This is a genomic window from Collimonas sp. PA-H2 (assembly GCF_002564105.1).
Classification (GTDB): Bacteria; Pseudomonadota; Gammaproteobacteria; order Burkholderiales; family Burkholderiaceae_D; genus Collimonas.
The window spans coordinates 3611581-4068139 of sequence record NZ_PDBX01000001.1 but is presented as its reverse complement, the minus strand read 5'-3'; the positions used below and the strand labels follow the sequence as shown (position 1 = coordinate 4068139).

The following is a 456559-nucleotide window of genomic DNA, read 5'->3' as shown; positions in this document are numbered from 1 at the left end:
ATAACTGTCGCACGCCTTCGTTGATGCGCTGGAAAACATTCTGGTCCAGGCTCAAGCCTTCCTGCTCCGACCACTGCACCTGCGCCTCGGTGGCGTAAATGCTGGGCAAGACATGGCGCGCCGCCAGCGACGACAATACCGGCCGCAAGGCATAATCCAGCGCCAGCATGTGCGACTGGCTGCCGCCGGTGGCCAGCGGCAGCACCAGCTTATCGGTCAAGCCAAACTGCGGCAGCACATCGAGAAATGCTTTCAGCGCGCCGCTATAGGCTGCCTTGTAGACCGGCGTCGCCACCACCACCGCGCTGGCTTGCGCCACCTGCGCCAGCGCCGCCTGGATCGCCGGGTGGCCGAATTCGGCGCGCAGCAAGGCGTCGCCCGGCAGGTCCCGCACATCCAGCTTGCTGTAGCGATGTCCCAGCAGCGCCAGTTTTTCGCCTGTGTAGTGCAACAGCCGGGTGGAACGCGAGGGCGCCGACGGGCTGCCGGCCAACAACAGAATAGTCATCTAGTGCAATCTTGAAACGGGCTCTGCCGCGCAGAGCCTCTGGGTAAATATGATCTGGCGGATTACTTCGCGCCGGGCTGGTAAATCTTGTCGAACACGCCGCCGTCGCTGAAATGAGTCTTCTGCGCGTTCTTCCAGCCGCCGAATGTATCGTCGATGGTGAACAGGCTCAGCTTGGGAAACTTGCTGGCATATTTGGCGGCGACTTTAGGATCGATCGGACGGTAGTAATTGTGGGCGGCGATTTCCTGCCCTTCCGGCGAATACAGATACTCCAGGTAAGCCTGCGCCACCTTGCGCGTGCCGCGCTTGTCAACGACCTTGTCGACCACTGCCACCGGCGGTTCCGCCAGGATGCTCAATGATGGGAACACGGTGTCGAACTTGCCCTTGCCGAATTCCGCTTCCACCAGATAGGCCTCGTTTTCCCACGACAGCAAGACATCGCCGACGCCGCGCTCGGCAAAGGTCACGGTCGAACCGCGGGCGCCGGAATCCAGCACCGGCACGTTCTTGTACAGCCGCGTGATGAAATCGCGCGCCTTGGCGTCGTCGTTATTGTTCTTCTTCAGCGCATAGCCGTAGGCAGCCAGATAGGCCCAGCGCGCGCCGCCGGAAGTCTTGGGATTGGCCACCACCACCGAAACGCCAGGCTTGACCAGGTCGTCCCAGTCCTTGATGCCCTTGGGATTACCCTTGCGTACCAGCAGCACGATGGTCGAGGTGTAAGGGGTGCTGTTATGGGGTAAACGCTTTTGCCAGTCAGCCGGCAGCAGCTTGGCCTTTTCGGAAATCTCATCGATATCGTAAGCCAGCGCCAAGGTCACCACATCGGCTTCCAGGCCGTCGATCACCGAGCGTCCCTGCTTGCCCGAGCCGCCGTGCGAGGCCTTGAGCGTGATGTTGTCGCCGCTCTTTTCTTTCCAGTACTTGGCAAAGGCCTTGTTGTACTCCTGGTACAGCTCGCGCGTTGGATCATATGAAACATTCAGCAGCGACAAATCCGCTGCGTGCACCAGTTGCGCTCCCTGGGCTAGCAAGACGATGGCGATGACCGATCTGACGATTTTCTTCAACATATTCCTCTTCCCTTGTGAATGTTTTTTTGTTTTGAGGAATACAGATTAATGAGGCGGCCCGGAAAACAGAACGAATACTTTCTTCTCTCCTTATGCAGAAAACAGATATGTATGGACTTGGCCGACGAATAAGGAGGCGGGATATTCCAGCCGATTTGGCATAAAGCATGAGTCCTGAATGTAAGGAATCATTATCTGGAGCGACTAGAAAGACAAGCACGCTTGATCAGATCCTTATCGGAGACCTCTTGAAAAAAATCCTCGCCTATCTCGCCTCGCATTTACTCGCGCTCGCCGTCGGCTTTGGCGCCGGCGTTTACTTCCTGCCGATACTCACCGCAGGTGACGGCCCGAGCGCGGCGGAACTGACGCAAGCCGCCGGCAAGGCCAGATACACTGCGGTGTTCAAGAAGGATCTGCCGGGCAGCGACTTCCTGCATTGGGCGCAAGGAACGGTGGCCGTCAGCGAGGACACCATCGCATTCGAGGGTAAGATCGCGCCCGGCCCGGACTACAAGGTGTACCTGACTTCCGAATACGTCGGCACTAAAGAAGAATTCCTGAAGATCAAGCAGCAGGCCCTGCGCGTGGGCGAGGTAAAGACTTTCGAGCGCTTCATTGTCGACATGTCGCAGCAGCCGGTCGATCTGTCGCGCTACAACACCGTGGTGATCTGGTGCGAGACCTACTCGCAGTTCATCAGCGCAGCGCAGTTTCGCTAACGCGGCACAGTTTCGTTAGTACGGCCGGCGGCGCCCAGGCGGGCGCTGGCCGCCACCAGCAGCAAGGCGCAGCCGAGCCCGGCGAACGCACTGTTCAGACTGCTGGCATGCGCCACGAAGCCGATCAAGGCCGGACCAGCCAGGATGCCGGCATAACCGATGGTGGTGATGGCCGCAATCGCCAGGCTGGCCGGCATCGCGCCATGGTTGCCGGCGGCGCTGAACAGGATAGGCACGATATTGGAAGCGCCCAGGCCGATCAGCACGAAGCCGGCCAGCGCCGTTGCGGCGTTCGGCGCCGCGACGGCGACAAAGAAGCCGCCGGCGGCGCACAGGCCGCCCAGCAGAAGTACGCGCTTGCCGCCGAAGCGGCGCACGATGCGGTCGCCGGTCAGGCGGCCGCAGGTCATGGCGATGGCGAAAGCGGCATAGCCGAGGCCGCCCTGGTTGGTAGCCAGCCCGCGCGTGGCGGTGAGGAACAATGCGCTCCAGTCCAAGACCGCCCCCTCTACCAGAAACACGATAAAGCACAGCACGCCGATAAAGATCACGGCGCCATGCGGTAGCACGAACAGCGCACCGCGCCCGGCCGCTTCCGGCTCGCACAGCAAGTGCGGCGCAGCCGCGATCAATAGCGCGGCGACCACCAGCGCCGCCGCCCCGCTGGCCGCCAGCGGGCTCAAGCCCAGCCATAGCAGCAGCGCCATGCCGCCGGCGCCGACAAAACCACCGACGCTGAACATGCCATGGAAACCGGACATGAGCGCGCCGCCGCTGGCTTTTTCAACCATCACCGCCTGCACGTTCATGGCGACATCCAGCGTGCCGATGGCGGCGCCGAAAAAGAACAGGCCTATGCCCAGCTGCAGCGGGCTGGCCGCCAGCGTCAGGCAAGGAAGAATCAGGCAGGCCAGCGCGCCGGCGCTCAGGATCACGCGGCGGCAACCGAGGCGCGCCGCCAGCATGCCGGTCACCGGCATGGACAGCAGCGAGCCGACGCCGAGGCAAAGCAGCAGCAGCCCGAGTTCGGCCTCGCCTGCCCCCAGGCGCGCCTTCACATACGGCACCAGCGGCGCCCAGGCCGACATTGTGAGGCCGGCGCAGAGAAACGCCAGCCGGGTAGCGTAGCGCTGTTTTGGACCGATGGAATTCATGGCATGGCTCTTTCAGGATCGTTCATCACTCGGCGGCGGCGTAAAGCAGCTGCACGCCTTGGCGCTTGAATTGCGCCGCCTGCTTGCTGTCGGCATCATGTTCCAGCACCAGGTGCGTCAGATGAGCGGCCGGCAGCACCGCAAACGGCGCCGCCGTGCCGAATTTTTCCCGGGTGGCAGCCACCAGCACCGCCTTGCTGGCGGCGCCCAGGCTGCGCTTGAATTCGGCCTCTTCGTAGTTGAAGCAACTGAGTCCCGCCTCGGCGTCGACGCCGCAAGCGCCGAGGAAGAAAATGTCCGGCCGCATCCGTTCGGCATCGCGCAAGGCCGCAGCGCCGAGGTTGGCGCCGCTGCGCGCATCGACCCGGCCGCCGACCATGATCAGCGCGATCTCAGGCCGCTCCAGCAAGGCCAGCGCGACCGCCGCGGCATTGGTCACCACGGTCAGCGGCAAGCGCGGCAATGCCTCCGCAATCGCCAGGTTGGTTGAACCGGCATCGATGAACAGCACGTTGCCGGCGGCCACCAGCGTAACCGCCGCCTGCGCCAGCCGCGCCTTGCGCTGCGGCGCCAGCATGCGCCGTTCCGCCAGTGGCGCGGCCGCGGGCGAAGGCGGCAAGGCGCCGCCATAGACTCTGGTGCAAAGGCCAGCCGCGGCCAGGTCTCGCAAGTCGCGTCGGATGGTGTCTTCGGAAACGTTCAGTTGCTGCGCCAGATCCAGCGCCAGCACCCGGCCGTCAGCCAGCAGCCGCTGCCTGATAAGCGCGTGGCGTTCCTTAAGCAGCAGATTTGCGGTATTCATATGAGCTCACATCACGCATAAACACGTATAAATATACACAAACGTGCAAACATGGGCAAGCGTATTGATGGGTATCCGCTGCCAGGACCGTTCCCGGCATTGGCCTTGCGCTTGGGACTACTTCGGGATTACATCAGGACAGGGTAAAGAATCACGGCCCAGGTAGCAACCGCCAGCACGCACGTCAGCAGCACCGCGGCGCTGCCGAAATCCTTGGCGTTCTTGGACAGGGGATTGCGCTCCAGCGACACCCGGTCGACCACCGCTTCGATCGCCGAATTGATCAGTTCGATGATGATGATCCAGATCAGCACCGCGATCAGCATCAGCTTTTGCAGCGCCGACACCGGCAGCAGCAGCGCAACCACAATCCCGGGAACGACGATCAGCAACTCCTGGCGGAATGCATGCTCGTTTTTCCAGGCAGAACGGAAGCCCTCGGCGGAATAAAAGAAAGCCGAGAAAATTCTCTTGAAGCCGCTGGTGCTCTTGAATTCGCTAATCGGTTGCGGCTGGGATTCCGGCGCCGGCGACTGCGGGGATTGCGGTTTTTCGCTCATGCTGTGCTGATCTTGAAGGCAAGGCTGGCTTGCTTTGATGGAAATGCAGATTGCTTGCACTTTAATCCTTGCATTTTAACAGCCTTGCTGCACTGCACGCTTGCGCTTTCAGCGCTCTTTTTATACCGCTTATCAACGATATGCGATTGTGGCAGGGCTCTAATCGATGACAATAGCAATGCACGGCTTTTCACATTATGATATAAACGTTCCATTGCAATGCACCATTAAATCAATGAAAACAGCTACTCCCGACGACGCCGACAAGATTTCGATCCAGGTTATCGAGCGCATGATCTCGCTGCTGGATACGCTGGCGCTCTACCCTGATCCGGTCAGCCTGAAAGAGCTGTCGGCGGTGACCGGCCTGCATCCGTCGACAGCGCACCGGATACTCAACGATCTGGTGGTCAAGCGCTTTGTCGACCGTTCCGAGCCGGGCAGCTACCGGCTGGGCATGCGCCTGCTGGAACTGGGCAATGTGGTGAAAAGCCGGCTCAATGTGCGTGAAGCCGCGCTGGACTTCATGCGCGGCCTGCATCGCAAGACCAACCAGACCGTCAACCTGTCGGTGCGCCAGAGCGATGAAATCGTCTACATCGACCGCGCATTTTCCGAGCGCTCCGGCATGCAGGTGGTGCGCGCCATCGGCGGCCGCGCGCCCTTGCACCTGACCTCGACCGGCAAGCTGTTCCTCTCCATCGATGACCCCAAGATGGTGCGCGCCTACGCCACCCGCACCGGCCTGGCCGGACACAACAAGAATTCCATCACCGACCTCGGCAAGCTGGAACGCGAGCTGAGCCTGGTGCGCGCGCTAGGCTATGCGCGCGACAATGAAGAATTGGAACTGGGCGTGCGCTGCATGGCGGCCGGCATCCGCGACGATTCCGGCAAGATGATCGCCGGCCTGTCGATCTCGGCGCCGGCAGACCGTTTGCAGGAGGAATGGGTGGAAGATTTGATCAGCACGGCGAACCAGATTTCCGCTGTGCTGGGATACGCGTCGCAGCAGCAATAGCGATACCCATCAGCCGATTGGCAGGCACATGAAAAAAGAGTTTATTCAGCGATGAATAAACTCTTTTTTAATTTCAAACTCCATCCGGCCATGGCCGGCGAATAATCAGATTCAGCTTTGGCCGTCGGCGATCTTCACTCGTGTCAAAGTAGCCGGATGCGAATCTGCCAGCCATTTGCGGACACGGTCAGCGTCAGCTTGGCGCGAATACTTGCCGCGCGAATCGAGGAACACCATGACGATCTGGCGGCCTTCGATGGTGGTCTGCATGACCATGCAGCGCCCCGCTTCATTGATGTAGCCGGTCTTTTGCAAACCGATCTGCCACTCAGGATTTTCGACCAGATGATTGGATGTGGAATATTGCAGCGGACGGCCGCCTGGCTCCACCACGTATTTCGAATCGGTTGAATATTGGCGGATGATCGGGTGCTGATAGGCGGCCATCACCAGGCGTGACAAATCGCGGGCGCTGGCGACGTTCAGGTGCGACAGGCCGGTTGAGTCGACATAATGGGTTTCAGTCATGCCGAGCGCCTTGGCCTTGGCGTTCATGGCCAGCACAAAGGCTTGCAGGCCGCCCGGATAATTGCGGCCCAGCGCGGATGCGGCGCGGTTCTCGGAACTCATCAGGGCGATGTGCAGCATGTCGGACCGGCTCAACTGCGAACCGACACGCAGGCGCGAGCCGCTGTGCTTTTCGCGGTCGATGTCGTCATCGGTGACAGCCAGCACTTCGTTCATGTCCTGCTTCGATTCGACCACCACCATGCTGGTCATCAGCTTGGTCAGCGAGGCGATCGGCAATGCGATTTGCGAATTCTTATCCAGCAGCACTTCCGAGCTATTCTGGTCCAGCACCAGCGCCACGCTGGATTTCAGTTCCAGCGGATCGCGCGTCAGGTTGAGGCCGGCTTGTTCGCCAGCCGACAACACCGGCGGCAAGGCCGGCACCACCGGCGCAAACGCCACGCGCTGGTATGTCACTTTGCGGCGGCCATGCACCATCACCACTTTCTTCACCAGCTTTTCGTTCTTGTTGAGCGAAGCCACGCTGCTGCTGCGGCCGCGGGCGGCAATCACGGTGTGTTTTCTGGAGCCGGCCTTGGCGACAGCTTTCTTGTGGGAGGAAGTTGCAGCCTTGCCAGCCGCGGCTTTTTTCGCGGATTTCTTGGCAGTGGACTGACTGGTTTGGGCAGAAGCAGGAGCAGCGGGCGCGATCGCGAGCACGAGGAAAAATGACAAAAAAACAATTAACGCGGATTTGCCCATTTGCGGCTCCAATATGCGACGATCTATAACTTTGTGGCAGTGTAGGCAAATACCAGAAAAATCGCAAGAGAATTAGATAGTTAGCGCACTAAATTAAACGACTTTCGATGTCTGGAAGACGATTTGCGAGCTAGATTTTACCGCAACTCGACGGCCAGACATTTCCTTTAGCATAGGACTATTTGTAACATTCTATAAGGGCTGCATCGATATTAAATGAATAATCCTGCTGCAGGTCGAAGTAAGCCGACACTTCCGACGGCGCGCTGTCCCACAAGGACTTGATTGCGGCCACCCGCTCCGGCGGGGTGCGCATGCGGGCGACCCAGGTATCGAACTGCAACGGCAGCTTCCAGCTCTGCTCGGCAGCCGGCCGCAGGCCGGCGTCGGCCAGCAACTGGCGCCAGGCCGGGACGCTGCGGTTACGCACGTGCGAGGTGTCGCGCAACAGCTCTATCGACTGCAAATAGGTATCGCTCAGGATATCTTCCGGCGACGCCGTATCGATCACGATGCATTTGCCGCCCGGCTTCAATACCCGCGCCATCTCGGCCAGCGCCCGCGGCAAGTCTTTCCAGTGATGCGCGCTGTAGCGGGTGCAGACCAGCTCGAAAGAAGCATCGGCAAATGGCAACTGGTCTGCGCTGCCCTGCTGCACATGCAGGTTGCTCAGGCCGCGCTCGGCGGCGGCGCCCTGCACCACTTCCAGCATTTCCGCCGCCAGGTCGTAGGCGATCACGGCGCCGATATGCGGCGCCATGGCGAACGCCGCGTGGCCGGCGCCGCAGCCGACGTCCAGCGCCTTGCCCTGGCGGAATTGCTGGGCGTAAGCCGCCAGCTGCTGCAGATCGGCGCCCTGGGCGTGGACGGTGCTGCTCAGGTAGGCGGCGGCGGTGCTGCCGAATTGTTCCGACACTACCTTGTCGTGGTTACGTACAGTGCTCACAAGCTTCTCCTCAGAAATAGGTAACGGGCGTTCATACAAACCCGAACCCTGGCCGCAGCTTGGATTCTGCGCCCAGGGCTTTAGGCGAGTCACCAGTGTAATTATTTCTTATCCTGTTACAAGTCTAGTGTTTATACTATTACCTCCACCAACAGGATAAACCGCGCCATGGATGAAGCAGGCAAACGCAAGGCAATGGGCGAATTCATCAAGACCCAGCGCACTCAGCTCTCGGCAACCGAACTGCGGCTGGGCGGCAGCAGCCGCCGCCGCACGCCCGGCCTGCGGCGCGAAGAAGTAGCGCAGCTGTGCGATATCAGCGTCACCTGGTACACCTGGATCGAACAGGGACGCACCGTCTCGGTTTCGGCAGCGGCACTGGCCAGGATCGCCGAAGCCTTGCACTTGTCACGCGCCAAGCGCGCTTATCTGTTTGAACTGTCCGGCAAAAAAGATCCGCAGGCGCAGGATCCGCAGGCCGAGGACATCCCCGATGAAATCCTGGCCGTCACCGGCAGCATCAAGACGCCGGCCTATCTGCTCGACCGCCACTGGAACGCGGTTGCCTGGAACCGCGCCGCCAAGACCTTGTTCGTCGGCTGGCTGGACCAGAAAGACAGCCGCAGGAACCTGCTCGAATATACCTACTGCGCACCGCAGGCGGCGCTCCTGATCAGCGATTGGGAGCAGCGCGCCAGCCGCCTGGCGGCAGAGTTCCGCGCCGATTGCGGCATGTATCTGGACGAACCGGAAATTGCTCAGCTGGTGACGCGCCTGAGCAGCGCCAGCGCGGCGTTCCAGCGCGCCTGGAACCTGCACGATGTGGTGGAAAAGGAAGGCGGCGAACGCCGCTTCACCCACCCGACGCTGGGCCAGTTGGCTTACCGCCAGGTTAACCTGCGGGTTGCCACCCGGCCTGAGCTGAAGCTGGTGATGCTGCTGCCGGTCTGATGGCCGTGCTTATTTTTTCATGACAAAGACCACACCCAGTATCGCCACCACCATGCCGGCGATGCCCAGCATGTTGAAGACTTCGCCGAACATCAGCCAGGCCATCAGCGCCGTGGTGGGCGGCGTCAGGTAGAGCAAGCTGGTGACGCTGGTGGCCGCGCTCTTGCGTATCAGGGCGAACAGCAGGAAGATGGCGCCGATCGACAAGGCGAAGATCGACCACAGCAAGGCGCCGATGAAGCGCGCCGTCCATTGCACCGTGTCCAGCGCCGGCGTCAGGTGCTCAAAGAACATGGCAAATGGCAGCAATACCACGATCGAGGCGGCAAACTGGATGACGGTGCCGCTGCGCAGATCGAAATGCGGACAGTGGCGCTTCTGGTACAGGGTGCCAGCCGTCATCGACAGCAGCGCCATCAAACATAAACCGATGCTGGTCCAGGACAGGCCGACCAGGGTGATCTTGGCGGCTACCACCAGCCCCACTCCGCAAATCCCCAGCACCAGGCCCAGCCATTGGCGCGGCCTGACCGATTCGCCGATCAAGGGCGCGGCAAACGCCGTCAGGATAGGCTGCATGCCGACGATCAGCGCCGACAGACCGGCCGGCATGCCCAGCTTGATGGCGCACCAGACGCCCGCCAGGTAGCCGCCTTGCAGCAAGATCCCCGCGAACGCGATATGCGCGATTTTTCCGCGCGGCCAGGGAGCGCGCATCAGCAGCACCAATGGCAGCAGCACCAGCAGCACGCCGCCGAAGCGCAGCAGCAAGAACGTTAGCGGCGGCGCATACGGCAAACCGAACTTGGCGACGATGAAACCGGTGCTCCACAGCACCACGAACACCATCGGCATGGCCGCGAGCAAAGGATGGGCGGCAGGCGCCGCCGGCGAGGAACTGGCTAAAGACATGGAATTATCCGGGTTGGGTGAGCGGCGCCGCAGCCGGGTGCCGCAAAGCGAGGTCTTTGGCAAAACTTGCCGCCAGCGCGATAGTTTGCAGGTGTACCGCTACCGTGTCTTGTATATTCTTGCCGTAGCCGCCGGCCATGCTGATCGCCACCGGTATCGACAGACGGCCGGCGGTCTCCAGCACCATGGCGTCGCGCCGGGCCAGGCCGTCGAAGCTGAGCTTCAGCCGCCCCAGCCGGTCGCCCTCGTGCGGATCGGCGCCGGCCAGGAAAATGATCAGCTGCGGCGAAAAGCGCGCCAGCATGGTTGCCAGCGCGCCCTGCAAGGCATCCAGGTATGCCTCGTCTCCGGTGCCATCCTCCAGCGCGACATCGAGATCGCTCTGCTCTTTGCTGAAGGGATAGTTGTGGGCGCCATGCAGCGAAAGGGTAAAGATCGAGTCGTCGCGCGCCAGGATAGACGCCGTGCCGTTGCCCTGATGGACATCCAGGTCGACGATCACAACCCGCTGCACTCGCCGTTCCGCCTGCATCAGCCTGGCAGCGATGGCGGCATCGTTGAATACGCAGAAGCCGGCGCCTTGGTCGGCAAAGGCGTGATGGGTGCCGCCCGCCAGGTTGACCGCGACCGGTTCCGGCCCGGCCAGCGCTGCGCGGCAGGCGGCGATGGTGGCGCCGGCGGAACGCCGGGAGCGCTCCACCATCTGCGGCGTCCAGGGAAAACCGATGGCTTTCTGCACGCTGTCCGCCAGAGTACCGCTGCTGACCTCGGCGATGTAGCGCGGATGATGCGCCAGCGCCAGCACGCCGTCGCTGGTGCTGGGCGCTTCATGGAAGTCGATGCCGGCGATGGTCGCCAGAGCGCCCTCGTGGATCAGCCGGTATTTCTGCATGGGGAAGCGATGGCCGGCCGGCAGAGGCAAGACAAAATGATCGCTGTAGAAGGCTTTCAAGGCAGGCCTGACGAGGTGCAATAAAACAACAGTCTAACACTGGTAAATGTGACAGGCATTACTGGTAAATTTAACAGCTGACATGATAAATAAACAAGCAAAAACGGCTTAAACAAGCGCTTTTCATAAGCTTAGTCTTAAATGATCTTAAGTTTATATTGCAGTGCACAAAAATTCACTTGACACGATTTCAGAATAATTTACAATCGAATTGTTGCGTCGCACAATGCGTATTAAACGTACTGGCAGACGTAATCAACGGCTAGCGATTAGCCACCCTTAGTTGCCCTACCAATTTCGTTTTTTTACCGTATCGAATCCTAGGAGAAGCCATGTCTACCGTTGCAGAACAATTTTCAGCCGCTACCAAAGCCAATTTCGAAGCTAATCTGGCGCTGTTCACCGATTTCACCAACAAGGCATTTGCCGGCGTGGAAAAACTGATCGACCTCAACCTGAACGCTGCCAAGGCTTCGCTGGAAGATTCGAACGCTACTACCCAGAAACTGTTTGCGGCTAAAGACCCACAGGAATTTTTCTCGCTGAGCGCAGCGCTGGCCCAGCCAAACACTGAAAAAGCCATCGCCTACGGTCGTCATTTCGCCAGCATCGCTTCCAGCACACAAGCTGAACTGACCAAGGCTGCTGAAGCCCAGGTTGCGGAAACCAAGCGTAAAGTCATCGAATTCGTTGACCAAGCGTCGAAATCGGTTCCTCCTGGCGCAGAAGGCGCAGTTGCTTTCGTCAAATCGGCAATCGGCAGCGCCAACGCCGGTTACGAACAGTTTGCCAAGAGCACCAAGCAAGCTGTCGAAACACTGGAAACCAACGTCAACAACGCAGTCGACCAACTGTCGCAAGCTGCTACCAAGAGCGTTGCCCGTACTGCCAAGAAGTAATTCTTCTTTGCCGGCGCGCTAACGCGTGCCGGCTTCGCTCTCCTCGGTACCTGCAACGCTGGTATCGTTACTTACCCCGGATCGCCGGGGTATTTTTTTGTCCGGACGCATTGTGCGATCCGGGCAGGCATCACGCTTTGGCCAGGGCGACCAGTTTCAGCAGACGCAGCAGCGCGGCATCGTCCATCACAGCCGGCAAGTCGCAGATATGCAACAGCTGCTGCTCGATATTTTTCGCGGCGCCGCCGGCCTTGAGCGAAGCTTGCAAGACTTCCACCTGCAGCTGCAGACGCTCGCGCGACAGCGCTGGCGGACTGTCGCAGCCGGCCATGATTTCGGCGCGCAGCAACTCCTGCTGCAGTAGCGGGCGGCCGGCTTCCAGCCTGGCAGCGTAGCCGCTGCCATTTTGTACGGCACGTTCAAAGCGGGCAGCGATGATTTTTTCAAATGCCGGAGCCAGCGCCGGCAGTGCTTGCCACTCGCCGCGCCAGTCGGACTCGCTACGGCTTTCATTGGCGCCGCTGGCGGCGATTGCCGTTTCAATTTTCTGGCACAGGGCCAGCTTGCCGCGCAAGGCATCGGCTTGCGCCAGGGCAGCCTGGCGCCGGCTCTGTTCGAGTATCGCCTGCGCTGCCGCCACGGCGGCCTGGAAGCGTGCATCGATTTGCGCCTCGGCCGCACGCGGCACCTGGCCGCCGCGGTTCCAGTCTTGCTGAGCCTGCTGCAATATTTTCGCCAATCCGGCCGCAGGCTCGGCCACGGCGGCTTCCAGCGCTGCGCATTGCTCTTCACGCAGCCGCAGATTGTCGCGCCGCTCGGCATCGGCGCTGGAGGCCGCTTCCTTGCGCTGGGCAAAGATGGCGTCGCAGGCGCTGCGGAAACGCAGCCACAGTTCCTGCTCTTCCTGGCGCGGCAATGGCAAGGCCTTGGCCTGCTCCTGCCAGCGCGCCTGCAATTCCTTCACGCGATCCGCTGTGTCGCGCTGGTTGGCTGGCAACTGCGCGGCTTCGGTGATCAGTTTTTCGCGGCGGCCGACTTCGATCGCTTGCTGCTCCGCCAGCGGCCCCTGCAAGCTTTGCAGCGCGGCGGTAAAAGCACTGTCAAGCGATTTCTTCTCGCTGCGGTTGATCGGTCCCAGGGTTTTCCAGGCCTGCTGCTTTTGCTGGCAGAACTGGGCAATGATTTTCCAGTCCGGCGCTGCGCCTGCGGCATCGGTCGCCAGCGCGCTTTGCGCATACTGCTGGACCTCGTCGATCAAGGCGCGGGCGTTGACCTGGTTGGCCTGGCGCTGTTCAGCCTGCTGCTGGAAATGCGCAGCCACCGGCGCATAGGCGGCGGTGCAGGCAGCGTCGAAACCTTCCCACAAAGCCTTGGGCGCCGAACCGGAGCTGACATCCAGCGACTTCCAGCGCGCCCGCAAGCTGCCGATCTTCTTTGCCAGTTCCGCCGGCGCCAACTCCTGCGCCGGCAGTTCCAGCGCTGCCTTGGTCAACTCTTCGCGCGAGACGTTGCCGCCCCAGCGCGCCCAGCCTTGCAGCCGTGTCAGTTCGCTGCGGGCTTGCGCCAGGCGGCCGGCCTGGGTAGCGCTCGGCTTGTGCTGCTTGAAATCCATCGCGCGCAGCGCTTTGTCGAAATCCACCGCGTGCTGCAGCGCGCCGTCTTCCAGCGCCTTTTCCAGGCCATCCAGGGCTTCCGCGATGGGCGGACGCTCGCCGCTCTCCGCCGCTGTCGCTTCTGGCCGGGTCTTTTGCGGGATGACAGGGGCATGTTGTTTCAGCAATCCCTGGTAACGCTGCTCCAGGCCATCGTCCAGCAACGCCGCCGGCAATCTGGGCAAGGCGGACCATGCGCTTTTCAAGGCTTCCGGCTGCAGCGTGTCAGTCGCAGCTTCCCAATTAGACAGCAGTTCATTGCGCGCCTGCAGCGCCGCTTGATGTTGTTGCAGATCCTGCAGCAGCTTGCGCAGGGCTTGCGCTTCCTGGGCAAAATCGCTCGCCAGGTGGCGCGGCAAGGTCAAGGCTTCAGAATGGCTGACACAACTTGCCATCTGCGCTTCCAGCACATCCAGCGCCGCCGGGGAGGTGTCGGTCAAGCCGGTCTTGGCTTGCAGATGCATGGCGCGCACCTGGTTCAGCAAACCGATGGCATCGTGCTGCAACACCGCTTGCGCGCTCAGGCGCTCGGCCAGCGCGGCCCGCAACTGTGTGAATTGCTGCTGCAAATCGGACGGCACATCCTTGCCTTCCCAGCTGCGGTCCAGCTCGGCCACCTGGTTCGGCATCAGCTGCCGCTCTTGCTGCAAGCGCTGGGCCTGAGCGATGCAGGCAGCCGCCTTGCCGGCGATAGCTTGCTGCTGGCGCACGCTGTCCAGCCGTGCCTGCATCAGTTTGGCGACGCGCCGATCGGTGTTGCGGCAGGCTTGCAGCACTTGCTCCAGCGCCGGCGGCGACTGCACCAGCTGCGCCGCCGCCAGACGGGCATCGGCAAACGTCGATTGCAGGATGAAGGCCAGCGCGGCAGCCTCATCGCTCAAGGCTTGCGCCTGCTGCAGCGCTTGCTGCCGGGCCTGATCCGAAACCTGCTTGGCTTCCGCGCGCAGCGCGGCCTGAGGAGCAACTGCGGGCTGGGGCGCGGCACGCTCTGTGCGCTTGAAAAGAAATCCGAACATGTGATTATCAATCAGATGGGTGCAGATCGCCGTTAATCGCTAACGGCTTTACGCAGTGGTTTATATGAAGAAAAATTGAAAAGTGATTTACCGGGTAACTTAAGCTTAAGCGGGACGGTATTCGGCTTTCAGCTGGTCGAGTCCGGCCAGCATCTTGGCGAACGCCGCAGCGCTCTGCACCGGCTCGCCCTTGACGCCGAGATCGATGTGGCGGCGCACGCCGCCCTCGCCCACATGCGGCAGGCTGAATACTTTCACCAGGGGAAACTCCGCTTCAATCGCTTCCATCAGCGGCGTCAGCGTCGACTCCATGGCTTCGAACACTAGCACCGATTGCTCCAGCTGCGGATTTTTATGAAACTGGTCGGCGTAATAGGTATCCAGGACCCATTCGAACATAGGCCAGGCCATCACCGGAAAGCCCGGGGCGAAATGATGCGCGCCGGCGCCCTGGTGACGGACGGTGAAGCCCGGGATCTTGTTAAAAGGATTAGGAATGATATCGGCGCCCTGCGGGAATTCACCCATCTTCAGCCGGTGCAGGTTGTCGGGCGTATCGTAATCCAGCGTGGCGCCGGCATCGCGCGCGGTATCGGCGATGCGCTCACGGATTTTTTCGCGCGCTTCGGGATGCAATACCAGCGGCACGCCCAGCGCGGCAGCGGCGCATTGGCGGGTGTGGTCGTCCGGAGTGGCGCCGATGCCGCCGGTGCAGAATACGATATCGTCGCTGTCCAGCGTGCGTTTCAGGGTGGCGGTGATGCGCTCCGGATCGTCCCCTATGTATTCGGCCCAGCTCAGCGTCAAACCGCGCGCCGTCAGCATTTCCAGTATTTTCGGAAAGTGTTTATCGACTCGCCTGCCTGACAGGATTTCGTCGCCGATGATGATAAGTCCGATTGCCATGGGGATCCCTGGGGATAGATGAAATTATGACAAAAACCTTTAACGCTGCGAGGTGTCGGACAGTTGATGGATCGCCTGCCCGTCATCGCGTTTAGCCATAATGATAGCAGCCTCGGACGCTGCCCGATATTTCGCCAGTGCGGCCAGGCAATAATACTCAAACCAGAGGCCGGTGAATACGAATACCAGCACGTACAGCCAGATCGAGCCGGCCGCCAGCAAGGGAAACACCACCAGCCACAGCGCGCCGCCCAGCCACAGCATGGTAGGCGCGGCACCGAGGGCGCCGGTGATGATGCCGATCAGCAGCAAGGGCCAGCGGTGGATTTTCAAGATCGCCCGCAACTCATCCTTGTCGGCATGCGCAGCCAGCGCTTCATAGGCGAACACGCGGTAAGTCAGCCAGCCCCACAGCACCAGCGGGATCAGGAAAGCGAACGGCGGGATCAGCCACAAGGGCAAGGTCAGCAGCCACAGTACGCAGAAAACGACGAAGGCTGACAAGGAGATCCAGATGCTGCCGAGCAGCGAACCGCCCTTGCGCATTTCGAGAGCGGCGAAATGGCGATGGCCGATATGGCGCGCCGTCGCCGGCAAAGCGAAAGCGCCAACAAACAACAAGGCAGTCAGTATCATCAGCGGCAGCAAGGCCCACAGCGCCAGCCAGGGAATGATGACGGTCTTGAGCACGCCCAAGCCAAGCCAGGCCGGGATGTAGTTGGCGATGCCGAGGCCGTCGTTGCCGGCAAAATAATTCTTTTGCAGCCAATCGATCATCGGCTGCAAACCCCACCACAGGGCCAGGCCCCACAGCAGCACCGACAACACGAACGGCAGCAAGGTCAGCATCAGCATGCGGTAATGCAGCTGTGACAACAGCGCCCGGCCGAAGGCAACCAGTACCGGGCGCATCAGCGTGACCTCTTTCTGGAAAACTCAACCATGCGCTTCAGGCCCAGCCATTGCTGCGACCAGAAACCGCTGCCATAGTCGCGCGCCGGCCTGCTGGCCGTGGCAAGCTGGTCGCGGATGCCGGTATGCTCGAAGCTCTTGCCGAAATAGGCGCTGCGAAACAAGATATCCCAGAACGAAAAAAGTACGCCGAAATTATGCCCGCCCAGCGTGCCCTGGCCCTTGCTTTCGTGGCCGATGCCGATGGCGTGGTGCCAGCGGTGAAAGCGCGGCGACACCAGCAGCGCATCGCCCAGCCGGCCGAAATGGATACGCACATTGGCATGCTGCAGGCTTTGCAGCATGCGCGTGATCGACACCAGCAGCACATACTGCGCCGGCTCGACGCCGATGGCCAGCGCCACCAGCGCCATGACGACGTCATGGATTACGCCGTCGAGCAGATGATTGCGGTCGTCGCTCCACAGGTTCATGTTCTGCTGGCTGTGATGCAGGCTGTGCAAGCCCCACAGCCAGCCGAGACTATGCTGCGCGCGGTGGTAGCAGTATTCGCACAGGTCCAGCACCAGCAGATAGAGCAGGAAGGTGACCAGCGGCTTGTCGCTGATTCCGGGCAGCAGGTTTTCCAGGTTGAAAGGATTGATCCCTTCCAGGTGCAGCAGCTCGGTGGCCTTGGCCATCAAGGGATCGATCATGAAAAACACCAGCACCGAGAAGGCGCCCAGGCGGTACAGCACGGTATAGAGGAAATCGATCCAGCGCGCCCGCTTGTCGTTGAAGGCATGGACCGGGATCCATGCTTCCAGCGGTCGCAGGATGAGGAACAGCAGGATCAGCTCGCAGACGCCGATCAGGAACCATTCGGTGCCGTCGAAGGCATCTTCCAGGTATTCGCTGAAGCCGGCATGGAACATGAGCGGCTGCACCACGGTCTCAAACAGCCAAGCCTGGACCGTGGCAAACCAGTTTATCAAGGTATCGATCATGATTTGTAACTACCCTTTGCCGTTCAGTCCGCGGCGATGCAGCTTATCCGCCTGTCCCGGCAGGTACTCCGGGTTGTCGCGCAGGGTGGCAAAACAAAAACCCTTTTTCTCCAGGCCGCTGATCAGGGGTTCCAGCACCGCCGGCGCCCATGGATCCTTGCGCGACCAGATGCCCAGATGCGCCATCACGATATCGCCGTCGCGCAGATTCTTCAGGGTGCGCTCCAGCAGCATCTGGTTCGGCCATTTTTCGCTCGGCAGTTCGTCGCCGGAAAAACCGGCGTCGGCCCAGGCCACATGCTTGTAGCCGCAAGCCCCCCCTGCCGCCAGCGTATGCGGCGTAGTGTGGCCGCCCGGCGTACGCCAGAAATGATCGACATGGCTGCCGGTCAGTTCGTAGAAACGCTGGTCGACGCGCTTGATCTCGTCGCAGTATTGCTGCGGACTCCAGGCCACCAGCTTGCCGGCATTGGCGCCGAATTGCGGTTTCACTTCGATCTTGCCTTCAGGCAGGTCGCGCTTGGCGTAGACATGGTCGAAGGTATGGCTGCCGAATGCGTGGCCGTCGGCCACCAGCGACTTCCAGAACGGCGCCCAAGACGGATCCAAGGTGTAATCGCCATTCACGGTCTTTTCATTGGCCATGAAAAACGTAGCCTTGATGTGATGCTTGCGCAGGGTCTGGGCGATGTACTGGGCTTGCGACTGGCTGCCGGTATCGAAGGTCAGGTAGATGGTGCCGGCGCTGCAAGCCTGCTGTGGCGTCGCCGGCTGCGCCAGCGCCAAACCGGCCGCCAGCACCGCCGTGGCGGCCAGGCCGGGTTTGACCAGGGACAGGAGACGCATCACAGTTCCGAAGCGCGGTTATTGAAATAGATGCCGTGCGGTGAACGGCCCACCGGGATCGACTTGATCACCTTGCGCGTCGCCAGGTCGACCACCGACACCTTCTTGACCCAGCGCTGGGTGACCCACATGGTCTTGCCGTCGGCCGTGATTTCCATGCAGTCCGGACCGCCCGGGACGCTGATGCTGCCGACGCTTTCCAGCGTGCTCAAATCCAGCACATTGATAGTGCCGGCGACACGGTTGGAAACGAAAATATGGCGGTTGTCGCCCTGCGGACGAAAGTTGTGGGCGCCGTCGCCGGTCTTGATCTTCTTGACGATTTTCTGGGTGCGCCAGTCGATCACGGCGACATAGTCGCTACCCATCACGCCCACCAGCAGGTATTTGTTGTCGGGCGTCATGTAGACGCCGGCCGGCTGCTTGCCAACCGGCATGGTCCATTTGACTTTCTGGGTGGCGAGGTCGACCGCCGCCAGCTCATCGCTGCCCTGCAGGCTGATGAAGGCCAGCGAACTGTCCGCCGTGAACGCCATATGGCTAGGCATGGACGGCAGCGGCAGGCGTTTTGCAATCTTCAGGTTCTTGCCGTCGTAACCGTAGATATCGATGCGGTCGAGGCGCAGGCCGTTGGCGATGAACCATTTCTGGTTGGGCGAAAAGCCGATCTGGTAAGGATCGACGATGTCTTTCACCTGGCTCTGGATCTGGCCGCTTTTCGGGTCAAGGAACAGCAGCGAATTGCCAGTGGCCGCAGCCACGATCAGCGATTTGTTGTCCGGCGTCGGCATCAGGTGGTGCGGTTCCTTGCCAACCGGAAATGTACCGATTTCCTTGTAGGTCGCCTGGTCCAGCAAAGTGATGGTAGCGTCGCGCGAATTCAGGATGACTACCGTATTGCCGGCGGCCGAAGCTTGCGGAGCAGCGGCCGGTGGTGTTGCCGCGAAAGTGGAAAATGCTGTCAACAAACCGCAAGCGGCGACCATGGAACGACGTACAAAAACGGACATGACTAAACTCTGAGAAGCAAAAACAAGCATTTTACCGCGCATGAATGACACCTATAGATTTAAATGACTTTACCGCCATAGCGATGTATCCCACTAGATTGCCTGCGGACACCGCTTGCCAGACGGATTTTCGTTTACACTGCACTACCTGACGAACCACAGGCGCTTCGACAGCGCCCGGTTATTTTTTGCGGGTGAAGCAATCCGCAAATATTTAATCATTTTACAACTTTATCTAATTTAAAAGAGGATTCCCATGTCGACCACCACTACCGTTTCCGGCCTGCAGTACGAGGAAGTCACCGTTGGCGATGGCGCTGAAGCAAAGGCCGGCAATCATGTAACCGTGCATTACACCGGCTGGCTGCAGAATTCCGACGGCAGCGCCGGCAAGAAGTTCGACTCCAGCAAGGACCGCAACGACCCGTTCGAGTTTCCGCTGGGCGCCGGCCATGTCATCAAGGGCTGGGATGAAGGCGTGCAAGGCATGAAAATCGGCGGCGTGCGCAAGCTGATCATTCCGGCAGCGCTGGGTTACGGCCCGCGCGGCGCCGGCGGCGTGATTCCACCAAACGCCACATTGATTTTTGAAGTTGAACTGCTGGGCGTATAAGCCCTGCCGAAACCTGACGCTGCCACCCGATGAAACATTTCCGTTTTCCTGACTTCACCCCAATGACACGCTGGATGGCAGCGTTGCTGCTGGCCGCGCCTTTGCTGGGCGGCTGCACCGTGGTGAGCGTCGCCGGCAGCGCAGTGAGCGCCGGCGTCAGCGTCGGCAGCGCAGCTGTCAGCGTTGCCTCTACCGTGGTGGAAGGCACCGTCAAGGCCGGCTCCGCCGTGGTCGGCGCCGTCACTCCCGACTGATCCGATTTTCCCCATTCATCCCGACGAGATTCTTATGACACTCCAAGCCCAATTCGCACAAGCCCAGGCCGACTCCAAGACACTCAGCGAGCGTCCTGACAATATGACTATGCTGAAGATGTACGCGCTGTTCAAGCAAGGCAGCAGCGGCGACGTCCAAGGCGAACGCCCAGGCATGACCGACTTTGTCGGCCGCGCCAAATGGGATGCCTGGAACGAGCTGAAAGGCAGTCCCCAGGAAGCTGCGCAGCAGCAGTACATCGACTTGGTCGAAGGCTTGAAAGACTAACCCCGGTCTGCAAGAAATGCTAAAGGCACGAAATGGATATCCATCTCGTGCCTTTTTTGTTTTGACCAACTGCTTTATTGCTTGGCTAGCGTCACCTTGCCCAGCACTTCGGGATTAAGCAGGTTGGGCGGATACATCCTATCCTTATCCGGCAGCAAGGCCGCCAGCAGGTTGTCCGCTGCGCAGTCGGCCATCGCGCGCCGCGTCGGCTCTGAAGCGCTGGCGATATGCGGCGTCAGCACCACGTTCGACAAACCCAGGAAATCGGGATGCAGCGCCGGTTCGTTCTCGAACACGTCGAGTCCGGCCGCGGCAATCTTCTTGTCGCGCAAGGCGGCGATCAGCGCCAGGTCGTCGACAATGCCGCCGCGCGCCAGGTTGACCAGGGTCGCGCCCGGCTTCATCATGGCCAGTTCGGCGCCGCCGATGGTGTGGTGCGAGTCCTTGGAATACGGCAGTACCAGGATCACGTGGTCGGCGGCGCCCAGCAGTTCTTCCTTGCTGACATAGCGCGCCTGGTTGGCGCGCGCTTCGAGCTCAGGCGCCAGGCGCGAACGGTTGTGGTACAGCACCTGCATGTCGAAGCCCATCGAACGCCGCGCAATCGCCTGGCCGATGCGGCCCATGCCGATGATGCCCAGCGTGGCGCCATGCACGTCCGCTCCCAGGAAGCTATCGTAGCGCCACTGCTTCCAGTGGCCGGCGCGCAGCCAGTGCTCGGCCTCGGTGACACGGCGCGCGGTCGCCATCAGCAAGGCCCAGCCGAAGTCGGCGGTGGTTTCGTTAAGCACGTCCGGCGTATTGGTGACCATCACGCCAGCCTTGGTGGCCGCCGCCACATCGATATTGTTGTAGCCGACGGCCTGGTTGCAGACCGCCTTCAGGCGCGGGCTGGACTGCAGCAACTCGGCCGAGATGCGTTCGCTGGCAGTGGCGATCACGCCGTCCTTGTCATGCAGCTTTTCAGCCAGTTCGGCGGCGCTGAAGATGCGGTCTTCCTGGTTGCTTTCCACCTCGAAGTACTGCTCCATTCTTGCAATTACTTCCGGGAACACCGCCCGCGCCATCAGTATCTTTGGTTTCATTTGAAGTCAGCTGTGTTGTGATCAAAAAAATATCAAGGTCATCACCGCGAACAGCGGCAGCAGCACCACGCACGCCCATGCCATGTAGCCGAAGAAGGATGGCATCTTGATGCCGCGCTCTTCCGCAATCGCCTTGACCATCAGGTTAGGCGCGTTGCCGATATAACTGTTGGCGCCCATGAACACCGCGCCGCAGGAAATCGCCGCCAGCGTCGCCGCCAGCCTGGTCATCAGTTCGACCGCATCGCCGGAAGCGGTATTGAAGAACACCAGGTAGGTCGGAGCATTGTCGAGGAAGGACGAGAGGACGCCGGTGGCCCAGAAATACATGGCGTTGTTGGGCTGGCCGTCGGAACCGGTGACAGCGCGCACCACCATGCCGAAAGCGCCGTGCTCGCCGGCCCGCAGCATGGCGATAACCGGTGCGATGGTGACGAAAATGCCGGCAAACAGCTTGGCCACTTCAAGGATGGGACCCCAGCTGAAGTCGTTGCCTTCACGGGCGATCTTCGGCGTCAGCCACAGCGAAAGCAGGATCACCACCAGCAGCAGGCCATCGCGCAGCAGGTTCTGCAACTCGACCACGGTGCCGTAGATGTTATAGCTGACGCCCGGCTTCCAGAAGCCGCTCATCAGCACCAGCGCCACCACTACCGCCAGCAGGACAAAATTGAACTTGCCTTCGAAATGCAGCCTGACGCCGGGCGTGAATGGGTCCGGTTTAGGCGGCAGCTGCTCGCCCTTGGTGTGGAAATAGTAATTGTCCAGCAGGTAGAAAATCACCAGCAGCGTGCCCCACATGAACATGGTCTGGCCGAAGATGTTCTTGAAGGTCCAGGAAAAATCCACACCCTTGAGGAAGCCCAGGAACAGCGGCGGATCGCCCAGCGGCGTCAGCGCGCCGCCGGCATTCGCTACCAGGAAAATGAAGAAGACGACAATGTGCACCGTGTGCTTGCGGTCTTCATTGGCGTTGATCACCGGCCGGATCAGCAGCATGGCGGCGCCGGTGGTGCCCATCAGGCTGGCCAGCACAGTGCCCAGCGCCAGCAGGCCGGTATTCATGGCGGGCGTGCCGCGCAAATGGCCGCGCAGGCAGATGCCGCCGGCCACCACGAACAAGGCGGTCAGCAGGATGATGAAGGGAAAATATTCGGCCAGGAAGGCATGCACCACGCCGGCGACGGCGGTCGGCACGCCGAAGCCGAGCGCGCAGGGAATCAGGAAAGCCAGCGACCAGGCCACTGTAATCTTGCCGAAATGATCGTGCCAGAAAGCCGGCGCCAGCAAGGGTCCAAGCGCAATCGAGAGCAGCAGGCCCATGAACGGCACGCCCCACCAGGCGGACAGCTGGGCGCCGTCGAGTTCAGCGGCCTGCGCCGCGACGGGTAGGCAGGCAATCAGGACGGCAAGTATTTTTTTATGCAATGTAGTCTTCCGGATAAGGTGAACGAACAAAAAACGCAGGCCATTTTAATCGGAAACCAATGTTGAATAAATAACAAATAAACACTATTGCCCGGCCACCTTGACCGGCTCGGCGATCTCGAAAACCTGGCGCAGGTAGTTCAGGTAAGGCTGGTCGTCGCACATGTTCTTGGACGGCGTATCGGACAGCTTGGCCACCGGCTGGCCATTGCACCGTACCATCTTCATGACGATTTGCAAGGGCGTATAGCCCAGATCGTTGGTCAGATTGGTGCCGACCCCGAAAGCGACCCGCGTGCGATCCTTGAAACGCAGGTACAGCTCGTTGACCTTGGCGAAATCCAGGCTGTCGGAAAACACCAGCGTCTTGGTCGAAGGATCTACACGGTTGTCCTGGTAATGCTTGATCAGGCGCTCGCCCCATTCGAAGGGATCGCCGGAATCGTGGCGGGCGCCGTCGAACAGCTTGCAGAAGTACAGGTCGAAGTCGCGCAGGAAGGCATCCATGCCGTAGACGTCGGACAAGGCAATGCCGAGATCGCCGCGGTATTCCTTGGCCCACATTTCAAAGCCGTAGATCTGCGAATCGCGCAGCCGCGGGCCGAGCGACTGGCAGGCCTGCAGGTATTCGTGGGCCATGGTGCCGAGCGGCGTCATGCCGTACTTCATAGCGAAATAAACGTTGGAGGTGCCGACCAGATGCTGGGAAAAATCGCGCTGCAGGGTCTGCACTACTTCTTCGTGCCAACTGCGGGAAAACCGCCGGCGCGTGCCGTAGTCGGCCACCTTGCAGCCGGCCATGACTGGATTGTCGCGGATCAGCGCCATCTTGCTTTGCAGGCGGCTGCGCCCTTCCGCATGATCCGGCGTGGTCTGCGTGCCGCGGAAATACACTTCGTTGACGATCGCCAGCACCGGTACTTCAAACAAGATCGTGTGCAGCCAAGGGCCCTTGACCGTAATATCGATCTCGCCATTATCGGCCGCCGACGGCTGCACGCTGATGTATTTCTGCTGCAGGTGGAACAGGCTGAGGAAATCGATAAAGTCGTTCTTGATGAAGCGCATGCTGCTGAGATAGGCCAGCTCCTGCTCCTGGAAACGCAAACGGCACAGACCGGCGATCTCGTCGCGGATTTCATCGACATAAGGCCGCAGGTCGACGCCCTGGTTGCGGCATTTATAGCGATACTCCACTTCCGCCGCTGGGAAATGATGCAAGACCACCTGCATCATCGTGAATTTATACAGATCGGTGTCGAGCAGCGAAGTAATGATCATGGTGTCTGGATACAAGGCGGTGATGAAAGGTGGCCGGTGCACGCAAGGCGCAGCCTGCGCCGATTCCGCATCTTACAGCAGCGGCTTTATTTATTACATTCGCTGCGATAGCGCGCTTCCAGCTTGCTGCGCTCGTCGTACTGCACGACATTGGCGCGGCTCTGCTGGTAAGGCCGGCTCGGATCGTTGCGCGCGGCGCCTGGCGGGAAAGAATCCGGCGGCGCTGCCGGCGCGGCAGTCTGGGCGCGCCTGATTTGCTGCTGCAGTGCGACGCAGTGACGGTCGTCTTTCAGATTCAAGCCCGTACCGACGTTTGACGGCTGCTCGCCTTCCGGCGCGGCCAGCAATTTCCTGCGGTCTTCGGCGGAAAGGCTGTTGAAGCTGGTGGTGGCGGCGGCTTTGGGAATGGCGTCGGCAGGTGCGCTGAACGTCTCGGCGGCCTGGGCTGACAGCGCCGCCATGCCGATCACGGCCAGCGGGACAAAACGAAGAAACGATGGGAAACGCTGATTCATGGCAATCCTCCGTGGATCAAATGGATGGAGTATCGGCTGCGCCCGGGCTGGCAGGGCAAGCAGATTGCGCTGCTACATCATGGTCTTCGTTTGGCGGTATGGCTGGCAAAGCTTATGACAAACATCTCCAGAGAGATGGCAACGTGACAATTTTAGCTTACTCATCATGCCGCCATGCATTTTTTTATATGTCCGATGCCGCGCTCGGCGCCGGCGACGCGTGATCGGGCTCGAAAAAACACCAGTGCACCTGCGGCCAGCGCTGCTGGATGCCGGCTTCGATACGGTTGATGGCGTCCACCAGCGCCACGGCGGACGGCTGCGGCTGCATCACGGCCTGCACCGCAACCATGACTTGCTCGCCCCACTGCATGGAAATCAGGTTGCGCACGCCGGCGACGTCGGCATCGGCTTCGATGTATGCCTTGATCGCGGCATGCACCTCCGGCGCTGCCGACTCGCCGGTGACCATGGCCTTCACCTCGCGGATCACCAGCACCGCGACGATCATCAGCAAGACGCCCACCGCGATCGTGCCGCAGGCGTCCCACAATGGATTGCCGGTAACCACGGTCAGGGAAACCGCGGCAAACGCCAGCGCCAGCCCGGCCAGCGCGGCGATATCCTCCCCTGCCACCACCATCAGTTCCGACTGCCGGGTTTCGCGGAACCATTGCATGAAAGGCTTGCCCTGCGCAATCTTGCGGATTTCCACCAGCGCGCCGCGCAGGGAGAAAGCCTCCAGCACCACCGACACGCCCAGCACGCCGAGCGCGATCCAGGGAGTACTGATCGGCTGCGGATGCTTCAGGTGCTCGACCCCTTCCATCACTGAAAATGCGCCGCCGACAAAAAACAGCAACAGGGCCACCATCATCGCCCAGAAATACACTACCCGCGCGTAGCCCATGGGATGGGAGGCGTTGGCCGGCCGCTTGGCTTCTTTCAGGCCGATCAGCAGGAACACCTGGTTGGTGCAGTCGGCCAGCGAGTGGATCGCTTCCGCCAGCATCGCCCCCGAGCCGGTATAGACGGCCGCGGCGAATTTCGCCAGCGCGATGCCGCCATTGGCCCCCAAGGCATAAAAGATGGCTTTGGTGGAGCCCTCATTGGAAGATGACATAATTAATCCGTAGCAACAAAGGCAGTAACGATAGCCAGTTTGGCAAGTTCATGCAAGCAATCCGTCCGCGCCGGAAAGCCATTGCGCCGGATATGGTAAAACTACGGAATCGGGAGATTTTCTGCTAATGCGGATTTCACATTTGCTTATATGGATTCTATATAACAGCAGTTTGTGAGAAAACCCGAATTACCTTAAAATACAAGGCTTTGCGACTGGGTAAATATATAGTAGGGCAAGCATGGCCCCAAACTATCCAGACGCCGCTTCAAGACCCGCATCAAGACCATTATTTACAGATAGGACTGTTGTTATGACCCACGTTGTGACCGAATCTTGCATTCGCTGCCGCTATACCGACTGCGTGGATGTATGCCCGGTTGATTGCTTCCGCCAAGGCCCGAATTTCCTGTCGATCGACCCTGACGAGTGCATCGACTGCGCGGTATGCGTCGCCGAGTGCCCGGTCAACGCCATCTATGCTGAAGAAGATGTGCCGGCGGACCAGCTGCATTTCATCAAATTGAATGAAGACCTGTCGCGCCACTGGCCATCGATCACCAAGACCATCGCTCCTCTGGCCGAAGCCGAGGAATGGAAGGATGTCAAAGAAAAATTGGATTTTTTGCAACGTTAACCCAGCCTCGGGCCGCCGCGCAGCATCGGCGGCCGGGACGCCAGCAGCGCAAATTCTTCAATAAAGCCAGGCCATTGTCCCCAGCCACAGCGCAGCACCTATCGCCTCAGATACATCAACGCGAAATTTTCATCCAATCGCCGCACAGCCATCAGTAGCAATCCGGCCACGGCGTTTTGGGGGACCCAACTGAAACAGGAATCAGATCGTCGTATGGATACCACCGTCAAACTTGCACCTGCACTCAATTCTGCCAACAGCGTGATCGAAACCGATGCCGTCATCGTCGGCGCCGGTCCGGTCGGCCTGTTCCAGGTCTTTGAACTCGGCCTGCTGGAAATCAAGGCCCACGTCATCGACTCGCTGCCGGTAGTCGGCGGCCAGTGCGTGGAGCTGTATCCGGACAAGCCGATCTACGACATTCCTGCGGTTCCGGTCTGCACCGGCCAGGAACTGACCGACAACCTGCTGAAGCAGATCGAGCCGTTCGAGCCGACTTTCCACCTGAACCAGGAAGTCACTCTGGTGGCGCGCCGCGAAGACAACCGCTTCGACCTGGAAACTTCGGCCGGCACCCGCTTCATCACCAAGACCATTTTCATCGCCGCCGGCGTCGGCTCGTTCCAGCCACGCACCATCAAGGTCGAAGGCATCGACCAGTTCGACAACTCACAGCTGTTCTACCGGGTCAAGGATCCAGCCCAGTTCCACGGCAAGAACCTGGTGATTTGCGGCGGCGGCGACTCCGCGCTGGACTGGGCGCTGGACCTGGTCGGCAAGGCTGAATCGGTGGTGCTGCTGCACCGTCGCGAAGAATTCCGCGCCGCCCCTGCTTCCGTCGCCAAAATGAAAGCGCTGTGCGAAGCCTATGAAATGCAATTCCTGGTCGGCCAGGTTACCGGCCATGAAGCCAAGGATGGCAAGCTGAGCGAAATCAAGGTCACCGGCCCGGACGGCGTCACCCGCCGCCTGCCGCTGGACACCCTGCTGGTGTTCTTCGGCCTGTCGCCAAAACTCGGCCCGATCGCTGAATGGGGCCTGGATATCGAGCGCAAGCAGCTGAGAGTGGTCGACACCGAGAAATTTGAAACCAATGTGCCGGGCATCTTTGCGGTGGGCGACATCAACACTTATCCGGGCAAGAAGAAGCTGATCCTGTCGGGCTTCCATGAAGCCGCGCTGGCCGCTTTCGGCGCTGCGCCTTACATTTTCCCGGACAAGAAGATCCACATGCAATACACCACCACATCGCCGAAGCTGCACAAGATCCTGGGTGTGGAATCGCCGGTATTCGATTAAAAACCTGCTTCATTAAATAAAAAGCCGTCCGAGAAGTGATTCTCGGGCGGCTTTTTTATCGCCTCACTGCTAGGTAAACGTAAAAACGCCCGGGATGCTGATGCATCCCGGGCGTTTTTCATGCAGCTAGATTATTACTGCACTGCTGCCGGAGCAGCTTCGCCGCCTTCATCAGACTGCGCTGCCTTCATCGACAGTTTCAAACGGCCGCGGTCGTCGGTCTCGAGAACCTTGACGCGCACTTGCTGGCCTTCTTTCAGGTAGTCGGCGACAGCATTCACGCGCTCATTGGCGATCTGGCTGATGTGCAGCAGACCGTCTTTACCTGGCAGGACCTGGACGATTGCGCCGAAGTCCAGCAGCTTCAGGACCGTGCCTTCGTAGACCTTGCCTACTTCAACCGAAGCAGTCAGTTCTTCGATACGGCGCTTGGCTTCCTGGCCCGCAGCTGCATCTACCGAAGCGATAGTCACGACGCCTTCGTCGCTGATATCGATCTGGGTGCCGGTTTCTTCGGTCAGCGCGCGAATCACTGCGCCGCCCTTGCCGATCACGTCGCGGATTTTTTCCGGATTGATCTTGATGGTGATCAGGCGCGGAGCGAAATCGGACAGCTCGGTTTTACCGTGCGGTACCGCTTCCTGCATCTTGCCCAGGATATGGATACGGCCTTCTTTAGCTTGCGCCAGAGCGACCTGCATGATTTCCTTGGTGATGCCCTGGATCTTGATATCCATCTGCAATGCAGTGATACCGTTAGCTGTACCAGCTACCTTGAAGTCCATGTCGCCGAGGTGATCTTCATCGCCCAGGATGTCGGTCAGGACAGCGAACTTGCTGCCGTCCTTGATCAGGCCCATGGCGATACCGGCCACGTGCGCTTGCATCGGCACACCGGCGTCCATCAGAGCCAGGCAGCCGCCGCAGACCGAAGCCATCGACGAAGAACCGTTGGATTCAGTGATTTCCGATACCAGGCGTACCGAGTAGCTGAAATCTTCCGCTGCCGGCAGTGCTGCTTGCAGAGCACGCTTGGCCAGACGGCCGTGGCCGATTTCGCGGCGCTTTGGCGTACCAACGCGACCGGTTTCGCCAGTAGCGAACGGTGGCATGTTGTAATGCAGCATGAAGCGGTCCGAGTACTCGCCCATCAGCGCGTCGATCTTTTGTTCGTCGCGTGCGGTGCCCAGCGTGGCGACTACCAGCGCCTGGGTTTCGCCACGGGTGAACAGAGCCGAGCCGTGGGTACGCGGCAGGACGCCGGTACGGATGGTGATCGGACGCACGGTACGCGTGTCGCGACCGTCGATGCGCGGCTCGCCTTCGAGGATCTGCGAACGCACGATCTTGGCTTCCAGGTCAAACAGGATGCCGCTGACTTCGGACGAATCAGGTGCATTGCCGCCGATCGATGCAGCTTCAGCAGCCAGCGCCGCGTTGACTTCGGCAGTAGCGTCTTTCAGCTTGGTGGTGCGAGCTTGCTTGTCTTTGGTCTGGTAGGCTTCACGCAGCTTGGCTTCGCCGAAATGGGCAACGCGCGCGATCAGTGCGTCGTTCTTTGGCGCCGGGCTCCATTCGACTTCAGGCTTGCCGCCGTCGCGCACCAATTCATGGATCGCGTCGATCACTGCCTTCGATTGCTCGTGGCCGAATACAACCGCGCCCAGCATGATTTCTTCCGACAATTGCTTGGCTTCCGATTCCACCATCAGCACGGCGGTTTCAGTACCGGCAACCACCAGGTCCATGGCTGACTTGCTCAGTTGCGAAGTGGTTGGGTTCAAGACGTATTGGCCGTCGATATAACCAACGCGCGCAGCGCCGACCGGGCCGGCGAAAGGAATGCCGGCAACCGACAAGGCGGCGGAGGCGCCGATCATTGCAGCGATGTCTGGATCGATTTCTGGATTGACCGACAGCACGTGAATGATGACTTGCACTTCATTCAGGTAACCTTCTGGGAACAGCGGGCGGATCGGACGATCGATCAGGCGCGATGTCAGGGTTTCTTTTTCGGAAGGACGGCCTTCGCGCTTGAAGAAACCGCCTGGGATACGGCCAGCTGCGTATGTCTTTTCAACGTAATCAACGGTCAAAGGGAAAAAATCCTGACCTGGCTTGGCATCTTTGCGTGCCACAACGGTAGCCAGCACAACGGTATCTTCGATCGATACCAGCACTGCGCCGGAGGCTTGGCGAGCGATCTCGCCAGTTTCCAGGGTGACCTGATGCTGACCATACTGGAATGTCTTCGTAACTTTATTAAACACAATATATCCTTTCATTTTGCCGACAGATTTTCAGGCGCTGTCGTTCACCTCACCACAGACGATCCATCGCTGGCTGTTGCCAATGAATTGCCGTCTCCTTGCTTAGTACTAACTTCTTGAAACTTGTGCAGATAAGCCGCAAAAAAACCGCTGCCAAAAGCAAAAATGCCCGCATCAGAGACTGATACAGGCATTTTTTTTCAACTTATCGACGGACCAAGGACATCGTCGCGAAATATCGAAACAGGATGTCGCAGAAAATAACGTCGGCCGACGATGAGTCGCGCACTTACTATTACTTACGCAAGCCGAGTTTTTCGATCAGCGAGCGGTAACGGTTCAGGTCCTTACCTTTGAGGTAGGACAGCAGGCTTTTACGACGGTTAACCATCATGATCAGGCCGCGGCGGGAATGGTGATCCTTGGCGTGGGCTTTGAAGTGACCGTTCAGGTCGTTGATACGGGCTGTCAGCAGCGCAACTTGCACTTCCGGGGAGCCGGTGTCGTTTTGACCGCGCGCATTATCAGTGATAATAGCGGCCTTGGCTGTTTTTTCGATAGTCATGCTTTACCTTTCACAAGCGGTGTACAGAGTACGCAACCCTATGCACCGTGAACAAACAATTAAGAAATCCGGTCAAACTTGACCAGACGCGCAGTATATAGCAAAAAACCTGCGGATTCAAATACTTAGGGTTCGTTAGGGCAAAAAATGGATATTTGTGCGGTCGTAGCTGGATGCGCAGCAAGGCAGACGACGCGCCACAGTGCTAGCACTGTAAGCGGCGGCTAACGCAGCAGCGCGCCAGCTACGGCCAGCACAAATGTTCAATTTTTGCCCTGACGAGCCCTCAGCGCGGCACTAACAACAAACTATTTTGGAGCATAGCCATGAAGCAACTCTTCCCTGCCCTGTTAGCCGGCCTGCTGCTCAGCCTGGGCGGTTGCGCCTCGCTGCTGGCGCCGCCGGTCAATCCGGGCGAGCCGGAAGCGCAAGTACTGGCGCGCCTGGGCAAACCCACCGGGACTTATCAAGACGGCAATGATGTACTATTGGAATATGCGCGCGGCCCGTTCGGCCAGGCGACGTACATGGCGAAAATCGGCTCCGACCATAAATTAATTTCTTATGAACAAGTATTAACCATGGAGAAATTCGCCACCATCAAGGTCGGCCAGTTCAACCAGGCCGACGTGCTGCGCACCATAGGCAAGCCTTTCGAGACCGTCTACTACGACCGGGTCAAGCTGAACGGCTGGAACTACGCCTTCAAGGAAGCGGGCGTCTGGAACTCGGAGATGACGGTGTATTTCGACGACAGCGGCATTGTACGCAAACTGGAAAACGGCCCCGATCCGCGCTTTGAGCATAGCCGCTTCGGCCGATAAACCGCAGGCAAGCCCAACGCCCGATAACAGAAAGCGGCATACATGATCAAACTCCCCGAGCGCCGGCGTGTCCAGGCCATGCTGGCCAGCACCCTGAACGAATGGTTCAAGCAGCGTTCCGGCAGCAAAGGCGCGGCGCTGGCCTTCTACACACTGTTCTCGATGGCGCCGATGCTGATCCTGGTGATCGCGATCGCCGGCGCGGTGTTCGGCGAACAGGCGGCGCGCGGCGAGATTTTCGGCCAGCTGTCGGGCCTGATCGGGCCGACCGGCGCCGACGCCATCCAGCTGCTGCTGGCCGCGGCCCACCAGAACCAGTCGGGGCCGCTAGCGGCGCTGATTGCCGTGGTCGTACTGTTGGCCGGCGCCACCACCGTGTTTTCCGAGCTGAAGGATAGCCTGGACGAGATCTGGTACGTCGAACGCACCCGCCAGTCCGGCCTCATGTCGCTGATACGCACCCGCTTGCTGTCGTTCGGGCTGATCCTGGTACTGGCCTTCCTGCTGCTGACCTCGCTGGTGATCAGCGCGGCGCTGGCGCTGCTGGCCAAATACCTGGGCGGCACCTGGGTCAGCGTGACGGCGATCTTTTCGCCGCTGTCGCAGCTGTTCGCCTTTGCCGTGATCGCCAGCCTGTTCGCCTCGATCTACAAGATGCTGCCGCAGACCAAGCTGCCGTGGCGCGACGTCTGGATCGGCTCGATCGGCACCGCCGCCCTGTTCGTGCTCGGCAAATACCTGATCGGCATCTACCTCGGCAACAGCGGCGTCGCCTCCAGCTATGGCGCGGCCGGCTCGGTGATCGCGCTGCTGCTGTGGATTTACTACTCGGCGCAGATTTTCTTCTTCGGCGCCCAGTTCACGCGCCAGTACGCGCTGTTTTTCGGCAGCCTGCAAAACAAAGAAGCCGGCAATCTGGCGACGCCGGCTTCCTGATTTCCTTCTTTGTATTCAAGGCAAGCAACACCGTCATCCCCGCGAACGCGGGGGATCCATTTTCACTGCCATATTCGGCAACTTGGATTCCCGCATTCGCGGGAATGACGGGGTCGCCGAGACCGGGGTGCGCAGCTGGGGTCGCCTAGACGGGCGCGCCGAAACGGGGGCGCCAATGGCAGAACAAGGTTATTCGCGCTGCCCTTTAATCCTCATACGGCTCCAGCCCGCGGTCCGACAGGCGCAGGATGCGGCCGCAGCGGCGCGCCAGTTCGATGTCGTGGGTGACAATGACGAAGGCGGTGCCCAGCGTCTGCGACAATTCCAGCATCAGATCGAAAGTCATTTGCGCGGTGGCGCGGTCCAGGTTGCCGGTCGGCTCGTCGGCCAGCACGCAGGCCGGCTTGGTCACCAGCGCCCGCGCCAGCGCCACCCGCTGGCGTTCGCCGCCGGACAGCTCGCCCGGCACGTGGATCACGCGTTCCGCCAAGCCGACCCGGGCCAGGATTTCGCGCGCCTGCTGCTGCGCGTCGCTGCGCTTGAGGCGGCGGATCATGAGCGGCATGGCGACGTTGTCCAGCGCGGAAAATTCCGGCAGCAGATGATGGAACTGGTAGACGAAACCGAGCGCATTGTTGCGCAGGTCGCCGCGGGTCTTTTCGCCCAGCGTGGTGAAGTCCTTGCCGAGCAGGCTGACATTGCCGGCGCTCGGCGTGTCCAGGCCGCCCAGCAGATGCAGCAGGGTCGACTTGCCGGAACCGGAAGCGCCGACGATGGCGACCTGCTCGCCCTTGGCGACATCGATATCGATGCCGTTCAAGACCTTGACCGAATAACTGCCCTGGGTAAACGTCTTGCCCAGGCCGCGGCAAGAGAGGACGACGGGATTATTGTTTTGATTGGTTGTATTACTCATAACGCAATGCCTCAGCAGGTTTCACCCGGGCGGCCCACCAGCTCGGGTACAGAGTCGCCAGGAAGGCCAGCACCACGGCGACGCCGCCTATGGTCCAGACGTCCGGCCAGCGCAGGTCTGACGGCAATTCGGTGATCACATACACGCTCTTCGGCAGGAACTGCACGTGCAGCAGGTTTTCGATGAACGGCACGATGACATCGATATTCAAAGCTATCAGCACGCCGCCGCCGACGCCGATGGCGGTGCCGATCAGGCCCACCAGCGCGCCCTGGATCATGAAGATCTTCATGATCGAGCCGGGCGATGCGCCCAGGGTGCGCAGGATCGCGATGTCAGCCTGCTTGTCGGTCACCGTCATCACCAGCGTCGACACCAGGTTGAACGCCGCCACCGCGATGATCAGGGTGAGGATGATGAACATCATGCGCTTCTCGGTCTTGACCGCGGCGAACCAGTTGCTGTTCTGCTGGGTCCAGTCGCGCAGGTACAGGTTCGGCGGCAGCGTGGTCGCCAGCTGCTGCACGATCTGCGGCGCTTCCAGCATGTCGGTCACCTTCAGGCGCACGCCGGACGGCGAATCCTGGCGGAACATCTTTTCCGCATCGTCCAGGTGGATGAAGGCCAGGGTCGAATCGTATTCAAAATGGCCGGCCTCGAAAATCCCGGCCACGGTAAATTGCCGCAAGCGCGGAATCACGCCGGCCGGCGTCACCTGCCCCTGCGCCGCCATCAGCGTCACCTTGTCGCCGATGCCGACGCTCAAGGCATGCGCCAGCTCGATCCCCAGCACGATATTGAATTCGCCCGCCTTCAGGTCGTTGAAACTGCCTTGCTTGACCTTCTTGGCGACGTCCGACACCTTCGGCTCCTCGGCCGGCAAGACGCCGCGTACCGCCACGCCGCGCAAGACACTGTCGCGCACCAGCATGGCTTGCGCATCGACATAGGGGGCGGCGCCGATCACTTCCTTGTTCTTGAAGGCCTGCTTGGCGACTTCTTCCCAGTTCTGCATGGAGCCGGAAGCGTCGAACACTTCGATATGCGCCAGCACCGACAGCATGCGGTCGCGCACATCCTTCTGGAAGCCGTTCATCACCGACAGCACCACGATCAGCGCGGCGACGCCAAGCGCAATGCCGGCCATCGAAATCAGGGAAATGAAGGAAATGAAGCTGTTGCGGCCGCTGCGCTTGCCCGCACGGGTATAGCGGATGCCGACCAGCCACTCAAATGGTAAGTTTTTTATGATGCTCAATGCGAGGCTCCCAAAATCAGCCCGCAGTTTGCCATAATTTGACAAACTCACGGGGCTTTCCGGCTAAATGCGCTTACTCTGATCCTAAGCGGGTGCTATCGTTCAATCTCGAACAGCGCCAAAAAGCGGGATGACGCCATCAATTGCCAAAACGAAATATACTCTGAGATACAGCACCATATTCGTAAAGCATCCGGCCGCTGGCGGATGCCAACCCAAACCATTCAGAATTATCGAGGACCGCATCATGAAAAAATTCTTTGCGCTTTGCCTGGGCTTGCTGCTGGCGCAGGCGGTGACGGCAGCCAACCTGCCCTATGACGAAAAAGCCGACGCCAAGGCCGACGTCAGCCAGGCCCTGAGCCAGGCGCAGGCCAGCCAGAAGCAGGTGATCCTGGTGTTCGGCGCCAACTGGTGCACCGATTGCCGCGAACTGGACAAGGCCCTGCACGGCAAAAGCGCAGCGCTAATCGACGGCAAATTCATTCTGGTGAAGGTCGATGTCGGTAATTTCGACAAGAATCTCGACGTTGCCCAGTCTTACGGCAACCCGATCAAGAAAGGCATTCCGGCGGCAGTGTTGCTCAGCCCGGACAACAAGATCATCTACTCGACCAAGGCTGGCGAGCTGGCCGATGCCCGCCGCATGGGCGAGAACGGTATCTATGATTTCTTCAACAAGGAAATTGTAAAACGATAGAGGGCGCGGACCGGACCAGCATGATCCGGCCCGCTTCAGGCAATTACTTCGGTGCCAAGCGGATGCCGCCGTCCAGGCGGATCACTTCACCGTTCAGATAGACCGTTTCCAGGATGGTCTTCACCAGCGCCGAGAATTCCGCCGGCTTGCCCAGCCGCGGCGGGAACGGCACCATCTTCCCGAGCGCTTCCTGCACTTCCGCCGGCATGCCCAGCAGCATCGGCGTTTCCATGATGCCCGGTGCGATCGTCATCACACGGATGCCGTGGCGCGACAGCTCGCGCGCCGCCGGCAAGGTCAGCGCCACCACGCCGCCCTTGGACGAAGCATAGGCCGCCTGGCCGATCTGGCCGTCGAAGGCCGCCACCGAAGCGGTGTTGATGACCACGCCGCGCTCGCCGTCCGCGTTCGGCTCACCCTTGCTCATGGCGTCGGCCGCAAGGCGCATCATGTTGAAGGTGCCGATCAGGTTGATCTGCACCACCCGTGTAAAGTCTTCCAGCCCATGCGGGCCTTCCTTGCCGACGATGCGCTTGGCAGGGGCCACGCCGGCGCAGCTGATCAGGCCGTGCAGGCCGCCGAACACCGTGAGCGCGGTGTCCACGGCCGCCTGTGCGCTGCTTTCGCTGCAGACGTCGGTGGCGACAAAGCGGGCATTGCTGCCCAGCTGCGTCGCCAGCGCGGCGCCGGCTTCCTGGTTGATATCGGCGATCACCACCTTGGCGCCGCCTTGCACCAGCATGGCGGCAGTGGCCGCGCCGAGGCCGGAACCGCCGCCGGAAATCAGGAATACATTATTTTCGATTTGCATATTTTCTCTTCTTTACGATTTTCTACAATTTAGCTTTAGCGATTTCCTGGTTGCGCAAGATGAAGCGCTGCAGTTTGCCGCTGGGGGTTTTGGGTAATTCTGTCAAAAATTCGATTTCGCGCGGATAGGAATGCGCGGCCAGGCGGCGCTTGACGTATTGCTGCAGCTCCTCCGTCAACGCATCGCTCGGCGCGTAATCCTTGCTGAGGACAACGAAGGCCTTGACCAGTTCGGTGCGTTCCGGGTCCGGCTTGCCGACCACAGCCGCCTCGACCACCGCCGGATGCTCCAGCAGCGCGCTCTCCACGTCAAATGGACCGATGCGGTACCCGGAAGAAGTAATGATATCGTCGCCACGGCCGATAAAGCTGATGCTGCCATCCTGGTTCAGTTCCACCGTATCGCCGGTGACGTAGTAGGGGCTCTGGTCGCGGCTGTTGTCCTGCTGCCAGTAGCCCTGGAACCAGTAGATGGGCGAACGCGGGCGGTCCACCGCCAGCACGCCCGGCTCGCCGACACCCAGTTCCTTCTCATCGTCGTCAATCACCGCCAGCCGGTAACCCGGCATGGCGAGGCCGGCCGAGCCCATGTGCACCTCGTGCTGCAAGCCGTGATGATTGCACAGCACCATGCCGGTTTCGGTCTGGCCGTAGTGATCGTTGATCAAGGTGTCCAGATGTTCGCGGAACCAGCGGATCACTTCCGGGTTCAAGGGCTCGCCGGCGCTGCTGACCCCGCGCAGCTGGCCCTTGACCGGCGCCGCGGCTTCCGCGCCGGCGGCGATCAGCATGCGGTATGCAGTCGGCGAGCCGGTCAGGTTGGTGATGCCGTACTTCTTGATAATCCGGTAGGTGCTCTCTACGGTGAAGGAACCTTCGTAAAAAGTAATCGCGTGCCCCATCATCAACGGTCCGGTCACGCAGTAATACAGGCCGTAGGCCCAGCCCGGATCGGCGATATTCCAGAACGCATCTTCCGGCCGCAGATCGACCGCATAGCGTGTATAGACATAGAACGACAGCAGCGCCTTCAGCGGCACCGATACGCCCTTGGCCGGGCCGGTGGTGCCGGAAGTGAACAACATGATGAAGGCATCGTCGGCCTTGCGCATCACCGGCGCAAATTCGGTCGTGTGCTTGCCCATCTCGTCCCAGAAGCCGAAGTCGCCAACAGTCAAGGCGCTGGCGCCGTTGACCGTCATCACCGGCGGGCATTGCGGCACTTCTTCCAGCTTGTGGCGGTTGTCGGCGTCGGTAATGATCAGCCTGGCCTCGCTGGCGGCCACCCGGTACTCGATCGATTTCGAACCGAAGGCGGTAAACAGCGGCTGATACACCGCGCCGGCTCGCCAGGTGCCGAGGATTGCCACCAGCAGTTCCGGCGTGCGCGGCAGCAAACCGGCGACGCGGTCGCCCGGCTGCACGCCCTGCGCCTTCAGGAAATTAGCAAAACGACCAGACAATTCCTGCAGCTGAGCGAAGGTATAGCTGGCGCTGCGGCCATCCTTGCCTTCCCAGTTCAGGGCGATGCGTCCAGGCGTGGCATGGCGGTCGCAGCATTCGACGCAGGCATTGACGCCGGTCTGCAGGCTGCCGGCCAGTTCGGCAGCCACGCTGTCGAGCTTGAAATCGGCATAGAACCGCGCATAGTCCGGCACGACCTGGGCCGCGGCTGCAGTTGGGAAACCAGATGACATGAATGTTCTCCTCTAACCTAAAATGACTGACTTGGTCAGTTCTTGTTATGTTGTTATGAGAAATCGGCTTGCTGCGGCTAAGTCTAGGATATTTAGTGACTTGGGGCCATGTTAAAAGCGATCATTACACCTGAGCGAAATTGCAATGAATAATTTGGGGCCTATGGAAGACTGGGAGAAAGGGACGATCGCCATCGGCCTTGTCGGCGAAGCGCTGCATTGCATGCGCCAGCGCGGCATGGATGCCGATGCGCTGCTGCTGCAGGCGGGGATTTCGCCGCGCCTGCTGACGGCGCCGCACGCGCGGGTGGCGGCGGCCAGCTACGGCCGCCTGTGGTATCTGATCTCGCAAGCCACCGATGACGAATTCTTCGGCATGGACAGCCATCCGATGCGGGTCGGCAGCTTCAACCTGCTGTGCCGCAGCGCCCTGCACAGCGCCAACCTGGGCAAGGCCTTGTCGCGCATGCTGGATTTCCTGCGGCTGGTGCTGGACGATATCTCGGCGAGCCTGTCGCAACAGGATGGCGTAGCCTGCATCGTCATCAATGAAAGCGGCAGTCCGCGCCGCATGTTCACCTATGCCACCTTCCTGATGTTTGTGCATGGCGTCGGCAGCTGGCTGATCGGCCGCCGCATCCAGCTGCTGTCGGCCGATTTCCGCTGCGAGGAGCCGCCCTCCAGCCTCGACTACAAGATCCGCTTCTGCGACCAGGCGCGCTTCGGCCAGCCGCGCACCAGCATTACCTTCGACGCCGCCTGCCTGGCACTGCCGATAGTGCAGAACCAGCGCACCTTGCCCGTCTTCCTGCGCGAAGCGCCGGGCAACCTGCTGGTGAAATACAGCAACCACGACAGCCTGGCAGCCACCATCCGCCGCCATCTGCGCCAGCTACCGATGAATGAGTGGTCGGATTTCGACAACCTTGCCAGTCAGCTGCAGACGCCGGCCTCGACGCTGCGCCGCAAGCTCAGCCAAGAGGGGCAATCGTACCAGGCGATCAAGGACAACCTGCGGCGCGACCTGGCGATCAACTACCTGAGCGGTTCGGCCAGAAGCATCGAAGAGATCGCCATCAGCCTCGGTTTTGCCGACCCCAGCGCCTTCCATCGCGCCTTCAAGAAATGGACCGGCAGCAGCCCGGGGGAACACCGGCGCGCCTTGGCGACGCCATAGCAGGCACAGCCGGTGTTCATTTGCGCCGCGCCTGGGTAAACACCCTGCCATGGATCGCCGACAGGATCGCCTCCACCGCCGGATGCTTGATCTTGCGTTCATTCGAGACCGCATAAAACTGTTCATGCACCTGCTCCAGCTGGCCGATCAGCACGGCGCCGAATTGCTCCTCGACATCCGCGGCCAGCGCGGACGGGGCCGGAAACAGGCCGAGGCCGCTGCGGCCGAAGGTGTTCAGCAAGGCATTGTCATCGAACTCCCCCACCACATCCGGCCGCAGCTCGCGCGTCTCAAACCAATGATCGATGCGGCCGCGGATGACGTTATTGCGGGTCGGCAGCAACACAGGTGCGCCGCGCAGGCTGGCCGGGAATTTGGGTTTATAGCGCTTGGCCAGTTCCTTGCTGCCAAACAGCGCGATATCGCTTTCGCCCAGCAGATGGCTGAACACTCGCAGCGCCGTGCCGGACGGCGCCGGCCGGTCGGTCAGCACCACGTCCAGCTTGTGCAGGGTAAGGTCGCCCAGCAGCGCTTCGAACTTGTCTTCGAAACACACCAGTTTGACCCGCTGCGGCAAGCGCAGCGCGGCTTCCAGCAGGCGCGCGGAGATCAGTTTCGGCAATGAATCGGAAATCCCTACCGCCAGCCGCATGGTCGGTTCATCCTCGGCCGCCGCCAGCGCCTCCTGCATCTGCTCGCCCAGCAGGAAAATCTGGTCGGCGTAACCGAGCGCCAGCCGCCCGGCCTCGGTCAGCACCAGGCGCCGTCCCTGCGGCGCCAGCAGCGCTTTGCCGACCTCCTGCTCCAGCAGCGACAGCTGAGCGCTGACGGTTTGCACGGCCAGCCCTAGTCGCTCGGCGGCGCGCGTGACGCTGCCCTCCTTGGCCACCACCCAGAAATAATGCAGATGCCGAAAGTTCAGCGACGATGGTTTCATTGTTCTGTTTTTCCGAAGTAATTCTTCGATTATCTTCGCTTTTTTAATTTATGTCGCGGCCATATGATGATTACTCCTGAAACGAAATGGAGTCTTTGATGAAACCGACCATCGCGATCGTCGCTACCAAAGGTGTGAAACTCAGCCGCAGACTGCGCGAGTATGTGAGCCATCGTCTCAGTCGTGCGCTGGACCGAAAGCATTACAGCATCCAGGCAATGAAAGTCCGCATCAGCGACCAGAACGGCCCACGCGGCGGCATCGACAAGCAATGCCAGATCCAGCTGACCCTGAACGGCCTGCCGACCGTAGTGATCACGGAAAAAGGCAGCGATGTCGCCGCCATGGTCAACCAGGCTGCGCATCGCGCCGCCCAGGCCATCGAACGCCTGCTGGCGCGCACCAGATCGATTGCCCACACCAAGTACCTGGCGCCGGCGCTTGAGCCGGCAGTCATTTAATTTACGAAAGAACATCATGAACAACCGCTACGACACCCTGCGCAACCGCAGCGCAAGCTATGCCGCCACCACGGTGATGGACGGTGCTGCGCGCCAGGTCTTGCGCAACACCTATCTGCTGCTGTCGCTGTGCCTGGGCTTCAGCGCCATCGTCGCCGCTGCCGCGCTGGCGCTGAACCTGCCAGGGCCTGGCATCATCATCACCCTGGCGGGCTACTTCGGCCTGCTGTTCCTGGTCACCAAGTACCGTGACCGCGGCCTGGGCGTCGGGCTGGTGTTCGCGCTGACCGGCTTCATGGGCTACAGCAAGTACCTGAGCATGCCCAACGGCGGCCTGACTGTGATGATGGCGCTGGCCGGCACCGCCGTCATTTTCCTGGGGATGTCAGCCTATGCGCTGGTCACCAAGCGCGACCTGTCCTTCATGGGCGGCATGCTGACGGTGGGTGTGCTGGTGGCTTTCGTGGCGGGACTGGCGGCAATGTTCTTCAGCATCCCGGCCTTGTCGCTGACCGTATCGGCGGTGTTCGTGCTGCTGATGTCCGGCATGATTTTGTTTGAAACCAACAATATCGTGCGCGGCGGCGAGACCAATTACGTGATGGCGACCGTCAGCCTGTTCGTCTCGATTTTCAGCCTGTTCACCAGCCTGCTGCAGTTGCTGGGCTTCGTCAACAAAGAGTAAACCGCGGGCCGGACGTGCGCCGTCCGGCCCAATCAACTTTCAAGATAATGGAGAACGCCTATGTATTGCCCGGTATGTAAAGACAAGGAACTCGTCATGAGCGAGCGCCAGAGCATCGAAATCGACTATTGTCCCGGCTGCCGCGGAGTCTGGCTGGACCGCGGCGAACTGGACAAGATCATCCAGCAGTCGGCACAGGAACTGGCGAGCGCGCAGCCGCAACAGCAACCGCGCCAGCAGCCCGAGTACCGCGCGCCGCAGCATGGTTCACATTACAACGACTACCGCCGCCCCAAGAAAAAGGAAAGTTTCTGGCAAGAGCTGTTCGACTGACAGATCAGCAAAGGCGGAGGCGCCGCCGGCTCACGCAACCTGCCACCATGCCGGCAGCAGCTGCCTGATTTCCGGCCGCGCAAAGCGGTCGTCGATCAGATACACCACGCCACGGTCCTGCTGGGTGCGGATCACCCGGCCGGCGGCCTGCACCACTTTTTGCATGCCGGGATAGAGATAGGTGTAGTCATAGCCGTTGCCGAAAGTCTCACCCATGCGGCGCATGATCTGTTCATTGACCGGATTGATCTGCGGCAGCCCCAGCGTGGCGATGAAAGCGCCGATCAGGCGCGCGCCAGGCAGATCGATACCCTCGGCGAACGAGCCGCCCAGCACCGCAAAGCCGACCCCTTGCGAGGTGTCGGTGAAGCGCGCCAGGAAATCGTCCCTTTCCCGTTCATCCATGCGGCGCGCCTGCAGCCATAGCTGAATCTCTGGATGCTCTGCCGCGAACAGCGTGGCGACCTTTTCCAGATAATCGTAGCTGCTGAAAAACATCAGGTAGTTGCCGGCCTGCTGCCGGTACTGGCGCGCGATCAACTCGACGATAGGCGCCAGCGAACGATCGCGGTGCTGGAAGCGGGTCGAGATGCCAGTCACAAGCTGCACCTGCAGCTGGTCCGCGGTGAACGGCGAAGGGACGTCGATCCAGGCGGTGTCGGCCGGCATGCCCAGCGTATCGCTGTAAAAATGCCAGGGGCTCAAGGTAGCGGAAAACAGCACCGTGCTGCGCGCCGCGGCGAAGCGTGGCGCCAGGAAAGGCGCCGGTACGATATTGCGGATACACAGGGTGCTGCCCTGCCCGCCTTGGCGCGTGATGTCGAACAAGGAATGCGGGCCGAACAGTTCGGCCATGCGGGTGAAGTGCAAGGCATCGAAATAGAATTGCTGCAGATGGCTGTCCATCGCCGCCGGATGCTCCACCATATAGTCGCTGATATCCGCCACCGCCTGCAGCAGCGCGCCGACAAACGCCTCAGGTATTTCCGCATAATGCAGGTAGTCGTCTTCCTGCTCCTTGCCCAGTGCGTTCCATTGCCGGCTGACCCGGTCCAGTCCGCGCTTGAGCGCCGGTGGCGCGTTGCGGCGCAGCGCTTTCAGCTGGCTGTACTCCATTTCGGCGGAATACATCTTGCGAGCGCGGTCTATCATATTGTGCGCCTCGTCCACCAGCACCCCCACCCGCCACTGATTGACGCTGGCCATGCTATACAGCATGGCGCTGATGTCGAAATAGTAGTTGTAGTCGCCGACAATGACATCCGACCAGCTGGCCATTTCCTGGCTCAGGTAATAGGGACAGACACGATGTTCGGCAGCCACCCGGCGCAGGCCCTCGCGGTCCAGCGCGCCGGCTTCGAGCGCCGCGCTGCGCGCCTGCGGCAGGCGGTCGTAGAAGCCTTGCGCCAAGGGGCAGGATTCGCCATAGCAGGCTTTGTCTGGATGTTCGCAAGCCTTGTCTCGGGCCACCAGTTCCAGCACGCGCAGGGGCAAGGCCGGCGCACTTTGCTTGATGCGCGTCACGGCTTCCAGCGCCAGCGCCCTTCCGGAAGTCTTGGCCGCCAGGAAAAAGATCTTATCCAAAGCCTGGCCCGGGCTCGCTTTCAGCATCGGAAACAAACTGCCGATGGTCTTGCCGATGCCGGTCGGCGCCTGCGCCAGCAGGCAGCGGCCGCTGACGGCGCTTTTGTAGACAGCTTCGGCCATGACGCGCTGGCCGGGACGGAAATCCGCATGCGGAAACTGCAAGGCGGTCAGTTGCAGGTCGCGCGCCGTGCGATGGGCCATTTCCTGTGCGGCCCAGGCCAGGAAACGCTGGCAGTGATCTTCGAAGAATTGGCGCAACAAATCCGCCGTCAGATGCTCGGTCAGCAACGTCTCTTTCTGGCTGCCGATATCGTAGTAGACCAGCGCCAGCTGCAGCTCATCCAGGCCACGGCTCTGGCACAGCAGGTGGCCGTAGATCCTGACCTGCGCCCAGTGCAGATGGCGATGGTTGTCCGGCATGCGGTCGAGGTCGCCGCGATAGGTCTTGACCTCTTCCAGGCGGTTGAGGCGCGGATCGTAGCCGTCGGCACGGCCACGCACCAGCAAGGGACCAAAACTGCCGCTCAGGCTGACTTCCGCTTCATAGCCAGGGGCGCGGCGCGCCGCCACCACGGCATGGCCGGTGATGCCTTCCTGCGCCGTTGGCGACGGCGTGAAACGCAGGTCGAGATCGCCTTGCTTGGCCGTGAATTCGCACAGCGCGCGCACGGCGACCACATATTGCGTAGGGGCCGTCGCCATCACGCGCTCTCCCCGGCCCACTGCACGTAATACACAGCAACAGGGATATCATGCCGGGCAAAATAATCCAGCCAGCGGATCTGGTTATCTTGCAGGCGGTCGCCCGGGCCTTTGACTTCAATCATCCGGTAGCGCTTCTCCGCCGGCCAGAACTGGATCAGATCAGGCAGGCCGGAACGGTTGCTCTTGATGTCTTGCAGGATGCGCTCAAAACATTTTTGCAAGTGCAATGGCGGCAGGCAATCCAGTGCCAGTGCCAGCAATGCTTCATCGATGGCGCCCCAGAACACGAAAGGCGACTGGGTATTTTCCTTGATGCGGAAATTGTGCAGGATGATCTGCCGGTAGCCGCCACTGCGCAGCAGCTCAAAGCCGGAGTCGAACTGCGGCGCCCGGCGCAAACGGAAATCAGGACTGTGCAAATCGGCCGGGCCGCTCTGGAACGGATGGAAGAAAGCGCCAGGCACCGGCGCGAACACGGCATCCCAGAACAACAGGCCGAACAGCGAATTGATCAGGGCGTTTTCGACATACAGCGCCGGCGCATCGGCACACGCCAGGTGGCGGCTGAGCTCACCCTCGACCGAGCTGCCCGGAGCGGGCCGCGGCAAGGCGATTTCGTGCTGGGCGATGCTGACAGCAACGGACGGCGTCAATTTGGGATGGCCGAGCGCGCGCCGCAGACGCGGCATGACGCGCAGCAGCTGCTGCTGTTCGGCTTCGCTTTCCGCCTGCTGCTCGGCCTGCTGCGCCAATGCAAATGCTGCCTCAGGCTGGCCGCAGCGCTCCAGCACCCGGATCGCCCGCAGGCGCGCGCCGGGCCGGCTGCTGCCGGCATACAGGCGCAGCGCCGGCGCCAGCTCGCCGTTGCGTTCATAGTGCTGGGCGACCTGGAACAGCAGCTTGCCGCGACGCTCTTCCAGCCACGGGTTCGGATAAGGCTGGGCGGATATATCCGCCACCACGGCATGCGGCTCCTCGCCGCCGAGAAAGCGTTCGCGGCAGGCATGCAGGTGCAGGTAGTCGTCGATATCCTGACGGCTGCTGAAACCTTGCGCCGCAGGCGACAGATCGACCTGTTCATATTTAAAGATACCCAGTTCGGACAGCACGAATTCCGACCAGTCCTGGTACAGGTTACCGAAAAACATCAGGCGCAGGCGGTCGCACAGCGTAGCCACCGGTTCGCATAGCTGCAACAGGCCGTCGGCGGCGTCAGGCCACCACTGCTCCAGGCTGCGCACGCCAGCCGCACCGCCCTCTGCCTGCCGCAGGAAATCCAGCTGCTCGCTCTTGCGCGCTACCTGTCGCAGCTGCGGGAAAGCTGCCGCGATTTCGACCTTGGTCAACACCCGGAACAGCTGCCCGATATCCAGCAGCGGCCGCGGCTCGACCCAGCCCGCCGCAATCAGCGGCGCTGCCGCACTGGTGGCGCAGCCGATTTCATCGTAACGCAGCTTGCTGAGCCGGAACAGCTCGCCCTTGCGCATTACCATCCGCACCAGCAATGCCGCCGAGGCTTGCGGCAAGTTGCCGAAACCATCGACGAAGGCCTGCTCTTCCAGGTTCAGCAAATGGCGATAGCGCGCGCGCACCGAGTCCACAACGGTGACGAAGTTGTCCAGGTAGTAGAAACGATTTTCCAACGTTTGGTTCATGTTCCGGGCGCAAGGGCTCAGTGCCGCAAAAAGCGTCATTTTTAAGTATTTTAACACTGTATGAACGTACAGTTATTCTGTAGTATATAGGAATGCGGGACGACTGAGGACGGCGCGAGATGCGCCAGGCTATTTGCCCCGGGTCCGCCGCCCTGGAAATCTGGCTGAACGGGAGTTGCGATGGAATTGAGCGATGCTGAAAAACTGATACTGACCATGCTGTGCGAGGTACATGCGCACCTGGACATCGCCGGCGAACTTGATCCGAAGTTTGTCCAGTCGGCCCTGCATAGCGGCAATACCTGGGGCTTGCGCTGGAAATATGGCGCGCTGTATGACGGCAATGCCCGTTCCGATCCGCCTATCGTCAAGGAGGTGGTGACGATTCTCGACATGTGGTCGGCCATCGAAGACGGCTACGCCGCGCTGCGCTCGCTGGAACAGGACAGGGTCGCCGCCAGCATTTCGCCGCAGCAGGTGGAAGTAAAGTTCATGGGATTCGACAGCGACACCGAGTTCGAACACGCCAACGTGGCTTCGTTCCTGATCAAGGACATGCAGCGTTTCCCCAAGTTCGCCGGACGCGATATCCATTCCCACCAGCCGTCGATTTCCATCTACCGGCGCATGGTGCGCGCTTTCGAATCGCTGCAAAAGCTGGCTGGCAAAGGACGGCTGAACGCCGATCAGCTGATTGCGCTTCTCAACGAAAATACTGGGCACTGCATCATTGCCTGAGTCATTTATGCTGCTTGCCGGCTATCGCCGTTATCGGCATTCGACGGTGCAGCCCGCGCCAGCCATAGCTTGATTTCAGCCGCCTCGAACAGCAACGGACCTTGCGGCAGAGCCGGCGCTGCCGGCCTGCCCTCGTTCCAGTCCGACAGGTCGGCTTGGGCGACGCAGCCATCAACGCGGCTAAAAATATCCTCGACATCGCCTTGCCAGGGCTGGTACAGATCTTGATTCACCACGATCAGCAAGGACAAGCGCGCGTTGTCGTCGCGCGGACCGCCAAGGCCCGCGCGCGTGCTGCGTTGAAGCAAGGCCAGTCCGCCGCCGGGACTGTGCAGCAATGCAACCGGCGCGCCTAAAAAATAGCGTCCGATGTCGATAATGAACCGATTGGCTTGTTGAATTTCATCGCACAAATCGATCTCTGCCTCCTTGCACAGGCTGTCGTACTGTACCGGCGTGAGTGCGGTATCGAGCGGCACGGTCAACCCGGATTCAAAACCCATCGGTATCAATATGCCGTTGCCGCTGGCAGCCGCAAAGCGCAGTGCGCGCAGGCTGGCCCGTCGGCGCGAAGGAACATCAGTCAGGCTAAGCTGGCCCGCCAGACGGGGACCGAAAGGCGTTTCCGGGAAAGCAATGATGGTGGCGTCGCCACTCAGATTATCCTGCTCGCGCACGTAGTGCGTGGCCTGGTAGTCCCACCACGCTCCCGGACAGAAAACGGCATCGAAACCAGCGCCAGCCAAAGGATCGAGTTGTGGTGTCGCGGCGCCAGGAGTCCAGGCCAGGAAACTGACCGAACTGCAATACTCGCGGGTTGCTGCCATCAAAGCCTGCCAAAGCGTGACAGGCACCGCGGCAGGCACGCTGCAGACGAAGCCTGCCACACCGGCATCCAGCAAGGCTTGCAAGCGTCTGCGCCAAAGCGCCGATACGCCGTGTTGCACGGCGCTGTCCGTCATGCGCAGAGGCAGGCCGCCGGCAGACAAGCTGTCATCCGCTAAGGATTTGCTATCGAACCAGTGGGGACAGGTCGCGACCAGGGGATCTTCCGGCGTGACTCTGTCGAGCACGATGTCGAGCAACAAACGCAAACCGCGTTCGGCGCAGGCCGCCGTCAGCTGTTCCAGCTGCGGCCCGTCTTCGATCCCGCCGTGCTGGCCAAGATTGAGTGTATTGGCCAGCAATACATGATCAAATCCGAGCTCGCCGCAATGGTCGAGCAAGGCGGGCCAGCCCTGGCGCGATACCAGGGCGGGGTTGACGCAGTAGATGCGGGGTGCAATGGCGAAGCTCATGTCAGCAATCCTTGATAGCGTTGCGGCAGCGCTGCCGGCCAGAACAGCCGCCCGCAAGCGCAGCCTTGGACCCAGGCAATCGTTCCACATTGGGCAGATTCAGACTTTATCGTGCCCCATGGCGGAAACATATCGGCGCAGGCCGCAAAGGATTGTAGGAATCCACCTACATAGACAGGTGACTACATTTACCTCAGGAAAATCAAAAATCGTTACTGAATTTTATGCATCGCCATACCCGGAAATCGATATCTTTTACACAATTAAAATCATGGGCCACGCATCCAGGCAGAGCAATTCATGGGCGCCAGCGGATAAAGAATAGACGGACAGGCAAAAAAATCTCCGTCGCTGCAGATGCAGCCACGGAGATTTTCTAGCGGCGGGTACTACTGGCCGCTCAGGCTTTCTGTTTTGCCGAAATCGCGTTTGCCACTACCAGCGCCGTCATGTTGACGACGCGGCGCACCGTGGCCGACGGGTTCAGGATGTGCACCGGAGCAGCAGCCCCCAGCAGCACCGGCCCCACCGTCACGCCCTGGCCCCCGGTCATCTTCAGCACGTTGAACAGGATGTTGGCGGCATCCAGGTTCGGCGTGATTAGCACATTGGCGTCGCCCGACAGGGTTGATTTCGGCAGGTATTGGGCGCGCAATTCCGCGCTCAAGGCAGCATCGCCGTGCATCTCTCCATCGGCCTCGACATCCGGCATGCGCTTGACGAACAGGTCGCGCGCAGCACGCATCTTCTTGGCCGAAGGCCGGTTGCTGGAACCGAACATCGAGTGCGACAGGAAAGCCACCTTGGGCGGTACGCCGAAGCGGCGCACTTCTTCCACCGCCATGGCGGCGATGTCGGCCAACTGCTCTGCGCTCGGATCGTCGTTGACGAAGGTGTCGGCGATGAACAAGGTGTGCTTGTCCAGCACCAGGCCGTTCATGGCGGCGAAACCCTTGGCGCCCTCGCGCAAGCCAATGATGTCGCTGACGTGTTCCAGGTGGCTGTCGAAGCGTCCCACCAGGCCGCACAACATGCCGTCGGCGTCGCCCAGCTTGACCAGCATCGACGCGATGGTGGTGTTCGAACGACGCAAGGTCGACTTTGCCATCTCCGGCGTCACGCCGTCGCGTGCCTTGATCTCGTGATAGGCTTCCCAGTACTGGCGGAAACGAGCGTCGTCTTCCGGATTGATCAGCTCGAAATCGCGTCCCGCCTGCAAGCGCAGGCCGGCGCGCTTGATGCGCGCTTCGATCACGGCCGGACGGCCGATCAGGATAGGCCGCACCAGCTTTTCTTCCAGCGCGATCTGTACCGCGCGCAGTACGCGTTCATCTTCGCCTTCTGCGTAAACGATGCGCTGCGGCTCGCCGCGTGCAGCCAGGAATACCGGACGCATGAACATGCCGGTGTGGCTGACGAAACGCATCAGCGACTGCCGATAGGCATCCATGTCCTTGATCGGACGCGTCGCCACGCCCGACTCTTCGGCGGCGCGCGCCACCGCGGGAGCGATGCGCAGGATCAGGCGCGAATCGAAAGGCTTCGGAATGATGTACTCCGGGCCGAACCGCAATTCCTGTCCGGCATAGGCTGACGCCACTTCTTCGCTGATCTCAGCCTTGGTCAGGTCGGCGATCTCGCGCACGCAAGCAACCTTCATCGCTTCGGTGATGCTGGTGGCGCCGCAATCCAGCGCACCGCGGAAAATGTAGGGAAAGCACAGCACATTGTTGACCTGGTTCGGATAGTCCGAACGGCCGGTGGCGATGATGCAGTCCGGCCGTGCTTCCAGCGCCAGCTCAGGGCGGATTTCCGGTTCCGGATTGGCCAGCGCCAGGATGATAGGCTGCGTGCCCATGGTCTTGACCATATCCTGTGACAGCACGCCAGGCGCGGAACAACCGAGGAAAACGTCAGCGCCGACGATCGCGTCCGCCAGCGTGCGCGCATCGGTAGACTGCTGGTAGCGCTGCTTGGAAACGTCCAGCTTGTCTTCGCGCTTGTCGTGGATCACGCCACGCGAATCGCAGACGAAAATGTTTTCGCGTTTGACACCCAGTTCGACCATCAGGTCGAGGCAGGCAATCGCCGCCGCGCCGGCGCCCGAGGCTACCAGCTTGACTTCGCCGATCTTCTTGTTGACCAGTTCCAGTCCGTTCAGCAGTGCCGCCGATGAAATGATGGCGGTGCCATGCTGGTCGTCGTGGAAGACCGGGATCTTCATGCGTTCGCGCAGTTTCTTCTCGATGTAGAAACATTCCGGCGCCTTGATGTCTTCCAGGTTGATGCCGCCCAGGGTCGGCTCCAGCGCCGCGATGATCTCGACCAGCTTGTCCGGATCGCGCTCGGCCAGTTCGATGTCGAACACATCGATGCCGGCGAAATTATGGAACAGGCAGCCCTTGCCTTCCATCACCGGCTTGCCGGCCAGCGGGCCGATATCGCCCAGGCCCAGCACAGCGGTGCCGTTGGTGATGACGCCAACCAGGTTGGCGCGCGAGGTATATTCCACCGCCAGGTCCGGATTTTCATGGATCGCCAGACAGGCGTAGGCCACGCCGGGAGAATATGCCAGCGAGAGGTCGCGCTGGTTCGACAAGGGCTTGGTCGGCACCACGGCGATCTTGCCGCGCGTCGGGCTGCGGTGATATTCCAGCGCAGCATCGCGCAGGGCCTGCTCGGCCGCTGAAAGAGTGGTGGGGGTGCTCATTGATGGTCTCCTGGATACGCTAACGAAAATTCTGTGGCAGCGACATTAGCACAATGTCTATCGATTCGGTTTCTCGACGACCGATATCTCTGCTGTTGAAGATGCTTTTGGGAAAGGAAATTATTCTGTGGGGTTGTGGTTTGAATTGTGCGGCTCATGGCAAATGGTAGACGAATCTGGTCAAATTTGCAGCGTCCACGTTAAAAAAACAAACAAGTACGCCGAGCCTCGCCTGCCGCGATTTCTACAAGATATCCAGAGAGTAATTTTTGTGCGGCGCATCATGCGACTTACTGCGAACTCTGACAGCTGTACGGAGAAATTCATTGCGGTATAAAGGCCATGGATTCGAAGAATTATCCTTGGCGATCGACAGATTCGAGCCTTTTACCGACAGATTCAATTCATCGCAAGCTCCCGGCCATTTTTCATTGATGTGCATATTTTTGATTTTCTGCTGCGCGAGCACGATGAAAATAAAATACAAAGGAATAGCAAATGTCAGATTCCGCATTAGCCAAAAACACCGATGTTCCAATCACACGAAAATCCGGCGATGCCGAGGAAACGGATCCGGTGAAGATGGGATGGATGGTAGGCTCCCCTCCCCCTGCCGATAAAATAATCAGATTCTCGGATGGCGGCTCTTCCACGTTCCCCAAGACTCGCTGGTCGTTTTCCAATTCCCGCCAATTTATTCCCAGCACTGTCGTAGCGCGAGGTAGCGGACCTGTCAGCCTGTTACCGGCAGACAAACGCGCAGACGCGGATATAGACAATGTGTCGTTCCAGCCGTTAGTAGGCGTTGGCCCGATGACCTGGAAGCAGTCGCTGGCCGCCAACTACACGGACGGCATTGTCGTGCTTCACGAGGGGAAAATCGTCTATGAACGCTATTTCGGCGTGCTCACCCCTGAAAAACAACATGTCGTGATGTCAGTCACCAAATCGTTTTTTGGCACTATCGGCGCCATGCTGGTCGCAGAGGGCTTGATAGATGAAACCGCGGCAGTGTCCGAATATATAGAAGAACTTGAAGGAACTGGCTTTGGCGACGCAACCATGCGTCAAGTGCTGGATATGCTTACCGGCATCAAATACTCCGAGGACTACACCTGCCCGGATGCGGAAATTTACAAGCATATGCTTGCCGGCAGCATGATTCCACGTCCGCCCGATTACAGCGACGAAGAGCCGCAAACGTTTTATGAGTACCTTGAAACAGTAGAAAAAGAAGGTGAGCACGGTGAAGTCTTCGCCTACAAGACCGTTAACACCGATGTGCTTGGCTGGGTGATTCGCCGCGTAACGAAAAAATCCGTGGGAGAAAATTTACAAGAAATGATCTGGAGCAAACTGGGAGCAGAGCAAGATGCCTATTTCTCGGTTGACACCATCGGCAATGAATTTGCCGGCGGCGGTTTGAATCTGTGCCTGCGGGACATGGCGCGCTTTGGCGAAACAATGCGCCTTGACGGCTTTTTCAACGGCCAGCAAATTGTGCCTAAAGCCGTTGTGGCAGATATTCGCAAAGGCGGCGACAAGGAGCGCTTTGCCGCCGCCGGCTATCCGACCCTGCCGGGATGGAGCTATCGCAACATGTGGTGGATATCGCACAACAAGCACGGCGCGTATATGGCGCGCGGCGTTCATGGACAAGCGATCTATATCGACCCCACAGCTAAAATGGTCGTCGCCCGATTGGCTTCAAACAAGACGGCGGCCAATGCGCCGGATATAGATAGCACGTCCTTACCCGCCTACCACGCGCTTGCTGAATATCTAATGACGCGATAGATGGATTGCAGCGGCCCCGCTCCGCCGTGGGGACCGTCCTTATCCGCTGGCCTTGTGTACTCAGGCTGCGACGCCGTTTTCCAAGGGATGCAAGACAAGCAGGGTTTCATAACTCCAACGCGTCCAGTTTGAGGCTACACCCAGACGGGCGGTGTTAGGGCGGATCTTCGGCTTGTGGATCGCCACCCGTATTTCATCCAGCATGGGGAATTCGCGGAACGACAGGCTGGCCACTTCGGAGGCCAGCGTCTCCAGCAGTCTGGTATGCGGCTTGGCTTGCAGAAAGGCGGTGACCACGCCGCAATAATGATCATAGTCGATCACCGCGGCAGCATCGTCATCGCGCATGCCGCTACCGCCGGTTTTGTACGACAGTTCGATGTCCAGTTCAACCGCCTGCGGCTTTACATGCTCATGCGGATGCAACCCGACACTGGTCATCGCCGCCAAGCCCTCGACAAAGATCTGCCAGCGTACGCCGCTGGCGATGTTCTCGTTTTTCATCAAAAATACTCCTGACAGGCGTCAAGCAGGATCCGGCCAAAATAATCGGCAAAGCTGCGGCGGATGATCAGCTCATAGGCGCCGTCGGCCAAAGGACGAAGCAAGACGCCGGCCTTGAAGTAGTGGCTCTGGGCGCATTGGCCCACCTTGAAGACGCCGGCATGGAAATCCAGCGGGCAGCCCTTCTGCAAGACTGCGCGCGCCTTCGCGCCGCTCAGCAGCAGGCTGGTGTTGCCGCTACTGACATCCACCACCGAAGCAAACTCTGCCGCCAGCGCGCCGGCCAGGTCGGCGCACAGCGCAGGCAGGCGCGGCTGCCTGGACTGGATCAGCCATTCGTTCGGCGCCAGCCAGTAGATGACGAACTGTTCGCTTTCGGCAATCGTGTTCGGCTGCAGCGGCAATGTTGCGCCAGTGAGATTCTTGACTGCCCGCAGGAAGCTCGCTGAGCCAGCATCGCCCTTGATATTGATCAGTTCCAGGAAAGGTTTCTCTTCCAGCTGGACCGGCTGGTTAGCGCCTGCCGTGAGCGGCGCCAGCAACTGTCCCAGTTCCGCCAATGGCGATTCCTGCTGCACCTGAAAAAGCTGGGTTTCATTCAACATGTTGACGGACTCCTTCTGCATCGTAGAACACCAGGCTGCTGATCTTGGCGGCAAGGTTGCGCCCGTTCACCAGCGGAATGCTGACTTCCTGCCCCATCTTGCCGAGGCCACCCTTGATCAGCGCGAAGGCGATCGAGCGCTGCAGGATCGGGCTGAAATAACTAGACGTCACATGCCCTATCATAGTGGCGGTCGGCTCATTGCTTGGCTCGGCCAGGATCTGGCTTCCTTCCGGCAGCACGAAATCCTTGTCTTCGCTGAGCAGGCCCACCAGCTGCTTGCGGTTTTCGCCAGCGGTATCCGAGCGCGACAGCGAGCGTTTGCCGAGGAAATCCTTAGACTTGGCGACCAGGCCGCCCATGCCAAGGTCGAATGGCGTGACCGAACCGTCGGTATCCTGGCCGACGATGATGTAGCCCTTCTCGGCGCGCAGCACGTGCATGGTTTCGGTACCGTAAGGCGTGATGTCGAATTCCTTGCCGGCTTCGATGATGGCGTCCCAGATCGCCCGCCCCATATTGGCCGGCACGTTCACTTCATACGACAGTTCGCCGGAAAAGCTGATGCGCATGATGCGGGTGAAGACGCTGTTGATGCTGCCTTCGCGAAACGACATGAAGGGAAATTTCTCGTTGGAGAAATCGATATCCTTGCAGACTTTCTGCAGCACCCGGCGGGCGTTCGGCCCCACTACTGCAAAGGTGGCGAAATGATCGGTCACCGACGTCAGGTTGACCTTCAGGTGCGGCCATTCGGTCTGCAGCCAGCGCTCCATCCAGTCCAGCACGCGCGCCGCGCCGCCGGTGGTGGTGCTCATCAGGAAATGCTGCTCGCCCAGGCGCACCGTGACGCCGTCGTCGAACACCATGCCGTTCTCATCCAGCATCAGGCCGTAGCGGCACTTGCCGACTTCCAGCTTCTTCCAGGGATTGGTATACATCCAGTTCAGCAGTGTGACGGCATCCGGTCCTTGCACATCGATCTTGCCCAGGGTGGAAGCATCAAGGATGCCGACGCTGTTGCGCGCCGCCAGGCATTCGCGCGACACCGCCGCATGCAGATCTTCCTGTCCGCGCGGGTAGTACCAAGGGCGCTTCCAGTTGCCGACATCTTCAAACAAGGCGCCCTGCTCCAGATGCCAGGGATGGATGCAGGTCTTGCGGATAGGCGTCAGGAACTCGCCCAGTTCGCGCCCGGCCACCGTGCCGAAGCTCACCGGCGTGTAGTTCGGACGGAAAGTCGTGGTGCCGGTTTGCGGGATGCTCTTGCCCAGCACCTCAGCCAGGATCGCCATGCCGTTGATATTGCCAAGCTTGCCCTGGTCGGTGCCGAAGCCGAGCGCGGTGTAGCGTTTGACGTGTTCGACCGAGTGATAGCCCTCGCGCGCGGCCAGATAGATATCGGCAGCGGAGACGTCGTTCTGGTAATCGACGAACTGCTTGGGGCCGCGTCCGACCTGTTTGCGGTCGCCCACCAGCCACAGCGGCATGATCGGCGCTTCCGACAATTCCGCCACTTTCCAGTTCGGCAGCGCCACCGGCTTCAAGCCAGCCGACTCGACAGCCTGCTGCGCCGCCAGGGCGCCATCGCGCAAGGCGCCAGCCAGGCTGAAATCACCGTTGGCGGCGCCGGCGCTGGTTTCCTTTTGCATCGCCGAGCCTGGGACAAAGCAGGCTTTTTCATTGTTCCAGTGCGCCTTGCCGCCGGACTGGGCGAACAGATGGATGACCGGATTCCAGCCGCCGGAAACGCCCAGCAAGTCGCAGGCAAGCGATGTGATGAACTGCCCCGGCACGCCATCACTATGCGCGGCGACTTCCACCTTCTTGACGTGGCGGCTGCCATGCGCAGTCACCACTACCGCGTCATTAATGATGCTGACGCCCTGCCGTTTGGCGGCTGCCGGCAGGCTACTGTTGCTGGCAGCGCGCGGATCGACCACGGTCACTGCGGCGCCGTTGCTCCTTAAGTCGAGAGCGGTCTGGTAGGCGTCGTCATTGTTGGCAAAGATCACCACCCTGCGTCCTGGCAGCACGCCATAGCGATGGATATAGGTCGACACCGCCGAGGCCAGCATGATGCCGGGCAGATCGTTATTGCCGAACACGATAGGCCGCTCATGAGCGCCGGTGGCCAATATCACGTGCTTGGCGCGCACCTTCCACAGGCGCTCGCGCACCTTGCCGCCCCGCTGCGCCAGCGGCAGATGCTCGCTCAGGCGCTGGGTTACGGTCACCAGGTTGTGATCCTGGTAGCCGAATGCCGTGCTGCGCGACAAAATCGTCACTTCCGGGAAGGCCTGCAATTCTGCGCTGATTTTCGCTACCCATGCGGCGGCCGGCAAGCCGTCGATCAGCGCCGGCCCCGACAGCAGGCTGCCGCCCAGTTCCGACTGATCGTCGACCAGCACTACCCGCGCGCCGGATTGCGCCGCCACCCACGCCGCCGCCAGGCCGGCCGGGCCGGCGCCGGCCACCAGCACGTCGCAATGGGCATAGGTTTTTTCATAGCGGTCCGGATCGAGCTCTGTCGGCGCCTTGCCGAAACCGGCGGCTTCGCGTATCACTTCTTCATATTTGCCCCACCAACTGCGCGGCCACTTGAAAGTCTTGTAATAGAAGCCGGCCGGAATGAAACGGGCAAATAGCTGGTTGATCGCCATGCGGTCGTTTTCGATGCTGGGGCTGGCGTTGACGCTGGTCGCGCTCAAACCCTGGTACAGCTCGATTTCCGTGGCGCGGGCGTTAGGCACGGTGAAGGCGCCGCTTTCCAGCTGCACCAGTGCATTCGGCTCTTCCACGCCGGCCGTGACGATGCCGCGCGGACGATGATATTTCCAGCTGCGCGCGACGAAATGCACGCCGTTGGCCAGCAGCGCGGAGGCCAGCGTATCGCCCTGAAAACCCTGGTAACTTTTGCCGTTGAAGGTAAACGTCAGGGGAACGGCGCGGTCGACGCGGCCGCCGCTCGCCAGCCTGTGTGTCTGATTCGTCAGTTGGCTCATCTTAGGCTCCCGTGCCGTCGGCGGCAGGCTTGGTTTCGAACTTGCTGTAGCTGAGGAATTCGTAAGTGACGGTATCGCGCTCGGCCATGAACCAGCGCCGGCAGCCCTGGTTGTGCACCCACTGCTCGCGGTGCACGCCGCGCGGATTCTTGCGCATGAACAGGTAGTCGCCCCAGGCTTCGTCGCTCAGGTTTTCGGTGTCCAGCGGACGAGCGATATCGGCTTCGCCGCCGCAATGGAACTCACTCTCGGCGCGCGGCCCGCACCAAGGGCAGGTGATCAGTAACATGGTGGTTCTCCAGACAGATGGCGGATTGAATCAAGGCTCAATAAGCAAATCGATGAGCGGGATCAGTGAGCGACGGCGGCGGCGCCGTGTTCGTCGATCAGGTGGCCGTTGTAGAAACGGTCCAGCGCAAACGGCGCGTTCAGCGGGTGCGGGTTATCGTTGGCAATCGTGTGAGCGAAGACCCAGCCCGAACCCGGGGTGGCCTTGAAGCCGCCGGTGCCCCAGCCGCAATTGAAGTACAAGCCCTTGACCGGCGTCTTGGAAATGATCGGGCAGGCGTCTGGCGAGACGTCGACTATGCCGCCCCACTGACGGTTCATGCGGACCCGGCTGAACACCGGGAACATTTCGACGATCGCCTGCAAGGTGCCTTCGATCACGTGATAACTGCCGCGCTGGCCGTAGCCGGTGTACTGGTCGACGCCGGCGCCGATCACCAGGTCGCCCTTGTCGGACTGGCTGATGTAGGCATGCACCGCGTTCGACATCACCACCGTATCGAGCACCGGCTTGATCGGTTCCGACACCAGCGCCTGCAGTGGATGGCTTTCCAGCGGCAGACGGATGCCCGCCATCGCCGCCAGCACGCTGGAATGGCCGGCCGCCACCACGGCCACTTTCTTGGCCTTGATAAAACCCTTGACGGTGTCTACCCCGGTCACTGCGCCATTTTCGCGGCGGATACCGGTGACACCGCAATTCTGCAGGATATCGACGCCGCGCTCATCGGCGCCGCGGGCAAAGCCCCACGCCACCGCATCGTGCCGCGCCACCCCGCCACGGCGCTGGAACGAAGCGCCCAGCACCGGATAGTGGCTGTTGAGATTGATGATAGGAACGATTTCCTTGACCTGCGCCGGCGTCAGCCATTCGGCATCGACGCCGTTGAGACGGTTGGCGTTGATGCGACGGTCAGTGTCGCGCACATCCTGCAAGGTATGCGCCAGATTCATCACGCCGCGCTGGCTGAACATGACGTTGTAATTGAGATCCTGCGACAAACCTTCCCACAGCTGCATGGCCTTTTCATACAGCATGGCCGATTCGTCCCACAGATAGTTGGAGCGCACAATGGTAGTGTTGCGGGCGGTGTTGCCGCCGCCTATCCAGCCCTTTTCGATGACGGCGATATTGCGCAGACCGTGCACCTTGGCCAGGTAGTAGGCGGTAGCCAGGCCATGGCCGCCACCGCCGACGATGACGATGTCGTATTCCTTTTTCGGTTCCGGGCTTTTCCAGGCCCGCTGCCAGTTTTCATGATAGGAGAGGCTGTTGCGGATCAAGCTGAATATCGAATAATTGCTCATAAACCCCTCAAAATTCCGGAACCGCGTTATCGCTGAAAGCTACTCAGCACTCAATGACATTTACCGCCAAACCACCACGTGATGTTTCCTTGTACTTGGTCTTCATGTCGGCGCCGGTCTGCATCATGGTCTTGATGACCTTGTCCAGCGACACATAGTGCTTGCCGTTGCCGCGCAGGGCCATGCGGGCGGCGTTGATCGCCTTCACCGCACCCATCGCATTGCGTTCGATGCAGGGAATCTGCACCAAACCACCGACCGGATCGCAGGTCATGCCAAGATTGTGTTCCATACCGATTTCGGCGGCGTTCTCGATCTGCTCGGTGCTGCCGCCCAGCACAGCCGCCAGCGCACCCGCCGCCATCGAACATGCCACCCCGACCTCGCCCTGGCAGCCGACTTCGGCGCCCGAGATCGATGCATTTTCCTTGTAGATCAGGCCGATCGCCGCCGCCGTCAGCATGAAGGTCATGACGCCGTCCTTGTTCGAGCCCGGGATGAACTTGGTGTAGTAATGCAGCACCGCCGGCAGCACCCCTGCCGCGCCATTGGTCGGCGCCGTGACGATGCGGCCGCCAGCGGCGTTTTCCTCATTCACCGCCATCGCATACAGGTTGACCCAGTCCAGCATGGACAAAGGATCGGTGAACGATTCCTCGGAACGATCCTTCAGCTGCCGGTACAGTTCGGCAGCACGGCGCTTGACCTTCATCGGGCCCGGCAATTCGCCATCGATGGAACAGCCGCGCTTGACCGCCGCCGCCATCACATCCCAGATGCCCAGCAGCTTGGCGCGCACTTCTTCCGCCGAGCGCCAGTGCTTTTCGTTTTCCATCATCAGAGCAGCGATGGTCAAACCGCTTTCCGCCGACATGCGCAGCAAGTCGTCGCCGCAATGGAAGGGGTACGGCAGCTCGCCTTCCGACTGCACGCTGCCGGCCTGCACCAGGTTGACGCGCTGGCCTTCCTTGCTGACCACGAAGCCGCCGCCGACCGAGTAGTACTCTTTCTCGGCAATCACGCTGCCAGCCGCATCCAGGGCGACGAAGCGCATGCCGTTCGGATGCTGCGGCAAAGCCTCGCGCCGGAAAAACAGCACGTGATCCTTTTCCACGCAGCCGATCGGATGGGTACCGTTCAGCAGCAGCTTCTTGGTGCTGCGGATTTCCGCCAACCGCGGCTCGACGTGATCCGGATCGATGTTGTCCGGCAGGTTGGCTTCCAGTCCCAGCAATACCGCCTTGTCGCTGCCATGGCCTTTGCCGGTAGCGCCCAGCGAACCGTACAGCTCGACACGCACCGCATGCACCGCATCGAGCAGATTTGCGTCGTGCAAATAAGCTGCGAACCGGTTGGCGGCAATCATCGGCCCCACCGTGTGCGAACTGGATGGACCGATACCGACCTTGAATAAATCGAATGTGCTGATGTTCATAAACAACTCGATTTCATACTCTGGCAAAATTCTGTAAAACCGTTCATGACAACTCCTGGGTGGGTTGAAGTATTTTTCTCGGCAAACATCACCGGCCGCGCAAGACACCACAACGCCAGAGTACAGTGCAACAGTGCTGATCGATGCTGCCATCAGCGATAACTGCAGTGCTATTCCTTGACATCATTTTGTCCTTGCAGCGGCTGGTCTATTTTCCGTAGCTGACAAGTGTTTGTCCTTTTCCGACAAGCACGACATATTTTAATTTTACGACCAAGTGACGGGCATGACGCGATGACATTTCCTTGTAGGGGATAAGTCAAGCGCACAAACCTTGCCAATTAGGCATTTTCCCGAGAAAGCGGCGGGCGCTCAGGCATTTTCGGCCAGGACGCCAAGCTTTTTCCCTGCAAACGAGAAACGGCTTTCATGGCGGCAACGCCAAATCGCGGTAGGATAGCAAGCTTCCTTTCCCCGACCTAGCCAAAAGCGCTTCAGCCACCAGATATGTCTAACGCCAATCTACGCAATCAGTGCCATACCTTCTTTTCTTCATCCGCACCGCGCTCCGCCGCCCAGGATTTTGCCGCGATGGCGGCTTGGTGCGAGGCGCATGATATCCAGCACGACAGCTATGGCGAAGGTACGCTGATCCAGGATTTCGAGAACAAGGTGGCGGGGTTGCTGGGTTTCGAGGCGGCCCGCTTCGTCATCACCGGCACAATGGCGCAAACGGTGGCGCTGCGCATCGCCTGCCAGGACAAGAACAACCAGCTAGTGGCGCTCCATCCGACGGCGCATATCTTGCGCCATGAAAGCAGCAATTACCAGTTGCTTGACCATTTCAAAGTACTCAATGTCGGCAGCCCGTTCCGGCCGTGGACCGCGGACGATCTGAAGGCCTTGCCGGACCGGCTGGGAGCCGCGCTGTATGAGCTGCCCATGCGCGAAATCGGCGGCCAGCTACCGGCCTGGGAACAGCTGGAAGCAGTCAAGCAATACTGCCGTGAAAAGAATATTCATTTGCACATGGACGGTGCGCGCCTATGGGAAGCGGCTGCCGGCTATGGACAGCCGCTGGCCAGCGTGGCGTCCGGCTTCGACAGCGCCTACGTTTCGCTCTACAAGGGGATCGATGGCCTGGGCGGCGCCATGTTGCTGGGCAAGCAGGATTTCATCAGCCGCGCATCCGAATGGATGAAACGCATGGGCGGCAACGTCTATCAACGCTCGCCTTACGTAGTGGCGGCAGCCATGCGATTGGATGAAAAGCTGGCGCGCATGCCGGCCTACCTGCAGCGCACGCGCGAACTGTATCAATTGCTGACGCGCTACCCGCGCTGGCAAGTCAACCCGCGCCAGCCGCATTGCAATATGCTGCATCTCTACCTGCCGGTCGAGCGCGAGGCAGCGAACGCCGCGCGCGACCAGCTGGCCAGGGAACACGGCGTCTGGCTGTTTGGCCGCGCCAGCGACGCGGCCTTGCCGCAGCAGTGCTATATCGAGTGGTATGTGGGAGAGGCGCTGCTGTTGTTGTCCGACCAGCAGTTTGTTGAGGCGCTGGATCAGTTCCAGGCGCTGCTGACGGCCGCCTGACAACTGCGGCCGGCGCAGACAGCAGCCGGCAGCAGTCCCTCAGGCAGCCTTTTTCAGCAAATGATGCGGATCGATGACAAACTTCTTCGGCGCCCCGGCATCGAACTGCTGATAGCCGGCCGGCGCCTGGTCCAAGGTAATGACCTCAACGCCGACAATGTCTGCGATCTTGATGCGATCCCACAGGATCGCCTGCATCAGCTGGCGGTTGTACTTCATCACCGGCGTCTGGCCGGTATGGAAGCTGTGCGACTTGGCCCAGCCGAGACCGAGGCGGATGCTCAGGCTACCGCGCTTGGCGGCGCTGTCGACCGCGCCCGGATCGTCCGTCACATACAAACCCGGAATGCCGATCTTGCCCGCCACGCGCGTCACTTCCATCAACGAGTTGAGCACGGTGGCCGGCGCTTCCGCCTGCGCCCCGGCATGGCCGTGGCCGCGCGCTTCAAAGCCGACGCAGTCGATCGCGCAATCGACCTCGGGCACGCCGAGTATCTGCGCGATCTGATCGCTGAGCGAAGCATCGGTGGACAGGTCCACCGTTTCAAAGCCGACGCTGCGCGCATGGATCAGACGCAAAGGATTGACATCGCCGACGATCACCACCGCCGCCCCCAGCAAACGCGCGGAAGCAGCCGCCGCCAACCCGACCGGACCGGCGCCGGCGACATACACGGTGGCGCCGGGACCGACGCCGGCGGTGACCGCGCCGTGGTAACCGGTCGGCAGGATATCCGACAGACAGGTCAGGTCGCGGATCTTCGCCATCGCCTGTTCTTTATCCGGAAAACGCAGCAGATTGAAATCGGCATACGGCACCATCACGTATTCAGCCTGGCCACCGATCCAGCCGCCCATATCGACATAGCCGTAGGCGCCGCCGGCGCGCGCAGGATTCACGGTTTCGCAGACACCGGTATGCTGTTCCTTGCAGGTGCGGCAGCGGCCGCAGGCGACGTTGAACGGCACCGACACCAGGTCGCCCTTCCTGATGGTTTCGACATCGGAACCGACTTCTATCACTTCGCCGGTAATTTCATGGCCCAGCACCAGCCCGGCCTGGGCGGTTGTGCGGCCGCGCACCATGTGCTGGTCGGAACCGCAGATATTGGTGGACACCACTTTCAGGATCACGCCATGCTCGATTTTCCGGCCTTGCGGATTATCCAGCTTGGGGAATGGGATGGACTGTATTTCTACCTTGCCCTGTTCGATATAAACCACGCCACGATTTTCAGACATTGAGTCTCCTCCAGTCAGGATGTTATGAAATCTAAAATTTACCGTCTAGGCGACCCCGTTTCGTCGGCCACGTCTAGGCGACCCCGTCATTCCCGCGAACGCGGGAATCCATGTTGACGCATCTAACGTGGGTCCCCGCGTTCGCGGGGACGACCCCTCTGATTGTTTGCGCCGTTACAATCCGAGTGAAGTCTTCACCGCCGGCAAACCATCCTTGCCATCGAAGGTCTTGACGCCGGCCAGCAGTTTTTCCAGGACCTGCGGATTCTTCTTCAGCCATTCCTTGGCCGCCGTCTTCGGATCTTCCTTGTCCATGATGCGTCCCATCAGCTGGTTTTCGATGCCGGTGGAAAATTGCAGGTTGACGGCCAGCTTGTCAGCGTTCGGGCAGCGTGTCGCGTAATCGGTTGCGGTCACGGTGTAAACCTTGGCTTCGCCGTAGTTAGGACCGAACACCTCGTCGCCGCCGCTCAGGTAGCTGATCTTTTGCTGCACATTCATCGGATGCGGTTCCCAGCCCAGGATCACGATCCATTTCTTTTGCTTGACCGCTCGGCCCAGCTCGATCAGCATGCCGGCCTCGCTGGATTCCACCATCTTGAAGTTCTTCAGGTTGAACTGGTTCTTGCTGATCATGCCCTGGATCAGCGCATTGCCGTCGTTGCCGGGCTCGATGCCGTAGATCTTGCCGTCCAGCTCCTTGGAAAATTTAGCGATGTCGGCAAAGGTCTTGAGGCCGGCATCGTAGGCATAGGTCGGCACCGCCAGCGTATATTTGGCGCCGGTCAGGTTAGGCGTGGCCAGCACTTTCACCGAACTGTCCTTGACGAACGGCGCGATGATAGGATCCATGGTCGGCGCCCAGTAACCGAGGAACAAGTCGATCTGCTTGTTCTTGACGCCGGCAAAGGTGATCGGCACCGAGGCAATGGTCTTGGTGGTGTGATAGCCCAGCCCCTCATACACGGCCGATGCGAGACCGGTGGTGGCGGCGATATCGGTCCAGCCGACATCGGCGAAACGGACGTTCCTGCACGATTGCGGCTCCTGCGCCTGTGCGGAACCCAGCATTAGCATAAAACAGGCCGAGGCCATGCCCATGCCGGCCAGCGCCAGCTTGAATGATTTCATTGCATTTTCTCCTGTGGCAAAGACGAAAGTCCGACGCTCCCGGTTGCATTGCATCGGCATAAATTAAACGCTTGATTTCGCACTTCGACGCAAGGCCAGCGCTCAGCTGGGAACCATGCGTGCTCGTACAAACCAGAAATTACTCGCATGCACGCGACGGCTTAGACCGATTGCGACATGCTATTGCCTGCCGGCGTCAAACAGCTCGTCCGGCGCCAGCGGCAGCGGTGGCAACGGCGGCAATTCGTCGACCGCTGACAGGTAAGGATGGCGCAGGTGCCGCTCGCTGCTGGGCGAACGTCCGAACTGGTTGCGGTAAGCCTTGCTGAAATGGCAGGACGACTGGAAGCCGCAAGCCACTGTCACGCTCATGATCGACATCGTGGTTTGCAGCAGCAGTTCGCGGGCGCGCCGCAGGCGCAGCTGCAGGTAGTAATGGGTAGGCGTGACGTCCAGGTAATACTTGAACATGCGCTGCAGCTGCCGTTGCGACAAGCCCACCAGCCTGGCGATCTCCTCGAACGACAGGGTTTCTTCGATGTGGGTTTCCATCAGCCGCGCCACTTCGATCAGCTCCTTGCGGCTGAAGCCGAGCCGGGCGGCGATCGGAATATGCTGCTGGTAGGCGCCGTCGCGTATCCGTTCCAGGATGAACTGTTCGGAAATTTCCGCCGCCAGCGTCTTGCCGTAGCGGTTGGCGGTCAGGTTCAGCATCAGGTCGATAGGCGCGGTGCCGCCGGAACAGGTAAGGCGGTCGCGGTCTACCGCAAACAGCCCTTCGGTGAACAGCACCCGCGGAAAATCCTCACGCAGGGCCGAGATGTTTTCCCAGTGGATGGCGCACTGGTAGCCGTTCATCAGCCCCGCTTTGACCAAGGCATAGCTGCCGGTGCAGATCCCGCCCAGCATGACGTTGCGCCGCGCCAGCTGGGTCAGCATGGCGTTCAACTTGTCGTTGACCGCCTCGTGGATCTTGACGCCGCCGCAGACGAACAGGATGTCGGGCGTGCCGGCCTGCTCCAGCGTCAGCGTCGGCGTGATCGGCAAGCCGTTGCTGGCCTGGGCCGGCAAGCCGTCGACACTGATCACCGACCAGCGGTACAAGGTCTGGCGGCTGATGTAGTTGGCCATGCGCAGGACCTCGATGGCGCTGGCGAAGGCGATCATCGAAAAATTCGGCAAGGTCAGGAAGCCGAAGTGCACCACCGGCGCTGGCGCCGCGCTTGGCGGCGACGCCGGTTTTGAAGCTAGCTGCTGCGAAGACATCCTGCCTCCATCTATGGCTACCGGCGCTGGACTTCCAGCGCCCGGATCACGTTGCTGCAATCTTGCTCAAATCGCTTAATGCTTCTGCCGGCCGGCTAGCTGGTGGCCAGCGCCGGACTCTTGCGAAACCATTTGCGCAGCCGGAAAAAACGCTGCACCTTGCCGGCTTCCGGCGTGCGGCCGAAACTTTCGGTGATACGGTCCAGGATGATCGCCAGCAGCACCACGCTCAGTCCGCTTTCAAAACCGAGGCCGATGTCCAGCCGCTGGATGCTGGCCAGCACGTCGTTGCCGAGCCCACCCGCGCCCACCATCGAGGCGATGATCACCATCGACAAGGCCATCATGATGGTCTGGTTGATGCCCGCCATGATCGACGGCAAGGCGTTCGGGAACTGCACCTTGTACAGCAGCTGCCAGCTGGTGCAGCCGAAGGCCTGGCCGGCTTCGACGATTTCATTGTTGACCTGGCGGATGCCGAGCGCGGTCAGGCGCACCGCCGGCGGCATCGCAAAAATCACGGTGGAAATGATGCCCGGCACCCGCCCCAGGCCAAACATCATGGCGGCCGGAATCAGGTAGACGAAGGCCGGCATGGTCTGCATCAGGTCGAGGATGGGGCGCACGATCATCGCCACCCGCTTGCTCTTGGCGGCCCAGACGCCGACCGGAATCCCCAGCGCCAGGCTGATCAGGGTGGAAGAAATGGTCAGCCCCAGGGTGACGATGGTCTGGTCCCAGAAGCCGGTGTTGTAGATCACGAAGAAAGACACCACGGTGAACAGCGCAAACTTGAAGCCGACGCGCCAGACGCCGAGCACGATGAAAAAGCCCATCAGCAGCCACAGCGGCAGCACTTGCAAGCCGTGTTCTATGGATTCGGCAAACCAGCTGATGGCGTTGCCGAAGCTGTCGAAGCTGTTGCCGTGCTTATCGAGTATGTAATGGACGAACTGGTCGACCCAGCGCCCCAAAGGAAGATGCTCAGACATGCGAACCTCGGGATGTAGACAAAGCTTTGAGAACCATGGCCTGGCTGATCGCGCCGCAATAGCAGCCATCGCCATCCACTACCGGCAACGGCGAGCGGCTGTTGATCAGCTTGTCCATCACGTCTTCCAGGTTGCTGCGGTGATGGATCACCTCGATCTGGTCCATGGCGCCGGCCTGGGGATTGCCGTCGGCGTCGGCGTGGCGGCGAGTGGCGACGATGCCCTGCACCTTGCGCGCGCCATCCACCACGAAGGCATAGTCGGATCGACTGCTGGCATACAGGTCGCCATTGGCATGCAGTTCGCTGGCGGAAGCCACCAGCGGCACGGCGTTGGCTTGCATCAGGTCGCCGGCGGTCAGGTAGCGGTTGGTGTCGACGCCATCGAAGAAGGCGCGCACATATTCTTCAGCCGGGTTGTCGATGATTTCCTGGGCGGTGCCGACCTGCACCAGCCGGCCGCCTTCCATGATGGCGATGCGGCTGCCGATGCGCAGCGCTTCTTCCAGGTCGTGCGACACGAAAATGATGGTGCGCCGTTGTTCCTTTTGCAAATCCAGCAGCACATCCTGCATTTCCTTGCGCTTGAGCGGATCGAGCGCGGAGAAGGCTTCGTCCATGATCATCAGCGACGGATTGACCGCCAGCGCGCGCGCCAGGCCGACGCGCTGCTGCATGCCGCCCGACAGTTCGCACGGCAGCTTGGCGGCGAACGATGCCAGGCCGACTTGTTCCAGTACCGTCATGGTGCGCCGCTCGCGCTCCTTTTTTCCGGTGCCGGCCACTTCCAGGCCGAAGGCGGCATTCGACAGCACGGTGCGGTGCGGCATCAGCGCGAACGACTGGAACACCATGCTCATGTCGCGCCGGCGCAGCTTGATCAATTGCGAATTCGTCATCTGCGCCACGTTCTGGCCATCCACCAGGACATTGCCGGCGCTCGGATCGACCAGGCGGTTGATGAGGCGGATCAGGGTCGACTTGCCGGAGCCAGACAGCCCCATCAAGACAAAGATCTCGCCCTCCTGCACCTCGAAGGAAACGTTGTGGACGCCAACCACCTGTCCGGTTTCGGCAAATATCTTGTCCTTGGAGTGCCCTTTTTCGAGCATGCTCAAGGCCAGTTGCGGATTGTTGCCGAAGACCTTGTACAAACGGTCGACCACTACTTTTGCAGACTTCATTACCTGTCTCCTGATAGTGCATGCAACCAGTTGCTGCCGGGACAATGCCTTGCTGCAACGTATCGCTAGCGTGCGGGTCTAGCCTGACGGTCATTGCCCGCTTGTTTGAAATCCACTGCTGCAGAGTGTATGTGCAGCACAGCAGGAAAGACAAGCAGCAGCGACATCGCGCGACCGTCACGATCGCGGGAAATTCACGGAAAACTTCGTCCAGCGTTAATCACATAGTCGCGACAAAGGTCTTTGACCGAATGACGATTTACGACAAGCACTTATTCAAAAACGACGAAGCACGTGTCGTGCCATGACTAGTGATGCCCGACGGTATCCGCAGCTGTCGCAATTCCATCATTTTTAGTCGCAATTGCGAGGAGTTGCGTTTGGACACCGGGACAATAATTATCCGCAGGTAATCGCCTCACACAGCAACCTGGCGCGCATTACCGCACCGGCACGGCAGCTGTTCGACTGCCGCCGCATCCATGCAGTCTCGTTTTCTGTTTGCAGCAATCGCCGGCAATCGTCATAAAATGCGATTGATATCAAAATGGAAACACATTCAAAGGGAGCAGTAGACATGTTTCAGAAATTCAACAGAATCACGATGTACTCATGGCTGGCGGCGCTGATGGCATGCGCCTTGCACCTGCCGGCGCTGGCCCAGACTAGCGACAGCGCCGGTGCTGCTGCGGCGCCGGCTGCGGCGCCCGCCGTCGCTCCGGCATCGCCGTTCACCGCCAACGTCACGATCGCATCGCAATATGTCTCGCGCGGTTTCCGCCAGACCTGGGGCAAGCCGGCGATACAGGGCGGCGTCGACTATGTCCATCCGAGCGGCCTGTTTGCCGGCACCTGGATGTCTAGCGTGAGCGATCATTTCATCGAAAACGGTTCGGTCGAGTGGGATTTGTATGGCGGCTACACCGGCAGCGCTGGCGACCTGACTTACACCGGGCAGATCTACTACTACGTCTACCCTGGCGCTGAAATATCGTTTGCCCACACCAAGTACAACTATGGCGAAGCGGTGGCCTCGCTCACCTATAAATGGTTCAACGTCAAGTACTGGCTGACCTACACGCCGGACTATTTCGGCTATAACAGCGCCACGCTGGGCATAGGCAACGGCCAGCACAGCCGCGGCTCCGGCTATCTCGACCTGAACGGCACTTTCGATCTCGGCAGCGGTTACAGCCTGCTGCTGCATTACGGTAACGAGCGGGTAAGGAATTTTTCCGCCTATAGCTTCCAGGACGGCAAAGTGGCGCTGAGTAAGTCCTTCGACGGCGGCTGGTCGGTAACCGGTGCGGTCACCAAGGGCTGGGGCAAGAACGGCGTCTACGATCGCTACACCACCGGCGTGCTGAATTCGGCCGGAGTGGCAGATGTCTCAAATCCGTTGGCCACTACGCTGGTGCTGTCCTTGACCAAGACTTTCTAAGCAAGGCCGCCTGACGGTTTTCCGGTCAGGCGGAATGCAGGCGGAAATCGAGCGCCGCCGGCCGGCCCGGCAAGCTCAGGGTGGCCTGCGCCGCCGGCGACTGGCTGATCACCTTGCCGCGCCGGATCACATAACGCCGGCCGGCGCGCAGCCTGATCGCCTCCACCGTACAGCCAGCGTCCAGCACCACCAGGTCGGCATTGCAGCCCGGGGTCAAGCCATAGCCGCCGAGGCCGAGTATGCGCGCCGGGGTTTCCGTCACCGCCATGAAGCAGGCGTGCATCGCCTCCTGCCCGGTCATCTGCGCCACATGCAAGCCCATGTGCGCCACCTCCAGCATGTCACCCGATCCCAGGCTGTACCAGGGATCCATCACGCAATCATGGCCAAAGGCGACGTCGATGCCAGCCTCCAGCATTTCCGGCACGCGGGTCATGCCGCGGCGTTTCGGGTAAGTGTCGTGGCGCCCCTGCAAGGTGATGTTGATGAGCGGATTGGCGATCGCCGCCACGCCCGCTTCGCGGATCAGCGGCAGCAGCTTGCTGACGTAATAATTATCCATCGAATGCATCGAGGTCAGGTGCGATCCCGCCACCAGGCCGTGCAGCCCCAGCCGCCGCGTATGAAAGGCCAGGGTTTCGATATGGCGCGACATGGGGTCGTCCGATTCGTCGCAATGCATGTCGACGCGCAGCCCTTTTTCGGCGGCGAACTCGCACAGCAGCTTGATCGACTCGGCGCCCTCGGCCATGGTGCGCTCGAAATGCGGAATGCCGCCGACCACGTCGACGCCCATGGCGATGGCCCGTTTCAGGTTGGCGAACGCATTCGGGCTGCGCAGCAAACCGTCCTGCGGAAACGCCACCAGCTGCAGATCGAGGTATGGCGCCACCCGGCGCTTGACATGCAGCAGCGCCTCCACCGCCAGCAGGCGGTCGTCGCAGATATCGACATGCGAACGGATCGCCAGCAAACCGCGCGCCACCGCCCAGTCGCAATACTGCATGGCGCGCGCCACCAGTGCTTCCTGCGTCAGCATCGGCTTCAGTTCACCCCACAGCGCGATCCCTTCCAGCAGCGTGCCGGAGCTGTTGACGCGCGGCAGGCCGTAACTGAGCGTGGCATCCATATGAAAATGGGCATCGACAAACGGCGGCGTCACCAGGTTGCCGCCGGCATCGATTTCCTGCGCGGCGTCGACCGCTAGCGCCACGCCCACTGCATTGATGCGGCCGCCGGCAATAGCGATATCGACCCCAGTCCTGCCGTTCGGCAGCGAGGCATTACGAATAAGCAGATCCATAAGCATCCTCTTTAATGAGATACACGACAGCCGGTACGTTGCCAGCGTGGCGTGAACCCATAGTAACGGCAAAGGAAACGCGCTGACAACCGCCGACTTGCACTCATTGCAAGGGAACTTATGCGCCGGTACGGCTTCTGATGCACAGCCATGCGCAATGCGCTAGCCGCATTGGAGCAACGGCTGGAACCGGGATGCCGAGATGCAACATCGTGCCATTTTCTCTATTCTTTATTTCATCATCTCGATTTGAATGGCAGAACATGGCGATCCGGCAATTCGTGGACTCCCATCATGCGTTTATTGAAAAACAAACCCCTGACCTATATTGTTTCTGCAGGGCTACTTTTACTGCTTGCATTCGGTCTCTACCGACATTTCTTTTCCGCTAGCAAAGAACCGCAATATCTCACCGCACCGGTCACCACCGGCGACATCCAGGACACTGTGTTGGCCAGCGGTTCGCTGGAAGCTTTGCAGCAGGTGAATGTTGGCGCCCAGGTATCCGGCCAGCTGAAATCGCTGAAGGTGATGCTGGGCCAGGAGGTGAAGAAGGGCCAGCTGGTGGCCGAGATCGATTCGCTGACGCAGCAAAATGCGCTGCAAAACGCGCAGGCGGGGCTGAACCAGGTGCGCGCCCAGCTACGTTCCAAACAGGCCAGCCTGGCGCAGGCGCGCCTGAATTTTGCGCGCCAGCAGCGCTTGCTGGCGGGCGACGCCGGTTCGCGCGAGAGCTATGAAAGCGCGCAAGCCACGCTGCAAACGACCCTGGCCGATATCGATGCGCTCAACGCGCAGATCGAACAGGCCAAGATCACCGTCAACACCGCCATGCTGAACCTGGGCTACACCAAGATCACCGCACCGATGGATGGCAAGGTGGTGTCTATCGTCACCAAGGAAGGGCAAACCGTCAACTCCGCCCAGCTGGCGCCGACCATCATCATCCTGGCCGAACTGAAAACCATGACCGTGAAAGCGCTGGTGTCGGAAGCCGACGTCATCCGCGTCAAGCCACAGCAGCTGGCCTTCTTCACCATCCTGGGCGATCCCGACCACCGCTACAACGGCACCCTGCGCAGCGTCGATCCGGCGCCGGATTCGATCAGCAGCGACGGCACAGACAAAAGCAAGACTAATGCGACCGCGGCGCCGGTGTACTACAACGCTCTGTTCGACGTCCCCAATCCCGACAGCAAGCTGCGCATTTCGATGACGGCGCAGGTCTCCATCGTCCTTAACGAAGCCAAGGGCGCATTGATGATTCCCTCGACCGCGCTGGGCGAACGCGGCAAGGACGGCCGCTATCAGGTCAAGGTGCTGCAGACCAAGGATGGCAAGCACACGGTAGCCACGCGCCAGGTGCGGATCGGCATCAACAATGTCCAGGCGCAGGTACTGGATGGCCTCAAGGCGGGAGAAAAAGTCGTCATCGGTGAAGCCGACGGCGCACCCGCGGCCGAACAAAGCGTCATGATCGCGGGCTGAGCATGGAATCAGCCCTGCTAGAACTGAGCGGACTGTACCGGCGCTTTCCATCCGGCGAAGAAACCGTCACCGTCCTTAACAATATCAACCTGAAGATCGCCGCCGGTGAAATGGTGGCGCTGGTCGGCCCTTCCGGCTCGGGCAAGTCGACGCTGATGAATATCCTCGGCTGTCTCGATCGGCCCAGCAGCGGCAGCTATCATGTCGCCGGCCAGGCTACCGGCGAGATGCAGCCGGATGCGCTGGCGCAGCTGCGGCGCGAGCATTTCGGCTTCATTTTCCAGCGCTATCATCTGCTGCCGGATCTGGACGCCGCCAGCAATGTCGAAATCCCGGCGATCTATGCCGGCAAGCCGGCGGCGGCGCGCAAGCAGCGCGCCCATGAATTGCTGGCGCGCCTGGGCCTGGCTAACCGTACCCACCACCGCCCCAGCCAGCTGTCCGGCGGCCAGCAGCAACGCGTCAGCATCGCCCGCTCGCTGATGAACGGCGGCCAGGTGATACTGGCCGACGAACCGACCGGCGCCCTCGACAGCCACAGCGGCCAGGAAGTCATCAAGATCCTGCAGGAACTGCATGCCGAAGGCCATACCGTGATCATCGTCACGCACGACATGCACGTGGCCGGGTATGCGCAACGCATCATCGAGATCAGCGATGGCGCAATCATCGCCGACCGTCCTAGCAAGAGCGGCGGCAGCATCCCGGCGCCGGCTGCCGCAGCAAACGCAAGCCGGCCGCAGATCGGCCTGCAGCAAGAGTCGTCCTGGCGCGCCACCGGCGCCAGCCTGGTCGAAGCCTGCCGCATGGCTTTGCTGGCCATGCGTTCGCACCGGCTGCGCAGTTTCCTCACCATGCTGGGGATTATCATCGGCATCGCCTCGGTGGTGTCGGTGGTGGCGCTGGGCGAAGGTTCGCGCCGCCAGATCCTGAAAGACATCAGCTTCCTCGGCACCAACAACATCACGATCTATCCCGGCAAGGACTGGGGCGACGAAAAGGCGTCCGCGCTGCGCACCCTGGTGTCGGCCGATGCCGATGTGCTGGCGCAGCAGCCGTATGCCGACAGCGCCACGCCCGGCGTCACCACGGCGGCCACGGTGCGCTACCGGAACATCTCGGTGAGCGCCTCGCTGCAAGGCGTCGGCGACCAGCATTTCCGCGTGTACGGGATACAGATGGCGGAAGGCAGGACCTTCACGCCGGACAGCATCCGCCATCAGTTGCAGGAAGTGGTGATCGATCACAATACGCGCCAGAAGCTGTTCGGCAGCGGCGGCGATCCTATCGGCCAGGTACTGATGCTGGGGAACATACCCAGCCGCGTCATCGGCGTCGCCAAGAAGGAAAGAAATTCCTTCGGCGGTGGCGGCAGCAGCCTGACCTTGTGGGTGCCCTATACCACCGCACAGAAGCGCATCATCGGCCAGTCTTCCCTGCAGTCGATCGCGGTGCGCATCAACGATGCCGCCTCTCCTGCCGCCGCCGAGCAAAGCATCGTCAAACTGCTCACCCAGCGCCATGGCAGCAAGGATTTCTACATCCTGAACAGCGACAGCATCCGCAAGACGATCGAATCGACCACCCGCACCATGACCCTGCTGGTGTCGATGATCGCCCTGATCTCGCTGGCGGTAGGCGGCATCGGCGTGATGAACATCATGCTGGTCTCGGTCACCGAACGGATCCAGGAAATCGGCGTGCGCATGGCGGTCGGCGCGCGGCAGGGCGACATCATGCGGCAGTTCCTGATCGAAGCGGTGCTGGTCTGCCTGCTGGGCGGTGTGCTCGGCATCGGCTTGGCGCTCGGCATCGGCGTGCTGTTCGCCAGCTTCGGCGGCAGTTTCCAGATGCACTATTCGCTCACTTCCATCGTGGTTGCCTGTACCTGTTCCACCCTGATCGGCATCATCTTCGGATTTCTACCCGCCCGCAACGCGGCCCGCCTGGATCCGGTCGAGGCCCTCGCACGAGAATGAAACCTATCCCCATGCGCTACTCCCACACCACCCTCGGCCTGTTAGCCGCCAGCTTGCTGGCCGGCTGCAGCGCCATGCATACGCCCTACCAGCCGCAAGCGCTCAGCACGCCAGCGGCCTGGCAAAACCAGCCGGTCCCGACAGCCGGCGACACCACCCTGCACGACCGCTGGTGGCGCAACTTCAACGATCCGCAGCTGGACCAATTGATCGAGCTGGCGCTGGCGCGCAACAATGACCTGGCGGCGGCCGCCATCCTGGTGCGGCGGGCGCAGCTGCAAGCCGGCCTGGCTAACACCAACCCAACCGTCTCGCTGAGCCTGAGCACCAGCAACAGCCGCAACCTGGGCGGTTCGTCCAATAATCCGCCAGGCCTTCCCGGAGCACCGGTCAGCAGCCGCAGCCAGTCGCTGAGCGCGAGCGTCGCCTATGAAGTGGACCTGTGGGGCAAGCTGGCCAGCCAGCGCGACGCTGCCCAATGGGAGGCGCTGGCGACGGCGGAAGACCGCGATAGCGCGGCCTTGTCGCTGATCGGCACCACTGCCGGCCTGTACTGGAAAATCGCCAACCTGCAGCAGCGCATTGCCCTCAGCGAACAAAGCATCGCCTATGTCGCCAGGATCCTGCAGCTGGTGCGCGTGCAATACGAAGCCGGCGCCGTGTCCTCGCTGGAAGTGCTGGAAGCCGAGCGCTCGCTGGCGTCGCAGCAGGCCAGCCATACGCAGCTGCTGCAAGACATGGTTGAAACCCGCAGCGCGCTGGCGATCCTGTTCAACGGTCCGCCGGAAACCGAGGGCAGCGAACATTATCGGCTGGCCACCGAGACCCTGCCGGCGGTCGACGCCGGCCTGCCTGCAGAGCTGCTGGCGCGGCGGCCGGATTTGCGCGCAGCAGAACTGCGGCTGCGCAAGACGCTGTCCAGCGCCGACGCCATACGCACCGGCTACTACCCGACCTTCAGCCTGACCGGCAGCCTCGGCAGCACCAGCACCAGTCTGCAAAACCTGCTGCAAAACCCGGTAGGCACGCTGGCCTCCAGCCTGATTTTTCCATTCCTGCAGTGGAACCAGATGCAGCTGACCATCGCCGTCTCGAAGATCGATTATGAAAAAGCCTCGGTCGACTTCCGCCAGACTTTCTACAAGGCTTTGCGCGACGTCGAAATCGCGCTGTCCGCACGCAGCCAGTTCCAGGCCCAGGGCCTCAAGCTGGAACAGTCGCTGGCGGCGGCCCGGCGCATCGAAAGCCTGTACCAGGAACGCTACCGCGCCGGTTCGGTGACGCTGAAGATCTGGCTCGATGGACAGGAAACCCTGCGCTCCGCCGAGATTGCCGTGGCGGACAACAATCTCAATCTGCTCAACAGCCAGGTCAAGCTATATCAAGCCCTGGGCGGCGACATGAAGGTGGCCGCCGCCAGCCCGGCCAGCGCGCAGCGGCCGCCGGCGCTCTGAAAAAGGAATGCAAGGCGGCATTGACAGGCGGCTCAATAGAAATTGTCACGGTGCGCGGCTTCACGCGGCGGCAGCGCGTCGATATAGCCGATATCGCGCAGAACGTGGTCGCTAAGATCGCGTGCTGTCGATAAATGGCGCGGCAACGGTCGTGCCGGCACCAGGCGCCCTTGCCACCAGCCGGCGACACGCCGCGCAGTCCGCCGCAATTCCGCGGACACGTTCCGCAGCAACGACACCCCCGCAAGCGGATGCATTTCTCTTCGTTGACAACAGGTCGCGCTACAGCTCATGACTGGCTCGCTGGTCGAATTGAATCTCTGCATCGCAAAGCCTAGGAAAACGCAACAAACAAGGCCACCAGCACCATGCAGGCGGCAAACAGATAGCCTTGCAAACGCATGGCGCGTGCCGTCCTGATACGGCTGAAAATCAGCTGACCGGCATAGATCCACGGAAAATGGCAAGCCACGCAGACCAGCATGAAAACGCTGGAAATCTGTAGCACCTGATCGAACAACGGCATGGCTGGATTCATGAACTGGGAAAACATCACCAGGATCATCGAATGGATTTTCAGGTTCAATGACACCGAGACAATGCCGTCGGCCACGGTCAGTGGCCTTGCTTGCTTGCCATCCGAAGGCTGCGCCGGCTGCAGGAAACCATAGGCCAGGTACAGGATGTAGGCGGTTCCCGCCCACTTCATGATTTCGCTCAGCAAAGGATGCTGCCGCACCAGTTCGCTTAGGCCAAGGCCGTAGACCAGACACCAGAACAGATTCGCTAATTCGAAGCCAAGCCAGAAGGGAAACGTGCCGCGCAAGCCGAACTTGGCGCCTGCGGCCGCCAGCACGGTATTGCCAGGACCGGGACTGATCACCACAGGCACTGCAAATCCCAACAGCAGCAGCCAGGTCTCGATTGCAATCATGTTCGCTCTCTCCGTTTATTTTGTGAGGCAGATTAGACCGCACTTACGCATCCCGGCAAAACGAAGTATTCTCATGGCTTCGATAAGAAAAATTGATTGAGCGATGCGCCGACTGCCTCCCCTCTCCTCCTTGAAAGCCTTCGAAGCAGCTGCCCGCCACCGCAATTTCACGCGTGCCGCAGCCGAGCTGTACGTCACCCAGGCGGCGATCAGCCATCAGGTGAAACAGCTGGAAGAATGGCTGGGATTGAAACTGTTCGAGCGGCGCGGCCATGCCTTGGCGCTGACGCTGGACGGCGCCAGCTACCTGCCGGAAGTGGCCGATGCCCTCGACCGACTGACCGCCGCCACCGAGCGCCTGACCAGCAACTCTGCTGCCGGTACCTTGCGTATCACGGTACTGCCCTCGTTTGCCGCAAAATGGCTGATGCCGCACCTGAGCCGCTTCCACGCCGCCCATCCGGAGATAGAACTGGACCTGGTCAGCATCGAAGAAAGCTGGGACTTTTCGAATCAGCAGTTCGATCTCGGCATCCGTCTCGGCAACGGCCGCTGGAACGGCTTGCAGGCGGACCTGATCGCTGAAGAATGGCTGACGCCGATGTACAGCCCGGCGCTGGCGCAGCGCGCGCCGCTGCAAACGCCGGCCGACCTGCGCCGCCATCCGCTGCTGCACGACACCCCGCGCGACAGCTGGCCGCGCTGGCTGGAACTGGTCGACGCGCCCGCCGTCGATGTGCGCAAAGGCGCCAGCTTTACCGACTCCAGCCTGGCGCTGCAAGCCGCCGCCGACGGACACGGCGTACTGCTCGGCCGCTTGTTCCTGGCAGCCGGCGATATCGCCGCGGGCCGCTTGCTCGCGCCCTTCCCGCAGCGCCTGAAAAACGACTATGCCTACTGGCTGGTCTATCCCAAGGCGTCGGCGCAGAATCCCAGGATCGCGGCATTCCGCTCCTGGCTGCTGGGCGAAGCGGAGCTTGCCGCGGTTGCCTTGATGAAAGCCTAGTCGCGCCTATTTCTGCAGCCATTGACTGACGCGCTGAGGATGCGCATCCAGCCATTGCCTGGCCGCGGCTTCCGGCTTGGCGCCGCTTTCTATCGCCAGCATGACGCTGTCGATCTCGCCCGGCTCCCATGAAAAATGCTTCAGCAAGTCGTTGACCGGCTTCGCCTTTGCCGCCAGTCCGGGATTGGCGATATTGTCGACATGCTCGGCTTCTCCATAGACCTTCTTCGGATCGTCAAGGAACTTGAGTTTCCACTTAGCGAACATCCAGTGCGGCACCCAGCCCGTCACCGCGATCGCCTTGTTGTTCCTGATCGAGCGTTCCAGTTCAGCAGCCATGCCGCTGCCCGAGCTCGGCAGCAGCTTGTAGTCCAGACCGTATTCCTTGATCGCCAGCTCAGTCTTGGTCATGACGCCGGCGCCGGCATCGATGCCGACGATGCGGCCGTCGAAAGCGGCTTTCTGCGCCGTCAGGTCTGCGATGCTGGCGGCATTGACATAGGCCGGCACGATCAGGCCTATCCTGGCGCCGGCGAAGTTGACGCCCAGGTTGACTACCTTGTCCTTCAGCTTTTCATAGTAGGCGCCTTGGGTAGCCGGCAGCCACGCCGACATGGTCGCATCCAGGTCGCCACGCGCCACCCCCTGCCACATCAGGCCGGCGGATACCGGAATCAGTTTGACTTCATAGCCCAGATCCTGGCGGATGATCTGGGCCGCGACATAGGTCGTCGCGACGCTGTCGGACCAGCCTTCCACATAACCGATTTTGATGACCGGCTTGGATTCAGCGATTGCCGCGCCGGAGCCTGCGAGGCATGTCAGCGTGAGGGCTAAATAGCATAGTTTTCGTAGTGGATTCATGGCTGGCTCTTTCGGCGTTCTTGCAATTAATTGGGGTCAGAGTCGAATTGATTTGATCCGACCTGCTGCGGCTTGTACTCCGGAACCCGCCGATTGAATTAATTGGGGTCGGAGTCGAATTCATTTACGTTGACTGGCTGCTGCTTGTACTCCGTGGGCCGTCAATTGGGGTCGGAGTAATTTACGACGATGAGGCTGTCGTAAAAAAACTCTGACCCCAATTGACGGCATTTCCTATGTTTTACTATTTATCTACTACCAGGTTGCTTAACGGTTTGCTGCAGCATAGGAGCACCATGCCTTGATCTATTTCGCGCTGGCGGATGCCGCCTTTGTGCTGCATGTCGACGCTGCCGGAAACCAGTTTGACCTTGCAGGTGCCGCACATGCCTTGGGCGCAGGAGGATGCCAGCCGCACTCCTGCGTTGCGGGCGGCTTCCAGCACATGCTGCTGAGGGCCGCAGACGATCAGGCGATTGCTCTTCTGGAAGTTGATTTCAAAGCCGGCCAGCACCAACGGTTCAGCGTTTGCCTGTGCAGAACCGTTGGCAGAGTTTTCCTGCTCAGCCTCCTGCTGCAAAACCTCGAAGGAAAAACTTTCTTCGTGATAGCGCGTGCGGTCGAAGCCTGCTTCATCCAGCATGCTGCGCACCGCCTTCATGTAGGGTGCGGGGCCGCAGACGAAGACTTCGCGTTCCATGAAATCGGGCGCCATCAGCTTCAGCGCCGCCAGCGACAGCATGCCGGTCGGTCCCGGCCAGTCACGGCGCTGGCCCGGCCGTTCGCAGATGAAACGGGTCTTGAAATTTTGCTGGCTGGCGGCGATCAGGCCCAGCTCGCGTTCGAAGATGATGTCGTCCGGCGTGCGCGCGCTGTGGATGAAAACGATGTCGCGGTCATCGCACAGGTCGTGATGGGTGCGCGCCATCGACATCAATGGCGTAATGCCCGAGCCGGCCGACAGGAACAGGTATTTTTCCGCCGGATGGAGCGCGCAGGTGAAATCGCCGGCCGGCCGCAGCACCTTGACCTTGTCGCCTGCTTTCAGGTTGTCGTGCAACCAATTGGACACCGGCCCTCCGGGCACCCGCTTGACTGTGATCGAGATGGTGTGCGGCCGCGCCGGCGAGGAGGAAATGGTGTAGCAGCGGTTGATGGCTTCGCCATCGATTTCCAGCTCCAGCGTGATGAACTGGCCGGGCTGGAAGACGAAGGCGCTGCCGTCGGGCGTGGCGAAGAAAAAACTCTTGACGTCATGCGTCTCCGCGCGCACCTGGCAGCACACCAAGGTATCCTCGCTATCGCTGCTCCACAGCGGCGGCAGGGCGTCCCAGAAATTCCGGCGATTCAGTTTATTTGTATCCATGACCGGTCCCGGCAAAATTTCGGCTTTCAATCCATTCTCCGCAGCACGCTCACTGCAGCAGCCTCAGGCCCGGCCAAACCGTGCTTCAGGCGGCCGATGTACCAGGTGCAGAATTTTTCCACCAGGCCTTCGGTAAACGGCGAATAAGGGCCGGGCTGGTAGGCGCTGCTGCGGGCGCCCTGCTGCGACAGCTCGACCAGGCGCTTGTCCTGGTCATTGGTCGCATTCCACACCGCAGTCAGGTTATCCAGTTGATAGTCGATGCCTTCGCGCGCATCCTTGTGCACCAGCCATTTAGTGCGCACCAGCGTCCGTTCCGCCGACAAGGGCAGGACCGAAAAGCTGACGATATGATCGCTCATGAAATGATGCCAGGAATTCGGCTGGGTCCAGAACGACAGGCCGCCCAGGTCGGCGCGCTCGAATTGCCCCAGCAGCCTGCCGCAAGCAACCTTGCCGTCCAGCGTCTGCGATTCGCCGGCGCGGTCCAAAGGCAAGCGCTGCGTGCGGAAGCCGCTTACCAGCTCGTCCAGCCGCTCGATCTCGGCCGACGGCAGGCCACCGCGCTCCCATTCGGCGCAGCGCTCTGCGGCCAGGCGGTTGAACTCGCCGATCTGCTCGGCGTTGCCGGGCGCGCTCTGATAGCCGAAACCGAACTCGAACAAGGACGCCGTCAATTCCGGATGGTTGGTCGCGCAGTGATAGCACTCGCGATTGTTTTCCATGGTCAGCTTCCAGTTGCCTTCTTCGATCAGATCAACTTGCTTGGCGATCTTGCAATCCTGCAGGCCGTGCGGCTGCAGATAGGGCGCCATGGCTTCTCGCATTACCGAAAAATCCTCGGGCGGCTGCTCCGCCAGGCAGATGAAGATCAGCCCTGCCAGGTTTTCCACATGCACCGACTTGAGGCTATGCTTGCAGCGGTCGAACTTCTCACCCATGTGCTCGGCATAGATCAGCTCGCCGCCCAGGTTGTAAGTCCATTGATGATAAGGACATACCAGATTGCCGACCGAACCCTTGTGCTCCGAGCACAGGCGCGCGCCGCGGTGGCGGCAGACGTTGTGATAGGCGCGCACCGCCATGTCGTCGTCGCGCACTACCACGATGGAATTGAGGCCGATCTCGACCGTCACGTAGTCGCCCGGCTCAGGAATATCCGGATCGACCGCGACATGGATCCAGTGCTTGCCGAAAATCTCCCGGATGTCCATCTCGAATACTTCCGGGCTCAGGTAAAACGGCGCATCCAGGCTATGGCCAGGCAGGCGTTCGGCGATCAGTGCTTGGATCTCTTTGGATACTTTCAATTTTTTCTCCATGTGGTGCATTTATGGAACCGCCGCAATTGCAAACGTATTTGCAAACGCATTTGCAAAATTAATAATCGACCAGATGGTGTTCGCGTAAATAGGCCAACACCGCCTGCGCCTTGTCGGCCGCGCTGCCCTCCTGCAATACCTTGCCGCCGCGGCTTTCAGCCACGGTGGCCGCCTGCATGCGCGCGTGGCCGGAGCGCTTCTCGGGCGCCGCCAGCTTGCGCGGCAAGGCTTTGGCAATTTCAATCTGCCACTCTTCGCCGACATCGCTCATCACCTCAGGAAAAACCTGGCTGGTGATGCCGCCGGCACGCAGCCTGGCATAGGCATAACGCAAGCGGGACGGCGCCAGCGGATGCACCGTCAGCAAAGCCGGCAGCGGCAAGGCTACTTCGCGCCGCCGTCCTTTCGGCAAGAACTGCTGGGCGACGATGGCATCGCTACCCGGCGTCACCGTAATCACCCCGGCCAGCAAAGGCAGGTTCAGTCGCGCGGCCAGCTGATAAGGCAGCATGCCACTGGCTTCGCCGCTCTCGGCGCGGCTGCCGCACAGCACCAGGTCGTAGGCTTGCAGCTGCTCCTGCAAGGCCGGCAATACATCCTGCGCCGCAGCCGTTTCGATCACGCTGATCCTGGTCGCGCCCAACGCCAGATACTCGGGCAACGCCGGATTGTCGGCCTGACCGGCGTGGATCACATCGATGCTGACATCGGACGCATGCTGCGCCAGTTCCTTCGCCAGCCCGAGCGCGGCGGCGTCGTTGCGGCTGTAGCGCGGCACGCCGCTGACAGGGTGCCGGCCTATCGATACCAGTACGGCAATCCGCTTGATAGCCTGCTGCCTCATGGTGCAGCCTCCACCGCGCGGGCTTGCCTGACCTGCTCCAGCAAGGCTGACATCAGTTCCTGCGCATCGCCGATGACGCTGAGATCAGCCCGCTTGATCATAGGGGCGCTGGCATCCAGGTTGACCGCAATCACGTGGCGGCAATCCTTGATGCCCTGCAGATGCTGGACCGCGCCTGAAATGCCGAAGGCCAGGTAGGCGCTGGCGCTGACCGTCTTGCCGGTGGCGCCGATCTGCTGGTCGCGCTCGAATTTGCCGTCGTCGACCGCGACCCGGCTGGCGCCCACCGCCGCGTCCAGCACCTGCGCCAGCGAATTGAACAAGGCAACGTCGCCCACGCCATTGCCCGCGGAAACGATGAAATCGGCTTCATCCAGCGCCACTTGCGACGCCGCCATGGCTTTGACGCCGAGGTCGGCAAAGGCGCCGGCCGCAGCGGCATTCGCGGCAGCACCAAGCGTGACTGCAATTTGCTCTGCCCGCTGCCCGCGTCCGAGGAAGGGCAAGCGCGCATCCACCGCATCGGCTTCCAGCAAGATGATCTGAGTCAGATCGCGGCGTGCCATCAGGCTGCCCTGCTGGCGATAGGTCGCCAGGCCGGCTGGCCTGATCTCAACCACATGGGTGGCGATGCTGGCTGCGTTGATGGCCGCAGCGAGGCGCCGTCCCAGGTCACTGTCGGCGACGCCGTTATCCGGCATGAACACATGCGCCGGCAGCAATTCGTCCAGCAGGGCGGTCAGGGCCGCCAGCTCCGCTTCCGGCGCAAACAGATGACCGCCGTACTGTGGCAGGACGATGCAGCGGTCGGCGCCGAGCGCGGCGGCATCGTCGTTCAATGCACCGAACACCAGCAGCACCACTTCCGTGGCGCCGTCCGCCAGCAGAGCGGCGGCAGCCACGGCCTGCCGTGCATGCTCGTCGAGACTGCCGCGGTCGCTGTGCGCGACTACCAGCAGGCATTCGGTCAGCTGAGCGTCGGCAGCCAGGCGCTGCGGCTTGATCGAATGGTGTACCTGCGCATGCGGCAACACATGCAGCTCAAGGCCCGCATTGCCAGCCTGCCCCAGCACAATGCGTTTCAATCCATCGGCATTGAGCGTGAACGGGCGGCGCGGGTCTATCCGTTGGATGCCACCCGCTGTTGCCATTGTCGTTGCCATCTCCATCTTCAATTCTCCAATGCAGCGGCAAGCAGTTCAGCGATATCGCGCACCTCTGGACGCGGTCCCACAACGCCCTCCAGCATCGCGGTGCAGTTCGGACAAGCCACCACCACGGTGTCGGCACGTACTGCGCGGGCATCGTGGATGCGGATGTCGGGAATGCGCTGCTTGCCGGGGATATCGGTCAGCGGCGCGCCGCCGCCACCGCCACAGCAACGACCGCGCATGCCGTGGCGTTCCATCTCGTGCAGCGGCAAGCCCAGCTGCTTGAGCAGTTCGCGCGGCGCTTCGGTTTCACCGTTATAGCGGCCCAGGTAGCAGGGATCGTGATAGGTAAAGCGCTGATCGCTGTCGGCGGTGGCGCGCGGCTTGAGCTTGCCGTCGCTGACCAGCGCCGCCATGAAAGCACTGTGATGAAACACCTGGTAATGACCGCCCAGCGCCGGATATTCGTTGCGCAGGCAGTGCATGACGTGCGGATCGGCGGTGACAATCCGCTTGAAAGTGAATGACGACAGCTGCGCAATCATCTGCTGCGCCAGGTTCTGGAAGGTCGCTTCATCGCCGAGGCGGCGCGCGACATCGCCGCAGTCGCTTTCGAGGGAGCCAAGCACGGCGAAATCGACATTTGCTGCATGCAGTACCTTGACCAGCGCCCGCAGGGTGCGCTGGTAACGCATGTCGAAACCGCCCTCGCCCACCAGCAGCAGCACGTCGACCGCCTGACCGGCGCTGATCTGGCGGACATTCAGGTCTAGCGCCCAGTTGTAACGCACGCCAAGGTCAAAACCGCCGGCGCTGCCGGTTTCGCGCAAATTGGCCAGCACTTCCGGCCCTTTGCCTGGCACCGCGCCGAACTGCAAGGTCTGGTGGCGGCGCAGGTCGACGATGGCGTCGACATGCTCAATCAGCATCGGACACTCCTGCACGCAGGCACGGCAGGTGGTGCATGACCACAGGGTATCGCTGGAAATCAGACCCGGTACGATCGCATCCTGCGGCCGGCCCTGATGAGCGCCGAGAGGAATCCCCGGATAAGGACTGCCGGCGAAACCGGCGTCGCTGCCGCCGGCCATGCCGGTCACCATGTCTTGAATCAGCTTCTTCGGATTCAGAGGCTGGCCAGCGGCAAACGCCGGACAGGCGGCCTCACACTTGCCGCACTGGACGCAGGCATCGAAGCTCAGCAACTGGTTCCAGCGAAATTCGACCGGCTTACCGACACCCAGCTCGCCCTGCTCCAGCTGCAAGGGCTTGAGCGCGGTAGTCGGAGTGCCGCCGGCGGCTTTATTGAAACGTTCCGGACGTGGATGAAAGGCTAGGTGCAGCAGGCCGGCCAGCGCATGTTTCATCGGCCCACCGCGGGTAGCGCCGACAGTCAGGGTCCAGGCGCCAAGGCCCAGTAAGACAACGGTCGCCAGCGCGCTCGCACCGGAGACGAACTGCAGCGGAATCAAGCCCAGCGCCAGCAGGCCCAGCGCAAACGCCGCCAGCATCCACGGCAGCCGCATCCAGGCGCCGCGCGACAGCCGCGCCGGCGGCGTGCGGCGGCGATGCCAGACGAACAGAACGCCCACCAGCATCAGCAGCGCGAACAAGCCGATTGCGGTATTCAGGGCCGAGGCATACAGCATCAAGCCATAATTGACCGCTACCAGCGCCATGGCGGCAATCGCACCGCCGGCGGTAGCCACGTGGGTGCGGGCGATATAGGGATCGCGCGCCACCACATGGTGCAGGTCAACGAAATAGCGCTTGGGGATGGCCAGCAAGCCCAGCCAAGCTACCGGCGCCGCGCGGCCGGCACGCCACAGAGCAGCCCGCCGCGCCATGCCAGCCGTCAGCCCCGCCACCGAAAGCCAGAACAAGACCGTGATGAACAGATTAAGAGAAGAAGCCGCTGCGCTCATGGTCAGAAGTCTTTGCACAGGCGCAGCGAATCGTAGATCGCGGCGTGGATGTTATGCATGGAGATGCAATCGCCGACCCGGAACAGCAGGAAGCGGCCGTCGCCCAACGTTTCCGACAAGGCCGGCTGCGGCTCGGCGGCGAACAGCTTGTTGACGTCGATCTGGCCGTGGTTCAGCGATTGCGGCTTGAGCGACCAGTACAGCTGATCGTTGGGCAGGATGCCGTTTTCAATCACCACCTGATCGACCACCCGCTCTTCCTGCACCTCGGTGTATTCGTTGCGCAGTACCGCCACTTTCTTGTCGCCTTCGGCATAGACCCGGTCCAGCCAGTAATTTGGCGTCGGGATCACGCCCTGGGCATACAGGCGGCGATAGAAAATCGGAAACGTGGTGCCGCCGGTATCGTCGGCGATCTTGACGTCGGGCGTGACGATTTCCACCAGGCTGCCGCGGCTGGCCAGGAAATCGGCGACGCCGAAACCGGCATGGGTGCTGATGCCGTCGTACACCAGTACGTTCTTGCCCGGCACCACGCGTCCCTGCAAGATATCCCAGGAACTGACCGACAAGCCATCGGCGATGCACCAGTCCGCAACCTGGCTGGTGTAGTTGCTGCCGCCGGTGGCCAGCACCACGATATCCGGCTGTTCAGCCATGATCATGGCTTCGTCGGCATTGACGCCCAGCCGGCGGTCGACCCCGAGGCGCTTGGTTTCCATGTCAAACCAGCGCACGATGCCGGCCATCTGCTCGCGCTGCGGCGCCTTGGCAGCCAGGTTGATCTGGCCGCCGACCGCTTCGCTGCGCTCAAACAGCACCACCTCATGACCGCGCTCGCGTGCCACCCGCGCCGCTTCCAGTCCCGCAGGACCAGCGCCGACCACCACTACCTTACGCTTAGGCCCGCGGCTCCTGGCGATCTGGTGCGGCATGCTCTGCTCGCGCGAGGTGGCGGCATTCTGCACGCACAGCACGTCCAGACCGTTGTACTGGCGGTCGATACAATAGTTGGCGCCGACGCATTGCTTGATTTCGTCTTCACGGCCGTCGCGGATCTTGATCACCATGTGCGGATCGGCGATCTGCGCTCGCGTCATGCCGACCAGGTCGACCATTCCGGTCGACAGTATGCGTTCCGCCTGGCCGGCGTCGCGTATGCTTTGCGCGTGCATCACCGGCACGCTGGACACAGCCTTGATGCCGGCCGCCAGATGCACAAACGGTTCCGGCGGCAAGGCCATGGGCGGCATGCAGTTGGCCAGCGTGTTGTGGGTATCGGCGCCGGAGCCGACCACGCTCAGGAAGTCGATCAGGCCGCTGGCCGACATCGCCTGCGCAATCTGCTTGGCGGTTTCGTGATCGATACCGTCTTCATGGAACTCATCGCCGCACATGCGCAGGCCGACGCAGAACTCCTTACCGACTGCTTCTCTTACCGCCGTCAAGACCTCGATGCCGAAGCGCATGCGGTTTTCCAGGCTGCCGCCGTATTCGTCGCTGCGCTGGTTGACGCGCGGGCTCCAGAACTGGTCGATCAGCTGCTGGTGGGCGGCGGAAATCTCGATACCGTCCATGCCGGCCTGCTTGACTCTTTTGGCGGCGGCGGCAAAATCGGCGACGATGCGGCGGATCTCTTCGATCTCGATGATCTTGGCATTGCCGCGATGGACCGGCTCCCTTATCCCCGAAGGACTGACCAGGTGCGGCCAGTTCTCGCCGTGCCAGGCGGTGCGGCGTCCCATATGGGTGGCCTGGATCATGATCTTGGCGCCATGCCGGTGCATCGCTTCCGCCAGACGCGCCAGCGGCTCGATGACCTTGTCGGTAGTCAGGTTGACCGATTTCCACCAGCCTTGCGGGCTGTCGATGGAGACCGTGCTAGAACCGCCGCAGATCGCCAGGCCGAGGCCGCCCTTGGCTTTTTCCTCGTAGTAGCGGATATAGCGTTCGCCCGGCAAGCCGCCTGCTTCCGCATAGACTTCGGCATGTGCGGTGCTGACCACGCGGTTGCGCAGGGTTACCTGGTTCAGGGTCAGTGGCGAAAACAAAGTCGGATAACGCATGGTCTGTATCTATCCCTAAGCGGCGGCTGCCGTGACTGTGAACACGCAATGGTCATGGCCTTCGCCGCCGCACTGGGTTTCACTGCATACCGAGCGGCGCGGATTGCCGGTGGTGTCGGATACCCAGTCCATGGCGCCGGCGAACCAGCCGGCGAACATGTAGCACAGCTTGCCCCGCGCTTCCGGCTGCTGCAGCACGAAGGATGAATTCACCAGTTTGATGCTGGCGCTGGCATTGGCGGCGTCGACCTCGGTAAAGGAGAACAAGCCCCAGCCGCGTTGCGACAGCCGTTTCAAATAATGTTTGTAGACGTCGAGGCCGGACATGCCGTGCTGACGGGCTTCCTTTTCGCACCAGTAGTAGGCTGATTTGTGGCCGGCGTCATACAGGATCTGCGCATATTTTTCGCGCCCGAGCGCGGCTTCCACCGCAGTATGGTTATTGGTGAAAAAGTGGCGCGGAACATACAGCATCGGCAGCTTGTCGGTGGTCCAGACACCGGTCTCGGCGTCGACTTCAATCGGCAATTGGGGTTGCATCACTACTCCTCAGTATTTGTATCGCGCTCAGGCTGTCCAGACTTCGCCGAACACCCGCAGCCAGTTCTCGCCCAGCACCTTGCGTATGCGGCCTTCCTTCCAGCCGGCGCGTTCCATAGCCGTGGTCAGGTTGGGGAAATCGCCGATGGTGCGGAAGCCTTCCGGATTGATCACCGTGCCGAAATCGGTGAGGCGGCGATGGCGTCCCTTGTCGTGCGTCAGCCACTCGAAGAAGGGCTTGCCGTAGCCCTGCGTGAAATCGGTGCCGATGCCAACGCAGTCGTCACCGACCAGGTTGATGATGTAATCGAAGGCTTCCACGTAGTCATCGACATTGGCGCCGCTGCCGCGCTTGAGGAAGGGCGGGAACATGGTGACGCCGATGAAGCCGCCATGGTCGGCGATGAACTTCAGCTGCTCGTCGCTCTTGTTGCGCGGATGCTGTTTCAGGCCGGACGGCAGGCAGTGCGAATAGCAGACCGGCTTGTTCGAGGCCAGGATCGCTTCGGTGGAAGTAATGCCGCCGACATGCGACAGATCGACCATGATGCCGACCCGATTCATCTCGGCGATCACTTCGCGGCCGAAACCGGACAGGCCACCGTCGCGCTCGTAGCAGCCGGTGCCGATCAGGTTCTGCGTGTTGTAGCAAAGCTGCACCACCCGCACACCCAGCTCGGCGAACACTTCGATATAGCCGAGATTGTCTTCAAACGCATGGGCGTTCTGGAAGCCGAGGATGACGCCGGTGCGCCCTTCCTGCTTGGCGCGCTTGATGTCGTCGACGCCGCGCACCAGGGTCAGCAGGTCGGCGTTGTCGCGGATCAGGTTCTTCATGTCGACCACATTGCCGACCGTTCCCTGGAAATTCTCCCACACCGAGATGGTGCAGTTGACGGCGCTCAGGCCGCCCTTCTTCATGTCTTCGAATACCGGCCGCTCCCACTTGGAGATGTTCAAGCCGTCGATGACCAGGCTTTGCTGATGCAGGTTGCTCATGCCGTGCTCCTTAATAGAAAATCGATATCGTAGGGTGGGCACTCCGTGCCCACGCTGTGCCTTCGCGCCCCGGACTGCGCGTCCCGCCATATCCGCGTGGGCACGGAGTGCCCACCCTACTGTGGTTCAGGAAGCATCAATAGATAGGAAAACGCTTGCACAGCGCGCGCACTTCAGCCAACACCCGCTGCTCGACTTCAGTGTCGCCTTCGGGCTTTTTCGCCAGCGCATCGAAGATCTCAACGGTCAGGCGGCCGATAGTGCGGAACTCGTCGACGCCAAAGCCGCGCGCGGTGCCGGCCGGGGTGCCGAGACGGATGCCGGAAGTGACGGTCGGCTTTTCGGTATCGAAGGGAATGCCGTTCTTGTTGCAGGTGATGCCGGCGCGCTCCAGCGCATGCTCCACCTGCGTGCCCTTCAAACCCTTCGGACGCAGGTCGACCAGCAGCAGATGGTTTTCGGTGCCGCCGGTAACCAGGTCGACGCCGCCGGCCAGCAGCACCTCGCCCAGCACCTTGGCGTTGGAGACCACCTTGCCGATGTATTCCTTGAACTCTGGTTCTAGCGCCTCGCCGAACGCCACCGCCTTGGCGGCGATCACGTGCATCAGCGGGCCGCCCTGCAAACCGGGGAATACGGCGGAATTGATTTTCTTGGCGATGTCTTCGTCGTTGGTCAGCACGAAGCCGCCGCGCGGTCCGCGCAAGGTCTTGTGCGTGGTCGAGGTGACCACGTGTGCATGCGGCACCGGGTTCGGATGATGACCGGTCGCCACCAGGCCGGCGATATGCGCCATGTCGACCATCAGCAGCGCATCGACGCTGTCGGCGATGGCGCGGAAGCGGGCGAAATCCAGCTGGCGCGGATAGGCCGAATAGCCGGCGATGATCAGGCGCGGCTTGTGCAGCTTGGCCAGCGCTTCGACTTCGTCATAGTCGATCAGATAAGTATCGCGGTTGACGCCGTACTGCACCGCATTGAACCATTTGCCCGACATCGCCGGCCGCGCGCCGTGCGTCAGATGGCCGCCGGCGTCGAGCGACATGCCCAGCACCGTTTCGCCCGGCTTGACTAGCGCCAGCATGACAGCGCCGTTGGCCTGGGCGCCGGAATGCGGCTGCACGTTGGCAAACCTGGCGCCGAACAGCTGCTTGACGCGCTCCAGCGCCAGGGTTTCCACCTGGTCGGCAAATTCGCAGCCGCCGTAGTAGCGCTTGCCCGGATAGCCTTCAGCATACTTGTTGGTCAACACCGAGCCCTGCGCTTCCAGCACTGCGCGCGAGACGATGTTTTCTGAGGCGATCATCTCGATCTGGTTTTGCTGGCGCTGCAGTTCAAGATCTAGCGCGCGCTTGATCGGGGCGTCGCGTTCCGCCAGCGACTGGGAAAATGCAGGAAGTGTCATTGTGAGGTCCTGGAAAATGAGATGCGTCTAAGGGGCTAACTCTTGACATCATTCTTCTCCCAAGGCACTACCCGCTATTGACTTGATCTGACGGGAACCTTTCAATTTGCGACATTGCTGTCACTTTTAGCCAAGCGTCGCTTTCTGCGCCTGCTGACGCCGCTTGCGCCGAAATGGATCACGTGCACAAAAACCGGGATCGCCGACATGGCCGTTTATACAATTATTGCTATCGATTAGGTCCAGATGATCCGCGCATTGCCTGTTATCCGAAACGCCGGGCGGCATAATCCTGCGCCGCGCGAATCCAGGCGGCGATTGGTCCTACGGCGGATGGCGAGGCGGCGTCTGGTCGGCTTGGCATGCTTATTGCGACGCACAACCGAAAGCGTTTGTTAGTTCAGCCATTTCAACGTTACATTGTCCATCGCTGATGTTTGCCAACGGAGCAGGTCATGTCAAAAAGCACTTCTACTTCCTTCACCCACTTTGCTTTCATGCCGCTCAATAACTTTACGATGCTGGCATTTTCAAATGCCATCGAAGTACTGCGCATGGCGAATTATCTGGAAGGGAAGCCGCTCTACCGCTGGTCCATCATCAGCCCCGAGGGCGGCCCCGTCAGCGCCAGTAATGGCCTCTCCGTCACCACCGTGCGTGCCGATCAATGCATGGCGGCCGACGCCGTCTTCGTCTGCGGCGGCACCCAGATCGCCAGCGCCATCAACAGCGACACGCTGGATTTGCTGAGAAATCTGGCAAAACAGGGAATCACGCTGGGCAGCCTGTGCACCGGCGCTTTCGCGCTGGCGGAAGCCGGCCTGCTGGACGGCTATACCTGCGCCACGCACTGGGAAAACCTGTCGTCGATGAAACGCTCCTACCCCGCCATCGCCTTCGCCCCGGACCTGTTTGTGGTCGACCGCGACCGCATCACCTGCACCGGCGGCATTGCGCCGCTGGACATGATGCTGAACCTGATTTCCGGACAGGTCGGCAAAACCACGATTGCCGCGATCGCCGACCAGTTCATCCTGGAGCACGTGCGCGACCACAAGGATCAGCAAAGAGTGCCGCTGACAGTGCGCATGACCTCGGCGCGGCCAGCCATGGTGGAAGTGGTGTCGCTGATGGAAGCCAATATTGAAGAACCCTTGTCGCTGGACGAACTGGCGCAGCTATCAAACTCCTCGCCGCGCCAACTGCAGCGCATGTTCAAGGAACACATGGGCATGTCGCCCACCCATTACTACCTGACGCTGCGCCTGCGCAAGGCCCGTGAACTGCTGCGCCAGACCGACATGTCGATCCTCAGCATCACCGTCGCCTGCGGCTTCCAGTCCGCCTGCCACTTCAGCAAAACCTACCGCGAAATCTTCAGCGTCGCCCCCAGCACCGAACGCCGCCAGCAGGCAACAGTACCGGCAGCGCTCCTCGCAAGGCAAAGCCAGCACCCCGCCGCATTCGTATGAAGAAAATAAATTGGGGTCAGAGTCGAATTTTTATCTTTCAAAAAATTCGACTCTGACCCCAATTTATAGCGTTACCGTGGCTTGCGGCTTTCAGTCAGCCTGCCATTTCAGCAAGACCTGTTTAGCGGCGCAGCATCAGGGGGAGAAGAAAAAACGGGCGCCTCAGGCGCCCGTTTTTATATCTGCAAGATGGCGGTTCTCAAACTCGTGGCGTCAGGGCGCCAGCTCTTTTATGGAACGTTCCCACAGGTTGATGCCGCCTTCTTTGGCCTGCTCATCGATCGCTGCCAGCTCTTCTTTCGTAAAATCCAGGCGCTGCAAGGCGGCCACGTTTTCCCGGATCTGGGCCGGGCTGCTGGCGCCGATCAGAGTGGTGGTCACGCGTGGATCGCGCAAAACCCAGGCCAGCGCCATCTGCGCCAGGCTTTGGCCACGAGTCTTGGCAATCTCGTTGAGCGCCCGCACCCGCGCCAGGTTTTCCGGGCTCAGGTGAGCCTGCTGCAGCGAACCGCCGCCTTCGCGGTTGATGCGCGAATCCTGCGGCACGCCGTTCAGGTATTTGTCGCTCAGCAGTCCCTGCGCCAGGGCGGTGAAAGTAATGCAGCCCATGCCTTCCTGCTCCAGCGTATCCAGCAAGCCATCTTCGATCCAGCGATTGAACATGTTGTAGGACGGCTGGTGGATCAGGCAAGGCACTTTCCAGTCGCGCAGCAACTGGGCCGCTTCCGCAGTCTTGGCCGGCGAGTAGGAAGAGACGCCGACATACAGCGCCTTGCCCTGCTGCACGGCGGTCGCCAGCGCGCCCATGGTTTCTTCCAGCGGCGTCTCCGGATCGAAGCGGTGCGAGTAGAAAATATCGACATAGTCGAGCCCCAGCCGCTGCAGGCTTTGATCCAGGCTGGCCAGCACATATTTGCGCGATCCGCCGCCTTGCCCGTAAGGCCCCGGCCACATGTCCCAGCCCGCCTTGCTCGAAATGATCAGTTCGTCGCGATAAGGCCGCAAGTCTTCCTTGAGGATGCGGCCGAAATTGGTTTCGGCGCTGCCGTACGGCGGCCCGTAGTTGTTGGCCAGGTCGAAATGAGTGATGCCAAGATCGAAGGCGGTATGCACCATCTCGCGCTGGCGCACCAGCGAAGTAGTGTCGCCGAAATTGTGCCAGAGCCCCATCGACAATAATGGCAGCTTGAGGCCGCTGCGGCCGCAGAAACGGTACTGCATGCTGTCGTAGCGCTTGCTTGATGCGTGATAACTCATGACTGATAGTTCCTTTAAACGATGATCTCTTTGAAAATCCTGCTTTACCGGCAGGACGATTCTACAGAGCTATTTCCAGCCCTGCTGAGAGCGCCCCGCCGGCATTCGCCCCAGTCCCCGAAAACAAAGCGGGGCAGTTTTTCAAAAATCCTCAAGAAATCACATGACTCTAATTACGAATGATTATCATTTGTATATAATGGCGCTTATTACAAAAAATAGAATTAACTACAAGCAACTCGGCGAGGATAAAGTTTTGAAAAAGCAACTAGTAGGGATATGTTCGCTCGTGCTCACGCATGGCGCCATCGCAGCAGATCTGCCGACACAGTCAAACAGCAACGCCGCGGCAGCTGACAGCGTGCTGCCCATGGTGTCTGTCAAAGCCAGCCGGGATGGCGGCAATCCGGCCGAAAACGGCTACCAGGCGAAACGCGCTTCCGTCGCCAGCCGCAGCGACGCTGCCCTGATCGACGTGCCGCAGGCGGTCAATGTCGTGACTTCGCAGTTCTTGCAAGATCGCCAGCCGAGCAGCCTGGCGGAATCGCTGGATACGGTCTCCGGCATCCGCATGGGCAATACGCTGGGCGGCACGCTGGACGCCATCATCAAGCGCGGCTTCGGCGATAACCGCGACAATTCCATGCTGCGCGACGGCATGCTGTCGGTCCAGCCACGCAATTTCACCCCAACCACGGAGCGCATCGAAGTGCTGAAAGGGCCTTCCTCCATGCTCTATGGCAGCATGGATCCGGGCGGCGTGATCAATGTCATCAGCAAGAAACCACTGCTGGAAAACCAGCGTTCCGTCATGCTCAGCGGCTCCAGCTATGGCGGCATCGGCGAACAGGTCGATCTGACCGGACCGATCGGCGATTCCGGGCTGGCATACCGACTGATCGCCGACCACCAGCGCAACAACTACTGGCGCAATTTCGGCGAAACCACGCAGTCGGTGCTGGCGCCGTCACTGGCTTGGTACGGCCGCGACACCACACTGTCGTTCGCCTACGAGCACATGAATTATTCGGTGCCGATCGACCGCGGCACCATCATCGATCCGCGCAGCGGCAATCCGGTTGCGCTGCCCAAGGAACGCCGTTTCGACGAAGCCTACAATGTCTCGGCAGGCCGCTCGGACGCTGTCAACCTGCGCTTCGACCACAAGCTCAACGCCGACTGGACCCTGCACGGCGGCTACGGCTTCAGCCGCAGCTACTACAACGACTGGCAGGCGCGCGTACTGTCGGTCAACTATGCCACCGGCGTCGCCACCCGGCGCGTCGACGCTACCCAGAATGGCGTGCAGTCGGCGCATACCGTGACCTTGAACCTGGAAGGGAATTTCAACTGGGGCGAGGTGCGTCACGATATCGTCGGCGGCGTCGATTACATGCGCAACTACCGCGTACTGGGCGACCTGTATCGCGGCCAGAGCAACAGCCAGTTCAACATCTACAATCCGGTATACGGCCAGCTGACGCCGGCCGGCAGCAAGATCAGCCCGGCCGACAGCGACCAGACCGACAAGCTGATCTCGCGCGGCGTGTTCCTGCAGGATTCGATCCACTTGGATGAGCGCTGGATCTTGCTGGCCGGCGCCCGCTACGAATATTTCAACGAACTGACCGGCAAAGGCCGTCCCTTCATCGTCGGCAGCAAGGTCGCAGCCGGCCGCGCGACGCCGCGCGCCGGCGTGGTCTACAAGCTGGCGCCAGACTGGTCGATGTACGCCAGCTACAGCGAATCGTTCAAGCCGAATACCTCGATCGCCACGCCGATCGGCGAGCTGCCGCCGGAACTGGCCAAGGGTTATGAAATCGGCTCCAAGCTGGAAACCGCAAACCTGACCGCGACGCTGGCGATATTCGATATCCAGAAGCGCAACATCCAGACCACCGAAACCATCAACGGCATCAATTACACCCGCAATGCCGGCAAGGCTCGCTCGCGTGGTCTGGAGTTCGACGCCACTGGCCGCATCAGCCAGAACCTGAGCCTGGTCGGCAGCTATGCCTACACCGAAGCGCGCTATGCCGACGATCCCAAGCTGGCCGGCAATCCCTTGCCGAACACGCCGAAACATGCGGCTTCGCTCTATCTGACGCGTGATTTCGGCATCTCACGCATCGGCCCGGTCGAAGGCCGCGTCAGGGCTGGCGCCGGCGCCCGTGTGTTCAGCAGCTTGCCGGTGGGCGACGGCAGCGGCAAGGTTTACCATCTGCCTTACGGCCGCGTGATGGATGCGTTCGTGTCGTGGAACACCTTGATCGAAGGGCAGTCGGTAGACTGGCAGTTCAACGTCAAGAATCTTTTCAATTCGACTTATTACACTGCCAGCTGCTGCAGCGGCACGCCGTTCGTCAATATCGGCGCCGGCCGTGAGTTTACGCTCAGCGCCAAGCTGAATTTCTGAGGATGACAGCCATGAGTGCGTATTCAAGAGCGCTGCTGGCTGCCGCGCTGTCATGCTGCGCTGGCGCGGCGATGACGGCGCCGGCGCTCGATCCCGGCCTGCCAGAGTATCAGCCGCGCAAGGTGAGCCTGCCGGCCGCGGCCAGCTACCTGGATGAGCAAGGCGCCATCCGCATCGGCGGCGCCGAGCACGCGCAGTTCGTGATCGACCGCTTCAATGCCTTGTTCGCCGGCAGTCATCCTGGCCTGCGCTTTGCCGGTCATGTCAAAGGCACCACCGCCACCATACCGCTGCTGAGTTACGGGCGCATGCTGTTCGGTCCGATGGGACGCAGCGCCAATGCGGCCGAGCTGGAAGCCTATGAAAAAGCCGTCGGCGCGCCGCCGCTGGAAATCCGCATCGCCCATACCTCCGACGATGCGCAGCAAGAGATGTCGTATTCCATCGGCATCTACGTCAACCGCGCCAATCCGCTCGAACGCCTGAGCGCACGCCAGGTGGCGCGCATCTTCAGCAATGGCAATCCGGAAGGCGATCTTTCCCACTGGGGCCAGCTGGGCGCCGGCGGCGACTGGAAGGAACGCGCCATCCACCCTTTCGGCACGCCCGAATACACCGGCATGGGCACTTACATGCAGGCCGGGCCGCTGCAAGGGCGTGCTTTCACACCGGCCTACGAACAATGGGGCAGCACCGAAACCATCTTGAAACGGCTGGAACAGGATCCGGCCGGCATTGCGTTTGCCGCCATCGGCCATGAAAACGCCGCATTCAGGCAGCTCGCCATCGTCTCCGAAGACGGGCGCAGCGAAACGCGCGGCAGCCGTCAGGAAGTCGCCGCCGGCAGCTATCCATACGGTCGCTTTGTGTATTTCTATCTGCGGCGCGAACCGGGGAAAGCGCTCGACCCGGTAGCAAAGGAGTACCTGCGCCTGGTGCTGTCGCGCCAGGGCCAGGAAATCATCGCCAGCCAGGCCGGCGGTTATATCCCCTTGTCGGCGGCGGAAGTCCGCGCTGAACTGCACAAGCTGGATTGATGCTTGCCATGTCTCATTTCTTTCGGTATTCCATGAACATCAGCTCACGCATGCGCACATCGGCGTCACAGGCAGTATCCGTAGTTTTTTCACTATGTCTTTTATCGGCAAGCTCGACTGCCATGTCGGCTCCCCAGCCAGACAAGCTAAGCGCGGCAGCCGCCCCAAACCAGCCGCAGCGCGATGCAGTACATTTGACCCTGGCCGGCGCCGACGGCATGTCGGATCTGTTCACACAGATCAATGCCATGTTCGTCGGTGCGCAACCGGCGGCGCGCATCGACATGGCGCTCAAGGGATCCGTCACCGGCTTGCCGGCGCTGACCGCTGGCGCCGCCTCCATCGCCGTAGTCACCCATGAAGCAAGCGCCGCCGAAATCGCCGCCTTCCGGCAAGTCTGGGGCTATGCGCCGTTCCTGCTGCGCATCGGCTACGCCGGCTACGGCCAGAACGCGCCCGCGGTCTATGTCAACCAGCGCAATCCCTTGCCCAGCCTGAGCATGCAACAGCTGGCCCGGGTATTCACCGCGGGCGCCGCCGCCGGCAACATCAACTTCTGGTCGCAACTGGGATTGAAGGATGGCTGGCAACAACGGCGCATCCATTTGTACGGTCTGCGCGACGACGGCGGCAGCGCCACGGTATTGCGCATCGGGCATCTCGGCAAGCACCCGTACGCTCCGCATTACGAGACGCTGGACAGCCGGCAAGCCGTGTTGGGAGCTGTCGCGGATGACCCTTACGGGATTGCCTTGCTCGCTCCGGGCGACACCGCTGCGCTACCGGAATCGCTGCGCATATTGCCCTTGTCGGCAGCTGATGGCATGGCTGCCGTCATGCCGTCTCGCGACAATGTCGCTGCAGGCAGATATCCGCTGTCAGTGTATGTGCAGCTGTATCTCAACCGGCCACCGACTCAGCCGCTGGAAGAACAGTACAAGAACTATCTGAAGCTGATCCTGTCGCCCGCCGGGCAAAGCCTGATGGCCGGCACAGCGGGCAACGAGACTGGATACCTGCCCTTGTCTGAGGATGATCTGAAGAAGGAAAGCAACAAGCTCGACTGATGTTGCAGCCGTCCTTTACAGCTGGCCGGCGCGCGCATGCTCCGGCCGGTGCATAAACACCGTGAGCGTATCGCGCTGCGGCGGCACACCGATCTGCGCCAGGATACGGCCGACCGCGCCGCGATGGTAGTTGCCGTGGGTAAGCACATGCATCAGCATCTCGGCGCGCGACATCCGTCCCGGCGAGCCGTCGACGAAAGTGAAGTCGACGATTTCATCAAGCTCCGCTTCACTCAGGCCGCCCGCATACGCCAGCAGCCAGCCATCGGCCTCGCGCACCGCCGCGCGCAGATCGGCAAGCGCAGGCGTCGCCGGCGTGTTCAAGCCCTTGTAGTCGTGCGGCAGGCGCTGCAGATTGGCTACGAATATGCGATCGACTACATAAACGTGGTTCAGGATGCGAGTTGCGTCATGCTTTTCGCGCTCGTGCGCATCTTGCGGCAAAGCGCTGATGGCGGCAAACAAGGTGTCATTGGCCCAGGCTTTGTATTCAAACAGGGTGGTAAACAGGTTTTTTGCGTTCATGGTGGCTGGATAGGCTGAAAAGGAACTTGGTGTCGAAATAAATACCTGGCTCAGATGCTGCGTGGAAAATTTCACTATCAGTTTGCCGCATCTTCATCTTTTCTGCTGAGCGAGATGCAGGACAGAATAGTCAGCGATTACAAAACTCAAAGCCGTCAATGAGCGCGGTCTTGCAATCTTTCCACAAACTCTTTAATTACAATGGCCACTTCCGAAGACCGTGTCTGAAGCAGCATATGAGGACCCGGTATTTTCACTATCTGCGCAAAAGGTAGAAGGCTTGCCAAATAGGCTGATGCAGAGACGGGAACAACTCTGTCTTCAGTTGCCTGCAGCAGCAAAACCGGTACATCTATCTTTTTCATATCGGTCGATCTATCAATCTCTGTCACGCTCCGCATGCGCATTTTTAGCGCATCTTCAGAAACCAGCTTCAATGTCTCCCGTAGCTTCAGCCGTAATTGAGGCGTCGCGAAGTTACCAAGCAACAGAGCAGCTGAAAAACCTGAAAAACGATTGAATGACGGCAGGACAGGTAGCAGATTCTTGAATTTCCCCAGAAACGGTCGCGGATTTCTGGCAAACGTACAGCAAAGAACCAAGCCGATTAAACCTGCCTGCCGCTGCGCCGCCAGCGCAATTGCTATAGGCCCGGAAAAAGACTCGCCAAGCAGGATGAACGGTCCAGTTTGCGGCAAATAATTGCGGGCAAAATCGGTAAGGTCGCGATAATCGAGTGGTAGGTCAAGGGGGTAGGACACTACGACGATCTGGAAATCCCTCTCCAAATGAGATACGAATTCGTCGAAGAATGCGCCAGTGCCGTCCATTCCGGGTAATAGAACTATCGTAATTTTCAAACTATTGACCCCGGCTGGTCTATGAATGCCAAATAAAATCCGACTGCTGTTTTCATTTTTCACTCTTCATCCGGATTTCATGCAAAGCTAGCACCCCGGCAATTTCATATTGGAAGCTCTCGCAAAGCCTCCACGGAATCAGTGCGTTGAAGTAGCTGTTTGACTGTAGCTAACAGAGACACAATGGATTCGCTGCCATGATTCTTACCCAACAAGCGACGTATGAACCAACTTTCGGAAAATACAAATACCTGCCATTTATCCGATTCATCCGGAATGCTCGCACAGGCTACATACAATGCATAAGGCTTAGACCCAACAGAAAAGCACCAGCCAAAATCTTCAGGGAAAACGTCGCCAGGAAAAAAATCCTGACGCGATAATTCTGTTGCCAGCCAGGATGCAAGCGCCTTGCCAAACACGCCGGGATTCGTCAGTGCATCTTCACCTGCTTCCCTGGAAAATGCAGAGGATTCAAATTCAAGCAATGCACTTTGTTTCATAAATTCCAATCAGAGGACATTTCCCAGTACGACGAAAAACAACGGTGAGCGTATGCTGCCATGGAAAAAATAGCGAAGCAACACTGAAGCAGGAAACAACCCGGTCGAGGACGCCAGATAAAGGCAAATAGCCTCCCACCCTTCGGATGCCCTACAATCTCGCCATGAGTCATTTAGATATCCTATTGCCATTCGGCCTGCCGCCGCCGGAATTGGCGCGCGATTTATTGCGCGAATTGAAGCTGCCCGCCCTTGCCACCCTGATAGCGCGCGCTAAAAAGGAGCATTCCCGTCGAGAATTTGACGATTTTGCGCGCGCCCTGCCGCATGAAATGTGGCTAAGCTCGCAATTTCCATTGCCTTCGTTTGTGCCGGCGAATCCCGCGCCAGGACAAGACGTGCATAACAGTCCTGCCCTGGCTTGCGCCGCCATGCGCGCGCTGGGCTTGCCGGCAAAGCAAGGCGTCTGGTTCATGCTGCATCCGGCGCACATCCATATCGCCCGCGACCATCTGGTGCTGACCGATATCCGCCAGGTCGGCTTGTCCGAGGCAGATTCGCGGGAGTTGTTCGACGCCGCGGCACCGCTGTTTGCCGAAGTGGACAGAGAACTGGTGTATGGCGACGCCAACACCTGGTTCATGCGTGCCGACGACTGGCAGGGGCTGGTTACCTCGACGCCGGACGCCACCTGCGGGCACAACATCGATATCTGGATGCCGCACGGCGACGGCGCCCGCGACTGGCGCAAGCTGCAGAATGAAGTGCAGATGCTGTGGTTTGCCCATCCGTTGAACGAGCGCCGCCAGATGCAGGGCAAACAGGCGGTCAACTCCTTGTGGCTGTGGGGCGGCTCGCCGGCCACGGCCTCAAGCGCCGGCCAGCGCGAAGTATTCAATCTGCCAGACGGCTTCAGCGGTCTCGGCCAGTATGCCAGGGCTGCCCACGCCAATACCGGCGCAGCCGATGTGATCGCCGCCAAACCTGAAAAAGGCCTGCTGACGCTGGACCCGCTGATCCAGCCGGCCCTTACCGGCGAATGGTCGAGCTGGCTGGAGCAGCTGCAAATCCTGGAAAGCGCCTGGTTCGCGCCCTTGCTGCAAGCCATGCAACAAGGGCAGCTGGATAGCCTGTCCCTGATCATTACCGACAGCAGCCATGTGCTTGAACTCAGCACCAGCCGCTTCTCGCTGAAGAAATTCTGGCTCAAGCCAACCCTTAACAGATTGCTGCCATGACCCGTATCACAACCCGCCCCTATTCCTTCCGCGACTCCGAACGGCTGCACCAGAGCGGCATCCATCCAGTGCTGGCGCGCGTCTACAGCGCGCGTGGCCTGCTTGACGTCAAGGAGCTGGAAAGCGAACTGACGGCGTTGATTCCGCCCGCCGGCCTGTTGCACATCGACGCTGCCGCCAGCTTCCTGGCCGACGCCATCGCCGCACAAAAGAAGATGGTAATCGTCGCCGACTACGATTGCGACGGCGCCACCGCCTGCGCGGTTGGCCTCCGCGGTTTGCGGCTGCTGGGCGCCAACATCGATTTCATCGTGCCTAACCGCTTCGAGTACGGCTACGGCCTGACGCCGGAGATCGTCGAACTGACAGCGCGCGAAAAATCGCCCGACATCATCATCACCGTCGACAACGGCATCGCCAGCATAGACGGCGTGGAAGAAGCCAACCGACGTGGCATCGAGGTGGTGGTCACCGACCATCACTTGCCGGCCGATACCTTGCCGGCGGCGCGCGTCATCGTCAATCCCAACCAGCCGGAATGCGGCTTTCCCAGCAAGAACCTGGCGGGCGTCGGCGTCATGTTCTATGTCTTGCTGGCGCTGCGCGCCGAAATGCGCAAGCGCGGCGTGTTCGACGCCAAAAGCCAGCCGAAACTGGATGTGCTGCTAGACTTGGTGGCGCTCGGCACCGTCGCCGACGTCGTCAAGCTGGACGCCAACAACCGCATCCTGGTGGCGCAAGGCTTGAAGCGCATGCGCGCCGGCCGCATGCATGCCGGGATTGCCGCCCTGTTCCGTGCCGCTGGCCGCGAGGCACGCCGCGCTACCCCTTTCGATCTCGGCTTTGCACTGGGACCGCGCCTCAACGCCGCCGGCCGCCTGGCGGACATGGCGCTCGGCATCGAATGCCTGACCACCGACGACGAAGGCCGCGCCTGGGCCATCGCCCAGCAGCTCGACGCCATCAACCGCGAGCGGCGCGACATCGAAGCCGGCATGCAGGATACCGCGCTGGCCTTGCTGGATGATTTCAAGCCGCAGGACAGCACCACCATCAGCGTGTTCGACGCCTCCTGGCACCAGGGCGTGATCGGTATCGTGGCCTCACGCCTGAAGGACAAGTTCTATCGGCCGACGATTACTTTTGCGCCGGGCGGCGAAGGCTTGATCAAGGGTTCCGGGCGTTCGATTCCCGGTTTTCATTTGCGCGACGCGCTGGACCTGGTGTCCAAGCACGCGCCTAGCCTGATCCAGAAATTCGGTGGCCATGCGATGGCTGCCGGGCTGACTATCCGCGCCGATGCGTTTGAGGCCTTTGCCGAGGCCTTTGAAAAAGTCGGGCGCGAGTGGTTGGGCAAGAGCCAGCTGGAGCGCGTGGTGGAAACCGACGGGCCGCTGGAAGATGCCTACTACACCACGCAGTTCATCGAGCTGATGGATGGCCAGGTGTGGGGCCAGGGCTTTGCGCCGCCGCTGTTTTGCGACGAGTTCCGAGTGGTCAGCCAGCGCATCCTGAAGGAGAAGCATCTGAAGCTGCTGCTGGAACGGAATGGCACGCGCTATGACGCGATCTGGTTCGGGCATACCGATGAGCTGGGAAGCAAAGCCAAGGTGGCGTTTCGGCTGGATGCTAATGAATATAACGGGGTTACCAAGGTGCAGCTGATGGTTGAGCATGCGGAAGCGATGTAATTCTTGGTACGCGGAATGCGGTATTCCATAGCCCGTTAAATAGGGTCAGTTAAATAGGGTCAGAGTCGAATTTTTTTGAGAAACAAAAATTCAACTCTGACCCTATTTAACTACTGAGCTGGCGTTGCTGGCTGGGAGGGAAGTTTTCGAATTTGCTCCAGACGCGGCGTAATTGTCTTGTAGAGTTGAAGCCTGCTTGCTGCGCTACCTGTTCCATGTCCAGCTTGGATTGCGTCAGCAGCTCGCGCACCAGGGCAACGCGGATGCGCTGGATGTAGTCGACCAGGCTGCAGCCGGTATGTTCGCGGAACAGCCGGGTCAAATGGCGTTCGCTGGTGCAGGCGATGTCGGCCAGCTGCTGCAGGTCCCAGTCGCGGGCGGGGTCGCCGATGACGGCGTCCTGCACCCGGTGCACCGCGGGGTGCAAGTGATTGCGGCAAGCCTGCCACGGCGACAGCTGCGGATCGCTGCCGGCGCGCCGCATATAGATCACCAGCGAGCGCGCAATCGAGGCGCTGCGGGCGTGGCCGGCGATTTGCGCGACTACGTGCAAGGTCAGGTCGATGCCGGTGGTGACGCCGGCGCTGGTGTAGATATTGCGGTCTTCGACGAAGATACGGTTTTCCAGCACATGGGCGCGCGGCGCGATGCGGCGCAAGTCGTCGCAATGGCTGTGGTGGGTGGTGCACTGGCGGCCGTCCAGCAAACCGGCGTAGCCGGCCAGCAAAGCGCCTGTGCAGCTGCATAGCAAACGATGGGTATCCTGCCACTGCGCGCGCAGCCAGGCTACGGCGCGCTGGTCGTTGGCGCTGCTGAAATCGTCGTCGCTGCCGACGCAGCCGTGCAGCACTACCATGGCGTTGGCAGGCAGGCTGTCCGGCAAGGGACCGAATCCGGTCAGGCCGAGTCCGAGCGAAGTACTGATGCGGTCGGCCGCACTGACATAGCGCAGGTCGAAAAAATCCGCACGGCCTTCCCGTGCCGCGATCCGGTTAGCGTAGCGCAGCACCTCTGCCGGACCCATCAGGTCAAGCGTCATGGTGGCGTCGCGCAGCAGAAAATAGACCGGCATCGTGGTCTCGGCCTTGCGCGTAATTGGGGCTATGGCAGCCATCGATACTCCATCTGTCTGGCGGTGGCGTCGGCCAGCGGACGTCCGGCCAGGCGTTCGACCAGGTGCAAGCTCATGTCGATGCCCGCCGATATGCCGCCGGAAGTCACTACTTTACCGCAATCTATCCAGGCTACGCCGGGCTTCACGTTCAGGCTTGGAAAAGCTGTTTGCAATTCCTCCAGGTCTTCCCAGTGCGTAGTGACATCCAGCCCTTTCAGCAAGCCGGCCTTCGCCAGCAGGAAGGCGCCGGTGCAGACCGAAGCCATGATCGCCGTGCCGCTGGACTGGGCGGCAATCCACTCGATTACCGCGTCGTTCTTGAGGATAGCCGTCACGTCGCCGCCCGGCACCAGCAGCACATCGAGATCGGCAGACGGCGTCAGCACGCAATCCGGCAGCACTTTCATCCCCCTCTTGCGCGCACCGGCCGCATGGCGGGTGCGACCAGGAAGCACTTGAACAGATTTGCCGCGGCGCCGTTGCCATTGCCATTGATGCGGCCATGAACCCGCGCAGCAGTTGAAAACACTTCATAGGGTCCGGAAAAATCCAGGATTTCAACATCGTCAAACACCAGTATTCCCACACTCAACATCTTTTAACCTCATCCGACATACGCGCTGTCCGGGGACCGGACTGCCATCGTTGAAGATCATGTTAAGCCTGCTGCCAATATCTAAAAATGCTCTGCCTAGACATAATGCGGACAAAACCGGACATAACAGCTCCAAATATTCAGAAGAGGTGGAAAATGCGCAAATCCGACAGCTACGCCAGCGTATGGGACCCGATCGTCAATGCGGCCGAACAAGCCGCCAACCTGCACACGCGTTCTGAACTGCTGGAAAAAATCAGTGAAATCGTGCAGCAGAGCGGATGGACTGAAAGCGACGCTGCCAGTCACTGCGGCATCAGCCAGCCGCGCATGGGCGACCTGCTGTGCAGCCGCGTATCGCACTTTTCATTGGATGCCCTGGTCAATATCGCGACGGCGCTCGGCCTGCGTGTGCATGTGGAACTGGCGCCAGCCTGAAGTCGCCAAGGCATCAGCGTCAGCGTACCGGCAGGAACTGCAGGAAAGTCCCGCCGACCAGGTTCTGCAGGTAGCTGATGCCGGCGCGGCGGTACTTCTCGGTGGTCATCTCGGCCAGCAGGTCGATGCGGGCGATGATCTTGCCGAACTCCCTTTCAAAACTGATGTTGTGCTCACCCTCGCTCATGTCGTTGGATAACAGCAAGGGCTGGCCGGCCGTGTTCTTGCGATTGCTGAGTATCCATGCGGCAATTTCCATATTGCGTGCGGCGTTGTACAAGTACTGGGCATCGAAGCCGTCGATCAGATAGAACCTGGTCTTGCCGCCGTGGGCAACGATGATCATGTCGGCCGCGCCATAGATGAATGCCGCCGCACGGTCGCCGCTGAAATCCGGCGTCAGCGCCAGCGACAGTGCTTGGATGTCATGCTTGCCCTGCAACTCCGGCCATGGCTGGCGCGCTTCGATAGCATCGCGCACCCGCTTGATGGCCAGTTCGCGGCTGCTTGCGGTCTTTTTCCACTCGGCCGGATTGCGCCGATACAGCTTGTCCAGCAAACGATACAGGCTGTCCAGGTTGTCGTGCATGCCCAGCGTGGCGATGCGGTTGACGTCGGATTGCGCCAGTTCCGCCCCGCCGGTGGAAGCGCCCTGCACTTCGCCATGCGGCGCCGGCGTCGGCGCCAGCATGCTGCAAGCGCCGAGCATCAAGCACAGCGGCAGCGCCAGTGATAACAAAACGGCATCACATCGTAGCTTAAGAAACATAGGCGGCAGGGCCAGGCTGAAGAGTTATCAAGCGTTATCCATTGTAAAGAGCTTGCCGCTTCGATAGCTGCCATCTTGCAATGGTTCACATTGCTTCCGATTTGAGACAAAACACTGCTGAATCCGTGTCAATCGGGAAACACCCGTGCCATCTACCATGCTGCTGGCGTATAATTTAGGGTTTGATTGCAAAAGAGCCAAAAATGGAAGCCGAACGCTTAAATTCCCTGCAAAACCTGCTCGCCGACCTGACCAGTCGCGAAGCCGAACTCCGGAGGTATCTTTGACTTCGATACGAAGTTAGAGAAACTCGACCAGGTCAATGGCGAACTGGAAGATCCGGAAGTCTGGAACGACCAGAAGCGCGCCCAGGACCTGGGTAAAGAAAAGAAATCGCTGGAAGCCATCGTGCTGACGCTGACTAAGATAGAAGCCGATCTGCGCGACACCAGCGACCTGTTCCAGATGGCCCGCGAAGAGCAGGACGAAGAAACGGTAGAAGCGGTGGAAGCTGATACCGAGGAATTGCGCAAGCTGGTGGAAGGCATGGAATTCCGCCGCATGTTCAGCAATCCGATGGACCCGAACAACTGCTTCATCGACATCCAGGCCGGCGCCGGCGGCACCGAGGCGCAAGACTGGGCTTCGATGCTGCTGCGCCAGTATCTGCGTTATTGCGAACGCAAGGGCTTCAAGGTCGAGATCCTGGAACAGTCCGACGGTGAAGTCGCCGGCATCAAGACCGCCACGCTGAAAGTCGAAGGCGAATACGCCTATGGCTTCCTGCGCACCGAAACCGGCGTGCACCGCCTGGTGCGCAAGTCGCCTTTCGATTCAGCCAACGGCCGCCACACCTCGTTTTCCAGCTTGTTCGTGTACCCGGAAGTGGATGATTCGATCGATATCGACGTCAATCCTGCCGACGTCCGCGTCGATACCTATCGCGCCTCCGGCGCCGGCGGCCAGCACATCAACAAGACCGACTCTGCGGTGCGCCTGACGCACATGCCGTCCGGGATTGTGGTGCAATGCCAGAACGACCGCAGCCAGCACCGCAACCGCGCCGAAGCGTGGGACATGCTGAAAGCCAAGCTGTATGAACTGGAACTGCGCAAGCGCATGAGCGAACAGCAGAAACTGGAAGACTCCAAGACCGACGTCGGCTGGGGCCACCAGATCCGCTCCTACGTGCTGGACCAGTCGCGCATCAAGGATTTGCGCACCAACTTTGAGAGCGGCAACACCAAGGCCATCCTCGACGGCGACCTTGACGATTTCATCGCGGCCTCGCTCAAGCAAGGCGTGTAATTGCAAACTCGGTTGCACAACGTGCCGCGGGCAATCTCCGCGGCACGGTCTTCCCCGCCGCACCACAGACGTTTCACCGCATCATTTATAAAGATACCGACATGACGACAGACAATCAGCAGCAACCTGTCCCGCAAGACGAAAACAAGATCATCGCGGAACGCCGCAGCAAGCTCGGCGCCTTGCGCAGCCAGGGCGTGGCCTTCCCTAACGACTTCCGCCCGACGCACAAGGCGGACGCGGTGCAGGCGGAATATGCCGGCCAGGACGGCGAAACGCTGGACGCCGCCGCCGTCAAGGTAGTAGTCGCGGGCCGCATGATGCTCAAGCGCGTGATGGGCAAGGCGTCCTTCGCGACCTTGCAGGACGCCTCGGGCAGCAAGGCCGACGGCCGCATCCAGTTGTTCATCACCAAGGAAAACATTGGTGAAGACAACTACGACAGCTTCAAGCACTACGACCTCGGCGACATCCTCGGCGCCGAAGGCACGCTGTTCAAGACCAAGACCGGCGAACTGTCGATCAAGGTCACCACGCTGCGCCTGCTGACCAAATCGCTGCGTCCGCTGCCGGACAAATTCCACGGCCTGGCCGATCAGGAAACCAAGTACCGTCAGCGTTACGTCGACCTGATCATGAACGAAGAAACGCGCCGCACCTTCAAGGCGCGCACTGCCGCCATGTCGTCGATCCGCCGCTTCATGGAAAAGAACGACTTCATGGAAGTCGAAACGCCGATGCTGCACGCCATCCCCGGCGGCGCCGCGGCCAAGCCGTTCATCACCCACCACAATGCGCTGGACATGCAGATGTTCATGCGCATCGCCCCTGAGCTGTACCTGAAGCGCCTTGTGGTCGGCGGTTTCGAGCGCGTGTTTGAAGTCAATCGCAACTTCCGTAACGAAGGCGTATCGCCACGCCACAATCCGGAATTCACGATGATGGAATTCTATGCCGCCTACGTCGACTATCAGTGGCTGATGACCTTCACCGAACAAGTGATTCGCCAAGCCGCGGTCGATGCCCACGGCACCGCCACCCTGACCTACCAGGGCCGCGAACTGGACCTGAGCAAGCCGTTCCAGCGCTTGACCATCGTCGGCGCCATCAACAAGTACGCGCCGCAATATCAGGACGCGCAGTTGCAGGATGCCGAGTTCATCAAGGCCGAGCTGAAGAAATTCGGCGTCAAGCCGCATGCCCACGCCGGTCTCGGCGCGCTGCAGCTGGCGCTGTTTGAAGAAACCGCCGAAGCGCAGCTGTGGGATCCGACCTACATCGTCGACTATCCGGTGGAAGTATCGCCGCTGGCGCGCGCCTCCGACACCGTGCCCGGCATCACCGAGCGCTTCGAACTGTTCATCACCGGCCGCGAGATCGCCAACGGTTTCTCCGAGCTGAACGATTCCGAAGACCAGGCCGCGCGCTTCCAGGCCCAGGTAGCCGCCAAGGACGCCGGCGACGAAGAAGCCATGTACTACGACGCCGACTACATCCGCGCGCTGGAGTACGGCATGCCTCCAACCGGCGGCTGCGGCATCGGCATCGACCGCCTGATGATGCTGATCACCGACTCGCCAAACATCCGCGACGTCATCCTGTTCCCACACCTGCGCCGCGAAGACTGATAGTGGCACGATGCGCTGCCTGATTTCCAGCAAATCAGCAACGGCGCAGTCAAATAGGGTCAGAGTTTTTTACGGCAGTTTCATCGCCGTAAATTACTCTGACCCCATTTGACGTCTTACGGAGTACAAATCTACGCAGTCGCCAGAAACAAATCGACTCCGACCTCACCCATTAAATAATTCGACTCTGACCCCAATTAAGTTCTTGGTTAAAACTCCTGCCCGAGTGCGCGGATAATCATTTCACTGACATCGATATGATCGGGCTGGTCTAGTACCCACATCACCGTGCGCGCGACATCGTCCGCTTCCATCATGGCGTCTGGGCGTTCAGCCCACAGTGGGGTATCTACATGGCCGGGGGAGATAACGGAGACACGCACCCTGCTTCCGACCAGTTGCTGGCGCAAGCTTTCTGCCAGGCCGGTGATAGCCCATTTGGTTGCAGTGTAGAGATTGCCCGGATAAACCTTGCGGCCGGCAGTGCTGCCGGTGAACAGGAAAAAGCCGCGCGAGGCAATCAGCGCCGGCACGGTGGCTTTGATCAGCAGCGCCGCACCCAGCACGTTCGTCATCACCATCTCACGCCACTTCTCCGGATCGCCGCTGACCAGATCGCCGCGCGCGGAAAATCCCGCATTGGCGAAAGCCACATCCAGCTTGCCCCAACGCTGCATGCATGTCTGCACGGCGGACTCGGTCTGCTCCCACGAGCCGGCATCGACGACCTCGCCAAAAATGCGAGAACGCTGTTCGCCATGAAAGGAGCCCAGGAAAGCCTGCAGTCGCTGCTCGCTGCGGCCGGTGACGAATACATTGTGGCCAGCATTGATCGCATGGCGCGCCGTAGCCGCACCAATGCCACTGGTGCCGCCGGTAATAAAAATGCTCTTCATGAATTTGTTCCAGACATACATTAATAAAATTAGTAAAATTAGGGTCAGAGTCGAATTTTCACACCCCGCGCTGGCGATAATCGGTCAGTATCTGCTCCGCCCCCTTCTCCGCCACCATCATCACCGCCGCATTGATATTCCCTGAGGTGATGTTGGGAAAAATCGAAGCGTCGATCACTCGCAGGCCTTTGACGCCGTGCACTTTCAGCTTGCTGGAAACCACCGACCTTTGCTGGTCCGGACCCATCGCGCAAGAGCCGCACAGGTGGTAGATCGAGCCGGCCTGTTCGCGGAAGAATTGCAGCATGCTGGCGTCGTCGCTGACGGCGGCAGCTGGGGATACTTCTTCCACGATGATCTTCTTGAAGGACGGCGCCTGGATCAGTTTGCGTATCAGAGCGCCACCCTGGATCGCTTCGTCCCGGTCCTTTTGCGTGCTGAGGTAGTTCGGCATGATCCTGGCCGGCACGCTGGCATCCTTGCCGGCGATTTCGATGGCGCCGCGGCTGCTGGGGCGGCATGGATTGAAAAACAGCAGGAAGCCGGAATACGGATCGGGTTTCAGTTTCGCCAGGGGATTCTTGGGAATCTGGTAAGACAAGGGATTGAAGTACAGCTGCAGGTTGGGATGCTGTTCGTCGGCGCTGCCCTTGAAGAAGCCGCCGGCCTGGTTGACGCTCATCGCCAGCGGGCCGCTGCGGTTGAACAGATACTGGATGCCCGCCTTGGCCTGGCCCAGCAGCGATCCCAGCTCGTCGTTCAGCGTCTTCTTATTGGCTTTGAAGTAGAACGATACGCACAGGTGATCCTGCAGATTCTTGCCCACCCCTGGCAGATGCTGCACCAACGGAATGCCATGGGCGGCCAGCAGTTCCGCGTCCGCCACGCCTGACAATTGCAGCAGCTTGGGCGAGTCGACCGCGCCGGCCGCCAGGATGACTTCCTTGTTGGCGTTGAACACGCGGCGCAAGCCGTTTTGCATGACTGCGACGCCGGCCGCGCGCTTGTCCGGATCGAACAGGATCTGTTCGGCCAGGGCATTGCATTCCAGCGTCAGGTTGGGCCGCTTCAGCGCCGGATGCAGGTAGGCGTAGCTGCTGGAATCGCGCTTGCCCTTGCGGATATTGGCTTCGTAGATGCCCGCGCCCTCGAAGCTGGCGCCGTTGAAGTCGTCATTCAGCGGGTAGCCGAGCTCCTTGCACGCTTGCAGATAATCCTGGCAGATCGGATGGGCGCCGTGCTTCATCTGGGTGATGCCGATCAATCCCTTGCTGCTGTGATGACTGGTGTCGCCGAGCGGATGGGCTTCCAGTTTCTTGAAGTAAGGCAGCACATCGCGATAGGACCATCCCGGATTGCCGACGGCTTCCCAGTCGTCGAAATCGCTGGCCTGGCCGCGCACGTAGATCATGGCATTGATATTGCCCGAGCCACCCAGCACCTTGCCGCGCGGCGCATACAGACTGCGCCCCGCCATCTGCGCGTCCGGCTCGCTGTAGTACATCCAGTTGTAGTCCGGATTATAGTAAGTGCGGGCGAAACCGACCGGGATCTTCAGCCAATAGGAATTATCCCGGCCGCCGGCCTCCAGCAGCAGCACACTGTACTTGCCGCACTCGCTCAAACGATTGGCCAGGATGCAGCCGGCCGAGCCGGCGCCGACGATGATGAAATCAAAAGCCATTATTTACTCTCTGTGCGCCAACGGTTTTTCCAGCTGTCAGAAGACTGATGTTTGACGTCAAACGGCTTGGGATCCATGGAAATATGCAGCTTGTCGCCGGTATACGGCGAGTTGGCCGCCACCACGTCCATGTTCAACTCTACCCCAAGGCCAGGTTCGGTCGATGGGATGATGAAGCCGTCTTCCCAGGCAATCGGTTTCTTCAGGATCTCGGAATGGAAGCCATCCCAGTTGCGGATGCTTTCCTGGATCAGGAAATTCGGCGTGGCGGTCGCCAGCTGGATGCTGGCGGCGGCGCCGATCGGCCCGTTGTACAGATGCGGCGCGATCTGCGCGTAATACACTTCGGCGATCGCGGCGATTTTCTTGGCTTCCAGGATGCCGCCGACGCGGCCCAGGTTCATCTGCAGGATGGAGGCGCCCCCGCGATTCAGCAAATCGAAGAACTCGTACTTGGTGGTCAGCCGTTCGCCGGTAGCGATCGGAATACTGGTCTTGCCTGCCACCACCGCCATCGCGTCCGACTGCCCCGGCGGCACCGGCTCTTCAAACCACAGCGGGTCGTATTTTTCCAGGCGTTTGGCCAGCCGCACGGCAGAAGCGGTCGACATCTGGCCGTGGGTGCCGAACAGCAGATCGCATTTGCTGCCGACCGCATCGCGGATCTTGCGGCAAAACTCTTCCGATTTGTCCATCACTTCCAGCGACAGATGGTGGCCGGAATAAGCGCTGTACGGGCCGGCGGGGTCGAACTTCACCGCGGTAAAGCCCTGCTTCATCATGTCCACCGCGCACTCCGCCGCCAGGTCGACATCGTCGTAGTCGTACTCGCCCTTGCTGTTCTTCGGATACAGATAAGTATAAGAACGCAGTCGTTCATGCACGCGGCCGCCGATCAGTTCGTAGACCGGCTTGTTGGCGGCCTTACCGATGATGTCCCAGCATGCCATTTCGAGGCCGCTGACGATGCCCATCATGGTCAGGTCGGGGCGCTGGGTGAAACCGCTCGAATAGGCGGAGCGGAAAAAGCGCTCGATATGATGCGGATCGTGATCCAGCAGATGGCGTTCGAAGACATCGGCGATGGCCGGCACCATGACTTTGGGATGGAAGGTCGAAGCGTATATTTCACCGACGCCTTCGATGCCGCAGTCCGTCTTCAGCGTCACGAAGATCCAGTACATGCCGCCGAAATACGGCGGCGGTACGGCGACGATATGGGATTGCATTGATACGATTTTCATGGCTGCGCCCTTTCCTTCTTGGTAGATTTTTTAAAATAGAACACACCGACGGCGCCTAGCACACCGCACAAGGCGATATAGCCGAAATACACTTTGAAGCCGGTTAATCCGGGAAATTTCGTCAGCACTGCAGCGTTGATTTCCGGCAAAAAGACGTCCGGGAGATAGCCGACCATCGACACCACACCGATCGCCAGGCCGATCACCGCGGCCGGCACCTGGCACTTGTCCAGCAGCGCCCAGTAGAGGCCGCGCACGGTGTAGCTCATGGTGCCGATCAACAGCACAAAGGCGAGCAGCACATAAGTGTTGGCGTACTCCGGCAAGATCATCAGGCCGACCAGGCCGGCCGCCGCCAGCAGCATGGCGCCGGCTAGTACGTTTTCGTTGGAAAAGCGATTACCGAGGAAGCCGCCGCCGATGCCGCCGATCGGTCGCATCCACAGTTTGATGACAGTAATGGTGCCGGCCGCCACCGCATCCATGCCGTGCCCCTGGCGCAGGAAGGAGGAAAAGGAATACGTTACCCAGAACAGCTGATAACCGGTAAGGATAATGAAAGCCATCAGCCACAGCTGAGGAATCCCGAGCAAGATGCGCAAGCCGGTGATCAGGCCCACTTTGTCCCGCCTGGCAGCATCTGAAACCGCATCCACATCGCGCTTGTCCAGGAACACAAAGATCAGCACCGCGATCAGTAGGCAACTGATCGAGTACATGTACACGATGGGTTGCATGGCTTGCCGGCTAGTGGCCGAGTTATGCATCATGTAGGCAAAGATGCTGAGCGCGGCGGTCGCCAGCACCGCTTCGATCAAACCACGGCCACCGTCCAGAATCCCGAAAAAACGTCCCTGTTCATCGCGCTTGGCCAGCAGCTTGACGCTCTTGATCAGCGCGGCCCAGAAAGTCAGTCCGGCGCCTATGCCCCAGCCGGCAAAGATCAGCGGCAGGAACTGCTTGTCTGGAAAGCTGGCGAACCACAATCCGAAGACGCCGACCAGCGCCAGCGAAAATGGAATCAGGATGCGCGCCGACATCTTGTCGGCCAGCCAGCCGCTAGGTCCGTAAGCAATCAGGTAGATCACTCCCATCAAGGCATAACTGTTTTCCAGCTCGTCCTTGCTGATGCGGAAGGCATCGAGAATGGTCAGTTCGTAGTTTTGCCGCAAATACAGCATGGGGTAAATGGTGCCGGCGGCCAGCAGCAATAATGCAAACTGAAAGTAACGCTTCAAATCCTGCTTCTTCTGTAACGCGGAGCTGCCTGCTGCTATTGCAAAGGTATCTATCATGTCTCTATCCTGTGAATCTGCTGCGCCTTCTGCGTGCGCCATGCAGGTCATTCTTTTCTAGTACTTCATGACCACCAAACGGGTCTGGGTGAATTCCAGCATGCCGTGCTTGCCATCGTCGCCGCCCAGGCCGGAACGCTTCCAGCCGGCGTGGTAGCCCTGGTAGGGATCGGCCGGAATCCGGTTGATGTAGAGTTCGCCGGCTTCGATGTTGTTGGCGACCTGCATTGCGGTGCGGTAGTCGGTGGTGTAGATGATGGAAGACAGGCCGAACTGGTGATCGTTGGCCATCTCCAGGGCCTGCTCGACGCTGTCATACTCGACTACGCACAGTACAGGGCCGAATACTTCCTCCTGCACGATCTCCATCTCCTGGCGGCAGTTGCTGAGCAGGGTCGGCGGATAGAAAAAGCCCTTGCCTGCAGGGATGGCGCCGCCGGCTTCCAACGTTGCGCCGGCGGCGATGGCGCGCTCTACCATCCCATGTGTATTGCTGCGTGCCGCCGCATTGATCAACGGCCCCATGTGCGCCGGATTGTCGGCACGGTTGCCGCATTGCCGGCTGCCGAATTTTTCCCTGAGCAGCGCAATCAGCTTGGCCGCCACCTTGCGATTCACATACACGCGCTCCACCGCAGTACAGAGCTGCCCGCAATTGGTGGTCTTGGATGAGGTGATTTCATTCGCCGCCAGTTCCAGGTCGGCATCCGCTTCGACAATCACCGGCGTTTTCCCGCCCAGTTCCAGCGACGACTTTGCGATATTCGTCTTGGAATATTCCAGCACCTGGCGCCCGGCGCCGACGCTGCCGGTCAGTGTGATCATGCCAACCTTGGGATGGGTGCAGACGCTGGCCGCCACTTCGTGCTGCATGCTGAGGATGTTGACCACGCCCGGCGGCAAGCCGGCATCCAGCACCGCTTGCGCGATTTCAAAAGCCGAGCATGGCGTGTTGTTGCTGGGACGGACCACCACAGTGTTACCCGCAATCAGGGCCGGAGCGATTTTGCGCAGCAAGGTGTAGACCGGATAGTTGAATGGAATAAGGCAAGCCACCACGCCGATCGGCTCACGCATCAGCAGCAGGTTTTCCGAGGGCGAGTCGCTGGGAATGATTTCGCCCTCGATGCGGCGCGCCCACTCGGCATGATAGCGGGTGATCTCGGCAGCGTAGATGGCTTCATTGCTGGCGTCCTCCAGGCTCTTGCCGGATTCGGCGGCCAGCGCCTTGCCGATCTCGCCGGCACGCGCCACCAGGGCATCGGCCAGTTTATGCAGATGCCTGGCGCGTTCTACTGCGGGCAATTTCCGCCACGATTTTTGCGCAGCGGCGGCGGCATCGACCGCCGCCCGTGCCTGCTCCGGTGTGGCGGCAGAAACCTGACCCGCCAATTGTTCGGTGGCAGGATCACGCACGACGATGGCTTCATCGTTGACTGCGCTCACAAACTGATTGCCGATGAAATTCTTATAGATACGCATGACAGACTCTCTGAAAATGAAGGGACCGACCCAAGATAGCAGCTTCTCGGACTGGTCCGCAGAACGGCACGGGCATGCGCCGGCGCCGTGGAACGCTATTTTTTCGGCGTGTAGAAAGGATTGGAAATGCTGCCCAGCGCCTCCGCCAGTTCCTTGCGGCTGGGCCAGCCTTTGGCCAGCGCCCGCTGCGCCGCAAGGTAGGTCGCTTCGCAGTTGTTGGCATACACCTGGTCGGCGTCGTCGGCCAGCGGATTGACCCACACCGCTGCCACGGCGATCCACTCGTCTTCCGCTTCCGGCGGCAGCACGCCGTCCAGCAAGGCCTTGGTGACGCCATGGGCGACGCCGGCCTGGGCCGGGCCCCAGGTCATGTTTTCATGGTTCGGTGTGGTCAGCACCGCCTTACCGATGAACACGGTGGTGGGCTTGACCGGCATGTTGGGCTTAAGCACCGCCTGGAACGGGATATGTCCCGGTCCCGGGCTGCTGGCGGCGGTCACCGTGGCCGTTCCCATGGGGCCGTTTTTCGGGCCGAGGAACAAATTGATATGTGCTGCATTCGGACCGCTGCCGCAAAAACCTTCGCCAATCTTGATCATGTGGATTCCTTGTCTCTTTATGTAGGTATTGTCAGGTTGTAAAAATCAGGATTTGAAACTGCGTGGACGGCGTATTTCGTTGTAATCGTTGATCATGTCGCGCGGCCGGTAGGCTTGCTCCAGGAACTGGCGCTCTTCGACGCTGAGGACGATCTCGCCGGCTGCTACCGCCAGCTGCAGCTGTTCCGGGCTGTCGGCGCCGATGATGGGTACGGTAGAGTTGCCGTTCTGCGCCACCCAAGCCATGGCGATCTGCCCCGGCTGCACTGCGCGGTCGGCGGCGACCTTGACCACGCGGTTGGCGATTTCAACATCGATCTCGTCGCCGAAGAACTGCGTCAGGAAAGGATCGTGCTCAGTGCGCGCGCTCTTTTGCACGCCGGTCAGGTAGCCGCGCGCCAGCGGACTGAAGGTCGACACCGCGATGCCTTTGTCCTGGCAGTAAGGCATCATTTCGCGCTCTTCTTCGCGGTACAGCAGGCTGTACTGGCATTGCATGTTGACGAATTCAGTCCAGTTGTTTTGCCGCGCAATCGCATTCATCTCTGCGAATTGCCAGGAATACATGGTGCAGGCGCCGATATAGCGTGCCTTGCCGGATTTGACGATGTCGTGCAAAGCTTCCATGGTCTCGGCCAGCGGCGTGTGCGGATCGAATGCGTGCAGCAGGTAGAGGTCGATGTAGTCGGTGCCGATGCGCCGCAGCGAACGATCGATCGAGGCCATCAGATGCTTGCGCGACGAACCCTGGTCGTTGGCGTCCTCGCTCATGGCGTAGAAGGCCTTGGTGGCCAGCACCAGGCTGTCGCGTTGCTTGAGTTTCAACAGCGTGCGGCCGACCACCTCTTCATTGGCGCCGTTGGAATACCAGTCCGCCATGTCGAAGAAATTGATGCCGAGATCGAGCGCGCTCTTCAGGATAGGTGCGGTCTTGTCTTCATCCAGCACCCAGCCCTTCCACTTCGATGAGCCCATCGACATGGTGCCAAGGCAGAAACGCGAGACTTTGAGGCCGGTGCGGCCGAAGCGGACAGTTTGCATGAGAGGTGTTTTGAAATGGGTGGATGAGCAGCCATCGTAGGAGCAGGCAGCGGCTGCCGACAAACATCAAATACAGATTACGCCATCTAAAAAACGCATAACTGCCCGCAAGCCAAAAACAGATAAAACCTACATATACCGCGCAATTTCCGCTACGCAGGTGCAGGACATATGCTGGGCGAGCGGCTATGCATCACAAATTTGGATAGCACTATCTAATTATTGTGCTGGGCGGGATTGTCCTTTGCGCCGAATATATGCACAGACCAAACGCTTACCAGGAATCTTATGCAATTGCAAAATCCCCAGCTTCTCCGGCAACAGGCCTTGATCGGCAACGAATGGCAAGATGCGGACAAGCAAACCCGCTTCGAGGTCATCAACCCGGCCAGCGGCGCGGTCATCGCCAGCGTGCCGGATATGGGCGCCGCCGAAACCCAGCGCGCCGTCGCTGCCGCCGATGCTGCCTGGCCGGCATGGCGCCAGCGTACGGCCAAGGAGCGCAGCAACATCTTGCGCAAGTGGTACGAGCTGGTGATGGCCAATCAGGAAGACTTGGCGCAGCTGATGACAGCCGAACAAGGCAAGCCGCTGGCGGAAGCCCGCGGCGAAGTCGCCTATGCCGCCTCCTTCATCGAATGGTTTGCCGAAGAAGCACGGCGCAGCTATGGCGATGTGGTGCCGTCGCCGGCCAATGACCGCCGCATCGTGGTGATCAAGCAGCCGGTCGGCGTGACCGCGGCGATCACGCCTTGGAATTTCCCGCTGGCGATGATCACCCGCAAGGCAGCCCCGGCCCTGGCGGCAGGTTGCACCATGATTCTCAAGCCGGCCGAGCAAACCCCCTTGTCAGCCCTGGCGCTGGCCTACCTGGCGCAGCAGGCAGGCGTCCCCGGCGGCGTGTTGAACGTGATCACCGGCGATGCCGTGCAGATCGGCGGCGTGCTGACTTCCAGCGACGTGGTGCGCAAGCTGTCGTTCACCGGCTCGACCGCCGTCGGCCGCCTGCTGGCCCGGCAATCGGCCGATACTTTGAAGAAGCTATCGCTGGAGCTAGGCGGCAATGCGCCGTTTGTCGTGTTCGACGACGCCGACCTGGATGGCGCCGCCGATGGCGCGATGGCCTCGAAATTCCGTAATACCGGACAGACTTGCGTGTGTGCCAACCGCATCCTGGTGCAGGCGGGCGTATATGACGCCTTCGCCGCCAAGCTGACGGCGCGCGTGGCGGCCTTGAAAGTTGCCCCAGGCACTACAGAAGGCGCCACCCAAGGCCCCTTGATCGATAGCGATGCCCTGCGCAAAGTGGAGGAACACGTGGCCGATGCCTTGGCCAAGGGCGCCCGCCTGGCCACAGGCGGCGCCCGCCACCCTCTCGGCGGCACGTTTTACCAGCCGACCGTGCTGCTGGACGCCACGCCCGAGATGCAGCTGGCGCAGGAGGAAACCTTCGGCCCAGTGGCCGGTCTGTTCCGCTTCGACAGCGAAGCAGAGGCTATCGAACTGGCCAACGCCACCGAGTTCGGCTTGTCTGCCTATTTCTACAGCCGCGACATGGCGCGCGTATGGCGTGTGGCCGAAGCGCTGGAAGTCGGCATGGTCGGCATCAACACCGGCGTCATCTCGCATGCGGAAGCGCCGTTCGGCGGTGTCAAGCAATCCGGGCTGGGCCGCGAAGGCGGCAAATACGGCATCGACGAATACCTGGAATTGAAGTACCTGTGCATGGGAGGCCTGTAAAGCCATGTGAAGTCCAAAGCGCCAGCCGGTGCTTTGGACTAGCTGCAACAACCAAGTCCACGGCTGGTGACAGATACAGTGGATATGATAAAAAACCAAAGGAGAACATTTTGCAAAACATCATCAAAAAATGCGCCGGCGCCATGCTGCTGACCCTGGCAGCCAGCGCGGCGCAAGCCACCGCAACTCCGCAATGGTGCGCCGACGGCAAGCCGGTCAAGTTCGCCGGCGTCACCTGGGAAAGCGCGCAGTTCTTTACCGAGCTCGCCAATTTCATCGTCGCCAACGGCTATGGCTGCAAAACCGAAAGCGTCACCGGCAGCACTGCGGTAACCGAGACCGCGCTGGTGTCGAACGACCTGCAGGTCTGGGTCGAGCAATGGGACCGCACCAATGTCATCAAGAAGGGCCGTAGCGATGGCAAGATTGATCTGGTCGGCAACATCCTGGCCGGCGGCACCCGCGAAGGCTGGTTCGTGCCGGACTATGTGGTCAACGGCGATCCCAAGCGCGGCATCAAGGCGGTCGCTCCCGGCTTGAAATCGGTGGCCGACCTGCCGAAATACAAAGACCTGTTCAGCGACGATGAAGATCCGGCCAAGGGCCGCTTCCTGAATTGTCCTGCCGGCTGGGATTGCGAACGCATCAACAACCAGAAATTCAAGGCTTATAAGCTAGCCGCCAGCTATACCAATTTCCGGCCCGGTACCGGCGGCGCGCTGGACGCCACCATTTCCTCTGCTTACGAACGCGGCAAGCCTATCCTGTTCTACTACTGGTCGCCGGCCGGCCTGATGGGCAAGTACAAATTCGTGCAGCTGCAGGAACCGGAATTCACGGAAAAATGCTGGAAGACCGTGCAAAACACCACCACCGATGAGGTCTGCGGCACCGGCACGCCTTCCTTCAAGCTGACCATCGGCGTCTCGACCCCGTTCATCAAGGGCGCACCGGACATCATTGCCTTCTTCAACAAGCTCTCGGTACCGGCCGATATCGTCAACCACGCGATCACCGAAATGGGCGAACGCAAGGTCGGCGGCTCGGTGTTGGCCAAAGAGTTCCTGCAAAAAAACAAAGCGTTGTGGACGCAGTGGGTGCCGGCTGACGTCGCGCAAAAAATCGAAACCAAGTTGTAAGCAACTGCCCTGAAGCCTGCTGCTGCGCTATGCTGGCAGCGGGCTTGATCCCGCGTTTCATCGTCTCTTCGTATCAGCCGCACGCAGCACCTCATCCGCTTGCCAATGGCTGGCAACACCGTGCTTTCAGAAGGAATCAGCATGTCTTTCGAATTCTTTATCCCAATTTCATTTTCCGAAGTCTTAAATTCCGGTATCAGCAGCATCGTCCAGAAGTACGGCGACAGCCTGCACGACATTTCCACCTTCATGCTGCGCTACCTGATGGTACCGCTGGAAAGTTTCCTGCAATCGATACCGCCGTGGCTGGTGCTGACAGCGGTCGGCCTGATCAGCTACCACGCCTTGCGCCGGGTGCGCATGAGTCTGGCTTTCGTGCTGGCGCTGTACTTCATCGGCTGCCTGGGCTTGTGGGAAAAAACCATACAGACGCTCAGCATCATGTTGGTGTCGATCATCATTTCACTGGTCATTGGCATCCCTATCGGCATCATGATGGCGCGCAGCAAGCTGCTGTCGCGGCTGCTGCTGCCGCTGCTGGACGTGATGCAGACCTTCCCCATGTTTGTCTACATGCTGCCGGCGGTGATGCTGTTCAGCATCGGCAAGGTGCCCGCCGTGCTGGCCACCGTGATCTACGCGCTGCCGCCGTTGATACGCCTGACCGAGCTCGGCATCCGCCAGGTCGACCAGGAAACCCGCGACGCCGCCTGGTCCTTCGGCACCACCAAATTCCAGCTGTTGATGTGGGTGCAGCTGCCGCTGGCGCGTCCCAGCATCATGGCCGGCATCAACCAGACCACCATGCTAGCGCTGGCGATGGTGGTGGTGGCTTCGATGATCGGCGCACGCGGTCTGGGTGAGGATATCCTGCAAGGGCTGACCAACCTCGATTTCGGCAAAGGCGCGCATGCCGGCGTCGCCGTCGTCATACTGGCGATCGTGATCGACCGCATTACCCAGGCCTACGGCATGAACCGCCGCCAGCGCTCGCAACTGACCAAGCCGGAATAAATCATGAATCAAGCACACACTACTCCTAGCAAAATTTCGGTACGCAATATCTACAAAGTGTTTGGCGCGGATTGCGCAACGGCGCTGGACCTGCTGCGGCAGGACAAGAGCAAGGCGGAAGTCTTGCAGCAGACCGGCTGCAATGTCGGCCTGCGCGATATTTCACTGGAGATTCCGGAAGCTAAGATCTCCGTCATCATGGGCCTTTCCGGTTCCGGCAAATCGACCCTGGTGCGGCATTTCAACCGCCTGATCGATCCGACCCAGGGCGAAATCCTGATCGATGGCGAAAACATCCTCACGCTCGATGCCCATGGCTTGCGTCAACTGCGCCGCAACAAGATCAGCATGGTGTTCCAGAGCTTCGGCCTGCTGCCGCACTGGTCGGTGCTGGACAATACCGCCTTCGCCCTGCTGACGCGCGGCGTGAAAAAGAAGGAGGCGCACGAACAGGCCCATGAATGGCTGGAACGGGTCGGCCTGACAGGCTATTCCAAGGCCTATCCGGACCAGCTGTCCGGCGGCATGCGCCAGCGCGTCGGCCTGGCGCGGGCGCTGGCGGCCGATACCGACATCATCCTGATGGACGAAGCCTTCAGCGCGCTCGATCCGCTGATACGCGCGGAAATGCAGGATCAACTGCTGGTGCTGCAGGAACGCTTCAACAAGACCATCGTGTTCATCACCCACGACCTGGATGAAGCGATCCACATCGGCGCGCAGATCGCCATCTTGCGCGACGGCGTGCTGGTGCAGGTCGGCAGTGCCGACGACATCCTCAACCGTCCGGCAGACGACTACGTCAGGCGCTTCGTCGAACGCCGATCCAGCGGCAGCAGTCAGCCGGCCTAGCCGGCATCAGGCCTGCGCCGCTGCGGCCGGCAGGCCGGTGCGGCGCACCAGGTGCTGCAGTTCCAGCGAGGAATTGGCGAAACGCTGGATCATCCAGGAACGGAACGAAGCAATCGTTTCGTCCAGCAAGTCGTCGGAATGGGTCAGCAGGTAGTAGCCGTAGCCGTCGTCGACCCAGGCGTCGAACGGCTGCACCAGCGCACCGCTACGCAACTCGTCCTGGAACAGCAAAGGATCGAGCAGGGCGATGCCAGTGCCGCTCATCGCATATTGCGCCGCCAGGTTGGCGGTCTCGAACACCAGCCCGCGGTCCACCGAGACCTTGGACAGTTCGGCCTGCCGCACGAAACGGTCCCACAGACGATGGCGCGGCTGCCCTTCCAGGATCACGTGCACGATCTCGTTGCCGGCCACAAAATCCGCCAGGCTGGCGGCGTTGGCCGCCTGCAGCAGGCAGGGATGGCACAGCGGCGTCAGCCGCACATGCCAGAGCAGGTCGGCGATCAGATCATTGACTTCGGGCTTGGAATACACCACCGCGATATCGCTGTTGATATCCGGCATGCCGACCTTGTTGGGGATCACCAGGTCCAGCATCACATCCGGGAAGATATTCCTGAATTCGCGCAGGATAGGCACCGCAAGGTTATGCGCGAAGGTCGACGGCATCTGGATGTGCAGCACGCGGCGCGATTCGGCGCCGTCCTTGAGGATGTCTTTCAGCACATGCTCGATGCGGTCGAAGGACTTGTTCACCACCGGCAGCAGCGCCCGCCCCGCTTCGGTCAGCTCCAGATGCTGGTGCTTGCGGTCAAACAGCTTCACGCCCAGCAAGGCTTCCAGCGTCAGGATATGGCGGCTGACGGCGCTCTGCGAGACGAACAGGCTGTTCGCCGCGGCAGTCACGCTCAGATGCTTGCCGGCCGCCTCGAAAGCGCGCAATGCATTTAATGGCAGGCAGCGACGATCCATGGGTATCTCCTGTGATTTAGTTATCTTGGCAGCGCGTTGTCAGTATTTTATGCGCTGCTGTGCCTGACATTCTACTGGCAAATCCGCTCGCAACGCCGTTCTCCCCGTCAGCCGTGGATGGCGCGCCACCGCCATCCGGCCGCCTTCTCAAGCGTCCGTAGGACTTATCTGAATATGCGATAGGTCCATCTAATAATTGCGTTGGGAAACATCCGCCGAATCGCAGAAGATAAGCCGGCTCGCAGCATGCGCGCTCAAAAAATATATAACGACACGGAGACCAGGAATGATAAATCTGAATCGCGGCAGCAGCCGGCAATTGCGCCGCAAGACGTTCAAGTTAGGACTTGTCCTACTCGCAGCGGCAGCATCCCAGGCGCAGGCGCAAACCAGCGTAACCATGTACGGCAACCTGGATGTATCTATCGGCAAGGAAAGCGGCGGCGCGGTCATCATGGGGCGCGGCTACAACAACTGGCTGGGCTTCAAGGGGCAGGAAGACCTGGGCGACGGCCTGGCCACCATCTTCAATCTGCAGACCCGCTTCATACCCGCCACCGGCGCCCAGGAGCGTCCGACCACCTTCTTCCAGGGTGAGAGCACAGTCGGCCTGAAAAGCGGCAGCGCCGGCAGCTTGCGCATAGGCCGCGCGGTGACGCCCTTGTGGAACAATATCTGGCTGTTCGAGCCTTGGTACAACAGCGGCTTCAACGGTTCGCTGGCCAGCTACCAGACCGGCAGCTACAGCAGCGACGGCATCAGCGACGTCGCGCTCGGCTACGCCAACTTCGCGCGCATCAGCAATGGCGTGTTCTACGATTCGCCGGATTTTTCCGGCTTCCGCTTTGCCGTGGCCGGCGAGGTCGAAAGAAATCCGCTGGCGAAAACCCGCAACCTCGGCATCTCGCTCAACTATGGCAAAGGCCCGGTCGGCGCCATGGCATCCTATGAACGCAATGGCAATAGCGACAATATCTATTTCCTGGGCGGCTCCTACGATTTCAGCGGGCTGGTGCTGATGGGCTCTTATGCCCATACCAAACTGGTCGGCGTGAATGCGGCAGCGGCCGGCAGGAGCAGCGAACGGCTGATGGTGCTGGCGGCCACCTATGCGGTCGGCACGGACAGCATCAAGGCCGGCTACGGGCGCAACCAGGACAGCGGCAACCACAAGGTCAGCCTGGGCTACAGTCACCCGTTGTCTAAACGCACCATCCTGTACAGCGACCTGTACCGGGAAAAAATCAAGGCCGACACCACCGGCTATGCGGTCGGCATGAGCCATACTTTCTAGCCGTGCCCGGCATTCCAGCCGGGGCCGGCATAGCTCAAGTTTGCAGGATGTACACAAAGTGCCCACGCGTAAGCGATATCTTCCACATCGCGTGGGCATTGCATGCCCGCCCTACGGCTGAAATAAGCTATTTTTTTGATTCTTGCGCGGCAAATCCAATTCCCCCAGTAAAATGTTTCCTGACAGATTGAACTCGTTACATAAGGATACATCTGACACATTATCAACCTAGTGTTCAGCCCGCGAAGCTTTGATAATGACATTACTCAACAAACAAAAGATTTTCTGGAGGTAATAATGGACAACCCGAAACCAAGCAACCGCATTCACCCGCTGGTCGCCACCGCGGCCGTAGCAGTAACGCTGGCCAGCCTGATAGGCGTGGCCGCGATGACAGGCCTGTTCCCTAGCTCGCAGTCGACGCCGGCCTCAGTCGCCGCGCTGGCGCCAGGCTCTGCCGACTACAACCAGCAGCAACAACAAGCGCAACAACAGCCTCAGCAGCAGCCGCTGATGAACAACGGCATGCAGCAAGGTGGCCAGATGCAGCAAGGCGGCCAGAACGGCAATTACGCGCAGCCGCCGATGCAGGCACAGCAGCCGCAACAGCAACCCGTCCAGCGTCCCGAATATGCACAGGCGCCGCGCCAGTCCGCACCGTCACAGCCAGCAATCTGCCATAGCTGCGGCCAGGTTGAATCGATCCAGGCGATCCAGCACGCGGTCCCGCCTAGCGGCTTGGGCATTGCAGCCGGCGCGGTATTGGGCGGTGTGCTAGGCCATCAGGTCGGCCACGGCAACGGCAACACCCTGGCGACGGTCGCCGGTGCTGTCGGCGGCGGCTTTGCCGGCAACGAAGTGGAAAAACGCACCCGCAGCAACACCACCTATCAGGTAGTGGTGCGGATGGACGACGGCAAGACCCGCACCTTCCCGCAATCGGGCCAGGGCTGGCGTGTCGGCGATGCAGTTCGCGTCGTCAACGGTCACCTGGAAGGCCGCGGCTAAAACCGCTGCGCCAAATAAAAACCCGCTGTTGCTACTGATGTAGCGACAGCGGGTTTTTTATTGGGCCGGCGTTTATCTGGCTTCTTCTATCCAGGCTGCTTGTATCGCTTCCAGGATTTTCTCGCCGGTATGCTTGGGATCATCGTCGAAACCGTCCAGTTCCAGCACCCAGTTGTGCAAATCGGTGAACCGGATTTTTTCCGGATCGACGTCCGGGAATTTGTCGTACAAGGCTTCTGCAATCTGCAGTGAGTCTATCCATTTCATGGCGCTGCTCCGCTTAGTGGTTCTTAGTGGTTTTCGCTGGCGTGGTTGATGGTGTACTTGGGAATCTCGACTACCAGGTCTTGCTCGCCGAGGATGGCCTGGCAGGACAGGCGCGAAGTCGCTTCCAGCCCCCAGGCCATGTCCAGCAAGTCTTCTTCTTTGTCTTCAAGTTCGCCGAGCGAGGCAAAGCCTTCGCGCACCACGACGTGGCAGGTAGTGCAGGCGCAGGATTTTTCGCAGGCGTGCTCGATCTCGATGTCATGCTCGAGCAAGGCATCGCAGACCGACTGTCCGCGCGGGGCTTCAATCACAACGCCCTCTGGGCAATAGGTAGGATGGGGCAATACGACGATTTGGGGCACTTGGTTTACCTCGGGAATAGGTTGATTCTGCGTGTGAAATTATTCTGCAATTATTTACGACACCTGGTCCAGCGTCTTGCCGGTCAAGGCATCGTGCACGCTGCGGTCCATGCGGCGCGCGGCAAACTCCTCGGTGCCGTGCGCCAGCGCATCGACTGCCACCTTGATGGCCAGGTGGTCGCTGCCTTGCGCTTGTTCGCGGACAGCCGCGATCAAGACTGCAATCGCGCCCTGCTCTGCCGCCGACAACAGCGCGGCATCGCTCTGCAAGGCCGATTCGGTGGCCAGCACGATACGTTCGGCTTCCACCTGTTCTTCTTTCAAGGCGCGCGCCTGCATGTCGACGTCGGCTGAGGCAAACGACTCTTGCAGCATGCGGGCGATATCGTCATCTGCCAGGCCGTAAGACGGCTTGACGCTGATCGAAGCTTCCACGCCGGAGCGCAGTTCGCGCGCCGATACCGACAGCAAGCCATCGGCGTCGACCTGATAGGTAACACGGATACGCGCCGCGCCGGCCGCCATCGGTGGAATCCCGCGCAATTCAAACTTGGCCAGCGAACGGCAATCGCTGACCAGCTCGCGCTCGCCTTGCAGGACCTGGATCGCCATTGCGGTCTGGCCATCCTTGAAAGTGGTGAATTCCTGGGCGCGGGCGCAGGGAATGGTCGAGTTGCGCGGAATGACTTTTTCCACCAGGCCGCCCATGGTTTCTATGCCTAGCGACAAGGGAATCACATCCAGCAGCAGCCAGTCGTCGCCAGGAGCGCGGTTGCCGGCCAGCAGATTGGCCTGGATCGCCGCGCCCAGCGCGACTACTTTATCCGGATCGATATTCGCCAGCGGCGTAGTCTGAAAATATTCGCCGACCGCCTTGCGGATGCTAGGCATGCGGGTAGCGCCGCCGACCAGCACCACGCCATCGACGTCATCGATACTCAGTTCGGCATCGCGCAACGCCTTGCGGGTTGGCGTCAAAGTCTTGACCACCAGATGCTGGGTGATTGCCTCAAAAACTTCCGAAGTCAGCACCAGGTGCACCCGTTCGCCTGAATTCAGGACGGCGTCGATGGTCACCTCTGCCTTGGTCGACAGCAGTTCCTTGGCTTCGCGCGCCTTGACCATCAGTATCCGGGTGTCTTCATCGGATAAAGGCGCCAGCGCGGCTTCCTTGCTGATCCAGCAAATCAGTCGATGGTCGAAATCATCGCCGCCCAGCGCCGAATCGCCGCCGGTGGCCAGCACTTCAAACACGCCCTTGGTCAGCTTCAGGATAGAGATATCGAAAGTGCCGCCGCCGAGATCGTAGACCACGTAGACGCCTTCCGAGGCGTTGTCCAGGCCGTAGGCGATCGCCGCCGCAGTCGGTTCGTTCAGCAGGCGCAGCACATTCAGGCCGGCCAGCTTGGCTGCGTCCTTGGTGGCTTGGCGCTGTGCATCGTCGAAATAGGCCGGCACGGTGATCACGGCGCCGACCAGGTCGTCGCCCAGCGCGTCTTCCGCCTGCTGCCGCAGGGTGGCCAGGATTTCCGCCGAGATTTCCACCGGGCTCTTGACTCCAGCCACCGTCTTGAGCTGCACCATGCCAGGCACATCGAGGAAATCGTAAGGCAGGTTTTCTGCGTAGGCGATGTCCTTCAAGCCGCGGCCCATGAAACGCTTGACCGACAAAATGGTGTTCTTGGGATCGGTAGTCTGGGCTGCCTGCGCCTTGTAGCCGATGTGGGCATTGCCGTTCGGCAGATAGCGCACGATCGACGGCAGCAAAGGCCGGCCGGCTTCATCGTTGAGCACCTCGGGGATGCTGTTGCGGACCGTCGCTACCAGCGAATTGGTGGTGCCCAGGTCTATCCCCACCGCCAGCCGATGCTGATGCGGTGCGGTGGACATGCCGGGTTCTGAGATTTGCAAAAGTGCCATAGGGGTGTCTTGCTTTTCGTTGATTGCTGTTGATTGCGTTGATTGCTTATTGCGGCAAAGCGATGCGTATACCGAGTCCGATAAACGCCGTGCCCGCCAAGCGGTTCATGATAGTGGCTGCCGATTTCCTGCGCTGGAAGAACGCGCCGACCATGCCGGAAAACAGAGCGACCACGCTAAAAATGGCCAGCGCCTGCAGGATGAATATTGCCGCCAGCAGCAGCATCTGTGCCGGAATATGGCCAGCGCTTGCATTCACGAACTGCGGCAGGAATGCGATGAAGAACAGCGTTACTTTCGGATTCAGGATGTTGGCGATCACGCTCTGCCAATAGATGCGCGACAGCTTCATCGGCGGCGCCGTATCGCTGCCGCCCAGCTGGACAGCCGAATGCGAACGCAGGGTGCGCACGCCGATGTAGACCAGGTAGCCGGCGCCGGCATAGCGCAGCAGCGAATACGCCAACGGCGAAGCCTTGATCAGCGCGGCGAAACCCAGCACCGCCAGCATGGTATGGAAAATCAGGCCCGAGCTGAAGCCCAGCGCCGACACCAGCCCGGCCTTGCGGCCCTGGGCGATGCCGCGCGTCAGCACATAGATATTGTCCGGCCCCGGCGCCAGGGTCAGGGTCATTGCGGCGATAAGGAACAACCAGATTTCAGGCATGCTATTACTCGGCGAAGGATGAAATTGAAATAAACGGCTTAATCAGGATTCAAGAATGGCGAAGGCATTGCCGATTTCGTTGCCGAACTTGTCCAGGAACATCAGCTGCCGCACCAGTTGCGCCGCCTTTTCGAAATCGCCGGCATCCAGCAGCTTGCCGATCTCCTGCAGATCGGCCCTGCGGGCGGCGCGCAATTCGCGGTCCAGCTGCTCCAGCGCTGCCACGTTCTTGGCGGCGCGCGCATCGTCCAGCGTTTCGCGCCACTCCATCTGCTGCATCAGGAAAGCCGCCGGCATGGCCGTGTTCGACTCCGCCTGCAGCTCGACGCCGTTCAGCTCGCACAGGTAGGCGGCGCGCTTGAACGGGCTCTTCAGGACCTGGTAGGCTTCATTGGCGCGTGTGGTCCATTGCATCGCCACGCGCTTTTCAGCAGCAGTGGCGTTGACGAAACGGTCCGGATGCGTCTGGTTCTGCACCTCGTGGTAGGCCTGGTCCAGCGCCGTCATGTCGAGCGTGAAGTGTTGCGGCAGTTGGAACAGTTCGAAGTGATTTTGCATGGTTTTAAAGTAGCCTGGGCTGGCGTCGCCTGGCCCCAAGTGGCCGGCCATCTGCATGGGTCCGGCTATAAAACAAAAGCCTGTCGTACATCAACAGGCTTGGTCATCCATCTAATCCAGCGTGATGCAACCCGGCGCAGTCCGCCGGCGTCAGATGCGGAAACTCTCGCCGCAGCCGCACTCGTCCTTGACGTTCGGGTTGTAGAACTTGAAGCCTTCGTTCAAGCCTTCGCGGGCAAAGTCGAGCTCGGTACCGTCGATATACGGCAAGCTCTTGGGATCGACAAACACCTGGATCCCGTGCGATTCGAACACGGCGTCTTCATCCGTCTTCTCATCCACGTATTCCAGCTTGTAAGCCAGCCCCGAGCAGCCGGTGGTGCGCACGCCGAAACGCAGGCCGATGCCCTTGCCGCGCCGCTCGATATAGCGGTTGATATGCTTCGCCGCTTTTTCCGTAAGTGTGATTGCCATATACCGTCGATCTCTTTTCTGAGGTTATAAAACCCTCGGTCCTACCCATAACTTTGCAATTTAACCGCTGCATCTGACCAGTTGAGGACAGAGTAATTCGCCACGCTGCGGTGGCTCTTAAACCCTACCCGGGCAGCTCTGTCCCCAATTAGTTAAGCTGCTTGCTTCTGCTCGCCGTGCTTGGCCTTGTAATCCTCAACCGCGGCCTTGATTGCATCTTCCGCCAGGATCGAGCAGTGGATCTTGACCGGCGGCAGCGCCAGTTCTTCGGCGATCTGGGTGTTCTTGATCGACATGGCTTGATCCAAGGTCTTGCCCTTGACCCATTCGGTCACCAGCGACGACGAAGCAATCGCCGAGCCGCAGCCGTAGGTCTTGAATTTGGCGTCCTGGATGATGCCGTCGGCGCCGACCTTGATCTGCAATTTCATGACGTCGCCGCAAGCAGGCGCACCGACCATGCCGGTGCCTACAGTCTCGTCGCCTTTTTCAAAGGCGCCGACATTGCGTGGATTCTCGTAGTGGTCCAAAACTTTTGCTGAGTAAGACATTTTGTTGCTCCTTGTTTGATGCTGCGGCGCTGAAGATTCAATCAGCCGCAGAAAAATAGCTTAGTGCGCCGCCCATTGGATCGTACTGATATCGATCCCGTCTTTATACATATCCCACAGCGGCGACAGCTCGCGCAGTTTCGCAACCTTGGTCTTGATCAGTTCAATCGTGAAATCGATGTCTTCTTCGGTCGTGAAACGGCCGATGGTGAAGCGGATCGAGCTGTGCGCCAATTCGTCGCTGCGGCCCAGCGCGCGCAATACGTACGACGGCTCCAGGCTGGCCGAGGTGCAGGCCGAGCCTGACGAGACCGCGATGTCCTTGATCGCCATGATCAGCGATTCGCCTTCAACATAGTTGAAGCTGACATTCAGGTTGTGCGGCACGCGGTGCGCCATGTCGCCGTTGACATACACTTCTTCGATCGTTTGCAGGCCGGTCGCCAGGCGGTCGCGCAGCGCCTTGATGCGGACGATTTCTTCATCCATTTCTTCACGAGCGATTTCAAAAGCCGCGCCCATGCCGACGATCTGGTGGGTAGGCAAAGTGCCCGAACGCAAGCCGCGCTCGTGGCCGCCGCCGTGCATCTGCGCCTCCAGGCGCACGCGCGGCTTGCGCCGTACGTACAGGGCGCCGACGCCCTTAGGGCCGTAAGTCTTGTGCGCAGTGAAAGTCATCAGGTCGACTTTCCATTTTTCCAGGTCGATCACGACCTTGCCGGTGGCTTGCGCCGCATCGCAATGGAAAATGATGCCCTTCTGGCGGCACAGTTCGCCGATTTCTTCTATCGGCTGGATGACGCCGATTTCATTGTTCACCAACATGACCGAGATCAGGATGGTGTCCGGGCGGATCGCCGCTTCCAGCTGTTCCAGCGTGATCAGGCCGTTGTCCTGCGGTTGCAGGTAAGTCGCCTCGAAACCTTGGCGCTCCAGTTCGCGCACCACGTCCAGCACCGCCTTGTGTTCGGTCTTGACGGTGATGATGTGCTTGCCCTTGGTCTTGTAGAAATTGGCCGCGCCCTTGATCGCCAGGTTGTTGCCTTCGGTGGCGCCGGAAGTCCAGATGATCTCGCGCGAATCGGCGTTGACCAGCTTGGCGACCTGCTCGCGCGCGTCTTCGACGGCTTTTTCAGCAGACCAGCCATACATGTGGCTGCGCGAAGCCGGATTGCCGAACTGCTCGCGCAGGTAGGGAATCATCTTGTCGGCAACACGTGGATCGATCGGCGTAGTTGCCGAATAATCCATATAAATCGGGAAGTGAGGCGCCTTCAATGTGTCTATCAGGCTTTTTTCCAAGGGTGCGTTCATACTATTTTGAGCTCCAATCAAGCAACCAGGTGGGACCGGTGCATCACCACCACATTTTGTTCCAGGGTCTTCTTTTGCTGCGCGTGCTGCTGTTCTACCAAATCCTTGAGCGACACCGAATCCAGGTATTCGACCATCTTGGCGTTCAGGGTCGACCACAGATCGTGCGTCATGCAGCGGCTGCCGCCTTCGTGGTCCGGGCTGTGGCAATTTTCCTTGCCGCCGCACTGGGTCGCATCGAGCGGTTCGTCGACCGCGATTATGATATCGGCCACGGTGACGTCTTCCGCTTTGCGCGCCAGGTTGTATCCGCCGCCTGGCCCGCGTACGGATTCAACAATCTGGTGACGGCGCAACTTACCGAACAATTGTTCCAGATACGATAGGGAAATCTCTTGCCGCTCGCTGATGGCGGACAAGGTCACAGGACCCTTGCCCTGGCGCAATGCCAAATCGATCATCGCAGTTACCGCAAACCGGCCTTTTGTCGTCAGACGCATGTAATCTCCGCTCTTGAACCTATCTATCCGCGCCCTTCCGTTCAGGAAAAGCGAAGTGTTACGACAGTATACCAAACTTGAGTGAATCCGTCAGGTATTGCCCGATTCCTGGAATCCCGCGCTGGCCGTGGCTTTCAAGGCGATTGTCATTTAATCAACCACAGAAATATGGGGTATACCGAAAAGCCCTGATTTCAGGGAAAAATAAGGCATTTCTTATAGAGCGGCAGCAGGGAAAAAGCGTTTCCTGCAAAAAATTTATGCAAGGAAGCGACGCTTAAACCTATAATGTCGACCCTCCCGCACAGTACTCTTTCGACACGCTTAGCATGGCCATCCGCAAATCCAAGACATCGCAATCACCGACCCAGAGAGCCGACCAGAAGCGCGTCGACATCCTGAAGTCCGCCGGCAAGTGTTTCCGCAAGAACGGCTTCCACCAGACCTCGATGCAGGAAATCTGCGCCGAAGTAGGCCTGGGACCGGGCGCGGTGTACCGCTATTTCACCAGCAAGGATGCCATCATCGCGGCCATGGCGGAGGACGAGCGGCGCCAGGCGCGCACCATGCTGTCGGAATTCCACGATACCGACGACCTGCCGCAAGCCTTGTCGGCCATCACCCGTGCTTTCGCCCAGCGTTACGCGGCGGTCAGCGACGCCGGCCTGATGACGGAAATCTATGCCGAAGGCTTGCGCAACAAGCGGGTCGGTGCGGTGATCAAGAAGGCGGAGACGGAATGGGTGGACGGCCTGGCAGACATGCTGCGCACCGCCCAGGAACGCGGCCAGATCGACACTGCGCTGGATGCCCAGCAGGCGGCGTTGCTGCTGACCGCGATGTGGGACGGCATCGTGATCCGCCAGGCGTATACACAGGAAGTGCCGGAAGGAATGCTGGCGCTGTTCGACGACATGCTCAAGCGCTGGCTGTCCACTGCCGCGGTGAGCAGCAAGCGGGCCAAGCCGGCGCCTGCCCCCGCGCCGAAAAAGGCGCCTGCCGCTCCGCAGTTCGACTTTGCGCCAGAACCGGAAGCGGAGCCAGAGGCGGACAAGGCAGCTACCCAGGCCGAAACCGACCTGCGCCAGATGAGCCTGATTTAATTTAATTATTTAATGATTTAGCCCGGGCCAGCCCAGGCTAGCATCGTGCAGCGCGCCTACTGCGCGCGCTTCAGCAACTGCATCGGCCCGAACAGAGCTTGCATGCCGGCGTTGCCGATAAAGCTGAGATTGTAGGGATGCTCGGCGACTGCCTTCGGAAAACGCGCAGTGACCGCATAAGCATTTAGCTGCTCGGCGATTTTCCCCCACAGCACCAGCGTCGGCAGAGCCGCGCCACGAGCTTCCGCCGCGTCAGCCAGCCCCTGCAGCACCGCCTGCATGAAGGGCTGCCAGGCCTTGGCGTCCTTCACCGGCGGCACGTCGGAGCGGAACACCAGCGACGCATTCAGCAACAGGAATCCCTGCCCCACCATATTGTCCTGCAAATCCGCCAGCAGCTGGATCGCCGGCGAGCCAGGCAATTGCGCCTGCTGCGCCACGCCGGACATGGCATCTCCGGTGGTGCTTTCGACGGCCAGCTGGCCGTCGGCCACCAGCAGCATCTTCATGAAATTACGCAGCGAGGTGGCGCGATTCACCTGCTTGGACAAACCCTTCTCCGACCATAAGGAACCGACCGCGCCATCCATGAAGCAGACGCCAGTGGCGCTGGCGGCGCGCGGATAAGGTCCCTCGCCTACCAGCACATAACGGACCGCGTCCAGCGGCTGGCTGAAGGCGGCAAACATGCGGCCTTCGGTCGGCAGGTAATCGGCCGCGGCCAGATCCTGCAAGTAGGCTGGATTGGCTTGCGCCACGGCGCGCAGGCCGGTTTCCAGGATGGCGAGCCAGGAAGGATGCACGCCGCGTAAAGCGTCACGAATTGAAGCAGGTAGAAAATCAGTCATAAGCCATTAAAAATACAGTTTAAACACACAAAGCAATCACTTGCCCTCAACAACTGCGCCGTCTGGGCGACCCGGTCTAGGCACCCCCAGCTGCGCGCCCTTACCTCGTCGGCCACATCTAGGCGACCCCAGCTACGCGCCCCCACCTCGCCGGCCGCGTCATTCCCGCAAACGCGGGAATCCATGTTGCGGCAACTAACATGGGTCCCCGCGTTCGCGGGGACGACACATCTCAAGTCTTGGCTGAACGAGCTCGTGCCTACTTAAAGCCACTGCAACTACATAACAATATTGTCCGCTCCCGGCGCACCGAACAGCTGCTGCTTCAGCACATGCAACTGATCGCGCACCTGCGCGGCTTTTTCGAACTCCAGGTTCTTGGCGTGATCGAGCATCTGCTTTTCCAGGCGCTTGATTTCCTTGCTCACCTGCTTCTCGCTCATCGCCTCGTACTTGGCCTGGTCCTGCGCCGCATGCAGCTCTTCGCGCGCTTCCTGCGGGCTGTAGACGCCGTCGATCAATTCCTTGATCTGCTTGCTGATGCCGATCGGCGTGATGCCGTTGGCGGTATTGAAGGCAATCTGCTTGTTGCGGCGGCGCTCGGTTTCATCGATCGCGCGGCGCATCGAATCGGTCATGCGATCCGCATACAAGATGGCGGTGCCGTTGAGGTTACGGGCGGCGCGGCCGATGGTCTGGATCAGGCTGCGTTCGGAACGCAGGAAGCCTTCCTTGTCGGCGTCCAGGATCGCCACCAGCGACACTTCGGGAATGTCCAGGCCTTCGCGCAGCAGGTTGATCCCGACCAGCACGTCGAAGGTTCCCAGGCGCAGATCGCGGATGATTTCGACCCGCTCCACGGTTTCGATATCGCTGTGCAGATAGCGCACCTTGATGCCGTTATCGCTCAAGAATTCGGTCAACTGCTCGGCCATGCGCTTGGTCAGCGTGGTCACCAGCACGCGCTCGTTTTTCTTGATGCGAGCATTCGCTTCAGTCATCAAATCGTCGACCTGGCTCAAGGCCGGCCGCACTTCGATGGCAGGGTCGATCAGGCCGGTCGGCCGCACCACCTGCTCCACCACCTGGTCGGCATGCTGGTTTTCATAGTCGGCGGGTGTGGCCGATACGAAAATCGTCTGCCGCATCTTGCCTTCGAATTCATCGAAACGCAGCGGCCGGTTGTCCAGCGCCGACGGCAAGCGGAAGCCGTAATCCACCAGGTTGGTCTTGCGTGAGCGGTCACCGTTGTACATGGCGTTCAACTGGCCGATCAACACGTGCGACTCATCCAGAAACATCAGCGCATCCGGCGGCAAGTAATCGACCAGAGTCGGCGGCGGCTCGCCCGGCAAGGCGCCGCTCAGGTGGCGCGAATAGTTCTCAATGCCCTTGGTAAAGCCGATTTCCTGCATCATTTCCAGGTCGAAGCGGGTGCGCTGTTCGATGCGCTGCTCTTCGATTAATTTATTTTCCTTACGGAAAAATTCCAGGCGGTCGCGCAGCTCTTCCTTGATGGTGTCGATGGCGCGCAGCACGGTGGCGCGCGGCGTCACGTAGTGCGAGCCGGGATAGACCGTGAAGCGCGGAATCTTCTGGCGCACGCGGCCGGTCAGCGGATCGAACAGCTGCAGGTTGTCGATCTCGTCGTCGAACATTTCGATGCGCACCGCCAGCTCGGCATGCTCGGCGGGAAACACATCGATGGTATCGCCGCGCACGCGGAAGGTGCCGCGGCCGAAATCGATTTCATTGCGCGTGTACTGCATCTGGATCAGGCGCGCGATCACATCGCGCTGGCTGACCTTGTCTTTGGCGCGCAAGGTCAGGATCATCTGGTGGTATTCGTTGGGATTACCGATACCGTAGATCGCCGACACCGTTGCCACAATAACCACATCGCGCCGCTCCATCAGCGATTTGGTGCAGGACAGCCGCATCTGCTCGATGTGTTCGTTGATCGAGGAATCTTTCTCGATGAACAAGTCGCGCTGCGGCACATACGCTTCCGGCTGGTAGTAATCGTAGTAGCTGACGAAATACTCGACCGCGTTGTGCGGGAAAAACTCGCGGAACTCGCTGTACAGCTGCGCCGCCAGCGTCTTGTTAGGCGCAAAAACGATGGCCGGCCGCCCCATGCGGGCGATCACGTTAGCCATCGTATAAGTCTTGCCGGAACCGGTCACCCCCAGCAAAGTCTGGTAAAACAAGCCATCTTCCACCCCTTCCGTCAACTTATCGATGGCCGCAGGCTGGTCGCCGGCCGGCTGGAACGGCTGGAACAATTTATAGGGCGAATTAGGAAAAGTGACGATTTTGGACTCGTCGACGGTACTGGAAACCTGTGATATGTCAGCCATGGGCCTCGACCTTTGGTAAAATAGACGGTAGTAAATCCGCGCCGATCAGCGATGTATTCGTGACCCGGCACAGCATTCAACCCGGCTACAAGAAACGCTTTGCAGCCAACTTTTTATGTTATCACGATGAACGCACCTCTTTCAGCCTCCCTCTTCACCGCCATCGAAATGGCGCCACGCGATCCCATCCTCGGCATTACCGAAGGTTTCAATGCGGATCAGAATCCAGGAAAAACCAACCTCGGCGTCGGCGTCTACTACGATGATAACGGCAAGGTGCCGCTGCTGGAGTGCGTGCAAAAAGCGGAAGCGCAGCTGATCGAAAAACTGTCGCCGCGCACCTACCTGCCGATCGAAGGCCTGGCAGCGTACGACAAGGCTGTGCAAGAACTCGTATTCGGCGCCGACAGCGCCGTCGTGCAAGAGAAACGCGCGATCACCGTGCAAGCCATTGGCGGCACTGGCGCATTGAAGCTGGGCGCCGACTTCCTCAAGCGCTTCGCCGCCGCCGACGCCCAAGTCTGGATCAGCGACCCAAGCTGGGAAAACCACCGCGCGCTGTTTGAATCGGCCGGCTTCACCGTCAACAACTACCCTTACTACGACCCGGCTACCCGCGGCGTCAACTTCAGCGGCATGCTGGATGCGCTGAAGACCATGACTAGCGGCTCGGTCGTCTTGCTGCACGCTTGCTGCCACAACCCGACCGGCGCCGATCTGAGCGACGCTGAGTGGACCCAGGTCATCGACGTCGTCACCCAGCGCGGCCTGATCCCCTTCCTCGACATGGCCTACCAAGGCTTTGGCGACGGCATCGAAGCCGACGGCCAGGTAGTGCGCCGCTTCACCGAAGCCGGCGGCCCGCTGTTCGTTTCCAACTCGTTCTCGAAATCGTTCTCGCTGTACGGCGAACGCGTCGGCGCCTTGAGCATCGTCGCCGCCAGCAAGGAAGAAGCCGGCCGCGTGCTGTCGCAACTCAAGCGCGTGGTGCGCACCAACTACTCCAACCCGCCTATCCACGGCGGCCAGGTAGTCGCGACTGCCCTGTCGTCGCCAGAGCTGCGCAAGCTGTGGGAAGAAGAACTGGCCGGCATGCGCGTCCGCATCCGCGAAATGCGCCACCTGCTGGTCAAGAAACTGAAAGAACAAGCCCCAGGCCACGACTTCGATTTCGTCACCAAGCAACGCGGCATGTTTTCCTACTCCGGCCTGACCAAGGCCCAGGTCGAGCGCCTGCGTGATGAATTCTCGATCTACGCTGTGGATACGGGCCGTATCTGCGTCGCCGCGCTAAATTCGAAAAATATTGATAATGTTGTCGCCGCAATCGCAAAAGTCCTGTAATATTCGGGTCCCGAAGCAGTTGTAACAAACGCTTCGGGAGATGTAGAAAAGTTTAGAAAAAGCTTTGACAACGCAGCTGATTCAAGACTATAATTCTGCTTCTTTCAATTCCCTGATAGCTCAGTTGGTAGAGCGACGGACTGTTAATCCGCAGGTCCCTGGTTCGAGTCCAGGTCGGGGAGCCAAGATTCTAAGGGGCCACATGCAAATGTGGCCCCTTTTCTTTTGCCCGGAAATTTTACGATTGCCGACTAATAAAATCTTGTTGCAGCAACTTCAGACAGAAAATGTTTTGCGGCAAATTGAATACTTTCCGAGACGTGAAATCACAGCATTTTTCCCAGCGCCTTCGCACATCGGATGACTTGCTCAGTCAGATCCTCCGTCACCTCGTCGCTGCCCTCGTACTCCAGACCATTCCGCACATCGTGCGCATCCGCCAGCACACGCCAGACATCTACTCCGACACCCAAGGTGTGCGGCAAACATTGAAATACGACATAGCGGTTGGCTGGACGATAGCCAAGTCTTCGTAATGCAGCCAGAGCAAATGCGTAGGCCGCGGCATACCCGAGCAGGAATTTCCCTGACGGAGACATTCCGCGCGAGGCGGCATCCTGCAATCGTTCTTTGCCGCTGCGAATGTAGGCATCAAACTCAGATTGGGCAAAAGGTTCGATTTTGAGCTGCCCAATTTTCACGAGATTATCGAGTTCTGCTTTGCTCATCAGGCTTGCCGATTAACTGGATCTTGGGTCCGTCCATGACGGAAATGAGGAAATGATTTTTCCCTTCCAGTTTCCTCCGGTATTCCATCGGGCGATAGACCGTAAGTCCTATCTTTCGGCTTAACTTTGTTTCAGCCTCGACCAATACAGGATAAAGATCCGCACTGCCGATTTCATCTGCAAGCACGAACAGGTCGATATCGCTGGATGCCGTGTCCTCATTCTTGGCAACCGAGCCATAGATGAAGGCTGATTCGATACGACTCTCAAACGGCAAAAGCATCTCTCTCAAAACTTGCTCCACGCCCTCGGTCTTGCGAATGATCGAGCTCAATTCCTGGTAAATCGGAGAATTTGTGTTGAGCTTATAAAGGATGACTTTTCCAAGCTCTTGCTTGACTAACAGACCAGCCTCCGTCAACCGCCCCAACTCGCGCTGGGTTGAAGCGGAGCCAAGTCCAGTATGGCTCATGAGCGCGCGCAGATGCATGCCCTCGGGACGTGCAAATACGCTAACCAAGATAGCCTTGGTCGCCTTGGAGAAAAGTGCATCGCTGATTTTACCCATGAGCCATATTTTAGCTCAATTGAGCCAAAATATGGCTCAAAATACTTAATCTTAATGAAGCAACCGACTCTTAATCCTTGGGTGCTTACTTGAGAAATCTACTAATAAATCGCAAATATGACACGCTATTGCATCACACACAGTATGAAGTTAAATAGAACGCTGGCGGGAAATGTAAACAAAATCAGCCCCCGCTTTCCCCGAGAAGTAGACGGATGCACTTTTGCGCCACGGAAATTCATTTGCGACTACAATTAATTATTGTTTTCTTTCTATCTTTTTGAGGCTCTAGAAACTATGCCGAGAACTTTAGTCATCTCTGAATTGATCCCTCTTTACAAAGATATGAAATCTCAGGGTAAAGGACGTGCAAAATTTTCGTACACGCACGGGCCAGTCACCTTTGATGTCATATTTTTCATAGACGAAAATCCCTTTTCCTTACTATTTGGAGCAAAGAAGCATAATCTCGTTTTTGAGCTTACTGTTGAACGTGGATTTTCCGTTACGTGTGAATTGCCCAATGCAATTTATAAGGCTCTTTGCAAGGCTCTCGAACTGCTCTATGACCCCAATAATCGTTTTAGCGTTACCGCATTTCTTAAAAGTTTTGCTAGCCACATTCCGCCATCTTTCAGTACCAATCTTTCGGTAGCACCACACGATGTCGCAATTCATCGTAACGACGTCGAGGAAAGCTCAAAGATATATTTTTGTGGCTGGAGGGACAATACCGTTAGGAACGAACAAGTTACAGAAAAAAATCTTCACAAGACGAAACGTTTGCTTGGTGACGTAGCCTATCAAGCATGCAAAAGTAAGAATATTAGTAGCTGCTGGACAGACAACAAGTTAAAGGCACATCTAATTTCAGCTGCAGCTTAGACGTTCAATCGCCACCGGTCGTAAGATCAACATATCAGGTCAACAAAGGTTCAACCGCATAGCGCTGTATTACCGGTCTAATGTTGCTTGGCGACATATAACTCTTTGTATAGCAAGACATTATTGCATATAGGTGTCCGCTGATAGCCGGCCCATAATCCGTGGGCACTTACTTGAGAAATCAACTAATAAATCGCAAATATGGTGCGCACCATGTGTCATTACAAGACTTGACCCCAGCCTTCATTTAATGGAATAGCGGACTTAATCCGTAGCCGCTTGCTAGAGCAATCTACTAACAAATTGCAAATATGAAGCGCGCCAGTGTCATTGCAGGACTTGACCCCAGCCCTTTTATCATCACGATCTCAAATGTTGCTCATAGTCAAAGACATCACGATACTATATGATAAGTTTTGCAATTTTTCTGCAGCACCGCGTTACCAAAACGAACGGACAAAGGGAGAATAAGTAAATGGCCAGCTCGCTTCCATATCTTGCATCAAACAAAAATATCGACACCTTATTTGCGGCGATTCTGTCGGCAAAAATTCCCGACAAATTCACGCAAGATTTCCTACAAAGCACCATCGGACTAAAAGGGTCCAATGACCGACAGGTTATTCCATTGCTACGCACTCTCAAATTTATAGATCAGTCCGGAAGTCCGACATCCTCCTACCGACTTTTGAAGAGTAAGGAAACGGCAAAACAAGCCATTGCAGATGGCGTCCGGCAAGCTTACGCTCCCTTGTTTGCGGCAAACGAACACACGCATACTCTTACGAACGACAAATTGAAAGGGTTGGTGGCCCAAGTAGCGGGGACCGACGAGGACATGACCGCGCGAATTGTCTCGACGTTATCGGCACTCATCAAACAGGGCGATTTTTCTACGCCCAACGAAGCTGGAGTCGTTATTAAATCTGATTCAGAAACGCCAAGGAAGATGGTCAACAAAAGCCAGGGACTGGAGCAAAGCCCTTGCGCCCTGAATTTCACTACAACATTCAAATACATCTGCCTAATAACGCATCAGAAGAAGTTTATCTAAACATCTTCAATGCTCTAAGAAAGACATTTCAATGACATTGGATTCCAACGCTGCGCTGTTTTTGATGGTAGGGCAAATTGCAGAGCGAGCAATGGGTGCCACGGCAGAACTTGTGCCACACGAGTCACTATTACTTTCCCCCTCCTATGACTTGGCCCCGTTGCTACCAGCAAGTGTCCGAAAGGCCACCGCTGCGGCAGAAACCTATCGCCTCATATTTGTCTTTGAAAATTTTCTAAGGTCATTTGTAGTTGAAGTTCTTTCGAAAGACGCAAGTCGCCCGTGGTGGGACAAAGTCCCGAAGGATGTGCAGGATGAAGTACTGAAAGTTGAGGAGACTGACGAGATCAAAAGTTGGATGGCTTTAGGCTCCAGAGATAGATCAGCATTAATGACATTTCCACAATTACTCAGAGTTATTGATCACGCCTGGAAAGATGGATTTGATGACTTGGTACGCGATAAAGGCTTAATTCAAAGCGCTCGCCTCATAGTGCATCTTCGCAACACAATATGTCATATGACGGAAATTCCAACGGAGGAAACAGATCGCATTCGCCAAAGCATGAGAGATTGGTTCCGAGTAATTGCACCATAAAATGAGAAATCAACTCGAGCGATATCAGCCAACGCGATCAAAAGTTAGATTTTTCAAACTCATGAGTGTCGGTCACTGACAGAAATTAGATTTTCGATTTACGCCCTGGCATTTTGATATTTATAGAATCCTACAGTTCTCAACCACTTATATTCGATTGTCAGTTGACATGCAAAAAATCCCAATTCATAACGCGCACAATCGAGATTTATTGGAGGGATATATTTTTTTTCTGAACGGATCAAGGAGCTACTCGCACATTCTGCAAACGATTCCTTTAAGGCATCTGCACTAAATTCGAGAACCCGTATCCTTGAGTTGGAACGATTACTCCGTCATGCATACGACACGACGCAGCGGGCAACCTCTCTAGTGCCGTTACTCGAAGAGCTGAGTGATAGTTTAAAAGCTGATCCCGTGATTCGCGAATTGCATTCTAAAGACGTCTTGCTGCGCATGGTAAAAGAAATAACACCTGCCATAACAAGTGACAAACCGAAATTCCTTATAGAAGCAGCCGATACTTTGAGGGCAATCAGCACTTTACTTGGTGACTATTATGAAACCACAAAAAATATCATCCGGACCAATGTGTCTAACAAAAAAGAAAAAAAACTCATTTCAATAGTCGCAGAGATTTTCATAATTGACATCCAACTGCGTGGATACAGCAGAGAATATATTAGATACAGTTCGAAAATCAAGCTAGCGAGTAGACTCTTGAGATCGAACCATTTTGATGTAATTGAAGCGCTGGAAGATTTTTTTTCTTCGTTTGACCGAGATATCCGAACATATAGTTGTATTGTTAAATGCAACGGAGAAATTGAAGCTATCGCTGCAAAAGCTTTCAAAATGACGATAGTTGACAAGCCTGAAGAATTTAAAAAAATAGACTTACTAGACATCCGCGCAAATGAACAAAATGTGGGATCAGAAACTTCTCTAGAGCGCTATCTTTTAGTAAGTGAACTCAAGGCCAAGGACCCTTTTCAAGCACGAGAAAGACTATATAACGCACTGAATGCACAAAACGCGTTGCGCCAATTTCTGCAACATAGGTCAACTTTATCTTTTGCCCGCATTTGTTTAGTAAAAGATGATGAAACTCAAGGTGAAATACGGGTAAGAGATCCTATCAATGTAATGTTGCGTGGACAAACACAGAAGAGCCTGACTTCTGGTTTCGTTGAAAAACAAGCCGATTTTATTAGTGCATATAGAAAACTAGATGAAAAATCCAAGTCTTCAATATTTTCTGCTGTCCGTTACCATAAAGAAGCAATGGACTCATTGGCCGTCGAAAACCAATTGGTTGACCTTTGGGCTGCTCTGGAAGGATTTGTGCCACAGCCATTAGATGCAAGCCCACGGATTGGTTCAGTGCTTGACCATATCCTCCCAGCTCAAACTTTGATTTATCTGGAGAAGAAATTTTCCTATATTGCAGAAGGTATACAGCGAGTTGGCGACGCGACTATTGCAATAGTCGAAAGCATTGATATTCCTGGATCCTTCGTACGGAAAACTGCGGCAATTATTTTATGCCCAGAGTTCGAAAAAAGCTTGAATCAATTGATGCCTCTACTAGGCGGTTCACCATTATTGCGATTCCGGATGTTTCAACTGTATGAAGCACTTTCCACACGACAAAAAGTCGGAGATGAACTACAGAGACATCGACAGCGATTGGACCGTCAACTTTGCAGAATTTATATCTCCAGAAACACTGTCATGCATAGCGCGACTGTACACAGCGATATTGATATTCTTGTTGAAAACCTTCATAGCTATCTAGATATTCTTGTGAACGCCACCATCTGCATAGCTAAGCAGTCGGCTGGAAGGACGAATATAAACGCGGTTCTAAAAATTCTTTCCACTTACGAAAAATCGTATCTAGATATGCTTCTAAAAAGTCAAAAAAAAGACGATCCCTTCAGCAAAACCGATTTTGGAGACGTTTTTTTTGAGTATGCGAATCCTCTACTTAAATCTATAACTTTGACGTGAGATTACTACAGCCAGCTTTATCTCCAATGACAAGATAAATATACGAGCCGTGCCGTTAAAAAATTACCAAACGTAATTTTTCTGACGAGATGACCGAGGTCAGGTCATGCAATGACGTATTATTTATTTGAGAATTCATCTTCCAATACGCTCGTCAATTTAAAGCTGTGTATGTTTTCACTATACGTATGGTCTCCCCCTAAAAATTCTCTCTCAGAACAATCCAAAAGAAGACACATGAACATGCTTTCAGTCGATTCATTAGCCGCCTATTGGTCGGCCCCAGTAGTTGCAGCAAATGTCCTGATTTTCTTCAACCTGCTAGGCGCCCTGTTCTTAGGGATGCTGATCGGCTACGAGCGCGCCTATCACGGACGCGCCGCCGGCATGCGCACCTACGGCCTGGTGTGCATGGCTTCGGCGGCGCTCACCGTGTTCGTCGGCTATCCGGCGCTGTGGTATGGCGGGCATGCCGGCATACCCGTCAATCCGGATCCGACCCGGGTAGTGCAAGGCGTGGTCACCGGCATCGGCTTTCTGGGCGCCGGCGTGATCATGAAGGAAGGCTTGAATATCCGCGGGCTCACCACGGCTGCATCGATCTGGGTGGCGTCGGCGATCGGGGTCCTGGTCGGCGTGGGATTTTACATAGCCGCGATTTCGCTCACCGTGTTGTCCGCCGGCTGCATGGTTTGGGTGGCCAAGCTTGAATACTGGCTGCCGTCCCGCGCGGGCGTCGCCATCCAGGTCGAATTCGAAAAGGGCTTTATCCCGCATGAGGATGCACTTCGCAAGATCGCCCTGGCGCACGGTTATGTGATCGCCAAGGACTCGCTGTCCATCAGCTCGCACGACAGGCATGCGAAATGGCATTTCATCGCCGTCGCGATCGACAGCAAGAAAGGAACCTCGATGTCCGAACTGGCGCACATGATGAACTCATACGACGGTGTCGAACACTTCGAACTGACTCATTGCCGCAACTGAGCGGGTAATCCTGTTCATGGCAAGACCCGGCGCTGGGTCTTGCCTGACGTTGAATGTGTTATTGCAAGACCCGACTCCATCCTCGCTTCCATTTTCAGTATTGCTATCCACCATCGGCCATCTTTTACGCTCCGTTAATTTTGTGACGAAAATGGGACAAGGTCTCATCAAGCGCCCTTCCGAATCGGTCGAAGATCTCGTCTATCTGTGCTTCGGTAATAATGAGCGGCGGACAGAATGCGATGGTGTCTCCCAACGCCCGCACGATCAGCCCGTATTGTTCGCAACGAGCCTGGAGGTCTGCGCCGACAGCCAAGCCTGGAGAAAAGACTTTCTTCGTTTTTTTATCGGCTACCAGTTCCAAGGCGCCAATCAAGCCTACCCCGCGCGCATCTCCAACCAATGGATGCGACGAAAAATCCCGCAGCCGCGATTGAAAATGAACGCCCAGATGTTCGGCCCGGGGCACCAGCCCACGCTCTTCAATCAGTTCGATATTCCTCAATGCCACTGCGGCGCACACCGGATGCCCTGAATAAGTGAAGCCGTGCCCGAAAATCCCCTTGCTGCCGCTTGCCTCTAAAAACGCCTGATACATTTTTTCCGGTATCAGCACGGCGCTGATAGGCTGATATCCCGAGGACAAGGCTTTGGCCAGAGACATGGTGTCGGGACGAATGTGAAAGGTTTCGGCGCCGAACATCTTGCCGGTGCGGCCAAAGCCGCAGATCACCTCGTCATCGATAAGAAGAATGTCGTAACGATCGAGTACGATCTGGATTTTTTCAAAATAGCCTTGCGGCGGCACGACAACTCCACCCGCCCCCATCAATGGTTCCGCTATGAATGCGGCAATGGTATCGGGATCTTCCGCCAAGATCAGCGATTCGAGTTCTTCGGCCAGACGGCTGGAGAAAGCTTGCTCCGACTCCCCTGCTTCGGCTTCCCGGTAGTAGTCCGGACAGCGAGTCCGCAAGAAAGGCGCGAAGGGTAAATCAAAGCCTGTGTGGCTGGATGCCAGCCCAGTCATGCTGGCAGAACCGAAGCCGACGCCATGGTAGCTGCGTTGGCGGCTGATGATTTTTTTCTTGCGCGGCCGCCCGAGTGCATTGTTGTAGTACCAGGCCAGTTTGATCTGGGTGTCGTTGGCGTCGGAACCCGAGTGTCCGAAAAACACTTTTGATGCGGCAAAGGGCGCCATCTCCTTGAGTTTTTCAGCCAGCAGGATCGCCGGTTCGTTGCTACGGCCATTGAATAAATGTGAATAGCTAAGCTTGTTCATCTGCCTGGCGGCAGCATCCGACAGCTCTTTTTCCCCATAACCGACTGCGGTGCACCACAAGCCCGACATGCCCTCGATATACTGGTTTTGATTCTCGTCCCAGATATGGATTCCCTCGGCATGGGTAAAAACCTTGGAGCCCTTGGCGCGGTGCTGCTGAATGTGCGTTGTCGGATGAAACATGGCATCCATATCGCGCTCACCTAGGGATAAATTTGATTTGCTGCTCATCTAAAACTCCTTCCTGATTGCGTGCTCACAAAATATTCGATCAAATCGATATGGACGATGCGATATGGTTATCGCGGTTTCGTCGCATTGACCGGCGCAAAAAATAATGGGATTAAATTCCGCCCATGCATAAATATTTGATCACCTGATAGTCCTCGATCCCGTACTTCGATCCTTCCCGTCCCAGACCGGATTGCTTGACGCCGCCAAATGGCGCAACCTCATTTGAAATCAGGCCGGTATTGATGCCAACCATGCCGCTCTCCAGCGCTTCCGCCACGCGCCAGATGCGCCCGATATCGCGCGAATAAAAATAGCTGGCGAGGCCGAATTCGGTATCGTTCGCCATGTTGATCACTTCATCGTCCGTCTTAAAGCGGAACAACGGCGCCATCGGGCCAAACGTCTCTTCCCGGGCAACCAGCATATCGGCAGTCACATCGGCCAAAATGGTCGGCTCAAAGAAACTGTGGCCCAGGGCGTGACGTTTCCCGCCAATGAGAATGCGGGCGCCTTTGCTCAGCGCATCGGCAATATGCTGTTCGACTTTCTTGACCGCCGTCTGATCGATCAACGGTCCCTGCGTCACGCCCTCTTCCACGCCTGCGCCCACTTTCAACTTGGCCACCGCAGCCACCAGTTTTTGTGCAAAAGCATCGTAGACTCCGTCTTGCACATACAAGCGGTTGGCGCAGACGCAGGTCTGGCCCGCATTGCGGTATTTGGAAGCCATTGCGCCCTCCACCGCGGCGTCCAGGTCGGCATCGTCAAATACGATAAACGGCGCATTGCCGCCTAATTCCAATGACAGTTTCTTGATCGTCGCTGCGCATTGCTCCATCAGCAAACGCCCTACTCCGGTGGAGCCGGTAAAAGTCAGTTTGCGCACGATGGGATTACTGGTCATCGCCGCGCCGATTTCACGCGCGGCGCCGGTCACCACGCTAAACACGCCGGCCGGCACACCGGCACGCTCTGCCAGAACAGCCAATGCCAACGCCGAGAACGGGGTCGATTCTGCCGGCTTCAACACCATCGGGCAGCCGGCGGCAAGCGCCGGGCCGGCCTTACGAGTAATCATCGCTGCCGGAAAATTCCAGGGCGTGATTGCAGCGCAGACGCCAATCGGCTCTTTAACGACAACAATCCGATTGCTTGGAGACGGCGATGGAATGGTGTCGCCACCGGCGCGCTTGCCCTCCTCCGCAAACCATTCAATGAACGATGCGGCGTAGGTGATTTCACCTCTGGCTTCCGCCAATGGCTTGCCTTGTTCTGTGGTCATGATCAGCGCCAAATCGTCGAGATTGGCGAGTATCAGGTCATTCCATTTACGCAGGATGATGCTGCGTTCCTTGGCGGTTTTACGGCGCCACGATTTCCAGGCGTCATCCGCGGCGGCAATCGCGCGTCTGGTCTCTGCTGCTCCCATCAACGGCACGGCGCCAATCGTCTCGCCGGTAGCCGGATTTGCTACCGGGAATGTATCGCCGCTATCGGCATCGCACCATGCGCCATTGATATAGGCCTGCTGCCGGAACAAGGAGACATCTTTCAATTGCAACATATAAAACTCCATTAACGAGAATTGCAAACACGCATGACAGCCAGTGCGGTGCTAGTGAATGATTTTTGCCAGGAAATCACGTGCGCGGTCAGAACGCGGCGCACCGAAGAATTCTTCCTTGCGGCAGTCTTCCACCACCAGGCCCTTGTCCATGAACACCACACGGTTGGCGACCTTCTTGGCGAAACCCATTTCATGGGTCACCACCATCATGGTCATGCCTTCTTGCGCCAGGCCGACCATCACGTCCAGCACTTCATTGATCATTTCCGGATCGAGCGCCGAAGTCGGCTCGTCGAACAGCATGGCGATCGGATCCATAGCCAACGCGCGGGCAATCGCCACGCGTTGCTGCTGGCCGCCGGACAGCTGGCCTGGGAACTTGTCTTTCTGTGCGATCAGGCCGACCCGGTCCAGGTATTTCAAGCCTTTTTCGTTGGCTTCATCCTGGCTGCGGCCGAGCACCTTGACCTGGCCGATGGTCAGGTTTTCACGGATCGACATGTGCGGGAACAGCTCGAAATTCTGGAACACCATGCCGATGCGCGCGCGCAGTTTCGACAGATTGGTTTTCGGATCGCCGACCGAAACGCCGTCGACCGTGATCTCGCCCTTCTGGAACGGCTCGAGACCGTTGACGGTCTTGATCAGCGTCGATTTACCGGAACCCGACGGTCCGCACACGACGACCACGTCGCCCTTGGCCACTTGCGTGGTGCAATCGGTCAGGACTTGAAATTGGCCATACCATTTGCTGACATTGTTAAGCTTGATCATAAGTAATTCTGTTGGGGTAGTGATAAAAAATGCCCACTCACATGCGAATGGGCAAAAACTGGGGATCTCCCAGGGACGTCTCGCTACTGCCGCTAATCGAAAAAATTACAAGATATTGCAATCTGCCGCGCCGGGCTCAAACGGCGCGGCAGCCGGCAACATCCGGCTGTTGCTTAGAACTTGTGACGCATTGCTACGCGGAAGACGACTTGCTTGTCATTGTCCGAAACGCCGCCGGCACCGGGGATATAAGCGTTATCAAGCGATGATCCGGTCAGATCGCCGCCGACTTTCTGGTAGACGCCCTGCAAATAAACGTCCGTCCGCTTTGAGAAGTTGTAATCCGCCATCAGGCCCAGGGTCGACCATTTCGGCTTGGCATTGCCAACCGTCGTATCGTACTTTCCTTGTGTATAGGTAAACATCGCACCGGCGAAAAACGCTGGCGTGAACTGATACTTGGCATTGATTTCGTAGTTGCTCAATTTCAGTGAACTCAATGTTCCAAGGGCCGGCGCAAACGAGCTGATGTAAGCATTGCCGCCGCTTGGATTAGTTAGATTGGTGTTGGTGTACACGAAACCTAGCGTTGTCTCGCCAAACGTGTAATTGATGCCGGCGCCGAAGATTTTCTGCTTGTCGGCCAGGAAGTTGGCATCGGTCGGCGTGATGGAACCGCTCGCTGTCGTGCCGGTACGACTCAGGTTCAGGTAACCCAGGCCAGCCGACAACGGGCCGTTGACATAGCCTGCACCCAGGCTGTAAGTGCGATTCTTGCTGCTGTCGCCGGCAGTTTCGCCCAGGCCGTAGAGACCGCCGAAGGTGAATCCGCCAAAATTCGGGCTGGCGTACTTGACCGAGTTATTGATGCGGAACGAGTTGTCGGTATTGTCGTTATCCAAGGGATGCGAGAACAGATAGCCGGACCAGTTGCCATTCGAGGTCAATGGGCCGATAAAGTCGACCACGGAGTCATATTGGCGGCCCATGGTGACGGTGCCGGCGGTTTTGCTCGACAGACCCACCAGCGCCTGGCGTCCGAACAGCAGACCGCCCTGACCCAGCTTTCCGGTATCGGCAGCAAAGCCGTTTTCAAGCTGGAACACGGCGCTCAGGCCATCACCCAGATCTTCCCTGCCTTTGAATCCCAGCCGGCTGCCTTGTGCATAGCCGCTTTCCATCTGAACGATTTTTTTGCCGCCGTCATTGTTGGTGTAGTTGATGCCCAAATCGACAATGCCGTAAATAGTGACGTTGGTTTGCGCTTGCGCCATACCAGCAACACCGCTCAACAATCCTGCAATCAGAACCACCTTCTTCATGTATTACTCCCAAGGGTTAAAAATCTATTTTTTTATAAGTACTGACAACAATGTGCACCACGACGCGTGCACCACTCCGACTTGCGTTCCCTGGCAGGCACCGGCCGGAACCGGGCCGGTGAATTGATGGAAGATGCCAAAATGCCATCAAACGACAGGCGTGACTAGGGAGCCGCTTACACGGCGTTCTTTCAACGAAAAACGGAAATGCGCTATGAAAATCGAGAAAATCCGAGACGCTGGCAGCGCAAGCCAGGGTCATCTCTTCCGCTCTTGGCTATGACGTCGTCCAGCTCATTTGCGCACCGCAGAAATCACATGCTTGATTTCCTGGAACGCGTGCATTCCCCAAGGTCCCAGCTCGCGGCCTATGCTGCTTTTCTTCATGCCGCCCCACGACGTTTGCGGAAAAATGACTTGCCCGCTATTGACCCACACCAAGCCGACTTGCAGCGCCGCGGAAACCCGCGCAGCCCGTTGCTCGTCTCCGGTCAATAAGGTTGCCACCAGGCCGAAGTCGCTGTCGTTGGCAATGCGGACCGCCTCGTCCTCGGTATCGAAGGTATTCACACATAGCACCGGTCCAAAGATTTCCTCGCGCCAGATGGCGCTGTCCAACGGCACCTCGGTGAACACAGTGGGCGCCAGGAAATAGCCCTTGAGAAGATCCGCCGGCCTGCCGCCTCCGGTCAGCAAGCGGGCTCCGCTTGCCAGGCCTTGCTGGATATATTGCTGCACGCGCTGATACTGCTGGGCGCTGGTAATCGGCCCCATCTGGGTAGCCGAGGCCAGCGGGTCTCCGACAACGATTGTTTCTATGCGCTGCTTGAGCCGGGCGATGAAATTTTCAGCGATGCTCTTGTCGACCAGCAAGCGTGAAGTCGCCGAGCACATCTGCCCGCAATTGAAGAAGATGCCGCCACAGACGATATCCAATGCCGCTTCGATATCCGCATCGGCGAATACCAGCGCCGCCGATTTCCCGCCCAGTTCAAGGCTGACGCCTTTTAAATCATCAGCGGCCGACTTCATCACGGCGCTGCCGATTGCTGTGCTGCCGGTAAAGGAGACTTTAGATAATCCCGGATGCGCCACCAGCGCGGCGCCTACCTCAGCACCGCTGCCGGTGACCAGGTTAAAGACGCCCGCCGGCAGGCGCACCTGATCAATGATGGCGGCCAGCGCCAGCTCCGGAAGCGGCGTTATTTCCGATGGCTTGAGTACCACGGTACAACCTGCCGCCAATGCCGGAGCGACTTTCCAGGCGGCGGTGACCATCGGAAAATTCCATGGCACGATGAGTCCAACCACGCCGCATGGCTCGCGCCGCAAGTTTGCGCGATAGTCGGAGCTAGGCAAGCTCACCTGCTGATCCTGCTCCGCATCCAGTTCTGCCGCGAGATCAGCGTAATAGTTGAAGGTGGCAATCACATCCTCGACATCTATCGCGGCCTCTGCCAATGGCTTTCCATTGTTCGCCGTCTGCAGCTGCGCCAGCTGATCTCGTTGCGCCAAGACAGCTTGCGCAATCGCCCGTAAATAGCCGGCCCGGACCTGACCTGAGGTGTCGGCCCAAGCGGCTTTGGCGGCGACGGCGGCACTCACCGCCGCATGCACATCGGCCTTGCCTGCCATCGCCACCTCGCCCAGCAGCTCTTCAGTCGCCGGATTGATGATGCTGGCCCGCTGATCGGACTGCGCATCACACCACTTGCCGCCAATGTAGATTTGCGGATGAAATTGTTGTGTTGGATATGACATCAGGCCGCCTGTTGATTCCATTCAGATTCCGAAATCTCAATCACCGTTGGTACTTTGACTTGCACCGCCAGTTGCAATGCCTCAGTCAGTTCGGTGCAATTGCCGACATGCTTGGCCTGACAACCGAAGCCACGCGCAATCGCGATGAAATCCGGCGTATAAATATCGACCCCGATTGGCGTGATATCCCGATTTTCCATATATTTTTTTATCTCGCCATAACCTAGATTATTCCAGAGCAAGACGATCACCGGCGCCTTGGCCTCGACCGCGCTGGCCAATTCCGGCAAGGTAAATTGCAGGCCGCCATCGCCGATCAGGCAGATCACGGGCGCCTTGGAAGAACCTAATTTGGCGCCGATAGCCGCCGGCAAGGCATAGCCCAGCGTGCCATAGCCGGTCGATGAATTGAACCAGGAGCGCGGCGCATTGGCGTCGAACGTGATGTTGCCGGTATAAACCGGTTGCGTGGAATCGCCGACATACACGGCATTCGGCAAGGCCGCTGCCACAGTCTGCAGGAATCGCTGCTGCATGCATGCCGGGCGATCCAGCTCGGCATCGATTTGCCGGCGCAGGAGCGCCACGCGCGTGCTGCCCCAATCGTTGTCATGAGCCGGCGCGACGGCTGGCAATTGCTGCAACAGGGCGCCAAGCGCCTTACGCGCATCCGAGACGATGGCAATCGACGCCGGATAGTTGCGCGTGAGCTGCTGTGCATCGATATCGATACGTATCAGTTTTCCCGGAATCCGGAAGCCGCCATCGAATACGGTATCGTAGTCTGTTTCGCCCAATTCGGTGCCGATCGCCAGCACTACGTCTGCCTGCTTCACCAGCTCGCGTGTGACAGCGGTAGATTGTGTCGAACCAAGCAGCAAGGGATGCCGCGCCGCCAGCAATCCTTTGGCGTTGATCGTCAAGGCGGTGGGTGCTTGCAGCCGTTCGGCAATTTCGCGCAGCTCTGCACTGCCGTCGATCGCGCCGCCACCCGCCAGTATCAACGGCCGGCGCGCTTGCTTCAACAGCGCAACAGCTTGCATCACACTTTCCTGATCCGGCCCCGGACGCGATGAACGGCCCGGCATCGCCGTCGATATATGGCCAGCCGGCGCAACGATCACATCCAGCGGAATTTCAATATGCACAGGCCGAGGGCGGGCGCTGTCGAATACTGCAAACGCACGCGCCAGCACCAGCGGCAGATCTTCAGCGCACATCAAGGTGTGCGAGAAGGCGGTGAAGCCGGAAAACACATTGCGTTGCGATGGCAACTCATGCAGATTGCCGTTGCCGTTGCCCAGTTGATGGCGCGCATTGACGCTGGAAATCACCAGCATCGGGATCGAATCGGCATAGGCCTGCGCCATCGCCGTGGCGATGTTGGTCATGCCGGGGCCGGTGATGATGAAGCAGACGCCAGGCTTGCCGGTGACGCGTGCATAACCGTCTGCCATGAAGCCGGCGCCCTGCTCATGTCGCGGCGTGACGTGACGCATGGTTGAGGCCGCGAGACCGCGGTACAGCTCGACAGTATGCACGCCAGGTATCCCGAAGACCAGTTTTACGCCATAGTTTTCGAGCAATTGCACCAGCACTTCGCCACAGGTAACCGTTGTGGATGAGGCCGCTGATACTTCAGACATATCTGCAGCATCCAAGAGAGAATTATCGAGAAGTTTCATTTTTGTTTTCAACGTGAAGAGTTATTCCGATGCCGCTGTTCCAGTGCGCGTGCATACCAGGTCAAAGGGAAGCACATGGCGAAATACAACAGCGCCACCATGCCGTAAATCGGAAAAGGACGGAATGTGGAATTGGTCAGCATATTGCCGGTCTTGGTCAGTTCGATCAGCCCGATGATGGAAGTCAGCGCGGTACTTTTGACGACCTGCACCAGAAAGCCGACGGTCGGCGCAATCGCAATGCGCAACGCTTGCGGCAAGACGATATGACGCAATTGCTGGATATAGCTCATGCCGAGGCTGGCGCCTGCATTCCACTGACCACGCGAAATGGCGTTGACGCAGCCGCCCCATATTTCGACCAGATAAGCGCTGGTGTATAGCGTCAGCGTCACGCTAGCCGCGATCCATGGCGAAACCTCGATCCCCATCAACGGCAAACCAAAAAACACCATGAACAGCTGCATCAGCAAAGGCGTACCCTGGAAGATCTCGATATACCAGTCGATGATTTTTTCCAGCCACTGATTGCCGGAGATACGCAATACCAGCAGCGCCATGCCGAGCACGCCACCGCCGATGAAGGCTATCAGCGACAGCAACACTGTCCAGCGCGCTGCCATCAACAGATTGCTGCCCATATCCCACAAGGTAAACTCGTTCATCGCACCCGTCCTGCAAAAAGCCCGCTCGCCATCCGGTTCATCAGGCGTCGCAAGACGATCGCCAGCACCAGATAGATCGCGGTGATGATCAAATAGATTTCAAAAGAGCGGAAATTCCGCGACTGTATATAGTTGGCCGCATAGGTCAGGTCTGTTACCGATATTTGCGACACCACTGCCGAGCCCAGCATCACGATCAGCACCTGGCAAGCCAGCGCTGGAAATACGGTGGCGACGGCTTGCGGCAGCACGATCGAGCGAAATGCCTGGCGTTGGGTCAAGCCTATCGCCAGCGCCGCCTGATACTGGCCGCGCGATACCGCCTCTATCCCGGCGCGCACGATTTCAATCGTATAAGCACCCAGGTTGATGGTCATGGCCAGCACCGCCGCCTGCATTTCCGTGATCTGGACGCCCATGCTCGGCAAGCCGAAAAAAACAAAGAACAACTGGACGATAAACGGTGTATTCCTGATCAGTTCAACGTAGGAGGCAATCACGGTGCGGCTCCGCTTGCCGCCCATCCATTGCAACGCAGCGCCGCCAATGCCGATCAGCGCGCCCAGCAAAGTCGAGATCGCGGTCAGTCCGAGCGTGATCGCAATCCCTTTTAGCAACATGCCGGAATATTGCTGCAAATCGCTGAAATCCAATATGTAACCCATGGTGACCCTTAGTGACCCTTATACTGGTGTTATCGGAAACTGCGCACGATCTTGTTGCGCGGCAGGGTCGTGGACAGCTTCCTGATGCCGAAAGCAGACTTCGATTACAAATTAGCCGGTAGCGGAACGTGCAGCCATTTTTTCGAGAGCTTGTCGAGGCTGCCGTCCTTTTTCGCCTGAACGATGGCGTCATTAACCTTCTTCATCAAGCGCGGTTCGTTCTTGTTTTGTCCTACGTGATCCGGGGAGCTGAACAGCTGGAATTTTTGCTCCAGGCTGGTGGAAGGATTCTTTTCCATGATGGTGGCGCCGACATCATTACCGACCACCATCATCTGCGCCTGGCCTGACAGGAAGGCGGAAATTGCGCCGTTCGGATCATCGAAGCGCTTGATATTCGCGCTCTCCGGCGCAACTTTGGTGATGCTTAAATCTTCCAGGGTGCCGCGGGCCACGGAAATGGTTTTTCCAGCCAGATCGCCTTCGGACTTGACCGCCAGCTTCTTGCCGCCGAACACCGCCAGGTAGTAAGGTGCATAGGCATCGGAAAAATCGATGACTTTGGCGCGCTCCGGCGTTTGCCCGACCGACAGCAGCAGATCCACTTTGTGGCCGGCCAGATAGGCCATCCGATTGTCTCCAGTGACTTGCACCAGTTCGACTTTGGCATTTAACGCCTTGCCGATGATCACCGCCATGTCAATGTCATAGCCGATCGGCTTCATATCCGGACCGATGGAACCGAATGGCGGGTAGTCCATGAATACGCCGATTTTCACGGTGCCCGACTTGACGATATTGTCGATGACATCCGCCTGGCTAGGCGCTGCATGCAGCAGCCCGGCGCACAGCAGCATGGCGCTGCTTGCTTTGAACAGGCGGCTGCCAAAAACCATGGCGAATTTAGTTTGGGAAAACATGGGGAAGTCCTTTTAAGTGAATTTTTGAATCATTGCGAAACGATTACTGTTCGAACAGGAAATGGTAAAAATCGGATAAATCATTCATTAGTGCCGCGGACTAGCGTCGATCAGCTTGCAAGAATGCGGGGGCAGCCTGGCCATCACGGACATGCCGAGCTTCAGGCCCGGCACATCGCGCGGACTGGCAGCGATAGTCAGTTCAAAGCCGCTGCAATTGATCGTGGCTTCCAATGACGAACCGACGTCGCGGATGAATGCGACTTCGCCTGGGATGCAATTTTCAGCCGCATGATTTTTCTGATCCATTTGCAGGCACACGTCTTCCGGGCGTATCAGCAGACGGATCTCCTGTCCGGCGGGAAACTGGCGCGCCGGCTTGTCCGATGCCTCTACCTGTATCCGCTGGCCTCCCGCCAGCTGTACGCTGTTTGGTCCGGAAGGAAGCGCCGGGAGAATATTTCCCAGACCGATAAAATCTGCGACGAATTCATTCACAGGATCGCGATACACCTCTAGCGGCGTGCCGATCTGCGCAATCCTTCCGTGCTCCATCACCACGATGACATCGGCCATCGTCATTGCTTCACGCTGATCGTGGGTGACCATGATGGCAGTGATGCCAAGACGCTGTTGCAACTGGCGGATCTCTACTTGCATCGCTTCGCGCAATTTGGCATCGAGCGCCGATAGCGGCTCATCCAGCAACAGCAGTTTCGGCGCCGACGCCAGAGCCCGTGCAATCGCTACCCGTTGCCGCTGACCGCCCGACAACTGCGCCACCGGGCGATTCGTCATGTGCTGCAGTTGAATCAGCTGCAGCAATTCGTCGACACGCTTTGCTTGCGCTGCCTTGTCCATGCCGCGCAGTTTCAAGGGATAGGCGATGTTGGCAGCGACGGTCATGTGCGGAAACAGGGCCAGCGATTGAAACACCATGCCGAAATCGCGCTGACTGGCGGGCACCGGCGTCAGATCGCGGCCGGCCATGCTCATACGGCCACTGGTCGGTATTTCAAGGCCGGCGATCATGCGCAGCAAAGTAGTTTTACCGCAGCCCGATGGCCCCAGAAAACACACCATCTTGCCTTCGGGGATGGTCAAATTGATGTTCTTGACCACTTGCGTCGCGCCTGGTCCTGCGCCGAACTGCTTGCAAATATTTTCGATGACTAAACTATTGCTCATGGTGTTTCTCCTGGCTGCATTTCTTCAATTTCGGCTTACGCAATGTCGCTTCCATTTACATCGCCACACCCTCTTCGCCAACCAGTTTTTCAAGCAGCCAGATCAGGATAAAGTCGATCAGCACGATAAACACGGCAAACGAGAACACCGTCGGATCCAATGACGATACCGTGCGGCTATACAGCCAGACCGGCAGCGTCATGCTGTTAACGTCATACAGAAAAAACGTCACCGTGAATTCATTGAAGGACACGATAAAAGCGAACAGCATGCCCGCCAGTATTCCAGGGCGCATCAGCGGAAACACGACGTCGAACATCGCCCGCAGCGGGCTGGCGCCCATCAGAAATGCGGCTTCTTCATATTCCGGTCCGATACCGACCAGCGATGCGGAACAGTTTTTGACGGCGAACGGCAACGCCAGGATCACATGCGCGATGACCAGCCGGAACAAGCCCAACTCAACCGGGAAATAGTCAAATACCAGCAACAGCGAGATTCCCAACATCACTAGCGGATACACCATCGGCAGCGCGATGAACTGTTCCACGATGCCCTTGCCGGGAAAATCGAAGCGATGTAGCGCGTAGGCGGCAGGAATCGAGACCGCCGCGGCAATCAGCATGGTTGCCACTGCGACCATCAGGCTGGTGCCCAGCGCCTGCCCCATCGACAGCACGTCGCTGCTGTCCGGCGACACAAAGGTCTGCCAGGCCGAGCGGTACCATTGCAGGCTGTAAGCGGATGGCGGAAAAGCCAGCGTGTCCGAGGCGCTGAACGACATGACGATCATGGTCATGATCGGCAGCGCGGCCAGCAGCAGCACCGTGGTCGCCAGGACACCGGTAAAGCGGGTCAGCTGGCCAGGCAGGATGCGATTAGCGATTGACATCATTTTCATTGCGCACTCCCGGCGATGCGCTGTGAACGCTGGACTAGTTTCTGCGACAGCGCCATCACAGCCAATGTCGCCACCATCAATGCGACGCCGGCGGCTGATGCCCCCGGCCAGTTCAGCAATGGTGCAATCTGATCGCGCACCAGCACTGCCAGCATGTTGACGCGCCGGCCGCCGAGCAGCAGCGGCACTGCAAAAGCGCTGGCGTTGTAGGCGAACACCAGCAAGGCGCCCGACAGAATTCCCGGCATCGCCATTGGCAACAGGATGTCGCGCATGATTTGCCAACGGCTTGCGCCTAGCGTGGCGGCAGCTTCTTCGTAGGTGCTGGAGACCGCTTTCATTGCGCTCGCCATCGGCAGCACAGCTAAGGGAAAAGCCGTCTGTATCAGCCCAAGCAAGACGCCGTTTTCACGATATAGCCATTGCAGCGGCCGCTGCACGATGCCAAGCGACAGCAAGGTATTGTTCAGTACGCCCGCAGGGCCGAGAATGATCAGCCAGCCATAGCTTTGCAGCAGCAGGTTGACCAGCAACGGCAACAGCACGCCAGTCAGCAGCAAGCGCCGTGCCAATTTCGATTTGGCGCGCGCCATCGCAATCGCTACCGGGATCGCCAGCAGCACTGCCGCCACCGTGCTCTGGAATGCCAGGCGCATGGTCAGCAGGGCCGATTTCACGTAGTACGGCTTGATCAGGTCGGCATAGCTGGCCAGCGAAAAACTGTTCCATTCATTGCCATTGGAGCCAAGGCTCATACGCAGCACTGCCAGCGCGGCTGCCGCCAGCACTGCCAGGAATAGCAGCACCGGTAGCAGCAGCAGCCATGCGCGGGTATGGGAGTTTCTCGCCAGCATCATGATTACGCCGAGAACATTTCGGTATAGCGGCGCACCCATTCGCTTTGTACTACCGACAGTGCTTTGTCGTCATGGATCAAAGCCTTTTCGGCAATGTGGCGCGCGCTCGGGACAAAGCGGCTGCCATCGGCAGACACGATGGCTTTGGAATTCACGGGCCCGTTCAGCACATCGGCAGCCATTTTTCCTTGCACCACCGGATCAAGCGAGTGATTGATGAAAGCATGGATCAGGTCCAGATCGCCCGGATGCGATTTCGGGATCACGGTGTACATGAGCTGCGCCGCAAAGCCTTCTTTCATGTCATAGGTCACGCCCATGTTGTATTCAGGCTTTTTGATCGCTGCGGGGAAGAATGCCGGCGAGTAAATGCCGCCCAGATCCAAGGCGCCGGTGCGGAACAGCTCTGCAACCTGGTTCGGATTTTCGCCGAGCAGCATGATACGGTCCTTCAGTTGCTCCAGCTTCTTGAAACCCGGCTCAATACTTCTTTGCGAGCCGCCGGACATTTGTGCGGCAATGATCGCCAGATCGACTGCTTCGACCCAGCTTGGCGGCGGCAGGAAAATACGGCCGCTGTATTTCGGGTCCCACAGCGCCTCGTGGGATGCTGGAGCCGCCTTCATGGTCTTGGTGTTGTATATCAGGCCGTCGGTCCACAACAGGTAACCGACGCCGAAACCATTGGCGCCGCTGCGATACTGTTGCGGCACATCCTTCAGATTCGGCAAGCGCGCCAGATCCGGTTGCATCAACAGCCCGGCGTCGCCCAGTCCGGAAGCGCCTACGCCCGCCAGGGTGATCACGTCATATTGCGGCTTGCTGCCGGCAGCCTTCAACTTGGCCACCATGCCGGAAGTGCCATCGGCCCGGTCGGCGATGATCTTGGCGCCGGTCTTGGCAGAGAAACTGGCGGCGATATTGCGCAATGCGGCCAGTCCGGTATCGTCAGACCAGGTAAGGAAGCGCAACGTTTTTCCGCTGAAGCTCTTTTCCTGTGCACCCACGTTCACAAACGGAGCCGCGACAGTCGATGCGGCAATCGATGCGCCAATTGTTTTAATGACCTGACGTCGCTTGATGTTTTTAATGCTCGTATCTTGCATGACTAACTCCTGCTGTTTGTGAGTGGGACACTTGATGAAAACAACTTGGCAATCTCTCAACCGTTAAGGATGATGCCGCTTCGAAAGCACGTGTTTATGCAAAATACGCAACTGAACATGCTCAGAGGCATTAATTTAACTAATGGATTTACTACCAAAAAAACTAATGGCGATGTGTTTTTTTGTGTTCAGCCAGCTATAGCGACAGACAAGATAGCGGTCGCGCATGGCTCTTCTCGCAAGAGCGCGCGCAAAACATGGCGGGCTGGTGGAACCGGGGCAGCCTTGGCCCAAGGCGGGTTAGATGTGTCTGGCATCTTGTTTCTCTCTAGCATGAGGAAATTCATTAGTTGTGTCGTATGCCACCTGGGTGACCATCGCACTCTTTTATTGGATATTATTCTCATCGTTCGCCGAGTGACTTACAATCGAAATAAAATCATGCTACCCATGCATATTACTGATGGGTCGACTTGGAGCCGCTGATGCGCAGATTGCCACCGCTTAATGCATTGCAAGTATTTGAGACCGTCGCCCGCCACCAAAACATCACGCGCGCGGCTGACCACCTGTGCCTGACCCAAGGAGCGGTAAGCCGTCAGATACTGATACTTGAGGAATACTTCGGATTCCCGCTATTTGTTCGGCACCCGCGCGGCCTGACCTTGACGGCCGAAGGCGAGTCGCTACTCCCGGCGGTACGGGACAGTTTCTCTCGCTTGGAAGAAATCTCGAATCGATTGACGCGTCAGCGCACCGATCTGGCATTGAAGGTGCCGACCTGCGTGATGCGCTGGATTTACCCTAAGATCATGTCGTTCCAGGCCGAGCATCCAGATATACAGCTTCAGGTAACGACCGCCTTGCAGCACAGTGTGGATTTTCAGCGCGAACCGTTTGATGCGGCGATTGTGTATGGCGCGCCATCCGGCAGCGGCACCAATTCACTGCTGCTGTTTACCGAACAGTTAACGCCAATGTGCGCACCGTCCATGCTTAAGGACAAGCCTCGATGGCAAGCGGAGGATTTGGCGCAGCAAACCTTGCTGCATCCGACCCGCGATCATCGTGATTGGGAAATGTGGCTGCACTACGCCGGCATCAAGAATGTCGACGCTAACGGCGGCCAGAGTTTCGATACGCTGGATCTTGCGGTCAACGCTGCAGCGCAAGGATTCGGCATGGCCATCGGCGATTGCATGCTGGCCAGCGATGATTTGGAAATGCAGCGCCTGGTCAAGCCATTCGACTGCATCATGCCCGGAGAAAGCTACTATTTCGTGTACCCGGACAGTGTCGCCAATCAAGAAAAAATAACGACCTTCCGGACCTGGATCAGCCAGTATTGCGGAGCACCGGCAATCGGCAGTTAATGAAAACCGGTTTTCCCATAGCTTGATATTTCACGCTCCCTCCTTATCGCGCACAATGCATTCCAGAATCTGTCGCGCATCCGATAAGGCAGGGAAGAGACGGAGGCAATGGCCGCCTCCGTCATCTTGCTGATACGCCTGCCGTATCAGCTACTTCTCATTCCAGAGGTATGGAACAGCGCTTCACGTTTACTGGCTAACGACGAAAGTAGCCGGTCCCGCCAGCTTGGTATAACCGCCATTGTACAAATACCACGCCGTATAAGCGCCAGGCGCCAGCGACGCCGTGCTGAACGAAGTCACGCCGCCTTGCGCCGCCACGTATTGCCACATCGTTGCGCTGTTGGCGCCCGGGCTGCTGCCAACTGGGTAGATGCCAACCCAGTTGGACGAATTGGTGTTGGCCAGCGTGGTGCTGAAGTTGAACGCGATGTTTTCCCCCTGCTGCACATTCGGCATGGCCGCGCTGAACGACGAAGCCGCGGCTTTTGCGTTCGGCGTGAAAGCGTCGTTGATCGGCTGGGCATAAGTATCGTTGGCGGTCAGCGGGGCGATTCCGAGCGCGCCTTCGATGGTGCGGCCGGCGCTGTAATGGTTGTAGCTTGCGCTACTGAGAGCGCCGCTGCCGACCAGCCCCTGCGAACCGTAGGCGATGGCGCCGACATGGTTGGCGGCGCTGCCCGACGATTCCTCCCAGGTCAGTATCAGCAGCGAGCGCTCATTGGTCCATGCCGGCGATGCGAATATCGGCTGCAAGGTTTGCTTGAGCCAAGCGTCCTGCACCTGCAGGCTGTTGGCGGAGCCATTGCCTGATGCTTCGCCATCGGCGTTGTCGTCGGCCGCTATCCAGGAAAAATTCGGCGTGGTGGCTGCCGACTGCAGGTCGGTGCTGAGCTGGGTGGTATCGAACAGATGCGCCGCGCAGCGGGTCGGGTTGCCGGAGATGTTGGTGTAGTTGATGAACGGCGCGTCGTCCGGCTGGTAATAGCTGTCGACATTGTTCTTGGTGTTGCACGGGGTGCCCATGCCTTGTTCGTAGGCTTTCCAGGTTTTTCCTATCGCTTCCAGGCGGTCGCCGATGTGGCTGGCGCCGACTTTGATGTTCGGAAAATAAATGGCGCCGGTGACGAAGGTGTCGCCGCCCGAGACCGCCAGGTAGTTCTCGTCGCTGGGATGGTAGACGCCGCTGTAATTGGTCAGCAAGGTGCCGCCTTGCGCCAGCGAGTTGATGAACGGCGCGTTGGTGGCGTCGCCTATCACTTGCGAGTAATCGGTGTTTTCCATCATCACGAAAAACACATGGTCGAAGGCCGGCACCGTCGATGCCGGCGCTGCCAGGGCTGGCGCCGGCACGGGCGTCGACAAGGTGAGCGACAGGTTGTCGGCGTAGCCGACGTTGTAGGAACCAGAGGTGTTGATGAACTGCAGCTGCACCGCAATCGAGCGCGTGCCAACCGGCACCGTGCCGCTGTTCGACTTGGCGATGAAGGCATTGGCATTGCCGCGCGCGCTGGCGGTGACGCCGGACAGTTCAGCCGGATTGCCCAGCACCTTGCCGGCAGCGTCGAGGAAGCTTGCGGTGACTACCGCCTGCCCCGCATACACGGTATATCCACCCAGCCAGCCGGACAGGGAATAAGTCACCGTGCCGGTATCGATCGCGCTGCTGGCGGCAGACACGCTGATGGTCTGCATCAGTGCCGAGTCGCCGTAAGGACCGTCGGCGATAAAGGCATTGCCGGCGGCCGATGAGGATGGCGTGGTGAAGCTTGCCACCGAATAGCAAACCAGCGTCGGATTGCCCAGCAATACCTGCCAGCCCGGCACGGTTTTAACCGCTTTCCAGTCGGTCGCGCAGACGCCGGTTTCGCCGCCGCCGTTGACGATCAGGTTGCCGCTGCCTGCAGCCTGGGCCGCGCCCGTGCAGGCAAGCAGCGTCACGCCGGCCAGCACCGCATTCAGCATGCGGCCGGCAAACAGCGTCGAAAAACTATTTTTCTTTAAGCTCATCACATTCTCCATTGGTTGAACGTCTTTGCGTGCGGCCGAAAAAAAGCCCGCCCCTCGCAGCCATGGCGGCAAGGGACAGGCGATCTACATCCAGGTCCTGCACGCCGCCCTGAGCGATCATCCGTCATGCAGACCGGTCAGGGAAGCTGGCAGTATTCCGTTACAAGGTTTTTGATGCAGCCGCAACCACGGCGGCTTTGCTGGTCGAGCCGGCAGTCGGCTGACCGGTGGTCGGATCGAGGATCAGCTTCGATGTGCTCGGTGCGGCGCTCAGGTTCAACATGTTGTTCAGGGTACCGGCAATCGCGTCGTAGGAGCCGGCGATGCGCTGGCCGGACAGCCAGTTGTCTTCGATGAAGCGCAGGATCGAGGTCTGGTCGGTCAGCGTGTGGTCGACGTAGTTGGTCTTGGCATACGGCGAGATCACCAGCAGCGGCAGGCGTGGACCGTAGCCGCAGCGGCCTTGGGCGCCAGTTCTGCCGGAGACGCCGGACAGCGCGGTCGCCGTGCCTTGCAGCGAACCCGGACCATTGGTTTTGCATACGCCTGGACCGTTCAGCATGTCCGCCACGCCTGGCGCGGTCAGGCCGTTGCTGCTGAAAGCGGCGGCGGCCGTGGTGTTGGACGACGGATTCAGGATCGGGCTGGCCTGGTGATCGTAAAAGCCGTCCGAATCGTCATAGGCAATCACTACCAGCGTGTTGCTCCAGCCCGGTTGCTGCTGCAGGAAGTTGATGACCTTGGTGACGAAGGCTTGCTCATCGATCGGATCGGAATAGCCGGCGTGGCCGTCCTGGTAACCCGGTGCTTTCAGGAAGCTGACCGCAGGATAATTGCCAGCCGATACTGCATCGAAAAAGTCGTGGATGTCGTATTGGTGGTTGGCCGGATCCAGCGTCTTGCCGTCTGCCTGCAAGGTATTGCCGATGGCCGCTACGGCGCTTGGACGGGCATGCTTCAGGTTCTGTGTGCTGGCATAGTACTGGAACGGCTGGTGATGCGGGATGTAATCCTTCTTGGCGACGCCGGTAATTGCCGATGTGGTGGTGCGGTTGCAGCCTGTGCTGCCGTCCGCATTGGTCACGGTCAGGTCAAAGCCACCCTGGAAGAAACCCCAGCTGACGTTCGCCGCGTTGAGCAAATCGCCGACGTTCTTGCCGCTCAGCTGCGCCGCGTCGCGCGTCATGCAGGCGTCGTTCAAAGGCTGGGCGTCGCCGGACAGGTTGATGCCGCCCGCGCCGTCGCTCGACAGTTCGCCGTAATAGCCGTCGCCGGCGGCGTAGTTGCCGGTCTGGCTGGCTGACAGGTTGGTGGCGATGACACCGTTGGTCTGGCCGGAAATCAGGTTGATCGCGCCCGGCGCCGACGGCCCGAACGTAGTGCCGAAGGAGTTATCGTTGAGCGCATAGTGCTGCGCATAATTCCACAGCGCCGTCACGGTATTGCCGTCGAAGTAGCCCATGGTCAGGCCATTGGTGTTGAGCGGCGGCGTCAGCACTTGCGGCGCGGCCGAGTTGCCGGCGCCCAGCGAAGCCGGGAACAGGTCCATGGCGCCACCGTTGAAGCCCATCTGCTCTGCCTGGTAATCGTGATCCTGGTCGGCGATGACGACTTGCGAACGGTCGAGACGGAAAGGATTGATGGCGTTGACGCCGTTGCCGGTGTTCAGCGTGGTCGGGTTGGCTGTCAGCAGGCTCGGTACTCTGAGCGCCGCGAAACTCTTGGTGACATCCAGCGGCGTTTGCAGGTTATTCACGACCGGGGTATTGGCAGCGGCAGTGAATGCCGGTTCGCCGGCCGGATTGGCGGCGTTTGGATAGGTGCCGAAATAGTGGTCGAAGGAGACGTTTTCCTGGAAGATCACAACCACGTGCTGGATAGGCGTGGCGGTTTTCGATGACGCCGACGATACCGTGACGCCCGACGACGAGCCGCCGGAGTTGCAGCCGCCCAGCAGGCCGGCGGCGATGGCCAGCGTAAGCGCCGGCTTCGCGAAGCGATGCTCCGCAAATCTTGAATGCAGTTTCATTAAGGCTCCTGATGTAGTTTTTTGTGATGAATGCGGTTGCGTCCGACTGGCAGCCAGCGGCAACAAGGTCGTCAGCCAATAACCCTGCTCCCTGGCCCAGGCAGTGCGCCCCGCATTACTCTTTATTGATGATCAATTGCGATAGTCCGATAGTCCGATAGTCCATTAGCGCGCCATGCAGCTTTCTCTCACGCCAATATTTGTTGAAATACCGCTTGCCGGATACTGCCTGGCAGTCGAGAAATGACACAGCGTCAATTCCACTGAGAAACATTCGGAGCTGGATTGTAGGGTCGGCTTATTACCGCATGATGACCTGCAGGTTTCCTCAACTGATGGATCGGCTCTAATGACAAAGCCTGCGATTTCATCAAGTTGAAATATTTCGGCGCTATTGTGTCGGGTTACGGTTTTCATCCAGATGCACAGCATGCGCTCGCAGGCGCTGTCGACTGCGCTGGAAACCCCACCGTTGCACGTCCTTGAGCCTTTATGAAAATCCGGTTTCAGCCGCACCCTGCTCTCGCTGCTTCAGCATCGCCACGCACAGCTATCCTCGCGCTCGCAACGCTGGCGTTTTTCTTGAGCGCCTGTGACCGTCAAGACAAGGCCAGCGCTGCCGTTGCGCCCGTTGCTGTTGCGCCCGTTGCTGTTGCGCCCGCAGCCCCTGTAGCACCTTCCCAGGCAGCGCTGGCGCGCCTGAATGCACCGGCGGCGCCGTTAAGCGCCGTGGCGGAGGTCGGACGAAAAATCTTCAACGATAAATCCCTGTCGGCATCCGGCAAGCTGTCCTGCGCCTCGTGCCACAATCCGGACAATGCCCATGCGCCAGCCAACGGCCTGGCGGTGCAACTGGGCGGCATGCATCTGCAAGCCCAGGGAGGACGCGCAGTGCCGTCGCTGCGTTATCACGAACACGCGCCGGCATTCTCCATCGGCCCCGACACCAAGCCCGATGAAGACGACAAAGGCGCCGTCCTGCAGGCAGCTGAGGCCAAGACCAACGCTGCATCTCCCGCTCAGGCAGTAGCGAAGGCAACGCTGCAACCGGGAGCAGCCGTGCAGGAAGTGGTGCCACAAGGCGGCTTCGACTGGGATGGCCGGGCCACCAACCTGACGGACCAGGCCGGCGGCCCCTTGCTGGCGGCGAATGAAATGGCCAACAAGAGCGCCGCGCAACTGCTGGCAAAGCTCAAGGCCGCATCCTATGCCAAGGACATGCTGCAGCTGTTTGGCCCGGCCGTGTTCACCTCGCCCAACCTGGCGCTGGGTGAAGCCTATTACGCACTGGCGCTCTACCAGAAAGAGGATCGCAGCTTCCATCCTTACGACAGCAAGTACGACTACTACCTGGCCGAGCAGGTGCAGCTGAGTGAACAGGAAATGCGCGGACTCAAGCTGTTCAAAGATCCGAAGAAAGGAAACTGCGCCACCTGCCACATCGAAAAAACCTCGCGCGACGGCCGCTTCCCGCCGGTGTTTACAGACTACCAGTTTGAAGCGCTGGCGGCGCCGCGCAACAAAGCTATCCTGGCCAACCGCGATCCAAAATATTTCGACCTCGGCATGTGCGGCCCGTGGCGCAAGGATGCGGCCCAGCAGCTGAATTACTGCGGCTACTTCAAGACGCCGACCTTGCGCAACGCCGCCACCCGCCAGGTGTATTTTCACAATGGCGTGTTTCATTCGCTGGAAGAGGTCGTGCATTTTTACGTCGAACGCGAAACCAAGCCGGAAAAATGGTACTCGCGCGGCAAGGATGGCAAGCTGAACAAATACGACGATTTGCCCGCGGCGTATCACGCCAATGTCGATGTGACCGATGCGCCGTTCGACAGCAAGGCGGGAGCGCCGCCTGCGCTGACGGATGATGAGATCAAGGATGTGGTGGTGTTCCTGAAGACGCTGAATGACGGCTATCGGCCAGATGGCAAGCAGATCGCCGGCAAATAAGGCAATGCTGCCATTGCCTCATGCCGCCAGGCCAGATCAAGCCATTTCTTGCAGCAGCTGATATCCATCCGGCCAATCCCCCAGGCCGCTGCCCGCATTCAGATGTCCGCGCGCACCGGCCTCCACAAACCGGCTGCCCCACGCATCAGCGCAAGCACGTGCATAGGCGACGCTGGCATACGGGTCGTCGCTGCTGGCAACCACAGTGCTGGGGAACGGCAGGCGCTGCATCGGCAAGGGCGAGAAGCCAATTGCATCGGCGCGCGGAAAGGCCGGCGCCGCAGGGTCGGGAACAGCGACCAGCAAAGCCCCTCGAATCGGCGAGGCGTATCGGGCAGCCCACTGCGCAACTGCGAGGCATCCTAGACTGTGCGCCACCAGAATAGTATCTTTCCCCAAACGGACAACGTCCCTTTCGATTGCTGCTATCCAGTCGCCGCAGACCGCATGATCCCAGTTATCGACCTGCATGCGCGCCCATCCGGACTGCTTCCCTTGCCACAAACTCTGCCAGTGCGCAGGCCCGGAATCGCCGTGACCAGGAATGATGAGAACAGGGTAATCCATCTGCAAAACCTCCTTGGTGAACTGGCTTTATTGTAAAACCCAGGGAAGTCGGGCAACATGGCAGAACAAATGATTTTACAAGTAAATCCTGAAGAATTGATCGAAAACCGTGGGATCTGCTGATGAAACCTAAGTCAATGGAATTGGATAAGCTGGACTGGCGGATTCTGGAAATCCTCCAGGACAATGCGCGCATCACCAACACAGAGCTGGGAAAGCAAGTCGGCCTGTCGCAACCCGCCATCACCGCCCGCATCAGGCAGCTTGAAGAACAAGGCGTCATCGAAAGCTATACCGCGCGCATCAACCACAGGCTGGTGGGCCGGGATATCTCGGCGTTCATCCGCATACGCACCAGCCACGCCCAGATCGCCAAGTGCCTGAAGGCATTCGAAGCGCTACCCGAGGTGATCGAGGCGCACCGGATTACGGGCGAGGATTGTTTTGTGGTGCGGGTGGTGGTCGAGCATATGGCGCAGCTGGAGGCGACCATCGATGCGCTTGCCAAATTCGGGCCAGTGACGACCTCTATTGTGCTGGCTAGTTATCCGCAAAAGTACATCAGAAACACCTCTTAATGCGAATTAACTCTAACCTGACATTCGTTGTGCGAATCCATCGCCATTCTACTTTTTTAGTGTGAGATTGGAGATGACAACTGTCACGCTGCTGGTCTCTCGATTGATGCAAGCCCCGCAAACCAATGAATGAATGACAAGGATCAGCCAAAATGTGAGCAAGTGTCAAAACAACACTTGCCACATTGCAATTTTGACACTTCCATGGCAGCATATGCGGATAATTTTGCACACAGCGCAGTTTAAAAACATGGTGCAAAAAACAGGGGGGTATGAGCGTGGTGTTTCCGAATCGAATGACAGTATTGTCAAGAAGTCTTGTCGTCCTTTTTCTGTTTGCTTTATCCGGCCTGGCCGCCGCTGCTTCCAGCGAGACGCCGTCTGTACTGGGCGCACCGACCCAGCAAGCGCCGGCACGCGATAAATTTGCAGAAAATGCATTTGCTAAAGACGTGCCGATACCTGACTGGGTCGATAAAATTACCGCTATCCCGAGTGGGAAGGATACGAGTCCGCTAACCATGCGTCTCAGCGACGTCTACTTTTACGTCGACCAGCAGACCACCGTCTTCACCCATCGCGCCATGCAAGCCAATGAAGCATCGGCGCTTGCGCGCATAGGGCAATACGAAATCAGTTTCCAGCCGGATTACCAGCACGTGCAACTGCATATGCTGCGCGTGCATCGCGGCGGCCAGATACTCGACAAGCAGAACGAAGCTGATATCCGCTTCCTGCGGCGCGAGCCTGAGCTCGATTCTGGCATCTATGGCGGTTCGGTCACCGCGGCAATCGTGATCAATGATGTGCGCGCCGGCGACACGCTGGAAATCGCCTACTCGATCATCGGAAAAAATCCTGTGTTTGGCAATCGCTTCTTTGACGCCGCGTTCTGGGACAACGTGTTTCCTACGCTCAAACGGCGGATTACGCTGAACGCGCCGGAAGACCGTCATATCCAGTACCGCGTCATAGGCGCCGACCAGAAAAATCCGCCGCAGGCAAAGGAATCGCACGCTAACGGCCGGCGCATCGTTCGCTTCGAAGCGAACGATCTGCCGGTGATCGACTATGAGGCATTCATGCCGAAGGATTACCAGGCACTGCGCTGGGTCCAGTTCTCCGAATTCGAATCGTGGAAAGACGTCAACCAGTGGGCCGATGCCCTGTTCACCGTCAACACCGCTCCGGCGTCCCTCGACGAGGCGCTCGCCCTGGCCCGCAAGGAAAGCACGCCGTCGGCAAAGGTCGCCAAGGCGCTTGAATTCGTACAGAACAACATCCGTTATCTGTCGGTCTCGCTGGGCGAGAATTCGCATAAGCCCTACCCACCGGAGCAAGTGCTGGCGCGCCGCTACGGCGACTGCAAGGACAAGTCCCTGCTGCTGGTAACCATGCTGAGACAGCTCGGCATCGACGCCTCGCCAGTGCTGGTGGCCACCTCCTACAAGAAAGATCTGGAGCAAATGCTGCCCAGTCCGCAACTGTTCGATCACGCCATCGTACGCGCCGTAGTGGAAGGAAAGACCTATTTCCTCGACGCCACCCGCCTCGGCCAGACCGGCGAACTGGAACGCATGGGCCAGGCGCTGGCCTACTCCCAAGCCCTGGTGGTCACGCCTGGCGCAGACAGGCTGATCAGCATCGCCGCCACCGACAACGACGACTTGATCACCAACACCAGGACCGAGCACGTCACCGTCAAGAAGATGGACGAACCGGTAGTGATGTCGGTCAAGCTGCAATATGCGGGCGTGGATGCGGAAGCAATGCGCGAAGGCGTGGCACAGCATAGCGCTGCGCAACTGCGTAAATTTTATGAAGGTAATATTTCAAAGCGCTATCCGGATGCAGTCATGCTGGATGATCCAAAGATCACGGACGAGCGCAACAGCAACCGCATCACCGTGGATCTGCAATTCCGCATCCGCGATTATTTCCAGGCCTCGGCCGGCAAATGGGGACTGCGCTACGAACCCAACAACTTGCGTGGCCTGTTTTACCTGCCGAACAATAGCAACCGCAACTCCCCTGTGGCTGTACCCGGTTTTCCTTCGATCAATCGCTACCAGCTGGAAGTCGAGCTGCCAGATGAATTCGACGGCCGCTACACGCCATCCCACAGCACCATGCAGAACACGGGATTCGCCTTGTCCGAGTCGCTGTCGTTTACCGGCAAACTGATCAAGGTGACGCTTGAGCTGAAAATGCTGGCCGACCGCGTGCCTGCAGCGCAGACAGCAGCCTTCCTGACGGACCTCAATAAAGCCAGCGCTATCATGCAGGCAGGAGCGACCATCAAGCAAAGCGACCTGAAAAACTCCAATGCCAATATCCCTTCCGACCTGCCCTTCAAACAGGTGGTGGTCGAGCGCCTGGAAAAAATCGTCAAGAACACGGGGCAGCAGATCGCCGACGCCAAGCTCACCGGACGCGACTCCAGCGCCGCCCAATGCGAGCGGGCGCGGGCGGAAGCCTACCTGGGCCGCAATGCAGAAGCGGCGGCCGACATCCAGAACGCCGTCAGCCGGCAACCGAATGCGCCTGAGATCTTGCGCTGCCGGGCAGAGGTGGCTCTGGCGGGCGGCGATTTCAAAGCCAGCGAGCAGGATTTTTCGCGGGCGATGACATTGGGTCTGTCCGATGATGGCGCTTTCTTGAAACGGGGCATCGCCAATTTCTATCTGGGCAAGCAGGACGCCGCCATCAACGATTTCGCAAAGGCAGCCGGCCCCGCCACCAGCGCAAATGATAAAGTCCGTGCGGCCATCTGGAGCACGCTCGCCTCGCAGCGCGCCGGCAAACGCTTCAGCGCCGGACTGGCGGCAGACGCGGCGGATGATTGGCCAGGCACGGCGCTGGCGATGCTGTCAGACCAGAAAACGCCTGAGGCAATGCTGAGGATAGCGCACAAGGAAAGCGGCGGCGATCTGGAAACGGCTTTGGCGGAAGCCTATTTCTATCTCGGCCAGCATTATCTGCTGGCCGGCGACAAACTCAAGGCGCGTCTGTACTTCCAGCACTCGGTCGACAAGGGCGTGCTGTACAGTCCCTATCATCTGGCCGCGCGCCACGAGCTCGCACGACTGAAGTAAATTTAAATCAACGACACTTTCGGACTGAGTCTATGAAACTCTTGCGTTACGCCGCCTTCATTGCATTTGCATTTACCGCCACGCTTTCCTCTGTGCAGGCGCAGCAGACAGTACGGCCAACTCAGCAGGCAACGGCTGCTCAAAAGGCAGAGGTGCGTCGCATGCTGATCAGCTTTCATGCAGACACCCTGACACGGATAGGAATGAAGAAGGGTTTCGACCTGATGATGGAGGAAGATCCTCAAAGCGAAAAATTCCTGCGCCAGATCATGGATTCGATCACGCCCGACCAGCTAGTCGACAAACTGACATCCGTGTATGTCAAATATTATCCCCAGGACGTCGCACAAGCCTCGGCCAATTTTTTTGAATCCCCTGTCGGAGTCAAGACGGTCAACGCCATGGTGCGCGAGATCAGCGCCGGTAAAAAGGTAACACTGGAAACAGCGCATTTTTCCCCGTTTGAACAACAGACCCTCATGTCGTTCTACCAGAGCTCCGCCGGCCGCGCATTTTCCCAGTTGCAGTCAAAGGCAAGCGCAGAAGCCGGCGCCATGTTACACACATGGGGAGAGGACATTGTTCTGGAGCGGATGAGAAAGGCGTATGCTCCGCTGTTGAAAGAGTTTGACTCCCAATTGACAACTACGGCCGGCGATAGTACTCCCGTGAGCTTCACTCCTGTACCCGAGGATGCGCAGGGAGATCTCTTCAAGCAGATCGCCGCAATCATCATGAACAATATACTGCAGTCAAAAGCAGACGGGAGCCGCTATCGGGCAGAACTGCAGCAAATTGGCTATGAAACCTTGTTAAGCCCGCAAAATCTGGTGACGCAGGCCGGCATCGCCGAAGGCAAGGATAAGCTTGTCCGCATGGGCGCCGGCCTGGATCAGCTCCTGCAATCGTCCGAGGACCGGCACAAGACCTACGTCCAGAAATTAAGCAAGGTAGCGCTGCCGTCCAAATACAAGGCAGTTCTTTTGCATGGCGCGGAAGAAGGTTATGCCGAGTCAGTTGACGACAATATCCGGTACGGCGAGAATCAGCGATCCCTGATTGCCCTGTATCAGCGCGTACTTGATTTTGCCGAAGCGCGCCTGGGAAGAGTGACTGTCAGCGATAACGCATTGCTATTTTCCGACACGGCGGACCTGGATATTTATCACACCCTGATCGCTCAGATCAACGCCGAAAGCGTACAGGAAAACGCGCTCATCCAGGACGCGCGCAACCGCAAGAAAAAATCGCTGCAGTCGATGCGCTAAGTCCTCTCTGCGGCCACTCAAAAGCGGCATTTGCGTTCAAAGAACCTGGTTCCCCAAGTAAATTCTAACGACGTCATATAACCTGGCAGGTTCGGACACAATGAAATTCTTAAGACTTATCGCTTTCGCTGCAATCATTTTCAGCCAGGGAACGGAGGCAGTGGCCGCACCCGGCATCGCTGACATTGCAATCATCAAGGACAGTGGCTTTGTTGACTTGGATCTGACGATGACTGATGCCAAGGCAAGCTTCTCAACCGCCCTGACCGCCCATGCCGCAGGCATGATAGATGGAGAATTGGCTGGTTTCGCAATCGACATTTTGCCGACCTGGAAACAACAGAGTAATGGCAATAGAGTTTATTCGACATCCTGGGGCGGCATACGATTACGCAGCCTGGGAAAAGAGAGCGATAGATTCCTCGCCCTTCTGGCGCGTCTTTACGGCATTCAGGCGAATGATTTCCCTATGGCGCAGAAAATCGAATTCCAGGCGGTTAGCCTGCAGGGCGATCCCGCTTTACCTGACAACGGCCCGGTAAAGATGAAGCTTTTTTTTGAAGGAAAGACTGAGGCGGCCTATGCAGAGGTTTATGTCAATATCGACCTGAAGAAGGGACGGCTGGAATTCCATGAAAAGGATCCTGGATATCGTGATGCGCTAATTGACGCGTTGCGCCAAGGGTCTTGACTACCGGACGGACTTCAGGAAATGCCGGAGGATATTTTTGTCTGACGCAAACAGCCCGGCGTCTCCCGACTACCCTCCCTTTAATCTGTTCCTTCTCAGGATATTTAGTGCAAATGTGACGTGCAGGCAAAAACATACTGCACCGACGCTTGGCGAAATTTTCTTATTTCAGACGAGGATCAAAGCATGATGTCCTCAATTCCATACAAGCTGCAAACAATTTGATATTTATCAAGGAATGATAACCACGCTCCGTACTACGCTCATCGATTATTCATTCCACTTGAAAAATCAATGGCAACCGAGCTCTTCAATAATGGCCAGCATGTCTGCGTCATGTTTTCCGACCTGGTCGAAGAAGATGAAGGAGAAGTCGTCCAGACCAACCAGTTCTTCATCTACGACCACGGCCAAGGCGCCCTGATCGACCCCGGCGGCCAGATGACCTACAACGAGCTGTTCATCGCGCTGAGCCGCTTCTTCCCCCCGAAGGAGTTGAAATACATCCTGGCCTCGCATGCCGACCCCGACATCGTCGCCTCGGTCGGCCGTTGGCTGACTGGCTCGGAATGCCAGGTGGTCATCTCCAAACTCTGGTCGCGTTTCATTCCGCATTTTTGCCCGGCGGGGAAAACCGCCGGCCGCATCATTTCCATCCCGGACGACGGCTTCCGCATCCAGATCGGCCAGAGCGAGGTGCTGGCGCTGCCGGCGCACTTCCTTCATTCCGAAGGAAATTTCCAGTTCTACGATCCGGTCAGCAAAATCCTGTTCTCGGGCGACCTGGGGGCGTCGATGGTCAGCAATACCGATGCGGCACAGCCGGTGAGCGATTTCTCGGCCCACCTGCGCAGCATGCAATCGTTCCACCGGCGTTATATGAGCGGTAACCGCGCCTGCCGCCTGTGGGCGGCGATGGTGAGGCAGCTGGATATCCAGTGTATCGTGCCTCAGCACGGCTGCATGTTCAAGGGGCCGGAAATGGTGGCCCGTTTCATCGACTGGGTCGAGCATCTGGAATGCGGCATCGATTTGCTGAGCGAGCAGCACTACAGCTTGCCCAGGAACTGGCTGTTGCCGGAGTAAGGCCGGGTCCGGCATTTCCTTTCCCGGCGGGCCAGCCTTGCCTTGCGGCTGAACAGAAAAATTCGCCGCGGCGACGCTCAAGGCGATGATTTTGGCAGTTCGACAGCATTGCCCGTTGCTAGCGGCCGCACATAGGTCAGCAGACTCAGCAGCATCTTCCCGGGCTCTTCGAACTGCACAAGATGCGAGGAGTGCTCGAACCAGATTCCCTTCTTGTAGGGCGCATCCACTTTCTTCAGCCATTCCTCGGTCGGCTGGGATGGCGTAGTGTAGTCGTGCTGCCCCATGAACATGATGACCGGTATCGGGAATTTGACTACGGGCTTGAGATCGACTTCGAGAAACTCCGGCAGCACGGCGCCCAGCGTCAGCATATTGCCCTGGTCGATGGCTGCGGTCGCTTTCTGGTCGTATTCCGGCGACAGTAGCGGCGCATTGAAGTAGTAGCCGAAATCACTCCGGTAAGCCGCCAGGCCGCCGTAGTACTGCGCCCATTTACGCGCAATGATGATGCGTTCGCGGGTGATCGGCTGGGCGCCTGGATAGGGAGCGATGGCTTCCATTTCCTTCACGGCGGCCTGATTACCCTCTTTCCGCGCCTGCGCCAGGCCGAATTCGAAGCTGATGCGCTCGTTCTCGCGCACGTTGATCGCCTGGCCGATGCCGACATAGGCGTAGAACAGGTCGGGCCGCGCCAGGGCGGCTTTCATGCCGACGATGGTGCCCCAGCTGTGGCCGGCCAGGATCACCTTTTTCTTTCCATATTTTTTGCTGACGTATTGGGCGATGTCGATGGCGTCGTTCACGTACTGGTCTATGTGCAGGCTGTCGCGCACCTTGTCCGGATCGGTTTCGAGATAGGATTTGCCGGAGGCGCGCTGGTCGTAATTGACGACGGTGAAGTATTCCTCGAGCGGGCGCTGGTACATCCACATCGTAGGCGCGCTGGGCGATGCCGGGCCGCCGTGGATGAAAAGAATGATGGGATTGTCGCGGTCCTGCCCCCGCACATACAGCCATTGGTCGACACCGCCGATCTTCACTTTGTAGTTCTCTTGCACGCCCTGGGGATTAACGATCTTTCCGAGGTCGGCGACGACTTCCCGACCGTCTGGTTCCTTGCCCATGCTGCCGGCGGCGGCTGTCGCCAGGATTAGAAATGGTATCAATAATTTTGCGATTTTTTTCCCAAACATGTTCATAGTCCCTGTCGCTCCAGATTGGTGGTCAATGGTATTTTTTCGGGTCATGTCGTTTCCGTAGTGCCTGCAGCACCGCTAACAGACTAAGCGGCATGGTAAATAGGAGATCAGTGACGGTCAATCGGCGCTATTCCAGCCTGCTGTTTTCCGTGGATGGACTGCTTGGTGAGGCGACGGATTGCATTTTTGACGGCGCTCGAAAGCGATCTCGGCGGGGAGGATCACACAATGTATCCATGACGGCCCGCAGCGTATCAGGTTGCAATAAGGCCGGATATAGAACTGCAACCCATCTTGTCCATCAGCACATACGAAAACCTTGCAAACGGGAGGCGTTCATATAGACGAGGCATGTACTCCGTGGCCCGCTAAGTGGGGTCAGAGTGAAATTTCTGCAAAAAGCGCGCAGAAAATTCACTCTGACCCCAGTTAGCTGCGTGTGTTAAGCGCGACGAAAAACCGGGTTACGGTTTTGATATTTATATAGCCAGCCTCTCATCGTCGCCTATTCGCTATCCGGCTTCGCCAAAGTTTCCAGCAAGCGCGTAGTGAGATAAAGCCGCGGCGCCACGCTATCGAGGTCAGCCCATTCATCGGACGAGTGGATACGGTCGCCGACGATGCCCATGCCATCCAGCACCACCGGCTTGCCGCTCTTGGGGTTGTAGGCGAAACCGGCGTCGGTGCCGTAGCGCATGCCGACCGGGACGATGGACTTGCCCAGTTCCTTGTAGATCTTGTCGGCCACGGCGGCCAGGTGATCGCTGGCCGGGTTCTTGCTGAACGGCGGCCGGCCGTATTCGACCTTGACGCTGACCTCGGTTCCGGGGATGAGTTTCTTTTGCACGATCTTGTCGGCATCGGCCTGGACGCGGGCGATTTCGCTCAGGTCGGACATGCGCATGTCGGCGATGGCGCTGGCCTTGTCTGGAATGATGTTGGCCCTGTCGCCGGCCTGTATGACGGTCCAGCTGACGGTAGTGCCTTTCGCAGGATCGCCCAGGTCCTTCAATTGCACGATCTGGTTGGAGATTTCGATGGCGGCGTTGCGGCCTTTTTCCGGCGCCGATCCGGCGTGCGAGGCCAGGCCTTTGACGCTCAGGTTGACGTGGGCGATGCCGTTGGTGGAGACAGTCACGCGCTCGGCTTCAGGCGGTTCATAGATCAGCACGTAGTCCTGGTCGGCGGACAGCTTGCGTATCATTTCCCGTGAACCCGCGGAGCCCTTTTCTTCATCCGGGTTGAACAGCACGGTGAGGGTCTTGTAGCCATCGATGCCGCGCTCGCGCGCCAGGTCGACCGCATACAGCACGATCAGGGCGCCGCCCTTGGCGTCGGCGACGCCGGGACCGAAGGCCTTGTTGGCCTCGACCCTGAACGGTCGTTTGGCGGCCTCGCCCACGCCGAACACGGTGTCAAAGTGAATCATCAGCATGATGTTTTTCGTGCCCTTGCCTTGCAGCGTGCCGAGCACCATTTTGCCGGCCGAGGGCGGTGCGGCGACGATCTCGACCTTGGCGCCGAGATCCTTGAGGCGCTGTGCAAGGAAAGTCTCGACCTGGCCCAGGCCCTTGGCGTCATCGGTGCCGGAATCGATATTCACCAGGGTGGCGAGATCGCGCACGAATTCCGGCTTCTTCTTGTTGGCAGCGGTCATCAGCGCATCGTCTGCTTGCGCGAAACCGGTCGAGCAGATAAAGCATGAAGCTGCCGCCAGCAATGTGAGCATTGCATTTTTTCTCATGGTGTCTCCTATATTATTTTATTGATGCTATCGAAAATGCTATAGCCCGCCCGGCGAAAGGCCGCGCCAGTCGCGAGCGCACAGAGGCGCTAACCCATGCCGCGTCCGCCGTCTTTGGCCGTGGCCATCTCGAACAGGTCGAATACGTCTTCGTAGAGGAAGGATTTTTTTACCGGCTGGGCGTATTCTGCCGGACTGCCGTAGGCGAGGATTTTTTGTTCGCAGTCGTGCTTGGTTCTGGCAATGATGGCGTCGGTCTTGTCGCCTTCCAGGTTTGCGGCCACCCAATATGTCAGCTTCATAGTCTCCCCTGCTTCGGTTCAAATTTTGCCTTGCTGCCGACACGTTGCCAATTCACGGCCGCACGCAGACATGAAATCGCGCTTGCGCCTTACAGTGACATATTTTCCGGGATTTGTCTTTGACGCTTATTGCCCGAGCCTGAAATTCCTGGCTACTCACTGTACCTGGTAAGCCTTCATGCTTTCCGACCAGCGCAAGGTCTGGCGCCACTTGCCGCCCTGTTCGCGCAACTGGAGATCATGGAAGCCATGGCTCATGCCTGGCAGGACACTGAGCGCGTTGCTGCCGTAGTAAACGTCGTGGCTGCGGGTGCCATCCTTGTGCCAGTCGCCGGCAATCATCTTGTTGAACAGCATAGGCTGGGCCAACACCACGCGCAACGACGTGCCGTCGATGTGGAACAGATACAAAGCTTCGAACGAGGCGCCGCCGCCGGCATAGCCTTCGAACCATCCGGCCCGCACGCCGAAGGCATAGTCGCCGCCGCGCAGCAGGTAGGGGGCGAGATCGAAGCGTTGCCAGTTGTCCGGCAGGCCGGTTGCCGGCCCCTTGCCATCCTCCGAGCCTATGGCTTGAGGCGCGTCAATGTTGGTCGAGCCCCAGTCGGTAGGCACAGCGACGGCTTCCTCGGTTCTAGCAATCAGGCGCGGCGTCCCCTCGCTACTGCGTTCGAAGACGCCGAACCGGATTTCATTGTCCTGGCCGTCGCGGAAACCGTCGCAGGAAGATACCGGATTTTGCAAGGCCTGCTCCGCATGTGCGGGTGAAGCCGCCAGGCATACCACCGCTACATACCAGCCCGGCCGCTGCGGCCACGGTTTGGCGCCGGCCAGCACCACGCGCGCCGGGTCGCTCCCAGGCGCAAGCTGCGCCGCCAGCAGGCTCTTGCTAAAGCCCAGTGGCAATTGCACACCGAATCCGTCCGGCAAGGGCGCGCCGCTCATTTCACGGTCGAAGGCGGCACGGACATCGCGGTTCTTGATCGCGCCGCGTACCTTGTCAATGGAATACACGGTGGTGTCGGCATTGGCATGCGCCAGCGGCAGCAGGGAGATGGCGGCACACAGCAACAGGTGTTTGAAGTGGGAATTCATAGGTATGAGATATCGGCTCCAATAGTGACGAGCGCCATTCTATCAGTTCGATACTTGACCAAAAGCGGGGCGGCTCTGGCAACAAACCATATGCCCTCCCCGCCTGAAACCTGTGTTTACACCGCTTGCCGCCGCAACGTCAGCAACAGCGAACCAAAGGTAATGAAAGCGGCGCCGACGAAGCGGCTGAGCCATTTCGCGAACAAGGGCTTGAGCAGCACACCGCGGGCGCGCGAGGCAATGAAGGCGTAGCTCAGGTGGGTGCTGTAGGAGATTGTCATGAAGATCGCCATCAGGATCAGGAACTGCGGCAGCAAGGCGGCCTTCGGGCTGATGAACTGCGGGAACAGCGCAGTGAAAAACAGCACGGCCTTGGGATTGGTTGCCGCGGTCAAGAAGGCTTCGCGATACAGCTTGCGGCGCTGCGGCGGGATTTCATCCTGCCCACTTCCCGCCTCGACTGCAAGCACCGTGCCGCGGCCGATCAGGTGGCGTACACCGATATAGAACAGGTAGCAGGCGCCGATCAGCTTGACGACACCGAACACCAGGGCCGATGACTTGAGCAAGACGCCGAGGCCGAGTATCGCTGCGGTGGACAGGCAGAACACGCCCGAGATATTGCCCAGGCCGGACCACATCACCGAACGCGGGCCGTAAGTGGCGCCGTTGCGCAGGCTGAGCAGGATGGACGGTCCTGGGCTCAGGATGGACAGGGCTGCCATCGCGGTGAAGGTGAGGATAGTCTGGGTATTCATCGCTCGGGCTTTCGGGTTTGGGCTGAAGCAAACGGCATTTGCGGATACGGTCAGTGCGTGCTTGACGGGTGCCTTGCGCGCCGACATGCAAGGCTATCACGATCTTGCCCAGCGCGTCGGGTTCGGGTCCACAAACTGGCCCGGCGGTTTCAGCATCACTGTACTGTGGCGCCGCGACGCCAGGCTGCAATGGCTGCGAGTTTGAAACCATCGAGCCTTAATTTCCCACTCAGCGGCTGGAACGGGTGCTGACATCCACCCACACCGCCAGCATCAGGATGCCGCCCTTGACGATCATCTGCCAGTAAGTGTCGACATCCAGCATCGACATGCCATTGTCCAGGCTGGCCATTACCAGCGCGCCGATCAGCGCACCATACACCGTGCCGTAGCCGCCGCGCATGGAGGTGCCGCCGATGAAGCAGGCGGCGATGGCGTCCAGTTCGCCCATGTTGCCGGCGGAGGGCGAACCGGCCGCCAGCCGCGCGGTGTTGACCAAGCCGGCCAGCGCGCACATCACGCCCATGATGCCGAATACCCACAGCTTGACTGCCTGCACGTTGACGCCCGACAGCCTGGTAGCTTCCATATTGCTGCCGACCGAATAGATGCGGCGGCCGAACACGGTTTGCGTGGTGATGTAGCTGAACAGGCCGAGCAGGGCCAGCAGCAGCAATACCGGCACCGGAATGCCGTCGTAAGTGTTGAGGGTACGCACGAAAGCCAGCAGCACCGCGCCGATCAACAACACACGCACGGAGTCACGCCATAAGGACGGCACCGGCAAGCCGTGCAGCCGGCGGTTGCGGCGCTGCCGCCAGCTCAGCACCAGCGCCAGAAAAAACAGGCCGATTCCAAGCACGATGCCGAACTGTGGCGGCAGATAGCCTTGTCCCAGGTACACCAGGTCGCTGGAGACCGGGGCGATGGTGAGGCCGCCGGTAACACCCAGCAGTATCCCGCGGAACGCCAGCATGCCGCCCAGGCCAACAATGAACGAAGGAATCCGCATATAGGCGGTGAGATAGCCGTTGAACAAACCCAGCGCCAGGCCCATCAGCAGCACCAGCAGCAGGTTGAGCGGCAGCGGCAGATGATGCGTGACGTTCAGCACGGCGGCGACGCCGCCCAGCAAGCCGAGCATGGAACCGACCGAGAGATCGATCTCGCCGGCGATAATCACCAGCACCATGCCGCAGGCGAGGATGCCGGTGATCGACATCTGGCGCAGCAGATTGGACAGGTTGCGCGGCGTGACGAAGCCGCCTTCGGTTTTCCAGCTGAAGAAGGCCCAGATCAGGGCGATGGCGATCAGCAAGGCCATGATCTTGTACTGCCGGAACAATTGCTTGAGGTTGATGCTGCTCATAGTGATTCCTGATAATTGCCGGCAGCTGCGGCCGGCTGTGATATCGGCTGTACTACCCGCTGTGATATCAGAGACTGCGACGACTGGTCGATGGCGGCGGCCAGCACGGTTTCCTGGCTCAGATCCTGGTTGATGAAATTACCGCGCAGCTTGCCTTCGCCGATCACCAGCACGCGGTCGGAGACGCCCAGCACTTCGGCCAGCTCGGACGACACCATGATGATCGCCACGCCCTGCCGCGCCAGCTCCGCCATCAGCCGGTAGATCTCGGCCTTGGCGCCGACGTCGACGCCGCGCGTCGGCTCGTCCAGGATCAGTACCTTGGGCCGCGCCAGCAGCATTTTCGCCAGCACTGCTTTTTGCTGGTTGCCGCCGGAGAGGCTGGTGATGGGCAGGAAGGGACTCGCCGTCTTCAGCTGCAAGCGGGTGATTTCACCCTGGATGGTTTTCAGCTCGGCTTCGGCGTCGATGCGGCTGCGGCGGGAAAAATCCTGGAGCACGGTCAGCGTGATGTTCTGGCCGACGTTCAGGTCCGGCACGATGCCATGCTGCTTGCGGTCTTCCGGCACCATGCACAGGCCCATCCGTATCGATTTCAGCGGCGTGCCGCTATCTACCTTGACCTTGACGCCCTCCAGCCAGACCTCGCCTTCGCTACGGCCGGGATAGGCGCCGAACAGCGCCGACACCAGCTCGGTGCGGCCGGCGCCGACCAGCCCGGCGATGCCAAGGATTTCACCGCGCCGCAGGGTGAAGGAAATATCGTCTACCCGCTTGCGCGCGGGATTGTCAGCGTCGTAACAAGTAACGTTGCGCGCTTCAAACATTACTTCACCGATGTCATGCTCCTGGTCCGGAAACATGGCGGTGATTTCGCGCCCCACCATCTGGGTGATGATCTGGTCGACATCCATTTCGTGCATGGGGGTGGTGGCGATGTGTTTGCCGTCGCGGATTACCGCCACGGTGTCGCACACGGCGGCCACTTCATCCAGCTTGTGCGAGATGTAGACGCAGGCTACGCCCTTGGCCTTGAGGTCGCGGATGATATCCAGCAGCACCGCAATCTCGGACGCCGTCAGCGATGAAGACGGTTCGTCCAGGATCAGCAGTTTGGCCTGCTTGTTGAGCGCCTTGGCGATTTCCACCAGTTGCTGATGGCCGCCACCGTATTGCATGACCGGCAGCGCCACATTGATGTCTGGCATTTTCAGTTCGCGCATCAGCTCGGCGGCGCGCCGGTACATGGCGGGATAGTTCATGCGGCCGCCCGGCAGCGTGATTTCATGGCCCATGAAAATGTTTTCCGCCACCGACAGCTGCTGCACCAGCATCAGCTCCTGGTGGATGATGATGATGCCTGCCGCTTCCGTATCGCGCATCGATTGCGACTGCAAAGGCTGGCCCTGCCACAGGATTTCCCCCTGCCAGCTGCCGCGCTGATAGACGCCGGACAGGACTTTCATCAATGTCGATTTGCCGGCGCCGTTTTCGCCGCACAGGCCAAGGCATTCGCCGGCCCTGACCTTGATGTCTATGCCGTCGAGTGCGCGGACGCCGCCGAAATCCTTGACGATGCCCTGCATTTCCAGCAGATAGTCGGACATGTTCGTTCTCGCAATAATTGCATGGACGGACGGCGCGCAATATGAGGCCGGCCGCAGGTCATTCGCATTGTCAGTTAATGCGGCTGCGTAAGTAATCAAGCGTAATCAATTTTAAAAATCCGTCATCTCCGCGAACGCGGGAATCCATGTTAAACGCAAGATGGATCCCCGCGTTCGCGGGGACGACGTAGTTGGTAAGCTCGCAGATTTTTAAAACAATTACGTCGCATTACTTCGCACTATTTGCTGCTGATCTGCGCCTCGGTGTAGAAGCCGTCGTTCACCAGGATATTGACGTTGGCGCTGGTGAGCGTGGTCGGCTTGAGCAGGATGGTGTCGACCTTCTTGGCGCCGTTTTCGTACTGAGCGTTGTAGGCCGGTTTTTCATTGCGCGCCAGCTGCACCGACAGCTTGGCCGCTTCCGCTGCGATCAGCTTGAGCGGCTTGTACACCGTCATGGCCTGTGTGCCGGCGATCACCCGCTTGACTGCCGCCAGGTCGGCATCCTGCCCGGAGACCGGCACCTTACCGGCCATCTTTTGCGATGCCAGCGCCTGGATCGCGCCGCCGGCGGTGCCGTCGTTGGAGGCGACGATGGCGTCGATCTTGTTATTGTTGGCGGTCAGCGCGTTTTCGACGATGGACAGCGCTTCGGTCGCGCTCCAGTCCTTGACCCACTGCTGGCCGACGATCTTGATATCGCCCTTGTCGATAGACGGCTTGAGCACCTTCATCTGGCCTTCGCGCAGCATCTTGGCGTTGTTGTCGGTAGGCGAACCGCCCAGCAGATAGTAATTGCCCTTGGGTTGAGCCTTGAGCACGCCTTCGGCCTGCATCTCGCCGACTTTTTCATTATCGAAGGAGATGTAGGCGTCGATGTCGGCATTCAGGATCAGGCGGTCATAGGACACCACCTTGATGCCGGCCTTCTTTGCTTCCTTGATGGTATTGCTGAGCACGGTGGCGTTGAACGGCACGATGACGATGACGTCGACGCCGCGTGAGATCAGGTTCTCGATCTGGGAAATCTGCCGCTGCTCGCTGGCGTCGGCCGACTGCACGAAGACCTTGGCGCCCAGCTTGTCGGCGGCGGCGATGAAGAAATCGCGGTCGCGCGCCCAGCGCTCCACCCGCAGGTCATCGATGGAAAAGCCGATCTTGGGATTCTTGGCATCGGCCATGGCGGCCGAACTGGTGAGCGCGAATACGGCTACCGACATCATCGCCAACAGGCTCTTTTTCAGGATCTGGTTCATTGCTTGGTCTCCTATCATGCGTTTTAATTAACTTCGTTTGACTGCTCTTGATCGCTCTTGATCGTTCATGCTGCTGAAAACACGGGTACTAACTGCTGGTACAACAACGCGAATTTCTTGCGGCGCTGCGCATACTGCACGCGCCGCTTGGGATCAGGCTGATAGGTGGCAATCAGCGGCGGCACCGGACAGATTTCGCTCAGGGATGCCTGGTCGCCGCTGCTGCCGGCGACGCCGATACGAGCCAGCCGCGCCGCGCCCAGCGCCGGACCGACGTCGCCGCCCTGCCGCCGCACCAGCCGGCGGCCGCTGATATCGGCCAGCATCTGCGCCCAGAAGGCGCTGCGCGAACCGCCGCCGATGAGGGTGATTTCGTCGGCGGCGATGCCGCAGCTGTCGACAGCGTCCATGCCGTCGCACAGGCCGAAGCCGACGCCTTCCAGGGTCGCCAGCGCCAGCTCGGCGCGGGTGGTGCCGGCGCGCATACCGAAAAACACACCTTGCGCATCGGGATTGTTATGCGGCGTGCGCTCGCCGTTGAGGTAAGGCAGGAACAGCGGTGCGTCAGCCGCGATACCGTCCAATGCAGCGCCGTACCGCCCGGCATCGGCCAGCAGCGCGGCGACATCCGCATAGCCGCACAGCTGCGCGGTGAAGTCGAGACAGCTTGCCGCCGACAGCATCACCGACATCAGATGCCAGGTCGCCGGCAAGGCATGGCAGAAACTGTGCACGGCGCGCTCCGGATTTGCATGAAAGCCATCGCTGGCGGCGAAGTACACGCCTGAAGTCCCGAGCGACAGCATGGCTTGCCCGGGACGGACGATGCCAACGCCGATCGCGCCGGCGGCGTTGTCGCCGGCGCCGGCCACCACGGGTATCTGCTTCAGCCCCCAGCGCTGCGCCAGCCCGGCCTTCAGCGTGCCGGTGATATGCGTACCTTCGTGCAGCAGCGGCATGTGCGCGCGGCTCAGGCCCGTGGCCTGCAGCAGTTCATCGCTCCAGTCACGCCTGGCGACATCCAGCCACATGGTGCCAGCGGCGTCCGACATATCGCTGGCGTAGTCGCCGGTAAGCTGGTAGCGCAGCCAGTCTTTGGGCAGCAGTACCTTGGCCACCTGCCCGAATACTTCAGGCTCATGGCGCGCCAGCCACAGCAGCTTGGGCGCAGTGAAACCTGGCATCATCAGGTTGCCGGTAATTTCCCGCGAGGTGGGTACGCGCCGTTCCAGCTCGGCGCATTCGGCAAACGAACGGCCGTCGTTCCACAAGATCGCCGGCCACAATACCTCGCCCCTGTCGTCCAGCACGGTGGCGCCGTGCATCTGGCCGGTGAGGCCGATGGCTTCGATGGCGCTGATGGCAATCCCCATCTCCTTTGTTGTTTGCAGCAAGTCCAGCAGCGCCTGTTCGCAGGCCTGCCACCAGGCGGCAGGATCCTGTTCGCGCCACAGTACGTTGTGCGGCGCCTGCGGCAACAGCGACAGCGGCTGGCTGGCGCTAGCCAGCACCTGGTCGCGGCGATCCAGCAGGATCGCCTTGACGCCGGAGGTGCCCAGATCTATGCCGATAAACATGCTGTCAACCGAAGATGGCGCGGTTGACCAGGTTTTCCAGCATCTCCTGGCGGCCGCTGACGGCTTGCGGGTTGAGTTGCTTGGCAAAGGCGTGCTCGGCGATATCGCTCAGGCTCAGCCTGCCGGCCAGCATCTCCTGACCCAGGCCGATGTCCCAGCCGGCGTAGCGCGCATCCTTGAACTGCGCCAGCTGATCGTTTTCTATCATGCCGGCGGCGCGTTCCAGCGACAGCGCCAGCACATCCATGGCGCCGACATGGCCATGGAACAGGTCGACTTCCTCCAGGCTCTGACGCCGTACCTTGGAATCGAAGTTGTAGCCACCGGTGGTGAAACCGCCCGCTTTCAGGACTTCATAGGTGACCAGCGTCATTTCCTCGACACTGTTGGGGAACTGGTCGGTATCCCAGCCGTTCTGCGGATCGCCGCGGTTGGCGTCGATGCTGCCAAGGATGCCGAGCGAGGCGGCGGTGGCGATTTCGTGATGGAAGCTGTGGCCGGCCAGGGTCGCATGGTTAGCTTCGATATTCACTTTGATCTCCTGCTCCAGGCCGTAATCCTTGAGAAAGCCGTAGACAGTGGCGCTGTCGTAATCGTATTGGTGCTTGGTCGGCTCCTGCGGTTTCGGCTCGATCAGCAGCGTGCCCTTGAAGCCGGTCTTGTGTTTGTGCTCCACCACCAGCCGCATGAAGCGGCCGAGCTGTTCGCGTTCGCGCTTGAGGTCGGTGTTGAGCAGGGTTTCATAGCCTTCGCGGCCGCCCCACAGCACATAGTTGGCGCCGCCCAGGCGCTGGGTCGCGTTCATGGCGGTGAACACTTGCGCCGCGGCGTAGGCGAACAATTCAGGATTGGGATTGCTGGCGGCGCCGGCGGCGAAGCGCGGATTGCTGAAGCAGTTGGCAGTGCCCCACAGCAGCCGCACGCCGGTCTGTTCCTGCTTGCGTTCCAGCACATCCAGCATCTGCGCGAAGTTGTTGCGATATTCGGCCAGGCTGGCGCCCTCGGGTGCAACGTCGGTATCGTGGAAGGTGTAATAGTCGATGCCCAGCTTACTGAAGAATTCGAAGGCGGCATCGGCCTTCTTGTGCGCCATTTCCATCGCATCGCCGGCGCCATGCCAGGGTCGGCGGAAAGTACCAGCGCCAAACACGTCTGAACCAGGCCAGACGAAACTGTGCCAGTAGCACGCCGCCATGCGCAGATGCTCGCGCATAGGCTTGCCCATCAGCAGCTTGTCAGCGTCGTAATGCCGGAAAGCCAACGGCGATTGCGCCTGCTTGCCCTCGAAAATAATGGGTGCAACGGAAGGGAAATAGCTCATCGATGGTCTCCGGTCTGGTGGTGGCGCGGCGCTGCAGAGCGCAGTATCGCTGTGTTGGTGTGGCGCCATACTAGCAACCGGGGATAGCGCTTCACAATTACGAAATCCGCCAGACGCGCTACTGATTCTTTCTATTGCACTTGCACAAAACGGCATTTGGCCTGACGCCGGCAGCGCTGCTGGGTACAATCAGGCAGGCGTCGAAGTTGGCCGGTTAAGCGGCACCGATTGGTAATACATTGACAAGCTATCCAAGACTCCCGCCAGGGAGCGTGCTTGCAAAAATCCAGGAGAGCGCAGGATGACAAAAATACCGGCGGTGCACCGCATCGCCCTGCTATTCAACGGCAACAAGATCTTCGACCGCGACATCATCGCCGGCATCGGCGAGTATCTGAGCAGCACGCGCGCCGCCTGGGACCTGTTCCTGGAAGAGGATTTCCGCTGCCGCCTGCAAGGCATTGAACGCTGGCAGGGCCATGGCATCATCGCCGACTTCGACGATCCGGCCGCCTGCGAAGCGCTGGCGCGGGTCAGCCTGCCGGTGGTGGCGGTGGGCGGTTCGTATGCCGAAGACAGCGGCTATCCTGCCGACACGCCGTATATCGCCACCGATAATTTCAAGCTGGTCAAGCTGGCCTACGACCATCTGATCGAAGCGGGCCTGCGCCGCTTTGCCTGTTTCAGCCTGCCGGAAGCAGCCGTCAACCGCTGGGCCCAGGAACGCGAGAAGGCGTTTGCCACGCTGATGCAGCGCGACGGCATGCAGGGCGAAATCTACCGCGGCGTCGGCACCAGCGCGCCGTCCTGGGATACGGCGGTGGAGCAGCAGATCGCCTGGCTGCACACGCTGCCCAAGCCGATCGGCATCATCGCCGTCAGCGACGCCCGCGCGCGCCAGCTGCTGCAGGCTTGCCTGTGCGCCGGCATCGCGGTGCCGGAACAGGTGGCGCTGATCGGCATCGACAACGATCCGCTGGCGCGCATCCTGACCCGGGTGCCGCTCAGTTCGGTGATCCAGGGCACGCGCGAGATGGGCCGCAGCGCCGCCCACCTGCTGCACCAGATGCTGCATGGCGCGCGCCTGGCCGGCACCCGCATCCTGGTGCCGCCGGCCGGCATCAACGTGCTGGCGTCGAGCCGCCATGAGGCGCTCAACCATCCGCACGTGATGCAAGCCATGCACTTCATCCGCCAGTATGCTTGCCAGGGCATCAAGACCGAACAGGTAGCCGATTACGTCGGCGTCTCGCGCTCGTCGCTGGAGTGGTACTTCCGGCGCGAGCTGGGGCGCAGCGTGCATGACGAAATCCTGCGCTTCAAGCTGGACGCCGCCAAGGGCATGCTGGAGAATCAACAGGATGAAGCCCGCAGCATCGCCGAAATTGCCGTCAGCTGCGGCTTCACCTCGGTGCAGTACATGCATGCCGTGTTCAAGCGCGAGCTGGCCTGCACCCCGCGCGAATACCAGGACCGCATGGCCTCTACCGTCACCCGCACAAACCAGACAGAAAGCCAATCCAGCCTATGAGCCAAGCCGCCATCACCAGCACCAGCGCCGACCATGGCGTTACTCTCTACACGCTGCGCAATGCGCACGACATGCGGATCACCATCAGCGACCGCGGCGCCACCCTGGTTTCCTGGTGGGCGCCGGACCGCTATGGCCGCGTCGCCGACATCCTGCTCGGTTATCCCGACTGCGATGGCTATCAGAGCAACCCGCCCTACTTCGGCGGCCTGATCGGACGCTGGGGCAACCGCATCGCCAACGGCCGCTTTACGCTGGACGGCGCCGATTACCTGGTCGACCGCAATGAGGGCAGCAACCATCTGCATGGCGGCGACAGCGGCTTCCACCTGGCACAGTGGCAGGCCGAAGCCGGACCGGACGGCTTGCGGTTAACGCTGGATTCGGCGGAAGGCGACGCCGGCTATCCTGGCAACCTGCGGGTCAGCGTACTGTACAGCCTGGACGACGACGGCCGCCTGAGCATAGACTACAGCGCCAGCAGCGACGCGCCGACGCCGCTCAACCTGACCTCGCACGGCTACTTCAACCTGAACGGCGGCAGCGCCGATATCTACGACCATATCCTGGCCATCGCCGCCGACCGGTATCTGCAGATCGACGGCCAGCTGATTCCGGTCGATGCCGCCAGCGTCGCCGGCAGCGCCTTCGATTTCCGCCAGCCGGCGCCGATCGGTCCGCGCCTGGCCTGGCCCGATCCCCAGCTCAAGCTGGCCGGCGGCTTCGATCATTGCTACTGCCTGCGGCCGCAGCATCCGGTAGTACCGGGCGAGGGCCGCAAGCCGCAGCCGCTGAGGGAAGTGGCGACCGTCTACGATCCCGGTTCCGGCCGCCAGCTGTCGGTGGCCACCACCGAAAACGGCCTGCAGTTCTACAGCGGCAATTTCCTGGCCGGCATACAGGGCCGCGGCGGCGGCGCCTATGCCAGGCATGACGGCTTCTGCCTGGAAGCACAGGCTTATCCCAATCAGGTCAACGGTCCCGACGCCGAAGCTGTGATTCTGCGGCCGGGCCAGATATATCGCCAGACCACGACTTACCAGCTGACAGTGCGATAATCGTTGCCTGGCCAATGAACCAACTGTTGCCGCCTGTGTCTGATCTGCGCGCCGACCAGCGGCGGCGGATTGCCTTTGAGGACAGCTGAATTAATTGGCCTGCGCTAAACTAACGGCGCATGGCAGATTGACAATTCACACCGGCTTCAAGGGTCGGCGCTGCAGTCGCCGCCTTTCAAAAACACAGGTATATCGATCAGGATCATTCATGCAACGCCTCATACGACAAGTTTTTGCTTCCGTCATTCTTATCACCGCCAGCCACGCGGTCCTGGCCCAGGCCCCCAAAACCGTATTCCTCGAAGAACTCACCTGGACCGAGCTGCGCGACCAGATCCAGGCCGGCAAGAGCACCATCATTATCCCGATCGGCGCCACCGAACAGAGCGGGCCGGATGTCGCGCTCGGTAAGCACAATGCGCGGGTCAAGATACTCTCGCAGCGCATCGCCGAAGGACTGGGCAATGCCCTGGTGGCGCCGGTGATCGCTTATGTGCCGGAGGGCGGCTACGCGCCGCCGACTTCGCATATGCGCTTTCCCGGCACCATCACGGTGAGCGACGATGTCTTTGAAAAAACCCTGGCGTCGGCCGCCAACAGCTTCAAGGTGCACGGCTTCAAGAACGTCGTCTTCCTCGGCGATCACGGCGGCTACCAGAACGACGTCAAACAAGTGGTGGCGCAGCTGAACAAGGCCTGGTCCGGCTCGCCTGCACGCGCATTTGTGCCGCCGGAATACTATGACGCCAGCTCCGACGGTTACGCCAAGATCCTGCGCCAGCACGGCATCAGCGACGACGAGATCGGCACCCATGCCGGCCTGGCGGATACCTCCCTGCAGCTGGCGGTAGCGCCGCAGATGGTGCGCCAGGAACGCTTGCGCAATACCCCCAAACTCGGCCTGGCGGATGGCGTGTATGGCGGCGATCCGCGCCGTGCCACGGCTGAACTGGGCCAGCTCGGCATCGATGCGATCATCGCGCGCACCGTCGCCGCGCTCAAGAAAGATACTGCCGCGCGCTGATGCGCCGGCCTCCTATTCATTACGCCTCACTCGATCAAAGGAACTGTCATGCCATTCTTGTCTCATCGTTTAACGCAACTGGCCGCCGGCATCGCCGCAGTATGCCTGGCCGGGGCGGCCTCCGCCGCACCCGCTGCGCCCGTAGCGCCTGCCGTAACCACCGTGGCCGGCATGCCGCAGGTGGTCAATCCTGCCAACCTCTACAGCGAAGCCGCCGCCGGCCATTTCAGCCCGGCCGTGGCGGGCGCCCTGCCGCGTGTGTACGTGCCGAATCTGCGCTCGAATGAAGTCTATGTAATCGATCCGGCCACGCTCAAGGTGGTCGACAAGTACAAGGTCGGCTACAGCCCGCAGCACGTGGTGCCGGCCTGGGACCTGAAAACGCTGTGGGTGGCTAATAATGCCGAAGGCCGCTCCGACGGCAGCCTGACGCCTATCGATCCCAAGACCGGCAAGCCGGGCAAGGAAGTGATGGTGGACGATCCCTACAATATGTACTTCACGCCGGACGGCAAGGAAGCCATCGTGGTGGTCGAGGCGCATGCCCGCCTGGATTTCCGCGATGCGCACACCATGAAGCTGACATCGAGCATCGAGGCGCCGCAATGCAAAGGCATCAACCACGCCGATTTCTCGATAGACGGCAAGTATGCGCTGTTCACCTGCGAATTCGAAGGCAGCCTGGCCAAGATCGACCTGGTGAACCGCAAGGTGGTCGGCTATCTGCAGCTGGCCAAGAAAGGCATGCCGCAGGATATCCGCATCGCGCCGGACGGCAAGGTGTTCTATGTGGCCGACATGATGGCCGATGGCGTCTACGTGGTGGATGGCGAAAGCTTCACCAAGATCGACTTCATCAAGACCGGCATCGGCACCCATGGACTGTATCCTAGCCGCGACGGCAGCAAGCTGTACGTGGCCAATCGCGGCTCCAACAAGGTGCACGGCACGCGCAAGGGCAAGGGTAGTGTGTCGGTGATCGATTTCGCCACGCGCAAGGTGCTCAACACCTGGCCGATTCCCGGCGGCGGCAGTCCTGACATGGGCAATGTCAGCGCCGACGGCAAGATGCTGTGGCTGTCCGGCCGCTTCGACGACGTGGTGTACGCCATCGACACCAGCAGCGGCGAAGTCAAGTCGATCCCGGTCGGCATGGAGCCGCACGGCCTGACCGTGTGGCCGCAGCCGGGCCGCTATTCGCTGGGCCATACCGGCAACATGCGCTAATTGCTGGCAGCAGTCCTTTGCAGGCTGGTGCGCCGTATTGGTGCACCGGTCTCACCCCTCCCCCCGTTTTCCCCTATTAGGCCTCCAGGATGCGATTTGGCCCCTGGCCGGTCAACCTTTTGGCGCCGTTCCGCGTTTATTCGAATTGCAACCGGGAAATTAACTCCGGCGACGTCAAATTTAAAAAACAGCGGGAAACACATTCTATGGATCTTCAGAAAGCACGCGACTGGACCGACTTTCTCCTCAAATCCTTCGCCATCGCTGCTATTATCGCCTGCGGCCTGTGGGCCGCTTTTGAGTTTTCGGCAACAGGCAGGTCCGACACCAATATCCAGGTCCTGGTATCGGCCGAAAGCAGGTCCTACACCGACAGCCAGAGCTTGCTGATCATCCACGTCAAACCGAAGAACATTGGCAAGGTAGTGGTGAGGCCAGGCGAGGATGGCTTGCTGGTCACGGTCAGGAAGATTCCCGGCGACGCCAAGGACGGCGTCATGCGGCTGGATGCCTTGCCGCTGCTGTACAGCACCAATCTGCTGAAGCGCTATCTGGACGGCTATGAAATCGAGCCGGGCGCGGAATACGATGAAATCCTGACGATCGTGGTGCCCAAGGGTTCGCTGTACGCGGTCAGGGCCGAGCTCGATATCGGCAATGAAGATGAAGTCGACCATACCACCATCGTGCGCGCCGAAGCGGCAGACAGCGCGGTCAAATAATAGCCTCAGCTAAAATCGATGCGATAGAAATCCGTCATCGCATGCTTGGGATTTGGTCCCAGCCAATACCAGCCGTGCCGGTCATAGGCCTTTAGCGCAGGCAGGTTGGTTTTGCTGGCGGTCAGCACGGCGCCGCTGCAGCCGGCCATGATCAGCTGGTCCTCGACAAAGCGGTGCAGCTGGTCGAATACGCCGATGCCGCGGTATTCCGGGATCAGGTAGAAAAGATGTACATAGCCCAGCTTGTCCCAATCGGAAAAACTGCGGAATTCCAGCTGGCCGATGATGCGGCCGGCATGCCAGACGTGGTAGTAGCACCATGCCTCGTCGTCCTTGCGCTGCTCCAGCTTATTGCGGTAGATGCACCCTTCCTCGCCGGCCTCTTTCCAGAACTCCTCATCCGAATCGAAGCTGCAGACGAAAGAATCCAGCCTGAATGTCAGCGCCCGGCTGAAATTGTTGTTCAGGTCTATCTTTTTATACTGGATGTCCATGGGTCGGTCTCTCCAAGGCCGGCAACACCCGCCGCCGGATTTCCGGGCGGGCCATGGCTACACATTACCCTTGGCCGCGCAATTGGTAAAGAGCCGCTGCGGTGCTTAGAAAAAAGGATCGGGAATATGGCCGGTGGCGTGGTAGGCGTGCCGCATCTGGCCCGGGGTCAGCGCTTCATCGATCAGCACCCTGACCAGCACGAAATCCTGCCAACGCCCCAGCGCCACATAATGAATATCGTCCAGGCGCCGGAACGCCAGGCCCAGGATCTCCTTGAAGCCGTCGGCTTTGCGGATTTCTCCGGAGGCAGGCACCAGCCTCGACGCCAGGTGCGCATGCATGGCGGCGGCGCTGGCGCCGCGCAGGTAAGCGACCCTGGCCATGGTTTGCGCGACCTTGCCGTGGAAGGCCAGGTTACCGTTCGCCGGCGAGAACAAGCCTTTGACAAAAAACTTCGCCGACAGCTGCAAGGCTTCGCTGCGGGCTTGCGCGAAGGCCTCGGTGAAATTGCATTTGAGCGAGGAGCCGCAGAAAAAGACCTCCTGATCGGTCGAACTGAGCACTGCCAGCACAAAGGGCAAACGGTCATCCGTGGTGTAGTAGGCGATGTGATAGCCGTTGTCCAGATGTTCTGTCTCATCCAGACGCACCAGCGGCCGGCCGGAGTACCACATCGAAAGCAATATGTGCTGTTCAAGCAGTTCCAGGCTGGCGCGTTCGATAGCCATCCCGATATTCCGATGCAGCCCGAGGCCGTTGGTGCTGGCCACGGCAGCAGCGCCGGCCTCCTTTTCCCGCAGCAGCAGCTGGTGTGCGAAGTAAGGGCCGGCCTGGCCGGCGCGGAACAGGTAGCGGCCCCGCAAGCCGGCAGCAGACTGCTTGTGGCTGAACAGCGAAAGCGAGGCCAGCATTTTCTGGAGTATCTCGCAGCATGAGCCGAACACCGCGGCGTCCAGATCCTGATGCGACGCGTGTCCGAAATAGGCGTGTTCATCGCAGCCGCGGCTGGTGAACCGGACGGTGCTTTCGACGCAGTGCAGGCTGGCGTCGAGGGGATGGGTAAACCAGGTGCTGTGCACTGGCACGCCGAAGAACTCATGCTGCAGAACTTCAAGGCGGGATTCAATCAACTCAGGCAACATGCTCTTCATGGCTCGCAAATCGTTCAGCAATTTCCGGACAACCCGCGCTGGATGGATGCGAGTTGTCTTTCCATACATTTTGTGTGGGACGGCACCAGAGTAGCAGCGCGACTTTGATGCAACAACTGGCAAATTTGATAGTTGCGCTGCATGGCCGAGATGGAAAACAGTATCAAAACAGCATGACAAAAGATAAAAAAAGGGCCTGCATTGCACAGGCCCTTCCTGGTTCAGCTTGCTGCCGCCATCCGCTCTAGACGCTGGCGCAGCGATACTCCCTGACGGGGCCTTAGCTGGTTAATGCCATCGCCGGGTCGCTGACGCTGTGGGCGCCGGTTTCCATGCGGCCGGCAAAGCGCCGGCTGAAGCCGCCGAGCGGCACGGTCGCCGTCAGGTCATACCAGTTGCCCTGGCTGCCGACCGGCCAGTGCTGGTCCAGCTGCATGCCGGCCGGAACGTGGAAGGTCCACGGCCCCGCCTTGCGGTAGGCGTTGAGCTTGACAGTGACGACGCAGGATTTCTCGCCGCGGTTCATCATCGTCACGCCGATCCGCTTGCTGAAAACGTCGTAGCTCAGCTTGACTTCCGGCACTGCGCTATCGTCCGCATCCAGCGTCGACAGATTGCCCTGGAAGGCGCGGTGGAAGCCGTTCGGTCCCAGCACCCACAAATCGTAGGCGCCGCGGTCGGCATTCAGATCCCAGCTGTCTTGCCACTCCTTGCCAGCTTCCAGCGCATAGCGGCGCGGCACCCGGTCCAGGTGCAGGCGGTCGTAGACGTGGAATACCGCGGCGGCCCTGCCGCTATTGCGGAAGGTCAGCACGATATCGTCGCGCCGCACATGGGTGCGGGCGTGAACGTGCAATTCATAGGGCAAGGCGCGCGACGGCCGGATGCCGGCGCTCTGCATCGGCCACACTTGGCTGCCTTCGGACGGCAAGGCAACCTGCTGCAGTTTCTCTTGCTGGGCGCGCACCGCGTCGGCTTCGGCGCGGCTGCGCTTCGGCAGCGTCGGCAGCACTTCGTCGTTCGGATTGACGAAGTTGAAGGCTGTCAGCAGATCGCCGCAGACCGCTTTGCGGTAAGGGCTGATGTTTTCTTCCCTGACGTGGAAGCGCGCTTCGAGGAAGCGCAGGATCGAGGTGTGGTCGAACACTTGCGAGTTAACCCAGCCGCCGCGGCTCCATGGCGACACCACATACATCGGCACCCGCGGACCGGGACCGTAGGGATGCTTTTCATAAGTAACTGAAGCCTTGCTGGAAAAATATTCGCCTTCGGTCGAGATGCTCGAATAACCGGCCAGCTCGCCATCCTGGTAGCCTGGCGCGCAAGGCGGCGGCACGTGGTCGAAAAAGCCGTCGTTCTCGTCGAAATTGATCAGTAATACGGTCTTGCTCCACACCGCCGGATTGGCAGTCAGCGCGTTCAGCACTTCCTGCACATACCAGGCGCCCTGCACCGGGCTGGACGGGCCCGGGTGTTCGCTGTAGGTGGCAGGCGCCACGATCCAGGAAACCTGCGGCAAGGCGCCGGCGCCGATGTCTTCCTTCAGCGCAGCCAGGAAGCCGCCGTCCGGCATGGTGTTGCCGACGCCCTTGAACAAGGGATTGGCGGCGTCGTCGCTGGCTTGCCAGGCGGGGTAAGGGGCGCCGCCATTGTCGCCGCCGGCGACGTTGCCGCGCAGTTCATTCGACTGGCGATAGGCGACGAAGCCGGCCAGGGGATTGTCGGTGAAGTTGTCCGGCATGTTTTGGTAAACCTTCCACGACACGCCCTGTTTTTGCAGGCGCTCCGGGTAGGTCTTCCAGCTGTAGCTGGTCGGCGAAGTGGAGACTTCCAGATGGTCTTGCGAGTTGTCGATGGCCGGGCCGCCCTTGTCGCCTGCCGGATTGTTGCTGCCGGTCCAGTGGTACAGGCGGTTGGTATTGGTGCCGCCGTGGAAGGAGCAATGATAAGCGTCGCATACCGTGAAAGCGTTCGCCAGCGCAAACTGGAAATCCAGTTCCACCGCGGTGTAGTAACCCATCGACTGCGTCTGCTTGTAGGTCGGCCAGCTGTTCATCCGCCCCAGGTCCCAGGCTTCCTGCGCATTGTCATAGGTATGCGGGGTGCCGTTGACGCGCTGGGCGTTGCCGATCCTGCTGTCCAGATGGTAAGGCAGGATCACGCGCGACTGCTTGCTGCTGTTGATGTAAGTCTGCTGCATGACGTTGCGGTTGCCGGCCAGCGGAATCGGGAAACGGTCGGCGAAACCGCGTACGCCGTGCAGCGTGCCGAAGTAGTGGTCGAACGAGCGGTTTTCCTGCATCAGGATCACCACGTGTTCGACGTCGCGGATGGTGCCGGTCTTGTTGTTGGCGGGGATCGCCAGCGCCTTGCGGATGGCTTCCGGGAAAGCGGCATTGGCGCTCATGGAATAAGCGGTGGCGGCGACGGTGGCGCCTGCGGTGCGCAAGAAATGGCGGCGGTTCTTTGGAATCATGGTCCTGTTCTTTCCTGGAGTGGGTGGCGCTGGGAAGGGGATCTAGTGCCCTGGATCGTCGACAGGTTCGTGATTTCAACCATGCTTTACCGCCAGTGCATTTTTTGGATGGACGCAGTATCACGTGAAAATATTTCAGGCGTATGAAGCTTGTGTGACCGTTTTGTCATGATGGCGATACGGTCAATGGCGGCACTGCCGTTGCATTGATGCGACAAGCAGCGAAAACTGGTATCGCTACCGCATGTCCCGCGCTGCGGAAAATTTCGGATGGCAATCAGACAATGCCTCGCAAGCCAGCAAGGACGGGCCTTGGCGCCAGGTTGGCGGACGTGCGAGAGGGATCCAGGATTCAATACCTGAGATACCGGATCAGAGGATTTTTTGTCGTCTTATATAAGCAGCTGCTTATGTATAGCATTCACCTCTCCCGGATCGGCCGCAGCATGCCGGCCGGGACGCGGAGAGCTTCGGCGACGGCCAGCGGCCTGCTGCCGGATGCATCCCCTTCCCGCTCAGTTAGCTTAAACAAGACAATTAAAAGAACTTATCCATGACACCTACAATCATGCCGATCAATATCGGCAATACGGCATTCATGCTGCTCTGCTCCAGCCTGGTGATGCTGATGACGCCCGGACTGGCATTCTTCTACGGTGGCCTGGTCGGACGCAAGAACGTGCTGGCGATCATGATGCAAAGCTTCATCTCGCTCGGCTGGACTACCGTGCTGTGGTTCGCCTTCGGCTATTCGATGTGCTTCGGCCCGTCCTGGCACGGCATCATCGGCGACCCGACCTACTACGCCTTCCTGCATGGCATCACATTGTCCAGCATGTACACCGGCAACGACGCCGGCATACCGCTGATCGTGCACGTCGCCTACCAGATGATGTTTGCGATCATCACGCCGGCGCTGATCACCGGCGCCTTCGCCAACCGCGTCACCTTCAAGGCCTACTTCCTGTTCCTGACCGGCTGGCTGGTGTTTGTCTACTTCCCGTTCGTGCACATGGTGTGGAGTCCCGACGGCCTGTTTGCAAAATGGGGCGTGCTCGACTACGCCGGCGGCATCGTGGTGCATAACACCGCCGGCTTCGCCGCCTTGGCTTCGGTGCTGTATGTCGGCCGCCGCCAGAAGGTCGAGCTGAAGCCGCACAATGTGCCGCTGATCGCGCTCGGTTCCGGCTTGCTGTGGTTCGGCTGGTACGGCTTCAATGCCGGTTCGGAATTCCGGGTAGACGCCGTCACCGCTTCGGCCTTCCTGAATACCGACGTCGCCGCCTCGTTCGGCGCCATCACCTGGCTGTTCATCGAATGGTTCTATCACAAGAAGCCGAAATTCATCGGCTTGCTGACCGGCGGCGTCGCCGGGCTGGCGACGATTACCCCGGCCGCCGGCTACGTCTCGCTCGGCACCGCTGCCATCATCGGCATCTGCGCCGGCCTGATCTGCTTCTACGCGGTGGCGCTCAAGAACCGGCTGGGCTGGGACGATGCGCTCGATGTCTGGGGCGTGCACGGCGTCGGCGGCATGGCCGGCACCATCCTGCTTGGCGTGTTTGCTTCCAAAGCCTGGAACGCCAATGGCGCTGACGGCTTGTTGCTGGGGAATACGTCGTTCTTCCTGGCCCAGTGCGGCGCGGTGATCGTTTCCGGCATCTGGGCCTTTGCCTTCACTTACGGCATGCTGTGGCTGATCAACCTGTTCACGCCGGTCAAGGTCGACGCCGCAACGCAGGACCGGATGGATGAAGACCTGCACGGCGAGGATGCTTACCTGCACGCCTGAGTTTCATCTTTTCTAACGCAAAAGCGGCATCCAGGATTTCCCGGATGCCGCTTTTTTATGGAACGATACTCGCCGCTATCTTCCTGGGCGCTGTTATACCTCAGTCTCCAGCGCTATCAGCTCAGCCACCGTCTGGCGGCGCCTGATCAGCCGATGCGTACCCTGCTCTATCAATACTTCCGCCAGCAACGGCCGGCTATTGTAGTTGGACGACATGGAAGCGCCGTAGGCGCCAGTGTCGTGAAACACCAGATAGTCGCCCACCTGCGCTTGCGGCAGCGGGCGCGGCGCCACGATGCCGCCGTCATGCTGGGTAAACACGTCGCCGGATTCGCACAGCGGACCGGCGACTACCGTCGGCCGCTGCGCCAGCGAGTCCGCGTCGGTGGACCGATGCAGCACCGAGATGGCATGGTAGCTGCCGTACATGGCAGGCCGCATCAAATCGTTAAAGCCGGCATCGGCCAGTACGAAATGATTGTTGCCGCTATCCTTGACCGCGCGCACTTCAGACAGCAGCGCGCCGGCTTCCGCGACCAGGAAGCGGCCTGGCTCGATTTCCAGCCGGACTGCATGCCCCAGATGCGCTTCGATTTCCTTGCGCGCGGCGTCCCATATCGAGAAATAATGCGCGGCGTCGATAGCTTGCTCGCCTTCCTTGTACGGAATGGACAGGCCACCTCCAGCCGAGATGGCCTCGAGCTCGCAGCCCAGCCGCTTGACGGTGTCGACCATGGCGCCGCATACCTGTTTCAGATGGTTGTAATCGACGCCGGAGCCGATGTGCATGTGCAAGCCGACGAGTTGCAGACCGTATTGCCGGATCACCTGCAAGGCGCGCTCCAGGTCGGTGTGCCAGATGCCATGCTTGCTGTTTTCGCCGCCGGTGTTGGTCTTGGCGCTATGGCCGTGGCCAAAGCCCGGATTGATTCGCAGCCAGACACGATGGCCTGGCTTGACTTTGCCTATCTGTTCCAGCATGTCGATCGAACCGGCATTGACCTCGATATCGGCCTGCGTTACCCGCGCCAGGGTCGCGGGATCCAGCAGGTCGGCGGTGAACACCAGCCCGGCCGGCGATCCCTGGGGGCTATAACCTGCCAGCAAGGCGCGCTCAATCTCGCCCAATGACACCGCATCGACCATCACGCCCTGCTCACGCATCAGTTTCAGAATGTGGATATTCGAACAAGCTTTCTGCGCGAAGCGAATGACGTCGAAGGCTTTAAGCTGCCCTATCCGCTCGACGATGGTGTCGGCATCGTAGATCCAGAGCGGCGTACCGTAGTGCCGGGCTAGTTCGGGAAACGTATCAAGCAAGGCCGTGTTCATGCAAATTCTCCAAATCAGGTAGGAATATGGAACAATCATCTCCCAAAAACATTATTCAATAAAATATCAATTATTTGCATATCCATTCATAAGCGATATAGGATGGAATATTCGAAGGCAGCAAAAATGTCCATATCGCTCAGACACATCGAAGTATTCCGCGCCGTCATGACGGCCGGCAGCGTCACCGGCGCCGCCGCATTGCTGCGCACCTCGCAGCCGACGGTGAGCAGGGAGCTGGCGCGTTTCGAATCGCTGGTGCGGATGAAACTGTTCGAGCGCGTACGCGGCCGCCTGCAGGCGACCACGCACGCCCTGGCGCTGTATGAAGAAGTGCGGCGCTCCTATGTGGGACTGGAGCGCATCGTCAGCATGGCAGGCTCGATACGGCAGTTCGAACACGGTCAGCTGTCCGTGATCTGCCTGCCGACCTTTGCCCAGACGCTGCTGCCGGCGGCATGCCGCCGCTTCCTCGACGACTACCCGACCGTGGGCCTGAGCATCACCCCACAGGAATCGCCTTTGCTGGAAGAGTGGCTGAGCGCGCAGCGCCACGATATCGGCATCACGGAAACGCTCGCCGCGCCGGCCGCCACCAGGCAATCGCTTTTGTTTTCGGGCGACATGGTATGCGTGCTGCCGGACGGCCATCCGCTGCTAGCCAGGCAAAAGCTGACACCCAGGGATTTCTCGGGACAGCGCTTCATCAACCTGTCGGTGTTCGACACCTATCGGCAGCAGCTGGATGACATTTTCGAACAACATGGCGTCGAGCGCCTGATGGCGATTGAAACCGCGAGCGCGGCGTCGGTATGCGCCATGGTGCGGCAAGGCCTGGGCATCGCCATCGTCAATCCCCTGACCGCCATGGATGAAACCGGCAACGGCCTGCACTTGCGCCGCTTCTCGCTATCCCTGCCCTTCCATGTCAGCCTGGTGCGACCCGAGCACCGGCCTTCATCGATGCTGGCGGATGCATTTGCCGACGTCTTGCGTCGGTACTGCCTAGTGTTGTCCGACACACTAAAGACGACATTGCGAAAAACAAAGTAAATCGCACTTTGGTTTTGCTTAATTAATGTTGTTTAATTTCAACATTATCGATATGCTGGGCCTCGCAGCCGATGGCTTGCGGTAGCAACGCGGCATAGCAAGGAAGAAAAAAAAAGCCAGTTAAAGGCTTTATATCAGCATCAAAAAAATTCAGGGAGAAGTGAATGTTCTGTCCACAATGCGCATCCGCCAACGAGGTGACCGCTAAATTCTGTTCCAGTTGCGGGACCGCTGTGTCAGCATTCGTGCAAGCCGCTCCAGCCACAGGCGCTGAGATGCAGGAATACTACGAGGCACAAATCGGCCCCAAGAATCAGGACTATTATTTGTCTAAATTTGCCGCCTTCGACGATGCGGGGAAAAGCGGCCCGTCATGGCATTGGCCTGCGCTGTTCGTGCCCTTCTACTGGTTCTTGTATCGGAAGATGTGGCGCAACGCTCTCATCTTTCTTGCCACCCCCTACTTCGTCACTATCTTTTTGCTCATGACCGGCGCCGCAACCGGCAAGTCCGGCGGTGCTGTGCTTGGCATAGGCTTCGTCCTGCTGGCCTTGGCCTGCAGGCTGATCCCGGCTATTTTCGCCAACGCCTTGTACTACGCGCATTGCAAGAAAAAAATCGCAGAAATCAAGGCATCAAGACATAGCGTAGAGCGACAGCTTGGCGAACTCTCGGGCAAGGGCGGCACCAGCGGCGTCTTTTTGTTTGTCCTGCTGATCGGCATCTTCATCGCCGTCGTTGGCATTCTGGCCGCGATTGCGATTCCGGCGTATCAAGACTACACAACCCGTGCCCGCGTCGCCGTGGCGGCGGAGATCGGACAGAAAGCGACGCGGTCGGTCGCCAGCTATTATTCCGAGCACAAGCAGGTTCCCTCAGATCTGGCGCAAGCAGGTTTCGTAGAGACTTTACCGAAATCGGTAAAGGAAATCGATATAGACAAGAGCAACGGCGTTGTATCGGTAGTCATGGCCGGCGGAATAATTGAAGGCAAGATACTGAATCTGGTGCCGTCGCTTGATGCCGCCAACCACATCAAATGGCGCTGCATGAGCCAGGAAATCAAGGACAAATATCTGCCCCTTGAGTGCAGGCAGCAAAAATAGCATTTACCGCGGCATCGGCAAGAAATAGGCACTGTAATTTTTGCTGGCCGTCTACCTCATGAAAATTTCATTGCTTTCAGATCTGCACCTGTCCGTCCATCCCATGGCGCCGCCGCGCACCGGCGCCGACGTGGTGGTGCTGGCCGGCGACATCTGGCGGCCGGCGGAGGCCATCGAATGGGCCAGGCAATTCACCGTGCCTACGCTTTTTGTCGCGGGCAATCATGAGTTCTACGGGCGCGATCTGGAAGGCGCCGTCGCCGAATTGCGCGCTGCGGCCGAAGGCAGCAATGTGCATGTGCTGCATAAGCAAAGCATCACTCTGGACGGCATACGCTTCCTGGGTTGTACCTTATGGACCGATTTCAGGTTCTTCAGCAATGAAGAACAACGCCATCTCGGCCTGCAACAGGCAGTGGAACTGGTCAGGGATTTTTCGCGGATACGGATAACATCCGACTCTGCTCAGCTCTTTACACCGGCGCACTCGCAACAAATGTTTGATGACAGCGTGGCCTGGCTGGAGCAGCAATTTGCGCAGCCGCACGAGGGGCCGACCGTGGTCATCAGCCATCACGCGCCGAGCGCGCAAAGCGTGCATCCGAGATTTGCCGGTTCACCGCTGAATGCCTGCTTCGTCTCGGATCTTGAGCAGCGCATCCTGCAATGGCAGCCAGCGTTCTGGCTGCACGGCCATCTGCACGACAGCTTCGACTATCGCATAGGCGCAACGCGCGTGGTCTGCAATCCGCGCGGCTATGCGCGCGCGGGCAAGCAGGAAAACCCGTTGTTCGATCCTTGTCTGTCGATTACTGTCTGAGCTTCCCTGTCATGGTTGCCAGTGGTGAAATTTCCTGATGCCAGTAGAGTCGGTGACAGCCCGGTGTGACACGTTTTCCGGTCTATCAACCTACTTTTGGAGCATAAAATGGCAGATGTTCTTCGATATGGCGACAAGGTCCACCTCTTGAACGGTTACGCCAACTGGGATGGCGGCTATCTGGACAGTTACGGTCATGCTGACCTTCCTGGCGCCAAATATGGCGTACTCACCTCCGTTTCGCCGAATCGCGGCGAAGGCACCGGCACATGGCGGATCGACTCCGCCGAGGGAAAGGCAGCCGGCAGCGAAGTCCTCAGCTGCGACTCCATCTACCTGTTCAATCTTTACCTCGGCGACGGCGGCTATCTCGGCACCTACGGCCACGCCGCGACGCCCGAGCAATACGGCGTGGTCACCGCCAACAAGGCAGACCGGCCCGACGACGTGCTGACTTGGCGCGTGTTTGCCGACTCCACCGACTCGTACGACGGCAAGATCAGGGTGGGCGACGTGGTGCATTTCCTGAATGACTACAACCGCACCCATGGCGGCTTTCTGGACACCTGCAACAATGCCGGAAAACCTGACACCAAATACGGCGTTTTCACCTCGCGCCTGTTGAACCGCGGCCTCAGCAGCGGCCCAACAGCGGCCACTGGCGCCTGGAAATTCTCCAAGGCCTAGCCTTGGTTTAGCGGTGCCCGACAGCCTGACTGCGGCAATACGCAACTGCCGCTGACCCGCAGCTGACGCAGCCAGGGCAGGTTCGAGGGCAGACAGCCCGGAAGGTGATGCGATCGGCTCACCTTCCGGGCTATTCCTGCGGCACCCTGCCGGTTTACCTGGCGACTTCAATCACCACTTTGCCGAAGTGTCCGGCATGCTCCAGATGCGTATAAGCCTCGCGCGCCTGCTGGAAAGGGAATACGCGATCCACCACCGGCCGTATCCCCGCCACCTCGGTAAACCGGCTCAGATCTTCCAGCATGCTGCGGCTGCCTACAAAAATGCCTGACAGACGCTTGGCGCCGCCGATCAGCGCAAACGGATCGAGCTCGCCGCCGAAGCCGCTGACGCCGCCGATGATGGCAATCGTGCCGCCCATCCGCGTACTGCGGATGGAACGCGACAACGTGCCCTGGCCACCTACTTCCAGCACCAGATCGACGCCGCGGCCACCGGTCAAGCGCACGACCTCATCCTGCCACTCGGTGGTATTGCTGTAGTTGATGGTAGCGCTGGCGCCCAGCGCCCGGGCACGCTCCAGCTTTTCATCGCTGGAAGAAGTAATGATGGCGCGCAGGCCGGCCGCCTTCGCGATTTGCAAGGCCCAGACGGAAACGCCGCCGGTGCCCAGCAGCAGCACGCTGTCGCCGGCCCTGAGGCGGCCTTCGACAAACAAGGCATTCCAGGCGGTGACGCCGGCGCATGGCAGCGTTGAAGCTTCGGCATAGTCCATATGCGCCGGAATCGTCACCCAGGCATTCTCATGCAACACCACTTCTTCGGCCAGCATGCCGTCGGCGACTGCGCCTAGCGCCCGGCTGGTGGTCTGCGCAGTCGGCGCACCACTGATCCAATCAGGAAAAAACGAGGCGGCAACCCGATCGCCGATACGCAAGCGCGTCACGCCGGCCCCCACCTCGATCACCTCGCCGGCGCCGTCAGAAACCGGAATCACAGAACCATCGCCGGTGCTCAGGTAGCTGCCGTCGGCGATCATCAGGTCGCGATAGTTGAGCGACACCGCGTGCACCCGCACCCGCACTTCATGCGCGGCAAGCGCTGTACCCTGGCGCTGCACCCGCTCCAGTCCTGCGATCTTTTGTCCTGACTGAATTTGATAAGCTTGCATGGAAATCTCCTGTTAGGTTCACATCATCCGGGACCTGGCAGGCGTTGCAGCGATGCCTGCTCAGGGGTTGCCTGTTATCATATAGAAGCTAATTATTCTCCAGTGGCGTATTTTTTTATTATGTATGTAGCCAAAATGGATACAATCAATGAGTGACCGTTTGCATGGCATCAGCGCTTTCGTCGAGGCGGTAGACGCCGGCAGCTTTGCCGTGGCGGCGCAACGCATGCGTCTGACCCGCTCGGCAGTGGGAAAAAGCATCGCCCGGCTGGAGCAGCGCCTAGGCGTGCGCTTGTTTCAACGCACCACGCGCAGCCAGAGCCTGACCGAAGACGGCGAGGCCTACTACGAACGCTGCGTGCGCGCGCTGGCGGAACTGGATGCCGGCGTCTCGGCGCTGGACAGCGGCAAGAGCGAAGCCATCGGCCGCCTGCGCGTCAGCGTGCCGGTGCTGTTCGGCCGTCATTGCGTGGCGCCGATATTGCTGGCGCTGGCGCGCCGCCATCCGCGCATGACGATTGAAATGTCCTTCAGCGATCAGGTGGCGGATCTGGTGGAAGAAAAATTCGACCTGGCGATCCGCATCGGCAGCCTGCCCGACAGCAGCACCCTGGTTGCGCGCCGGCTGGCTACGCAAGACATGGCCATTTGCGCGGCGCCGTCTTACCTGGCGCAATACGGCACTCCCGCCGATCTTGCGGAGATGAGCTCGCATGTCGGCATTGCCTATGGCCGCGCGGGCCGGCTAGAGCCATGGCGCGTGCGCGACAGCAGCGGCGAGGTGCACAAGCCGCAGGTGGATATCCGCGTGGTGTTCGATGACTTGCAAGCGATCACCGACGCCGCCGTGGCGGGCGCCGGGCTGGCCTGGCTGCCGTGCTGGCTGATGTCAAAACATTCGCGTGCCGGCGAACTGACCTTGGTGATGGATAGCGAGAGCGTGCTGCCCACCGAAATCTATCTGGTCTGGCCGCAGTCGCGCTATCTGCCGACCAAAACCAGGGTGGCTATCGACGCCCTGGTCGCCGAGATTCCAGGCATGGTGGGCAAGCTGCAGCGGCCACCCGCGAAAACAGCCGCCGCTTGAACCAGCTTACCGCCCCAGCACGCCGAACTGCCAGGCAAAGAAAACCAGCAGCCCGACCATGATGGTCAACAGCTGGCGGCGGGTCACGGCACACACCAGCACCGCGGCACAGGCCGCTATCAGCTGCGGATTACGCCAACTCAGTTCGATGCCCTGGCCGTGCGGCGCCAGCACCATAGGCACGATGATCGCCGTCAGCACGGTGACCGGGACAAAGGCCAGCGCCTCTTTCAGCCAGACTGGAAAGGCAGCGCGCTCGCCCAGCATGAAAATCGCCGCTTTGATAAAGACCGTGATCAGCGCCATGCCGACGATCATCAATGTATACATCATGCCTTGCCCCTTGCCGCACGGCTGCGCGCTTGCCAGTGCGAGATCGCCAGCCCAACGCCGACGCCGGCCAATATCGCCGCCAGCAGGCCCAGCTTGTAGGGCAGATCGCGCAGGAACCAGGCGAACGCGCCGGCAGCGATTGCGGCGGCCAGCTGCGGAAAGCGGAACAACTGCGGCACCACAATCGCGATGAAGGTCGCCACCATGGCGAAATCCAGGCCCAGGGTCTGCAACTGCGGAAATGCAGCGCCGAACAGCAATCCGATCAGCGTCCACAACTGCCAGTTGCCGTACATGGCCAGGCCCGAGCCGAGGAAGTACCAATGTCCTAGCGGGGTATGCCCGTGCTTGTGATAGTAGGCGTTGGCGACGGCGAAGGTTTCATCGGTCAGCAAAAATCCAAGCAGGCCGCGCCAGCGCGCCGGCAAATGACTGACGTAGGGCAGCAAGGTCGCCGCATACAGCATGTGGCGCAGGTTGACGATGAAGGTCGCCATCCAGATTACCAGGATGCCGGTCTGCGCAGCCGCCAGGCCTACCGCGATGAACTGGCTGGAGCCGGCAAACACGCTCAGCGACATGAACTGGCCCTGCCATGACACCAGCGGACCGGCAGCTATCAGGGCGCCGAAAATCACGCCGAACGGCGCTGCTCCCACCAGCATGGGCAGGCTGTCGCGAGCGCCGGCGGCAAAACTTGAAGAAGGGGTAGGATGCGGCATGGACGATTCCATTAAGATGTTCGCATCTTAATGTCATGCGCCTCTTTGCGCTAGTATGTAATTGCTGTGTGCCGGCTACGCACGTCAATTATCATTTCACCATGGAGCAGGATTTTTACAAAGACCGGCTGCATGCACGTCATGGCTTGCAGGTATTGATCCCGGCGCCGGAAGATCGCGATGTGGGTGCTCGCGGCGACTTCCTGAACGCCATGGCCTGCCCCGGTCATGCCTGGGCAGGCCGCAACGCATGGCTACTGTGAAACGGCATCGTTAGACATCGCCTTGTCGCGCTTGGCTTTTGCTTCTGCCTTCTGCTCTTTCATGTCGACTTTCGCTTCCGCTTTTTCCACCTTCATTTCCGTGTTTGCCGATTTCTTGCGCGCCTTGTATTCCGCGTTGGCATCGCTGTCGGCCTGGCGCTTTTGCACCAGCGGGTCGGACGAGACTGCCGGGTTGGTGCCGGGAACAGGCACCATCATGACTTGCCCGTTGTTAGTGCTGCCATCGGCGGCGGTCTGGGCTTGAGCGGCGCCGGCTGCTGCCAATGCCGAAGCGGCGAAGATGAGTGCTGAGATATTTTTCATGATAAGTCCTTTTAAGTGGGAATGAAGAGGCGGATGGCGACGGATCACTGGCAAAAAAACGGATTCGCGCGTCGCTCATGTGTCATTCATGAATCAGATACGGATCGCAAATCGGCTTTCCGTGTCAACACAGCTCAAGGTTAGCCGCAAACATAGACCGGTTTTGTGCGCTAAGCCACTTAACGGCATCATTTGGAAAATTGCAACACAACCGCGCTGCGTAAGGCTTTGCAGGCGATGGGACACGCGTGTGCAGTAGTTTTACGAGGTCGAAACATGCCATTGCACACTTTACATCCGCACTTTTTTGAACAAGAATAAAAACGTCAGCAATTCACTTTTTTATTTTTTGATGATGGCGGTCTTGACACGCCGCTGCTATCGGATGGAGAAAACATGCAATTCAAACATACCCTGATGGTTACAGCACTTGCAATGATCGCGGTCGCCGGATGTAAAAAGGCCGATGACCAGAATGCGCCGGCCACACAGCAAGCCGCACCTCCCGCCATGGCGCCGGCGCCAACTCCTGCGCCGGCTCCGGCGCCTTCCACACCGGACGCTAGCACGCCAGCAGCCAGCAGCTCCGGCAGCTAGGCAATCAGACAAGATGGCCGCCTGGCAGGTGGCCATCGCCTCATTCGGCGTCGATGCAACATACCGGCCGGCAATCATTGTGCTTATGGCATGGCCGGGCCACACGCTCGATCAGCAAGCTCTATCTGCAAGCCCATAAACGTGTCAGCGAAGTCCTACAACAGAAGAGGTGATCCGCCGATTCCTCGAAACCCTTGCAGCTGCGACTATCAATGCACAGCAGTACCACCCCTCGAAGGAGACGGCGATGGCTTACGTATTGAACGGTTGCAGCAACAGCAGTGCGAAAAACGCAGCAAACAAGAAGGTTATGGTATTGGCCGCCATGCGTAGCGAAGGCAAGGGAGATTTCATCCGGCCCGGCACGCAAAACCTGACCTCGCTCTGCATTGCAGGACTGTACGGCCACAACCCGCTGCAAAACCATATCCTTGCATCCCTGCCAGGCGACGATTTCAGGCGCCTGCAGCCGCATCTCGAATTTGTCGCCATGCCGTTCGGCATGACTATCTGCGAAGCGGACAGCCAGATAAAGCATATCTATTTCGTCACCAGCAGCATTGTCTCTCTGCTGCATGACATGAAAGACGGCAGTTCCGCGGAAACAGCAGTCATCGGTAACGAAGGCGTGCTCGGCGTCACCCTGTTCATGGGCGGCGGCAAGAGCCTCAACCGGGCCACGGTGAAAAGCGCCGGCTACGGTTTTCGCCTCAAGGCCAGCATCCTGCTGGAGGAATTTGCGCGCGGCGGCGCCCTGCAGCAACTGCTGCTGGGCTACACACAGGAATTGATCACGCAGATGTCGCAAACCGCCGTGTGCAACCGCCATCACAGCGTGCCGCAGCAACTGTGCCGCAGCCTGCTGCTGACGCTGGACCGCCTGCCGGATAATGAAATCAGCGTTACCCAGAGTTCGATTGCCGCCATGCTGGGCGTACGCCGCGAATCGGTGGCGGAAGCGGCCGGCAAGCTGCAGGAAGAAGGCGTGATCCAATATGCACGCGGGCATCTGACGGTGCTGGACCGCAGCGGCCTGGAAGCCAGGGCTTGCGAGTGCTATCACGATCTCAGGCATGAATGCCATACCATGCCGGCTGAGAAAAAGGCGTCGTGAAATAGTCGTGCCCAAAGGCGGCGGCTATGTATTTCGGCGCATGGCTTGCCGCGTGCCGGTCGCGCTTGCGCATCTGATGAATCGACGTAAAGGAAGAAGAATATCGCGTCGAACCGAGGACTTGGCGCAACTGGCATATCAGACTGATAAAATCCAGCGGCCCTGACAGCCGGCTGGATTTTTTTATTGGCGGCTAGCGCGCCCGGTTAATTTGCCGCGGGCTTTGCCGGCTCGCCGGCAACCGTAGCGCCATCCGGCGCAACATGCATGCCCAGCACCTTGGTCAAGAATCCCCAGCGGTCAGCCACCTCTTCGATCTGCTTCGAGGTCGGCTTGCCGGCGCCATGCCCGGCCTTGGTATCGATGCGTATCAGCACCGGCGCCGCGCCGGCCTGATCGGCCTGCTCGGTTGCCACAAACTTGAAACTGTGCGCCGGCACCACGCGATCGTCGTGATCGGCGGTGGTCACCAGGGTGGCCGGATAGCAGGTTCCCGGCTTCAGGTTATGCAAGGGCGAATAAGCGTACAAGGCCTTGAATTCATCGGCGTTGTCGGAAGAACCGTAGTCAGAAGTCCAGCCCCAGCCGATGGTGAATTTATGGAAGCGCAGCATGTCCATCACGCCGACTTGCGGAATCGCCGCCGCAAACAGATCCGGCCGCTGCACCATGGTGGCGCCCACCAGCAGGCCGCCGTTGCTGCCGCCGCCGATCGCCAGCTTTTGCGGTGAGGTATATTTATTGGCGATCAGCCACTGCGCCGCACCGATGAAATCATCGAACACATTCTGCTTGTGCAGCTTGGTGCCGGCTTCATGCCAGGCTTTGCCGTATTCGCCGCCGCCGCGCAGGTTCGGCAAGGCGTAGACGCCGCCCATTTCCATCCAGGCCAGGTTGGCCACCGAGAACGCCGGCGTCAGCGAAATATTGAAGCCGCCGTAGCCGTACAGATAGGTCGGGTTGCTGCCATCCAGCTTGATGCCCTTTTTCGAGACGATGAACATCGGCACCTTGGTGCCATCCTTGCTGCTGTAGAACACCTGGCGGGTTTCGAAGGCGCTCGGATCGAAATCGACTTTCGGCTGCCGGTACAGGCTGCTCTTGCCGCTTGCCAGGTCGTAGCGATAGATGGCGGCTGGAGTGGTGAAGCCGGTAAACGAATAGAAGGTTTCCTTATCGCTGCGCTTGCCGCCAAAACCGCTGGCGGAGCCGATGCCAGGCAACGCCACTTCACGCACCAGCTTGCCATCCAGGGTAAAGACCTTGATCTGGCTGCGCGCATCTTTCAGATAATCGAGCACCAGGCGCTGGTCGACCAGGTTCGCGCCTTGCAAGGTTTCCTCGGCTTCCGGCACGATCATTTTCCACTTTGCAGTTTGCGGCTGGCGCGTGTCGATCGCGATGACGCCGCCTTTTGGCGCATTCTTGTTCGAATTGAAGTAGAACACCGGGCCGTCGTTATCGATGAAATCGTAGGATGCATCGAAATCGTCGAGCAGCGGCTGCATGGCTGCATTCTTCTTGCTCAGGTCTTTGTAGTAGACGCGGTTCTTTTGCTCGGTGCCTTGCGAGATGCTGACGATCAGGTACTTGCCATCGTCGGTGACATGGCCGGCGAAGCCCCACTCTTTCTGGTCCGGGCGATCGTAGACCAGGACATCGTCCGACTGCGGCGTGCCCATTTTATGGAAATACAGTTTCTGGAAATAATTGACGTCGGCCAGCTTGGTCGCCTCTTTCGGCGCGTCGTAGCGGCTGTAGAAAAATCCGGAGCTGTCATGGGCCCAGGACGCGCCCGAGAATTTCACCCATTGCAAATGATCGGCGGTGTCTTTGCCGCTTTCGATGTCACGCACTTTCCACTCGTTCCAGTCTGAACCGGAAGCCGCGGTGCCGTAGGCCAGATACTTGCCGTCCGGGCTGACGGCGATGCCCGCCAGCGCCACCGTGCCATCCGCCGCCAAGGTATTGGGATCCAGCAGCAGGCGCGGCTCGTCGTTGATATGCTTGACCGTGTACAGCACCGCCTGGTTTTGCAGGCCGTCGTTACGGCTGTAGAAGTAGCGGCCGCCTTCCTTGAACGGCACGCTGAAGCGTTCATAATTCCACAGTTTGGTAAGCCTGTCGCGGATCGCGGAACGCGCCGGAATCGTCTCCAGATAGCCATGCGTCAGCTTGTTCTGCGCCTCGATCCAGGCCTTGGTATCGTCGCCGTTGGCGTTTTCCAGCCAGCGGTAGGGGTCGGCTACCTTGACGCCGTGATAGTCGTCGGTCTGATCGATTTTCTTGCTGGCCGGGTAGCTCAGGGGCTGGCTGGCCGCGGGGCATTGCTGGGCGATGCTGGCGCCGCTGGCGAGGATGGCGGATAAGGCAAGTGCGTGTTTTAGATACATGTTTTGTCCGTTGTGATTTGGGGTGAAATCAAGTCAGCAAAGAGTCATGCCGTCATCAGGCGCTCGCGGATAAGCGGGCGATGATTTTTTTGCGTTACGTTAACTTTTTTAATAGCAACTATGCTATCTTGCAATTCTAGTATGTAACATACTGTAGCGCATGTCGATCTGTATTCAACAGACACCCATACCCAACTTTTAGAGACAAAGAAAAACGCCATGAAAACACTACTGATTTGCGCCTTTGCCCTGCCCTTGATTGCTGCCTGCGCTGCACCTTCCAGCGAGCCGGACGGTGCTTCTTACGTGCCGCAGGAAGCCGTGTACACGACGGGCAGTAATCTGCCGACCAAGCAAGCCAAATCGTCGGGCGTACAAACCATGTCGCCGGAGCAGGCCAGAGACATGGTGTTTCCAGTTGCTCCCAGAGGTCCTAAAGATTAAGAGTCTGCTTTAAAAAGCGGTAGTGAATAAAAAAGAGCTGTTGCAGACCATGCAAACAGCTCTTTTTTTGTATCGCCATACGGTGCGCTTAATTCACCGGACGATTGACCTGCATTACCCACAAGCGCGCCAGGTCGGCAACGCCATCCGCGCCCTGGACAGTCTTGAAAGCCTGGATCGCCTTTTCCTTCTGGCCGGCCATCTGATAAGCAATCCCCAGATGCAATTTGGCGTCTTCGCTACGCTTCAAGCCACTCTTTTTCAAACCGTCTTCCATCAGCGCCAGGCCCTTGTCGAACTGGCCTGCAGTCACTAGCGCGTAACCGAGATTAATCTGCCCTGTGCCTTCCTTGGAACTGGATACCGAGGCTTCGCTTTGCGCCATGGTTTTCAGGTCGTCGGCTGCAGCCTTGTTGGCCTGGTCGCGCAGACGCTTCTGTTTGGCGGCATCCGAACCGCTTCCCAACAGGCCGGCCTGGTAACCCTGGTCCATGACTTTCTTGGCTTCCGCAGGGAAACCTGCCAGCAGGGCCAGTTGCGCCATATCGGTGAATTCAGTGCTGGTTTGCAGCTGGATCGTGGCCGCTTTCAAACGATAAACGTCGAGCACCAGGCGGTCGGAAAAGCCTGGCTTGGACTGTACCTTGTTGAGCAAATCGGCCCAGTATTCTTTCTTCGGATAATAGGTGTTCAGCTTCTCCAGGACGGCCAGATAAGCGACCTTGTCGTTACTCTTCAATGCGCAGCTGATCAACAGCTTCAGGTTGATTTCGCTCGGTGCCCGGCCCGCAGCTTCATCAGCGGCAATCACTGCCTGCAGTTCGCTGGTGGCGCGGGGAATGTCGTTACTCAGATAGTACGACTGGATCAGCAGAGTATGTGTTGCCGGATCGTTGTCGCCCTCTTTCTGGGAACGCGACAGCCACTCAATGGCTTTCGGATAATTTTGTGCTTCGTAATACAGGTTGCCCAGCGCCTTGACGATCTTGGCCTGCTCCGCAGGAGCCAGGCGTCCGGAAGCGATCACCGCTTCAAACGATTTTCCTGCCAGCGGGATGTCGCCGGCGCTGGCCGCGGCAGCGCCGCGCATGCGGTCAATCGAGTAGATTTCAAATGGCGTCTTGTCGCCGACAGCGTCCGTTTCCGCTATCTTTGCCAGCGCTTCCTTGTACTTTTGTTCTTTGATCAGGGCCTGTGCCGCCTGCAGCGGCAGGCCGATTTCCTGGCGCACGGTTTCGGCTTTCGCCTTGTCGGCATCGTCGGCGGCATAAGCGCTTTGAGTAAGGCCTAAAACAGGAAGCGTCGCGTTGAGGCCGACTGCGGCCAGCAACACAAACATGGGAGCGAAGCGTAATTTGGACATAGCTATTCTTTCAATCGAAAACGAAAATAGGCAGGTTCCAGGGCGTAACCCTAAACCTGCCTATTGCCTGGTGCGAAAAACCAAACCTATTTGTTACTCCATGAACTGCTCGTTGCCAACGATGCCGATCTTGGTGACGCCCAGCCGCTGCGCCGACGCCATCACGGCAGCCACCGACTTGTACTCCACCAGCTTGTTCGGACGCAGATGCACTTCATCGATATTGCCGCCGGCGACCACCGTTTTCAGACGGTCTTCCAGCTCTGCGCGGTTGGCCATCGGCGTACCGTTCCACATCACCGTGCCGCTCGGATCGATATCCACCGTGTCGACCACTGGCAGAGCCAATGGCGGCGGCGGATTACCGGTCGGCATGTTCAGCTTGATCGCATGATTCTGGATCGGAATCGTGATGATCAGCATGATGATCAGCACCAGCATGACGTCAATCAGCGGCGTCATGTTCATTTCCATCATCGGTTCCGGATCATTGGCGTTGCCGCCGGATGAGCCCACATTCATACCCATTTGATGCTCCTAATATTTGAGACTTCCTGCGTAGTCGGTTGAAGGCAGAGTCATGCGGCCCTCTTCAGCGCCGCGTGAACTCCGCCTCCCACAGATCAGTTGCGTGCAGGCGGTTCGGTAATGAACCCGATCTTGGCGATCCCTGCCCGCTGCGCAGTCAGGATCACCTTGCCGATGTATTCATACTTGGTTTGCTGATCGCCGCGGATATGCAGTTCCGGTTGTGGCACTTCTACTGCCACTTCCTTCAGTTTCGACAGCAAAGTCGCGGTATTCGGCACCAGTTGCTCGTTCCAGAACATGTCGCCTTGCTTATTCACCGCCAGGTTGATGTTCTCTGGCTTGGTTTTATAAGGTTCGTCGAATTCGTTCGGCAGCTTCACTGGAATCGTATGTGTCACCACCGGGATCGTGATCAGGAAGATGATCAGCAAGACCAGCATGACGTCGACCAGCGGCGTCGTGTTGATCGTGCCGATCACTTCGTCTTCATCCCCATCGGGAGAGCCGAGTGACATCGCCATGATTAGCCAACCTTTTTGTTGATATGGGCAACCTGGACAGCCGAGCTCGAGGACATCACGCCGCTCAGCAGGACCGAGTGCAGGTCAGCACTGAACGAACGGATTTCTTCCATTGCGCTCTTGTTGCGGCGGACCAGCCAGTTGTAACCCAGAACCGCAGGCACAGCCACTGCCAGACCGATCGCGGTCATGATCAGCGCTTCACCGACCGGACCGGCAACCTTGTCGATCGACGCCTGGCCGGCGATACCGATCGCTGTCAGCGCGTGGTAAATACCCCAGACGGTACCGAACAGACCAACGAACGGTGCAGTCGAACCGACGGTTGCCAGGAATGCCAGGCCGTCTTGCAGGCGGCTTTGCACTTTTTCGACCGAACGCTGGATCGACATGGTGACCCAGGTGTTCAGGTCGATCTGTTCCAGCAAGGCGCCGTCGTGGTGATGGGTGGAGTTCACGCCGTTTTCAGCGATGAAGCGGTAAGCGCTGTTTGGCTTGAGGCCGGCGACGCCTGCCTCAACCGTACCGGCTTTCCAGAATGTTTTCTTGGCGTTGTTAGCCTGGCCCATCAATTTCACTTGCTCGATCAGCTTGGTGATGATGATGTACCAGCTGCCCATCGACATCAGGACCAGGATGATCAGGGTGCCGCGGGCAACGAAGTCGCCGCCTTTCCACAGGGCGTCCAGGCCGTATGGATTGTCGACGGTTTCCTTGGAGGCCGGAGCCGGCGGCGGGGTTGGGGTGTCGGCCAGCGACGCTGCTGCAGTATCAGCAGCTTTAGGCGCGTCGGCAGCAGCCGGTGCGGAAGCGGCAGCGGATGCTGCGGCTGGTGTCTGGGCGATTGCGGCCAGCGGCGAGATCGTCACAGCGGAGATCATCAGAGCGGCAGCCAGGGCGGATAAGCGATTACGAGTGATAGACATACTAATACTCCAAATTTGATAAATTAGATTGCTAGGATAACGGACAAAGTAGGGGTTCTACACGTCGATTATTCGAGCTTCCAGACATACTGCATTTTTGTCGTTGACTGCACGGGTTTACCGTCGGCCATGGCCGGGGTGAAATGGCACAGGCTCCAGGCTTTCACCGTGGCTCTGTCCAGATCCTTGAAACCACTGCCTTTTTCAACAGAAGAATCAATCACGTTGCCATCAGCGCCAATCGTCAGTCTGACAGTCACAGTACCCTCTTCTTCATTACGCAAGGAAGTTCTTGGATACTCCGGCTTTTCGCAATTCCCAGCAATTTTGGCGCTGGTATGGGCGGGTGGGCCTGACTCGCCGGTAGTCGACGGTTGTGCTACGGACGTCGGCAAATCGTTGGTCGGCGGTTTGACGTTGGTGACGGCAGCAATCACATTTTCCTGTGGCGGCGGCGTTACCTTTACCTCGGGTGGAGGTACGAACGGTGGCGGCGGCGCAACCGATTTTGGCGGCGGCGGTACCGGCTTGTCCGGTGGTGGTGGCGGTGGTGGCGGCTTGATCTCCTCGATGATCTTGGTTTCGACCGGTTGCTGAATCACTTCAACAACTTTACGGGCGAGCCCGGTAACCAGCGCATAAACTAGAGCTACATGCAGAAGAACCACCACGCTGATGCCAACTACATTCTTGGAAGGGTTTCTCCCATCCTGCGTGAAATCCATGCCTCTTTCCTCCGATACTACATTATTCAATTGCCAGAACTGCCTGCAATCTGATGAGTGAACTACAGCCCAAATACGATAACGCAAAAACCATACCAACCATGGTGAGCTATTCCGGTATTTTCATTGCAAAACCTACAAAGATACCAATCTACCATCACCTAATTTAAGCGCATCTATAAATACTACATCAATGACTCCCAAAACAGCAGAAAGATGCTACTTAACTTACGTATTCGGAAAAGCCAAAACCACCTGGAAACTTCCCAGGTGGTTTGCTTACGAATAGTACTTAAGCCAATCGATTCCCGCTATCAGAAGAATTGATAGTTGGCGCGGACGAAGAACGCACGGCCAATTGGGTCACCGTAACGTGCATCGTAACCATATTGGAAGTTATCGGTGACGTTAGACGATGGTGGGTCGGTGTTCAACAGATTCTTGATACCGGCAGTCAAGGTCAGGTTCTTGAAGCCAGTGTAGGAAGCTGACACGTTGTAACGTGTATAAGAGCCGACTTCGTGGGTGTTGTGCTGCTTGTCGATCAGGCCGCCGTTTTGATCGCGGTAACCAGTCGAGTACACCTGTTGCAACATCGCATTCCAAGGACCCTTGGCCCAGTTCAATGTTGCTGTATGACGCCAGCGGAAAATCGGACCGCCGTTGGCATAGACCGCCAGATTGTTCTGGTAAGCGCCGCCAGCTTCAGTCTGATAGTCGTACTGGGTGATGTAAGTACCATCCAGCGACAGGCCGAAATCGCCCAATGTAGTCTTCGGCAGACGCCATGCAAAGCCCAGGTCGAAACCGGAGGTATGGATGTTGCCCAGATTGACGTTGGTATCAAGGATGTATTTCAGGGAACCATCGGCATTGCGGACGAAGTTCGCTGCGTACTTGACTGGATCAGCAAAAATATCTTGTTCCGAGATCACGGAGATCTGGTTCTTGATCTTGATGTTGAAATAGTCGACCGATGTCGTGACGTTCGGCAACGGCTCAGCCACCATACCCAACGTGAACGAAGTCGATTTTTCCGGTTGCAGATTGGTGTTGCCACCGATGAAACGGAAAAACTGCTGGTTACAATCGCGCGAAGCATTGCCACCTGCACCTACGTTGCCGCCTGGGCACAAAACTGGGTCGTTGTAAGCGCTTTGTGTATAGGTCGTCGAGTTTGGATCATGCAGTTCGTACAGGCTCGGAGCGCGGAAACCGGTGCTGTAGGTGGTGCGGAACATCAGCTGCTTGGCTGGCTGCCAGCGCAAGGAAGCCTTAGGATTGAGCGTGCCGCCTACATCGCTGTAGTTGTCGTAGCGAGCAGCAAAGTTCGCCTCGAGGGTTTTGAAGATAGGCACGTTCAACTCGGTAAACACCGCCTTGACGTTACGGCTGCCCGACGAAGACTGGGCTGTCGAAGAACCGGTGCTTTCCGACAGATTGGCGACGTCGTGGTCGACGTTGAAGTTTGCCTTTTCCTTACGCAGTTCGCCACCGAAAGCGAAACCAACGCCACCTGCTGGCAATTGGAACAATTCACGGCTGGCAGTGAAGTCCAGAGTCGTGACTGTCGTCTTCGCATCTTCATAAATACCCTTTACCTGGGCATTATTCAGATAGGCTTGACCAGCTGCATCCTGCGCACCAAACGGATTGATGACGCCGCTCAACATGCCGGCTTTAACCAGGTCGTTGTTCAGGTAACCGCGGACCAGATTGTCGTTAGCCTTGCTCATTGCATAGGCCAGACCGGTCTTGTAGTCCCAGCCGGCGACTGTGCCATCCAGGCTCAGCAACAGACGATCGGTAGTGTTTTTGGACTCTGTAACGCGACCGCCGGTAGCCTGGGAGCGCCAGTTCAGCGCCAGCGGACCGCCGCTGGCTGTACCTGGCGTGATGCCATTGCCAGGATAGTAACGGCTGTTCGGATTGATCACGTAATCGCCGCTGCCGCCGTCATAATTCGCGCTGGAGAAAACGTCAGGAGCAATGTAAGTCTTGATCTTGCTTTCGGAATGCAGGTATTCGACCGATGCGGTATTGTCCGCGTTCAACTTGAAACTGCCCTTGCCCAAGACAGCAATTTCTTCTGTCTTTGGCACGATACCGATAGCTGCCTGGGTGTTGTAACGGCAGATACCGCCTTTAGCGTTATAGGCATAAGGAGGATTGCTGCAGTTTGGCGTCCCGGCGTACGGATTGGTAAATGTGCCGCTGTTGATATCGGTGTAGTTACCTGGCATCGCATTCGCGCTGCCGGTATTCAGGCCGATGCCAGGGTTCTGGCCGCCTTTTGCCGCAAAACTGCGGTCAGCCGCCTTGACGGCATTCTGTGTGTGGTAGTCGATCACGCCAAAGAAGTTGTAGCCGTCTTTGTCCAGATCGCCCATGCCGCCCGACAGGTTGAAACGTTTTTCAGCAGCGCCGGCTTGTTGCGGCAGGATGCCTTCGGCGCTCAGGTTGAGGCCGGTGTACGAACGCTTGGTGATGAAGTTGATTACGCCGCCGATAGCATCGGTACCGTAAACCGCGGACGCACCGTCGCGCAGAACTTCGACGCGGTCCAGCGCTGCAATTGGTATCACGTTCAAGTCGACTGCTGAACCGTCAAACGCGGCATTCGCCAGGCGACGACCATTCAGCAGCACCAGTGTCTTGTTGGAGCCCAGACCACGCAAGTCGGCGGAAGAACCTACGGTCTTGCCGGCGCCGACGTTGGAAGAGGCTGTGAATTGAGTTTGATTGCCCGAGATGCTGGACAAGACTTCAGCGGCTGTAGTAGCGCCGGTCTTGACAAAATCGTCGGCTTTAATCGTTGTGATTGGCGAAGCGCCTTCGGAGGCAACCCGCTTAATCGATGAGCCAGTAATTTCGACTCGTTGCATTTGTTGTGGAGCATCGTCCGTCTTTGTCTCCTGCGCCTGCACTGAATGGGCCAACAGACCTAGCCCAACAGCTACGCCGCCTGAAAACATCAGTCGCAGCGAACGTGGCAATCCCCGTTCCTTCATCATAACCAAACTCCCTATGGGTAAAAGTTAGAGTTGAAATTTAAGTTTTTGTAGTAAATCTAAGTACGATTTGTTAATCGCCTTCTGAGCGATGCGTCAAAAATCTTTTGCACAACAACGACCAAAAAGCAGATTTCTTTCGCGAGTAAAACAGTGCTACATGGTCATCCTTCTGGTACCAATTTGTAATTGTTTGCCAGAAACATTTCCACTGAAGACTACAAGCAAAAAATATGCCACAGGTTTTAATGCAGCTAAAATAGTGTATCCTAAAAAAAATAAAAACAGCATTTAATTTGGGCAACGCCTGCGAACTGTTGCTTATATACGCCAAATAACAAATACGCATATAAGTATAAGTAAAGTCACATAGATCGATTTAATGGCGAAACTACGCCATTTCGCGGGCTGTTTAGGCCTAGAATGCGGAACATTTAACTGCCCCGTGGCAAGAAAATAGAGACTGGATTATGTGGAACTTTAAGCAAATTACGCAATCGTGCATTGCACCAATAATGCTCATTTCGTGCATCGCAGGTGCAGCACTTCCTGCTCAAGCTGGCAATAATCCGGCGGATCCATCCAAAGTGGTGCGTGTGGCTTTGCAGGCTGCGGATGACGGCTTCGATCTGGTGCACACCTACAACGCCTATTCCGCATGGGTAGGCGAGGCCATTTTTGAACGCTTGCTGACTTACGACTATCTGGCGCGCCCATCCAAACTGATCCCCGGAACGGCGGAAGCCATGCCGGAAGTCAGCGATGGCGGCAAGACCTATGTTTTCCACATCAAGAAGGGGATTTATTTTGCCCCTGACCCTGCTTTCAAGGGGGTACGCCGCGAACTGACTGCCGCAGACTATGCGTATACCTTTAAGCGTTTCCTCGATCCGAAGAACCGCTCTCCCTCTGCCAACGTATTGCAAGGCAAGATCGCCGGCATGGACGAACTGATTGCCTCGGCGAAGAAAACCGGAAAATTCGACTACGACGCCCCGCTCAGCGGCTTGCAGACACCTGACCGCTACACCCTGCGGATAACGCTCAACGCCCCGGACTACAACTTCCTGTACATCATGGCATTCGTCGGCCTGGGCGCGCAGGTGCGCGAAGTGGTGGATGCCTATGGCGATCGCACCCCAGCCCATCCGGTCGGTACCGGCCCCTACATGCTGGAACAATACGTACCGCGCAGCAAAATCGTATTGGTCGCCAATCCCGAATACCGCGGCTACACCTGGGACTTCAAATCGTCCGGCTCGGCCTGGGATGACCAGCTGGTGCACGACATGAAAGGCAAGAAAATGCCCCAGGTCGGCCGCGTCGAGGTCAACATCATCGAAGAAGAACAATCGCGCTGGCTGGCGTTCCAGGGCAAGCAGATCGATTTTGATTACCTGCCCCAGGCAGCCGCCCCTACCGTTCTCGATGGCAAAAAGCTGAAGCAATCGTTCATCGATGAAGGCATCCGCCTCGACACCATCACGGAAGCGGGGGTGGTCTACACCTTCCTCAACTTCAAAGACCCCTTGATCGGCGGCAGCAGCCTTGAAAAGAACGCCCTGCGGCGGGCAATCGCGATGGCTTACAACATCGACGATGAAATAAGCCAGGCGCGCCTGGGCCTGGCGGTGAAAGCGCAAATGGCGATACCCGAAGGCGTGCTTGGCCATGACCCCAGCTACCGCAACAGCATTGCCTACGATCCGGTACTGGCAAACAAATTGCTTGACCACTTTGGCTACAAGCGTGGGGCCGATGGTTACCGCACCCTGCCCGACGGCAAGCCGCTGACTTTAAAAATTGCAACGGAAGCCAGCGCGATCAGCACGGTTTTCTCGGAAATATGGAAGCGCGGACTCGATAAAATCGGCATTCGCGTCGAATTCAAGGTCAGCAATTTTGCTGACAACCTGAAGGCGGCGACTGAATGCAAACTGATGATGTGGAACGGCTCGTGGACTGCGGACTATCCTGAAGGCGACAACTTCATGCAGCTGCTGTACGGCCCGAACGTGGGACAAGGCAATAACGGCTGCTATAGCTCGCCGGCCTATGACGCCCTGTATGTCAAGGCCAAGGCGCTGCCGCCGGGACCGGAGCGCAACCAGCTGTATATCGACATGAGCAGGCAGATGGAAGCCGATACCGCCTGGGTGCTGACAACGTCGCGTTTGCGCAACTGGATGATACGGCCATGGGTCAAGGGCTTCAAGCGTCACCCTATCCTGCAGGCCGACTGGGAGTATCTCGATGTTGAAAAACACTGAGCGCCTATCTATCTTTTTGCGCGGGATTCTGTAGTATGCCGCCTTAACCTGGAACGTACGGCCGTCATCGGCCCCAAAACTAAACAAAACAGGAGACAACCCACATGAACAGGTTTCAACTAAGCAGAGCAGGCGTACACTATTTCATCTTGATGGATTGCTAAGCAAAAAACAGTACCAGTCGCGCATTCGCTACCCGCTATAGTGCGCGACGTCATTGGAAATGACACTATTTTGGCTGAAGATAAGCAATCTTAAGCACAAGAAAATAATCACCTGCTCAAAAGGCAATGAAAATGCATCGTAAATTATCGAATCTGCTTGGCTTTAAAAAAGTATTGATAGGGCAAATGCTGGTTGTCGCGGCGTTTGCGGGGAGCGCCAGCGCTGCCACCAGCACCAACCCGGCCGACCCGACGAAAGTGATCAAGATGGGTTTCGAAGCCGCGGACGACGGCTTCGACATGATCAGAACCGCCAATTTCTATTCCGGCTGGGTCAGCGAAGTCATCTACGAAACCCTGCTCACCTATGACTATCTGGCCAGGCCGGCCAAACTGGTGCCGCAAACCGCGGAAGCCATGCCGGAAATCAGTGAAGACGGTAAAACCTATACCTTCCATATCAAAAAAGGCATCTTTTTTTCTCCCGACCCGGCCTTCAAGGGCGTGCGCAGAGAACTGACCGCCGAAGACTATATATACACATTCAAGCGCGTTCTCGATCCGCAAAGCCGTTCGGTACACGCGAGTTTCCTCGCGGGTAAGATCGTCGGCCTCGACGACCTCGCCGCCCAGGCGCAAAAAAGCGGCCATTTCAATTACGATACCCCGGTCGCCGGCTTGCAGGCGCCAGACCGCTATACCCTGCGCGTCACCCTCAACGCCAAGGATTACAACTTCCTGAACATCATGGCCTATTCCGCCTTCGGCGCGGTGGCACAGGAAGTCATCAGCACCTACGGCCAGCAAAGCGGACAGCACCCGGTCGGCACCGGCCCGTACATGCTGCAAACCTATGTCCCGCGCAGCAAGATCGTATTGGTCGCCAACCCTGAGTACCGGGGCTTTACCTGGGACTTCAAGCCTTCCTCCGACGCTACTGACAAGCAAATCGTCAAGGACATGCAGGGCAAGAGAATGCCCCAGGTCGGCAGGGTCGAGATCAATATCATCGAAGAAGAGCAATCGCGCTGGCTGGCGTTCCAGGGCAAGCAGATCGACTTCGACAAAATGCCGCAACTGGCAGCCCCAACAGTATTGGATGGGGACAAGCTGAAGCCGGAATACGCCGAACAAGGCATCCAGCTGCAGCGCGTGGTTGACGCCGGCGTCACCTACACCGTCATGAACCACAAGGATCCGACCATAGGCGGCAACAGCCTCGACAGGATTGCCCTGCGGCGCGCAATCGCCATGGTGTACGACAACAAGCAGGAAGTCTCCATCTTGCGCAACGGCCAGGCCACCAAGCTGGAAATGTTCATTCCGCCCGGCGTTGTCGGCTACGATCCGACCTATCGCAACAGCGTCGCCTACGATCCGGTACTGGCAAACAAGCTGCTGGATCATTTCGGCTACAAGCGTGGCGCCGACGGTTACCGCACCATGCCGGACGGTAAGCCGCTGCTGCTGAAATTTACCCGTGAACAAGCTGTGTTCTACCAGGAAATGTCAGAGCTGTGGAAACGCGGTCTGGACAAGATCGGCATCCGTTCTGAATTCATCATCAACAATTTCGCTGACAACCTGAAAGCCGCCACCCAGTGCAAACTGATGCTGTGGGGCGCCGCCTGGAATGCTGACTATCCAGAAGGCCAGAATTTCATGCAATTGCTGTATGGCCCGAATGTCGGCCAGGGCAATCATGGCTGCTATAGCTCACCAACCTACGACGCACTGTATGAAAAAGCCGTTGCCTTGCCGCCCGGCCCTGAGCGCAACCAGCTCTATCTGCAGATGAATCGGCAGATGGAAGCAGACTCGGCGCTGGTGGTGAACACCACCCGCATTCGCAGCTGGCTGGCGCGGCCATGGGTCAAAGGCTTCAAGAAGCACCCGATCCTGCACGCCGAATGGCAGTACATCGACGTCGACAAACATTAAGCCGCCTACTCAGTAATTAACAAGACACCCTGCTCCGGCAAGCCGAACGCCTGCCGCAGCCCCACCGCTAAAGATTTATGAAGGAGACAAATGGTATGAACTCGCTTTGGTTACGCGGGATATTGGTTGCGTGTTTAGCGTGTGCCCTGCCGATGCATGCATCGGCCGCGGCGGCGCCGATTTCGCCAGCTGATCCCGACAAGGTATTGCGCTTCGTCTTCGTGGCGCCGGAAACCGGTTTCGATCCGGCCGTGACGCGCGACCTTTATTCGCAGCTGGTGAATCAGTCGGTGTTTGAAACGCTGTTCGCCTACGAATACCTGGCGCGCCCGGCCAAGCTGATGCCTTCGGCGGCAGCCGCCCTGCCGGAAGTCAGCACCGACGGCATGACTTACACCATCCACCTGAAAAAAGGCATCTACTTTGCCGATGATCCGGTGTTCAACGGCAAGAAGCGCGAACTGACCATGGGCGATTTCGTCTATGCGTGGAAACGCCTGTTCGATCCGCAACTGGCTTCGCCGCAAACCTGGCTGCTGGAAGGCAAAGTGGTCGGCCTCGACGAAGTCGCCGCGCAAGCCAAGAAAACCGGCCATTTCGACTACGATGCCAACGTCCCCGGTTTCGAACTGCTGGACCGCTATACCCTGCGTATCCATTTGAAGCAACCCGACTTCAACCTCGGCATGATCCTGGCGCACCAGCCAACCAGCGCCGTGGCGCGTGAAGTCATCGAAAAATACCGCGATGCCCAAGGCACCGTGATGGCGCACCCGGTCGGTACCGGCCCTTACATCCTGAGCCAATGGGTACGCGGCGCGCGCATGGTGTTGACCGCCAATCCGGACTACCGCGGCTACACCTGGGATTTCCAGCCTAGCACTGACCCTGGCGATGCTGCCATCGTGGCCAAGATGAAGGGCAAGCGCATGCCGCAAATCGGCCGCGTTGAAATCAGCGTGATGGTGGAAGACCAGTCGCGCCTGCTGGCGTTCGAAGGCGACGAAGTCGACATCACCGAATTGCAAGGCCCGCTGGCGCCGCAAGTCATGAGCGGCGGCAAGCTGAAGCCGGAATTCGTCAAGCGCGGCGTGCAGCTGTCGCGCATCGTCGATCCTGAAATCAGCTATTTCTACTGGAATATGCAAGATCCGGTGCTGGGCGGCATGAGCAAGGAAAAAATCGCCCTGCGCCGCGCCATCGCCATGGCGCATAACGTCCGTGAAGAACTGAAGGTAGTCTGGAACGACGAAGGAATTCCGCTGGAATACCCGATCCCGCCAGGCGTGGTCGGCTACGACCCGAATTACAAGAGCAGCATCCAGTACGAACCGGAAGTGGCCAACGCCCTGCTCGACAAGTTCGGCTACAAGATCGGCAAGGATGGCTACCGCACCCTGCCGGACGGCAAGCCGCTGACGATACGCTATACCGCGCGCGCCGACTCCAATGGTCAGCAGCAATCGGAAATGTGGAAGAAGACCTACGACACCATCCACATCCGCATGGTCGGCGACCTGAAAACCTTCCCCGACCTGCTCAAGGCGGAAAAAGAATGCCAGATACAAACGCGTACCTCGCCATGGATTGCCGACTATCCGGACGGCGATAACTTCATGCAGCTGTTCTACGGTCCGAACATCTACCAGAACAACAATGGCTGCGTCAAGATTCCCGAATACGACGTGCTCTACGCCGCCTCGCAAAAAATGCCGGCCGGTCCGGAACGCGATGTCTTGTATCACAAGATGGCGCGCATCCTGGAAGTCGATGCGCCGGCGCGCATCGGCTATGCCCGCTACCGCAACATGATCGCGCAGCCGCGTGTGATCGGCTACAAGAAGCATCCGGTCATGCCTACCGAATGGATGTATTTCGATATCGAAAAACGCACTAAATAAAATACCGCGCAGCGGGATGGCAAAGCGCCTCCCGCCGCCCTTCCCAATCACTGTTAATTTTCACTCGGCCCATATTTGAGGTAATGCATGAAAACATCGTCACTTTTCTTGCCGGTCACCACAGCGTTCTTCACGCTGATGATGAACCAGGCAGTCGCCCAAGGCGCACAGCGGCCCTTGATACCGCTGTTGCAGGCGGATCAGATCCCCACTCTCTGCAGCAACACCCTGGACGGCCTGCGCAAGCGCGTCGCCACGCTGGAGAAACTGCCGCCGGCCCACGCCAAAGACAGCAAGAAAGTGCTGACCGAATGGAACGATCTGCAAATCGCGCTGGAAGACCTGCAAGGCCCGGTCGATATCCTCAACAACGTTTCACCGGACGCCAAAGTCCGCAGCACCACTGAAGCCTGCCTGATCGAAACCAACAAGTTCGCCACCGACCTGCTGCAAAGCGAGAAGCTGTACGCCCGCTTCAAGGCGATCCAGCCGACCGACCCTGTCGAACAGAAACTGCGCCAGGACATCCTGTACAGCTTCGACGACACCGGCGTTTCCCTGCCGCCTGAAAAGCGCGCCCGCATGAAGGAAATCCTCGACAAGCTGGGCGAGCTGAGCCAGGAATTCGCGCGCAATATCCGCGACAACAACCAGAAACTGACTTTCACTCCGGCCGAACTACAAGGCATGCCTGCCGCTTACCTGGCGCGCGCCAAGCGCGACGACAAAGGCAACTACCTGCTCGGCTTCGAATACCCGGATTACAAGCCGTTCATGGAATCGGCGGATAACAGCGATGCGCGCCGCCGCTACCAGATTGCCTTCGCCAACCACGGCACGCCGAAGAACCTGGAGATCCTGAAACAGGCCATGGACCTGCGCCATGAAATGGCCGGCCTGTTCGACCTGCCAAGCTATGCTGATCTGGTAACGCGCCGCCGCATGGTCAAGAATCCGCAAACCGTGGAAAAATTCCTGAGTGAAGTACAGACCGCGGTCACCCAGCTGGAACTCAAGGAAATCGAAGAACTGCGCGTGTTCAAATCGGAAACCCTGAAGACACCGCTGGCCGACACCAAACTGGAACGCTGGGATGCGGATTACTGGCAGCAGAAGATCAAGCAGGCGCGCTACAACGTCGACCAGGAAGCCCTGCGCAAGTACTTCCCTAGCGAAGCAGCAGTGCCTTGGATCCTGCATGTCTCCGGCGCCTTGTACGGCGTCGAATTCAAACGCGTGCAAGTACCGGTGTGGGACCCTGAAGTCCAGTACTACGACGTCATCGACGGCAAGAGCAAAGAACGTATCGCCGGCATCTATCTCGACCTCTATCCGCGCGAAGGCAAGTACGGCCATGCCGCCGCCTGGGGCACGCGCGGCGTCAGCACGCTGGCCCATCGCACCCCGGTCTCGACCCTGGTCACCAACCTCGACCGCAACGGCTTGAACAGCGACGAACTGGAAACCCTGGTGCACGAATTCGGCCACGTCCTGCACGGCGTGCTGTCGCACACCAAATACGTGGCGCAAGCCGGCACCAACGTCGAACTCGACTTCGTCGAAGCGCCTTCGCAGATGTATGAAGAGTGGGCCCGCCGCAAAGAATCGCTGACCCTGCTGGCCGGTTTCTGCAAGACCGCCTGCCCGACCATCGACGACGCCCTGCTGGCACGCCTGACCGCTGCCCACAACTACGGCCGCGGCATACGCTATGCGCGCCAGCTGCTGTACGCGAGCTACGACATGAGCGTCCACAACAACAAGGCGGACAAAGAACAGCCGCTGGCAGTCTGGCAGCAGATGGAAGGCGCGACGCCGCTGGGCTATGTCCCCGGCACCGAATTCCCTGGCCAGTTCGGCCACCTGATGGGCGGCTACGCAGCCGGTTACTATGGCTACATGTGGTCGGAAGTGCTGGCGCTGGACATGCTGTCGCGCTACAACGGCAAGCTGATGAATCCGGAAGTCGGCCATCTGTATCGTAACGACATCCTCGCGCGCGGCGCTGAAAAGCCGGCCGGCGAGATGGTCAGCAGCTTCCTCGGCCGCGAGCCGAACAGCAAGGCATTCTTTGACGAAATTTCAGGCCAGCGCCTGCATTAAGCCAGACTAAGGAACCATCATGACCGCTTATATCCTGCGCCGACTCTGGCAAATGCTGCCGACCATGCTCGGCGTTATCGTACTGGTATTTTTCCTGTTCAACTGGGTCGGGGGCGACCCGGCCTACATCCTGGCAGGGAAAATGTCGAACCCGCAACAGATCGCCAACATCCGCACCCAGCTCGGCATCGACCAGCCTTACTACATCCAGCTGTGGATCTTCATCAAGCAGATCGTCACCTTCAACTTCGGCACCAGCTGGAGCACCGGTGAATCTGTCGCCAACGTGATCCTGACCCGCCTCGGCCCGTCCATGACCGTGCTGATCCCGCTGACCATCCTGGAAACCCTGATCGCCGTGGCGCTGGCGCTGGCCGTGGCCTTCGTGCGCGGCTCCAAGACCGACCGCATGGTGATGGTGGCTTGCACCGTCGGCATGTCGATCAGTATTCTTGTCTACATCATTCTGTTCCAGTACTGGTTCGCCTACAAGCTCGGCATGTTCCCGGTGCAAGGCTGGGGCAACAGCTTCTGGGAAAACCTGTTCCACTACTCGGCCCTGCCAATCCTGATCATGCTGGCGGTGAGTATCGCCCCTAGCCTGCGCCTGTACCGTACTTTCGTGCTTGACGAAGTCAACCAGGACTACGTCCGCACCGCGCGCGCCAAGGGCGTCAAGGAACGCCGCATCCTGTGGGTGCACGTATTGCGCAACGCCGCGATCCCGATCATCACCAACGTCATGTCGAACCTGCCGGCCCTGCTGATCGGCGCCTTCCTGATCGAGCGCTTCTTCTCGATTCCAGGCATCGGCCGCGAAGTGATACTGGCGGTTGAACGCAGCGATTTCCCGGTGATCAAGGCGATCACGATCTATGTCGCCGCCGCCACCATGATATTCAACCTGTTGACTGACTTGCTGTACCAAGCCGTCGACCCACGCGTTCAACTGAAGTAGGAGCCGCCATGACTCAAAGTATACATTCGGCCCCTACCCAAGCGGCGCCGGCAAGCACAGTAGCTCTCAATGCTGTTCCCCAGACTCATTCCCCAGGCCTGTGGGCCCTGGCCTGGCGCCGCCTGCGCGCCGACCACGTGGCGATGGCGGCGATGGCCGTGGTCGGCCTTTACCTGGCCATGCTGGCGCTGTCTGCCAGCGGCCTGATCGCCAGCGACTGGTCGAAAGAAATCGGCGTCAACTACGCGCCGCCGACTTTCCTCGGTGCGCAAAGCGACGCCGAACGCGGCTTTGCCGACAACGATGCGGTGGTGGAAGCGCCGCCGCCGGAAAACCCGGTCGATCCGCTGCGCGACATCTTGCGCGATCTGCGCAAGAGCGGCACGGCGGCAGCACCGCCGCCGGTGATCGCCAACGACTACGGCATCGCCGACCCGCTCGCTGCTGAAATGGCTGAAATCCGCGCTGAGCTGGCCAAGAAAGGCAGCAGCGCCACCCTGATCCGCAAGCAGACGCTGCCGTTCGGCGCCGACAAGTGGGGTCACGACATCATCAAGAAAACCATCAAGGGCGCGGAAACCTCGATCATCGTCGGCCTGGTCTCGGCCTTGCTGGCGGTCGCACTCGGCACCATTTTCGGCGCCGTCTCCGGCTACTTCGGCGGCTGGATCGACGATGCTTTCAACTGGTTCTACAGCATCTTCACTTCCATCCCCTACCTGCTGCTGATCCTGGCAGTGGCCGCGGTGCTGCAGCAAAAGGGCGTGACGGCGATCGTGTTGATTCTCGGCCTGACCGGCTGGACCGGCACCTACCGCCTGATCCGAGCCGAATACATGAAGCACAAGTCGCGCGAATACGTGATGGCGGCGGACGCCATCGGCGCCAGCCACTGGAGCAAGATGTTCGGCCATATCTTCCCTAACGTCAGCCACGTCTCGCTGGTGCAGCTGTCGATCTCGGTAGTCGGCTTCATCAAATCGGAAGTGATCTTGAGCTTCCTCGGTTTCGGCGTGCCGGTCGGCGTCGTCTCCTGGGGCAGCATGCTGAACGAAGCGCAAAACGAATTAATTCTGGGTAAGTGGTGGCAGCTGGCGGCTGCGAGTATCGCCATGGCGATCCTGGTGACGGCGTTCTCGCTGTTCACCGATGCGCTGCGCGACGCCCTCGATCCGAAGCTGAAATAGGAGACATCATGGATTCCAGTAACCACAACAAGCAAGACAGCGCGCATCCACTTCTGCGCGTGCGCGACCTCCGCGTGAGTTTCCGCAGCGACAAGAAGACCATGGTGGAAACCGTCAAGGGCGTCTCCTTCGACATTCCGCACAACACCACCGTGGCCCTGGTCGGTGAATCGGGCAGCGGCAAATCGGTCAGTTCGCTGGCCGTGATGGGTCTGCTGCCGAAGGATAACTCCAGCATCGCTCCTACCAGCGTGATCGAGTTCGAAGGCCGCAACCTGCTGGCGATGTCGCCGGATGAGCGGCGCGACATGTGCGGCAAGGAAATCTCGATGATTTTCCAGGAGCCGATGACCTCGCTCAATCCGGTCTTCACGGTCGGCTTCCAGATCGGCGAAGTGCTGCAGCTGCATATGGGCATGAACGCCAAGCAGGCACGAGCCCGCGCCATCGCCCTGCTGGAAGAAGTCGGGATTCCCTCGCCGGCCACCAAGATCGACGCCTATCCGAGCCAGATGTCGGGCGGCCAGCAGCAGCGCGTGATGATCGCCATGGCGATTGCCTGCGAACCGAAGCTGCTGATTGCCGATGAACCAACCACCGCGCTGGACGTCACCATCCAGAAACAGATCATCGACCTCATCGAAGCGCTGCGCAAGCGCCACAAGATGTCGGTGCTGTTCATCACCCATGACCTGGCGCTGGTCGGTGAAATCGCGGACGAAGTGATCGTCATGCGGCATGGCGAAGTGCGGGAAAAAGGCGATGTGCGGCAAATCTTCGAAGCGCCGCAGGATCCCTACACCAAGGCTTTGCTGATGTGTCGCCCTTCGCTCGACACCCGTCCATGGCGCTTGCCGGTGATCAGCGACTACATGAACGGCCACAATGGCGCCGACCTCGATCTGCGCGAACGCACGCGCGGCTGCAGCGGCCAGGAAGATACCTTGCTGGACGTGCGCAACCTGGGCAAGAGCTTCTATTTCCGCGAAGGCCTGTTCGGCCGCAAGGAATTCAAGGCGGTGCAAGATGTCTCCTTCAAGCTGGCGCGCGGCAAGACCCTCGGCGTGGTGGGCGAATCCGGTTCCGGCAAGACCACGGTCGGCCTGACCCTGATGCGCTTGCACCAGGCGACGTCCGGCCAGGCGCTGTTCGAAGGCAAGGACATCATCGGCATGTCCAACAAGGATTTCATGGCCTACAAGCGCCGCATCCAGATCATCTTCCAGAACCCCTACGCCTCGCTCAATCCGCGTTTCACCATCGGCCAGATCCTGCTGGAGCCGATGCGCATCCACCAGATCGGCAGCGATGACAACGAGCGCACCGAAATGGCGATGCAGCTGCTGCAAAAGGTCGGTTTGCCGCAGCAGGCCTACCACCGCTATCCGCACGAATTCTCGGGCGGCCAGCGGCAGCGTATCGCAATTGCGCGCTGCCTGACCCTGCGTCCGGAAATCCTGGTGTGCGACGAATCGGTGTCGGCGCTGGACGTCTCGGTGCAGGCGCAGGTGCTGAACCTGCTGCAAGACTTGCAGGAAGAGTTCGGCATGAGCTACATCTTCATCTCGCATGATCTGTCGGTAGTCAAATACCTGGCCGACCAGGTAATGGTGATGCATCAGGGTAAAGTAGTGGAGTTGGCCAACTCGGACGAGCTCTATCACAACCCGACGCATGCCTACACGCGCCAGTTGTTGAGCGCGATTCCGCGCGGCCTGCAGAACTAGGCCGCCGGTCTCTCGCCGAGACCATGAACGGGGTGCAAGCAGCGCTGCAAGGCGCGGTTTGCACCTCGTTCCCGTTTACGCACGTTACGCACATGGAGTAATTGACGCGCCGATTTTTTCGTTATAGCGTGCCAGCATTAACGAAGGGAACAGTTCCATGTACAAAATCAAGCTCAAGGCGGAAACCATTGTTGTGGCTGCCGATCTGATCGGCACCCTGGTGTTTGCCATCGAAGGCGCATTGAGCGCGATGCGCGGCGGCCTCGACCTGCTGGGCGTGATGGTGATCTCGTTCGTCGCCGCCTTGGGTGGCGGCGTTATCCGCGATCTGCTGATAGGGGCCACGCCGCCGAATGCGATCCGCGACTGGCGTTATCCGGTGCTGACTTTCCTGGCCGGCTTCTTTACCTTTGTCTTTCATTCGACGGTACAGGCATTTCCACCGGAATGGATGCTGGTGCTGGATGCCGCCGGCCTGGCCCTGTTCGCCGTGGCCGGCGTCGAGAAAGCCATCCTGTTCGGCATCCGGCCGTTCATCGCCATGCTGATGGGAACCGTCACCGCGGTCGGCGGCGGCGTGCTGCGAGATATCCTGCTGTCGCGCGTGCCGGCGGTGCTGCAGGTGGACATCTACGCCACCGCAGCCTTCTTTGGCGCGTTCGTGGTGCTGGCCGCACGCCGCCTCGGCCTGTCGCCCGGTGCTGCCGCGTTCGTTGGCGGCGTGGCTTGCTTTACGCTGCGCATGGTGGCGGTATCGCGCGGCTGGCATCTGCCGCGCGCCTGAGACACGGACAAGCGCTCAGCCGCCTGCTTCGCTGCCGACCTTGCGCACCAGCGTATCCGATGGCCCCAGCAGATGGCCGTCGCGTGAGCGCAATTCCAATTTCTGGAGCGGCTTGCCGCTGGCGCTCTCTATCATCCGGGAGTGCGCTTCGCCTTTGCCGAACAGATGTTTTTCGCCCCACTGGCGCAAACCCACCACCACCATGAACAGCCCCTCGCCTTTGGTAGTGAGCAGGTACTCCTGATATGCGCTGCCGTCCGCGGCCGGCCCTGCTTCCAGGATGCCCTCGGCTACCAGCGTCTGCAGGCGGTCGGCCAGGATATTGCGGGCTACGCCCAGGCTTTTCTGGAATTCGCCGAAACGGCGCATGCCGTCGAAGGCATCGCGGATGATCAATAGCGACCAGCGGTCGCCCACCACGTCCAGCGACCTGGCTACCGGGCAGCTGTCGCCTTTCAAACTCTTTCTCTTGGCCATGCGTGTCCTCAGGAATATTTTTGCGTCCTCACTAGTTGCATTTTAAAACCAGAAAACATAAACTTCAATGGTTTTAATTTAAAACCAGTTTCAAACAAGGACTTACCATGCCGAACCACAAACAAGCGCTCCCCTCCAGCCAGTACGGCGGCCTGGAATTGAGCATGACGGAAAGCGCCGCCTTCCATCCGATGCCGCTTCCCTCACCCACGCTGAGCGGCGGACTGGTGCTGCTGTTTGCAGTTGCCTGCGCCCTCAGCGTGGCAAACGTCTACTACGCCCAGCCTCTGCTCGACGCCCTGGCGCTGGACTTCGGCTTCAGCCAGGCTAGCATCGGCATAGTCGTCACCGTCACCCAGGTCGGCTGCGCGCTGGCATTACTGCTGGTGGTTCCGCTGGGCGACCTGGTGAACCGGCGCCGCCTGATCATCGTGCAGCTATGCCTTCTATGCGCGACCTTGGCCGCTGTCGGCCTGGCTTCCTCCCCGGTCGCGCTGCTGGCAGGCATGCTGGGTACGGGCCTGCTCGGCACCGCCATGACGCAAGGCTTGATCGCCTATGCCGCCAGCGCGGCGGCGCCGGCGCAACGCGGCCGCGTGGTGGGCGCAGCACAAGGCGGTGTGGTGATTGGATTGCTGCTGGCGCGTAGCGTGGCCGGCTTGGTAGCCGATCTGTCCGGCTGGCGCGCGGTCTACTTTGTGTCGGCGGCGACGGCATTGCTGATGCTGCTGGTGTTGTGGCGCGTACTGCCGGCACAGGCGGCGGCGGAGCGTCTCTCTTATTTCAGATTGATAAGCTCGATGTTTATCATGCTGGCAACGGAACGGGTGCTGCAGATCCGCGGCTTGCTGGCGATGCTGATGTTTGCCGCCTTCAGCATCTTCTGGACCGCGCTGGTGCTGCCCTTGAGCGCCCCGCCCTACTCTTTCTCGCACGCCGCGATCGGCGCCTTCGGCCTGGTCGGCGTGCTCGGCGCGCTTGCCACAACACGCGCCGGCCGCTGGGCCGATCGCGGCCACGGCCAGCGCACCACCGGCGTGGCCTTGCTATTGCTGCTGGCATCCTGGCTAGCGCTCGCGCTCATGCCCCACAGCCTGTGGGCGCTGACGCTGGGCATTGTGCTGCTGGACATGGGCGGGCAGGCAATCCATGTCGTCAATCAAAGCATGATTTTCCAGACCCAGCCGGCGGCGCATAGCCGTCTGGTAGCCTGCTACATGCTGTTTTACACTGTCGGCAGCGGCGCCGGCGCAATCCTGTCTACCAGCATGTATGCCGCCGCGGGCTGGAGCGGCGTGTGCCTGCTCGGGGCGATCGTCAGCCTGCTGGCGCTGCTGTTTTGGGGAGTGACTTTACCTCGCCTCAAGCGGAGTTTCCCTAAATAGCCAGACGGCGACCAGCACAATCCAGATTGCTTGTACCAGGACAACCAGGCCGAATCCATGTGCATTCATCTGGATGTGCCCGCCCAGCACAACAATCAGCCCGCACAGTCCGACAACGCCGCCGACGATGCCGAGGACTCTTGTATTTTTTCCTAAACGTGTCAGCGCTATCGACCACAGGATAAATGCACATGATGAGCCGGCGACATACACTTTCGCCAGCGCCTGGTTCAGCTGAAAATTGTAATGCAGCGCCATCATCAGCAATTGCCGCTTGCTGTCGTCGACGTTGATCGCTTCCTGAGCCAGGCTGGAAGCGATCAGGCCGTCAGCCACCGCCGCCAGCATGACGGCTATCGACGCAAAACAATAGACAATGAACGCGCTTAGTCCACTGATGTGGTTCCAGCCAATGCGACTGGATATTCCAAAAGCTCCCAGCAAAGTGACCGGAATGCTTGCCAGGCCGAGTATATGCGTCACGGTATTGATGTGATTGACATGCGTGATGGATTCTGCCGAAGCATGCAAATCCAAGCTGGTCGGGTGAATCGCCATGGTAAGGAGGCCAGCCAGCATGCCGATAATCAGGGCTGCCGAATGAATTCGTTGATTCGTCATATTTACCTTTCCAGTTGAACAAAAGGGAGGATGGGGTTGCTTTGCGATAACATAGGAGCCACGAGTATTTCGTCAAAGCCGCGTGACTTCAATGGACAAGTCTAAATTTATGTCTGATATCGAACAAAAATCTGCTTCTGTTCAGGAACACGTGGATCTGCGTTCGCGCCGCAGCCGCCACGATATCAATGCCGCCCTGACCACGCTCTTGCTGCGGCGTTCGTACGACGCTATCCGCGTCAGCGATATTGCAAAAAAGGCAGCCGTCGGCAGAGGCACGTTTTACGCCCATTTCGACAGCAAGGACGAACTGCTCCGTAGCCAGCTGGAAGGCGTTCTGGAGCGCCACATCTTGCTATCGACGGAGCTGCCGGGGCTACTGGATGCAACCGGGCTGTTCGCTCATCTGCGCGAGGCGCCGCAAATGTACTCAGCACTGATGAACGGCGCAGGCGGCCCGGCGGTATCGCGCATGGCGCAAGAAATACTGGAGCGAAGGCTGAGCGCCATCCTCGACGCCCGCGAGGAATTGCCGGTCAGCCTGCACGGACGCTTCATTTCAGCGTCCTTGTTCACTGTATTGGCATGGTGGAGCGAGAATGGCATGCAGCAGACGCCCTCGGAAATGCAGTCTATTTTTACCGAGCTTTGCACCACTGCATTTACCAAAAAAACCTTGTGAAGCACCCTGTTTTTACTACAGCCGTATCGAGGATATGCACATGACCCAGTACCTGATTTTCCTGTTCGCCTTTGCCGCCTCGGCAGCACTGCCCGGGCCTGAAATCGCGGCCCTGCTGTCGCGCTCCATTGGCGGCGGCTTGCGCAGCAGCTTGCCGCTGGCGAGCGGAATCATTGCCGGCAAGCTGATCATGCTGAGCGCGGCGCTGATCGGCCTGAGCGCCCTGCTCGCAGTTCTCGGACCGGCATTCGTCACCTTGAAATATGCGGGCGCAGCTTATCTGGTATGGCTGGGTATCAAAAAATGGCGCAAAGCCGGCAAAGCATTGGCAGCCGCCGCAGATGCGCCCACAGCAAGCGCCGGCATCGAGATCGGACTCGGACTGGCGATGACCATCACCAATCCGCTGGCGATCGCTTTTTACATGGCGCTGCTGCCGGGCGTGATCAATGTCGCCGGCATCACCTGGTCCAGCTACCTGATCCTGTGCGCCATCATCGTCAGCGTGATGCTGGTGATCGTGCTGGCTTATGGCTGGCTGGGCGAGCTGGCGCGCAAGATGTTCCGCTCGCCGCGCGCCAAGGCCAACCTCGACCGCGCCTCGGGCGGCATGATGGTCGGCGTCGGCATCATGCTGGCGACACGCTGACAGACAGGCGGCACAGACCATGGGCTCGCAAGAAAACCAGGCCATTTATGCAAGGCGCATGCACAAGGTGCAGGAGCATATCGACCAGCACCTGGACCAGGTCCTGGAACTGAGCATGCTGGCCGAAGTTGCACACTTCTCTGCATTTCATTTCCACCGCCTGTTCGCCGCCTGGATGGGCGAGACCTTCGGCGACTACCTGCGCCGGCGCCGGCTTGAAGTAGCCGCATTGCGGCTGATCGCCCAGCCGGGAGTACCTGTGCTGGATATTGCCTTGTCGGTGGGCTTCGGTTCGGCGGAAGCGTTTGCGCGCGCATTCAAGGGCCGCTTCGGCTGCACCGCCACCGAGTGGCGCCAGGGGCAGGCCGGCCGCTGGGCAAGCCAGCTTGAGGCGATACGCAGGCAGGACGAGGCGCAGAAAAGCAATCCTGGTCAGCTGCATCGCAAGCAGGATCAGGAAAACGACGATGACATGGCCGATCATGAGAACTCCCGACAACCCGTTATGGAGATTCCCATGAAAGTCCAAGTGATTCAACGACCCGAAGTCAAGATCGCCTACCTGCGCTACATCGGCCCCTACGGCCAGCCGATCTCGGAATTCTGGGACAAGGTAGTCAGCCCCTGGATGGCAACCAACAACCTGTTCGGTAAGCCGCGTTACGGCATCAGCCACGATGATCCCGGCATCACCAGCGCCGACAAATGCCGCTACGATGCCTGTGTCGAAGTGCCAGCCGGTTTTGTCGCCAGCGGCCCCTGCTTCACCACCGTCATCCCCGGCGGCAGCTATGCCATGACGCGCTACCGCGGCACCGGCCGCGATATCGGTGACAGCTGGACCGGCCTGTTGCGCGACTGGCTGCCAGCCAGCGGCATGCAGCTCGATGCCCGCCCCTGCTTCGAGTACTACCCGACAGACGCCGCTTACGACGCGGCAACCTGCACCTTCGAATGCGATATCTGCATTCCCGTGGTGTCGCTCTGAACCAGCGCTGGACCGGCCGCACGTTTCGTCGCACGACGAAACATGTGGCCGGCTTTCGGGCCTATACTGCTATCCAGGCAATTCGTAATTGCTGCAAGCCTGTGCAGGAGGTCCGCCCGTGTCACCACAACCGAATATTTCGTCCGTCGCTTTCCTGATTGCCGAGCCGGCGCGCGCCGCCATGCTGATGGCCTTGTTCGACGGCAGCGCACTGCCGGCCGGCGAGCTGGCGCATGCCGCCGGCGTGACCGCGCAAACCGCCAGCGCCCACCTGGCCAAGCTGCTGTATGGCGGCTTGCTCAGCTGCGAGCAGCAAGGCCGCCATCGCTACTATCGCCTGAGCGATCCGCATGTGGCTGCTGCACTTGAACATCTTGCCGCCATCAGTTCCGTCGACGCCGTCAGGCGCAAACCCTTGAATCGGGCCGCACGCGATCTGCGCTTCGCCCGCTGCTGCTACGACCACCTGGCGGGACAGCTGGGCGTGGCCGTGACGCAGGCCTTGCAGCAGCGCCGCTTTATCGCAGCAAGCGCGGACAAACAGTTCGAGCTGTCGGCCGCCGGCCATGCCTGGTTTACCGTGATCGGGGTTGATATCGACGCACTCAAGCCGACCCGCAACGGCCTTGCGCGGCAATGCCTGGACTGGACCGAACGCAGCCATCATCTGGCCGGGCCGCTGGGAGTGCAGCTGATGAGCGCCTTGTGTGACGCCGGCTGGCTGCGGCGGACAAAATCATCGCGCGCGATCCAGGTCACGCCGAAGGGATGGGCCGGCTTGAAGGCACAGCTCGATATCGATGAACGTATGCTGGCGGCTGCCGCCACCGCTAGATAGACGCACAGTGGAAAGTAAGGCACATGCACAGGAAATACCATATCCGCCCAGCGCATGAAACCGACGCCGCCATTCTATGCGCCGCAGAGCGGCGGATTGCCGAGACACCGGGCCGGCTGGTTTCGCACCCGGATGAATTGAAAGCAAGCGTCTATGCCGAGAAAATCCGCGCATTGGCTGCTGTCGGCTGCTATCTGGTGGCGGAAAAAGACGGCGTGATAGTCGGTCATGCCGTGCTCGAACCGGTGGCGCCGCGCGTATCGCTGGCGCATGTCTTCACGCTTGGCAGCATGGTGGTGCATAGCGGTTCGGATGGGCAGGGAGTCGGCAGCGCACTGATGCAAGCGTTGCTGCAATGGGCGCAACAGCGGCCGCACATAGAAAGAATCGAACTGCGGGTGCGCGAACAAAACACGGCGGCGCGGCGCCTGTATGAAAAATTCGGCTTCGTGCTCGAAGGCCGTTTTGAAAAACGCATCAAGCTGGCGGACGGCAGCTATCTGACCGACCTGATGATGGCCTGGTTTGCGCCGGCGCCGCCAGTGAACAGCACTACGCCGCGGCGACCCGCTTGACCGCTTCCTGCACCGCCTGCAGCAGCAATTCCTCCAGGCGGTTCACCGCCGGCCCGGCGATTGTCTGCGCGCGATAGAGCGACAAACCTATCGACGGCAAGCGCGGCAGGCCGGCCTCCTGTGGATCGAGGATGCGCAGGCTGGCCGGCATGCCGATCGGCGTCCGCACGGTAAGGCCTAGCCCGGCCGCCGAAGCCGCCCACAGGGCCGACAGGCTGGCGCTGGTGAAGGCGTGGCGCCAGCTGATTCCGGCGGCATCGAGCGCATTCGAGGCCAGGTCGCGCAGCAGGCAAGGGGCATCCAGCAGCACCAGTGAAACCGGCGCGCCGGCCGCGGCGGCCAGCTCCTGTTCCTCGGCCGGCAGGTTCCAGCTGGCGCTGGGGTGCGCCGGACCGATCCAGCACAAAGGCAGATCGGCGACCCGCTCGCCATTCAAAGCCGGCGCGGCGCTCTCCCATAGCAAGGCGAGATCGATACGGCCCATTGTCACGCGCTCGCGCAAGTCGCTGCTGCGGGCGACGCAGACCTCGATCCTGACCTTGGGATGAGCGCGCATGAAGCGCCCCAGCACCGACGACAACAGCGCCTCGCCGAAGTCTTCCTGCAAGCCCAGCCTGACCTCGCCTTCCAGCTCGACCCCGCGCACCGCGCTGGCGGTTTCGTCATTCAGTTCCAGCAAGCGCCGCGCATAGCCGAGCAAGGTCTGGCCGGCCTCGGTCAGCGCCAGGCCGCGCCCGGCCTTGCGGAAAATCGGCGCGCCGGCTTGCTCTTCCAGTTTTTTCAGCTGGGCGCTCACCGCCGAGGTGGAACGCCCCAGCCGATCGGCCGCCTTGGCGAAACTGCCGAGGTCGATGCCGGTGGTGAAGGTGCGCAGCACATCGAGGTCAAAGCTGATTTGTCGCATATTAATCGTCCTGTTTTTCAAAACAATCGATTCAAAACTATCTGATATTCAAAAGTATCGCGCAAAGCGATACTTGCTGCAAGCAGTTAAAACAAGTGCGTTTCTTTCTACCCGCCCTTGATTCTTGCCAGCCCATATATCACAGGAGAATTTCGATGTCCCACTCTGCAGATTTCACCAATGACCGCCGCCATCGCTGGAAAGTGCTGGGCGTCGGCGTAGCGGCCAACGCCAGTTTCTCAGCCGCTTTCAGCGGTATTCCGATTACCGCAGTGCTGATTCGCTCAAGTTATCATTTAAGCAATTCAGAGTTGGGCCTCGTACTAGGCCTGATGGGCCTGGGCATTGCTATCAGCGAATTGCCCTGGGGTCTGCTGACCGACCGCTGGGGCGATCGCCCGGTGCTGCTGACCGGCCTCGCCGCTACCGCCGCGGCGCTGGCGCTGATGGCCTTGTTCGTTGCGCCTGTCGCCGGGCACATACCGGCCCTGCCATTGCTGGCCGGCGGGCTGTTGCTGGTTGGCCTGCTGGGTGGCAGCGTCAACGGCTCCAGCGGCCGCGCCGTGATGACCTGGTTCGGTGAAAGCGAACGCGGCATGGCCATGAGCATTCGGCAGACCGCGGTACCGCTGGGCGGCGCCGCCGGCGCCCTGATCCTGCCGGTGCTGGCGGCCCATCTCGGCTTTGCCGCCGTGTACGGCGTACTCGCCCTGTTCTGCCTCGTCACCCTGTTCTTCACTTGGCTGTGGCTGCACGAACCTGCCGCCGCGCCGGCAGACAAAGCATCAGGCCAGGCTGCCAAAGCAGCGGTCGCCGGACCGGCGCCGCTAAAGGACCGCCAGCTGTGGAGCATCGTCGTCGCCATCGGCATCCTGTGCGCACCGCAGTTTGCGATACTGTCCTTCGGCACGGTATTCCTGCACGATTTCGGCCACGCCGGCATCGCTGCCATCACTGCCGCCATGGCTGCATTGCAAGGCGGCGCCATGATCATGCGGGTCTGGAGCGGCCGCTGGACCGACCGCAACCGCAATCGCCGCGAGTACCTGCGCTTCTGCACCATCTCGGTTGCGGTCGCCTTTGCAGCACTTGCCGCGCTGGTGACGTTTGCCGGCCAGCTGCCCGCAGTTACACCGTTGACGGGGACGCTGCTGCTCGTGATGCTGGTGATTACCGGCGTCAGCGTATCGGCCTGGCACGGCGTGGCTTATACCGAACTGGCGACCATCGCCGGCGCCCGCAATGCAGGCACCGCACTCGGCATGGCGAACACCAGCGTGTTCGTGATGTGCTTCCTGACGCCGCTGGCGCTTCCCCACATCCTGGCGCTAGCCAGCTGGTCGGGCGTGTGGCTGCTGGGCAGCGTGCTGGCTATGATTGCTCTGCCGTTCTTTCCAAAGCCAGTTCAAGCGACGATGGTTTGCCAGGCAGCTTGAGACGCTATGCCGGCGCTTTAATCGGCGCTGTATTTTTCAAACGGCACGGGCAGCTTTCCCTTACCGCTTTCAAGCCGCCGGTTTCCCAGAATCAATGCGTCAGCATTCGGATCGTTGCTGTTGTTCATGACCCAGCTTTCGCTGACGCGCTTGTGGAAAATCCAGTCCTGCATTTTTGGCTCGTAGCGGAAAGTAATGTAATCGGTCCAATGGGCGCCGCAGGCGACGCTGTTTTGTATAGTGAAGTAATGATTCTTGATCGCCAGCCCCTCCTCGCCGTCTTCAAACGGATCGCACTGGCCGCCTTCATCGATGGCAAAAATGACGTGGTCGTTGCGCCTGGCTAAAGTGTATGTGCCGTCGGTATTCTGGACAAACAACAAGAGCGGACGGCGCGGCGCTTTGCCGGTCTTATCGGCGATAGTCTTTTCGTCGGTCTTGTGTATGGCGACCAGGAAGTCTTCCAGCTTGTCGTCGTTCAGCTCTCCGCTCTTGAAGGAAAGCACGGCGTAGCCAGCGGGGATTTGTCCGGCTATGTTTTTTGGCAGGGATGCAGCCTGAGCAGCAGCGAATACTCCGAATAGCAGTGTAAGAAGAAAAGCGTGTTTTCTATCAGTCATTTTCTGCATGAAAAAATCATCCCATAGCCGTAGGTGGACCTATATAAGACCCCTGATCGTAACCGTTCTCGATCATGCTTAATATCTGCTGGACGATCCGTTCCAGTTCATCTTGATTGCATCTGTAATCTTCAATGACGCCATGCGTCTTGTAGAGTGAACGATTGAATCCATCTTCAATATCGTTATACCAAACCACAAATTCACCAAATACTGCCACTGCCCAAAAACCGCCTCCAACATCGCCATATGGATGCTGCGACCATTTCTCGGGAATTATTTTGATGGCGTTCCACAGATGTTCTTGAGACGGGCACATTCTGGTGCGGGCTTCATTCAATTTTTCCCGCAATTGGCCTTGCGATATAGGTTTCCACTCCATCGCTACCAGCTTCAGGAATCTAGTTCTACATAGAGTACATCTGCGATTTTTGAGCCTATCACCATGGAGAAATCCATGAAACACTAATGGTAGGTTTTAATTGCAATGAGAAAAATCCGTTGCCATCTTGCCCAAATTTGAGAAATAAAATTTCTCTTTTGGAGCTGCATTCCAGATTCCATTCAATCACCTTGGCTATATTAAAATCTGCACGAAGAAGATCATTCTGCCACCACTGGAACGCAAATTCTCCCTCATCGGGCGCAACGACGGCGACGATATGATCGTCACCACGGTTCGATACGAATTTCGAACCGCAATACCATCCCGTTCCCGGATAGAGAATCTCTGGTTCAGATTCAAAAAAAACTAGGTAATCGAGAAGTTCGGGTCGGTCTGACATGGTGTTTATTCGTATCTATTGATACTTTCTTAAATGACGACAAATCTCCCGTAGGGTGGGCACTCCGTGCCCACGCGGACGCGACGGGGCGCGAAGCTCGGAACATGAATGCCCACGGCACCGCGTGGGCACGGAGTGCCCACCCTACAACATCGATTCTCAGGATGATGGCTTGTCCTGTTTTATGAAATTCTCAATAATAAAAAATCTTCCATCTTTACACAACCGCAATCGGATAGCAGCCTTTATGAACTCAACCGATTCCAGGCGACCTGCGTCAATGCTGCATTCGCAGCCAATTCGTAAACGAGCGCAAGCGCATGACGAAATCGTCCGAAATGTCATGCGCACCGCTCGCTGCGGACAGAAAATAATTTATAGAATCTGCCATAGCCGGATACAGTCTCAGAAACGAGTCTGCATAATTGTCCAGGCTTTGGGGCCAAGATAGATCGTCGTCCGATCGCAAAATATTAGTAGCCCGAATCAGCTTTCGCGCTGCCGCTCTTTTCAGGAGCTGAATCTCTGTGCGATTGGAAGCCGTCTCGATTCGCTTGGCGTAGCTATCCATGGCATCATGCAAATCACGATTGACAGCCAATGCGATTGCCTTCGACGGCTTGAACGGATCGAACCCGGTCGCCAGGTCATTACCCCAAAGGCAGCGGCAATGATGCTTGAGCCAGAAGCCCCAGCTGTTCACGCTGTCAGCAGCGGTGACGTCCGCCAGGATTCCGATATCGAAATCGATTTTGACGACCTCGGGATGTGCCGCCTGCAGCGCGCTGCGGATCGATTCCAGCTGCTTGCTTTCATCTGGCGCTGCTGCTCGAAGCAATACCAACGTCAGATCAAGATCGGAACGGCTCACGGCTGCATCGCCACGGGCAACGCTGCCGTACAGATAGATGCTATGGATCAAATTCTCGAATTGCGAGCTCAGTGCTGACAACACATCCGCGACCAGAACCTGGAACGCTGGCTGTATCGGCTGATGACCCACAGTCAGGATATAGCCAAGTTCATCAACGCCTTCTTGCTTCAACACGCTACTCCCCGACATGACGAAAATCCCAGTGCGCCAGGATTATCGGGATCTGCCAACGCTAAATCATCCTGACGATCGAGCCTGGCGCCGAAGATAAATGAATACGGCGGATTAAAGCAGCGACGCACCCACCAACCCACTGACCACACCCACCAGCACCGTCAGCAAGCCCACCACCACCAGCACCTTGCCGTCAAAATCCTTGCGCAGCATCAGCAGCGAAGGCAGGCTGACGCTCGGCAGCGTCATCAAGAGCGCCACCGCGGGCGCCATGCCCATGCCGAGCGACAGCATGGTCTGCACGATAGGAATCTCGGCGGCGGTCGGGATCATGAACAGCATGCCGACAATCGCCATCGGCAGCAGCCACAGCAAGCCGTTGCCCATGGCGCCGTCGACGTGCGGGAACAGCCAGACCCGCGCCGCGCCCAGCACCAGTACTGCCAGCACGTACACCGGGATGGTGCTCCAGAACAGCTGCCACAGACTGCGCGCCCAGCGCGTCATGAAATCTTTCTGGTCAGGAGCGCTGGCTTCAGCCACCGCTGCCAGGGTTGCCTCAGGCATTTGCTCCGGCCGCGAAATGCGCTGGGCGATCATTGCGACGCCCAGCACCAGTGCGATGCCTGCCACCAGGCGCAAGGCGACGAAGCCCCAGCCCAGCACGAAACCCATGAATACCAGCGTCGCCGGATTCAATACCGGATTGGCGATCCAGAAGGCCAGCGCCGCGCCCACCGAAACCTGCTGGCGGCGCATGCCTGCTACTACCGGAGCGGCGCAGCAGGTGCACATCATGCCCGGCAAGGCGAACAGGCCACCGCGCAAGGCGGAGCTGAAACTGCTGCCGCCGAACATGCGCAGCAGCCAGTCGCGCGGAATCAGCACTTGCAGCAGGGAGCCCAGGATCACACCCAGCACCGCGGCTTTCCAGATCGCCAGGAAATACACCTTGGCGTAGCTCAAGGCTGCGCTGACCGGTTCGCCCGGGCTGTCGTTGAGGATCGAGGCGCCGATGCTGTGCTTGTCGGCGGCGATGAAAGATTTCAGGTAGTAAGGCGACCACTTGACGTAGTACAGGCCGATCACGGCTACCAGTACGAACAAGGCGGGCTTCCACCAGAACGACAGGCCTCTTGCGGGTGACGGAGAAGAAAGAGTGTTCATGGCGGAGTAATTGATAGTTGACGAAGACAACGCATGATAACCCAGCACAAGCGCCATACAGCACGGCGGCAGCCATTATTGGCGTGGCGCCCGCGATTCTCTGCTGCATGTCTGGCAACTGTCGCCCCTAGCCGCTCAAGAGCGGCACAAGGCGCTCACAAACTCCAGGAAGGCGCTTACCTTGGCAGGCGGCAGATGGCGCGAGGGATACAAGGCATACAGCGGGAACAGTTCGTCGCGCCAGTCTGGGAACAGCTCGACCAGCCGGCCCTCCTGCAAGACGCGTTCAACCCCGAGTTCAAACACCTGGGCGATCGCATGCCCGGCCTCGCACACGCTATACAGGGTACCGGCGTCGTTGACGGTGAGCCGGCCTTTGCTGGCGAGTGTGATGCGTTCGGCGCCACGATGGAATTCCCAGGCAAACGGCCGGCCCGTTTCGGGATCGCGGAATTCGATGCGGGCGTGCTGGCCGCTGTCCAGTTCGGCCGGCGTCTGCGGCCGTCCGTGCCGCTGCAGGTAGGCCGGCGCCGCAACCGTCACGACACGGGTTTCCAGCAGTTTCCTGGCGACCAGCGAGGACGAGGCCGGATGGCCGAAACGCAAGGCCAGGTCGACGCCGTCAGCCACCAGATCGCCCAGCTGGTTACTGGTGAACAGGTCCAGTTGCAATTCGGGGTAGCTGCTCATGAACTGGTCCAGCGCCGGGCCGAGAATCAGGCGGGAAAAATACGGATCGATATTTACCCGCAAGCGTCCGCGCACTGCCCTGGCACTGCCGGCGGCGCCATCGGCAGCCTGCTCCAGGCTGGCCAGCAAGGGCGCGATCTCTTGATACAGGCGCCGTCCTTCATCGGTCAGCGTGACCGAGCGCGTAGTACGGTCGAACAGACGGATGCCCAGCCGCTTTTCCAGCCGGGCAATAGCGCGGCTGACGCCGGAAGGCGTCATGTCCAGGCTTTCGGCGGCTTGCACAAAGCTGCCGCCGTCTACCACTGCCGACAACACCGCCATGCCGCCGACCAGGCGTCCGTCGAAACTCATTAGTGATTTCTAGTCATTTAATCAATGACACTCATGCTATCGGAGAATCAAACCCGGCGCTGCATAATTCTCGCCAATGCGACAACAGTCGTCTTCAACAGGAGAAATGAAATGTATGCAATCACAGGTATCAGCGGTCAGGTCGGCGGTGCAGTGGCTCGCACCTTACTGGCAGAGGGACATGCCGTACGCGCCGTGGTGCGCGACGCCGCCAAGGGCGAAGTCTGGGCAAAACAGGGTTGCGAAACGGCGCTGGCCGAGATGAACGATGCGGCGGCGCTGCAAGCCGCGTTCAGCGGCGTCGACGGCGTATTCATCCTGTTGCCGTCTAACTTTGCACCGTCGCCCGGCTTTCCCGAGGTACGGCGCATAGTGGCAGCGCTGTACCAGGCGCTGGCCGCGGCCAGGTCGGCCAAAGTGGTGTGCCTGTCGACGATCGGCGCGCAGGCGACACAAACCAATCTGCTGACCCAGCTGCAGATCATGGAAACCGAACTGGGCAGACTGGATCTGCCGCTGACCTTCCTGCGGCCGGCCTGGTTCATGGAAAACGCCTTATGGGATGTGGCGCCGGCACGCAACAGCGGCGTGATTCCAAGCTTCCTGCAGCCGCTCGACAAACCAGTGCCGATGATCGCCACCGCCGATGTGGGCAGGGTGGCGGCTGAATTGCTGCTGGAACAATGGCAAGGCCAGCGCATCGTTGAGCTGGAAGGGCCGGAACGGGTAACGCCGAACCAGATCGCCGCCACCTTTGCCGAGCTGCTGGCGCAGCCGGTACGCATGGAAGCCGTGCCGCGCGCGACCTGGCGCGAGATTTTCAGCGCCCAGAGCCCGGCCGATCCTGAGCCGCGCATGCAGATGCTGGACGGCTTTAACCAGGGCTGGATCGAATTTGCCGGACCGCCGCGCAAAGGCAAGGTGGCGCTGGCCACCGTGTTGAAGAATTTACTGGCGGCACCGGCCGTGTAACAAGCGCGTTATCTGCCAGGGCAAAAAAAAACCCGCCTGACCTTGCGGTAGCGGGTTGAATCCAAACCTTAGGAGGTGTTGGAGGAGACAGGTGTAACTATATGGCAGTGCAGCATCGATGTCTGCTTTATTATTTGTATAACAGTTATAGATAAATCACATATCTCTCGGGCGGCTCAAATCGGGCCGCGATCGATCCGCTTGCTCAGGATGATGGAGGTCGAAGTATGCCGCACGCCTTCCATGGCGCCGATCTGGTCCAGCAGGCGGTCCAGTTCGTCAGTCGACTGACAGCGCAAGGTCAGCATGTAATCGATCACGCCGCTCACCGCGCAGAGCGTCTCTACCTGTGACATTTTTTGCAACTGCTGCACTAAAAGTGGTGCGTTGCGGGAATCGATCGAAATGCCGACATAGGCGCGCACTGCCGGCTGGTACAGCTCCAGGTCCAGGCGCACGCCGTAACCGGCGATCACGCCCTTCTTTTCCATCGCCGCCAGGCGCGCTATCGCCGTAGTCCGGGCGATGCCGACGCGCTTGGCGACGGTGGCCATGGAAAGCCGGGCGTCATCCATCAGCAAGGCCAGGATTTTGTGGTCGACTTCGTCGAGTTTCTCTCTCATCGCGACAATCCATCTTCAATGTTCGTCAAATTGTATCGTTATTATACATTTTGACGACTATTTACACTCTATTATCTGACTTTGCTTGAATTTAGAATGGTGTCAGCAGAACAGCAGCATTGACCATAACTACATAACCAAGAGTGAGCGACGACATGACTACCAAACTGATCCTATTAGGCGCCGGCAAGATCGGCGACGCTATCCTCAACCTGTTGTCGCACACAGGCGACTATATCCTGACCGTGGCCGACCGCGATCCGCAACGCCTGGAGTACGTGAAACAGGCGGGTTTTCCTAACGTCACAACGATCCTGGCGGATATCTCGCACGCCCCTACCGTGACCAAGCTGATCAGCGGCCATGACGTCACCCTGTCGGCCTGCCCTTACTTCCTGACCCCGGTCATCGCGGCAGCGGCCAAAGCCGCCCACTCGCACTACTTCGACCTGACCGAAGATGTCGAGAGCACTCGTTTCGTCAAATCGATCGCCCAGGATTCGACCACCGCCTTCGTGCCGCAATGCGGCCTGGCGCCCGGCTTCATTTCGATCGTCGCCAACGATGTCGCCAACCGTTTTGAAACCTTGCACGACGTCAAGATGCGCGTGGGCGCGCTGCCGACCTTCCCGAGCAACGCGCTCAAATACAATCTGACCTGGAGCACCGACGGCCTGATCAACGAGTACTGCAATCCTTGCGAAGCGATTGTCGACGGCACCCTGCGCGAAACTTCGCCGCTGGAAGAGCTGGAGCATTTCTCGCTGGACGGCATCGACTACGAAGCTTTCAATACCTCGGGCGGCCTCGGCACCCTGTGCGAAAGCTGGCAAGGCCGGATCCAGAACCTGGATTACAAGACCGTGCGCTACCCTGGCCATCGCGACATCATCAAGATCCTGGTGCGCGATCTGCAGTTGGGCAAGCTGGAACGCCGTCCGATCCTGAAAGAAGTACTGGAAACCTCGATCCCGATCACCAAGCAAGACGTGGTGCTGACTTTCGTCAGCGTCAGCGGCATGCGCGACGGCCGTCTTGAGCAAGAAACCTATGCCAAGAAGATCTACAGCCAGCACGTCAACGGCCAGCTGCTGTCGGCGATCCAGCTGACTACCGCGGCAGGCATTTGCGCGATGGTCGACCTGGTGGTGACCGGCGTGTTGCCGCAAAGCGGCTTCGTGCGCCAGGAACAAGCGACTTTGTCCGACTTCCTGGGCAACCGCTTTGGACAGTTCTACGCCAGCCACGCGCCTGCCCACGGCGGCTTTGCACCGGCCAGCAATACCGATTTCAACAAATTGAAAGCGGTTGCATAAGCGGATTACATAAGCGGATTACATAAGCAGGTTACATACGCTGATCGGAAACACACGAACAAAGAGTAGTTGGTAAAACGGCCGGTATAGCTCTCGCGAGTAATACCGGCCGTTTTTTATTGTCCCGTTGCGCCGAGATCAAGGCGAGATTGGTTCTGCCATCATCAGAAAGACATGCGGGCGCCAACCGAGAACACATTGTTGACCACGCCGCCCTTGCCGAACTGCGCATCGTAATTGCCGTACCAGCTCCACTTGCGGCTGACCGCGGTGGTGATGCCGATGCCGGCCCAGCCGCTGTTACGCGGCAGGCCGATGCCCTGCACGTTAAAGCCTGCTGTCGGCGCGCCCACGAAGGCCGCGTTGAAATCCAGCTTGCCGCCGTTGAAGCCGTGCTGCCAGGCGCCATAGGCTTGCAGATTGCTGCTGCCGGCAAACCAGTCCAGCTTGGTGTCGCCGCGCAAACCCAATACGCTTGCAGTCTGCTGATAAGTGCTGCTGCCGGCGGTCAGGCCGAACGCGCTGCCGCTTTCGCTGAAGCCGCCGCGCTTGAGACGGTCATAGCTGATGCCGGCAAAAGGCGTCAGCGTCGAGGTCGGCGACAGCTGGCGTACGTAGCCGGTTTCGGCATAGGCCGAAATCATGCTGTCGTTATGCTTGGCGGACAGGCTGTCGACTTCGCTGCCGAGTATCGCCGTGCGGTTGATCTTGCTGCTGATGCTGGCGACGCCGGCGCGGCCGGAGACATACACGCCGTCCTTGCTGAGCGCATAACGGCCGTAAAGGGACAGGCTGGCGTCCTGGCTGTTGGAGGCGCCGCCGAAGCGATCGAAGCTGGCCTTGCTTTCCGAGTAGGACAGCGCGGCGCCGACGATCGCCTTGTCATTCAAATGGGTATCGAAGCCGAACTGGCCGCCCCAGGTCGAGGTGTCGGCCGAGGAATAGCCCGACTGGCCGAGCTTGCCGGTGGCGCCGATCACGCTGGCCCACAAACCTGCCTTGGCGTCCTGTGAAATCGGGCTGCCCAGCAGCGCAAGGCGATTCGACAAATCGCGGTTGATGGCTTGCGACTGCTGGAAAGTCAGCGCTTGCGACGAGGCGTAGATCTGTCCGGACAAACTGTCCAGCACCTGGCCCGCTGCGGCAATATCCGCCGTGCGCTGGATTGCCGCGGCGCTGCTCAGGAAGGCCGCATTGCTGCCGCCGGTGTTGCCGCTGGCGACCATGGCGTCGGCCGCTTTCAGCCCTTGCTCGACGTTGGCGGCGCTGTTGTTGCGGGTAGGATCGGCGGCAAACGCTTGCGCCGCAACCGCCTGCACACTGTTGCGGGCGATGGTGAGATCCACCTCGTTAGCCGTATAGCCCAGCGTCGCGCTCAGGAAAGTGCCCGGATTGAATGCCGTGCCGTCGTGCTCGAACGAGACGTCCTGGAACTGGCCGCTAACGCCGCTGGCGGCCGTCAGCACCTTGCCTTTGACGCCGACCTGCTGCGCCACGTAGCCGGACGGATCGCTGCTGCCGGCCGGCGTGGTGGCGACCAGGTGCGAATTGCCGAGCGCCGCGCTGCCGCCTACCGTCAAGGTCGAATTAAACTGATTGGCCAACACAGCGCTGGCGCTGGCCGTGTAATTGCCGTTGATGGTCATGCCGCTGCCGGTATTGCTGAGGCGGCCGTAGTTGAACACGCTGCCGCCGACCTTGCCGCCGGCGCCGGAGAGGACGCCTGTGCTGTCAATCGTCACCGCAGTAGCCACCGCGCCGGTGAGATTGAGCGTGCCCTTGAGTACTTCGGTGGCGCCGCTGTAAGTGTTATTGCCGGCCAGGGTCAGCGTGCCGCTGCCATCCTTGAGCAAGCCGGCATTGCCGCCGATGTCGTTGCCGAAGGTCGAGCTGACAGCATCAAATTTAGCGATGAAATTGCCGCCCAGCGTCAGCCGGGTATCGAACAAGGCCGGCCCGCTGGCGGCTTTGCTGGCATTCAGCAAACCCCAGCCGTAGGTGGCGGTATCGCCCATGCTGGTGGCGGTCGACAGGATGGTCTGGCGGATCTGGTCGGCACTCATCCAGGGGAAGGCTTGCTGCACCAGGGCCGCGGCGCCAGTGACCGCAGGCGTCGCAAACGAGGTGCCGTAGACGCGGCCGTTGGCCGTCGCCGAAATGAAATCGCCGGGCGCCGCCAGGCACCAGTTGGCGGCTTCGCCGCAGCGGTTGGAATAGCTGGAAAGCACGCCCGGCGTGGTATCGCTGCTGCTGTAGCCTTGCGCGCCGCCGGCGGCGTTCACCGCTACCACGGCCAGCCAGCCCTTTTGCAGGTCCGGATAGAGGGCAGGCAAACCGGCTGTCAGGCTGGGATGGGCGCTGCCGTCATTGCCGGCGGCCCAGATAAACAGGCTGCCTTGGCTGACGAAAGGCTGATAAATGTTGTAGAAGGTGGGGCCATTGCCGGCCGGCGTGGCGATCGAGCCGAATGCGTTCGACTGGTTGAAGATGCGCGCGCCCTTGTTGAACAAATCCTGGTACACCGGGGTGTTAAAAGAAACGTTGTCGCCGCCGGTGCCGACCGTGGCCCCCAGCATGCTCACCGACGGCGCCACGCCGTAGCTGCTGCCGCCCAGGGCTTCCGCCACTTCGCTGCCGTGCGGATTGCCGGCGCCGCCGCTGGCATACACGGTCTTGACCAGGTGTCCGGCAAACTCCGGATCGGAGACATTGAAATCGGTATCGACTACCGCCACCGTCACGCCGGCGCCGGTGAGGCCGCGCGCATGGGCCGCATTGGCATTGCTCGGATCGCTGGTACTGAGGATTGGCGCTGCCGCTGCCGGCGCCGCTGTGGTTGGCGCCGGATTGGTGGAGACCGGCTGCTGGGCGCCATCGGGACTGCTGGAGCCGCCGCCTCCGCCGCCGCAGGCTGCAAGCGTGCTCATGACGGCGATGGAAACTACTGACAAAGGAAAACGACTGATGTGTTTGCGATTCATGGGCCTACTCGATTGAATAACTTGCGGCAAACACAGTCTGAAAACAATTGTCCTCCCAGTGCTTTACGCCAAATTACGTGGTGAAAATTTGCTTGCAAAGATACCGTCGCGCAAGAATCGATACAATACAAAGCTGTCATTAAATGCTAAAAAAATGAGCAGTTCTTGTGAATTGTTGTGAAATCACAGCATGCAAGATCGTCATCTTTACTGAAAAATAGCAAGTAGTTACCAATAAATGACCACAAATTAATAACTAAATATCAAACTGAAAACATTTTGACGTAAAGCCTTTTTCGGCATTGAGACGACAGATCGGGACGAAAAAAAGCCTGCCTCGCGGCTAATGCCGTTCAGTTAAGACTGAACGGCATTTTTATTTGCGGAACTCGTAGGGTGGGCACTCCGTGCCCACGCGGACGGACCGGGGCGCGGAGCCGGGGCACGAATGTCAGGGACACGAATATCCATGATACTGCGTGGGCACGGAGTGCCCACCCTACGCCATGTCGTTCTGCCCTAACTGAACAGCATTACTGCCTCGCGGCAGACTTTTTGTCGAAAAGCGTCAGACGCTGGATGACCTGCATCACCCCTGCAAAGCCGCTTTCCAGGCTTCCGCCTGACCCAGGAAGCGTCCGGCATCCAGCGTTTGCAGTTTCTCTCCGCGCTGCAGGGCGAAAGTAGGAAAGCCCTGGCCGCCAACCTTGTTCAGCAGCGCCCGGCTGGCAGCGATATGCGCCTGCGTGGCCGCGCCTTGCTGGGTCGCAAATGCGCTGTCAAACTGCGCCGCATCAAGACCGAGCTCCAGCGCCAGCCTGCGCAGCACCGCCGCATCGGCCACCCGCAAGCCTTGCACATAGTGCGCAGTCTGGATCCGCGCCAGCATGTCCAGCCCGCGGCCGCTGCCGGCTTCAGCAGCCAGCACCGCGCTGATCGGCGGTTCCGAGTCCAGTATCGCCGTGGTGTCCAGCAGCAGGCCATTGAAGTAGTCGTCGCCAAACGGCTGGCCGCTCATCGCCGCGATCCGGTGATCGTGCTGCATCACGTAGTTGCGCAGCTGCGTGCTGATCTGCCGGCGATTACTGCCGGTCATCATGCCGCCGCCGTGCAGCACGATGGAGAGGCCGTCGATCTCACGGGCCGCCGTCAGCAAGGGGGCGGCGCCGTAGCACCAGCCGCACAGCGGATCGTAGATATAGTGCAGCACCGTGCTGCTGGCGGCTGCCGGCGCTGCTGCTTCGGCATTGGCTGCGGCGTCGGGAAGTTCGCAGCTGCCGTCGCTGCAATGATCGCGCTCTACCATTTCATTTCACCTTTGCTGACCTTGGCGCCCAGTTCCAGGGAAGAGACGCCGTCCAGGTTCGGATAATGCTTCTTCATCGCTTCGATCAGGGCGGCAGAATCCTTGGCCTTGACGGTTTCGGCCTCATAGGTTTTCAGGTAATCCTTGGTGAAGCGCACCGATTCGATGTTTTGCGGCGCACCGGCGCTGAAATGGCCTGGCACCACGACTTTCGGATGCAGGGCACTGATCTTGTCGAGCATCTTGATCCATTGCTGGCGCGAGGCCAGGGTCTGGGTGTCAGCCGTCCACACATGTTCATTGCCGACCACCAGCACGCCGCCCACCACGGCTTTCAGCGATGGAATCCAGACGAAGCTGCGGTCCGGGCTGGCGCCGTCGAGACCGATGACTTCCAGCTTGCGGCCTTCCAGGGTCAGCGTGTTGCCTTCCAGCGCTTCCGGCACGATCAGCTGCTTAGGTGCGTTGGCGCCCAACTTCGGGCCCCAGAACGCCAGCTTGCCTTCCATGGTGGCCTTGATATGGGCGACTACCGGCGCCGGCGCCACGATCTTGGCCTCCGGATAAGCGGCTTTCAGTACTTCCAAGCCGAAGTAGTAATCAGGATCGCCGTGGCTGATGTAGATGGTGGTCAGCTTCTTACCGCTGTCCTGCACTTTTTTTAGCAGTTGCTCGGCGCTGGCGCGGTCGAACTGGGCATCGATGACGATGGCGTCGGTGTTGCCGGTAATCAGCTCGGATGACACTGGGAAAATGCCATTGGCGCCCGGATTATAGACTTCCAGCTTGAGCGGCTGCGGTGCAGACGTAGCAGCAGCGGCGGAAGCGGCGATCATCAGGCCGGCGCTAGCTGCCAGCAGCGAGCGGAATACTGTGCGTTTGAACATCGATATCTCCAGAATGAGGTGAAAGAACCATCATCATAGTTGCCAAAAACGATGCAAAAAACCCCATAATGACGATTAGTTTGTTGCATGAATCGATCAAATTAATCATATAGACAGGAATAGCCATGGACAGACTGATCGCGATGCAAGTCTTTGTCGAGGTTGCCGACCAAGGCAGCCTGACCGCCGCCGCCGACAAGCTGGACATGTCGCGCGCCATGGTCTCCCGCTACCTGGCCGAACTGGAGGAATGGGTGGGTGCGCGCCTGCTGCACCGGACTACCCGCAAGCTCAGCCTGACCTCGGCCGGCAGCGACACCTTGCCGCGTTGCCGGCAAATGCTGGACATGGCCGGCGACATCCAGTCCTCGGCGGCAGCGCCCGAAAACACGCCGCGCGGAACGCTGCGCCTGACCTTCAGCATGTCGATGGGGCAAACCTATCTGGTGCCGCTGCTGACCCGCTTCCTCAAGCGTTATCCCGGCACCGCGATCGACATGCTGATGGTGGACCGTACCGTCAACCTGATCGAAGAACGGGTCGACCTGGCGATCCGCATCACCAATGCGCTCGATCCCAACCTGATTGCACGCAAGCTGGCGGTTTGCCATTCGGTAGTGGTGGCGGCGCCGTCGTATCTGGAGCAGCACGGCACGCCGAAAACCGTGGAAGACCTGGCCTTGCACAACTGCCTGACCTATTCCTATTTCGGTAAAAGCCTGTGGGAATTCGAGAAGGATGGCGCGCCGGTCGCAGTGCCGGTAGGCGGCAACATGAGCGCCAACGAATCGTCGGTGCTGCTGGAAGCGGCGGTGTGTGGAGCCGGGATTGCCTTGCAGCCGCTGCACGCCGCCTCAGGATTGCTGCATGATGGTAGACTACGGGCGCTGCTCGGCGAATATCGCCCGCGCGAATTGAGTATTTACGGCGTCTATGCTTCGCGCCGTCAAATGCCTGCCATCCTGCGCGCCATGCTCGATTTCCTGGTCGAGGAATTCAGCGCAGACTCCGGCTGGGAAGCGCCGGTCAATTGAATTAACTAATTTCTTCAGGCGATTTCGCCAGACAACTTCACCCGTTGACGCCATGTGCGGCTTTGCCGCAATAGCTCGGTCAGCACCCTGTACCTAATCGCAAACCGGCCAGCCCGGCGCGATGCCCGATCTCTGGCTTTACAGCTTCACCCCGTCTTTACCAAGCGAATCAAACAATGCAAAAAATTTCCACGCTTACCCGCAGCACCCTGATGTTTCCGCTGGCCCTGGTCCTGTTCGAGTTTTCGGTATACATCGCCAACGACATGATCCAGCCGGGCATGCTGACAGTGACCCGCGAATTCGGCGCCAGCGCGGCCTGGATGGCGTCTGCCATGACCGCCTTCCTGGTCGGCGGCGCGATCTTCCAATGGCTGTTCGGACCGCTCTCGGACCGCATCGGCCGCCGTCCGGTGATGTTGGGCGGCACCCTGTTTTTCATCATCGCCTGCCTGGCGACGCTGTTCTCACGCAGTATCGAAAGCTTCATCGCCTTGCGCGTGCTGCAAGGCATGGGCTTGTGCTTCATTTCTTCGGTCGGCTATGCCGTGGTGCAGGAAGCCTTCGAAGAAAAGGCGGCGATCCGGGTCACCGCGCTGATGGCCAATGTGGCGCTGATTGCGCCGCTGATCGGCCCGGTCGCCGGCGCCTTCATGATTGAAGTGCTGCCGTGGCGCATGGTGTTCGTGTTCATCGCCGCGATCGCCACCATAGCCTTGATCGGCCTGGCGCGGCACATGCCTGAAACCGTCAAGCCGCGCAAGGAAAAACTGCCGCTGACGCAGATCTGGCATGACTACCGTGCAGTGGTCGGCAACCTGCACTTCGTCAAGGCGGCGATGTGCATGCCCTTGCTGGCGATTCCGCTGATCGGCTGGATCGCCATGTCGCCGGAAATCCTGGTGGCCGACGGCCATCTGAGCGTGATCGAATACGGCTACTGGCAGATTCCGGTGTTCGCCTGCCTGATCGCCGGCAACCTGGTGCTGGCGCGCCAGGTTGACCGCTGGCGCCTGGGCAGCTCGATCAAGATCGCGCTGTATCCGATCGCGCTCGGCATTCTGATCATGCTGTTCGGCGCCGCCTTCCTCGATACGCCCTACTTCCTGGTGGCGGCGATCAGCGTGATCGCTTTCGGCGAAGGCTTGTCGGCGGCGGTGATGATCCGCTTCACCCTGACTGAAAGCCCGGTCTCTAAAGCCACCGTGGCCGCCACCATGGGCATGATCAACATGACCCTGTACGGCGTCGGCATCGAACTGTACAAGGTGTTTTACCTGTACGCGGGAATGATGGGCTTTGCGCTGTTCTCGACCGCTGTCATTGCGCTGTACTGGTATTTGTCGCGCAGCGTGGTGGCGCGCGCCATGCAGGCGCGGCTGACCGGCCATGAAGAGAAAGAAGCGGGACCATTGATTTGAGGGGATTTGAGGAGGAATGCAGGGAGCGCATGCGCTCCCTGCACCGACGCCAGACGGCGCCGGCAGCCGACAATGGCAGCAGGTTTACTCGTTGCGCTTCTGGCTGATGATGCTCATGAACTCGCGCCGCGTCGAAGGATCGTCGCGGAACGCACCCAGCATGCGGCTGGTCACCAGGCTGGTGCCCGGCTTGTGGATGCCGCGCGTGGTCATGCAGCCGTGCGATGCCTCGATCACTACCGCCACGCCCTTCGGCAGCAAGACCTGCTGCAGGGTATCGGCGATCTGCACTGTCATTTTTTCCTGGATCTGCAAGCGCTTGGCATAAATATCCACCAGGCGCGCCAGTTTCGAGATCCCCACCACGCGCCGGTCCGGCAAATAGGCCACGTGCGCCTTGCCGATGATGGGCGCCATGTGGTGCTCGCAATGGCTTTCAAAACGGATGTTGGTCAGCACCACCATCTCGTCGTAGCCCTCCACTTCGGAAAACGTGGTCGACAGAATCTCGACCGGATCCTTGCTGTAGCCAGCAAAGAATTCTTCATAGGCGCGCGCCACGCGCGCCGGCGTATCCAGCAAGCCTTCGCGGTCAGGATCGTCGCCAGCCCAGCGCAGCAGGGTGCGGATCGCCGACTCCGCCTCAGCCCGGCTTGGACGTTCCGACAAGGTGCTAGCCGCCGTCGCCGGCAATGAATCTTTTGAGGCCATCTGATTACCTTTTCTAAAAAGAATTTTACTTGCCGCTGTGCAGCCGCGCACATATGCTGAATCCAGGGTCTGTTGACCTCGGCAATCACGCTGCGGCTAATGCCGACAGTGTAATTCAGCTATCGCATTACTGCATTGGATTCGTCAAAGCTGCGGTTTGCGCAATGCAGCATCGAAACATGGAGCGGTAATAACCCGTTATTACCTGCACAAGATTTCACGGTCCCATACTCGACCTTCCCTGCCCCACCAACCCCACTGAGAGATCCACCATGAGCGCAAAGAAAATCCTGATCCTGGCTGGCGACTACGTTGAAGACTATGAATTGATGGTCCCGTTCCAGGCTCTGCAGATGGTCGGCCACCAGGTCGACGTGGTGTGTCCGGACAAAGCCGCCGGCGCCCAGATTCGCACCGCCATCCATGACTTTGAAGGCGACCAGACCTATAGCGAAAAGCCGGGCCACAACTTCACCTTGAATGCGGCGTTCAGCGATGTCGACGTCAGCCGCTACGATGCCTTGCTGATCCCCGGCGGCCGCGCCCCGGAATACCTGCGCCTGAATCCGCGCGTGATCGAAATCGTCCAGCAGTTCCATGCCGCCGACAAGCCGATCGCCGCGGTCTGCCATGGCCCGCAGCTGCTGGCGGCGGCCGGCGTGCTGAAAGGGAAAACCTGCTCGGCTTATCCTGCCTGCGCGCCGGAAGTCAAACTGGCCGGCGGCAAGTACGCGGAAATCGACATCACCGCAGCGCACCGCGACGGCAATCTGGTGACCGCACCGGCATGGCCGGCCCATCCGGCCTGGCTGGCCCTGTTCCTGACCGCATTGGGGACTCGCATCGAGTTATGATAGGCGCTGTGCGGCCGGCACGCCGGCTGCACTTTCCCAGCTATTGGCAACAACCAGAAACGAGGCGTCCGATGTGTCAGATTTATGCCCAGGCCGATCCCATATTGTATGAATCGCGCGCCCGCTCGGTGCGCATCATGGGCGTCATCACTACCATCAAGCTGGAAAACCTGTTCTGGCAAACGCTGGCGGAACTGGCGGCGGACAACGACCTGACCACCAACCAGCTGATCGCCAAACTGCACGATGAAGTCACCACCCATCTGGGCGAAGCCAGCAACTTCGCGTCATTCCTGCGCGTAACCTGCCTGCGCTACCAGACCTTGAAAACCCACGCCGGATTAGAAACAGCTGCAGCCACTGCGGCAACCAAGGTCAACGCCTCGGCCTAGTCCGCTTAACTCAGCTTGCCGTCGATAGCTTCAGGCCGATCAGCCCCAGCACGATCAGGCTGACGCTGGCGATGCGCGCCAGGCTGGCCGCCTCGCCCAGCAGCACGATGCCGGCAATGAAGGATCCCACCGCGCCGATCCCGGTCCAAACCGCATAGGCTGTGCCAAGCGGCAAAGTGCGCATGGCGATCGCCAGCAGCCAGATGCTGACGGCCATGCCGGCGCAAGTGATGATGGACGGCCAGGTTCGCGTAAAACCTTCGGAATATTTCAGGCCGACAGCCCAGATGACTTCCGCTATGCCGGCAAGTAAGAGAATGATCCAGGCCATGCGACCTCCATAAAAGATGGGGTCGTCCCCGGTTGAAATACAATGTGCGGCAGCGCCAGGTCGTCCTGGCGCCGGAATGGAATGCGACAACGCCATCCATTATATTTTTTTTCTGCCATGGCCGCATGCGCAGCATTTTTCACCCTGACCTCGCCAGTTCCGCCATGACAAAAACCTTTGCCCTTTTCCTGCTGACCGCCGTCGCCGAATTGCTGGGCTGCTACCTGCCGATGCTGTGGCTGAACGGTAAGGCTTCCGCCTGGCTGCTGCTGCCGGCAACCATCAGCCTGCTGGCCTTCGTCTGGCTGCTGACCTTGCATCCGGCCGCCAGCGGCCGCGTATATGCCGCTTATGGCGCGGTGTATGTCGCCACTGCGATTTTCTGGCTCTGGAGCGTTGACGGCATTGCGCCGCGCTGGACCGATCTGCTGGGAGCGGGACTGGCGCTGTCAGGCGCGGCGGTGATCGCCTTAGGCGCGCGCGCCTGACTGCACTCAATCGGCTTGATCAATGCACGCCTATCCATCCCAGGCCGGCGGCAAATACCACATACAGCAAACCGAACAGCGCCAGGATGCCGCCGCTCAGCATGCCCTTGCGCAGCAGCGCATACAGGCCAAACATCGAGATCATGGTCACCGCCGCAGCCCAGATCAATGCGGGGCTCAGCATCCACGGCGTAAAAATCAGCACCAGCGCGGTCGGAATGGTGGCCTGGATCATCATCGCGCCGCTGATATTGCTTAGCGCCAGCGTCTGCTTGCCCTGCCGGACCCAGATCACCGCATTCAGGATTTCCGGCAGCTCGGTGGCGATCGGACTCAGCAGCAATGCAGTCAATTGCGGCGAGATCCCCAGCCAGGGCGAAATTTCACCTAGTTGATGCACGAACAGCTGCGAGCTCAGGAAAATCACCACCAGCGCCACCAGCGTCTGCAGCAGCGCCCAGCCCAGCAGCGGTTGCGGATCGTGGGGACGGAACTTGAGCGGTTCCAGCTCGTGGATCTCGGCGTCGGCGTCTTCTTCCTTGCGCATTTCGCCCCAGATATACACGCCGTAAGCCAGCAGGAAAGCCGCGCCCAGCCAGGGTTTGATGGCAAACGCCACCAGCCCGAGGCCGACCTTGACCACGAAAATCCCGATGAACCAGGCTTGATCGCGGCGCAGGCGCGCGGCGGCGCTGGCCGACAGCAGGATATTGCCGAGCTTTTTACGGTTCAGGATGAACATCAGGCCCACCACCGCGTAGGCGATGGTGGCCAGCACCAGCGGCCCGCCGAGGGCGGCGCCGACGCCGATTTCACGGTGCGCCGCATCGCGCCCGAACACCACGGCGACAAAGGTCACGACGCTTTCCGGAAGCGCCGTGCCAAACGCCGCCAGCACCGTGCCTACCGCGCTCTGGGCGATGCCGAGCCGGCGGCCGACCCATTCGATGCTGTTGACGAAATACTCGCACGACAAATAGATGACAACAGCTGAGCCCAGCAACAAGGCGATCGCAAGCATCATGCGCACACCTCTGAAGGCCATACCAACGATAAAGAAAATGAGGCAGATGGAAAGAAGGGCTGCTTGGATAAGCTGGCTGCAGCAGCGCGCCGGCGCTGCCATTGGCGGTAATTAAGCATGGGGGACATCCTGAGGGCCGGGCACTGACGAATGGCGCAACACCTTCGCCCGGCCGGGTAAAGGAAATGCACCATAGGTCTTGCCAAACCGTGCGGTCGCGCATGCCATGGCGTAAATTGGATACAGCGCCAAGTATGTTGACATGCGCTCTTCAAAAGATTCGAAGGCGGCTACTCCCCTAAGGAGCCGCAATTTTATCATTGAAACATTGGCGGCGGCAATCACGCCGCCGCAGCCTTAAATGTTCTCCTTTGCAATAGATCAGGGGAACAAACAGTTTGGAAAACAGATAACAGGCGCAAAAGAGATAAAATGGCGGCTTATTTGCAACGGAGCACATTTTCATGAAATGGGCAGTAGTCAGTATTTTTATTTTATCGGTGTTGTACGTGCACTTCCGCGGCAAGGCCCGCCTGCCCTTCTTTCGGCAGATATTCGACCATTCCTCGATCATGGCCCCGCTCAACATCTTCATGTACATGTTCTCGAAGGTGCCGACCAACACGCCTTATCTGCCGACCAGCACTTTCGCCGACCTCAAGATCCTGGAAGACAACTGGGAAACCATCCGCGATGAAGCGCAGGGACTGATCGGCCTGGAAAAAATCCGCGCGGCGGAAAAGAATGACGACGCCGGCTTCAACTCCTTCTTCAAGGCCGGCTGGAAGCGCTTCTACCTGAAATGGTATGACGCCAGCCATCCGTCGGCCGAACAATTCTGTCCGAAGACCGTGGAGCTGCTGCGCCGCACGCCGAGCGTCAAGGCAGCCATGTTTGCCGAGCTGGCGCCGGGCGGCACCCTGAATCCGCACCGCGATCCGTTCGCCGGTTCGCTGCGCTATCACCTGGGCCTGGTGACGCCGAACGACGACCGCTGCTTCATTGAAGTCAACCAGCAGCGCTACAGCTGGCGCGACGGCCAGGGCGTGGTGTTCGACGAAACCTATATCCACTGGGCGCAGAACGGCTGCGACAGCAACCGCATCATCATCTTTTGCGACATCGAACGGCCGATGCGCTATCGCTGGGCGCAAGCCATCAACCGCTGGCTCGGCCGCCACATGATGAGCGCCGCGGCTTCGCCTAACGAAACCGGCGACGAGACCGGCGGCATCAACAAGCTGTTCCGCTTCGTCTGGGCCGCCGGCCAATACCGGCGCCGCCTGAAAAAATTCAGCAAGCCGCTGTACATGTGCATCAAGTTCGGTTTGATCGTCGGCGTCGCGCTGGCCATCGTCTACCTCTGATCGCCGCGTAAAACGCGTTTCGGCAAGCCGCCTGCGGGCGGCTTTTTTACGCCTGCCAGACAGGTCTTTATATTGCACTGCGACAACACAAATCGGCTTTCACGGGTAGACTACGGCTTCTATTTGCCATAAGGAAAACCCATGATGACTCGCTCGCTTATTTCCGCAGCTTTCCTGTCGCTTGCTGCCTGCTCCTCCGTGCCGTCGCTGGCGCAGGACCGGGGTAACGATGGACTCGCCGAATCGAATGCCCAGAACCGTCCGGTCAAGGTCATGATCATCACCATGTTCGGCCCCGAAGGCCAGGCCTGGCTGGATCGCATCGGTCCCTGGAAAACCGTCTCCGTGCCTGGCCTGTCGCCCGACTATCCGGATGTGCATTGCAACCGGCAAGACGTCTGCGTGGTCACCACCGGCATGGGCTACGCCAATGCTTCGGCCTCGATCATGGCCCTGACCTTCTCTTCGCGCTTCGACCTGCGCCATACCTATTTCCTGATCTCCGGGATTGCCGGCGTCGATCCTGGGCGCGCCACTGTCGGCTCGGCCGCCTGGGCCAAGTATCTGGTCGACTTCGGCATCCAGTGGGAACTCGATGCGCGCGAAATTCCAGCCGGCTGGAATACCGGCTATCTCGGCATCAACACCAAGAGCCCGAGCGACAAGCCGCCGCTCGACTACCGAAACGAAGTCTTCCAGCTGAATCCGAAACTGGCCGACGCCGCCTTCGCCTTGTCGCGCAATGTGGTGCTGGCGGACAGCCCGCAGGCGCAGGTAGCGCGCTCCAAGTTCAGCTATGCGCCGGCCAACCAGCCGCCGGCCGTGGTCCAGTGCGATATCGCCTCCGGCAATACCTGGTGGTCAGGCACGCTGCTGGGCGAACGCGCAAGACAGTGGACCAAGATCCTGACCGACAACAAGGGCGTGTACTGCATGACGGCGCAGGAAGACAATGCCACTTTCGAAGCCTTGAAACGCGCATCCAGCATCAAACGGGTCGACTTGAGCCGGGTGGCTGCATTGCGCACCGGATCGGATTTTGACCGTCCGTATCAAGGACAAACCAGCGCCGACAACCTGCTCAACTATGCCGACCAGGGCGGCTTCGTACCGGCGACCGAGAATCTGTACCGGGCGGGGAATCCGCTGGTGCAGGATATCGTGACCCATTGGGGCGAATGGCGTGACGGCGTGCCGCGTCGATGATTCGTTGACACAAGGATAAGGTCACGTTTGACTGCGTGACCTGTTTGTGAAGCAGCGCTTGCTTCGCTCTAAGCCGCATTCGCGGCTTTTTTTGCGCCCGTTATTTGCGGCCCAAGTCATCGTGAATAGATGGCACGACCTGTAACCCACGCATTTTTTGAGATTTTTGCCACTACTGCAGCGACTTGCTCTTCTTCACAATTGATCGCCGAAGACCTCCGGACGCGTCTCATTACCAATCTCCAAACAACAAGCGACAAGCGACAAGCGACAAGCAAAAATACACAATCAATGTTTATTTTTGTGTATTCTTGTGTAGAATAAAGATGAACAGCTCAGACCTTATCAAGCAACTGAAGGCAACCGGATGGCGGCACGTCTCGACTCGCGGCAGCCATCATAAATACCGCCACCCCGTCAGCGGAAAATCTGTGGTTGTTCCACATCCGAAGAAGAAGGATCTGCCGTTTGGCACGGCCGAGAGCGTCTTGAAACAGGCCGGATTGAAATGAGGAGGAAAATGTTATATCCGCTGTATGTATGGAAGGATAAAAATAGCGCTTACGGCGCCAGCTTTCCGGATCTTCCCGGCGTGTTTACTGCTGCGGACGATTTGAACGACCTGCCGGCAAAAGCCCAGGAAGCAGCAGAGACCATGTACGAAGGCGAAGCGCATATTCCTGAAGCGACCTCCATCGAGCAATGGAAAGACGCGGCAGGCTATGCCGATGGCTACTGGATGCTGGTCAATATTGACCGTTCCAAAATCAACACCAAGCCTGTGCGGCTCAACATTTCGTTACCGGAAAATTTGCTGCGCGAGATTGATGCCTTCGCCAAAGCGCATCAATTGACGCGCTCCGGCTTCCTGGCTCAGGCTGCGCTGAAAGCGATGGCTAGGTAAAGTAAGAATCGATGAAACGATAATATTCGCCAAGCAGAATCCGCAAACGCGTTGAAAATATTCCCTTGGGGCCGCCAGAGTGGGACACCTTACTATGACTAAAAAATAGCTAACTACAAACAGTTTAATAATGGTGAATTTATCCGCCCATGGCAAAATTAGCAGCTCACTATTTATGGGATAAAAAATGAAAATCGTCGTTGTCGCTGTGTTCCTGCTGCTCACCGGATGCGCATCAAATATCGTTGGGTATCGACCAACAGCAATCAATCCGGAGCAAGCACGATCTGTGATCGAGCAAGTCCTCATGGAGCAACCGTCAAAAAATAGACCTGAGCAAGTTTTCTTTACCGAGGAATACGTTGGATATGGCAACGGGGTCATTTCAACAAGTAAAGGCTTCGCCAGTGCTACTTCTCTGGGAAATGGCGCAATCTCTGTGGGAAGCTCAGTGACTTCATCGAAAGCTCAGCAAACGCGCATCTATTTCAATTCAATCGAGAGTGTAACGCTGTACTCACAACGTAATCGCTGGGTAGTGCTGACTCGGAATCAGGCCGGTAGCATCCTAAACAAATCCCTCGTCGACACACAAAATAAAGCTGAAAAATTCGTCGATGCTTTAATGTATTTCAAGGAAAAATGAGCCTGACAAAAAAAATTCAAACCTGCCCCTGGCTCGCTTTAATTGATGGCAATGAGCAATCTTGCGAATTAGTCATTGCCTACCATTTTAATTATATCAACCACGCGCCGCCAATATCTTGCCGCTGACCACGCCAAACCCGACGCGATAGCCGTCGCCCTGGCACCAGCCGGTCATCGCCACTTCGTCGCCATCCTGGATAAAGCTGCGCTGGCTGCCGTCCGCCAGGCTGAGCGGATTCTTGCCGTTCCAGGTCAGCTCGAGCAAGCTGCCGTAGGCTTCCGGCGTGCTGCCGCTGATGGTGCCTGAGCCCATCAGATCGCCGATGCGGGTGTTGCAGCCGGAGACAGTGTGATGCGCCAGCTGCTGCACCATGGTCCAGTACATGGCCTTGAAATTGGTGCGGCAGATGGTCTGCGGCTGGGCGGCTGCGCCCGGCTGCAGCGCTACTTCCAGCGTGATGTCATAGCCGTTCTTGCCGTTTTGCCGCAGGTAGGGCAGCGGTTGCGGCTGCTGCGCCGGACTGTCGACGCGGAACGGTTCCAGCGCTTCCATCGTGACCACCCACGGCGAGATCGAGGTGGCGAAGGACTTGCTGTTGAACGGGCCCAGCGGCACGTATTCCCATTGTTGCAGATCGCGCGCGCTCCAGTCGTTCAGCAGCACCATGCCGAAGATATGCTGCTCGGCATTGGCGATATCGATCGGCTCGCCCAGGGCATTCGGCTGGCCGATGATGAAGCCGGTCTCCAGTTCGAAATCCAGTTTGCGGCAGGCCCCAAATACCGGCGCGTCGGCGTCCGGCAGTTTCAGCTGACCCATCGGGCGCTGCAGCGGGGTGCCGCTGACCACCACCGAGCTGGCGCGGCCGTTGTAGCCGATCGGGATATGCAGCCAGTTCGGCAGCAGCGCGTTGGCCGGGTCGCGGAACATCGAGCCGACATTGGTCGCATGTTCTTTCGATGAATAGAAATCGGTATAGCCCGGGATCTCCAGCGGCAGATGCATCGTTGCCTGATCCTGCGAGACGAACACCTTGTCGCGCAAGGCCTGGTTATCGCGCAGCTGGAGGTTGTCATGACGCAGCAGCTCGCTGACGCTGGCGCGGGTGCTACGCCAGGTCTGGCGGCCCAGCGCGATGAAAGCATTCAGGGTCGGCTGACGGAACACTGCAGGGCTCAGCGTCAGCAGGCCGGAGTCAGCCAAAGCAGCTAGGTCCAGCACCTGATCGCCGATGGCGACGCCGACGCGCGGCGCCGGATCGGCGGCATTGCTGAACACGCCGAAAGGCAGATTCTGGATGGGAAAATGCGACTCCGGCGGAGTCGGGATGAAGGATTTCAGTGTCGGATCGTTGGCTTGCATGATGTCTTTTCTCTTAGGGTTGACCGTTGAAGTTCTTTTTCAGACCGTGCCAGCATTGCAGGTAGTCTTTCTGCAGCAGCGGCGTCGCCAGCGCATAGGGCGTCGGATGAATCAGGTAGCGGCTTTCAAACATGAAGGCCATTGTATTGTCGATACGGTGCGGCGCCAATTCGGCGCTAGACGCCTTCTCGAAAGTGGCGGCGTCCGGACCGTGGCCGCTCATGCAATTGTGCAGGCTGCCGCCGCCCGGTGTAAAGCCGTCGGCCTTGGCGTCGTAGGCGCCATGGATCAGGCCCATGTATTCGCTCATGACGTTGCGGTGGAACCATGGCGGCCGGAAGGTATGTTCGGCTACCATCCAGCGCGGCGGGAAAATCACGAAATCGACGTTCGCGGTGCCATGCGTATCCGAAGGCGAGGTCAGCACGGTGAAGATCGATGGATCGGGATGATCGTAGCTGACCGTATTGATAGTGTTGAACAAGCTCAGGTCGTATTTGTACGGTGTGTAGTTGCCGTGCCATGCCACCACATCCAGCGGCGAATGATCGATGCGTGCCGCCCACAGCTTGCCGCCAAATTTGGCCAGCAGCTGGAACTCGCCCTCGCGTTCTTCATAGGCCGCCACCGGCGCCTGGAAGTCGCGCGCATTGGCCAGGCCGTTGGAGCCGATCGGTCCCAGTTCCGGCAGCTGGAAGGCAGCGCCATAGTTTTCGCAGACATAGCCGCACGCCGCGCCGTCCGGCAGCTCGATGCGGAAACGCACGCCGCGCGGGATGACGACGATTTCACCGGGCTTGACTTCCAGCACACCCATTTCCGTCCTGGCCAGCAAACGTCCCTGCTGCGGTACGATCAGCAATTCGCCGTCGGCATTATAGAAAAAGCGCTCGTGCATGGAGCGGTTCGCCACGTACAGATGGATGGCGATCCCGGCCTGTGCTGCAGCGTCGCCATTGCCGGCAAAGGTGATCATGCCATCGATAAAATCGGTGGGCTGATCGGCGGCAGGCGGCGGCAGCGGATTCCAGCGCAGCTGATTGGGCGGCGTGTCGACCTGAGTAAAGGGACCGCTGGCCAGCAGCGATTGCTGCAGCTTTTCAAAGGCGTGATGCATCGCGCCCGGCCGGATACGGTACAGCCACGAGCGCCGGTTGTGCGCGCGCGGCGCGGTGAATGCAGTGCCGGACAACTGCTCCGCATACAGACCGTAAGGCGCTTTCTGCGGCGAGTTTTGCCCTACCGGCAAAGCGCCGGGCAAGGCTTCGCTGGTGAAGTCATTGCAAAATCCCGACTGATAACGAAGTGCGTTTGTGTTTTCCATGGATTTTATCCTTGATGGTCTGATCTTAATGCGCAATCACAGCCTGCGCCTTGTTACGATTCGAGGTTTCCTGCATCAACATCAGCATCACCGCCGATACCAGCGCCGGTACGGCCAGCAGCAGGAAGATGCTGCTGTTCGGCCAGTTCAGGCGGATCAGCTCGCCGCCCAGCACCGGCCCGACGATAGAACCGATGCGGCCGACGCCCAGGCTCCAGCCAATGCCGGTGGAACGCAAGGTGGTCGGGTAGTAAGTTCCCGCCAGCGCATTCACCGCCGGCTGGCCGCCGACGATGCAGAAGCCGGCGACGAAGATGCTGGCAAACAGGAACAGCAGCGATACTTCCGGCCGGCCGATCAGGGCCACCGCCATGCCGGCGATCAGGAATACCGGAATCAGCACGCGGCGGAAGCTGGAGCGGTCGATCAGCTGGCCCATGATCAAGGTTCCCAGCGTGCCGCCGATCTGCAAGGTGGTGCCGGCCATGACCGCGGTGGCGGTCGACAGGCCGGCATCCTTGGCAATGGTCGGCAACCAGTTGGAAAGGAAATACAGGTTCACCAGATTCATGAAATTGATGATCCACAGCAGGATCGTAACCTTGGCCCTGCCCTGCTGGAACAGCTGCATCACCGGCGCGCCCTTGCCCGCTTTTTCGTTGACCACGTAACGCGTGTCCCGGTCAACCGCGACAGCAGGATCGATGCGGCGCAACCACTTGCCGACCTGATCCAGACGCTTGTCGCGCAATACCAGGAACTGCATCGACTCCGGCAGCAAGAAGATCATCAGCACGCCGATCACTAGCGGCACCACACCGCCGACATGGAATACCGACTGCCAGCCGAAGCGCGGAATCAACGCCGCCGACAGCAGACCGCCCAACACCGCCCCCAGCGTAAAACCGCAGGACACCAGCATCATCAGGGTCACGCGCTTGCGCAGCGGGCTGTATTCGCCGGCCAGCGCCATGGCGTTGGGCATGATGGCGCCCAGTCCTAGGCCGGTGATGAAACGCAACATAATCAGTTGTTCGACCGTAGCGGCCAGCGGCGTCAGCAGCATGCAGGCGGCAAAGAACAGAGTGGCAGCGATCAGCACCGGACGGCGGCCGATGCGGTCGGCCAGGATGCTGAAAATGAGCGAGCCGAGCAACATGCCGAACAGGCCGGCGCCGAACACCGGACCGAGGTTGGCCTTGTCTATGCCCCATTGCTGGATGATGGCGGGCGCCACATAGCCCATGGCCTGGACGTCGAAACCGTCGATAATCAGGCAGATGGCGCACAGGGTCAGCATGACGATCTGGAAGCGGCCGATGCGGCTACGGTCGATCAGGGCGGGAATGTCGATCGGGCTGCTATTAGAGCTATGCGTCGCAATGGCCATGCGTGTCTCCGGGAAGAGGTTGGCGCCGTATCAATACCTACCATACGATCTGTTTTTTGCCATTATCATTCTTTTTAATAATCAGAAAAATAGGCAATGATTAAAATCATTTTTTAAATAACTTAAATAATATAAAATCGCCATCATGGACAGGCTGGAATCGTTACGGGTATTTTGCCAGGTGGTGGAACTGAACAGCTTCAGCCGCGCGGCTGAGCAGCTGGAGATGTCGAACGCCACCATCACCAACCATATCGCCGCCCTGGAGCGGCATTTCGGCGTGCGCCTGCTGAACCGCACCACTCGCAAAATTTCCCTGACCGACGATGGCCACAGCTGTTACCAGCGGGCCCAGCGCCTGCTCGGCGACATGAGCGAACTGGAAGACGGGCTGCAGGGGCGGCGTGTGACGCCGCAGGGAATATTGCGGGTCGACGTGCCGACCGTGATCGCCCGCATCTACCTGGCGCCGGCGCTGACGCGCTTCAGCGCGCTGTATCCCGACTTGTCGATCCGCCTGAATGTCGGCGACCGCATGGTCGACATGGTGGAGGGCCGCGGCGATGTCTGGATCCGCATCGGCGAGCTGAAGGATTCGAGCATGGTGGCGCGCCGCATCTACCAGACCCGCAACCTTTGCTGCGCCGCGCCCGAATTTCTGGCGCAGCACGGAACTCCGCGCACGCCGCAGGAACTAAGCAACTTCCGTTGCCTGGCTTTCATCCATCCCAACAGCGGTCAGAACGTGCCATGGATCTTCAGCAAGGGCAAGCAAGAGTTCAGCTGGGCGCCGCCCGGCAATATCGCCATCAATCACGCAGAAACCCTGATACATGCAGCCGCCAGCGGCGCCGGCATCGTCCAGCTGCTGACGCTCTCCCTCAACCCGCAGATCCGCGCAGGCCTGCTGGCGCCGGTGCTGGCGGACTGGGCCACGCCGGGGCCGCCGGTGTCGGTGGTGTATCACCAGAGCCACCAGTTGTCGGCCAAGGTACGCGTATTTGTCGATTTCGTTACAGAGCTGTTTGCCGCTATCGATTAGAGTTTCGTTCTTTCCACGTTTTTATCTACGCGTTTTTATCTACGTTCTATCAGCCAGGAGAAGTCATGCATTGGGTCTATCTATTGATCGCCATCGTCGCCGAAGTGATTGCCACCAGCGCCCTCAAGGCCAGCGCCGAATTCACTAGGCTAGTGCCGTCGGTGGTGGTGGTGGCCGGCTACCTGACCGCCTTCTATTTCCTGTCGCTGACCTTGCGCACCCTGCCGGTGGCCATCGTGTATGCGATGTGGTCAGGCATCGGCATTGCGCTGATCGCGCTGGTCGGCTGGCTGTTCCTGAAGCAGAGCCTGGATGCCGCGGCTTTGGTCGGCATCGGCCTGATCGTCTCCGGCGTGCTGGTGCTGAACGTGTTCTCCAAGACCGTGGCGCACTAGGCGCCAGCCAAGCCGGCTTCAGTTTTGCCACAACGGTGGTTCGTCCATCAGCGCGATCTGTTCGCGCAGTTCCAGCACCCTATCCTGCCAGTAGCGCTGGGTATTGAACCATGGGAAGGCCACGGCGAAGGCCGGGTCGTCCCAGCGCCGGGCAATCCAAGCCGCGTAGTGGATCAGGCGCAAGGTGCGCAATGCCTCGATCAGATACAGCTCACGAGTATCGAAATCGCAAAAATCCTCATACCCGGCCAGCAAGGAACCCATCTGCCGCACCATATCCCTGCGCTCGCCGGACAGCAACATCCACAGGTCCTGTACTGCCGGCCCCATGCGGCTGTCGTCAAAATCGACGAAGTGCGGTCCGGCATCGGTCCACAGCACATTGCTGCCATGGCAATCGCCATGCAGGCGCAGCGAGCCGACCGTGCCGGCGCGCTCGAAACAACGCCGCACACCCTCCAGCGCCTGAGTCACGGTGCTGCGATAGGCCTCCAGCAAATCCGCCGGAACAAAGTTGTTGGCCAGCAGGAAGGCACTCGGTTCTTCGCCGAAGCTGGCGATATCCAGGGACGGCCGATGCTGGTAGTTACGTAAGCCTCCGACGGCATGGATGCGCCCCATGAAACGGCCCAGCCATTCCAGCGTGGCGTCGTCCTCCAGTTCCGGCGCGCGGCCGCCATGGCGCGGAAATACCGCGAAGCGGAAACCGTCGAATTGATGCAAGGTGCTGCCGTCAGCACCGGCCCAGGCCGCAACCACCGGGATTTCGCGCTCTACCAGTTCCTGCACGAAACCATGTTCTTCCAGGATGGCGGCATCGCTCCAGCGGTGCGGGCGGTAGAACTTGGCCACTAGCGGCGGCCCCTCTTCCATGCCAATCTGGTACACGCGGTTTTCATAGCTATTGAGAGCCAGCAGGCGACCATCGCCATGCAGGCCGATGCTGTCGAGCGCGTCCAGCACGGTGTCGGGGGTAAGGGTAGTGAATGATGCGGGTGGTGAAATATTCATCCAGCCATTGTAAGCGCCGCCGGCTTACTTCCCGAAGCGATTAGGCAGTAAAGCTATAGATACCGGCTAAAGCTCTATGACTAGTTTCAAAAACAACAATCTCATGCCTTTACTTGTCAGATGCATGAATCCATCACGAATCCAGCAGCGAGCGGCGGCTATTGCTCGGCAAAGAGCCGCGCCATCCCGCCTGCAGGATTATTCAGGAAATCGCGGGTTGTTGTGTACTGCTCGGTGTCTTCATAACAGGTTTCCGTTAATCCGCTATTACTCAAAAGATAAATTCTGGCACGCGGATATGCCAGCAAAATCGGCGAATGGGTGGCGATCACAAATTGGCAATTGCGCTGCACCAAACGGTGAATCATGGCCAGCGCAGCCAGTTGCCGGTTCGGCGATAACGCCGCCTCTGGTTCATCCAGCATGTAACAGCCGTCTGCTTTGAATTTGTTTTGCAGCAGCGCCAGGAAGGCCTCACCGTGCGATTGCTGATGTAATAATCTGTCGCCGTAACTAGGGCCTGTTAACATTTAATTTGGGAATGCGAACGCGCGGCAGGCGTTGCGTGCCTAGGCGCGGCGACGCGACGTAGCGGTGCTACGGCAAGAAGCCGCAACAACGGCATGCGATGCCTGCAGCCGTTCCCGGAGGGTTCAAGCCAAAAAGTGCGCTGGCCGCGTTGCATGGCTTGCTGGGGCTTCAGTCCCAGCAAGCCACGCGCCTTGCCAGCACACTTTTTGGCTTGAACGCATCTCCCGAATTAATTGTTAACAGGCCCTAGTGCTGATGCGGTTTTTTTGTTTTATACCGTCTTTTATTATCTATTTACATCTCTCCCCTTATCGACGCCTTTGTTGGCAGAAAACACAAACCATCGCCCACATGCCTACCTTGTGGAAGGCAACTGCGCCAAATAACGCAGGCCGGTGATGCTGGGGAAGAAGCAGTAGACGCCGCCGCGCGTGGTAATCGTGCGGGGAAAGTCTTTCATCAACTTGTTGTTGGAACCGCGCGGGCCTACCTCGGCCAGGGTGAACGAACTGTTCGCCGGATCATTTACGCCCAGGAACACGTCCTCGCCGCTGATGTTATTGACCGCGTTGCCGTCATTTGAGCCGCCCGGCCCGGTGGCCGCTTTCACGAACAGGTGTGTCAGATTCCATTCGCTGGTGAGAAATTCGAACTGGTTGTGGATGCTGGCGTTGATAAAGTAGCCGGTCAGGCCGCGCTGCGCGTCGACGGGTTGCAGTGGATCGTAAGACGGCCCGTAGGGCATGGCGCGCCGTACAATCCGATGGTGGGTGCTGTCGGTTCCGTTCACTGCGCCGTTACGCGGGTTGTTGCGGCGGATATGCGAACCTATCGGGCAAATCAGGCCCAGGGTGTCATCGCTCGGTGCTACACCGGTGACGTAGTTGAAATTGTTCAATTTCGATGGCGGCAGGAGTTCGCCCGGCGCGTCTGGCGTCAGCTCCAGAGGGTTGCCGTTGCGCCAGCGCCCGCATATTTTGGCAGCCAGCATTTCCGTGTCAAGTCCGGTTTCCTCGGCATGCTCGGCGAGCATGACATCGAACCCGGCGACGTCCTGCTCCAGGATGCGAAACGCCGCATAGCTGCTGTTGATTGACAACTCGGGCGGCGATACCTTGTAGACGCCTCCGAGTTCGTTCTGGTAGCCAAGCAGAAATTCTCCGGTCTTGACCGCCGGCTGATCGTCTGGCGCCTCGCGCTTGGTCGTCGGGGCGCCAATCACGGTCGGCTGGGCAATGCTGTCGCGATAGCCGAAATGGACTTTGTTGTCTGGTAGGGCCTGCGCATCCTGCGCGTACAGCTCAGCCATGCAGCCTTTAAATGTGGCGCGCAACTTGGCTGATACCGATTCCAATACCGACGCGGATTCCGTCACCCACAAGCTCAACAGTATGTGCACCTTGGCGCCGTCCTGCAATCCGCTTATCCAATTTTGCGGCGCACTGGGGCCGACGTCGCCGACTGCCTGTGCGCTGACCGAACTGGTCGCACCAAGCTGGAAGGACCCATCAAATGTGGCGAGTTGCTCGGCGTTGAGGCCGAGTTTGGCTAGACCTGGGCAGGTGAAGCTGATGTTGAGAAAGCACGGCGGCTTGGGCTGGATGTGTCTGGCCGTGGTTATTTTTGGCAGGCCGCCGCTGCCGTCCACCAGCGCGCCTATCAATTTCCCTGCGGCCTGCGGATTCGTGATGGACAGGATGAAATGGCGCGCCAGATCGACGCGATAGCCGCGCAGGATGGTGCCTTGTACGTCGTCGTAATCGATTACAGGATCGGCCATGCTATCGCTCCCGGCGTTGAAGTCAGGTTGGGTGACGCATGAGAACGGCCGCCAGGCCGGATCTCATCTCTCATGCGAGCAGTATGGAAATGGCAAAAATCAGAAGGCGGCGAGGATCTGTTGCACGGTTTGCGGATAAGCGGAATACAGCGAGACATTTGGCGCGTGTTGCGAAGCATCGTTGACGGTAATGAAAGCCTGGAATGCGGCGACATTATTGGCGACCGGGATCAGCGCGGCGCCGCCGACGACAAATGACAGCAGTTGATCGAACACGGGACCCAGTTGGGCGACGAAATCGCTGATATAGGCATTGAAATTGCCGTCGTACTCGGTGACGACGCCGATCAGCAAGGAGTTGGAGGGCGCACTGGTGGGCTGCAGATTGGCTTGAGAGCGATCCAGCAGCAGAAAGCGGGCAAAGTGGACGGTACCGATGCCGTTGAGGGCAGCGTCGATTTTTTTACTATTGCCTTCCAGGGCGGCGGCAATCGTCACCAGGCTGGTTCCCGGGATGACGGGCATCATCAGTGTAAGTGGGCTGGTCATGTGAATTCCTTTTTCAGTTGTGAGTGGGAATAGCAACGAGGGTGCGCCAAAAAGACCAAAAATTGATGTGCAGCTGAAACAACAAAACCGCAGAGCGGCGACCAGTGTTTCCAGAGCCGTTATCGATCTGCGGATACCGTTGAAGTCTCAAGTGACTGCGTTGAAATCGTCGACGGTGAGCGAGGGTAGCATGCATTGGACATGCATCTCAACCTGTCAACAGTGAGAGTGGACAACTGGAAAATACATTGAATAAATCAACCTGCACGACAGCCGCCGAAGTTTCATAGGAACTTGATCCTTGCACTAGGGCCTGTTAACAATTAATTCGGGAGATGCGTTCAAGCCAAAAAGTGTGCTGGCAAGGCGCGTGGCTTCTTGCCGTAGCACCGCTACGTCGCGTCGCCGCGCCTAGGCACGCAACGCCTGCCGCGCGTTCGCATTCCCAAATTAAATGTTAACAGGCCCTAGGACCAATCAAATTACCGAGGCCGGATGCGGCATCTAGTTTTTCGATATTGGTGGCGACATTAAAAAAACTTTCCGCTCGCAAGAAATAACCTGCCTTGGGACGTTTGTAGCTTTTAACGGTGCGCAAATAGGTATGCAGATCAGAATGTGCGTTCACCGTCGAAAAACCATTGTTTTGATTGCCTCCTTCCGCGTTGAATCCCCAGGCGATCGCCATTGCTTCCAGCAAGGTCGATTTGCCGGCACCGTTTACCCCGACCAGAAAAGTTACATCCGGATGAAATGCGATCTGTTCCAGCTCACGGACTGCCGGAACGCTGAACGGATAGGCATCAAAATCGATTTCTCTTGTCGGGTTGATTGTCAACGCGCGCAGATAGGGTTTGATGGCAAGCATGGGAGCGCCGATACCTAGAGCAAGTGGGATTGGGATTGTACCGTTACCGCGAGCAGCATCCTGACGGCGCCGCGGATTTGCCAGTTTCATGTCGAACCTGGAATTGGAAAATCGTACCACGCCCCAGCAACACAGTGGCTAGCGTGACATAGACGCCAGCAACCACTCATTGTATCGACGCGCATCGATTACACTCATAGTCCCGCAGCCGTCACGCCACGAGCCATTTATGCCAGCCATCGCCCTCAATCATTACAACCTGCGCGCGCCGCGAGCACTATTGCTGCAGTTGAAGGAATTTTATTGCGAAGTGATCGGCCTGGAAGCCGGCGAGCGGCCCGCTTTCGACAGTTTCGGTTACTGGCTATATGCTGGCGGGCAAGCCGTGCTGCATCTGAGCGAAGCGCGGACCGGCGATGTCAGGCATACCGGTATCGCCACCAGCTTCGATCACGTCGCCTTCAGCTGCGTCGATCCTGAGGGAATGGAAGCGCTTTTGCTGGCGCGCCAGCTGCCTTATCAAGTGGCGTTTGTCCCGTCCTTGCAGCAAAAACAGATCTTCCTGCGCGATCCGGCCGGCAACGGGGTTGAACTGAATTTCACATGCATAAGCTAAATATCAAACCGCTTTTTTAAGCCGCTTTTTAAGTCAATTTCGGCAGCAGCGATGGGGAGCATCGTTTTACGATAAGGCTTTCATGCCTGACAGCCAAGCACCATGCCCACGCCATTATCTGTCCGACCACGCCGACCACGCATTGCCAGCCTGCTGAGCGCCCTGTTGCTCGGCTTATCTCTTTGGCTGCCCGCCGCTGCCCAGTCCACCACGCCGGCACCGCCGTTGATGCTGGCAAATGTCTACCATCCCGGCATCGCGCTGGCCGATTACTGGGTCAGCGAGAAACTGGACGGCGTACGCGGCTACTGGGATGGCGAGCAATTGCTGACACGCGGCGGCCAGCGCATAAACGCCCCGCACTGGTTCACCGCCGGCTGGCCCAAGGTGGCGCTGGACGGCGAACTATGGGCTGGCCGCGGCCAGTTCAACCATGCGGTTTCGACCGCGCGGCGCGAGGCGCCGGACGATGCAGCCTGGCGCCGCATGCGCTTCATGGTGTTCGACCTGCCCGCCTATCCCGGCACCTTCGACCAGCGCCTGCCGGCGTTGCAAAGCACGCTCGCCAGACTTGCGGTGCCTTGGGTACAGCTGGTGGAACAGATCAAGCTGGCCGACCACGCGGCCTTGCAAGGTTTGCTGCAACAGACCGTCAGGCAAGGCGGCGAAGGCTTGATGCTGCACCGGGGCGCATCGCTTTACCGCGCGCAACGCAGCGACGACCTGCTGAAAGTCAAAACCCACGAAGATGCCGAAGCCAAAGTCATCGGCCATCTGCCCGGCAAAGGAAAATACCAGGGCATGCTGGGAGCGCTATGGGTGGAAACGCCGGACGGCCTTCGCTTCAAGCTGGGCAGCGGCTTCAGCGACGCCCAGCGGCGCCAGCCGCCGGCCTTGGGCTGCGTCGTGACTTACCGCTTCCGCGGCTTGAACGGCAGCGGCATACCGCGGTTCGCCAGCTTCATGCGGGTCTACGAACAATAGTTCCGGCGGCATCGAGATACAGGGCCATGCGCTCTTCGTCATGAAACTGGCCATCTATGCACAGGGCGCGGTAGTCGATGCCGCAGGAGGAAAATCCCAGTTTGGCGTATACCGCCCTGGCGCGGGGATTGACGGTGTTGACTTTCAAGTCCAGCTGGACCAGCTCCGGGATCTTCCTTGCATGGGCGATGACCGCCTCGAACATGGCTTGCACCGCACCGGTGGCACGCGCATTTGGAGTGACATAGACGCCGACGATGGTGGCGCGGTGATAAATCTTGGAGCGGGAATCGCGCACCATGCCGACGGTGCCGACCAGGACCTCGCCTTGAAATGCACCATAAGTCACCTGGAAAGGGCTCGCTTTCAAACGCGCCGCCATCTGTTCCTCCGGCAGCGCGCTTTCTTCCTCATGCGTGGGCACGAATGAAGACGGCGAATCCAGGATGGATTCCAGCCTCAGCTGGCGGTAGGATGCGAGGTCTGCCGGGGTTAATGCTCTGATTTTCATATAAGATGACCTGATCTGGATAGACTTATCACAGGATAAATGATTGTTGGCAGACAAGCAGCTTGAATATTTTGCAGCGCGCGACCATTTCAATCGTAAAATCCGTATCCTCATTTCCATCGTATATTTAAGCGGCCATCACCATGAACCTCGACGAACCCCTCTCAGACAAAGAATTTGACGAACTGGACGATTTCCTGTTGTCCGATCGCTGTGCTGAAGACAGCATGACCATGGATACCCTGCACGGCTATCTGACGGCGCTGGTGATCGGGCCGGAACAGGTGCTGCTGGGCGAATGGCTGCCGCATGTGTGGGGGCCGTCGCTGAAAGATGCGCCGAAATTCAAGTCTGACAAGGAATACGAAAAGATCGTCGGCCTGATCGCGCGCTACATGAATGAAATCGCGGTCACGCTGGAAGTGGCGCCGAAAGAATACGAACCGCTGTTTTGCGAACAGGAACACGAAGGCAAGGCCCTGCTCGACGGCGAAGCCTGGACCTGGGGCTTCTGGGAAGGCATCAACCTGCGCGCCAAGGCTTGGGAGCCGATCTGGCATTCCAACCTGGCGACGGTGGTGCGGCCTATCTACCTTCTGGGAGCGGAAGAGCTGGAAGAAGAGGAAATGGCGCTGCGCGAGGACCCGGTGCAACGCCACAAGCTGGCGGTGGAAGTGGAAGCGGCGATTCCGGAAATCTACCGCTACTGGCTGCCGCACCGCAAATCCGCGGTCAAGACCATCCAGCGCGAAGCACCCAAAGTCGGCCGCAATGACGATTGCAGCTGCGGCAGCGGCAAGAAATTCAAGAAGTGCTGCGGATTGAACGCTACTGACAACAAGACTGAAGATTAAGCGCTGACGCGCTTGCCGCAATCGCCGGCCGGGTGCGTACAGCGCAACCCGGCCTGTTTTTTTATTCCTTGATGAAATGCTCGCGGTAGTAGCGCAGCTCTTCAATCGATTCTAGGATATCGGCCAGCGCGGTATGCTTCTGATGCTTCTTGAAGCCGCTTGCCAGCTCCGGCTTCCAGCGGCGGCACAGTTCTTTCAAGGTCGACACGTCCAGGTTGCGATAGTGGAAAAACGCTTCCAGCTTCGGCATGCCGCGCGCCATGAAGCGGCGGTCCTGGCAAATCGTGTTGCCGCACATCGGTGACTTGCCGTTCGGCACGTATTTCTTCAGAAACTCGATCAGGGCCAGTTCGGCGTCGCTTTCCGTCACGGTCGAAGTCTTGACGCGCTCGATCAGGCCGGAACGGCCGTGCGTGCCCTTGTTCCAGGCATCCATGCCATCCATGATCTCGTCGGCCTGATGGATCGCAAATACCGGACCTTCCGCCAGGATGTTCAACTGCGGGTCAGTCACCACCACCGCGACTTCAATGATGCGGTCGCTGTCCGGGTTAAGCCCGGTCATTTCCATGTCGACCCAGATCAGATTGAATTCGTTCGGCCGCAGCGGTACAGCGGGAGCAGGTGTAGCAGCTGTGGTAGCTGAGATATCGGCGGCTTGTGACATAATTGTTCTCTTAGTTATTTAAGCAGTTTTGCGGCATTTCAATTGAAACTGACCGTAAGGCGCCTCTGAGAACCGTAGCGAGCGGGCCAAGGTCTGGTCGAGAAGCGCAGCTGTACTTCAGTACAGCGAGCATCGCAGACCAGAGATTGGGCCGCGCAGTAGGTTATCAGAGGCGCCCATTGCACGGTATTTTCTCACATAGGGACTACATGTCTTCATTTGCATTTTCAGTTTTGTTTGTGGTTTTCCTGGCAATCACCTTAATCGTGCGCTTCTGGCTGGGCTCGCGCCAGATTCGCCATGTGCTGGCGCACCGCAATTCAGTTCCTGCCGAGTTCGCCGAAAGAATCCCTCTGGCAGCACATCAGCGAGCTGCCGACTATACGGTTGCCCGAACCAAATTCGGCATGCTATCCATGCTAATCAATGCTGCGGTACTGATCGGCTTCACTCTGCTGGGAGGCCTGCAATTGCTTTCCAACATTATTTTTAATGCAGCAGGACCGGGCATGCTCTATCAAATGGGCTTGCTGGTGGCGTTCACTGCCGTATCCGGCCTGATTGATCTCCCTCTTGATTATTACAAGCAGTTTGTACTGGAAGCACGTTTCGGCTTCAACAAAATGACGATCCGCCTGTTTATCACCGATATGCTGAAAAATACCGGACTTGGCGCGGTGATTGGCCTGCCGCTGGTATGGGTGATACTGCAGTTGATGGCAAAATCGGGCGACCTTTGGTGGTTTTATGCCTGGTTGGTCGTTAGCAGTTTTCAGTTATTCATACTGGTCATTTCGCCAACTGTTATTGCGCCGATTTTCAACAAATTCACACCACTGACAGACGACAGCCTGCGCGAGCGCATCGAAGGATTGTTGAAGCGAGTCGGGTTTGCATCCAAAGGACTGTTCGTAATGGATGGCTCCAAGCGCAGCGCCCATGGCAATGCCTATTTCTCAGGTTTCGGAGCAAGCAAACGGATCGTTTTTTTCGACACTTTGCTCGCACGCCTGGCTCCGCATGAAATCGAGGCGGTGCTTGCACACGAACTAGGTCACTTCAAACTCAAGCACATTGCCAAAATGATTGGCATGATGTTTGTCATCTCACTGCCCTTCCTCGCTTTGCTCGGCTACCTGAAGCAGCAACTCTGGTTTTTCACCGGCCTGGGGGTCAATCCCTTGTTGCTCACAGACCTTAGCAACAACGACGCGATGGCGCTGATCTTGTTCATGCTGGTATTGCCCATCTTCACCTTCTTGCTGTCGCCACTATTGTCTATCAGCTCGCGTAAACACGAATTCGAAGCCGACGCCTTTGCTGTCCGGCACACCGACGCCAAGGATCTGGTCTCTGCATTGGTCAAGCTATACGAAGACAATGCCGCGACACTAACGCCTGATCCATTGCATTCAGCGTTTTACGACTCGCATCCGCCGGCGGCGATACGCATCAACCGACTGCTGGCTGCACATGGTTGATCACGCCCAGCAACACGCAAAACAGCACAGCAACCAGGCCGGCAGCGGCCTGGTGATCGCCGCCCACGGCCGCCATTACCTGGTGCAAGCCAGGATCGGCGGCCAGTCGCTGAAGTTGCAATGCGTCACCCGCGGCAAGAAAAGCGATGTGGCGGTCGGCGACCGCGTCCAGCTGAAGACCACCTCGCCCAACCAGGGCGTGATCGAAGCTATCGACGAGCGCAACAGCCTGCTGTACCGCTCCGACCAGTACAAATCCAAGCTGCTGGCGGCCAACGTCACGCAGCTGTTCATCGTGGTGGCGACCGAACCGGGCTTTGCCGACGACTTGATTTCGCGTGCGCTGGTGGCGGCGGAGGCGGCCGGCGTCAAGGCCCATATCGTGCTCAACAAGACCGATATCGTCGAGGCGCTAGACAAGACCCGGCAACGGCTGCAGATGTATGCCAGCCTCGGCTACCCGGTGCATGAAGTGTCGGCGCGCGCTTTTCCTGAGGAAACCTGCGCCACTCTGTGGCCTTTGCTGAAAGGCCAGTCGACCATCCTGATCGGCCAGTCCGGCATGGGCAAATCGTCGCTGATCAACCTGATCGTGCCGGATGCCGACATCGCCGTGCGCGAGATTTCCGCCGCCCTGGATACCGGCAAGCACACCACTACCTTCACCCGTTTGTATGAGATGGATGCCGATGACACTGGCCTGGACGGCAAGCCGGCCAACATCATCGATTCACCGGGATTCCAGGAATTCGGCCTGTACCAGCTGAGCGAAGGCATGCTGGAACGCGCCTTCGTCGAGTTCACGCCCTACCTGGGGAAATGCAAGTTCTACAACTGCCATCACTTGATCGAGCCGAGCTGCGCGGTGCTGGAAGCGGTCAAGGAAAACAAGATTGCGCCCATGCGGCACCAGCTTTACGTACAGTTGCTGCACGAATCGTCGCAGAAACTGTATTAAGCGCGTGTGGCGGCGTGGCCGCCGCCAGGAAATGCCGTGCCATCTTATTAATGCCAGATAAGCAATCTTTTGACGGGTATCTTTTCTATTGAAATCCCTTATAATTGAAGCACTTATTTCATTTCTAAGCCAATCGCGGGGCCTTCATACAAGCCCGCGCACAACTTCTTCGGCGGCCTGCAAAACCAGCGGTTGATTTAAAAATGGAATTCCAACTTTCGGCGGCAGTCGCCACAGCGGCCGCCGTTTTCATTTATGGCAATCAAACACTATCTGCAGTTTTCTGATTTTTCGCTGGACGAATACGAGTACGTGATTGAGCGTAGCCGTCTCATCAAACGCAAATTCAAGAATTACGAACCGCACTACACGCTGCTCGACCGCACGCTGGTGATGGTGTTCGAGAAAAACTCGACCCGCACCCGCCTCTCGTTCGAGGCCGGCATGCATCAGCTGGGCGGCGCCGCCATCTATCTCAACACGCGCGACAGCCAGCTGGGACGCGGCGAGCCGGTGGAAGATGCCGCACAGGTCATGTCGCGCATGTGCGACGTCATCATGATCCGCACCTTCGGCCAGGACATCATCGAACGCTTCGCTTCGCACTCGCGGGTGCCTGTAATCAACGGCCTGACCAATGAGCAGCATCCCTGCCAGGTATTGGCAGATGTGTTCACCTACATCGAGCACCGCGGTTCCATCGCCGGCAAGAAAGTCGCGTGGATCGGCGATGCCAACAACATGCTGTATTCCTGGCTGCAGGCAGCACAAGTGTTCGGTTTCCACGTCAATGTCTCGACCCCCAAGGGCTACGACATCGACCCGAGCCAGGTGGCCGCCGACAACCAGCGCTACACCTTCTTTGCCAATCCGTCCGATGCCTGCGAGGGCGTCGACCTGGTCACCACCGATGTCTGGACCAGCATGGGTTACGAGGATGAAAACACGGCGCGCCTGAAAGCCTTCGACGGCTGGATCGTCGACCAGCCCAAGATGCAGCGCGCCAATCCGGACGCTCTCTTCATGCACTGCCTGCCGGCGCATCGCGGCGAGGAAGTCTCCGCCGAAGTGATCGACGGCCCGCAATCGGTAGTCTGGGACGAAGCCGAGAACCGCCTGCATGTGCAAAAGGCGCTGCTCGAATACCTGGTGCTGGGCAAGGTTGCGGAGTAAACCATGATCGACCATACCGGCGTCACCGTCAGCGACTACCACAAGAGCAAGGCGTTTTATACCGCCACGCTGGGTGCGATCGGCTATGAGCTGCTGCTGGAGTTTCCGGCGGCAGTGGCCGGCACCGACGTCGCCGGTTTCGGCGCAGCGCCCAAGCCTGATTTCTGGATCGCCCAGGCGACCGCGGAAAAGCCGGCGCATCAGCAAACGATTCATTTCGCTTTCAGGGCAGCGAGCCGAGCCCAGGTCGACGCCTTTTATCAAGCAGGACTCAAAGCGGGCGGCGCCGACAACGGCGCACCCGGTCCACGGCCGCACTATCACCAAAACTATTATGGTGCGTTCGTGAAAGACCCCGACGGCCACAACATCGAAGCCGTTTGCCACGATCCTCAGCTACCATTTCAACCTACTTAGAAATATCATGTCCAATATCCTGCAATCCGTTCCGGTCAACGAAAAAGTCGGCATCGCCTTCTCAGGCGGCCTCGATACCAGCGCTGCGCTGCGCTGGATGCGCCAGAAAGGCGCCATTCCTTACGCCTATACCGCCAACCTGGGTCAGCCTGACGAGCCGGACTACGACGAGATTCCAAAAAAGGCCAAGGCCTACGGCGCTGAACTGGCGCGCCTGGTCGATTGCCGCGAACAGCTGGTGGCCGAAGGCATCGCCGCACTGCAGAGCGGCGCCTTCCACATCTCCACAGCGGGCGTCACCTACTTCAACACCACCCCGCTCGGCCGTGCCGTCACCGGCACCATGCTGGTGGCCGCCATGCGAGAAGACAAGGTCGACATCTGGGGCGACGGCAGCACCTTCAAGGGCAACGATATCGAGCGTTTCTACCGCTACGGCCTGCTGGTCAATCCGAATCTGCGGATCTACAAGCCATGGCTCGACGACAAGTTCATCCAGGAGTTGGGCGGCCGCAAGGAAATGTCGGAATTCATGATCGCCTCGGGCTTTGACTACAAGATGTCGGTGGAAAAAGCCTACTCGACCGACTCCAACATGCTCGGCGCCACCCATGAAGCGAAAGACCTAGAGTACCTGAACTCCGGCATGCAGATCGTCGAACCGATCATGGGCGTCGCCTTCTGGCGCGACGATGTCGAAGTCAAGCGCGAGACGGTCACTGTGCGCTTTGAGGAAGGCCGTCCGGTTGCCCTCAACGGCGTCGTGTTTGCCAGCCAGGTCGAGCTGATGATGGAAGCCAACCGCATCGGCGGACGCCACGGCCTCGGCATGAGCGACCAGATCGAAAACCGCATCATCGAAGCCAAGAGCCGCGGTATCTATGAAGCGCCGGGCCTGGCCCTGCTGTTCATCGCCTACGAGCGCCTGGTCACCGGCATCCATAACGAAGACACCATCGAGCAATACCGCGAAAGCGGCCGCCGCCTGGGCCGCCTGCTGTATCAAGGCCGCTGGTTCGACTCGCAGGCGATCATGCTGCGCGAGTCGGCGCAACGCTGGGTCGCACGCGCCATCACCGGTGAGGTCACGATCGAGCTGCGCCGCGGCAACGATTACTCCATCCTCAACACCGAGTCGGCCAATCTGACCTATCACCCAGAACGCCTGACCATGGAAAAGGGCGCAGGCGCCTTCTCGCCGCAAGACCGTATCGGCCAGCTGACCATGCGCAACCTCGACATCAGCGATACTCGCCAAAAACTGGCGATCTATCAAAGCACCGGCCTGCTGGCATCCAGCAACGCCGTATCGCTGCCGCTGCTCGATAAAGACGCGGAGTAAGCGCAAGCCGGCGGCAACAACCTTAACGCATGCAGAACCGGCTTCACGCCGGTTCTTTTTTGTCAAAAATCCTGCAAGGAATCATCATGAGCACACAATTCGACCACGTATCCGTTGTAAAGCAAGGCAATGTCTATTTCGACGGCAAATGCGTTTCCCATACCGTGATCTTCGCCAACGGCAGCAAGAAAACATTGGGCGTCATCCTGCCCTCGTCGCTGACCTTCAGCACCGGCGTTGCCGAAGTAATGGAGGTCACCAGCGGCGTCTGCAAGGTGCGTTTGCAAGGCCAGCAGCGGTGGACCAGCTACAGCAGCGGCGACCGCTTTGAAATCGCAGCCAATTCCAGCTTCGATATCGAAACCGTGGAAACGCTCAACTACGTTTGCCACTACGGCTAAACACCGCGGCTAAAAAAAGAGCCCGCGATGCGATGCATGACGGGCTTAAAAATCCATTACTTTAGGGAGTGTTGGATATGAGACAGGTGGAAGCATAATCGCGCATTGTGACTTGATAGTGACAAAACGCGCCGGCAAAAGACTGTAATCAACCTGTCGCCGATATGCAACGGCCCCTAGATGAAAATCGGCTCGGGCTCCAGCGCCACGCCAAACCTGGCCAGCACATCGGCCTGCACCGCCTGCGCCAGGCGCACCACATCCTGGCCGGTGGCGCCACCGCGGTTGACCAGCACCAGCGCTTGCTTTTCATAGACGCCGGCGGCTCCCAGGCTCTTCCCTTTCCAGCCGCACTGGTCGATCAGCCAACCCGCAGCCAGTTTATAAGCACCATCCGGCTGCACATAATTCACCAGTTGCGGATGCCGCTCCAGCAGCGCATTGCGTTGCCGTTCCGACACTATCGGATTCTTGAAGAAGCTGCCAGCATTGCCGACCAGGGTCGGATCCGGCAATTTACGGGTACGGATCGCGATCACGGCGTCGCTGACGTCGCGCGCAGTGGGCTGCGATAATTTGCGCGCATCCAGCTCCTGCGCCACGTCGGCATAGCGCAGGTCCGGCTGCCAGCGCTTGGGCAAGGCCAGCGTCACGTCCAGCACTATCGCGCGGTCGCGCAGGCGCTGCTTGAAAACGCTGTCGCGATAGGCAAAGGCGCAGGCCTTGCGGTCCAGCGTCAGGATCTCGCCGCTGTCGACGTCGATGGCCGTCAGGCTATGGAAGCGGTCCTGCAGTTCGACGCCGTAGGCGCCGATGTTCTGGATGGGCGCTGCGCCGACGCTGCCGGGAATCAGGGACAAGTTCTCCAGCCCCCCCAGGCCCTGCTCCAGCGTCCATAGCACCAGCGCATGCCAGTTTTCGCCGGCCGCGGCGCGTACATACACGGCATCGTCATCCTCCCCTACGATATCCCGGCCGCGGCTGCACATGTGCAGCACCAGCCCGGGAAAGTCCTGCGTCAGCACCAGGTTGCTGCCGCCGCCCAGCACCAGGCGCGGCAAAGCGGACGCAGCGGCATCCGACCTGAGCGCATGCAAGGTTTCTACGGAAGTCACCGGCAAATAGGCCTGCGCCTTGGCATCAATACCGAAAGTATTATGCTGGCGTAGTGAGAAGTCGGACTGGAGCGGAAGCATGGAGATAGTCATAGCACCGGGATTATAAACGCAAGCGGAGCACGCCACGGCAGGTAACCGCCCTCTGGAGAGGCTGGCGCTGCAAGAAAATGGCCAGACAGGCCACACTACGGGTTTTTTGTCCGATAGAATGCGCATAGCCTGATGGCCGCGCACAATAGAGCCTAGAGCCGGCCAGTTTTATTGAACATACTGAAGGAATAACACCATGCCATCATTCGATACCGTATCGGAAGCCAATCTGGTCGAAGTAAAAAATGCCAACGATCAAGCCAACAAGGAGATCTCGACCCGCTTCGACTTCAAGGGCAGCGACGCCCGCATCGAGCTGAAAGAGCGCGACCTGACCGCTTACGCCGATTCGGAATTCCAGCTCAGCCAGGTGCGCGACGTGCTGACCGCAAAACTGGTCAAGCGCAATGTCGACACCCGCTTCCTGGATATCGGCAAGATCGAGAAGATCGGCGGCGACAAGGTCAAGCAAGTGATCAAGATCAAGAACGGCATCGAATCGGAAGCCGCCAAGAAGATCGTGCGCATCGTCAAGGACAGCAAGATGAAGGTCCAGGCCAGCATCCAGGGCGACGCCGTGCGCATCACCGGCGCCAAGCGCGACGACCTGCAGGCGGCGATGGCGATGCTGCGCAAGGAAGTAGCGGATCTGCCGCTGGAATTCAATAATTTCCGTGACTAAATAGTGGCATTTGGCAACAGACAGGGTTACCATCACTTGCTGTTGCCAGCCGTTCAACATGTTTGAACGGCACTACGGCGCTACCTCAACCCTTGTCAGGAAAGCCGGACTTCCATGCGCCCGTTCGTTTTGATCACCAGCCTGTTGCTATCAGCTTCCATTTCCAATTCTGTATCAGCTTCCGATATCGGCGTAGTCGGCCTGTTTCCGGGAAAAGCCGTGCTGGTGATCGACGGCTCTTCGCCAAAAACTTATTCGGTCGGCAGCAAGGTCGCCGACGACGTCAAGCTGGTGGAAGCCAACGGCAACACCGCAACGCTGGAGGTCAAGGGCAAACGGCAGGTGATCGGCATCGGCGAATACGTCAGCCGCAGCGCACCGGGCGCGTCTTCCAGCGTGACCCTGAAGGTCAATCCGCAAGGCCATTTCGTTGCCGACGCCCAGATCAACGGCGCCATGATGACCATGCTGGTCGACACCGGCGCCACCATGATTGCCCTGCCGGCATCGGACGCGGCAAGGATGGGCGTGGATTACAAAAAGGGCCGCATGATCATGGTCAATACCGCCAACGGCGCAGCGCCGGCGTACATGGTCAAGCTGAATACGGTCAAGATCGGCGATATCGAAATGAACCAGGTCGATGCCCTGGTGCAGGAGAACGGCCTGCCGTTCGCCCTGCTCGGCATGTCTTTCCTGAACCGCACCGAGATGCGGCGCGAAGGCGAGATGATGGTGCTGACCAAGCGCTTCTGATACCGCAGTCAGATCGGGCTGGCGCAGCCTGACCCGACCTTCCCCCTCTATTTATCTGTTCAGGCCGGGCTGGCGTTCAGCAAGCGCCGCTGCCGAACTGACGCCGCCAGGTCTTCCAGCACCGCGACGCTTTCTTCCCAGTTGATGCAACCGTCAGTCACCGACTGGCCGTACACCAGTTCCTTGCCCGGCACCAGGTCCTGGCGGCCCGCTATCAGGTGTGACTCCACCATGACGCCAACAATGCGGCCATCGCCAGCGGCAATCTGACGGCCGATATCGGCGCACACCGGGATCTGGTTTTCCGGCTTCTTCGAACTGTTTGCATGCGAAGCGTCGATCATCAGGCGCGACGCCAGGCCGCTGCCGGCGATATCCTTGCAAGCCGCATCGACGCTGGCGGCGTCGTAGTTGGGCGCCTTGCCGCCGCGCAGGATGATATGGCAGTCTTCATTACCGTTGGTCGACACGATGGCCGAGTGGCCGCCCTTGGTCACCGACAGGAAATGATGCGGCTGCGAAGCCGCCTTGATGGCGTCCACCGCGATCTTGATGTTGCCGTCGGTGCCATTCTTGAAACCGACCGGGCATGACAAGCCGGACGCCAGTTCGCGATGCACCTGCGATTCGGTGGTGCGGGCGCCGATCGCACCCCAGCTGATCAGGTCGGCGATGTATTGCGGGCTGATCACATCGAGGAATTCGGTGCCGGCCGGCAGGCCCAGCTCATTGATGTTCAGCAGCAGTTCGCGCGCCATGCGCAAGCCGTCGTTGATGCGGAAGCTGTTGTCCATGTAAGGATCGTTGATCAGCCCCTTCCAGCCGACCGTGGTGCGCGGCTTTTCGAAGTACACGCGCATGACGATTTCCAACTCGCCCTTGAAGCGCTCGCGCTCGCCGATCAGGCGGCCGGCGTATTCCATTGCCGCTTTGGTATCGTGGATCGAGCAAGGCCCGATCACCACCATCAGGCGGTCATCCTGGCCGTGCAAGATGCGATGCAAGGCAATCCGGGAATTGGCGGCAGTTTCCGCCACTTTCTCGGAGCAGCCGAATTCGCGGATCAAATGTGATGGCGGAACTAATTCTTTCATTTCCCGTATGCGCAGATCGTCGGTGCGTAGCATGTTTTTCTCCTGGCTCAAAAAGTGACTGGGTATAAAAAAACCGCCATCGCTGGCGGTTTTTTAGAAATTTCGGTTTGCTCTTTACTTACGAACGCTTACCGCTTTTCACCGCCGTGGGGCTGGAATAGCTAAAGTAAAAAAAGAAATAAGCGCGTGCGAAAGACATGGTTTTCAGTAAAGGATTATTAAAATCAAGACTAATAGTGCAGTAATTCTAGAAATTTGGCAAGGCCAGGAATACCACAGCCCGCGACCAGCCAAAATCATCGCCAATCTAGCTAAGCGGACAACGAGGTATATACGTCAGCATCCGAAAAATGCAATTTGGCAATCTTCACACACAGCAGTACAGGGCTTACCCATCAATGCATGGCAACCGCACGCCCCGACCCAACGATAGGCGCAATCCCGTCACGCCGGTCCAGCCGCCCCGCCAGCGAAGTCAGTCCCAGCGCGCCCAGCACCACGATAGCGCCGATCCAAGGCGTCGCCATCAGGCCAAGATGGCTGACGATCAGGCCGCCGCCCCAGGCCCCCAGCGCGATGCCGACATTGAATGCCGCGATGTTCAGGCCGGACGCAACATCCACAGCGCGCGGCGCATGCCGTTCAGCTTGTTGCACGACATACACCTGCAAGCCCGGCACATTGCCGAAGGCGAATGCACCCCATGCCAGCACCGTCAGCACTGCCAGCCATGGATTCGATGCCGTGAAAGTCAGGACAAACAAGACCACCGCCAGCATGGCAAAGACGAGCTGCAAGGCGCGAACCGGCCCCTTCCTGTCGGCCAGTTTGCCGCCCCAGATATTGCCGAAGGCTACCGAAACGCCGTATACCAGCATCACCAGGCTGACGGTCGAAGCTGAAAACCCTGATATCTCCTGCAAAATCGGCGCCAGATAGGTAAAGGCGATGAAGGAGCCGCCATAACCCAGCGCCGTGATCGCATACACCAACAGCAGGCGCGGTTTCTTCAGCACGGCGGCCTGGGTCCGCAGCGAGGCCGGCTTGCTGCCCGCAATATCATGCGGCACCAGCATCCAGCTGCCGGCAAAGGCGATCACACCCAGCAGCGACACGGCCAGGAAAGTCGACTGCCAGCCCCAGGTCTGGCCGATCCAGGTCCCCAGCGGCACGCCGGTGACCAGCGCCACGGTCAGGCCGGTGAACATGATTGCGATCGCGCTAGCCGCCTTTTCCTTGGGCACCAGGCTGGTAGCGATGGTCGAGCCGATGGAAAAGAACACGCCGTGCGCCAGGCCGGTTAGGACGCGCGCCGCTATCAGGGCTTCATAACCCGGCGCCATCCACGCCACCAGGTTGCCGATGGTGAACAGCGCCATCAAGCCCAGCAGCAAATGCTTGCGCGGCACGCGGCCGGTCAGCGCGGTGAGCACCGGCGCGCCGACCGCGACGCCGAGCGCGTAGAGGCTGACGAGAAGGCCGGCGGAAGGTACCGAGACGCCAAGGCTGGCGGCAATGGTCGGAATCAGGCCGACAATCACGAATTCGGTGGTTCCTATGGCAAAAGCGCTGAGTGTGAGCGCCCAGAGTGCAAGTGGCATGATGGTTTCCTGTTGTAATTTAACGCCATGCAGTTTGAGCGCTGCAAAGACAAAGAAAAACCACTGTGCCGACAATTCATACTTGACTGCAAATCAAATATATAGAGAATTTAATGTTTATCGAGCAGTAATTTCATGAAGCCGCTACATCGCCGAATTTGACCGCAAGAGTCGGGGTGCGGCGTATCGGACCGTCTGGCTATACTGGCTGCAATCAAACCGATACGGAGAAATGATGAATACACTGCGCGCGGCGGTTGGCAGCCAGGCCTCAATCGCAGAACGGATCGGCGGCGCAGACTGGAACGCCATTGCTCACGACCTGGACAGTTACGGCAGCGCCCTGCTAACGCAGCTGCTGACAGCGGAGGAATGCCAGGCACTGATTGCGCTTTACGCCCGCAAGGATCTGTTTCGCAGCCGTATCGTGATGGAACGCCACGGCTTCGGCCGCGGCGAATATCAGTATTTCGACTATCCGCTGCCGGACCTGGTCGGCGACCTGCGCAGCATGCTTTATCCGCAGCTGGTGGCGATTGCCAACCGCTGGCACGCCACCATGAATATCGATGTCCGTTTCCCCTTGCAGCATGCCAATTTCATCGCCCGCTGCCATGCCGCAGGCCAGCGGCGGCCGACACCGCTGATGCTGCAATATGGCGCGGGCGACTACAACTGCTTGCACCAGGATTTGTATGGCGAACATGTATTTCCCTTGCAGGCGGCGATCCTGCTGTCACAGCCAGGGCAGGATTTCAGCGGCGGCGAATTCGTGATGACCGAACAGCGGCCGCGCATGCAATCGCGCGCGGAAGTCGTGCCGCTCAGCCAGGGCGATGCGGTGATTTTCGCGGTCAACAACCGGCCGCTGCAAGGCCAGCGCGGCGCATATAGGGTAAATTTACGGCATGGCGTCAGCCGCATCCGTTCCGGGACACGGCACACCTTAGGCGTGATTTTTCACGACGCTCAATGAAAAAACAGCATGACTCTCGATTTATTTGATTCGCTGGAACCGACCGAACAGCGCCAGGAACAGCTAGCCCCGGGCGCCTTCGTCCTGCGCGCCTTCGCCCTGCCCTACGTGCAGCAACTGCTGCCGGCGCTGGCGCTGATCGAACGCGCATCGCCGTTCCGCCACCTGGTGACGCCGGGCGGCTTCCGCATGTCGGTCGCAATGACCTGCTGCGGCGCCCTCGGCTGGACCAGCGACCGCCGCGGCTATCGCTACAGCGCCATCGACCCTGACAACGGCAAACAGTGGCCACCGATGCCGCCCAGCTTCCTGCAGCTGGCGCAAAGCGCCGCTGCCCAAGCCGGCTACGATGGCTTCGTTCCCGAAGCTTGCCTGGTCAACCGCTATGCGCCGGGAACCAGGCTGACGCTGCATCAGGACAAGGATGAGCTCGACTATGGCGCGCCTATCGTCTCGGTGTCGCTAGGCATTCCTGCGATGTTCCTGTTCGGCGGTAATGAGCGCAGCGACAAGGCTGCCAGGGTGCCGCTGTTCCACGGCGATGTCGTGGTGTGGGGTGGCCCCGACCGCTTGCGCTTTCACGGCATACTGCCGCTGAAGGAAGCCGAACACCCCTTGCTGGGCCGGCAGCGCATCAACCTCACTTTTCGCAAGGTAGCCTAGTGAAGATTGCCGCAGATATTTCGGAAGCCGCTTATCGCCGCGCAGAGACTTTCCTGTCAGCGCTGGACCAGGACTGGGCGCGCCACATTGCTAACATCGGTCCTTGCCGCCACGCCGCCAAGCCGGCGCGCGAACCATACCAGGCGCTGGTGCGAGCGATCGCCTATCAGCAGTTGCATGTGCGCGCCGGCGACGCCATCCTTGGCCGCATGCTGGCCCTATATGGCGACCAGGGCGAACAAAATTTCCCTACCGCCCGGCAACTGCTTGATACCAGGGTCGAAACACTGCGCGGCTGCGGCTTCTCCGCCAACAAGATCGCCACCATCCACGGCATTGCGCAGGCGGCGCTGGACGGCGTGGTTCCCTTGCGCAAGGAAGCCTTGAAGATGAGCGACGAGGCGCTGATAGAACGCCTGCTGCCGCTGCGCGGCGTCGGCCGCTGGACCGTCGAGATGCTGCTGATTTACACGTTGGAGCGCTCGGACATCTTGCCGGCCGACGATTTCGGCGTGCGCGAAGGCTACCGCCGCCTGAAAAACCTGGCGCAGACACCGACTAAAAAACAGATCAGCGAAATCGGCCTGGCCTGGAGCCCCTATCGCACCGTGGCGTCCTGGTATTTGTGGCGTCTGCCGAAAGCTGCCGCCGCTGAATAGATTATTTGAATTTGAAAGCAAGACCCGGAGTGTAGGTAGCCAGCCGCGTGGCTAAAGTAGAGCTACACCAATCCAACCGGAAGCAGATATGCGAACCCTGACATCACACCAGTACACTGCCAAGCAAACCGCTGAGCGCGATCCGCGCTGGAACGCGGTGCTGGCCAGAGATCCCGCCGCAGACAAATTGTTTGTGTATGCTGTCAAAACCACCGGCGTGTACTGCCGCCCGAGCAGCCCGACCCGCTTGCCGCGTCCCGAAAACGTGGAATTCTTCGACACTCCGGCGGCCGCTGAAGCGGCCGGCTACCGGCCCAGCAAACGCGGCGCCGACCAGACCACGGTCGCAGCCCAGCACGCCGAACTGGTCTCCACCGCCTGCCGCAGCATCGAGACCGCGCTGGAACTGCCCAGCCTGGAAATGCTGGCGGCCGATGCCGGCCTTAGCGTGTATCACTTCCACCGCGTATTCAAAGCCGTCACCGGCCTGACGCCGAAAAGCTACGCCAATGCCAACCGCGCCAGGAAAGTACGCGACCATCTGAGCCGCAGCCATTCCGTCACCGAGGCCATCTACGACGCCGGTTTCAACTCGAATAGCCGCTTCTACGAAGCCTCGGGAAAAGTGCTGGGAATGACCCCCACCGACTATCGCGCCGGCGGCGCCAACACCGAGATCCGCTTCGCCATTGGCCAATGCTCACTGGGTGCGATCCTGGTGGCGCAAAGCGATCGCGGCGTCTGCGCGATCCTGCTGGGCGACGATCCGAACGCGCTGGCGCATGACCTGCAGGATCAATTCCCGCGCGCCCATCTGATCGGCGCCGACCACGATTTCGAGCAGTTGGTGGCGCAAGTGGTCGGCTTCATCGAAGCGCCGGCACTCGGCCTCGATTTACCGCTGGATGTGCGCGGCACGGCGTTCCAGCAAAGGGTATGGCAGGCCCTGCGCGAAATCCCCGTCGGCAGCACTGCGAGTTACGCTGAAATCGCCGCCCGCATCGGCTCGCCTAAAGCCGTTCGCGCCGTTGCGCAAGCCTGCGCCGCCAATACCCTGGCGGTGGCGATTCCCTGCCATCGCGTGATACGCAGCGACGGCAGCGGTTCCGGCTATCGCTGGGGCGTGGAGCGCAAGCGCGCCCTGCTGGAACGGGAAAGCCGCGATTGAAAACCGAAGCCGGCAATGGCGGCCGGACATGGCAGCTGACAGGCGCGGATGGCAAGCACTATGACAGCACCCGGCCGGGCAGCCTGGGCGGCCATCGCCGCAGCCGCATCTATGGCCGACTCGACTGCCGCGCGGCGCTGCAAGCGATAGCCAGAGGCGGCTATGTTGCGAACCGGGTGTTTTTCTTGAATCAGGCCGACGCTGAAGCGGCCGGCTACCGGCCTTGCGCGGTTTGTTTGTCGCAAGAGTATGCGGTCTGGAAAGCGAACAAAATCGATTCGATGCTGCGAGAGAAAGCGTAGCTCCCGCCAATCACACGGGACGCAGCTGCTCAGCCAGAGAACGGGTTTTCTCGCTCACCACGTCACCGGTATGCAGCGTCGATTTGCGCTCGATCAGCATGAGATGGCACTCTTCTTCGGCCACCGGATTATGCCGCACGCCTTTAGGCACGACAAACATCTCACCCTCGGAAAGTTCGACCGACCCCTGTTCCATTTCAATCCGCAAGTGCCCCTTGAGAATCAGGAACAGCTCGTCCTCATTCTCGTGGCTGTGCCAAGCCAGGGAGCCTTTGACCTTGGCCACCTTGATATATGAATCGTCAACTTCCGCCACCACCCGCGGCGACCAGTGTTCGGTCAGCGAGGCGGCGATCTGCTTGGGCGATGTGATGTCCTTCATGTTGAAGCTCCAGGTTGATATTCAGCCGGAAAGCGAAGAGAAACACTTTTGCACCGGCCCGCTCAGGATAGCTTAAAAGCGATATCGGAAGCACCTGTCGCCAGCTTTCAAGCTGCAAGCTTAGCCATCGATAAAGCAGGAAAATGCCTTTTCAAGCGCGGCGTGCGCATCCTGCTCGACGATGACATTATGTGCAGAGATGACACGCGTGATCGGCCAGCGGAGAATCCCTTGCGCGCTGATGCGTGCCGCCTGGCGATCTTTCACCATCCAGCGCACCATCCTCGGCACGGCCAACTGGCGGCGCACGCCGGTAAGCGTGGCGTATGCCTTGGCGGCAAATGGCAGCTCTCCCTGCCACCATTGACACAGGTCCGTCAGAATCAGCGTACCCGAGGCTTTGTGAAACCAGACAGTCTCGTTGCCCAAGGGGATGCCGCCAAAGAATAGCTGTTCGAGCTCATCCTGCCATGCGGTTTCGGCCCCGCAATCCAGTTCGATCAGTTCCTTCAGATCCGGCCGCTTGGCCTTCAATCCGGGCGCTCCAAACAGCTTGGAACCAGGAAAAGCAGCCTGGCATTCGGCTGCAAAAAGATGATGCATCTTGTTTGGCGCGACAATGAAGTCGACCTTCCCCAATGCCATCAGCTGAGAACGAAGAACGGCGTCAATCGGAATCGGCGAATGCAGCCAGAGCGCACCATTGGCAAGACGAACCACAGTCATGCGCGAAGAAATGCGTAAACCATTTGCGGCGAACTCATGCTGCACATGCCAAATATTGGGAGCGATAGCTTGTAGCATTGCAATCAACCTCTTTTCCACGGTGGAGTAACTCAGGAAGCATGGCCACGCCAGGCCTTAGCCAGAAACCAACCATACCTTACAGTATGGTGATAATCACATCTGCAGTTGCAACTGTCAATACCTTTAGGTATGGTGGCGTCATGGAAGAAAGAAAAAACCGACAAAGCTGGCTCGATGCCGGCTTGCGCGCACTTGCCGAGGAAGGCGTCCAAGGCTTGCGCATCATGCCGATTGCACTGCAGCTCGGCGTCACCAAAGGCAGCTTCTACTGGCATTTCAAAAACCTGGATGAATATCAATCCGCGCTGCTGGAAGAATGGGAGCAAAGCCATACACAGGCTGCGATTGAGTGCGTGGAAGGCCTTGGAGGCGATGCCGCTGTAAAGTTACGCCATTGGATAACCGGTTCTCTCGGTGCGGATTTCATGCTGTCGCGGGCAATACGCTCGTGGTCCAATACCGACCAGCGTGTCAGTAGCGTGCAAGCGCAGGTAGACCAGAAACGCATCGCCTACCTGGCCAAGCTGCTGCGCGACATTGGCTGGCCGAAAGCCGATGCGCTGGCGCTCGGCGAATGGACTTACTGGGCCTGGATCGGCTACTCGACGCTGGAGGGCGCGCATGCCAGCGAGGCGCAGATAACGCTGATCCTGTCAGTCTTGCGGCCAAAATAGATCCGCCCGGACTACACCGCCGCATCGCGCCTGACGGTCATTAACAGGTGTGCAGAGCGGCGCTAGCCTTTCAGCTTGTTCGCCAGATAACTCCTCACCTGCTGCTCTTGCTCGGCTGACATATTTCCCAGGATCCCATGCCGGTGTGGCGGGATATGGGTAGCGACTTCGTCGTTCTCGTCAAACACATAATGGTTGAAGACAGCGGCCCAGGCCTGGCGGTAGGCCGGCGCCCGGCGCTTCAGGTTGAGCAGCGCCAGCATCAGGCTGTCAAAGCCGGAATGGATCGAATCCGCAGTACCGACCGCCCCGCCCCACCAGTAATTGACGAGGATATTGCAAGCCCGCAGCGACTCGACGTGATGCCACCACAGCGGCGGTATGTAGAGCGCATCGCCGGCTTCCAGCTCAGCCACTTGCGCCGCCGCCAGTGCGTCCCTGAATCTAGGATACTTGCCGAAGTCCGGTTCCTTCAGCGACACCATGCTGATCGGCGCGCCTGTTGGGGCAAAATCCACCGGCCCGATATACAGGTTGCCGATCTGTTCCGGCGGAAACAAGGTGAAGCGGCGCTTGCCGCTGACCACGCAGGCGATATTGTGGGCATCGTCGAAATGCGCAGGAGTGGTCACGGCATTGCCTATCCAAATCCTGGGAATGACCTTGGGGCCAAGCATCGACAATTTATTCTGCTCCAGGAAACCTGGCAGGCAATTGGCGATCAACGCACTTTGCGCGGCGACCGCCGGCGGATTGGGGAAGGAGCGATAACGCAGCAACTGGTCGAGAATCGCCGAGACCGGCAGACGATTGCGCAGATAATTGAAGCCATTCATGGCTTCGTCGTAAAAGATGCGGCCCTTGGCTTCCGGCCGCATCATGATGGCGTCGACATCGCTACCGTTATCCAGTTTTTTCAGATAGGCGCAGACTGCTTCGTCCGAGGTCTGCGCCACCTGCACCGCCGGCCAGTTTTTTACGTAGCCGCGCAAAACCACAGGCTGGTATTGCGCAGCGATCTCTTCCATGAACGTTCTGTCATCAACATTGAAGCGTTCGGGAATGGACGGCAATTCATGGCTCATTCAGCATCCTTATGGTTGGGCGGCCGGCATCGATCTGATCGCTCAGGATAACCCGATTCCGGCGTAATTTGGAATGCCGGATCTTAAAATTCCCGGTGCGCAGCGCCGCATGAACGCTGCGCATGCGCGGCCTGCCATTTCGCCGGCGATGATAAAATGGTTCTCTGTGTGGATATGCAAACCCAATAGTGAGGATGCAATGCCCGTTATCGGAATAGACCACGTGCAGCTGGCGATGCCGGCTGCCCATGAAGACGCCGCGCGCCGTTTTTACAGCGATATCCTGGGGCTTGTCGAACTGCCAAAGCCAGCTGATCTGGCTGCCAGGGGCGGCGTATGGTTTTTGTGTGGCGCGGTGCAGTTGCACCTGGGGGTGGAACAGGAATTCCGGCCGGCGCGAAAAGCACATCCCGGATTAGTGGTGGACAAACTGGCGCCACTGGTTGCGGCGCTGACCGAGGCCGGCCACAACGTCAAGCACGATGTGCCGATCACCGGCTTTACCAGGATTTTTACGGAAGATCCGTTTGGCAACCGCATCGAATTGCTGGAGCCGGACCACTGAATACGAACGCGGCCAATGACGTCCGTACGGGCAAATCGAGCGTGGGCGAATATACCGCCCACGTCATTTGATTACTTCGCCGCCAAGGCAGGCGGCGCAATCATGTGGATGTGTGCAATGCCGTCTTCGTCGTACAGCTCGCCGACCGCTGCGAAGCCAAAACGACCATAAAAGCGCTGCAGGTGCGCTTGCGCTCCGATCTTGACGTCCTGCCCGGGGAACAGCTTTGCGGTCTGCGCCATCGCCTGCTGCATCAGCTCATGGCCTGCGCTCTTGCCGCGCAGCTCCGGTGCAGTGACTACCCGCCCTATCGACGGCAGGCGAAAGGCTTTACCCGGCGGCACGATGCGCGCATAAGCACCCAGTTCACCTCCCGGCAGATAACCCAGGCCATGCCAGGATTCCAGATCGATGCCATCGGCATCGAGGAATACGCAGGTTTGCTCAACCACGAACACACGCTGGCGCAATTGCATCGCTGCATACAATTGCGCAGCACTCAAGTCCTGGAACGGCAGCCAGCGCCATTCCATCATTGCCGGTTGCGCCATCTGGTCAGGCCGTCCCGCCGACAGTCACTCCATCGATACGCAGGGTCGGCTGGCCGACGCCTACCGGCACGCTCTGGCCTTCCTTGCCGCACACGCCGACGCCCGGATCGAGCTGCATGTCGTTGCCGATCATGGAGACCCGGTTCAAGACGTCAGGACCGTTGCCGATCAGGGTTGCGCCCTTGACCGGATAGGTGACCTTGCCGTTTTCGATCATGTAGGCTTCGCTGGCCGAGAACACGAACTTGCCGTTGGTGATGTCGACCTGGCCGCCGCCGAAGTTCACCGCGTACAAACCGTTTTTCACCGATGCGAGGATCTCCGCCGGATCCTTGTCGCCGGCCAGCATGTAGGTATTGGTCATGCGCGGCATCGGCAGATGGGCGAACGATTCGCGGCGCGCATTGCCGGTGACCGGCATCTTCATCAGGCGCGCGTTCATAGTGTCCTGGATATAGCCCTTCAGGATGCCGTCTTCAATCAGGGTGGTGCACTGGCTAGGATTGCCTTCATCATCGATATTCAGCGAACCGCGGCGGTCGGCGATGGTGCCGTCGTCCACCACGGTGACGCCCTTGGCGGCGACACGCTCGCCGATGCGGCCGGAGAAGGTGCTCGAGCCCTTGCGGTTAAAGTCGCCTTCGAGGCCGTGGCCGATCGCTTCGTGCAGCAGGATGCCGGGCCAGCCTGGGCCGAGCACCACGGTCATCGGACCCGCCGGCGCCGGACGCGCATCCAGGTTGACCAGTGCGGAAGAAACCGCATCCTCGGCATATTGCTCGATCAGAGCGTCGCTGAAATAATCGTAGCTATAACGGCCGCCACCGCCACTGCTGCCGGTTTCGCGGCGGCCGTTCTGTTCGACGATGACCGTCACCGACAGCCGCACCAATGGCCGGATATCGGCGGCAATGACGCCGTCGCTGCGCGCCACCAGCACCACATCGTATTCCGCCGCCAGGCCGGCCATGACCTGCACCACGCGCGGGTCCTTGGCGCGCGCCATGCGTTCCACCCGCTCCAGCAACTTGACTTTCTCGGTGGCGTCCATCGACACCAGCGGGTCGTGCGGCAGATACAGCGAACGGCCGCCGCTTTGCTGCATGCCGCCGGCGATCTTGATCTTGCCAGCGCCTTGGCGCGCGATGGTGCGGGTTGCCACTGCAGCGTCGTGCAGCGCACGCTCGGAAATTTCATCGGAATAGGAAAATGCCGTCTTGTCGCCGGAAATGGCCCGCACGCCGACGCCCTGGTCGATAGAGAAACTGCCGGTCTTGACGATGCCTTCTTCCAGGCTCCAGCCTTCGCTCTTGGTGAACTGGAAGTACAGGTCGGCGTAATCGACCTTATGGGTGAACATGGTCCCCAGCGCTTTCAGCAGGCTCGACTCGTCCAGTCCGAACGGCGTCAGCAGAATATCGCGAGCAATGGCTAAAGTACCCAGGTTTGGTTCAAATGGTTTCATAGTATTCCGGCTATATAGGGTGGAGTTAATGCGAGTGGCCTTAATGCGGATTGTAGAGCATCCGCTCGCAGATGGCGCATTGGCAGCCGTTTCGAGTACTCTCGGCGCCCGGCTAAAGATGATTTATTGCCAACAATTCCTATAGTTTGCGATGCAGCAACGCAGGCAGACTATCCCGTACTCCCTTAAGGAAATGGGGGTCGATGCTGCCGCTGACAAGTCCCTCGCCTTCAGCCAGCACCGATTTAATTTCACCCCAAGGGTCGATCAGCATGCTGTGGCCCCAGGTGCGGCGGCCGTTGGGATGCTTGCCGCCCTGGGCTGCGGCCAGCACATAGCACTGGTTTTCAATGGCACGGGCGCGCAGCAATGTTTCCCAGTGGGCATTGCCGGTGGTATAGGTAAAGGCCGCCGGCACCACGATCAGCGTGCAATCGCCGAGCGCTCGGTACAACTCGGGGAAGCGCAGGTCGTAGCAGACCGACAAGCCGACCTTGCCGAACGGCGCCTGGAAACTGACTACATCCTCGCCGTATACGATGGTGCGCGCTTCATCATACGACTCCGCGCCTTTGGTGAAACTGAACAGATGGATCTTGTCGTAGCGGCTGACGCGCTGGCCTTGCGGACCGTACACCAGGGTGGTGTTGAGCACCTTGCCGGCTTCGTTGGCGATCATCGGCAAGGTGCCGCCGATCAGCCAGATGCCGTGTTGCTCCGCCAGCTGGGCCATCAGGTTCTGAATCGGCCCCTGGCCGAGCGCTTCGGCACAGGTCAGCTTATCGGTTTCATGCATGCCCATGATCGGCCAGTATTCCGGCAGCAGCACCAGCTGCGCGCCTTGGCCGGCGGCCTCGGCCACCAGGCGGCGCGCGGTATTGAAATTCTCTTCCAGTATCGGCGTCGACACCATCTGGATGGCGGCGACCTGGAAAGCGCTTGGGCGGTCTTGCGGCGAATTGGCTTGATTCATGGTTCTGCACTCCTGCTCTGAAGCAGCAAACGATACGGGACGGCGCCCGGCATTAGCGACCGGAAGACAGCTCCGGCGTAGCCGCTGGGGCGTCTGCCTTGTGGTCAATCTTGGTCACTACCGGATCGGTCCAGCCGCCGGTAATATTATATTCAAAGGTAAAAGCCCTCATCAGCGGGTCACGCAGGAACAACTGCGCCAGGAAAGTGCCGATGCCGATCACCGGATTGATCGCCAGCGCTACCACCGACGCCGTGCCGGCATTGATTTCCGGCAGCACCGCCACGTGCAGGTCTTGGGTTTCACGCGCGATATCGGCGACGCCGTCCATCAATACGGTGGCGCTGACGCCGCGCATCTTGAAGTTATCAGTATGCGCCTTGCCCTGCGCAATCGTGGCGGTCCCGACCACGCTGTCGAAGGCGAAGCCCTCGGAAAAGATATCGCGGAAATCCAGGGTCAGCCGGCGCGGCAGGGATTGCAGGCTCAGCACGCCCAGCAGCTTGGCGGCGCCGGGATCGACTTTCAGGAACTGGCCGGAAGCCATGTCCAGGTTGACCTGGCCCGAGAGCGACGGGATATCCATGGTGAACGGCAAGCCCTTCCAGCTGACCTCGCCATCCATGCGTCCCTTGGTGGCGCGCAGCACGTGGGCGAAACCGAAACGGTCCAGCAGCTTGCCGGCGTCGACGATATCCATGGCATAGGTCAGGCTGGTGGTGTTGTCGCCGTCGACCGTGGTCCATTTGCCGTCGGCCTTCAACTCAGCGTCAGGGTTCTTGATCGACAGTTTATGGATGCGCCATTCGCTGCCGACATTAGCACGCACATTGTTGGCGCTCAACTCCAGCCGTCCGAGCTTCTTGCCGAGCAGCTGGAAATCGTCAGCGATAATGTCCAGCCCCGGAATCTGAGTGGAGCCGCCCTTGCCCTCCAGCACATCGCCAACATCCGATTCGCCGCCCTGCGGAATGATCAGCGAGGACAGGCGCGCAGTGACCTTGCCGACGCCAAGGCCGCGGCCACTGGGCGATGCGCTCCAGGTGACATAGCCGGAAGCTTGTTTGGAATCGATATTGACCTGCCAGGCATTCTTCTGGTGCGAGGCGCCCACCACCACGTTATCCAGCGTCTTGCCCAGCAACACCAGCTGGTTGGCGCGCACCGACACCAGGTTCGGCTCGGCATATTGCGCCACGCCGGCCAAGGCCGATTCCTCGCCCGCTTTCGCGGCGCTGCTCTCGTTCAAGGCACTGGTCAGGTTGTTCCAGGCATCCAGATTGAGCGTCTTGGCATTCAGGTTGATCGCCAGCCCGCTGTCCGGCTCCGGCGCCGGCGTATTGATACCGATGCCACCGCGCACCACCTTCCAGTCGGCCGCCTTGTTCACCGGAGCGGCAACGCCATTCTCGGCCTTGAGCACCGGCTTTTGCCGCTGATAACGCGCGACAATGCCGGAGCCCAGCGCCAGCCGGAGCTCATCGCGAGCTATCGCGGCATCGTCGGAGGCGACGCCCAGCCACTCGAATTTCAGCGGCATGGCATCGTTGACGCTCTTGCGCAGCGGTTCAGGGAAATCCAGGGCTATGCCTTGCAGGCTGGATTCGATCAGCAGTTCCGGATGATGGTCGCGGATGGCGACGGTCGCACTGTAGCGGCTGTTGCCGCTGGCGTGAGACAGCAGCTTTTGCATCGCCGGATAGGGATACATTGCGCGCAAGCCGTCGATCCCACCTGTGCCTTCGATCTTGATCACGGTCTGGTGATCCGGCTGGGTGCCGCCGCTGGCCTGCACCGGACCGCCCAGCAGGTTGCCCTTGATGCCGTTCAGGTTGAAGCCTTTTTCATTGAATTCAAGCTTGCCGCTGGCATTGGCGATAGGCGGAATGATCTTTTGCAGGACCACATCATTGTTAAGGAACTGCAGGACGCCGATAACCTTGGTGTCGATCGCATGCGCCAACGGTATTTGCAGGTTCAGCTGCAGCTTGGCGTTGCCCTTGCCTTGCGACTCGCTGGTAAAGCCGTCGATCCAGTGCAGCACCGGACTATTGTTGGTGAATTGCAGGAAGTCCTGCAAGGCGCCGGCGGCATTGCCGTCGATTATCAGCATCTCGTCGTGCGACGCCAGGTCCGGCACCGTGGCGGTCACGTCGCTGACGCCGACCGCCGAAGTCTGGGCGCTGGCTGCCTTGATCTGCAGGCGCGTACGCTCCAGGGAAAAGGTGCCGTCGATTTTTTCCAGCAATGGCCACAAAGGTTGCTTGCCATCCTGGCCGAAGTGACCGGGCTCATATTCCAGCGTGCCGTTTTCTATTTTGCCGGCGACGCTGAACTCGCCCTTCGGCTTGGCGTTCGGCGTATCGGTGCGAAATGGGAAATCAGCCAGGTCGCCCTTGATCTTGATCGCCACATCCTTGGCGCTACCTTCCTTCAGCGCGCCGACCAGCCAGTTATGCAGGTGTTCCGGGGTATGGACAGGCAGATAGCGGCCGATTTTCTTGAGGTCGAATTCGCTCAGGGTGGCGCTCATGTCGATCATCCCCAGCGCGACGCCGTGCCGGTCCTGCATAGGCAGCAGATGGCTGCCCGACAGGGAACCCACCACGCCATCCTGGACGAAATTCATGCTGTCGATTTTCAGCAGCACATTCTTTTGCTGGAAGGCCCAGCTGGCTTTCATATCCAGTTTGTCGAACGGCAGCAAGGGGTCCTCAAAAAACCCGGGCAGATTCAACTGCATTTTTTCCGACGCCAGGTTCAGGCTTCCGCCATCCTGGTTGGCATCGATGCTGCCGCTCAGATTATCGACCCCGGGAATCCCAGGCACCGCAGCCTGCGCCGGCTGGCCGGCCGTCTTCGGCTGGGCCGCGCGCGGCGGCTGCGGGTTGATGGTCAGACCCTCGAACCGGCCCTTTGCGCTGTAGGCAGTAATGGCTGGATAAGCACCCTGCCATTGCGCGGAAAAATCGCGTAGCTGGCCGCGCGGCGCAAAGTCGTCGATCATCTTGATCTGCGGCGCCGTCAGCGGCAGGCGCTGGGCGAAGCTGGCCAGGGTCTGCAGATCCAAGGCCTTGGCCTGCAGGGTATATTTCTCCCCCACCTTGCCCTGCCCCGGCACATAGGTTTCGCTGATGCTGGTGCGCGGCAGCGTCAGGCCATCCGCCGTCTTCAGGGAAAAATCGGTGAGCTCGATGGCATGGCCGTTGGCTCCGAAAGCCGCGGCATCATCTTGCAGTAATGGCTGCTGCCCCAACACTTCACGGGCGGATACGCGGCCGCTGACATTTTCCAGCGCCAGCGGCTGCAAATCGCGCCGCAGCCGCATCGACAAATTGGTCAGTTGCAGATCGGCGGTAAAGTTGCTCACCTTGGCATGGTCGAGATCGAGCCAGGCTTGCAGCGTGCCCCGGCCCTGTGTCAGTTCCAGCGGGTAATCGAAATAGTCTTTCCAGACCGCCAGATCGGTATCGTGCAGATTGGCATACAGCGTACCGGTCCAGCGTTTGACGTCGGCGGTTTTCTGCGCGAATACCGGATGGACGAAATTGGCGCGCACATCGAGCGGCGCGGCAAACGCGGCCGGCGGCGTCGCCCGCACCGACAACTGATGGCGGCGCCAGCGGTTCTGCAAAACCAGATCGATATTTGTGAGCGTCAGTTCAGGCGCCTTGCGCAGATCGTCGCGCCAGCGCAGCTGGCCGTTGCGGATGACAATCCGGTGCTGCGCCAGCAACCATTCGGCGCCTGCGCCGTCATTCTTTTCCTTGGAATTGACCAGGATGCCGCCGACGAACAGATTGCCCTGCGTATCGCGTTCGATCTGCAGATCCGGGCTGTTGATTTCCAGCGCCGCCAGCCTGACCCCGCCCACCAGCAGCGAGCGCCAGGAGATGGTCGCGGCCACCTGCGGCAAGGTCAGCGCTGCCTGGCCGCCTTTATCGTGAATTACAACGTTATCTAATGTCAGGTGTGGCTGCAAACCATGCCAGGATGCCTGCAGGGCGCCGATCGAAATCGGGTTGCCCGCGGCCTTGCTGGCGATTTGCTCGACTTCCGCCTTGTAGTAGCCGATATTCGGCAGCACCACGTAGCGCAAACCCAGAAACAGTCCGCAAAACAGGAAATACGCCACGATCAGCAGCTTCAGCAAAGCGCCCAGCAAGTGGTGCGTTACCAGGTTCAGGTGCTTATAGGTGGCAATTCCGGCGCGCCAGCAGATTGCAAGTCGGCTAGCTGGCGGTAAATTTGGTTGTTGTTCCAACATCAATCAGAATCGGTAAAATAGAGAGCTCAAGGTAGAATAAGATGACAGCATCTGATTGATTCCAGTGCGGCAAGCTGCGCATGTTGCTCAGGTTCGACAAGCTGCCAGCCCATATGTTCGCATGGATCAGTGCCGATATCGCTAAAAAAGCCCGAGATAGCTAAAAAAACAAAAAGGCTGGCGCTGGCCGCCTATTTCCTTTCCATTTCGCTTCATTTACCCTTTAGACCCGTGACTCCATCCCTCATCAGCAGCACCGCCGCCTCCCGCTTCTACACGCGCTGGATCAATGCCGAAACCGGACGCGCCGAGCGGGTCGCCCAACTGGCGGCCTCTGCCGCAAGGTTAACCCTCAGCCCGGCGCTGCTAAAGCAGTTGTTACAAAATGAAACAGATTCCGGCATGCCGTTACCGCGCGCCATGCGCCGCCTGCGCAACCTGCTGGTGTGCACCCTGATCGAACGTGATCTAGACGGCCGCGCCGATCTGGATGAAGTGGTCAGCGCAGTCACGCATTTCGCCGAGTTCGCGGTGCAAACCCACCTGGCGGCGCTGACTGCCGACCTGGTGGCGCTGCACGGCGTGCCGCAGGGCGAAGAATCGGGCCAGCCGCAGGAGCTGATCGTGCTCGGTATGGGCAAGCTGGGCGGCTGCGAGCTGAACGTCTCTTCCGATATCGATCTGATTTTCGCCTATGCGGAAGATGGCGACACCCAGCCTGCCAGCGCCGACCAGCGCAGCTTGTCGAATCACGAGTTTTTCACCCGGCTGGGCAAGAAGATGATCGGCGCCCTTTCCGAAATCACCGAAGACGGCTTTACCTTCCGGGTCGACATGGCGCTGCGCCCTAACGGCGCCTCGGGGCCTCTGGTGGCCAGTTTCAATATGGTGGAAACCTATCTGGTGACCCAGGGCCGCGAATGGGAACGCTATGCCTGGTGCAAGGCGCGCGCCCTCACCGGCCGCGCAGAAGATATCGCCGCGCTGGCCAACATCAGCCGCCCGTTCGTGTTCCGCCGTTACCTGGACTACGGTTCGATCGACGCCATGCGCTCCATGCATGCGCAGATCCACACCGAGGTAAAGCGCCTGGAAGCACTGCATCCGGAACGCAGCAACAACGTCAAGCTGGGCCGCGGCGGCATCCGCGAAATAGAATTCCTGGCGCAGGTATTCCAGCTGATCCGCGGCGGCCGCGACGCCGAGCTGCGCGACCGTTCCACCCGCACCACCTTGCGCACCCTGGCCAGCAAGAACCTGCTCGATGCCGAAGTAGTCGACAAGCTGCTGGCAGCCTACGACTTCTTGCGCAATCTGGAACACCGTCTGCAATACCTGGACGATGCGCAAACACATACCTTCCCCACCAACGATGCGGATTGCCTGATCATCGCCCAGGCCATGGGCTTTGCCGACGTGCCGGCATTGATGCAGGTGCTCGACCAGCACCGGACGCTGGTCGATGCCCAGTTCGCCGACATCTTCAACGACAAGCAACAGGAGCGCAACCCGCAGCAAGACTGGGACGACGCCGACAATGTGCTGCATACCCTGAGCGAGAGCGACAATCACGAAACCATCGCCATCGTCCTCACCCATTGCGGCTTTTCCGACGCCTCGGCGGCGGCGCAGCGGCTGGCCACTACCTGGCAATCGACGCGCGTGCAGAACCTGCCCGTCAGCAGCCGCGGGCGCCTGCTGGCGCTGGTCAACGCGGCGCTGCCGGTGGTGGCGGCGATCCCCGAACCTGAGCGCCACCTGCCGACCCTCAACCGTCTGCTGGATTTTCTCGAGGCGATTGCGCGCCGCGCCGCCTACCTGGCGCTGCTGACCGAATATCCGGCCACCCTGCACCGCGTGATCCGCATGATCAGCGCCAGCGACTGGGCTGCCAAATACCTGACCCAGCATCCGATCCTGCTGGACGAGCTGCTCGATCCGCGCAGCCTCAACGCAGCGCCGGACTGGCCGGCGTTTGCCCTGGAATGCCGGCGCCAGCTAGAGACTGCACCCGGCGATACCGAACGCCAGATGGACCTGCTGCGCGAAATGCATCATGCCCAGCAGTTCCGCCTGCTGGCGCAAGACCTGGAAGGCATGCTCAGCATCGAGGCGCTGGCCGACCATCTGTCGAGCCTGGCGGATGCCTTGGTGGCCGCCACGGTGCAGGCGATCTGGAACATGATGCCGGCGCGCCACCGCGAAATCCCGCTGTTCACCGTGATCGCCTACGGCAAGCTGGGCGGCAAGGAACTCGGCTACGTCTCCGACCTGGATGTGGTATTCCTGTACGACGATGAGGACCAGGACGGTCCCGGCCTGTACGCCAAGCTGGCGCAGCGCTTCATCACCTGGATGACCAGCCACACTTCGGCCGGCATCCTGTTCGATATCGACATCGCCCTGCGCCCCGACGGCGCCAGCGGCTTGCTGGTGTCATCGTTCGGCAAGTTTGAAAAATACCAGCGCGAATCGGCCTGGCTGTGGGAACACCAGGCGCTGACGCGGGCGCGCTTCTGCGCCGGCGACGCCGCCATCGGCGAACGTTTCGAAACCCTGCGTGTGGAGGTCTTGCGCCAGGTGCGCGACGCCGCGCGCCTACAGACTGAAGTGCTGGAAATGCGCCAGAAAATGCGCGATGCTCATCCGAACCGCAGCGAGCGTTTCGATCTCAAGCACGACGCCGGCGGCATGATCGACATCGAATTCCTGGTGCAATTCCTGATCTTGCGCCATGCCGCCGACTATCCTCAGCTGACCGCCGACATCGGCAATATCGCGCTGCTGAAACTGTGCGCTGAACTGGGCTTGATCGATGCGGTGCTGGCCGGCGCGGTGGCCGACGCCTACCGGACCTTCCGCAAATTGCAGCATCAGGGGCGCTTGCAGGGAGAAGAAAGAGCTCGCGTGGCGGCAAGCCGCATAGCCACGGAAGTCTCCGTAGTAAAGCAATTGTGGGCAGAGACTTTCAAGACCGTCGGTTCATGAACAACTGGGATTCAAACGATACCCAGTAATTTCATGAACATGATGGCAAGGGCACGGCCTCTGCGCTTGTCCGGCAGCGCAACACGCTCTTCGCCGATGACTTCATCCTCCAGCGTCAGCTGGCCGGACTCGAAAGCCGCCAGGACCTGTCGGGCGGCTGCGACGTGCTCGGACGCCACCTGCAAGCGCGCCCCGCCGGTGGCGACCGCCAGCAGCGAATACACCTGATTGATGCCGCCATCGAGGACAAACGCCGGTATCCTCTCAGATTCCAGCAAGGCTCTCATGACTTCCAGGTCGGAAGGCGTCATCGAGCGGGCAATCGTTTCGAAATCGCCTTGGCTATCTGCGCTGACTGTCATGCAGGCTCCCGGATCAGGTTAGATTATTAGCAACACGACCTACTATAACGCATTGTCCCCAAAAGAAAAACGCCCCGGTCAACGGGGCGTTTTTACCATGCAAGCAAAACCAAGGTCTTACTTGGCGTTCACCAGCGCAACCGTGGTGTCCAGCATGCGGTTCGAGAAACCCCACTCATTGTCGTACCAGCTCGATACCTTCACCAGGCGACCGGAAACCTTGGTCAGCGTGGAGTCGAAGTTCGAGGAGGCCGGATTGTGGTTGAAATCGACCGATACCAACGGCTCGACGTTATACGTCAGCAAGCCCTTCAAGGCGCCGTTTTCCGATGCATCTTTCATGATCGCGTTGACTTCGTCGACGGTAGTGTCGCGGGCAGCGACGAACGACAGGTCAACCAGCGAAACGTTGATGGTAGGAACGCGGATCGCGAAGCCGTCCAGCTTGCCGTTCAGTTCAGGCAGCACCAGGCCGACCGCGGCGGCAGCGCCGGTCTTGGCCGGGATCATGCTCATGGTGGCGGAACGGGCGCGGCGCAAGTCTTCGTGGTAGACGTCAGTCAGCACCTGGTCGTTGGTGTAGGAGTGAACGGTAGTCATCAGGCCGTTCAGCACGCCGATCTTGTCGTTCAGCGGCTTGACCAGCGGCGCCAGGCAGTTTGTGGTGCAGGAAGCGTTGGAGATCACGGTGTCGCTGGCTTTCAGCACGCCGTGGTTGACGCCGAACACGACAGTAGCGTCGACATCCTTGCCGCCCGGTGCGGAGATGATGACTTTCTTGGCGCCACCCTTGATATGCGCGCTGGCCTTTTCCTTGGTGGTGAAGAAGCCGGTGCATTCCAGCACGACGTCGACGCCCAGCTCGCCCCATGGCAGTTCTGCCGGGTTACGCTGCGCCAATACCTTGATGCGGTCGCCATTGACTACGATGAAGTCGCCGTCAACTGTCACGGTGCCAGGGAACTTGCCGTGAGCAGTATCGTACTGGGTCAGGTGGGCATTGGTTTTCGAGTCGCCGAGGTCGTTGATGGCGACGATCTCGATGTCATGCTTTTTGCCGCCTTCGTAATGGGCGCGAAGGATGTTGCGGCCGATACGGCCATAGCCATTGATGGCGACGCGGATAGTCATGGTTTTCTCCTAAGGTATTAACAAAAAATTAGCTTCAACTGCATCTATCAATTCAATCACACTACTTGATCATGTTGATAAAAACTGGAAAACGTCATTCCCGCGTTCGCGGGAATGACGGTCGTTTATACATTGATATTATGTTCTTACCCGACACGTTTCAATTGACTCTGATGGTACGCCAGCCATAGCCGGCCTCCTGCAAATCCAATCCATCCCAGCTGAACGGCTGCTCGGCCAGCAGTTCGGCGCCCAGCATTTCGTAAAACTGGCGTGCCGGGCGATTGTCCGCCAGCACCCATACCAGCATATTGTTGGCGCCGGCGCTGGCCAGTGCTGCGGCCACGTGCGCCACCAGCTTGCGGCCGATGCCGGCGCGCTGCACCGACGGCTCCAGATAGATCGCCGTCAGTTCGGAATCGAAACCGAGCTTCGCTTGCGCCAGCGTCATGCCGGCGGCAAAGCCCAGCACCTCGCCGTCGACCTCGGCCACGAAGACATTGGCGGCGTTCGAGGTCGCCGACAAGATGCGGCTCCAGATGGCCGTGCTGTCTTCAATCTTCATACCGTCCAGATAGTCGTCCGGAATGATGCCGCGGTAAGTGGTGCGCCAGCTGTCGATACGCACCGCCGCAATCACCGCCGCATCGGCGACGGTGGCGCGGCGGATGACGACATCGCCAACGATGTTGGCGATGTCCATCTTGCCGATCGCCCGTGCAGCTCTCAGATTCATGCCAGTACCAGCTTGGTCTTGGACACGACGTTTTCAACAGTGAAGCCGAAATGCTTGAACAGCACAGGAGCCGGAGCCGATTCGCCGAAAGTATCGATACCGACCACAGCGCCTTCCAGGCCGACATACTTGTGCCAGAACGCCGTCACGCCGGCTTCGATCGCCACGCGCGGCAAGCCGCGTTGCAGCACGCTGGCCTTGTAAGCGCCTTCCTGGCGGTCGAAGACGTCGGCGCAAGGCATCGACACCACGCGTACCGCGATGCCTTCCTGCGCCAGCGCTGCTGCCGCTTGCATCGCCAGTTCGACTTCGGAACCGGTGGCGATCAGGATCGCCTTGGCGTCAGGCGCATCTTTCAGGATATAGGCGCCGCGCTGGATGTTGGCGATCTGCGCCGCGTCGCGTTCCTGGTATTGCAGGTTCTGGCGCGAGAAAATCAGGGTGCTCGGGCCATGCTTGCGCTGCACCGCCTGCTGCCATGCCACGGCCGATTCCACCGTGTCGCATGGACGCCAGTTGTCCAGTTGCGGGATCAGGCGCAGGCTGGAAACGTGTTCCACCGACTGGTGGGTCGGACCATCTTCGCCCAGGCCGATGGAGTCATGGGTGAACACGAAGATCGAACGGATCTTCATCAGCGCGGCCATGCGCAAGGCATTGCGGCTGTAGTCGGAGAAGGTCAGGAAAGTGGCGCCGAACGGGATGTAGCCGCCATGCAGGGCCATGCCGTTGATCATCGCGCTCATGCCGAATTCGCGCACGCCGTAGTTGATGTGGTTGCCCGGCTGGTCAGCGCGCACTGCCACGCTTTCTTTCCAGTTGGTCAGGTTGGAACCGGTCAGGTCGGCCGAACCGCCGAGGAATTCCGGCAGCACCGGCGCCAGCGCCTGGATCGCATTCTGGCTGGCCTTGCGGGTAGCGATGGTTTCTTTTTTCTCGACGCAGGTGGCGATGTATGCGCTCACCGTCTGTTCGAAATTGCCTGGCAGCTCACCCTTCATGCGGCGGGTGAATTCGCTGGCTTGCTGCGGATGCGCGGCGGTATATGCAGCGAACAAGGCGTTCCAGTCGCCTTCGAATTGCTGGCCTTGCGGCTTGGCGTCCCATGCTGCGTAGACGTCGGCAGGGATTTCAAACGGTGCATAATTCCAGCCCAGCGCTTCGCGCACGGCGGCGATTTCCTTGTCGCCCAATGCCGCGCCGTGCACCTTGTCGGTGCCGGCCAGGTTAGGCGAACCCTTGCCGATCACGGTCTTGCAGCAGATCAGGGTTGGCTTGTCGGACAGCTTGGCTTGATGGATGGCGGCGCTGACGGCTTCCACATTGTGGCCGTCGACGGCGCGGATGACGTTCCAGCCGTAGGCTTCGAAACGCTTAGGGGTGTCGTCCTTGAACCAGCCTTCGACATGGCCGTCGATCGAGATACCGTTATCATCGTACAGCGCGATCAGCTTCGACAGGCGCAGCGTGCCGGCCAGCGAGCAGGCTTCGTGCGAGATGCCCTCCATCAGGCAGCCGTCGCCGACAAAGGTGTAAGTGTAGTGATCGACGATCGCCAATTCACCGCGGTTGAATTCCGCCGCCAGCAGCTTTTCCGCCAGCGCCATGCCGACCGCATTGGTCAAACCCTGGCCCAGCGGGCCGGTAGTGGTTTCAATCCCCGGCGTGACATCGACTTCCGGATGGCCAGGCGTCTTCGAATGCATCTGGCGGAAATTGCGCAGCTCGTCCATCGGCAAATCGTAGCCGGTCAGGTGCAGCAAGGCATATTGCAGCATCGAACCATGACCATTCGACAAGACAAAACGGTCGCGGTTGAACCAGTGCGGATTGGCTGGATTGTGACGGTAGTGCTTGGCCCACAAGGCGACTGCGATTTCCGCCATGCCCATCGGCATGCCGGGATGGCCCGAATTTGCTTTTTGTACAGCGTCCATTGCCAGTGCGCGGATTGCATTGGCCATCTTGGTAGTCGGGAGAGTGGAAGTCATGGTGTGAGCGGTAGGCAATGGTTGAAAATTGGTTAGTGGGCAAAATTCGGTCATCCGGGGCAGCGGGCGTCGGCACCGGCTGCCAGAACAGCCACAAAGGCCGATATTTTACCAAAATGCGGTCGATACCGGTTCAAATCCGCGCATTTCTCCCCTTCCGGGGCAGTAAAATGCTGCCGCAACGCCGCAGGCGAGCAAGCGCATCGGATAAGGATTGGACGTTTCAATTATCAATCCCATATCGATTTATCCCTCCGGACCTCTTTTTTACTGAACAGACCATGCAAGGTTTACATCTGACGGCAGATTGCTACGATTGCCGCTGCGCTCCGGGCTTGCTGCTCGATCCGGCGTTACTGCAGGAATTTGTGCTGGCACAGACCCGGCGCTCCGGACTCACCATCGTCGGTGAAAAATTCCATCCCTTCCAGGCCGCCGACGGCAGCGCCGCCGGCGTCACCTGCGCCCTGTTGCTGGCCGAGTCGCACCTGGCGGTGCATACCTGGCCGGAACGCCAGGCGGTAACGCTGGATGTATATGTCTGCAACTTCACGGAAGACAACAGCGCCAAGGCCAGCGCCTTGCTGGAAGCGCTGATCGCCGGCTTCGCCGCGACGCAGTGGCAAACCCAGCGCCTGCAGCGCGGCAACGGCGCCAGCGGCCAGACCCTGGCGCTGGAACAGCTGACGCCGCATACCGCCTACGGCACCAGCCTGGCGCCGCCGCTGGCGCAAACCCAATCGCCGTTTCAGCGCATAGAGATTGCCGACTCCGCCGAATTCGGCAGGGTGATGCGGCTGGACGGCGCTTTCATGACTTCCGAACGCGACGAATTCTTCTACCATGAATGCCTGGTGCATCCGGCCGCGCTCAGCCATCCGCATCCGCGGCGCGCGCTGATTGTCGGCGGCGGCGATGGCGGCAGCAGCGAGGAGTTGCTCAAGCACCCGTCGATCGAACACATCACACTCTGCGAAATCGATCCGCTAGTGATTCAGCTGGCGCGTCAACATCTTCAGCAAATCCATCATGGCGCCCTGGACGATCCGCGGGTACAGCATGTCGCGCTGGATGGCTTCGCTTTTGTCAAAGAAGCGGCGCAGGCACATGTTGCCGATCGACTCTATGACTTGATCCTGCTGGACCTGACCGATCCGCAGGCAGCCGACGGCAGCACACTGGCGGCAGACTGCTATACCCAGGAATTCCTGCAAGCCTGCCAGATCTTGCTCGCCCCCGGCGGCGCGCTGGTGATGCACCTGGGCAGCCCCTTCCATCATCCGCAACGCTTCGCTCAGTTGCGCCAGCGGCTCGGCAATGTTTTCCGGCATGTCAGTCCTTACACCGTCTATGTGCCGCTGTACGGCGCACTGTGGGGCATGGCGGTGGCCAGCGATACGCTCGATCCGCGGCAATTGGAGAGCCAGGAAATCGCCATCCGCCTGCAAGACCGGGCGCTGGCTGAGCTGCAGTATTACAACGAAAATGTCCATCCAGCACTATTCGCCCTGCCCAATTTCGTGCAAAATCTGGGCGCGCCAGGGCCTGATAACACATGATTTGGGAGTGCGAACGCGCGGCAGGCGTTACAGGCCTAGGCGCGACGACGCGACGTAGCGGTGCTACGGCAAGGAGGAGTAACGACGGCATGTGACGCCTGCCGCGCGTTCCCGGAGGGTTCCAACCAAAACGTGCGCTGGCCGCGTTGCATGGCTTGCTGGGGCTTTAGCCCCAGCTACGCCACGCGCCTTGCCAGCACACGTTTTGGTTGGAACGCATCTCCCAAATCATGTGTTACCAGGCCCTTTTATTGCTGGATTTTCATCGTTGCCTGATAGGGAGAGCGTTTTGCCAACCACCGGTCTTTTGAAGCAAACCTTGGAAACCGCCGCCCTGTCTTCCAGAAAAAGCCGCGCCGTGCCGCTGGTGCTGGCGGCGTCGACCTTGCTGGCAGGCTGCGGTCCGCGCCAGGCGCGCGACGAATATGCCAGCCAGGAAGATTGTAAAAAGGACTGGGGACGGCCCGAGCTGTGCCAGCCGGCGCCCGGCAGCAGCGGCTCCAGCAGCAGCCACGGCGGCGCTTACTTCGGCCGCTATTACGGTCCCAGCTACGATGAAGGCGAACGCGCCAGCGCGCAACGCAGCGCCCGCAGCGGCGGCAACAGTTTCGGCCTGGCCGGCGGCAGCGGCGAGAGCAACCACTCGGTGGCCCGCAGCGTGTCGCGCGGCGGCTTTGGCGGCGCCCACATTTCCTCGGCCGGCGGTTAAGCATGATTCGCGAAAGCCTGACGCCGCGCGTCAACTGGCAGGAACAATTCGAAGCGCTAGGCTTCACCTACCATTCGATCGACGATCTGTATTGGGATGAGCGCTATGCCTACCGCTTTACCGCTGCGCAGATCGATACCCTGGAAGACGCCACCAGCGAATTGCACCAGATGGCGCTGCAGGCAGTAGAACACGTGATCGCCAAGGAACGCCTGGAGCAGTTCGCCATTCCGCAACCGTTCTGGGCGCTGGTGGAAGAAAGCTGGCGCGACCAGGAATTCTCGCTGTACGGCCGCTTCGACCTCTCCTGGAACGGCCAGGGCGCGCCGAAGATGCTGGAATATAACGCCGATACGCCGACCGGCCTGGTGGAATCCAGCGTGGCGCAATGGTACTGGCTGCAGGACGTGTTGCCGCAGGCAGACCAGTTCAATTCGCTGCACGAAAAACTGATCGCCCAATGGCAGACCCTGGCCAGCCGCCATCAATGCAAAGGTCTGCTGCACTTCGCCTGCATCGGCGGCCATGAGGAAGACGAAGGCAACCTGGCCTATCTGCGCGATACCGCGATCCAGGCCGGCTTCGCCACCAAGCAGCTGGCGATCGAAAACATCGGCTGGGACGAGCGGCACGCGGAATTCGTCGACGACCACGACATCAAGATCGACAACCTGTTCAAGCTGTATCCCTGGGAATGGCTGTGCCGCGAAGCGTTTGCCGATCATCTGCTGGCACGGCCGCTGCGCTTGGTGGAGCCGGCCTGGAAGATGGTGCTGTCGAACAAGGCCATCCTGCCGGTGCTGTGGGAATTGTTTCCCGGCCATCCCAACCTGTTGCCGGCGTTTTTCGATGCCTGGCGCATCAGCGGCGATTTCGTCAAGAAGCCGCTGTATTCGCGCGAAGGCGAAAACATCACGATCTATGCCGGCGGCGAAGTCCATCATCAACCCGGACAGTATGGCGCCGAAGGTTATATCTACCAGGCGTTTGCGCCGCAGCCGAAATTCGACGACGGCATCACCCCGGCCTACGCCTCGATCGGTTCGTGGGTGGTGGGCGACGCCCCGGCCGGCATCGGCATCCGCGAAGACGTCTCGCTGATCACCAAGGACACCAGCCGCTTCATTCCGCATTATTTTGTTGATTAAGCTTCAATCTGCCAACAGCTTTAAGCGCTTTTCCAGAGCAGCCACCCTCGTTACCAGGAGCATCGACCCATGAGCCTTGCCTTTCTTCCCGTCGGCCTGCCGGCCTTCCTGTCCCACTTCGGCCTGGCGCTGCTGCTGGTCGGCATATTTCTCGTGGTGTATATTTTCATCACGCCCTATCATGAACTGGCCCTGATCCGCGCCGGCAACAATGCGGCGGCAGCCAGCCTGGCCGGCGCCCTGCTCGGCTATAGCGTCGCCCTTGCTTCGGCCATTTCGAACAGCATCAACCTGCTCGACATGCTGGTTTGGGGCGTAGTGGCGCTGGTGGTGCAGCTGCTGGCTTTCCTGATTGTCAGGCTGCTGTTGCCGACGCTGGTGGCGGATATTCCTGAAAACAAGATCGCATCCGGTCTCTTTCTTGGTACAGTCAGCCTTGGGCTGGGCATCCTGAATGCCGCTTGCATGACCTACTAACTGAAGAATTTTTCCTACATGCCTCGTTTCTACGTTTCAAGTCCACTCGAAATCGGCCAGGTGCTGGCGCTGCCGGACGCCGTCGCTCATCACCTGCTGGTGCTACGCCTGGGGCCGGCTGCGCCTATCACGCTGTTCAACGGCCAAGGCGGCGAGTACACCGCGACCATCAGCAGCATCGAAAAAAAGCGTGTCAGCGCCGAAATCAAGACTTTCTCGCCGCGCGAGGTGGAACTGCCTTATGCGATTACGCTGGCGCAGGCTCTGCCGGAATCGTCGAAGCTGGACTGGATCATCGAAAAAGCGGTCGAGCTCGGCGTCGCCGCAATCCAGCCACTGGCGGCACAGCGCTGCGTGGTGCGCCTCAACAGTGAGCGCGCCGAAAAAAAGCAAAGCCACTGGCAGGCCGTGATTGTCGCCGCCGCCGAGCAGAGCGGGCGCAACCGCATGCCCAGCCTGGCCACCCTCAGCCCGTTCAACGACTGGGTCCAGCAACAGGATTTACACAAGCGGATACTGCTGTCGCCGCGCGGCGAACAATCGCTGTCTGACTGGGCGCGCCATCAGCCGCCGCAAGCGCTAGCTCTGCTGATCGGTCCGGAAGGCGGCTTTACTGAAGCGGAAGAGAACCTGGCTTGCAGCCAGGGAGCGCTGATGTTGTCGATGGGACCTCGGATCCTGCGTACTGAAACGGCCGGGCTGGCGGCGCTGGCGGCGATCAATGCGATCTGGGGTGAAATGTAAGGTCTGCAATCCTGGCGTTTTTCTATGGTTTCTACAAATTGATCTAAGCAAAGGTGGAAACTCTGGCTAAAATAAGAGCGGATGCCAAGACACAATCGTTTTCAGTTGTCCAACTACTCAAACCTGCTGCCTCGTTGTAGTATCAGTCTGCTTATTTATTTTGTAACTGCCTTGTGTTTTCTGCAAGGCAGAGACCAGCCTTGATGGCTTATCGCATTATTTACTCAGGAGAATATTATGGGACTATTGGATTCGTTAGGCGGCATCCTCGGTGGCGGCCAGCAGCAATCAAATGATCCGAAAGCCATGTTGATCGCAGCTGCAGTGCCATTGCTGCTGAAGGCACTGCAAGGCGGCGGTGCGGGTGCTGGCCAGGGTGCTGGTGGCGGCCTCCTCAGCGCATTCGAAGGCGCGGGCTTGGGCTCGGTTGTGCAGTCATGGATCGGCAACGGCCAAAACCAAGCGATTTCGCCAGACCAGGTGCAGCAAGCGTTGGGCGGTGGTCACCTGCAGGAACTGGCGACGGCGGCGGGCATTTCCCCAACTGAAGCAGCTGGCCACCTGTCGGAAATCCTGCCTGGTCTGGTCGACAAGCTGACACCGAACGGCCAGCCTGCCGCTGCCGGCGGCCTGGACCTGGGTGGCCTGCTGGGTGGCCTGCTGGGCGGCAACAAGCAGGCCTGACCTGCCTGAAGCCGGATAGTTGGATAAAAATCGCTCTTCGGAGCGTAATGCCGTTCAGTTAAGACTGAACGGCATTTTTATTTGCGGAACTCGTAGGGTGGGCACTCCGTGCCCACGCGGACGGGCCGGGGCGCGTAGCCGGGGCACGAATGTCAGGGACACGAATATCCATGATACTGCGTGGGCACGGAGTGCCCACCCTACGGCATGTCGTTCTGCCCTAACTGAACAGCATTACTCTTCGGAGCGATTTTTTTATGGGCGGCTAGAATGTAAGCCTGCGGACCGCCTTTGCGTAAAAGTGGTCCGACACCGAAAAATGGCCATTTTGTCAATTTTAAATCGCCCAATCGAACGCAGATCATCTTCCTGGCGGGGGCAAGGCCCCGAAAGCATTTATAATCCAAGGTTTTGCAACAAATATTCCGGTCACTTCAATGAAGGTATTTCGCGGACTTCCCAACGCCGAATCGCGCGCCCCGTGCGCGCTCACTATCGGCAACTTCGATGGCGTTCATCGCGGCCATCAGGTGCTGCTCGCGCACGTCCGCAAGGCGGCCACCGAACTGGGGCTGGATGCGGCGGTCATGACATTCGAACCGCACCCGCGCGAATTCTTTGCGCAGCGCGCCGGCCAGCCGGGCAATATGCCGACCCGCGTCGCCAACCTGCGCGACAAGCTGCAATCGCTGTCGCAGGCCGGCATCGACCGCGTGATCGTGGAACATTTCAACGCCAGTTTCGCCGCCATGTCGCCGCAAGACTTTATCGAAAAAGTACTGGTCGAAGGCTTGCACGTGAAATGGCTGATGGTGGGTGAAGATTTCTGCTTCGGATCGCGCCGCGCCGGCAATATCGCTACCCTGGTCGAAGCCGGCAAGAAATACGGTTTCCATGTCGAGACCTTGCCGACCGTGATGAACCAGGGCGCGCGGGTCTCCTCGTCAGCGGTGAGAGCCGCGTTGGCGGCCGGCGATTTCAGCCACGCGCGGGCGTTGCTGGGCCATCCGTATGCGATTTCGGGTCACGTGGTGCATGGCAAGAAGCTCGGCCGCAGCATCGGCTTCCCTACCCTGAACCTGCGCGTCAACCACAAGCTGCCGGCGCTGTCGGGGATTTTCGTGGTGAAAGTACATGGCCTGGCGGATCAGCCATTGCCAGCCGTCGCCAGCATCGGCGTGCGTCCTACCGTCGACGACAGCGGCCGGGTGCTGCTGGAGAGCTATCTGCTCGACTTTAGCGGCGATTGCTACGGCAAGCTGATCCAGGTCGAATTTTTGCAGAAGCTGCGCGACGAAGAAAAATACGTCGACCTGCCCACCCTGACGGCGGCGATCGAGCGCGATGTCGACAATGCACGGGCGTATTTCCGCCAGCACGGGGATATGGATTCCATCGCCTCGCGCGCGCCGACCGCGGCTACCGATCGAATTTGACGCTGTTGCTTTCACTGCTTGCGTTATGCCTGCCGATAGCAGGCCCCACCGAATTCCATTAAAGAAAATTATGTCCGATCAGACCAGCAAACCAGAAAACACCAAGGCGGCAAAGCCAGTCAAGCAGACTAAGCCGCAAAGCAAATACCCGGTCAACATGACCGAGACGCCATTCCCCATGCGCGGCGATCTCGCCAAGCGTGAGCCGCAATGGGTCAAGCAATGGCAGGAAAAGAAAGTCTACGAACGGATCCGCAAGGCTTCCAAGGGCCGGCCGAAATTCATCCTGCATGACGGTCCGCCGTATGCCAACGGCGAGATCCACCTGGGCCACGCCGTCAACAAAATCCTCAAGGACATGATCGTCAAGGCCCGCAACATGGCCGGCTTCGACGCGCCTTACGTGCCGGGCTGGGATTGCCACGGCATGCCGATCGAAATCCAGATCGAAAAGAAGTACGGCAAGAACCTGCCGGTGGCGGAAGTACAGTCCAAGGCGCGCGCCTACGCCAATGAACAGATCGACCTGCAGCGCAAAGACTTCATCCGTCTCGGTGTGCTGGGCGAGTGGGATAATCCGTATCTGACCATGGCCTTCCGCAATGAAGCCGATGAGTTGCGCGCGCTCGGCACCATCCTGGAAAAGGGCTACGTTTACCGCGGCCTGAAGCCGGTCAACTGGTGCTTCGACTGCGGTTCGGCCCTGGCTGAGGCGGAAGTGGAATACCAGGACAAGCGCGATCCGTCGATCGACGTCGGCTTCCCGTTTGCCGAGCCGGCCAAGCTGGCTGCGGCCTTCGGTCTGCCGGCGCTGCCGACCGACAAGGGCTATGTGGTGATCTGGACCACGACGCCATGGACCATCCCGTCCAACCAGGCGCTCAACGTCCATCCAGAAGTCGACTATGCGCTGGTGCAGACGGTGCGCAACGGCGAGCCGCTGCTGTTGATCCTGGCGCAGGACCTGGTGGCGGATTCGCTGCAGCGTTTCGGCCTCGAAGGCTCTGTCGTCGCCAGCTGCAAGGGCGAGGCCCTGTCGCTAATCAATTTCAAGCACCCGCTGGCCGCTGCCGATCCAGGCTATGAGCGCCTGTCGCCGGTCTACCTGGGCGACTACGTGACGACCGACAGCGGCACCGGTATCGTGCACTCGGCGCCTGCCTACGGCATCGAAGACTTTATCTCCTGCAAAGCGCACGGCATGAAGGACGACGACATCATCAGCCCGGTCATGGGCGATGGCAAGTTCGCCTCCTGGCTGCCGTTCTTTGCCGGCATGACCATCTGGGAAGCGTCCAAGCCGATCTGCAGCAAGCTGGAAGAAGCCGGCGCGCTGTTCAAGCTGGTGATGTTCGATCACAGCTACATGCATTGCTGGCGTCACAAGTCGCCGATCATCTATCGCGCCACCTCGCAGTGGTTCGCCAGCATGGACAATTTGCCGACGGATGGCCACGCCAGCCTGCGCGCCACCGCGCTGCAAGCGATCGACGAAACCGCATTTTTCCCAAGCTGGGGCAAGGCGCGCCTGCACGGCATGATCGCCAACCGTCCGGACTGGACCTTGTCGCGCCAGCGCCAGTGGGGCGTGCCGATGGCATTTTTCGTGCATAAGGAAAGCGGCCAGCTGCATCCGCGCACGCCGGAGCTGCTGGAGCAGATCGCCCAGCGCGTCGAGCAGCATGGCATCGAAGCATGGCAGGCGCTGGACCCTAAGGAATTGCTGGGTGACGACGCTGAGAATTACGTCAAGAACAAGGACACGCTGGATGTCTGGTTCGATTCCGGCTCGACCCACCAGACCGTGCTGCGCGGCTCGCACGCCGACCAGCTGCAGTTCCCGGCCGACCTTTACCTGGAAGGCTCGGACCAGCATCGCGGCTGGTTCCACTCCTCCTTGCTGACTTCGGCCATGCTGAACGGCCGCGCACCTTACAACGCCTTGCTGACGCACGGCTTCGTGGTGGATGGCGAAGGCCGCAAGATGTCGAAATCGCTGAAGAACGGCGTCGAACCGCAAAAGGTGGCGGACTCGCTGGGCGCGGAAATCCTGCGCCTGTGGGTTGCTTCGAGCGATTATTCCGGTGAAATCACCATCTCCGAAGAGATCCTCAAGCGCGTGACGGAATCGTATCGCCGCATCCGCAATACCCTGCGCTTCCTGCTGGCGAATACCTCTGACTTCAATCCGGCGACCGACGCCGTGCCGATCGCCGAGCTGCTGGAAATCGACCGCTATGCGATCGCCAGCATGGCGCAGCTGCAGGCCGACATCCTGAATCATTACGAGACTTACGAATTCCATCCGGTGATCTCCAAGCTGCAGATGTATTGCTCGGAAGACCTGGGCGGCTTCTACCTGGATATCCTCAAGGACCGCCTGTACACCAGCGGCGTCAGCTCGACGGCAAGGCGTTCGGCGCAAACCGCGATCTGGCATATCACCCAGGCACTGTTGCGCGTGATGGCGCCGACGCTGTCGTTCACCGCGGAAGAAGCCTGGTCCTTCTTCGCCAGCCCGGAAGCGTTTGCCGCCAGCGATGAAACCATTTTCACGCAGACCTATTACACGCTGCCGGAAATCGACGGCGCCGCGGCCCTGATCGAGAAGTTCAACGCCGTGCGCGCGGTGCGCGCCGACGTCACCAAGCAGCTGGAAGAAGTGCGGGTAGCCGGCGGCATTGGCTCCTCTTTGCAGGCGGAAGTCGAAATCAAGGCTGCGGCGGCCAAGTACACGCTGCTGAGCAGCCTCGGCGACGATCTCAAGTTTGTGCTGATCACTTCCAGCGCCAGCGTATCGGAAGTGGCGAGCGAAGCGGAAGAAGCGATCTTGGTGACGCCATCGACCCAGCAGAAATGTGAACGTTGCTGGCACTACCGGGCCGACGTCGGCAGCCACCCGGAACATGCGGGCCTGTGCGGACGCTGCGTCGCCAATCTGTTTGGCAAGGGCGAACAGCGGCACGTTGCCTGAGCCGTTGATTAGCTAGCCTGATTGAATCAATCCTGCGCGGCTGGCGGCGATCGTCCTGCGATCCTGTGAGCTGCGCACTTTACCGCCACATTGCTGAGAACTGACAAATCCCCTATGGCTACCAAAAAGCGCTCTTCCCCTATCTCTACCACCTCCTCGAAATACGGCCTGGCGCCATGGCTGGCGATCGCCGCGCTGGTGCTGGTGCTCGACCAGCTGACCAAGATCACCATCGTGCGCCTGTTCAGCTACGGCGAGTCGCTGGCGGTGACTTCTTTCTTCAACCTGGTGCTGGTGTATAACAAGGGCGCCGCCTTCAGTTTCCTTTCGACCGAATCGGGCTGGCAACGCTACTTTTTCACTGCCCTCGGCATTGCAGCGGCATTGTTCATTACTTTCTTGCTGAAACGGCATGCCGGCCAGCGCATGTTCTGCACCGCGCTGGCGCTGATCCTGGGCGGCGCCATCGGCAATGTGATCGACCGCATCGCCTACGGCCATGTGATCGATTTTCTCGACATCTACGTGCGCAACTGGCACTGGCCGGCTTTCAATATCGCCGATAGCGCGATCTGCGTCGGTGCGGTATTGTTCGTCATTGATGAATTGCGCCGCGTAAACAAATAAGCGAGCAAATAAGTAAGTAAGCAGATAATTGACGCATTACTCCAGGAGCTGACATGGATCTCGCTGGTAAAAAAATCGTGCTGGGACTCACCGGCGGCATCGCCTGCTACAAGGCGGCGGAATTCACGCGGGCGCTGATCAAGGCCGGCGCCTCGGTGCAAATAGTGATGACGGCGGCGGCAACGCACTTCATTACCGCCGTCACCATGCAGGGCCTGTCCGGCAAGACGGTGTTTACCGATCAGTGGGATGCACGCATCGGCAACAACATGCCGCATATCGACCTGACCCGCGACGCCGACGCCATCGTCATCGCGCCCTGCTCCGCTGATTTCATTTTCAAGCTGGCGCACGGTGCCTGCGACGACCTGTTGTCGACTTTATGCGTCGCCCGTCCCGCTACCGTACCGCTGCTGGTGGCGCCGGCGATGAACGTCGAGATGTGGCAGAATCCTGCCACCCAGCGCAACCTGACGCAACTGCAGGCGGACGGCATCCAGCTGCTCGGTCCCGACGCCGGCGAACAGGCTTGCGGCGAAGTCGGCATGGGCCGCATGCTGGAAGCCGATCAGTTGCTGGAAGAAGTGATCGCCTCATTCCAGCCCAAGCTGCTCAAAGGCAAGCGCCTGCTGGTCACTGCCGGCCCGACTTTCGAGCCGATCGATCCGGTGCGCGGCATCACCAACCTGTCCTCCGGAAAAATGGGTTATGCGGTAGCGCGGGCGGCTTACGAGGCCGGCGCCGAAGTAACCCTGGTGTCTGGTCCGACCGCGCTGACGACGCCGTATGGCGTACGCCGCATCAGCATCCAGACCGCGCAGCAGATGCACGATATCGTGATGGCGCAAATGGCGGCGCAAGGCGGCACCGATATTTTCATCGCCGTGGCGGCGGTGGCGGACTGGCGCGTAGCCAACGCCAGCAGCCAGAAACTGAAGAAGAATGCCGACGGCAGCGCCCCGCAACTGGTGTTCGAGCAAAACCCCGATATTCTGGCAACAGTTGCGGCGCTGCCAAAAGCGCCGTACTGTGTCGGTTTTGCCGCCGAATCGGAGAACCTGCTGCAATATGGCGAAGCCAAGCGCATCCGCAAAAATGTGCCGCTGCTGGTCGGGAATATCGGCCATGACACATTTGGCAAGGACGATAATCAATTAGTATTGTTTGACGCCGGCGGCCACACCGAGTTAGCGCGCGCCGGCAAGCAGGAACTGGCGCGCCAGCTGATCGCCGCCATCGCCGCCCGTCTTGGCAAATAGAATTGCCAGGCAACTTTAGCATCCGCACGGCGCCGCCCGCTTGACCATCGGCGCCGTGCATCGAAAACCAGAATCGGCTTCACATGTAAACACCTGACGGGAATGTTCCTGTCCTGCTTTTTCATTTGCTTAGCTTATCGTTTCATCTTCACCTTACAGATTGTTACCAAATTCAATGAACATCATCGACGTCAAAATTCTCGACCCACGCATGCAAGATCAACTGCCGGCCTACGCCACCGAAGGCAGTGCGGGCCTGGACCTGCGCGCCTGCCTGGACGCCCCGCTGACGATCAAGCCCGGCGAGACCCATCTGATTCCAACCGGCCTGGCGATTCACATCGGCGATCCGGCCTATGCCGCCATGATCCTGCCGCGCAGCGGCCTCGGCCACAAACATGGCATCGTGCTGGGGAACCTGGTGGGCCTGATCGACTCTGATTACCAGGGTCAGCTGATGGTATCCACCTGGAACCGCGGACAGACCGAATTTACCCTTAATCCCATGGAACGGCTGGCGCAGCTGGTGATTGTGCCGGTAGCACGTGTCAGTTTTAATGTCGTAGCAGATTTCGAGAGCAGCGAACGCGGCGCGGGCGGCTTCGGCAGCACTGGAAAACATTGATGGAGAAAATAATGAGATTGACGAACGCTCCCGCATGGCATGGCCTCAAACGCTATGCCGCGGTGACCTTGCCGCTGGTATTGCTGGCAGCCTGCACCACTACCGAGACCATCCCTCCCGGGATAGTAAAACCGGTAACGCCGGTGGCCCCCAAGCCGGTGGCTGCCACCGCGCCGCCGCAACAGGCTGAGCTGAAAACCCTGATCGGCCTGCAGGACCGCCTGTATGACGTCGCCGCTCCGCTGCTGGTGAATAACGCCCTGCTGTGCCGGAACAACGCGCGCAACCTGCTGGGCTTCACGGCAAAAACCAAATACTCCTTTACCGCGGAATTCATCGCCGCCGCCTCCTCCCTCGGCTTGACCGATCAATTGCAGATCACCGGCGTGCTGGCCGGCAGCGGCGCCGCCAAGGTCGGCCTGCAACGCGGCGACCTGCTGGTATCAATCCAGGACAAGCCGGTGCCGGTAGGCGCCGATGCGGAACGCCAGACCGCGTTGATGCTCGGCCCGCTGGTCAACGGCCGCAACACCATCAAGGTCACCGTCGCCCGCAACGGCAGCAACCAGACCATGAACGTGCCGCTGACCCGCGCCTGCGCCTTCGGCATCGAGCTCGGCAACACCGATAACGTGATCAGCTATGCCGACGGCCGCCGCGTGCTGGTCAGCGCCGGCATGATGAAATTCACGCAAAGCGATGATGAACTGGCGCTGGTGATCGCCAAGGAAATGGCGCACAACTCGCTGACCCATCCTTCGCGCCAGCGCAACACGGCGACCATGACCGGCGTCATCGACAACCTGATCCGCCTGCGGCCCGACACTACCTCGCTGAGCGGCGCGGCCGGGGTCAAGCCTTATCCGCAGCAGCTCGATGCGGCGGCGGACAAACTGTCGCTTTACATGGTGGCGCGCGCCGGCTACAAGGTCGACAATGCAGCAACCTTCTGGCAACGGCTGGCGACGCAGTATCCAGCCACGGTCCTGAACGGCTATACCGCGATCCACCCTGCCACCGACTATCGCATGAGCGCGATCCAGCAAGCCGTTGCCGATATCCAGGCGAAACAAGCCAGCGGCGCTGTCATCCAGCCGTAAGCGAAATTTTCGCCCGGCGATAAAAAAGCCTGAACCGCTTGCGTGGTTCAGGCTTTTTGCTTTACTGCTGCCGGCGTCGGCTCAGGGAAAGCTTACTCCACTTCCACCGTTTCCTCGGGAGCGGACGGCGTGGAGCTGTCTTTCTCGGCAAAGTCGAGGCTGATCTGCTCCTTGTCGTCGAGATCGACCGTGACGCGGCCACCGGTCACCAGCTTGCCGAACAACAATTCATCGGCCAGCGCCTTGCGTATCATGTCCTGGATCAGACGTGACATCGGCCGCGCGCCCATCAACGGATCGAAGCCCTTCTTGGCCAGGAACTTGCGCAAGTTCTCGGTAAAGACTGCTTCCACCTTTTTCTCGTGCAGCTGCTCTTCCAGCTGCATCAGGAACTTGTCGACCACGCGCAGGATGACTTCTTCATCCAGTGCATGGAAGCTGATGATGGAATCGATGCGGTTGCGGAACTCAGGCGTAAACATGCGCTTGATATCCGCCATCTCATCGCCGGCTTCCTTCTTGTCGGTAAAGCCGATCGAGCGTTTCTGCAGGCTCTCCGCACCGGCATTGGTGGTCATGATAATGATCACATTGCGGAAGTCCGCCTTGCGCCCATTATTATCGGTCAAGGCGCCGTGATCCATCACCTGCAGCAGGATATTGAAAATGTCCGGATGGGCTTTTTCGATTTCATCCAGCAGCAGCACCGCATGCGGCTTCTTGGTCACGGCCTCGGTCAGCAGACCGCCCTGGTCGAAACCGACATAGCCCGGAGGCGCGCCGATCAGGCGGCTCACCGCATGGCGCTCCATATATTCGGACATGTCGAAACGGATCAGGTCGATGCCCATGATGAACGCCAATTGCTTGGCCACCTCGGTCTTGCCGACGCCGGTAGGACCGGAGAACAGGAAAGAACCAATCGGACGGTCGGTCTTGCCCAAACCGGCGCGCGCCATCTTGATCGCCGACGCCAAGGCATCGATGGCTGGATCCTGGCCAAACACCACATTGCGCAAATCGCGGTCTATGGTCTGCAGCTTGCTGCGGTCGTCCTGGTTGACCGACTGCGGCGGAATCCGCGCAATCTTGGCGATGATGTCTTCGATCTCGCCTTTGCCAATCGTCTTTTTCTGCTTCGACTTCGGCAGGATGCGTTGCGCCGCGCCCGCTTCGTCGATGACGTCGATAGCCTTGTCCGGCAGATGGCGGTCGTTGATGAAACGCGCCGCCAGTTCAGCCGCACTGGTCAGGGCGGATGCCGAATACTTGACGCCGTGATGTTCTTCAAAGCGTGACTTCAGGCCGCGCAGGATCTGCACGGTTTGCTCGACGGTCGGTTCGTTGACGTCGATCTTCTGGAAGCGCCGCGACAGCGCGTGGTCTTTCTCGAACACGCCGCGGAATTCAGTATAGGTGGTGGCGCCGATGCATTTCAGCTGGCCGCTCGACAAAGCCGGTTTCAGCAGGTTGGATGCATCCAGCGTGCCGCCGGAAGCCGAGCCGGCGCCGATGATGGTGTGGATCTCGTCGATGAACAGGATGCCGTGCGGGCTGTCCTTGAGTTGCTTGAGCACCGCTTTCAGGCGCTGTTCGAAATCGCCGCGGTACTTGGTGCCGGCCAGCAGCGAACCCATGTCGAGCGAGTAGACGATCGCATTCTGCAGGATCTCAGGGACTTCGCCCTGGGTGATGCGCCATGCCAGTCCTTCGGCGATCGCGGTCTTGCCGACGCCGGCTTCGCCGACCAGCAAGGGATTGTTCTTGCGGCGGCGGCACAAGGTCTGGATCACGCGCTCGACCTCATACTCGCGGCCGATCAACGGATCGATCTTGCCTTCGGTCGCCAGCTTGTTCAGGTTTTGCGTGAACTGGTCGAGCGGGCTTTCCTTGGCCTGGCCCTCGGCCTGCACTTCTTCAGCGCCTTCCGAAGACTTCTGCACGTCGGCTTGCTGGTCCTTGCGCACGCCATGTGAAATGAAGTTGACGACGTCGAGACGGGTCACGCCTTGCTGGTGCAGGTAATACACCGCATGCGAATCCTTCTCGCCGAAGATAGCCACCAGTACATTGGCCCCGGTAACTTCCTTCTTGCCGTTGGAAGCCGATTGCACATGCATGATGGCGCGCTGGATGACGCGCTGGAAACCCAGGGTAGGCTGGGTATCCACCTCATTCGAACCCGGCACCGTCGGTGTGTTGTCGCCAATAAAGATGGTCAGCGTCTTACGCATATCATCGATGTTGACGGCGCACGCGCGCAACACCTCTGCCGCGGACGGGTTGTCGAGCAAGGCCAGCAGCAGATGTTCCACGGTGATGAACTCGTGCCTTGCTTGTCGTGCTTCGACAAACGCCATGTGCAAACTTACTTCCAGTTCCTGCGCAATCATGCTTCCTCCATCATGCATTGCAGGGGATGCCCTGCTTTGCGTGCGTGCGTTAATACCAGTTCAACTTTTGTGGATGCGATATCTTTAGGATACACACCACACATGCCTTTGCCATCGCGATGCACTTTCAACATGATCTGGGTTGCCGCTTCACGATCCTTGTTGAAGTATTCCTGCAAGATAGCGACCACGAACTCCATTGGAGTGTAGTCGTCATTCAGTAAAAATACCTGATACATGGACGGCGGCTTGAGCTTTTGCTCTTGTCGCGTCGCTACTGTCCCGTCTTCGTGCTTGGTTACCATGCGCCTATTCTAAAACCTTCCTGCAAATGCGCAACGCGCCATACTGAATAAAATAACGTTTATATCGATATTACGCGTTTTCCGATTGCTATGCAGATGACGTTGGAACAGATTAAATCAAGAGCAAAAAACACATCGTTTCTTGAAATTTAATTGCATACAGGAAATTACTTGACTTTTTTATTTTTTGCGCAAAGAATGACATTCATTGGTGAGCATGTTTCCGCTTATTAATAGAAGTGAGCAAGTTCTAGAAGGGGCAGGAAGCTTCTTGCTTTTACGGCTCGTGTGATTGTTATTATTTGAAAGACGCTATTTTATGGCAACAGGTACAGTCAAGTGGTTCAACGATTCTAAGGGCTTCGGCTTTATCACTCCGGATGACGGCGGTGAAGATTTGTTTGCACACTTTTCCGCAATCCAGATGAACGGCTTCAAGACCCTCAAAGAAGGTCAAAAAGTCCAGTTCGAAGTCACGCAAGGCCCTAAAGGCAAGCAAGCTTCTAACATCCAAGCTCCATAATATCGTTTTTGCGATATTCAGCAGTTTTTGTGAAAAACCTCACCGCGGTGAGGTTTTTTTATGGCCATCTGTTAGCGCTAACCGGATGGCCGGCGTAAAAAAAGCCAGAACGAATTCTGGCTTTTTTGTTTGGCTGACAGACTTACTTACATGTTTTCGATCAGGACGTCGCCGAAACCTGAGCAGGAAACCTGGGTCGCGCCTTCCATCAGGCGTGCAAAGTCGTAAGTGACCTTTTTCGAGGCGATCGATTTTTGCATCGAAGCGATGATCAGGTCGGCCGCTTCCAGCCAGCCCATGTGACGCAGCATCATTTCCGCCGACAGGATCAGCGAACCCGGGTTCACGTAGTCCTTGCCGGCGTATTTTGGCGCCGTGCCATGGGTCGCTTCGAACATGGCGACCGAGTCCGACAGGTTGGCGCCCGGCGCGATGCCAATGCCGCCGACCTGCGCCGCCAGCGCGTCGGAAATATAGTCGCCGTTCAGGTTGAGGGTGGCGATGACACTGTATTCATTCGGACGCAACAGGATCTGTTGCAAAAATGCATCAGCGATCGAATCCTTGACGATGATGTCGCGGCCGGTCTTCGGGTTCTTGAATTTCGCCCACGGACCGCCATCGATCAGCTCGGCGCCGAATTCCTTTTGCGCCAGGGCATAGGCCCAGTCGCGGAAGCCGCCTTCGGTGAACTTCATGATGTTGCCCTTGTGGACAATGGTCACGGATGGCTTGTCGTTGTCGATCGCGTACTGGATCGCCTTACGCACCAGGCGCTCGGTGCCTTCGCGCGAGACCGGCTTGATGCCGATGCCGGAAGTATTCGGAAAACGGATCTTCTTGACGCCCATTTCCTTGATCAGGAATTCGATCAGCTTCTTGGCGCCGTCGCTGCCTTCCTGCCATTCGATGCCAGCATAGATATCTTCCGAGTTTTCACGGAAAATCACCATATCGGTTTTTTCCGGCTCACGCACCGGCGAAGGCACACCCTTGAAGTAACGCACCGGACGCAGGCAAACATACAGGTCCAGCTCCTGGCGCAGCGCCACGTTGAGCGAACGGATGCCGCCGCCGACCGGAGTCGTCAGCGGGCCTTTGATCGACACCACGTAGTCGCGGACCGCGGCCAGGGTTTCTTCCGGCAGCCAGACGTCGGGACCGTACACCTTGGTCGATTTTTCACCGGCATACACTTCCATCCAGCTGATCTTGCGCTTGCCGCCGTAAGCCTTGGCGACAGCAGCATCCACCACCTTGATCATGACCGGGCTGATATCGACGCCGGTGCCATCGCCTTCGATGAAAGGAATGATCGGATTGTCAGGAACGTTGATCGAATAGTCAGCGTTAACAGTGATTTTCTTGCCTTCAGCAGGCACTTTGATATGTTGAGACATCAGTATCTCCGGAGTTGGGAGGTGAAATGCTACTAGACGGGTGTTGAATCATGGATGGTCTTATATAAGACATAAGACAAGCATTTCGTATTATGCACTAGTATTTTACTAGCCGCCATGTTTTTGCGACACTAGCGCCATGCCTCTAATCCTATTCAATAAACCGTTCCAAGTCATGTGCCAGTTCTCGGCGCATCCCAGCCGACCCACCCTGGCCGACTATATCGATATTCCCGATATTTATCCCGCGGGGCGCCTTGACGCAGACAGCGAGGGGCTGCTGCTGCTCACCGACGACGGCCAGCTACAACATAATATTAGTCACCCGGCGCTGAAACAGCCAAAGACTTATCTGGCGCAGGTCGAGGGAATTGCTGATCCGGCCCAGCTGGCGCGCCTGCGCGGCGGCGTCGATCTCGGCGATTTTATGACCCTGCCGTGCCAGGCGCGCCTGGTGGAAGCGCCAGACTGGCTGTGGCCGCGCGATCCGCCGATCCGTGCGCGCCATGACAAGCCCACCAGCTGGCTGGCGCTGACCCTGACCGAAGGAAAAAACCGCCAGGTGCGGCGCATGACGGCGGCGGTCGGCCTGCCGACCTTGCGGCTGGTGCGGGTCGCTATCGGCCAGGTATCGCTGCAAAGCCATCCGCTGTGGCCGGGCGAGTCTATGGAAATTGATCCAGGCGAATTGAGCAGCTTGAAAAAATAAGAGAGAGATTGTGGATACGCCGCCGATACAATTTGATACAGATATCTGCATAATTTAAAAAAGACTGTCAACCATCCGCTCCCGAGCGTCGTTATTCGCAGTGATTCAAGTGAATCATGATTGATTAACTCGCTAAAGAATGGATACCAAAATGAACAAACTGATCGCTGCCCTGGTTGCTGGCCTGTTCGCTACTTCCGTATTCGCTGCTGACGCAGCCCCAGCTGCTCCTGCAGCACCTGCTGCCGCTGCTGCAGAAGCATCGGCTCCAGCTGCCAAGAAGACTACACACAAAGTCAAGAAGGCTAAGAAAGCTGCTAAAGCAAAGGCTGAAAAAGCTGAAGCTCCAGCTGCTGACGCTCCTGCCAAGTAATTCCGGCATCAGCTTTACGAGAAAGGCAGGCCAGTCCTGCCTTTTTTTACGTCCTGAAACACACATACCCAGCACAGGCACCCCTCCGCCGATTTAGCTCTCTGTATAATCTCCCTACCCTAAAGGAGCTTTACCGACATGAGAAAAATCCGCGCCGTTTCCCTCGCAGCAGTTACCACAAGCTTTGCCCTTATCGCTGCCCTGCCGGCCGCAGCGCAGGAAAGCCAGCAGCAACTCCCCACTACCCCGCTGAATATCGGCATCCACGTCATCAAGGCGGAAGTTGCGCGCAGCGAAGACCAGCGCGAACAAGGTCTGATGTTCCGCAAGCGGATGGGCAGCAACGAAGGCATGGTATTCGTGTTCGACACCCCGGCCGGCATCTGCATGTGGATGAAGAACACGCTGATCCCGCTGTCGGTGGCCTTCATCGATAAAAAAGGCGCGATCCTGAACGTCGAGGAAATGAAAGCGCAGACGCTGGATTCGCATTGCGCCCAGGGAGCGGCATCCTATGCGCTGGAAATGAACAAGGGCTGGTTCAAGGACAAGAACATCAAGCCGGGTACTGTGATCGAAGGCTTGCCCCAGTAAGAGTAAGCGAGCGGACCAGGCGGCGGTCCGCCCGCCTGAACCGGCATAATCGAAAAAACAGACAGAAAAACCCTGCATAAGATGACTTATGCAGGGTTTTTCTTGGTCCAGCAACAAGCTAGTAAAATCCGCCGGCAGGCCGGCGGCTAAATACTAATTAAGCAGCCAGCGCTTTCAGAGCAGCGTTCAGACGGCTCTTATGGCGTGCAGCCTTGTTCTTGTGGATGATCTTTTTGTCCGCGATACGGTCGATGACCGATACGGATTTTTGCAGAACCAGCGCTGCTGCAGCTTTGTCGCCACCAGCATCGATTGCCTTGCGGGCAGCTTTGATCGCTGTACGCAGGGTCGAACGCTGACTGGAGTTGTGCAGGTTTTGCTGAACTGCTTGACGAGCACGCTTACGTGCTTGTGCGGTATTTGCCATTTATATTTCCTAAAACGAGGTCGGGAATGCTTACGCGGCAAACCTGACCGCGGCGCAGAATTCTGTAAAGCCACGGATTATAACCAGTTTTTGCGAAACAGGCAAATACCTCTTGCATCGGAAGCAATTCTGTCGCAAGAAAGCACACATGGCGGAATGGCTATCCTGCTCGAGGCCTGCGGCGGGAACATTCCAGGCCGAAGTCTATCACAGTTGCTATCTCACAACAGCAACCGCCAATCCGCAGAAAATGATCAAAAAAATAACAAACCAGATTCCCGAGAAAGCTGCGGCGGGCGATCCGCTCCAGCTATAATGCCGCTCCATGAACTTGCATAAAACGCTTGCCACCGTCTCTGGCATGACCATGGTGTCGCGTGTGACGGGCCTGATTCGCGAAATTCTCTACGCGCGCGCCTTCGGCGCCGACGGCTATACCGACGCCTTCGCCATCGCTTTCCGCATCCCCAACCTGTTGCGCCGGTTATTTGCCGAAGGGGCTTTTTCGCAAGCCTTCGTGCCTATCCTGGGTGAATACAAGAACCAGAAAGGCGAAGTCGCCACCAAGCAGCTGGTCGACCACGTCGCCACCGTGCTGACCTGGGCCATGCTGGTCACCTGCATCATCGGCATCCTCGCCACGCCGGCGCTGGTGTATTTCATTGCTCCCGGCCTGGGCGACAACAAGGATGTGCTGGGCGCCTCGATCTTCATGACGCGGGTCATGTTTCCCTACATCGGCTTCATGTCCTTCGTGGCGCTGGCTGGCGGCGTGCTAAATACTTGGCATGAATTCAAGATCCCGGCCTTTACCTCGGTCCTGCTGAACCTGGCCTTCATCGTCGCCTCGCTGTTCGTCGCGCCCTATATGCAGCATCCGATCTACGCCATGGCGTTCGCGGTGCTGGTAGGCGGCATATTGCAGGTCGCGATCCAGCTGCCGGCGCTGATCAAGGTCGGCATGCTGCCGCGGCTGGCGATGAATCCCATGACCGGCTTGCGTGACCTCGGCGTGCAGCGCGTACTGAAAAAAATGGGGCCGGCGGTATTTGCCGTCTCGGCGGCGCAGATCAGCTTGCTGATCAACACCAATATCGCCTCGCGCCTGGGCCACGGCAGCGTGTCGCTGTTGACCTATGGCGATCGCCTGATGGAATTCCCGACCGCCCTGCTGGGCGTCGCGCTCGGCACGATCTTGCTGCCCAGCCTGTCGAAAGCCAATGCCGACAAGGACCTCACCGAATATTCGTCGCTGCTGGACTGGGGCCTGCGCCTGACTTTCTTGCTGGCGTTGCCGTCCGCGGTCGGGCTGGCCACCTTGTCGGTGCCGCTCACCTCTACCCTGTTCCAGCATGGGAAGTTCGATGCTGCTTCGGTGGCGGTCACCAGCCAGGTCCTGATCGCCTATGGCGTCGGCCTGATCGGCTTGATCGTGGTGAAAATCCTGGCGCCGGGTTTTTATGCCAAGCAGGATATCCGTACCCCGGTCAAGATTGCCGTCGGCGTCCTCATCGCCACCCAGCTGATGAACTACGTGTTCGTGCCGATCTTCGCGGTGGCCGGGCTGGCGCTGTCGATCAGCATCGGCGCCTGCCTGAACGCCGGCTTTCTGCTGTGGAGCCTCATGCGGCGCGGCATCTACAAGCCGGAAGCCGGCTGGATCCGCTACTGCCTGCGCCTGCTCGGCGCCCTGTTCCTGATGGCTGGCGTCGCGCTCTGGAGCTCGCAGCAATTTGACTGGACCGGAGCGCACACCAGCTCGCTGATGCGGATCGGCGCCCTGTTTGCCGTGATGGCCGCCTGCGGAGCGACTTACTTTGGAGCACTACTGGCCATGGGATTCCGTTTCCAAGATTTCAAGCGGATTACGCGTTAAGCACTGCAAGCGCGGAACTATTGCAAGACCGCCATGCACGCCGCCCAGATTGCAGGCGCTCTTGATTTGGTTGTTACAGTCCACTAGGATAGGGGCTATGACGATCACATCTCTGGAATACTTTACCTCGCTGGTGCAGCACGCCAGCGATGTTCCCCTGTTCGAGGCAGCGCTGGCGATTGCCCAGGATGTCTATCCCCAGCTGGATTTCGACGCTCCGCAAAACGAGATGGACCGGCTGGCCAACACTTTGCGCCAGCGCCTGGCGGCAGACGCCACCGCTATCCAGAAACTGCGCTCGCTGAATCACTTTTTCTACCAGGAACTGGGATTCGCGATCAACGTCAATCATTATTACGATACCGACAACAGCTACCTGCACCGGGTCATCGCCAAGCGGCGCGGCATTCCGATCTCGCTGGCGCTGATCTATATCGAGCTGGCGCAGCAGGTTGGATTGCCGGTGCAAGGGGTTTCGTTCCCCGGCCATTTCCTGATGAAACTGACAGTGCCGTCGGGCGACATCATGATCGACCCCGCCAACGGCGCCAGCCTGTCGCGCGAAGAGCTGGAAGAACGGCTGGAGCCTTATCTGCCGACCAGCAACGATGAAGAAAGAGCGGCCAGCAGGCTGTCGCTGATCAGCTATCTGCAAGTGGCCCATCCGCATGAGGTCCTGGTGCGCGTGCTGCGCAACCTGAAAGCGATTTATCAACAAGGCAATCACTGGCGACGGCTGCTGGAAGTGCAGCAACGGATCCTGATCCTGCTGCCGGACGACGCTGTCGAGCGGCGCGACCGCGGGCAGGCCTTTGCGCAACTGGATTGTCCGCAAGCCGCGCTGGAAGATCTGGAATATTATCTGGCGCAGCGACCGCATGCAGCTGACGCGGCGCTCTTGCGGCAGCAGGTGATCGACTTGCGCGAAGCCAGCCGGCGCCTGAATTAGTTTGACTTGATTTAACTCAGTTTAAATTATGCAGCGCCCGCCGCCGGCCACTCGCTGCGCAACAGCGACAGCTGCAGCATGTCGTGATACTGGCCGCGCCAGTACCCGGCCTGACGCGAACATCCTTCATCGACAAAGCCAAGCTGGCGCAACAGTTTGAGCGACGCCAGGTTATCGGGGTGGACCATGGCCTCGATGCGATTCAGCGCCATGTGCCGAAAGCCCCAGCTCATCACGGCAGACAAGGTTTCCCGCATATAGCCCTGCCCCTGCGCGTGCGCTGCCAGCTCATAACCGATCATGCATTTGCGCCATGCCGGGTTCCATTTGAACAAGCCGCAGGTGCCAAGCAAGCCGGGCTGCCGGCGGGACTGGATCGCCCAGCGCGTACCCGGATTCTCATCCAGGCGCCAGCTGGCGAATTTCCTGATCAAGCCTTGCGCCGCGGCCAGGTCCGGCAGTGGATCGGTGCCGAACCAGCGCATCAGTTCGGGATTGCCATGAATCGCGAAGATAGCTTCGGCGTCTTGTTCGACCGTCTCGCGCAACAGCAGGCGCTCGGTTTGAAGCACCGGAAACATGTATTCCCCACTCATCGTCGGCATACCCTTTCTTGATTGCTAATTCAGCCCTTGCTGCGCGCCTCGATCACTTCCCATTTTTCCAGGTTCTCCAGCAGCAAGCCGTCGATTTCCGCGAAGCGTTCGTTGAGGCGCTTCACTTCTTCCGGTTTCTGCTTGTACAGATCGGGATCTTCCAGCTGGGCGGTGATAGTCTTTTGTTCTGCTTCCAGCTTGGCGATCAGGACCGGCAACTCTTCCAGCTCACGCTGTTCCTTGTAGCTCAGCTTTTTCTGCTTGGCCACCGGTGCGGCCGGCTCGGCTGCCTTCACTTCGGCTTTTGCTTCGCTCTTGGCCTTGGCGATCACGGCCGACTGGCTGGGACGCACGCGTTCCCAATCCGTATAGCCGCCGACATATTCGCGCCACATGCCATCGCCTTCGGCAGCAATCACCTGCGTCACCACATTGTCGAGGAAGGTGCGGTCATGGCTAACCAGGAATACGGTGCCGTTATAGTCTTCCAGCAGTTCTTCCAGCAGTTCCAGCGTATCGATATCCAGATCGTTGGTCGGTTCGTCCAGCACCAGCACGTTGGCAGGCTTGGCGAACAGACGCGCCAGCAGCAGGCGGTTGCGTTCGCCGCCGGACAACGATTTGACCGGCGAGCGCGCACGTTCCGGCGCGAACAGGAAATCGTTCAGGTAGGTCATCACATGCTTGCGCTGGCCGTTGATCTCGACCCAGTCGCTGCCCGGGGCGATGGTGTCGGCCAGGCTGGCGTCTTCATTCAGTTGCGCGCGCATCTGGTCGAAATACGCGATCTGCAATTTAGTGCCCTGCTTGATCGTACCGCTGTCCGGCTGATCTTCGCCCAGGATCAGTTTCAGCAAGGTAGTCTTGCCGGCGCCGTTCTGGCCGATCAAGCCAACCTTGTCGCCGCGCAGAATGGTGGCGGTAAAGTCGCGCACGATCGCTCTTTCGCCATAGGATTTGTTGACATCGGTCAGCTCGGCGACGATCTTGCCGGAGCGTTCGCCGGACGACACATCCAGCTTGACCTGGCCTTGCTGGTCGCGCCGCACGCTGCGCGCAATCCGCAACGCTTCCAGGCGGCGTACGCGGCCTTCGTCGCGCGTGCGGCGTGCTTGCACGCCCTTGCGGATCCAGATTTCTTCCTGCGCCAGGAATTTGTCGAACTTGGCGTTCTCGACTTCTTCGTTTTCCAGCTGCTCGGCCTTGCGCACCTGGTAAGCCGTGAAATTGCCGGGGAAGGACAAGATGCGGCCGCGGTCCAGTTCTATGATGCGGGTGGCGACGTTATCCAGGAAACTGCGGTCATGGGTGATGAACAGCACGCTGCCCTTGTAGTCGCGCAGCAAACCTTCCAGCCACATGATGGAGCTGAAATCCAGATGGTTGGTCGGCTCATCCAGCAGCAGCACGTCCGGCGTACTGACCAGGGCGCAAGCCAGCGCCACGCGCTTTTGCATACCGCCGGAGAGCTGGCCCATCAGCAGGTTCTTGTCCAGGTTGAGGCGGTCCAGCGTGGTTTCGACCTTGTTGGTCAGGCTCCAGGCGTCGGCGGCATCCAGCTTGCTCTGGATCTCGTGCATGCGTTCCATGATGGCGTCGTCGTTGTCGCCGCCGAACTGGCCGGTGAGCGCATCGTATTCGTTCAGCAGGGCCTGCATCTCGCCCATGCCGGCGGCGACGGCATCGAATACCGACATGTCCGATTCAAAATGCGGTTCCTGGTCGACGTAGGCGATCTTGATCCCCTGCTGCATCACCATCAGGCCGTCGTCCAGCCTGGAGACGCCGGCGATGGTTTTCAGCAGCGACGATTTGCCGGTGCCGTTGCGGCCGATCAGACCGACCCGCTCCCCAGCTTCCAGAGAGAATTCCGCGCGGTCCAGCAACGCGACATGACCAAATGCGAGTTGCGCATTGGAGATAGAAATGACAGCCATAATTTGGATGAGACCAGAAAAAGAAAGACCTGCGGTGGGCCAGGAGCTGGCAATACGCAGTCAATTGGATGAATGAACCGTACATTGTACCCATACTGGCGCGCCTGGTTATACATTTGTCGCTTTCCGCCCTTTGGCCTGTCTGTATTTCAGTACAGAAAACACTGGATAAACCCGCGCCGCCAATTTCCTTTCCGCTGACATTCCTGCCTAACAATACGTTACTTAATTATTCCACTGGTCATATTGCCACTAAGAAATTTAAAGTCTATATTATTTCTGCATGGAAACGTATCCATCAGAGATATAGACCATGGCGCTGTGCGTATCGCTTAAATTAAAAACAATATAGCTGCAAAGACAATGACAAGAGTCGCAGCAATGCGACGCTTGCCGCTCATATTCAAACAGGGAGAAAACCATGGATCCATTGCTAGGCCAGTTATTGACGCCCAGGTATGACGCTGCGCTGGTGTTACTGTCGTACCTGATTTCATTCTGGGGAGCGCTGCTGGCTCTGCAATGCGCCAAATCCATGTTCCGCAAAGACGGCACGCTGGACCTTGGCATGACTGTCTGCGCCGCCGCCTCGCTCGGCGGCATCGGCATCTGGTCCATGCATTTCCTGGCCATGCAGGCGTATCGCCTGTCCGTTCCGATTGCTTACGACGTCTGGCTCACCACGGCATCGCTGCTGGCCGCTATCGTAATTTCCGGCATTGCGCTGTATCTGGCCGGCAGCCACGGCAAGTTCAAGACTGCCGGCTGGCTGGCCGGCAGCTTACTGGCAGGCGTCGGCGTTTGCGTCATGCACTACATGGGCATGTATGCAATGAACCTGCGCGCCACCATGTCCTTGAATCTCACCACGGTCGCGATCTCCATGGTGATCGCCATCGTCGCCGCCAGCGCCGCGCTGTGGCTGGCCTTTAACCTGCGCCAGTTATTGCACAGGATAGCGGCGGCGCTGGTGATGGCGCTCGCGGTATGCAGCATGCACTACGTCGGCATGTACGCCGCCAATATGGTCTGCACCACCGACGCTCCGCTGATCCCTCTGAAAATCGGCGGCAACTATCTCGATGTTTCTGTCTACGCTGTCGCCGGCATGCTCTCCCTGTGCATCTTCTGGGTGGTGCTGGGACGCAGCATGGATGACAACAAGCTGGCCGAAACCTAGCACTGAGCAGCAGAAAACCAGCCTCAGAGATCGAAGCGCTTCATGACGCCGACTGTCATCAGGTCGGCGTCGTTTTTATTCCTGAAGGTGACCGCCCGCCCGAAACTGGCAAAGCCTTTCAGGTTGCTGCCAAGCTCGCGCCCAACCTGCAAGCTGATCAGGCCGTTGACGCGCCAATCGCCGCCATCCCTTTTATTGGTCGCCAGATAAGGGCCGGCGCCGGCGCTGATATCCCAATGCTCGGCAATCGGCTGCACGTACCAGCCTTGCATCGCCACGCCCTTGCGATTCACTCTTACCCCGTCATCGCCTTCCTCTATGGCGGAAACCGACGCGGCCCACTGCCCGTAATATTTTTTTGCTTCAAGCGCGTAACTGAATCTTTTCCCCGGTCCCGATTGATTGGTCTGCGCAAAACCTCCCAGCGCAGCAAGCCACAACGAATGGTCGGCGGCTGCATCAGGCGCGCTCACATGCGCGGCGCCGAGTTCTTTGCCGATGCCCAGCAGTAAAGCATCCGAGGAAGGCGCTCCGGGTGTGAGCACATGGTTATACGCCAGCCGTATGCTCAGGCCGGGCGAATATTGATCCAGTCGTCCGAGCAGCGCCACTGACAGCAAAGCCCCCAGGCGCGCGTCATCGTGCTCAGTGCCGTTAACCGTGGTTCTGTTCATGCTGAAATAGGGACCGGCGCCGAGTTCCAGGTCGAAGTGCGGCTGCAGGTTTTTCCGGTACAGCGCCTGCAAGGCATAGCCGTCACGATGATTGTTGTCGGGATGGCCTTCGTTGTAATACACATAATCGAGCCGCATCGTATCGCCTGCCGGCATGCGCCCGAAGAAGTCGACATTCTGTCCGAACCTGATTTCCGCCGCGCGCCAGCGCATGGGTTTCTGGCCGTCCATGCTGGTGCCGTAGAGGATGCCGTTGCCGAGCGCGAGCGAGGCATAGCTGCCGTTGCGGTCCGGCGCCCCATCGATTGCGGCGGAAGTTTCTGCCGCATGGATAAAAGGAGGCAAGCAAAGAAATGTACATGCCAGCGCAAGCTTCTGAAATTTTCTGTTTTTATCAGACATTTGGCTTCCTCATATGAAGAACGTCCTTCTGTGACGATCAAGTTAAGCTATCCGATGATGCAAGTCTATCTATATGAGTCAATCAAGCCAAATTTGTTTCATGTCGTTTTTATATTTCAATTTCAATAATACATGTTGAAACAATATCGCCTTGACGAAAAACAGGGACGCCAAGCGTCCCTATTTTCCATTGCCGCAATGTCGCCTCAGGGTTGAACCGCGGGCTTGCCCGGCCCGATATAGGTTTCCAGCCAGCGATTCGATTCGGCCAGCATCTGCATGATAGATTCACGCGCGCGATAGGCATGCGCCTCGTTCGGCAGCATTACCAAACGCGCTGTCCCGCCCAAGCCCTTGATGGCCGCATACATGCGCTCGCTCTGCACCGGGAAGGTGCCGGGATTGTTATCCTGCTCGCCGTGAATCATCAGCAAGGCATCCTTGATCTGGTCGGCATAGTTGAACGGCGACATGGCTTGGTAGACATCCCTGGCCTGCCAGTAATTGCGTTCCTCGGCCTGGAAGCCGAACGGCGTCAGCGTGCGGTTGTAGGCGCCGCTGCGGGCGATGCCGGCCTTGAACAATCGCGTATGCGCCAGCAGGTTGGCAGTCATGAAGGCGCCGTAGGAATGGCCGCCGACAGCAATGCGGTCACGGTCGGCGACACCCAGCCGCACTACCTCATCCACTGCCGCCTCGGCACTGGCGACCAGCTGCGCCACGTAAGTGTCGTTCGGCTCCTTGCTGCCCTCGCCGACAATCGGCACCGAGAACTCATCGAACACGGCGTAGCCCATGGCCAGGAAAGCCTGCGGCCGCCAGAAACCGATGCGATTGAAACGATAGGGTGAATCGGTGGTCTGGCTGGCCGCTTCGGCCGACTTGAATTCAGCCGGATAAGCCCACATCAGCATCGGCAGCGGACCATCGCGCTTGGCATCGTAGTTGGGCGGCAAGAACAAGGTGCCGGTCAGCTCCACGCCATCCTTGCGCTTGTAGCGGATCAGCTGCTTGCTGACGCCTTGCAGTTGCGGCGTCGGATGCGGGAAGTGCGTCAGCGCGCGCGGCGCCGACTGCGCATCCGCGCCGAGCTCGCGCACGAAAAAATTGCCGGGCTCGGTGGGCGACTCGCGCGCTGTCAGCAGCCGCTGGCCGCTATCGTCCAGCAGTACCTGCGGCGCTTCGTAATACGGCGCCTGTGAATGGAACAGACGCGTAGCCTGCAACGTTTGCAAGCTGACCTTGTCGAGGAACGGCCGGTCACCTTCCGGCGATGCGCCGCTGCCGATGCGGAAAATGCTGTCGCCGTCGGCGCTGACCAGCAGGCGCGTTTCGCCATGCTCATCGCGCACCGTGACGGGCCTGCCGGGATCTTTGTAGCGGTCTTCCGAAGAACCTTCGCGTATCAGTTGCGGCGCACGGTCCAGATGGTCCGGCGCGATACGCCATTCCTTGACCTGCCGGCTCTTCCACCAGTACTCGCTCAGCAGCGCCAGATCGCCATTACCCCAGTGGACACCGGCATAGCGCGAATTCAGACGCGCCAGCGTCTGCGGCGCCTGCTCGAACGGCGCCGCCTGCATCAGCACCAGGTCGCGGACCTCAGCCTGGCGCGCCGGATCGCCGCCATCCTGCGCCTCGGCCCAGACCAGGGTGGCCGGCGCATCGTTGCGCCAGTCGATCCTGCGGATGCCGGTAGGCACGGCGTCGTTGCCGGTCGGCAGACCTTCCACCAACGGCAGGCTGGCGATTTGCTTGACCAGCTTGCCGCTACGGTCCAGCACCTCGATCCGGCGCGGAAAACTGGTTACTGGCACCTGGTAGGAAAACGGCCGCTCGATGCGCTGGCGCAGCACATAGAGGCTGTCCGGCGACGGCTCCAGCGCCAGCGTCAACGCCGGCTCGCCCAGCTTGACGACCTTGCCATCCAGATCGATCAGCGCGGCTTGCGCGCGCAAATAATGCTCAAGAGTGAGCGCATCGTCCTCGTTCTTCAACAGATCCTGATAAGTAGGATTGCTCTTGACGCCGGCACCCGCCAGCGTCATCTGGGTATTGGGGCCGCGCGGAATGCCGTCCGCCAGCGGCGCCGCACCTTCCACCCGCAGTTGGACCAGCAGTTGCCGGCTGTCCGGCATCCAGCGATAGCCGTTTCCTGCGACCGTATTCAAGGACAGCTTGGTCAAGCGATGCGCGCGGCGCGCAGCGACATCGACCAGCCATAGCTCATTGGCGCCAGCCTTGGCATCGACCTGATTGAAAGCGATGTAGCGCTGGTCCGGCGACCAGCTTGAACTGGCGATAGACAGCGGCTGCGGCAAACCCTGCAGACGGATTTCCTTGCCGCTGGCGATATCCAGCAACTGCAGATCGCTGCCAAAGGAAAAGCGGCTTTGCGCATAGGTGCGCGGGTTGATGCGCAACCCCGCCAGCTTCAGCTCAGGCTGGGCGACTGCGTCGATGCCGGGCAAGGACGGCGTTTGCGTCAATGCCAGCAGGTCGCGCTGCGGACTCACCGACAGCTGCGGCGGCAGCGACGCATCCACCACTGCTTGCAGAGGCAGCGGCGGCAACTCATAGCCGCCTGCTGTTTTGGCTGGAGTTTGCGCCATGATTGCTGGCGGCTGCACCACCAGTAGGGAACCGACAAGGGCGAGACCTTTGGAAGACAATTTCATATCGATGGCTATATGGATTAATACGATGAATGAATGTAATAGACCGGATCAAGTTCGATGTGACGCTAGTGCTGGACTAGCGCCAGGCAAAACGCCGGATCGTCCATTATGACCGAACTTTTCCAAATGACAACAGTGGCGCTCCATCTGCAAGAAAGACGCCGCGTGCCGAACGTCCGTTCCGGTCAAAAGCTTCAATCTGGGTATACTGCCCTGCCCTCTCAAAAATCCCTATCGGAGAAATACCGTGCTCCTCAAGACCTGGCTGCTATTCGTCACTACCGTATTCTTCATTTCGGCCACGCCGGGCCCTAATATGCTGCTGGCCATGACCCATGGCATCCATCATGGCGTGCGGCGCACGGTTGCAACCTGCCTCGGACTGATGTGCGGACTGGGACTGATCATGATCTGCTCGGTCGCCGGCCTGGGTGTCTTGCTGGCGACCTCGGAAAAACTATTCTCGATCGTGAAATATGCCGGCGCCGCCTACCTTGTCTACCTGGGCATCAAAACCTGGCGCACCATGCCGCAGCAATTGCAAGAAAGCCCCGAAAGCAGCGGCAAGCACCAGCCCTGGACAATGTTTCGCACCGGCTTCTGGGTGGCCTTGAGCAATCCGAAGGCGTTCATTTTCTTCGCCGCCTTGTTTCCGCAATTCATAGACGCCAAGCTGTCCCAAGGCCCCCAGCTAGCCATCCTGTCGGCGACGTTTTTCGTGGTTGAAGCGTGCTGGCAATTCGCCTATGCCAGCGGCGGCGCCCGGTTGTCAGGCTGGCTCAGCAGCGCGCGGCGGCTGAAGCTGGTTAATCAGGTATCGGGCGGCGCCTTCGTTGGGGCTGGTGTGCTGTTGTCGGCGATTTCTCGCTCTTGAACAGTAGCGAGGGAAACCCGATGTAGCGATTAAAAAAATCGCTGCAATCAAAATTGCTTCGCCCGAAGACGATTTTTTGGTCATTTATAGAACCATAAAATATGGCAATTAATCGTTGGCTGCATGACCATTCAAGAGATATGAAATCTACGATCGCATAACGTAGGCTTGGATAAATTGTGAAAATCGGCATCTCGCCAGCAATATTTTTTCCTTTCGAAATGCAAGCAACGATCACACACTTTTCCAGATTTTTACTCGATCGCACATATAAGGGAGCTGATAATTTCGTCTCTTTGAAGTGCGCCGCACGAGAGTGAAGTTGTACAGATAGGAAAAATTTCTCACACCTCAATTTCTCGCCTATCGCGGCCATCCCAAATGATGAAATATTTTAAATGGCAATTCGATTCGAAGTTTGATGGTTGTTGGTTTATAGGAGAGCCGCATCTTCCTAATGGTGAGGTAGTAAATTCGTGGGCTTTTAGAAAATGCCAAGTTGTTGAGCCTCCATATACCACACTTGCGGCGTCAACTACCTATGGCGATATAGTGACTGAAGCCAGTTTCGGTGCATTCGATATTCCCTATGTGCGCCCAAAGATGGCAAGTGCACTGCTTAATCATGTTGGAAATCAAATACAGCTCATTCCTGTGCATGTTGATGGCTTTAATGAGGAGGTATTCATCCTGAATATTCTCAATAGCGCGACGTGCGTTGACGAGTCACGATCTGAGTTTGAAAAATGGGAACCAGGTAATACCCAGAGACCGGATAAAGTCGGACAGTACAAGATGATTAGTAAATTATTTGTCGATCCGAGTACAACAAATGACCTGGATATATTCAGACCTTGGGGATGGACAATCAAGGTCATTATTTCGGAAAGATTGAAGAGTGTTATTGAGGCGGTGGGTGCCACTGGCACAAACTTCGAGTTAGTGAGTTAAGTAGGAAAACGTTCCTAGGTTAGGTGGGAGTCCTGCCGCACGTGCCGGCGGCCTCGCCCGCATGCTCTACGAACATTTCTATAAGGTGGTCAGCGCCCAGGGCTGCACAAAAATGCGGAGCATCACATCTCCGGTCAATACCGGCTCTATCGCATTTCATCGCAAACTAGGATTTACTCTTCTTCCTGGATCGGGTGAAATCAATGGCATCCCGGTTGTTCTGCATTATGCTGGCGAAGGACAGCATCGTGTCCTGTTCCATAAATCACTGTAATTCAGCGCAGCAAATTTATGGCGGCTATCTGACTTACTGCATCTCGGGCGTGGGTTCGATTCCCGCCGCCTCCACCATTACAAACCACATCAGCCTTGGCTCTTAAACATCTCTGCAAGATGCAGCGTAGCCTTTATCGATTTCGAAAAAAATCTTGAAGTACCTCAGTAACCTCCTTCGGACATTCCTCCAGAACGAAATGTCCGCAGTTATTGATCTGCTTTCCTGTGACATCGTTTGCGACGATTTTCATGGTGTTGGTCAATAGGTCTGCAACGCCGAACTGACCACCGACCGCAAGCACCGGCATTGTCAATTTTGTTTGAGCGCGCAGACGGTTTTGCTTGAGTCCACTATCACTAAAGGCGACCCGATAATAAGAGAATGCCGCGCGAGGTCCGCCCGGTTGTATAAAGACGCGTACGTATTCATCTATCACATCAGGTGTGAAGACCCAGTTTCTGGTGGCTTTTTGTTGGAAGATCCAAGACAAATATGCACGCTCGTGACCTTGCACCAATATCTCAGGCAGATCATCGAGGCGATTGAAGCCAAAGTGCCAGGTTCTTGTGTTGGCATTATCCGAAGGCACACCGGCTGGAGCCGGAGGCGTAATGCCAGGCAAAGCCGCTTCGAGAACGACCAGGCGCTTCACATCCGCCGACCAGTCGGCAGCGTAGGCATACGCTATCCACGCCCCGACATCATGTCCCGCTACATAGAGCTGCCCATCGTGTGCAAGTCCCAATGCTTCGACAAATTGATGTACATCGTTAGCCACTGTTTTCAGATCGTAGCCCTCGAGGGGATGACTTGAATCTCCCATGCCGCGCGGATCTATAGCGATAACACGACGCCCGGATGCTGCCAGAGCCGGCATGATGAAGCGCCACGCATACCAGCTTTGCGGCCATCCTGGGATCAATAGAATCGGCGCGCCAGTGCCGCCGTCCACATAATGGATCTTGATGCCATTGACTGTTATCTCAGCGTGATGGAATGTTTGCCAAAAAGCGTCTGGCTGAAAAGCACCGTCAACATGATGCTTCGATGGATTTTCCACCTGAGCCGCGGAACACGGTAATGCAACAAGACATGGGACAAGGCCACAGTACTCAGCGCGGCACAAGCTGCCAACGAACTGCTTGAGCGGCCCTTGCTTACGGGGAATTTGACTGGTCGCTCTCTGCTTGAACAAGGTTGAGTGGAGAGATGTGTTCATAAAATAGCCTTTTAGAAAATAGGAACCAAAATGATCCAAATTAATCAAAAAATTTAATCCAGCATTTTCATTGCAACGTTGACGACACCGCTCATGACGTCCGTGTCAGGTGCCGTTTTGCCGACGATACGCATTCCTTGCAGGAGACAAAGCAGCGCTTCGATAGTGGTGGGCTCATCTATTTGCTCACTCAACGATCCGTCTCGCTTGCCGTCTCGAATCAGGCTTTTCAACAGCTGCCTGTTGCGATCAAAAGCGCCTGTAATGCGCTCGGCCATCTCGCTGTCGACTACAGATAACTCAGTGGCAGCCGCCACTACCAGACATCCTTTGATGCCATTTTCATCCGAAGACAACAGCACATAGGATTCGAACAGAGCCCGTATTTTCGCGCGGCCGGAATCGGCTCGGCCAAGCGCCTGCTGCGTGGCTAACGCCCGGGTAGCGGCATAGCGTTCATATGCAGCAAAAAAAATGCTGCGCTTATCGGTGAATGCCTTATAAACGCTGCCGCGCGTCAAACCCATTCCCTCAACCAGATCATTGATCGAAGTCGCATGGTAGCCGCGCTGACGGAAAACATCGATTGCGCGGTCTAAAACAGTATCGATATCGAACTCGCGAGGACGACCAGGTGCGCGGTTTTCGGAGGATTGGTGCTGCGTTAATTTCTTCATGATGCTATTTTGGATCAAAACGGTTCCAAATACAAGCGTATCAAATTCCTCCCCCTACCCGCTCCAGCCGCAGGGGTTCACATCAGCGCTGCCGTTACAACACTGCGGCGGGCAAGTGTATCGTCAGCGTCCAGCGCACCCGAGCACCTCCTGATCCTTCTGATAGTCATCCCGCAATCCATGCTGGAGCAAGGTCAGCTCCCAGTGCTGCGAACAAAAAAATGCCCGCCAACTTATCAGTGGCGGGCTAAAGGTACATCAGGGATGGGGATACCGTCAGGAGTATGACGGGGCCAGTATAAAGCGAGAACAATTCAGCAACATTAAGATAACGTTAAGATAGGTTAGGGATCTAGTTTCAATTATTTGGTGCTGCTTCGCAGCCGGTTTGGAGCCAGCCCTGCATTGATTGACATCTTGCGTCAAAAGTGATGGGGTTCAGCCAGGCGCCTATACAACGCTGCGCCGCCGCTCATTGACTTTATATCAACAGGGTTCTTCACATGTCCTTCATTGAAAATCTGTTGTTTCCGATTTCACTCTATGCGGCCGTCGCTTGTGGATTATTGGGCGGGTTGTTCTTCGCATTTTCCAATTTCGTGATGAATGCCCTGTCCCGCATCCATCCTTCCAACGGAATTGCCGCAATGCAGTCGATCAATATCACTGTGCTCAATCCGCTGTTCCTTGCCTTGTTTCTCGGCACCGCGCTGGTCTGCGCAGTGCTGCTAGTCTTTGCGGCTTTTCGCTGGCAACATGCGCATGCCGGTTGGCTGCTGGCGGGCAGCCTGGTCTATCTTGCTGGGGGACTCCTGGTCACGATGGCATGCAATGTGCCGCTCAATGATGCACTGGCAAAACTTGATCCGGCCAAACCGGAATCAACCCAGATCTGGCGCAGCTATATCAGCGTATGGGCCAACTGGAACCACGTCAGGACGATTTCCTGCCTGGCCTCTGCTGCGCTATTCACCATCGCAATCTGGCGCCAGACCTAGGCATATCTGACTCTGCCCGCGCTTTCTCAAGCCGGCGTAGCCGAAAAAAACCGCAGCCTAACTTAGGCGCTCACGCAAGGAGCAGCTCCTCTCATCTCAACCGGCTCACTTGTGCCATCAGCCGTACATTTTTTGAGATGGATACCGCAATAGCTCAGGTTTTTTGCGTCGTAGGAAATACGTGGCTTACAGGGTCTTACGGGGAATCAGAGAAGAGGGACTTGGTCCCGCCAACAGGTATCAACATATCAATAAAATCAAATACTTATCGATATATTTCGTAATTTCTTAGTAATCAATTCACGACTTTGAAAAAATAATGCAATTGTTCAGTGGTTGCTAAGATTTTGTCATTCAATCAATAGTGCTGTTGGTACTGTCAAAACTATCAGCTAGACATCTGGCCGCACAAATCTACAATCAGATTTGTGCGCCGCACAATGCGTCATTTCAATCAATGGCGCTCTGCAATCGATGGCTAGTCTTTAGCCATCGTTCATCATCCGACTAATGTTGCCCGTGTTTACAAACAACACCGATCCTTGGAGAAGCCATGTCTACCGTTGCAGAACAATTTTCAGCCGCCACCAAAGCAAATTTTGAAGCTAATTTGGCTTTGTATACCGATTTCACGACCAAAGCATTTGCAGGCGTGGAAAAGCTGATCGACCTCAACCTGAGCGCTGCCAAGGCTTCGATAGAAGAATCGACCGCCACTACCCAGAAACTCTTTGCAGCCAAAAATCCCCAAGAATTTTTCACGCTGAGCGCAGCGCTGGCCCAACCGAACGCGGAAAAGGCCGTCGCGTATGGCCGTCATTTCGCCGGCATCACTTCCAGCACACAAGCCGAGCTGGCGCAGGTTGCAGAAGCCCAAGTTGCAGAAACCAAACGCAAAATTATTGAGTTCGTCGATCAAGCATCGAAAAACGTGCCGGCAGGTGCAGAAGGCGCGGTTGCTTTCTTCAAATCGGTACTCGGCAACGCCAACGACGGTTACGAACAGTTGGCCAAGAGCACCAAGCAAGCAGTTGAAACCATCGAAAGTAATGTCAACAACGCCGTCGATCAACTGTCGCAAGCCGCTACCAAGGGTAGTGCTCATTCGGCCAAGAAGTAACCTGTAGCTACACGAGCCAGCACATAGCATGTAACTTATCGGCGGCGGGTTCGATTCCCGCCGCAACACCAACAATACGTTTAAAATCAAAGACTTAAAAATATAGTGCTGTCATTAATTGGGGTGTTTTGGGGCTATTTAGGCTCCAGAATGACAACATAATGACAGCATCTGTTTTTCTACCCTTCCCCTGCCTCTCCATTACGAATATGGATCGTGCGCCGCTTACATTGCCGACTTGGCAATTACGTAAAAATCCACAATAGTTTCCATAAAGAAATAAATATCATCTCATGCGATGATACAATTGTTTGCAATTTTGCATGTCTATGTCGGTGTAAGATTGCCATGTGGTAGTACTGTTATTCCCTAGCAATACCTGACAATTTTAACAGTTACACAACAGTGCTTAATTGTGTATGGTCCTACCACTCTGAATATTGTGTATCCCATTTTTCTTTCTGTTTCTTTGCCACTTGACTGCGGTGTTACCAGTTGCGCGGACATTGTCTGTGTTACCCGTTTGTCTGCTCCGGAGTTAAAGCATGAACTTGCAAGACCTGTCTGGATTATCCAAACTCACCGAAGCCAACCGTCCAATCCGCCTGCGCCTGTCGCAAGAAAAAGGCGTTGTTGATGATGCGTTGCTGGTCAAGCATGTGCGCGGCGTGGAAAGAATCTGCGGCGGCATCGAATATCATTTGCTGTGTGTGTCCACGCAGGCCAATCTGCCAACCAAGCAATTCATGGCGATGCCGGTCGAACTGCAATTCGTCACTGACTCTGGCGGCATGCGCTCCGTGTGCGGCATTGTCGATGGCGTAGTGGCGGGCGAAGCCGATGGCGGATTGGCCAGCTACCAGCTGATCGTCCGCGACGCGCTGGCGATCATGGAAAAGAGTTGCAATACCCGCATTTTCCGCAACAAGAGCGAAATCGAGATTACGGAAATCATGCTCGGCGACTGGCGCCAGAAAAATCCGGTGCTGGCGCGTGCTTTCGATTACGAGTTGTCGAACCTGAAGGGGAACTACCCACAACGAGAGTTCACGCTGCAGCGGAATGAATCCGATGCGTCGTTCCTGCGTCGTTTGTGGAAGCGGCGCGGCCTGTCGTGGTTTTTCCGGCCTGGTCAATCCAGCGCCGCCGGTAGCGACAAGACCCCAGGGCATACCCTGGTGCTGTTCGACGACTCCTGGTCCTTGAAACAGAATAGCGCCAAGTCAGTGCGCTACCATCGCGACGATGGCACCGAACAGCGCGACTGCATCACCGCCTGGCATAAGCTGCGCAACTTAACCACCAGCAACGTCACCCGCCAGAGCTGGGATTACAAGACGGCGCGCATGAGCAGCGCTAACCTGCTCGGCACCAATGACCAGGGCGTGCTGGGCAACCGCTTTGCCAATGCGCTCAACGATACGCTACTTGAGGCTCCCCACATCGGCGACAGCGCTGCCGATTACACCAGCCTCGGCACCTTGCGCATCCAGCGTCAGGAATACCGCACAAAATGCTACCAGGCCGAAAGCGGCGTGCGCGACCTGTGCGTCGGCGAATGGGTTGCCGTTACCGGCCACCCCGGTATCGACAGCCATCCAGCCAAGGAACGCGAATTCATCATTACGGAACTGTGGGTCGAGGCAGAGAACAATCTGCCCTATACCATCGGCGAACGTGCGCAGCGCCTGTTTGCGCTGAACCAGTGGGGCATCGGCAGCAGCAACCAGGATTCGGCGCTGGGCCAGGCCAATGCCGAACGTGGCGTCCGTTACACCAATCAATTCACTTGTGTGCGCCGTGACATTCCCATCGTGCCGGCCTACGATCCCCGCGTCGATCTGCCGCGTGTCGATTCGTTGGATGTGGTTGTCGTCGGTCCAGAAAATGAGGAAGTGTTTTGCGACAATCTCGGTAGGGTGAAGGTAAGGTTCCCTGGTGTCCGGCCTGAAGAACGCGCGACGCCGCAGGCGGCCAGCACTGGCGTCACGGAGCACGACTCCGCCTGGGTGCGGGTGGCGACCTCCTGGGCCGGCGCGCAATGGGGCGCGATCTCGCTGCCGCGAATAGGAACTCTGTGCCATTTGGGATTTCTCGGGGGCGATCCCGACAAGCCGATTATCATCAGTGCCGTGCATGGCGGCACTACACCGCCGCCCAGCTTCAGCCGCACCAGCAGTCTGCCGGGCGACCGCTACCTGTCCGGCATCGTCAGCAAGGAAGTCCAGGGAACGAGGGCAAACCAGCTCCGTATCGATGATACCCCGGCGCAAATTTCTGTGCAGTTGGCGAGTGGGCATGCCTCGACGGAATTGAATCTGGGCTATCTGACGCACCCACGCAGCAATGGTAAAGCGACGGCACGCGGGGACGGGTTCGAGCTAGCCACCAATGAAAGTGGCAGCGTTCGCACTGCTAAATCTCTGCTCATATCGGCCTGGAAGCGGCTCGACGTCAGCGGCAACCAGCTCAGCAGCGAAGAACATATCGCGCTGATGCAGGACTGCCTGGACCTGTTTAAATCGCTGGGCCAGTATGCGGCTGAGCACCAGGCGCTGGCGCTCGATGACGCTCCGCAGGCCGCGCTCAAGGACGATGTCGGCAACGCTGCTGGCGGCGGCAATACCGCCCCGCAAGGTCAGGGCGGCAAACCGACCATCAGTGTGACGGCGCCGGAAGGCATTGCCTTCAGCACGCCCAAGACGATCGTCAGCTATGGCGGCAAGAACGTCGACACCGTGGCGCAGCAGCACCTGCAATTCACTGCCGGCCAGCGCTTCAATCTGAATGCGGGCAAAGGTGTCTCTGTGTTCGCGCACCAGGACGGCATCACCCATATTGCCCACTATGGCAAATTCCTGATGCAAAGCCAGCATGACGAAATGCAGATCGATTCTGCAACGGACATCAAAATGACGGCCAGCAAGCACCTGATCCTGATGGCGGATGAAATCACGCTCATGACCAGCGGCGGCGCTTACATCAAGCTCAAGGGTGGCGCGCCCGAGATCGGCGGCCCTGGCGCATTGACCGTCAAGACGGCCGGCCATAACTGGAACGGTCCAGCCAGCGCCAGCGGCGACCTGCCAAAATTCAGCGAAGGCGATCTGAGCCGTACACCGCGGCTGTTGAATCCGACTGATGGCAAACCGGTCGAGGGCATGAAATTGCATGTTGAACGCCCTGATGCGGGTCCAGTTACCGGCCAAAGCGGTGGCGACGGCAAGGGGACCAAAGTGGCTGCCGATGGCCTGCAACAGCTCAAGGCATTTTTCTTTACGCCGCGCTCTTAAGGCACCTAAACACATGACGCATCACATGACCAGACCGCAAGCACTTATTACGTTTCAGGACGCACGATGACAGATATATCTACCTCTCCGGAAAGCGCCGCCTCTTCTCCTGCGAATGACCCCAGCTGTCTGGTGGTGGGGCAGAAATGCGGTATCACGCTGTTTAACCATAGCTGCCTGGACGTCATCCAGCAACTGCCGCTACCAGGCACCGTGATCTTTGTACATGGTGTGAATTCAGATGGCGAATGGTATTCGGAGGCGGAAGAAGGGATATGCGCGGGCCTCAATGATCGCCTCAAGCGGCGCGATGAACATTTGTTCTTTCCAACTACCGAAGCAGGACAGTTGCGACCCACCAAGTACATGCCCGAGCTGACGGCTGATGGCTATCTCAATCCAAACACGAAGTTCGATACTTTTATCGATAGCGACGACACATTTTCACCAGTGATCCGCTTTCGCTGGGGCTATAAAGCCAATCTAGAAGAGCTGCAAAAATACGGCGACGGCATCTACGTCAACGAGCAAGATTATTGGGGTGGTGGCCCTTTCGCAAACGGCTGCACCTCTCTGCCCGATCTGTGGGGCGAAGGCTTGTCGGAAGAATTGTTTCTTTGGATTCACGTACAGCATATGAATCCTACCAATGACCGCAACGTTTATGCCTGCCCGCCGCGACCATACTACGTACTGGCTGCACTTCGTCTAGCCAAACTGGTGGAGTCATTGCGCAAAAAGCAGGCCGATGTCCCTATCACGATCGTCTGTCACAGTCAGGGAAATATGGTCGGCCTGGCGGCGGCGTTCCTTGGTGATCGTATGGCGCCGGCTACCGATGGTTGCGGCAAGAGCGCGCCCTGCGTGGCCGATAATTATGTGTTGTGCAATCCGCCCTACAGCTTGCTGGAAAAGAATTTTGCCGAGAACTGGAGCCAGGGCGATATGCACGACGGTGAAGGCGGCAGAGGTCGTCAGACTCTTGAAGCGCGTACAGCTACATTGAAGGCGTTTTTTGACATCATCAAGGTACGAAAGGATGCACAGCAATTACCGGATCGTATCGACAAACGCATGGCTAATGCGGGACACGGCTTTACAGCCGAGGCCGACCGCAAAGACCATGGTTATAACAGCTCGACCTATGGCCGTGTCACCTTGTATTGCAATCCGCATGACCAAGTCATTTCCTCAAGTCCGGTGCAAGGTATCGGCTGGCGTGGCATGTGCGCGGACGAAATCGCCGCATCAGGTGGCGCCGGGGTGTTTACCCAGCGCGTATTTGCGCAAGGTTTTGAAGTCGGAAAAACAGGGGAATACGACTACTGGAAAGACCATTGGAAAAAACTGGGCGACAAACGCGGCAGTCAGGAGTTCTGGTGGCCGGAATCGCCGCCCGTCAAATATTCTGTAGCCAAAGGGCTGGACGCGAACAAGCATAATGTGTTTGCGAAAATACTTACGGTCGCAGTTGCGCCTATCGCTATCATCGGTACGAAGCTGTCAGGTATGCGCGTCAATGAGTTGCCACCCAAGGACTGGAAGATACCGATAGAAGCACCACCGCTACCGAAGCAATTTTTACCGACAGCAAAGAGTTTCGGCGTGATGACCACTGATTTCGACCAGGGCTATGATGCCCCTGGTGCGTCGCGCGACAAAAGCCGCGTGCAAGACCCCAACGACCCATTTGCTGGCGATCACAAAAGAGAAGATGGCACCACTGATGCCGCTGAAGGAAATACGGACAGCGAGGCCGGGCTGCGCTATGAATATCATGCGCTGCTTCGTATGAAGGCCAAACGTGCGGATATGTATAAAAATGGGGATAAAGTCACCGCTGAAGACGATCCCGACAGTGCCAGTCCTGAGTATACTGCCTGGCGTAACAAACAGATCAAGACCACGCTGGCCGCCAATCTTGACACTCACGCCACTGACCATTCAACGATCATGACCAATGGCGTCCATGCACAGAATGCGCTGGCTTATGATGTGGCGATTGGCTGTTGTGACATACCGGAAAAGGATCTCAAGAAATTGAGAGTAGCTGCGGACTGGCGCTATCTCAATGGTTTGGATGATGACGATTCCAACAAAGTATTTAAAGAATATTTCTCAAAAGGCAAACTTAACGGGTTAGCCTTGTATGAATGGGCCAAAACGAGCGCTGAAGGCAGCATGCCAACCAAGATCGTTGATAAGCGCCAGCGTCCCCGTAGCGCGCCACAACCTCAGCCAAGGGAGCACCATTGAATACTTTGATTGCCACCCGTAACCAGCGGCTGGGCTGGACGGTCCTTGCCTTTCTGATCGCTATTGTCATCGCACTGTGGTTTACTTGGCGTGCCGATGCCGCCACACTGCAACCTATGACTGTTGGAGAACTTATGACCCGCTTCCTTGCCTTTCCCGCCTTCGCTGCCGTTGCTGCATTTGGATTGTTGACCGCGTTCGCAAGTACACCGATTGTCGCCACTGCGAATGCCGCTACACCGATAGCGAATGAATCATCGAAGCCCTTTCTGGCTCAAGTCGTCGGGGTGCAATGGCTGAACCCATTGCAGCGGCGTGACTATCCGACTGAGTGGCAATTATTGTGGACATTGGGGCTTGCGCAACCGAATAAGCATGACGATATGGTGAAGGCAGAACCAGAAAAATTTACCAAGCTTCAGACGATTGGTTCAATTGCTGCGGGCAATGATGGGGAAGAAACCTTCAAAGGGTATCACCATAAATATGTCGAAGAATTGATTGATATTTTCCATGACAACTATGGCGCTGACTCGCGCTACTTTTACAATGTCCACTCTCTTGGCGACAAATCGACGTGGCGAGAGCTGGCCGGTATTCATATCGAGTATGCGCTACCTGCGGTGAAACTTGACCCGGTCGAAGCCGGGGGATTTTTAGCCAAGTATGTCACCAGCAGTTTTGAGATTGGCAATACACATGCGCCCTCCCTCTGGACCCGTAACACCCCACCGGACGTCCGTGTGACGATGGGTGGCCCGAACGCCGGCTTTACTTCATTAGCAGCAGCGTTGGATTATCTACAGGCGCATCCGAATGAAACCGTTTGGGCCATGAATTGGGATGCTCCAAGCCGCCCAAAGGATAAGCAGATCAACGAAAACATGGTGCTCCTGGTGCTGGCCGGCCCGACTTACAACACCGAGCGTGCCGCGCTGGCCTGGATCGGCTATCCGGCCACCAAGAATGTGGCCGACTTCAACGCAGAAAAGGGTAAGCCGCCCCGCACTGTGCAAGCCTGGAAAGCCACGATAGATGCAGCCACTCACAACGCCGGCAAGCAAGATACCGATATCGGCTATGTGATCCACGACGCTAACAACACGAATCCCAATTCGTCGGACCGTATCGGTAATCTCGCTCAAACACTGAGTACCGAATTGCCGGAATTCGATTTCGCGAAGCAGACCTTCAACACCCCTGCACTGCTGGGTGAGATGGGCGCCGGCACCGCCTTGACCAATGTCGCCCTTGGCATCGCCTACGCTAACCATTTCGGCAAAAATGTGCTGATCGCTGGCACTAGCGACGTCGCGCACTCCACGGCGGTACTAGTGACGCCGCCGGCCAAGGTCCGTCCTATCGATCCAGAGAAGCCGTGGTTCCGCGCTCGTGGTGAAAATAATGCGTACCTGCCATGGTGGGGCATCCGTCACGATGCACCACCTGGATCGCAAGGGTATTCCAAGTAAGACAGCATCATTGGCATTGAGCAGGAGAACTTAGCATGCGTGGTGTTATCCGTTTGAACGATCCCACCAGCCACGGCGGCAAGGTGGTATCGGCGGCGCCGAACAGTAAGGTGATGGGGCTGCAAGTGGCACGTAAAGGGGACCGCTGCATCTGCCCGATCCAAGGGCATCAAGTATGCGTGATCGCCGAGGGAGATCCCGAGGTATTGATCGATGGCATCCCGGTTGCCTTCGATGGTCACAAGACCACTTGCGGCGCCGTGCTGATCTCGACCATGCCGAATAGCGGTCGCAGCTAGTCCGGCGTATCGCGACAGCGTCATAGCTGTCCAGTCTCCGAGCAGCATCACTATTGCCCCCGATTTTCAGCTAATGAGTCTCCCAAAACAATTATTATCTCCAGCGCTACAAGCGTTAAACAATCAGCGACGATTGACGCTTGACGAAATGCAGGCGATCGCCCGAGAGCGCGGCGGCCTGTGCTTGTCGGACAGTTACCTAAATAGCGACACGCGACTTCAGTGGCAATGCGCACACCTGCATCGGTGGCGCGCTACGCCCAATAGTGTAAAGCACGGTACTTGGTGTCCAACTTGTTACCGTGACAGTCAACGCCAAAGCCTGGAAGAACTACAGGACTTGGCGCAACAAAAGAGCGGAAAGTTGCTGTCAAAACGCACCGTCCCTTATCTGGAAAAATTGCGTTGGCGCTGCGCGCATAATCACACTTGGCAGGCTACGGCATCGCAGATACGTGCCGGCAACTGGTGTCAACAGTGTTATTACGACAGCATGCGCGGCAACATCGAAGCGATGCACGCGCTGGCCGCCGCTAAAGGTGGTTATTGTTTGTCTCAGACCTATATCGATGCTGTCACCCATCTGCAATGGCAGTGTGCGGTCGGTCATATTTGGCAGGCGAAGCCGGCAACGGTCACTACTAGCTGGTGCCCTACGTGCAGTTTTGATCGTAAGCGATTAGGCATCGAGAAGATGCAGGAAATGGCACGGCAGCGTGGCGGACACTGTCTTTCTGAGACGTACAAGAACAATGCAACGCGTTTGACCTGGCAGTGTGCCAAGGGCCATACCTGGCAAGCAAAACCGATCCATGTTCAACGCGGGCATTGGTGCCATGTATGCTCTCTCGAAAAAGTGCGTGCAGGAATTTCAAAAATGCAAGAAATTGCTCAGAAACATGGTGGCGTTTGCTTATCGGATACCTATATTAATCTTATATCTCCGCTTAACTGGCAATGTATTGAAGGCCACATATGGGAGGCCAAGCCGGCAAATATCCAGAATGGCTCCTGGTGCCCGGAATGCCGGCGTATTGGGCGTGACCTGAAAAAGAAACTAGACGCCAAGAAGCCGAAAAAGCGGTTTTCCCAGCCGAATCTGCTGTAATGGCTTCCCTGTGCTAAAAAATGTCGCACAAAATGCGTCATTTTGCGTCAAACCGTTGCAGCCCATTTCCCCGCGAACCCCGCGCAGCCTGGGGACTTGGCGTTTTTGCGAACTGCGTTAAAACCAATACATTTAACGGGGCGGGCAGGCGTGGTGGGGGACTGCGCGCAAAGGGTCCTGATCGACACCTTTTTCATGCCAAGGCAATAATGTCAGGGCGTTAAAAAAGCCGCGTGAAGCGGCTTGAGACGATGCAGGTGCTGCCGTAATGCCATGACTACGGGGTGGAGCGGTTCGCACAAAAAAAGCCCGCTAATCGTGCGAGAGCGGGCTTGCAGTATTACCGAAGGAATAACGAAGAAGCACTATCAACATAGGATGTTATTGTCCAGATAGCAAGGACATGATGATGGGGCGTTAGCGTCCCGCGCGCCGTAATGCGGCCTGTTCCTCTTGGTAGTCATCGCGGCAATCGGTATTGCAAAATAGCAAGCCATGGGCGATATGCTCATCGCAGTAATGGCAGCGCCCGTCCGCTTCCAGCTGGGGGATGCGGCGCGCATGCGCCATGGCTACTTCGATGTCCTTGGCAATGCGCCACTCGGCGCGGTCGGCTACATCTCTCATACTTGTTTCCCTTCCATATTCCCTAATGTGTATTCATCAAATTTCACTACCTCCTGGCCTAGCCAGTCATTCAGTGCCAGGAACTGCGTTTGCAGCGGCACCAGCTCGTTACGCACAAACACCCGCGCCGCCGGCTCAATCGCGCCAAAGCCGCCGGTGTTGTTCGGCATGATCCCCATCAGTTGCGGCGGCACGCGGTGCGCGGCCAGCACGTCGTCGCGGGTCACGCCCTTGATGTTGTAGAACTCATCTTTCGCGGCCACGTCCGAGACAGGCAGAATCTGGATACCGTCTTTCTTCCCGTTCGGCGCATACATGAACAGGTTGCGGAAATTCCCCGGTCCCTTACTCTCGCGCATGGCCTGGCGCAAGTTATCAACGTCCTTCACGTTGGCGGCCGGATCGGTCATGTAAAAAACGAAACCGGCGTGTGAGCCGTTCTTGTAGTACTTGCGCCGAAACAGCGTGGCCGCCTCGTTCAGCCAGGCCGACTGCAAGGCGGACAGGTATTGCGGCACGCCGTACACCTCCTGGTTCAGATCCGGGTCCATCAGGTGGAAGATGGCCCCCTTGTCGAACGCATGTTCCTGCTGCCAGCCATTCATGAAGAAATAGCAATCCAGATTCCGCCCCCGCCGCATGTACTTCGCCAGCGCATGATTCAATTGCAGCAGCACGCCGGTGCGGCTGTAGCGCTTTTCCAGATAGCCATTACCGAACGTCAGGAAATCCAGCGCGAAACGTTTAAAGGCATCCCGCGACAGCACCTTGTTCGGCACATAGGTCGAGGTCAGAATGTTGGTTTTAAAATAGATGGCGCTGCTGTGGTGGACGCTGGCGTGAAACGATTTTGTCAGCCCCTGGAAACTGACCGGCGGTTCGTACCACTTGCCGTTGAGCCAGCATTCCAGGTTTTCCATAATGTCGGCGTGGTCCAGCACCGGCGTCGGATCGCCAAAGGTAAAGGCTTCCATGGCGGGCGCCGGCGCGGCCTGGGGTGTTGCCGCTGGCGGCGCTGCCGCGTGCTGCCGTGCATGTTTAAAGCGTTGTTTCTTCACGATGTGTAAATCTCCATAAAGGATTGGGTGTTTTCAGAGACGCCCTCAATCGGTTCGTGATCGAGCGCGTGCATGCAGGCCCAGGCCAAGTCGGCGTGGCCTGTCTCGGCGGTGCGGCCTGCGTCATAGGTGACTTGCCGGCCACTAGCCGTTAAGGTTTTGCGGATTGCCATGAAGGCCGCCGACAGGTCCGTGGCGCCGGCGTCGAATTCGAGACGGCCCTTGCTGATGACGTCCTTGGCCTTCAAGACCATGCGGGTCTTGACTTCGGGTGAATAGTTGATGGCGGTGGCATTCGGAAAAAACTGCTTTACGATGGGAAATACGCCGATCCCCATGCCGGTGGTATCGATGCCGATGTACTCGACCTGGTAGCGCAATGTCATTTGCCGGATGGATTCGGCTTGCGCGGCAAAGTCCATGCCGCGCCACTGGTGACGCTCCAGCACGCGGAACTTGCCACCGGCCACCAGCGGCGGCGCCAGCACCACGCAGCCAGCGCTGTCGCCGGACAACGAGGGGTCGTAACCTATCCAGACCGGGCGATAGCCAAACGGACGCGCCGCAAATTGTTTGACGTCGTCCCATACCTCCCAGGAATCGACCATGCAGCGCTGTAATTCCGCTTGTGGAAATATCGACTGGTTGTCATCGATAAAATTACACATCAGCAGATTGTCGAACTGGTCGGGGCTGTATTCGTAGTCGCGCAGATGGTCGAGGTCGAATAGATTGCAGCCGCCGGCTTCAGCGTCCAGAATCGTGACGATCTGACGCCAGATCTTGTCCTCGCCCGTAAAACCGCTCGACAGCTTTAAATGCGAGATGTCGATCTTGGCCTTTTTGGCCTTCTGTAGCCGGTCGCTAAACTCCTTCCCTGCCCAGAACGGGTACGCCTGGTGATTGATCGATGACGGCGTCGAGAAATAGGTTTTACGCCACTTCGCCTGTATCGCCATACCGGACGCTACTTTGTTCAGCTCGGTAAAATTGTGGGTCCAGAAGAATTCGTCAAAGTAGAAATTACCGTGATAGCCCTGGGCGGTCCTGGCGCTGGTCCCCAGGAAATACAGGTGCGCGCCGTTCGGCAGCACAATCGGGTCGCCGGAAAGCTCCACGCCGGCGGCTTCCTTGGCGAATTGCACGATGTACTGCTTAAATACGTGCGCCTGCGCCTTCGACGCTGACAGGAAAATCTGATTGCGGCCGGTCGCCAGCGCGTCGGCCAGCGCCTCGCGGGCAAAATACCAGGTCGCGCCAATCTGGCGCGATTTCAGAATGATGCGCGTGCGCTCGTGGCCGTTGCGATGCCATACTTTCTGATAGTCGAACAGCGAATCACGGAAGGCATCCAGTAGCTGGCTTTGCTGTTCTTCGCTAAATTCGTTGCGGGTCGGCTTCTTCTTTGGCCCTGCGTTGCGCTTGTCCAGGTTCGGATTGAGATCCGCCTCATTACCGCCGCCGTCATACCGGCGCTTGCGCGACATCTGCACCAGGGAGCGCGTGAGTAGGTCGATTTCCTTGAAGTCGCTACCGGTCTTGACCTCCTTGCCGACCAGTTGGACCATGCGCGCTTCGATCTGTCCTTCCACGCGATCGATCGCCGTGGACAAGTGCCATTTGTCGCGCTCTTTCCAACTGGCGACGGTGCTGCGTTTGATCTTCAGATGTTTGGCAATGGAAGAGATACGCCAGCCCTGCCAGTATAGGCTGCGGGCGGCGTCGCGCATGGCGGCGGGGTCATTGGAGACAGTAGCAAGCTTTGCCAGCGTGCCTGGCGCGCGCGTGGCACTGCGTTTTGCTGGTTTGGATTGGACAGGTTTGATTAACATGCCGCAAGCGTAGAGGGCAACGCCTGTAAAAGCCTCTGTCGGAAAGTCGGTAAGACTGTTATCAACCCGCCGCCGATTGTTTCTACGCGCAGCAACGCCGACCATGGCGGTATTCGAACTTCCCTAATACCGACACCATGGCAAAGCCGACTACCACCGCACCAACAAAATCGAAATTCTTCCGCGTCGCCGTCGAAGGCGCCACCACTGACGGTCGTGTCATCAACCGCGCTTTCATCGAACAGATGGCCGCAAATTTTGATCCGCAGGTTTATGGCGCCCGCATCTGGGTCGAGCACCTGCGCAGCACCTGGGCCGATGGCGCCTTTAAAGCCTATGGCGATGTAACGGCAGTCAAAGCCGAGGAAGTCGAGCTGGGCGGCGTCAAGAAGCTGGCGTTGTATGCGCAGATCTCGCCCACGCCGGAGCTGGTCGCCATGAACAAGGCGCGCCAAAAAATCTACACCAGCATCGAAATCAATCCGAAATTCTCCGACACCGGCGAAGCCTACCTGGTCGGCCTGGCCGTCACCGACAGCCCCGCCAGCCTTGGCACTGAGGTCTTATCGTTCGCCACCAAGAACACCGGCAACCTGTTCACGGTGGCAGAAGAAACAACCCTGGAATTCGAGGAAATTCTCCAACCTGAAACCGAAGGAATCAAATTGTCCGACACCCTCAAAAACCTGTTGAAACGCTTTTCTACCAAGACCACTAGCGACGATGCGCGCTTCACCGAGCTGAACGACACCGTCGAAACCTTGGCGACCCATGCCATTTACAGCGCCGACCAGTTCACAACAGAAAAGACCCGCATTGATGCGCTAGAAGCGGCCCTGAAGCAAACGACCGAAGACTTCGCGGCATTCAAGCAACACGTCGAATCGACCGATGCGAATCCCACGCACCGGCCTGCCGCCACCGGCGGCGACGGCATGGCAGAGACTGATTTCTAAGCGCCTGCCAGTCAGCACCAAACCGATCACCGCCCCATACAAACAGGAGTCACCCGCATGAAAAAAAATACCCGCGTCGCCTTCGACAAATACACCGCCCGCCTGGCGCAGCTGAACGACACCGCCAGCGTTGCCCAAGTCTTCGGCGTCGATCCGAGCATCCAGCAGAAACTGGAAACCAAGATGCAGGAATCGAGCGACTTCCTCAAAAGCGTCAATATTATCGGCGTAACCGAATTGGAAAGCGAAAAGCTAGGCTTGGGTATTTCCGGTCCCATTGCCAGCCGTACCAACACCGATAAGGCCGACCGCAAGACCCGCGATCTGACCACGATGGACAACCAACGCTACCGCTGCGAAAAAACGAATTTCGATACCCATATCGGCTACGCCAAGCTCGATGCCTGGGCGAAATTCCCCGATTTCCAGCAGCGTATTGCCAACAACATCCTGCAACGGCAGTCGCTGGACCGCATGGTGATCGGTTTTCATGGGACCAGCGTCGCCGCCGATACCGACATCCTCAAGAATCCCATGCTGGAGGATGTCAACATCGGTTGGCTGGAACACTACCGCCGGCAAGCGCCGCAGCGCGTGCTGCATGAGGGTAAGACCGCCGGTAAGGTAGTCATCGGCACCGGTGGCGACTACGCCAATCTGGACGCCACCGTGTTCGACGCCATCAACCTGCTCGATCCCTGGTATCAGAAAGACAGCGGCCTAGTGGCCATCGTAGGCCGGGCGCTATTGCATGACAAATATTTCCCGCTGGTGAACACCAAGCAGGCGCCGACCGAGACCCTGGCCGCCGACATCGTCATCAGCCAGAAGAGAATAGGCGGCTTGCAAGCGGTGACGGTCCCCTACTTCCCGGACAATGCGATCCTGATCACCCGTTTCGACAACCTGTCGATCTACTGGCAAGAAGGTGGCCGCCGCCGTCGCGTGGTCGATGAAGCCAAGAGAGATCGTATCGAAAACTACGAATCGTCCAATGATGCGTATGTAATCGAGGATTACGGCCTGGGTGCTATGGTCGAAAATATCCAGTTGGTGGCCTGAGATGGCGGACCTTTCTCCCGCCCAGCGCCACAAGGCGCGCATCCTCGCCGAGCGTGCCGCCGCCGAAGCCCAACCGGGCGGTATGACGCATGGCAGCGCCTACGAGATGATGCTCTACAAGCTGGCGAATGACCGCCGCAGCTTGAGCAACATTCAGTCGATGGAACGCAAGATCGAAGTGAAAGCCACCTTGCTGCCGGAGTACCAGGACTGGATTGACGGCGTGCTGGCAAAAGGTAACGGCGGCCAGGACGATGTATTTACCGCGCTCCTGGTGTGGCATATCGACTGTGGCGAATATGCGCGAGCGGTCGAGATGGCGCGCTATGCTATGCAGCATAAGCTGTCCTTGCCGGACCAGTTCAACCGCGACATCCCGACGATGCTGCTGGATGAGTTTTCTGCCGCTTTCCTCAAGGGCAAGCTGGCCGGCGATCCCACTCTCGCTATCGAAATGTTGACTCAGGTGCAGCAACTGACCGAACACTGCGACGCACCGGACCAGGCACGCGCCAAGCTGTTGAAAGCCAATGCTTACGCCATGCTGGCCGTCCTCGACCAACCCGGCGACGATCTATTGAGGGCGTCACAGCTACCGCAGGCAGAAGCGGCCCACGCGCTGATGGAGCGGGCCGTGGCCTTGTTCCCTGGCGTCGGTGTCAAGCAAACGATGGATCGCTTGCGCGCCCGCATTATTAAAGCCGTTCCCGGCTAAACGAGCACCCCCTGGCGCACGGCGGCGCGGGTCGATGATCGAATCATTGCGATTTCTTTCTGACGCCCGCCCACCGCCGGTTTATGACGAAAGATTTTTCACTATATGAGCTTTATTGCCTTCGCCCCGCCCTCTGCCGGCGGTGCTGTCAGCTTGCCGGAAGCCGGCAGCGTGGAAAACGACGGCTTCTACCCCGACATCGTCTTGCAGGACGTGCGCGACAATATGCGCCTGGACGGCACTGTCACCAGCCCGCGACTAACACAGGCGATTGTGGCCGCCGTCCTGCACGTCAACGCCGAGCTGCGCGACTGGAAGCTGGGGAAAATTGCCGCCGGCTTCGCCTCGCTGGCCGCCGTACCGGCGGACCGGATCAATCGTGAGAGCGTCAACATTGCCCACTACCGGCGCGCCGTCTATTGCTGGGCCAAGGCCGATCTTACCGAGCGCTACCGCGACTTCGACAGCACTGCCTCTTCCATGTCCGACAAGAAGATGATGGAGGCGCTGGACAACGCTCCTGCCGAACAGCGCCGTAACGCCCATTGGGCGATTGCCGACATTGTTGGCCGGTCCCACATGACGGTCGAGCTGATCTGATGCGAGTACGCGCCCAACAGCATGACACGCTGGATCTGCTGTGCTGGCGTCATCTGGGCGCCACCGCCAACGTGGTCGAGGCGGCGCTAGAACTCAATCCCGGCCTGGCCGACCTGGGGCCGGTCTTGCCGCACGGCCTCCTAGTAACCCTGCCAGAACCTACCGCAACCCCTACTAAAACCGCCCAGGTCGTCAACCTCTGGGATTGAAAATGGAGCAACACCCTATGGCAGAACCCAGCACCACCACCCTGGTCGTCACCAGCGCCGCCGGCATCGGTTTGTCGACGCTGTTCCCCGGCATTGACGGTAATGCGCTGATCGGCGCTTTCGCCGGCGCCACGCTGGTGGCGATCTCCAGCAAGAACCTGCCGGTCCTGCAACGCCTGGCCTACATGGTCATTTCCCTGGCAATTGGATACCTGGCCGCGCCCGAGGTCATCAGCAATACGCCGTTGAAGCAATCGGGCGTGGCGGCCTTCTTCGCGTCAGCGGCGGCCATTGCCCTGACGCTGCACGGCATCGACCTGATTAAAACCATCGAGCTGCCGGCCTGGCTGCGCAAAGGTGGCGGCCATGACTAAATATTTGACCTTGCTGGCACTGCTTTCCTACGCCAGCACCTGCCTGCGGCTGCTGTGCTACCGGCGCGGCCTGGCGAATCACCGCTTACACATCTCCCTGGTGGCCTGGCTGCTGATTGTTGCCAGCGGCACCAGCGCCCTGGAGATCCTGCTCGACCATGGCCGCGCCTCCTTCGGGGAAGCCGGCATCGCTTTAACTTTGTGTTACCTGGTGCACCGCGCCCAGGGCAACGTCGCCAACATCATCAGAGGTATCGAATGACAACAGCCACACCATTGACCGAACATTTCACCTTGCAAGAATTCACGCGCAGCGACAAGGCGCGGTCCCTCTCTATCGACAACACGCCGGCGCCGGCCGTCATTGCCAACCTGCGGCGCCTGGCGAAATTCACCGAACTGGTGCGCCTGGAGCTGGGCGGCGCGGCAATCATCATTTCCAGCGGCTACCGCTGCCAGGCGTTGAACCGGGCAGTCGGTGGTGCTGGCAACAGCGCACACCTGGACGGCCTGGCATGCGACTTTACGGCGCCGGCATTTGGTACACCGATGGAGATCGGCCAGGCGCTGGAAAAATCCTATCTGCAATTCGACCAGCTGATCTATGAGCGCGTCGGCGGTGCGGTGTGGGTACACCTGGGCATTGCGGTCGAGGGCAGGACCCCGCGCCGCCATGTGCTGACCATCGACAGCCGCGGAACTCGGGTCGGCCTATGGAATTGATCGCTAAAAGCCTGATCTCGGCTCTACTTGTCGGTGCGATGGGCTTAGTCATCTATGTGCAATACAACGGCCTGAAAGCTGCAAAGGAGCGAGCCGACCATGCCGAACAGGTCACACGCGACCGCGACGACACGCTCAAGGCTCTGATGCAAGCGGCGACCAGGAACAAGCAGGCCGCCGCCAAGCTGGAAGCGTCGCGTGACAGCATCGCCGCCACCCTTACTGAACGAGAAAACCTGATTGAAAGCCTTCTACATGATGATCCAACGATACGCACTTGGGCCGATACTCCTTTGCCTGACGCTGTTGCCCGCCTGCGGGAGCATCCCGCCATCACCGGCGCCGACGCTTACCATCAACGCCTGTCCAGCAGTGACCCGCTGCCAACTGCCGGCGACGGCACCCAGGACTAACGGCGCGTTGCTTTTCGCCCTGGAGCGCGCAGAAGCTGCGTGGGGCGTTTGTGCGGCCCAGGTAGACGCCGCAGTTGATTGTCAGGAGGATGCCGAACGTGTACAAGCCCAAAAGCCTTAGGGCGCACCTGACGGCCGCCAGCGCCGAATTGCAGCAGAACCCCGATAAACTGCTGATCTTTGCGGAGGGTGGCAACACCGTGGCGACCGGCACCGCTTCCCTGTCGTTTGAGTATCGCTATAAGCTGAACATCATCATCACCGACTACAGCGGCAGCGAGGATGCCATCATGGTCCCATTGCTGGCCTGGGTCCAGGTGCACCAGCGCGACTTGCTGGACAATGCCGAGCTGCGCAAGACCGGCATCGGTTTTGATGTGGATTACAACAACCACACATCGATAGACCTGGCGATCACGCTGGCGCTAACCGAGCGCGTGATAGTGAAGCCAGCCGGCGCCGGCCGGCTGGAGGTCTTACACCTGGCCGAACCGCAACGCACTCCGGCATATACCGCTGAATTCTGGCAAGCCTATGCGGGCGACGCGCTGCTGGCCGAATGGCAGACGCCAGCTAATCCCGAATGAACGACGATCTGCACGCCCTGGAAGCCTGGGCCGGCACACTGCTGGCCCAGATCCAACCCGGCCAGCGCCGCGTCGTCACGCGCAGGATTGCCCAGGACTTGCGCCGCAGCCAGGCGCAACGCATCGCCAGCCAGCAGGCGCCGGACGGCACACCTTATGCAGCGCGCAAGCAGCGCAAGAATCTACGGGGCAAAAAGGGAAGAATCAAACGACAGAAAGCCGCGATGTTTGAGAAGATCCGCACGCTAAAAAATCTCAAAATCGAGCAGGACGAAAACCAGCTATCGGTCGGTTTTTTTGGGCGCGTGGCGCGGATTGCGCGAGTGCACCAGGAGGGATTGACCGACAAGGTCGCAAAAAAAGGGCCTGCATATCGTTATCCGGCCCGGCCTTTACTCGGTTTTAGTGCGACTGATCAGGCGTTGATTCGCGATGCACTATTACGCCATTTGGGTAATTTGTAGAGAGAACGGTAGTGTTTTGCAGAATCGCCATCAGGTCTTGTGATCGACGTTCTCTTCGCCTATTCAGAAAATCGCAACGTTCATTAATCCGCGTCAGCATCTGATGCAATTCTCGATCACCCTCTGAGCGTCGTGCCAACAGCTGCCACATCGCACTTTCGTTCCACCGATAAAAACGTGTATAAATACTTTTGATGCTTCCGAAATGCGTTGGCATATCGGCCCAATATTTGTTATTCAAGATGACCCACAAGACGGCCTCAACAAAAGCACGATAGTCATGTTTCGTTAAATTTAACCTCGTCGCTGTCGACAGGATATGTGCCACTTTATCCCACTGATCGTCGCGAAGTTTTCCGGTGTGCTTGAGCAATTTCATTGTTTCCTTAACGTGAAAATATTTTGATTGTTTAATTTTTCGCGTATCAATATCCTGCGATTACTTAAGTATCTCGAACGTCAATATCACGCCGCGATTGGGGTTGTAAAAGCGCATGCGTTAAAGTGTTTTGCACACTTTCTGCGTTGACCAATGACTTGCATCGCCATCCACATCGACTCCCCGTACTTGGATGTAGTAGAACGTGTTTGAAGTAAGAGAATGGATTTCGTGCCGATAGGGGGGAGGATGACCAGGGCTAGGTAGTAGGTCGATCGGTAATTTCAGGCCGTTGGGATAGCCTTTTCTGACTGCGAATTGATAATCTGTAATCGGTCGATTTGAGGCGGGAGCCGACCATATGACAGTGATGGTGTGGTGACTAATATCGACGATTTTCACAATCGGCGTCCTGGAAAATGTCACCCCCCAAGAGTCTGCTGTCATGACCTTTTCTTTTCAAAAATAGATAGAGAATACCAGGGGTCAATGAGACGAGATTTACGGTAACTTTTCAACTGTCAAACGTGACAGCTCAGGCCGTGATTAGTGGAAATCTTCAATTGATCTATGTTAGCGCTATCGCCAGTGACTGGGCCTTGTCCATACTTGCAGGGCAATCGGCACAGGGCTTGACTAAAGCTATCACTAACCGCGTCGCCGGGCTATTTTTGTAATTTCTCACAAGGATTGATGGACACGGAAAAAGCCGGTGTATTGCTATCCAACACGTCTCCTGGTGGATTTCAGCTCTACAGACAGGCATTGATTCGCGACGCGCTATTTACGCTACATACAATGTGAGAGCTTATAGTCCACTGCCGTCAGAGATGTCTTCAATGCGGATGATCTCGCCGCCGCGCCTGGTAATTTCCCGATGACACATGGCAACGAGCGCGTCGAAATCGACGCCTTCCGCCGCACCATCAAGCTTCGTTTTTTCTGGCCCGATGTCGTCTACCCATGGCAAGTCAACTCTTTCAGCAGTCCCAACATATGTTGCACTGTAGGGGCCCGTGGGTTGCGTCCCTGTGATGATGAGTGTAAAAGCCGCATTCGCGGTTTCAATAAGATAAGTTCTGCTCATGATGATTTCCTCGATCCGCCCCAGCATTGAATGAATGACCGTCGCGAAACGATCGAATTATCTGTCTAAAAGCTATCCATCAAGTGCGTTGCTTTGTTCGGGGATGAGTGGTCACAATTCAAACAGTTTCACCTAACGGACGAAAATTACGTTTTCCGAAAGCCGGCATGGATTGCAGCTAACAGGATGGCAAAAGGCTGGACTGAATAACGCTATTCGGACCGGCCTTTGCTTGATTTTAGCGCAACTGAGCAGATGTAGATCCGAGATTCTCTGTTGCGCCACCACGACCACTATCATGCAATTTGGCACGAAACAGAATATCTCTGAGAACGTGATCATCATCGAAAGCAATTTTCAATGTGTAACCCAGCAACGTCAAACTCGCTATGGTTCCGGAAACGTAAAAAAAACCGACGTTAGAATCGTACTTGAATTGATCGGCCAATTTTGGCAAACGCTCCGCAATGACCAATTGTGCAACAGAGTTCCAGTCAAGCCCGTTGCCGGTCCAACCCTCCTCTGCGCGTTCCTTGAATATGTACGCTTTCTCTCTAAAATTTACCTCAAACAAGACTAGTGCTTTGCAGCTACCATCAATAAGAAAAAATGGCGCAAACGTCGTCATGTCTATTGAAGCATTTCCGTCCTGCGGAACATCTGCTGCCACCGGGCCTTCGGCGGCCATTGTCATACTGTCGAATTTCATTGAATTCCCCTACGGTAAATATGGCTGGGAGCAACCCAATTCTGCGCGGCATTGATATGTGTTTTTATAAACCCGTGCGAGAGTGATTTCAATATTAGGAAATCTGACAACACATTTCATTAATAAAAGCCAATTTTGAGAAATATATTTTGAGCTCACCAGAAACGAATAACGAGTGCGCAACAATGTGAAATCACTTGTCAGTTCTTTTCTTCTAAAGGTTAAAAAAAGTTGCGTCACTACATCTGCTTTCCAGTTGGCAATCGCTAATTCGCGGCTGACCATGCGTGCTGCCGACTGCTCATCGATTCGCATTGGGCGGCCATCATCCCGGCCGATTTGAAGCACATCTTGTTTTTAATCACTTTGTATTTTCTGACTATTGATGCATTGTTGTTTTACGTAAATAATCGCGTGGGAATAGCGCAACAGCATAGTTAAACGATTCCAATCGTTGGTTTTTTTGCTAGCTTTTTTTGCCAAAAACGATTTAATATCAAATCGTCTCCACACAAAAAAAAGAGGTGACGACATGGGATGGTTTAACAAATTGGCGATCAAATATATTCTGACGCCGGAAAAATTGGCTGAAAGTGAATTCCGCGATACGCGCCTTGCGTTGTATCAATCAGAAAGGCAATTGCTGGAAGCGGAAATGCGAGTCGACTATTATCGCAATGTCCTGAGCTTCCTCGAAGCGATTGCCGTCCATGGCGTAGAGAGTGTCGCCGAATCGCAGAGACCCAAACTGACTTCCCAATCGCAAGGCCCGCAGCGGCTTGCACCAGATCGGAGTTCTTACCGTGGCGCGGCCTGACCTCAGGTTCGCATGGGTTTCATGCGGCGAAAGCGACCAGACATGGATCGCTGTTCATGCTTTTTCATTTTCGCCGCAACTCCCGCGACGGCTGCAGTAAAGAACTGATTACACGTTTCAAGCAAGCTTGATTGCGGTTGGCCAGCGCCACCCATTTTGAAACGATAGCTCGTGTCATCTCGTTCTTTTTCCAGACCGACACCGTACGCGCCCCTGTAACAAAACATCCCTTGGCAGTTGGTAACGCGGATATCAACCCGCTACCAGGTGCGCCGATTCCGGCAACCCGGCAACATGCAACGCATGACTGCTGACTACTCCGAACTGCTGCGTTTAATCCTGAATCTGATCCAGATCGGCACCATTGCCGAGATCGATTACGACACCCAGCGCGTGCGCGTCAAGGTCGGCAAGAACGATACCGACTGGCGCCCCTGGAGCACCAGCCGCGCAGGCGATGCACAGACCTGGTTCCCACCTTCCGTGGGCGAACAGGTCATCGTGCTATCGCCCGAGGGCGAACTCACCAAAGCCACGATCTTGCCGGCGCTCTATTCCGACAAATACACATCGCCGTCAACCGACCCAGCACACCACACAACCCGCTACAAGGATGGGACGGTCGTCCAGTACGACAGCGCCGCGCATACCTTAACGGCCACGCTGGCGGACGGCACCAGCGTCACCCTGGCGCCCAGCAAAGTCACCTCCAATGCCGAAGATACGGAATGCACCGGCAACCTGCTGGTGCAAAAGAATCTTGTCGTCAACCAGAACCTGACTGTCAACGGTATGTCAGCCTTGAATGCGGGCATGAACGTCCAGGCCGGCAAGGAAGGTGGTCCGGCGGCGGTGATCCAGGGGATCATGCGCGCCACGGTCGACGTATTCGCCGGCGCCATCAGCCTGCTAAAACACCCGCACGGTGGCGTTAAAAAGGGCGAAGAAGAGTCAGGTGGCCCGAAATGATGAATGCCCGTACAGGCCGCAGCATGACGCGGCTGGCCCACATTCGCCAATCCCTGGCCGACATCCTCACGACGCCCATCGGTTCCCGCGTCATGCGCCGCGACTATGGTTCCGAAGTACCGGAGCTGATCGACCAGCCGCTGAACGGCGCCACGGTCCTGCGCATCTATGCCGCGACCGCTTACGCTGTCCTGCGCTGGGAACGCCGCATTGCCTTGACTGGCGTGCAGTTACAACGTGGCGCTGATGGACAGGCCGCGTTGCTCCTGGACGGCGTCACCAATGAACAGAGCGTCCAACTGGATGTGCCTGTTGGCCCTGGGGCTGCATCATGAGCGCCGCTATCGATCTGTCGCAACTGCCGGCGCCGAATGTCATTGAGCCGCTGGACTACGAAACCATCCTGGCCGCACACCTGGTTGACCTGGAAGCGCAAGGCGTGGATCTGGACGAACTGACCGAATCCGATCCTGCCATTAAGGTGGTGCAACTGGGCGCCTACCGCGAGCTGAAACTGCGTCAACGCATCAACGAAGCCGCGCGCGCCCTGATGCTGGCTTACGCGATGGGCACCGACCTGGACCAGATCGGCGCCAACATGGATGTCCCGCGCTTGGAGATCTGGCCGGCAGATCCAGACAAGGGAACGGCTGCCGCCATGGAGGCGGACGAAGACTACCGCCGGCGCATCCAGTTGGCACCGCAAGGTATGTCCGTCGCTGGACCAGAAGGCGCTTATATTTTCCACGCCCTGAGTGCGAACGGCCGCGTGCGCAATGCGACGGCCACCAGCCCAACGCCAGGCAAGGTTATCGTCACGATTCTGTCGCATGAGGGCGACGGCACGCCGTCGCAGGAGCTGCTGGATATTGTCGCCACTCGCATGGCACAAGATGGCATTCGCCCGCTGACCGACTATGTTGAAGTCCGAGCCGCGCAAATTGTCCGCTACCAGGTGCGCGCCAAGCTGTACAGCTTCTCCGGCCCAGATCCGACCGTGGTCCTGGCCGAAGCTATCAAGCGCATGCAGAAATATGCCAAGGAAGCGCACCAGCTTGGCCGCGTACCGACCCGTTCCGGCATCGACGCCGCCATTGTCGTTCCAGGCGTTGAGCGCGCCATCCTGAGTACGCCGACCGAAGATCCAGAGATATCCAAGCTGGTGGCGCATTATTGCGAAGACATGCAAATTGAGTACGCCGGCATTTGGGGCAACGCATGAGCAAGAAATTCAAATCCTTGCTGCCGCCGAATTCCACGCCGCTGGAGCGGGCGCTGGAAGCGACCACGGCGCGAATCTCAGACGTACCGGTTCCGCTGCGCACACTGCACAATCCGGACAAGATCGATATCAATCTGTTGCCCTGGCTGGCCTGGCACTGGTCAGTCGATAGCTGGAAACCCTACTGGACGGAAGAGGTGCGGCGCGCCCGCGTGCGCAATGCCATGAAGATCCACCGTCAGAAGGGAACGGCCAAGGCAGTCAAGGATGTGGTGGCGGCCTTTGGCGGCTCCATCCTGCTGCGCGAGTGGTGGCAAAAAACGCCGATGGGCGAGCCGTACACCTTCGACCTGGTCATGACGCTATCCGGCGCCGGCGGCCAGTCTGCCACGGCCGAATTTGTCGACGATGTGATCGCAGAGGTCAACCGTACGAAATCGATCCGCAGCCACTTTACGTTTACCCAGGGCATCGAGACGCAGGCCGCGATTGCAACCATTGGCGTGGCCCGTCCGGTGATCTATGCCCGCTTAAATTTAACTGAAGCCTAACCCTATGCCTGGACTCCAAATTATCATCACCAATGCCGGCCGCGCCGCCTTGGTCAATGCCGAACACAACGGTACGGCGCCGCTCAAGATTACTGAAATCGGCATTACTGCTGCAGTTTTCACCGTCGGCAAAGAAACGATCGCCTTGCCCGGTGAGATCAAACGCATCAAGACCATTTCCGGTGAAGTCGTGGCGCCCGACACGATGCACGTCACCGTCCGCGACGACAGCAGCGATACCTACACCATGCGCGGTATCGGCTACTGGCTCTCCAATGGCGTTCTCCTGGGCGTCTATAGCCAACCGGAACCGATCTTGCAGAAATCCACGCAGTCGATGATGTTGCTGGCTGCTGACGTGGTGTTTGCGGATATCAAAGCCACCTCGCTGACCTTCGGCGATGCCAATTTCACGAACCCGCCCGCCACCGTTGACCGCCAGGGCGTGACCGAGCTGGCGACCGGCGATGAGACCGTCGCCGGCACGGACGGCACCCGCGCCGTGACGCCTGCCGGCTTGACGCCGGCCCTGGCGCAGACCATCGCCAAACACCTGGCGGCCGTCGATCCGCATCAGCAATACCTGACGCCGGGACGTGGCAATGCGCTGTATTTCCACAAGCTGCCGGCCGTCACCGATAGTGATACCGATTGCAACACCTTGCTGGATACCGGTGTGCGCGATGTTTTTGTCGCCAATGATCGCGGCATCATCGCCGCCACCAGACTGCCCATGGGCGCCGACGGTTACGGCACGCTGACGACCGAGAACGGTGGCCAGTTCGTGCATCAGGTCTATACAGAGGCATCGATTAAACACCGTACCTGGCAGCGATCCGGCTTCCTGGGAGCCGCACAGCCATTTAAAGGCAGTGACTGGAAGCTGTTGTGGGACTCCGTGACGTTTGATCCTGCGTCCAAGCAGGACACGCTGGCTTACAAACCTACCCAGGCGGTCGGCGACCGGTTGAACAGTGTGATCGTTGCCGATGACCGTGCGACTAGCTACGCGCCAAAGGACCGCAATCAAGGCGTCTATTTCGACTTCCGAAACAATGATGCCGGCAACCTTTTGGAGGGCGGCACCCAGCATGGCGTGATCACGTTCAGGCAATGGGGAGCGGGCGACGATTTTTCCGGCGGTCCAGCGCATCAGCTGGGCTTTACTGCCAATGGCAACCTGTTTCACCGTACCGGCAAAAGCAACGCCTGGGAGAAGTATCAGCGCTTGCTCCACGCAGGTCAGAACGGCACGCTGCCAGATGGACCGATGCCGATGGCGACGGATTTGAATATGCCTCCCCTGGGCTGGTCAACGTACACGCAAGAGGCAACAGCCAATAGGCCAAGCGCCTATGGCCAGGTATTTACTTCATCGCTCACCGGAGCCGCGACGCCCTCGAATGGCAATTGGCTGATGCAACGCGCCATGACGACCGATAACCAGACGCTCACACGGGTCAATATTGGCGCCGGCGCGGATAAATGGAGTGCGTGGGTAGAGGCGTGGACCAGCCGCAATTTCGATCCTGGCAGTAAAGCCACCGGCCCAGGATTTTCTTTGCATTGGTCGGGGCAAGATGGACAGCCGACCTGGATGCTGGGCGGTAACACGCCAGGGGAGATCAATGTCTACAACCCGTCCGCTTTCAGAGTGGCGTATGCGGGCAGTGCCGGCGGCGCATCGAATGCGGAAAACATCAGTAATGGCAATAGCTATATGCGGATGAGCTGGTCCGATCCAGGTGGACAAACAACCTATGTCTGGGGCAGTGACGGCCCAACCGGCGCACGGCTTTGCGCGACCAGCAATCTCAACGTCGGCAATGCGCGGACCTGGAGCGGTTTTCCATTGCGCTTTGCCGAGAATCCGCCAGCCAATCAACCCTATTACGTGCTTGGCATAGAAGCCGGTGCCAGCGTGTTTTCTATCTACAACCGCGCTGCGATGGCCGTGTCATCTAGCGTGACGTCGGTGTATGCCCATCAGCTGACCGGTCAAGGCCTACAGCATGGCGGGGTCGGCGGTTACGTTCTGATCAAAAACAAGAGTACCAGCGGCCTGCCGGGTGCATGGGAACAACGCGGCCAGGTCTACGACTATGGGTCGGGTGCGGTGGAAGGTAATGAATCAAGTGCAGTGTTATGGCAAAGGGTAGCGTAATGGTAACGAAGAAAAGAAGCACCACGGCGGACGTGGCCGCCGAGAGCATCGAAGAACAAGCAACCGCGCCGGCATTCACTTTGCCGGATCAGCCACCGCCGGTCTTGATTGATCCACAACCGGCGCCGACCTTCGTGCCAGCCGAGGAACAGGAACGACCCCACCCGTTCGCCTATAGCGATATCAAGGACATCATTCGCCTGCCTATCGGCTTTCAGTGTTCCGTCAAATTTGACGCCTGGGACGATTACGTGACGTTCCTGGCCCGCGCGGATGATATCGAGGAACACGGCCGGGCGATCTATGCAGCATGCGCGTCAATGAAGGCCGCCAAAGTGCCGAATTACTTCCCGACCGATGCCGAACTGCTGGAGGCCGTGCAAGAGCGCCTATCTCGTGAGCTGCGCCGCGCCAATGTCGAAGTGACCAAATACCAGGACCGTGTCGACGTGGACGACGCCAGCGCCGCCGATGTCGCGCTGCTGCGCGCCTGGAAGATTTACCGGGTCGGCCTCAACCGCTTACCTGACCAGGAGGGCTTCCCGCATTGCCTCACCTGGCCGGTCGCACCAGACACCCCAGCGATTTAATTATTTACCTCATTTACAGGAGAAAAAATGCCTACTGATTACCACCATGGCGTGCGCGTCATCGAAAAGAACGACGGCACCCGCCCGATCCGCACCATCAGCACCGCCGTCATCGGCTTGGTCGCCACCGCCGAGGATGCCGACCCGGTCGCCTTCCCACTCGACACGCCGGTCCTGCTGACCAACGTGCCCGCCGCTATCGGCAAAGCGGGCGTCAAAGGCACACTGCGCCGCGCCCTGGACGCCATCGGCGCGCAAACCAAGCCGTTCACCGTTGTAGTGCGCGTGGCCGAGGGTAAGGATGAAGCCGAAACCACCTCGAATGTGATCGGCACCACAACCGCGGCCGGCAAGTACACCGGCGTCAAGGCGCTGCTGGCCGCCCAAAGCAAGCTCGGTATCAAGCCGCGCATCCTGGGCGCGCCAGGTCTGGACACCAAGGCCGTGACGAACGCCATGGTCAGCGTGGCCCAAAAGTTGCGCGGCTTTGTCTATGCGTCGGCACATGGCTGTCTGACCAAGGAAGACGCCGTGCTGTATCGGAAGGATTTCGGCCAGCGCGAGCTGATGCTGATCTGGCCGGATTTTGTGAGCTGGGACACGGCCACCAACGCGGACGTCAATATTTCCGCAGTCGCCTACGCCCTGGGCCTGCGCGCCAAACTGGACGAAGAGATCGGCTGGCACAAGACTTTATCGAACATGGTCGTCAACGGCCCGACGGGCATTTCGGCAGATGTGTTTTGGGACCTGCAAGATCCGGCCACCGATGCCGGCTTCCTGAACGCCAAGGAAGTCACCACGCTGATTAACAGCGGCGGCTTCCGCTTCTGGGGTTCGCGCACTTGCGAAACGCCGGAATTCTTCCATTTTGAGAACTACACGCGCACCGCCCAGGTGCTGGCCGACACGATTGCCGAGGCGCATATGACCTATGCCGACAAGCCCTTGCACCCGTCCCTGGCAAAAGACCTGGTCGAGAGCATCAACGCCAAATTCCGCGACCTGGTCAAGCGCGGCTATCTGATCGGCGGCAGCGCCTGGTGCGATCCACAGTTCAACGAAAAGGAAAGTTTGAAGGATGGCCGGCTGACGATCGATTACGACTATACGCCTGTGCCGCCGCTGGAAAATTTGATGTTCCAGCAGCGCATCACTGACCGCTACCTGGCCGACTTCGCCGCCGCCGTCAACGCTTAACCAATTACAGAAAGAGAGCATCACACCATGGGCATGCCTAAAAAATTGAAACTGTTTAATCTGTTCGATAGCGGTAATTCCTACTTCGGTCAGGTCACGGAAATCACCTTGCCGAAACTCTCCCGCAAGATGGAGGAGTACCGCGCCGCCGGCATGACCGGCCCGGTATCGGTGGATTTCGGTAATGAAGCGATCACGCTGGAATGGACCGCCGGCGGCATCCTGCGCGACGCCTTGCTCCAGTATGGCGCCCGCAGCCACAACGCTACCCAGCTGCGTTTCTCCGGTGGCTATGAAGACGATGACAGCGGCACCGTATCGACCGTGGAAATCGTCGTGCGAGGCCGCCATAAGGAAATCGACATGGGTAACGCCAAGTCTGCCGAAGACACCAATCAGAAATACACGACCGCATGCAGCTACTACAAGCTGACCATCGATAACCAACCTATTTTTGAATTCGATTTCATCAACGGCGTTGAGAAGGTCGGCGGCGTAGATCGCAATGCCGATCTGCGCCGCGCTATCGGCCTGTAAGCCAGATCAAGAACAACCCCAACCCCTTTTTATTTTTTACTTTTAGGACCACACCATGAAAAACACATCTACCGTTTCCAAGACCGCTATCTCCAAGTCGATCACCCTGGACGAACCGATCAAGCGCGGCGACGACTTCATCAGCGAAATCACCATCCGCCGCCCGAAAGCCGGCGAACTGCGCGGCGTGTCTCTGATGGAGCTGGGCAATCTCAGCGTGGCCGCCTTGCAGACCGTCTTGCCGCGTATCACACAACCGACCCTGACCGCGCACGAAGTCGCCGGCATGGACCCGGCGGACCTGACCGAGATCGGCGCGGAGGTTGCCATTTTTTTGGTGAAGAGAGCGGATCGGCTGGCGGCCTTCCGGACAGAGTAGAAGATCCGATGGCCGATATTGCGGTGGTGTTTCACTGGCCGCCGCAGGCCATGGATGAACTGGATATTACTGACTTGATGGCCTGGCGAGAACGCGCCAGGGTGCGCAGCGGCGCGGAAGAATAGGAAACTAGGATGAGTGACAAGCAATTGCGGTTACAGGTGGTCTTCGCGGCGCTGGACAAGCTGACCGGCCCCTTAAAAAAAATCACCGGCGAGTCGTCCGCCCTCGGCAAAGCCATCAAGGCCAACAATGACAGATTGAAGGAACTGAACGCCCAGCAAAAAGATGTTGGGCGTTTCCGCGAACTGAATGCCGGCTTGCAGACCAGCTCTGGCAAGCTGCGCGAGACGCAACAGCAGATTGCCGCCCTGGCGCAGAGGATGCAGCAGACCACCACGCCCACGCGCGCCATGACCCGCGAACTTAATGCCGCCGTGAAGTCGGCCAGCGCCTTGAAACAGGCCGGCCAGCAGCAAGGCGAACAAATGCAGATCTTGCGCTCCCGCTTGTCCGGCGCCGGCATCGATACGCGCAAGCTGGGGTCCGCACAGACTTGGCTGAAGGACAGCATCGCCTTTACCAATGCCGAACTCACCGCCCAGCAGAAGAAGCTGGCGGCAGTCGGCGCGCAGCAGCAAAAGGTCGCCGGCGCCCGCCAGCATGCCGACAAGCTACGCACGACCGCCGGCAATGTCGCTGCTGCCGGCATCGGTGCGACGGTGGCCGGCGCCGCCGTGGGCGCGCCCTTGGTCACTGGCTTGAAAGAGGCGAAGCACTATCAGACCGAGAAGGGCCGCATTACTGCCCTGGGCCTGGGACCGAAGGTCAGCGCCGACGCCGAGAGCTACGCCCGCAACATGCAGACCTACGGCACCAGCCATGCCGAAAACCTGGAGCTAGTGCGCGACAGCATGTCCGTGTTTGGCGATCTGCCGCACGCGCAGATGGTCGCGCCCATGCTGGCGAAGATGAAATTTGCGAATAAAGCGTTTTATGGCGAGGAAGCCGGCGGAGAGAATGAACGCAAGTTCATGGACATGCTGAAGGTCATCGAGGTGCGCGGCGGTACGGCCAGTTCGGAGAAATTCCACGAGCAGGCCAACATGGTGCAGAAAGTCATTTCTGCGACCGGCGGCCGGGTCGGCCCTACCGAGTGGCTAAACCTCATCAAGACCGGCGGTATTGCCGCCAAGGGCATGGACGAAAAGTCGTTTTACTACGAGCTGGAACCGCTGGTGCAGGAGCTGGGCGGCTTTGGCGTCGGTAACGGCCTGATGTCGAGCTATAACAATCTGTACCAGGGACGCACCAGCAAGCGGGCCGCGATCAATCTGGACAAGCTAGGCCTGATTGGCGATCACACCAAGGTCGTGCCGGACAAGGTCGGCCAGACAGCCCAGCTGAACCCTGGTGCGTTGCTGGGTTCCGACCTGTTCAAGAAAAGCCAGTTTGAGTGGATGGAAAAGGTCCTGTTGCCACAGTTGGAAAAAAACGGCATTACCGGCAAAGACAAGATCCTCGACACCATCGGCAGCCTGTTTACCAATCGCAAGGCCGGCGACCTGATGGCGAACATGTACTTGCAGCGCGCCCAGATCCACAAGAATCGGAATTTAAACGAAGGCGCCTACGATGTGGACCAGCTGGAACCGCTGGCCCGCGAACAGGCCGCCGGCAAGGAAATGGACGCGCACGCCAAGTTGGCCGACCTCCAGCTGACGATGGGCGAAAAAATCCTGCCGTTGTATTCCAGCGCCATCGAGACCGTGACGAAAGCCTTGGAAGGCTTGAACGGCTTCATGGAGCGCAACCCAGCCACGGCCAAGGCGATGATTGTCGGCTTCGGCATCCTCGCCGGCATCCTGGTCGTGCTGGGTCCGCTGATGCTGGGCCTGGCCGCCTTGATCGGCCCCTATGCCATGTTGCATGTCATGTTCGCCAAGATGGGGGTCGCCGGTGGCGTACTCACGCCAATCCTGCGCGGCATTAGCGGCGGCTTGATGACGGTCGGCAAAACCGTCTTGTGGCTGGGCCGAGCCTTGCTGACGAACCCGATTGTGTTGCTGATTACCCTCATTGCGGTATTGGCCTACCTCATCTATAAAAATTGGGAACCGCTCAAGGCGTTCTTTAGCGATCTGTGGGATGGCATCACCGAGCGGTTTAATCGTGTATGGGAAACCATCAAGACCTTTGCCGGCGGCTTGTGGGCCGATGTGAAAACAGCATTCGACGGCGGTATCGGGGGCGTTAGCGCGTTAATCATGAACTGGTCGCCGCTGGGGCTGTTCTATAAGGCATTTGCCGGGGTCATGAGTTGGTTCGGTGTTGAGCTGCCGGGGACATTTACCGAGTTCGGCGCCAACATCATCCAGGGCCTGGTCAATGGGATTACGTCCGGCTTCGGTTTCCTGAAAGACAAAATCAAGCAGCTCGGGGCAATGGTCGGCATGACCTTCGCGAAGGAACAGGAGATTCACAGCCCTAGCCGTGTCTTTAGCCGATTCGGTGGCTTTATCACCGAAGGGCTGGCGCTCGGCATCGAGAATGGACAGGATGCGCCGATCAACCAGGTCAGCGGTCTTGCCAAGCGGCTGACCCAGCTTGGCGCCGGCATCGCCATCGGTGCGACGGCCATGCCGGCGCTGTCCTTCGATACGCGCCCACCCATTGCGCCGCGTGCCGCTGGCGCCAGCGTCGTGGTCCAGGGTGACACGATCCAGATCATCGTTCAAACGCAGCCTGGCATGGACGACCAGGCCATTGCCCACGCCGTCATGCTGGCGATGGAAGAGCGAGACAGACAGAAGGCAGTGCGTACGCGCTCCAGCCTGTCCGACAATCACTTTTAAGGATTTTATTACCATGATGATGACCCTGGGCATGTTTGTCTTTAGCCTGCCGACCCTGGCTTACCAGGAGCTGCAACGCAAAACCGATTGGAAGCACCCGAGTACGTCGCGGGTCGGCGCCCGCAATGCCCGCCAGTACACCGGCAAAGGCGACGACACGATCACGCTGTCCGGCTGGATCGCGCCGGAGCTGACCGGCAGCGTGTATTCTCTGGATGCCTTGCGCCTGATGGGCGATACCGGCAAGTCGTGGATTCTGATTGCGGGGACCGGGCGCATCCTGGGGTCCTACGTCATCACCGGCATGACCGAGGGCCGCACGGTGCTGAGACAGGACGGCGACGCCGGCAATATCGAATTTTCGATCACCCTGGAGCGTACCGACGAATCCGTGCTGGGCTTGCTCAATACACTGGGCGACCTGGGTAGCATCAAAAACATGTTGAGCCTGGAGGGCATCAGCAACAGCGCCAGCAACGCCATCAATACCGGCGCTTCGACGTTCAACAATGTCGCCAACAGCATGCGGAGCCTGTTCTGATGGACTACCCGATCCCTGCTTTCAAAATCACGCTGGACGGCCAGGACATTACGGGGAAATTCGCGCCGCGCCTGGTCAGTCTCGACCTGACCGAGTGCCGTAGCGACAGCGCCGACGAACTGAGCATTACCCTGTCCGATACGGACGGCCAGCTTGCGATACCAAGCAAGGGCGCCAGGATCAACGTACAGATCGGCTGGCAGGAATCCGGCTTGATTGACAAGGGCGTCTTTACGGTCGATGAGATCGAGCATAGCGGCGCGCCGGATCTGCTGACCCTGCGCGCCAGGACGGCCAGCCTGATCGATACGTTCCGCCAGCCGGTCGAACGCAGTTTCCACGATACGACCCTGGGCGCGGTGATTGAGGTGATCGCGTTTCAGCAGGAGCTGAAAGCCGGTATTGCCGAGGCGCTGCGTGGTGTAAAGATCGCGCATCTGGACCAGACCCGCGAGAGCGACGCGGCATTCCTGCGCCGGTTAGGTAAAAAATATGATGCCGCCGCAACCGTGAAAAACGACACGCTGCTGTTCATGCCGGCGGGCCGCAGCAAGACGGCGTCGGGCCGCGACCTGCCGTTGATCCGCATCACGCGCAACCTGGGCGACAGGCATCGCTACCATAGCGCCGAGCGCGATAGCTACAGCGGCGTGCGCGTGTTCTGGCATGACGACCGGCACGGCCTGCGCCGCAGTGTGGTGGCGGGATTACCCGGCAACAGCAAGCGGCTGCGCACAACCTATGCGAATGAGGCCGACGCACGCGCCGCTGCCGTCGCCGAGTGGCAGCGCATCCAGCGCGGCGCTGCAAGCTTGGAATTGTCGCTGGCAATTGGCGACCCGGCGCTGATGCCGCAATCGCCTGTGGAAGTCGTCGGATTCAAAATCGATATTGATAATCAGGACTGGCTGACGGCCAAGGTCCGGCACAGCATCAGCGACGCCGGCTTTACCAGCAGCATCGAGCTGGAGACACGCACCGAGGAAGCAGAGGTCGAGCGCGAAGATGAGGTCGACCCAGATCCTGGCATTACCGGCGTGTATGCCAAGTGGCGCAACGTCGCCACGAAGAAGACCGGCCAGGAATTCGCACCGTCGACCGGCAAGGGAAAACATACGGCGCCGGCGGCCGGCGCGACGGCCAGTACAAAGACGCTGCAGCACGTCTACGCCAACAAGCAGACGGCAGCACGCGCCGCAAAACTCGAATGGGGAAAGATTCGGGAGCGGCGCGAGATCATCAAGGAGAATAACGATGCCGGAGGTTGATGTAGATTTTGAACCGCGACTATTATTTTGTGTGGCTCAAGTTGAGACAAAGAAGTTTGCTATTGAAATCTCGCACATTGATTTTCTGACCGCCAACCAGATTAATTGATTTTTCGATCAAATCCAGCTCCGTTTCTGATAAGTCTTTCTGTGCCTTGATGATCGTTGATGCACGATCATATTGCCGTTCTTTTAGAGCTTCATTTTGCTCTTTTAGAGCGGCAATTTGCGCTTGCATTCCTTGCATTTGAAAGCCATACAGCTGGACAGCGATAAACACCAACGCTGGAACCCCAAGAATTACGCCAATATCTCGAACCAATGCCGCCCACATTTTGATTTGCTTAATCATTTGAATTTATCCTATTTTCTTGAAATTTGAATATGTGGTGAGGCACTACATCAATGACGCTGAACGCGAACGGGGTCGAGTTTCCTCGCCCCAATAGGGCTGCGTACCGACACTATCCTGAAAGCACTCTCGATAAGCGCCTGTGGCGGTTTTGATGATATCGCCCACGGAATAAATTTGATCGGCAGAGCGACAGTAGCGTGCCGGTAGAGTTGTAATAGGCTGTTGAAATAGCGGCCAGTTGCCTGTCATCAGTGCTGCCATAAATGCGGCCGACTGCCATTTGAAAATGCGTTTCAAGCGATGGAAGCGAGCTGAATTTTGCAGCGCCACTGGCAAGGCAGCCAGATCACCGGATGCCATCAGGACGTTACCCATAACAAGCTGCCCAATAGACCATTGGCTGGCAGACTCGTTTCTGTGCCAGCCGCAGATTTTACTTATCCAATTTTTTTTTAGCTTTCTTAGGCTTATCACTCGCCATATTGACGACATTATCGCCCTTGACATCACCGACGAGGTGCTGGCCGACTTTGATATCGACCTTTTCCTGGAAGTGATTCGCCACGCGTGACGACGCCGCTGGTTTAGCCATCTCCGTGGACGTTTTACTGACCACATCCACCATGCCGAGCAGATTCACTTTCCCCCGAAGATCCAGCTTCCGGAAACCTGATAGCAATTCGTTTTCCTCGTCAGTGAGAGTCTGAACTGACGGTTTCCCAAGCATTACATATTGCACATCAACGCCGATAGCAGCTAATGCAATTAGGTAACCAGCGTCAGGAAAGCGCTGATCTTGCTCATAAGTAAATTGAGAAAGCTTTTTCACGCCTCCTACTGCTCCCAAAGCCTCTTGAGTTAAGCCAAGCCGCGTGCGTTCTTCTTTTAATCGTTCACCAAATGTATTGTTTTGCATAATTATCTATTGCAAATTATGTTTTACCATAATATAGTTGCGCCATCCCTAGCAGCTACACATCATAACATCATGAAAATATTGCCTAGAGCCGTTCGTATCCCTCAGGGACGCACTGCCCAGCCGCGTAACGTTCGCCTCATGCCAACTGAGTTAGTGGAAGTTAAACACTACGCGGCGAACGAAGATGAATCAATTGCCTGGTTCCTCCACTATCTGATCTTTCGCGGCCTGGCCGATTACAAACGCGAACTTGCTTCTTACCAATAATCGTTAAGGACGCCACCATGTATCCCGACACCAAGCGCATCCGCAATAACCGGCTCACCCTCCGGTTTGACGACTACGAACATGACCTGATAAAGGCATTAGCCAACTACCAGGGCGAACAGCCATCCACACTGCTGCGTCAGTTGGTATTGCGGGAAGCCGCAGCTGCTCTAGGCCTCAGCGATGGTGAAATAGTAAGCGCTAAGGCTGCCTAAGCCTAGACCGCAATAAGCCGACAAAGAGCCGACGAAAAGATGCCAGATCAAAATATCACCCTTACCGATGCAGAACACGACTTGCTGGAGCGCGTACGCCATCAGCAGGGTCTGGATTCGGTGCAACAGGCAGCGGAATGGCTTGCAAAATCGCGCTTGCGCAAGCAATCGCGCCAAATATCCGGCAGAGGCCGCGCCTTGTATCCAGTAGACAGGAAACCCGCATGAGAGTCATCAGTATTCCTTGTCCACATTGTCATTATCGTGTGCGCGCTGCGAAAAGCCGCACCATGTCGGACATGATGAAGGAGATCACCTACATGTGCCAAAACCCGGATTGCGGCCACGTTTTCGTCGCCAGCTTGGAAGTGATGCGCACCTTATCGATGTCGGCTATCCCGAATCCTGATGTACGTATCCACGTGTCGCAGCATGTCCGCAATGCCTGCGCCAATCAATTAACGCTGACGCTGTAAGCCACCCATGACAACACCTCGCAACCCAGCGCCGCCGTAGTCCCCCGCTAGTTCGTTTTACCACTCCCGATATTCCCTGCAATGCCTGATATCAGGCATGCGGGATTCGCTCACCCTGAAGAAAGGCAAGCATGTCCGTCGAAACTACTTTTCTCAACGTCAAAAGCATCACGATTAGTCCGGTGCAAACATTCCTTTGCTTTGAATCGAGCAGCACTAGGTTTTTCACGCAACGAGTCATGATCCGTTTCAGTGACGGCAGTGAACACGGCTTGACGCTCTTCTTACCCGCCGGTCAACCCGCACTGGCCTTGGGCGAACTGGTCACTCACGAACAGGTGACAGCATGAAACCGTTTAAAAAATTCCTGCTCGATTTCTGCGTGATGACGCTCGGCTGTCTCCTGATGATGGCCGGTCCATTGCTGCAAGCCACCGGCATCATTGGAGGATAAGCCATGGCGACCCACTCCCAACAGGCGCACCAGGACATTGCGTACACACACCTGACACACGCCTACATCATGCTGGCCGGCGACAAGGAAAGTGTACGCGCTGGCCGCTGGAATGGCATCCCGCCGCGTGACCGCCAGATGCTGGCGCATATGGCCGGCATTGGCAGCAAGAAGGGTGACACCACCTTGCAATCGTTGAACGCCCTGGAGCGTGGCAAGCTGCATTGCGAAGCCCGCCGGTTGATCAGGCAACTTGAAATCGTCCTGCGCTGTGCGCAAGGCGGCGAGTTGCCTAGCCAGTTCCCGGCAGCGGGTCACGAATCGGACGGTATCGCGGCATGAGCTACCGCTTCTATTCCGCCGAGAGCATCACCGGCCTGCCGAAACGCATGGGCCGCGCCCTGCGCGACCTGTTCGCCCGCGACGGTTATGAAAAGCACGAACACAAGGTCGATGTCATTGACGAGATCTGGTCTGCCGATCATTTCATTTTGCCGCCTGATGCGCCCGATGAGGCGCTGTATCGTGCCGCCGACACTGCCGCCCGTACCTGTTACCAATTCTGTGCCGACCTGCAATCGCTAGACACCATTGTGTCGGCCATTCGTGAACACTGTGACCGCCACGGCGTCGCCGCACCAGCAGGTAAGGAAGAAGCCGAAATTATCCGCCGGGCGCTGGACAAGGCTTGGTGGTTACGCGGCATCCGCAAGGTCCATGCGCGCCGCTGCGAACATATGGCGATCCGCCTGGGTTTTACGCATTTCAAGGCCGGCGCTTATGTCAGCAACGAAACTGCCTATCGCCAGCAGCGCCGTAATAAACAGAATGCCAAGCTGCTGGCATCCATAGAGATACAGAACGAAAACGGCCAGGTCTATAGCCTGGAAGCGTTAGCCGCCCTCGGCACGGCGAATAAATCCATTCGGCACAGCGAATTGATGACGCGCATTCGCGGCTTTGAAGAAATCGCTTTCGACCTGGGTCATGTCGGCATCTTTGCCACCATCACCGCACCGAGTAAATATCATGCCGTCCTGAGCAAGAACGGCGAACCTAACCCGAAATACAAGGCGTTTGGCGAACCGACGCCACGCGATGCGCAAGCTTATCTGTGCGACGTGTGGAAGAAAATCCGCTCCAAGCTGCACCGCGACGGTATCCACGCCTACGGCTTCCGTATTGCTGAACCGCACCATGACGGCTGCCCACACTGGCACATGCTGATGTTCGTCGCGCCCGAACACCTGGAGCGTTACGAGAAAGTCATGACAGCTTATGCCATGCGCGAAGACGGCGACGAACGCGGAGCTAAGAAGAACCGTGTCAAGTTGGTGCGTATCGAAGCCGGCAAGGGAACCGCTGCGGGTTACATCATCAAGTATGTCACCAAGAACACCGATGGCAAGAATCTGGACGAACACCATGTCATCGAAGATGGGCAAAAGCATATTCTGGTGGAAGACCTGGTCGGTGACGAACTGATTAAGCCGAGTCAGAGAGTTTGCTATTGGGCGCAGACCTGGGGCATCCGGCAATTTCAGCAGGTCGGCGGCGCGCCTGTCGGTCCATGGCGCGAGTTACGGCGCGTCAAGAGCGAAAGCATCCTGCATGCGCCTGACGCGGTGAAATCGGCGTGGCAGGCTGCACAGAGCATCAAGGCAACGGAAATCAATGTTGTCGACGGCAAGCGTGTCAAAACCGTCAAGACCATCAAGCAAGCCTCCTACCGCGATTACCTGCTGGCGCAGGGCGGCCCCATGGTCGGGCGCAAAGGGCTAGTCAAGATCGCCACACGCAGCACCGTAGTCGAGGGAAAGTACGCGACCTATGAGATGGAGAAGCCATGCGGGATTTATCACGCATGGAATCCGCACGCCGTGTACGAATCGGTACGTTATCAGTGGACGGTCGTCGGCGCCGCCAAGGCTGTGGTCTTTGACGTACCTTGGACTGGTGTAAATAACTGTACGAAAAAATCTAAAAAGAAAATATCGACTTCAGTTTTAACGCCGGAAGAAATAGCAGCAACAGCAGTTCGGCTTGCTGATTTCAACGAAAAAAATCCGCAGCCGGCCTACCAGCCTACCGACTGGTCGGCGATAGATAAAAAATCGAAAGACCTAGAACGGGAAACCGACAAATTTGCCGCTGCGATGAACGCGCAGTGTGAAGACACGTGCCGGCAGGAAGCCGCGGCTTACGAAAAAAACGACATGGCGGCACGCAAGCGCCTTGTCACGACCTGGGCAGCCATCGGCGCCTGCCCATATCCACGCATTTTTATTACTGAAAGGGACCTATGAAAACCATGATGTACGTGTGCCTCAATTCGCTTATCGGCTTCGCCCTGGTTGGCATTGCCGAGATCATCGAGCCGGCATTGATACGTCGCAAGATCCGCTACCACGGCGTGCTGGCATTCTTCACAGCCCTGCTCATTCTCGGTGCGCTGCTGGTCGGCCTGCTCCTGGGGGCCTTTCATGAATAAGGCCACTCAACCCATCACCGTCAGAGTGCGCGACCGCGTTACGTTCGACACCGACGAAGGACCTCAGGCCGGCTACGTCAACGATCTGCGACGAGACCTGGGCAATGGCGAGCTGCATGCCTGGGTTGAGTTGGAGCACCAATGGCCAGGATGTTTCCGTGCTGTGCCTATATCGCACATCCAATCGTCCGAGCAGGTTGGGCCACCGTCGGCAATGTACTTCGGATCAGACCGACGGAATCATGCTAGTGAATTCAAACGACTGTATTTGTGCAATTTTGAAGCTATCGATAAATCAGGAAGGGCAATTCAATGAAAATAGATCACCAAATATCATTCGAAACAGCGAACAACATAAGCTGTTCCAACAGCAGGTCGATGCTCAGGAAGTCCGTAGATGGTGTTGAACCTGGGGTGCGTGTGGATGCCAAAATCGACCAGACTCAGAGTCTTAAGAAAATCGTATACAGCCGTAATTTCCTCCATTCCGTCACCATCAATCGCACGGTACACAACCTTAGTACCTTCGATGTCAGAGAGTATTCCGACCCGGTGTGGGGGGCCGCCAAAGGTCTCCATGGAAAACGCGCTGATCCAATCAGCGATTTTGGAATCAAAGTCGGGTGTTTTGTCACTGCTGCTGAAATGCGTTTTCATGCGGTAATTGCCATTTTGTTAAAAGGAATGTGGAAGTATATGCTACGTCGCCCACGATGGACATGGCAGCTGTGCCTATGGCATGCGGCCCCCTTCTTTTCAATTACAGATGCAAGGTCGAACAACACGGCAGCCGAGCCGGCGCATACGGAGCAACGGAAATGAGCGACGTTGAGTTGATAAATAGGCTGGCTGAGGCTCTAGCAAAGCACTTTAAGCCAAGCATCCCACTTGGAATTGATCTGTGGGATATAGCAACGATAGGCCAATATTTGAAGCGAGATGCATCAGTCGTGCGAGAACGGATCGCTTGCCTGCCAGATTTTCCAAAGGCCATACGCTTGCCGTCAAACAAAGGGAGAGCACATCCACTTTATAAGGCATCAGAGGTCATCTGCTGGTCAGAAAAGTATCGAGAAAAGCGCTGATTTGGTCGACACCAGCTTTCTGGATTGCCCTTCGGCGGCTACGCTTGCTGGTGATTCGCAATTAAATTCTCTTGAAAGCATCACAATACTTGCTACTATTGAATTGTAGTCATATAGAAATTGTTTTTACTGAATGATTTTTAATTGGGGAGAATACTTTTGACTGCAGAGGTCGTGATTCTTAATAAAAATGGCATTGCCATGGCAGCCGATAGCGCCGTCTCTATTGGTCGTAGAAAAGTGTACAACTCAGCAAACAAGCTGTTTGCACTGTCTAGAAAACAACCAATTGGAATAATGATTTATGGCAGTGCCCAATTCATGGGCATTCCTTGGGAAGCCTTAATAAAATATTTTCGTAAAAACATTTTAAAAAATTCCAGCTACGCATCAGTTGACGAATATGCAAAGGAATTTATTAAATTCTTATCAACAACAAAACTGATACCTTCAGAAAACGAGGAAATGCACGTCATACAAACTGCTTTATCTTGCATTATGGAATTTGTTGGGCCTATTGATAACGCAATCAAGGACGTCATTGAACAAAATGGAAAGATATCCGTCTCAATGGCAAAATCTCTAGCAAATAGCGAGATTGATGCATGGCTTAAAAGACAAAAAGATAGGAGCGTAAAGCGGGAATGCACTGTCGCCCAAGCGAAATATCTCAAAAAGACATTTGAGGCGAAACTTAAGGCATTTATCGCTGCACACCTAACTCGGCTAGGAACTACTCAAGCTTTTCAAACGAAAATCCTGGCCGCAATTTTGCTCAAACTGTCATCAACGGAACCTGGCTCTGGTCGGACAGGTGTTGTATTTGCTGGCTTTGGAACCGAAGATATCTACCCATTCTCAATTGCTTATGATATTTGTGGGCGATTCAATGGCTTTCTAAGGTCGCGCAAGAATCGTGAGCAAAAAATTAACGGTAAATTAAGCGCTTCGATTTTGCCATTTGCACAAAGCGAGATGGTCCATACTTTTATGCGCGGAATTGATCCGAGTTTTTTTTCTGCGATCAATACAAAATTGGAGCAGATTTTTGAGGACGTGCCGAAAGCAATTCTTGCTAAGTATGGTTTTGTCCCCACTACGAAACAAGAAGCAAGCATGCGGGATGACTATAAAAAAGTATTCTCGGCAGTTACCAGCGAATTGACTAAAATTCAGCAAGAAAAATTTATATCGCCCGTACTCGATAGTGTCGCCGCCTTGCCAATTGACGAACTTGCAGCCATGGCAGAGTCACTAGTCAGTTTGACGTCCTTTAAGAGGAAGGTCACTATGGTTCCTGAATCCGTCGGTGGCCCCGTCGACGTTGCAGTAATTACCAAAGGCGATGGCTTCATTTGGATAAAAAGAAAACACTACTTTAAACCTGAACTGAACCCATATTATTTTCAACTTGACGTGTAAGGATAATTTACTATGGCAACCAAAAAAACGGCTTCAACCGAAATATTTTTTTCGTCGATTCATGAATGGAGAAACCAATCTTTGCCAAAAGAGATGTCAACTGCATTGGAAGATCACGAACTTGAATCTGAAGACGACATCTCCGCAATTCTGTCGTCTCGCATTGATGCACGGCTAAAGGCTGGGAAAATCCTACAGAAGGTCAAAACCCAATAACAGAGTGGCACAAGCCATTCAATAGCAGTCCTCGAATGCCTCGTTATCAATCCAATCGCTCTGCCAATTGAGCGGCTGTTTCATTGTAATAAATTTGCAGCATACGTAGATCGCGATGCCCGACCATTCTCGCCAACTCCAGGACATTGAGCTTTTTTGCAAGGCGAGTGATGGCTTCATGGCGAGTGTCGTGGAACGTCAACCCATCAATCATGCTTCTGTCTCGCGCTTTGCGAAACAAGCGATCAAGCGATACCGAGTTCAAACCGAATAGCGGTTCGCCGTCCTTGACCTTCGGCAGTAAGGAAAGCAACTCAAGGGCACGAGTTGAAAGAGGCACATCTCGCTTCGTGCCATTTTTCGTAATCGGTAGATGTGCGACCCTCCCTGTAACGTGTTCCGGTAACATGGCGCAAATTTCACCGGCGCGCATTGCCGTCTCAATAGCGAACAAAAATGCCACTGCCACAGCCTGGCTTTTTGTTTTGACCTTATTATCATCAAAGCCCAACGCATAGGTAATGCGGTCACTCTCATCAGGCGAGATCAAACGATCACGGGCCTCAGGATTTGCGGGCCTGCGTACATTCGTTGTCGGACTGGCTTCCATCCATTTCCACTCTCGCGTCGCAGTCGAGAAAACGTGAGAGAGTAAATTCAGATCGCGATTGATCGTAGACCCGGCAACCGTCTGCAAACGCATGTCGCGCCATTGCCCCAGGAAATCCGACGTCAATTCGTTCAATCTGATATCGCCGAGTCTGTTCCCGTCAACGACCATATCGGCAATTGCCGTTAGTCGCTTCCCCTCCCACTCTTTACCGCGTTTAGTTGGCGACACCTCCTTTTCGTAACGACGAAAAGCGTCTTCACAAGTCTTTCCCTTAACCAGACCGCTTGCCTTGTCCGTGCGTAGCTCGGTGTCACGCTTTGCCGCCCAAGCAGTGGCCTGAGCTTTAGTCGCGAATGTACCCGAATCGCGTTGCCCCTGGACATAGAGCTGAACGCGCCAAACATCCCCATCTTTTTTGAATGATGCCATTTCGTAATTCGTTCGTAAAATTTTCGTAAATGGTAACAGCAAAACGCGCGAAATTACGGGTTTTCGTGGGAATAGCGAAAGAAGGAGAATCGCCGAAAAGCCTTTAAATACGTGGCTTACGGCCGATTATAGGGAGTTAAAGAGAAGGGACTTGGTCCCGCCAACAGGAATCGGACCTGTATCTAGCGCTTAGGAGGCACTCGTTCTATCCATTGAACTATGGCGAGACAACGCGCAGCCTGGATCGGCTGCGGCGAAATTGTATCAGAGCCAGGGCCACTTGGTGTCAATCAAGTGATACGACATCAGCTTCGGCAGCTTTCTCAGCCCTTGGCGAAGCCGCCGCAAGCCAGTCCCGCACCTGTTCGGCAACCCAGCCGCCGGCATCCCGGGTCACGGCATCCCGGGTCAGGTCTTACAATGACACACAATACTCTGCTGCTTAATGCTAGTTCTCAGAATCTGATAGCGAAAATGTGTCATTGCAAGACCTGACCCCGGCTTTCTTTGACCCCGGCTTTCTTTAGGCGGATTTTGGGTATGGTTCTTCATCGGAGGATCTATGCCAACGAGAGACCGCTGCCCGGCTCAACTCGACGGAATACCTAACCTTCAGCGACTCAATCTGCTCTGAACTAAGCGTAGTTGAAGAGTCTGCAATCTCGGCACCGCAACACATGAAGAGATAAAGCGCCGTCAGTTCTTCAAGCCGCTCGGACTTGGACTCGACACTGAACATCTTCGGCTGTTCGACGAGCGCTCCAATCTCCACGAAAGGATCGTCGCTTTCACGGTCTGCGATGTACAGGTAACTCCAAGTGCGGCTGTTCACTGGATCGGAGTCCCCGTCGGTATCGACATTCCGATCCACACCATATAAGAGATCGACGAATATCCGGAAGTCTGGTCGATTTCCATTGACGGTGACATGATACATGCACTTCCTAACGTGAAATATGAAAGGCGGCCAATAGTTGGTCGCGTGTTCGATCTATGCATTGTGCAGCTAATCGCAGCCTAGCGTCGAAAGAAAAATCCTGAAAAAATTGAGTGCTACGAATTTGCTACAGAAAATTGATTGAGCTAGAGGTGGCGCGGGGTTTCGTTCTCATTCCACGCCGTGAACTATGGCGAGATTGGATATATTTCCATTAATATTTTAACCATTCCTCCTATGAAGCACCCATTCGATATAATCGCATATCACGCTGTCAGTGATACAAAGTGATATAGAGAGTGATACATGGCAAGCATAGTAAAAATCGGTGTTTCTTGGCGCGCTTATACGTCGCAAAGGCCATAAAGGATTGTGCTAGACATTCCAGACCAAAGCCCAGGCCGAAGCATGGGCACGACAACGCGAAGCCGAGATCGACCGCGGCGAAATTGTAGCAGAGCCTGGGGTACTTCGTGTTAATGAAGTGATACAAGCGTACCGAGAGCTCCGAGATCAGTCCCGTCCCATCGCGGACACCGCCAACGAACATTACATGCTGCGACGCCTGTCTGATGGCCTGGGCGACAAACGCGCAGGGGCGCTTTCGACTCAGGATCTCGTCTCATATTGCCAAATGAGAAAGGAAGAAGGTGCCGGCCCGTACACGATCAATATGGAATTAAGCAAACTTGGCACCGTGATGCGTTATACCGGGTCATTCCTCAAAATCGCGCTTCCTGACGTCACGGGCCAAGCCCGTCCCCTTCTGAATCACCTGGGGCTAATTGGCGGGGGCGGCAAGCGGGAACGCCGACCAACAGAGGATGAAATAACCGGCCTGCTGAATCAACTTAAGCAGCCATACAGCGACTTGGTCAGATTTGCGATCGCTACTGCGATGCGACGAGGTGAAATTGTCAAATTGTGCTGGACAGATCTAGATCCAGAAAAGAAATTGGTCCTGGTACGTGATCGGAAAGATCCGCGAAAGAAGCAAGGGAACGATCAGTGGGTAACCACCATGCCATGGCGCTTTGATCTTGCAGTCCATACATGACCGACTGATGTAACTTGCGATGGACAGCAAATGCCCCATAAGGGACATCCTCGATTCCTGATATCGGTCGTTCAAACTGAATTCGAAAACCGCCGCTGATCAAGATGCCTCAACACTGAAGAGCCAATAACGGGGATCTCCGTACAAAGGATGGTTGCGGTTTTTGATCAGGTACGAGGGCCCCACCCCGTGCGTCGTACCGTCCGAACCGCCGCTGTCGACCACGACATGCGAGCGATAGACGATCGTATGGATGTGCGTGCTCGACGGCCTTTGCAGGAAGTCGGATGTCATGATTTGCAGATCAGTGGCAACGGCTCGAGAGGAGCTATCGAGCTGTGCCAGATTGATCAATTGATCCGCTGTCAGCGCGTGTAGTTGCACCGCAAGCATAGCGGGACGCGTCCCGCTAAATTGACCCTTCGCCGCGTCGCGTAATTGACGCCGCATCCCGTCGAGTACCTTATCTTGCTTCTCACTCACGAGGGATAGAATCACGACGCGCCGGCGCGGCGAAAACAGGATCATCAGGTTACCATTCGATCGACGGGTGTGCGTACGCACAAACTGATCAACCGCCTGCCTGGAAATTTCCTCCGGAGCTTTGTTGAACGGACTATCGTTGATCGAAAAATCCCAGATCCGCACTGCGCAGTGCTCAGTTTCTGTCAATGCTTCATCCTGAAGCAGCGCCTTTCTAACCGCCTTTTCGATTTCACGATGTCGCTCGGGTGCCGGGGTCAAGCGATCCGGTATTGTGACTGCCACGATCAGTCCCTTTGTGGCGGAGTTGTATGTTTCAACCAAGACATCTTCCAATGCCCTATATAGCGTTGCGCTCCGGCGCCGGTGGATCTTTCGACCGAGGTCAGCTGAGAACATCTTGCACTCGACCTCGATCTCAACTTCGTCCTTCCTAGCGACAAAATCCACTCCTCCACCATGTTCCATGTCCTGAAATTCGACATCGAAGCCACGGACCATGAGGTGGACTGCTGTCGTAATTTCATGTTGAATTGAAAGCAACCCTTTGTCCTCTTTCAGGCCATCCAGTAGCACGCCACGCAGTCTTCGCCGACCGCTCTCGCTGAGGAGTTTGTGGCACCGTACGGTACCTGCGGCAAAGGCCACCAGTTCGAATTGTGCCTGGGTCTGGAGTTTGAACGGTTGATTGGGCTTCAACGACTGGTCCGAAAGAATCTCACGCATTGTCCATTCAATTGCGCACCTTTCCCATAGCCAATCTTTCATCAGGGGGTTTTCGTTGAGTTCCCGCTGGATCCAATCGAAACGACGCTTCCAGGGCTCTGTCCCCGTGATTTGCATCAGGGCCTGTAAGAGATCGGCTACTTCGGTATCGTGAACTTCAACGGAAAATCTCATACCACCTCACCTCCCTTTGAATTGTCTATATTTGGTATAGAGACCAGCAATCTCATCGCGATCCTTGACGTATGCACAAGCACTCTTTGAGACATTAATCCAGGTCAACACCCACCTTCAAAACTATTATCATGCATCATCCGACGAGGGTGTCTTTCGCTGCTTTACCAGTTCCACTAGCTTTGCAGGCAGCAAACCCTTAAAGTCTTGTAGAGTTTGGGGATCATTCCGATCCAAGGCATCGATACCCAAGACCGTCCACATCTGCGCCAATTCGACTGCCGCGGCGTCCAGATCCGTTTTCCATCTGGTGAGCACGCCCACCTTTTGGTGGGTCATCGACATGAACTCGGCGTTGCGCTGTTGGATATCAGCAAGATGTTCGCTCTTGATAACGTCGCGCGGTGCAATGAATTTACCGTCGAAGTCGACGTAGAGCGAGGCGTTCTTCAGATCGTTAGATTCTTTGTGAAACCTGTCCTGTATCTCCTTGAAGGCTACATGCGCTGCCGCTGTGTCGTTGTTCTGTTCAGCTTCCGCTTCCGATGCCGATTTCGGTAGAAAATAAGCATTGGCCTTGTTCTTGGCTTCATGGCGTGAGAAGGCTCGTGCCAGACGTTTCATGTCAATTTTTTCGCCTCGCAGAAGCGCGAAAACTGATGCGCAAAGCATGTCGGCCTTTCCACACTCCTCAAGGGATATTTGGTGAAGCAGCAGGCCTCGCGCCACCGCCCCCTTCTCGGTTAGGTACAGAGCTTCGTCATAGAGTTCATCCGCATTCTGGAAGGTTTTCTCCAAGCCTTCGATGAGCGTCTGTGCAAGATTCTTCGTATCAGGGTCAAGTGACATTAGAGTCGTCCAGGAAATGGGAGACTCGATTGTCGACGATCCACGCCGTGATGTCGAATGGCTGACGTTGGCGCCGGATGCTGCCGGTCGCCACAAGCCCTTAGTGAACATGAAAAATACCAGCGAAACGAGTCGAGCCGGCCAATGACTGCCGGCGCGGAAGTTCAACTCTAAGAGCCCGGCCGATTGCAGACAGCGTGCTTAGCGGCCGTAGTCACTTTACTTGTTTCGCGGCAGGAGCAGGAGCAGGAGCATCAGGCGTAGTCGTAGGCGCAGCGGGAGGAATTGCAATGCGAGTGAGTAAAAACTCTTTAACGTCTGCTTTCCCGGTTGCATGCGCAGCCACTTCCATTCCAGCAATGATGCTGCATGCACTGTGGTAGCTGAGCGCATCGGAGATCGCAGCGTTCACGGGATAGTCGACGAGGCTCAGTTTTTGAGCGTTGAAAATGCTGGTCTGAATGCCTTCTCTCTTTTTTGTGATACCAGTCGAGATCACATTCATAGCCAGATTGTTGAAGTATGCTTCATTATAGGTACTCAAAATACCTATTGATGCAGTACTGCTGGCTGCGAAATACTTGGCGGCCTGCGCACCGGGAACAACCGACGCGGCACCTGAGAAGAGCAAAGATAGTGTCGTCCAAACTGACTGCGTTTGAGATTTTGAAGAAAGAAGCGTCCGGATATACGCTCCACATCGTTGGTTAGATGCCGCAATAAGGCGCTCTTGTAGGTTGTTGCGACGGTACTTGTATTCGTCGGTGGCAATATCGGCGGCCGATATCGTGAGTGGCAATCCATAGGCAGTCAACAAATTCTCAAGATCGATTGTCTCAAAACCATCGGAACTATTCTCGTGGTTGCTGTTTGATGCTCGCAAGATCGAACCAGCACCACTTAGCGAGTTTTCATCGTCCGGAGCCGTAATCTTGCGAAGATTTGCACAGCCTGAAAGAGTGATTGCCGCTAAAACGCAAAGCGCACCGAAGCCTGTCGATTTCATGATCCCTCCCTGGGATAATTTCTTTTAGGTAATAACTTTAGATAATATTAAGCTTTGAATTTCGTCTGTCAAGCTTCCTTTAGTTCTGCCGGGAGAAAACTCACGCACTTTTTACGAGCAGCGGGGACGCGCCAAAGCACTTCTCATGCTGCTGATTTTGAACTAACCGGGAAAGTGGGTGATACAGGATTGATACGAGCGGGTCGCGAGGCCAGTAACTATATGGAGAATATCCCCTTGAACTATGGCGAGACAACGCGCAGCCTGGACCGGCTGCGGCGAAATTGTATCAGAGCCGGGCCTACTTGGTGTTAATCAAGTGATACAAAGCCGGCCTCGGCGTTTTCCCCAGCCTGAGCCAGCATCGCGGCAAGCCAGTTCTGCACCTGTTCAGCGACCCAATCCCCGGCATCTAGCGTCAGGTCGTGACCGGCCGCAGCCTGCTCCGCCAGCGGCGCCTGCCACAGACGCGCAAGGTTGTGCGAGCAGCGCGGATCGATCAGGCGGTCGGCGCCGCCGGCCAGGATCAGCAGCGGCATCGACGGCGCATGTCGCGGCGCGCGGTAACGCATCGCGGCGTACAGCTGGCGCCAGGCATTGCTGTAACTGACCGGGTGGTCGCACTGATAACCGATCCAAGCTGTCAGCACGTCCGCTTGAGTAGCGCAGCGATTGCTGGTCAGCTGTAGCAGCAGGCTTTCCTGTCTGGCGAAATTGCGCTGGCGCAGTCCCGGCATGGCAAGGGTCAGCAGTGCCGGATAGTTGCGCGGCCTGAGGCGCTGGTAGAACGGGCTGACCGGCCGCAGGCTGGTATTGAGCAGTACGCAGCCCGCCACTTCCTGTGGATAGCGCGCGGCCCAGTCGACAGCGACCATGGCGCCTAGCGACAAGGCAAACAAATAATAAGGCGGCAAAATGCCCTGGCTCAGAAGCTGGCGGCGGCAGGCTTCGGTCATGTCTTCCACGCGCGCCGGGCTCCGCTCCTGATGCAGGCGGCCATTGCCGGGCAGATCGAGCAGTGTGATGTCAGCCTCTGGCACCGTTGCCCGGAATAGCTCCGGAAATTCGCCCCAGTGCCGTGCCTCCCGCATCAACCCGCGCAGGAACACCCACTTACTCATGGCAGGCAGCGCTTTGCGCAGCACTCGCGGAACCGGCCGGTATCCAGTTCTTGTGGGCGCTGGCGGCATGGGTCAGGAATTCAAACCAGATCAGATGGCTGCGCAGCACTCGATGCAAGCGGCTGGGCGATCTGGGATTGAACATCCCCTGCCGGGAAAACAGCTGGCGCGGATTTTCCTTTACCCATAGCCAGGATCCCATCTCCAGCGTGAGCGGGAGAAATACCTGGCCGCCGCCGGGCGGCATCTGCAAGTACAGGTAATCCCACAGGTCGCCATGGGTCAGGTACTGAGAGTTTTGGGCTTCGAACAGATAATTGTGCTCGCGATAGGTCTGGTTGAACAAATCGGCAAGGGCGAGAATTTCGGGCAAATGGCGAATCGGCGTGCGGCTGTGCGCGTAAGGAAACCAGATGCGGTCCTTGGCGCCGAAGCCGGAATGGCAATCCAGGGCGATGCTGAACTCGCGGCTCATCAGCTCTTCCCGCACCACGCTGCAAAGTGCCTGGGCTTCGGCTTCCATCGGCGCATCGCTGACGCCGCGATACCATGGCAGGCGTGCGCTGATGCGTTGCCCGCCCAGCAGGAAGTGTACCCTCTCGCTGGCATCGACCGGGGCATTGCGCATCAGGTCGACGCCGCGCGGATTGCAGCGGGTGCTGTCCCACATGCCTGCGGGATTGACCAGCGGCATGAAAACCAGGCGCACCGAGGCCAGCTGGTGATGCAGCACCGCATCCCATTTCATACGCGACAGCAAGCTGCGCAAGAAGGCCAGCAATACCCGGGTGCCGATCTTTTCGAGGCCGTGCACGCCGCCGAAGAAGCCGACCGCGGGCGCAGCCGGGTCCTTGCTGCCGATGCTGAGGACATAGACCGGGAAGCGATGTCCCTTCAGTTCGATGTCGCACACAATCCTGCTGTCCAGGTAAGGCCGGCCTTCCTGGATGATGCGCTCCAGCTCGATCAACTCGGGTAAATTGAAGTCCATTTTTTGGAGCCTCCGCTGACCGATGAACGATGGATCGGCACAAGGTAAACTTGTGCGCCATGTTGCTGATATTGTCAAGGAAATACCTGAAAACCACATGCTCCGTGCGGTAGGATAGCGTTTTCGCCCTTGCGCAAGAATCGCACGCAGGTACAGGGCGTGCAGTTTTTTCAACTCCTTTTTCAACTCACTACAGAACCACAGGACATCCATGAGCACTTATGCCTTCCGGCTCCTCAACGTTTTCGCGGAATCCACTTTCGGCGGCAACCAGCTGTGCGTATTTGAAGATGCACGCGGCATGGACGACGCCACCATGCGGGCGCTGGCGTTGCAGTTCAACCTCTCGGAAACCACCTTCATCCTGCCTTCGGAACAGGCCGATGCAAAGGTGCGCATCTTCACGCCCGACTATGAAATGCGCTTTGCCGGCCATCCGACGCTGGGCACGGCCCAGGTGGTGCGGGAGCTGGCCGGCACTGGCGATGCCTTGACGCTGGAATTCAAGGCCGGCGTGGTGCCGGTACGCGCGGAAGGTAATGTCTGGACCTTGACCGCGCCGCAGCCGGACGGCTTGAAGACCGCACCGGAGAACATGACAAGCACCGCGATGGCGGCATTGCTAGGCTTGCATCCGGATGAGGTGCTGGACGCGCCTTTATGGGTGGACACCGGCAGCGATCAGTTATTGGTGGCGCTGCGCAGCGTCGATGCGGTACAGCGCGCCTGTCCCGACAGCGGGCAGCTCGATGCCTGGCCGGTCAGCAGCCTGGAACGTAAGACAGTCTATGTGTTTGCTTTCGATCCTGAGCGTCCGGGCCGGGTGGTATCACGTTACTTCTTCGCCAAGGCCGGCGGCGGCGTGGCCGAGGATCCCGGCACCGGCTCGGCCTGCGCCAATCTCGGCGGCTGGCTGATCGCCAAGGGCCATGCGCTGCCGCTGCAATACCAGATTGAACAGGGTGCGGCGGTCAAGCGCCCTTGCCTGCTGCGCCTGCAAGTAACGGCCGACGCCGCGATCCAGGTGGGCGGCAATGTCATCGAACTGGGTCGCGGCACCATCACCTTATAAGCGCATGCACGCTTCAGGCGCGCGCCTGCGACCAGCGCCGGTAGCGCCGCGTCAGCCGCCGCGTACGCAGCTGGTCGACGATCAGGCTCAGCAACGGTGAATGATTGCCGCTCATGCTGCGGCTGGCGCCCAGCAAGCGCAAGCGGCGCTTGACCAGGGCCATGCGCGCCACTGCCGCCATGACCTGGTCTTTCCAGTCGACTTGCGGACTGTGCGCAGCCTGATCGCCGCCGGCCCGCCATTGCGCCGGCAGGTCAGGCGCCAGCGCCAGTGCGGTGGCCATGCCAGCCACGGCTACTCCTCCAGCCAGCACTTGCTCGGCAACCGCCCTGCGCCGGATGCCGCCGGTGGTCATCAGCGGCATGCGGGCAACGCCGGCCAGTTCTTTGGCGAACTCTAGGAAATAGGCTTCGCGCGCCAGGCTGCGGCCATCGGCGGTTTTTCCTTGCATGGCCGGGCTTTCATAGCTGCCGCCAGACAGCTCGACCAGGTCCACGGAGAGTTCGTTCAGCCACAGAATCACTTGCCGCGCATCGTCTTCGGTAAAGCCGCCGCGCTGGAAATCGGCGGAGTTCAGCTTCACCGCCACGCAAAACCCGGCCGAGACTGTTGCTCTTACCGCGCGCACCACATCCAGCAACAGACGCGCCCGGTTGGCCAGGCCGCCGCCCCAGTCATCCTGGCGCTGATTGCTGAGCGGCGACAGGAACTGCGATATCAGGTAGCCATGCGCGGCGTGAATCTCGACGCCGTTGAAGCCGGCGCGCTCAGCGGCGGCGGCAGTGGCGGCGAAACGGCCGACCACTTCCTCAATCTCGGCGCCGCTCATGGCTTTCGGCTGCACAAACAGCTTGCTGTGCTTGCCCATGTCCAGCGCCACCGCCGAAGGCGCCCAGGCGCGGCCGCCCATGGCCGCCATCACCTGGCGGCCTGGATGGTTGATCTGCATCCACACTTGCGCGCCCTTGTGCTTGGCGGCGTCGGCCCATTGCCTGAAAAGCTCCAACGGGGTGTCGGCTTCCAGCACGATACCGCCCGGACCGGTCAGCGCCGCGCCGTCGATCATGACGTTGCCGGTGATGATCAGCCCGGCGCCGCCCTCGGCCCAGGCCTGGTACAAACGCCGTATCGCCGGACCGGGCAGCTGTCCCACATCGGCCATGTTTTCTTCCATGGCGGCCTTGGCCAGGCGGTTGGGCAGCACGCTGCCATTCGGTAGTTGCAAGCTTGAAAACAGGGCTGATTGCATGGCGGATCCGTCAACGAAAGGTGGAAATACTGTATCCTAAGTTTAAAGTCAACTTGAAGGTCAAGCATTATGAAGATCGGGGAACTGGCGGAAAAAACCGGCGTGGCGCCCTCCGCCATCCGCTACTACGAGCAAAGCGGCCTGCTGCCCAAGGCGCAACGCGGCGCCAACGGCTATCGCGAATATGCCGATGCAGCTGTGGAACGTCTGCGGCGGATCCAGATGGCGCAGGGGCTGGGCTTTTCGCTGGATGCGATACGCAGCGTATTTGCCAGTCACGAGGACCTGGCCAAAGATGAGTTGCTGAGCAAGCTGGACGGCCGGCTGCAAGAGATTGAACAGCTCATGGGTACCTTGCGCCAGCAGCAGCAACACTTGCTGGCCCTACGCGTCACGCTGCGTGACAGCTGGGCCGAAGGCGAGTGCCTGAATGCAGACGCCTTGGCGCCAGACAAACTGGCCAAGCCGGTTCGCCCGCATCGCCCTAAGGCCAATGTCCACGGCTGACTGATGGCGCAACGGCCACCCGACCTGCGGAAGCGTCAGGGATTTTTGTATTCGTAGTATTTGCGCGCATCGCCGCGCACTTGATCGGCCGGATACTTGGCACGGTTAAGCACCATTTTTTCTGCCACTGCCGCGTTGAGATCGATATCCAGCTTATCAGCCAGCCGGATCAGATAAACCAGCACATCGGCCATTTCATGCCCGACCTGCTGCAGCTTGTCCGGGCCAAGTTCCTCGCTGCTGCCGGTTTGCAGCCATTGAAAATGTTCCAGCAGTTCGGCCGCCTCGACGCATAGTGCGGACGACAGGTTTTTCGGGGTATGAAACTGGTCCCAGTCGCGCTCGTCGACGAAAACGCGAATTTCCTCGCGCAGTTTGGCAAATTCGCCCCCGTATTCACCCTTGCCTGGCTGATCACTCATGCTGAAACTCCCTGTTGAATTTCCCGACATCATATATGCAGCCGGGACAAAAATACGATCCTGCTCCGACTGTTAAAAGTAATAGATTAACAATCGATTCCACACAAAACCCTATCGAAACAGGAAAATCTTTGTTACCTTGCGTATAGGAACATGTTCCTACAGACATTTTGTGAACTGCCGTGCCGCCGTTACCTGACGGAATTATCATCTGGACCAAGGATGCATATGGACATGAGCGCAAAAATCGGCGAACGGCCTGAAACCATTCGCCGGGTTACCAAAATCTATGCCGCTTTCCTGATCGCCGGCTTCGCCCTGTCGCCAGCCTTTCTGATCGCCTACCTGTATTTTTTCCAGGATCCGACGCTCAAATTCGAAAATCACCTGTTCCATGAAATCGCGATTACCGGCGCCACCATCGAAGGCCTGTTCGTTACCTATGTCAGCTGGCGCTGCTATCTGTCGTCGGGAGAACCGCTGCTGCGCTGGCTGACTCTGGGCTTCCTCGGCTTCACCCTGATCTATGTGCTGCACGGCGCATTCACCGGCCTGGCGCACCATAATATCTGGCTGTTCCTGCTGTATGGCCCCGCCTCGCGGCTGGCGATGGCGATCCTGCTGCTGATCGGTTTATTGTCCTTCAACCAGGAACCCGACACCCCCGTACAACGGACCAATCCGCGCACATGGCTGGCCTGGATAGCGGCGTTTCTGGTGATTGACGTGGCGGTGGCGATTGCCGCCAGTTCGCCGATCGCAAGCAGCCCGGCATTGCGGCTGGCGATGGAGGGAGGCGCGTTGATGTTTGCGGCGATCAACCTCACCGTCATGCTGATAGGGCGGATCCGCTCACCGCTGATGACGATTTTCGGGATCTCCATCGCCTTGTTTGGCCTGTCCTCGCTAGCCTTCATTCTCGGCAAGCCGTGGAATCATATGTGGTGGCTGGCGCACGCGATCTTTGCCGGCGGCTTTTTCATCCTCAGCTACGGCATCGTCAAGGCGTTCCACACCACGCGCTCGTTCGCCAATATCTATAACCAGGAAGAGATGGTGAACCGCCTGGCGATGGCCATGGTGAGGACCGAAAACGCTCTGCAGGAACTGCAGCGCAGCAACCAGATGCTGGAGCACCTGGCATCGACCGATCCGCTCACCGGCGCCGCCAACCGCCGTCACTTCATCGAACGGGTCGATGCCGAGATCGCCCGGGCCAAGCGCGATAATCTGTCATTCGCATTGCTGGCGCTGGACCTGGATAATTTCAAGGCGATCAACGACCGTTACGGCCATCAGGTGGGGGACCAGGTACTGCAGGGCTTCGTGCAGAAATGCACGGAACAGATCCGTCCCTACGATAGCGTGGCGCGCATGGGCGGCGAAGAGTTCATGGTATTGCTGCCGCTGGCGACGCAGGAACTGGCGGTGACGATAGGGGAACGGATCCGTTCGGCGACCGAAAACGCCGTATTCGAAAGCATCCTGATTCCCAAGCTGACGCTGACGGTGAGTATCGGCGTGTCCCAGTTCGGGCTCGACGGCACTACGATCGACACCATATTCCGGGCCGCCGATGAACGCCTTTACCGCGCCAAGGACCAGGGCAGGAACTGCGTGATTACGGCATAAGCCGGGCGCCAAGCACTGCTGGCTTAGCCGGCGCCGGTATTCCGGTATCTGCCGATGCCGATGCCGAAGATGCTGGTCTGATGGCTTTTGCTTTTCACCACGCGCAGCTTCTTGCTCGGGTCCAGCAAGGTGAAGCGCTCCCTGATATCGGCTTCGCTGGGCAAGGAATTGGCGCGCCAGCGGATGATATCGATGCCGGCCTTTTTCAGCGCCTTGTACTTTCTTTCATCTTCCTTGCTGACGATCTTGGAGCTGTAGTTTTTAGTATCGATTTCGATCACCGCAACCACGTCACTGGCTTTATCGCACACTACAAAATCGAGATTCTTCGAGGTCATGGAATCCAGGCCGCCGCTATCCTTGGTGCCCAGGCAGCGGCCCAGGCTGACTTGCGCCAGCACCATATGGTCCGGCAAGGCGCCGACCAGCCGCCAGTACAGGACTTGCTCGTGGTTCGACAGAGGTTTTTTCTTGATGTACTCGCGGCGATTCTGCTGTGCCGCCTGCTTCTCTCTGGTGAGCACGGTAATAATCGCCAAGATGATGAGCGTCAGCACCGTCAGTGTGATGATTGCCTTCATTATTCTGTTCCCCTGGTTGAATGCAGCGGCCATTATATTTCCATATAGAAATATAATGAAGACAAAAATGTAAAGCTAGAGGGATAGTACGAGAAGATGCGGGAGGGATGGCAGCGGCAGGGGAAGGAGCTGGCGCGGATGCGCGAATTACCATTGTCGCCATGAAACTGCCGGCGCGCCGCGCTGACAGCTTCGATAAACCGGTAAAACTATGCTGATAACTATGTCGTTAAGCGCTTAAACCGAAAATCGCGTCGTAGCCGTTCTTGACCCGGTCGATTTCCTTCAGCTCATTGCTCAGCTCCAGGTCTTCCAGCTCTTCCACCGCGTTGTTGAACTGCTTGCGGTCGGCGGCGCCGATAACACGGTAAATCTCTTGCTTCGCATTGAGGACAGCGATCAGCATCTGTTCTTGCCGCACCAGCTTCTCTTCCGCGATGGTGATCAGCAGGTTGGTCATGATGTCTTTGTCGAACTCGGGGATGCTCTTATCTCCGACTAGTGCAGTTTTCAATCTTTTCCTCTTATTTCTATCAATGTGTGTTGCGGTAAAGCGTTTGCTGCAAAGCATTTGCTGCCAGAGCGCGATTCTACAACGCCTGGCATTTCATTGCCGCACAAGGCCAGGTCTCCTGCTCTGACCCGGCCCTGCGCCGCAGGTTCCCTTACTCCTGGTGATAGCGCGTCACCAGTTCCACTTCGCTCTTGGAACCGAGGAACACCGGCACGCGCTGATGCAGCTTCTCCGGCTGGATATCCAGGATCGCTTGCTTGCCGTCGGTAGCGGCGCCGCCTGCCTGTTCGACGATGAAGGCCATCGGATTGGCTTCATACATCAGGCGCAGCTTGCCTGGCTTGTCCGGTTCACGCGCATCGGCCGGATACATGAAGACGCCGCCGCGGTTCAGGATGCGATGGACGTCCGCCACCATCGAGGCGATCCAGCGCATGTTGAAATCCTTCTGGCGCGGACCGGTGCTGCCGGCCAGCATTTCATTGACATAGCGCGTGACCGGCGGATGCCAATGGCGGGCGTTGGAAGCGTTGATGGCAAATTCCTTGGTCTCGGCCGGAATCTGCATGTCGCGCTGGGTTAGCACCCACGAACCCATTTCGCGGTCCAGGGTGAAGCAGTGGACGCCATTGCCGGTGGTCAGCACCAGCATGGTTTGCGGACCGTAGACGGCGTAGCCGGCGGCAACCTGTTTGCGGCCGGATTGCATGAAATCTTGCTCGGTCGGCGTGGTCATGCCGTCGGGGGCCTTCAGCACCGAGAAAATGGTGCCGATCGAAACATTGACATCGATGTTGCTGGAGCCGTCGAGCGGATCGAACAGCAGCATGTATTCGCCTTGCGGATAGCGGTTGGGAATCGGATGGATGGATTCCATTTCTTCCGACGCCATCGCTGCCAGGTGGCCACCCCACTCATTGGCTTCCAGCAGGATTTCATTGGAAATGATATCCAGCTTTTTCTGTACTTCGCCCTGTACGTTTTCGCTGTCGGCGCTGCCCAGGACTTCGCCCAGCGCGCCCTTGCCCACCGCGTGGCTGATGGTTTTGCAGGCACGGCCCACCACTTCGATCAGCAGGCGCAGTTCGGCCGGGATACTGTTGTGCAAACGCTGTTGCTCGATCAGGTGCTGCGTAAGACTGATACGTTTCATATTGCTCTTTCTTCGTTGTAGCTGTTCGCCGCCGAGCTGGCATGCCAAGGCGGCGAAGCGGCCAAAATCAATTGGCTAATGCCTTGCCAATCACTTCCAGTACATCCTTCGATAAGTTTGGCGCTGCCGCCACCCGTTGCAGGGCGCCGCGCATTTTTTCCTGCAGCGCCGGGGCATATTTGCGCCAGCGGTCCATGCTGCGCGCCAGCCGCGAAGCCACTTGCGGATTGACGCTGTTGAGCGCGATCACCTGGTCGGCCCAGAATTCATAGCCGCTGCCGTCGGCCGCATGGAAATTGGCCGGGTTGCCGCTGCAGAAACTGAAAATCAGGCTGCGCGCGCGGTTCGGATTTTTCAGCGTGAAAGCCGGATGCTCGGCCAGGGTGCGGATAGTGGCGACGTCGGCGGTATAGGCCATGGCTTGCAGCGCAAACCACTTGTCGATCACCAGCGCTTCCTGTTCGAAGTCCAGGTAAAACTTTTCCAGCGCCGCAGCCTTGCCCGGTGCGCTGCTGTTGGTCAGCGCCACCAGCGCGGCCAGGCGGTCGGTCATGTTGTTGGCGTTGTCGTACTGCTGCTGCGCCAGCGCGTGGGCGGCGTCATCGTCGGCCTGGATCAGGTACGACAAGGCGACGTTCTTCAAGGCGCGCTTGCCGGCGGCATCGGCGTCCGGGCTGTAGTCGCCAGGGGTCTGGCTGGCGTGATAAGCGGCCAGCAGATCGTCCTTGAGCGCTGCGCCCAGTTTGCCGCGCAGGTATTGGCGCGCGCTGTGGATCGCTTGCGGATCGATGACTTCGGTCTGCTCGGCCAGCAAGGATTCCGACGGCAAGGTCAGCGCTTGCTCGCGGAAAGCAGGGTCCAGCGCACCGTCATTCAGGATCAGGCCAAGGGCCTGGCCCAGCGCCGCGCTGTTAGAAGCGGCGCTGTTCATGACTTCTTCCAACGCCACCACGTGGCCTGCCTGCGATGCTTGCTGTACTGCCGCGGTCAGCGCCAGCAGGCTGCGAGTCGCCAGGCGCTGGCCCGCTTCCCAGCGATTGAAGGCGTCGCTGTCGTGCGCCAGCAGGAAAGCCAGCTCGGCATCGCTGTATTCGACGTCCAGCACCACCGGCGCGGAGAAATTGCGCAGGATGGACGGCACCGGCGCTTCGGCGACATCGACAAAACGGAAAGTCTGCTGCGCCTTGATCAGCTCCAGTACGCGGGTAGTTTCGTTGCCGGCTTTACCTTTGCCGTCGGTGCTGAGGTGCAGCGCCAGGTCCTTGCCGCTGCTGTCGAGCAGGCCGACCGCGACCGGGATGTGGAACGGCAGTTTTTTGTTTTGTCCCGGTGTCGGCGCGCAAGTCTGCGACAGCGTCAGTTCGTAAGTCTTCTTGGCGGCGTCGTACTTGCCCTGCGCCTGCACCCGCGGCGTGCCGGCCTGGCTGTACCAGCGCTCGAACTGGCTCAGGTCGCGGCCGTTGGCGTCGACCATGGCGGCGCGGAAATCGTCGCACTCGACAGCCTGGCCGTCGTGGCGTTCGAAATACAGGTCCATGCCTTTGCGGAAGCCGTCGCGGCCGAACAAGGTCTGGTACATGCGCACTACTTCGGCGCCCTTTTCGTAGATCGTGACGGTGTAGAAATTATTGATTTCGACGTAGGAATCGGGACGCACCGAGTGCGCCATCGGACCTGCATCTTCCGGAAACTGCGCCTGGCGCAGGACGCGCACGTCGTCGATGCGCTTGACCGCGCGGCCGCTGTCGGTGCCGACCATGTCGGCCGAGAATTCCTGGTCGCGGAATACCGTCAGGCCTTCCTTCAGGGACAGCTGGAACCAGTCGCGGCAGGTGACGCGGTTGCCGGTCCAGTTGTGGAAATATTCGTGGCCGACCACTGCCTCGATATTGGCGTAGTCGACATCGGTGGCGATGCGCGAATTGGCCAGCACATACTTGGTGTTGAAAATGTTCAGGCCCTTGTTTTCCATCGCGCCCATGTTGAAGTCGCCGACGGCGACGATCATGAAGCGGTCCAGATCCAGCTCTAGGCCGAAGCGCTCTTCATCCCAGCGGATGCTGTTGACCAGGGAATCCATGGCGTGCTGGGTCTTGTCCAGGTTACTGTCTTCGACCCAGACCTGCAGCAAGACTTCGCGGCCGGATTTCAAGGTATATTTTTGTTCCTGGCAGACCAGGTCGCCGGCCACCAGCGCGAACAGGTAGGACGGCTTCTTGAACGGGTCTTCCCACTTGGCGTAGTGGCGGCCGTCGGCCAAGTCACCCTCTTCGATCAGGTTGCCGTTCGACAGCAGCACCGGATACTGCTTCTTGTCGGCGCGCAGCATGACGGTGTACTTGGCCATCACATCCGGACGGTCCGGGAAATAAGTGATCTTGCGGAAGCCTTCGGCCTCGCACTGGGTGAAGAAATTGCCGTTGGAAACGTACAAACCCATCAGCGAGGTATTCTTTTCCGGACTGGTCAAGGTTTCAATTTCCAGCACCACCTTGGCGGGCGCGGATGGAATCCGCAGCTTGCCGCCTTCCAGCTGGTACTGGCTGGCTTTCAGCTGCTTGCCGTTAAGGCGCAGCTGCACCAGTTCCAGCTCTTCGCCGAACAGCACGATTTCCTTGCTGGCGCTGGCCGGATTGCGGCGCATCGTGATACGGGTGGCAATGCGGGTAGCGGCCGGATCGAGATCGAAGCCCATGTCGACAGTGTCGACCAGGAAGGCGGGAACGGTGTAATCCTTACGATGGATGGTTGGAGGCGTGACGGAAGTATCGGTGCGCATAGGAGATGGTCGCTAAGGTGACGGGTTAATGGTGATAACGTCGGTTGACAACTATGGTTGGTAACGACAGTCGGCAACTAAGCTGTCTGCATGGGCGATAGCCCTGTGACTTGCCTAATGACGTGCTGGTCAGTCTTAATCAGTGTTAATAATTCGGGCAGACAGTGATTCTACCAATCAAAGCGCAAAGCATCATCCAATTTGAGGGAGATATGCACTGTATCGCCAAACAATAAATATTAATTAGATAATATAATAATAGGTAATAGAAGTTGCCATAATATTAGCTAGCCATCTGCGTTACGGAATGAATCGCTGGCGCAAGTTACAGATCGTGACAATGCGATAGAGCAGCACTATCAAGACTTGGCTAAAATGGTGTTATCAAGCTGTTCTTTCAGCCTCCAGCCAGAAGACCGCTCGTCCCATGTGCCAGCTGCCGCCCTTGCCTATCAGGCAAGTCTCGGAATTGCACCGCACATCCCCCCACGAAGAGGAATCGCAATGAAACGCATCATCAGTCTCTGTTTCGCCTCGCTGTTATTGCTGCTAGGCGGCTGCACCACTGTCGTCAGCAGCAATGTCACTGCATTTAACGAATGGCCGGCGGACTTGCCGAACAAATCCTTCGTATTCGAGCATACCGATGCACAAAACAATGATCTGGAATACCGCAACTACGAAGGTCTGGTGCGGAGCGAATTGCAACGCCTGGGATTTGTGCAGCAGGATAACGCCACCGCTGCGCAACTGAAGGTAGCCCTGAAATACGACATCACCGCGCGCGATGTCCATGTCGTCGAACCGGTGGTGGCGGATCCGATGTGGTACGGCCCGTACGGTCCTTACGGCTGGGGACGCTACGGTCCGCGCTATTTCGACCCCTTCTACGATCCGTTCTGGTACGGACCGCAAGTGGTCGGCCAGCGCGAATATGACTATCAACTGTTTCTGCGTCGCTTGAATATCACGATCACGCGCGCCGCCGGCGGCCAGAAACTGTATGACGTCAGCGTCAGCAGCGAAGGAAAAATGAGTTCGCTGCCTGCCGTGATGCCATATCTGGTGCGCAGCGCCTTTACCGATTTCCCGGGCAAGAGCGGCGTGCCGCATGTGGTCAAAATAAAGGTGGAAGACCAGCAGTAAACACCGGCCATGAAAAAACGGCCTGTGCTCCCGCACCAGCGGGGTCACAGGCCGTTTTCATATGCAGAGACGACTTAGCTATAAAACCATTCGCTGGCAAAGGTAATGAAACCAATCAGTATCACCGCCAGCACCAGCACAATCAGCAGACGGCCGAATTTGGGCGTGCCGTCGCTACCGGCCGGCAACTCCTCCGGATGGTTCATCGGATTTTCCAGCCCGGCCTGCGGCTGCTCTTTCATGGGGTCATTCATTCATGCCTCAGTAGCTCAGTAGATGACGCGTAACGCATTGGCCCGGCTCCGCGATAGCCTCAGGGAACCAGGATGGTGGAACCGGTGGTCTTGCGCCCCTCCAGGTCCGCATGCGCCTGCGCCACGTCTTTCAGGGCATAGCGCTGGTTGATTTCAATCGTGATTTTTTTGCTCTCCACCATCTGGAACAGATCCGCAGCAGCGGCTTCCAGGTCGGCACGGGTCGAGACATAGCTCGGCAGCGACGGCCGGGTAATCGTCAGCGAACCGCGCGACGCCAGTTCATTGAGGCTGAACGGCGGCACCGCACCTGAGGCATTGCCGAAACTGACCATGGTGCCCAGCGGCGCCAGGCAATCCAGCGAGCCGATGAAGGTATCCTTGCCGATCGAGTCATACACTACCGGCACGCCCTTGCCGCCAGTGATTTCCCGCACCCGCTCGACAAAATTCTCGGTCTTGTAGTTGATTACATGGGTACAGCCGGCCGCCGTCGCCAGCGCTGCTTTTTCAGCCGAGCTGACGGTGCCGATCATGGTCACCCCGAGCGCCCGCGCCCATTGGCTGGCGATCAGGCCGACGCCGCCGGCGGCGGCGTGGAACAGGATGGTTTCGCCGCCGCGCAGGGGGAAGGTGCGGCGGAACAGATACTGAGCGGTCAAACCTTGCAAGGTCATGGCGGCCGCGGTATCGAAGCTGATGGCATCGGGTAATTTGATCAGGAACGCGGCAGGCATCACGCGCGCCTCGGAATAGGCGCCGTTGGGCCGGGTCGCATAGGACACGCGGTCGCCGACTTTCACGTGCGTCACGCCCGCGCCGACTGCCTCGATCACACCGGCGGCTTCCTGGCCAAGGCCGCCCGGCAAGGGCTGCGGATACAGGCCGGTGCGGAAATAGACGTCGATAAAATTCAAGCCGCAGGCGACGTGCCGGATCCGGACTTCTCCCGGACCGGGGTCGCCAACTTCAACGTCGACATACTCCATGACTTCGGGACCGCCGGTTTTCGATATCCTGATTGCTTTTACCATGATTGCTTTCACCTCCTAATGATTCTCTTGTGCTATTGCTTAACATCGCATGAAACTGCAAAAATCATTATCTGACTGGGCTTTTACGCCTTCTTCTTTGAGATCAGATAAATCCCCACCAACACCAGACCGGTGCCTGTCAGCTGGATCACCGCAATCGGCTCCCCCAGGATCAGCGCACCTAAAAACAAGGTCGAAACCGGCCCCACCATGCCTGCCTGCGCCGCCGTCGCGGGGCCGATGCGCGCCACCGCGATCATCGTCAGGAACACCGGCAGCACCGTGCAAAACACTGCGTTAATCAATGACAAGCCATACACTTGCGGCAGCTGCTGCAACAGCACCGGCCAAGGCCGCAGCAGCAGGAACTGCACGATGCAGGCGGCACATGAAACACACATCGCATACGCCACCAGCCGCATCGCTCCGACCCGGCTCACCAGCTCGCCCGACAGCATCAGGTAGAGCGCATAGCTGACCGCTGCGCCCAGCACCAGCAAGCTTCCCAGGCCGATATTGGCGCCGCCCAGGCGCACGTCATGCAAAAACACCAGCACCGTTCCCAGATAGGAAATCAGCACTGCAGCCCACTCCAGCCGGCTCACCCGGCGCTGATAAAAAAAGAAAGACATCAGCAGCACGAAGGACGGCGTCAAAAACAGTATCAAACGTTCCAGCCCGGCCGAAATATACTGCAAGCCGAGGAAATCAAGAAAACTCGACAGGTAATAGCCGATCAATCCCAGCACCACTATCCGCACCCGGTCCAGATTCGACAGCGGCGTTTCGCTGCGCGCCTTCCACACCGCCACCGCGGCAAACAAGGGCAAGGCGAACAGCATGCGAAAAGTAATCAGCAACACCGCATCGACCGGATAGCGATAAATCAGCTTGGCCACAATCGCCTTGGCTGAAAACAGAATCGCGCCGGCGACGGCAATTGCCAGGCCGCCAAGAAAAAGCTGGCGATCGACCGCCGGTAACTTGCTACTCATCGAATGCTCATGGGGGAATTGTAATGGGTATGTGAAGATCGCGTTGCTAAGGGATTGGATAGGAAAAAATGGCTATGCCATTTCTTCCTGTTCACGCGCTCACGGATTGCCTGCAAAGCGCAGGGGGGGTTACTTTTTCTTCAGCAAAGAGCCCAGCACGCCGCGTATCAGTTCGCGGCCGACTTGCGAACCGATGGTGCGTGCAGTCGATTTCACCACCGCCTGCACCACGCTGTCCTTGCGTCCGGAACCGCCGCCGAGCAAGCCGCCCAGGGCGCTGCCCCAGGAACTGACGGTAGCGCCTATCGATGAATCCGCGCCGTCTTTGGTCGCTGGCGCGCCGGCGCTGCGGCCTTTGAGTTTTTCGTAAGCGGACTCGCGATCGACCGCGTTTTCATAAACGCCGGCGACGATGGAAGTCGCCATCAGCTGCTTGCGTTCCTCATCCGTGATCGGCCCGATCTGCGACGCCGGCGGCAGGATGAAGGCGCGTTCGACAATGGTCGGACGGCCCTTCTCGTCGAGGAAAGATACCAGCGCTTCACCGACGCCAAGCTCGCTGATCACCTCCGCGGTGTTCAAGCCCGGATTGGCGCGAAAGGTGTCGGCAGCGGCTTGCACCGCTTTCTGGTCGCGCGGGGTATAGGCGCGCAGCGCATGCTGTACGCGATTGCCGAGCTGGCCCAGCACGGTGTCGGGAATGTCGAGCGGATTCTGGGTGACGAAGAAGACACCGACGCCCTTGGAACGGATCAGCCGCACCACTTGTTCGATCTTTTGCAGCAAAGGCTTGGGGGCTTCGCTGAACAGCAAATGCGCTTCATCAAAGAAAAACACCAGCTTGGGCTGGTCCAGGTCGCCCACCTCGGGCAAACGTTCAAACAGCTCCGACAGCATCCACAGCAAAAAGGTGGAATACAGGCGTGGCGCATTCATCAGCTTGTCCGCCGCCAGGATATTCACCACGCCCTTGCCGTTGCCATCGGTCTGGATCAGGTCGTCGATGTTCAGCATCGGTTCGCCGAAGAACTGCTCGCCGCCCTGTTCGCCGATGCCGATCAGGCCGCGCTGGATGGCGCCGATGCTGGCCGCCGAGATATTGCCGTATTCAGTCTGGAAGCTGGCGGCGTTGTCGCCGACATGCTGCAGCATGGCTCGCAAGTCTTTCAAATCCAGCAGCAGCAAACCGTTGTCGTCAGCGATCTTGAACACCAGCTGCAGCACGCCCTGCTGGGTATCGTTCAGGTTCAGCATGCGCGCCAGCAACAGCGGCCCCATGTCGGAAATGGTGGCTCGCACCGGATGGCCTTGCTGGCCGTAGACATCCCAGAAAGTGACCGGCGTCGCCGCCCACTGCGGTTCCTCGATGCCGAGCGCCTCCAGCCGCTGCTTCATCTTGCTGGAAGCGGCGCCGGCCTTGGCCATGCCGGACAGGTCTCCCTTGACGTCGGCCATGAACACCGGCACGCCGCGATCCGACAAGGCTTGCGCGATCACTTGTAAGGTCACGGTCTTGCCGGTACCGGTGGCGCCGGTAATGCAGCCGTGGCGGTTCACCAATGCCGGCAGGAGCATCAGGTCTTGCTGGGCATTTTTGGCTATCAGGAGAGGGTTTGACATGTTTTCGCTGACTCAGAAGTGGATTTCAAGAAAGGCCAATATGGTAAAATTGCACTTTGATTATAGCTAACTAGAGCAAGAAAGAACCATCATGGCTGGACACAGCAAATGGGCCAATATTAAACATAAGAAGGCCGCCACCGATGCCAAGCGCGGCAAAATCTGGACCCGCTTGATCAAGGAAATTACCGTTGCGGCCCGCATGGGCGGCGGCGACATCGACGCCAACCCGCGTTTGCGGCTGGCGGTAGACAAGGCGTCTGACGCCAACATGCCCAAGGATAACGTCACCCGCGCGATCCAGCGCGGCAGCGGCAGCCTGGACGGCGTCAACTATGAAGAAGTGCGCTACGAAGGCTATGGCATCAGCGGCGCGGCGATCATTGTAGATTGCATGACTGACAACAGAATCCGTACGGTGGCCGAAGTGCGCCACGCTTTTTCCAAGTTCGGCGGCAACATGGGCACCGAAGGTTCGGTGGCATTCATGTTCAAGCATTGCGGCCAGTTGCTGTTCGCGCCCGGCACCAATGAGGATGCCTTGATGGAAGCGGCGCTGGAAGCCGGCGCCGAAGACATCATCACCGACGAAGAAGGCGGCATCGAGGTCATTTCCGGCCCGCACGACTTTGCCGCACTGAAGCAAGCCCTGGAAAAGGCCGGCTTCAAGGCGGAAATGGCGGAAATCATCATGAAACCGGCCACCGAAACCGTGTTTACCGGCGACGACGCGGTCAAGATGCAAAAGCTGCTGGACGCGCTGGAAAACCTGGACGACGTACAAGAAATTTATAGCAACGCAGTCATTGAAGACTGATACTGAAGACAGATACACGGACTCATATGAAAATTCTGGTAGTGGGCTCTGGCGGCCGCGAGCATGCCCTGGCGTGGAAAATCGCCCAATCCCCGCGCATACAAACGGTCTTCGTCGCGCCTGGCAACGGCGGCACGGCGCTCGACCAGCGCCTGGAAAACATCAACATCACCGATCCGGTCGCCCTGGCGGATTTCGTCGAGAGCGAACATGTGGCGCTTACCGTGGTCGGCCCGGAAACTCCGCTGGCAGCAGGCATCGTCAACATTTTCCGGGCCCGCGGCCTGAAAATCTTCGGCCCGACGCGGGAAGCGGCGCAACTGGAAAGCTCCAAGGATTTCGCCAAGTCCTTCATGCAGCGGCATCACATCCCTACTGCTGAATACCAGACCTTCTCCGACGTCGCCGCGGCGCATCAGTATATTGACCAGAAAGGCGCACCGATCGTCATCAAGGCCGACGGCCTGGCTGCCGGCAAGGGTGTGGTCGTGGCCATGACGCTGGAAGAGGCGCACGGCGCGGTCGACATGATGCTGTCCGATAATCGCCTGGGCGATGCCGGCGCGCGCGTCGTGATCGAAGAATTCCTGGCCGGCGAAGAAGCCAGCTTCATCGTCATGGTGGACGGCAAAAACATCCTGGCGCTGGCGACCAGCCAGGACCACAAGCGTCTCAGGGACGATGACCAGGGACCGAATACCGGCGGCATGGGCGCGTATTCGCCGGCGCCTATCGTCACGCCGGCGCTGCATGCGCGCGTGATGCGTGAAATCATCACGCCGACCGTGCAAGGCATGGCCAAGGACGGCATTCCGTTCAGCGGCTTCCTGTATGCCGGCCTGATGATCGACGATAAAGGCAATCCGAAGACGCTGGAATTCAACTGCCGCATGGGCGATCCGGAAACCCAGCCGATCATGGCGCGCCTCAAGACCGACCTGCTGATGGTGATGGAACACGCTGTCAACGGCACGCTGGATACCATCGAGCTGGAATGGGATCGCCGCACCGCGCTGGGCGTGGTGATGGCGGCGTCCGGTTATCCGGACGCGCCGCGCAAGGATGACCTGATTTCCGGCATACCGCCTGAGAACGCCGATACCGTCACCTTTCACGCAGGCACCACCCTGACCGGCGAACGCCTGACCACTTCCGGCGGCCGCGTGCTGTGCGTGGTGGGCCTGGGCGACAGCGTCAAGATGGCGCAGAAACAAGCTTACGGCGTGGTCGACCTGATTCATTTCAGCGGCTCGCAGTTCCGCCGCGATATCGGCTGGCGTGCACTGAAAAAACACGCCTGAGCCAATTGACCGAATTGATTTATTGCTCCGTCATCCCCGCGAACGCGGGGATCCACCTTGCAGCCTAAATTGGATTCCCGCGTTCGCGGGAAGGACGTGGCCGACGAGGCGGGGTCGCCTAGACAGATCAGGGTTTATGCAAGAATGCTCATGTTTTTAACGTCAACACGAGCTGGCGTCTTATTCTTCCTCTTTTCAACACGATGACAGCACACATCTCTCCCGGCAGTCCGGCCAGCGCCGTCAAATCCTATCTGCTCGACCTGCAGGCGCGTATTGTCGCGGCTCTGGAACAGATTGACGGCAAGCCCTTCGGCAGCGATCAATGGCAACGAGCCGAAGGCGGCGGCGGCAATTCGCGCATCATCGAAGAAGGCAATGTGCTGGAGCGCGGCGGCGTCGGCTTCTCGCACGTGATGGGCAGCAGCCTGCCGCCTTCCGCTGCAGCTAATCGCCCGGAACTGGCCGGCCGCACCTGGGAAGCCATGGGCGTGTCGCTGGTCATGCATCCGCGCAATCCGTATGCGCCCACCGTGCACATGAACGTGCGCTTCTTTATCGCCAGCGCTGAAGGCCAGGAGCCGGTCTGGTGGTTCGGCGGCGGCATCGACCTGACCCCGTATTACGGTTTCAGCGAAGATGTGGAACATTTTCATCGCACTTGCCGCGACGCGCTGACGCCGTTTGACCGTGCTAGCGACCAGGGCCCTGGACTCTATCCGCGCTTCAAGCAATGGTGCGACGACTATTTCTACCTGAAACACCGCAAGGAACCGCGTGGCGTCGGCGGCATTTTCTTCGACGATTTCAATGCTTTGGGCTTCGAACAGAGCTTTGCCATGATGCAAAGCGTAGGCAACGCGTTCATCCCGGCATATGCGCCGATCCTGACGCGCCGCAAGGATATTCCGTATGGCGAAACCGAGCGCGATTTCCAGGCATATCGTCGCGGACGCTATGTTGAATTCAATTTAGTGTATGATCGCGGCACTTTGTTCGGTCTGCAATCCGGGGGACGTACCGAGTCTATCCTGATGTCGATGCCGCCCGTGGTCAAGTGGCGCTACGACTGGCAACCAGCGGCAGGAAGCCCGGAAGCCCGTTTATATTCCGATTTCCTGATCCATCGCGAGTGGGTTTGATAAGCAAGTCCGCAATGACATCCAATCATTCTCCACGATCCAGGCAGTGCGTAGCAGTTCTCGGCGGTAGTTTCGATCCGGTCCACAACGGTCATGTGGCGCTGGCGAAATATTTTGTCACCTTGCTGGCGCCAGACGAGTTGCGGGTAATTCCTGCCGGCAACCCGTGGCAAAAACACGGGCTGGAAGCCAGCCCGGAGCAACGGGTCGAGATGGTGAAGCGCGCCTTCAGCCAGCAAAGCGTGCCGCTGGTCATCGACCGCCAGGAAATCGAGCGCAAGACAGCAACGTATACTATTGATACATTGCAAGCATTGCGGGCCGAGCTCGGGCCGCAGGCATCTATCGTTTTCCTGATGGGTGCGGACCAGTTGCAGCACTTGAATACCTGGCAAGGCTGGGATCGCCTGTTTGACTATGCCCATCTGGGCGTGGCTTCGCGGCCCGGTTTTGCCATGGATGCATCGCAGGTTCCAGCCGAGGTCACGCGCGAATTTACACGCCGCGCCGCCACCCCGGAACAGATTCGCCAGAGCGCGCACGGCTTGACCTACCTGGCAAGGAATCTAGCTGTAGACATTTCGGCAACGGAAATTCGTGCCGCACTGCACAACGCAAAACGACCCGACACGCTGGTCCCGGCGGCAGTACTGGACTATATTGAACAACATCATCTCTATAAGAATTAAATGGATATCAAAAAACTACAAAGTCTCGTCATCGATGCTCTCGAAGACGTCAAAGCCCAAGACATCCGCGTCTACGACACAGTCCACCTGACCGGCCTGTTCGACCGCATCGCGATTGCCTCCGGTACTTCCAACCGCCAGACCAAGGCGCTGGCCGCTTCGGTGCGCGACAAGGTCAAGGAAAACGGCGGCAACATTCTCAGCGTTGAAGGCGAAGACACCGGCGAATGGGTGCTGGTCGACATGGGCGACATGGTGGTCCACATCATGCAGCCGGCGATCCGCGCCTACTACCGCCTAGAAGAAATCTGGGGCGACAAGGAAGTCAAGTTTGGCGCCGCCAAGCGGGTATCCACCCGTACGGCAGCTGAAGAAGAAGCACCGAAGAAGATCTCGCGCCATCTGACCACTTCGCAAGCCTTGAAGCCGGAAGACGACACCCCGAAGAAAGCGCCTGCACGCAAGAAGCCGGTCAAGACCGACGGCGCCAAGAAGGCGGTCGGCAAGACCATCAAGGTAGCGCCATCGAAGAGCTCGATTCCGCCTAAAAAGGCTGCCGCGCCTAAGAAGGCCCCGGCCAAGAAGCCGGCCGTCAAGCGCGCTCCGGCAAAAACCAAGGCAGCTGAATAAGCTGCTGCAGGAACAGCTCCAGCAATGCAGCTCATCATCGCTGCGGTCGGCCACAAAATGCCGACATGGATAGAGACCGGCTTCGGCGAGTATGCGAAACGCATGCCGCCGGACTGCCGCATCGTCCTCAAGGAAATCAAACCCGTCGAACGCTCCGGCAGCAACACGGCCGCTTCCGCCATGGCGCTGGAGCGCAGCCGGATTGAAGCCGTCTTGCCGAAAGGCGTGCGCATCGTCGCCCTCGACGAGCGCGGCAAAGACCTCACCAGCGTCCAGCTGTCGCAGCAACTGACCCAATGGCAGCGCGATGGCCGCGACGTCGCCTTCATCATCGGCGGCGCCGATGGCCTCGATCCTGAGTTCAAGGCCAAGGCCGACAGCCTGCTGCGCATCTCCAGCCTGACGCTGCCGCACGGCATGGTGCGGGTGCTGCTGGCGGAACAGCTTTACCGCGCCTGGTCGATTACCCAGAACCACCCTTATCATCGGGTGTAAACAGCTCCCGGGGCGCGGTAAACACCCCCGTCAAGCGCGTAACTCTGTAATAATCGCTGGAAACATCTGACGACGTATCCGCCGTAAAGCCAGCAATGAAAAACCCTTACCAGAAAATCTATCTTGCTTCGAAAAGCCCGCGCCGGCGCGAGCTGCTGCGCCAGATCGGCGTGGTCTTCGAATTGCTGCTGCTGCGCGACCAGACGCCGCGCGGCCCCGACGTCAGCGAAGATGTGCTGCCGGAGGAATTGCCGCAACACTATGTCGCCCGGGTCACCATGGAAAAAGCCCGCGCCGCGCATCAGATGATGGTGTGGCGCAGCCTGCCGGCGCGACCGATACTGGCTGCCGACACCACGGTCACGATCGACGGACTGATTCTCGGCAAACCTGCAAACAAGCGCGAAGCGATCGAGATGCTGCAAATGCTGTCCGGTCGCACGCATCAGGTGCTCACCAGCATCGCCGTTATCCATCAGGAACAATCGTGGCAACTCACGCAAGTTTCCGATGTCATATTCCAAAGCTTGAGCGCTGCCATGATCGACGCCTACTGCGATACCAGCGAGCCATATGACAAAGCGGGCGGCTATGGCATCCAGGGACCGGCAGCGATTTTCATCGAAAGCATACGCGGCAGCCATTCCGGCATCATGGGACTGCCGCTTTTCGAAACCGCACAATTACTTCAACAGGCAGGCATCCGCATTTTATGAGCGAAGACATCCTCGTCAACATCACGCCGCAGGAAACCCGCGTAGCCCTGATTTTCCAGGGTGCGGTGCAAGAGCTGCACATCGAGCGCACCTTGTCGCGCGGCCTGGCCGGCAATATCTACCTGGGCAAGGTGGTGCGCGTGCTGCCCGGCATGCAATCGGCATTCATCGATATCGGTCTGGAGCGCGCCGCCTTCCTGCACGTCGCCGACATCTGGGAAACCCGCGCCCACGATGGCCAGGCGGCGCAGCAGACGCCGATTGAAAAGCTCTTGTTCGACGGCCAGTCGCTGACCGTGCAAGTGGTCAAGGATCCTATCGGCACCAAGGGCGCCCGGCTGTCGACGCAGATTTCCATTGCCGGCCGCATGCTGGTGTATCTGCCGCAGGACCGCCATATCGGTATTTCGCAACGCATCGAGAACGAAGCGGAACGCGAGCTGCTGAAGAACAAGGTACAGAAGCTGCTGCCGCCGGAAGAAAAAGGCGGCTTCATCATCCGCACCATGGCCGAGGATGCGCCGGAAGCGGACCTGCAGATGGATATCGAGTACCTGCGCAAGACCTGGTCCTCGATCACGCTACTGGCCAAGACCAAGCCGGCGCCGACCTTGCTGCATCAGGACTTGAGCCTGGCGCAGCGTGTCTTGCGCGATTTCGTCAACGACGAGACCACCACCATCCAGGTCGACTCGCGCGAAAATTTCCAGAAGCTGCAGGAATTCGCCGCCAGCTATACGCCCTCGGTGACCGAGCGGCTGATGCATTACACAGGCGAACGTCCCTTGTTCGATCTCTACGGCGTGGAAGAAGAAATCCTGGAAGCCCTGAGCCGCCGTGTGCCGCTCAAGTCCGGCGGTTACCTGATCGTCGACCAGACCGAGGCCATGACCACCATCGACGTCAATACCGGCAGTTTCGTCAACGGCCGCAATTTCGACGACACGATCTTCAAGACCAACCTGGAAGCGGCGCATGCGATCGCACGCCAGCTGCGCTTGCGCAACCTGGGTGGCATCATCATTCTTGATTTCATCGACATGGAGAACAGCGAGCACAAGCTAGCCGTGCTGGCCGAGCTGCACAAGGCCCTGCTGCGCGACCGCACCAAGAAATCAGTATCGGAATTTTCCGCGCTGGGCCTGGTGGAAATGACGCGCAAGCGTACCCGCGAATCGCTGGCGCATATCCTGTGCGAGCCCTGTCCTGCCTGCAACGGCAAGGGCCAGGTCAAGACCGCGCGCACCATCTGCTACGAAATCCTGCGCGAAGTGCTACGCGAAGCCAAGCAGTTCAACCCGCGCGAATTCCGCATCCTGGCGTCGCAAGTGGTGGTCGACATGTTCCTCGAAGAAGAATCCCAGCATCTGGCGATGCTGGGTGACTTCATCCGTAAGCCGATTTCGCTGCAGGTGGAAACGGTTTATCCGCAGGAACAGTACGACATCATTCTTATGTAATATATATTTATGCTTATATTCAATAACTTAAATAAAATTCAATGTCGTTATATCAAACCAACTACATGGCTAACTACACGAAAATATGGCAACGTCTCTAGATGTCTGTAGACAATTAACGAGAGCCCCCAATCCCAGGTTTTAACGAAAAAAATAGCGCTAGCGCGGGAAATCTTCTACTCAAGAATAAGTTTAAAAATACGCCGAAAAACGAGAACTCATACCATGATTATAAAAGAGAATTCCTACCGCCCGGGGCAATTTTCGACTCGTTATCTGACCTCGGACGGATGGAAAGATTACCCAGAACCGGTGCCATCTGGATGTCCATTTCTGCCATGTTTGCTATACGCCATGACCTTTCCAACCGGGCATTCGACCAAAGAATATTTTGCTAATGACGACGGTCCCACAGTGATTCTAAGGCGCTTTATTGATGGCCAAAATTACTCGAAAAACAATCATCTCAAGCCTCTACCTGATCATCTTTACTTCGAATCTGGCTCGCATAAAACACGGCGGCTTGAGCAGATCATGGATAAGAAAACTGACGGCCTACAGGTGGGAGCAGCGCTATACGCCTTGTATTGGCTATCAGAGAAGCTTGGGCCGACGTATGCGACTCCTGATTTCGCTGCACGTATGGTAACTCCACCATTTTGTGTAAATCCGACACCCAAAAATCTCATATTGAAGAATTTGGACGAATATTCTTCGGTGTCACATTATTGGGCGGCGTTCTTCATCACCATCCATCCACATAATAATTTGGACAAATGGAAGGATGACGAACCGGACCCTCTCTACGAGGACCCTCTCTACGATTTCGTCGATAAAATTGATATCGCCACGTTTTTAGGTCATGCGGCTACCCTACTCAAATTTACAAAAGAGTATTTGCATCCTTCAACGGGAATGCCGACGTCATTTTCCAATCGAGATAAGTTTACTTGGCTTGCGCCTGGCCCTGAAATATGTACGAGTGTCGAAGAATTGAAAATTCCTGATTTATTTGGACCTGAATTTCCCTTCGAGAAATTCCGACTACAGTTTGACGCGAGCAAGGAAAAGGCAAGGAAATATAGCGCTACCAGGTATCAATCAGAAAGATCTGGAAAAAACAAATAGATGTCAACCACATTTTTGCCAATTTCTGGCGGTAATATTTCTTGAGATTTTCTAAACTTCATTCGTTACTTAACGAAGGAGGTCTCAATGAATCGCATCAGACAATGCCAGCAACAAGATCCAGCTGGCATATCAACCAGCCAACCTGACAGTTCACATCCTATTCGGCTCAAGCTTCTGGAAATAGTCCAGAGGGCTTGGACTGCAGAACATAGGATACTGCGGCTGCACCAGGTTAAATCCAAAATCGCTCGAGCAAATGCCACTATCTGGAAAGACGTTGCTGACGGCACGCTTAGCAGACCCATATCCACTGGTGCAAGATCGGTGGGTTGGCTGGAATCCGAAGTAAATGCCTGGATCGAGGCGCGGATTTTCAATTCACGCAATCCCTCACAAGCTATCGACATGCGAGAGTTGGTCGCATTACTAGCTCACAAAAATGGCGATGACTATCGTGCGCGCCCCCAAGTATCGCTTTCCACCGAATTATTCAATATCGGTTCATTACGACGCGGGGTCGAATAAAAGTACGTGCATGCCCGGCGACGCTTCTAACTAGCTATAACGTGCTGCACGGACAGCGGCCGACAGTTTGTGTCGCCTCTCTCCGTGCGTCGCAAAAGCTTTGCGCATTAAAACGGTAAAAGCGCCTGATGACTTTACGCCTGCCGACAAACGGCAACCAAGCGTCAGTGAAATCAGGTGTGATTAAACACGCTTAACGAAACACTTAACTGTAGAGATTTACATATGAAATCGATTGCCCGTAGTTCCGTATCGCCTGTCAATTTTCTCTTAAAGGATTTACTGAGCCGCACTTTTGATGATGATCAGCCACTACTCGGAAAACTGATTCTAGAGAAGTCTGTCGGAATGATTGCTGGGCCGAGAGGCAGCGGAAAGTCCTGGCTTGCAATGCTGATCGCCTATGCCATTGCCGGCAAGAAACCACTGAAGCCGTGGGGCCAAGGCATCGGCGCACGAGTTGCCATCCTTGATGGTGAAATGCGTGCTTCGAGTTTACAGGGACGATTTCAACTAATCCGTAATCGCGAAACTGCCCCCGCGTCCGGCAGCGAAGCTGAAAACAACTTATATATCATCAGCCGCGATTGCGTCGGCAATTCTATTGGCTCTATCGACACATTGGAAGGCCAGAAGAAGATTGATGCGCTAATTCCGCTTGGCATCAGATTACTCATCATCGATAACTTGAGCGCTTGGTCGGCAGGGGGAAGTGAGAGCGCAACTTCTTGGGCGCTAACTAAAACTTGGCTGATTGAAAAAAAGACTGCAAGGGATCGCCGTTTTGATAATTCATCACGCCGGGAAAAATGGTCAGCAACGCGGTAGTAGTGCACATGAAGACTTACTCGACTATTCGATTCTTCTGCGTCCATTGCCCAGCGATGGCGAACGAAAAGACACGCGTTTCAGCATAGAACACACGAAATTGAGAGATCACATTCCGGAATTGCGGGAGAAGTTTGATTTCTCTATATGGACGGATGACGACATCTTGAAGTTCTCGGTCAAGCCCTCCGTTGCAGAGCTATCCGAGCAGGACGCAAAAGTATTGGAAATGAAGAAAAAAGACATCAGCAATATAGATATCGGGAAAACACTTGGCATTCACCCAACGACGGTTGGCCGTACCGTTACACGATTGAAGTCATTGCTTGAAGGTGTAGACCGTACTGAAGCGTAGGCCAGACAGGGGTTGCGGGGTTGCCGGCGCTAAGCACGCGCTACCGCGCAACCCCTTGCAGAAGTCCAGGCGCACAAGCTGATTGCAGCGAATACTTGGCCCTTTTACATACTAGCTGACATTGACCATTTTCTAACATTAACCACCCATAAACAGGGGAAAACATGATTGACCTATTCGACGTAGTAATTAATATCAACCACAAACCATTTGGCACAGATAGGAGAATGCAGAAGGAGAACAGCATCATAGTAACGGGGAAGCACTTGACCAAGAAGCTAGAACTGTACCCTGGTGCAGCGCTTGTAGATGTCACGTCCATGGACAATGGCACAAAGATCGCTATTCGCTGCTGTCCGCTCAAGCCACTGCAGGGGCATAACATATTCGGGACAAATAATCTTGTCCCCCTGTGTTATCACATGATTTTCTATGTGCTGACGACACTAGATATTCAGTTCACTCCCAGCCAGCGTGAAGGTTGGAAATCTGGGCATTTCAAGCTGCGAGACTTACATATTACGAATCGCTTTGGCGTAGACTCGCATGATTTGGTGGGTTCGTTACTAGCCCACCTTCTGCGAAACGTTAGCTTAAAGCGTCGCCCATCAACAATGGAAAAAGGCATTGGCATACGACTGTTCGGAGCGAATCCCGGCGCCACATTTGCAATGTATGACAAGCGTAAGGAGTTTGAAGACAAGAGAAATCATGAACAAAAGTATCTACGTGCACTGCTTGGCAATGATTCCTCGAAAGTGGAGAAATTACTACTTAAAGAAGCATCAAGCAGCATTCGGCTCGAAGCTAAATTTGATGGCGGGTGGTTAGAAAAGCGGAATTTGGATTCAGGCATTTCTTGGACCACTGAGAAAGTGCGTGAACTATTTCTGGACGAATTGGCCCAATTGCGACTTGGGGAAGTTCCGTCAATGGAGGACGTATCGCAACTGATCGGCGGCCTGAAGGATAAGAAGTTGGAATTGACGGCGCTGGCGTGGTTGCATGGCCAAGATCTATCGAAATTCCATGGGCCGCAGACTTTGCATAAGCGGCGCAAGGCAATCATGAAAGAGATCGGCATTGATATCAAGCTGGATCATCCGCCAGCGTCAGCTCCGGAAACGTCCATTGCTGAAATCCTCTGCCCAGGCAATATGCAGCCTGACTCCCCTGAGTGGGTCGATGACTACCCTGCTCTTTACTACAAGGGCCGAGGCTTGCCTGGTCTTGATGCGCCATAAGTGAACTCTGATGGTTTGGCGTGACATGGGAGTTTAATACCCAGTCACGCCGTCCCTACAATGACCGGTAAGGGATTGCATGTTCTTGGCCGAGTTGGATGCATTGGGGCTGGAGAGAGTGCCGTCGATTGCTCATGGCCTGCGCTTGCTTGATGATCTGACCGATTCCAAGCTGCGTGCGACTTTCTTTATGTGGCTGCATGGCGAAGACCTGTCGGCATATCATGAGCGGCAAACACGAGCGGCTCGACGGAAGGAGATCAAGGCGGTCATTGGCATTGATATTCTGCTTGACCAGGTGCCGACGCCAAAGTCAGCGGTCGACATTGAAAGTATCTTCTGTGAAGACCGTATCCTACTTGACCGGCCGGAGTGGATAGAGCAGTACCCTGCCCTTTATTACGCCGGTGAAGGCTTGCCGGGTCTTGAGGCACCTTGAATGCAGCGCCTGCGTGACATTAGCGTTTTATGCCTTGTCATACCGTCGCTACATTGGCTGTTGCAGTACTCAACCAGACCGATTCTCTGCCATATCGGGCAAAGAGCGGGTAATTGAAAATGTCTGTTAAATTAACATTGACTTAGTGCCAATTAAGTTGCATATTGCAAACAGAAAACAGTTCCAGAAATCACCTAAAAATGCCGAGGACACCAAGATGGCCGATGATCTGCTGCCGCCGCTCAACTCTGGATCACGCTGGCAAAGATGGGAGCCTCATGTACATGCGCCGGGAACTATTTTCAATGATCAATTTAAAGGCGATTGGAATAGTTATTTTGATGTTTTAGAGGCAGCCTCGCCATCGATTCAAGCTTTAGGAGTAACAGACTACTATGGCCTTGATACTTATCGAGCTGTGGTTGCGGCGAAGGCAACAGGACGGTTATCGAGATGCGATCTGATCTTTCCCAATGTCGAATTGAGACTTGACGTTGGCACCGCCAAATCCTGGGTTAATGCTCATTTACTTGTAAGTCCAGAAGACTCTGCGCACCTTGAGGAACTTAGTCGCTTCTTAGCAAGACTTACCTTCCAGGCGCATAACGATAGCTTCTGCTGCCAACCCAGCGACCTCATTCGGCTAGGGCACAAATCCAGTTCCGACATAATTGACGAACGCGCAGCATTACGGCAAGGCTCAGAACAGTTTAAGGTCTCGTTCGATCAGCTACGCACTCAATATCGAAACAGCGCATGGGCAAAGGCAAATATTCTGATCGCAGTATCAGGTGCGCAGGGAGATGGAACGTCAGGACTCCGAGAAGGCGCCGATAGGACGCTCCGTCAAGAAGTGGAACGGTTTGCTCATATCATTTTTACGTCGAACTCTGCTCAACGTGAATTCTGGCTCGGTCGCAAGAACCTAAGTCCGGAAGATATCCGACAGCACTATGACGGACTGAAGCCGTGCTTGCATGGGAGTGATGGTCATTCTGTTGCGAAGACCGGAAGCCCAGATGGCGATCGCTACAGTTGGGTGAAAGGTGAAGCCATCTTCGATACGCTCCGCCAAGTCTGTATTGATCCTGCGGGGCGCGCCTATGTGGGTACAGAACCTCCGCCCGCGGCAACGTCATCGGAGGTTATTGCAAAAGTTTCCATCATTGGAGCGCCTTGGGCGCAAATCCCCAAACTTGCATTAAATCCGGGGCTCGTCGCAATTATTGGCGCACGCGGGTCAGGTAAGACCGCACTTGCAGATATTATTGCTGCGGGTTGCGACGCCCATGGGCATAGCATGCCCAAACAAGCATTTTTGATACGAGCGCGCGAGTATCTCGGCGGAACAAGCGTGCGTTTGGACTGGCAAGCCGGTGGCAGCAAAACGCGCATGCTTGATGGTTCCGATTCAGCGCCCAGCGACAACTATCCGCGTGCGCGCTATCTCTCTCAACAGTTTGTAGAGGAGCTTTGTTCATCAGATGGCATAACCGATAGTCTCCTATCTGAAGTTGAGCGTGTTATTTTCGATGCTCATCCAGTTTCCGAGCGTGATGGTGCGATCGATTTCGCAGATCTTCGCGAGATGCATTCGACTAGGCACCGTAAAGGCCGTGAACGCGAGGAGCAGTCCCTTGCTACGTTATCGGAACGCATTAGCGGCGAAATCGAGAAGACAAAGCTCGTCGATGGCTATAAGACGCAGATTCAAGAGAAAAAAGAACTCATAGCCCGAATGACCACTGATAGGGCAAACCTTGTGCCGAAAGGTAGCGAGGAGCGAGTTACTCAACTTGAGGCGTTAACCAAAGCTGCCGAGCGCGTGCGAGGTTTTGTTCGGCATTATAAGTCGCAGGAACAGCAACTTATTCTCATGCAAGACGAAATTGGAAACGTCCGTTCTAGTCGTGCACCAGAGGATCTACGTGACGCGCAGGAGCGTCATATAAGCAGCGGCATCAAGGATGACGATTGGCTGGCATTTCTCATGGATTACAAAGGCGACGTTGATGGAGTGTTGACTAGAGGGTTGATAGATGCCCGACGCAACAGCTCTGGTTGGAACGGTACACCGCTTGTTGGTGCAATTGACCCCATACTTCCATTGATTGCAGAAAATACGGATCTTGAAACACAGACTCTTTCAACTCTAGAGGCTGAAATCGGGCGCATTCAGAAGTTAGTCAGCATTGATAAAGATACGACGCAACGCTTCGAAATTCTCTCAAAAAAGATAGTAGCTGAAACTGACCTGCTCAAGCGGCTGAGCGAGAAGCTGTTTGATTGCGAAGGCGCCAAGGCACGCTTGAATTGTCTATTGGAAGAACGAGAAGCGAGCTATATCAGGGTTTTTGAGGCAGTAATTGCCGAGCAAGAAGTACTTGCCAAACTCTATGCGCCAATTAAAAGCCGGCTTGAGACAACTGAGGGCACCCTGCGTAAGCTTTCATTCTCGGTAACGAGAACAGCCAATGTTGATACGTGGTCAGAACAGGGAGAAGCTCTCCTTGATCTTCGTCGTCAGGGGCCATTTCGTGGTCGTGGCACATTATGTGAAGCAGCTAAAAAGTCGCTAAAAACACCTTGGGAGACAGGCGACGCGAAGGCGGTAGCTGAAGCGATGAATGCTTTTCGTGTCGAACATCAGGACGCGCTCCTCCAACACTCGCCGATTCCGAGAAGCGAGCAAACAGAATATCGCAGTTGGTCAAAACGTTTCGCGCAATGGCTCTATAGCACCGATCATATCTCTGTGCGATACAGCGTTAATTACGATGCGATCGATATCCGCAAACTTTCCCCGGGCACACGAGGGATCGTTTTGCTTCTTCTCTATCTCTCCCTCGATGACGCCGACGGGCGTCCCCTGATCATAGACCAACCGGAAGAAAACCTCGATCCAAAATCGATCTATGATGATCTGGTTGGGCTTTTCTTAGCCGCAAAGACTAAACGACAGGTGATCATCGTGACGCACAATGCCAACCTCGTGATTAACACTGACGCCGATCAAATCATCATAGCAAACGCAGGTCCACACTCAAGTGGAGGCCTGCCCCCTATTACTTATACTTCGGGTGGCCTAGAAAATGAAGAAATCCGGAAAAGCGTTTGTGACATCCTTGAGGGTGGCGAAAAAGCTTTTAGAGAACGAACCCGCAGACTTCGTATTCGCCTGGACCGCTAAACCGCCGCTATGCAAAAGAAACAGTCACTTAAAGCGCGCAGGTCACTTTGTATGACATATGCCGTAACTAATTTAGGGGGATTTAATGCTCGCAAACATCAAAGGCCTAGTTGATCGGCTCGAACTATCGCAAGCGAAAGCGATGATGCCTCTATTCGAGGCAATATCAAATGCCATTGACGCAATCGAAGAACATAGAGATGGCTTAAGTAAGCACGCCATCCGTATACGGCTTGTTGCCTCTCACGACCTCGCACATCAAGGTGGTGATGAGACGTTGGTTCTCGACGGATTTGACATTGGCGACGATGGGGTTGGCTTTACTGGTGAAAATCTGGCCTCGTTCAAGGAGGCGCATACACTTTCCAAGGTCAAAGTCGGCGGTAAAGGCGTTGGTCGATTTACCTTTCTTAAGGTCTTCTCAAGCGTTCATATTCGAAGTGTTTTTCAGCGTCGGAATGAGACATTTTTACGTGAATTTGATTTCTCTATTGCAGATGAGTTAAAGGGTGCCGATGACGTTGTTCCTATTAAAGAATCCCAAGGAACAAAATTGTCAATGCGTGGAATGGACTCCAAGTTTAAAGGAGGTTGGCCTCAAGACCCCGCAATTATTGCCGAGCGTATCCTTGCACACTTTTTAATTCGATTCGCTGCACGCTCGTGCCCGCCGATTGTGTTGGAGTCGCCAAACCACGCCCCCATTGATCTGCACGCGCTATTTCAATCCACCGTGGTGTCACATATTGAAGAACGATTTTTCAATGTTCTAGGACATACCTTTGCTCTGCAGGCCTACCGTCATCGTGACGGCCGTTCACGACATGACTTGCATTTGTGTGCAAATGGGAGAGAGGTCACGACAAACAAGTTGCGCGACTTACTACCTGAACTACCGGAAAAATTCATAGATGCTGACCAAGAGCCCTACACTCTGATTGTGCTTGTTACTGGGGAATATCTCGATGATCATGCCAATCAAGAGCGAACACGAATTTCCTTTCAATCCGATGATGATCCTGATTTGGATAGGACGCTTGTGTCACGTCAATCACTAAACCGTGGCATAGCGGAGACACTCCGCCCTTTGTTGGCAACTGATTTAACGTCGACGAACGAGGAAAAGCGCTCGCAAATTGCGAAATTTGTTGAACAAGCGCCGGAATACCGTGCACTAACACATCCACGATATAAAGAATTGATCGAACAACGCATTCAGCCTGGATTAACAAACGAAAAGCTTGATGAGGCATTGCTTCACGTAAAGCGAGACGTTGAGGACTCGGTGCGTAAAGAGGTTCGCCATGTTGCGGCTTTGTTTGAAACCGAAACCTTCGAGCAGTATCAAGAGCGATTCCAAGTCGTGGCGGAACAAGCTAATGAAATCGGGAAAGCCCAGCTTGCTGCCTACGTAGCACATCGCCGCACTATTCTTGACCTTGTAAGTCAAAGTTTAAAGAAAGTTCGCACAGACGATAAATACCCGTTTGAAAAAGTGCTGCATAAGATGATTTTCCCGATGGGAGAAACGTCAAAAGATGTCTTTTTTGAGCAGCAAAATCTGTGGATCATTGATGAACGACTTTGCTATCACACTCTGCTAACGTCCGACAAGAAACTGAATAGCGTTCCTGGTCTTGAAAATACGTCTGGCAAGGAGCCAGACATCTTTGCTTTTTTCTATGACACTCCTATTGGCGTGACAGAATCAGATAACTTACCCAGTGGTGGGGTTATTATCATTGAGTTCAAAAGACCCGGTCGCGATGACTATAACAAAGATCCTGCTGACCAAATCATTCAACGCTTTCGAGAAATCAGCGACGGTAATGTAAATGATATTGACGGGCGCCAAATAAACCCTACAAATCTTCGATATACGGGCTATCTTATCGCCGACCTCAAACCTTCTCTTCATCGACAAGTATATGGGCGCTACCACCGTACTGCTGATAACGAGGGATATTTCTTTAATTTGGCAGCAGGCAACGGATGTATCGAAATCATTTCTTACGACAAACTCGTTAAGGATGCGGAGCGCAGAAATCGCATTCTGTTCGACAAACTCGGCCTGCATAAACATTAATTTCATATCGAGCACTACTTTGTCAGAAGATAAACCCAAGATGTTTTAATTTTCAAGTGGCAGCTATCTCAATTGGGCCACAGCGGTTATCGCATATTTCGGTTACGATTTTAATCGGCTGAAACCACTGCATCAATTACATTTTCCAAGGAAATGCCGTGATCGAAAGTCTCTCTGATATTGAAGCGCTAGCTATTCGCTGTCATTCCGAGCAATCAAAAGGATACATTGCTGAGGCCATTCGTTGCTATCGAGCTGGCGCCTGCCGTGCGGCCATTGTCAGCACTTGGATAGCCATTGTTTTCGATCTGATCGATAAAATTCGTGAACTTGCAGTATCAGGAGACAAGGCAGCAAAGGATATTGAAACCCGTTACGAAACTTACATTGCGCAAATAGAGCAAAACAACCCGGTAGGAATTCGGAGTGCTCTCGAGTTTGAGCGCGACATTCTTGAAATTTGTAAGGATCAACTTCAATTCTTTGATCCCCAGCAGTTTATTGATCTGACTAGACTCCGAGAGGATAGGCATAGGTGTGCCCATCCATCTTTTCAGCGCGTCGGTATCCCTTATCACCCGTCAGCGGAGCAAGCGCGCTTGCATATACGCAATGCTGTTGTACATGTACTGGCGCAGCCACCTGTGCAAGGCAAGGCTGCTTTGGCTCAATTGAAAGCTCTTGTTGGCTCGGTTTATTTCCCGACCGACGACGAAAAGGCCCTAGCTCAGTTGGATAACTCTAGCCTGAAGAACGCGACCGATGCATTAGTGAAGGGATTCATAGATATGTTGATTTTTGGCTTCCTGTCGGACAATGATCCCTTGTTCTACAAACCGCAGGTCAATGCTGCGATTAATGCATCCTTCGAGTTATATCCGGGAATCGTTGAAGATCGATTGCGCAAACAACTTAACACGGCGATCAGGGATGTTCCAGATAATCGCTTCTCGGGAGCATGCTGCTTGGTCGCTTTTATCAAACCAGCTTGGCATGTACTTGAACAAACTTCGAAGAACAAGGTCATCCGATTCATTGAAGAAGGTCCTGCAAATGAAGTGCTAGGTGGATTCGAGCCATTGTCCAAATTAGATGCTCTCAAGTCCGCTATTGAACTTCGGATAAATGGCCTTGAATTTGATGATCTAGCTAATGCGATAAACGCTCATGGTGTTCGCGCACTTGCGAAAGAACGGTCGCTTCATTTTCTGTCTCAAGTGGGCTCATGGGATAGAGCCAATGAGGTTTTTAACAAGGCGGTACTGCCATTATTTTCTCATCTGTCTCCTGAAGACATTGTGAGAATTGTTCGAATGCCCAGCGAGACAGGTGCGGACTTGCCAGGTGCTCATAGCTACGGATTATTTATTGAAAAAGTGCGTCAGGCCGCCAACATCGACAACAACTCACTTAATATTCTTCTCAAAGAAAACCGTGGGAGTTACCTTATTCCTCAGGTCGAAGCAGAATAGAGGAAAGCAAATTTACTTGTAAAGTCTGAAAAATGGCGATATGAGGAAGAGTATAGATTGAGCTTTCCCTGAAATTTCGTCTTCCACAGGTGACGTAAAATTGACGTTACTTTGGGAAGGCAAGAAATGAAGATTTCAAGAAGTTCATACACGGCGGAATTCAAGGAATTGGCAGTCAGACGGGTCAATGCCTGCGAGTCCTTCGCGGCGACAGCCAAGGAACTTGGTCTAAGCGAACAAACGCTGCGCAACTGGGTCAAGGCCGCTAAGGCTGGCAAGTTGAACGGCGCTGGTAGCAAGGTTGTGACACCGGAAGAGATGGAATTGTCGCGCTTACGTGCCGAGAATGCCAAGCTCAAGCGGGAGAACGAAATCATAAAAAAGGCAGCGGCGTACTTCGCGAAGGATGTTCTGTGAAGTACGCCTGGATCGATGCGCAGACTAATCGATTCGCGCTGAGGGAAATGTGCGATACGCTCGACGTGAGCATCAGCGGTTACCGAGCCTGGAAGAGTGGCGGCACGCCCGATCGCAAGCGCCTGACGGCCGGCCAGACGCTGGCCATGATCCGCGCCATCCACGCCGAGGTAAAAGGTGCTTATGGCAGTCCTCGGATGATCCGCGAGTTGCGGTGGCGGGGCTACACGGCGAGCAAGGGACGCGTAGAGCGGTTGATGCGCACGCACGGAATTCATGCGCGCCACAAGCGGCGCTACCGGGTTACGACCGAATCGAAGCACGGTTTGCCAGTGGCGAGAAACCTGCTTGACCGCGATTTCGCGCCGGCGGCGCCGAATCAGGTTTGGACGGCCGACATCACCTACTTGTGGACCGATGAAGGCTGGCTGTACCTCGCCATCGTTCTGGATCTGTTCAATCGGGAAGTGATCGGCTGGTCGCTCAAGCCGCGTATGACGACTGAGTTGGTGGCAGACGCGCTGACGATGGCCTGGTTCCGCCGACGTCCTGCGCCCGGCGTCCTGCATCATTCGGACCGCGGCAGCCAGTACGCCAGTCAGGCCTACCAGGACAAGTTGCGTGAGTTCGGTATGACGTGTTCGATGAGCCGCAAGGGAAATTGCTGGGACAATTCGCCGACTGAGAGCTGGTTCAACAGTTTCAAGAACGAACGTTACCATGGCCTGCGCTACACCACCCAGACTGAAATGAGGGCGGCCAGTTTCGAATACATCGAGGTGTTTTACAATCGCAAGCGGCAGCATTCGACCCTCGGTTATAAATCGCCGCTCCAGTTTCTACAGCGCTGGATCAGTGAACAGAATCAGGAAAAACGAGCTGCATAGAAGTCGTCTGTTGGAAGACGAAAAACAGAGGGAACCTCAGATTGATCTCGTCTCGATCAGGTCACCATGCTTTTCGGCCAACGGCACTGCATGAGATTGTATATGATACAAAATATCCGCCTCTGATGCCGGGACAATTGCGAATATTTTACGCCAGCCTTATTTTTCTCATGTCAAAATCAGATGCGTAAAACACGTTGAAGGAACGTTTGGCATAAAGAAGCAGAGAGGGTAGCTTGCCATCAGTGTCGCTCTTATCGCATCAAAAGATAGTGAGTGATAGGAAATTCAACCAGAATGTCGCGACTAGATATCACTCTCGCAAAAAAGGATGGCCGCTGATGAAACAAACGCTGGGTGTTTTCAATACTGATCGTGTTAATCGCCAAGGCTTTCGGTTTGACATAGCGGGATTAGCATCCATGCTTAACCAGTCATGGCGCGGCTCACCAAGTTTTATTAGTCATGACTTTCATCGCCTGATCGGATGGACGAACGCGCTAGGATTGCACATCCAAGCTGAAGAAGTTCGCCTGATGGGGCGCTTTACCTTTCCAGAGAATCAAGAAGAACACCAGCAAATGCATGAGCAGGCAATGCTCTATCTTCAGGAAAGAATTGGTGAGGTTAAACCAGATCTTAAGCGGCAGCTTCAAGATCTATTGGGGCAACATCTTTCAGGCGAGCATTCGTTCTTGATTCGGGAATGCGTTTCTGTCATCGACGATGGAATAGCCAAGCGAACTTTTCCTGATCTGTTCCCAAGCGATGAGACGGACAAGCGCAGTCTAGTCGACGTCCGCAAATTGAAGTGCATCGGCCCCGGTGTGTTTGAATATAAAGGCTGCGCGTTATTTGCGCACCGCTACTTTCGCCGATCACTTTCACAACTTAACAATCTCAACGATGTATTTCTTGCGAAGCTGCTCGAACTCAAGGACATATCAGAACTTGAGATTCAGATAGCACTGGATCCGAATAGTGTCGGCTTACCTAACACGTATCAAATGCCAATTGAGTTGCAGCATTGGTGGGGACCTCGATTTAACGATGACTTGACTCGAATTCCTACTGGGGTAACTCGCCACGAGGCTACCGAGCGGACGCGTGATTTCCACGGTATTAGTCACATGGAATTCTGGTGGCACCAACAAAATGATATCCAGACGTTGGAATGCGAGGAGGTCCGGACCAGTAGGACATTTGGAACCAACTTTAGTGCCGACTATGAAGACGACGAGATGTATGGTTGCCGTTACGTTCATTCCATGGTCGATTCGAAGACCAAGCTTCCATATCACTTAGACGGGGCCATTCGAGAGTACGAGGAGACAGCGTACATAGATCGCTTGGACCAAGATATCTCCAAATCTGGTAAAACCTCTCGCTATGTCAAGCTTTGGCGCGTGGATGGACCAGTGGAAATCAATCTCTGGAAAGAATTGATTTGCCATTTTTATAGAGATAACGAATTGGCCGGAGAGTATCTCGGCGCCGAAAAGGATGCTCTTGCAATCGAGACCATGCCCTCCCAAACTCCAGCCGTAACAGCCAACACCATTTTCCCGCCGCGCATTGCAAGTGAGTTTGGTGTCCATGCTATGGTCACCTATCAACCTCTAAATAATTATGACCCCGAGGTGGACTGCATGATGATTGCACTTGGCGCAATCAGCTTTGCAGCCGCTCAGCGCCTAGTTATGGAGTATTCCGCTCTTGACTACGTAAAAATGCTCCGAGAATCGCTTGAGGGCGAAGTTCAACTTAGCCAAAATATTGCGTGGATTTGCTATGACGACATGGACATCAACTTGCCACTGCTCCTCCTCAATGGTCGACACGCAGTCTCGAATACCAATACAGCGCTACAAATTCTTTGGGACATGTGTAAATCATTTACCGCCCAATCGGAACATCGCTTCATCACAAGCAACATTTCGATAGTGGCCAGTGATCGGCTCGTTAGTATTTCCCTTGCTGCGTTTGCGAAGGATTTCGTCACGATGCTTCCTCAAGGCATGCCTAAGCTACCAGAAGAAATTTCGGATATTGAAGAGTGGCTCACCGCACTTCATGCAACCATGGCGAAATATTTGAAGGACCAGGTTTCGCCGTGCAGCGTAGAAGATCTAATGCGCCTAAACGGCTGCTTTTTCATGAGTAGGTCATTTCTGCCGGAATCATGTAAAGTACAATTCAACGATGCAGGAGAAGGCACTGTTGAGTTTCCTGAATCAGAGACACGTGTTGTCGAAATGATCTCTTCTAAACAGTGGCACCTTACACCAGCTAGATTGATCTACAAAGCGCTATGTAGCAGCTGTCAATGTGAATATGCGGCGTGCAATTGCAAAGTATTGATCACCCCCTCCTCAACTACGGTAAGCGTGGAGGATTGTGAACTTGTCGGCTTCGCTGTTACGGAACGCTCAGCAAACTGTTCGGCGAAAAGTTAAGATTCGTAACTCTCTCAATCTGACACCAACACGGTCTAGTGCGACTTGCAGTACCGGTGCACAGTAACGCGATCAACGCCAAATTGACGCGCCAACTCGCTGCGATTTTCACCCGCGTCATACCGGCGCTTCAACTCAATCTGCATTTCGTCAGTTAGCTTTGGCTTGCGGCCCTGATACTTTCCTTCCTTGCGTGCCCTAGTGATGCCCTCTTGCTGACGCTCCTTACGAATTCCATTTTCAAACTCAGCAAAACCGGCAAACATCGTTAGCGAAAGCTTGCCCGCCGGCGTCTGCGTGTCGAACCCTTGCATGAGGATCACCAGCCGAATACCGCGTTCGCTCAGGGTATTGATCTGGGTGAGCACATCAATTGTGTGTCGGCCAATGCGATCTAGCGCATACACAACCAGGGTATCGCCTTCTCTGAGGTATTGGGCGCAGGCAGTCCAACCGGCCCGGCTTTCAGCTGCTGTAGTGCCGCTAATGGCCTCATCAGTGAATTCCTTCGTTACTTTCCAGCCAGCCGCCGCTATGGCCTGACGCTGATTCTGCACTGTCTGGTCTTTGGTTGAAACGCGCAAATACGCAATAACACTAGTCATATATATAGTAGGTGGCTGTTTTATGTTGCAATAGGGTTGCATTTTTATAATGCAACACAAATCATCATTACGCAACACATTTCGCAACACTTATATGCTGGCCCAGTGCCGTCTTGCTTGGGTACACCCATACGCACCACTATATATAGGTGGCAGGACACCCCATCATGGCCCCATGCACAAGGCTTCCGTACTATTAAGAAGAGAACTAGAGGAAATGGCCTTCAAACCGGCTCAGCTATATATTTGGCGAAAATCTTAGCTTGCCAATCGCCTCAACGGGGGGTAACTCACAATGGATGGGGATGGATTGTCGATACCGCAATCGCAGATAATTATAGAAATTACTGCTTACGAGACGCGGGTTCTGCCCGCCGCCTCACCATTACAAACCACTCCAGACCACGCCAGATCGCATAAACACTAGAGGTAACAAAATCTACGCGGTCCGGAAAGGTCTCAAAAGGTCTGCACTTTCGCCCAAATTTCGCCCACGTTTTCCACCCAACGCGTCAGCAGCTCCGCCGGCATGGTCATTCTGGCTTCGCGCCAACATGTTTCAATTAAGCAATAAGTGTGAACTAAGGTGAAATCGCCCAATAAGTGACGCTTTTTTGCGCAGTTAACTGGGGAGCAACAATTTACTGTGGCAAAATAAGTTACATCCAATAAAAATCGCTGGGGTCATGAATGGAAAATGTACAGGCACTGCTTGGCGTGAGGCAACAAGGCCGTTTGCTTAAACTTGACACGCCGCTCGGTGCTGACGTTTTGCTTCCTCATCGTGTTGTTGCGCATGACCGTCTGGGTCGCGGTTATACCTACACCCTTGATGTGCTGTCCCTGCAGAGCGATATCGAACTCAAGGAGCTGATCGCTAAGCCTGTCACGTTGTGGATTCAGCAAGCCGATAAGCGCAGCTACCTGCCGATCCATGGCTATGTACACCAAGCCGGCATGCTCGGCCATGATGGGCAATTTACGGTTTATCAGTTGGCGTTTTCTTCCTGGCTGCATTTTCTACAGTACCGGCAGGATGCCCGCACCTGGCAAGATAAGACCACGGAAGACATCCTCAGCGACGTATTTGACCAGCACACCGAGGCACGCGGCAATTACCGCTTCGATCTGACGCAGGCCGCGCTGTCGCGCTCCTATTGCACGCAATACGAGAGCTCATGGAATTTCGTGGCGCGGTTGATGGAAGAAGAAGGCTGGTATAGCTATCACGAACAGAAGCAAGATGGCTCGGGCCATACGTTGGTGATCACCGATTCGGTGCATCAGTTGAAGCCGCTGGCGCCACAAGAGATCCGCTTCCATCGCGCCGGCGGCAACGATGAAGTCGACAAGATCACCCGTTGGGGCGGTCAGCGCAAGCTGCTCAGCAGGCAACTATCGACCATTACCTACGATTACAAATCGCCCAGCAACAGCAAGACTACCAATACCTACACGCTGGAAGGCCACGGCGCAGTGTCAAGCCAGCTCGAAGTCTACGAATATACTGGCCCTTACACCTACCTGGCACGGGACCGTGGCGACAAGCTGGCCAAGATCAAGGTCGAAGCCTGGGAATCCCAGGCCAAGCGCTATTACGCCTGGTCGAGCGTGCCTCGACTGGCCGCTGGGGTAGGCTTCTGGTTCAGTCTGGCCGGCCATACCGATCATGACCGCGATTCCGATGAGGACCGTCAGTTCATCGTCATTGGCCTGCACTGGTATATCGAGAACAACCTGCCGCTGTCGACGACAGTCAATCATTTCCCCGGCAGTCTGGAGCAGCAGATTGCCGACGCCAAGCAGCAGACCGCCGCCAGTGACAAGATCACCAACGAACAGAGCGGCTATTGCGTCAACAGCATCGAGGTACAGCGGCGGACGGTGGAATATCGCAGCCCGTTTGAGCATCACAAGCCAGTGATGCATACGCAGATCGCCACGGTCGTCGGACCAGAAAATGAAGAGATCTATACGGACTCTCTCAACCGTGTAAAAGTCTTGTTTCACTGGAACAGGCTGAACCCGGGCGACGAGAAGGCCTCATGCTGGGTTCGCGTCAGCTATCCAAATGCAGGGCAAGGTTATGGCGCGCTGAATGTGCCGCGCATCAAACAGGAAGTCGTGATCACCTTCCTGGGCGGCGATCCGGACCGTCCGCTGATAACCGGACGGGTCTACAACGGTGAACAGACACCCGACTGGCATACGAATGGCAAGCTGTCCGGTTATAAATCCAAGGAATACAAAGGCAGTGGATTTACGCAGTTGGTGATGGACGATAATACCAATCAAAACCGGGTGCAGCTTTATAGTTCCAATACGAACGCCCAGCTCAATCTTGGTTATCTGGTTGGGCAGCAAGGCAATACCCGCCAGGCGTTTTACGGTTCGGGTTTTTCTCTTAATTCCGATGCGTTTGGCGCCATTACCACCAATCAGGGACTTTACCTCAGCACCTTCGGCCGTCCCGGTGCGCAAGGATCGCAGCTTGATGTGCGGGAAGCCCATCAGCAACTGGAAGCCGGCCAGAATCTGACGAAATCGCTATCAGACACCAGCAGCAAGGCGAATGCTGAAGCCCTGGACGGCCAGGAATCACTGAAGAAATTCACCGACGCCACGCAAGACAAATACGAAGGCGAAGGCCAGCAGCAGGCTAATCGCTTCAAGGAACCAGTTTTGCTGGTGGCATCGCCGGCCGGCATCGGCCTGACCACGCCCAAGAGCACGCACGTCCATAGTGGCGAAAACGTCACGCTGTCGTCAGGGACGGATACCAACCTAGCCGTCGGCAAAAGTCTGGTCGCCAGCATCAAGGAAAAGCTCAGTCTGTTCGTGTATAACGGTGGTATCAAGCTGTTTGCAGCGAAAGGCAAGGTTGAGATCCAGGCGCAAAGCGACAATCTGGACATCATTGCCGAGAAGGTGCTACGGCTGATTTCCACCACGGACAATATCGAGATCTGGGCCAAGAAGGAAATTACCATTGGCGCTGGTGGATCTGCAATCAAAATCAATGAATCCGGCATTACCGATCTCACCAGCGGCCAGCGGGTTATCCATCAAGGTGACTTCAATCTGACGGGACCAAAAACCGTACCGTTCCCGATGCCGACACTTCCCAAGAGTATATGTCTTGAATGCCTGATGAAACGCGCCATGAGCCGTTCCTCGCTCATCAGCAAAGGAGTGCAATAATGGCGCTGCCGGAATTTCTGCAGCAATGGCAAGCGCTTCCTCAACCGCCAGAGCTATACCTTTATGCCATCGTCGATTCGGCACAGGATGCCCGACTGCTCGACAGGTTGCATAAAATAACGCCAAGAGCGCAAAGCCAATGTTTATTGGCCGATGCGCAAGGACCGGAACTGAGCAAGGCCGCACCCCATTTGGTGATATTGCCGCCTGTCGCGGAAGATGCCGAAGCCTGGTTGTTGCTTTTTCGTAGTGCTGCTTCAAATCCGGCCAGCCTCACCATCATCGCCAGTCCGCAAGAGTTTGCACCGCTGCATGCGCACCTGGTGCAGTTCACGGAAGTCGTTCTACCGGACGGGGACGAAATGTATTTTGCGTTCTGGGACCCAGCCGTCCTGGGCACGTTGGTCGGCCAGAAAGATGACCATACCCTGCACGTGCCGGGTCCGGTACTATCGGCGCGCCAATGCAGCAAACTGCTAACGAAAATCAACGCATGGTGGTATTGGGATCGCGACGGTAATCTGCATCAAGTACGTGAGGATGTTCCTCAGCCCGATACCGATCAGGTGCGGTTGCCACTCAAGCCGACTCAAGTCCAGCTTGATATGCTAATTGAAGCCAGCGTGCCTGATCATCTGCTCGGATACATCAAGGAAACCCAGCCGGAGCTGCTGATCGACATTCCAGAAGGTGAGCGGTATATGCGTGTCGAACACTATTTGCTGGAAGCGCGCAAGCTCAACTTGCGCGGCATGCAGGACATCACCAGATATATCTGTGCGGGATTGATTTACGGTAGCCAGTTGCAGCAAAACAGCGTTATTGAGGAGTTACTGGAAAAAGTCAAGGTCGGGCAGATCAGTTTGCCGGAAGCATTGGAGCAATTCCCATGAAATGGCGACCAAGTAAAAAAATGCTGATCTGGGTATTACTATCGGTAGTAGTTATTTCTCTCCTGATTGCCAGCGCAAAAAATGAGGTGGTGGACCACTGGCTGGAGCCGTTGCTCATGCTACTTTTGATTTTCGGCACCCCGCTGCTGGTTGCCTGGTTATTGTCGCGAGCATTTGGCAAAAATTATATAGCGCAGCATTTCGTCGCTATTTGCCTTTGTATCTTATCGATATCCGGGATGTGGTTAGCTATACCCATTTTCTTCGCTCCCATCGGCGTGCTCCTTTCAATTTTTGGTTGGTATAAATTCAAACATCAGATGGATCAAAAAGGTGAGACAGGGTATTGGCGCGCTGGTTTATTGAATGCGCTGCCGCTGCTATGTACGATAGCGATTACCACTTTCGAATATCACATGCTCAGTACTGCAAATTGGAATTAATGATGAAATTTAATGTTCGCCGCAAATTGCTTACGAACCTAGTTGCCGCTGGAGTCTTTGTTCCGCTCGTCGCTTGTGGGAAGAGCAATTTCATAGGAAATATTTTCATGAAAAAAGAAGTTGTTTTGGATGTTGTCTTGTTTAGTTACCTAAGCAGGCCCATTTTTGATGTGTATCTGAACGGCAGCGATATAGGGGTAGCCAGTTCGTACGGTGGGGGCAGAGCAGTTATGACAGCCGTTACAATTCCGTTAGGACCACAAACGTTGACTTGGCGTTTGGATGGACCAGCAGGAACGGCAGGCAATGGCGATACAGTCACGGTTAAGAATTCTTTGTCTTTTACGGCAGATCAAATTCCTGCCGATAGCCATTATTTAGGTGTCCACATTTATCCTGATGGCACCGCTGAATTGGTTAGTTCTGTAAATTTTCCAGAGCCAACACCTAAAGGCGAAAAAATTTATAAGGAGAAGCATCTCCATGGCCGGTGATCAAGAAGAATTACAAGCTGCAATTGCTCGTAGCCGCGACGTTCCGACAGACCCACCAACGACGAAGCAGGATTGTTCTGACATTGTGAACATAAGCGTGTTTTTCGATGGTACGGGTAACAACAAGGAAGTCGACGAAGGGCCAAAAAAATGGAGCAATCCGGCTCGAATGTGGCGGTCTGCCGCATTTGCCGCTGATGTATCTAGTACGATTTATCCCATTTATGTTTCTGGTGTTGGCACGCCATTTAATGGCAAGGCGACCGGCTGGCTTGATGAAATATGGAAAACAGGGCAAGACAATATTGGCGGAAGTGGTTTCGGTGCAGGCGGGACACGCCGCACCGAGTACGGGCACAACAACGTTAATGACACGCTACGCAGTGTATTGCTGAGCAATGCAAAAAAACTGGATGCTACGACTAAAGCGTATGCCGAAAAAGGCCAAAACCAGAGTTTTGCGGATGTCAGCAAAGCATTAGCCGGGCATCGTTTAATCAAAATGATTAATCTCTCGATTTTTGGTTTTTCTCGTGGAGCTGCATTAGGGCGGGCATTTTGTAATGATTTTTTAAAGGACTGTAAAACGGACAAAGACGGGCAACTGACTTACCAGGGCTATCCCATCCGCATCCACTTTATGGGGCTGTTTGATACCGTGGCGTCGTTTGGTGTTCCCGCTGCCAATATGGATGGTCTGTTCACAGAAAAGAATCTGAAGGTGCCGGGGCAAGTAGAACGTTGCGTACATTACGTGGCGGCGCATGAATTACGATTTTCTTTTCCATCAGATTTAATTCGTCAACATGGGAAACTGATGCCGAACTGGACGGAAACTATCTACCCTGGCGTGCATTCGGATGTTGGCGGCGGTTATGAGCCAGTCGATCAAGATCGTCCTAACAATTATGCTCGTATTCCGTTGCGTGACATGATGAGTGAGGCGCTCAAATCCGGTGTACGGATGCTCTCATATCAAGATATCGAAAAAAGCAATAATCAAGCGTTTAAAGAGCGCTTTAAAATCCAACCAGAAACCGAGAAAGCGTATAAAGATTATATGGGCGCCGTGTCCCCAAGCGGCACAGCGGAGCAAGCTGTCGCTATGCATATGAAAGCGCTGTATTCAGCATACGGCACGCTGGCACGAAAAGGAATTAAAACACCAGATCACGCCACCGACATAGGGCATACGCTCGTTGGACATGCCAGTATGGAGCGTGAAGTCAAAGCGCTGCGCAGCCGTATGTCAACTACCCGTCTATTGCTGGATCAGGCATCGATACCGCAAACATTGCAATTTTTCGGAACGGTTTATGGGCAAACGGTCACCGTAGAGCCTTGGCGCTTGCATGCCTGGGATAGTACTGCCAGCGATGCTGTATTAGGGTTAGTAAAGGGCTATATACACGATTCAAAGAGCGGATTTATGTATGGCGTTGAGCCGTTCAGTTATTTTCGTCCACGTGGTATGACTGAATCGAGCATTAATGTATTGGCAAAGGGCGTGCAATGGCTGGATCAGAATGTGGAAGCGGCCAAGAACGGTGTCATCAAGATTTACAACAGTGCTGAAGGCGTCGTTGTAGAAACCTATCAGGCAGGAAAACTGATTGCGACTCAGACTTATAAAGTGGGTGAAAAATTTACGGTCGATACTGTGCAGGCCGGAGAAAAATATGCCGTTGAGGTGTACAACACCAGCAAGCAGGTAGTGATTTCGACTGTGGATGCCGGTCAAAAAATGATTGTCTCGTCAATCAATACTGTGCAGAAGAAAGCATCGGATCTGGCGGACGCTACTCAGAAAAAAGCTACTGAGGTAAGTCAAGAAATCCAGCAAGGCGCGACGAAGCTTTCAAACGAGGCTGGCCAATTCTACGATACGGCGAAAAAAAACGTGTCCGATATGGCGACCCAAGTTGGCCAGGGCACCAAGCAAGTATCGGATTATGTGGGCAATAAAGCCGACGCGGGCATGAAGGTAGTTGAAGATGGCTGGAAATCCACCAAGAGTCTCTTAGGATTTTGATTTACATGATTTTCAACAGAAAGGAGCTTAGCTAATGGCTCTTTCCATTATTCGCCTGGGTGATAAAACCACCCATGGCGGCGTCGTCGTCAGTGCATCGCCGATCCATCTTATCCACGGCCTGGGGATTGCCCGCGTAGGGGATATGGTGACTTGCCCGCAGTCCGGGCATGGCACCAATCCTATTATCGAAGGCTCACCGACTTTTACTATCGATGGCCGCCAAGTAGCACTGCACGGACATCATACGGCTTGCGGTTGCGCCTTGATTTCCAGCATGCCGACCGCTTCGCAAGGGTAATATTTTGAAATTGACAGCACTCTTCGTCTCTCCCAGCATTGCCGTGCGCGGCGTCACGTGGCTAATCACATTTTTGTTGCTGACCGTCCTCTGGATATTGCTGTTGCGATTCCTTCCACTGGACGGTCTGTTCCACTATCTCGGCACAGTTGGCATGACTGGTACGCAGTCCGTTATGGCGATCACATTGTTACCACCGCTGGTGCTAAGCGTGTTGAGCAGGGTAGCTCTGCAAGCGCTTGTCCCTGCCGTAGCCCCGCCGAGCATGGCACCAACTCAATCGCCACCCGAGGTTATCATCGCTGCACCTGTAGAGATGCCGCAGATCGCAGCGTGGGGTGTGGTGACGCCATTCGGTGATGCCGGTGTGACGGTGACAAGTAGTCAGGAACAAGAAAAAATCTTCCGCCCCGACAGTATGATACGCAATACCGAAGGCCATCCAGTCCAGACGGCGACGATTGAGAATTTACCTCTGGAACTACTCGACTATCCGGTCGAGACCCGTTCTCGTGCTAAGCGTATTACTGCAATGCTGGTGACCGTACTCGATACCCTGTTTGAGCAACAACCAGAATTGACGCGTTCTAGCAGCGCACCGGCGACGGTCTATTGGCTGGTCCCGGAGGCGCTACCTCTGGATAGTGAAACACGCCTCCATTTCTCCATGGCCTGGACGCATTCGTACTGGTCCACTGTTGACTATGATTTACATCTTGTGCCTGCTGTGTCAGAAAGCGCTTATGGCGCAATGAATGCGTTGCAGCAGCATATGAGTAGCAACAAAATGCCTTACGTTTTACTGCTGGCGGCTGATAGCCTGGTGAATCCCGACGAATTACTTCTACCGCTGGCGTTGAATCAAGTATTTTCCAGCAAGATAACTGATGGCTTTGTTCCAGCGGAAGGGGCAGCAAGCCTATTGTTGGTAGATGCGGCATTCGCTACACACTTACAGATGACTGGACTTTGCAAGCCGGGCCCTGCGCAACGCGGTCTGCGCGCCTCGGATCGTACAGCGAAAGGGAACGCTGATTCCAACACCTTGGCGAACTGCATCGCCGAGGCAATGACAGTATCCAAGATAGCGGCTGGCGAAATCGGTAACGTGATCAGCGATACCGATCATCGTTTTGCACGTACAAGTGAAGTGATAGATGCTTTAGGGAAGACATTACCCGGGCTTGATCCCTTGTCGCAACGGACCGCGCCTATGGCGTTTGCGGGGTCCTTTGGTGCGGCGTCGGATCTTATCCATATTGCGTTAGCTGCCGAGATGGCGACGACAACCGAACAGGCGACATTAGTTGTTAGCGTGGCAGATGCTCGACAAACAGCAGCGATGATGATTCTGCCAGGTCAAGTCTGATAGGGCGACCAACTAGCAACGTTAAAATCGTTTCTGAATACCTCTCAATGACCAGCATTAAAAAAATATCATATCCAGGACTAGAGGCGCAAAACAATCAGCGACGATTGACGCTTGAAGAAATGCAGGCGATCGCCCGAGAGCGCGGTGGCCTATGCCTGTCGGACAGTTACCTCAACAGTGACACGCGACTTCAGTGGCAATGCGCACAACTGCATCGGTGGCGCGCTACGCCGAATAGTGTAAAGCACGGTACTTGGTGTCCAACTTGCTACCGCGACAGCCAACGCCAAAGCCTGGAAGAACTACAGGACTTGGCGCAACAAAAGGGCGGAAAATTGCTGTCAAAACGCACCGTCCCTTACTTGCAAAAATTGCGTTGGCGCTGCGCACATAACCACACTTGGCAGGCTACGGCATCGCAGATACGTGCCGGTAACTGGTGTCAACAGTGTTATTACGACAGCATGCGCGGCAACATCGAGGCAATGCACGCGCTGGCCGCCGCTAAAGGTGGTACTTGTTTGTCTCAGACCTATGTCGATGCTGTCACCCATCTGCAATGGCAGTGTGCGGTCGGTCATGTTTGGCAGGCGAAACCGGCAACGGTCACTACTAGCTGGTGTCCTACGTGCAGTTTTGATCGTAAGCGATTAGGCATCGAGAAGATGCAGGAATTGGCACGGCAGCGTGGCGGACACTGTCTTTCTGAGACATACAAGAACAATGCGACGCGTTTGGTCTGGCAGTGTGCCAAGGGCCATACTTGGCAAGCAAAACCGATCCATGTTCAACGCGAGCATTGGTGCCATGAATGCTCTCGCGAAAAAGTGCGCACAGGAATTTCCAAAATGCGAGAAATTGCTCAGATGCATGGCGGAGTTTGCTTATCGGATACCTACATTAATCTTATATCCCTACTTAAATGGCAATGTATTGAAGGCCACACATGGGAGGCCAAGCCGGCAAATATCCAGAACGGCTCCTGGTGTCCAGAATGCCGACGTATTGAGCGTGACTTGAAAAAGAAACTAGACGCCAAGAACAAGAAAAAGCGGTTTTCCCTGCCGAATCTGCTGTAACCGCCTCCTGATGCTCAAAATGCCGCAAAAATGCGTCATTTTGCGGACGATACCTGCTATTTCGGGGGCTCTAGCGCTAACATTGTTAATTCTCAATTGACGGCGGTAAATGGAATATTTATCGCTTCCCTGATATCAAATCTCCCTGTAGCCGAAGTCTCGATTCCGGCCGGATTGACACTCTATTTCGCTTCTCAGTGACGAAAATAGTTAAAATATATCAAACTATAAATTTCAATAGATTTGTATTTTTGATGATATAATGGCAATATTGTGTTGATAAAGCAGCGTATTGACCGGCTATCAAATCAGCGCAAAAGCAAGGCTTTGCAAGGCTTCCGGCCTATCTCTCGCAGTTTCTCGCACTTCTCCCGCTTTTCTTCTCCCCGATTGCCTTGTTTTTTGAGATGGCCTTGCTTGTTTTTGATCATTTTGTTGTTAATTTGATACTTTTATGAGGATTCATCATGTCTAATCTGCCTACTTCATCCGAAAATCGACGGTTTTTAATCATTGCAGTAACGCATTCTCCACCGCTTTTTACCCTCGGCCACGTCGTTGCCACCCCCGACGCCCTCGATCTGCTGGATCGACTCGGCATTAACGCCAGCACTCTGCTAGTCAGGCATCAGCAAGGGGATTGGGGCGATATTTGCCGGGAAGACGCCGCAACCAACACCTGGGCCGCTCAAGCCGGTGAACGCCTCCTGTCAGCCTACATCTTGGGCAAGCCGCATGAACGACTGTGGATCATTACCGAGCGCGACCGCAGTGTCACCACCTTGCTGCTACCGGAGGAATACTGATGGCCAGTTTCCTGTCACAACGCCTTTACTCAACGCCGCGGATGACGTGATGGGGTTGCGAAGAATCATCCAGCAGGATCGGAACGGTTGCGGGCTAGCTTGTGTTGCCATGTTGGCGGGCATCTCTTACCGGCAAGCCTGCGCCATTGCGGAGCAGCGCGGTTGGTATGCGGATATTCGTAAAAACGGCATGCCCACGCACCGCCTCAGAAAACTGCTGCGCGATAGCGGTGTCCGCACCAATAGAGCGGTACGTACAAGCCGTTGGGAGCGCTTTAGTGATTTGGCGATTGTTTGCACCAACTCGCACTGGTCGGTATTTCAGCGAAATAAGGCAGGCGCCGAACGGGTATTCGATTCAAACGCCCGCCTGAAGCAAGGTATCCGCACCGACTTGAGTCGAATCCGTCCTGTGTTTTTCATTGAAGTGATCGGCACCGCAGACTGCTAAAACGCTCACCTCAGCCGTGTTTTTATTGGTTTCGGTGGTGGCTTGCGCTCAGGGCCAGCCGGCGACAGTGCAATGGTGACCGGTGCAAAGAGGTCCGCCAGCGTGATATTCAGCGCGTAGCACAGGTTTGCCAAGGTAATCACTGAAGGATTTGCCGCCCCGCGTTCTATCTGCGACACGTAGGTGCGGTCAACATCAGCGTCAAAAGCCAGCGTTTCCTGTGACTTGTTCGCCTCGATACGGATTGCCTTCAAGTTCTTGCCAACAGCAGTACAAACCTTGTTGCGCTTATCAGCAGGCTTTTTTGGAGGAGGAGCTTTCATGGGTATTCATCATGCCCATTCGTCGACTGATTAACGACGGAATATAAACTACGTTTACTTGTTGTCTATAGTCATCAATAATGAGTTAGTTTTAACCCTTTTCTCCATTTTTAAACTATATCTTTGAGCCAAAACCAGATGAATAAATTACTCATTGCCGCATTGCTTTTCTCGGGACTCGCAAATGCCGCCGACAAGCGCACAGAAGTTGCATTTAACAACTTCATTGTTGAAGGCGCTTCGGAAGCTTCGGATACCACCTTCGTCGTTACCAGAAATCCTCCGATGGCCATGCTAGTCGACGGAACTGGCAGAAAAACGCTGGACCGTATATCTAGCGGCAAGTTGATGTGCTTTCAGGTTAACAGTGAAAAGAGGAGGGAGTATCAAGAGTATGCAATGCGTTCGAATGCAGCGGTTACGCAGATGGAACAAGCCATTGCACTAGGTTTCAAGATGCCTGAAAAAATGAGCAAGGATTACTACGAACTTAGGCTGGCGCTGAAATTTGTAAATGATGCCGGGGATGCCGCTTATTACGACTGCAAGTAATTACTACGCAAATGTCGAATCGGCGCTAGTTCCCATTGCAGCTGTATTTCAGGCTCATATCGAGAAGCTACCTAACCATCAAAAAACGTCATTTCTGCTCGGACAAACCAACTCTTCACTACTACCAACCCAAGGGATAACAATGGACAATATTCAAGAAATCGAAAGACTGCATGCGCTCAAGGAAAAAGGCGTGTTAAGCCAGGAAGAATTCGAGGGGCAAAAGGCGCAATTGCTGTCGGGTGCCGCGAAGCCCAAACCTGGCTCGGCAAAGCGATGGTGGAAAATATCCTTAGCCTTGATTGGTTTCGGAGTCGGCATTACGTTCTTCTACGGCGCCATATCGACATTAAATGGAACGGCTGGCTCCGCCTCAGGTGTAACTTGCGACAGCGATGCGGCAAAGGACACGCTCAAGCACGCATTTGATCTGTCCCAATTTGCGAGAACCCTCAATCTGAGTGCTGTTGAAGTGAGTGCCCCAATTGAACAGAGGCATGATGCTAAGACCGGCGCACGCAGCTGCAAAGGCGATATATCGATGAACAATGCATCCGTGGCGCATGTCATCTACAAGATTGAGCCGCGCCCAAACGGGCAATTCATGGTGACGTTCGAAGTCGATGACAACAACACTCCTCCAGAATCATCGCGTAAGTCTACAGCAACGGACTCTCCGGCCGCACAACGTGCCGAAGCGGTTACGGTGGCACCCGCCAAACAGATCGCCGCCCCCGAGCCAGCAGCACCGCCACTGGCAGTCGAGGCTCCGCAGCCGCAAACGATGGCACAAGAAAACATAGCGGTAGAGGATAAATTCGCGTTCCTGAGCAAGTACAGCGTTTCGTTCGATTGTGCCAGGGCCAGCAACTTTGCAGAGCAGGCGGTTTGCTCGAATGTGATCTTGGGGCAATTGGACGGCTTATTGCTGGCCACTTACCAGAGTCGCTTGTTACCGGAGTTTCGCGCAAATAGGGAATGGATGAGGAAAAAGCAAATGATCTGGCTGAGCAAGCGCAATGCGTGCACCGATGCTGCATGTATTACGCAAACGTATAAGGATCGTATTGGCGAATTGTGCGAAATGCAGCCTGTCTCCGGTGTGCATGCCGATAGCGACTGCGATCGGCTGCCACAATGATTTCCGTTGACGATTAGATTCACAACAGAGAGACCCGCCGCGCTGGCGCCCGATCTTGTGTCTTTGGTCAAGTCCGCATGTATCGATGCTGACAAGAGAATTCAGCATCGATACTGTCCAAGGAGTGCATCAAATATATTAACGACCAACAATTCAGGCTAGGTTTTGACAACGAACCAAAAAGTCACCCCACTTTGTCAAAGCGTCCTTTCGCTCGTCAAAGTAAGTATGGACATCATAGATGCCCTCAACACCCCTGAGTTTGTGATTTAAGCACATCTCAGTAATATCACTTGGCACCCCGAGTGCCCGCATTTGACTCTTCGCAGTGGATCGTAGGTCATGCGGAGTAAAACTTCTCACTTCAGGCTTATGTTCTTCAATCCAATACTTTATCGCTGAACCTATCGTGTTGGGGTCTATCGGCGCATCACCACCAAATCGTGCCCGCCTCGCTTCTGCCCGTGTCGGCAAAATGAACTCCGAGTCCGCATTTAACAAGATCAGTTGCTGAAACCAGGATTTCACGGGTGCCGTTATTGGGACTTGCATTCCTGGACCAGTTTTACTTGACGGAATGCTCCAGACATCATTTTCGAAATCTATCTGGCTCCGAGTCGCCTTTATCAGCTCATCTGATCGAACGGCGGTCCCGAGTAGCACTTTAATTGCCAGAACGTTTTGTGGCTTCATTTTGGCGTTCATCAGCACATGCAGTTCAGATTGTGAAAGCATCAATCTGCGCCTAATTGGTGGACGTTTGCCCAACAAAGCGTTTAATTCAATTCCGGTACAAGGATTAACTGCAATCAGCTTTTTCCCGGCCGCGTGCCTGAACAGCATCTTCGCGGTACATAAAAGCATGTTCGATTCTGTCCAAGTGGCTCCAACCTGTTCGATAAGAGAAACTATGTCCATAGGAGTTATCTTGGAAACCGTCATTGCCCCTAAGCGTGCCTCTATCCGCAGCAAACTACGTCCATAGCTTCGCTGTGTACTTTGTCCCAGACCGACTAGAACTTTCACCCGATAATCGACGATCAGGCTGCGAACAGTCCAATCTTGGTATGTCAACAAAGTGGCTTTTCGTTTATCGCTTGCTGGATCGCCACCACGATCGATCTCCGAGCGCTTTTCTCGGGCGATTTTCCTGGCTGCAGCAAGACCGATATCTGGGTAGTTTCCAATGGTTAGTTCCTTTGGACGTCCACCATACCGATAGCGTAATATCCACGTTGCAGTGCCAGCAGCGGAAAGAGTGAAAGTCAAACCGTCACCATCCGATTTGGCCATTGGCAAGCGTAGCTCGATAATTTCCTGTGTAGCTGGATCTTTAGTCGTTGGCCTGTTACCTTGTTCGACTGCGCGCACCCAGCGTTGCAATTGGAGCACCTCTAATTTGTCTCTTGTTTTTTCAGCCATTTTTCATCCCTTATGCGTAGCTACACTACCAGCTACACATAATAATGATGACCACACTAGACGTCAATAGATGAACAAAGACATTAAATCATTAAAAATCAGTAGCTTACAAAAGAATGTTAGATAGATGTAGACGCCATTAGATAAACAATAAAATAATACGACATCATTCTTATGTAAGGTTTGCATGAACAATTCTTTACCGCTTTCTTCGCCTGACACTGTGGTGGACGATTCCTTCCACATTGCCTTCTGCGTCGACGACCACTATTGCCGCAGCATGGGCGCGACCATCGCCTCCATCATCGCCAACAGCCCGGGCGTGAAATTCACCTTTCATGTGTTCGCCTTCAAGCTTTCCGACGACAACCGTAGCCGCTTCAAGCAGCTGGAAGCAATGTATGGGCTGAAGACGCACATCCACATCATCGATCCGGATGTGTTCAAGCCTTTCGCCCACATCTCGCAATTTTCCTACTACTCGCCAACCATCTTCACCCGCTTGCTGATCCCCTCGACCTTGCGTGGACTGTGCGACAAAGTGCTGTACCTGGACGCCGACATCCTGTGCGTCGGCAGCATGGCAGAACTGCTGACCATGGAGTTCGGCGACAGCGCGGCGATTGTGGTGCCGGATGCGGATGAAACCACCAGAAGGCGCTGTGCCGCCTTACAGCTAGCGTCTGGAAAATATTTCAATTCCGGCGTGATGTACATGCATGTCGAAAACTGGATGGCGCAGGAAATCACCGAGAAAACCATCCACGCTATCCTGGAGAACGGCAAGGAGTATCGTTTCCCCGACCAGGATGCGCTGAATGTGGTGCTGGAAGGGAAAATCCAGTACATCCCGCGCAAATGGAATTTCCTGTATGACCTGATCCATGACCTGGAAAAAGACAAGCGCCAGATGCGCGATATCGGAGCGGTCGTCTTCATTCACTTCGCCGGCGCCGTCAAGCCGTGGAACGACTGGTGCCTGCACGCCTCCAGGGACTTGTTCGTCAAGTACCAGACGCTCTCACCATGGGCCGACCTGGCGCTGGATAAAGCACCCAGGAACTACAAAGAGATGAGAATGTATTCGCGCTTCCTGATGAAACGCGGACAGATGCTGGCCAGCTTCAAGTGGTATATGAAATATCTGGCGGCCAGATAAGCGCCAAGTGCCTGAACATCTTACCAAGTGTAGTGCTTCGCAAATAATGAAACTTCATAAACGGCGTCTTTTCGCGCCATGCGTCGTTGCAAATCCTCGCGATAGCCCGCTATCGCTCCGGTTTGCGCGGGGCGGCCATCCGCCTAGCCTGGCACGAAAATCCACCATTTCTGAAGCTCCATTACTTACGAAGCACTTCACTAGCCTTTTTGCAAACTGATTTGACCATGGCAATTTCGCATATTTTGATATGTCGCACCGATAACATCGGCGATGTCGTCCTCACGCTCCCTCTTACCGCGTATATCAAGCAACACTTCCCGGAAATTAAGATCAGCTTCCTGTGCCGTGCTTACGCAGCGCCGGTGGTTCGTTACTGCACGACGGTGGATGCCGTGATAGAGATGGAAAGCCTGAGCGATCCGGCCGCCTTTTTTGCGCAATCGGATATCGACACCGTCATCTTTGCGCAGCTCGACAAGCGCCTGGCAGTCGCTGCCTACAAGGCCCGCGTGCCTGTGCGCATCGGCAATGCCTACCGCACCTGGTTCAACTGGTGGTATTGCAATCGCCCGGTACACTTTACGCGCGGCGGTTCCGACAGTCACGAAGCGCAACTCAACTTCAAATACCTGCGTCCGCTCGGCATCAGGCATGTGCCGAAACTGGCTGAGATCCCAGCCATGTATCACTTCAAGATCCCGCACGAGGCGGCGCTGGATCAGATGCTGCAGCCGTATCGCTTCAACCTGATCTTCCACCCGAAATCGAATGGGCACGGGCGCGAATGGCCGAGCGACTATTTTGTGCAGCTGGCCAGATCCCTGGTGCGGCAGCCTGACATACATGTGTGGGTGACCGGCAGCGCCGCTGAGGGCCAGTGGCTGGCCGAGCATGCGTCGGAACTGTTGCAGTTGCCAAATGTGAGCAATGTCTGCGGTCAGCTCACGCTGGCGCAGCTGGCTTGTTTCATCAACGCTGCCGATGGCCTGATCGCCAGCGGCACCGGCCCGCTGCACATGTCGGCGGCATTCGGCCAGCGTACCATCGGCCTGTTTCCTACCGCGCGCTCGATGCATCCCGGCCGCTGGGGCGCGCTGGGACGCCGCGCGCAGTCCCTGTCGCAAACGGTGAACTGCGCCGGCTGCAAAATCAAGCACGCCATGACTTGCGAATGCATGCGCAGCATCACGCCGGAACAGGTAGAAAAAATAGTGCTTGAGTGGCTGGATCAAAAACGCAATCAGCAGCAGATCTCTGGCAGTGCGTGAGGCGCCTACTTAGAGGAAAATTTACTCAGCACGAATTTGGCGTACCAGAGCCAGCCTTGCAGCTGCCGGCCGGACTTGCGCAAGCCCTGCGAATACATGCGGATTTCCTTGTAGTTTTTCGGTGGATACAACACAGCGTCCGCCCATGGCGAAATCGCCTTGTACTTGAGAAACAGCTGGTTTTCCGGATTGCAGCACCAGTTGTGCCATGGCTTCAGACGGCCGACAAAATGAATGAACAGCGCCTCTTTCGCAATCTTCTTGCCTGAGGAGGTTTCGCCAAACAGGTCGTACATCCAGTTGAATTTCGGCGGCACGATCTTGACGCGGCCATCCAGCACAATGTTCAGAGCATCCTGGTCCGGGAAAGAAAATTTCTTGCTGGCTCCCAGAATCGCCTTCACCGCGCCGTGCCAAACATCGCTGGCCATCCACTTGTCGACGTTGATATACAGGACGCCGGAGTTGAAATACCGCTGGTGCGACAGCTGCAAGCTTGCTATCTGCTTTTCCGCGATACTGCCGACGTCGCCGACCGCGGCCACCACAACGTCATCGATATCAATCGCCATCAGCTCCGTCACGCTGCCCTGGCAGACGATGTCCGCATCCAGATAAAGCACCTTGTCGGCGACACCCTGCAGCGTGCCGGCGATCAACAGCCGGCTGAAGATCGCCGCCGAATACTGGCTGAAGCTGGGGAAAACGGCGAACTCGTCGAAGATCGACGGATCGATGATATGCACCTTGATTTCGGTCCCGTAGCGCGTCTCGAGCTGGCGCAGCCTAGCTGCATTCTCGTCGGAAATCGACGGCGTCAGCACATGAAAAATCAACGCCTGGCCGCGATTATTCTCCAGAACCGAGACCATGGCGACACCCATGCCCAGAAAATAATTCGTGTCTACGCCAAAGGCAATATGCAAGGGTTGCGATGCATTCGCAGCGCTATTCGTGGAAGAAGTCATTACTCAGCGCCCCAGGACCTCGATTACCTGGGCAACTGTGATTGCCTTCACCCAGTCGCGCCGGTTGGCCGTTGTAATCACCACGCTATGTTCCTGGTCTATCGGCGCCCACTCCGGATTCTTCTGCCGCATCAGGGCCACCACCGGCACGTGCACGGCGTTAGCCAAGTGCATGACGGCGGTTTCAACCGATACGATCAGATCGCATTCACTCAGCATCGCCGGCAGCTGGAAAAAATTCTCCTGGGCGCTGAACAAACGCACCTGCTGTCCAGCGTGTTGCGCAAAGAACCGCTGCGCATGCGCCATCTCTTCCGGTACCACGTTGACGATGAAATGCGCGTCGCGCCATGCATCCAGCTGATTCAGCGCGGCCACTAGCTCGACCACCCGCTCCAGTGGCCAGCAGCGCTTGTTGTTCTTGGCATAGGGATTGATAAACAGCAGCTTGCCGGCGGCCGGCGGCTCCTGATATTTGAATCCCCATTCACGCAGCTGGTTTTGCGCATAACTTTGCCATTGCGCCGGAATCTGCACGAAGGGGTAACGTTCCGCAGCGGCTGCAGGCATGCCGAACAATTGCTGGAACCAGCCGGCATAGACTTCGCTGATGTGCATGCCGGATCGCACGCCGTTATCCGGATCAAGCGCGGCATCCAGCTTGCGGTATGCCAAGCGCTTGTGTACTGCGAGCATTCCAAAGGGCTTTTTCATCCCCGCCACAAAGCCGCGCGGACTTATCTGGCGCGCCAGCGTTGCATACATCGGCGGACGCAAGGTCGATAGCGACACCACCAGCGGATAATCTTGCTGCTGCGCTTCGGCGATCGATTGCTCGAACAAGGCCGGGCTATAGGTTTGCTGATAAATCCGTTCAACGAAGGGGCATTCGGCCAGCCAGTCGTACAAAGCGTACTTCTTCAGGAACGGCCACGCCTCGGCTTTGCTGGTGCGGCGCACCTCATCCACCCAGATATGGATCTTGATATGGGGGAAGGCCTTTGCAAACGCCTGGAAACAGTTTTGCAGGTAGGTAAAATCACCGAGAGCAAGGTGAGCGATGAACAGGATCTTGTCTGTTTTTTTTAAAATTTCGTCTGGAACGAGTTGTGCTGTCATGAGGTTTCTTTTCTTATTGACGATATTTCCAGATGAAGGCTGGCGGCAGTCTCAAGCATGACGCCCAAGACCGCCAGGCATTACATCTCTACATGCATCGCGTCCTTGGAAAACTGGAGGCGATACAAATTGGCGTATGCCCCCTGCCTGCTCAACAATTCGTCATGCGTGCCGATTTCAACAATGCAGCCGTTCGCCAGCACGGCGATGCGGCTGGCGCGCTCGATGGTGGACAATCTGTGGGCGATGACGAAAGTAGTGCGGCCCTGCATCAACTGGTCCAGCGCAGCCTGTACCGCCCGCTCCGACTCGCTGTCCAGCGCCGATGTCGCTTCGTCCAGGATCAGGATCGGTGCATCCTTGTAGATGGCGCGCGCCATTGCCAGCCGTTGCCGCTGGCCGCCCGACAGGCGCGAACCGTTATCGCCGACCTGCGTTTCATATCCCTCGGGTAAAGCAGCAATCATTTCCTCCAGGTGCGCTGCCTTGGCTGCCGCTTCGATTCGCGCACGGTCCGGCGCACTGTCGCCATAAGCAATATTGGCGGTGATCGTGTCATTGAACAGCACGACGTTCTGGCTCACCATGGCGATCTGGGCTCGCAAACTATGCAGCGAAATCTCCTCAATAGGCAGATTATCCAGCAGGATACGCCCTTCGGTTACGGAATAAAATCCGGGAATCAAGTTCACCAACGTCGATTTTCCGCCGCCTGACATGCCTACAAAAGCAATGGTTTCTCCCGGCTGGACGTTTAAGTTGATCCCTTTCAGCGCCGGCTTTTCCTGCCCCTGATAGGAGAAACCGACGTTCGAGAATTCGATTTTCCCGGTGGCGCGCCGATCGAGTTCGATACCGCCGGTACGTTCTACCGGACTGTCAATCAGCTTGAATACAGCCTCCGCTGCAGCCATTCCGCGCTGCAATGGGCCGTTCACTTCGGCCAACTGCTTCAATGGTACTTGCAGGGCGATCATGGCCGCCAAAAACGACACGAAATCACCGGCGGTCAACTGCGAGTGGCTGGCCTGCACCAGGCCCATCGTGATCATTGCCGACATCGCGCAAGCCATCATGATCTGCGTAACTGGCACGGTAGCGGCAAAAGTGCTGGTCATGCGCATGCTGTAGTGGCGGATATGCTCGGCCGACTCCTCGAAGCGCCGCTTTTCATAGGCTTCACCGCCGAACACCTTGATGACCTGCTGGGCGCGCGTGGTTTCCTCGATGACCTGGGTCAGCTGGGCATTGACGTCCAGCGAATCCTTGTTCAGCCGCTTCAGGCGCTTGGCGGTGGTGCGCACCACCAGGATCATCAGCGGCATCAGCACCAGGGCAACGATCGTCAGTTTCCAGCTGATAAACAGCATGTATCCCAACAAGCCCGCTACGGTCAGGACACAGCGCACGATCGACGTAAACAGCTTGCTGATCATTTCAATGATCTGCTGTACTTCAAACATGATCGAATTGATCACGCGCCCTACCGTATGCGTGGCATGGAAATCAATCGAGACGTGCAGGATACGGTTGAACATTTGCTGGCGCAGAGTATTCAATACCCGGGTCGACACCCAGTTGGTCATGTAGGTGGTCAGGAAAGTCGAGGCACCGCGGGCGACGAATGCGCCAATCACCGCTACCGGCACCAGCCAAAGAGGAAAGGTAGGTTTTTCAACAAAACCGTGGTCCAGCAGCACCTTGAAAATATACGCTACCAGCGGCTCCGTCGCCGCCGTCACCACCATCCCGAGCAGTCCAAAGACCAGACGCTTTTTGTAAGGTCGGTGCAGAACCGCCAGACGTTTGAAATAGGTTAAATATGAGGATGAGCTCATCGGTCAGGCTGCTTTCAATTCTTTTTTACGCTTTATGATGCAAGCAAAAAATGCCGCGACACTCATGCTGTACACACCGCCCAATACGCTCCAGAAAAACATCATGTCAGTCAGGCCAAAGACGAAAAAGCCCAGACAAAGAGTGAGGCCCATGCCGGCAGCTGTTCTTATTATGCTATCCGAGTGACGGATATCCCTGATGAAGTAATAACCAGGCACGAAATAGATCGATAAAATTCCCAGCAGGCCAAATATCCCTAGAATCGCCGTATTGAATAAAATCTCATTGTGAGAATGTGAAAATGAGGTCACCACGGGAGTAATTATGTCGCGGGCAGAGAGAGCCTCCAAACCATCACTAAAATTTTCCCGCCCTACGCCGAAGACTGGATTTTCTTTGAACAGCTGCCAAGATGCGCGCCAAAGTTGAAGCCTCACTCCCAATGATGTATCGGCATTGTCCTGATCTACGTACAAAGTCATATCTGATTTTGCTGCGGCTAACCTAGTTTTAACAATATCACTGTTGGTAAATACAGTTACCAATGTTGCCAGTGACAGTATCAGGATTGCCAACCGATAACGGATACGTACATTCCTAAGGAACAAGAAGGCAGTTATGGCAAAAACTGGAATCGCGATCCAACTACCCCTAGTTTGCGACAATATGGTGACGTATATGCTGGCACAACAAGTTAACACTTTAAGCGCTATCGCTAATTTCTCTTGACGTGTATTCCAGCCGATAGAAATCAAGCCGATAAAACCGAACAACAATACCACGTCAGAAAATGGAATCGTCGCCAAAAATCCTATATTCCCTGGCCTCAACGTACCTCCAGCCGTAATTATATAAATTTTGACAAGGGCGATTAATACGCCTGCGACAAAGGCCCATTGCATCTTTTTTAAATAGTTGAGGGGCAATCCCAAAACAATCCATAGTACGGGGGTGAACAACGCGATTCGAAATGCGGTGTCATAATATTTGACAGCAAATTTCCCCGATGCAAACTGATTCAGCAATACTGCAATTACCAATGAAACCATCGCCAGATGAAGCGGCCAGTAGCTCCTCAACAGCGAGCTGAAACTGATATCCATCGGCTTGTATCGACAGGCCCCGGCAATAATTGCAAGAACAAATAAAAAGAATAAACAGGCGTTGCCTACGTTGTGTACCGATAACGATAAAACTGGGAACAATAGAATGGCGATGAACGCAGGCCACTTAAAATAAAACGACAAATTTTTCTCCGAAATTAACGCAGTGGACTCTTTGCTCATGAGTTCTTTCTACAATTCTTAGCAACCAAAATTTCACTATTGGCAGCAGCTTAAAACACAATACCAACCATTTCGGATGAACTAATATTCGATCTCTACCGACTCTTTGCCCAAATTTTGGACCAAAGATCCCTGCAGTTCATCATTGGGCACCACTCTCCAATCATCGCCAAGAATGATTTCGCAGGCTATGTTGCTCGCTGTATAGCGCACTGTCAGGGGCAAACCTTTTTCAGAGCGATGAGGCTCCAGCACGCTCTTTAATTGTGTAACATCAACCTGCTTCAATGCAGGAGCGAGCGACAACACAAACTGGCGGCCATAATGAATCCGCGCAGTGGCAATATCCATCACCTTTTCTGCAGAAACCCGCAAACCGCCATTGAAACGGTCTTCCGTGACCTTGCCCTGCACCACCAGGAATTCGTCTTCCTTGAAAAACGCCTTGTTCGGTTCAAACTGCTCGTTGTAAACAGTGACGTCAAGCGTCGCGCTGCCGTCATCCAGGGTGACGATCATCATTTTTCCGCGCTGGGTCATCTGCGTCCGCAAGCCGGAAATGATGCCGGCCAGGGTGCGCGGTTCGCGCGAAGGTTCCAGGCTGCCCAGCGGCGTGCGCGCGAAACGGCGCGCTTCGGCGGCGTAGGCGTGGAACAAATGCCCCGACAGATAGAAGCCGAGCGCGCTCTTCTCTTCCGTCAATTTCTGCTTATCGGTCCACGGCGCCGCCTGCACATATTCGATGGGTGCTTCCAGATCGCTGTCGTCGCCGCCGAACAGGCTCACCTGGTTGGCCGATGCCAGTTTCTGATCCGCGGCTTCCATCGCACGCGGCACCGAGGCCAGCAGGATCCCTCGGTCGACCTTGAAGCAGTCGAAGGCACCGGCGCGTATCAGCGACTCGATGGTGCGGCGGTTGATTTGGCGCTTGTCCACGCGCAGGCAGAAATCGAAGAGGTCGACAAACGGCTTTTCCTGGCGGGCGGCGATGATGGCTTCGATCGCATTCTGTCCCGAGCCTTTGACGGCGCCGAGGCCGTAGCGGATGAAAGTCGCCTTCTTGCCCAGCTCGCCTTCCGGCGTGAAACGGTAGTCCGACAGATTGATGTCCGGCGGCAGCAAGGTCAGCTTGCAGATGACCAGCGAATCTTCCACCAGGATCTTGATCTTTTCCGTATCGTCCATAGCCAGCGACAAGTTGGCGGCCATGAACGCTGCGGGATGATGCGCTTTCAGGTAGGCGGTGTGATAGGACAGCAGAGCATAGGCGGCGGCATGCGACTTGTTGAAGCCGTAGCCCGCGAATTTTTCCATCAAGTCGAAAATCTCGTCAGCCTTGGCTTCGCTCAAGCCGTCCTTGGCCGCACCATCACGGAAAATCTGGCGGTGCTCGGCCATCTCTTCCGCTTTTTTCTTACCCATCGCGCGCCGCAGCAAATCGGCGCCGCCGAGCGAGTAGCCGCCGACCACCTGCGCCATCTGCATCACTTGCTCCTGATACACCATGATGCCGTAGGTTTCCGACAAGATGCCCTCAGTGCGCGGATCCGGATAGTCGAAGCGTTCGCCGTGCTTGCGCTTGCAGAAATCCGGGATCAGATCCATCGGACCTGGGCGGTACAAAGCCACCAGCGCGATAATGTCTTCAAAGCGGTCGGGCCGCGCATCTTTCAGCATGCCTTGCATGCCACGGCTTTCCAGCTGGAACACGGCTACCGTTTTGGCGGCGGTCAGCAGTTCATAGGAAGCGCGGTCGTTGAGCGGCAGCTTTTCCAGGCTGAAATCGGCCATGGCGGGATCGAGCTGCTTGATGTAGCGCACCGCCCTGTCGAGGATCGTGAGGGTGGTCAAGCCCAAGAAGTCGAACTTCACCAGGCCGACCGCTTCGACGTCGTCCTTGTCGTACTGCGAGACCACGCCGGCATCGCCGCCCTGGGTGTAGAGCGGACAGAAATCGGTGAGCTTGCCCGGGGCGATCAGGACGCCGCCGGCATGCATGCCGATGTTGCGGGCGATGCCTTCGACCTGCTGCGCCAGGTTGAGCAGCTGCTTGACCTCTTCCTCGTTTTCCAGGCGCTCGGCCAGCATCGGCTCTTCCTGAATGGCGTCGGCGATCGTCACATGCTTGCCGGGCTTGAAAGGGATCAGCTTGGAAATGCCGTCGCAGAAGTTGTAGCCGAAATCGAGCACGCGACCGACATCGCGGATCGCACCCTTGGCGGCCATGGTGCCGAAGGTAGCGATCTGCGATACCGCATCCTTGCCGTACAAATCCTTGACGTGCTGGATGACGCGGTCGCGCCCTTCCTGGCAAAAGTCGATATCGAAGTCGGGCATCGATACCCGTTCCGGATTGAGGAAGCGCTCGAACAGCAGATTGTATTTGAGCGGGTCGAGGTCGGTGATCTGCAGCGAGTAGGCGACCAGCGATCCGGCGCCGGAACCCCGTCCCGGCCCGACCGGCACGCCATTCTGCTTGGCCCAGCGGATAAACTCGGCAACGATCAGGAAGTAGCCGGGGAAACCCATCTTGATGATGGTGTCGGTTTCAAACTTGAGGCGGTCCTGGTAGCGCTGGCGCTGCTGCTCGCGCTTGGCTTCGTCCGGGAACAGATGCACCAGGCGCAGTTCCAGGCCTTCCTGCGATTGCTGAATCAGGAATTCGCCGATCGTCATGCCGTCCGGCGTTGGGAAATCCGGCAGTTGCGGCTTGCCCAGTTGCAGCGTCAGGTTGCAGCGCTTGGCGATTTCAATCGAATTCTGCAAGGCCGCCGGCATGTCGGCGAACAGCTCCGCCATCTCGGCTTGCGACTTGAACGATTGCTGGACATTGAAGCGGCGCACACGGCGCGCATTCGCCAACATCTCGCCTTCGGCGATACAGGTGCGCGCTTCATGCGCGATGAATTCTTCCTTGTCCAGGAACTGGGTTGGATGCGTAGCGACCACAGGCACGCCGAACTTCGCCGCCAGCGCCACCGCCTGGCGCACATGCGCTTCCATATTCGGCTGTTCGGCGCGCTGTACTTCTACATAAAAATTGTCCGGGAAAATATTCTGCCAGCGCTGAATGCAGCGCTCGGCCGCTTCCGGGTTGCCATTGTCGATGGCCATGCCGATGTCGCCGAAATGGGCGCCCGACAAGGCGATCAAACCGTTGCCGTTGCCATCGCCATGGTCCTTGAGCCCGGCCAGCCATTCGGCGCGGATTTCCGCACGGCCACGGTGCAGGTTTTCCAGCCAGGCACGCGACAACAGCTCGCACAGCTGCAGATAGCCGCTGCGATTCTTGACCAGCAGCAGCAAGCGCGACGGCTTGTCGCGTTCGTCGTCATTGGTGATCCAGACATCGCAGCCGATGATCGGCTTGATGCCTTTGCCGCGCGCAGCCTTGTAGAACTTGACCATGCCGAACAGGTTAGCCAGGTCGGAGATGCCGAGCGCGGCCTGGCCGTCGCTGGCTGCTGCTTTTACTACGTCGTCGATGCGCACCAAGCCATCGACGATGGAATACTCAGAGTGGAGGCGGAGATGAATAAATTGCGGTGTCGTCATGGGCGGTATTTTACCCCGAGGCCTGTCAGACTTTTAGCAAAATTGGGCAAACCCA

Annotated in this window: 434 protein-coding genes, 2 tRNA genes, 2 pseudogenes and 1 riboswitch (1 of these 439 cut by a window edge); of the genes and pseudogenes, 224 read left to right on the top strand and 214 right to left on the bottom strand. The window is 58.0% G+C overall.

Annotated elements, in window-relative coordinates; translation table 11 throughout:
* Both ssuE and BCF11_RS18700 read right to left on the bottom strand, forming a co-directional pair.
* Positions 1–508 carry the 5' portion of an NADPH-dependent FMN reductase gene (gene ssuE / locus BCF11_RS18705; protein WP_098496085.1) on the bottom strand. It extends 83 nt beyond the left edge of the window, so 508 of the gene's 591 nt are visible here — the first part of the coding sequence; its start codon is at positions 506–508; the stop codon falls past the left edge of the window.
* A gap of 62 nt (positions 509–570) precedes the next feature.
* Entirely contained in the window at positions 571–1587 is a 1017-nt protein-coding gene (locus BCF11_RS18700; RefSeq protein ID WP_098496084.1) for a sulfate ABC transporter substrate-binding protein, read from the bottom strand.
* Positions 1588–1835: 248 nt separating this feature from the next.
* On the opposite strand from BCF11_RS18700, the gene BCF11_RS18695 reads away from it, so the two are divergent.
* Entirely contained in the window at positions 1836–2309 is a 474-nt protein-coding gene (locus BCF11_RS18695; protein ID WP_098496083.1) for a DM13 domain-containing protein, read from the top strand.
* On the opposite strand, the gene BCF11_RS18690 is transcribed toward BCF11_RS18695, so the two are convergent.
* The 4 genes from BCF11_RS18690 to BCF11_RS27660 all read right to left on the bottom strand — a co-directional run bounded on the left by BCF11_RS18690 (position 2306) and on the right by BCF11_RS27660 (position 5040).
* Entirely contained in the window at positions 2306–3463 is a 1158-nt protein-coding gene (locus BCF11_RS18690) for an MFS transporter (protein ID WP_098496082.1), read from the bottom strand. The genes BCF11_RS18695 and BCF11_RS18690 overlap by 4 nt on opposite strands.
* Positions 3464–3488: 25 nt before the next feature.
* Positions 3489–4265 (bottom strand): DeoR/GlpR family DNA-binding transcription regulator, encoded by a 777-nt coding sequence (locus BCF11_RS18685; RefSeq protein ID WP_098496081.1) that lies wholly within the window; start codon positions 4263–4265, stop codon positions 3489–3491.
* 128 nt (positions 4266–4393) lie between these two features.
* Positions 4394–4825, bottom strand: a complete 432-nt coding sequence (locus tag BCF11_RS18680) for a diacylglycerol kinase (RefSeq protein WP_098496080.1) — start codon at positions 4823–4825, stop codon at positions 4394–4396.
* Positions 4822–5040 (bottom strand): hypothetical protein, encoded by a 219-nt coding sequence (locus tag BCF11_RS27660; protein WP_143751373.1) that lies wholly within the window; start codon positions 5038–5040, stop codon positions 4822–4824. The genes BCF11_RS18680 and BCF11_RS27660 overlap by 4 nt, the downstream gene beginning before the upstream one ends.
* Positions 5041–5060: 20 nt before the next feature.
* Between BCF11_RS27660 and BCF11_RS18675 the strand changes: the two genes are divergently transcribed.
* On the top strand, positions 5061–5846 hold the full coding sequence (locus BCF11_RS18675; protein WP_098496079.1) for an IclR family transcriptional regulator: 786 nt from the start codon (positions 5061–5063) through the stop codon (positions 5844–5846).
* A 111-nt stretch (positions 5847–5957) separates the two neighbouring features.
* On the opposite strand, the gene pbpG is transcribed toward BCF11_RS18675, so the two are convergent.
* On the bottom strand, positions 5958–7118 hold the full coding sequence (gene pbpG, locus BCF11_RS18670) for a D-alanyl-D-alanine endopeptidase (RefSeq protein WP_098496078.1): 1161 nt from the start codon (positions 7116–7118) through the stop codon (positions 5958–5960).
* Positions 7119–7296: 178 nt separating this feature from the next.
* On the bottom strand, positions 7297–8064 hold the full coding sequence (locus BCF11_RS18665) for a class I SAM-dependent methyltransferase (RefSeq protein ID WP_098496077.1): 768 nt from the start codon (positions 8062–8064) through the stop codon (positions 7297–7299).
* Positions 8065–8232: 168 nt separating this feature from the next.
* On the opposite strand from BCF11_RS18665, the gene BCF11_RS18660 reads away from it, so the two are divergent.
* Complete coding sequence (locus BCF11_RS18660; RefSeq protein WP_098496076.1) at positions 8233–9015, top strand: helix-turn-helix transcriptional regulator; 783 nt, start codon at positions 8233–8235, stop codon at positions 9013–9015.
* A 9-nt stretch (positions 9016–9024) separates the two neighbouring features.
* Here the strand turns inward: BCF11_RS18660 and BCF11_RS18655 are convergent, their stop codons facing one another.
* Both BCF11_RS18655 and BCF11_RS18650 read right to left on the bottom strand, forming a co-directional pair.
* Entirely contained in the window at positions 9025–9927 is a 903-nt protein-coding gene (locus BCF11_RS18655; RefSeq protein ID WP_098496075.1) for a DMT family transporter, read from the bottom strand.
* Between the two features lie 4 nt (positions 9928–9931).
* Entirely contained in the window at positions 9932–10879 is a 948-nt protein-coding gene (locus BCF11_RS18650; protein WP_098496074.1) for a histone deacetylase, read from the bottom strand.
* A gap of 332 nt (positions 10880–11211) precedes the next feature.
* Between BCF11_RS18650 and BCF11_RS18645 the strand changes: the two genes are divergently transcribed.
* Positions 11212–11778, top strand: a complete 567-nt coding sequence (locus BCF11_RS18645) for a phasin family protein (protein WP_098496073.1) — start codon at positions 11212–11214, stop codon at positions 11776–11778.
* A gap of 130 nt (positions 11779–11908) precedes the next feature.
* On the opposite strand, the gene BCF11_RS18640 is transcribed toward BCF11_RS18645, so the two are convergent.
* From BCF11_RS18640 to BCF11_RS18615, 6 genes are all read right to left on the bottom strand, one after another.
* Positions 11909–14446 (bottom strand): DUF349 domain-containing protein, encoded by a 2538-nt coding sequence (locus BCF11_RS18640; RefSeq protein WP_098496072.1) that lies wholly within the window; start codon positions 14444–14446, stop codon positions 11909–11911.
* A gap of 105 nt (positions 14447–14551) precedes the next feature.
* On the bottom strand, positions 14552–15352 hold the full coding sequence (locus BCF11_RS18635; RefSeq protein WP_098496071.1) for a competence/damage-inducible protein A: 801 nt from the start codon (positions 15350–15352) through the stop codon (positions 14552–14554).
* Positions 15353–15391: 39 nt separating this feature from the next.
* On the bottom strand, positions 15392–16264 hold the full coding sequence (locus BCF11_RS18630; RefSeq protein WP_098496070.1) for an EI24 domain-containing protein: 873 nt from the start codon (positions 16262–16264) through the stop codon (positions 15392–15394).
* Complete coding sequence (locus BCF11_RS18625) at positions 16264–17250, bottom strand: sterol desaturase family protein (protein ID WP_098496069.1); 987 nt, start codon at positions 17248–17250, stop codon at positions 16264–16266. Before BCF11_RS18625 ends, BCF11_RS18630 begins: the two co-directional genes overlap by 1 nt.
* A gap of 9 nt (positions 17251–17259) precedes the next feature.
* Positions 17260–18096 carry a polysaccharide deacetylase family protein gene (locus BCF11_RS18620; RefSeq protein ID WP_098496068.1) on the bottom strand — a complete coding sequence of 279 codons (837 nt, stop codon included), beginning with the start codon at positions 18094–18096 and terminating at the stop codon, positions 17260–17262.
* The gene (locus tag BCF11_RS18615) at positions 18096–19106 is read right to left on the bottom strand and encodes a YncE family protein (RefSeq protein ID WP_233212538.1); all 1011 of its coding nucleotides are present in this window, start codon (positions 19104–19106) and stop codon (positions 18096–18098) included. The genes BCF11_RS18620 and BCF11_RS18615 overlap by 1 nt, the downstream gene beginning before the upstream one ends.
* A gap of 256 nt (positions 19107–19362) precedes the next feature.
* On the opposite strand from BCF11_RS18615, the gene BCF11_RS18610 reads away from it, so the two are divergent.
* Genes BCF11_RS18610 through BCF11_RS18600 form a run of 3 tightly spaced genes read left to right on the top strand, consistent with a single transcriptional unit; the run spans position 19363 to position 20262 of the window.
* Positions 19363–19719 (top strand): FKBP-type peptidyl-prolyl cis-trans isomerase, encoded by a 357-nt coding sequence (locus BCF11_RS18610; RefSeq protein WP_098496066.1) that lies wholly within the window; start codon positions 19363–19365, stop codon positions 19717–19719.
* A 29-nt stretch (positions 19720–19748) separates the two neighbouring features.
* Positions 19749–19973 carry a hypothetical protein gene (locus tag BCF11_RS18605; RefSeq protein WP_233212537.1) on the top strand — a complete coding sequence of 75 codons (225 nt, stop codon included), beginning with the start codon at positions 19749–19751 and terminating at the stop codon, positions 19971–19973.
* 34 nt (positions 19974–20007) lie between these two features.
* Positions 20008–20262, top strand: a complete 255-nt coding sequence (locus BCF11_RS18600) for an acyl-CoA-binding protein (protein WP_098496065.1) — start codon at positions 20008–20010, stop codon at positions 20260–20262.
* A 74-nt stretch (positions 20263–20336) separates the two neighbouring features.
* Here the strand turns inward: BCF11_RS18600 and BCF11_RS18595 are convergent, their stop codons facing one another.
* From BCF11_RS18595 to BCF11_RS18575, 5 genes are all read right to left on the bottom strand, one after another.
* Positions 20337–21347 carry a D-glycerate dehydrogenase gene (locus BCF11_RS18595; RefSeq protein WP_098496064.1) on the bottom strand — a complete coding sequence of 337 codons (1011 nt, stop codon included), beginning with the start codon at positions 21345–21347 and terminating at the stop codon, positions 20337–20339.
* A 21-nt stretch (positions 21348–21368) separates the two neighbouring features.
* Positions 21369–22775 carry a sodium:proton antiporter gene (locus BCF11_RS18590; RefSeq protein ID WP_098496063.1) on the bottom strand — a complete coding sequence of 469 codons (1407 nt, stop codon included), beginning with the start codon at positions 22773–22775 and terminating at the stop codon, positions 21369–21371.
* Positions 22776–22859: 84 nt separating this feature from the next.
* The gene (gene pncB, locus BCF11_RS18585) at positions 22860–24056 is read right to left on the bottom strand and encodes a nicotinate phosphoribosyltransferase (protein WP_098496062.1); all 1197 of its coding nucleotides are present in this window, start codon (positions 24054–24056) and stop codon (positions 22860–22862) included.
* 86 nt (positions 24057–24142) lie between these two features.
* Positions 24143–24571, bottom strand: coding sequence for a hypothetical protein (locus BCF11_RS18580; protein WP_098496061.1), 429 nt, complete (start codon positions 24569–24571; stop codon positions 24143–24145).
* Between the two features lie 184 nt (positions 24572–24755).
* A complete protein-coding gene (locus BCF11_RS18575; RefSeq protein WP_098496060.1) occupies positions 24756–25694 on the bottom strand; it encodes a cation diffusion facilitator family transporter in 939 nt (312 codons plus the stop codon).
* 313 nt (positions 25695–26007) lie between these two features.
* Between BCF11_RS18575 and fdxA the strand changes: the two genes are divergently transcribed.
* Positions 26008–26331, top strand: coding sequence for a ferredoxin FdxA (fdxA, locus tag BCF11_RS18570; protein WP_041742182.1), 324 nt, complete (start codon positions 26008–26010; stop codon positions 26329–26331).
* Between the two features lie 213 nt (positions 26332–26544).
* Complete coding sequence (locus BCF11_RS18565; RefSeq protein ID WP_098496059.1) at positions 26545–27630, top strand: NAD(P)/FAD-dependent oxidoreductase; 1086 nt, start codon at positions 26545–26547, stop codon at positions 27628–27630.
* A 134-nt stretch (positions 27631–27764) separates the two neighbouring features.
* Here BCF11_RS18565 and pnp read toward each other — a convergent pair whose 3' ends face one another.
* Together pnp and rpsO are read right to left on the bottom strand one after the other, a co-directional pair.
* Positions 27765–29900: a polyribonucleotide nucleotidyltransferase gene (gene pnp, locus BCF11_RS18560; RefSeq protein ID WP_098497571.1), complete on the bottom strand. Its 2136-nt coding sequence runs from the start codon at positions 29898–29900 to the stop codon at positions 27765–27767.
* A gap of 295 nt (positions 29901–30195) precedes the next feature.
* Positions 30196–30465, bottom strand: a complete 270-nt coding sequence (gene rpsO / locus BCF11_RS18555) for a 30S ribosomal protein S15 (RefSeq protein WP_014007042.1) — start codon at positions 30463–30465, stop codon at positions 30196–30198.
* 326 nt (positions 30466–30791) lie between these two features.
* On the opposite strand from rpsO, the gene bamE reads away from it, so the two are divergent.
* Positions 30792–31289 carry an outer membrane protein assembly factor BamE gene (gene bamE / locus BCF11_RS18550; protein WP_098496058.1) on the top strand — a complete coding sequence of 166 codons (498 nt, stop codon included), beginning with the start codon at positions 30792–30794 and terminating at the stop codon, positions 31287–31289.
* Positions 31290–31331: 42 nt separating this feature from the next.
* Positions 31332–32225: a YihY/virulence factor BrkB family protein gene (locus BCF11_RS18545; protein ID WP_098496057.1), complete on the top strand. Its 894-nt coding sequence runs from the start codon at positions 31332–31334 to the stop codon at positions 32223–32225.
* Positions 32226–32430: 205 nt separating this feature from the next.
* Here BCF11_RS18545 and lolD read toward each other — a convergent pair whose 3' ends face one another.
* Together lolD and BCF11_RS18535 are read right to left on the bottom strand one after the other, a co-directional pair.
* Positions 32431–33141 (bottom strand): lipoprotein-releasing ABC transporter ATP-binding protein LolD, encoded by a 711-nt coding sequence (gene lolD, locus BCF11_RS18540; RefSeq protein ID WP_098496056.1) that lies wholly within the window; start codon positions 33139–33141, stop codon positions 32431–32433.
* Entirely contained in the window at positions 33134–34399 is a 1266-nt protein-coding gene (locus tag BCF11_RS18535) for a lipoprotein-releasing ABC transporter permease subunit (protein WP_098496055.1), read from the bottom strand. The genes lolD and BCF11_RS18535 overlap by 8 nt, the downstream gene beginning before the upstream one ends.
* A gap of 247 nt (positions 34400–34646) precedes the next feature.
* Here BCF11_RS18535 and BCF11_RS18530 point away from each other — a divergent pair, with 247 nt between their 5' ends.
* On the top strand, positions 34647–35099 hold the full coding sequence (locus BCF11_RS18530) for a thioredoxin family protein (protein WP_098496054.1): 453 nt from the start codon (positions 34647–34649) through the stop codon (positions 35097–35099).
* A 43-nt stretch (positions 35100–35142) separates the two neighbouring features.
* Here BCF11_RS18530 and BCF11_RS18525 read toward each other — a convergent pair whose 3' ends face one another.
* Together BCF11_RS18525 and BCF11_RS18520 are read right to left on the bottom strand one after the other, a co-directional pair.
* Positions 35143–35910, bottom strand: coding sequence for an SDR family NAD(P)-dependent oxidoreductase (locus tag BCF11_RS18525; RefSeq protein WP_098496053.1), 768 nt, complete (start codon positions 35908–35910; stop codon positions 35143–35145).
* A 22-nt stretch (positions 35911–35932) separates the two neighbouring features.
* Positions 35933–37606: an AMP-binding protein gene (locus BCF11_RS18520; RefSeq protein ID WP_098496052.1), complete on the bottom strand. Its 1674-nt coding sequence runs from the start codon at positions 37604–37606 to the stop codon at positions 35933–35935.
* Positions 37607–37751: 145 nt separating this feature from the next.
* Here BCF11_RS18520 and BCF11_RS18515 point away from each other — a divergent pair, with 145 nt between their 5' ends.
* Positions 37752–38783, top strand: coding sequence for an AraC family transcriptional regulator (locus BCF11_RS18515; protein WP_098496051.1), 1032 nt, complete (start codon positions 37752–37754; stop codon positions 38781–38783).
* A 16-nt stretch (positions 38784–38799) separates the two neighbouring features.
* Here the strand turns inward: BCF11_RS18515 and nhaR are convergent, their stop codons facing one another.
* Positions 38800–39720 (bottom strand): transcriptional activator NhaR, encoded by a 921-nt coding sequence (nhaR, locus tag BCF11_RS18510; protein WP_098496050.1) that lies wholly within the window; start codon positions 39718–39720, stop codon positions 38800–38802.
* A gap of 98 nt (positions 39721–39818) precedes the next feature.
* On the opposite strand from nhaR, the gene BCF11_RS18505 reads away from it, so the two are divergent.
* The 3 genes from BCF11_RS18505 to BCF11_RS18495 are packed head-to-tail and all read left to right on the top strand — an operon-like array spanning position 39819 to position 41199.
* Positions 39819–40181, top strand: coding sequence for an HPF/RaiA family ribosome-associated protein (locus tag BCF11_RS18505; RefSeq protein ID WP_158229229.1), 363 nt, complete (start codon positions 39819–39821; stop codon positions 40179–40181).
* A gap of 16 nt (positions 40182–40197) precedes the next feature.
* Positions 40198–40866: a Bax inhibitor-1/YccA family protein gene (locus BCF11_RS18500; RefSeq protein WP_098496048.1), complete on the top strand. Its 669-nt coding sequence runs from the start codon at positions 40198–40200 to the stop codon at positions 40864–40866.
* A 60-nt stretch (positions 40867–40926) separates the two neighbouring features.
* A complete protein-coding gene (locus tag BCF11_RS18495) occupies positions 40927–41199 on the top strand; it encodes a zf-TFIIB domain-containing protein (protein WP_098496047.1) in 273 nt (90 codons plus the stop codon).
* Positions 41200–41229: 30 nt separating this feature from the next.
* Here BCF11_RS18495 and BCF11_RS18490 read toward each other — a convergent pair whose 3' ends face one another.
* Both BCF11_RS18490 and BCF11_RS18485 read right to left on the bottom strand, forming a co-directional pair.
* Complete coding sequence (locus BCF11_RS18490) at positions 41230–43488, bottom strand: ATP-dependent DNA helicase (protein WP_098496046.1); 2259 nt, start codon at positions 43486–43488, stop codon at positions 41230–41232.
* Positions 43488–45146, bottom strand: a complete 1659-nt coding sequence (locus BCF11_RS18485; RefSeq protein ID WP_098496045.1) for a VRR-NUC domain-containing protein — start codon at positions 45144–45146, stop codon at positions 43488–43490. Before BCF11_RS18485 ends, BCF11_RS18490 begins: the two co-directional genes overlap by 1 nt.
* A 180-nt stretch (positions 45147–45326) precedes the next feature.
* Between BCF11_RS18485 and BCF11_RS18480 the strand changes: the two genes are divergently transcribed.
* Positions 45327–45884, top strand: a complete 558-nt coding sequence (locus BCF11_RS18480; protein ID WP_098496044.1) for a YfbU family protein — start codon at positions 45327–45329, stop codon at positions 45882–45884.
* 5 nt (positions 45885–45889) lie between these two features.
* On the opposite strand, the gene BCF11_RS18475 is transcribed toward BCF11_RS18480, so the two are convergent.
* A complete protein-coding gene (locus BCF11_RS18475; RefSeq protein WP_098496043.1) occupies positions 45890–47182 on the bottom strand; it encodes a hypothetical protein in 1293 nt (430 codons plus the stop codon).
* Between BCF11_RS18475 and BCF11_RS27655 the strand changes: the two genes are divergently transcribed.
* Positions 47181–47507, top strand: a complete 327-nt coding sequence (locus BCF11_RS27655) for a hypothetical protein (protein WP_143751372.1) — start codon at positions 47181–47183, stop codon at positions 47505–47507. The genes BCF11_RS18475 and BCF11_RS27655 overlap by 2 nt on opposite strands.
* A 75-nt stretch (positions 47508–47582) precedes the next feature.
* Here BCF11_RS27655 and BCF11_RS18470 read toward each other — a convergent pair whose 3' ends face one another.
* Positions 47583–49892, bottom strand: coding sequence for an NADP-dependent malic enzyme (locus tag BCF11_RS18470; protein ID WP_098496042.1), 2310 nt, complete (start codon positions 49890–49892; stop codon positions 47583–47585).
* A gap of 498 nt (positions 49893–50390) precedes the next feature.
* On the opposite strand from BCF11_RS18470, the gene BCF11_RS18460 reads away from it, so the two are divergent.
* Positions 50391–51689, top strand: a complete 1299-nt coding sequence (locus BCF11_RS18460) for a serine hydrolase (protein WP_098496040.1) — start codon at positions 50391–50393, stop codon at positions 51687–51689.
* Positions 51690–51749: 60 nt separating this feature from the next.
* Here the strand turns inward: BCF11_RS18460 and BCF11_RS18455 are convergent, their stop codons facing one another.
* The 6 genes from BCF11_RS18455 to BCF11_RS18430 all read right to left on the bottom strand — a co-directional run bounded on the left by BCF11_RS18455 (position 51750) and on the right by BCF11_RS18430 (position 58833).
* A complete protein-coding gene (locus tag BCF11_RS18455; RefSeq protein ID WP_233212536.1) occupies positions 51750–52193 on the bottom strand; it encodes a dihydroneopterin aldolase in 444 nt (147 codons plus the stop codon).
* Positions 52193–52798 (bottom strand): sarcosine oxidase subunit gamma, encoded by a 606-nt coding sequence (locus BCF11_RS18450; RefSeq protein ID WP_233212535.1) that lies wholly within the window; start codon positions 52796–52798, stop codon positions 52193–52195. Before BCF11_RS18450 ends, BCF11_RS18455 begins: the two co-directional genes overlap by 1 nt.
* Positions 52788–55802, bottom strand: a complete 3015-nt coding sequence (locus tag BCF11_RS18445) for a sarcosine oxidase subunit alpha family protein (protein WP_098496037.1) — start codon at positions 55800–55802, stop codon at positions 52788–52790. The genes BCF11_RS18450 and BCF11_RS18445 overlap by 11 nt, the downstream gene beginning before the upstream one ends.
* A 1-nt stretch (position 55803) precedes the next feature.
* Positions 55804–56091 carry a sarcosine oxidase subunit delta gene (locus BCF11_RS18440; RefSeq protein WP_098496036.1) on the bottom strand — a complete coding sequence of 96 codons (288 nt, stop codon included), beginning with the start codon at positions 56089–56091 and terminating at the stop codon, positions 55804–55806.
* 62 nt (positions 56092–56153) lie between these two features.
* Positions 56154–57398 (bottom strand): sarcosine oxidase subunit beta family protein, encoded by a 1245-nt coding sequence (locus BCF11_RS18435; RefSeq protein ID WP_098496035.1) that lies wholly within the window; start codon positions 57396–57398, stop codon positions 56154–56156.
* Between the two features lie 43 nt (positions 57399–57441).
* Positions 57442–58833: an L-serine ammonia-lyase gene (locus tag BCF11_RS18430; RefSeq protein WP_098496034.1), complete on the bottom strand. Its 1392-nt coding sequence runs from the start codon at positions 58831–58833 to the stop codon at positions 57442–57444.
* Between the two features lie 507 nt (positions 58834–59340).
* On the opposite strand from BCF11_RS18430, the gene BCF11_RS18425 reads away from it, so the two are divergent.
* Positions 59341–60429: a low specificity L-threonine aldolase gene (locus BCF11_RS18425; protein ID WP_098496033.1), complete on the top strand. Its 1089-nt coding sequence runs from the start codon at positions 59341–59343 to the stop codon at positions 60427–60429.
* Positions 60430–60468: 39 nt separating this feature from the next.
* On the opposite strand, the gene fdhA is transcribed toward BCF11_RS18425, so the two are convergent.
* The 5 genes from fdhA to BCF11_RS18400 form a co-directional block, all read right to left on the bottom strand.
* Positions 60469–61671 carry a formaldehyde dehydrogenase, glutathione-independent gene (gene fdhA, locus BCF11_RS18420; RefSeq protein ID WP_098496032.1) on the bottom strand — a complete coding sequence of 401 codons (1203 nt, stop codon included), beginning with the start codon at positions 61669–61671 and terminating at the stop codon, positions 60469–60471.
* Between the two features lie 174 nt (positions 61672–61845).
* Positions 61846–62802, bottom strand: coding sequence for a choline ABC transporter substrate-binding protein (locus BCF11_RS18415; protein ID WP_098496031.1), 957 nt, complete (start codon positions 62800–62802; stop codon positions 61846–61848).
* A 180-nt stretch (positions 62803–62982) separates the two neighbouring features.
* The gene (locus BCF11_RS18410; RefSeq protein ID WP_098496030.1) at positions 62983–64068 is read right to left on the bottom strand and encodes a GlxA family transcriptional regulator; all 1086 of its coding nucleotides are present in this window, start codon (positions 64066–64068) and stop codon (positions 62983–62985) included.
* Between the two features lie 95 nt (positions 64069–64163).
* Positions 64164–65060 carry a choline ABC transporter permease subunit gene (gene choW / locus BCF11_RS18405; protein WP_098496029.1) on the bottom strand — a complete coding sequence of 299 codons (897 nt, stop codon included), beginning with the start codon at positions 65058–65060 and terminating at the stop codon, positions 64164–64166.
* Positions 65053–66171, bottom strand: a complete 1119-nt coding sequence (locus tag BCF11_RS18400; protein WP_369827861.1) for a glycine betaine/L-proline ABC transporter ATP-binding protein — start codon at positions 66169–66171, stop codon at positions 65053–65055. Before BCF11_RS18400 ends, choW begins: the two co-directional genes overlap by 8 nt.
* A gap of 649 nt (positions 66172–66820) precedes the next feature.
* Between BCF11_RS18400 and BCF11_RS18395 the strand changes: the two genes are divergently transcribed.
* On the top strand, positions 66821–67684 hold the full coding sequence (locus BCF11_RS18395) for a TorF family putative porin (RefSeq protein WP_199110923.1): 864 nt from the start codon (positions 66821–66823) through the stop codon (positions 67682–67684).
* Between the two features lie 25 nt (positions 67685–67709).
* Here BCF11_RS18395 and BCF11_RS18390 read toward each other — a convergent pair whose 3' ends face one another.
* The gene (locus tag BCF11_RS18390; protein ID WP_098496026.1) at positions 67710–68987 is read right to left on the bottom strand and encodes an amidohydrolase family protein; all 1278 of its coding nucleotides are present in this window, start codon (positions 68985–68987) and stop codon (positions 67710–67712) included.
* A gap of 294 nt (positions 68988–69281) precedes the next feature.
* On the opposite strand from BCF11_RS18390, the gene macA reads away from it, so the two are divergent.
* Genes macA through BCF11_RS18375 form a run of 3 tightly spaced genes read left to right on the top strand, consistent with a single transcriptional unit; the run spans position 69282 to position 73908 of the window.
* Positions 69282–70475: a macrolide transporter subunit MacA gene (macA, locus tag BCF11_RS18385; protein WP_098496025.1), complete on the top strand. Its 1194-nt coding sequence runs from the start codon at positions 69282–69284 to the stop codon at positions 70473–70475.
* A 2-nt stretch (positions 70476–70477) separates the two neighbouring features.
* A complete protein-coding gene (locus tag BCF11_RS18380) occupies positions 70478–72454 on the top strand; it encodes a MacB family efflux pump subunit (protein ID WP_098496024.1) in 1977 nt (658 codons plus the stop codon).
* Entirely contained in the window at positions 72451–73908 is a 1458-nt protein-coding gene (locus BCF11_RS18375; protein WP_098496023.1) for an efflux transporter outer membrane subunit, read from the top strand. The genes BCF11_RS18380 and BCF11_RS18375 overlap by 4 nt, the downstream gene beginning before the upstream one ends.
* Positions 73909–73940: 32 nt before the next feature.
* Here BCF11_RS18375 and BCF11_RS18370 read toward each other — a convergent pair whose 3' ends face one another.
* Both BCF11_RS18370 and BCF11_RS18365 read right to left on the bottom strand, forming a co-directional pair.
* Positions 73941–74129 (bottom strand): hypothetical protein, encoded by a 189-nt coding sequence (locus BCF11_RS18370; RefSeq protein WP_143751371.1) that lies wholly within the window; start codon positions 74127–74129, stop codon positions 73941–73943.
* Between the two features lie 113 nt (positions 74130–74242).
* Positions 74243–74842, bottom strand: coding sequence for a LysE family translocator (locus tag BCF11_RS18365; protein WP_098496021.1), 600 nt, complete (start codon positions 74840–74842; stop codon positions 74243–74245).
* 103 nt (positions 74843–74945) lie between these two features.
* On the opposite strand from BCF11_RS18365, the gene BCF11_RS18360 reads away from it, so the two are divergent.
* Positions 74946–75848, top strand: a complete 903-nt coding sequence (locus tag BCF11_RS18360) for a transcriptional regulator GcvA (protein WP_098496020.1) — start codon at positions 74946–74948, stop codon at positions 75846–75848.
* Between the two features lie 6 nt (positions 75849–75854).
* Here the strand turns inward: BCF11_RS18360 and BCF11_RS18355 are convergent, their stop codons facing one another.
* From BCF11_RS18355 to BCF11_RS18310, 10 genes are all read right to left on the bottom strand, one after another.
* Positions 75855–76712 (bottom strand): glycine betaine ABC transporter substrate-binding protein, encoded by an 858-nt coding sequence (locus tag BCF11_RS18355; RefSeq protein ID WP_098496019.1) that lies wholly within the window; start codon positions 76710–76712, stop codon positions 75855–75857.
* 244 nt (positions 76713–76956) lie between these two features.
* Positions 76957–78078 (bottom strand): hybrid-cluster NAD(P)-dependent oxidoreductase, encoded by a 1122-nt coding sequence (locus BCF11_RS18350; RefSeq protein ID WP_098497570.1) that lies wholly within the window; start codon positions 78076–78078, stop codon positions 76957–76959.
* A 26-nt stretch (positions 78079–78104) separates the two neighbouring features.
* Positions 78105–79409 (bottom strand): SRPBCC family protein, encoded by a 1305-nt coding sequence (locus BCF11_RS18345; protein WP_199110920.1) that lies wholly within the window; start codon positions 79407–79409, stop codon positions 78105–78107.
* 49 nt (positions 79410–79458) lie between these two features.
* Positions 79459–80244 carry a drug:proton antiporter gene (locus tag BCF11_RS18340; protein ID WP_098496018.1) on the bottom strand — a complete coding sequence of 262 codons (786 nt, stop codon included), beginning with the start codon at positions 80242–80244 and terminating at the stop codon, positions 79459–79461.
* Positions 80241–81395, bottom strand: a complete 1155-nt coding sequence (locus BCF11_RS18335; RefSeq protein WP_098497568.1) for an electron transfer flavoprotein subunit alpha/FixB family protein — start codon at positions 81393–81395, stop codon at positions 80241–80243. The genes BCF11_RS18340 and BCF11_RS18335 overlap by 4 nt, the downstream gene beginning before the upstream one ends.
* Positions 81396–81415: 20 nt before the next feature.
* Positions 81416–83320, bottom strand: a complete 1905-nt coding sequence (locus BCF11_RS18330; protein WP_098496017.1) for a (Fe-S)-binding protein — start codon at positions 83318–83320, stop codon at positions 81416–81418.
* A gap of 2 nt (positions 83321–83322) precedes the next feature.
* Positions 83323–85386 carry an NADH:flavin oxidoreductase gene (locus BCF11_RS18325; protein WP_098496016.1) on the bottom strand — a complete coding sequence of 688 codons (2064 nt, stop codon included), beginning with the start codon at positions 85384–85386 and terminating at the stop codon, positions 83323–83325.
* A gap of 15 nt (positions 85387–85401) precedes the next feature.
* A complete protein-coding gene (locus tag BCF11_RS18320; protein WP_098496015.1) occupies positions 85402–85926 on the bottom strand; it encodes a DUF5943 domain-containing protein in 525 nt (174 codons plus the stop codon).
* A gap of 27 nt (positions 85927–85953) precedes the next feature.
* Positions 85954–86925: a dipeptidase gene (locus tag BCF11_RS18315; protein ID WP_098496014.1), complete on the bottom strand. Its 972-nt coding sequence runs from the start codon at positions 86923–86925 to the stop codon at positions 85954–85956.
* A gap of 136 nt (positions 86926–87061) precedes the next feature.
* Complete coding sequence (locus BCF11_RS18310; RefSeq protein WP_098496013.1) at positions 87062–88330, bottom strand: serine hydroxymethyltransferase; 1269 nt, start codon at positions 88328–88330, stop codon at positions 87062–87064.
* A 455-nt stretch (positions 88331–88785) separates the two neighbouring features.
* Here BCF11_RS18310 and BCF11_RS18305 point away from each other — a divergent pair, with 455 nt between their 5' ends.
* Positions 88786–89802 carry a GlxA family transcriptional regulator gene (locus BCF11_RS18305; RefSeq protein WP_098496012.1) on the top strand — a complete coding sequence of 339 codons (1017 nt, stop codon included), beginning with the start codon at positions 88786–88788 and terminating at the stop codon, positions 89800–89802.
* A 213-nt stretch (positions 89803–90015) separates the two neighbouring features.
* Here BCF11_RS18305 and mgrA read toward each other — a convergent pair whose 3' ends face one another.
* Positions 90016–91059: an L-glyceraldehyde 3-phosphate reductase gene (gene mgrA / locus BCF11_RS18300; RefSeq protein WP_098496011.1), complete on the bottom strand. Its 1044-nt coding sequence runs from the start codon at positions 91057–91059 to the stop codon at positions 90016–90018.
* Positions 91060–91315: 256 nt separating this feature from the next.
* On the opposite strand from mgrA, the gene BCF11_RS18295 reads away from it, so the two are divergent.
* The 3 genes from BCF11_RS18295 to BCF11_RS18285 all read left to right on the top strand — a co-directional run bounded on the left by BCF11_RS18295 (position 91316) and on the right by BCF11_RS18285 (position 95579).
* Entirely contained in the window at positions 91316–93475 is a 2160-nt protein-coding gene (locus tag BCF11_RS18295) for a TonB-dependent siderophore receptor (protein WP_098496010.1), read from the top strand.
* Between the two features lie 11 nt (positions 93476–93486).
* A complete protein-coding gene (locus BCF11_RS18290) occupies positions 93487–94512 on the top strand; it encodes a PstS family phosphate ABC transporter substrate-binding protein (RefSeq protein ID WP_158229228.1) in 1026 nt (341 codons plus the stop codon).
* Between the two features lie 122 nt (positions 94513–94634).
* Entirely contained in the window at positions 94635–95579 is a 945-nt protein-coding gene (locus BCF11_RS18285) for a PstS family phosphate ABC transporter substrate-binding protein (RefSeq protein ID WP_158229227.1), read from the top strand.
* Positions 95580–95594: 15 nt separating this feature from the next.
* On the opposite strand, the gene BCF11_RS18280 is transcribed toward BCF11_RS18285, so the two are convergent.
* The 3 genes from BCF11_RS18280 to BCF11_RS27650 form a co-directional block, all read right to left on the bottom strand.
* Positions 95595–96179: a DinB family protein gene (locus BCF11_RS18280; RefSeq protein ID WP_233212534.1), complete on the bottom strand. Its 585-nt coding sequence runs from the start codon at positions 96177–96179 to the stop codon at positions 95595–95597.
* Positions 96180–96259: 80 nt separating this feature from the next.
* Positions 96260–97027: an alpha/beta fold hydrolase gene (locus BCF11_RS18275; protein ID WP_143751370.1), complete on the bottom strand. Its 768-nt coding sequence runs from the start codon at positions 97025–97027 to the stop codon at positions 96260–96262.
* 41 nt (positions 97028–97068) lie between these two features.
* On the bottom strand, positions 97069–97467 hold the full coding sequence (locus tag BCF11_RS27650) for a hypothetical protein (RefSeq protein ID WP_143751369.1): 399 nt from the start codon (positions 97465–97467) through the stop codon (positions 97069–97071).
* Positions 97468–97631: 164 nt separating this feature from the next.
* On the opposite strand from BCF11_RS27650, the gene BCF11_RS18270 reads away from it, so the two are divergent.
* Complete coding sequence (locus tag BCF11_RS18270) at positions 97632–98705, top strand: hypothetical protein (RefSeq protein WP_098497566.1); 1074 nt, start codon at positions 97632–97634, stop codon at positions 98703–98705.
* The gene (recJ, locus tag BCF11_RS18265) at positions 98702–100396 is read left to right on the top strand and encodes a single-stranded-DNA-specific exonuclease RecJ (protein ID WP_098496006.1); all 1695 of its coding nucleotides are present in this window, start codon (positions 98702–98704) and stop codon (positions 100394–100396) included. The genes BCF11_RS18270 and recJ overlap by 4 nt, the downstream gene beginning before the upstream one ends.
* 106 nt (positions 100397–100502) lie before the next feature.
* Here the strand turns inward: recJ and BCF11_RS18260 are convergent, their stop codons facing one another.
* Genes BCF11_RS18260 through BCF11_RS28665 form a run of 3 tightly spaced genes read right to left on the bottom strand, consistent with a single transcriptional unit; the run spans position 100503 to position 102105 of the window.
* Positions 100503–101510, bottom strand: a complete 1008-nt coding sequence (locus BCF11_RS18260) for a GlxA family transcriptional regulator (protein WP_098496005.1) — start codon at positions 101508–101510, stop codon at positions 100503–100505.
* Positions 101498–101917: a DJ-1/PfpI family protein gene (locus tag BCF11_RS18255; protein WP_369827786.1), complete on the bottom strand. Its 420-nt coding sequence runs from the start codon at positions 101915–101917 to the stop codon at positions 101498–101500. The genes BCF11_RS18260 and BCF11_RS18255 overlap by 13 nt, the downstream gene beginning before the upstream one ends.
* Positions 101914–102105: a hypothetical protein gene (locus BCF11_RS28665; RefSeq protein WP_369827785.1), complete on the bottom strand. Its 192-nt coding sequence runs from the start codon at positions 102103–102105 to the stop codon at positions 101914–101916. Before BCF11_RS28665 ends, BCF11_RS18255 begins: the two co-directional genes overlap by 4 nt.
* Before the next feature lie 156 nt (positions 102106–102261).
* Here BCF11_RS28665 and BCF11_RS18250 point away from each other — a divergent pair, with 156 nt between their 5' ends.
* The gene (locus BCF11_RS18250; protein ID WP_098496004.1) at positions 102262–102543 is read left to right on the top strand and encodes a helix-turn-helix domain-containing protein; all 282 of its coding nucleotides are present in this window, start codon (positions 102262–102264) and stop codon (positions 102541–102543) included.
* A gap of 19 nt (positions 102544–102562) precedes the next feature.
* On the opposite strand, the gene BCF11_RS18245 is transcribed toward BCF11_RS18250, so the two are convergent.
* Positions 102563–103312 carry a hypothetical protein gene (locus BCF11_RS18245; RefSeq protein ID WP_098496003.1) on the bottom strand — a complete coding sequence of 250 codons (750 nt, stop codon included), beginning with the start codon at positions 103310–103312 and terminating at the stop codon, positions 102563–102565.
* A 203-nt stretch (positions 103313–103515) separates the two neighbouring features.
* On the opposite strand from BCF11_RS18245, the gene prfB reads away from it, so the two are divergent.
* A protein-coding gene (prfB, locus tag BCF11_RS18240; RefSeq protein ID WP_098496002.1) for a peptide chain release factor 2 occupies positions 103516–104620 on the top strand; the annotation gives its coding sequence in 2 pieces (ribosomal slippage) (positions 103516–103596 and positions 103598–104620; 1104 coding nt in all).
* Between the two features lie 101 nt (positions 104621–104721).
* Positions 104722–106248 carry a lysine--tRNA ligase gene (gene lysS, locus BCF11_RS18235; protein ID WP_098496001.1) on the top strand — a complete coding sequence of 509 codons (1527 nt, stop codon included), beginning with the start codon at positions 104722–104724 and terminating at the stop codon, positions 106246–106248.
* A 209-nt stretch (positions 106249–106457) separates the two neighbouring features.
* Here the strand turns inward: lysS and BCF11_RS18230 are convergent, their stop codons facing one another.
* The 7 genes from BCF11_RS18230 to BCF11_RS18200 all read right to left on the bottom strand — a co-directional run bounded on the left by BCF11_RS18230 (position 106458) and on the right by BCF11_RS18200 (position 114489).
* The gene (locus BCF11_RS18230) at positions 106458–107144 is read right to left on the bottom strand and encodes an SDR family oxidoreductase (protein ID WP_098496000.1); all 687 of its coding nucleotides are present in this window, start codon (positions 107142–107144) and stop codon (positions 106458–106460) included.
* Positions 107145–107202: 58 nt separating this feature from the next.
* Positions 107203–108828: a GMC family oxidoreductase gene (locus BCF11_RS18225; protein ID WP_098495999.1), complete on the bottom strand. Its 1626-nt coding sequence runs from the start codon at positions 108826–108828 to the stop codon at positions 107203–107205.
* Positions 108828–110072 carry a mandelate racemase/muconate lactonizing enzyme family protein gene (locus tag BCF11_RS18220; RefSeq protein ID WP_098495998.1) on the bottom strand — a complete coding sequence of 415 codons (1245 nt, stop codon included), beginning with the start codon at positions 110070–110072 and terminating at the stop codon, positions 108828–108830. The genes BCF11_RS18225 and BCF11_RS18220 overlap by 1 nt, the downstream gene beginning before the upstream one ends.
* Entirely contained in the window at positions 110069–111367 is a 1299-nt protein-coding gene (locus tag BCF11_RS18215) for a nitrate/nitrite transporter (protein WP_098495997.1), read from the bottom strand. The genes BCF11_RS18220 and BCF11_RS18215 overlap by 4 nt, the downstream gene beginning before the upstream one ends.
* Positions 111368–111424: 57 nt before the next feature.
* Positions 111425–112849: an aldehyde dehydrogenase gene (aldA, locus tag BCF11_RS18210; RefSeq protein ID WP_098495996.1), complete on the bottom strand. Its 1425-nt coding sequence runs from the start codon at positions 112847–112849 to the stop codon at positions 111425–111427.
* 95 nt (positions 112850–112944) lie between these two features.
* The gene (fae, locus tag BCF11_RS18205) at positions 112945–113448 is read right to left on the bottom strand and encodes a formaldehyde-activating enzyme (RefSeq protein WP_098495995.1); all 504 of its coding nucleotides are present in this window, start codon (positions 113446–113448) and stop codon (positions 112945–112947) included.
* 45 nt (positions 113449–113493) lie between these two features.
* A complete protein-coding gene (locus BCF11_RS18200) occupies positions 113494–114489 on the bottom strand; it encodes an aldo/keto reductase (protein WP_098495994.1) in 996 nt (331 codons plus the stop codon).
* 288 nt (positions 114490–114777) lie between these two features.
* On the opposite strand from BCF11_RS18200, the gene BCF11_RS18195 reads away from it, so the two are divergent.
* The 4 genes from BCF11_RS18195 to BCF11_RS18180 all read left to right on the top strand — a co-directional run bounded on the left by BCF11_RS18195 (position 114778) and on the right by BCF11_RS18180 (position 119234).
* A complete protein-coding gene (locus tag BCF11_RS18195) occupies positions 114778–116229 on the top strand; it encodes an NAD-dependent succinate-semialdehyde dehydrogenase (protein ID WP_098495993.1) in 1452 nt (483 codons plus the stop codon).
* A 110-nt stretch (positions 116230–116339) separates the two neighbouring features.
* Positions 116340–117368 carry an ABC transporter substrate-binding protein gene (locus BCF11_RS18190; RefSeq protein WP_233212532.1) on the top strand — a complete coding sequence of 343 codons (1029 nt, stop codon included), beginning with the start codon at positions 116340–116342 and terminating at the stop codon, positions 117366–117368.
* Positions 117369–117509: 141 nt separating this feature from the next.
* Entirely contained in the window at positions 117510–118382 is an 873-nt protein-coding gene (locus BCF11_RS18185) for a proline/glycine betaine ABC transporter permease (protein ID WP_098495992.1), read from the top strand.
* Between the two features lie 3 nt (positions 118383–118385).
* Positions 118386–119234, top strand: coding sequence for a glycine betaine/L-proline ABC transporter ATP-binding protein (locus tag BCF11_RS18180; protein ID WP_098495991.1), 849 nt, complete (start codon positions 118386–118388; stop codon positions 119232–119234).
* Between the two features lie 6 nt (positions 119235–119240).
* Here BCF11_RS18180 and BCF11_RS18175 read toward each other — a convergent pair whose 3' ends face one another.
* Positions 119241–120206, bottom strand: coding sequence for a LysR substrate-binding domain-containing protein (locus BCF11_RS18175; RefSeq protein ID WP_098495990.1), 966 nt, complete (start codon positions 120204–120206; stop codon positions 119241–119243).
* 286 nt (positions 120207–120492) lie between these two features.
* Here BCF11_RS18175 and BCF11_RS18170 point away from each other — a divergent pair, with 286 nt between their 5' ends.
* Together BCF11_RS18170 and BCF11_RS18165 are read left to right on the top strand one after the other, a co-directional pair.
* Complete coding sequence (locus BCF11_RS18170; protein ID WP_098495989.1) at positions 120493–121500, top strand: porin; 1008 nt, start codon at positions 120493–120495, stop codon at positions 121498–121500.
* Positions 121501–121797: 297 nt separating this feature from the next.
* Entirely contained in the window at positions 121798–122508 is a 711-nt protein-coding gene (locus BCF11_RS18165) for a glycine zipper 2TM domain-containing protein (RefSeq protein WP_098495988.1), read from the top strand.
* Positions 122509–122580: 72 nt separating this feature from the next.
* Here BCF11_RS18165 and iscX read toward each other — a convergent pair whose 3' ends face one another.
* The 9 genes from iscX to iscR all read right to left on the bottom strand — a co-directional run bounded on the left by iscX (position 122581) and on the right by iscR (position 129121).
* Positions 122581–122775 carry a Fe-S cluster assembly protein IscX gene (gene iscX / locus BCF11_RS18160; protein ID WP_098495987.1) on the bottom strand — a complete coding sequence of 65 codons (195 nt, stop codon included), beginning with the start codon at positions 122773–122775 and terminating at the stop codon, positions 122581–122583.
* A gap of 23 nt (positions 122776–122798) precedes the next feature.
* Positions 122799–123137, bottom strand: coding sequence for an ISC system 2Fe-2S type ferredoxin (gene fdx, locus BCF11_RS18155; protein WP_098495986.1), 339 nt, complete (start codon positions 123135–123137; stop codon positions 122799–122801).
* Between the two features lie 54 nt (positions 123138–123191).
* Positions 123192–125057, bottom strand: a complete 1866-nt coding sequence (gene hscA, locus BCF11_RS18150; protein ID WP_098495985.1) for a Fe-S protein assembly chaperone HscA — start codon at positions 125055–125057, stop codon at positions 123192–123194.
* A gap of 46 nt (positions 125058–125103) precedes the next feature.
* Positions 125104–125724 carry a LysE family translocator gene (locus BCF11_RS18145; RefSeq protein WP_098495984.1) on the bottom strand — a complete coding sequence of 207 codons (621 nt, stop codon included), beginning with the start codon at positions 125722–125724 and terminating at the stop codon, positions 125104–125106.
* A gap of 42 nt (positions 125725–125766) precedes the next feature.
* Positions 125767–126282 carry a Fe-S protein assembly co-chaperone HscB gene (gene hscB, locus BCF11_RS18140; RefSeq protein ID WP_098497564.1) on the bottom strand — a complete coding sequence of 172 codons (516 nt, stop codon included), beginning with the start codon at positions 126280–126282 and terminating at the stop codon, positions 125767–125769.
* A 150-nt stretch (positions 126283–126432) separates the two neighbouring features.
* Entirely contained in the window at positions 126433–126756 is a 324-nt protein-coding gene (gene iscA / locus BCF11_RS18135; protein ID WP_014007106.1) for an iron-sulfur cluster assembly protein IscA, read from the bottom strand.
* Positions 126757–126908: 152 nt separating this feature from the next.
* Positions 126909–127307 carry a Fe-S cluster assembly scaffold IscU gene (iscU, locus tag BCF11_RS18130; RefSeq protein WP_092357272.1) on the bottom strand — a complete coding sequence of 133 codons (399 nt, stop codon included), beginning with the start codon at positions 127305–127307 and terminating at the stop codon, positions 126909–126911.
* 60 nt (positions 127308–127367) lie between these two features.
* Positions 127368–128621, bottom strand: a complete 1254-nt coding sequence (locus BCF11_RS18125) for an IscS subfamily cysteine desulfurase (RefSeq protein WP_098495983.1) — start codon at positions 128619–128621, stop codon at positions 127368–127370.
* A 17-nt stretch (positions 128622–128638) separates the two neighbouring features.
* Positions 128639–129121, bottom strand: a complete 483-nt coding sequence (iscR, locus tag BCF11_RS18120) for a Fe-S cluster assembly transcriptional regulator IscR (protein WP_098495982.1) — start codon at positions 129119–129121, stop codon at positions 128639–128641.
* A 329-nt stretch (positions 129122–129450) separates the two neighbouring features.
* On the opposite strand from iscR, the gene BCF11_RS18115 reads away from it, so the two are divergent.
* A complete protein-coding gene (locus BCF11_RS18115) occupies positions 129451–130224 on the top strand; it encodes a TetR/AcrR family transcriptional regulator (protein WP_098495981.1) in 774 nt (257 codons plus the stop codon).
* Between the two features lie 56 nt (positions 130225–130280).
* Here BCF11_RS18115 and BCF11_RS18110 read toward each other — a convergent pair whose 3' ends face one another.
* Complete coding sequence (locus BCF11_RS18110) at positions 130281–131072, bottom strand: uracil-DNA glycosylase (protein ID WP_098495980.1); 792 nt, start codon at positions 131070–131072, stop codon at positions 130281–130283.
* 278 nt (positions 131073–131350) lie between these two features.
* The gene (gene uvrB / locus BCF11_RS18105; protein WP_098495979.1) at positions 131351–133432 is read right to left on the bottom strand and encodes an excinuclease ABC subunit UvrB; all 2082 of its coding nucleotides are present in this window, start codon (positions 133430–133432) and stop codon (positions 131351–131353) included.
* Positions 133433–133558: 126 nt separating this feature from the next.
* Between uvrB and BCF11_RS18100 the strand changes: the two genes are divergently transcribed.
* Both BCF11_RS18100 and BCF11_RS18095 read left to right on the top strand, forming a co-directional pair.
* Positions 133559–134776 (top strand): amino acid aminotransferase, encoded by a 1218-nt coding sequence (locus BCF11_RS18100; protein ID WP_098495978.1) that lies wholly within the window; start codon positions 133559–133561, stop codon positions 134774–134776.
* A 109-nt stretch (positions 134777–134885) separates the two neighbouring features.
* A tRNA-Asn gene (locus BCF11_RS18095) sits at positions 134886–134961 on the top strand.
* 141 nt (positions 134962–135102) lie between these two features.
* Here BCF11_RS18095 and BCF11_RS18090 read toward each other — a convergent pair.
* A complete protein-coding gene (locus BCF11_RS18090; RefSeq protein ID WP_098495977.1) occupies positions 135103–135504 on the bottom strand; it encodes a hypothetical protein in 402 nt (133 codons plus the stop codon).
* The gene (locus BCF11_RS18085; protein ID WP_098495976.1) at positions 135482–136072 is read right to left on the bottom strand and encodes a nucleotidyltransferase family protein; all 591 of its coding nucleotides are present in this window, start codon (positions 136070–136072) and stop codon (positions 135482–135484) included. Before BCF11_RS18085 ends, BCF11_RS18090 begins: the two co-directional genes overlap by 23 nt.
* Positions 136073–136369: 297 nt before the next feature.
* Here BCF11_RS18085 and BCF11_RS18080 point away from each other — a divergent pair, with 297 nt between their 5' ends.
* The 5 genes from BCF11_RS18080 (at position 136370) to BCF11_RS18060 (ending at position 141609) form a co-directional block, all read left to right on the top strand.
* On the top strand, positions 136370–136957 hold the full coding sequence (locus BCF11_RS18080) for a DUF6037 family protein (RefSeq protein WP_098497563.1): 588 nt from the start codon (positions 136370–136372) through the stop codon (positions 136955–136957).
* A 475-nt stretch (positions 136958–137432) separates the two neighbouring features.
* Positions 137433–138011 (top strand): DUF5343 domain-containing protein, encoded by a 579-nt coding sequence (locus BCF11_RS18075; RefSeq protein WP_098495975.1) that lies wholly within the window; start codon positions 137433–137435, stop codon positions 138009–138011.
* Positions 138012–138042: 31 nt separating this feature from the next.
* On the top strand, positions 138043–138609 hold the full coding sequence (locus BCF11_RS18070) for a Swt1 family HEPN domain-containing protein (protein WP_098495974.1): 567 nt from the start codon (positions 138043–138045) through the stop codon (positions 138607–138609).
* Between the two features lie 372 nt (positions 138610–138981).
* A complete protein-coding gene (locus tag BCF11_RS18065; protein ID WP_143751368.1) occupies positions 138982–140622 on the top strand; it encodes a hypothetical protein in 1641 nt (546 codons plus the stop codon).
* Positions 140623–140859: 237 nt separating this feature from the next.
* Positions 140860–141609: an MgtC/SapB family protein gene (locus tag BCF11_RS18060; protein ID WP_369827784.1), complete on the top strand. Its 750-nt coding sequence runs from the start codon at positions 140860–140862 to the stop codon at positions 141607–141609.
* Positions 141610–141733: 124 nt separating this feature from the next.
* Here the strand turns inward: BCF11_RS18060 and BCF11_RS18055 are convergent, their stop codons facing one another.
* The 13 genes from BCF11_RS18055 to BCF11_RS17995 all read right to left on the bottom strand — a co-directional run bounded on the left by BCF11_RS18055 (position 141734) and on the right by BCF11_RS17995 (position 156536).
* Positions 141734–143122 carry an aminotransferase gene (locus BCF11_RS18055; protein ID WP_098495972.1) on the bottom strand — a complete coding sequence of 463 codons (1389 nt, stop codon included), beginning with the start codon at positions 143120–143122 and terminating at the stop codon, positions 141734–141736.
* 112 nt (positions 143123–143234) lie between these two features.
* Positions 143235–144689: an NADP-dependent succinate-semialdehyde dehydrogenase gene (gabD, locus tag BCF11_RS18050; RefSeq protein WP_098495971.1), complete on the bottom strand. Its 1455-nt coding sequence runs from the start codon at positions 144687–144689 to the stop codon at positions 143235–143237.
* Between the two features lie 51 nt (positions 144690–144740).
* Positions 144741–145466, bottom strand: a complete 726-nt coding sequence (locus tag BCF11_RS18045) for an amino acid ABC transporter ATP-binding protein (RefSeq protein WP_098495970.1) — start codon at positions 145464–145466, stop codon at positions 144741–144743.
* Between the two features lie 173 nt (positions 145467–145639).
* Positions 145640–146788 (bottom strand): porin, encoded by a 1149-nt coding sequence (locus tag BCF11_RS18040; protein ID WP_098495969.1) that lies wholly within the window; start codon positions 146786–146788, stop codon positions 145640–145642.
* A gap of 294 nt (positions 146789–147082) precedes the next feature.
* On the bottom strand, positions 147083–148549 hold the full coding sequence (locus tag BCF11_RS18035; RefSeq protein WP_098497561.1) for an aldehyde dehydrogenase family protein: 1467 nt from the start codon (positions 148547–148549) through the stop codon (positions 147083–147085).
* Positions 148549–150195, bottom strand: a complete 1647-nt coding sequence (locus BCF11_RS18030; protein ID WP_098495968.1) for a 5-guanidino-2-oxopentanoate decarboxylase — start codon at positions 150193–150195, stop codon at positions 148549–148551. Before BCF11_RS18030 ends, BCF11_RS18035 begins: the two co-directional genes overlap by 1 nt.
* A 47-nt stretch (positions 150196–150242) precedes the next feature.
* On the bottom strand, positions 150243–150899 hold the full coding sequence (locus BCF11_RS18025) for an amino acid ABC transporter permease (protein WP_098495967.1): 657 nt from the start codon (positions 150897–150899) through the stop codon (positions 150243–150245).
* Positions 150896–151564, bottom strand: coding sequence for an amino acid ABC transporter permease (locus BCF11_RS18020; protein WP_098495966.1), 669 nt, complete (start codon positions 151562–151564; stop codon positions 150896–150898). The genes BCF11_RS18025 and BCF11_RS18020 overlap by 4 nt, the downstream gene beginning before the upstream one ends.
* A gap of 104 nt (positions 151565–151668) precedes the next feature.
* Positions 151669–152421: a transporter substrate-binding domain-containing protein gene (locus tag BCF11_RS18015; protein WP_233212686.1), complete on the bottom strand. Its 753-nt coding sequence runs from the start codon at positions 152419–152421 to the stop codon at positions 151669–151671.
* 150 nt (positions 152422–152571) lie between these two features.
* Positions 152572–153672, bottom strand: coding sequence for an ABC transporter ATP-binding protein (locus BCF11_RS18010; protein WP_098495964.1), 1101 nt, complete (start codon positions 153670–153672; stop codon positions 152572–152574).
* A gap of 55 nt (positions 153673–153727) precedes the next feature.
* Positions 153728–154567, bottom strand: a complete 840-nt coding sequence (locus tag BCF11_RS18005; protein WP_098495963.1) for an ABC transporter permease — start codon at positions 154565–154567, stop codon at positions 153728–153730.
* Between the two features lie 2 nt (positions 154568–154569).
* On the bottom strand, positions 154570–155430 hold the full coding sequence (locus tag BCF11_RS18000; protein ID WP_233212530.1) for an ABC transporter permease: 861 nt from the start codon (positions 155428–155430) through the stop codon (positions 154570–154572).
* Positions 155431–155432: 2 nt separating this feature from the next.
* Positions 155433–156536, bottom strand: a complete 1104-nt coding sequence (locus BCF11_RS17995; protein ID WP_098495961.1) for a PotD/PotF family extracellular solute-binding protein — start codon at positions 156534–156536, stop codon at positions 155433–155435.
* Between the two features lie 45 nt (positions 156537–156581).
* Here BCF11_RS17995 and BCF11_RS17990 point away from each other — a divergent pair, with 45 nt between their 5' ends.
* Complete coding sequence (locus BCF11_RS17990; RefSeq protein WP_143751367.1) at positions 156582–157022, top strand: hypothetical protein; 441 nt, start codon at positions 156582–156584, stop codon at positions 157020–157022.
* The gene (locus tag BCF11_RS17985) at positions 157022–157909 is read left to right on the top strand and encodes a LysR substrate-binding domain-containing protein (protein ID WP_098495959.1); all 888 of its coding nucleotides are present in this window, start codon (positions 157022–157024) and stop codon (positions 157907–157909) included. Before BCF11_RS17990 ends, BCF11_RS17985 begins: the two co-directional genes overlap by 1 nt.
* Positions 157910–158098: 189 nt before the next feature.
* On the opposite strand, the gene BCF11_RS17980 is transcribed toward BCF11_RS17985, so the two are convergent.
* Positions 158099–159919 carry an alkaline phosphatase family protein gene (locus BCF11_RS17980; RefSeq protein WP_158229226.1) on the bottom strand — a complete coding sequence of 607 codons (1821 nt, stop codon included), beginning with the start codon at positions 159917–159919 and terminating at the stop codon, positions 158099–158101.
* Between the two features lie 160 nt (positions 159920–160079).
* Entirely contained in the window at positions 160080–161948 is a 1869-nt protein-coding gene (locus BCF11_RS17975) for a phospholipase C (RefSeq protein WP_098495957.1), read from the bottom strand.
* Between the two features lie 492 nt (positions 161949–162440).
* Here BCF11_RS17975 and BCF11_RS17970 point away from each other — a divergent pair, with 492 nt between their 5' ends.
* Positions 162441–163901, top strand: coding sequence for a cytochrome-c peroxidase (locus tag BCF11_RS17970; RefSeq protein ID WP_098495956.1), 1461 nt, complete (start codon positions 162441–162443; stop codon positions 163899–163901).
* 36 nt (positions 163902–163937) lie between these two features.
* Here the strand turns inward: BCF11_RS17970 and BCF11_RS17965 are convergent, their stop codons facing one another.
* Complete coding sequence (locus tag BCF11_RS17965; RefSeq protein WP_098495955.1) at positions 163938–164468, bottom strand: alpha/beta hydrolase; 531 nt, start codon at positions 164466–164468, stop codon at positions 163938–163940.
* 122 nt (positions 164469–164590) lie between these two features.
* Between BCF11_RS17965 and BCF11_RS17960 the strand changes: the two genes are divergently transcribed.
* From BCF11_RS17960 to BCF11_RS17940, 5 genes are all read left to right on the top strand, one after another.
* Positions 164591–165046, top strand: coding sequence for an Lrp/AsnC family transcriptional regulator (locus BCF11_RS17960; RefSeq protein ID WP_098495954.1), 456 nt, complete (start codon positions 164591–164593; stop codon positions 165044–165046).
* 296 nt (positions 165047–165342) lie between these two features.
* Positions 165343–168141, top strand: a complete 2799-nt coding sequence (locus tag BCF11_RS17955) for a DUF3857 domain-containing protein (RefSeq protein WP_158229225.1) — start codon at positions 165343–165345, stop codon at positions 168139–168141.
* 32 nt (positions 168142–168173) lie between these two features.
* Positions 168174–169409: a hypothetical protein gene (locus BCF11_RS17950; RefSeq protein WP_098495952.1), complete on the top strand. Its 1236-nt coding sequence runs from the start codon at positions 168174–168176 to the stop codon at positions 169407–169409.
* 100 nt (positions 169410–169509) lie between these two features.
* Positions 169510–170100: a hypothetical protein gene (locus tag BCF11_RS17945; protein ID WP_098495951.1), complete on the top strand. Its 591-nt coding sequence runs from the start codon at positions 169510–169512 to the stop codon at positions 170098–170100.
* A gap of 294 nt (positions 170101–170394) precedes the next feature.
* Entirely contained in the window at positions 170395–171186 is a 792-nt protein-coding gene (locus tag BCF11_RS17940) for an MBL fold metallo-hydrolase (RefSeq protein ID WP_098495950.1), read from the top strand.
* A 77-nt stretch (positions 171187–171263) separates the two neighbouring features.
* Here BCF11_RS17940 and BCF11_RS17935 read toward each other — a convergent pair whose 3' ends face one another.
* From BCF11_RS17935 to xylA, 10 genes are all read right to left on the bottom strand, one after another.
* Entirely contained in the window at positions 171264–172355 is a 1092-nt protein-coding gene (locus tag BCF11_RS17935) for an alpha/beta fold hydrolase (protein WP_233212528.1), read from the bottom strand.
* A 538-nt stretch (positions 172356–172893) separates the two neighbouring features.
* The gene (locus tag BCF11_RS17930; RefSeq protein WP_098495948.1) at positions 172894–174132 is read right to left on the bottom strand and encodes a glutamate carboxypeptidase; all 1239 of its coding nucleotides are present in this window, start codon (positions 174130–174132) and stop codon (positions 172894–172896) included.
* Between the two features lie 89 nt (positions 174133–174221).
* Positions 174222–174434, bottom strand: coding sequence for a hypothetical protein (locus tag BCF11_RS17925; protein ID WP_098495947.1), 213 nt, complete (start codon positions 174432–174434; stop codon positions 174222–174224).
* 156 nt (positions 174435–174590) lie between these two features.
* Positions 174591–175529 carry a hypothetical protein gene (locus BCF11_RS17920; protein WP_233212527.1) on the bottom strand — a complete coding sequence of 313 codons (939 nt, stop codon included), beginning with the start codon at positions 175527–175529 and terminating at the stop codon, positions 174591–174593.
* A 116-nt stretch (positions 175530–175645) separates the two neighbouring features.
* Positions 175646–176287, bottom strand: coding sequence for a LysE family translocator (locus BCF11_RS17915; RefSeq protein ID WP_098495946.1), 642 nt, complete (start codon positions 176285–176287; stop codon positions 175646–175648).
* Positions 176288–176516: 229 nt separating this feature from the next.
* Positions 176517–177656: a sugar ABC transporter permease gene (locus tag BCF11_RS17910; RefSeq protein ID WP_098495945.1), complete on the bottom strand. Its 1140-nt coding sequence runs from the start codon at positions 177654–177656 to the stop codon at positions 176517–176519.
* Positions 177653–179263, bottom strand: a complete 1611-nt coding sequence (gene xylG / locus BCF11_RS17905) for a D-xylose ABC transporter ATP-binding protein (protein WP_098495944.1) — start codon at positions 179261–179263, stop codon at positions 177653–177655. The genes BCF11_RS17910 and xylG overlap by 4 nt, the downstream gene beginning before the upstream one ends.
* 239 nt (positions 179264–179502) lie before the next feature.
* Positions 179503–180519 (bottom strand): D-xylose ABC transporter substrate-binding protein, encoded by a 1017-nt coding sequence (xylF, locus tag BCF11_RS17900; RefSeq protein ID WP_098495943.1) that lies wholly within the window; start codon positions 180517–180519, stop codon positions 179503–179505.
* A gap of 65 nt (positions 180520–180584) precedes the next feature.
* On the bottom strand, positions 180585–182096 hold the full coding sequence (gene xylB, locus BCF11_RS17895; RefSeq protein WP_098495942.1) for a xylulokinase: 1512 nt from the start codon (positions 182094–182096) through the stop codon (positions 180585–180587).
* A 4-nt stretch (positions 182097–182100) separates the two neighbouring features.
* Positions 182101–183417, bottom strand: coding sequence for a xylose isomerase (gene xylA, locus BCF11_RS17890; protein WP_098495941.1), 1317 nt, complete (start codon positions 183415–183417; stop codon positions 182101–182103).
* 301 nt (positions 183418–183718) lie between these two features.
* On the opposite strand from xylA, the gene BCF11_RS17885 reads away from it, so the two are divergent.
* From BCF11_RS17885 to BCF11_RS17865, 5 genes are all read left to right on the top strand, one after another.
* On the top strand, positions 183719–184948 hold the full coding sequence (locus tag BCF11_RS17885) for a DNA-binding transcriptional regulator (RefSeq protein ID WP_098495940.1): 1230 nt from the start codon (positions 183719–183721) through the stop codon (positions 184946–184948).
* Positions 184945–186006: an aldose epimerase family protein gene (locus BCF11_RS17880; RefSeq protein ID WP_098495939.1), complete on the top strand. Its 1062-nt coding sequence runs from the start codon at positions 184945–184947 to the stop codon at positions 186004–186006. Before BCF11_RS17885 ends, BCF11_RS17880 begins: the two co-directional genes overlap by 4 nt.
* Before the next feature lie 208 nt (positions 186007–186214).
* Positions 186215–187030: a creatininase family protein gene (locus BCF11_RS17875; protein ID WP_098495938.1), complete on the top strand. Its 816-nt coding sequence runs from the start codon at positions 186215–186217 to the stop codon at positions 187028–187030.
* 48 nt (positions 187031–187078) lie between these two features.
* Positions 187079–188257 (top strand): YncE family protein, encoded by a 1179-nt coding sequence (locus tag BCF11_RS17870; RefSeq protein ID WP_098495937.1) that lies wholly within the window; start codon positions 187079–187081, stop codon positions 188255–188257.
* A gap of 206 nt (positions 188258–188463) precedes the next feature.
* A complete protein-coding gene (locus BCF11_RS17865) occupies positions 188464–188979 on the top strand; it encodes a hypothetical protein (protein WP_098495936.1) in 516 nt (171 codons plus the stop codon).
* 5 nt (positions 188980–188984) lie between these two features.
* Here the strand turns inward: BCF11_RS17865 and BCF11_RS17860 are convergent, their stop codons facing one another.
* The 3 genes from BCF11_RS17860 to BCF11_RS17850 all read right to left on the bottom strand — a co-directional run bounded on the left by BCF11_RS17860 (position 188985) and on the right by BCF11_RS17850 (position 193101).
* Positions 188985–189473, bottom strand: a complete 489-nt coding sequence (locus BCF11_RS17860) for a GNAT family N-acetyltransferase (RefSeq protein WP_098495935.1) — start codon at positions 189471–189473, stop codon at positions 188985–188987.
* A 105-nt stretch (positions 189474–189578) separates the two neighbouring features.
* A complete protein-coding gene (locus BCF11_RS17855; RefSeq protein ID WP_158229224.1) occupies positions 189579–190625 on the bottom strand; it encodes a YcaO-like family protein in 1047 nt (348 codons plus the stop codon).
* Positions 190626–190905: 280 nt separating this feature from the next.
* Positions 190906–193101, bottom strand: a complete 2196-nt coding sequence (locus BCF11_RS17850) for a phosphocholine-specific phospholipase C (protein ID WP_098495933.1) — start codon at positions 193099–193101, stop codon at positions 190906–190908.
* A 553-nt stretch (positions 193102–193654) separates the two neighbouring features.
* On the opposite strand from BCF11_RS17850, the gene BCF11_RS17845 reads away from it, so the two are divergent.
* A complete protein-coding gene (locus tag BCF11_RS17845) occupies positions 193655–194893 on the top strand; it encodes an ammonium transporter (RefSeq protein ID WP_199110913.1) in 1239 nt (412 codons plus the stop codon).
* Positions 194894–194986: 93 nt separating this feature from the next.
* Here the strand turns inward: BCF11_RS17845 and lysA are convergent, their stop codons facing one another.
* Positions 194987–196225 carry a diaminopimelate decarboxylase gene (gene lysA, locus BCF11_RS17840; RefSeq protein ID WP_098495931.1) on the bottom strand — a complete coding sequence of 413 codons (1239 nt, stop codon included), beginning with the start codon at positions 196223–196225 and terminating at the stop codon, positions 194987–194989.
* Positions 196226–196351: 126 nt separating this feature from the next.
* Between lysA and BCF11_RS17835 the strand changes: the two genes are divergently transcribed.
* From BCF11_RS17835 to BCF11_RS17820, 5 genes and pseudogenes are all read left to right on the top strand, one after another.
* Positions 196352–197278, top strand: a complete 927-nt coding sequence (locus tag BCF11_RS17835; RefSeq protein WP_098497559.1) for a LysR family transcriptional regulator — start codon at positions 196352–196354, stop codon at positions 197276–197278.
* 164 nt (positions 197279–197442) lie between these two features.
* Positions 197443–197505: pseudogene (locus BCF11_RS28660) on the top strand (zinc-ribbon domain-containing protein); the annotation flags it as partial.
* 48 nt (positions 197506–197553) lie between these two features.
* Positions 197554–198384, top strand: coding sequence for a DUF2628 domain-containing protein (locus BCF11_RS17830; protein ID WP_158229223.1), 831 nt, complete (start codon positions 197554–197556; stop codon positions 198382–198384).
* 58 nt (positions 198385–198442) lie between these two features.
* Positions 198443–199204, top strand: a complete 762-nt coding sequence (locus BCF11_RS17825; RefSeq protein ID WP_098497558.1) for a metallophosphoesterase family protein — start codon at positions 198443–198445, stop codon at positions 199202–199204.
* A gap of 108 nt (positions 199205–199312) precedes the next feature.
* Positions 199313–199891, top strand: a complete 579-nt coding sequence (locus tag BCF11_RS17820) for a hypothetical protein (protein WP_098495929.1) — start codon at positions 199313–199315, stop codon at positions 199889–199891.
* 154 nt (positions 199892–200045) lie between these two features.
* On the opposite strand, the gene BCF11_RS17815 is transcribed toward BCF11_RS17820, so the two are convergent.
* Positions 200046–201062 carry an NAD(P)-dependent alcohol dehydrogenase gene (locus tag BCF11_RS17815; RefSeq protein ID WP_098495928.1) on the bottom strand — a complete coding sequence of 339 codons (1017 nt, stop codon included), beginning with the start codon at positions 201060–201062 and terminating at the stop codon, positions 200046–200048.
* Between the two features lie 148 nt (positions 201063–201210).
* Here BCF11_RS17815 and BCF11_RS17810 point away from each other — a divergent pair, with 148 nt between their 5' ends.
* Positions 201211–202149: a LysR family transcriptional regulator gene (locus BCF11_RS17810; RefSeq protein ID WP_098495927.1), complete on the top strand. Its 939-nt coding sequence runs from the start codon at positions 201211–201213 to the stop codon at positions 202147–202149.
* A 6-nt stretch (positions 202150–202155) separates the two neighbouring features.
* On the opposite strand, the gene BCF11_RS17805 is transcribed toward BCF11_RS17810, so the two are convergent.
* Positions 202156–202482 (bottom strand): AzlD domain-containing protein, encoded by a 327-nt coding sequence (locus tag BCF11_RS17805; protein WP_098495926.1) that lies wholly within the window; start codon positions 202480–202482, stop codon positions 202156–202158.
* Complete coding sequence (locus BCF11_RS17800) at positions 202479–203204, bottom strand: AzlC family ABC transporter permease (RefSeq protein ID WP_098495925.1); 726 nt, start codon at positions 203202–203204, stop codon at positions 202479–202481. The genes BCF11_RS17805 and BCF11_RS17800 overlap by 4 nt, the downstream gene beginning before the upstream one ends.
* Before the next feature lie 68 nt (positions 203205–203272).
* Between BCF11_RS17800 and BCF11_RS28190 the strand changes: the two genes are divergently transcribed.
* Positions 203273–203467, top strand: a complete 195-nt coding sequence (locus BCF11_RS28190; RefSeq protein WP_098495924.1) for a hypothetical protein — start codon at positions 203273–203275, stop codon at positions 203465–203467.
* Here BCF11_RS28190 and BCF11_RS17790 read toward each other — a convergent pair.
* A complete protein-coding gene (locus BCF11_RS17790; RefSeq protein WP_098495923.1) occupies positions 203459–203791 on the bottom strand; it encodes a hypothetical protein in 333 nt (110 codons plus the stop codon). The two genes, BCF11_RS28190 and BCF11_RS17790, sit on opposite strands and share 9 nt — an antisense overlap.
* Before the next feature lie 396 nt (positions 203792–204187).
* Here BCF11_RS17790 and BCF11_RS17785 point away from each other — a divergent pair, with 396 nt between their 5' ends.
* Both BCF11_RS17785 and BCF11_RS17780 read left to right on the top strand, forming a co-directional pair.
* On the top strand, positions 204188–204388 hold the full coding sequence (locus tag BCF11_RS17785) for a hypothetical protein (protein ID WP_098495922.1): 201 nt from the start codon (positions 204188–204190) through the stop codon (positions 204386–204388).
* Between the two features lie 247 nt (positions 204389–204635).
* Positions 204636–205502 carry a Crp/Fnr family transcriptional regulator gene (locus BCF11_RS17780; protein WP_098495921.1) on the top strand — a complete coding sequence of 289 codons (867 nt, stop codon included), beginning with the start codon at positions 204636–204638 and terminating at the stop codon, positions 205500–205502.
* 206 nt (positions 205503–205708) lie between these two features.
* On the opposite strand, the gene BCF11_RS17775 is transcribed toward BCF11_RS17780, so the two are convergent.
* Positions 205709–207895, bottom strand: a complete 2187-nt coding sequence (locus BCF11_RS17775) for a prolyl oligopeptidase family protein (protein ID WP_199110911.1) — start codon at positions 207893–207895, stop codon at positions 205709–205711.
* A gap of 219 nt (positions 207896–208114) precedes the next feature.
* Between BCF11_RS17775 and BCF11_RS17770 the strand changes: the two genes are divergently transcribed.
* Positions 208115–208339: a hypothetical protein gene (locus tag BCF11_RS17770; protein WP_098495920.1), complete on the top strand. Its 225-nt coding sequence runs from the start codon at positions 208115–208117 to the stop codon at positions 208337–208339.
* Between the two features lie 88 nt (positions 208340–208427).
* Here BCF11_RS17770 and BCF11_RS17765 read toward each other — a convergent pair whose 3' ends face one another.
* From BCF11_RS17765 to BCF11_RS17740, 6 genes are all read right to left on the bottom strand, one after another.
* Positions 208428–209702 (bottom strand): tetratricopeptide repeat protein, encoded by a 1275-nt coding sequence (locus tag BCF11_RS17765; protein WP_098495919.1) that lies wholly within the window; start codon positions 209700–209702, stop codon positions 208428–208430.
* A 93-nt stretch (positions 209703–209795) separates the two neighbouring features.
* Positions 209796–210230, bottom strand: coding sequence for a biopolymer transporter ExbD (locus tag BCF11_RS17760; protein ID WP_098495918.1), 435 nt, complete (start codon positions 210228–210230; stop codon positions 209796–209798).
* Positions 210231–210325: 95 nt separating this feature from the next.
* Complete coding sequence (locus BCF11_RS17755) at positions 210326–210754, bottom strand: biopolymer transporter ExbD (protein ID WP_098495917.1); 429 nt, start codon at positions 210752–210754, stop codon at positions 210326–210328.
* A 2-nt stretch (positions 210755–210756) separates the two neighbouring features.
* On the bottom strand, positions 210757–211680 hold the full coding sequence (locus tag BCF11_RS17750) for a MotA/TolQ/ExbB proton channel family protein (protein WP_098495916.1): 924 nt from the start codon (positions 211678–211680) through the stop codon (positions 210757–210759).
* Between the two features lie 68 nt (positions 211681–211748).
* Positions 211749–212405, bottom strand: coding sequence for an energy transducer TonB (locus tag BCF11_RS17745; RefSeq protein WP_098495915.1), 657 nt, complete (start codon positions 212403–212405; stop codon positions 211749–211751).
* Positions 212406–212719: 314 nt separating this feature from the next.
* Entirely contained in the window at positions 212720–215290 is a 2571-nt protein-coding gene (locus BCF11_RS17740; RefSeq protein WP_233212525.1) for a TonB-dependent receptor, read from the bottom strand.
* Between the two features lie 641 nt (positions 215291–215931).
* Here BCF11_RS17740 and BCF11_RS17735 point away from each other — a divergent pair.
* The 8 genes from BCF11_RS17735 to BCF11_RS17700 all read left to right on the top strand — a co-directional run bounded on the left by BCF11_RS17735 (position 215932) and on the right by BCF11_RS17700 (position 228451).
* A complete protein-coding gene (locus BCF11_RS17735; protein ID WP_233212524.1) occupies positions 215932–217686 on the top strand; it encodes an ABC transporter substrate-binding protein in 1755 nt (584 codons plus the stop codon).
* A gap of 296 nt (positions 217687–217982) precedes the next feature.
* A complete protein-coding gene (locus BCF11_RS17730) occupies positions 217983–219791 on the top strand; it encodes an ABC transporter substrate-binding protein (protein ID WP_098495912.1) in 1809 nt (602 codons plus the stop codon).
* A 152-nt stretch (positions 219792–219943) separates the two neighbouring features.
* Positions 219944–221692: an ABC transporter substrate-binding protein gene (locus BCF11_RS17725; protein ID WP_233212522.1), complete on the top strand. Its 1749-nt coding sequence runs from the start codon at positions 219944–219946 to the stop codon at positions 221690–221692.
* A gap of 87 nt (positions 221693–221779) precedes the next feature.
* Positions 221780–223795: a M3 family metallopeptidase gene (locus BCF11_RS17720; protein WP_098495910.1), complete on the top strand. Its 2016-nt coding sequence runs from the start codon at positions 221780–221782 to the stop codon at positions 223793–223795.
* A 19-nt stretch (positions 223796–223814) separates the two neighbouring features.
* Positions 223815–224753 (top strand): ABC transporter permease, encoded by a 939-nt coding sequence (locus BCF11_RS17715; RefSeq protein ID WP_098495909.1) that lies wholly within the window; start codon positions 223815–223817, stop codon positions 224751–224753.
* Between the two features lie 8 nt (positions 224754–224761).
* Positions 224762–225940 carry an ABC transporter permease gene (locus BCF11_RS17710; protein ID WP_098495908.1) on the top strand — a complete coding sequence of 393 codons (1179 nt, stop codon included), beginning with the start codon at positions 224762–224764 and terminating at the stop codon, positions 225938–225940.
* Positions 225941–225948: 8 nt separating this feature from the next.
* Entirely contained in the window at positions 225949–227667 is a 1719-nt protein-coding gene (locus BCF11_RS17705; RefSeq protein ID WP_098495907.1) for an ABC transporter ATP-binding protein, read from the top strand.
* A gap of 157 nt (positions 227668–227824) precedes the next feature.
* On the top strand, positions 227825–228451 hold the full coding sequence (locus tag BCF11_RS17700) for a trimeric intracellular cation channel family protein (RefSeq protein ID WP_199110908.1): 627 nt from the start codon (positions 227825–227827) through the stop codon (positions 228449–228451).
* A 15-nt stretch (positions 228452–228466) separates the two neighbouring features.
* On the opposite strand, the gene BCF11_RS17695 is transcribed toward BCF11_RS17700, so the two are convergent.
* The gene (locus tag BCF11_RS17695) at positions 228467–228928 is read right to left on the bottom strand and encodes a helix-turn-helix domain-containing protein (RefSeq protein WP_098495906.1); all 462 of its coding nucleotides are present in this window, start codon (positions 228926–228928) and stop codon (positions 228467–228469) included.
* 191 nt (positions 228929–229119) lie between these two features.
* Here BCF11_RS17695 and BCF11_RS17690 point away from each other — a divergent pair, with 191 nt between their 5' ends.
* Complete coding sequence (locus BCF11_RS17690; RefSeq protein WP_199111164.1) at positions 229120–230313, top strand: MFS transporter; 1194 nt, start codon at positions 229120–229122, stop codon at positions 230311–230313.
* Here the strand turns inward: BCF11_RS17690 and BCF11_RS17685 are convergent.
* Complete coding sequence (locus tag BCF11_RS17685; protein ID WP_098495905.1) at positions 230281–230934, bottom strand: hypothetical protein; 654 nt, start codon at positions 230932–230934, stop codon at positions 230281–230283. The two genes, BCF11_RS17690 and BCF11_RS17685, sit on opposite strands and share 33 nt — an antisense overlap.
* Before the next feature lie 109 nt (positions 230935–231043).
* Here BCF11_RS17685 and BCF11_RS17680 point away from each other — a divergent pair, with 109 nt between their 5' ends.
* From BCF11_RS17680 to BCF11_RS17660, 5 genes are all read left to right on the top strand, one after another.
* Complete coding sequence (locus BCF11_RS17680; RefSeq protein ID WP_158229222.1) at positions 231044–231616, top strand: TetR/AcrR family transcriptional regulator; 573 nt, start codon at positions 231044–231046, stop codon at positions 231614–231616.
* Between the two features lie 40 nt (positions 231617–231656).
* Positions 231657–232265, top strand: a complete 609-nt coding sequence (locus tag BCF11_RS17675) for a LysE family translocator (RefSeq protein WP_098495903.1) — start codon at positions 231657–231659, stop codon at positions 232263–232265.
* Between the two features lie 19 nt (positions 232266–232284).
* Positions 232285–233253 carry a GyrI-like domain-containing protein gene (locus BCF11_RS17670; RefSeq protein WP_098495902.1) on the top strand — a complete coding sequence of 323 codons (969 nt, stop codon included), beginning with the start codon at positions 232285–232287 and terminating at the stop codon, positions 233251–233253.
* Positions 233254–233371: 118 nt separating this feature from the next.
* A complete protein-coding gene (locus BCF11_RS17665) occupies positions 233372–234091 on the top strand; it encodes a helix-turn-helix transcriptional regulator (RefSeq protein ID WP_199110906.1) in 720 nt (239 codons plus the stop codon).
* 23 nt (positions 234092–234114) lie between these two features.
* On the top strand, positions 234115–234666 hold the full coding sequence (locus tag BCF11_RS17660) for a GNAT family N-acetyltransferase (protein ID WP_098495901.1): 552 nt from the start codon (positions 234115–234117) through the stop codon (positions 234664–234666).
* On the opposite strand, the gene BCF11_RS17655 is transcribed toward BCF11_RS17660, so the two are convergent.
* Positions 234644–235570, bottom strand: coding sequence for a LysR substrate-binding domain-containing protein (locus BCF11_RS17655; RefSeq protein WP_098495900.1), 927 nt, complete (start codon positions 235568–235570; stop codon positions 234644–234646). The genes BCF11_RS17660 and BCF11_RS17655 overlap by 23 nt on opposite strands.
* 155 nt (positions 235571–235725) lie before the next feature.
* Between BCF11_RS17655 and BCF11_RS17650 the strand changes: the two genes are divergently transcribed.
* Positions 235726–237006: an MFS transporter gene (locus BCF11_RS17650; RefSeq protein ID WP_098495899.1), complete on the top strand. Its 1281-nt coding sequence runs from the start codon at positions 235726–235728 to the stop codon at positions 237004–237006.
* A 17-nt stretch (positions 237007–237023) separates the two neighbouring features.
* Here BCF11_RS17650 and BCF11_RS17645 read toward each other — a convergent pair whose 3' ends face one another.
* From BCF11_RS17645 to BCF11_RS17625, 6 genes are all read right to left on the bottom strand, one after another.
* Positions 237024–237512 carry a hypothetical protein gene (locus BCF11_RS17645; protein WP_098495898.1) on the bottom strand — a complete coding sequence of 163 codons (489 nt, stop codon included), beginning with the start codon at positions 237510–237512 and terminating at the stop codon, positions 237024–237026.
* A 130-nt stretch (positions 237513–237642) separates the two neighbouring features.
* Positions 237643–238008 (bottom strand): hypothetical protein, encoded by a 366-nt coding sequence (locus BCF11_RS17640; protein ID WP_098495897.1) that lies wholly within the window; start codon positions 238006–238008, stop codon positions 237643–237645.
* Between the two features lie 58 nt (positions 238009–238066).
* Positions 238067–238411 carry a hypothetical protein gene (locus tag BCF11_RS27640; protein WP_143751366.1) on the bottom strand — a complete coding sequence of 115 codons (345 nt, stop codon included), beginning with the start codon at positions 238409–238411 and terminating at the stop codon, positions 238067–238069.
* Between the two features lie 277 nt (positions 238412–238688).
* Positions 238689–239459 carry a nucleotidyltransferase domain-containing protein gene (locus BCF11_RS17635; protein WP_143751365.1) on the bottom strand — a complete coding sequence of 257 codons (771 nt, stop codon included), beginning with the start codon at positions 239457–239459 and terminating at the stop codon, positions 238689–238691.
* Positions 239460–239570: 111 nt separating this feature from the next.
* On the bottom strand, positions 239571–240626 hold the full coding sequence (locus tag BCF11_RS17630; protein WP_098495895.1) for a permease: 1056 nt from the start codon (positions 240624–240626) through the stop codon (positions 239571–239573).
* Between the two features lie 135 nt (positions 240627–240761).
* Positions 240762–241670, bottom strand: coding sequence for a LysR family transcriptional regulator (locus BCF11_RS17625; protein ID WP_098495894.1), 909 nt, complete (start codon positions 241668–241670; stop codon positions 240762–240764).
* Positions 241671–241781: 111 nt separating this feature from the next.
* Between BCF11_RS17625 and BCF11_RS17620 the strand changes: the two genes are divergently transcribed.
* Complete coding sequence (locus tag BCF11_RS17620; protein WP_098495893.1) at positions 241782–242642, top strand: NmrA family NAD(P)-binding protein; 861 nt, start codon at positions 241782–241784, stop codon at positions 242640–242642.
* Between the two features lie 176 nt (positions 242643–242818).
* Here BCF11_RS17620 and BCF11_RS17615 read toward each other — a convergent pair whose 3' ends face one another.
* Complete coding sequence (locus BCF11_RS17615) at positions 242819–243265, bottom strand: Lrp/AsnC family transcriptional regulator (RefSeq protein ID WP_061938265.1); 447 nt, start codon at positions 243263–243265, stop codon at positions 242819–242821.
* 155 nt (positions 243266–243420) lie between these two features.
* Between BCF11_RS17615 and BCF11_RS17610 the strand changes: the two genes are divergently transcribed.
* Positions 243421–244581, top strand: coding sequence for a saccharopine dehydrogenase family protein (locus BCF11_RS17610; RefSeq protein ID WP_098497553.1), 1161 nt, complete (start codon positions 243421–243423; stop codon positions 244579–244581).
* Between the two features lie 164 nt (positions 244582–244745).
* On the opposite strand, the gene BCF11_RS17605 is transcribed toward BCF11_RS17610, so the two are convergent.
* From BCF11_RS17605 to BCF11_RS17595, 3 genes are all read right to left on the bottom strand, one after another.
* Complete coding sequence (locus tag BCF11_RS17605; protein ID WP_199110904.1) at positions 244746–247562, bottom strand: autotransporter serine protease; 2817 nt, start codon at positions 247560–247562, stop codon at positions 244746–244748.
* A 589-nt stretch (positions 247563–248151) separates the two neighbouring features.
* The gene (locus BCF11_RS17600; protein WP_098495891.1) at positions 248152–248868 is read right to left on the bottom strand and encodes a DsbA family protein; all 717 of its coding nucleotides are present in this window, start codon (positions 248866–248868) and stop codon (positions 248152–248154) included.
* Positions 248862–249755, bottom strand: coding sequence for an MBL fold metallo-hydrolase (locus BCF11_RS17595; protein ID WP_098495890.1), 894 nt, complete (start codon positions 249753–249755; stop codon positions 248862–248864). The genes BCF11_RS17600 and BCF11_RS17595 overlap by 7 nt, the downstream gene beginning before the upstream one ends.
* Positions 249756–249880: 125 nt before the next feature.
* Here BCF11_RS17595 and BCF11_RS17590 point away from each other — a divergent pair, with 125 nt between their 5' ends.
* Both BCF11_RS17590 and BCF11_RS17585 read left to right on the top strand, forming a co-directional pair.
* Positions 249881–250789, top strand: a complete 909-nt coding sequence (locus BCF11_RS17590; protein ID WP_098495889.1) for a LysR family transcriptional regulator — start codon at positions 249881–249883, stop codon at positions 250787–250789.
* 176 nt (positions 250790–250965) lie between these two features.
* Positions 250966–252210: an MFS transporter gene (locus BCF11_RS17585; RefSeq protein WP_098495888.1), complete on the top strand. Its 1245-nt coding sequence runs from the start codon at positions 250966–250968 to the stop codon at positions 252208–252210.
* Positions 252211–252294: 84 nt separating this feature from the next.
* Here the strand turns inward: BCF11_RS17585 and folE are convergent, their stop codons facing one another.
* Positions 252295–252921 carry a GTP cyclohydrolase I FolE gene (gene folE, locus BCF11_RS17580; protein WP_098495887.1) on the bottom strand — a complete coding sequence of 209 codons (627 nt, stop codon included), beginning with the start codon at positions 252919–252921 and terminating at the stop codon, positions 252295–252297.
* Positions 252922–253193: 272 nt separating this feature from the next.
* On the opposite strand from folE, the gene BCF11_RS17575 reads away from it, so the two are divergent.
* Positions 253194–253775 carry a DJ-1/PfpI family protein gene (locus tag BCF11_RS17575; RefSeq protein ID WP_098495886.1) on the top strand — a complete coding sequence of 194 codons (582 nt, stop codon included), beginning with the start codon at positions 253194–253196 and terminating at the stop codon, positions 253773–253775.
* A 71-nt stretch (positions 253776–253846) separates the two neighbouring features.
* Positions 253847–254167 (top strand): ribbon-helix-helix domain-containing protein, encoded by a 321-nt coding sequence (locus tag BCF11_RS17570; protein ID WP_098495885.1) that lies wholly within the window; start codon positions 253847–253849, stop codon positions 254165–254167.
* A gap of 10 nt (positions 254168–254177) precedes the next feature.
* Here BCF11_RS17570 and sugE read toward each other — a convergent pair whose 3' ends face one another.
* Positions 254178–254498 carry a quaternary ammonium compound efflux SMR transporter SugE gene (gene sugE / locus BCF11_RS17565; RefSeq protein ID WP_098495884.1) on the bottom strand — a complete coding sequence of 107 codons (321 nt, stop codon included), beginning with the start codon at positions 254496–254498 and terminating at the stop codon, positions 254178–254180.
* A 164-nt stretch (positions 254499–254662) separates the two neighbouring features.
* On the opposite strand from sugE, the gene BCF11_RS17560 reads away from it, so the two are divergent.
* A complete protein-coding gene (locus BCF11_RS17560) occupies positions 254663–254986 on the top strand; it encodes a YnfA family protein (RefSeq protein ID WP_098497552.1) in 324 nt (107 codons plus the stop codon).
* Positions 254987–255005: 19 nt separating this feature from the next.
* Here the strand turns inward: BCF11_RS17560 and BCF11_RS17555 are convergent, their stop codons facing one another.
* On the bottom strand, positions 255006–256010 hold the full coding sequence (locus BCF11_RS17555; protein ID WP_098495883.1) for a sodium:calcium antiporter: 1005 nt from the start codon (positions 256008–256010) through the stop codon (positions 255006–255008).
* 135 nt (positions 256011–256145) lie between these two features.
* Positions 256146–256314, bottom strand: a riboswitch (yybP-ykoY riboswitch).
* Between the two features lie 160 nt (positions 256315–256474).
* On the opposite strand from BCF11_RS17555, the gene lpxO reads away from it, so the two are divergent.
* From lpxO to BCF11_RS17530, 5 genes are all read left to right on the top strand, one after another.
* Complete coding sequence (lpxO, locus tag BCF11_RS17550) at positions 256475–257377, top strand: lipid A hydroxylase LpxO (RefSeq protein WP_098495882.1); 903 nt, start codon at positions 256475–256477, stop codon at positions 257375–257377.
* A 141-nt stretch (positions 257378–257518) separates the two neighbouring features.
* Positions 257519–258583 (top strand): purine nucleoside permease, encoded by a 1065-nt coding sequence (locus tag BCF11_RS17545; RefSeq protein WP_098495881.1) that lies wholly within the window; start codon positions 257519–257521, stop codon positions 258581–258583.
* Positions 258584–258909: 326 nt separating this feature from the next.
* Positions 258910–259095 (top strand): type II toxin-antitoxin system HicA family toxin, encoded by a 186-nt coding sequence (locus BCF11_RS17540; RefSeq protein ID WP_098495880.1) that lies wholly within the window; start codon positions 258910–258912, stop codon positions 259093–259095.
* 8 nt (positions 259096–259103) lie between these two features.
* Positions 259104–259487: a type II toxin-antitoxin system HicB family antitoxin gene (locus tag BCF11_RS17535; RefSeq protein ID WP_098495879.1), complete on the top strand. Its 384-nt coding sequence runs from the start codon at positions 259104–259106 to the stop codon at positions 259485–259487.
* 187 nt (positions 259488–259674) lie between these two features.
* Entirely contained in the window at positions 259675–260133 is a 459-nt protein-coding gene (locus BCF11_RS17530) for a hypothetical protein (protein ID WP_098495878.1), read from the top strand.
* Positions 260134–260229: 96 nt separating this feature from the next.
* Here BCF11_RS17530 and fahA read toward each other — a convergent pair whose 3' ends face one another.
* The 3 genes from fahA to BCF11_RS17515 are packed head-to-tail and all read right to left on the bottom strand — an operon-like array spanning position 260230 to position 264212.
* Positions 260230–261498 (bottom strand): fumarylacetoacetase, encoded by a 1269-nt coding sequence (gene fahA, locus BCF11_RS17525; RefSeq protein WP_098495877.1) that lies wholly within the window; start codon positions 261496–261498, stop codon positions 260230–260232.
* A 13-nt stretch (positions 261499–261511) separates the two neighbouring features.
* On the bottom strand, positions 261512–262822 hold the full coding sequence (gene hmgA, locus BCF11_RS17520; RefSeq protein WP_098495876.1) for a homogentisate 1,2-dioxygenase: 1311 nt from the start codon (positions 262820–262822) through the stop codon (positions 261512–261514).
* A 25-nt stretch (positions 262823–262847) separates the two neighbouring features.
* Positions 262848–264212: an MFS transporter gene (locus BCF11_RS17515; RefSeq protein WP_098495875.1), complete on the bottom strand. Its 1365-nt coding sequence runs from the start codon at positions 264210–264212 to the stop codon at positions 262848–262850.
* Positions 264213–264357: 145 nt separating this feature from the next.
* Between BCF11_RS17515 and BCF11_RS17510 the strand changes: the two genes are divergently transcribed.
* Entirely contained in the window at positions 264358–265254 is an 897-nt protein-coding gene (locus BCF11_RS17510) for a LysR family transcriptional regulator (protein ID WP_098495874.1), read from the top strand.
* A gap of 65 nt (positions 265255–265319) precedes the next feature.
* Entirely contained in the window at positions 265320–265649 is a 330-nt protein-coding gene (locus BCF11_RS17505; protein WP_098495873.1) for a multidrug efflux SMR transporter, read from the top strand.
* Between the two features lie 18 nt (positions 265650–265667).
* Here the strand turns inward: BCF11_RS17505 and BCF11_RS17500 are convergent, their stop codons facing one another.
* From BCF11_RS17500 to BCF11_RS17475, 5 genes are all read right to left on the bottom strand, one after another.
* Positions 265668–266660 (bottom strand): serine/threonine protein kinase, encoded by a 993-nt coding sequence (locus BCF11_RS17500; RefSeq protein ID WP_098495872.1) that lies wholly within the window; start codon positions 266658–266660, stop codon positions 265668–265670.
* A gap of 158 nt (positions 266661–266818) precedes the next feature.
* The gene (locus tag BCF11_RS17495; protein ID WP_098495871.1) at positions 266819–267190 is read right to left on the bottom strand and encodes a hypothetical protein; all 372 of its coding nucleotides are present in this window, start codon (positions 267188–267190) and stop codon (positions 266819–266821) included.
* A 356-nt stretch (positions 267191–267546) separates the two neighbouring features.
* A complete protein-coding gene (locus BCF11_RS17485) occupies positions 267547–268971 on the bottom strand; it encodes a peroxidase (RefSeq protein WP_098495870.1) in 1425 nt (474 codons plus the stop codon).
* 99 nt (positions 268972–269070) lie between these two features.
* Positions 269071–269520, bottom strand: coding sequence for a hypothetical protein (locus BCF11_RS17480; RefSeq protein WP_143751364.1), 450 nt, complete (start codon positions 269518–269520; stop codon positions 269071–269073).
* Between the two features lie 457 nt (positions 269521–269977).
* Positions 269978–270478, bottom strand: coding sequence for an AAA family ATPase (locus tag BCF11_RS17475; RefSeq protein WP_369827776.1), 501 nt, complete (start codon positions 270476–270478; stop codon positions 269978–269980).
* A 139-nt stretch (positions 270479–270617) separates the two neighbouring features.
* Here BCF11_RS17475 and BCF11_RS17470 point away from each other — a divergent pair, with 139 nt between their 5' ends.
* Both BCF11_RS17470 and BCF11_RS17465 read left to right on the top strand, forming a co-directional pair.
* The gene (locus BCF11_RS17470; protein WP_098495867.1) at positions 270618–271004 is read left to right on the top strand and encodes a diguanylate cyclase; all 387 of its coding nucleotides are present in this window, start codon (positions 270618–270620) and stop codon (positions 271002–271004) included.
* Between the two features lie 102 nt (positions 271005–271106).
* Entirely contained in the window at positions 271107–271988 is an 882-nt protein-coding gene (locus tag BCF11_RS17465) for a DNA ligase (RefSeq protein WP_098495866.1), read from the top strand.
* On the opposite strand, the gene BCF11_RS17460 is transcribed toward BCF11_RS17465, so the two are convergent.
* Entirely contained in the window at positions 271966–272499 is a 534-nt protein-coding gene (locus BCF11_RS17460) for a GNAT family N-acetyltransferase (protein ID WP_158229221.1), read from the bottom strand. The two genes, BCF11_RS17465 and BCF11_RS17460, sit on opposite strands and share 23 nt — an antisense overlap.
* Positions 272500–272642: 143 nt before the next feature.
* Between BCF11_RS17460 and BCF11_RS17455 the strand changes: the two genes are divergently transcribed.
* Positions 272643–273353, top strand: coding sequence for a UPF0149 family protein (locus tag BCF11_RS17455; protein ID WP_098495864.1), 711 nt, complete (start codon positions 272643–272645; stop codon positions 273351–273353).
* 61 nt (positions 273354–273414) lie between these two features.
* On the opposite strand, the gene orn is transcribed toward BCF11_RS17455, so the two are convergent.
* Complete coding sequence (orn, locus tag BCF11_RS17450; RefSeq protein WP_098495863.1) at positions 273415–274020, bottom strand: oligoribonuclease; 606 nt, start codon at positions 274018–274020, stop codon at positions 273415–273417.
* Positions 274021–274229: 209 nt separating this feature from the next.
* Here orn and BCF11_RS17445 point away from each other — a divergent pair, with 209 nt between their 5' ends.
* The 6 genes from BCF11_RS17445 (at position 274230) to BCF11_RS17420 (ending at position 279792) form a co-directional block, all read left to right on the top strand.
* Complete coding sequence (locus tag BCF11_RS17445) at positions 274230–275501, top strand: M48 family metallopeptidase (RefSeq protein ID WP_098495862.1); 1272 nt, start codon at positions 274230–274232, stop codon at positions 275499–275501.
* Positions 275494–276459, top strand: coding sequence for a ribosome small subunit-dependent GTPase A (rsgA, locus tag BCF11_RS17440; RefSeq protein WP_098495861.1), 966 nt, complete (start codon positions 275494–275496; stop codon positions 276457–276459). Before BCF11_RS17445 ends, rsgA begins: the two co-directional genes overlap by 8 nt.
* Positions 276460–276714: 255 nt before the next feature.
* A complete protein-coding gene (gene argF, locus BCF11_RS17435) occupies positions 276715–277632 on the top strand; it encodes an ornithine carbamoyltransferase (protein ID WP_061938174.1) in 918 nt (305 codons plus the stop codon).
* 3 nt (positions 277633–277635) lie between these two features.
* Positions 277636–278049, top strand: a complete 414-nt coding sequence (locus BCF11_RS17430; protein WP_098495860.1) for a VOC family protein — start codon at positions 277636–277638, stop codon at positions 278047–278049.
* A 7-nt stretch (positions 278050–278056) separates the two neighbouring features.
* The gene (gene argG / locus BCF11_RS17425) at positions 278057–279391 is read left to right on the top strand and encodes an argininosuccinate synthase (protein WP_098495859.1); all 1335 of its coding nucleotides are present in this window, start codon (positions 278057–278059) and stop codon (positions 279389–279391) included.
* An 86-nt stretch (positions 279392–279477) separates the two neighbouring features.
* Positions 279478–279792, top strand: a complete 315-nt coding sequence (locus tag BCF11_RS17420; RefSeq protein ID WP_098495858.1) for a pyrimidine/purine nucleoside phosphorylase — start codon at positions 279478–279480, stop codon at positions 279790–279792.
* A 176-nt stretch (positions 279793–279968) separates the two neighbouring features.
* Here the strand turns inward: BCF11_RS17420 and murB are convergent, their stop codons facing one another.
* On the bottom strand, positions 279969–281000 hold the full coding sequence (gene murB, locus BCF11_RS17415) for a UDP-N-acetylmuramate dehydrogenase (protein ID WP_199110902.1): 1032 nt from the start codon (positions 280998–281000) through the stop codon (positions 279969–279971).
* 196 nt (positions 281001–281196) lie between these two features.
* On the opposite strand from murB, the gene BCF11_RS17410 reads away from it, so the two are divergent.
* Together BCF11_RS17410 and BCF11_RS17405 are read left to right on the top strand one after the other, a co-directional pair.
* The gene (locus BCF11_RS17410; protein WP_014007212.1) at positions 281197–281682 is read left to right on the top strand and encodes a YajQ family cyclic di-GMP-binding protein; all 486 of its coding nucleotides are present in this window, start codon (positions 281197–281199) and stop codon (positions 281680–281682) included.
* Positions 281683–281796: 114 nt separating this feature from the next.
* The gene (locus BCF11_RS17405) at positions 281797–282438 is read left to right on the top strand and encodes a TIGR02281 family clan AA aspartic protease (RefSeq protein ID WP_098495857.1); all 642 of its coding nucleotides are present in this window, start codon (positions 281797–281799) and stop codon (positions 282436–282438) included.
* A gap of 59 nt (positions 282439–282497) precedes the next feature.
* On the opposite strand, the gene aroG is transcribed toward BCF11_RS17405, so the two are convergent.
* The gene (gene aroG, locus BCF11_RS17400) at positions 282498–283565 is read right to left on the bottom strand and encodes a 3-deoxy-7-phosphoheptulonate synthase AroG (protein ID WP_098495856.1); all 1068 of its coding nucleotides are present in this window, start codon (positions 283563–283565) and stop codon (positions 282498–282500) included.
* Between the two features lie 362 nt (positions 283566–283927).
* Positions 283928–285133, bottom strand: a complete 1206-nt coding sequence (locus BCF11_RS17395) for an MFS transporter (protein WP_098497550.1) — start codon at positions 285131–285133, stop codon at positions 283928–283930.
* Positions 285134–285365: 232 nt separating this feature from the next.
* On the opposite strand from BCF11_RS17395, the gene BCF11_RS17390 reads away from it, so the two are divergent.
* The 5 genes from BCF11_RS17390 to BCF11_RS17370 all read left to right on the top strand — a co-directional run bounded on the left by BCF11_RS17390 (position 285366) and on the right by BCF11_RS17370 (position 288901).
* The gene (locus tag BCF11_RS17390; RefSeq protein WP_199110899.1) at positions 285366–286109 is read left to right on the top strand and encodes a 2OG-Fe(II) oxygenase; all 744 of its coding nucleotides are present in this window, start codon (positions 285366–285368) and stop codon (positions 286107–286109) included.
* A gap of 9 nt (positions 286110–286118) precedes the next feature.
* Positions 286119–286772: a DNA oxidative demethylase AlkB gene (gene alkB, locus BCF11_RS17385; protein ID WP_098495854.1), complete on the top strand. Its 654-nt coding sequence runs from the start codon at positions 286119–286121 to the stop codon at positions 286770–286772.
* The gene (locus BCF11_RS17380; protein WP_098495853.1) at positions 286772–287431 is read left to right on the top strand and encodes a DNA-3-methyladenine glycosylase; all 660 of its coding nucleotides are present in this window, start codon (positions 286772–286774) and stop codon (positions 287429–287431) included. The genes alkB and BCF11_RS17380 overlap by 1 nt, the downstream gene beginning before the upstream one ends.
* 88 nt (positions 287432–287519) lie before the next feature.
* Positions 287520–288599: a bifunctional DNA-binding transcriptional regulator/O6-methylguanine-DNA methyltransferase Ada gene (gene ada, locus BCF11_RS17375; RefSeq protein WP_098495852.1), complete on the top strand. Its 1080-nt coding sequence runs from the start codon at positions 287520–287522 to the stop codon at positions 288597–288599.
* Positions 288596–288901, top strand: coding sequence for an Ada metal-binding domain-containing protein (locus tag BCF11_RS17370; RefSeq protein ID WP_098495851.1), 306 nt, complete (start codon positions 288596–288598; stop codon positions 288899–288901). Before ada ends, BCF11_RS17370 begins: the two co-directional genes overlap by 4 nt.
* Before the next feature lie 10 nt (positions 288902–288911).
* On the opposite strand, the gene BCF11_RS17365 is transcribed toward BCF11_RS17370, so the two are convergent.
* Both BCF11_RS17365 and BCF11_RS17360 read right to left on the bottom strand, forming a co-directional pair.
* Positions 288912–289283 (bottom strand): cupin domain-containing protein, encoded by a 372-nt coding sequence (locus BCF11_RS17365; RefSeq protein WP_098495850.1) that lies wholly within the window; start codon positions 289281–289283, stop codon positions 288912–288914.
* A gap of 120 nt (positions 289284–289403) precedes the next feature.
* A complete protein-coding gene (locus BCF11_RS17360) occupies positions 289404–290087 on the bottom strand; it encodes a DUF4336 domain-containing protein (RefSeq protein WP_098495849.1) in 684 nt (227 codons plus the stop codon).
* A 143-nt stretch (positions 290088–290230) separates the two neighbouring features.
* Here BCF11_RS17360 and BCF11_RS17355 point away from each other — a divergent pair, with 143 nt between their 5' ends.
* Positions 290231–290764, top strand: coding sequence for a TetR/AcrR family transcriptional regulator (locus BCF11_RS17355; protein ID WP_158229220.1), 534 nt, complete (start codon positions 290231–290233; stop codon positions 290762–290764).
* 62 nt (positions 290765–290826) lie between these two features.
* Here the strand turns inward: BCF11_RS17355 and BCF11_RS17350 are convergent, their stop codons facing one another.
* On the bottom strand, positions 290827–291849 hold the full coding sequence (locus BCF11_RS17350) for a cupin-like domain-containing protein (RefSeq protein ID WP_098495847.1): 1023 nt from the start codon (positions 291847–291849) through the stop codon (positions 290827–290829).
* Positions 291850–292048: 199 nt separating this feature from the next.
* On the opposite strand from BCF11_RS17350, the gene BCF11_RS17345 reads away from it, so the two are divergent.
* On the top strand, positions 292049–292414 hold the full coding sequence (locus tag BCF11_RS17345) for a VOC family protein (protein WP_098495846.1): 366 nt from the start codon (positions 292049–292051) through the stop codon (positions 292412–292414).
* A 71-nt stretch (positions 292415–292485) separates the two neighbouring features.
* Here the strand turns inward: BCF11_RS17345 and BCF11_RS17340 are convergent, their stop codons facing one another.
* From BCF11_RS17340 to BCF11_RS17325, 4 genes are all read right to left on the bottom strand, one after another.
* Entirely contained in the window at positions 292486–292965 is a 480-nt protein-coding gene (locus BCF11_RS17340; protein WP_233212521.1) for a GNAT family N-acetyltransferase, read from the bottom strand.
* A gap of 4 nt (positions 292966–292969) precedes the next feature.
* Complete coding sequence (gene tldD / locus BCF11_RS17335) at positions 292970–294430, bottom strand: metalloprotease TldD (RefSeq protein ID WP_098495845.1); 1461 nt, start codon at positions 294428–294430, stop codon at positions 292970–292972.
* Positions 294431–294569: 139 nt separating this feature from the next.
* Positions 294570–295403, bottom strand: coding sequence for a carbon-nitrogen hydrolase family protein (locus tag BCF11_RS17330; protein WP_098495844.1), 834 nt, complete (start codon positions 295401–295403; stop codon positions 294570–294572).
* Between the two features lie 52 nt (positions 295404–295455).
* The gene (locus BCF11_RS17325; protein ID WP_233212520.1) at positions 295456–299670 is read right to left on the bottom strand and encodes a YhdP family protein; all 4215 of its coding nucleotides are present in this window, start codon (positions 299668–299670) and stop codon (positions 295456–295458) included.
* 231 nt (positions 299671–299901) lie between these two features.
* Here BCF11_RS17325 and glnE point away from each other — a divergent pair, with 231 nt between their 5' ends.
* Complete coding sequence (gene glnE, locus BCF11_RS17320; RefSeq protein WP_098495842.1) at positions 299902–302658, top strand: bifunctional [glutamate--ammonia ligase]-adenylyl-L-tyrosine phosphorylase/[glutamate--ammonia-ligase] adenylyltransferase; 2757 nt, start codon at positions 299902–299904, stop codon at positions 302656–302658.
* Positions 302659–302669: 11 nt separating this feature from the next.
* On the opposite strand, the gene BCF11_RS17315 is transcribed toward glnE, so the two are convergent.
* The 4 genes from BCF11_RS17315 to tkt form a co-directional block, all read right to left on the bottom strand.
* Positions 302670–303020 carry a DUF2007 domain-containing protein gene (locus tag BCF11_RS17315; protein ID WP_098495841.1) on the bottom strand — a complete coding sequence of 117 codons (351 nt, stop codon included), beginning with the start codon at positions 303018–303020 and terminating at the stop codon, positions 302670–302672.
* 117 nt (positions 303021–303137) lie between these two features.
* Positions 303138–304151 carry a type I glyceraldehyde-3-phosphate dehydrogenase gene (gene gap, locus BCF11_RS17310; RefSeq protein WP_014007231.1) on the bottom strand — a complete coding sequence of 338 codons (1014 nt, stop codon included), beginning with the start codon at positions 304149–304151 and terminating at the stop codon, positions 303138–303140.
* A gap of 160 nt (positions 304152–304311) precedes the next feature.
* Positions 304312–304887, bottom strand: a complete 576-nt coding sequence (locus BCF11_RS17305) for a GNAT family N-acetyltransferase (RefSeq protein ID WP_098495840.1) — start codon at positions 304885–304887, stop codon at positions 304312–304314.
* Positions 304884–306878, bottom strand: a complete 1995-nt coding sequence (gene tkt / locus BCF11_RS17300; RefSeq protein WP_098495839.1) for a transketolase — start codon at positions 306876–306878, stop codon at positions 304884–304886. Before tkt ends, BCF11_RS17305 begins: the two co-directional genes overlap by 4 nt.
* A gap of 281 nt (positions 306879–307159) precedes the next feature.
* On the opposite strand from tkt, the gene speE reads away from it, so the two are divergent.
* The 12 genes from speE (at position 307160) to BCF11_RS17240 (ending at position 320220) form a co-directional block, all read left to right on the top strand.
* Positions 307160–308437, top strand: a complete 1278-nt coding sequence (gene speE, locus BCF11_RS17295; RefSeq protein ID WP_098495838.1) for a polyamine aminopropyltransferase — start codon at positions 307160–307162, stop codon at positions 308435–308437.
* 289 nt (positions 308438–308726) lie between these two features.
* On the top strand, positions 308727–309146 hold the full coding sequence (locus tag BCF11_RS17290; protein ID WP_143751363.1) for a hypothetical protein: 420 nt from the start codon (positions 308727–308729) through the stop codon (positions 309144–309146).
* A gap of 2 nt (positions 309147–309148) precedes the next feature.
* Positions 309149–310294 (top strand): glutathionylspermidine synthase family protein, encoded by a 1146-nt coding sequence (locus tag BCF11_RS17285; protein WP_098495836.1) that lies wholly within the window; start codon positions 309149–309151, stop codon positions 310292–310294.
* A 69-nt stretch (positions 310295–310363) separates the two neighbouring features.
* On the top strand, positions 310364–310771 hold the full coding sequence (locus BCF11_RS17280) for a DUF350 domain-containing protein (protein WP_098495835.1): 408 nt from the start codon (positions 310364–310366) through the stop codon (positions 310769–310771).
* Between the two features lie 18 nt (positions 310772–310789).
* Positions 310790–311515 (top strand): 16S rRNA (uracil(1498)-N(3))-methyltransferase, encoded by a 726-nt coding sequence (locus BCF11_RS17275; protein ID WP_098495834.1) that lies wholly within the window; start codon positions 310790–310792, stop codon positions 311513–311515.
* A 237-nt stretch (positions 311516–311752) separates the two neighbouring features.
* Positions 311753–312199, top strand: a complete 447-nt coding sequence (locus tag BCF11_RS17270) for a YidB family protein (RefSeq protein WP_098495833.1) — start codon at positions 311753–311755, stop codon at positions 312197–312199.
* A 437-nt stretch (positions 312200–312636) separates the two neighbouring features.
* Complete coding sequence (locus BCF11_RS17265; protein ID WP_098495832.1) at positions 312637–313635, top strand: bifunctional riboflavin kinase/FAD synthetase; 999 nt, start codon at positions 312637–312639, stop codon at positions 313633–313635.
* 70 nt (positions 313636–313705) lie between these two features.
* Positions 313706–316609 (top strand): isoleucine--tRNA ligase, encoded by a 2904-nt coding sequence (gene ileS / locus BCF11_RS17260; RefSeq protein ID WP_098495831.1) that lies wholly within the window; start codon positions 313706–313708, stop codon positions 316607–316609.
* A 114-nt stretch (positions 316610–316723) separates the two neighbouring features.
* A complete protein-coding gene (gene lspA / locus BCF11_RS17255) occupies positions 316724–317236 on the top strand; it encodes a signal peptidase II (RefSeq protein WP_098495830.1) in 513 nt (170 codons plus the stop codon).
* 53 nt (positions 317237–317289) lie between these two features.
* Entirely contained in the window at positions 317290–318495 is a 1206-nt protein-coding gene (gene coaBC / locus BCF11_RS17250; RefSeq protein ID WP_098495829.1) for a bifunctional phosphopantothenoylcysteine decarboxylase/phosphopantothenate--cysteine ligase CoaBC, read from the top strand.
* Between the two features lie 175 nt (positions 318496–318670).
* A complete protein-coding gene (gene dut / locus BCF11_RS17245; protein ID WP_098495828.1) occupies positions 318671–319120 on the top strand; it encodes a dUTP diphosphatase in 450 nt (149 codons plus the stop codon).
* Between the two features lie 11 nt (positions 319121–319131).
* Positions 319132–320220 carry a M48 family metallopeptidase gene (locus BCF11_RS17240; RefSeq protein ID WP_233212519.1) on the top strand — a complete coding sequence of 363 codons (1089 nt, stop codon included), beginning with the start codon at positions 319132–319134 and terminating at the stop codon, positions 320218–320220.
* 92 nt (positions 320221–320312) lie between these two features.
* Here the strand turns inward: BCF11_RS17240 and clpA are convergent, their stop codons facing one another.
* The gene (gene clpA, locus BCF11_RS17235) at positions 320313–322613 is read right to left on the bottom strand and encodes an ATP-dependent Clp protease ATP-binding subunit ClpA (RefSeq protein ID WP_098495826.1); all 2301 of its coding nucleotides are present in this window, start codon (positions 322611–322613) and stop codon (positions 320313–320315) included.
* Positions 322610–322918, bottom strand: coding sequence for an ATP-dependent Clp protease adapter ClpS (gene clpS / locus BCF11_RS17230; RefSeq protein ID WP_098495825.1), 309 nt, complete (start codon positions 322916–322918; stop codon positions 322610–322612). Before clpS ends, clpA begins: the two co-directional genes overlap by 4 nt.
* A 319-nt stretch (positions 322919–323237) precedes the next feature.
* On the opposite strand from clpS, the gene BCF11_RS17225 reads away from it, so the two are divergent.
* A complete protein-coding gene (locus tag BCF11_RS17225) occupies positions 323238–323441 on the top strand; it encodes a cold-shock protein (protein ID WP_009665919.1) in 204 nt (67 codons plus the stop codon).
* A gap of 146 nt (positions 323442–323587) precedes the next feature.
* On the opposite strand, the gene icd is transcribed toward BCF11_RS17225, so the two are convergent.
* Complete coding sequence (gene icd, locus BCF11_RS17220) at positions 323588–324841, bottom strand: NADP-dependent isocitrate dehydrogenase (protein WP_098495824.1); 1254 nt, start codon at positions 324839–324841, stop codon at positions 323588–323590.
* A gap of 139 nt (positions 324842–324980) precedes the next feature.
* Here icd and BCF11_RS17215 point away from each other — a divergent pair, with 139 nt between their 5' ends.
* The 3 genes from BCF11_RS17215 (at position 324981) to BCF11_RS17205 (ending at position 326517) form a co-directional block, all read left to right on the top strand.
* On the top strand, positions 324981–325550 hold the full coding sequence (locus BCF11_RS17215; RefSeq protein ID WP_098495823.1) for a pseudouridine synthase: 570 nt from the start codon (positions 324981–324983) through the stop codon (positions 325548–325550).
* Between the two features lie 151 nt (positions 325551–325701).
* Complete coding sequence (locus tag BCF11_RS17210; protein WP_098497548.1) at positions 325702–325923, top strand: hypothetical protein; 222 nt, start codon at positions 325702–325704, stop codon at positions 325921–325923.
* 138 nt (positions 325924–326061) lie between these two features.
* Entirely contained in the window at positions 326062–326517 is a 456-nt protein-coding gene (locus BCF11_RS17205) for a DUF192 domain-containing protein (protein ID WP_098495822.1), read from the top strand.
* 157 nt (positions 326518–326674) lie between these two features.
* Here BCF11_RS17205 and rpsT read toward each other — a convergent pair whose 3' ends face one another.
* Positions 326675–326944 (bottom strand): 30S ribosomal protein S20, encoded by a 270-nt coding sequence (rpsT, locus tag BCF11_RS17200; RefSeq protein ID WP_038486574.1) that lies wholly within the window; start codon positions 326942–326944, stop codon positions 326675–326677.
* A 148-nt stretch (positions 326945–327092) separates the two neighbouring features.
* On the opposite strand from rpsT, the gene BCF11_RS28025 reads away from it, so the two are divergent.
* From BCF11_RS28025 to BCF11_RS17190, 3 genes are all read left to right on the top strand, one after another.
* Positions 327093–327260, top strand: a complete 168-nt coding sequence (locus BCF11_RS28025) for a hypothetical protein (RefSeq protein WP_158229219.1) — start codon at positions 327093–327095, stop codon at positions 327258–327260.
* Positions 327261–327269: 9 nt separating this feature from the next.
* Complete coding sequence (murJ, locus tag BCF11_RS17195) at positions 327270–328820, top strand: murein biosynthesis integral membrane protein MurJ (protein WP_098495821.1); 1551 nt, start codon at positions 327270–327272, stop codon at positions 328818–328820.
* Between the two features lie 97 nt (positions 328821–328917).
* Positions 328918–329769 (top strand): SirB1 family protein, encoded by an 852-nt coding sequence (locus tag BCF11_RS17190; RefSeq protein ID WP_098495820.1) that lies wholly within the window; start codon positions 328918–328920, stop codon positions 329767–329769.
* Between the two features lie 26 nt (positions 329770–329795).
* Here the strand turns inward: BCF11_RS17190 and BCF11_RS17185 are convergent, their stop codons facing one another.
* Both BCF11_RS17185 and BCF11_RS17180 read right to left on the bottom strand, forming a co-directional pair.
* Complete coding sequence (locus BCF11_RS17185) at positions 329796–330350, bottom strand: GNAT family N-acetyltransferase (RefSeq protein ID WP_233212518.1); 555 nt, start codon at positions 330348–330350, stop codon at positions 329796–329798.
* A gap of 44 nt (positions 330351–330394) precedes the next feature.
* The gene (locus BCF11_RS17180; RefSeq protein ID WP_098495819.1) at positions 330395–332302 is read right to left on the bottom strand and encodes an ATP-binding cassette domain-containing protein; all 1908 of its coding nucleotides are present in this window, start codon (positions 332300–332302) and stop codon (positions 330395–330397) included.
* Positions 332303–332723: 421 nt separating this feature from the next.
* On the opposite strand from BCF11_RS17180, the gene BCF11_RS17175 reads away from it, so the two are divergent.
* Complete coding sequence (locus tag BCF11_RS17175) at positions 332724–333482, top strand: MHYT domain-containing protein (RefSeq protein ID WP_098495818.1); 759 nt, start codon at positions 332724–332726, stop codon at positions 333480–333482.
* A 23-nt stretch (positions 333483–333505) separates the two neighbouring features.
* Here BCF11_RS17175 and BCF11_RS17170 read toward each other — a convergent pair whose 3' ends face one another.
* Both BCF11_RS17170 and BCF11_RS17165 read right to left on the bottom strand, forming a co-directional pair.
* Positions 333506–334501 carry a hypothetical protein gene (locus BCF11_RS17170; RefSeq protein ID WP_098495817.1) on the bottom strand — a complete coding sequence of 332 codons (996 nt, stop codon included), beginning with the start codon at positions 334499–334501 and terminating at the stop codon, positions 333506–333508.
* Between the two features lie 263 nt (positions 334502–334764).
* Positions 334765–337236 carry a prolyl oligopeptidase family serine peptidase gene (locus tag BCF11_RS17165; RefSeq protein WP_098495816.1) on the bottom strand — a complete coding sequence of 824 codons (2472 nt, stop codon included), beginning with the start codon at positions 337234–337236 and terminating at the stop codon, positions 334765–334767.
* Between the two features lie 247 nt (positions 337237–337483).
* On the opposite strand from BCF11_RS17165, the gene BCF11_RS17160 reads away from it, so the two are divergent.
* The 3 genes and pseudogenes from BCF11_RS17160 to BCF11_RS17150 form a co-directional block, all read left to right on the top strand.
* Positions 337484–338110, top strand: a complete 627-nt coding sequence (locus tag BCF11_RS17160) for a LysE family translocator (RefSeq protein ID WP_098495815.1) — start codon at positions 337484–337486, stop codon at positions 338108–338110.
* Between the two features lie 381 nt (positions 338111–338491).
* Positions 338492–339061 (top strand): imm11 family protein, encoded by a 570-nt coding sequence (locus tag BCF11_RS17155; protein WP_143751362.1) that lies wholly within the window; start codon positions 338492–338494, stop codon positions 339059–339061.
* A 40-nt stretch (positions 339062–339101) separates the two neighbouring features.
* Positions 339102–339335, top strand: a pseudogene (locus tag BCF11_RS17150) (N-acetyltransferase family protein); the annotation flags it as partial.
* 133 nt (positions 339336–339468) lie between these two features.
* Here BCF11_RS17150 and BCF11_RS17145 read toward each other — a convergent pair.
* Together BCF11_RS17145 and BCF11_RS17140 are read right to left on the bottom strand one after the other, a co-directional pair.
* Entirely contained in the window at positions 339469–340605 is a 1137-nt protein-coding gene (locus BCF11_RS17145; protein WP_233212516.1) for an alpha/beta fold hydrolase, read from the bottom strand.
* 5 nt (positions 340606–340610) lie between these two features.
* Positions 340611–341234 carry a TetR/AcrR family transcriptional regulator gene (locus tag BCF11_RS17140; protein WP_098497545.1) on the bottom strand — a complete coding sequence of 208 codons (624 nt, stop codon included), beginning with the start codon at positions 341232–341234 and terminating at the stop codon, positions 340611–340613.
* A 503-nt stretch (positions 341235–341737) separates the two neighbouring features.
* Here BCF11_RS17140 and BCF11_RS17135 point away from each other — a divergent pair.
* The 7 genes from BCF11_RS17135 (at position 341738) to BCF11_RS27635 (ending at position 351780) form a co-directional block, all read left to right on the top strand.
* Positions 341738–342232, top strand: a complete 495-nt coding sequence (locus tag BCF11_RS17135) for a DUF1772 domain-containing protein (RefSeq protein WP_098495813.1) — start codon at positions 341738–341740, stop codon at positions 342230–342232.
* Between the two features lie 553 nt (positions 342233–342785).
* The gene (locus BCF11_RS17130) at positions 342786–343352 is read left to right on the top strand and encodes a phasin family protein (protein WP_098495812.1); all 567 of its coding nucleotides are present in this window, start codon (positions 342786–342788) and stop codon (positions 343350–343352) included.
* Between the two features lie 545 nt (positions 343353–343897).
* A complete protein-coding gene (locus tag BCF11_RS17125; protein ID WP_098495811.1) occupies positions 343898–346645 on the top strand; it encodes a type VI secretion system Vgr family protein in 2748 nt (915 codons plus the stop codon).
* 66 nt (positions 346646–346711) lie between these two features.
* A complete protein-coding gene (locus BCF11_RS17120; RefSeq protein WP_098495810.1) occupies positions 346712–348901 on the top strand; it encodes a hypothetical protein in 2190 nt (729 codons plus the stop codon).
* Positions 348898–350373, top strand: coding sequence for a virulence factor (locus tag BCF11_RS17115; RefSeq protein ID WP_098495809.1), 1476 nt, complete (start codon positions 348898–348900; stop codon positions 350371–350373). The genes BCF11_RS17120 and BCF11_RS17115 overlap by 4 nt, the downstream gene beginning before the upstream one ends.
* A 35-nt stretch (positions 350374–350408) precedes the next feature.
* A complete protein-coding gene (locus BCF11_RS17110) occupies positions 350409–350672 on the top strand; it encodes a PAAR domain-containing protein (protein ID WP_098495808.1) in 264 nt (87 codons plus the stop codon).
* Between the two features lie 73 nt (positions 350673–350745).
* Positions 350746–351780 (top strand): hypothetical protein, encoded by a 1035-nt coding sequence (locus BCF11_RS27635; RefSeq protein WP_143751361.1) that lies wholly within the window; start codon positions 350746–350748, stop codon positions 351778–351780.
* 417 nt (positions 351781–352197) lie between these two features.
* Here BCF11_RS27635 and BCF11_RS17100 read toward each other — a convergent pair whose 3' ends face one another.
* Genes BCF11_RS17100 through BCF11_RS17090 form a run of 3 tightly spaced genes read right to left on the bottom strand, consistent with a single transcriptional unit; the run spans position 352198 to position 355195 of the window.
* Positions 352198–352407 carry a hypothetical protein gene (locus tag BCF11_RS17100; RefSeq protein WP_098495806.1) on the bottom strand — a complete coding sequence of 70 codons (210 nt, stop codon included), beginning with the start codon at positions 352405–352407 and terminating at the stop codon, positions 352198–352200.
* Positions 352404–353465 carry a phage portal protein gene (locus BCF11_RS17095; protein ID WP_098495805.1) on the bottom strand — a complete coding sequence of 354 codons (1062 nt, stop codon included), beginning with the start codon at positions 353463–353465 and terminating at the stop codon, positions 352404–352406. Before BCF11_RS17095 ends, BCF11_RS17100 begins: the two co-directional genes overlap by 4 nt.
* Entirely contained in the window at positions 353462–355195 is a 1734-nt protein-coding gene (locus tag BCF11_RS17090; RefSeq protein ID WP_233212684.1) for a terminase ATPase subunit family protein, read from the bottom strand. Before BCF11_RS17090 ends, BCF11_RS17095 begins: the two co-directional genes overlap by 4 nt.
* Before the next feature lie 239 nt (positions 355196–355434).
* Between BCF11_RS17090 and BCF11_RS17085 the strand changes: the two genes are divergently transcribed.
* The 12 genes from BCF11_RS17085 (at position 355435) to BCF11_RS17035 (ending at position 361400) form a co-directional block, all read left to right on the top strand.
* On the top strand, positions 355435–356253 hold the full coding sequence (locus BCF11_RS17085; RefSeq protein WP_098495803.1) for a GPO family capsid scaffolding protein: 819 nt from the start codon (positions 355435–355437) through the stop codon (positions 356251–356253).
* A 57-nt stretch (positions 356254–356310) separates the two neighbouring features.
* Complete coding sequence (locus BCF11_RS17080) at positions 356311–357315, top strand: phage major capsid protein, P2 family (protein ID WP_098495802.1); 1005 nt, start codon at positions 356311–356313, stop codon at positions 357313–357315.
* Between the two features lies 1 nt (position 357316).
* On the top strand, positions 357317–358030 hold the full coding sequence (gene gpM, locus BCF11_RS17075; protein ID WP_098495801.1) for a phage terminase small subunit: 714 nt from the start codon (positions 357317–357319) through the stop codon (positions 358028–358030).
* A 105-nt stretch (positions 358031–358135) separates the two neighbouring features.
* Positions 358136–358630, top strand: a complete 495-nt coding sequence (locus BCF11_RS17070; protein WP_098495800.1) for a head completion/stabilization protein — start codon at positions 358136–358138, stop codon at positions 358628–358630.
* A complete protein-coding gene (locus BCF11_RS17065; protein ID WP_098495799.1) occupies positions 358630–358839 on the top strand; it encodes a tail protein X in 210 nt (69 codons plus the stop codon). Before BCF11_RS17070 ends, BCF11_RS17065 begins: the two co-directional genes overlap by 1 nt.
* A gap of 17 nt (positions 358840–358856) precedes the next feature.
* Entirely contained in the window at positions 358857–359213 is a 357-nt protein-coding gene (locus BCF11_RS17060) for a putative holin (protein WP_098495386.1), read from the top strand.
* The gene (locus BCF11_RS17055) at positions 359206–359475 is read left to right on the top strand and encodes a phage holin family protein (RefSeq protein WP_098495798.1); all 270 of its coding nucleotides are present in this window, start codon (positions 359206–359208) and stop codon (positions 359473–359475) included. The genes BCF11_RS17060 and BCF11_RS17055 overlap by 8 nt, the downstream gene beginning before the upstream one ends.
* A complete protein-coding gene (locus tag BCF11_RS17050; RefSeq protein ID WP_098495797.1) occupies positions 359472–359936 on the top strand; it encodes a D-Ala-D-Ala carboxypeptidase family metallohydrolase in 465 nt (154 codons plus the stop codon). Before BCF11_RS17055 ends, BCF11_RS17050 begins: the two co-directional genes overlap by 4 nt.
* Positions 359927–360349 (top strand): Rz-like lysis system protein LysB, encoded by a 423-nt coding sequence (gene lysB / locus BCF11_RS17045; protein ID WP_098495796.1) that lies wholly within the window; start codon positions 359927–359929, stop codon positions 360347–360349. The genes BCF11_RS17050 and lysB overlap by 10 nt, the downstream gene beginning before the upstream one ends.
* On the top strand, positions 360243–360470 hold the full coding sequence (gene lysC, locus BCF11_RS28350; protein ID WP_233212515.1) for an Rz1-like lysis system protein LysC: 228 nt from the start codon (positions 360243–360245) through the stop codon (positions 360468–360470). Before lysB ends, lysC begins: the two co-directional genes overlap by 107 nt.
* A complete protein-coding gene (locus tag BCF11_RS17040) occupies positions 360448–360936 on the top strand; it encodes a phage tail protein (protein WP_098497544.1) in 489 nt (162 codons plus the stop codon). Before lysC ends, BCF11_RS17040 begins: the two co-directional genes overlap by 23 nt.
* Entirely contained in the window at positions 360933–361400 is a 468-nt protein-coding gene (locus BCF11_RS17035; protein WP_098495795.1) for a phage virion morphogenesis protein, read from the top strand. Before BCF11_RS17040 ends, BCF11_RS17035 begins: the two co-directional genes overlap by 4 nt.
* On the opposite strand, the gene BCF11_RS28655 is transcribed toward BCF11_RS17035, so the two are convergent.
* The 5 genes from BCF11_RS28655 to BCF11_RS27630 form a co-directional block, all read right to left on the bottom strand.
* Positions 361339–361779, bottom strand: a complete 441-nt coding sequence (locus tag BCF11_RS28655) for a transposase (RefSeq protein WP_098495794.1) — start codon at positions 361777–361779, stop codon at positions 361339–361341. The two genes, BCF11_RS17035 and BCF11_RS28655, sit on opposite strands and share 62 nt — an antisense overlap.
* Before the next feature lie 120 nt (positions 361780–361899).
* Positions 361900–362226: a fibronectin type III domain-containing protein gene (locus BCF11_RS28650; RefSeq protein WP_098495793.1), complete on the bottom strand. Its 327-nt coding sequence runs from the start codon at positions 362224–362226 to the stop codon at positions 361900–361902.
* 361 nt (positions 362227–362587) lie between these two features.
* Positions 362588–362866 (bottom strand): hypothetical protein, encoded by a 279-nt coding sequence (locus BCF11_RS17020; protein ID WP_143751360.1) that lies wholly within the window; start codon positions 362864–362866, stop codon positions 362588–362590.
* Between the two features lie 238 nt (positions 362867–363104).
* Positions 363105–363575: an Imm51 family immunity protein gene (locus BCF11_RS17015; RefSeq protein ID WP_098495791.1), complete on the bottom strand. Its 471-nt coding sequence runs from the start codon at positions 363573–363575 to the stop codon at positions 363105–363107.
* Between the two features lie 9 nt (positions 363576–363584).
* Positions 363585–363890, bottom strand: coding sequence for a hypothetical protein (locus BCF11_RS27630; protein ID WP_143751359.1), 306 nt, complete (start codon positions 363888–363890; stop codon positions 363585–363587).
* Positions 363891–364107: 217 nt separating this feature from the next.
* Between BCF11_RS27630 and BCF11_RS17010 the strand changes: the two genes are divergently transcribed.
* From BCF11_RS17010 to BCF11_RS16940, 14 genes are all read left to right on the top strand, one after another.
* Positions 364108–364392 (top strand): hypothetical protein, encoded by a 285-nt coding sequence (locus tag BCF11_RS17010; RefSeq protein WP_098495790.1) that lies wholly within the window; start codon positions 364108–364110, stop codon positions 364390–364392.
* A 294-nt stretch (positions 364393–364686) separates the two neighbouring features.
* A complete protein-coding gene (locus BCF11_RS17000; protein WP_098495788.1) occupies positions 364687–365361 on the top strand; it encodes a phage baseplate assembly protein V in 675 nt (224 codons plus the stop codon).
* On the top strand, positions 365358–365696 hold the full coding sequence (locus tag BCF11_RS16995; RefSeq protein ID WP_369827775.1) for a GPW/gp25 family protein: 339 nt from the start codon (positions 365358–365360) through the stop codon (positions 365694–365696). The genes BCF11_RS17000 and BCF11_RS16995 overlap by 4 nt, the downstream gene beginning before the upstream one ends.
* A complete protein-coding gene (locus BCF11_RS16990; RefSeq protein ID WP_098495787.1) occupies positions 365693–366583 on the top strand; it encodes a baseplate J/gp47 family protein in 891 nt (296 codons plus the stop codon). Before BCF11_RS16995 ends, BCF11_RS16990 begins: the two co-directional genes overlap by 4 nt.
* On the top strand, positions 366580–367134 hold the full coding sequence (locus tag BCF11_RS16985) for a phage tail protein I (RefSeq protein WP_098495786.1): 555 nt from the start codon (positions 366580–366582) through the stop codon (positions 367132–367134). The genes BCF11_RS16990 and BCF11_RS16985 overlap by 4 nt, the downstream gene beginning before the upstream one ends.
* Positions 367135–367138: 4 nt before the next feature.
* A complete protein-coding gene (locus BCF11_RS16980) occupies positions 367139–369298 on the top strand; it encodes a hypothetical protein (RefSeq protein WP_098495785.1) in 2160 nt (719 codons plus the stop codon).
* The gene (locus BCF11_RS16975; RefSeq protein ID WP_098495784.1) at positions 369298–369888 is read left to right on the top strand and encodes a tail fiber assembly protein; all 591 of its coding nucleotides are present in this window, start codon (positions 369298–369300) and stop codon (positions 369886–369888) included. Before BCF11_RS16980 ends, BCF11_RS16975 begins: the two co-directional genes overlap by 1 nt.
* Before the next feature lie 27 nt (positions 369889–369915).
* Positions 369916–371088, top strand: coding sequence for a phage tail sheath protein (locus tag BCF11_RS16970; protein WP_098495783.1), 1173 nt, complete (start codon positions 369916–369918; stop codon positions 371086–371088).
* A 27-nt stretch (positions 371089–371115) separates the two neighbouring features.
* Complete coding sequence (locus BCF11_RS16965; protein ID WP_098495782.1) at positions 371116–371625, top strand: phage major tail tube protein; 510 nt, start codon at positions 371116–371118, stop codon at positions 371623–371625.
* Positions 371626–371680: 55 nt separating this feature from the next.
* Positions 371681–372004, top strand: a complete 324-nt coding sequence (locus tag BCF11_RS16960) for a phage tail assembly protein (RefSeq protein ID WP_098495781.1) — start codon at positions 371681–371683, stop codon at positions 372002–372004.
* Between the two features lie 8 nt (positions 372005–372012).
* Positions 372013–372129 carry a GpE family phage tail protein gene (locus BCF11_RS16955; RefSeq protein WP_098495660.1) on the top strand — a complete coding sequence of 39 codons (117 nt, stop codon included), beginning with the start codon at positions 372013–372015 and terminating at the stop codon, positions 372127–372129.
* A gap of 9 nt (positions 372130–372138) precedes the next feature.
* Positions 372139–374859: a phage tail tape measure protein gene (locus tag BCF11_RS16950; RefSeq protein WP_098495780.1), complete on the top strand. Its 2721-nt coding sequence runs from the start codon at positions 372139–372141 to the stop codon at positions 374857–374859.
* 13 nt (positions 374860–374872) lie between these two features.
* Positions 374873–375400, top strand: coding sequence for a phage tail protein (locus BCF11_RS16945; RefSeq protein ID WP_098495779.1), 528 nt, complete (start codon positions 374873–374875; stop codon positions 375398–375400).
* Complete coding sequence (locus tag BCF11_RS16940) at positions 375400–376668, top strand: contractile injection system protein, VgrG/Pvc8 family (protein ID WP_098495778.1); 1269 nt, start codon at positions 375400–375402, stop codon at positions 376666–376668. Before BCF11_RS16945 ends, BCF11_RS16940 begins: the two co-directional genes overlap by 1 nt.
* Before the next feature lie 22 nt (positions 376669–376690).
* Here the strand turns inward: BCF11_RS16940 and BCF11_RS16935 are convergent, their stop codons facing one another.
* From BCF11_RS16935 to BCF11_RS16930, 3 genes are read right to left on the bottom strand one after another with little or no spacing between them, the layout of a single operon-like run.
* Positions 376691–377020: a hypothetical protein gene (locus tag BCF11_RS16935; RefSeq protein ID WP_098495777.1), complete on the bottom strand. Its 330-nt coding sequence runs from the start codon at positions 377018–377020 to the stop codon at positions 376691–376693.
* 45 nt (positions 377021–377065) lie between these two features.
* Entirely contained in the window at positions 377066–377398 is a 333-nt protein-coding gene (locus tag BCF11_RS27625; RefSeq protein ID WP_143751358.1) for a hypothetical protein, read from the bottom strand.
* 58 nt (positions 377399–377456) lie between these two features.
* Complete coding sequence (locus BCF11_RS16930) at positions 377457–377939, bottom strand: helix-turn-helix domain-containing protein (RefSeq protein ID WP_098495776.1); 483 nt, start codon at positions 377937–377939, stop codon at positions 377457–377459.
* A 72-nt stretch (positions 377940–378011) separates the two neighbouring features.
* On the opposite strand from BCF11_RS16930, the gene BCF11_RS27620 reads away from it, so the two are divergent.
* From BCF11_RS27620 to BCF11_RS16895, 8 genes are all read left to right on the top strand, one after another.
* Positions 378012–378209: a hypothetical protein gene (locus tag BCF11_RS27620; protein ID WP_143751357.1), complete on the top strand. Its 198-nt coding sequence runs from the start codon at positions 378012–378014 to the stop codon at positions 378207–378209.
* Positions 378210–378226: 17 nt separating this feature from the next.
* Complete coding sequence (locus BCF11_RS16925; protein ID WP_098495775.1) at positions 378227–378424, top strand: hypothetical protein; 198 nt, start codon at positions 378227–378229, stop codon at positions 378422–378424.
* 39 nt (positions 378425–378463) lie between these two features.
* Positions 378464–378652: a hypothetical protein gene (locus tag BCF11_RS16920; RefSeq protein ID WP_098495774.1), complete on the top strand. Its 189-nt coding sequence runs from the start codon at positions 378464–378466 to the stop codon at positions 378650–378652.
* A complete protein-coding gene (locus tag BCF11_RS16915; protein WP_098495773.1) occupies positions 378649–378900 on the top strand; it encodes an ogr/Delta-like zinc finger family protein in 252 nt (83 codons plus the stop codon). Before BCF11_RS16920 ends, BCF11_RS16915 begins: the two co-directional genes overlap by 4 nt.
* Positions 378901–379031: 131 nt before the next feature.
* The gene (locus BCF11_RS16910; RefSeq protein WP_098495772.1) at positions 379032–379250 is read left to right on the top strand and encodes a hypothetical protein; all 219 of its coding nucleotides are present in this window, start codon (positions 379032–379034) and stop codon (positions 379248–379250) included.
* Between the two features lie 107 nt (positions 379251–379357).
* Positions 379358–379696 (top strand): hypothetical protein, encoded by a 339-nt coding sequence (locus BCF11_RS16905; protein ID WP_098495771.1) that lies wholly within the window; start codon positions 379358–379360, stop codon positions 379694–379696.
* The gene (locus BCF11_RS16900; RefSeq protein WP_098495770.1) at positions 379693–381660 is read left to right on the top strand and encodes a replication endonuclease; all 1968 of its coding nucleotides are present in this window, start codon (positions 379693–379695) and stop codon (positions 381658–381660) included. The genes BCF11_RS16905 and BCF11_RS16900 overlap by 4 nt, the downstream gene beginning before the upstream one ends.
* Positions 381657–381845 carry a hypothetical protein gene (locus BCF11_RS16895; RefSeq protein WP_098495769.1) on the top strand — a complete coding sequence of 63 codons (189 nt, stop codon included), beginning with the start codon at positions 381657–381659 and terminating at the stop codon, positions 381843–381845. The genes BCF11_RS16900 and BCF11_RS16895 overlap by 4 nt, the downstream gene beginning before the upstream one ends.
* A gap of 333 nt (positions 381846–382178) precedes the next feature.
* On the opposite strand, the gene BCF11_RS16890 is transcribed toward BCF11_RS16895, so the two are convergent.
* Positions 382179–382502: a hypothetical protein gene (locus tag BCF11_RS16890; protein WP_098495768.1), complete on the bottom strand. Its 324-nt coding sequence runs from the start codon at positions 382500–382502 to the stop codon at positions 382179–382181.
* Between the two features lie 587 nt (positions 382503–383089).
* Between BCF11_RS16890 and BCF11_RS16880 the strand changes: the two genes are divergently transcribed.
* Both BCF11_RS16880 and BCF11_RS27615 read left to right on the top strand, forming a co-directional pair.
* Positions 383090–384352: a hypothetical protein gene (locus BCF11_RS16880; RefSeq protein WP_143751356.1), complete on the top strand. Its 1263-nt coding sequence runs from the start codon at positions 383090–383092 to the stop codon at positions 384350–384352.
* Positions 384353–384364: 12 nt separating this feature from the next.
* A complete protein-coding gene (locus BCF11_RS27615) occupies positions 384365–384568 on the top strand; it encodes a hypothetical protein (protein WP_143751355.1) in 204 nt (67 codons plus the stop codon).
* 46 nt (positions 384569–384614) lie between these two features.
* On the opposite strand, the gene BCF11_RS16875 is transcribed toward BCF11_RS27615, so the two are convergent.
* From BCF11_RS16875 to BCF11_RS16865, 3 genes are all read right to left on the bottom strand, one after another.
* On the bottom strand, positions 384615–385610 hold the full coding sequence (locus BCF11_RS16875; protein WP_098495766.1) for a site-specific integrase: 996 nt from the start codon (positions 385608–385610) through the stop codon (positions 384615–384617).
* A 152-nt stretch (positions 385611–385762) separates the two neighbouring features.
* Positions 385763–385837, bottom strand: a tRNA-Arg gene (locus BCF11_RS16870).
* Between the two features lie 296 nt (positions 385838–386133).
* Positions 386134–386547: a hypothetical protein gene (locus BCF11_RS16865; protein WP_098495765.1), complete on the bottom strand. Its 414-nt coding sequence runs from the start codon at positions 386545–386547 to the stop codon at positions 386134–386136.
* 553 nt (positions 386548–387100) lie between these two features.
* Here BCF11_RS16865 and BCF11_RS16855 point away from each other — a divergent pair.
* Entirely contained in the window at positions 387101–387604 is a 504-nt protein-coding gene (locus tag BCF11_RS16855; RefSeq protein WP_098495763.1) for a tyrosine-type recombinase/integrase, read from the top strand.
* Positions 387605–387703: 99 nt separating this feature from the next.
* Here BCF11_RS16855 and BCF11_RS16850 read toward each other — a convergent pair whose 3' ends face one another.
* The 5 genes from BCF11_RS16850 to BCF11_RS16830 all read right to left on the bottom strand — a co-directional run bounded on the left by BCF11_RS16850 (position 387704) and on the right by BCF11_RS16830 (position 392954).
* Positions 387704–388987, bottom strand: a complete 1284-nt coding sequence (locus BCF11_RS16850; protein ID WP_098495762.1) for a hypothetical protein — start codon at positions 388985–388987, stop codon at positions 387704–387706.
* A gap of 129 nt (positions 388988–389116) precedes the next feature.
* Positions 389117–389836 (bottom strand): AbiV family abortive infection protein, encoded by a 720-nt coding sequence (locus BCF11_RS16845; protein ID WP_158229218.1) that lies wholly within the window; start codon positions 389834–389836, stop codon positions 389117–389119.
* A 214-nt stretch (positions 389837–390050) separates the two neighbouring features.
* Positions 390051–390842: a hypothetical protein gene (locus tag BCF11_RS16840; RefSeq protein WP_098495760.1), complete on the bottom strand. Its 792-nt coding sequence runs from the start codon at positions 390840–390842 to the stop codon at positions 390051–390053.
* A gap of 311 nt (positions 390843–391153) precedes the next feature.
* Positions 391154–391963: an alpha/beta fold hydrolase gene (locus BCF11_RS16835; RefSeq protein ID WP_098497541.1), complete on the bottom strand. Its 810-nt coding sequence runs from the start codon at positions 391961–391963 to the stop codon at positions 391154–391156.
* Complete coding sequence (locus BCF11_RS16830; protein WP_098495759.1) at positions 391956–392954, bottom strand: M14 family zinc carboxypeptidase; 999 nt, start codon at positions 392952–392954, stop codon at positions 391956–391958. Before BCF11_RS16830 ends, BCF11_RS16835 begins: the two co-directional genes overlap by 8 nt.
* A gap of 211 nt (positions 392955–393165) precedes the next feature.
* Here BCF11_RS16830 and BCF11_RS16825 point away from each other — a divergent pair, with 211 nt between their 5' ends.
* Entirely contained in the window at positions 393166–394026 is an 861-nt protein-coding gene (locus tag BCF11_RS16825) for a PhzF family phenazine biosynthesis protein (protein ID WP_098495758.1), read from the top strand.
* Positions 394027–394039: 13 nt separating this feature from the next.
* Here the strand turns inward: BCF11_RS16825 and BCF11_RS16820 are convergent, their stop codons facing one another.
* Positions 394040–395275 carry an NADH:flavin oxidoreductase/NADH oxidase family protein gene (locus BCF11_RS16820; RefSeq protein ID WP_098495757.1) on the bottom strand — a complete coding sequence of 412 codons (1236 nt, stop codon included), beginning with the start codon at positions 395273–395275 and terminating at the stop codon, positions 394040–394042.
* Between the two features lie 69 nt (positions 395276–395344).
* Here BCF11_RS16820 and BCF11_RS16815 point away from each other — a divergent pair, with 69 nt between their 5' ends.
* Entirely contained in the window at positions 395345–395782 is a 438-nt protein-coding gene (locus BCF11_RS16815) for a MerR family transcriptional regulator (protein WP_098495756.1), read from the top strand.
* A gap of 35 nt (positions 395783–395817) precedes the next feature.
* Here BCF11_RS16815 and BCF11_RS16810 read toward each other — a convergent pair whose 3' ends face one another.
* The gene (locus tag BCF11_RS16810) at positions 395818–396204 is read right to left on the bottom strand and encodes a nucleotide pyrophosphohydrolase (protein ID WP_098495755.1); all 387 of its coding nucleotides are present in this window, start codon (positions 396202–396204) and stop codon (positions 395818–395820) included.
* Positions 396205–396432: 228 nt separating this feature from the next.
* Here BCF11_RS16810 and BCF11_RS16805 point away from each other — a divergent pair, with 228 nt between their 5' ends.
* Positions 396433–397836 carry a GGDEF domain-containing protein gene (locus BCF11_RS16805; RefSeq protein ID WP_369827774.1) on the top strand — a complete coding sequence of 468 codons (1404 nt, stop codon included), beginning with the start codon at positions 396433–396435 and terminating at the stop codon, positions 397834–397836.
* A 23-nt stretch (positions 397837–397859) separates the two neighbouring features.
* Here BCF11_RS16805 and BCF11_RS16800 read toward each other — a convergent pair whose 3' ends face one another.
* The 4 genes from BCF11_RS16800 to pepN form a co-directional block, all read right to left on the bottom strand.
* Entirely contained in the window at positions 397860–398417 is a 558-nt protein-coding gene (locus tag BCF11_RS16800; RefSeq protein ID WP_158229217.1) for a DUF2726 domain-containing protein, read from the bottom strand.
* Positions 398418–398646: 229 nt separating this feature from the next.
* The gene (locus BCF11_RS16795; protein WP_098495752.1) at positions 398647–398931 is read right to left on the bottom strand and encodes a hypothetical protein; all 285 of its coding nucleotides are present in this window, start codon (positions 398929–398931) and stop codon (positions 398647–398649) included.
* A gap of 151 nt (positions 398932–399082) precedes the next feature.
* Positions 399083–400084 (bottom strand): class 1 fructose-bisphosphatase, encoded by a 1002-nt coding sequence (locus tag BCF11_RS16790; RefSeq protein WP_098495751.1) that lies wholly within the window; start codon positions 400082–400084, stop codon positions 399083–399085.
* Between the two features lie 67 nt (positions 400085–400151).
* Positions 400152–402863, bottom strand: coding sequence for an aminopeptidase N (gene pepN / locus BCF11_RS16785; protein ID WP_098495750.1), 2712 nt, complete (start codon positions 402861–402863; stop codon positions 400152–400154).
* Between the two features lie 504 nt (positions 402864–403367).
* Here pepN and BCF11_RS16780 point away from each other — a divergent pair.
* Positions 403368–404009, top strand: coding sequence for a DUF4136 domain-containing protein (locus BCF11_RS16780; protein ID WP_098495749.1), 642 nt, complete (start codon positions 403368–403370; stop codon positions 404007–404009).
* 74 nt (positions 404010–404083) lie between these two features.
* Here the strand turns inward: BCF11_RS16780 and BCF11_RS16775 are convergent, their stop codons facing one another.
* From BCF11_RS16775 to BCF11_RS16760, 4 genes are all read right to left on the bottom strand, one after another.
* Positions 404084–404263: a hypothetical protein gene (locus tag BCF11_RS16775; protein WP_098495748.1), complete on the bottom strand. Its 180-nt coding sequence runs from the start codon at positions 404261–404263 to the stop codon at positions 404084–404086.
* A gap of 59 nt (positions 404264–404322) precedes the next feature.
* Positions 404323–405297 (bottom strand): quinone oxidoreductase, encoded by a 975-nt coding sequence (locus tag BCF11_RS16770; protein ID WP_098495747.1) that lies wholly within the window; start codon positions 405295–405297, stop codon positions 404323–404325.
* 83 nt (positions 405298–405380) lie between these two features.
* Positions 405381–406292, bottom strand: coding sequence for a DMT family transporter (locus BCF11_RS16765; protein WP_098495746.1), 912 nt, complete (start codon positions 406290–406292; stop codon positions 405381–405383).
* Between the two features lie 129 nt (positions 406293–406421).
* Positions 406422–407912 carry a helicase HerA-like C-terminal domain-containing protein gene (locus BCF11_RS16760; RefSeq protein WP_098495745.1) on the bottom strand — a complete coding sequence of 497 codons (1491 nt, stop codon included), beginning with the start codon at positions 407910–407912 and terminating at the stop codon, positions 406422–406424.
* A 91-nt stretch (positions 407913–408003) separates the two neighbouring features.
* On the opposite strand from BCF11_RS16760, the gene BCF11_RS16755 reads away from it, so the two are divergent.
* The 19 genes from BCF11_RS16755 to BCF11_RS16665 all read left to right on the top strand — a co-directional run bounded on the left by BCF11_RS16755 (position 408004) and on the right by BCF11_RS16665 (position 430192).
* Positions 408004–408729: a YebC/PmpR family DNA-binding transcriptional regulator gene (locus tag BCF11_RS16755; protein ID WP_098495744.1), complete on the top strand. Its 726-nt coding sequence runs from the start codon at positions 408004–408006 to the stop codon at positions 408727–408729.
* A gap of 26 nt (positions 408730–408755) precedes the next feature.
* Complete coding sequence (purD, locus tag BCF11_RS16750; RefSeq protein WP_098495743.1) at positions 408756–410030, top strand: phosphoribosylamine--glycine ligase; 1275 nt, start codon at positions 408756–408758, stop codon at positions 410028–410030.
* A gap of 203 nt (positions 410031–410233) precedes the next feature.
* Positions 410234–411172, top strand: coding sequence for an oxygen-dependent coproporphyrinogen oxidase (hemF, locus tag BCF11_RS16745; protein ID WP_098495742.1), 939 nt, complete (start codon positions 410234–410236; stop codon positions 411170–411172).
* A gap of 14 nt (positions 411173–411186) precedes the next feature.
* A complete protein-coding gene (locus tag BCF11_RS16740) occupies positions 411187–411861 on the top strand; it encodes a nicotinate-nucleotide adenylyltransferase (protein ID WP_098495741.1) in 675 nt (224 codons plus the stop codon).
* Positions 411862–412491, top strand: coding sequence for a ribosome silencing factor (rsfS, locus tag BCF11_RS16735; protein ID WP_098495740.1), 630 nt, complete (start codon positions 411862–411864; stop codon positions 412489–412491).
* A 24-nt stretch (positions 412492–412515) separates the two neighbouring features.
* A complete protein-coding gene (rlmH, locus tag BCF11_RS16730) occupies positions 412516–412986 on the top strand; it encodes a 23S rRNA (pseudouridine(1915)-N(3))-methyltransferase RlmH (RefSeq protein WP_098495739.1) in 471 nt (156 codons plus the stop codon).
* Between the two features lie 95 nt (positions 412987–413081).
* Positions 413082–413702, top strand: a complete 621-nt coding sequence (locus BCF11_RS16725; protein ID WP_098495738.1) for a nucleoside triphosphate pyrophosphatase — start codon at positions 413082–413084, stop codon at positions 413700–413702.
* Positions 413699–415162, top strand: a complete 1464-nt coding sequence (rng, locus tag BCF11_RS16720; protein WP_098495737.1) for a ribonuclease G — start codon at positions 413699–413701, stop codon at positions 415160–415162. The genes BCF11_RS16725 and rng overlap by 4 nt, the downstream gene beginning before the upstream one ends.
* Positions 415163–415387: 225 nt before the next feature.
* Positions 415388–416290: a hypothetical protein gene (locus BCF11_RS16715; protein WP_143751353.1), complete on the top strand. Its 903-nt coding sequence runs from the start codon at positions 415388–415390 to the stop codon at positions 416288–416290.
* Positions 416291–416377: 87 nt separating this feature from the next.
* Positions 416378–416818: an AlpA family transcriptional regulator gene (locus BCF11_RS16710; protein ID WP_098495735.1), complete on the top strand. Its 441-nt coding sequence runs from the start codon at positions 416378–416380 to the stop codon at positions 416816–416818.
* A 225-nt stretch (positions 416819–417043) separates the two neighbouring features.
* Positions 417044–417646, top strand: coding sequence for an AAA family ATPase (locus BCF11_RS16705; RefSeq protein WP_098495734.1), 603 nt, complete (start codon positions 417044–417046; stop codon positions 417644–417646).
* Positions 417603–418001 carry a hypothetical protein gene (locus BCF11_RS16700; RefSeq protein WP_158229216.1) on the top strand — a complete coding sequence of 133 codons (399 nt, stop codon included), beginning with the start codon at positions 417603–417605 and terminating at the stop codon, positions 417999–418001. Before BCF11_RS16705 ends, BCF11_RS16700 begins: the two co-directional genes overlap by 44 nt.
* Positions 418002–418165: 164 nt before the next feature.
* Positions 418166–419245 (top strand): phage/plasmid replication protein, II/X family, encoded by a 1080-nt coding sequence (locus tag BCF11_RS16695; protein ID WP_098495732.1) that lies wholly within the window; start codon positions 418166–418168, stop codon positions 419243–419245.
* A gap of 79 nt (positions 419246–419324) precedes the next feature.
* A complete protein-coding gene (locus BCF11_RS16690; RefSeq protein ID WP_098495731.1) occupies positions 419325–419684 on the top strand; it encodes a hypothetical protein in 360 nt (119 codons plus the stop codon).
* Positions 419685–419901: 217 nt separating this feature from the next.
* Positions 419902–422874, top strand: a complete 2973-nt coding sequence (locus tag BCF11_RS16685) for a TrlF family AAA-like ATPase (RefSeq protein WP_098497540.1) — start codon at positions 419902–419904, stop codon at positions 422872–422874.
* Between the two features lie 85 nt (positions 422875–422959).
* On the top strand, positions 422960–424960 hold the full coding sequence (locus BCF11_RS16680; protein WP_098495730.1) for a hypothetical protein: 2001 nt from the start codon (positions 422960–422962) through the stop codon (positions 424958–424960).
* 158 nt (positions 424961–425118) lie between these two features.
* Entirely contained in the window at positions 425119–426432 is a 1314-nt protein-coding gene (locus BCF11_RS16675; protein WP_098495729.1) for a hypothetical protein, read from the top strand.
* A 126-nt stretch (positions 426433–426558) separates the two neighbouring features.
* A protein-coding gene (locus BCF11_RS16670; protein WP_098493244.1) for an IS3 family transposase occupies positions 426559–427736 on the top strand; the annotation gives its coding sequence in 2 pieces (ribosomal slippage) (positions 426559–426820 and positions 426820–427736; 1179 coding nt in all).
* A gap of 341 nt (positions 427737–428077) precedes the next feature.
* Positions 428078–430192, top strand: coding sequence for a hypothetical protein (locus BCF11_RS16665; RefSeq protein ID WP_098495728.1), 2115 nt, complete (start codon positions 428078–428080; stop codon positions 430190–430192).
* 35 nt (positions 430193–430227) lie between these two features.
* Here the strand turns inward: BCF11_RS16665 and BCF11_RS16660 are convergent, their stop codons facing one another.
* Complete coding sequence (locus BCF11_RS16660; RefSeq protein WP_158229215.1) at positions 430228–430797, bottom strand: recombinase family protein; 570 nt, start codon at positions 430795–430797, stop codon at positions 430228–430230.
* A gap of 690 nt (positions 430798–431487) precedes the next feature.
* Here BCF11_RS16660 and BCF11_RS16655 point away from each other — a divergent pair.
* The 10 genes from BCF11_RS16655 to BCF11_RS16610 all read left to right on the top strand — a co-directional run bounded on the left by BCF11_RS16655 (position 431488) and on the right by BCF11_RS16610 (position 441869).
* Positions 431488–433998, top strand: coding sequence for a type VI secretion system Vgr family protein (locus BCF11_RS16655; protein ID WP_098495726.1), 2511 nt, complete (start codon positions 431488–431490; stop codon positions 433996–433998).
* The gene (locus BCF11_RS16650) at positions 433998–434891 is read left to right on the top strand and encodes a DUF4123 domain-containing protein (protein WP_158229214.1); all 894 of its coding nucleotides are present in this window, start codon (positions 433998–434000) and stop codon (positions 434889–434891) included. The genes BCF11_RS16655 and BCF11_RS16650 overlap by 1 nt, the downstream gene beginning before the upstream one ends.
* Complete coding sequence (locus tag BCF11_RS16645; RefSeq protein WP_098495724.1) at positions 434888–435334, top strand: hypothetical protein; 447 nt, start codon at positions 434888–434890, stop codon at positions 435332–435334. Before BCF11_RS16650 ends, BCF11_RS16645 begins: the two co-directional genes overlap by 4 nt.
* A gap of 107 nt (positions 435335–435441) precedes the next feature.
* Complete coding sequence (locus BCF11_RS16640) at positions 435442–435828, top strand: hypothetical protein (RefSeq protein WP_143751350.1); 387 nt, start codon at positions 435442–435444, stop codon at positions 435826–435828.
* Positions 435818–437860 carry a DUF2235 domain-containing protein gene (locus BCF11_RS16635; protein ID WP_098495722.1) on the top strand — a complete coding sequence of 681 codons (2043 nt, stop codon included), beginning with the start codon at positions 435818–435820 and terminating at the stop codon, positions 437858–437860. The genes BCF11_RS16640 and BCF11_RS16635 overlap by 11 nt, the downstream gene beginning before the upstream one ends.
* A gap of 34 nt (positions 437861–437894) precedes the next feature.
* The gene (locus tag BCF11_RS16630; RefSeq protein ID WP_098495721.1) at positions 437895–438161 is read left to right on the top strand and encodes a PAAR domain-containing protein; all 267 of its coding nucleotides are present in this window, start codon (positions 437895–437897) and stop codon (positions 438159–438161) included.
* Positions 438162–438165: 4 nt separating this feature from the next.
* Positions 438166–439530 carry a hypothetical protein gene (locus BCF11_RS16625; protein WP_143751349.1) on the top strand — a complete coding sequence of 455 codons (1365 nt, stop codon included), beginning with the start codon at positions 438166–438168 and terminating at the stop codon, positions 439528–439530.
* A gap of 47 nt (positions 439531–439577) precedes the next feature.
* Complete coding sequence (locus BCF11_RS27610; protein ID WP_143751348.1) at positions 439578–440612, top strand: hypothetical protein; 1035 nt, start codon at positions 439578–439580, stop codon at positions 440610–440612.
* Positions 440613–441079: 467 nt separating this feature from the next.
* Positions 441080–441418, top strand: a complete 339-nt coding sequence (locus tag BCF11_RS16615; RefSeq protein WP_233212512.1) for a hypothetical protein — start codon at positions 441080–441082, stop codon at positions 441416–441418.
* Positions 441419–441467: 49 nt separating this feature from the next.
* Entirely contained in the window at positions 441468–441869 is a 402-nt protein-coding gene (locus tag BCF11_RS16610; RefSeq protein ID WP_158229213.1) for a cysteine peptidase family C39 domain-containing protein, read from the top strand.
* Positions 441870–441874: 5 nt separating this feature from the next.
* Here the strand turns inward: BCF11_RS16610 and BCF11_RS16605 are convergent, their stop codons facing one another.
* A complete protein-coding gene (locus tag BCF11_RS16605; protein ID WP_098495717.1) occupies positions 441875–442192 on the bottom strand; it encodes a helix-turn-helix domain-containing protein in 318 nt (105 codons plus the stop codon).
* Between the two features lie 138 nt (positions 442193–442330).
* On the opposite strand from BCF11_RS16605, the gene BCF11_RS16600 reads away from it, so the two are divergent.
* Positions 442331–442744 carry a hypothetical protein gene (locus tag BCF11_RS16600; RefSeq protein ID WP_098495716.1) on the top strand — a complete coding sequence of 138 codons (414 nt, stop codon included), beginning with the start codon at positions 442331–442333 and terminating at the stop codon, positions 442742–442744.
* Entirely contained in the window at positions 442707–443885 is a 1179-nt protein-coding gene (locus tag BCF11_RS16595) for an SHOCT domain-containing protein (protein WP_143751346.1), read from the top strand. The genes BCF11_RS16600 and BCF11_RS16595 overlap by 38 nt, the downstream gene beginning before the upstream one ends.
* A 153-nt stretch (positions 443886–444038) precedes the next feature.
* Here the strand turns inward: BCF11_RS16595 and BCF11_RS16590 are convergent, their stop codons facing one another.
* Entirely contained in the window at positions 444039–445307 is a 1269-nt protein-coding gene (locus tag BCF11_RS16590; protein ID WP_199110894.1) for a site-specific integrase, read from the bottom strand.
* 187 nt (positions 445308–445494) lie between these two features.
* On the opposite strand from BCF11_RS16590, the gene BCF11_RS16585 reads away from it, so the two are divergent.
* Positions 445495–446466 carry a glycosyltransferase family 8 protein gene (locus tag BCF11_RS16585; protein ID WP_098495714.1) on the top strand — a complete coding sequence of 324 codons (972 nt, stop codon included), beginning with the start codon at positions 445495–445497 and terminating at the stop codon, positions 446464–446466.
* Positions 446467–446693: 227 nt separating this feature from the next.
* Complete coding sequence (locus tag BCF11_RS16580; protein ID WP_199110892.1) at positions 446694–447737, top strand: glycosyltransferase family 9 protein; 1044 nt, start codon at positions 446694–446696, stop codon at positions 447735–447737.
* Between the two features lie 5 nt (positions 447738–447742).
* Here the strand turns inward: BCF11_RS16580 and BCF11_RS16575 are convergent, their stop codons facing one another.
* The 5 genes from BCF11_RS16575 to dnaE form a co-directional block, all read right to left on the bottom strand.
* Positions 447743–448705, bottom strand: coding sequence for a glycosyltransferase (locus BCF11_RS16575; RefSeq protein WP_098495712.1), 963 nt, complete (start codon positions 448703–448705; stop codon positions 447743–447745).
* A gap of 3 nt (positions 448706–448708) precedes the next feature.
* A complete protein-coding gene (locus BCF11_RS16570; protein ID WP_098495711.1) occupies positions 448709–449824 on the bottom strand; it encodes a glycosyltransferase family 9 protein in 1116 nt (371 codons plus the stop codon).
* An 80-nt stretch (positions 449825–449904) separates the two neighbouring features.
* A complete protein-coding gene (msbA, locus tag BCF11_RS16565) occupies positions 449905–451662 on the bottom strand; it encodes a lipid A export permease/ATP-binding protein MsbA (protein WP_098495710.1) in 1758 nt (585 codons plus the stop codon).
* Between the two features lie 3 nt (positions 451663–451665).
* The gene (locus tag BCF11_RS16560) at positions 451666–452949 is read right to left on the bottom strand and encodes an O-antigen ligase (RefSeq protein WP_098495709.1); all 1284 of its coding nucleotides are present in this window, start codon (positions 452947–452949) and stop codon (positions 451666–451668) included.
* An 81-nt stretch (positions 452950–453030) separates the two neighbouring features.
* Positions 453031–456504, bottom strand: a complete 3474-nt coding sequence (dnaE, locus tag BCF11_RS16555; protein ID WP_098495708.1) for a DNA polymerase III subunit alpha — start codon at positions 456502–456504, stop codon at positions 453031–453033.
* Between the last annotated feature and the right edge of the window lie 55 nt (positions 456505–456559).

What these genes read in the sequence shown, in the direction of transcription:
- BCF11_RS18700 (WP_098496084.1), bottom strand. Translation starts at nt 1,587, where the DNA reads ATGTTGAAGAAAATCGTCAGATCGGTCATCGCCATCGTCTTGCTAGCC.
- BCF11_RS18690 (WP_098496082.1), bottom strand. Translation starts at nt 3,463, where the DNA reads ATGAATTCCATCGGTCCAAAACAGCGCTACGCTACCCGGCTGGCGTTT.
- BCF11_RS18685 (WP_098496081.1), bottom strand. Translation starts at nt 4,265, where the DNA reads ATGAATACCGCAAATCTGCTGCTTAAGGAACGCCACGCGCTTATCAGG.
- BCF11_RS18680 (WP_098496080.1), bottom strand. Translation starts at nt 4,825, where the DNA reads ATGAGCGAAAAACCGCAATCCCCGCAGTCGCCGGCGCCGGAATCCCAG.
- BCF11_RS27660 (WP_143751373.1), bottom strand. Translation starts at nt 5,040, where the DNA reads ATGGAACGTTTATATCATAATGTGAAAAGCCGTGCATTGCTATTGTCA.
- BCF11_RS18675 (WP_098496079.1), top strand. Translation starts at nt 5,061, where the DNA reads ATGAAAACAGCTACTCCCGACGACGCCGACAAGATTTCGATCCAGGTT.
- pbpG (WP_098496078.1), bottom strand. Translation starts at nt 7,118, where the DNA reads ATGGGCAAATCCGCGTTAATTGTTTTTTTGTCATTTTTCCTCGTGCTC.
- BCF11_RS18660 (WP_098496076.1), top strand. Translation starts at nt 8,233, where the DNA reads ATGGATGAAGCAGGCAAACGCAAGGCAATGGGCGAATTCATCAAGACC.
- BCF11_RS18655 (WP_098496075.1), bottom strand. Translation starts at nt 9,927, where the DNA reads ATGTCTTTAGCCAGTTCCTCGCCGGCGGCGCCTGCCGCCCATCCTTTG.
- BCF11_RS18645 (WP_098496073.1), top strand. Translation starts at nt 11,212, where the DNA reads ATGTCTACCGTTGCAGAACAATTTTCAGCCGCTACCAAAGCCAATTTC.
- BCF11_RS18640 (WP_098496072.1), bottom strand. Translation starts at nt 14,446, where the DNA reads ATGTTCGGATTTCTTTTCAAGCGCACAGAGCGTGCCGCGCCCCAGCCC.
- BCF11_RS18635 (WP_098496071.1), bottom strand. Translation starts at nt 15,352, where the DNA reads ATGGCAATCGGACTTATCATCATCGGCGACGAAATCCTGTCAGGCAGG.
- BCF11_RS18630 (WP_098496070.1), bottom strand. Translation starts at nt 16,264, where the DNA reads ATGCGCCCGGTACTGGTTGCCTTCGGCCGGGCGCTGTTGTCACAGCTG.
- BCF11_RS18625 (WP_098496069.1), bottom strand. Translation starts at nt 17,250, where the DNA reads ATGATCGATACCTTGATAAACTGGTTTGCCACGGTCCAGGCTTGGCTG.
- BCF11_RS18620 (WP_098496068.1), bottom strand. Translation starts at nt 18,096, where the DNA reads ATGCGTCTCCTGTCCCTGGTCAAACCCGGCCTGGCCGCCACGGCGGTG.
- BCF11_RS18615 (WP_233212538.1), bottom strand. Translation starts at nt 19,106, where the DNA reads ATGTCCGTTTTTGTACGTCGTTCCATGGTCGCCGCTTGCGGTTTGTTG.
- BCF11_RS18610 (WP_098496066.1), top strand. Translation starts at nt 19,363, where the DNA reads ATGTCGACCACCACTACCGTTTCCGGCCTGCAGTACGAGGAAGTCACC.
- BCF11_RS18605 (WP_233212537.1), top strand. Translation starts at nt 19,749, where the DNA reads ATGAAACATTTCCGTTTTCCTGACTTCACCCCAATGACACGCTGGATG.
- BCF11_RS18600 (WP_098496065.1), top strand. Translation starts at nt 20,008, where the DNA reads ATGACACTCCAAGCCCAATTCGCACAAGCCCAGGCCGACTCCAAGACA.
- BCF11_RS18595 (WP_098496064.1), bottom strand. Translation starts at nt 21,347, where the DNA reads ATGAAACCAAAGATACTGATGGCGCGGGCGGTGTTCCCGGAAGTAATT.
- pncB (WP_098496062.1), bottom strand. Translation starts at nt 24,056, where the DNA reads ATGATCATTACTTCGCTGCTCGACACCGATCTGTATAAATTCACGATG.
- BCF11_RS18580 (WP_098496061.1), bottom strand. Translation starts at nt 24,571, where the DNA reads ATGAATCAGCGTTTCCCATCGTTTCTTCGTTTTGTCCCGCTGGCCGTG.
- BCF11_RS18575 (WP_098496060.1), bottom strand. Translation starts at nt 25,694, where the DNA reads ATGTCATCTTCCAATGAGGGCTCCACCAAAGCCATCTTTTATGCCTTG.
- fdxA (WP_041742182.1), top strand. Translation starts at nt 26,008, where the DNA reads ATGACCCACGTTGTGACCGAATCTTGCATTCGCTGCCGCTATACCGAC.
- BCF11_RS18565 (WP_098496059.1), top strand. Translation starts at nt 26,545, where the DNA reads ATGGATACCACCGTCAAACTTGCACCTGCACTCAATTCTGCCAACAGC.
- rpsO (WP_014007042.1), bottom strand. Translation starts at nt 30,465, where the DNA reads ATGACTATCGAAAAAACAGCCAAGGCCGCTATTATCACTGATAATGCG.
- bamE (WP_098496058.1), top strand. Translation starts at nt 30,792, where the DNA reads ATGAAGCAACTCTTCCCTGCCCTGTTAGCCGGCCTGCTGCTCAGCCTG.
- BCF11_RS18545 (WP_098496057.1), top strand. Translation starts at nt 31,332, where the DNA reads ATGATCAAACTCCCCGAGCGCCGGCGTGTCCAGGCCATGCTGGCCAGC.
- lolD (WP_098496056.1), bottom strand. Translation starts at nt 33,141, where the DNA reads ATGAGTAATACAACCAATCAAAACAATAATCCCGTCGTCCTCTCTTGC.
- BCF11_RS18530 (WP_098496054.1), top strand. Translation starts at nt 34,647, where the DNA reads ATGAAAAAATTCTTTGCGCTTTGCCTGGGCTTGCTGCTGGCGCAGGCG.
- BCF11_RS18525 (WP_098496053.1), bottom strand. Translation starts at nt 35,910, where the DNA reads ATGCAAATCGAAAATAATGTATTCCTGATTTCCGGCGGCGGTTCCGGC.
- BCF11_RS18520 (WP_098496052.1), bottom strand. Translation starts at nt 37,606, where the DNA reads ATGTCATCTGGTTTCCCAACTGCAGCCGCGGCCCAGGTCGTGCCGGAC.
- BCF11_RS18515 (WP_098496051.1), top strand. Translation starts at nt 37,752, where the DNA reads ATGAATAATTTGGGGCCTATGGAAGACTGGGAGAAAGGGACGATCGCC.
- nhaR (WP_098496050.1), bottom strand. Translation starts at nt 39,720, where the DNA reads ATGAAACCATCGTCGCTGAACTTTCGGCATCTGCATTATTTCTGGGTG.
- BCF11_RS18505 (WP_158229229.1), top strand. Translation starts at nt 39,819, where the DNA reads ATGAAACCGACCATCGCGATCGTCGCTACCAAAGGTGTGAAACTCAGC.
- BCF11_RS18500 (WP_098496048.1), top strand. Translation starts at nt 40,198, where the DNA reads ATGAACAACCGCTACGACACCCTGCGCAACCGCAGCGCAAGCTATGCC.
- BCF11_RS18495 (WP_098496047.1), top strand. Translation starts at nt 40,927, where the DNA reads ATGTATTGCCCGGTATGTAAAGACAAGGAACTCGTCATGAGCGAGCGC.
- BCF11_RS18490 (WP_098496046.1), bottom strand. Translation starts at nt 43,488, where the DNA reads ATGGCGACGGCCCCTACGCAATATGTGGTCGCCGTGCGCGCGCTGTGC.
- BCF11_RS18485 (WP_098496045.1), bottom strand. Translation starts at nt 45,146, where the DNA reads ATGAACCAAACGTTGGAAAATCGTTTCTACTACCTGGACAACTTCGTC.
- BCF11_RS18480 (WP_098496044.1), top strand. Translation starts at nt 45,327, where the DNA reads ATGGAATTGAGCGATGCTGAAAAACTGATACTGACCATGCTGTGCGAG.
- BCF11_RS27655 (WP_143751372.1), top strand. Translation starts at nt 47,181, where the DNA reads ATGTCAGCAATCCTTGATAGCGTTGCGGCAGCGCTGCCGGCCAGAACA.
- BCF11_RS18475 (WP_098496043.1), bottom strand. Translation starts at nt 47,182, where the DNA reads ATGAGCTTCGCCATTGCACCCCGCATCTACTGCGTCAACCCCGCCCTG.
- BCF11_RS18470 (WP_098496042.1), bottom strand. Translation starts at nt 49,892, where the DNA reads ATGAGCACCCCCACCACTCTTTCAGCGGCCGAGCAGGCCCTGCGCGAT.
- BCF11_RS18460 (WP_098496040.1), top strand. Translation starts at nt 50,391, where the DNA reads ATGTCAGATTCCGCATTAGCCAAAAACACCGATGTTCCAATCACACGA.
- BCF11_RS18455 (WP_233212536.1), bottom strand. Translation starts at nt 52,193, where the DNA reads ATGAAAAACGAGAACATCGCCAGCGGCGTACGCTGGCAGATCTTTGTC.
- BCF11_RS18450 (WP_233212535.1), bottom strand. Translation starts at nt 52,798, where the DNA reads ATGTTGAATGAAACCCAGCTTTTTCAGGTGCAGCAGGAATCGCCATTG.
- BCF11_RS18445 (WP_098496037.1), bottom strand. Translation starts at nt 55,802, where the DNA reads ATGAGCCAACTGACGAATCAGACACACAGGCTGGCGAGCGGCGGCCGC.
- BCF11_RS18440 (WP_098496036.1), bottom strand. Translation starts at nt 56,091, where the DNA reads ATGTTACTGATCACCTGCCCTTGGTGCGGGCCGCGCGCCGAGAGTGAG.
- BCF11_RS18435 (WP_098496035.1), bottom strand. Translation starts at nt 57,398, where the DNA reads ATGAGCAATTATTCGATATTCAGCTTGATCCGCAACAGCCTCTCCTAT.
- BCF11_RS18430 (WP_098496034.1), bottom strand. Translation starts at nt 58,833, where the DNA reads ATGAACATCAGCACATTCGATTTATTCAAGGTCGGTATCGGTCCATCC.
- BCF11_RS18425 (WP_098496033.1), top strand. Translation starts at nt 59,341, where the DNA reads ATGTCTAACGCCAATCTACGCAATCAGTGCCATACCTTCTTTTCTTCA.
- fdhA (WP_098496032.1), bottom strand. Translation starts at nt 61,671, where the DNA reads ATGTCTGAAAATCGTGGCGTGGTTTATATCGAACAGGGCAAGGTAGAA.
- BCF11_RS18415 (WP_098496031.1), bottom strand. Translation starts at nt 62,802, where the DNA reads ATGAAATCATTCAAGCTGGCGCTGGCCGGCATGGGCATGGCCTCGGCC.
- BCF11_RS18410 (WP_098496030.1), bottom strand. Translation starts at nt 64,068, where the DNA reads ATGTCTTCGCAGCAGCTAGCTTCAAAACCGGCGTCGCCGCCAAGCGCG.
- choW (WP_098496029.1), bottom strand. Translation starts at nt 65,060, where the DNA reads ATGTCTGAGCATCTTCCTTTGGGGCGCTGGGTCGACCAGTTCGTCCAT.
- BCF11_RS18400 (WP_369827861.1), bottom strand. Translation starts at nt 66,171, where the DNA reads ATGCTCGAAAAAGGGCACTCCAAGGACAAGATATTTGCCGAAACCGGA.
- BCF11_RS18395 (WP_199110923.1), top strand. Translation starts at nt 66,821, where the DNA reads ATGTTTCAGAAATTCAACAGAATCACGATGTACTCATGGCTGGCGGCG.
- BCF11_RS18390 (WP_098496026.1), bottom strand. Translation starts at nt 68,987, where the DNA reads ATGGATCTGCTTATTCGTAATGCCTCGCTGCCGAACGGCAGGACTGGG.
- macA (WP_098496025.1), top strand. Translation starts at nt 69,282, where the DNA reads ATGCGTTTATTGAAAAACAAACCCCTGACCTATATTGTTTCTGCAGGG.
- BCF11_RS18380 (WP_098496024.1), top strand. Translation starts at nt 70,478, where the DNA reads ATGGAATCAGCCCTGCTAGAACTGAGCGGACTGTACCGGCGCTTTCCA.
- BCF11_RS18375 (WP_098496023.1), top strand. Translation starts at nt 72,451, where the DNA reads ATGAAACCTATCCCCATGCGCTACTCCCACACCACCCTCGGCCTGTTA.
- BCF11_RS18365 (WP_098496021.1), bottom strand. Translation starts at nt 74,842, where the DNA reads ATGATTGCAATCGAGACCTGGCTGCTGCTGTTGGGATTTGCAGTGCCT.
- BCF11_RS18360 (WP_098496020.1), top strand. Translation starts at nt 74,946, where the DNA reads ATGCGCCGACTGCCTCCCCTCTCCTCCTTGAAAGCCTTCGAAGCAGCT.
- BCF11_RS18355 (WP_098496019.1), bottom strand. Translation starts at nt 76,712, where the DNA reads ATGAATCCACTACGAAAACTATGCTATTTAGCCCTCACGCTGACATGC.
- BCF11_RS18350 (WP_098497570.1), bottom strand. Translation starts at nt 78,078, where the DNA reads ATGGATACAAATAAACTGAATCGCCGGAATTTCTGGGACGCCCTGCCG.
- BCF11_RS18345 (WP_199110920.1), bottom strand. Translation starts at nt 79,409, where the DNA reads ATGCACCACATGGAGAAAAAATTGAAAGTATCCAAAGAGATCCAAGCA.
- BCF11_RS18340 (WP_098496018.1), bottom strand. Translation starts at nt 80,244, where the DNA reads ATGAGGCAGCAGGCTATCAAGCGGATTGCCGTACTGGTATCGATAGGC.
- BCF11_RS18335 (WP_098497568.1), bottom strand. Translation starts at nt 81,395, where the DNA reads ATGGCAACAGCGGGTGGCATCCAACGGATAGACCCGCGCCGCCCGTTC.
- BCF11_RS18330 (WP_098496017.1), bottom strand. Translation starts at nt 83,320, where the DNA reads ATGAGCGCAGCGGCTTCTTCTCTTAATCTGTTCATCACGGTCTTGTTC.
- BCF11_RS18325 (WP_098496016.1), bottom strand. Translation starts at nt 85,386, where the DNA reads ATGCGTTATCCGACTTTGTTTTCGCCACTGACCCTGAACCAGGTAACC.
- BCF11_RS18320 (WP_098496015.1), bottom strand. Translation starts at nt 85,926, where the DNA reads ATGCAACCCCAATTGCCGATTGAAGTCGACGCCGAGACCGGTGTCTGG.
- BCF11_RS18315 (WP_098496014.1), bottom strand. Translation starts at nt 86,925, where the DNA reads ATGAGCAACCTGCATCAGCAAAGCCTGGTCATCGACGGCTTGAACATC.
- BCF11_RS18310 (WP_098496013.1), bottom strand. Translation starts at nt 88,330, where the DNA reads ATGACACTTCCTGCATTTTCCCAGTCGCTGGCGGAACGCGACGCCCCG.
- BCF11_RS18305 (WP_098496012.1), top strand. Translation starts at nt 88,786, where the DNA reads ATGTCAAAAAGCACTTCTACTTCCTTCACCCACTTTGCTTTCATGCCG.
- mgrA (WP_098496011.1), bottom strand. Translation starts at nt 91,059, where the DNA reads ATGAGTTATCACGCATCAAGCAAGCGCTACGACAGCATGCAGTACCGT.
- BCF11_RS18290 (WP_158229228.1), top strand. Translation starts at nt 93,487, where the DNA reads ATGAGTGCGTATTCAAGAGCGCTGCTGGCTGCCGCGCTGTCATGCTGC.
- BCF11_RS18285 (WP_158229227.1), top strand. Translation starts at nt 94,635, where the DNA reads ATGTCGGCTCCCCAGCCAGACAAGCTAAGCGCGGCAGCCGCCCCAAAC.
- BCF11_RS27650 (WP_143751369.1), bottom strand. Translation starts at nt 97,467, where the DNA reads ATGAAACAAAGTGCATTGCTTGAATTTGAATCCTCTGCATTTTCCAGG.
- BCF11_RS18270 (WP_098497566.1), top strand. Translation starts at nt 97,632, where the DNA reads ATGAGTCATTTAGATATCCTATTGCCATTCGGCCTGCCGCCGCCGGAA.
- recJ (WP_098496006.1), top strand. Translation starts at nt 98,702, where the DNA reads ATGACCCGTATCACAACCCGCCCCTATTCCTTCCGCGACTCCGAACGG.
- BCF11_RS18260 (WP_098496005.1), bottom strand. Translation starts at nt 101,510, where the DNA reads ATGGCTGCCATAGCCCCAATTACGCGCAAGGCCGAGACCACGATGCCG.
- BCF11_RS18255 (WP_369827786.1), bottom strand. Translation starts at nt 101,917, where the DNA reads ATGAAAGTGCTGCCGGATTGCGTGCTGACGCCGTCTGCCGATCTCGAT.
- BCF11_RS28665 (WP_369827785.1), bottom strand. Translation starts at nt 102,105, where the DNA reads ATGTTGAGTGTGGGAATACTGGTGTTTGACGATGTTGAAATCCTGGAT.
- BCF11_RS18250 (WP_098496004.1), top strand. Translation starts at nt 102,262, where the DNA reads ATGCGCAAATCCGACAGCTACGCCAGCGTATGGGACCCGATCGTCAAT.
- BCF11_RS18245 (WP_098496003.1), bottom strand. Translation starts at nt 103,312, where the DNA reads ATGTTTCTTAAGCTACGATGTGATGCCGTTTTGTTATCACTGGCGCTG.
- lysS (WP_098496001.1), top strand. Translation starts at nt 104,722, where the DNA reads ATGACGACAGACAATCAGCAGCAACCTGTCCCGCAAGACGAAAACAAG.
- BCF11_RS18230 (WP_098496000.1), bottom strand. Translation starts at nt 107,144, where the DNA reads ATGAAGAGCATTTTTATTACCGGCGGCACCAGTGGCATTGGTGCGGCT.
- BCF11_RS18225 (WP_098495999.1), bottom strand. Translation starts at nt 108,828, where the DNA reads ATGGCTTTTGATTTCATCATCGTCGGCGCCGGCTCGGCCGGCTGCATC.
- BCF11_RS18220 (WP_098495998.1), bottom strand. Translation starts at nt 110,072, where the DNA reads ATGAAAATCGTATCAATGCAATCCCATATCGTCGCCGTACCGCCGCCG.
- BCF11_RS18215 (WP_098495997.1), bottom strand. Translation starts at nt 111,367, where the DNA reads ATGATAGATACCTTTGCAATAGCAGCAGGCAGCTCCGCGTTACAGAAG.
- aldA (WP_098495996.1), bottom strand. Translation starts at nt 112,849, where the DNA reads ATGCGTATCTATAAGAATTTCATCGGCAATCAGTTTGTGAGCGCAGTC.
- fae (WP_098495995.1), bottom strand. Translation starts at nt 113,448, where the DNA reads ATGATCAAGATTGGCGAAGGTTTTTGCGGCAGCGGTCCGAATGCAGCA.
- BCF11_RS18200 (WP_098495994.1), bottom strand. Translation starts at nt 114,489, where the DNA reads ATGCAAACTGTCCGCTTCGGCCGCACCGGCCTCAAAGTCTCGCGTTTC.
- BCF11_RS18195 (WP_098495993.1), top strand. Translation starts at nt 114,778, where the DNA reads ATGCAATTGCAAAATCCCCAGCTTCTCCGGCAACAGGCCTTGATCGGC.
- BCF11_RS18185 (WP_098495992.1), top strand. Translation starts at nt 117,510, where the DNA reads ATGTCTTTCGAATTCTTTATCCCAATTTCATTTTCCGAAGTCTTAAAT.
- BCF11_RS18180 (WP_098495991.1), top strand. Translation starts at nt 118,386, where the DNA reads ATGAATCAAGCACACACTACTCCTAGCAAAATTTCGGTACGCAATATC.
- BCF11_RS18175 (WP_098495990.1), bottom strand. Translation starts at nt 120,206, where the DNA reads ATGGATCGTCGCTGCCTGCCATTAAATGCATTGCGCGCTTTCGAGGCG.
- BCF11_RS18170 (WP_098495989.1), top strand. Translation starts at nt 120,493, where the DNA reads ATGATAAATCTGAATCGCGGCAGCAGCCGGCAATTGCGCCGCAAGACG.
- BCF11_RS18165 (WP_098495988.1), top strand. Translation starts at nt 121,798, where the DNA reads ATGGACAACCCGAAACCAAGCAACCGCATTCACCCGCTGGTCGCCACC.
- iscX (WP_098495987.1), bottom strand. Translation starts at nt 122,775, where the DNA reads ATGAAATGGATAGACTCACTGCAGATTGCAGAAGCCTTGTACGACAAA.
- hscA (WP_098495985.1), bottom strand. Translation starts at nt 125,057, where the DNA reads ATGGCACTTTTGCAAATCTCAGAACCCGGCATGTCCACCGCACCGCAT.
- BCF11_RS18145 (WP_098495984.1), bottom strand. Translation starts at nt 125,724, where the DNA reads ATGCCTGAAATCTGGTTGTTCCTTATCGCCGCAATGACCCTGACCCTG.
- hscB (WP_098497564.1), bottom strand. Translation starts at nt 126,282, where the DNA reads ATGCAAAATCACTTCGAACTGTTCCAACTGCCGCAACACTTCACGCTC.
- iscA (WP_014007106.1), bottom strand. Translation starts at nt 126,756, where the DNA reads ATGGCAATCACACTTACGGAAAAAGCGGCGAAGCATATCAACCGCTAT.
- iscU (WP_092357272.1), bottom strand. Translation starts at nt 127,307, where the DNA reads ATGTCTTACTCAGCAAAAGTTTTGGACCACTACGAGAATCCACGCAAT.
- BCF11_RS18125 (WP_098495983.1), bottom strand. Translation starts at nt 128,621, where the DNA reads ATGAACGCACCCTTGGAAAAAAGCCTGATAGACACATTGAAGGCGCCT.
- iscR (WP_098495982.1), bottom strand. Translation starts at nt 129,121, where the DNA reads ATGCGTCTGACGACAAAAGGCCGGTTTGCGGTAACTGCGATGATCGAT.
- BCF11_RS18115 (WP_098495981.1), top strand. Translation starts at nt 129,451, where the DNA reads ATGGCCATCCGCAAATCCAAGACATCGCAATCACCGACCCAGAGAGCC.
- BCF11_RS18110 (WP_098495980.1), bottom strand. Translation starts at nt 131,072, where the DNA reads ATGACTGATTTTCTACCTGCTTCAATTCGTGACGCTTTACGCGGCGTG.
- uvrB (WP_098495979.1), bottom strand. Translation starts at nt 133,432, where the DNA reads ATGGCTGACATATCACAGGTTTCCAGTACCGTCGACGAGTCCAAAATC.
- BCF11_RS18100 (WP_098495978.1), top strand. Translation starts at nt 133,559, where the DNA reads ATGAACGCACCTCTTTCAGCCTCCCTCTTCACCGCCATCGAAATGGCG.
- BCF11_RS18090 (WP_098495977.1), bottom strand. Translation starts at nt 135,504, where the DNA reads ATGAGCAAAGCAGAACTCGATAATCTCGTGAAAATTGGGCAGCTCAAA.
- BCF11_RS18085 (WP_098495976.1), bottom strand. Translation starts at nt 136,072, where the DNA reads ATGGGTAAAATCAGCGATGCACTTTTCTCCAAGGCGACCAAGGCTATC.
- BCF11_RS18080 (WP_098497563.1), top strand. Translation starts at nt 136,370, where the DNA reads ATGCCGAGAACTTTAGTCATCTCTGAATTGATCCCTCTTTACAAAGAT.
- BCF11_RS18075 (WP_098495975.1), top strand. Translation starts at nt 137,433, where the DNA reads ATGGCCAGCTCGCTTCCATATCTTGCATCAAACAAAAATATCGACACC.
- BCF11_RS18070 (WP_098495974.1), top strand. Translation starts at nt 138,043, where the DNA reads ATGACATTGGATTCCAACGCTGCGCTGTTTTTGATGGTAGGGCAAATT.
- BCF11_RS18060 (WP_369827784.1), top strand. Translation starts at nt 140,860, where the DNA reads ATGAACATGCTTTCAGTCGATTCATTAGCCGCCTATTGGTCGGCCCCA.
- BCF11_RS18055 (WP_098495972.1), bottom strand. Translation starts at nt 143,122, where the DNA reads ATGAGCAGCAAATCAAATTTATCCCTAGGTGAGCGCGATATGGATGCC.
- gabD (WP_098495971.1), bottom strand. Translation starts at nt 144,689, where the DNA reads ATGTTGCAATTGAAAGATGTCTCCTTGTTCCGGCAGCAGGCCTATATC.
- BCF11_RS18045 (WP_098495970.1), bottom strand. Translation starts at nt 145,466, where the DNA reads ATGATCAAGCTTAACAATGTCAGCAAATGGTATGGCCAATTTCAAGTC.
- BCF11_RS18040 (WP_098495969.1), bottom strand. Translation starts at nt 146,788, where the DNA reads ATGAAGAAGGTGGTTCTGATTGCAGGATTGTTGAGCGGTGTTGCTGGT.
- BCF11_RS18035 (WP_098497561.1), bottom strand. Translation starts at nt 148,549, where the DNA reads ATGTCATATCCAACACAACAATTTCATCCGCAAATCTACATTGGCGGC.
- BCF11_RS18030 (WP_098495968.1), bottom strand. Translation starts at nt 150,195, where the DNA reads ATGTCTGAAGTATCAGCGGCCTCATCCACAACGGTTACCTGTGGCGAA.
- BCF11_RS18025 (WP_098495967.1), bottom strand. Translation starts at nt 150,899, where the DNA reads ATGAACGAGTTTACCTTGTGGGATATGGGCAGCAATCTGTTGATGGCA.
- BCF11_RS18020 (WP_098495966.1), bottom strand. Translation starts at nt 151,564, where the DNA reads ATGGGTTACATATTGGATTTCAGCGATTTGCAGCAATATTCCGGCATG.
- BCF11_RS18015 (WP_233212686.1), bottom strand. Translation starts at nt 152,421, where the DNA reads ATGCTGCTGTGCGCCGGGCTGCTGCATGCAGCGCCTAGCCAGGCGGAT.
- BCF11_RS18010 (WP_098495964.1), bottom strand. Translation starts at nt 153,672, where the DNA reads ATGAGCAATAGTTTAGTCATCGAAAATATTTGCAAGCAGTTCGGCGCA.
- BCF11_RS18005 (WP_098495963.1), bottom strand. Translation starts at nt 154,567, where the DNA reads ATGATGTCAATCGCTAATCGCATCCTGCCTGGCCAGCTGACCCGCTTT.
- BCF11_RS18000 (WP_233212530.1), bottom strand. Translation starts at nt 155,430, where the DNA reads ATGATGCTGGCGAGAAACTCCCATACCCGCGCATGGCTGCTGCTGCTA.
- BCF11_RS17995 (WP_098495961.1), bottom strand. Translation starts at nt 156,536, where the DNA reads ATGCAAGATACGAGCATTAAAAACATCAAGCGACGTCAGGTCATTAAA.
- BCF11_RS17985 (WP_098495959.1), top strand. Translation starts at nt 157,022, where the DNA reads ATGCGCAGATTGCCACCGCTTAATGCATTGCAAGTATTTGAGACCGTC.
- BCF11_RS17980 (WP_158229226.1), bottom strand. Translation starts at nt 159,919, where the DNA reads ATGAGCTTAAAGAAAAATAGTTTTTCGACGCTGTTTGCCGGCCGCATG.
- BCF11_RS17975 (WP_098495957.1), bottom strand. Translation starts at nt 161,948, where the DNA reads ATGAAACTGCATTCAAGATTTGCGGAGCATCGCTTCGCGAAGCCGGCG.
- BCF11_RS17970 (WP_098495956.1), top strand. Translation starts at nt 162,441, where the DNA reads ATGAAAATCCGGTTTCAGCCGCACCCTGCTCTCGCTGCTTCAGCATCG.
- BCF11_RS17965 (WP_098495955.1), bottom strand. Translation starts at nt 164,468, where the DNA reads ATGGATTACCCTGTTCTCATCATTCCTGGTCACGGCGATTCCGGGCCT.
- BCF11_RS17960 (WP_098495954.1), top strand. Translation starts at nt 164,591, where the DNA reads ATGAAACCTAAGTCAATGGAATTGGATAAGCTGGACTGGCGGATTCTG.
- BCF11_RS17955 (WP_158229225.1), top strand. Translation starts at nt 165,343, where the DNA reads ATGACAGTATTGTCAAGAAGTCTTGTCGTCCTTTTTCTGTTTGCTTTA.
- BCF11_RS17950 (WP_098495952.1), top strand. Translation starts at nt 168,174, where the DNA reads ATGAAACTCTTGCGTTACGCCGCCTTCATTGCATTTGCATTTACCGCC.
- BCF11_RS17945 (WP_098495951.1), top strand. Translation starts at nt 169,510, where the DNA reads ATGAAATTCTTAAGACTTATCGCTTTCGCTGCAATCATTTTCAGCCAG.
- BCF11_RS17940 (WP_098495950.1), top strand. Translation starts at nt 170,395, where the DNA reads ATGGCAACCGAGCTCTTCAATAATGGCCAGCATGTCTGCGTCATGTTT.
- BCF11_RS17930 (WP_098495948.1), bottom strand. Translation starts at nt 174,132, where the DNA reads ATGAGAAAAAATGCAATGCTCACATTGCTGGCGGCAGCTTCATGCTTT.
- BCF11_RS17925 (WP_098495947.1), bottom strand. Translation starts at nt 174,434, where the DNA reads ATGAAGCTGACATATTGGGTGGCCGCAAACCTGGAAGGCGACAAGACC.
- BCF11_RS17920 (WP_233212527.1), bottom strand. Translation starts at nt 175,529, where the DNA reads ATGAATTCCCACTTCAAACACCTGTTGCTGTGTGCCGCCATCTCCCTG.
- BCF11_RS17915 (WP_098495946.1), bottom strand. Translation starts at nt 176,287, where the DNA reads ATGAATACCCAGACTATCCTCACCTTCACCGCGATGGCAGCCCTGTCC.
- BCF11_RS17910 (WP_098495945.1), bottom strand. Translation starts at nt 177,656, where the DNA reads ATGAGCAGCATCAACCTCAAGCAATTGTTCCGGCAGTACAAGATCATG.
- xylG (WP_098495944.1), bottom strand. Translation starts at nt 179,263, where the DNA reads ATGTCCGACTATCTGCTGGAAATGCAGGGCATCGTCAAGGATTTCGGC.
- xylF (WP_098495943.1), bottom strand. Translation starts at nt 180,519, where the DNA reads ATGAACCAGATCCTGAAAAAGAGCCTGTTGGCGATGATGTCGGTAGCC.
- xylB (WP_098495942.1), bottom strand. Translation starts at nt 182,096, where the DNA reads ATGTTTATCGGCATAGATCTGGGCACCTCCGGCGTCAAGGCGATCCTG.
- xylA (WP_098495941.1), bottom strand. Translation starts at nt 183,417, where the DNA reads ATGAGCTATTTCCCTTCCGTTGCACCCATTATTTTCGAGGGCAAGCAG.
- BCF11_RS17885 (WP_098495940.1), top strand. Translation starts at nt 183,719, where the DNA reads ATGACAAAAATACCGGCGGTGCACCGCATCGCCCTGCTATTCAACGGC.
- BCF11_RS17880 (WP_098495939.1), top strand. Translation starts at nt 184,945, where the DNA reads ATGAGCCAAGCCGCCATCACCAGCACCAGCGCCGACCATGGCGTTACT.
- BCF11_RS17875 (WP_098495938.1), top strand. Translation starts at nt 186,215, where the DNA reads ATGCAACGCCTCATACGACAAGTTTTTGCTTCCGTCATTCTTATCACC.
- BCF11_RS17870 (WP_098495937.1), top strand. Translation starts at nt 187,079, where the DNA reads ATGCCATTCTTGTCTCATCGTTTAACGCAACTGGCCGCCGGCATCGCC.
- BCF11_RS17865 (WP_098495936.1), top strand. Translation starts at nt 188,464, where the DNA reads ATGGATCTTCAGAAAGCACGCGACTGGACCGACTTTCTCCTCAAATCC.
- BCF11_RS17860 (WP_098495935.1), bottom strand. Translation starts at nt 189,473, where the DNA reads ATGGACATCCAGTATAAAAAGATAGACCTGAACAACAATTTCAGCCGG.
- BCF11_RS17855 (WP_158229224.1), bottom strand. Translation starts at nt 190,625, where the DNA reads ATGAAGAGCATGTTGCCTGAGTTGATTGAATCCCGCCTTGAAGTTCTG.
- BCF11_RS17850 (WP_098495933.1), bottom strand. Translation starts at nt 193,101, where the DNA reads ATGATTCCAAAGAACCGCCGCCATTTCTTGCGCACCGCAGGCGCCACC.
- BCF11_RS17845 (WP_199110913.1), top strand. Translation starts at nt 193,655, where the DNA reads ATGACACCTACAATCATGCCGATCAATATCGGCAATACGGCATTCATG.
- lysA (WP_098495931.1), bottom strand. Translation starts at nt 196,225, where the DNA reads ATGAACACGGCCTTGCTTGATACGTTTCCCGAACTAGCCCGGCACTAC.
- BCF11_RS17835 (WP_098497559.1), top strand. Translation starts at nt 196,352, where the DNA reads ATGTCCATATCGCTCAGACACATCGAAGTATTCCGCGCCGTCATGACG.
- BCF11_RS17830 (WP_158229223.1), top strand. Translation starts at nt 197,554, where the DNA reads ATGCAGGAATACTACGAGGCACAAATCGGCCCCAAGAATCAGGACTAT.
- BCF11_RS17825 (WP_098497558.1), top strand. Translation starts at nt 198,443, where the DNA reads ATGAAAATTTCATTGCTTTCAGATCTGCACCTGTCCGTCCATCCCATG.
- BCF11_RS17820 (WP_098495929.1), top strand. Translation starts at nt 199,313, where the DNA reads ATGGCAGATGTTCTTCGATATGGCGACAAGGTCCACCTCTTGAACGGT.
- BCF11_RS17815 (WP_098495928.1), bottom strand. Translation starts at nt 201,062, where the DNA reads ATGCAAGCTTATCAAATTCAGTCAGGACAAAAGATCGCAGGACTGGAG.
- BCF11_RS17810 (WP_098495927.1), top strand. Translation starts at nt 201,211, where the DNA reads ATGAGTGACCGTTTGCATGGCATCAGCGCTTTCGTCGAGGCGGTAGAC.
- BCF11_RS17805 (WP_098495926.1), bottom strand. Translation starts at nt 202,482, where the DNA reads ATGATGTATACATTGATGATCGTCGGCATGGCGCTGATCACGGTCTTT.
- BCF11_RS17800 (WP_098495925.1), bottom strand. Translation starts at nt 203,204, where the DNA reads ATGCCGCATCCTACCCCTTCTTCAAGTTTTGCCGCCGGCGCTCGCGAC.
- BCF11_RS17790 (WP_098495923.1), bottom strand. Translation starts at nt 203,791, where the DNA reads ATGAAAAATATCTCAGCACTCATCTTCGCCGCTTCGGCATTGGCAGCA.
- BCF11_RS17785 (WP_098495922.1), top strand. Translation starts at nt 204,188, where the DNA reads ATGCAATTCAAACATACCCTGATGGTTACAGCACTTGCAATGATCGCG.
- BCF11_RS17780 (WP_098495921.1), top strand. Translation starts at nt 204,636, where the DNA reads ATGGCTTACGTATTGAACGGTTGCAGCAACAGCAGTGCGAAAAACGCA.
- BCF11_RS17775 (WP_199110911.1), bottom strand. Translation starts at nt 207,895, where the DNA reads ATGTATCTAAAACACGCACTTGCCTTATCCGCCATCCTCGCCAGCGGC.
- BCF11_RS17770 (WP_098495920.1), top strand. Translation starts at nt 208,115, where the DNA reads ATGAAAACACTACTGATTTGCGCCTTTGCCCTGCCCTTGATTGCTGCC.
- BCF11_RS17765 (WP_098495919.1), bottom strand. Translation starts at nt 209,702, where the DNA reads ATGTCCAAATTACGCTTCGCTCCCATGTTTGTGTTGCTGGCCGCAGTC.
- BCF11_RS17760 (WP_098495918.1), bottom strand. Translation starts at nt 210,230, where the DNA reads ATGGGTATGAATGTGGGCTCATCCGGCGGCAACGCCAATGATCCGGAA.
- BCF11_RS17755 (WP_098495917.1), bottom strand. Translation starts at nt 210,754, where the DNA reads ATGGCGATGTCACTCGGCTCTCCCGATGGGGATGAAGACGAAGTGATC.
- BCF11_RS17750 (WP_098495916.1), bottom strand. Translation starts at nt 211,680, where the DNA reads ATGTCTATCACTCGTAATCGCTTATCCGCCCTGGCTGCCGCTCTGATG.
- BCF11_RS17745 (WP_098495915.1), bottom strand. Translation starts at nt 212,405, where the DNA reads ATGGATTTCACGCAGGATGGGAGAAACCCTTCCAAGAATGTAGTTGGC.
- BCF11_RS17740 (WP_233212525.1), bottom strand. Translation starts at nt 215,290, where the DNA reads ATGCAACGAGTCGAAATTACTGGCTCATCGATTAAGCGGGTTGCCTCC.
- BCF11_RS17735 (WP_233212524.1), top strand. Translation starts at nt 215,932, where the DNA reads ATGCTCATTTCGTGCATCGCAGGTGCAGCACTTCCTGCTCAAGCTGGC.
- BCF11_RS17730 (WP_098495912.1), top strand. Translation starts at nt 217,983, where the DNA reads ATGCATCGTAAATTATCGAATCTGCTTGGCTTTAAAAAAGTATTGATA.
- BCF11_RS17725 (WP_233212522.1), top strand. Translation starts at nt 219,944, where the DNA reads ATGCATGCATCGGCCGCGGCGGCGCCGATTTCGCCAGCTGATCCCGAC.
- BCF11_RS17720 (WP_098495910.1), top strand. Translation starts at nt 221,780, where the DNA reads ATGAAAACATCGTCACTTTTCTTGCCGGTCACCACAGCGTTCTTCACG.
- BCF11_RS17715 (WP_098495909.1), top strand. Translation starts at nt 223,815, where the DNA reads ATGACCGCTTATATCCTGCGCCGACTCTGGCAAATGCTGCCGACCATG.
- BCF11_RS17710 (WP_098495908.1), top strand. Translation starts at nt 224,762, where the DNA reads ATGACTCAAAGTATACATTCGGCCCCTACCCAAGCGGCGCCGGCAAGC.
- BCF11_RS17705 (WP_098495907.1), top strand. Translation starts at nt 225,949, where the DNA reads ATGGATTCCAGTAACCACAACAAGCAAGACAGCGCGCATCCACTTCTG.
- BCF11_RS17700 (WP_199110908.1), top strand. Translation starts at nt 227,825, where the DNA reads ATGTACAAAATCAAGCTCAAGGCGGAAACCATTGTTGTGGCTGCCGAT.
- BCF11_RS17695 (WP_098495906.1), bottom strand. Translation starts at nt 228,928, where the DNA reads ATGGCCAAGAGAAAGAGTTTGAAAGGCGACAGCTGCCCGGTAGCCAGG.
- BCF11_RS17690 (WP_199111164.1), top strand. Translation starts at nt 229,120, where the DNA reads ATGCCGCTTCCCTCACCCACGCTGAGCGGCGGACTGGTGCTGCTGTTT.
- BCF11_RS17685 (WP_098495905.1), bottom strand. Translation starts at nt 230,934, where the DNA reads ATGACGAATCAACGAATTCATTCGGCAGCCCTGATTATCGGCATGCTG.
- BCF11_RS17680 (WP_158229222.1), top strand. Translation starts at nt 231,044, where the DNA reads ATGTCTGATATCGAACAAAAATCTGCTTCTGTTCAGGAACACGTGGAT.
- BCF11_RS17675 (WP_098495903.1), top strand. Translation starts at nt 231,657, where the DNA reads ATGACCCAGTACCTGATTTTCCTGTTCGCCTTTGCCGCCTCGGCAGCA.
- BCF11_RS17670 (WP_098495902.1), top strand. Translation starts at nt 232,285, where the DNA reads ATGGGCTCGCAAGAAAACCAGGCCATTTATGCAAGGCGCATGCACAAG.
- BCF11_RS17660 (WP_098495901.1), top strand. Translation starts at nt 234,115, where the DNA reads ATGCACAGGAAATACCATATCCGCCCAGCGCATGAAACCGACGCCGCC.
- BCF11_RS17655 (WP_098495900.1), bottom strand. Translation starts at nt 235,570, where the DNA reads ATGCGACAAATCAGCTTTGACCTCGATGTGCTGCGCACCTTCACCACC.
- BCF11_RS17650 (WP_098495899.1), top strand. Translation starts at nt 235,726, where the DNA reads ATGTCCCACTCTGCAGATTTCACCAATGACCGCCGCCATCGCTGGAAA.
- BCF11_RS17640 (WP_098495897.1), bottom strand. Translation starts at nt 238,008, where the DNA reads ATGGAGTGGAAACCTATATCGCAAGGCCAATTGCGGGAAAAATTGAAT.
- BCF11_RS27640 (WP_143751366.1), bottom strand. Translation starts at nt 238,411, where the DNA reads ATGTCAGACCGACCCGAACTTCTCGATTACCTAGTTTTTTTTGAATCT.
- BCF11_RS17630 (WP_098495895.1), bottom strand. Translation starts at nt 240,626, where the DNA reads ATGAACACTCTTTCTTCTCCGTCACCCGCAAGAGGCCTGTCGTTCTGG.
- BCF11_RS17625 (WP_098495894.1), bottom strand. Translation starts at nt 241,670, where the DNA reads ATGAGTTTCGACGGACGCCTGGTCGGCGGCATGGCGGTGTTGTCGGCA.
- BCF11_RS17620 (WP_098495893.1), top strand. Translation starts at nt 241,782, where the DNA reads ATGTATGCAATCACAGGTATCAGCGGTCAGGTCGGCGGTGCAGTGGCT.
- BCF11_RS17615 (WP_061938265.1), bottom strand. Translation starts at nt 243,265, where the DNA reads ATGAGAGAGAAACTCGACGAAGTCGACCACAAAATCCTGGCCTTGCTG.
- BCF11_RS17610 (WP_098497553.1), top strand. Translation starts at nt 243,421, where the DNA reads ATGACTACCAAACTGATCCTATTAGGCGCCGGCAAGATCGGCGACGCT.
- BCF11_RS17605 (WP_199110904.1), bottom strand. Translation starts at nt 247,562, where the DNA reads ATGAATCGCAAACACATCAGTCGTTTTCCTTTGTCAGTAGTTTCCATC.
- BCF11_RS17600 (WP_098495891.1), bottom strand. Translation starts at nt 248,868, where the DNA reads ATGGTAGAGCGCGATCATTGCAGCGACGGCAGCTGCGAACTTCCCGAC.
- BCF11_RS17595 (WP_098495890.1), bottom strand. Translation starts at nt 249,755, where the DNA reads ATGTTCAAACGCACAGTATTCCGCTCGCTGCTGGCAGCTAGCGCCGGC.
- BCF11_RS17590 (WP_098495889.1), top strand. Translation starts at nt 249,881, where the DNA reads ATGGACAGACTGATCGCGATGCAAGTCTTTGTCGAGGTTGCCGACCAA.
- BCF11_RS17585 (WP_098495888.1), top strand. Translation starts at nt 250,966, where the DNA reads ATGCAAAAAATTTCCACGCTTACCCGCAGCACCCTGATGTTTCCGCTG.
- folE (WP_098495887.1), bottom strand. Translation starts at nt 252,921, where the DNA reads ATGGCCTCAAAAGATTCATTGCCGGCGACGGCGGCTAGCACCTTGTCG.
- BCF11_RS17575 (WP_098495886.1), top strand. Translation starts at nt 253,194, where the DNA reads ATGAGCGCAAAGAAAATCCTGATCCTGGCTGGCGACTACGTTGAAGAC.
- BCF11_RS17570 (WP_098495885.1), top strand. Translation starts at nt 253,847, where the DNA reads ATGTGTCAGATTTATGCCCAGGCCGATCCCATATTGTATGAATCGCGC.
- sugE (WP_098495884.1), bottom strand. Translation starts at nt 254,498, where the DNA reads ATGGCCTGGATCATTCTCTTACTTGCCGGCATAGCGGAAGTCATCTGG.
- BCF11_RS17560 (WP_098497552.1), top strand. Translation starts at nt 254,663, where the DNA reads ATGACAAAAACCTTTGCCCTTTTCCTGCTGACCGCCGTCGCCGAATTG.
- BCF11_RS17555 (WP_098495883.1), bottom strand. Translation starts at nt 256,010, where the DNA reads ATGATGCTTGCGATCGCCTTGTTGCTGGGCTCAGCTGTTGTCATCTAT.
- lpxO (WP_098495882.1), top strand. Translation starts at nt 256,475, where the DNA reads ATGAAATGGGCAGTAGTCAGTATTTTTATTTTATCGGTGTTGTACGTG.
- BCF11_RS17545 (WP_098495881.1), top strand. Translation starts at nt 257,519, where the DNA reads ATGATGACTCGCTCGCTTATTTCCGCAGCTTTCCTGTCGCTTGCTGCC.
- BCF11_RS17540 (WP_098495880.1), top strand. Translation starts at nt 258,910, where the DNA reads ATGAACAGCTCAGACCTTATCAAGCAACTGAAGGCAACCGGATGGCGG.
- BCF11_RS17535 (WP_098495879.1), top strand. Translation starts at nt 259,104, where the DNA reads ATGTTATATCCGCTGTATGTATGGAAGGATAAAAATAGCGCTTACGGC.
- BCF11_RS17530 (WP_098495878.1), top strand. Translation starts at nt 259,675, where the DNA reads ATGAAAATCGTCGTTGTCGCTGTGTTCCTGCTGCTCACCGGATGCGCA.
- fahA (WP_098495877.1), bottom strand. Translation starts at nt 261,498, where the DNA reads ATGCAAGCCAACGATCCGACACTGAAATCCTTCATCCCGACTCCGCCG.
- hmgA (WP_098495876.1), bottom strand. Translation starts at nt 262,822, where the DNA reads ATGGAAAACACAAACGCACTTCGTTATCAGTCGGGATTTTGCAATGAC.
- BCF11_RS17515 (WP_098495875.1), bottom strand. Translation starts at nt 264,212, where the DNA reads ATGGCCATTGCGACGCATAGCTCTAATAGCAGCCCGATCGACATTCCC.
- BCF11_RS17510 (WP_098495874.1), top strand. Translation starts at nt 264,358, where the DNA reads ATGGACAGGCTGGAATCGTTACGGGTATTTTGCCAGGTGGTGGAACTG.
- BCF11_RS17505 (WP_098495873.1), top strand. Translation starts at nt 265,320, where the DNA reads ATGCATTGGGTCTATCTATTGATCGCCATCGTCGCCGAAGTGATTGCC.
- BCF11_RS17500 (WP_098495872.1), bottom strand. Translation starts at nt 266,660, where the DNA reads ATGAATATTTCACCACCCGCATCATTCACTACCCTTACCCCCGACACC.
- BCF11_RS17495 (WP_098495871.1), bottom strand. Translation starts at nt 267,190, where the DNA reads ATGTTAACAGGCCCTAGTTACGGCGACAGATTATTACATCAGCAATCG.
- BCF11_RS17485 (WP_098495870.1), bottom strand. Translation starts at nt 268,971, where the DNA reads ATGGCCGATCCTGTAATCGATTACGACGACGTACAAGGCACCATCCTG.
- BCF11_RS17480 (WP_143751364.1), bottom strand. Translation starts at nt 269,520, where the DNA reads ATGACCAGCCCACTTACACTGATGATGCCCGTCATCCCGGGAACCAGC.
- BCF11_RS17475 (WP_369827776.1), bottom strand. Translation starts at nt 270,478, where the DNA reads ATGAAACTGGCAAATCCGCGGCGCCGTCAGGATGCTGCTCGCGGTAAC.
- BCF11_RS17470 (WP_098495867.1), top strand. Translation starts at nt 270,618, where the DNA reads ATGCCAGCCATCGCCCTCAATCATTACAACCTGCGCGCGCCGCGAGCA.
- BCF11_RS17465 (WP_098495866.1), top strand. Translation starts at nt 271,107, where the DNA reads ATGCCCACGCCATTATCTGTCCGACCACGCCGACCACGCATTGCCAGC.
- BCF11_RS17460 (WP_158229221.1), bottom strand. Translation starts at nt 272,499, where the DNA reads ATGAAAATCAGAGCATTAACCCCGGCAGACCTCGCATCCTACCGCCAG.
- BCF11_RS17455 (WP_098495864.1), top strand. Translation starts at nt 272,643, where the DNA reads ATGAACCTCGACGAACCCCTCTCAGACAAAGAATTTGACGAACTGGAC.
- orn (WP_098495863.1), bottom strand. Translation starts at nt 274,020, where the DNA reads ATGTCACAAGCCGCCGATATCTCAGCTACCACAGCTGCTACACCTGCT.
- BCF11_RS17445 (WP_098495862.1), top strand. Translation starts at nt 274,230, where the DNA reads ATGTCTTCATTTGCATTTTCAGTTTTGTTTGTGGTTTTCCTGGCAATC.
- rsgA (WP_098495861.1), top strand. Translation starts at nt 275,494, where the DNA reads ATGGTTGATCACGCCCAGCAACACGCAAAACAGCACAGCAACCAGGCC.
- argF (WP_061938174.1), top strand. Translation starts at nt 276,715, where the DNA reads ATGGCAATCAAACACTATCTGCAGTTTTCTGATTTTTCGCTGGACGAA.
- BCF11_RS17430 (WP_098495860.1), top strand. Translation starts at nt 277,636, where the DNA reads ATGATCGACCATACCGGCGTCACCGTCAGCGACTACCACAAGAGCAAG.
- argG (WP_098495859.1), top strand. Translation starts at nt 278,057, where the DNA reads ATGTCCAATATCCTGCAATCCGTTCCGGTCAACGAAAAAGTCGGCATC.
- BCF11_RS17420 (WP_098495858.1), top strand. Translation starts at nt 279,478, where the DNA reads ATGAGCACACAATTCGACCACGTATCCGTTGTAAAGCAAGGCAATGTC.
- murB (WP_199110902.1), bottom strand. Translation starts at nt 281,000, where the DNA reads ATGACTATCTCCATGCTTCCGCTCCAGTCCGACTTCTCACTACGCCAG.
- BCF11_RS17410 (WP_014007212.1), top strand. Translation starts at nt 281,197, where the DNA reads ATGCCATCATTCGATACCGTATCGGAAGCCAATCTGGTCGAAGTAAAA.
- BCF11_RS17405 (WP_098495857.1), top strand. Translation starts at nt 281,797, where the DNA reads ATGCGCCCGTTCGTTTTGATCACCAGCCTGTTGCTATCAGCTTCCATT.
- aroG (WP_098495856.1), bottom strand. Translation starts at nt 283,565, where the DNA reads ATGCTACGCACCGACGATCTGCGCATACGGGAAATGAAAGAATTAGTT.
- BCF11_RS17395 (WP_098497550.1), bottom strand. Translation starts at nt 285,133, where the DNA reads ATGCCACTTGCACTCTGGGCGCTCACACTCAGCGCTTTTGCCATAGGA.
- BCF11_RS17390 (WP_199110899.1), top strand. Translation starts at nt 285,366, where the DNA reads ATGATGAATACACTGCGCGCGGCGGTTGGCAGCCAGGCCTCAATCGCA.
- alkB (WP_098495854.1), top strand. Translation starts at nt 286,119, where the DNA reads ATGACTCTCGATTTATTTGATTCGCTGGAACCGACCGAACAGCGCCAG.
- ada (WP_098495852.1), top strand. Translation starts at nt 287,520, where the DNA reads ATGCGAACCCTGACATCACACCAGTACACTGCCAAGCAAACCGCTGAG.
- BCF11_RS17365 (WP_098495850.1), bottom strand. Translation starts at nt 289,283, where the DNA reads ATGAAGGACATCACATCGCCCAAGCAGATCGCCGCCTCGCTGACCGAA.
- BCF11_RS17360 (WP_098495849.1), bottom strand. Translation starts at nt 290,087, where the DNA reads ATGCTACAAGCTATCGCTCCCAATATTTGGCATGTGCAGCATGAGTTC.
- BCF11_RS17355 (WP_158229220.1), top strand. Translation starts at nt 290,231, where the DNA reads ATGGAAGAAAGAAAAAACCGACAAAGCTGGCTCGATGCCGGCTTGCGC.
- BCF11_RS17350 (WP_098495847.1), bottom strand. Translation starts at nt 291,849, where the DNA reads ATGAGCCATGAATTGCCGTCCATTCCCGAACGCTTCAATGTTGATGAC.
- BCF11_RS17345 (WP_098495846.1), top strand. Translation starts at nt 292,049, where the DNA reads ATGCCCGTTATCGGAATAGACCACGTGCAGCTGGCGATGCCGGCTGCC.
- BCF11_RS17340 (WP_233212521.1), bottom strand. Translation starts at nt 292,965, where the DNA reads ATGGCGCAACCGGCAATGATGGAATGGCGCTGGCTGCCGTTCCAGGAC.
- tldD (WP_098495845.1), bottom strand. Translation starts at nt 294,430, where the DNA reads ATGAAACCATTTGAACCAAACCTGGGTACTTTAGCCATTGCTCGCGAT.
- BCF11_RS17330 (WP_098495844.1), bottom strand. Translation starts at nt 295,403, where the DNA reads ATGAATCAAGCCAATTCGCCGCAAGACCGCCCAAGCGCTTTCCAGGTC.
- BCF11_RS17325 (WP_233212520.1), bottom strand. Translation starts at nt 299,670, where the DNA reads ATGTTGGAACAACAACCAAATTTACCGCCAGCTAGCCGACTTGCAATC.
- BCF11_RS17315 (WP_098495841.1), bottom strand. Translation starts at nt 303,020, where the DNA reads ATGACAGTCAGCGCAGATAGCCAAGGCGATTTCGAAACGATTGCCCGC.
- gap (WP_014007231.1), bottom strand. Translation starts at nt 304,151, where the DNA reads ATGACTATCCGCGTCGCCATCAATGGCTATGGCCGTATCGGCCGCAAC.
- BCF11_RS17305 (WP_098495840.1), bottom strand. Translation starts at nt 304,887, where the DNA reads ATGAATCTGAGAGCTGCACGGGCGATCGGCAAGATGGACATCGCCAAC.
- tkt (WP_098495839.1), bottom strand. Translation starts at nt 306,878, where the DNA reads ATGACTTCCACTCTCCCGACTACCAAGATGGCCAATGCAATCCGCGCA.
- speE (WP_098495838.1), top strand. Translation starts at nt 307,160, where the DNA reads ATGCAAGGTTTACATCTGACGGCAGATTGCTACGATTGCCGCTGCGCT.
- BCF11_RS17285 (WP_098495836.1), top strand. Translation starts at nt 309,149, where the DNA reads ATGATTCGCGAAAGCCTGACGCCGCGCGTCAACTGGCAGGAACAATTC.
- BCF11_RS17280 (WP_098495835.1), top strand. Translation starts at nt 310,364, where the DNA reads ATGAGCCTTGCCTTTCTTCCCGTCGGCCTGCCGGCCTTCCTGTCCCAC.
- BCF11_RS17275 (WP_098495834.1), top strand. Translation starts at nt 310,790, where the DNA reads ATGCCTCGTTTCTACGTTTCAAGTCCACTCGAAATCGGCCAGGTGCTG.
- BCF11_RS17270 (WP_098495833.1), top strand. Translation starts at nt 311,753, where the DNA reads ATGGGACTATTGGATTCGTTAGGCGGCATCCTCGGTGGCGGCCAGCAG.
- BCF11_RS17265 (WP_098495832.1), top strand. Translation starts at nt 312,637, where the DNA reads ATGAAGGTATTTCGCGGACTTCCCAACGCCGAATCGCGCGCCCCGTGC.
- ileS (WP_098495831.1), top strand. Translation starts at nt 313,706, where the DNA reads ATGTCCGATCAGACCAGCAAACCAGAAAACACCAAGGCGGCAAAGCCA.
- lspA (WP_098495830.1), top strand. Translation starts at nt 316,724, where the DNA reads ATGGCTACCAAAAAGCGCTCTTCCCCTATCTCTACCACCTCCTCGAAA.
- coaBC (WP_098495829.1), top strand. Translation starts at nt 317,290, where the DNA reads ATGGATCTCGCTGGTAAAAAAATCGTGCTGGGACTCACCGGCGGCATC.
- dut (WP_098495828.1), top strand. Translation starts at nt 318,671, where the DNA reads ATGAACATCATCGACGTCAAAATTCTCGACCCACGCATGCAAGATCAA.
- BCF11_RS17240 (WP_233212519.1), top strand. Translation starts at nt 319,132, where the DNA reads ATGAGATTGACGAACGCTCCCGCATGGCATGGCCTCAAACGCTATGCC.
- clpA (WP_098495826.1), bottom strand. Translation starts at nt 322,613, where the DNA reads ATGATTGCGCAGGAACTGGAAGTAAGTTTGCACATGGCGTTTGTCGAA.
- clpS (WP_098495825.1), bottom strand. Translation starts at nt 322,918, where the DNA reads ATGGTAACCAAGCACGAAGACGGGACAGTAGCGACGCGACAAGAGCAA.
- BCF11_RS17225 (WP_009665919.1), top strand. Translation starts at nt 323,238, where the DNA reads ATGGCAACAGGTACAGTCAAGTGGTTCAACGATTCTAAGGGCTTCGGC.
- icd (WP_098495824.1), bottom strand. Translation starts at nt 324,841, where the DNA reads ATGTCTCAACATATCAAAGTGCCTGCTGAAGGCAAGAAAATCACTGTT.
- BCF11_RS17215 (WP_098495823.1), top strand. Translation starts at nt 324,981, where the DNA reads ATGCCTCTAATCCTATTCAATAAACCGTTCCAAGTCATGTGCCAGTTC.
- BCF11_RS17210 (WP_098497548.1), top strand. Translation starts at nt 325,702, where the DNA reads ATGAACAAACTGATCGCTGCCCTGGTTGCTGGCCTGTTCGCTACTTCC.
- BCF11_RS17205 (WP_098495822.1), top strand. Translation starts at nt 326,062, where the DNA reads ATGAGAAAAATCCGCGCCGTTTCCCTCGCAGCAGTTACCACAAGCTTT.
- rpsT (WP_038486574.1), bottom strand. Translation starts at nt 326,944, where the DNA reads ATGGCAAATACCGCACAAGCACGTAAGCGTGCTCGTCAAGCAGTTCAG.
- BCF11_RS28025 (WP_158229219.1), top strand. Translation starts at nt 327,093, where the DNA reads ATGGCGGAATGGCTATCCTGCTCGAGGCCTGCGGCGGGAACATTCCAG.
- murJ (WP_098495821.1), top strand. Translation starts at nt 327,270, where the DNA reads ATGAACTTGCATAAAACGCTTGCCACCGTCTCTGGCATGACCATGGTG.
- BCF11_RS17190 (WP_098495820.1), top strand. Translation starts at nt 328,918, where the DNA reads ATGACGATCACATCTCTGGAATACTTTACCTCGCTGGTGCAGCACGCC.
- BCF11_RS17185 (WP_233212518.1), bottom strand. Translation starts at nt 330,350, where the DNA reads ATGTTTCCGGTGCTTCAAACCGAGCGCCTGCTGTTGCGCGAGACGGTC.
- BCF11_RS17180 (WP_098495819.1), bottom strand. Translation starts at nt 332,302, where the DNA reads ATGGCTGTCATTTCTATCTCCAATGCGCAACTCGCATTTGGTCATGTC.
- BCF11_RS17175 (WP_098495818.1), top strand. Translation starts at nt 332,724, where the DNA reads ATGGATCCATTGCTAGGCCAGTTATTGACGCCCAGGTATGACGCTGCG.
- BCF11_RS17165 (WP_098495816.1), bottom strand. Translation starts at nt 337,236, where the DNA reads ATGAAATTGTCTTCCAAAGGTCTCGCCCTTGTCGGTTCCCTACTGGTG.
- BCF11_RS17155 (WP_143751362.1), top strand. Translation starts at nt 338,492, where the DNA reads ATGATGAAATATTTTAAATGGCAATTCGATTCGAAGTTTGATGGTTGT.
- BCF11_RS17140 (WP_098497545.1), bottom strand. Translation starts at nt 341,234, where the DNA reads ATGAAGAAATTAACGCAGCACCAATCCTCCGAAAACCGCGCACCTGGT.
- BCF11_RS17135 (WP_098495813.1), top strand. Translation starts at nt 341,738, where the DNA reads ATGTCCTTCATTGAAAATCTGTTGTTTCCGATTTCACTCTATGCGGCC.
- BCF11_RS17130 (WP_098495812.1), top strand. Translation starts at nt 342,786, where the DNA reads ATGTCTACCGTTGCAGAACAATTTTCAGCCGCCACCAAAGCAAATTTT.
- BCF11_RS17125 (WP_098495811.1), top strand. Translation starts at nt 343,898, where the DNA reads ATGAACTTGCAAGACCTGTCTGGATTATCCAAACTCACCGAAGCCAAC.
- BCF11_RS17120 (WP_098495810.1), top strand. Translation starts at nt 346,712, where the DNA reads ATGACAGATATATCTACCTCTCCGGAAAGCGCCGCCTCTTCTCCTGCG.
- BCF11_RS17110 (WP_098495808.1), top strand. Translation starts at nt 350,409, where the DNA reads ATGCGTGGTGTTATCCGTTTGAACGATCCCACCAGCCACGGCGGCAAG.
- BCF11_RS27635 (WP_143751361.1), top strand. Translation starts at nt 350,746, where the DNA reads ATGAGTCTCCCAAAACAATTATTATCTCCAGCGCTACAAGCGTTAAAC.
- BCF11_RS17100 (WP_098495806.1), bottom strand. Translation starts at nt 352,407, where the DNA reads ATGAGAGATGTAGCCGACCGCGCCGAGTGGCGCATTGCCAAGGACATC.
- BCF11_RS17090 (WP_233212684.1), bottom strand. Translation starts at nt 355,195, where the DNA reads ATGCGCGACGCCGCCCGCAGCCTATACTGGCAGGGCTGGCGTATCTCT.
- BCF11_RS17085 (WP_098495803.1), top strand. Translation starts at nt 355,435, where the DNA reads ATGGCAAAGCCGACTACCACCGCACCAACAAAATCGAAATTCTTCCGC.
- BCF11_RS17080 (WP_098495802.1), top strand. Translation starts at nt 356,311, where the DNA reads ATGAAAAAAAATACCCGCGTCGCCTTCGACAAATACACCGCCCGCCTG.
- gpM (WP_098495801.1), top strand. Translation starts at nt 357,317, where the DNA reads ATGGCGGACCTTTCTCCCGCCCAGCGCCACAAGGCGCGCATCCTCGCC.
- BCF11_RS17070 (WP_098495800.1), top strand. Translation starts at nt 358,136, where the DNA reads ATGAGCTTTATTGCCTTCGCCCCGCCCTCTGCCGGCGGTGCTGTCAGC.
- BCF11_RS17065 (WP_098495799.1), top strand. Translation starts at nt 358,630, where the DNA reads ATGCGAGTACGCGCCCAACAGCATGACACGCTGGATCTGCTGTGCTGG.
- BCF11_RS17060 (WP_098495386.1), top strand. Translation starts at nt 358,857, where the DNA reads ATGGCAGAACCCAGCACCACCACCCTGGTCGTCACCAGCGCCGCCGGC.
- BCF11_RS17055 (WP_098495798.1), top strand. Translation starts at nt 359,206, where the DNA reads ATGACTAAATATTTGACCTTGCTGGCACTGCTTTCCTACGCCAGCACC.
- BCF11_RS17050 (WP_098495797.1), top strand. Translation starts at nt 359,472, where the DNA reads ATGACAACAGCCACACCATTGACCGAACATTTCACCTTGCAAGAATTC.
- lysB (WP_098495796.1), top strand. Translation starts at nt 359,927, where the DNA reads ATGGAATTGATCGCTAAAAGCCTGATCTCGGCTCTACTTGTCGGTGCG.
- BCF11_RS17035 (WP_098495795.1), top strand. Translation starts at nt 360,933, where the DNA reads ATGAACGACGATCTGCACGCCCTGGAAGCCTGGGCCGGCACACTGCTG.
- BCF11_RS28655 (WP_098495794.1), bottom strand. Translation starts at nt 361,779, where the DNA reads ATGAAATTGCTCAAGCACACCGGAAAACTTCGCGACGATCAGTGGGAT.
- BCF11_RS28650 (WP_098495793.1), bottom strand. Translation starts at nt 362,226, where the DNA reads ATGACAGCAGACTCTTGGGGGGTGACATTTTCCAGGACGCCGATTGTG.
- BCF11_RS17020 (WP_143751360.1), bottom strand. Translation starts at nt 362,866, where the DNA reads ATGAGCAGAACTTATCTTATTGAAACCGCGAATGCGGCTTTTACACTC.
- BCF11_RS17015 (WP_098495791.1), bottom strand. Translation starts at nt 363,575, where the DNA reads ATGAAATTCGACAGTATGACAATGGCCGCCGAAGGCCCGGTGGCAGCA.
- BCF11_RS27630 (WP_143751359.1), bottom strand. Translation starts at nt 363,890, where the DNA reads ATGCGAATCGATGAGCAGTCGGCAGCACGCATGGTCAGCCGCGAATTA.
- BCF11_RS17010 (WP_098495790.1), top strand. Translation starts at nt 364,108, where the DNA reads ATGGGATGGTTTAACAAATTGGCGATCAAATATATTCTGACGCCGGAA.
- BCF11_RS17000 (WP_098495788.1), top strand. Translation starts at nt 364,687, where the DNA reads ATGCAACGCATGACTGCTGACTACTCCGAACTGCTGCGTTTAATCCTG.
- BCF11_RS16995 (WP_369827775.1), top strand. Translation starts at nt 365,358, where the DNA reads ATGATGAATGCCCGTACAGGCCGCAGCATGACGCGGCTGGCCCACATT.
- BCF11_RS16990 (WP_098495787.1), top strand. Translation starts at nt 365,693, where the DNA reads ATGAGCGCCGCTATCGATCTGTCGCAACTGCCGGCGCCGAATGTCATT.
- BCF11_RS16985 (WP_098495786.1), top strand. Translation starts at nt 366,580, where the DNA reads ATGAGCAAGAAATTCAAATCCTTGCTGCCGCCGAATTCCACGCCGCTG.
- BCF11_RS16980 (WP_098495785.1), top strand. Translation starts at nt 367,139, where the DNA reads ATGCCTGGACTCCAAATTATCATCACCAATGCCGGCCGCGCCGCCTTG.
- BCF11_RS16975 (WP_098495784.1), top strand. Translation starts at nt 369,298, where the DNA reads ATGGTAACGAAGAAAAGAAGCACCACGGCGGACGTGGCCGCCGAGAGC.
- BCF11_RS16970 (WP_098495783.1), top strand. Translation starts at nt 369,916, where the DNA reads ATGCCTACTGATTACCACCATGGCGTGCGCGTCATCGAAAAGAACGAC.
- BCF11_RS16965 (WP_098495782.1), top strand. Translation starts at nt 371,116, where the DNA reads ATGGGCATGCCTAAAAAATTGAAACTGTTTAATCTGTTCGATAGCGGT.
- BCF11_RS16960 (WP_098495781.1), top strand. Translation starts at nt 371,681, where the DNA reads ATGAAAAACACATCTACCGTTTCCAAGACCGCTATCTCCAAGTCGATC.
- BCF11_RS16955 (WP_098495660.1), top strand. Translation starts at nt 372,013, where the DNA reads ATGGCCGATATTGCGGTGGTGTTTCACTGGCCGCCGCAGGCCATGGAT.
- BCF11_RS16950 (WP_098495780.1), top strand. Translation starts at nt 372,139, where the DNA reads ATGAGTGACAAGCAATTGCGGTTACAGGTGGTCTTCGCGGCGCTGGAC.
- BCF11_RS16945 (WP_098495779.1), top strand. Translation starts at nt 374,873, where the DNA reads ATGATGATGACCCTGGGCATGTTTGTCTTTAGCCTGCCGACCCTGGCT.
- BCF11_RS16940 (WP_098495778.1), top strand. Translation starts at nt 375,400, where the DNA reads ATGGACTACCCGATCCCTGCTTTCAAAATCACGCTGGACGGCCAGGAC.
- BCF11_RS16935 (WP_098495777.1), bottom strand. Translation starts at nt 377,020, where the DNA reads ATGATTAAGCAAATCAAAATGTGGGCGGCATTGGTTCGAGATATTGGC.
- BCF11_RS27625 (WP_143751358.1), bottom strand. Translation starts at nt 377,398, where the DNA reads ATGGGTAACGTCCTGATGGCATCCGGTGATCTGGCTGCCTTGCCAGTG.
- BCF11_RS16930 (WP_098495776.1), bottom strand. Translation starts at nt 377,939, where the DNA reads ATGCAAAACAATACATTTGGTGAACGATTAAAAGAAGAACGCACGCGG.
- BCF11_RS27620 (WP_143751357.1), top strand. Translation starts at nt 378,012, where the DNA reads ATGAAAATATTGCCTAGAGCCGTTCGTATCCCTCAGGGACGCACTGCC.
- BCF11_RS16925 (WP_098495775.1), top strand. Translation starts at nt 378,227, where the DNA reads ATGTATCCCGACACCAAGCGCATCCGCAATAACCGGCTCACCCTCCGG.
- BCF11_RS16920 (WP_098495774.1), top strand. Translation starts at nt 378,464, where the DNA reads ATGCCAGATCAAAATATCACCCTTACCGATGCAGAACACGACTTGCTG.
- BCF11_RS16915 (WP_098495773.1), top strand. Translation starts at nt 378,649, where the DNA reads ATGAGAGTCATCAGTATTCCTTGTCCACATTGTCATTATCGTGTGCGC.
- BCF11_RS16910 (WP_098495772.1), top strand. Translation starts at nt 379,032, where the DNA reads ATGTCCGTCGAAACTACTTTTCTCAACGTCAAAAGCATCACGATTAGT.
- BCF11_RS16905 (WP_098495771.1), top strand. Translation starts at nt 379,358, where the DNA reads ATGGCGACCCACTCCCAACAGGCGCACCAGGACATTGCGTACACACAC.
- BCF11_RS16900 (WP_098495770.1), top strand. Translation starts at nt 379,693, where the DNA reads ATGAGCTACCGCTTCTATTCCGCCGAGAGCATCACCGGCCTGCCGAAA.
- BCF11_RS16895 (WP_098495769.1), top strand. Translation starts at nt 381,657, where the DNA reads ATGAAAACCATGATGTACGTGTGCCTCAATTCGCTTATCGGCTTCGCC.
- BCF11_RS16890 (WP_098495768.1), bottom strand. Translation starts at nt 382,502, where the DNA reads ATGAAAACGCATTTCAGCAGCAGTGACAAAACACCCGACTTTGATTCC.
- BCF11_RS27615 (WP_143751355.1), top strand. Translation starts at nt 384,365, where the DNA reads ATGGCAACCAAAAAAACGGCTTCAACCGAAATATTTTTTTCGTCGATT.
- BCF11_RS16875 (WP_098495766.1), bottom strand. Translation starts at nt 385,610, where the DNA reads ATGGCATCATTCAAAAAAGATGGGGATGTTTGGCGCGTTCAGCTCTAT.
- BCF11_RS16865 (WP_098495765.1), bottom strand. Translation starts at nt 386,547, where the DNA reads ATGTATCATGTCACCGTCAATGGAAATCGACCAGACTTCCGGATATTC.
- BCF11_RS16855 (WP_098495763.1), top strand. Translation starts at nt 387,101, where the DNA reads ATGCTGCGACGCCTGTCTGATGGCCTGGGCGACAAACGCGCAGGGGCG.
- BCF11_RS16850 (WP_098495762.1), bottom strand. Translation starts at nt 388,987, where the DNA reads ATGAGATTTTCCGTTGAAGTTCACGATACCGAAGTAGCCGATCTCTTA.
- BCF11_RS16845 (WP_158229218.1), bottom strand. Translation starts at nt 389,836, where the DNA reads ATGTCACTTGACCCTGATACGAAGAATCTTGCACAGACGCTCATCGAA.
- BCF11_RS16840 (WP_098495760.1), bottom strand. Translation starts at nt 390,842, where the DNA reads ATGAAATCGACAGGCTTCGGTGCGCTTTGCGTTTTAGCGGCAATCACT.
- BCF11_RS16835 (WP_098497541.1), bottom strand. Translation starts at nt 391,963, where the DNA reads ATGAGTAAGTGGGTGTTCCTGCGCGGGTTGATGCGGGAGGCACGGCAC.
- BCF11_RS16830 (WP_098495759.1), bottom strand. Translation starts at nt 392,954, where the DNA reads ATGGACTTCAATTTACCCGAGTTGATCGAGCTGGAGCGCATCATCCAG.
- BCF11_RS16825 (WP_098495758.1), top strand. Translation starts at nt 393,166, where the DNA reads ATGAGCACTTATGCCTTCCGGCTCCTCAACGTTTTCGCGGAATCCACT.
- BCF11_RS16820 (WP_098495757.1), bottom strand. Translation starts at nt 395,275, where the DNA reads ATGCAATCAGCCCTGTTTTCAAGCTTGCAACTACCGAATGGCAGCGTG.
- BCF11_RS16815 (WP_098495756.1), top strand. Translation starts at nt 395,345, where the DNA reads ATGAAGATCGGGGAACTGGCGGAAAAAACCGGCGTGGCGCCCTCCGCC.
- BCF11_RS16810 (WP_098495755.1), bottom strand. Translation starts at nt 396,204, where the DNA reads ATGAGTGATCAGCCAGGCAAGGGTGAATACGGGGGCGAATTTGCCAAA.
- BCF11_RS16805 (WP_369827774.1), top strand. Translation starts at nt 396,433, where the DNA reads ATGGACATGAGCGCAAAAATCGGCGAACGGCCTGAAACCATTCGCCGG.
- BCF11_RS16800 (WP_158229217.1), bottom strand. Translation starts at nt 398,417, where the DNA reads ATGAAGGCAATCATCACACTGACGGTGCTGACGCTCATCATCTTGGCG.
- BCF11_RS16790 (WP_098495751.1), bottom strand. Translation starts at nt 400,084, where the DNA reads ATGAAACGTATCAGTCTTACGCAGCACCTGATCGAGCAACAGCGTTTG.
- pepN (WP_098495750.1), bottom strand. Translation starts at nt 402,863, where the DNA reads ATGCGCACCGATACTTCCGTCACGCCTCCAACCATCCATCGTAAGGAT.
- BCF11_RS16780 (WP_098495749.1), top strand. Translation starts at nt 403,368, where the DNA reads ATGAAACGCATCATCAGTCTCTGTTTCGCCTCGCTGTTATTGCTGCTA.
- BCF11_RS16775 (WP_098495748.1), bottom strand. Translation starts at nt 404,263, where the DNA reads ATGAATGACCCCATGAAAGAGCAGCCGCAGGCCGGGCTGGAAAATCCG.
- BCF11_RS16770 (WP_098495747.1), bottom strand. Translation starts at nt 405,297, where the DNA reads ATGGTAAAAGCAATCAGGATATCGAAAACCGGCGGTCCCGAAGTCATG.
- BCF11_RS16765 (WP_098495746.1), bottom strand. Translation starts at nt 406,292, where the DNA reads ATGAGTAGCAAGTTACCGGCGGTCGATCGCCAGCTTTTTCTTGGCGGC.
- BCF11_RS16760 (WP_098495745.1), bottom strand. Translation starts at nt 407,912, where the DNA reads ATGTCAAACCCTCTCCTGATAGCCAAAAATGCCCAGCAAGACCTGATG.
- BCF11_RS16755 (WP_098495744.1), top strand. Translation starts at nt 408,004, where the DNA reads ATGGCTGGACACAGCAAATGGGCCAATATTAAACATAAGAAGGCCGCC.
- purD (WP_098495743.1), top strand. Translation starts at nt 408,756, where the DNA reads ATGAAAATTCTGGTAGTGGGCTCTGGCGGCCGCGAGCATGCCCTGGCG.
- hemF (WP_098495742.1), top strand. Translation starts at nt 410,234, where the DNA reads ATGACAGCACACATCTCTCCCGGCAGTCCGGCCAGCGCCGTCAAATCC.
- BCF11_RS16740 (WP_098495741.1), top strand. Translation starts at nt 411,187, where the DNA reads ATGACATCCAATCATTCTCCACGATCCAGGCAGTGCGTAGCAGTTCTC.
- rsfS (WP_098495740.1), top strand. Translation starts at nt 411,862, where the DNA reads ATGGATATCAAAAAACTACAAAGTCTCGTCATCGATGCTCTCGAAGAC.
- rlmH (WP_098495739.1), top strand. Translation starts at nt 412,516, where the DNA reads ATGCAGCTCATCATCGCTGCGGTCGGCCACAAAATGCCGACATGGATA.
- BCF11_RS16725 (WP_098495738.1), top strand. Translation starts at nt 413,082, where the DNA reads ATGAAAAACCCTTACCAGAAAATCTATCTTGCTTCGAAAAGCCCGCGC.
- rng (WP_098495737.1), top strand. Translation starts at nt 413,699, where the DNA reads ATGAGCGAAGACATCCTCGTCAACATCACGCCGCAGGAAACCCGCGTA.
- BCF11_RS16715 (WP_143751353.1), top strand. Translation starts at nt 415,388, where the DNA reads ATGATTATAAAAGAGAATTCCTACCGCCCGGGGCAATTTTCGACTCGT.
- BCF11_RS16710 (WP_098495735.1), top strand. Translation starts at nt 416,378, where the DNA reads ATGAATCGCATCAGACAATGCCAGCAACAAGATCCAGCTGGCATATCA.
- BCF11_RS16705 (WP_098495734.1), top strand. Translation starts at nt 417,044, where the DNA reads ATGAAATCGATTGCCCGTAGTTCCGTATCGCCTGTCAATTTTCTCTTA.
- BCF11_RS16695 (WP_098495732.1), top strand. Translation starts at nt 418,166, where the DNA reads ATGATTGACCTATTCGACGTAGTAATTAATATCAACCACAAACCATTT.
- BCF11_RS16690 (WP_098495731.1), top strand. Translation starts at nt 419,325, where the DNA reads ATGTTCTTGGCCGAGTTGGATGCATTGGGGCTGGAGAGAGTGCCGTCG.
- BCF11_RS16685 (WP_098497540.1), top strand. Translation starts at nt 419,902, where the DNA reads ATGGCCGATGATCTGCTGCCGCCGCTCAACTCTGGATCACGCTGGCAA.
- BCF11_RS16680 (WP_098495730.1), top strand. Translation starts at nt 422,960, where the DNA reads ATGCTCGCAAACATCAAAGGCCTAGTTGATCGGCTCGAACTATCGCAA.
- BCF11_RS16665 (WP_098495728.1), top strand. Translation starts at nt 428,078, where the DNA reads ATGAAACAAACGCTGGGTGTTTTCAATACTGATCGTGTTAATCGCCAA.
- BCF11_RS16660 (WP_158229215.1), bottom strand. Translation starts at nt 430,797, where the DNA reads ATGACTAGTGTTATTGCGTATTTGCGCGTTTCAACCAAAGACCAGACA.
- BCF11_RS16655 (WP_098495726.1), top strand. Translation starts at nt 431,488, where the DNA reads ATGGAAAATGTACAGGCACTGCTTGGCGTGAGGCAACAAGGCCGTTTG.
- BCF11_RS16650 (WP_158229214.1), top strand. Translation starts at nt 433,998, where the DNA reads ATGGCGCTGCCGGAATTTCTGCAGCAATGGCAAGCGCTTCCTCAACCG.
- BCF11_RS16645 (WP_098495724.1), top strand. Translation starts at nt 434,888, where the DNA reads ATGAAATGGCGACCAAGTAAAAAAATGCTGATCTGGGTATTACTATCG.
- BCF11_RS16640 (WP_143751350.1), top strand. Translation starts at nt 435,442, where the DNA reads ATGAAAAAAGAAGTTGTTTTGGATGTTGTCTTGTTTAGTTACCTAAGC.
- BCF11_RS16635 (WP_098495722.1), top strand. Translation starts at nt 435,818, where the DNA reads ATGGCCGGTGATCAAGAAGAATTACAAGCTGCAATTGCTCGTAGCCGC.
- BCF11_RS16630 (WP_098495721.1), top strand. Translation starts at nt 437,895, where the DNA reads ATGGCTCTTTCCATTATTCGCCTGGGTGATAAAACCACCCATGGCGGC.
- BCF11_RS27610 (WP_143751348.1), top strand. Translation starts at nt 439,578, where the DNA reads ATGACCAGCATTAAAAAAATATCATATCCAGGACTAGAGGCGCAAAAC.
- BCF11_RS16615 (WP_233212512.1), top strand. Translation starts at nt 441,080, where the DNA reads ATGTCTAATCTGCCTACTTCATCCGAAAATCGACGGTTTTTAATCATT.
- BCF11_RS16610 (WP_158229213.1), top strand. Translation starts at nt 441,468, where the DNA reads ATGGGGTTGCGAAGAATCATCCAGCAGGATCGGAACGGTTGCGGGCTA.
- BCF11_RS16605 (WP_098495717.1), bottom strand. Translation starts at nt 442,192, where the DNA reads ATGAAAGCTCCTCCTCCAAAAAAGCCTGCTGATAAGCGCAACAAGGTT.
- BCF11_RS16600 (WP_098495716.1), top strand. Translation starts at nt 442,331, where the DNA reads ATGAATAAATTACTCATTGCCGCATTGCTTTTCTCGGGACTCGCAAAT.
- BCF11_RS16595 (WP_143751346.1), top strand. Translation starts at nt 442,707, where the DNA reads ATGATGCCGGGGATGCCGCTTATTACGACTGCAAGTAATTACTACGCA.
- BCF11_RS16590 (WP_199110894.1), bottom strand. Translation starts at nt 445,307, where the DNA reads ATGGCTGAAAAAACAAGAGACAAATTAGAGGTGCTCCAATTGCAACGC.
- BCF11_RS16585 (WP_098495714.1), top strand. Translation starts at nt 445,495, where the DNA reads ATGAACAATTCTTTACCGCTTTCTTCGCCTGACACTGTGGTGGACGAT.
- BCF11_RS16580 (WP_199110892.1), top strand. Translation starts at nt 446,694, where the DNA reads ATGGCAATTTCGCATATTTTGATATGTCGCACCGATAACATCGGCGAT.
- BCF11_RS16575 (WP_098495712.1), bottom strand. Translation starts at nt 448,705, where the DNA reads ATGACTTCTTCCACGAATAGCGCTGCGAATGCATCGCAACCCTTGCAT.
- BCF11_RS16570 (WP_098495711.1), bottom strand. Translation starts at nt 449,824, where the DNA reads ATGACAGCACAACTCGTTCCAGACGAAATTTTAAAAAAAACAGACAAG.
- msbA (WP_098495710.1), bottom strand. Translation starts at nt 451,662, where the DNA reads ATGAGCTCATCCTCATATTTAACCTATTTCAAACGTCTGGCGGTTCTG.
- BCF11_RS16560 (WP_098495709.1), bottom strand. Translation starts at nt 452,949, where the DNA reads ATGAGCAAAGAGTCCACTGCGTTAATTTCGGAGAAAAATTTGTCGTTT.
- dnaE (WP_098495708.1), bottom strand. Translation starts at nt 456,504, where the DNA reads ATGACGACACCGCAATTTATTCATCTCCGCCTCCACTCTGAGTATTCC.